The 456,955-nt window shown below is 65.8% G+C and carries 445 protein-coding genes, 6 tRNA genes, 4 pseudogenes and 4 riboswitches (2 of these 459 only partly in view); of the genes and pseudogenes, 187 read left to right on the top strand and 268 right to left on the bottom strand.

What is annotated here, in order from left to right:
* From OIE68_RS27845 to OIE68_RS27865, 5 genes are all read left to right on the top strand, one after another.
* Positions 1 to 457, top strand: partial view of a 1,4-dihydroxy-2-naphthoyl-CoA synthase gene (locus OIE68_RS27845; RefSeq protein ID WP_327094022.1) — the 3' portion only. 437 nt of this gene lie to the left of the window's left edge; only the last 457 of its 894 coding nucleotides appear in the window; its start codon lies off the left edge, out of view; the stop codon is at positions 455 to 457.
* Between the two features lies 1 nt (position 458).
* Positions 459 to 851, top strand: a complete 393-nt coding sequence (locus OIE68_RS27850) for a VOC family protein (RefSeq protein WP_327094023.1) — start codon at positions 459 to 461, stop codon at positions 849 to 851.
* Between the two features lie 357 nt (positions 852 to 1,208).
* The gene (gene menE, locus OIE68_RS27855) at positions 1,209 to 2,369 is read left to right on the top strand and encodes an o-succinylbenzoate--CoA ligase (RefSeq protein WP_327094024.1); all 1,161 of its coding nucleotides are present in this window, start codon (positions 1,209 to 1,211) and stop codon (positions 2,367 to 2,369) included.
* Between the two features lie 218 nt (positions 2,370 to 2,587).
* Positions 2,588 to 3,574 (top strand): ATP-binding cassette domain-containing protein, encoded by a 987-nt coding sequence (locus tag OIE68_RS27860; RefSeq protein WP_327094025.1) that lies wholly within the window; start codon positions 2,588 to 2,590, stop codon positions 3,572 to 3,574.
* Between the two features lie 5 nt (positions 3,575 to 3,579).
* Entirely contained in the window at positions 3,580 to 4,410 is an 831-nt protein-coding gene (locus tag OIE68_RS27865) for an ABC transporter permease (protein WP_419150809.1), read from the top strand.
* A 24-nt stretch (positions 4,411 to 4,434) separates the two neighbouring features.
* Here OIE68_RS27865 and OIE68_RS27870 read toward each other — a convergent pair whose 3' ends face one another.
* Positions 4,435 to 7,992 carry an AfsR/SARP family transcriptional regulator gene (locus tag OIE68_RS27870; protein ID WP_327094027.1) on the bottom strand — a complete coding sequence of 1,186 codons (3,558 nt, stop codon included), beginning with the start codon at positions 7,990 to 7,992 and terminating at the stop codon, positions 4,435 to 4,437.
* Positions 7,993 to 8,210: 218 nt separating this feature from the next.
* Here OIE68_RS27870 and OIE68_RS27875 point away from each other — a divergent pair, with 218 nt between their 5' ends.
* Both OIE68_RS27875 and OIE68_RS27880 read left to right on the top strand, forming a co-directional pair.
* The gene (locus tag OIE68_RS27875) at positions 8,211 to 8,687 is read left to right on the top strand and encodes an SRPBCC family protein (RefSeq protein ID WP_327094028.1); all 477 of its coding nucleotides are present in this window, start codon (positions 8,211 to 8,213) and stop codon (positions 8,685 to 8,687) included.
* A 45-nt stretch (positions 8,688 to 8,732) separates the two neighbouring features.
* Positions 8,733 to 9,605, top strand: coding sequence for a 1,4-dihydroxy-2-naphthoate polyprenyltransferase (locus tag OIE68_RS27880; protein ID WP_327094029.1), 873 nt, complete (start codon positions 8,733 to 8,735; stop codon positions 9,603 to 9,605).
* Between the two features lie 149 nt (positions 9,606 to 9,754).
* On the opposite strand, the gene OIE68_RS27885 is transcribed toward OIE68_RS27880, so the two are convergent.
* The 5 genes from OIE68_RS27885 to OIE68_RS27905 all read right to left on the bottom strand — a co-directional run bounded on the left by OIE68_RS27885 (position 9,755) and on the right by OIE68_RS27905 (position 12,554).
* The gene (locus tag OIE68_RS27885; protein WP_327094030.1) at positions 9,755 to 10,141 is read right to left on the bottom strand and encodes a phage holin family protein; all 387 of its coding nucleotides are present in this window, start codon (positions 10,139 to 10,141) and stop codon (positions 9,755 to 9,757) included.
* A gap of 77 nt (positions 10,142 to 10,218) precedes the next feature.
* Positions 10,219 to 10,797 (bottom strand): Clp protease N-terminal domain-containing protein, encoded by a 579-nt coding sequence (locus OIE68_RS27890; RefSeq protein WP_327094031.1) that lies wholly within the window; start codon positions 10,795 to 10,797, stop codon positions 10,219 to 10,221.
* Positions 10,797 to 11,018 (bottom strand): hypothetical protein, encoded by a 222-nt coding sequence (locus OIE68_RS27895; protein ID WP_040696163.1) that lies wholly within the window; start codon positions 11,016 to 11,018, stop codon positions 10,797 to 10,799. Before OIE68_RS27895 ends, OIE68_RS27890 begins: the two co-directional genes overlap by 1 nt.
* Positions 11,019 to 11,121: 103 nt before the next feature.
* Positions 11,122 to 12,207: a PLP-dependent cysteine synthase family protein gene (locus OIE68_RS27900; protein WP_327094032.1), complete on the bottom strand. Its 1,086-nt coding sequence runs from the start codon at positions 12,205 to 12,207 to the stop codon at positions 11,122 to 11,124.
* Complete coding sequence (locus OIE68_RS27905) at positions 12,204 to 12,554, bottom strand: DUF4229 domain-containing protein (protein WP_327094033.1); 351 nt, start codon at positions 12,552 to 12,554, stop codon at positions 12,204 to 12,206. The genes OIE68_RS27900 and OIE68_RS27905 overlap by 4 nt, the downstream gene beginning before the upstream one ends.
* A 254-nt stretch (positions 12,555 to 12,808) precedes the next feature.
* Here OIE68_RS27905 and OIE68_RS27910 point away from each other — a divergent pair, with 254 nt between their 5' ends.
* Both OIE68_RS27910 and OIE68_RS27915 read left to right on the top strand, forming a co-directional pair.
* Entirely contained in the window at positions 12,809 to 13,018 is a 210-nt protein-coding gene (locus OIE68_RS27910) for a BldC family transcriptional regulator (RefSeq protein WP_040696172.1), read from the top strand.
* 127 nt (positions 13,019 to 13,145) lie between these two features.
* On the top strand, positions 13,146 to 13,343 hold the full coding sequence (locus tag OIE68_RS27915; protein WP_327094034.1) for a hypothetical protein: 198 nt from the start codon (positions 13,146 to 13,148) through the stop codon (positions 13,341 to 13,343).
* Positions 13,344 to 13,838: 495 nt separating this feature from the next.
* On the opposite strand, the gene OIE68_RS27920 is transcribed toward OIE68_RS27915, so the two are convergent.
* Positions 13,839 to 14,459: a hypothetical protein gene (locus OIE68_RS27920; RefSeq protein WP_063045382.1), complete on the bottom strand. Its 621-nt coding sequence runs from the start codon at positions 14,457 to 14,459 to the stop codon at positions 13,839 to 13,841.
* A 292-nt stretch (positions 14,460 to 14,751) separates the two neighbouring features.
* On the opposite strand from OIE68_RS27920, the gene lppU reads away from it, so the two are divergent.
* Positions 14,752 to 15,417, top strand: coding sequence for an LppU family putative lipoprotein (lppU, locus tag OIE68_RS27925; RefSeq protein WP_327094035.1), 666 nt, complete (start codon positions 14,752 to 14,754; stop codon positions 15,415 to 15,417).
* A gap of 493 nt (positions 15,418 to 15,910) precedes the next feature.
* Here lppU and ccsB read toward each other — a convergent pair whose 3' ends face one another.
* The 7 genes from ccsB to hemL form a co-directional block, all read right to left on the bottom strand.
* Positions 15,911 to 16,879 carry a c-type cytochrome biogenesis protein CcsB gene (gene ccsB / locus OIE68_RS27930; protein ID WP_327094036.1) on the bottom strand — a complete coding sequence of 323 codons (969 nt, stop codon included), beginning with the start codon at positions 16,877 to 16,879 and terminating at the stop codon, positions 15,911 to 15,913.
* A 2-nt stretch (positions 16,880 to 16,881) separates the two neighbouring features.
* Positions 16,882 to 18,519: a cytochrome c biogenesis protein ResB gene (gene resB, locus OIE68_RS27935; protein WP_327094037.1), complete on the bottom strand. Its 1,638-nt coding sequence runs from the start codon at positions 18,517 to 18,519 to the stop codon at positions 16,882 to 16,884.
* On the bottom strand, positions 18,516 to 19,352 hold the full coding sequence (locus tag OIE68_RS27940; RefSeq protein ID WP_327094038.1) for a cytochrome c biogenesis CcdA family protein: 837 nt from the start codon (positions 19,350 to 19,352) through the stop codon (positions 18,516 to 18,518). The genes resB and OIE68_RS27940 overlap by 4 nt, the downstream gene beginning before the upstream one ends.
* Positions 19,352 to 19,561 (bottom strand): hypothetical protein, encoded by a 210-nt coding sequence (locus tag OIE68_RS27945; protein WP_327094039.1) that lies wholly within the window; start codon positions 19,559 to 19,561, stop codon positions 19,352 to 19,354. Before OIE68_RS27945 ends, OIE68_RS27940 begins: the two co-directional genes overlap by 1 nt.
* Before the next feature lie 72 nt (positions 19,562 to 19,633).
* Positions 19,634 to 20,257, bottom strand: coding sequence for a TlpA disulfide reductase family protein (locus OIE68_RS27950; protein ID WP_327094040.1), 624 nt, complete (start codon positions 20,255 to 20,257; stop codon positions 19,634 to 19,636).
* Complete coding sequence (locus tag OIE68_RS27955; protein ID WP_327094041.1) at positions 20,254 to 21,009, bottom strand: histidine phosphatase family protein; 756 nt, start codon at positions 21,007 to 21,009, stop codon at positions 20,254 to 20,256. The genes OIE68_RS27950 and OIE68_RS27955 overlap by 4 nt, the downstream gene beginning before the upstream one ends.
* A complete protein-coding gene (gene hemL, locus OIE68_RS27960; protein WP_327094042.1) occupies positions 21,006 to 22,343 on the bottom strand; it encodes a glutamate-1-semialdehyde 2,1-aminomutase in 1,338 nt (445 codons plus the stop codon). Before hemL ends, OIE68_RS27955 begins: the two co-directional genes overlap by 4 nt.
* Before the next feature lie 190 nt (positions 22,344 to 22,533).
* Between hemL and OIE68_RS27965 the strand changes: the two genes are divergently transcribed.
* Entirely contained in the window at positions 22,534 to 22,914 is a 381-nt protein-coding gene (locus tag OIE68_RS27965; RefSeq protein ID WP_327094043.1) for a hypothetical protein, read from the top strand.
* A 29-nt stretch (positions 22,915 to 22,943) separates the two neighbouring features.
* On the opposite strand, the gene OIE68_RS27970 is transcribed toward OIE68_RS27965, so the two are convergent.
* From OIE68_RS27970 to hemB, 5 genes are all read right to left on the bottom strand, one after another.
* Positions 22,944 to 23,189 carry a hypothetical protein gene (locus OIE68_RS27970; protein ID WP_327094044.1) on the bottom strand — a complete coding sequence of 82 codons (246 nt, stop codon included), beginning with the start codon at positions 23,187 to 23,189 and terminating at the stop codon, positions 22,944 to 22,946.
* A 346-nt stretch (positions 23,190 to 23,535) separates the two neighbouring features.
* Positions 23,536 to 23,802, bottom strand: coding sequence for a hypothetical protein (locus OIE68_RS27975; protein WP_327094045.1), 267 nt, complete (start codon positions 23,800 to 23,802; stop codon positions 23,536 to 23,538).
* Positions 23,799 to 24,335 (bottom strand): hypothetical protein, encoded by a 537-nt coding sequence (locus OIE68_RS27980; protein WP_327094046.1) that lies wholly within the window; start codon positions 24,333 to 24,335, stop codon positions 23,799 to 23,801. Before OIE68_RS27980 ends, OIE68_RS27975 begins: the two co-directional genes overlap by 4 nt.
* A gap of 365 nt (positions 24,336 to 24,700) precedes the next feature.
* Positions 24,701 to 25,687: a hypothetical protein gene (locus OIE68_RS27985; RefSeq protein WP_327094047.1), complete on the bottom strand. Its 987-nt coding sequence runs from the start codon at positions 25,685 to 25,687 to the stop codon at positions 24,701 to 24,703.
* On the bottom strand, positions 25,684 to 26,661 hold the full coding sequence (hemB, locus tag OIE68_RS27990; protein WP_327094048.1) for a porphobilinogen synthase: 978 nt from the start codon (positions 26,659 to 26,661) through the stop codon (positions 25,684 to 25,686). The genes OIE68_RS27985 and hemB overlap by 4 nt, the downstream gene beginning before the upstream one ends.
* Positions 26,662 to 27,006: 345 nt before the next feature.
* On the opposite strand from hemB, the gene OIE68_RS27995 reads away from it, so the two are divergent.
* Entirely contained in the window at positions 27,007 to 27,819 is an 813-nt protein-coding gene (locus OIE68_RS27995; RefSeq protein WP_327094049.1) for a tetratricopeptide repeat protein, read from the top strand.
* Between the two features lie 175 nt (positions 27,820 to 27,994).
* Positions 27,995 to 28,360 carry a hypothetical protein gene (locus OIE68_RS28000; RefSeq protein WP_327094050.1) on the top strand — a complete coding sequence of 122 codons (366 nt, stop codon included), beginning with the start codon at positions 27,995 to 27,997 and terminating at the stop codon, positions 28,358 to 28,360.
* A gap of 125 nt (positions 28,361 to 28,485) precedes the next feature.
* Here the strand turns inward: OIE68_RS28000 and OIE68_RS28005 are convergent, their stop codons facing one another.
* From OIE68_RS28005 to OIE68_RS28025, 5 genes are all read right to left on the bottom strand, one after another.
* Entirely contained in the window at positions 28,486 to 30,048 is a 1,563-nt protein-coding gene (locus OIE68_RS28005) for a uroporphyrinogen-III synthase (RefSeq protein WP_040696211.1), read from the bottom strand.
* Between the two features lie 73 nt (positions 30,049 to 30,121).
* Entirely contained in the window at positions 30,122 to 31,156 is a 1,035-nt protein-coding gene (gene hemC, locus OIE68_RS28010) for a hydroxymethylbilane synthase (protein ID WP_327094051.1), read from the bottom strand.
* Entirely contained in the window at positions 31,153 to 32,622 is a 1,470-nt protein-coding gene (locus OIE68_RS28015) for a glutamyl-tRNA reductase (protein WP_327094052.1), read from the bottom strand. The genes hemC and OIE68_RS28015 overlap by 4 nt, the downstream gene beginning before the upstream one ends.
* A gap of 73 nt (positions 32,623 to 32,695) precedes the next feature.
* Entirely contained in the window at positions 32,696 to 33,517 is an 822-nt protein-coding gene (locus tag OIE68_RS28020) for a redox-sensing transcriptional repressor Rex (RefSeq protein ID WP_327094053.1), read from the bottom strand.
* Positions 33,518 to 33,768: 251 nt separating this feature from the next.
* Complete coding sequence (locus tag OIE68_RS28025; RefSeq protein ID WP_040696217.1) at positions 33,769 to 34,029, bottom strand: glutaredoxin family protein; 261 nt, start codon at positions 34,027 to 34,029, stop codon at positions 33,769 to 33,771.
* A gap of 207 nt (positions 34,030 to 34,236) precedes the next feature.
* Between OIE68_RS28025 and OIE68_RS28030 the strand changes: the two genes are divergently transcribed.
* A complete protein-coding gene (locus tag OIE68_RS28030; protein ID WP_419150810.1) occupies positions 34,237 to 35,169 on the top strand; it encodes an HAD family hydrolase in 933 nt (310 codons plus the stop codon).
* Here the strand turns inward: OIE68_RS28030 and OIE68_RS28035 are convergent.
* The 9 genes from OIE68_RS28035 to OIE68_RS28075 all read right to left on the bottom strand — a co-directional run bounded on the left by OIE68_RS28035 (position 35,166) and on the right by OIE68_RS28075 (position 43,915).
* On the bottom strand, positions 35,166 to 36,197 hold the full coding sequence (locus tag OIE68_RS28035) for a lysophospholipid acyltransferase family protein (protein WP_327094054.1): 1,032 nt from the start codon (positions 36,195 to 36,197) through the stop codon (positions 35,166 to 35,168). The two genes, OIE68_RS28030 and OIE68_RS28035, sit on opposite strands and share 4 nt — an antisense overlap.
* On the bottom strand, positions 36,194 to 37,225 hold the full coding sequence (locus tag OIE68_RS28040) for an NAD-dependent epimerase/dehydratase family protein (protein ID WP_327101830.1): 1,032 nt from the start codon (positions 37,223 to 37,225) through the stop codon (positions 36,194 to 36,196). Before OIE68_RS28040 ends, OIE68_RS28035 begins: the two co-directional genes overlap by 4 nt.
* Positions 37,226 to 37,474: 249 nt before the next feature.
* Positions 37,475 to 37,576 carry a 30S ribosomal protein bS22 gene (locus OIE68_RS28045; RefSeq protein WP_003402602.1) on the bottom strand — a complete coding sequence of 34 codons (102 nt, stop codon included), beginning with the start codon at positions 37,574 to 37,576 and terminating at the stop codon, positions 37,475 to 37,477.
* 169 nt (positions 37,577 to 37,745) lie between these two features.
* Complete coding sequence (locus OIE68_RS47190) at positions 37,746 to 38,036, bottom strand: helix-turn-helix domain-containing protein (protein ID WP_419150568.1); 291 nt, start codon at positions 38,034 to 38,036, stop codon at positions 37,746 to 37,748.
* Positions 38,037 to 38,243: 207 nt separating this feature from the next.
* Positions 38,244 to 39,080: a pyrroline-5-carboxylate reductase gene (gene proC / locus OIE68_RS28055; protein WP_327094055.1), complete on the bottom strand. Its 837-nt coding sequence runs from the start codon at positions 39,078 to 39,080 to the stop codon at positions 38,244 to 38,246.
* 105 nt (positions 39,081 to 39,185) lie between these two features.
* Positions 39,186 to 40,070, bottom strand: coding sequence for a thioesterase family protein (locus OIE68_RS28060; RefSeq protein WP_327094056.1), 885 nt, complete (start codon positions 40,068 to 40,070; stop codon positions 39,186 to 39,188).
* A gap of 109 nt (positions 40,071 to 40,179) precedes the next feature.
* Positions 40,180 to 41,043: a sugar phosphate isomerase/epimerase gene (locus OIE68_RS28065; protein ID WP_327101831.1), complete on the bottom strand. Its 864-nt coding sequence runs from the start codon at positions 41,041 to 41,043 to the stop codon at positions 40,180 to 40,182.
* Positions 41,044 to 41,186: 143 nt separating this feature from the next.
* Positions 41,187 to 42,887: a hypothetical protein gene (locus tag OIE68_RS28070; protein ID WP_327094057.1), complete on the bottom strand. Its 1,701-nt coding sequence runs from the start codon at positions 42,885 to 42,887 to the stop codon at positions 41,187 to 41,189.
* Positions 42,884 to 43,915, bottom strand: a complete 1,032-nt coding sequence (locus OIE68_RS28075; protein ID WP_327094058.1) for a Ppx/GppA phosphatase family protein — start codon at positions 43,913 to 43,915, stop codon at positions 42,884 to 42,886. Before OIE68_RS28075 ends, OIE68_RS28070 begins: the two co-directional genes overlap by 4 nt.
* 163 nt (positions 43,916 to 44,078) lie before the next feature.
* On the opposite strand from OIE68_RS28075, the gene OIE68_RS28080 reads away from it, so the two are divergent.
* Together OIE68_RS28080 and OIE68_RS28085 are read left to right on the top strand one after the other, a co-directional pair.
* Positions 44,079 to 44,942, top strand: a complete 864-nt coding sequence (locus OIE68_RS28080; RefSeq protein WP_327094059.1) for a hypothetical protein — start codon at positions 44,079 to 44,081, stop codon at positions 44,940 to 44,942.
* Between the two features lie 69 nt (positions 44,943 to 45,011).
* The gene (locus OIE68_RS28085; protein ID WP_327094060.1) at positions 45,012 to 45,344 is read left to right on the top strand and encodes a hypothetical protein; all 333 of its coding nucleotides are present in this window, start codon (positions 45,012 to 45,014) and stop codon (positions 45,342 to 45,344) included.
* 189 nt (positions 45,345 to 45,533) lie between these two features.
* Here OIE68_RS28085 and OIE68_RS28090 read toward each other — a convergent pair whose 3' ends face one another.
* From OIE68_RS28090 to OIE68_RS28100, 3 genes are all read right to left on the bottom strand, one after another.
* Positions 45,534 to 46,223, bottom strand: coding sequence for a response regulator transcription factor (locus OIE68_RS28090; RefSeq protein ID WP_040696229.1), 690 nt, complete (start codon positions 46,221 to 46,223; stop codon positions 45,534 to 45,536).
* Positions 46,220 to 47,455 (bottom strand): sensor histidine kinase, encoded by a 1,236-nt coding sequence (locus OIE68_RS28095; RefSeq protein WP_327094061.1) that lies wholly within the window; start codon positions 47,453 to 47,455, stop codon positions 46,220 to 46,222. The genes OIE68_RS28090 and OIE68_RS28095 overlap by 4 nt, the downstream gene beginning before the upstream one ends.
* A 130-nt stretch (positions 47,456 to 47,585) precedes the next feature.
* Positions 47,586 to 47,969 (bottom strand): winged helix-turn-helix transcriptional regulator, encoded by a 384-nt coding sequence (locus tag OIE68_RS28100; protein ID WP_051182604.1) that lies wholly within the window; start codon positions 47,967 to 47,969, stop codon positions 47,586 to 47,588.
* A gap of 91 nt (positions 47,970 to 48,060) precedes the next feature.
* Between OIE68_RS28100 and OIE68_RS28105 the strand changes: the two genes are divergently transcribed.
* Complete coding sequence (locus OIE68_RS28105; RefSeq protein WP_327094062.1) at positions 48,061 to 48,726, top strand: NADPH-dependent F420 reductase; 666 nt, start codon at positions 48,061 to 48,063, stop codon at positions 48,724 to 48,726.
* A gap of 92 nt (positions 48,727 to 48,818) precedes the next feature.
* Here OIE68_RS28105 and OIE68_RS28110 read toward each other — a convergent pair whose 3' ends face one another.
* From OIE68_RS28110 to OIE68_RS28135, 6 genes are all read right to left on the bottom strand, one after another.
* Entirely contained in the window at positions 48,819 to 50,870 is a 2,052-nt protein-coding gene (locus tag OIE68_RS28110; RefSeq protein ID WP_327094063.1) for a CocE/NonD family hydrolase, read from the bottom strand.
* 317 nt (positions 50,871 to 51,187) lie between these two features.
* Positions 51,188 to 51,925, bottom strand: coding sequence for a phosphoglyceromutase (locus tag OIE68_RS28115; protein ID WP_327094064.1), 738 nt, complete (start codon positions 51,923 to 51,925; stop codon positions 51,188 to 51,190).
* A 177-nt stretch (positions 51,926 to 52,102) separates the two neighbouring features.
* A complete protein-coding gene (locus tag OIE68_RS28120) occupies positions 52,103 to 53,008 on the bottom strand; it encodes an ROK family protein (RefSeq protein WP_327094065.1) in 906 nt (301 codons plus the stop codon).
* A 244-nt stretch (positions 53,009 to 53,252) separates the two neighbouring features.
* Positions 53,253 to 53,756, bottom strand: a complete 504-nt coding sequence (locus tag OIE68_RS28125; protein ID WP_327094066.1) for a YbjN domain-containing protein — start codon at positions 53,754 to 53,756, stop codon at positions 53,253 to 53,255.
* The gene (mshA, locus tag OIE68_RS28130) at positions 53,753 to 55,189 is read right to left on the bottom strand and encodes a D-inositol-3-phosphate glycosyltransferase (protein WP_327094067.1); all 1,437 of its coding nucleotides are present in this window, start codon (positions 55,187 to 55,189) and stop codon (positions 53,753 to 53,755) included. Before mshA ends, OIE68_RS28125 begins: the two co-directional genes overlap by 4 nt.
* 175 nt (positions 55,190 to 55,364) lie before the next feature.
* Positions 55,365 to 56,186 carry an alpha/beta hydrolase gene (locus OIE68_RS28135; protein ID WP_327094068.1) on the bottom strand — a complete coding sequence of 274 codons (822 nt, stop codon included), beginning with the start codon at positions 56,184 to 56,186 and terminating at the stop codon, positions 55,365 to 55,367.
* A 203-nt stretch (positions 56,187 to 56,389) separates the two neighbouring features.
* Between OIE68_RS28135 and OIE68_RS28140 the strand changes: the two genes are divergently transcribed.
* Both OIE68_RS28140 and mscL read left to right on the top strand, forming a co-directional pair.
* Entirely contained in the window at positions 56,390 to 57,124 is a 735-nt protein-coding gene (locus OIE68_RS28140) for an SDR family NAD(P)-dependent oxidoreductase (protein ID WP_040696285.1), read from the top strand.
* 109 nt (positions 57,125 to 57,233) lie between these two features.
* Positions 57,234 to 57,680, top strand: coding sequence for a large conductance mechanosensitive channel protein MscL (gene mscL / locus OIE68_RS28145; RefSeq protein WP_327094069.1), 447 nt, complete (start codon positions 57,234 to 57,236; stop codon positions 57,678 to 57,680).
* 61 nt (positions 57,681 to 57,741) lie between these two features.
* Here the strand turns inward: mscL and OIE68_RS28150 are convergent, their stop codons facing one another.
* From OIE68_RS28150 to OIE68_RS28170, 5 genes are all read right to left on the bottom strand, one after another.
* Positions 57,742 to 60,210, bottom strand: a complete 2,469-nt coding sequence (locus tag OIE68_RS28150) for an excinuclease ABC subunit UvrA (RefSeq protein ID WP_327094070.1) — start codon at positions 60,208 to 60,210, stop codon at positions 57,742 to 57,744.
* A 186-nt stretch (positions 60,211 to 60,396) separates the two neighbouring features.
* The gene (locus OIE68_RS28155; RefSeq protein WP_327094071.1) at positions 60,397 to 60,807 is read right to left on the bottom strand and encodes a VOC family protein; all 411 of its coding nucleotides are present in this window, start codon (positions 60,805 to 60,807) and stop codon (positions 60,397 to 60,399) included.
* Positions 60,808 to 60,827: 20 nt separating this feature from the next.
* The gene (locus OIE68_RS28160) at positions 60,828 to 61,262 is read right to left on the bottom strand and encodes a helix-turn-helix transcriptional regulator (RefSeq protein ID WP_327094072.1); all 435 of its coding nucleotides are present in this window, start codon (positions 61,260 to 61,262) and stop codon (positions 60,828 to 60,830) included.
* 38 nt (positions 61,263 to 61,300) lie between these two features.
* Complete coding sequence (locus OIE68_RS28165; RefSeq protein WP_327094073.1) at positions 61,301 to 62,545, bottom strand: L,D-transpeptidase; 1,245 nt, start codon at positions 62,543 to 62,545, stop codon at positions 61,301 to 61,303.
* A gap of 68 nt (positions 62,546 to 62,613) precedes the next feature.
* The gene (locus tag OIE68_RS28170; RefSeq protein WP_327101832.1) at positions 62,614 to 63,705 is read right to left on the bottom strand and encodes a UDP-N-acetylmuramate dehydrogenase; all 1,092 of its coding nucleotides are present in this window, start codon (positions 63,703 to 63,705) and stop codon (positions 62,614 to 62,616) included.
* A gap of 40 nt (positions 63,706 to 63,745) precedes the next feature.
* On the opposite strand from OIE68_RS28170, the gene OIE68_RS28175 reads away from it, so the two are divergent.
* Complete coding sequence (locus OIE68_RS28175) at positions 63,746 to 64,231, top strand: DUF2505 domain-containing protein (protein WP_327094074.1); 486 nt, start codon at positions 63,746 to 63,748, stop codon at positions 64,229 to 64,231.
* 29 nt (positions 64,232 to 64,260) lie between these two features.
* On the opposite strand, the gene OIE68_RS28180 is transcribed toward OIE68_RS28175, so the two are convergent.
* On the bottom strand, positions 64,261 to 64,779 hold the full coding sequence (locus OIE68_RS28180) for a VanZ family protein (RefSeq protein WP_327094075.1): 519 nt from the start codon (positions 64,777 to 64,779) through the stop codon (positions 64,261 to 64,263).
* Between the two features lie 121 nt (positions 64,780 to 64,900).
* On the opposite strand from OIE68_RS28180, the gene OIE68_RS28185 reads away from it, so the two are divergent.
* Positions 64,901 to 65,422 carry a DUF2505 domain-containing protein gene (locus OIE68_RS28185; RefSeq protein ID WP_327094076.1) on the top strand — a complete coding sequence of 174 codons (522 nt, stop codon included), beginning with the start codon at positions 64,901 to 64,903 and terminating at the stop codon, positions 65,420 to 65,422.
* Entirely contained in the window at positions 65,392 to 66,195 is an 804-nt protein-coding gene (locus OIE68_RS28190) for a class I SAM-dependent methyltransferase (RefSeq protein ID WP_327094077.1), read from the top strand. The genes OIE68_RS28185 and OIE68_RS28190 overlap by 31 nt, the downstream gene beginning before the upstream one ends.
* Before the next feature lie 140 nt (positions 66,196 to 66,335).
* On the opposite strand, the gene OIE68_RS28195 is transcribed toward OIE68_RS28190, so the two are convergent.
* A complete protein-coding gene (locus OIE68_RS28195) occupies positions 66,336 to 67,817 on the bottom strand; it encodes a hypothetical protein (protein WP_327094078.1) in 1,482 nt (493 codons plus the stop codon).
* 94 nt (positions 67,818 to 67,911) lie between these two features.
* The gene (locus OIE68_RS28200) at positions 67,912 to 68,520 is read right to left on the bottom strand and encodes a hypothetical protein (RefSeq protein ID WP_327094079.1); all 609 of its coding nucleotides are present in this window, start codon (positions 68,518 to 68,520) and stop codon (positions 67,912 to 67,914) included.
* Positions 68,521 to 68,617: 97 nt separating this feature from the next.
* On the opposite strand from OIE68_RS28200, the gene OIE68_RS28205 reads away from it, so the two are divergent.
* On the top strand, positions 68,618 to 69,340 hold the full coding sequence (locus tag OIE68_RS28205; RefSeq protein WP_327094080.1) for a DUF2993 domain-containing protein: 723 nt from the start codon (positions 68,618 to 68,620) through the stop codon (positions 69,338 to 69,340).
* A 148-nt stretch (positions 69,341 to 69,488) separates the two neighbouring features.
* Here the strand turns inward: OIE68_RS28205 and deoC are convergent, their stop codons facing one another.
* Positions 69,489 to 70,115: a deoxyribose-phosphate aldolase gene (deoC, locus tag OIE68_RS28210; protein WP_327101833.1), complete on the bottom strand. Its 627-nt coding sequence runs from the start codon at positions 70,113 to 70,115 to the stop codon at positions 69,489 to 69,491.
* 206 nt (positions 70,116 to 70,321) lie between these two features.
* Between deoC and OIE68_RS28215 the strand changes: the two genes are divergently transcribed.
* Positions 70,322 to 70,882, top strand: coding sequence for an N-acetyltransferase (locus OIE68_RS28215; RefSeq protein ID WP_327094081.1), 561 nt, complete (start codon positions 70,322 to 70,324; stop codon positions 70,880 to 70,882).
* 145 nt (positions 70,883 to 71,027) lie between these two features.
* Here OIE68_RS28215 and OIE68_RS28220 read toward each other — a convergent pair whose 3' ends face one another.
* Positions 71,028 to 71,303, bottom strand: coding sequence for a hypothetical protein (locus OIE68_RS28220; protein WP_327094082.1), 276 nt, complete (start codon positions 71,301 to 71,303; stop codon positions 71,028 to 71,030).
* Between the two features lie 93 nt (positions 71,304 to 71,396).
* On the opposite strand from OIE68_RS28220, the gene purU reads away from it, so the two are divergent.
* Positions 71,397 to 72,287, top strand: a complete 891-nt coding sequence (gene purU / locus OIE68_RS28225; protein ID WP_327094083.1) for a formyltetrahydrofolate deformylase — start codon at positions 71,397 to 71,399, stop codon at positions 72,285 to 72,287.
* A 3-nt stretch (positions 72,288 to 72,290) separates the two neighbouring features.
* Here the strand turns inward: purU and OIE68_RS28230 are convergent, their stop codons facing one another.
* Complete coding sequence (locus OIE68_RS28230) at positions 72,291 to 73,325, bottom strand: alpha/beta hydrolase (RefSeq protein ID WP_327094084.1); 1,035 nt, start codon at positions 73,323 to 73,325, stop codon at positions 72,291 to 72,293.
* A gap of 377 nt (positions 73,326 to 73,702) precedes the next feature.
* Positions 73,703 to 74,983 carry a cytochrome P450 gene (locus tag OIE68_RS28235; protein WP_327094085.1) on the bottom strand — a complete coding sequence of 427 codons (1,281 nt, stop codon included), beginning with the start codon at positions 74,981 to 74,983 and terminating at the stop codon, positions 73,703 to 73,705.
* 105 nt (positions 74,984 to 75,088) lie between these two features.
* Here OIE68_RS28235 and OIE68_RS28240 point away from each other — a divergent pair, with 105 nt between their 5' ends.
* Entirely contained in the window at positions 75,089 to 76,705 is a 1,617-nt protein-coding gene (locus tag OIE68_RS28240) for a GMC oxidoreductase (protein WP_327094086.1), read from the top strand.
* A 3-nt stretch (positions 76,706 to 76,708) separates the two neighbouring features.
* Here the strand turns inward: OIE68_RS28240 and OIE68_RS28245 are convergent, their stop codons facing one another.
* From OIE68_RS28245 to OIE68_RS28260, 4 genes are all read right to left on the bottom strand, one after another.
* Positions 76,709 to 77,005, bottom strand: coding sequence for a DUF2516 family protein (locus OIE68_RS28245; RefSeq protein ID WP_040696344.1), 297 nt, complete (start codon positions 77,003 to 77,005; stop codon positions 76,709 to 76,711).
* Positions 77,006 to 77,077: 72 nt separating this feature from the next.
* Positions 77,078 to 77,725 (bottom strand): heparin-binding hemagglutinin, encoded by a 648-nt coding sequence (locus tag OIE68_RS28250; RefSeq protein WP_327094087.1) that lies wholly within the window; start codon positions 77,723 to 77,725, stop codon positions 77,078 to 77,080.
* The gene (locus OIE68_RS28255) at positions 77,722 to 78,222 is read right to left on the bottom strand and encodes a helix-turn-helix transcriptional regulator (RefSeq protein ID WP_327094088.1); all 501 of its coding nucleotides are present in this window, start codon (positions 78,220 to 78,222) and stop codon (positions 77,722 to 77,724) included. The genes OIE68_RS28250 and OIE68_RS28255 overlap by 4 nt, the downstream gene beginning before the upstream one ends.
* A 177-nt stretch (positions 78,223 to 78,399) precedes the next feature.
* Complete coding sequence (locus OIE68_RS28260; RefSeq protein ID WP_419150569.1) at positions 78,400 to 79,806, bottom strand: DUF445 domain-containing protein; 1,407 nt, start codon at positions 79,804 to 79,806, stop codon at positions 78,400 to 78,402.
* 234 nt (positions 79,807 to 80,040) lie between these two features.
* On the opposite strand from OIE68_RS28260, the gene OIE68_RS28265 reads away from it, so the two are divergent.
* From OIE68_RS28265 to OIE68_RS28310, 10 genes are all read left to right on the top strand, one after another.
* On the top strand, positions 80,041 to 80,721 hold the full coding sequence (locus OIE68_RS28265) for a TetR/AcrR family transcriptional regulator (RefSeq protein WP_327101834.1): 681 nt from the start codon (positions 80,041 to 80,043) through the stop codon (positions 80,719 to 80,721).
* A gap of 264 nt (positions 80,722 to 80,985) precedes the next feature.
* Positions 80,986 to 82,425, top strand: a complete 1,440-nt coding sequence (locus OIE68_RS28270; protein ID WP_327094090.1) for an AarF/ABC1/UbiB kinase family protein — start codon at positions 80,986 to 80,988, stop codon at positions 82,423 to 82,425.
* Between the two features lie 28 nt (positions 82,426 to 82,453).
* Positions 82,454 to 83,707, top strand: a complete 1,254-nt coding sequence (locus OIE68_RS28275; RefSeq protein ID WP_419150811.1) for a saccharopine dehydrogenase family protein — start codon at positions 82,454 to 82,456, stop codon at positions 83,705 to 83,707.
* Positions 83,708 to 83,965: 258 nt separating this feature from the next.
* Positions 83,966 to 84,598, top strand: a complete 633-nt coding sequence (locus OIE68_RS28280; protein WP_327094092.1) for a class I SAM-dependent methyltransferase — start codon at positions 83,966 to 83,968, stop codon at positions 84,596 to 84,598.
* A 134-nt stretch (positions 84,599 to 84,732) separates the two neighbouring features.
* The gene (locus tag OIE68_RS28285) at positions 84,733 to 85,152 is read left to right on the top strand and encodes a hypothetical protein (protein WP_327094093.1); all 420 of its coding nucleotides are present in this window, start codon (positions 84,733 to 84,735) and stop codon (positions 85,150 to 85,152) included.
* Between the two features lie 3 nt (positions 85,153 to 85,155).
* On the top strand, positions 85,156 to 85,821 hold the full coding sequence (locus tag OIE68_RS28290) for a hypothetical protein (RefSeq protein ID WP_327094094.1): 666 nt from the start codon (positions 85,156 to 85,158) through the stop codon (positions 85,819 to 85,821).
* Complete coding sequence (locus tag OIE68_RS28295; protein WP_327094095.1) at positions 85,818 to 86,513, top strand: ESX secretion-associated protein EspG; 696 nt, start codon at positions 85,818 to 85,820, stop codon at positions 86,511 to 86,513. The genes OIE68_RS28290 and OIE68_RS28295 overlap by 4 nt, the downstream gene beginning before the upstream one ends.
* A gap of 495 nt (positions 86,514 to 87,008) precedes the next feature.
* The gene (locus OIE68_RS28300; protein ID WP_327094096.1) at positions 87,009 to 87,854 is read left to right on the top strand and encodes a polyphosphate kinase 2 family protein; all 846 of its coding nucleotides are present in this window, start codon (positions 87,009 to 87,011) and stop codon (positions 87,852 to 87,854) included.
* 126 nt (positions 87,855 to 87,980) lie between these two features.
* Positions 87,981 to 88,754 carry a DsbA family protein gene (locus OIE68_RS28305; RefSeq protein ID WP_327094097.1) on the top strand — a complete coding sequence of 258 codons (774 nt, stop codon included), beginning with the start codon at positions 87,981 to 87,983 and terminating at the stop codon, positions 88,752 to 88,754.
* The gene (locus OIE68_RS28310) at positions 88,751 to 89,317 is read left to right on the top strand and encodes a vitamin K epoxide reductase family protein (protein ID WP_327094098.1); all 567 of its coding nucleotides are present in this window, start codon (positions 88,751 to 88,753) and stop codon (positions 89,315 to 89,317) included. The genes OIE68_RS28305 and OIE68_RS28310 overlap by 4 nt, the downstream gene beginning before the upstream one ends.
* Here OIE68_RS28310 and OIE68_RS28315 read toward each other — a convergent pair.
* Positions 89,314 to 90,435 (bottom strand): S1C family serine protease, encoded by a 1,122-nt coding sequence (locus OIE68_RS28315; RefSeq protein WP_327094099.1) that lies wholly within the window; start codon positions 90,433 to 90,435, stop codon positions 89,314 to 89,316. The two genes, OIE68_RS28310 and OIE68_RS28315, sit on opposite strands and share 4 nt — an antisense overlap.
* 186 nt (positions 90,436 to 90,621) lie before the next feature.
* Here OIE68_RS28315 and OIE68_RS28320 point away from each other — a divergent pair, with 186 nt between their 5' ends.
* A complete protein-coding gene (locus OIE68_RS28320) occupies positions 90,622 to 91,674 on the top strand; it encodes an NAD(P)-dependent alcohol dehydrogenase (protein ID WP_327094100.1) in 1,053 nt (350 codons plus the stop codon).
* A gap of 46 nt (positions 91,675 to 91,720) precedes the next feature.
* Positions 91,721 to 92,923 carry an AI-2E family transporter gene (locus OIE68_RS28325; RefSeq protein WP_327094101.1) on the top strand — a complete coding sequence of 401 codons (1,203 nt, stop codon included), beginning with the start codon at positions 91,721 to 91,723 and terminating at the stop codon, positions 92,921 to 92,923.
* Here the strand turns inward: OIE68_RS28325 and OIE68_RS28330 are convergent, their stop codons facing one another.
* A complete protein-coding gene (locus tag OIE68_RS28330) occupies positions 92,924 to 94,207 on the bottom strand; it encodes a phthiocerol/phthiodiolone dimycocerosyl transferase family protein (protein ID WP_327094102.1) in 1,284 nt (427 codons plus the stop codon).
* A gap of 124 nt (positions 94,208 to 94,331) precedes the next feature.
* Here OIE68_RS28330 and OIE68_RS28335 point away from each other — a divergent pair, with 124 nt between their 5' ends.
* Both OIE68_RS28335 and OIE68_RS28340 read left to right on the top strand, forming a co-directional pair.
* Positions 94,332 to 94,898 (top strand): TetR/AcrR family transcriptional regulator, encoded by a 567-nt coding sequence (locus tag OIE68_RS28335; RefSeq protein WP_327094103.1) that lies wholly within the window; start codon positions 94,332 to 94,334, stop codon positions 94,896 to 94,898.
* A gap of 162 nt (positions 94,899 to 95,060) precedes the next feature.
* Positions 95,061 to 95,792: a ZIP family metal transporter gene (locus OIE68_RS28340; protein ID WP_327094104.1), complete on the top strand. Its 732-nt coding sequence runs from the start codon at positions 95,061 to 95,063 to the stop codon at positions 95,790 to 95,792.
* 6 nt (positions 95,793 to 95,798) lie between these two features.
* Here OIE68_RS28340 and OIE68_RS28345 read toward each other — a convergent pair whose 3' ends face one another.
* From OIE68_RS28345 to aceA, 6 genes are all read right to left on the bottom strand, one after another.
* Entirely contained in the window at positions 95,799 to 96,686 is an 888-nt protein-coding gene (locus tag OIE68_RS28345) for an LLM class flavin-dependent oxidoreductase (RefSeq protein ID WP_327094105.1), read from the bottom strand.
* Positions 96,687 to 96,847: 161 nt separating this feature from the next.
* Positions 96,848 to 97,414: a TetR/AcrR family transcriptional regulator gene (locus OIE68_RS28350; RefSeq protein ID WP_327094106.1), complete on the bottom strand. Its 567-nt coding sequence runs from the start codon at positions 97,412 to 97,414 to the stop codon at positions 96,848 to 96,850.
* Positions 97,414 to 97,833: a VOC family protein gene (locus OIE68_RS28355; protein WP_327094107.1), complete on the bottom strand. Its 420-nt coding sequence runs from the start codon at positions 97,831 to 97,833 to the stop codon at positions 97,414 to 97,416. Before OIE68_RS28355 ends, OIE68_RS28350 begins: the two co-directional genes overlap by 1 nt.
* A gap of 108 nt (positions 97,834 to 97,941) precedes the next feature.
* Positions 97,942 to 100,248 (bottom strand): 5-methyltetrahydropteroyltriglutamate--homocysteine S-methyltransferase, encoded by a 2,307-nt coding sequence (metE, locus tag OIE68_RS28360; RefSeq protein ID WP_327094108.1) that lies wholly within the window; start codon positions 100,246 to 100,248, stop codon positions 97,942 to 97,944.
* A 283-nt stretch (positions 100,249 to 100,531) separates the two neighbouring features.
* Complete coding sequence (locus OIE68_RS28365) at positions 100,532 to 101,401, bottom strand: 3-hydroxybutyryl-CoA dehydrogenase (protein ID WP_327094109.1); 870 nt, start codon at positions 101,399 to 101,401, stop codon at positions 100,532 to 100,534.
* 371 nt (positions 101,402 to 101,772) lie between these two features.
* Positions 101,773 to 103,062 carry an isocitrate lyase gene (gene aceA, locus OIE68_RS28370; protein WP_327094110.1) on the bottom strand — a complete coding sequence of 430 codons (1,290 nt, stop codon included), beginning with the start codon at positions 103,060 to 103,062 and terminating at the stop codon, positions 101,773 to 101,775.
* A 431-nt stretch (positions 103,063 to 103,493) separates the two neighbouring features.
* Here aceA and OIE68_RS28375 point away from each other — a divergent pair, with 431 nt between their 5' ends.
* Positions 103,494 to 104,615 carry a lipase family protein gene (locus OIE68_RS28375; protein WP_327094111.1) on the top strand — a complete coding sequence of 374 codons (1,122 nt, stop codon included), beginning with the start codon at positions 103,494 to 103,496 and terminating at the stop codon, positions 104,613 to 104,615.
* 37 nt (positions 104,616 to 104,652) lie between these two features.
* Here the strand turns inward: OIE68_RS28375 and puuE are convergent, their stop codons facing one another.
* The 9 genes from puuE to uraD form a co-directional block, all read right to left on the bottom strand.
* Complete coding sequence (gene puuE / locus OIE68_RS28380) at positions 104,653 to 105,558, bottom strand: allantoinase PuuE (protein WP_327094112.1); 906 nt, start codon at positions 105,556 to 105,558, stop codon at positions 104,653 to 104,655.
* A gap of 5 nt (positions 105,559 to 105,563) precedes the next feature.
* On the bottom strand, positions 105,564 to 106,574 hold the full coding sequence (gene alc, locus OIE68_RS28385) for an allantoicase (RefSeq protein ID WP_327094113.1): 1,011 nt from the start codon (positions 106,572 to 106,574) through the stop codon (positions 105,564 to 105,566).
* A 20-nt stretch (positions 106,575 to 106,594) separates the two neighbouring features.
* Complete coding sequence (locus OIE68_RS28390) at positions 106,595 to 107,782, bottom strand: DUF6986 family protein (protein WP_327094114.1); 1,188 nt, start codon at positions 107,780 to 107,782, stop codon at positions 106,595 to 106,597.
* A 117-nt stretch (positions 107,783 to 107,899) separates the two neighbouring features.
* Positions 107,900 to 110,908 (bottom strand): molybdopterin cofactor-binding domain-containing protein, encoded by a 3,009-nt coding sequence (locus OIE68_RS28395; protein WP_327094115.1) that lies wholly within the window; start codon positions 110,906 to 110,908, stop codon positions 107,900 to 107,902.
* Complete coding sequence (locus OIE68_RS28400) at positions 110,905 to 111,762, bottom strand: FAD binding domain-containing protein (RefSeq protein WP_327094116.1); 858 nt, start codon at positions 111,760 to 111,762, stop codon at positions 110,905 to 110,907. Before OIE68_RS28400 ends, OIE68_RS28395 begins: the two co-directional genes overlap by 4 nt.
* A 515-nt stretch (positions 111,763 to 112,277) precedes the next feature.
* Entirely contained in the window at positions 112,278 to 113,639 is a 1,362-nt protein-coding gene (locus tag OIE68_RS28405; RefSeq protein WP_327094117.1) for an 8-oxoguanine deaminase, read from the bottom strand.
* 5 nt (positions 113,640 to 113,644) lie between these two features.
* The gene (pucL, locus tag OIE68_RS28410) at positions 113,645 to 114,550 is read right to left on the bottom strand and encodes a factor-independent urate hydroxylase (protein ID WP_327094118.1); all 906 of its coding nucleotides are present in this window, start codon (positions 114,548 to 114,550) and stop codon (positions 113,645 to 113,647) included.
* A 7-nt stretch (positions 114,551 to 114,557) separates the two neighbouring features.
* A complete protein-coding gene (uraH, locus tag OIE68_RS28415; RefSeq protein ID WP_327094119.1) occupies positions 114,558 to 114,875 on the bottom strand; it encodes a hydroxyisourate hydrolase in 318 nt (105 codons plus the stop codon).
* A gap of 76 nt (positions 114,876 to 114,951) precedes the next feature.
* A complete protein-coding gene (uraD, locus tag OIE68_RS28420) occupies positions 114,952 to 115,458 on the bottom strand; it encodes a 2-oxo-4-hydroxy-4-carboxy-5-ureidoimidazoline decarboxylase (RefSeq protein ID WP_327094120.1) in 507 nt (168 codons plus the stop codon).
* A 140-nt stretch (positions 115,459 to 115,598) separates the two neighbouring features.
* Between uraD and OIE68_RS28425 the strand changes: the two genes are divergently transcribed.
* Both OIE68_RS28425 and OIE68_RS28430 read left to right on the top strand, forming a co-directional pair.
* Complete coding sequence (locus tag OIE68_RS28425) at positions 115,599 to 116,186, top strand: nucleotidyltransferase family protein (protein ID WP_327094121.1); 588 nt, start codon at positions 115,599 to 115,601, stop codon at positions 116,184 to 116,186.
* Between the two features lie 14 nt (positions 116,187 to 116,200).
* Positions 116,201 to 117,238: an XdhC family protein gene (locus OIE68_RS28430; RefSeq protein WP_327094122.1), complete on the top strand. Its 1,038-nt coding sequence runs from the start codon at positions 116,201 to 116,203 to the stop codon at positions 117,236 to 117,238.
* 2 nt (positions 117,239 to 117,240) lie between these two features.
* On the opposite strand, the gene OIE68_RS28435 is transcribed toward OIE68_RS28430, so the two are convergent.
* The 4 genes from OIE68_RS28435 to OIE68_RS28450 form a co-directional block, all read right to left on the bottom strand.
* On the bottom strand, positions 117,241 to 118,332 hold the full coding sequence (locus OIE68_RS28435) for an ABC transporter substrate-binding protein (protein ID WP_040696421.1): 1,092 nt from the start codon (positions 118,330 to 118,332) through the stop codon (positions 117,241 to 117,243).
* 77 nt (positions 118,333 to 118,409) lie between these two features.
* The gene (locus OIE68_RS28440; protein WP_245672143.1) at positions 118,410 to 119,147 is read right to left on the bottom strand and encodes an ABC transporter permease; all 738 of its coding nucleotides are present in this window, start codon (positions 119,145 to 119,147) and stop codon (positions 118,410 to 118,412) included.
* Positions 119,148 to 119,379: 232 nt separating this feature from the next.
* A complete protein-coding gene (locus OIE68_RS28445) occupies positions 119,380 to 120,126 on the bottom strand; it encodes an ABC transporter permease (protein ID WP_327094123.1) in 747 nt (248 codons plus the stop codon).
* Between the two features lie 222 nt (positions 120,127 to 120,348).
* Positions 120,349 to 121,158: an ABC transporter ATP-binding protein gene (locus tag OIE68_RS28450; RefSeq protein WP_327094124.1), complete on the bottom strand. Its 810-nt coding sequence runs from the start codon at positions 121,156 to 121,158 to the stop codon at positions 120,349 to 120,351.
* A 221-nt stretch (positions 121,159 to 121,379) separates the two neighbouring features.
* Here OIE68_RS28450 and pnuC point away from each other — a divergent pair, with 221 nt between their 5' ends.
* The 4 genes from pnuC (at position 121,380) to OIE68_RS28470 (ending at position 124,878) form a co-directional block, all read left to right on the top strand.
* The gene (pnuC, locus tag OIE68_RS28455) at positions 121,380 to 122,066 is read left to right on the top strand and encodes a nicotinamide riboside transporter PnuC (RefSeq protein WP_327094125.1); all 687 of its coding nucleotides are present in this window, start codon (positions 121,380 to 121,382) and stop codon (positions 122,064 to 122,066) included.
* A gap of 73 nt (positions 122,067 to 122,139) precedes the next feature.
* On the top strand, positions 122,140 to 123,615 hold the full coding sequence (locus OIE68_RS28460) for a DHA2 family efflux MFS transporter permease subunit (RefSeq protein WP_327094126.1): 1,476 nt from the start codon (positions 122,140 to 122,142) through the stop codon (positions 123,613 to 123,615).
* Positions 123,612 to 124,616: a sigma-70 family RNA polymerase sigma factor gene (locus OIE68_RS28465; protein ID WP_327094127.1), complete on the top strand. Its 1,005-nt coding sequence runs from the start codon at positions 123,612 to 123,614 to the stop codon at positions 124,614 to 124,616. The genes OIE68_RS28460 and OIE68_RS28465 overlap by 4 nt, the downstream gene beginning before the upstream one ends.
* Before the next feature lie 73 nt (positions 124,617 to 124,689).
* Complete coding sequence (locus OIE68_RS28470) at positions 124,690 to 124,878, top strand: hypothetical protein (protein WP_327094128.1); 189 nt, start codon at positions 124,690 to 124,692, stop codon at positions 124,876 to 124,878.
* Here OIE68_RS28470 and OIE68_RS28475 read toward each other — a convergent pair.
* Both OIE68_RS28475 and OIE68_RS28480 read right to left on the bottom strand, forming a co-directional pair.
* Positions 124,875 to 125,666 (bottom strand): DeoR/GlpR family DNA-binding transcription regulator, encoded by a 792-nt coding sequence (locus tag OIE68_RS28475; RefSeq protein WP_327094129.1) that lies wholly within the window; start codon positions 125,664 to 125,666, stop codon positions 124,875 to 124,877. The two genes, OIE68_RS28470 and OIE68_RS28475, sit on opposite strands and share 4 nt — an antisense overlap.
* Positions 125,667 to 125,786: 120 nt before the next feature.
* Positions 125,787 to 126,353, bottom strand: a complete 567-nt coding sequence (locus tag OIE68_RS28480; RefSeq protein ID WP_327094130.1) for a helix-turn-helix domain-containing protein — start codon at positions 126,351 to 126,353, stop codon at positions 125,787 to 125,789.
* A gap of 96 nt (positions 126,354 to 126,449) precedes the next feature.
* Between OIE68_RS28480 and OIE68_RS28485 the strand changes: the two genes are divergently transcribed.
* Entirely contained in the window at positions 126,450 to 127,598 is a 1,149-nt protein-coding gene (locus OIE68_RS28485; RefSeq protein ID WP_327094131.1) for an FAD-dependent monooxygenase, read from the top strand.
* Between the two features lie 20 nt (positions 127,599 to 127,618).
* On the opposite strand, the gene OIE68_RS28490 is transcribed toward OIE68_RS28485, so the two are convergent.
* The 4 genes from OIE68_RS28490 to OIE68_RS28505 all read right to left on the bottom strand — a co-directional run bounded on the left by OIE68_RS28490 (position 127,619) and on the right by OIE68_RS28505 (position 131,702).
* Positions 127,619 to 128,272, bottom strand: coding sequence for a TetR/AcrR family transcriptional regulator (locus tag OIE68_RS28490; RefSeq protein ID WP_327094132.1), 654 nt, complete (start codon positions 128,270 to 128,272; stop codon positions 127,619 to 127,621).
* Positions 128,273 to 128,561: 289 nt separating this feature from the next.
* On the bottom strand, positions 128,562 to 129,467 hold the full coding sequence (locus OIE68_RS28495) for a carbohydrate ABC transporter permease (protein ID WP_327094133.1): 906 nt from the start codon (positions 129,465 to 129,467) through the stop codon (positions 128,562 to 128,564).
* On the bottom strand, positions 129,464 to 130,369 hold the full coding sequence (locus tag OIE68_RS28500; protein ID WP_327094134.1) for a sugar ABC transporter permease: 906 nt from the start codon (positions 130,367 to 130,369) through the stop codon (positions 129,464 to 129,466). The genes OIE68_RS28495 and OIE68_RS28500 overlap by 4 nt, the downstream gene beginning before the upstream one ends.
* 82 nt (positions 130,370 to 130,451) lie before the next feature.
* A complete protein-coding gene (locus tag OIE68_RS28505; RefSeq protein WP_327094135.1) occupies positions 130,452 to 131,702 on the bottom strand; it encodes an extracellular solute-binding protein in 1,251 nt (416 codons plus the stop codon).
* 158 nt (positions 131,703 to 131,860) lie between these two features.
* Between OIE68_RS28505 and OIE68_RS28510 the strand changes: the two genes are divergently transcribed.
* The 6 genes from OIE68_RS28510 to OIE68_RS28535 all read left to right on the top strand — a co-directional run bounded on the left by OIE68_RS28510 (position 131,861) and on the right by OIE68_RS28535 (position 138,440).
* Positions 131,861 to 132,775 (top strand): sugar isomerase, encoded by a 915-nt coding sequence (locus tag OIE68_RS28510; protein WP_327094136.1) that lies wholly within the window; start codon positions 131,861 to 131,863, stop codon positions 132,773 to 132,775.
* A gap of 30 nt (positions 132,776 to 132,805) precedes the next feature.
* On the top strand, positions 132,806 to 133,855 hold the full coding sequence (locus tag OIE68_RS28515; RefSeq protein WP_327094137.1) for an ROK family protein: 1,050 nt from the start codon (positions 132,806 to 132,808) through the stop codon (positions 133,853 to 133,855).
* A 121-nt stretch (positions 133,856 to 133,976) separates the two neighbouring features.
* Positions 133,977 to 135,125: an N-acetylglucosamine-6-phosphate deacetylase gene (locus OIE68_RS28520; protein WP_327094138.1), complete on the top strand. Its 1,149-nt coding sequence runs from the start codon at positions 133,977 to 133,979 to the stop codon at positions 135,123 to 135,125.
* Positions 135,122 to 136,072, top strand: coding sequence for a 1-phosphofructokinase family hexose kinase (locus OIE68_RS28525; RefSeq protein WP_327094139.1), 951 nt, complete (start codon positions 135,122 to 135,124; stop codon positions 136,070 to 136,072). Before OIE68_RS28520 ends, OIE68_RS28525 begins: the two co-directional genes overlap by 4 nt.
* A complete protein-coding gene (locus OIE68_RS28530) occupies positions 136,069 to 136,896 on the top strand; it encodes a class II fructose-bisphosphate aldolase (protein ID WP_327094140.1) in 828 nt (275 codons plus the stop codon). The genes OIE68_RS28525 and OIE68_RS28530 overlap by 4 nt, the downstream gene beginning before the upstream one ends.
* 128 nt (positions 136,897 to 137,024) lie before the next feature.
* A complete protein-coding gene (locus OIE68_RS28535; RefSeq protein ID WP_327094141.1) occupies positions 137,025 to 138,440 on the top strand; it encodes a glycosyltransferase 87 family protein in 1,416 nt (471 codons plus the stop codon).
* Positions 138,441 to 138,554: 114 nt separating this feature from the next.
* Here OIE68_RS28535 and OIE68_RS28540 read toward each other — a convergent pair whose 3' ends face one another.
* The 5 genes from OIE68_RS28540 to OIE68_RS28560 form a co-directional block, all read right to left on the bottom strand.
* Complete coding sequence (locus OIE68_RS28540; RefSeq protein ID WP_327094142.1) at positions 138,555 to 138,911, bottom strand: DUF3349 domain-containing protein; 357 nt, start codon at positions 138,909 to 138,911, stop codon at positions 138,555 to 138,557.
* Positions 138,912 to 138,923: 12 nt separating this feature from the next.
* Positions 138,924 to 139,205, bottom strand: a complete 282-nt coding sequence (locus OIE68_RS28545) for a hypothetical protein (protein WP_327094143.1) — start codon at positions 139,203 to 139,205, stop codon at positions 138,924 to 138,926.
* A gap of 11 nt (positions 139,206 to 139,216) precedes the next feature.
* Positions 139,217 to 140,470 (bottom strand): anion permease, encoded by a 1,254-nt coding sequence (locus OIE68_RS28550; protein ID WP_327094144.1) that lies wholly within the window; start codon positions 140,468 to 140,470, stop codon positions 139,217 to 139,219.
* Between the two features lie 90 nt (positions 140,471 to 140,560).
* The gene (locus tag OIE68_RS28555) at positions 140,561 to 141,847 is read right to left on the bottom strand and encodes a lipase family protein (RefSeq protein WP_327094145.1); all 1,287 of its coding nucleotides are present in this window, start codon (positions 141,845 to 141,847) and stop codon (positions 140,561 to 140,563) included.
* Positions 141,848 to 142,036: 189 nt separating this feature from the next.
* Complete coding sequence (locus tag OIE68_RS28560) at positions 142,037 to 143,548, bottom strand: ATP-dependent DNA ligase (protein ID WP_327094146.1); 1,512 nt, start codon at positions 143,546 to 143,548, stop codon at positions 142,037 to 142,039.
* 93 nt (positions 143,549 to 143,641) lie between these two features.
* Between OIE68_RS28560 and ramB the strand changes: the two genes are divergently transcribed.
* A complete protein-coding gene (ramB, locus tag OIE68_RS28565; protein WP_327094147.1) occupies positions 143,642 to 145,048 on the top strand; it encodes an acetate metabolism transcriptional regulator RamB in 1,407 nt (468 codons plus the stop codon).
* A gap of 151 nt (positions 145,049 to 145,199) precedes the next feature.
* On the opposite strand, the gene OIE68_RS28570 is transcribed toward ramB, so the two are convergent.
* Positions 145,200 to 146,432: an MFS transporter gene (locus OIE68_RS28570; protein ID WP_327094148.1), complete on the bottom strand. Its 1,233-nt coding sequence runs from the start codon at positions 146,430 to 146,432 to the stop codon at positions 145,200 to 145,202.
* Between the two features lie 75 nt (positions 146,433 to 146,507).
* Between OIE68_RS28570 and OIE68_RS28575 the strand changes: the two genes are divergently transcribed.
* Positions 146,508 to 147,356: a TetR/AcrR family transcriptional regulator gene (locus OIE68_RS28575; protein ID WP_327094149.1), complete on the top strand. Its 849-nt coding sequence runs from the start codon at positions 146,508 to 146,510 to the stop codon at positions 147,354 to 147,356.
* 134 nt (positions 147,357 to 147,490) lie between these two features.
* On the opposite strand, the gene OIE68_RS28580 is transcribed toward OIE68_RS28575, so the two are convergent.
* The 6 genes from OIE68_RS28580 to urtA form a co-directional block, all read right to left on the bottom strand.
* Entirely contained in the window at positions 147,491 to 148,195 is a 705-nt protein-coding gene (locus OIE68_RS28580) for a GntR family transcriptional regulator (RefSeq protein WP_327094150.1), read from the bottom strand.
* A 10-nt stretch (positions 148,196 to 148,205) separates the two neighbouring features.
* Complete coding sequence (gene urtE, locus OIE68_RS28585; protein WP_327094151.1) at positions 148,206 to 148,898, bottom strand: urea ABC transporter ATP-binding subunit UrtE; 693 nt, start codon at positions 148,896 to 148,898, stop codon at positions 148,206 to 148,208.
* Positions 148,891 to 149,733, bottom strand: a complete 843-nt coding sequence (gene urtD, locus OIE68_RS28590; protein ID WP_327094152.1) for an urea ABC transporter ATP-binding protein UrtD — start codon at positions 149,731 to 149,733, stop codon at positions 148,891 to 148,893. Before urtD ends, urtE begins: the two co-directional genes overlap by 8 nt.
* Positions 149,730 to 150,878 (bottom strand): urea ABC transporter permease subunit UrtC, encoded by a 1,149-nt coding sequence (urtC, locus tag OIE68_RS28595; RefSeq protein ID WP_327094153.1) that lies wholly within the window; start codon positions 150,876 to 150,878, stop codon positions 149,730 to 149,732. The genes urtD and urtC overlap by 4 nt, the downstream gene beginning before the upstream one ends.
* Positions 150,875 to 151,759 (bottom strand): urea ABC transporter permease subunit UrtB, encoded by an 885-nt coding sequence (gene urtB, locus OIE68_RS28600; RefSeq protein ID WP_327094154.1) that lies wholly within the window; start codon positions 151,757 to 151,759, stop codon positions 150,875 to 150,877. The genes urtC and urtB overlap by 4 nt, the downstream gene beginning before the upstream one ends.
* 68 nt (positions 151,760 to 151,827) lie before the next feature.
* The gene (urtA, locus tag OIE68_RS28605) at positions 151,828 to 153,108 is read right to left on the bottom strand and encodes an urea ABC transporter substrate-binding protein (RefSeq protein ID WP_327094155.1); all 1,281 of its coding nucleotides are present in this window, start codon (positions 153,106 to 153,108) and stop codon (positions 151,828 to 151,830) included.
* A 354-nt stretch (positions 153,109 to 153,462) separates the two neighbouring features.
* Between urtA and OIE68_RS28610 the strand changes: the two genes are divergently transcribed.
* A complete protein-coding gene (locus OIE68_RS28610; RefSeq protein WP_327094156.1) occupies positions 153,463 to 155,292 on the top strand; it encodes an acyl-CoA dehydrogenase in 1,830 nt (609 codons plus the stop codon).
* A gap of 1 nt (position 155,293) precedes the next feature.
* Here OIE68_RS28610 and OIE68_RS28615 read toward each other — a convergent pair whose 3' ends face one another.
* Positions 155,294 to 156,178 (bottom strand): nuclease-related domain-containing protein, encoded by an 885-nt coding sequence (locus OIE68_RS28615; protein WP_327094157.1) that lies wholly within the window; start codon positions 156,176 to 156,178, stop codon positions 155,294 to 155,296.
* 342 nt (positions 156,179 to 156,520) lie between these two features.
* Here OIE68_RS28615 and OIE68_RS28620 point away from each other — a divergent pair, with 342 nt between their 5' ends.
* Both OIE68_RS28620 and OIE68_RS28625 read left to right on the top strand, forming a co-directional pair.
* Positions 156,521 to 157,054 (top strand): carboxymuconolactone decarboxylase family protein, encoded by a 534-nt coding sequence (locus tag OIE68_RS28620; RefSeq protein ID WP_327101835.1) that lies wholly within the window; start codon positions 156,521 to 156,523, stop codon positions 157,052 to 157,054.
* Between the two features lie 275 nt (positions 157,055 to 157,329).
* Positions 157,330 to 157,461 (top strand): hypothetical protein, encoded by a 132-nt coding sequence (locus tag OIE68_RS28625; protein ID WP_327094158.1) that lies wholly within the window; start codon positions 157,330 to 157,332, stop codon positions 157,459 to 157,461.
* A gap of 10 nt (positions 157,462 to 157,471) precedes the next feature.
* On the opposite strand, the gene OIE68_RS28630 is transcribed toward OIE68_RS28625, so the two are convergent.
* Positions 157,472 to 158,239 carry a TetR/AcrR family transcriptional regulator gene (locus tag OIE68_RS28630; protein ID WP_327094159.1) on the bottom strand — a complete coding sequence of 256 codons (768 nt, stop codon included), beginning with the start codon at positions 158,237 to 158,239 and terminating at the stop codon, positions 157,472 to 157,474.
* A gap of 144 nt (positions 158,240 to 158,383) precedes the next feature.
* Between OIE68_RS28630 and OIE68_RS28635 the strand changes: the two genes are divergently transcribed.
* On the top strand, positions 158,384 to 158,761 hold the full coding sequence (locus OIE68_RS28635; protein WP_327094160.1) for a VOC family protein: 378 nt from the start codon (positions 158,384 to 158,386) through the stop codon (positions 158,759 to 158,761).
* 150 nt (positions 158,762 to 158,911) lie between these two features.
* Here the strand turns inward: OIE68_RS28635 and OIE68_RS28640 are convergent, their stop codons facing one another.
* The gene (locus OIE68_RS28640) at positions 158,912 to 159,763 is read right to left on the bottom strand and encodes an SDR family oxidoreductase (RefSeq protein ID WP_327094161.1); all 852 of its coding nucleotides are present in this window, start codon (positions 159,761 to 159,763) and stop codon (positions 158,912 to 158,914) included.
* Between the two features lie 100 nt (positions 159,764 to 159,863).
* On the opposite strand from OIE68_RS28640, the gene OIE68_RS28645 reads away from it, so the two are divergent.
* A complete protein-coding gene (locus tag OIE68_RS28645) occupies positions 159,864 to 160,262 on the top strand; it encodes a helix-turn-helix domain-containing protein (protein WP_327094162.1) in 399 nt (132 codons plus the stop codon).
* A 151-nt stretch (positions 160,263 to 160,413) separates the two neighbouring features.
* Positions 160,414 to 160,830 (top strand): PPOX class F420-dependent oxidoreductase, encoded by a 417-nt coding sequence (locus tag OIE68_RS28650; RefSeq protein ID WP_327094163.1) that lies wholly within the window; start codon positions 160,414 to 160,416, stop codon positions 160,828 to 160,830.
* Between the two features lie 6 nt (positions 160,831 to 160,836).
* On the opposite strand, the gene OIE68_RS28655 is transcribed toward OIE68_RS28650, so the two are convergent.
* The 3 genes from OIE68_RS28655 to OIE68_RS28665 all read right to left on the bottom strand — a co-directional run bounded on the left by OIE68_RS28655 (position 160,837) and on the right by OIE68_RS28665 (position 164,178).
* Positions 160,837 to 161,538, bottom strand: coding sequence for a polysaccharide deacetylase family protein (locus OIE68_RS28655; RefSeq protein WP_327094164.1), 702 nt, complete (start codon positions 161,536 to 161,538; stop codon positions 160,837 to 160,839).
* 69 nt (positions 161,539 to 161,607) lie between these two features.
* On the bottom strand, positions 161,608 to 163,008 hold the full coding sequence (lpdA, locus tag OIE68_RS28660; protein ID WP_327094165.1) for a dihydrolipoyl dehydrogenase: 1,401 nt from the start codon (positions 163,006 to 163,008) through the stop codon (positions 161,608 to 161,610).
* Positions 163,009 to 163,203: 195 nt separating this feature from the next.
* Entirely contained in the window at positions 163,204 to 164,178 is a 975-nt protein-coding gene (locus OIE68_RS28665; RefSeq protein ID WP_327094166.1) for a dipeptidase, read from the bottom strand.
* Between the two features lie 169 nt (positions 164,179 to 164,347).
* On the opposite strand from OIE68_RS28665, the gene OIE68_RS28670 reads away from it, so the two are divergent.
* The 3 genes from OIE68_RS28670 (at position 164,348) to OIE68_RS28680 (ending at position 168,039) form a co-directional block, all read left to right on the top strand.
* Entirely contained in the window at positions 164,348 to 166,399 is a 2,052-nt protein-coding gene (locus OIE68_RS28670) for a prolyl oligopeptidase family serine peptidase (protein ID WP_327094167.1), read from the top strand.
* 96 nt (positions 166,400 to 166,495) lie between these two features.
* Positions 166,496 to 167,398, top strand: coding sequence for an alpha/beta hydrolase (locus OIE68_RS28675; protein WP_327094168.1), 903 nt, complete (start codon positions 166,496 to 166,498; stop codon positions 167,396 to 167,398).
* Complete coding sequence (locus tag OIE68_RS28680) at positions 167,395 to 168,039, top strand: TetR/AcrR family transcriptional regulator C-terminal domain-containing protein (RefSeq protein ID WP_327094169.1); 645 nt, start codon at positions 167,395 to 167,397, stop codon at positions 168,037 to 168,039. The genes OIE68_RS28675 and OIE68_RS28680 overlap by 4 nt, the downstream gene beginning before the upstream one ends.
* Before the next feature lie 150 nt (positions 168,040 to 168,189).
* Here the strand turns inward: OIE68_RS28680 and OIE68_RS28685 are convergent, their stop codons facing one another.
* From OIE68_RS28685 to OIE68_RS28705, 5 genes and pseudogenes are all read right to left on the bottom strand, one after another.
* Positions 168,190 to 168,621, bottom strand: a complete 432-nt coding sequence (locus OIE68_RS28685) for a nitroreductase family deazaflavin-dependent oxidoreductase (protein ID WP_327094170.1) — start codon at positions 168,619 to 168,621, stop codon at positions 168,190 to 168,192.
* Between the two features lie 41 nt (positions 168,622 to 168,662).
* The gene (locus OIE68_RS28690) at positions 168,663 to 169,523 is read right to left on the bottom strand and encodes an alpha/beta fold hydrolase (protein ID WP_327094171.1); all 861 of its coding nucleotides are present in this window, start codon (positions 169,521 to 169,523) and stop codon (positions 168,663 to 168,665) included.
* A 30-nt stretch (positions 169,524 to 169,553) separates the two neighbouring features.
* Positions 169,554 to 170,186, bottom strand: coding sequence for a TetR/AcrR family transcriptional regulator (locus OIE68_RS28695; protein WP_327094172.1), 633 nt, complete (start codon positions 170,184 to 170,186; stop codon positions 169,554 to 169,556).
* A 227-nt stretch (positions 170,187 to 170,413) separates the two neighbouring features.
* Positions 170,414 to 171,207 (bottom strand): annotated as a pseudogene (locus OIE68_RS28700) (HAD-IIA family hydrolase).
* 58 nt (positions 171,208 to 171,265) lie between these two features.
* Positions 171,266 to 171,649, bottom strand: a complete 384-nt coding sequence (locus tag OIE68_RS28705; protein WP_327094173.1) for a DUF2867 domain-containing protein — start codon at positions 171,647 to 171,649, stop codon at positions 171,266 to 171,268.
* 60 nt (positions 171,650 to 171,709) lie between these two features.
* On the opposite strand from OIE68_RS28705, the gene OIE68_RS28710 reads away from it, so the two are divergent.
* Positions 171,710 to 172,291, top strand: a complete 582-nt coding sequence (locus OIE68_RS28710; RefSeq protein WP_327094174.1) for a TetR/AcrR family transcriptional regulator — start codon at positions 171,710 to 171,712, stop codon at positions 172,289 to 172,291.
* Between the two features lies 1 nt (position 172,292).
* Here the strand turns inward: OIE68_RS28710 and OIE68_RS28715 are convergent, their stop codons facing one another.
* Together OIE68_RS28715 and OIE68_RS28720 are read right to left on the bottom strand one after the other, a co-directional pair.
* A complete protein-coding gene (locus OIE68_RS28715) occupies positions 172,293 to 172,541 on the bottom strand; it encodes a hypothetical protein (RefSeq protein ID WP_327094175.1) in 249 nt (82 codons plus the stop codon).
* A 116-nt stretch (positions 172,542 to 172,657) separates the two neighbouring features.
* On the bottom strand, positions 172,658 to 172,978 hold the full coding sequence (locus OIE68_RS28720; protein WP_327094176.1) for a helix-turn-helix transcriptional regulator: 321 nt from the start codon (positions 172,976 to 172,978) through the stop codon (positions 172,658 to 172,660).
* A 46-nt stretch (positions 172,979 to 173,024) separates the two neighbouring features.
* Between OIE68_RS28720 and OIE68_RS28725 the strand changes: the two genes are divergently transcribed.
* On the top strand, positions 173,025 to 174,206 hold the full coding sequence (locus OIE68_RS28725; protein ID WP_327094177.1) for an MFS transporter: 1,182 nt from the start codon (positions 173,025 to 173,027) through the stop codon (positions 174,204 to 174,206).
* Positions 174,207 to 174,251: 45 nt separating this feature from the next.
* Here the strand turns inward: OIE68_RS28725 and OIE68_RS28730 are convergent, their stop codons facing one another.
* The gene (locus OIE68_RS28730) at positions 174,252 to 174,710 is read right to left on the bottom strand and encodes a MarR family winged helix-turn-helix transcriptional regulator (RefSeq protein WP_327094178.1); all 459 of its coding nucleotides are present in this window, start codon (positions 174,708 to 174,710) and stop codon (positions 174,252 to 174,254) included.
* Positions 174,711 to 174,833: 123 nt separating this feature from the next.
* Between OIE68_RS28730 and OIE68_RS28735 the strand changes: the two genes are divergently transcribed.
* Positions 174,834 to 175,823, top strand: coding sequence for a superoxide dismutase (locus OIE68_RS28735; RefSeq protein WP_327094179.1), 990 nt, complete (start codon positions 174,834 to 174,836; stop codon positions 175,821 to 175,823).
* Between the two features lie 218 nt (positions 175,824 to 176,041).
* Positions 176,042 to 177,097 carry a DUF6585 family protein gene (locus OIE68_RS28740; protein ID WP_327094180.1) on the top strand — a complete coding sequence of 352 codons (1,056 nt, stop codon included), beginning with the start codon at positions 176,042 to 176,044 and terminating at the stop codon, positions 177,095 to 177,097.
* A gap of 126 nt (positions 177,098 to 177,223) precedes the next feature.
* Here the strand turns inward: OIE68_RS28740 and groL are convergent, their stop codons facing one another.
* A complete protein-coding gene (gene groL, locus OIE68_RS28745) occupies positions 177,224 to 178,849 on the bottom strand; it encodes a chaperonin GroEL (protein WP_040696754.1) in 1,626 nt (541 codons plus the stop codon).
* Between the two features lie 224 nt (positions 178,850 to 179,073).
* Positions 179,074 to 179,373 (bottom strand): hypothetical protein, encoded by a 300-nt coding sequence (locus tag OIE68_RS28750; protein WP_327094181.1) that lies wholly within the window; start codon positions 179,371 to 179,373, stop codon positions 179,074 to 179,076.
* A 163-nt stretch (positions 179,374 to 179,536) separates the two neighbouring features.
* Between OIE68_RS28750 and OIE68_RS28755 the strand changes: the two genes are divergently transcribed.
* Both OIE68_RS28755 and OIE68_RS28760 read left to right on the top strand, forming a co-directional pair.
* A complete protein-coding gene (locus OIE68_RS28755) occupies positions 179,537 to 180,211 on the top strand; it encodes a suppressor of fused domain protein (RefSeq protein WP_327094182.1) in 675 nt (224 codons plus the stop codon).
* 44 nt (positions 180,212 to 180,255) lie between these two features.
* Positions 180,256 to 182,313 carry an NAD(+) synthase gene (locus OIE68_RS28760; protein ID WP_327094183.1) on the top strand — a complete coding sequence of 686 codons (2,058 nt, stop codon included), beginning with the start codon at positions 180,256 to 180,258 and terminating at the stop codon, positions 182,311 to 182,313.
* Positions 182,314 to 182,320: 7 nt separating this feature from the next.
* Here the strand turns inward: OIE68_RS28760 and OIE68_RS28765 are convergent, their stop codons facing one another.
* From OIE68_RS28765 to OIE68_RS28795, 7 genes are all read right to left on the bottom strand, one after another.
* The gene (locus tag OIE68_RS28765; protein WP_327094184.1) at positions 182,321 to 182,497 is read right to left on the bottom strand and encodes a hypothetical protein; all 177 of its coding nucleotides are present in this window, start codon (positions 182,495 to 182,497) and stop codon (positions 182,321 to 182,323) included.
* Positions 182,494 to 183,231, bottom strand: coding sequence for a Clp protease N-terminal domain-containing protein (locus OIE68_RS28770; RefSeq protein WP_327094185.1), 738 nt, complete (start codon positions 183,229 to 183,231; stop codon positions 182,494 to 182,496). Before OIE68_RS28770 ends, OIE68_RS28765 begins: the two co-directional genes overlap by 4 nt.
* Positions 183,232 to 183,284: 53 nt before the next feature.
* A complete protein-coding gene (locus tag OIE68_RS28775) occupies positions 183,285 to 184,379 on the bottom strand; it encodes an NAD(P)/FAD-dependent oxidoreductase (protein ID WP_327094186.1) in 1,095 nt (364 codons plus the stop codon).
* Between the two features lie 82 nt (positions 184,380 to 184,461).
* Positions 184,462 to 185,502: an RNA polymerase sigma-70 factor gene (locus tag OIE68_RS28780; protein WP_327094187.1), complete on the bottom strand. Its 1,041-nt coding sequence runs from the start codon at positions 185,500 to 185,502 to the stop codon at positions 184,462 to 184,464.
* Positions 185,503 to 185,565: 63 nt separating this feature from the next.
* Positions 185,566 to 186,465: a CDP-alcohol phosphatidyltransferase family protein gene (locus OIE68_RS28785; RefSeq protein ID WP_419150812.1), complete on the bottom strand. Its 900-nt coding sequence runs from the start codon at positions 186,463 to 186,465 to the stop codon at positions 185,566 to 185,568.
* Positions 186,465 to 187,187, bottom strand: coding sequence for a phosphatidylserine decarboxylase (locus OIE68_RS28790; RefSeq protein WP_327094189.1), 723 nt, complete (start codon positions 187,185 to 187,187; stop codon positions 186,465 to 186,467). Before OIE68_RS28790 ends, OIE68_RS28785 begins: the two co-directional genes overlap by 1 nt.
* A 102-nt stretch (positions 187,188 to 187,289) precedes the next feature.
* A complete protein-coding gene (locus OIE68_RS28795; protein WP_327094190.1) occupies positions 187,290 to 187,562 on the bottom strand; it encodes a GlsB/YeaQ/YmgE family stress response membrane protein in 273 nt (90 codons plus the stop codon).
* Between the two features lie 224 nt (positions 187,563 to 187,786).
* On the opposite strand from OIE68_RS28795, the gene OIE68_RS28800 reads away from it, so the two are divergent.
* Positions 187,787 to 188,815: a beta-ketoacyl-ACP synthase III gene (locus OIE68_RS28800; RefSeq protein ID WP_327094191.1), complete on the top strand. Its 1,029-nt coding sequence runs from the start codon at positions 187,787 to 187,789 to the stop codon at positions 188,813 to 188,815.
* A 5-nt stretch (positions 188,816 to 188,820) separates the two neighbouring features.
* On the opposite strand, the gene OIE68_RS28805 is transcribed toward OIE68_RS28800, so the two are convergent.
* Positions 188,821 to 189,276: an SRPBCC family protein gene (locus OIE68_RS28805; RefSeq protein ID WP_327094192.1), complete on the bottom strand. Its 456-nt coding sequence runs from the start codon at positions 189,274 to 189,276 to the stop codon at positions 188,821 to 188,823.
* Positions 189,277 to 189,517: 241 nt separating this feature from the next.
* Between OIE68_RS28805 and OIE68_RS28810 the strand changes: the two genes are divergently transcribed.
* From OIE68_RS28810 to OIE68_RS28830, 5 genes are all read left to right on the top strand, one after another.
* The gene (locus tag OIE68_RS28810) at positions 189,518 to 189,709 is read left to right on the top strand and encodes a hypothetical protein (protein WP_327094193.1); all 192 of its coding nucleotides are present in this window, start codon (positions 189,518 to 189,520) and stop codon (positions 189,707 to 189,709) included.
* Positions 189,710 to 189,730: 21 nt separating this feature from the next.
* On the top strand, positions 189,731 to 191,398 hold the full coding sequence (locus OIE68_RS28815) for an FAD-dependent oxidoreductase (protein WP_327094194.1): 1,668 nt from the start codon (positions 189,731 to 189,733) through the stop codon (positions 191,396 to 191,398).
* A 14-nt stretch (positions 191,399 to 191,412) separates the two neighbouring features.
* On the top strand, positions 191,413 to 192,915 hold the full coding sequence (locus tag OIE68_RS28820; protein ID WP_327094195.1) for an ATP-binding protein: 1,503 nt from the start codon (positions 191,413 to 191,415) through the stop codon (positions 192,913 to 192,915).
* The gene (locus OIE68_RS28825) at positions 192,915 to 193,268 is read left to right on the top strand and encodes a UBP-type zinc finger domain-containing protein (RefSeq protein ID WP_327094196.1); all 354 of its coding nucleotides are present in this window, start codon (positions 192,915 to 192,917) and stop codon (positions 193,266 to 193,268) included. The genes OIE68_RS28820 and OIE68_RS28825 overlap by 1 nt, the downstream gene beginning before the upstream one ends.
* A gap of 133 nt (positions 193,269 to 193,401) precedes the next feature.
* Positions 193,402 to 193,842, top strand: coding sequence for a hypothetical protein (locus OIE68_RS28830; protein WP_327094197.1), 441 nt, complete (start codon positions 193,402 to 193,404; stop codon positions 193,840 to 193,842).
* A 99-nt stretch (positions 193,843 to 193,941) separates the two neighbouring features.
* On the opposite strand, the gene OIE68_RS28835 is transcribed toward OIE68_RS28830, so the two are convergent.
* The gene (locus tag OIE68_RS28835) at positions 193,942 to 194,559 is read right to left on the bottom strand and encodes a hypothetical protein (protein WP_327094198.1); all 618 of its coding nucleotides are present in this window, start codon (positions 194,557 to 194,559) and stop codon (positions 193,942 to 193,944) included.
* 544 nt (positions 194,560 to 195,103) lie between these two features.
* Between OIE68_RS28835 and OIE68_RS28840 the strand changes: the two genes are divergently transcribed.
* The 8 genes from OIE68_RS28840 (at position 195,104) to mnhG (ending at position 204,904) form a co-directional block, all read left to right on the top strand.
* Entirely contained in the window at positions 195,104 to 197,362 is a 2,259-nt protein-coding gene (locus tag OIE68_RS28840) for an AAA family ATPase (RefSeq protein WP_327094199.1), read from the top strand.
* A 125-nt stretch (positions 197,363 to 197,487) separates the two neighbouring features.
* On the top strand, positions 197,488 to 198,792 hold the full coding sequence (locus OIE68_RS28845) for a hypothetical protein (protein ID WP_327094200.1): 1,305 nt from the start codon (positions 197,488 to 197,490) through the stop codon (positions 198,790 to 198,792).
* Between the two features lie 111 nt (positions 198,793 to 198,903).
* Positions 198,904 to 201,786, top strand: a complete 2,883-nt coding sequence (locus tag OIE68_RS28850; protein WP_327094201.1) for a Na+/H+ antiporter subunit A — start codon at positions 198,904 to 198,906, stop codon at positions 201,784 to 201,786.
* A complete protein-coding gene (locus OIE68_RS28855; protein ID WP_327094202.1) occupies positions 201,783 to 202,154 on the top strand; it encodes a Na(+)/H(+) antiporter subunit C in 372 nt (123 codons plus the stop codon). Before OIE68_RS28850 ends, OIE68_RS28855 begins: the two co-directional genes overlap by 4 nt.
* On the top strand, positions 202,151 to 203,755 hold the full coding sequence (locus tag OIE68_RS28860; RefSeq protein WP_327094203.1) for a Na+/H+ antiporter subunit D: 1,605 nt from the start codon (positions 202,151 to 202,153) through the stop codon (positions 203,753 to 203,755). Before OIE68_RS28855 ends, OIE68_RS28860 begins: the two co-directional genes overlap by 4 nt.
* Positions 203,752 to 204,318, top strand: coding sequence for a Na+/H+ antiporter subunit E (locus tag OIE68_RS28865; RefSeq protein WP_327094204.1), 567 nt, complete (start codon positions 203,752 to 203,754; stop codon positions 204,316 to 204,318). The genes OIE68_RS28860 and OIE68_RS28865 overlap by 4 nt, the downstream gene beginning before the upstream one ends.
* Complete coding sequence (locus OIE68_RS28870; protein WP_327094205.1) at positions 204,315 to 204,575, top strand: monovalent cation/H+ antiporter complex subunit F; 261 nt, start codon at positions 204,315 to 204,317, stop codon at positions 204,573 to 204,575. Before OIE68_RS28865 ends, OIE68_RS28870 begins: the two co-directional genes overlap by 4 nt.
* On the top strand, positions 204,572 to 204,904 hold the full coding sequence (gene mnhG / locus OIE68_RS28875) for a monovalent cation/H(+) antiporter subunit G (protein WP_327094206.1): 333 nt from the start codon (positions 204,572 to 204,574) through the stop codon (positions 204,902 to 204,904). Before OIE68_RS28870 ends, mnhG begins: the two co-directional genes overlap by 4 nt.
* A 46-nt stretch (positions 204,905 to 204,950) precedes the next feature.
* Here mnhG and OIE68_RS28880 read toward each other — a convergent pair whose 3' ends face one another.
* The 5 genes from OIE68_RS28880 to OIE68_RS28900 all read right to left on the bottom strand — a co-directional run bounded on the left by OIE68_RS28880 (position 204,951) and on the right by OIE68_RS28900 (position 209,419).
* Positions 204,951 to 206,243: a DUF5933 domain-containing protein gene (locus tag OIE68_RS28880; RefSeq protein WP_419150813.1), complete on the bottom strand. Its 1,293-nt coding sequence runs from the start codon at positions 206,241 to 206,243 to the stop codon at positions 204,951 to 204,953.
* 224 nt (positions 206,244 to 206,467) lie between these two features.
* The gene (locus OIE68_RS28885; protein WP_327094208.1) at positions 206,468 to 207,613 is read right to left on the bottom strand and encodes a glutamate--cysteine ligase; all 1,146 of its coding nucleotides are present in this window, start codon (positions 207,611 to 207,613) and stop codon (positions 206,468 to 206,470) included.
* A gap of 13 nt (positions 207,614 to 207,626) precedes the next feature.
* Positions 207,627 to 208,313, bottom strand: a complete 687-nt coding sequence (sodC, locus tag OIE68_RS28890; RefSeq protein WP_327094209.1) for a superoxide dismutase[Cu-Zn] — start codon at positions 208,311 to 208,313, stop codon at positions 207,627 to 207,629.
* Positions 208,314 to 208,443: 130 nt separating this feature from the next.
* On the bottom strand, positions 208,444 to 209,004 hold the full coding sequence (locus OIE68_RS28895; RefSeq protein WP_327094210.1) for a LytR C-terminal domain-containing protein: 561 nt from the start codon (positions 209,002 to 209,004) through the stop codon (positions 208,444 to 208,446).
* Positions 209,005 to 209,071: 67 nt separating this feature from the next.
* A complete protein-coding gene (locus OIE68_RS28900; RefSeq protein WP_040696639.1) occupies positions 209,072 to 209,419 on the bottom strand; it encodes a DUF3263 domain-containing protein in 348 nt (115 codons plus the stop codon).
* A gap of 186 nt (positions 209,420 to 209,605) precedes the next feature.
* Here OIE68_RS28900 and OIE68_RS28905 point away from each other — a divergent pair, with 186 nt between their 5' ends.
* The 3 genes from OIE68_RS28905 to OIE68_RS28915 are packed head-to-tail and all read left to right on the top strand — an operon-like array spanning position 209,606 to position 212,057.
* Entirely contained in the window at positions 209,606 to 210,196 is a 591-nt protein-coding gene (locus OIE68_RS28905; RefSeq protein ID WP_327094211.1) for a peptide deformylase, read from the top strand.
* The gene (locus OIE68_RS28910) at positions 210,189 to 211,187 is read left to right on the top strand and encodes a GNAT family N-acetyltransferase (protein ID WP_327094212.1); all 999 of its coding nucleotides are present in this window, start codon (positions 210,189 to 210,191) and stop codon (positions 211,185 to 211,187) included. The genes OIE68_RS28905 and OIE68_RS28910 overlap by 8 nt, the downstream gene beginning before the upstream one ends.
* Positions 211,188 to 211,241: 54 nt before the next feature.
* Entirely contained in the window at positions 211,242 to 212,057 is an 816-nt protein-coding gene (locus tag OIE68_RS28915) for an exodeoxyribonuclease III (protein ID WP_327094213.1), read from the top strand.
* 15 nt (positions 212,058 to 212,072) lie between these two features.
* Here the strand turns inward: OIE68_RS28915 and OIE68_RS28920 are convergent, their stop codons facing one another.
* The 3 genes from OIE68_RS28920 to OIE68_RS28930 all read right to left on the bottom strand — a co-directional run bounded on the left by OIE68_RS28920 (position 212,073) and on the right by OIE68_RS28930 (position 214,667).
* Positions 212,073 to 212,330: a Txe/YoeB family addiction module toxin gene (locus OIE68_RS28920; RefSeq protein ID WP_327094214.1), complete on the bottom strand. Its 258-nt coding sequence runs from the start codon at positions 212,328 to 212,330 to the stop codon at positions 212,073 to 212,075.
* The gene (locus OIE68_RS28925) at positions 212,327 to 212,599 is read right to left on the bottom strand and encodes a type II toxin-antitoxin system Phd/YefM family antitoxin (protein ID WP_327094215.1); all 273 of its coding nucleotides are present in this window, start codon (positions 212,597 to 212,599) and stop codon (positions 212,327 to 212,329) included. Before OIE68_RS28925 ends, OIE68_RS28920 begins: the two co-directional genes overlap by 4 nt.
* Positions 212,600 to 212,744: 145 nt before the next feature.
* Positions 212,745 to 214,667 (bottom strand): acyl-CoA dehydrogenase, encoded by a 1,923-nt coding sequence (locus OIE68_RS28930; protein WP_327094216.1) that lies wholly within the window; start codon positions 214,665 to 214,667, stop codon positions 212,745 to 212,747.
* 138 nt (positions 214,668 to 214,805) lie between these two features.
* On the opposite strand from OIE68_RS28930, the gene OIE68_RS28935 reads away from it, so the two are divergent.
* From OIE68_RS28935 to fahA, 3 genes are all read left to right on the top strand, one after another.
* The gene (locus OIE68_RS28935; protein ID WP_327094217.1) at positions 214,806 to 215,432 is read left to right on the top strand and encodes a TetR/AcrR family transcriptional regulator; all 627 of its coding nucleotides are present in this window, start codon (positions 214,806 to 214,808) and stop codon (positions 215,430 to 215,432) included.
* Between the two features lie 136 nt (positions 215,433 to 215,568).
* On the top strand, positions 215,569 to 216,825 hold the full coding sequence (locus OIE68_RS28940; protein WP_327094218.1) for a homogentisate 1,2-dioxygenase: 1,257 nt from the start codon (positions 215,569 to 215,571) through the stop codon (positions 216,823 to 216,825).
* Positions 216,822 to 217,997 carry a fumarylacetoacetase gene (fahA, locus tag OIE68_RS28945; protein ID WP_327094219.1) on the top strand — a complete coding sequence of 392 codons (1,176 nt, stop codon included), beginning with the start codon at positions 216,822 to 216,824 and terminating at the stop codon, positions 217,995 to 217,997. The genes OIE68_RS28940 and fahA overlap by 4 nt, the downstream gene beginning before the upstream one ends.
* Positions 217,998 to 218,001: 4 nt before the next feature.
* Here the strand turns inward: fahA and OIE68_RS28950 are convergent, their stop codons facing one another.
* Positions 218,002 to 218,688: a TetR/AcrR family transcriptional regulator gene (locus OIE68_RS28950; protein WP_327094220.1), complete on the bottom strand. Its 687-nt coding sequence runs from the start codon at positions 218,686 to 218,688 to the stop codon at positions 218,002 to 218,004.
* Between the two features lie 96 nt (positions 218,689 to 218,784).
* On the opposite strand from OIE68_RS28950, the gene OIE68_RS28955 reads away from it, so the two are divergent.
* Positions 218,785 to 220,176 carry a lipase family protein gene (locus OIE68_RS28955; protein ID WP_327094221.1) on the top strand — a complete coding sequence of 464 codons (1,392 nt, stop codon included), beginning with the start codon at positions 218,785 to 218,787 and terminating at the stop codon, positions 220,174 to 220,176.
* Positions 220,177 to 220,290: 114 nt separating this feature from the next.
* Here OIE68_RS28955 and thiC read toward each other — a convergent pair whose 3' ends face one another.
* Positions 220,291 to 221,916, bottom strand: coding sequence for a phosphomethylpyrimidine synthase ThiC (gene thiC, locus OIE68_RS28960; RefSeq protein ID WP_327094222.1), 1,626 nt, complete (start codon positions 221,914 to 221,916; stop codon positions 220,291 to 220,293).
* A riboswitch (TPP riboswitch) is annotated at positions 221,908 to 222,033 on the bottom strand. Its footprint overlaps the gene before it by 9 nt.
* 108 nt (positions 222,034 to 222,141) lie before the next feature.
* Here thiC and OIE68_RS28965 point away from each other — a divergent pair.
* Entirely contained in the window at positions 222,142 to 222,336 is a 195-nt protein-coding gene (locus OIE68_RS28965; protein ID WP_040696654.1) for a hypothetical protein, read from the top strand.
* Here OIE68_RS28965 and OIE68_RS28970 read toward each other — a convergent pair.
* Complete coding sequence (locus OIE68_RS28970; protein ID WP_327094223.1) at positions 222,329 to 222,811, bottom strand: VOC family protein; 483 nt, start codon at positions 222,809 to 222,811, stop codon at positions 222,329 to 222,331. The two genes, OIE68_RS28965 and OIE68_RS28970, sit on opposite strands and share 8 nt — an antisense overlap.
* Before the next feature lie 67 nt (positions 222,812 to 222,878).
* Positions 222,879 to 223,286 (bottom strand): hypothetical protein, encoded by a 408-nt coding sequence (locus OIE68_RS28975; protein WP_327094224.1) that lies wholly within the window; start codon positions 223,284 to 223,286, stop codon positions 222,879 to 222,881.
* A gap of 58 nt (positions 223,287 to 223,344) precedes the next feature.
* On the opposite strand from OIE68_RS28975, the gene OIE68_RS28980 reads away from it, so the two are divergent.
* A complete protein-coding gene (locus OIE68_RS28980) occupies positions 223,345 to 223,806 on the top strand; it encodes a MarR family winged helix-turn-helix transcriptional regulator (RefSeq protein WP_327094225.1) in 462 nt (153 codons plus the stop codon).
* 56 nt (positions 223,807 to 223,862) lie between these two features.
* On the opposite strand, the gene OIE68_RS28985 is transcribed toward OIE68_RS28980, so the two are convergent.
* Positions 223,863 to 225,338 carry an MDR family MFS transporter gene (locus OIE68_RS28985; protein ID WP_327094226.1) on the bottom strand — a complete coding sequence of 492 codons (1,476 nt, stop codon included), beginning with the start codon at positions 225,336 to 225,338 and terminating at the stop codon, positions 223,863 to 223,865.
* 126 nt (positions 225,339 to 225,464) lie between these two features.
* Between OIE68_RS28985 and OIE68_RS28990 the strand changes: the two genes are divergently transcribed.
* The gene (locus OIE68_RS28990; RefSeq protein ID WP_327094227.1) at positions 225,465 to 226,034 is read left to right on the top strand and encodes a TetR/AcrR family transcriptional regulator; all 570 of its coding nucleotides are present in this window, start codon (positions 225,465 to 225,467) and stop codon (positions 226,032 to 226,034) included.
* A 319-nt stretch (positions 226,035 to 226,353) separates the two neighbouring features.
* A complete protein-coding gene (locus OIE68_RS28995; protein WP_327094228.1) occupies positions 226,354 to 226,830 on the top strand; it encodes a DUF1772 domain-containing protein in 477 nt (158 codons plus the stop codon).
* A 182-nt stretch (positions 226,831 to 227,012) separates the two neighbouring features.
* Here the strand turns inward: OIE68_RS28995 and OIE68_RS29000 are convergent, their stop codons facing one another.
* A complete protein-coding gene (locus OIE68_RS29000) occupies positions 227,013 to 227,570 on the bottom strand; it encodes a TetR/AcrR family transcriptional regulator (protein ID WP_327094229.1) in 558 nt (185 codons plus the stop codon).
* A gap of 39 nt (positions 227,571 to 227,609) precedes the next feature.
* On the opposite strand from OIE68_RS29000, the gene OIE68_RS29005 reads away from it, so the two are divergent.
* From OIE68_RS29005 to OIE68_RS29020, 4 genes and pseudogenes are all read left to right on the top strand, one after another.
* Positions 227,610 to 228,854, top strand: coding sequence for a KasA/KasB family beta-ketoacyl-ACP synthase (locus OIE68_RS29005; RefSeq protein WP_327094230.1), 1,245 nt, complete (start codon positions 227,610 to 227,612; stop codon positions 228,852 to 228,854).
* Between the two features lie 81 nt (positions 228,855 to 228,935).
* Positions 228,936 to 229,727, top strand: a complete 792-nt coding sequence (locus OIE68_RS29010) for a thioesterase family protein (protein ID WP_327094231.1) — start codon at positions 228,936 to 228,938, stop codon at positions 229,725 to 229,727.
* A 148-nt stretch (positions 229,728 to 229,875) separates the two neighbouring features.
* Positions 229,876 to 231,402 carry a hypothetical protein gene (locus tag OIE68_RS29015; protein WP_327094232.1) on the top strand — a complete coding sequence of 509 codons (1,527 nt, stop codon included), beginning with the start codon at positions 229,876 to 229,878 and terminating at the stop codon, positions 231,400 to 231,402.
* Positions 231,402 to 232,754: pseudogene (locus OIE68_RS29020) on the top strand (Hsp70 family protein); the annotation flags it as partial. The gene OIE68_RS29015 and the pseudogene OIE68_RS29020, both read left to right, overlap by 1 nt.
* 404 nt (positions 232,755 to 233,158) lie before the next feature.
* On the opposite strand, the gene OIE68_RS29025 reads toward OIE68_RS29020, so the two are convergent.
* Positions 233,159 to 233,806 (bottom strand): TetR/AcrR family transcriptional regulator, encoded by a 648-nt coding sequence (locus OIE68_RS29025; RefSeq protein ID WP_327094233.1) that lies wholly within the window; start codon positions 233,804 to 233,806, stop codon positions 233,159 to 233,161.
* A gap of 85 nt (positions 233,807 to 233,891) precedes the next feature.
* Between OIE68_RS29025 and OIE68_RS29030 the strand changes: the two genes are divergently transcribed.
* The 3 genes from OIE68_RS29030 to OIE68_RS29040 all read left to right on the top strand — a co-directional run bounded on the left by OIE68_RS29030 (position 233,892) and on the right by OIE68_RS29040 (position 237,010).
* Positions 233,892 to 234,977, top strand: coding sequence for an epoxide hydrolase family protein (locus tag OIE68_RS29030; protein WP_327094234.1), 1,086 nt, complete (start codon positions 233,892 to 233,894; stop codon positions 234,975 to 234,977).
* A 31-nt stretch (positions 234,978 to 235,008) separates the two neighbouring features.
* Positions 235,009 to 236,145, top strand: coding sequence for an epoxide hydrolase family protein (locus tag OIE68_RS29035; protein ID WP_327094235.1), 1,137 nt, complete (start codon positions 235,009 to 235,011; stop codon positions 236,143 to 236,145).
* 241 nt (positions 236,146 to 236,386) lie between these two features.
* Positions 236,387 to 237,010 (top strand): SDR family oxidoreductase, encoded by a 624-nt coding sequence (locus OIE68_RS29040; protein WP_327094236.1) that lies wholly within the window; start codon positions 236,387 to 236,389, stop codon positions 237,008 to 237,010.
* 103 nt (positions 237,011 to 237,113) lie between these two features.
* Here OIE68_RS29040 and OIE68_RS29045 read toward each other — a convergent pair whose 3' ends face one another.
* The 5 genes and pseudogenes from OIE68_RS29045 to OIE68_RS29065 all read right to left on the bottom strand — a co-directional run.
* Positions 237,114 to 238,259, bottom strand: a complete 1,146-nt coding sequence (locus OIE68_RS29045) for a GTP-binding protein (RefSeq protein ID WP_327094237.1) — start codon at positions 238,257 to 238,259, stop codon at positions 237,114 to 237,116.
* A gap of 44 nt (positions 238,260 to 238,303) precedes the next feature.
* Entirely contained in the window at positions 238,304 to 239,116 is an 813-nt protein-coding gene (locus tag OIE68_RS29050; protein ID WP_327094238.1) for an ABC transporter ATP-binding protein, read from the bottom strand.
* Positions 239,100 to 240,146, bottom strand: coding sequence for an ABC transporter substrate-binding protein (locus OIE68_RS29055; RefSeq protein WP_327094239.1), 1,047 nt, complete (start codon positions 240,144 to 240,146; stop codon positions 239,100 to 239,102). The genes OIE68_RS29050 and OIE68_RS29055 overlap by 17 nt, the downstream gene beginning before the upstream one ends.
* Positions 240,143 to 240,967: an ABC transporter permease gene (locus OIE68_RS29060; RefSeq protein WP_419150570.1), complete on the bottom strand. Its 825-nt coding sequence runs from the start codon at positions 240,965 to 240,967 to the stop codon at positions 240,143 to 240,145. The genes OIE68_RS29055 and OIE68_RS29060 overlap by 4 nt, the downstream gene beginning before the upstream one ends.
* A pseudogene (locus OIE68_RS29065) lies at positions 240,967 to 241,101 on the bottom strand (alkanesulfonate monooxygenase); the annotation flags it as partial. The gene OIE68_RS29060 and the pseudogene OIE68_RS29065, both read right to left, overlap by 1 nt.
* 191 nt (positions 241,102 to 241,292) lie before the next feature.
* Between OIE68_RS29065 and thiD the strand changes: the two are divergent.
* The gene (gene thiD / locus OIE68_RS29070; protein ID WP_327094240.1) at positions 241,293 to 242,132 is read left to right on the top strand and encodes a bifunctional hydroxymethylpyrimidine kinase/phosphomethylpyrimidine kinase; all 840 of its coding nucleotides are present in this window, start codon (positions 241,293 to 241,295) and stop codon (positions 242,130 to 242,132) included.
* 176 nt (positions 242,133 to 242,308) lie between these two features.
* On the opposite strand, the gene OIE68_RS29075 is transcribed toward thiD, so the two are convergent.
* From OIE68_RS29075 to OIE68_RS29085, 3 genes are all read right to left on the bottom strand, one after another.
* Positions 242,309 to 243,031, bottom strand: coding sequence for a TetR/AcrR family transcriptional regulator (locus tag OIE68_RS29075; protein ID WP_327101837.1), 723 nt, complete (start codon positions 243,029 to 243,031; stop codon positions 242,309 to 242,311).
* Between the two features lie 67 nt (positions 243,032 to 243,098).
* The gene (locus OIE68_RS29080; protein WP_327094241.1) at positions 243,099 to 243,230 is read right to left on the bottom strand and encodes a hypothetical protein; all 132 of its coding nucleotides are present in this window, start codon (positions 243,228 to 243,230) and stop codon (positions 243,099 to 243,101) included.
* A 176-nt stretch (positions 243,231 to 243,406) separates the two neighbouring features.
* Entirely contained in the window at positions 243,407 to 243,784 is a 378-nt protein-coding gene (locus OIE68_RS29085; protein WP_327094242.1) for a helix-turn-helix domain-containing protein, read from the bottom strand.
* An 84-nt stretch (positions 243,785 to 243,868) separates the two neighbouring features.
* Between OIE68_RS29085 and OIE68_RS29090 the strand changes: the two genes are divergently transcribed.
* The 4 genes from OIE68_RS29090 to OIE68_RS29105 all read left to right on the top strand — a co-directional run bounded on the left by OIE68_RS29090 (position 243,869) and on the right by OIE68_RS29105 (position 248,442).
* Positions 243,869 to 244,318: a nuclear transport factor 2 family protein gene (locus OIE68_RS29090; RefSeq protein WP_327094243.1), complete on the top strand. Its 450-nt coding sequence runs from the start codon at positions 243,869 to 243,871 to the stop codon at positions 244,316 to 244,318.
* Between the two features lie 111 nt (positions 244,319 to 244,429).
* Positions 244,430 to 245,068: a class I SAM-dependent methyltransferase gene (locus tag OIE68_RS29095; RefSeq protein ID WP_327094244.1), complete on the top strand. Its 639-nt coding sequence runs from the start codon at positions 244,430 to 244,432 to the stop codon at positions 245,066 to 245,068.
* 69 nt (positions 245,069 to 245,137) lie between these two features.
* A complete protein-coding gene (locus tag OIE68_RS29100) occupies positions 245,138 to 246,394 on the top strand; it encodes a bifunctional glycosyltransferase family 2/GtrA family protein (protein WP_327094245.1) in 1,257 nt (418 codons plus the stop codon).
* A complete protein-coding gene (locus tag OIE68_RS29105; protein ID WP_327094246.1) occupies positions 246,391 to 248,442 on the top strand; it encodes an ArnT family glycosyltransferase in 2,052 nt (683 codons plus the stop codon). The genes OIE68_RS29100 and OIE68_RS29105 overlap by 4 nt, the downstream gene beginning before the upstream one ends.
* Before the next feature lie 120 nt (positions 248,443 to 248,562).
* On the opposite strand, the gene OIE68_RS29110 is transcribed toward OIE68_RS29105, so the two are convergent.
* On the bottom strand, positions 248,563 to 249,333 hold the full coding sequence (locus OIE68_RS29110; protein ID WP_327094247.1) for an SDR family oxidoreductase: 771 nt from the start codon (positions 249,331 to 249,333) through the stop codon (positions 248,563 to 248,565).
* Positions 249,334 to 249,550: 217 nt separating this feature from the next.
* Here OIE68_RS29110 and OIE68_RS29115 point away from each other — a divergent pair, with 217 nt between their 5' ends.
* Together OIE68_RS29115 and OIE68_RS29120 are read left to right on the top strand one after the other, a co-directional pair.
* Positions 249,551 to 249,940, top strand: coding sequence for a hypothetical protein (locus tag OIE68_RS29115; RefSeq protein WP_327094248.1), 390 nt, complete (start codon positions 249,551 to 249,553; stop codon positions 249,938 to 249,940).
* A 40-nt stretch (positions 249,941 to 249,980) separates the two neighbouring features.
* Entirely contained in the window at positions 249,981 to 251,015 is a 1,035-nt protein-coding gene (locus tag OIE68_RS29120; RefSeq protein ID WP_327094249.1) for a hypothetical protein, read from the top strand.
* Positions 251,016 to 251,087: 72 nt separating this feature from the next.
* Here OIE68_RS29120 and OIE68_RS29125 read toward each other — a convergent pair whose 3' ends face one another.
* From OIE68_RS29125 to OIE68_RS29155, 7 genes are all read right to left on the bottom strand, one after another.
* The gene (locus OIE68_RS29125) at positions 251,088 to 251,705 is read right to left on the bottom strand and encodes a TetR/AcrR family transcriptional regulator (protein WP_327094250.1); all 618 of its coding nucleotides are present in this window, start codon (positions 251,703 to 251,705) and stop codon (positions 251,088 to 251,090) included.
* 60 nt (positions 251,706 to 251,765) lie between these two features.
* On the bottom strand, positions 251,766 to 252,548 hold the full coding sequence (locus tag OIE68_RS29130; protein WP_327094251.1) for an enoyl-CoA hydratase family protein: 783 nt from the start codon (positions 252,546 to 252,548) through the stop codon (positions 251,766 to 251,768).
* Between the two features lie 68 nt (positions 252,549 to 252,616).
* Positions 252,617 to 253,777 carry an acyl-CoA dehydrogenase family protein gene (locus OIE68_RS29135; RefSeq protein ID WP_327094252.1) on the bottom strand — a complete coding sequence of 387 codons (1,161 nt, stop codon included), beginning with the start codon at positions 253,775 to 253,777 and terminating at the stop codon, positions 252,617 to 252,619.
* Positions 253,777 to 255,927, bottom strand: coding sequence for an acetyl/propionyl/methylcrotonyl-CoA carboxylase subunit alpha (locus OIE68_RS29140; protein ID WP_327094253.1), 2,151 nt, complete (start codon positions 255,925 to 255,927; stop codon positions 253,777 to 253,779). The genes OIE68_RS29135 and OIE68_RS29140 overlap by 1 nt, the downstream gene beginning before the upstream one ends.
* A gap of 8 nt (positions 255,928 to 255,935) precedes the next feature.
* Entirely contained in the window at positions 255,936 to 257,561 is a 1,626-nt protein-coding gene (locus OIE68_RS29145; RefSeq protein ID WP_327101838.1) for an acyl-CoA carboxylase subunit beta, read from the bottom strand.
* Between the two features lie 23 nt (positions 257,562 to 257,584).
* The gene (locus OIE68_RS29150) at positions 257,585 to 258,730 is read right to left on the bottom strand and encodes an acyl-CoA dehydrogenase family protein (protein ID WP_327094254.1); all 1,146 of its coding nucleotides are present in this window, start codon (positions 258,728 to 258,730) and stop codon (positions 257,585 to 257,587) included.
* Positions 258,727 to 260,439, bottom strand: a complete 1,713-nt coding sequence (locus tag OIE68_RS29155; protein WP_327094255.1) for an acyclic terpene utilization AtuA family protein — start codon at positions 260,437 to 260,439, stop codon at positions 258,727 to 258,729. Before OIE68_RS29155 ends, OIE68_RS29150 begins: the two co-directional genes overlap by 4 nt.
* A 157-nt stretch (positions 260,440 to 260,596) precedes the next feature.
* On the opposite strand from OIE68_RS29155, the gene OIE68_RS29160 reads away from it, so the two are divergent.
* Positions 260,597 to 260,740, top strand: coding sequence for a hypothetical protein (locus tag OIE68_RS29160; protein WP_327094256.1), 144 nt, complete (start codon positions 260,597 to 260,599; stop codon positions 260,738 to 260,740).
* A 432-nt stretch (positions 260,741 to 261,172) separates the two neighbouring features.
* Here OIE68_RS29160 and OIE68_RS29165 read toward each other — a convergent pair whose 3' ends face one another.
* The 6 genes from OIE68_RS29165 to thiO form a co-directional block, all read right to left on the bottom strand.
* Positions 261,173 to 262,096: an adenylate/guanylate cyclase domain-containing protein gene (locus tag OIE68_RS29165; protein WP_419150571.1), complete on the bottom strand. Its 924-nt coding sequence runs from the start codon at positions 262,094 to 262,096 to the stop codon at positions 261,173 to 261,175.
* Between the two features lie 369 nt (positions 262,097 to 262,465).
* Positions 262,466 to 263,224, bottom strand: a complete 759-nt coding sequence (locus OIE68_RS29170; RefSeq protein ID WP_327094257.1) for an ABC transporter permease — start codon at positions 263,222 to 263,224, stop codon at positions 262,466 to 262,468.
* Positions 263,224 to 264,240, bottom strand: coding sequence for an ABC transporter ATP-binding protein (locus OIE68_RS29175; protein WP_327094258.1), 1,017 nt, complete (start codon positions 264,238 to 264,240; stop codon positions 263,224 to 263,226). Before OIE68_RS29175 ends, OIE68_RS29170 begins: the two co-directional genes overlap by 1 nt.
* Before the next feature lie 122 nt (positions 264,241 to 264,362).
* Positions 264,363 to 265,136, bottom strand: coding sequence for a thiazole synthase (locus OIE68_RS29180; protein WP_419150572.1), 774 nt, complete (start codon positions 265,134 to 265,136; stop codon positions 264,363 to 264,365).
* Positions 265,129 to 265,341, bottom strand: coding sequence for a sulfur carrier protein ThiS (gene thiS, locus OIE68_RS29185; protein WP_062990150.1), 213 nt, complete (start codon positions 265,339 to 265,341; stop codon positions 265,129 to 265,131). Before thiS ends, OIE68_RS29180 begins: the two co-directional genes overlap by 8 nt.
* On the bottom strand, positions 265,338 to 266,435 hold the full coding sequence (gene thiO, locus OIE68_RS29190; RefSeq protein ID WP_327094259.1) for a glycine oxidase ThiO: 1,098 nt from the start codon (positions 266,433 to 266,435) through the stop codon (positions 265,338 to 265,340). Before thiO ends, thiS begins: the two co-directional genes overlap by 4 nt.
* A gap of 57 nt (positions 266,436 to 266,492) precedes the next feature.
* Between thiO and thiE the strand changes: the two genes are divergently transcribed.
* Positions 266,493 to 267,200: a thiamine phosphate synthase gene (thiE, locus tag OIE68_RS29195; RefSeq protein WP_327094260.1), complete on the top strand. Its 708-nt coding sequence runs from the start codon at positions 266,493 to 266,495 to the stop codon at positions 267,198 to 267,200.
* A 109-nt stretch (positions 267,201 to 267,309) separates the two neighbouring features.
* Here the strand turns inward: thiE and OIE68_RS29200 are convergent, their stop codons facing one another.
* On the bottom strand, positions 267,310 to 268,017 hold the full coding sequence (locus OIE68_RS29200; RefSeq protein ID WP_327094261.1) for an NUDIX hydrolase: 708 nt from the start codon (positions 268,015 to 268,017) through the stop codon (positions 267,310 to 267,312).
* A 114-nt stretch (positions 268,018 to 268,131) separates the two neighbouring features.
* On the opposite strand from OIE68_RS29200, the gene OIE68_RS29205 reads away from it, so the two are divergent.
* The 3 genes from OIE68_RS29205 to OIE68_RS29215 are packed head-to-tail and all read left to right on the top strand — an operon-like array spanning position 268,132 to position 273,034.
* Positions 268,132 to 269,514 (top strand): hypothetical protein, encoded by a 1,383-nt coding sequence (locus OIE68_RS29205; RefSeq protein ID WP_327094262.1) that lies wholly within the window; start codon positions 268,132 to 268,134, stop codon positions 269,512 to 269,514.
* A complete protein-coding gene (locus OIE68_RS29210; RefSeq protein ID WP_327094263.1) occupies positions 269,511 to 270,488 on the top strand; it encodes a glutamate ABC transporter substrate-binding protein in 978 nt (325 codons plus the stop codon). The genes OIE68_RS29205 and OIE68_RS29210 overlap by 4 nt, the downstream gene beginning before the upstream one ends.
* A 5-nt stretch (positions 270,489 to 270,493) precedes the next feature.
* On the top strand, positions 270,494 to 273,034 hold the full coding sequence (locus OIE68_RS29215) for a serine/threonine-protein kinase (RefSeq protein ID WP_327094264.1): 2,541 nt from the start codon (positions 270,494 to 270,496) through the stop codon (positions 273,032 to 273,034).
* A gap of 374 nt (positions 273,035 to 273,408) precedes the next feature.
* Here OIE68_RS29215 and OIE68_RS29220 read toward each other — a convergent pair whose 3' ends face one another.
* Entirely contained in the window at positions 273,409 to 274,644 is a 1,236-nt protein-coding gene (locus tag OIE68_RS29220) for an acetate kinase (protein ID WP_327101841.1), read from the bottom strand.
* 117 nt (positions 274,645 to 274,761) lie between these two features.
* Positions 274,762 to 276,834, bottom strand: coding sequence for a phosphate acetyltransferase (pta, locus tag OIE68_RS29225; RefSeq protein ID WP_327094265.1), 2,073 nt, complete (start codon positions 276,832 to 276,834; stop codon positions 274,762 to 274,764).
* A gap of 94 nt (positions 276,835 to 276,928) precedes the next feature.
* On the opposite strand from pta, the gene OIE68_RS29230 reads away from it, so the two are divergent.
* A complete protein-coding gene (locus tag OIE68_RS29230; RefSeq protein ID WP_327094266.1) occupies positions 276,929 to 277,432 on the top strand; it encodes a nitroreductase family deazaflavin-dependent oxidoreductase in 504 nt (167 codons plus the stop codon).
* Positions 277,433 to 277,636: 204 nt separating this feature from the next.
* On the opposite strand, the gene fgd is transcribed toward OIE68_RS29230, so the two are convergent.
* Complete coding sequence (gene fgd, locus OIE68_RS29235) at positions 277,637 to 278,647, bottom strand: glucose-6-phosphate dehydrogenase (coenzyme-F420) (protein ID WP_327101842.1); 1,011 nt, start codon at positions 278,645 to 278,647, stop codon at positions 277,637 to 277,639.
* Positions 278,648 to 279,040: 393 nt separating this feature from the next.
* Positions 279,041 to 279,258, bottom strand: a pseudogene (locus OIE68_RS29240) (1,4-alpha-glucan branching enzyme); the annotation flags it as partial.
* On the opposite strand from OIE68_RS29240, the gene OIE68_RS47195 reads away from it, so the two are divergent.
* Both OIE68_RS47195 and OIE68_RS29245 read left to right on the top strand, forming a co-directional pair.
* Positions 279,163 to 279,375, top strand: coding sequence for a hypothetical protein (locus OIE68_RS47195; RefSeq protein WP_419150573.1), 213 nt, complete (start codon positions 279,163 to 279,165; stop codon positions 279,373 to 279,375). The pseudogene OIE68_RS29240 and the gene OIE68_RS47195 overlap by 96 nt on opposite strands.
* 56 nt (positions 279,376 to 279,431) lie before the next feature.
* Entirely contained in the window at positions 279,432 to 280,187 is a 756-nt protein-coding gene (locus tag OIE68_RS29245; RefSeq protein WP_419150814.1) for an HAD-IIA family hydrolase, read from the top strand.
* A 137-nt stretch (positions 280,188 to 280,324) separates the two neighbouring features.
* Here OIE68_RS29245 and OIE68_RS29250 read toward each other — a convergent pair whose 3' ends face one another.
* From OIE68_RS29250 to OIE68_RS29265, 4 genes are all read right to left on the bottom strand, one after another.
* A complete protein-coding gene (locus tag OIE68_RS29250; RefSeq protein ID WP_327094268.1) occupies positions 280,325 to 280,777 on the bottom strand; it encodes a MarR family winged helix-turn-helix transcriptional regulator in 453 nt (150 codons plus the stop codon).
* 45 nt (positions 280,778 to 280,822) lie between these two features.
* A complete protein-coding gene (locus OIE68_RS29255; protein ID WP_327094269.1) occupies positions 280,823 to 281,464 on the bottom strand; it encodes a DJ-1/PfpI family protein in 642 nt (213 codons plus the stop codon).
* A gap of 40 nt (positions 281,465 to 281,504) precedes the next feature.
* Positions 281,505 to 281,951, bottom strand: a complete 447-nt coding sequence (locus OIE68_RS29260; protein WP_327094270.1) for an RpiB/LacA/LacB family sugar-phosphate isomerase — start codon at positions 281,949 to 281,951, stop codon at positions 281,505 to 281,507.
* 89 nt (positions 281,952 to 282,040) lie between these two features.
* Entirely contained in the window at positions 282,041 to 282,784 is a 744-nt protein-coding gene (locus OIE68_RS29265) for an SDR family NAD(P)-dependent oxidoreductase (RefSeq protein ID WP_327094271.1), read from the bottom strand.
* A 145-nt stretch (positions 282,785 to 282,929) separates the two neighbouring features.
* On the opposite strand from OIE68_RS29265, the gene OIE68_RS29270 reads away from it, so the two are divergent.
* Positions 282,930 to 283,412: a DUF456 domain-containing protein gene (locus tag OIE68_RS29270; RefSeq protein ID WP_327094272.1), complete on the top strand. Its 483-nt coding sequence runs from the start codon at positions 282,930 to 282,932 to the stop codon at positions 283,410 to 283,412.
* A gap of 67 nt (positions 283,413 to 283,479) precedes the next feature.
* Here OIE68_RS29270 and OIE68_RS29275 read toward each other — a convergent pair whose 3' ends face one another.
* Entirely contained in the window at positions 283,480 to 284,352 is an 873-nt protein-coding gene (locus OIE68_RS29275) for an amidohydrolase family protein (RefSeq protein ID WP_327094273.1), read from the bottom strand.
* 125 nt (positions 284,353 to 284,477) lie between these two features.
* A complete protein-coding gene (locus OIE68_RS29280) occupies positions 284,478 to 285,893 on the bottom strand; it encodes an FAD-dependent oxidoreductase (protein WP_327101843.1) in 1,416 nt (471 codons plus the stop codon).
* A gap of 354 nt (positions 285,894 to 286,247) precedes the next feature.
* Here OIE68_RS29280 and OIE68_RS29285 point away from each other — a divergent pair, with 354 nt between their 5' ends.
* The 3 genes from OIE68_RS29285 (at position 286,248) to OIE68_RS29295 (ending at position 288,527) form a co-directional block, all read left to right on the top strand.
* On the top strand, positions 286,248 to 286,703 hold the full coding sequence (locus OIE68_RS29285) for a hypothetical protein (protein WP_327094274.1): 456 nt from the start codon (positions 286,248 to 286,250) through the stop codon (positions 286,701 to 286,703).
* A gap of 65 nt (positions 286,704 to 286,768) precedes the next feature.
* Positions 286,769 to 286,885: riboswitch (SAM riboswitch) on the top strand.
* A 14-nt stretch (positions 286,886 to 286,899) separates the two neighbouring features.
* Positions 286,900 to 287,316, top strand: a complete 417-nt coding sequence (locus OIE68_RS29290; protein ID WP_040686280.1) for a rhodanese-like domain-containing protein — start codon at positions 286,900 to 286,902, stop codon at positions 287,314 to 287,316.
* On the top strand, positions 287,313 to 288,527 hold the full coding sequence (locus OIE68_RS29295; protein ID WP_327094275.1) for an O-succinylhomoserine sulfhydrylase: 1,215 nt from the start codon (positions 287,313 to 287,315) through the stop codon (positions 288,525 to 288,527). Before OIE68_RS29290 ends, OIE68_RS29295 begins: the two co-directional genes overlap by 4 nt.
* 48 nt (positions 288,528 to 288,575) lie before the next feature.
* Here the strand turns inward: OIE68_RS29295 and OIE68_RS29300 are convergent, their stop codons facing one another.
* The 3 genes from OIE68_RS29300 to OIE68_RS29310 all read right to left on the bottom strand — a co-directional run bounded on the left by OIE68_RS29300 (position 288,576) and on the right by OIE68_RS29310 (position 291,212).
* Positions 288,576 to 289,802 (bottom strand): cytochrome P450, encoded by a 1,227-nt coding sequence (locus OIE68_RS29300; protein WP_327094276.1) that lies wholly within the window; start codon positions 289,800 to 289,802, stop codon positions 288,576 to 288,578.
* 102 nt (positions 289,803 to 289,904) lie between these two features.
* Positions 289,905 to 290,105 (bottom strand): ferredoxin, encoded by a 201-nt coding sequence (locus tag OIE68_RS29305; RefSeq protein ID WP_327094277.1) that lies wholly within the window; start codon positions 290,103 to 290,105, stop codon positions 289,905 to 289,907.
* A gap of 462 nt (positions 290,106 to 290,567) precedes the next feature.
* Positions 290,568 to 291,212, bottom strand: a complete 645-nt coding sequence (locus tag OIE68_RS29310) for a hypothetical protein (RefSeq protein ID WP_327094278.1) — start codon at positions 291,210 to 291,212, stop codon at positions 290,568 to 290,570.
* Between the two features lie 317 nt (positions 291,213 to 291,529).
* On the opposite strand from OIE68_RS29310, the gene OIE68_RS29315 reads away from it, so the two are divergent.
* Complete coding sequence (locus tag OIE68_RS29315) at positions 291,530 to 294,766, top strand: BTAD domain-containing putative transcriptional regulator (RefSeq protein ID WP_327094279.1); 3,237 nt, start codon at positions 291,530 to 291,532, stop codon at positions 294,764 to 294,766.
* On the opposite strand, the gene OIE68_RS29320 is transcribed toward OIE68_RS29315, so the two are convergent.
* From OIE68_RS29320 to OIE68_RS29330, 3 genes are all read right to left on the bottom strand, one after another.
* On the bottom strand, positions 294,750 to 295,526 hold the full coding sequence (locus OIE68_RS29320) for an ABC transporter permease (RefSeq protein ID WP_327094280.1): 777 nt from the start codon (positions 295,524 to 295,526) through the stop codon (positions 294,750 to 294,752). The genes OIE68_RS29315 and OIE68_RS29320 overlap by 17 nt on opposite strands.
* On the bottom strand, positions 295,523 to 296,467 hold the full coding sequence (locus OIE68_RS29325) for an ATP-binding cassette domain-containing protein (protein WP_327094281.1): 945 nt from the start codon (positions 296,465 to 296,467) through the stop codon (positions 295,523 to 295,525). Before OIE68_RS29325 ends, OIE68_RS29320 begins: the two co-directional genes overlap by 4 nt.
* 111 nt (positions 296,468 to 296,578) lie before the next feature.
* Positions 296,579 to 297,175 carry a TetR/AcrR family transcriptional regulator gene (locus OIE68_RS29330; protein ID WP_327094282.1) on the bottom strand — a complete coding sequence of 199 codons (597 nt, stop codon included), beginning with the start codon at positions 297,173 to 297,175 and terminating at the stop codon, positions 296,579 to 296,581.
* 85 nt (positions 297,176 to 297,260) lie between these two features.
* On the opposite strand from OIE68_RS29330, the gene OIE68_RS29335 reads away from it, so the two are divergent.
* Both OIE68_RS29335 and OIE68_RS29340 read left to right on the top strand, forming a co-directional pair.
* Positions 297,261 to 297,575: a hypothetical protein gene (locus OIE68_RS29335; protein WP_327094283.1), complete on the top strand. Its 315-nt coding sequence runs from the start codon at positions 297,261 to 297,263 to the stop codon at positions 297,573 to 297,575.
* An 81-nt stretch (positions 297,576 to 297,656) separates the two neighbouring features.
* The gene (locus OIE68_RS29340; RefSeq protein WP_327094284.1) at positions 297,657 to 298,754 is read left to right on the top strand and encodes a CaiB/BaiF CoA-transferase family protein; all 1,098 of its coding nucleotides are present in this window, start codon (positions 297,657 to 297,659) and stop codon (positions 298,752 to 298,754) included.
* A gap of 7 nt (positions 298,755 to 298,761) precedes the next feature.
* Here the strand turns inward: OIE68_RS29340 and OIE68_RS29345 are convergent, their stop codons facing one another.
* Together OIE68_RS29345 and OIE68_RS29350 are read right to left on the bottom strand one after the other, a co-directional pair.
* On the bottom strand, positions 298,762 to 299,463 hold the full coding sequence (locus OIE68_RS29345; RefSeq protein WP_327094285.1) for a CoA pyrophosphatase: 702 nt from the start codon (positions 299,461 to 299,463) through the stop codon (positions 298,762 to 298,764).
* Between the two features lie 23 nt (positions 299,464 to 299,486).
* Positions 299,487 to 300,989, bottom strand: coding sequence for a PLP-dependent aminotransferase family protein (locus OIE68_RS29350; RefSeq protein WP_327094286.1), 1,503 nt, complete (start codon positions 300,987 to 300,989; stop codon positions 299,487 to 299,489).
* A 62-nt stretch (positions 300,990 to 301,051) separates the two neighbouring features.
* Here OIE68_RS29350 and OIE68_RS29355 point away from each other — a divergent pair, with 62 nt between their 5' ends.
* From OIE68_RS29355 to OIE68_RS29365, 3 genes are read left to right on the top strand one after another with little or no spacing between them, the layout of a single operon-like run.
* Entirely contained in the window at positions 301,052 to 301,366 is a 315-nt protein-coding gene (locus OIE68_RS29355) for a hypothetical protein (protein ID WP_327094287.1), read from the top strand.
* Between the two features lie 52 nt (positions 301,367 to 301,418).
* The gene (locus OIE68_RS29360; RefSeq protein ID WP_327094288.1) at positions 301,419 to 301,991 is read left to right on the top strand and encodes a methylated-DNA--[protein]-cysteine S-methyltransferase; all 573 of its coding nucleotides are present in this window, start codon (positions 301,419 to 301,421) and stop codon (positions 301,989 to 301,991) included.
* A gap of 37 nt (positions 301,992 to 302,028) precedes the next feature.
* Positions 302,029 to 302,439, top strand: a complete 411-nt coding sequence (locus tag OIE68_RS29365) for a cupin domain-containing protein (protein WP_327094289.1) — start codon at positions 302,029 to 302,031, stop codon at positions 302,437 to 302,439.
* Here OIE68_RS29365 and OIE68_RS29370 read toward each other — a convergent pair whose 3' ends face one another.
* The gene (locus tag OIE68_RS29370; RefSeq protein ID WP_327094290.1) at positions 302,440 to 302,769 is read right to left on the bottom strand and encodes a hypothetical protein; all 330 of its coding nucleotides are present in this window, start codon (positions 302,767 to 302,769) and stop codon (positions 302,440 to 302,442) included. It lies immediately after the preceding gene.
* A complete protein-coding gene (locus tag OIE68_RS29375) occupies positions 302,769 to 303,965 on the bottom strand; it encodes a Rieske 2Fe-2S domain-containing protein (protein WP_327094291.1) in 1,197 nt (398 codons plus the stop codon). Before OIE68_RS29375 ends, OIE68_RS29370 begins: the two co-directional genes overlap by 1 nt.
* A gap of 198 nt (positions 303,966 to 304,163) precedes the next feature.
* On the opposite strand from OIE68_RS29375, the gene hsaA reads away from it, so the two are divergent.
* From hsaA to hsaB, 4 genes are read left to right on the top strand one after another with little or no spacing between them, the layout of a single operon-like run.
* Positions 304,164 to 305,327 carry a 3-hydroxy-9,10-secoandrosta-1,3,5(10)-triene-9,17-dione monooxygenase oxygenase subunit gene (gene hsaA / locus OIE68_RS29380; protein WP_327094292.1) on the top strand — a complete coding sequence of 388 codons (1,164 nt, stop codon included), beginning with the start codon at positions 304,164 to 304,166 and terminating at the stop codon, positions 305,325 to 305,327.
* 2 nt (positions 305,328 to 305,329) lie between these two features.
* On the top strand, positions 305,330 to 306,208 hold the full coding sequence (hsaD, locus tag OIE68_RS29385) for a 4,5:9,10-diseco-3-hydroxy-5,9,17-trioxoandrosta-1(10),2-diene-4-oate hydrolase (RefSeq protein WP_327094293.1): 879 nt from the start codon (positions 305,330 to 305,332) through the stop codon (positions 306,206 to 306,208).
* A complete protein-coding gene (hsaC, locus tag OIE68_RS29390) occupies positions 306,208 to 307,113 on the top strand; it encodes an iron-dependent extradiol dioxygenase HsaC (protein WP_327094294.1) in 906 nt (301 codons plus the stop codon). Before hsaD ends, hsaC begins: the two co-directional genes overlap by 1 nt.
* Before the next feature lie 26 nt (positions 307,114 to 307,139).
* Positions 307,140 to 307,715, top strand: a complete 576-nt coding sequence (gene hsaB, locus OIE68_RS29395) for a 3-hydroxy-9,10-secoandrosta-1,3,5(10)-triene-9,17-dione monooxygenase reductase subunit (RefSeq protein WP_327094295.1) — start codon at positions 307,140 to 307,142, stop codon at positions 307,713 to 307,715.
* Positions 307,716 to 307,757: 42 nt separating this feature from the next.
* Here the strand turns inward: hsaB and OIE68_RS29400 are convergent, their stop codons facing one another.
* Positions 307,758 to 309,188 (bottom strand): MFS transporter, encoded by a 1,431-nt coding sequence (locus tag OIE68_RS29400; protein ID WP_327094296.1) that lies wholly within the window; start codon positions 309,186 to 309,188, stop codon positions 307,758 to 307,760.
* Between the two features lie 126 nt (positions 309,189 to 309,314).
* On the opposite strand from OIE68_RS29400, the gene OIE68_RS29405 reads away from it, so the two are divergent.
* Complete coding sequence (locus OIE68_RS29405; RefSeq protein WP_327094297.1) at positions 309,315 to 309,884, top strand: helix-turn-helix domain-containing protein; 570 nt, start codon at positions 309,315 to 309,317, stop codon at positions 309,882 to 309,884.
* 5 nt (positions 309,885 to 309,889) lie between these two features.
* Here OIE68_RS29405 and OIE68_RS29410 read toward each other — a convergent pair.
* From OIE68_RS29410 to OIE68_RS29480, 15 genes are all read right to left on the bottom strand, one after another.
* Positions 309,890 to 309,980 (bottom strand) — tRNA-OTHER (locus OIE68_RS29410).
* A gap of 24 nt (positions 309,981 to 310,004) precedes the next feature.
* A tRNA-Leu gene (locus OIE68_RS29415) sits at positions 310,005 to 310,078 on the bottom strand.
* Positions 310,079 to 310,172: 94 nt separating this feature from the next.
* A tRNA-Lys gene (locus OIE68_RS29420) sits at positions 310,173 to 310,245 on the bottom strand.
* Positions 310,246 to 310,249: 4 nt separating this feature from the next.
* Positions 310,250 to 310,322, bottom strand: a tRNA-Asp gene (locus tag OIE68_RS29425).
* Positions 310,323 to 310,327: 5 nt separating this feature from the next.
* Positions 310,328 to 310,400 (bottom strand) — tRNA-Ile (locus tag OIE68_RS29430).
* 1 nt (position 310,401) lies between these two features.
* Positions 310,402 to 310,477 (bottom strand) — tRNA-Glu (locus tag OIE68_RS29435).
* Positions 310,478 to 310,844: 367 nt separating this feature from the next.
* Complete coding sequence (locus OIE68_RS29440) at positions 310,845 to 311,576, bottom strand: hypothetical protein (protein WP_327094298.1); 732 nt, start codon at positions 311,574 to 311,576, stop codon at positions 310,845 to 310,847.
* A gap of 110 nt (positions 311,577 to 311,686) precedes the next feature.
* The gene (locus tag OIE68_RS29445; protein WP_327094299.1) at positions 311,687 to 313,408 is read right to left on the bottom strand and encodes an asparagine synthetase B family protein; all 1,722 of its coding nucleotides are present in this window, start codon (positions 313,406 to 313,408) and stop codon (positions 311,687 to 311,689) included.
* Positions 313,409 to 313,416: 8 nt separating this feature from the next.
* Positions 313,417 to 313,902 (bottom strand): hypothetical protein, encoded by a 486-nt coding sequence (locus OIE68_RS29450; protein ID WP_327094300.1) that lies wholly within the window; start codon positions 313,900 to 313,902, stop codon positions 313,417 to 313,419.
* 12 nt (positions 313,903 to 313,914) lie between these two features.
* Positions 313,915 to 314,898 (bottom strand): hypothetical protein, encoded by a 984-nt coding sequence (locus tag OIE68_RS29455; RefSeq protein ID WP_327094301.1) that lies wholly within the window; start codon positions 314,896 to 314,898, stop codon positions 313,915 to 313,917.
* The gene (locus OIE68_RS29460; protein ID WP_327094302.1) at positions 314,883 to 315,893 is read right to left on the bottom strand and encodes a hypothetical protein; all 1,011 of its coding nucleotides are present in this window, start codon (positions 315,891 to 315,893) and stop codon (positions 314,883 to 314,885) included. Before OIE68_RS29460 ends, OIE68_RS29455 begins: the two co-directional genes overlap by 16 nt.
* A gap of 244 nt (positions 315,894 to 316,137) precedes the next feature.
* The gene (gene dmpG, locus OIE68_RS29465) at positions 316,138 to 317,172 is read right to left on the bottom strand and encodes a 4-hydroxy-2-oxovalerate aldolase (protein WP_327094303.1); all 1,035 of its coding nucleotides are present in this window, start codon (positions 317,170 to 317,172) and stop codon (positions 316,138 to 316,140) included.
* Positions 317,173 to 317,184: 12 nt separating this feature from the next.
* Positions 317,185 to 318,099, bottom strand: coding sequence for an acetaldehyde dehydrogenase (acetylating) (locus OIE68_RS29470; protein ID WP_327094304.1), 915 nt, complete (start codon positions 318,097 to 318,099; stop codon positions 317,185 to 317,187).
* Between the two features lie 10 nt (positions 318,100 to 318,109).
* Positions 318,110 to 318,895 carry a 2-keto-4-pentenoate hydratase gene (locus OIE68_RS29475; protein ID WP_327094305.1) on the bottom strand — a complete coding sequence of 262 codons (786 nt, stop codon included), beginning with the start codon at positions 318,893 to 318,895 and terminating at the stop codon, positions 318,110 to 318,112.
* A gap of 1 nt (position 318,896) precedes the next feature.
* Positions 318,897 to 320,561: an FAD-binding protein gene (locus OIE68_RS29480; RefSeq protein ID WP_327094306.1), complete on the bottom strand. Its 1,665-nt coding sequence runs from the start codon at positions 320,559 to 320,561 to the stop codon at positions 318,897 to 318,899.
* Positions 320,562 to 320,750: 189 nt separating this feature from the next.
* Between OIE68_RS29480 and kstD the strand changes: the two genes are divergently transcribed.
* The 3 genes from kstD (at position 320,751) to OIE68_RS29495 (ending at position 323,855) form a co-directional block, all read left to right on the top strand.
* Entirely contained in the window at positions 320,751 to 322,460 is a 1,710-nt protein-coding gene (gene kstD / locus OIE68_RS29485; RefSeq protein WP_327094307.1) for a 3-oxosteroid 1-dehydrogenase, read from the top strand.
* Positions 322,461 to 322,627: 167 nt separating this feature from the next.
* Positions 322,628 to 323,488 (top strand): MaoC family dehydratase, encoded by an 861-nt coding sequence (locus OIE68_RS29490; RefSeq protein ID WP_327094308.1) that lies wholly within the window; start codon positions 322,628 to 322,630, stop codon positions 323,486 to 323,488.
* A gap of 28 nt (positions 323,489 to 323,516) precedes the next feature.
* Positions 323,517 to 323,855, top strand: coding sequence for a substrate-binding domain-containing protein (locus OIE68_RS29495; protein ID WP_327094309.1), 339 nt, complete (start codon positions 323,517 to 323,519; stop codon positions 323,853 to 323,855).
* Between the two features lie 27 nt (positions 323,856 to 323,882).
* Here OIE68_RS29495 and OIE68_RS29500 read toward each other — a convergent pair whose 3' ends face one another.
* The 6 genes from OIE68_RS29500 to zapE form a co-directional block, all read right to left on the bottom strand.
* Positions 323,883 to 324,338: a hypothetical protein gene (locus OIE68_RS29500; RefSeq protein WP_327094310.1), complete on the bottom strand. Its 456-nt coding sequence runs from the start codon at positions 324,336 to 324,338 to the stop codon at positions 323,883 to 323,885.
* The gene (locus tag OIE68_RS29505; protein WP_327101844.1) at positions 324,335 to 325,621 is read right to left on the bottom strand and encodes a DUF58 domain-containing protein; all 1,287 of its coding nucleotides are present in this window, start codon (positions 325,619 to 325,621) and stop codon (positions 324,335 to 324,337) included. Before OIE68_RS29505 ends, OIE68_RS29500 begins: the two co-directional genes overlap by 4 nt.
* A 112-nt stretch (positions 325,622 to 325,733) precedes the next feature.
* Positions 325,734 to 326,696 (bottom strand): MoxR family ATPase, encoded by a 963-nt coding sequence (locus OIE68_RS29510; protein ID WP_327094311.1) that lies wholly within the window; start codon positions 326,694 to 326,696, stop codon positions 325,734 to 325,736.
* A 198-nt stretch (positions 326,697 to 326,894) separates the two neighbouring features.
* Positions 326,895 to 327,389 (bottom strand): hypothetical protein, encoded by a 495-nt coding sequence (locus OIE68_RS29515; RefSeq protein ID WP_327094312.1) that lies wholly within the window; start codon positions 327,387 to 327,389, stop codon positions 326,895 to 326,897.
* Positions 327,386 to 328,333, bottom strand: a complete 948-nt coding sequence (locus OIE68_RS29520) for a DUF4129 domain-containing protein (RefSeq protein ID WP_327094313.1) — start codon at positions 328,331 to 328,333, stop codon at positions 327,386 to 327,388. The genes OIE68_RS29515 and OIE68_RS29520 overlap by 4 nt, the downstream gene beginning before the upstream one ends.
* A 138-nt stretch (positions 328,334 to 328,471) precedes the next feature.
* Positions 328,472 to 329,425, bottom strand: coding sequence for a cell division protein ZapE (zapE, locus tag OIE68_RS29525; protein ID WP_327094314.1), 954 nt, complete (start codon positions 329,423 to 329,425; stop codon positions 328,472 to 328,474).
* A 40-nt stretch (positions 329,426 to 329,465) separates the two neighbouring features.
* Here zapE and OIE68_RS29530 point away from each other — a divergent pair, with 40 nt between their 5' ends.
* On the top strand, positions 329,466 to 330,080 hold the full coding sequence (locus tag OIE68_RS29530; RefSeq protein ID WP_327094315.1) for a TetR/AcrR family transcriptional regulator: 615 nt from the start codon (positions 329,466 to 329,468) through the stop codon (positions 330,078 to 330,080).
* Here the strand turns inward: OIE68_RS29530 and OIE68_RS29535 are convergent.
* From OIE68_RS29535 to OIE68_RS29565, 7 genes are read right to left on the bottom strand one after another with little or no spacing between them, the layout of a single operon-like run.
* Positions 330,053 to 330,493: an NUDIX domain-containing protein gene (locus OIE68_RS29535; protein WP_327094316.1), complete on the bottom strand. Its 441-nt coding sequence runs from the start codon at positions 330,491 to 330,493 to the stop codon at positions 330,053 to 330,055. The two genes, OIE68_RS29530 and OIE68_RS29535, sit on opposite strands and share 28 nt — an antisense overlap.
* 45 nt (positions 330,494 to 330,538) lie before the next feature.
* Positions 330,539 to 331,726 (bottom strand): lipid-transfer protein, encoded by a 1,188-nt coding sequence (locus OIE68_RS29540; protein ID WP_327094317.1) that lies wholly within the window; start codon positions 331,724 to 331,726, stop codon positions 330,539 to 330,541.
* Positions 331,726 to 332,136 carry a MaoC family dehydratase gene (locus OIE68_RS29545; RefSeq protein ID WP_327094318.1) on the bottom strand — a complete coding sequence of 137 codons (411 nt, stop codon included), beginning with the start codon at positions 332,134 to 332,136 and terminating at the stop codon, positions 331,726 to 331,728. Before OIE68_RS29545 ends, OIE68_RS29540 begins: the two co-directional genes overlap by 1 nt.
* Complete coding sequence (locus tag OIE68_RS29550; protein ID WP_327101845.1) at positions 332,133 to 333,059, bottom strand: bifunctional MaoC family dehydratase N-terminal/OB-fold nucleic acid binding domain-containing protein; 927 nt, start codon at positions 333,057 to 333,059, stop codon at positions 332,133 to 332,135. Before OIE68_RS29550 ends, OIE68_RS29545 begins: the two co-directional genes overlap by 4 nt.
* 55 nt (positions 333,060 to 333,114) lie before the next feature.
* A complete protein-coding gene (locus OIE68_RS29555) occupies positions 333,115 to 334,275 on the bottom strand; it encodes an acyl-CoA dehydrogenase family protein (protein ID WP_327094319.1) in 1,161 nt (386 codons plus the stop codon).
* Positions 334,260 to 335,324, bottom strand: a complete 1,065-nt coding sequence (locus tag OIE68_RS29560) for an acyl-CoA dehydrogenase family protein (protein ID WP_327094320.1) — start codon at positions 335,322 to 335,324, stop codon at positions 334,260 to 334,262. Before OIE68_RS29560 ends, OIE68_RS29555 begins: the two co-directional genes overlap by 16 nt.
* Positions 335,325 to 335,349: 25 nt before the next feature.
* Positions 335,350 to 337,578 (bottom strand): acyl-CoA dehydrogenase, encoded by a 2,229-nt coding sequence (locus OIE68_RS29565; RefSeq protein ID WP_327094321.1) that lies wholly within the window; start codon positions 337,576 to 337,578, stop codon positions 335,350 to 335,352.
* A 120-nt stretch (positions 337,579 to 337,698) separates the two neighbouring features.
* On the opposite strand from OIE68_RS29565, the gene kstR reads away from it, so the two are divergent.
* The 5 genes from kstR to OIE68_RS29590 all read left to right on the top strand — a co-directional run bounded on the left by kstR (position 337,699) and on the right by OIE68_RS29590 (position 344,462).
* The gene (kstR, locus tag OIE68_RS29570) at positions 337,699 to 338,367 is read left to right on the top strand and encodes a cholesterol catabolism transcriptional regulator KstR (protein ID WP_327094322.1); all 669 of its coding nucleotides are present in this window, start codon (positions 337,699 to 337,701) and stop codon (positions 338,365 to 338,367) included.
* Positions 338,368 to 338,981: 614 nt separating this feature from the next.
* On the top strand, positions 338,982 to 341,552 hold the full coding sequence (gene otsB / locus OIE68_RS29575; RefSeq protein ID WP_327094323.1) for a trehalose-phosphatase: 2,571 nt from the start codon (positions 338,982 to 338,984) through the stop codon (positions 341,550 to 341,552).
* 191 nt (positions 341,553 to 341,743) lie between these two features.
* Positions 341,744 to 342,625 carry a metal ABC transporter solute-binding protein, Zn/Mn family gene (locus OIE68_RS29580; RefSeq protein ID WP_327094324.1) on the top strand — a complete coding sequence of 294 codons (882 nt, stop codon included), beginning with the start codon at positions 341,744 to 341,746 and terminating at the stop codon, positions 342,623 to 342,625.
* 62 nt (positions 342,626 to 342,687) lie between these two features.
* Positions 342,688 to 343,596, top strand: a complete 909-nt coding sequence (locus OIE68_RS29585; protein WP_419150815.1) for a metal ABC transporter ATP-binding protein — start codon at positions 342,688 to 342,690, stop codon at positions 343,594 to 343,596.
* A 29-nt stretch (positions 343,597 to 343,625) separates the two neighbouring features.
* On the top strand, positions 343,626 to 344,462 hold the full coding sequence (locus tag OIE68_RS29590; protein ID WP_419150816.1) for a metal ABC transporter permease: 837 nt from the start codon (positions 343,626 to 343,628) through the stop codon (positions 344,460 to 344,462).
* Positions 344,463 to 344,879: 417 nt separating this feature from the next.
* Here OIE68_RS29590 and OIE68_RS29595 read toward each other — a convergent pair whose 3' ends face one another.
* Positions 344,880 to 345,401, bottom strand: coding sequence for a hypothetical protein (locus OIE68_RS29595; protein ID WP_327094327.1), 522 nt, complete (start codon positions 345,399 to 345,401; stop codon positions 344,880 to 344,882).
* Between the two features lie 233 nt (positions 345,402 to 345,634).
* Here OIE68_RS29595 and OIE68_RS29600 point away from each other — a divergent pair, with 233 nt between their 5' ends.
* Together OIE68_RS29600 and OIE68_RS29605 are read left to right on the top strand one after the other, a co-directional pair.
* The gene (locus OIE68_RS29600; RefSeq protein WP_327094328.1) at positions 345,635 to 346,804 is read left to right on the top strand and encodes an acyl-CoA dehydrogenase family protein; all 1,170 of its coding nucleotides are present in this window, start codon (positions 345,635 to 345,637) and stop codon (positions 346,802 to 346,804) included.
* Between the two features lie 245 nt (positions 346,805 to 347,049).
* The gene (locus OIE68_RS29605) at positions 347,050 to 347,859 is read left to right on the top strand and encodes an enoyl-CoA hydratase/isomerase family protein (RefSeq protein WP_327094329.1); all 810 of its coding nucleotides are present in this window, start codon (positions 347,050 to 347,052) and stop codon (positions 347,857 to 347,859) included.
* Positions 347,860 to 347,868: 9 nt separating this feature from the next.
* Here OIE68_RS29605 and OIE68_RS29610 read toward each other — a convergent pair whose 3' ends face one another.
* The 6 genes from OIE68_RS29610 to carD form a co-directional block, all read right to left on the bottom strand.
* On the bottom strand, positions 347,869 to 348,147 hold the full coding sequence (locus OIE68_RS29610; protein WP_327094330.1) for a DUF4190 domain-containing protein: 279 nt from the start codon (positions 348,145 to 348,147) through the stop codon (positions 347,869 to 347,871).
* 147 nt (positions 348,148 to 348,294) lie between these two features.
* The gene (gene rlmB / locus OIE68_RS29615; RefSeq protein WP_327094331.1) at positions 348,295 to 349,272 is read right to left on the bottom strand and encodes a 23S rRNA (guanosine(2251)-2'-O)-methyltransferase RlmB; all 978 of its coding nucleotides are present in this window, start codon (positions 349,270 to 349,272) and stop codon (positions 348,295 to 348,297) included.
* Entirely contained in the window at positions 349,272 to 350,699 is a 1,428-nt protein-coding gene (gene cysS / locus OIE68_RS29620; RefSeq protein ID WP_327094332.1) for a cysteine--tRNA ligase, read from the bottom strand. Before cysS ends, rlmB begins: the two co-directional genes overlap by 1 nt.
* 64 nt (positions 350,700 to 350,763) lie before the next feature.
* Positions 350,764 to 351,231 carry a 2-C-methyl-D-erythritol 2,4-cyclodiphosphate synthase gene (gene ispF, locus OIE68_RS29625; RefSeq protein ID WP_040686208.1) on the bottom strand — a complete coding sequence of 156 codons (468 nt, stop codon included), beginning with the start codon at positions 351,229 to 351,231 and terminating at the stop codon, positions 350,764 to 350,766.
* 2 nt (positions 351,232 to 351,233) lie between these two features.
* Positions 351,234 to 351,938: a 2-C-methyl-D-erythritol 4-phosphate cytidylyltransferase gene (gene ispD / locus OIE68_RS29630; RefSeq protein WP_327094333.1), complete on the bottom strand. Its 705-nt coding sequence runs from the start codon at positions 351,936 to 351,938 to the stop codon at positions 351,234 to 351,236.
* A gap of 2 nt (positions 351,939 to 351,940) precedes the next feature.
* Positions 351,941 to 352,429, bottom strand: coding sequence for an RNA polymerase-binding transcription factor CarD (gene carD, locus OIE68_RS29635; RefSeq protein ID WP_040686206.1), 489 nt, complete (start codon positions 352,427 to 352,429; stop codon positions 351,941 to 351,943).
* Positions 352,430 to 353,274: 845 nt separating this feature from the next.
* Here carD and OIE68_RS29640 point away from each other — a divergent pair.
* The gene (locus OIE68_RS29640) at positions 353,275 to 354,003 is read left to right on the top strand and encodes a hypothetical protein (protein WP_327094334.1); all 729 of its coding nucleotides are present in this window, start codon (positions 353,275 to 353,277) and stop codon (positions 354,001 to 354,003) included.
* Between the two features lie 180 nt (positions 354,004 to 354,183).
* Positions 354,184 to 355,590 (top strand): DNA repair protein RadA, encoded by a 1,407-nt coding sequence (gene radA / locus OIE68_RS29645; protein WP_327094335.1) that lies wholly within the window; start codon positions 354,184 to 354,186, stop codon positions 355,588 to 355,590.
* Positions 355,591 to 355,699: 109 nt separating this feature from the next.
* Here radA and OIE68_RS29650 read toward each other — a convergent pair whose 3' ends face one another.
* Together OIE68_RS29650 and OIE68_RS29655 are read right to left on the bottom strand one after the other, a co-directional pair.
* On the bottom strand, positions 355,700 to 356,380 hold the full coding sequence (locus OIE68_RS29650; RefSeq protein ID WP_327094336.1) for a hypothetical protein: 681 nt from the start codon (positions 356,378 to 356,380) through the stop codon (positions 355,700 to 355,702).
* A 121-nt stretch (positions 356,381 to 356,501) separates the two neighbouring features.
* On the bottom strand, positions 356,502 to 357,125 hold the full coding sequence (locus tag OIE68_RS29655) for a carbonic anhydrase (protein WP_040686204.1): 624 nt from the start codon (positions 357,123 to 357,125) through the stop codon (positions 356,502 to 356,504).
* A 153-nt stretch (positions 357,126 to 357,278) separates the two neighbouring features.
* Here OIE68_RS29655 and OIE68_RS29660 point away from each other — a divergent pair, with 153 nt between their 5' ends.
* Positions 357,279 to 358,157: an A/G-specific adenine glycosylase gene (locus OIE68_RS29660; RefSeq protein ID WP_327101846.1), complete on the top strand. Its 879-nt coding sequence runs from the start codon at positions 357,279 to 357,281 to the stop codon at positions 358,155 to 358,157.
* A gap of 7 nt (positions 358,158 to 358,164) precedes the next feature.
* Here the strand turns inward: OIE68_RS29660 and OIE68_RS29665 are convergent, their stop codons facing one another.
* Positions 358,165 to 358,917: an alpha/beta hydrolase gene (locus OIE68_RS29665; RefSeq protein WP_327094337.1), complete on the bottom strand. Its 753-nt coding sequence runs from the start codon at positions 358,915 to 358,917 to the stop codon at positions 358,165 to 358,167.
* A 177-nt stretch (positions 358,918 to 359,094) separates the two neighbouring features.
* On the opposite strand from OIE68_RS29665, the gene mhuD reads away from it, so the two are divergent.
* The 4 genes from mhuD (at position 359,095) to OIE68_RS29685 (ending at position 361,147) form a co-directional block, all read left to right on the top strand.
* The gene (mhuD, locus tag OIE68_RS29670) at positions 359,095 to 359,409 is read left to right on the top strand and encodes a mycobilin-forming heme oxygenase MhuD (protein WP_040686177.1); all 315 of its coding nucleotides are present in this window, start codon (positions 359,095 to 359,097) and stop codon (positions 359,407 to 359,409) included.
* Between the two features lie 65 nt (positions 359,410 to 359,474).
* A riboswitch (cobalamin riboswitch) is annotated at positions 359,475 to 359,627 on the top strand.
* Between the two features lie 30 nt (positions 359,628 to 359,657).
* Positions 359,658 to 359,852 carry a CbtB domain-containing protein gene (locus OIE68_RS29675; protein WP_040686176.1) on the top strand — a complete coding sequence of 65 codons (195 nt, stop codon included), beginning with the start codon at positions 359,658 to 359,660 and terminating at the stop codon, positions 359,850 to 359,852.
* The gene (locus OIE68_RS29680) at positions 359,843 to 360,625 is read left to right on the top strand and encodes a CbtA family protein (RefSeq protein ID WP_327094338.1); all 783 of its coding nucleotides are present in this window, start codon (positions 359,843 to 359,845) and stop codon (positions 360,623 to 360,625) included. The genes OIE68_RS29675 and OIE68_RS29680 overlap by 10 nt, the downstream gene beginning before the upstream one ends.
* Positions 360,626 to 360,661: 36 nt before the next feature.
* Complete coding sequence (locus tag OIE68_RS29685) at positions 360,662 to 361,147, top strand: hypothetical protein (RefSeq protein ID WP_327094339.1); 486 nt, start codon at positions 360,662 to 360,664, stop codon at positions 361,145 to 361,147.
* Between the two features lie 56 nt (positions 361,148 to 361,203).
* Here the strand turns inward: OIE68_RS29685 and OIE68_RS29690 are convergent, their stop codons facing one another.
* Together OIE68_RS29690 and OIE68_RS29695 are read right to left on the bottom strand one after the other, a co-directional pair.
* Positions 361,204 to 361,896 (bottom strand): response regulator transcription factor, encoded by a 693-nt coding sequence (locus tag OIE68_RS29690; protein WP_327094340.1) that lies wholly within the window; start codon positions 361,894 to 361,896, stop codon positions 361,204 to 361,206.
* Complete coding sequence (locus OIE68_RS29695; RefSeq protein WP_327094341.1) at positions 361,893 to 363,197, bottom strand: sensor histidine kinase; 1,305 nt, start codon at positions 363,195 to 363,197, stop codon at positions 361,893 to 361,895. Before OIE68_RS29695 ends, OIE68_RS29690 begins: the two co-directional genes overlap by 4 nt.
* 282 nt (positions 363,198 to 363,479) lie before the next feature.
* On the opposite strand from OIE68_RS29695, the gene OIE68_RS29700 reads away from it, so the two are divergent.
* Both OIE68_RS29700 and OIE68_RS29705 read left to right on the top strand, forming a co-directional pair.
* On the top strand, positions 363,480 to 364,382 hold the full coding sequence (locus OIE68_RS29700) for an ABC transporter ATP-binding protein (RefSeq protein ID WP_327094342.1): 903 nt from the start codon (positions 363,480 to 363,482) through the stop codon (positions 364,380 to 364,382).
* Entirely contained in the window at positions 364,379 to 365,239 is an 861-nt protein-coding gene (locus OIE68_RS29705) for an ABC transporter permease (RefSeq protein ID WP_327094343.1), read from the top strand. Before OIE68_RS29700 ends, OIE68_RS29705 begins: the two co-directional genes overlap by 4 nt.
* 56 nt (positions 365,240 to 365,295) lie before the next feature.
* Here OIE68_RS29705 and OIE68_RS29710 read toward each other — a convergent pair whose 3' ends face one another.
* Positions 365,296 to 365,901 (bottom strand): helix-turn-helix domain-containing protein, encoded by a 606-nt coding sequence (locus OIE68_RS29710; protein ID WP_327094344.1) that lies wholly within the window; start codon positions 365,899 to 365,901, stop codon positions 365,296 to 365,298.
* A 102-nt stretch (positions 365,902 to 366,003) separates the two neighbouring features.
* On the opposite strand from OIE68_RS29710, the gene OIE68_RS29715 reads away from it, so the two are divergent.
* The 6 genes from OIE68_RS29715 (at position 366,004) to OIE68_RS29740 (ending at position 369,407) form a co-directional block, all read left to right on the top strand.
* A complete protein-coding gene (locus OIE68_RS29715) occupies positions 366,004 to 366,687 on the top strand; it encodes an FMN-dependent NADH-azoreductase (RefSeq protein WP_327094345.1) in 684 nt (227 codons plus the stop codon).
* Positions 366,687 to 367,007 (top strand): multidrug efflux SMR transporter, encoded by a 321-nt coding sequence (locus tag OIE68_RS29720; RefSeq protein ID WP_327094346.1) that lies wholly within the window; start codon positions 366,687 to 366,689, stop codon positions 367,005 to 367,007. The genes OIE68_RS29715 and OIE68_RS29720 overlap by 1 nt, the downstream gene beginning before the upstream one ends.
* Positions 367,008 to 367,033: 26 nt before the next feature.
* A complete protein-coding gene (locus tag OIE68_RS29725) occupies positions 367,034 to 367,486 on the top strand; it encodes an SRPBCC domain-containing protein (RefSeq protein WP_327094347.1) in 453 nt (150 codons plus the stop codon).
* Positions 367,487 to 367,598: 112 nt separating this feature from the next.
* Complete coding sequence (locus OIE68_RS29730; RefSeq protein ID WP_327094348.1) at positions 367,599 to 368,039, top strand: OsmC family peroxiredoxin; 441 nt, start codon at positions 367,599 to 367,601, stop codon at positions 368,037 to 368,039.
* A gap of 151 nt (positions 368,040 to 368,190) precedes the next feature.
* Positions 368,191 to 368,478, top strand: coding sequence for a hypothetical protein (locus OIE68_RS29735; RefSeq protein WP_327094349.1), 288 nt, complete (start codon positions 368,191 to 368,193; stop codon positions 368,476 to 368,478).
* Between the two features lie 122 nt (positions 368,479 to 368,600).
* The gene (locus tag OIE68_RS29740) at positions 368,601 to 369,407 is read left to right on the top strand and encodes an LLM class flavin-dependent oxidoreductase (RefSeq protein ID WP_327094350.1); all 807 of its coding nucleotides are present in this window, start codon (positions 368,601 to 368,603) and stop codon (positions 369,405 to 369,407) included.
* 243 nt (positions 369,408 to 369,650) lie between these two features.
* Here the strand turns inward: OIE68_RS29740 and OIE68_RS29745 are convergent, their stop codons facing one another.
* From OIE68_RS29745 to ftsH, 20 genes are all read right to left on the bottom strand, one after another.
* The gene (locus OIE68_RS29745; RefSeq protein ID WP_327094351.1) at positions 369,651 to 370,298 is read right to left on the bottom strand and encodes a vWA domain-containing protein; all 648 of its coding nucleotides are present in this window, start codon (positions 370,296 to 370,298) and stop codon (positions 369,651 to 369,653) included.
* A gap of 127 nt (positions 370,299 to 370,425) precedes the next feature.
* Positions 370,426 to 372,987, bottom strand: a complete 2,562-nt coding sequence (locus OIE68_RS29750; RefSeq protein ID WP_327094352.1) for an ATP-dependent Clp protease ATP-binding subunit — start codon at positions 372,985 to 372,987, stop codon at positions 370,426 to 370,428.
* Positions 372,988 to 373,235: 248 nt separating this feature from the next.
* Positions 373,236 to 374,174, bottom strand: a complete 939-nt coding sequence (locus OIE68_RS29755; protein ID WP_327094353.1) for an esterase/lipase family protein — start codon at positions 374,172 to 374,174, stop codon at positions 373,236 to 373,238.
* A gap of 695 nt (positions 374,175 to 374,869) precedes the next feature.
* Positions 374,870 to 375,538 carry a DUF1772 domain-containing protein gene (locus tag OIE68_RS29760; RefSeq protein ID WP_327094354.1) on the bottom strand — a complete coding sequence of 223 codons (669 nt, stop codon included), beginning with the start codon at positions 375,536 to 375,538 and terminating at the stop codon, positions 374,870 to 374,872.
* Between the two features lie 135 nt (positions 375,539 to 375,673).
* Entirely contained in the window at positions 375,674 to 376,234 is a 561-nt protein-coding gene (locus tag OIE68_RS29765; protein WP_327101847.1) for an FHA domain-containing protein, read from the bottom strand.
* 251 nt (positions 376,235 to 376,485) lie between these two features.
* Entirely contained in the window at positions 376,486 to 376,845 is a 360-nt protein-coding gene (locus OIE68_RS29770; protein ID WP_040686163.1) for a histone-like nucleoid-structuring protein Lsr2, read from the bottom strand.
* Positions 376,846 to 376,960: 115 nt separating this feature from the next.
* Positions 376,961 to 378,427 (bottom strand): lysine--tRNA ligase, encoded by a 1,467-nt coding sequence (gene lysS / locus OIE68_RS29775; protein ID WP_327101848.1) that lies wholly within the window; start codon positions 378,425 to 378,427, stop codon positions 376,961 to 376,963.
* A gap of 309 nt (positions 378,428 to 378,736) precedes the next feature.
* Positions 378,737 to 379,159: a rhodanese-like domain-containing protein gene (locus OIE68_RS29780; protein WP_327101849.1), complete on the bottom strand. Its 423-nt coding sequence runs from the start codon at positions 379,157 to 379,159 to the stop codon at positions 378,737 to 378,739.
* An 8-nt stretch (positions 379,160 to 379,167) separates the two neighbouring features.
* The gene (locus OIE68_RS29785; protein WP_327094355.1) at positions 379,168 to 379,800 is read right to left on the bottom strand and encodes a cysteine dioxygenase family protein; all 633 of its coding nucleotides are present in this window, start codon (positions 379,798 to 379,800) and stop codon (positions 379,168 to 379,170) included.
* Between the two features lie 180 nt (positions 379,801 to 379,980).
* Positions 379,981 to 380,775: a type III pantothenate kinase gene (locus OIE68_RS29790; protein WP_327094356.1), complete on the bottom strand. Its 795-nt coding sequence runs from the start codon at positions 380,773 to 380,775 to the stop codon at positions 379,981 to 379,983.
* The gene (panD, locus tag OIE68_RS29795; RefSeq protein ID WP_040686161.1) at positions 380,775 to 381,194 is read right to left on the bottom strand and encodes an aspartate 1-decarboxylase; all 420 of its coding nucleotides are present in this window, start codon (positions 381,192 to 381,194) and stop codon (positions 380,775 to 380,777) included. Before panD ends, OIE68_RS29790 begins: the two co-directional genes overlap by 1 nt.
* Positions 381,195 to 381,208: 14 nt before the next feature.
* The gene (gene panC / locus OIE68_RS29800) at positions 381,209 to 382,165 is read right to left on the bottom strand and encodes a pantoate--beta-alanine ligase (RefSeq protein WP_327094357.1); all 957 of its coding nucleotides are present in this window, start codon (positions 382,163 to 382,165) and stop codon (positions 381,209 to 381,211) included.
* Positions 382,162 to 383,106, bottom strand: coding sequence for a Rossmann-like and DUF2520 domain-containing protein (locus OIE68_RS29805; RefSeq protein WP_327094358.1), 945 nt, complete (start codon positions 383,104 to 383,106; stop codon positions 382,162 to 382,164). The genes panC and OIE68_RS29805 overlap by 4 nt, the downstream gene beginning before the upstream one ends.
* 861 nt (positions 383,107 to 383,967) lie before the next feature.
* Positions 383,968 to 385,017: a DUF6779 domain-containing protein gene (locus OIE68_RS29810; RefSeq protein ID WP_327094359.1), complete on the bottom strand. Its 1,050-nt coding sequence runs from the start codon at positions 385,015 to 385,017 to the stop codon at positions 383,968 to 383,970.
* A 70-nt stretch (positions 385,018 to 385,087) separates the two neighbouring features.
* On the bottom strand, positions 385,088 to 385,558 hold the full coding sequence (locus OIE68_RS29815; protein WP_327101850.1) for a DUF3180 domain-containing protein: 471 nt from the start codon (positions 385,556 to 385,558) through the stop codon (positions 385,088 to 385,090).
* Positions 385,559 to 385,563: 5 nt separating this feature from the next.
* Complete coding sequence (gene folK, locus OIE68_RS29820) at positions 385,564 to 386,097, bottom strand: 2-amino-4-hydroxy-6-hydroxymethyldihydropteridine diphosphokinase (protein ID WP_327094360.1); 534 nt, start codon at positions 386,095 to 386,097, stop codon at positions 385,564 to 385,566.
* A 150-nt stretch (positions 386,098 to 386,247) separates the two neighbouring features.
* Positions 386,248 to 386,682 (bottom strand): dihydroneopterin aldolase, encoded by a 435-nt coding sequence (folB, locus tag OIE68_RS29825; RefSeq protein WP_327101851.1) that lies wholly within the window; start codon positions 386,680 to 386,682, stop codon positions 386,248 to 386,250.
* 23 nt (positions 386,683 to 386,705) lie between these two features.
* On the bottom strand, positions 386,706 to 387,533 hold the full coding sequence (folP, locus tag OIE68_RS29830) for a dihydropteroate synthase (protein ID WP_327094361.1): 828 nt from the start codon (positions 387,531 to 387,533) through the stop codon (positions 386,706 to 386,708).
* Positions 387,534 to 387,613: 80 nt separating this feature from the next.
* Positions 387,614 to 388,204, bottom strand: coding sequence for a GTP cyclohydrolase I FolE (folE, locus tag OIE68_RS29835; protein WP_040686186.1), 591 nt, complete (start codon positions 388,202 to 388,204; stop codon positions 387,614 to 387,616).
* Positions 388,205 to 388,403: 199 nt separating this feature from the next.
* Positions 388,404 to 390,785, bottom strand: coding sequence for an ATP-dependent zinc metalloprotease FtsH (gene ftsH, locus OIE68_RS29840; RefSeq protein WP_327094362.1), 2,382 nt, complete (start codon positions 390,783 to 390,785; stop codon positions 388,404 to 388,406).
* Between the two features lie 279 nt (positions 390,786 to 391,064).
* Here ftsH and OIE68_RS29845 point away from each other — a divergent pair, with 279 nt between their 5' ends.
* The gene (locus OIE68_RS29845; RefSeq protein WP_327094363.1) at positions 391,065 to 392,012 is read left to right on the top strand and encodes a hypothetical protein; all 948 of its coding nucleotides are present in this window, start codon (positions 391,065 to 391,067) and stop codon (positions 392,010 to 392,012) included.
* On the opposite strand, the gene OIE68_RS29850 is transcribed toward OIE68_RS29845, so the two are convergent.
* On the bottom strand, positions 391,992 to 392,801 hold the full coding sequence (locus OIE68_RS29850; protein ID WP_327094364.1) for a DUF1266 domain-containing protein: 810 nt from the start codon (positions 392,799 to 392,801) through the stop codon (positions 391,992 to 391,994). The genes OIE68_RS29845 and OIE68_RS29850 overlap by 21 nt on opposite strands.
* A 133-nt stretch (positions 392,802 to 392,934) precedes the next feature.
* Between OIE68_RS29850 and OIE68_RS29855 the strand changes: the two genes are divergently transcribed.
* Positions 392,935 to 393,195, top strand: a complete 261-nt coding sequence (locus tag OIE68_RS29855) for a DUF2277 domain-containing protein (RefSeq protein ID WP_327094365.1) — start codon at positions 392,935 to 392,937, stop codon at positions 393,193 to 393,195.
* A gap of 11 nt (positions 393,196 to 393,206) precedes the next feature.
* On the opposite strand, the gene OIE68_RS29860 is transcribed toward OIE68_RS29855, so the two are convergent.
* On the bottom strand, positions 393,207 to 394,523 hold the full coding sequence (locus OIE68_RS29860) for a PucR family transcriptional regulator (protein WP_327094366.1): 1,317 nt from the start codon (positions 394,521 to 394,523) through the stop codon (positions 393,207 to 393,209).
* 159 nt (positions 394,524 to 394,682) lie between these two features.
* On the opposite strand from OIE68_RS29860, the gene OIE68_RS29865 reads away from it, so the two are divergent.
* The 3 genes from OIE68_RS29865 (at position 394,683) to OIE68_RS29875 (ending at position 398,555) form a co-directional block, all read left to right on the top strand.
* Complete coding sequence (locus tag OIE68_RS29865) at positions 394,683 to 396,290, top strand: aldehyde dehydrogenase family protein (RefSeq protein ID WP_327094367.1); 1,608 nt, start codon at positions 394,683 to 394,685, stop codon at positions 396,288 to 396,290.
* A gap of 65 nt (positions 396,291 to 396,355) precedes the next feature.
* A complete protein-coding gene (locus tag OIE68_RS29870) occupies positions 396,356 to 397,228 on the top strand; it encodes an SDR family oxidoreductase (RefSeq protein WP_327101852.1) in 873 nt (290 codons plus the stop codon).
* Between the two features lie 436 nt (positions 397,229 to 397,664).
* Complete coding sequence (locus tag OIE68_RS29875) at positions 397,665 to 398,555, top strand: LysR family transcriptional regulator (RefSeq protein ID WP_327094368.1); 891 nt, start codon at positions 397,665 to 397,667, stop codon at positions 398,553 to 398,555.
* Here OIE68_RS29875 and OIE68_RS29880 read toward each other — a convergent pair.
* Positions 398,534 to 399,922 (bottom strand): amidase, encoded by a 1,389-nt coding sequence (locus OIE68_RS29880; protein ID WP_327101853.1) that lies wholly within the window; start codon positions 399,920 to 399,922, stop codon positions 398,534 to 398,536. The genes OIE68_RS29875 and OIE68_RS29880 overlap by 22 nt on opposite strands.
* Before the next feature lie 423 nt (positions 399,923 to 400,345).
* On the opposite strand from OIE68_RS29880, the gene OIE68_RS29885 reads away from it, so the two are divergent.
* The 3 genes from OIE68_RS29885 to OIE68_RS29895 are packed head-to-tail and all read left to right on the top strand — an operon-like array spanning position 400,346 to position 405,860.
* On the top strand, positions 400,346 to 402,907 hold the full coding sequence (locus OIE68_RS29885) for a serine/threonine-protein kinase (RefSeq protein ID WP_327094369.1): 2,562 nt from the start codon (positions 400,346 to 400,348) through the stop codon (positions 402,905 to 402,907).
* Entirely contained in the window at positions 402,904 to 405,141 is a 2,238-nt protein-coding gene (locus OIE68_RS29890) for a serine/threonine-protein kinase (RefSeq protein ID WP_327094370.1), read from the top strand. Before OIE68_RS29885 ends, OIE68_RS29890 begins: the two co-directional genes overlap by 4 nt.
* Positions 405,138 to 405,860 carry a cyclase family protein gene (locus tag OIE68_RS29895; protein WP_327094371.1) on the top strand — a complete coding sequence of 241 codons (723 nt, stop codon included), beginning with the start codon at positions 405,138 to 405,140 and terminating at the stop codon, positions 405,858 to 405,860. Before OIE68_RS29890 ends, OIE68_RS29895 begins: the two co-directional genes overlap by 4 nt.
* A 70-nt stretch (positions 405,861 to 405,930) precedes the next feature.
* Here the strand turns inward: OIE68_RS29895 and hpt are convergent, their stop codons facing one another.
* From hpt to dacB, 4 genes are all read right to left on the bottom strand, one after another.
* Positions 405,931 to 406,488: a hypoxanthine phosphoribosyltransferase gene (gene hpt / locus OIE68_RS29900; protein ID WP_063042806.1), complete on the bottom strand. Its 558-nt coding sequence runs from the start codon at positions 406,486 to 406,488 to the stop codon at positions 405,931 to 405,933.
* Between the two features lie 126 nt (positions 406,489 to 406,614).
* Positions 406,615 to 407,634, bottom strand: coding sequence for a tRNA lysidine(34) synthetase TilS (tilS, locus tag OIE68_RS29905; RefSeq protein WP_419150574.1), 1,020 nt, complete (start codon positions 407,632 to 407,634; stop codon positions 406,615 to 406,617).
* A 133-nt stretch (positions 407,635 to 407,767) separates the two neighbouring features.
* Complete coding sequence (locus tag OIE68_RS29910; protein WP_327094372.1) at positions 407,768 to 408,883, bottom strand: zinc-dependent metalloprotease; 1,116 nt, start codon at positions 408,881 to 408,883, stop codon at positions 407,768 to 407,770.
* Positions 408,884 to 408,896: 13 nt separating this feature from the next.
* Positions 408,897 to 410,360, bottom strand: a complete 1,464-nt coding sequence (gene dacB / locus OIE68_RS29915) for a D-alanyl-D-alanine carboxypeptidase/D-alanyl-D-alanine-endopeptidase (RefSeq protein ID WP_327094373.1) — start codon at positions 410,358 to 410,360, stop codon at positions 408,897 to 408,899.
* A gap of 179 nt (positions 410,361 to 410,539) precedes the next feature.
* Here dacB and OIE68_RS29920 point away from each other — a divergent pair, with 179 nt between their 5' ends.
* A complete protein-coding gene (locus OIE68_RS29920; protein ID WP_327094374.1) occupies positions 410,540 to 411,031 on the top strand; it encodes an inorganic diphosphatase in 492 nt (163 codons plus the stop codon).
* 82 nt (positions 411,032 to 411,113) lie between these two features.
* Here the strand turns inward: OIE68_RS29920 and OIE68_RS29925 are convergent, their stop codons facing one another.
* The gene (locus OIE68_RS29925; protein WP_327094375.1) at positions 411,114 to 411,332 is read right to left on the bottom strand and encodes a hypothetical protein; all 219 of its coding nucleotides are present in this window, start codon (positions 411,330 to 411,332) and stop codon (positions 411,114 to 411,116) included.
* Between the two features lie 365 nt (positions 411,333 to 411,697).
* Here OIE68_RS29925 and OIE68_RS29930 point away from each other — a divergent pair, with 365 nt between their 5' ends.
* Positions 411,698 to 412,453: a maleylpyruvate isomerase family mycothiol-dependent enzyme gene (locus OIE68_RS29930; RefSeq protein ID WP_327094376.1), complete on the top strand. Its 756-nt coding sequence runs from the start codon at positions 411,698 to 411,700 to the stop codon at positions 412,451 to 412,453.
* Between the two features lie 78 nt (positions 412,454 to 412,531).
* On the opposite strand, the gene OIE68_RS29935 is transcribed toward OIE68_RS29930, so the two are convergent.
* Positions 412,532 to 412,999: a hypothetical protein gene (locus OIE68_RS29935; protein WP_327094377.1), complete on the bottom strand. Its 468-nt coding sequence runs from the start codon at positions 412,997 to 412,999 to the stop codon at positions 412,532 to 412,534.
* A 186-nt stretch (positions 413,000 to 413,185) separates the two neighbouring features.
* Here OIE68_RS29935 and OIE68_RS29940 point away from each other — a divergent pair, with 186 nt between their 5' ends.
* Positions 413,186 to 413,770, top strand: a complete 585-nt coding sequence (locus OIE68_RS29940; RefSeq protein WP_327094378.1) for a hypothetical protein — start codon at positions 413,186 to 413,188, stop codon at positions 413,768 to 413,770.
* Between the two features lie 112 nt (positions 413,771 to 413,882).
* Here OIE68_RS29940 and OIE68_RS29945 read toward each other — a convergent pair whose 3' ends face one another.
* Entirely contained in the window at positions 413,883 to 415,049 is a 1,167-nt protein-coding gene (locus tag OIE68_RS29945) for a lipase family protein (RefSeq protein ID WP_327094379.1), read from the bottom strand.
* A gap of 684 nt (positions 415,050 to 415,733) precedes the next feature.
* Between OIE68_RS29945 and OIE68_RS29950 the strand changes: the two genes are divergently transcribed.
* Entirely contained in the window at positions 415,734 to 417,188 is a 1,455-nt protein-coding gene (locus OIE68_RS29950; protein ID WP_327094380.1) for an alpha/beta fold hydrolase, read from the top strand.
* A gap of 211 nt (positions 417,189 to 417,399) precedes the next feature.
* On the opposite strand, the gene OIE68_RS29955 is transcribed toward OIE68_RS29950, so the two are convergent.
* The 3 genes from OIE68_RS29955 to OIE68_RS29965 all read right to left on the bottom strand — a co-directional run bounded on the left by OIE68_RS29955 (position 417,400) and on the right by OIE68_RS29965 (position 420,624).
* Positions 417,400 to 419,208 (bottom strand): MDR family MFS transporter, encoded by a 1,809-nt coding sequence (locus OIE68_RS29955; protein ID WP_327094381.1) that lies wholly within the window; start codon positions 419,206 to 419,208, stop codon positions 417,400 to 417,402.
* Entirely contained in the window at positions 419,205 to 419,711 is a 507-nt protein-coding gene (locus OIE68_RS29960) for a MarR family transcriptional regulator (RefSeq protein WP_327094382.1), read from the bottom strand. Before OIE68_RS29960 ends, OIE68_RS29955 begins: the two co-directional genes overlap by 4 nt.
* Before the next feature lie 91 nt (positions 419,712 to 419,802).
* Entirely contained in the window at positions 419,803 to 420,624 is an 822-nt protein-coding gene (locus OIE68_RS29965; protein ID WP_327094383.1) for a crotonase/enoyl-CoA hydratase family protein, read from the bottom strand.
* Between the two features lie 163 nt (positions 420,625 to 420,787).
* Here OIE68_RS29965 and OIE68_RS29970 point away from each other — a divergent pair, with 163 nt between their 5' ends.
* On the top strand, positions 420,788 to 421,261 hold the full coding sequence (locus OIE68_RS29970) for a YbaK/EbsC family protein (RefSeq protein ID WP_040686103.1): 474 nt from the start codon (positions 420,788 to 420,790) through the stop codon (positions 421,259 to 421,261).
* A 194-nt stretch (positions 421,262 to 421,455) separates the two neighbouring features.
* The gene (locus tag OIE68_RS29975; RefSeq protein ID WP_419150817.1) at positions 421,456 to 421,923 is read left to right on the top strand and encodes a flavin reductase family protein; all 468 of its coding nucleotides are present in this window, start codon (positions 421,456 to 421,458) and stop codon (positions 421,921 to 421,923) included.
* Positions 421,924 to 421,967: 44 nt separating this feature from the next.
* Here OIE68_RS29975 and OIE68_RS29980 read toward each other — a convergent pair whose 3' ends face one another.
* Positions 421,968 to 423,323, bottom strand: a complete 1,356-nt coding sequence (locus tag OIE68_RS29980) for an aminotransferase class V-fold PLP-dependent enzyme (RefSeq protein WP_327094385.1) — start codon at positions 423,321 to 423,323, stop codon at positions 421,968 to 421,970.
* A gap of 46 nt (positions 423,324 to 423,369) precedes the next feature.
* Positions 423,370 to 423,483: riboswitch (SAM riboswitch) on the bottom strand.
* 113 nt (positions 423,484 to 423,596) lie between these two features.
* Between OIE68_RS29980 and OIE68_RS29985 the strand changes: the two genes are divergently transcribed.
* Complete coding sequence (locus OIE68_RS29985) at positions 423,597 to 424,232, top strand: LysE family translocator (protein WP_040686137.1); 636 nt, start codon at positions 423,597 to 423,599, stop codon at positions 424,230 to 424,232.
* A gap of 184 nt (positions 424,233 to 424,416) precedes the next feature.
* Here OIE68_RS29985 and tnpB read toward each other — a convergent pair whose 3' ends face one another.
* On the bottom strand, positions 424,417 to 425,739 hold the full coding sequence (gene tnpB, locus OIE68_RS29990; RefSeq protein ID WP_327094386.1) for an IS607 family element RNA-guided endonuclease TnpB: 1,323 nt from the start codon (positions 425,737 to 425,739) through the stop codon (positions 424,417 to 424,419).
* Positions 425,736 to 426,149, bottom strand: coding sequence for a hypothetical protein (locus OIE68_RS47200; RefSeq protein WP_419150575.1), 414 nt, complete (start codon positions 426,147 to 426,149; stop codon positions 425,736 to 425,738). Before OIE68_RS47200 ends, tnpB begins: the two co-directional genes overlap by 4 nt.
* A 153-nt stretch (positions 426,150 to 426,302) precedes the next feature.
* On the opposite strand from OIE68_RS47200, the gene OIE68_RS30000 reads away from it, so the two are divergent.
* Together OIE68_RS30000 and OIE68_RS30005 are read left to right on the top strand one after the other, a co-directional pair.
* Positions 426,303 to 430,328: a Pls/PosA family non-ribosomal peptide synthetase gene (locus tag OIE68_RS30000; RefSeq protein WP_419150818.1), complete on the top strand. Its 4,026-nt coding sequence runs from the start codon at positions 426,303 to 426,305 to the stop codon at positions 430,326 to 430,328.
* Positions 430,328 to 431,683, top strand: a complete 1,356-nt coding sequence (locus tag OIE68_RS30005) for a M1 family metallopeptidase (RefSeq protein WP_327094388.1) — start codon at positions 430,328 to 430,330, stop codon at positions 431,681 to 431,683. The genes OIE68_RS30000 and OIE68_RS30005 overlap by 1 nt, the downstream gene beginning before the upstream one ends.
* A 7-nt stretch (positions 431,684 to 431,690) precedes the next feature.
* Here the strand turns inward: OIE68_RS30005 and OIE68_RS30010 are convergent, their stop codons facing one another.
* The 3 genes from OIE68_RS30010 to OIE68_RS30020 are packed head-to-tail and all read right to left on the bottom strand — an operon-like array spanning position 431,691 to position 432,694.
* On the bottom strand, positions 431,691 to 431,879 hold the full coding sequence (locus OIE68_RS30010; protein ID WP_327094389.1) for a hypothetical protein: 189 nt from the start codon (positions 431,877 to 431,879) through the stop codon (positions 431,691 to 431,693).
* A gap of 23 nt (positions 431,880 to 431,902) precedes the next feature.
* Positions 431,903 to 432,361 carry a DUF2752 domain-containing protein gene (locus tag OIE68_RS30015; protein WP_327101855.1) on the bottom strand — a complete coding sequence of 153 codons (459 nt, stop codon included), beginning with the start codon at positions 432,359 to 432,361 and terminating at the stop codon, positions 431,903 to 431,905.
* A gap of 57 nt (positions 432,362 to 432,418) precedes the next feature.
* The gene (locus OIE68_RS30020) at positions 432,419 to 432,694 is read right to left on the bottom strand and encodes a glyoxalase superfamily protein (protein WP_327094390.1); all 276 of its coding nucleotides are present in this window, start codon (positions 432,692 to 432,694) and stop codon (positions 432,419 to 432,421) included.
* 310 nt (positions 432,695 to 433,004) lie between these two features.
* On the opposite strand from OIE68_RS30020, the gene OIE68_RS30025 reads away from it, so the two are divergent.
* Both OIE68_RS30025 and trpS read left to right on the top strand, forming a co-directional pair.
* Positions 433,005 to 434,060, top strand: a complete 1,056-nt coding sequence (locus OIE68_RS30025; RefSeq protein ID WP_327094391.1) for an alpha/beta fold hydrolase — start codon at positions 433,005 to 433,007, stop codon at positions 434,058 to 434,060.
* 228 nt (positions 434,061 to 434,288) lie between these two features.
* Positions 434,289 to 435,329 (top strand): tryptophan--tRNA ligase, encoded by a 1,041-nt coding sequence (trpS, locus tag OIE68_RS30030; protein WP_327094392.1) that lies wholly within the window; start codon positions 434,289 to 434,291, stop codon positions 435,327 to 435,329.
* Here the strand turns inward: trpS and OIE68_RS30035 are convergent.
* Together OIE68_RS30035 and OIE68_RS30040 are read right to left on the bottom strand one after the other, a co-directional pair.
* Positions 435,319 to 436,137, bottom strand: coding sequence for an alpha/beta hydrolase (locus tag OIE68_RS30035; protein WP_327094393.1), 819 nt, complete (start codon positions 436,135 to 436,137; stop codon positions 435,319 to 435,321). The two genes, trpS and OIE68_RS30035, sit on opposite strands and share 11 nt — an antisense overlap.
* Before the next feature lie 5 nt (positions 436,138 to 436,142).
* On the bottom strand, positions 436,143 to 437,540 hold the full coding sequence (locus OIE68_RS30040; RefSeq protein WP_327094394.1) for an FAD-binding oxidoreductase: 1,398 nt from the start codon (positions 437,538 to 437,540) through the stop codon (positions 436,143 to 436,145).
* 321 nt (positions 437,541 to 437,861) lie between these two features.
* Here OIE68_RS30040 and OIE68_RS30045 point away from each other — a divergent pair, with 321 nt between their 5' ends.
* The 3 genes from OIE68_RS30045 to OIE68_RS30055 all read left to right on the top strand — a co-directional run bounded on the left by OIE68_RS30045 (position 437,862) and on the right by OIE68_RS30055 (position 441,546).
* On the top strand, positions 437,862 to 438,854 hold the full coding sequence (locus OIE68_RS30045) for an alpha/beta hydrolase family protein (protein WP_327101856.1): 993 nt from the start codon (positions 437,862 to 437,864) through the stop codon (positions 438,852 to 438,854).
* Positions 438,855 to 439,274: 420 nt separating this feature from the next.
* Positions 439,275 to 440,588 (top strand): S1 family peptidase, encoded by a 1,314-nt coding sequence (locus tag OIE68_RS30050; protein ID WP_327094395.1) that lies wholly within the window; start codon positions 439,275 to 439,277, stop codon positions 440,586 to 440,588.
* Positions 440,589 to 440,640: 52 nt separating this feature from the next.
* Positions 440,641 to 441,546 carry a transglycosylase SLT domain-containing protein gene (locus OIE68_RS30055; RefSeq protein ID WP_327094396.1) on the top strand — a complete coding sequence of 302 codons (906 nt, stop codon included), beginning with the start codon at positions 440,641 to 440,643 and terminating at the stop codon, positions 441,544 to 441,546.
* Between the two features lie 6 nt (positions 441,547 to 441,552).
* Here the strand turns inward: OIE68_RS30055 and OIE68_RS30060 are convergent, their stop codons facing one another.
* The 3 genes from OIE68_RS30060 to OIE68_RS30070 all read right to left on the bottom strand — a co-directional run bounded on the left by OIE68_RS30060 (position 441,553) and on the right by OIE68_RS30070 (position 444,225).
* The gene (locus tag OIE68_RS30060) at positions 441,553 to 442,851 is read right to left on the bottom strand and encodes a YhgE/Pip domain-containing protein (protein WP_327094397.1); all 1,299 of its coding nucleotides are present in this window, start codon (positions 442,849 to 442,851) and stop codon (positions 441,553 to 441,555) included.
* A gap of 64 nt (positions 442,852 to 442,915) precedes the next feature.
* Entirely contained in the window at positions 442,916 to 443,923 is a 1,008-nt protein-coding gene (locus OIE68_RS30065; RefSeq protein ID WP_327094398.1) for an alpha/beta hydrolase, read from the bottom strand.
* Positions 443,908 to 444,225, bottom strand: a complete 318-nt coding sequence (locus OIE68_RS30070; RefSeq protein ID WP_327094399.1) for a hypothetical protein — start codon at positions 444,223 to 444,225, stop codon at positions 443,908 to 443,910. Before OIE68_RS30070 ends, OIE68_RS30065 begins: the two co-directional genes overlap by 16 nt.
* A 280-nt stretch (positions 444,226 to 444,505) precedes the next feature.
* On the opposite strand from OIE68_RS30070, the gene OIE68_RS30075 reads away from it, so the two are divergent.
* The 4 genes from OIE68_RS30075 to OIE68_RS30090 all read left to right on the top strand — a co-directional run bounded on the left by OIE68_RS30075 (position 444,506) and on the right by OIE68_RS30090 (position 451,279).
* Positions 444,506 to 446,821: an ATP-binding protein gene (locus tag OIE68_RS30075; protein WP_327094400.1), complete on the top strand. Its 2,316-nt coding sequence runs from the start codon at positions 444,506 to 444,508 to the stop codon at positions 446,819 to 446,821.
* 192 nt (positions 446,822 to 447,013) lie between these two features.
* Positions 447,014 to 447,739: a Zn-ribbon domain-containing OB-fold protein gene (locus tag OIE68_RS30080; RefSeq protein WP_327101857.1), complete on the top strand. Its 726-nt coding sequence runs from the start codon at positions 447,014 to 447,016 to the stop codon at positions 447,737 to 447,739.
* 118 nt (positions 447,740 to 447,857) lie between these two features.
* The gene (locus OIE68_RS30085) at positions 447,858 to 450,284 is read left to right on the top strand and encodes a helix-turn-helix transcriptional regulator (protein WP_327094401.1); all 2,427 of its coding nucleotides are present in this window, start codon (positions 447,858 to 447,860) and stop codon (positions 450,282 to 450,284) included.
* A 512-nt stretch (positions 450,285 to 450,796) separates the two neighbouring features.
* Positions 450,797 to 451,279 carry an MspA family porin gene (locus OIE68_RS30090; protein WP_327094402.1) on the top strand — a complete coding sequence of 161 codons (483 nt, stop codon included), beginning with the start codon at positions 450,797 to 450,799 and terminating at the stop codon, positions 451,277 to 451,279.
* A gap of 502 nt (positions 451,280 to 451,781) precedes the next feature.
* On the opposite strand, the gene OIE68_RS30095 is transcribed toward OIE68_RS30090, so the two are convergent.
* Together OIE68_RS30095 and OIE68_RS30100 are read right to left on the bottom strand one after the other, a co-directional pair.
* Positions 451,782 to 453,617 carry an acyl-CoA dehydrogenase gene (locus OIE68_RS30095; protein WP_327094403.1) on the bottom strand — a complete coding sequence of 612 codons (1,836 nt, stop codon included), beginning with the start codon at positions 453,615 to 453,617 and terminating at the stop codon, positions 451,782 to 451,784.
* A gap of 206 nt (positions 453,618 to 453,823) precedes the next feature.
* Positions 453,824 to 455,047: a helix-turn-helix domain-containing protein gene (locus OIE68_RS30100; protein WP_327094404.1), complete on the bottom strand. Its 1,224-nt coding sequence runs from the start codon at positions 455,045 to 455,047 to the stop codon at positions 453,824 to 453,826.
* Positions 455,048 to 455,245: 198 nt separating this feature from the next.
* Between OIE68_RS30100 and OIE68_RS30105 the strand changes: the two genes are divergently transcribed.
* Both OIE68_RS30105 and OIE68_RS30110 read left to right on the top strand, forming a co-directional pair.
* Positions 455,246 to 456,304, top strand: a complete 1,059-nt coding sequence (locus tag OIE68_RS30105; protein ID WP_327094405.1) for a multicopper oxidase domain-containing protein — start codon at positions 455,246 to 455,248, stop codon at positions 456,302 to 456,304.
* A 6-nt stretch (positions 456,305 to 456,310) separates the two neighbouring features.
* Positions 456,311 to 456,955: the 5' portion of a ZIP family metal transporter gene (locus OIE68_RS30110; protein ID WP_327094406.1), read on the top strand. It continues 537 nt past the right edge of the window; only the first 645 of its 1,182 coding nucleotides appear in the window; it begins with the start codon at positions 456,311 to 456,313; its stop codon lies off the right edge, out of view.

A 456,955-nucleotide genomic window follows, 5' to 3' on the forward strand; every position in this document is an offset into this window, starting at 1 on the left:
CAGTCTGCACGTGGTCTGCGATCTGACCCTGGCCAGCCGCGAGCACGCCAGGTTCAAGCAGACCGACGCCGATGTCGGCAGCTTCGACGGCGGTTACGGCAGCGCCTATCTCGCGAAAATGGTCGGCCAGAAATTCGCGCGGGAAATCTTCTTCCTCGGCCGTCCCTACACCGCCGAGGAAATGCATCAGATGGGCGCGGTGAACAAGGTCGTCGATCACGCCGAACTGGAAAATGTCGCACTGGAGTGGACCGCCGATATCAACGGCAAATCCCCACAGGCCCAGCGCATGTTGAAGTACGCGTTCAATCTGCTCGACGACGGCCTGGTCGGTCAGCAGCTCTTCGCGGGCGAGGCCACCCGGATGGCGTATATGACCGATGAGGCGGTCGAGGGTCGCGACGCCTTCCTGGAAAAGCGCAAGCCGGACTGGACCCCCTACCCCTGGTACTTCTGACATGGACATCCTCAGCAGCCGGGTCATCCTGCGGCCCGCCGACTACCAGGCAACCCTCGCGTTCTACCGCGACGGACTCGGCTTGGCCATCGCGCGCGAGTATCCGGGCGGCACGGTTTTCTTCGCTGGACAGTCGCTGATCGAGGTGGCCGCACACGGCGGATCGGGCAAATCGACCATCTTCGAGGGCGCGCTCTGGCTGCAGGTTCGCGACATTTCGGACGCGGCGGCGGAGCTTGCGCTGAAGGGGATCCGCATCGAGCGCGAGCCGGTGCGCGAGCCGTGGGGACTGATCGAAATGTGGGTGCACGATCCGGACGGGGTTCCGATCGTCCTGGTCGAAGTTCCCGCCGAACATCCGATCCGACGGGATTCGCGCTGGTCACCGGACTGATCACGACGGCAGCGGCGGCACGGGTGGGTCGGCTCGAGTTGCCAATGCCGACCCCGGCGAGGACGATAACCCACACATGGCCGCCCGACCGCCGACGTCCGGGCGACCACCGCTGAGTACCGTCCTCCGAGTGAATCGCAGTCTCGATGTCCGGCGTACCCGACTTCTTCCCCCCTGACGCGGCCGAATCCCCAGCGCGCCGCTCCAGCAAACCGACCCCTGCCGCGCGCGGTCATGTTGACATGACACGATCAGACTCGTGAGGGAGCGCAGCGAGCGAACCATGAACACAGCGCGCCTGCGCACGACGGCGCCGAGCACCAGCGAGTTGCGGTCGCGCATGACGGGGGCGAAATCATGAGTCGCACCCTGCGGACGCTGCCGATGCCGACCGGATCCGGGCTCGACGATGTCATGCCGCATCTGCGAGAAGTGTTGGAGGGCAACGGCCCCGCGTGGTTGCCGATACCGACCAGCGACCGTCGGGAGGCCCGACGACTGAGCGATGCACTCTCGCCCGGCGAGCTGATCGATGACGAGGCGGCCTTGGTCGTGACCACCTCCGGCACCACCGGTGTGCCGAAGGGCGCCATGCTCAGCTCCGCGGCGCTGCGGGCCAGCGGGACTGCGACACACGATCGACTCGGTGGTCCAGGCACCTGGCTCCTGGCCCTGCCGACCCATCACATCGCGGGCATTCAGGTGTTGCTGCGCAGCATTCTGGCCGGTACCGAACCCAGCGTGCTCGACGTTTCCGGTGGCTTCCTACCCGAGGCGCTGGCCGGCGCGATTTCCGGTATGCGCGGTGAGCGCCGCTACACCGCGCTGGTGCCGACCCAGCTCATCAAGGCGCTGGAGGCGCCCACCGCCGCGGCAGCACTTGCCCAGTTGGATGGTGTGCTCGTCGGCGGGGCAGCCACTCCGGCGCCGGTCTACGAGCGCGCGAAAGCGGCCGGTATCAACGTCGTTCGCACCTATGGCATGAGCGAAACCTGCGGCGGCTGTGTGTACGACGGAGTTCCGCTCGACGGCACCGAGATTCGCATCGAGGACGGTCGCGTGCTGCTCGGCGGCGCGATGATCGCCGTCGGCTACCGCGGCCAGCCCGACCATCCTGCGTTCGCCGAACCCGGCTGGTTCCGTACCGAGGATGCGGGCACCTACGAGAACGGCGTGCTCAGGATCAGCGGACGGCTCGACGAGGCCATCATGACCGGCGGACTGCTCGTCATCCCGCAGGTCGTCGAGGCCGTGCTGACCACGCATCCCGGCATCAGCGAATGCGTCGTGCTCGGTCTGCCCGACGATCGGCTGGGCCAGCGGGTCGCGGTCGCGGTGGTCCCCGCCCCCGGCGCCACCCCGACCCTCGAGGAACTGCGCGATCACGTCGTGCGCGAACTCGATTCCATCGCCGCACCGCGCGAGCTGGCGATCCTCGACGAACTCCCGCTGCGCGGACCGGGCAAGCCGGACCGCGCCAAACTCCGCCAGCATCTCCTCGCGGAGTCGACGCACTGACACCGGGTCCGGCGGGCAGCACCGGCTGCTACCGACGATCGCCATCGATGACCAGGGCCGGGCACAGCTGATAGGCGCCGCAACAGTTGTCGTCGTCCGAGCGGCTCGCGTTGTGTCATTGATCTTGCTGCGGGCGCGCAGACGTGCAAGTGGGTGCAAGAGATCGGTGACACCGTCGTGCAAGGGCCGTGCAAGACGGCGACCGCACAGTCTTATGCATGACTTCTTTCGCACCCACTTCAGCGCTCGCCGTCGAGGCGGACGGCCTGGTCAAGGTGTTCGGGGAACAGCGCGCCGTCGACGGTGTGAGCCTGGCGGTTCCGCAGGGCTCGGTCTACGGCGTGCTCGGACCGAACGGCGCGGGCAAGACCACGACCATCCGCATGTTGGCCACCCTGTTGCGCCCGGACGGCGGCAGCGCCCGCATCTTCGGCCGTGACGTCGTCGCGGAACCGACAGCGGTCCGGTCCCTGGTCGGCGTCACCGGGCAGTACGCCTCGGTCGACGAGGACCTCACTGCCACCGAAAATCTGATCATTTTCTCCCGCCTGCTCGGCCTCAGCCGGATCGATGCCAGGCGCAAGTCGGTCGAACTGCTGGAGGAGTTCGACCTCACCGAAGCGGCGAACAAGCCGCTGAAGAACTTCTCCGGTGGTATGCGACGCCGTCTCGATCTGGCCGCCAGCCTGATCGCGACACCGCCGCTGCTGTTCCTGGACGAGCCGACGACCGGACTCGATCCGCGCACCCGCGCCCAGATGTGGGAGACCATCCGCCGTCTGGTCCGCGAGGGCGCGACGGTGCTGCTCACCACGCAGTACCTGGACGAGGCCGATCAGCTCGCGGACCGGATCGCCGTCATCGACCACGGCAAGGTGATCGCCGACGGCACCGCCGACGAACTCAAGGCCTCGGTCGGCGGCTCCTCACTGCATCTGACGCTGGTCGACCGGGCCCAGCTCGAGGAAGCCCGCCGGGTTGTCGGTGACTTCCTCGGCGTCGACGCCCAGATCACGCCGGAGGCCGGACGGCTCACCGCGCCGCTCGCGGATGCGGGCATGACCGCCGACCTGCTGATCCGCCTGCGCGAGTGGGAGATCGAGATCGACGAGATCACCGTCACCAAGCCCAGCCTCGACGAGGTCTTCCTCACCATCACCGGCCACCCGGCCGACGACAACGATTCGGAACGGAGCGCGGCATGACGACCATCACCGCCGAAAGCACCACCGCGCGGCATGCGGCAGCGACCTCGATTCCCGAGGTCAGCAATAAGATCAGCCTGCAACAGACCATGTCGACCTCGCTCACCATGGCCTATCGGGGCATCCTGAAAATCAAGCACAATCCCGAGCAACTGTTCGATGTGACGATTCAGCCGATCCTGTTCACCGCGCTGTTCGCCTACATCTTCGGCGGGGCGATCGGCGGGAGCGTTTCGAACTATCTGCCGGTCCTGATTCCCGGCATTCTGGTGCAGACCGTGATCCTGACCTCGGTCGTCACCGGCACCCAGTTGCGCGAGGATATGGACAAGGGCGTCTTCGACCGGTTCAAATCCCTGCCCATCGCCCGCATTTCGGTGCTGGCGGGTGCGTTGATCGCCGATATGGTGCGCTACGCGCTGGCGACGACGCTGACCATCGTGGTCGGCCTGGCCATCGGCTACCGGCCCGAGGGCGGTGTCGCCGGTGTCGTGGTGGCCGGTCTGGTCATCGTGGTCTGCTCGTTCGCGGTGAGCTGGATCTGGGCGCTGGTCGGTGTCACCGGTAAGAGTGCCGCAGGCGTGCAGGGCATTTCGATGATGGTGATGTTCCCGCTGACCTTCATGTCCGGCGCGTTCGCTCAGGTGAGCACCATGCCGGGCTGGATGCAGGGGCTCAATCACGTGAATCCCGTGTACTACATGGTGAATGCGGCCCGAGCGCTGATGAACGGCAATGTCTACGGCAGCGATCTGGCCTGTTCGCTGATCGGCTCGGTGATCGTGATCGCGATCTTCGCACCGCTGAGCATCAAGGCGTACATGCGCCGGGCGTGATGCCCGGAAGTCGCGGTGGGTGAGTCACCCACCGCGATTTTCGTTGTCGCACGACAGTTCCTGTAGGAGGTCGAGGATCCTGGCCGCCGCCTGCCGCCGACGCATGCCGGCGGCCCGGGTCAGTGCTTCGTCGAAGCGCCCGTCCCCCACCGTTGTTCGGTGCAGTGCCGCGTGATGTCGCAATTGGGCCGACGGATTGTCCTGTCGCGCCGTCACCTTGGTGGCCAGCGAAAGCAACTCCAAGCCGATCTTCGAATCGCGTCCGACCGCGAGATAAAATGTTCCGACCGCGTTGCCGACCGCGCCGATCTGTGGCAGGTCGTAGAACTGCCCGAGTCGGCCCGTCGCGAGGCGAATCAGCGTGCGCGCGATATCGTCGGCCTCCGCCGCCCGCCCGTGCAGCACGTATGCGTCCACGGCGCCGCTCGCGGTCATCAGGATGCCCGGGCCGGGCATCGGTTCGTCATCGGGCCAGCCGTACAGGTCCAGTGCCCGCCGATAATGGCGCAGCCCGGCGTCGGTATCGCCCTCGGCAAGTTCGAGTTCCGCCATTCCGATGACAACCGGCGCCAGGCGGTGGTTGCGTCGGATGTGCGGATCGTCGATCGCGGTACCGTGCGCCGGATCGCCATCTGCGGCGCCGAGCGCGAAGCCCAATTCCCGCCGCGCCTCGTCGAGCCGACCCGCGCCGATCAACGACACCGCGAGATAGCTGCGCATCTCCACGGCTTCCTCGTGTGCGCGCAACTCCCGCAACAGTTCCGCGGCCCGGCGGTAGTACACCACCGCATCGGCATAGTGTGCGGTCTGTCCGGCGAGCTGCCCGAGATGCTGGGTGACCATGGCCGTCCCCCAGACATCGCTTCCCTCGATCAGCTGCAGGGCGGCTTTCGCGTCCCGGGTGGAACCGTAGACATGGCCGGAGTTTTCCCGGACATTGGCGCGCATGAACACCGCCGCGGCGCGCACCAGGGGGTCCGGCGACCGGGCGCCGTCCGCGAACAGCCTCGGCGAATCCGAGCCCGAGATATCCCCGCAGGCCATGACGCCGAGAAAACGCGCTCCACTATTGAGATCGATTGCAGTGCTGAGCAATCGACGGATCCGTGCCCGCGTGGTCGCCACCTGACGCAGACCGCTGTTCAGGTACAACATGTGCATACCGATCTGCAGGTGCGCGAGCATCTGCAGATCCGCGACCGTACCGCGCACCGGACCGGGTTCGGGTGCCAGGGGGAGAATCCGGCGCGCCCAGCTGCTCAGCTCCATGTGCGCGCCGCGCATTACCCATAGCGTGCCGACGATCGGGAACACTCGGTACACCGTGCGGGCGTCCCTGCGCTCCAACGCATATCGCAGCACCGTGACAAGGTTGTCGAGCTCCGCACCGACCGAGAGCACCGTGGCCACCTGCTCGTCGGAGAGATAACGGTGCACCGTGGCGATCGAATAGTCACGGGCCCAGCGCGACATCCGATCCATCACCACCGGACGCTCGTCGACCGCACCCGAAATGCCTGCCGCAGCATCGGACCCGGTCAGTGCGAGCTGTTCCTCACCGAATTCGCGCACCGTTTCCAGCATTCGGTAGCGGGTTCCGATCAGGCCCTCGTCGTCGTCCAGGACTGTGAGCAGCGATTGGCTGACCAGTCCGTCCACGGCCGTGGTCACATCGTCTACATCCGGGCCACCCGCCACCACTTCGGCTGCATCGAGGGTGAATCCGGCCGGAAAGCGGCACAGCCTGCGCAAGGCGATCTGTTGCGGCGCTTCGAGCAGATTCCAGCTCCACGCGATGACGGCGTGCAAGGTGCGGTGCCGTTCCGGCGAGGAGCGATCTCCGCTGCGCAGCAAGGCGAATCGGTGTTCCAGGCGGGTCTCGATTTCCTCGACGCTCATGGTCCGCACGCGGGCGGCCGCGAGCTCGATGGCCAGCGGCAGGCCGTCCAGCGTGCCGCACAGCCGGGCCACCACTTCGGCATCCAGGCGCACGGTCGGCCGCACCGCACGCGCTCTGGCCATGAACAGGTCGGTGGCCGGTGATCCGGCCGCGTCGATTGCCAAGGGCGCCAGCGGATAGACCGTTTCCGCGGTGATCGCCAGTGGTGCTCGGCTTGTGGTAAGGACACTGAGCTGGTCGCAGCTGCCGACCAGATCGGCGACCACTTCGGCGACCGCGTCGATCAGATGCTCACAGTTGTCCAATATCAACAGCGTCGGACGGGCCGCGAGCGCATCTCGCAATCGCCGACCGGCATCGCTGTAGCCGGTGGAGCGCCGCCATGCCGTCTCCCGGACGATCTCGCCGAGGCCGAGGGTCGTGCTGATCGCGGCTTCGATATCGGCGCGTGGGTCGGCGTCGGCGGCCGTATCGGCCCGTACCGACGCCAGCTCCACCAGCACCACGGATTCGCTGCGCGCGACCCGAGCACCCAATTCGTTGGCCACCCTGGTCTTTCCGGTGCCGCCGGGGCCGAGGACGGTCGTCACCCGGGAGCGGTGCAGCAGTTGCTCGAGTGCGTCCAGATCGGCGGCACGTCCGAGCAGCGCATTGGGGGCCGCGCGCAGTCCGATCGCGGCGAGGGCACTCTGCGGTGCGGCAACGGCCGAATCGGAAACTCGTCCAATCGAATCCAGTGACACCGAGTCCCGGCCGGCGGAATACCGCGCGGCCGAATCACCTACCGCGACCGATACCGTCGGATCACCCGATGTGGCCGAATTCGTAGCGGGCGTCGGCTTCGGCACGGCCCCACCATGATCGGCCCGCGATGCGAATCCGGGCACCGGATCACCGCGCAGGATCGCGGTATTGAGTTCCACCAGCGCCGGGCCCGGATCCGCGCCGAGTTCTTCGACCAGCCGCCCGCGCATCGATGCGAAGACATCGAGGGCTTCGTTCGGCCGCCCGGCCGCGGCGAGCAGCCGCATCAAGGTGGCGTGCGCGGCCTCGTCGAGTGGCTTTGCGACCGCGGTGCGGCGGGTGATGGCCACCGCACCGTCGAGATCACCGGTGGCGACCCGGGCGGCGACCTCGATCGCCTCCAGTTCGGACCACCGGTGCGCGGCCGCTGTGCGCAGTTCGTCGGCGAGGTCGCCCGCAGGTAAGTCAGCACCGGGCTCGCCGCGCCAGAGCGATCTGGCCTGGGTCAGCACCTCGAGACATCCGGCGTGGTCACCGTCGGCTTGTTTGACGCGGGCCGCGTGCACCAAGTCGTCCACGAGGGTCAGATCGACCTGATCGGCGGTCAGCCTCAGGCGGTAGCCCGCCGGGCCGATCTCGAGGGCCGCATCCGGTAGCGCCGAGCGCAGCCGCGACACCTGGGTGTGCAGCGCGTTCATCGGCGCGCGCGGCGGCTGCTCACCCCACACCTCATCGATCAGCGCCTGGGCACTGCGGCTGCGGCCGGGACGCAGGGCCAGCGCGGCGAGCAGCAGTCGCGACCGTGCGCCGGGGAGCGCGGCGAGCGTGCCGTCTCGGCGTAGCGCGATTTCGCCCAGCAGGGCCACTACGACCGATTCGCCTGCGGGCGTCGTCAGGGTTTGACTTCGGCCGTTCGGGCCGCTCTGATCGGGAAACATTCCGTGGTTATCGTATGCGAGCCCCGGCGCGAGCGACGGGTCCGGAGGCGGTAGCGCAAGGGCAAGAACAGTCGGCCGCCAGGCCGTCCGTCGAGGGTGGCGGTGGGAGACGGGTGGGCCCATGAAGGGACCCGGGAGTGCCGAAATCGAATACTGTCTGCCAGGCTGACATGGTTTTTCGCCCCTGTTCGGACCGGTAAGGCGCTTACGCTGTGCGCATGGCTGAGTTCGAAATCGTTCGGCAGGCTGTGATCACGGCCGAGCCCGCGCGCATTCATGGGCTGATCGATAACTTCCACGAGTGGACCAAGTGGTCGCCGTGGGAGGACGTCGATCCGCAACTGCAGCGGAAGTACTCCGGGCCGGACGCTGGAGTCGGCGCCCAGTACGCCTGGGACGGCAACCGCAAGGCCGGTCGCGGCAGCATGGAGATCACCTCCAGTGACGACCGGGAAATAGGTATCCGGCTGGCCTTCGAGAAGCCGTTCAAGGCCACCAACGAGACGACCTTCGAGCTGAACCCGGTCTCGGCCCTCGAAGGAGGAGAACCCCGCACCGAGGTGGTCTGGCGGATGAGAGGCCAGCACAAGGGCCTGATGGGCGTGATCGGAAAGGTGTTCCCGATCGACAATATGATCGGCAAGGACTTCGAAAAGGGCCTCGACCGACTGAAGGCCGCCGCCGAAGCCAACTGAACCGCCCGAGCGGACCGAACCGCGGCCGCGCATTAGGCTGCGAACATGGCTACTGCAGCGCAATGGATCGAGGGCGCACGGCCCCGTACCCTGCCGAACGCGATCGCCCCTGTCCTCGCCGGAACCGGCGCCGCCGCCTCCATCGATGGCGCGGTGTGGTGGAAAGCGGTTCTCGCGCTGCTGGTTTCGCTGGCCCTGATCATCGGGGTGAATTACGCCAACGACTACTCCGACGGCATCCGCGGCACCGATGACGTGCGGGTCGGTCCACTGCGGCTGGTCGGGCAGAAGCTCGCCTCGCCGGCCGCTGTCAAGAATGCCGCGATCATCAGCCTGGCCATCGGCGCGGTCTTCGGGCTGGTGCTCGTCATCGCGACGGCGTGGTGGTTGCTGCTGGTCGGCCTGGCCTGCTTGGCCGGTGCCTGGTTCTACACCGGCGGCAGCAAGCCCTACGGCTACAGCGGGTTCGGTGAGCTGGCGGTCTTCGTCTTCTTCGGTCTGATCGGGGTACTCGGTACCGAATTCGTACAGGCCGAGCAGATCGAATGGGCGGGTCTGGTGCTGGCGATCGGGGTCGGGGCGTTCTCGAGCGCGGTGCTGGTGGCCAATAACCTGCGCGATATTCCGACCGATACCGAATCCGGGAAGGTCACGCTCGCGGTCAAACTCGGCGATCCGCGGACCCGGACGCTGCACCTGGCGCTGCTCGCGGTGCCGTTCATCGCGACGCTGCTGTTGGTCGTCCGCACGCCGTGGGCGCTGGTCGGGCTGGTCGCCGTGCCGTTGGCGGTGCGCGCCAACGCACCGGTGCGCTCCGGCAAGGGTGGGCTGGAATTGATTCCGGCGCTGCGCGATTCGGGGTTGGCGCTGTTGGCGTGGTCGGCGGTTACCGCGTTGGCGCTCGGCATCGCTGGTTAGGGACCGCGAAGCGCGGCATTCGGTTGTCGCCGGCGGATCCAAACGTGCACTTTCCGGCCGAATTCGGCAATTTCCGCCTCGTTCGCCCGAAGAATGCACGCTCAGACCCATTCCGCCTTCGAACGAGCCGTGAGCGCGCCACGAAGCTGCTAGTCGTCGCCGTCCGGAACCAGGATGCCGAGGATCCAGTTGACCACCGCGACAATGATGCCGCCCCACACAGCTGCCCAGAAGCCGTCGATACGCAGGCCGTAGTCGGTGGTCTCGGTGATCTTCGCGGTGAGCCACAACATCAGCGCGTTGATCACCAGAAGAAACAGGCCGAGGGTGACGATGACCAGCGGTAGCGATAGAAGTTTCACGATCGGCTTGACCAGGGCGTTCACCACGGTGAAGACCACGGCGACGGCCAGGATGACAATGACTTTTCCGCCATTGCCCTTGTCCTCGGGACTCCAAATCTCGATCTTGTCGACCCAGGCTGCCGCCAGCCAGATGGCAACGGCGTTGATGATCAAGCGAATCAGAAGCTGCATGGCTTGATGCTAGGCCCGACGGGCGGGAATGTGCTGCCACAAGACGTGAATCGGGCGGCGCGTACCTGCCCGACCCCTCACGCGGCACGGTCGAGCAGCGCGTGCACCTTCGGTCGGAGCGCATCGATCGCTTCCGAACCGCCGAGGATGCGGGTGGTGGTCGCATTGGGCGCGCGCAGAATGCCGAGCAGCAGATGCCCGGATTCGATGGACCTGTCCTTACGGGCCAGGGCTTCGCGAAGTCCCAACTCCAACACCTTCTTGGCATCTCTGGTGAACGGGATGTGACCCCAGTTCCGATCGCGGCCGCGGCCGAATCGGGACCGCTCCTCGGGCACGGCCCGTTCCAGCGCATCCTCGCCGAAGGTGGCCTCCAGGCTCTCGCGCACCGCATCCAGATCGATGCCGATCGAACGCAGCGCCTCGGCGTCCTCCGCGCCGAGCGGCTGGCCTTTGGCCTGCTGGCCCAGGGTTTTCAGGACCTCTCGGTGGGTGAGCCCCGCCTCCTCGAGCAGTGTCTTCAATTCCGGCTCGCCCTGTGCCAACAGACCGAGCAGGACATGCTCCACCTCGATCCTGGGTGCGCGCAGTTCCCGCGCGTCTTCCTGAGCGATGACGATCGCCGTCCGCGCCGACCTACTGAACCGTTCGAACATCAGCGGTTCCCGCCTCTCCGGTTGTATTTCTGGTGGACCGCCTGCTTGCTGACCTCGAGCGCCTCCGCGATCGCCTGCCAGGACCAGCCCTGTTCGCGGGCATTGGTCACCTGGATCGCCTCCAGCCGTTCGAGCAGCCGACGCAGTGCGAGCACCGCACGCAGCCCGACCTTGGGGTCCGGGCTGCCTGCGGCGGCCGCCAGTGTGGTTGCTTCAGTCATGTCGTCAATTTTGATTGACGAACTCCGGAGTTGTCAACGAAAATTGACGAGATTCGCCGCAAGAGAAACCCCGACGCTGCGGCCGGGTTTGCGATATCGCGTGCTAGCCGGACCAGATTCCGGTCGCGGCGAACTTCTCCAGGATCGCGGCGGGTTCGGTGAGATTCATGCCCTGCGCCTCGACCCATGAGTCATCGAAATACGTTCCGGCATAACGATCTCCGCCGTCACAGAGCAGCGTGACGACACTGCCCGCACGTCCGGTGAAGATCATTTCGGCAATGAGTGCGAACGCACCCCACAGATTGGTTCCGGTGGAACCGCCTACGCGGCGGCCGATTACCCGACTCGCGTGCCTGGCAGTGGCGATCGATGCGGCATCGGGCACCTCGATCATCCGATCCACCACCTGACCGATGAACGACGGCTCCACTCGCGGGCGGCCGATTCCCTCTATGCGCGAAGGCATTCCGGTCTGATATCCGGCGTCGGCGGTTTCGTAGCCGCCGTAGAACGCGGAGTTCTCCGGGTCGACCACGGCCAGTTTCGACGGGTATCGGTGATAGCGGATATAGCGACCGATAGTGGCACTGGTGCCGCCGGTACCCGCGCCGACCACGACCCAGTCCGGCACCGGATGCGCCTCCAATTCCATTTGCTGGAAGATGGATTCGGCGATGTTGTTATTGCCGCGCCAGTCGGTGGCACGCTCGGCATGGGTGAACTGATCCATGAAGTGGCCACCGCATTCGGCGGCCAGCCGCGCTGCCTCGGTGTACATCTCCGGTGGGCGCTGCACGAAATGGCAACGGCCGCCCTGAGCTTCGATCAACTCGATCTTCTGCGGCGAGGTGCTCGCCGGCATCACCGCGACGAAATCCAGGCCGAGCAATTTGGCGAAATACGCCTCGCTGACCGCGGTCGAACCGGACGACGCCTCGACCACCGTGGTGCCCTCGGTGACCCAGCCGTTGCAGATCGCGTACAGGAACAGCGACCGCGCCAGCCGGTGCTTGAGGCTGCCGGTGATGTGGGTCGACTCGTCCTTCAGGTACAGCTGGACATGCCAGGCGGCGGGCAGCGGGTACCGGATCAGATGCGTGTCGGCGCTGCGCTGGGTGTCGGCCTCGATGAGCCGCACGGCATTGTCGACCCAGGCGCGTGGCGTACTGCGATCGCAGTACTTCACGAGGCGGCACCGTTCGGGTCGTCGTCACCACGCAGCCGGGCACGCAGCTGCGCCTTGTCCTGGCGACGCTTCGCATCGACTACCGCGATGTCCTCGTTGACCCGAGCGCGCAATTTCTTGAACAGCGTCAGCGACAGCGGCATCGCGATGATCAACGCGAACAGCGCGGCGACCAACCACGGGACATCCACCGAGACGAGCCGGGCGACACCGATGATCGCAGCGGCGATGACGACGACCAGCGCCAGCCTGGCGAGCGTGTACAGCGCCAGATTGCGGGCCAGCCGCGCGCCGACGCCAGCGGTTTGCTGTGCGGGTTCACCCTTCGGTGGCGTTGCGTCACTCACGTCGTCCAGCCTATGCGAAGCTATGGCCCACCCTCGGCGATACCTCCGGTCGAGGTAAGCGGTGGCCTCGCCGGTGCCAGGCCAAGCGCAAGGAACCAGAGACGGACTGCGTCCGACTACGCCTGACCAGGGCTCGTATCCGTTTTGTCTATTACTTCCCCTTTACCAACTGTAGGTGGTTCGAGTACCTAGGGGTTGCAGTGCAACGATGGCGCCATCTGATGAGGGAACTGTCGAGAACGGAGAGGTTTGCTATGACTGCGATCACCGTCGGCGGCCAGGACACCCTGCTGACACCGGGCCAAGTCGCCGCCATGTTCCACGTCGATCCGAAGACCGTCACCCGTTGGGCCCACGCCGGGCGCCTGGGATCACTGCGGACGCCGGGCGGTCATCGCCGGTTCCGCGAATCCGAAGTACTTCAGCTGCTCCAGTCGCTCACCACCGAGGCAACCGCACGCTGATCATGGTCCGCGGGCCTGTAGCTGTGAGTTCGATCTTCCTGTCTAGGGGCCCGCACCCACCAATTTCGTGTCTGCGGTGTTCGAAGGCTACGCACGCGACTACCCTCGTTAGCAGGAGGTGAGCGACGTGACGTACCTGTTGGCACTCATCGCAGTTGTGGCAGTCGCGGTGTTGTGCTGGAAGGCGTTCGGCCCCGAGAAGACAGCCGGACCGCCCACGCGTTCGCCGCAGCGCAAGCGCATCGAGGGGCCGGACGACGACCCCGAATTCCTCTGGCGCATTTCGCGCCAGCATCGTGATGGTGACGGGTCTGCCGAGCGCTGATCGTTCGCTCCGGTCGCCAGGAGTTTCCGGGCCCGAAGCCCTCAGTCGCGCAACTGTATTGACCGCGCGGTAAGCCCGCATCAGAAGGTGCCGAAACCCGATTGCTACCTCTGACGCCTGGTCAACTTCTTCGCCTGGTACGAGGCCGAACGCGACACAATGCTTCGGAACTACCTGACGAAAGTGGCGATGATCGAGGGTCGCCACTCTCGTGGACCTAGACGTTCCGCGACCGCAATGACCGATGCATCGACCGCGCCGCGCGGGAAGTCGCCGTATCGGACGACCAGGTCAGCCAGCGCCGCGTAACAAGCCTCATGCTCACTGTCCGTGCTTATTGGCTGCTCCCAGCAACGGCCCAATGTCGCAAATGATCACTCACGACCACCGAGGTCGCGCCACAGCACTTCCTGGGATGTGGAAGCGAAGTCGGCCCCGGCCTCGACCGAAGGCCGCCGCCACGCTCCTCAGCGTGCCGTTCGGCCCGTCAAACGATCACGGCTCGCCGTTGATGACGGCCATGAGGGCGTCCATGAACGACTGCCCGCCCATGATGTAACCGCCGGCGATCGCGCCGATTACCGCGCCGATCGGGCCGGTGATGATGCTGAAGAAGAAGACGCCGACGATGGCGCCGATGATGAGGCCGAGGACGCCGCCGAGGACCACGCCGACGATGTTCTTGTTGATTTCGTCGGTCAGGCGGGCCATGGAATTGACCGGCTGCATCTCGCCGATGTTCTTGGCGCTCAATTTCGGCGTGAGAGCGAGGGTCCGGCCGTTATCGGAGATCGTCTGGTCGACCGCGACCTTCGTGCCGGAGAGCTCGTAGGTCAAGGGGACTTCCGTCACCACAGCGCCGGCATCGGACTTCAGCAAGACCTTGGTGCCGTTGTCGGCGAGTTCGAACTTCCCGCTGTCGACCTCGGTGGTGAGAACGCGATCCCGGTGCCCATCCGAGATTTCGGAAGCCACTGTGTGGTAACCGATTCCCTGCTCGACGCCGGAGGCCGACACCTCTTTGGCAACTTCCGCTGGCTTCGCATTCGCGGTTCCCGCCGCGATTCCCACTGCGGCGATGGACACGAGAGTGACGGCGAACGTGCCGAACTTCATCAAGGTTTCCTTCTGACAAGCGCCGGCCCCGGTAGCCGGTTGACGCGTCTAGCGCCACGTAGCTTGTTGCCCCGCACGGCATTTAGGAAACCCCTGACGGCCATCGTTATTCGATCGTTATTCCAGCATCCGACCCATGATCATTTCACACAAGTATCCTTTTTATCCTCGAAAATAGGTGACTCGACGCGCACACACCGGATGGTGTAGGCATGACGTGATCTCTCACCATTGCAATTTTCAACTTCGTATCTCGGCGCGCGAGTTCGAACAGCCCTGGAGGACTTCACAGGTGTCGCGTCAACGTGTCCGTGCGGGTCTCACCTTGACGGTCTTCATAGCTGTAACCGCGCTAGCCGCTGCCGTTGTGGCGGTGGCGGCGATGTCGCTGAGCAACGACAAGTCCACCACGAGCAGCCCATCGCCCGCGGCCCAAAACGACGCCGCGCTGACCACCTCGCCGGAGCCGTCGTTCCCCGAACTGCCACTGACCACCCCCGAGGCCCCACCGACCACCTCCGCCATCCGCAGCACCTTCGACAAGATCGCGGGCGGCCTGAAGGTCGAGGTCGGTGACTGCGTCGAAATCGGCGGCAGCGGCGACAATCCCACTCTCGGCAAGACCGCCTGCGGCGGCGCGACCTCCAACTACAAGATCATCGATAAGGCGCCCGAGAACGCCGCCTGCCCGATCGACGCCGACCGCGCCCTCAACGACACCCTGCACGGCGTCAACCGCGCCGCCCTCTGCCTGGACATCGACTGGGTAATCGGCGGCTGCATGGACCCGAACAAAGACAACCCCAAACGCCTCGACTGCAACACCAGGGGCGTCCCCAATGCCGTCCGGGTCATGGACGTCAAACAAAACACCACAAACGTGAACGTCTGCTCCTCGAGCGACCGCGGAATCGTCTACCAACAACGCCAATTCGTAGTCTGCGTCCACCGGTTGTAAGACCCCGCCCAATCGGCATCCATCGATAGAGGGTGGCGAGCGCATCGGCCAGGGATCGCGCCTCGACAATCCGTGTCGCCAGGGTCGCCCGACAGTCAACGCACGAACAGCACTGCCACCACAGGCATCTGGAGTCCGACGGCTCCCACCAGTAGGCCGAGCGGCAACATACCCGAGCCAAGTCACCTCTCCACCAATGACATTGCATCGTCGGTAGACCCCCGCGACATGCGGGGTCTGGAATTGTGCTGTGCCCTAACGTTGCTGGGATGGTGTGATTCGGTATTGCCGGTATGAGGATCACGGTACGTCTGCCCGCACTCGACGTGGCGCGGGTGGAGGCGGCGGTCGCGGAAGCGATGGCGTGACCTAGCCGCGGAGTGATACGACTACCTGGCAGCCCTGCCCGGCGACACGATGCTGGTCGAACTACGCTGCCACGTCTGACCACCATCACTACCCGCTGATCGACGATGCCAGCGGCGCGTCAGCTCTAGTTCAGGCCCGCGTACGAGTGCAGACCGCTGATCACGATGTTGATGATGAACAGGTTGAAGAGCATCGCGACGAAGCCCGCGATGTTGATGTAGGCGGCCTTGGTGTCGCGCCAACCCGATGTCGCGCGGGCGTGGAGGTACGCGGCGTACAGGACCCAGGCGATGAAGGAGCAAGTCTCCTTCGGGTCCCAGCCCCAGAACCGACCCCATGCGGCCTCGGCCCAGATGGCGCCGAGGATGACTCCGGCTCCGAAGAGCGGGAACCCGATGATCGTGGTCTTGTAAGCCAACCGGTCCAGGGTGCGGGCGTCGGGGAGGCGGCGGGCGATGGTGCCGAGGATGTTGTCGGATTCGGCGCCTTCGGGCTGGCGCAGACGGTAGAGGAACAGCAGGCTGGCTATGCCGGAGACCAAGAAGACACCGCTGCCGATGCTGACGATGGTGACGTGGATGGGCAGCCAGAACGACCTAAGTGCGGGCACAACGGGTGCCGCGTCGGCGTACAGCACGGTGCCGGCCAGGAACAGCAGGATCAAGATCGGGACGAGCAGGAAGACCCACATCGAGCGGTAGCGCTGTTCGCGCAGGAAAACCATGCCGACCACGGCGGCCGCGGCGGTCGCCATGGTGACGAATTCGTACATGTTGCCGAGCGGGAAGCGGTGGGTCGCGAAGCCGCGCAACACGATCGAGGTCACATGCAGGGCGATGGCGACGAACAGCACCGAGAACGCCATATTGCCTGCGCGTTCGGCGAACGGCTTGGCCTGCGGTGTCTCGACCCGACCGGGTCCGGTGGGACGATCGGAACCGCCGCCCGCGGTCACCAGTTCGCGCGCGACGACCTTCTGCGTCCGCGCCGCCGCGTACTGCATGATCAGCAGCACCAGCACCAGCGCGTACACGACGATCGCCGATTTGAAGGAGAGATCGCTGTACTGGGCGATGGTCTCGTCGATCGGCATGGTCACTCTCCCGTGGCGGATCGGTCATCGAGCAGGCGCTTGCGCAGGCGATCGAATTCGCCGCCCCAGCCCGCCTGATCGGTTCTGGCGAGCCCGCCCATCTCTACTACGGTGCGTCGTTTGTCAACGGTACCCGCTTCGTCATCGGCCGGGTACACGCGGATCCAGATGCGTCGCCGCTTCACCAGCAGCGACACCAGCAGCCCGGCCATCATGGCCAGCGCGCTCACCAGCACCCACTGCTGCGCCGGATCGTGGGATACCTGCAGATTCACGAATTCCTGCGCACCGTCGAAGCTGACCTTGGTGCCATTGGGCAGCGTCGCCGACTCGCCGGGACGCAGATTGACCCTGGCCTCCTTGGTCAGTCGCCCCTGCTTGACCTGTTCGGGATCCAGCGCGAACAGCGACTGCGGCTTACCGGTATCGAGACCGGTATCGCCGCGATAGATGTCCACCGCGACGGCCGGATCGTTCATGGTCGGGAACGAGGACGTCAGCAAGCTGCCGTGCAGTAGCGCGGTAGGCGCGAACAGACCCTCGATGGCGATCTGGTTCTTGCGGCGCTCTTCGTCGGTTGCGTACATGCCGCCGGGCGGATCGATCCGCAGCACACCGCTGGACAGGAAGGTCTGCGCATTGTCGGGCCGCCACTGGACGGTCTCGGTTCGGGTCTGGCCATTCGGGAAGGTCACCCTGAACGTGGGCGCGTAACCGTGGCCCTGCAGATACAACCGGTCCCCCGAGACGCGCAGCGGATGGTTCACCTGGATCTGCGCATCGCGCCAGGTATCGCTCTGCAGATCGTCGCCGGCCTGATATTCGATATCCGAGGTGAACATCTCGGCCTGACCGTTCTGCAGGTAATCGGCCTTGAAGTCCTTGACCCGCACGCACAATGGCGCCATACCGGTGCCGTCGTTGATATTGCCCGCCTTGAACGAGTCGAAGACGGCGGGCGAGGTAGTGCAGAAGCCGGGCCCGTTGTTCGCGATGACGATCACGCTGCCCTCGTAACCGAACAGCTTGCCGACCGCGATCGCGACGAGCAGCCCGACCAGGGCCAAGTGGAAAACGAGGTTGCCGAGTTCGCGGGTGTAACCCTTCTCCGCGGAGAGAGTGATCTCACCTTCACGAGTGCCGCCGCGCACCTCGGCCCGCCAGCCGCGCAACTCTTTTCGAACGTGCTCGAGTGCGGCGTCCGGGGTGCCATCGATCGTCTCGGAGTAATGGTGCGGCAGCCGCGACAGGTTGCGCGGCACCCGGACCGGCGGAGTGCGCAGCGCGCGATAATGGTCCAGGCAGCGCGGCAGAATGCAGCCGACGAGCGAAATGAACAGCAGCGCATAGATTGCCGTGAACCAGAAGCTGGAGAACACGTCGAACAGCTGGAACCGGTCCATCCACGGTCCGAGCGTCGGGCGGTCGGCGATGTACTGATCGACCTTGCCCTCGTTGAGGTTTCGCTGCGGCAGCAGTGCGCCCGGAATCGCGCCCAGAGCCAGCAGGAACAGCAATACCAGCGCGGTGCGCATGCTGGTGAGCCCACGCCAGGCATTGCGCACGAGCGCCCACGCGCGACCCGGTAGCGACTGGCGGGGCGGCGTCACCGGCGCCTCGGGTCTGTCGATCACGGTCATATCGGCAGCGTCACCTCGGAAACGAACCCGTCGCGCACCCAGGCGACGAACTGATCCCACGCCCCCGTGACCAGCGCGATCCCGACCGCGACGAGTAATATGCCCCCGATGATCTGAATGGTGCGCGAATTGCGCCGCAGCCAACCGACCCCGCGCAACGCACTCGCCGACCCGAAGGCCAGGATCACGAACGGCAGCCCGAGGCCGAGGCAATAGGCGACGATCAGCGCGACGCCGCGCACGGCCGTCGTGCCCTCGGTCCCGGCCGAAACCGCCATCACCCCGGACAGCGTCGGCCCGAGGCACGGCGTCCAACCGAGCGCGAAGACCGCGCCGAGCAGCGGAGCGCCCAGAACACTGGTGAGCCTGCGCGGCTCCATCCGCGTATCGCGCTGCAACGCGGGGACCAGGCCGATGAACACCAGACCCATCAGGATGGTGACCACACCGCCGACCCGTTGCAGCAGTTCACGATTCACGTTCAAGGTCTGGATGACGCCGAAAACCGTTGCGGTGGCGAGCACGAACACCACGGTGAAGCCCGCGACGAACAAACCGGCCGCACCGGCCACTCGGATCCGACCCGTCCGTGCCGCAGCCTGATCGACCGAAACCGCTGTGCCGCCAAGGCTTTTGGCCTGCATTGCGGTGGCGGGCGGCGCCTCGGCGCCGACCAGCCCGGCCAGATAGGACAGGTAACCCGGCACCAGCGGCACCACACACGGCGAGGCGAACGAGACCAGTCCGGCCAGTACGCATGCGCCGAGCGCCAATAACAGCGGCCCCGTCGCCGCCGTCTGCTGGAACGAATCACCTACTGCGGCAAGCACCATCAGTCGGTCTCCACCGGGGGTCGATCAGCACGCTCGGGCACCGGCGCCGATTCCGGGGCGAAGTCCATCATGGAATCGGCTGCGGCGCTGCGCGGTACGGCGGCAACGCCGACCCAGCGATCATCGACGGTCCAGACACCGCGAACGAGACGGGCGGCCTGCCGCGGGCGACAGGCACGCGGGCTACGAGTACGGCGATCGCGATTCACGATTGCACCTTTCCTACCGCTCGCTTTCGAGCGGGACGTTATTACGACATGGGCCGAACGGCTTGTGCGGGGTCACTGCGAACCTTCCGCGGCAATGCGTTCGACAACTGGTTGGAGGTCTTCCGCCAAGAGCGAGCGGAGGAAGACAGCGGCGACCCGATGTTGCCGATCCAGCACCAGCGTGGTGGGAATGACACTGGTCGGGAAGTTGCCGCCGAGCGCGAGCAGGGTGCGCATGGACGGGTCGTAGACGGACGGATAACCGACCTTGTTGTCGACGACGAAGTCCTGTGCCTTGTCCTGCTGGAAATCACGGACATTGATGCCGAGAAAGACGACGCCCCTGTCCTTGGTTGCCTCGTAGACCTTTTCGAGCGCGGGCGCCTCGGCACGGCACGGCCCGCACCACTGCCCCCACAGATTGAGCACGACCACCTTGTCCGGGAAGTCGGCGACCGAGGTGGTCTTGCCCGAGGTCATCAGATCCGGCCCGGCGAGCTTGCCGATGGTGCCACGCGCGGCGGGCGGATCGTAAAAAATATCGGTTTTGCCACCGGGCGAGACGAATTCGAACGTACCGCCGGAGGCCACCGCATCCTTCCCGGTCGAACAACCCGCGAGCGCGGCCACCAGAGCCACGCACGCGAGCAGGACCGGCGCGAAACGCCGGGCCGACGGCCGGGAAGAAGTTCTCATGCGCCGTGCACCGTGGGATCCGAACCGCCTGCGGGCTCGGAGTAGACGATGTCGACGAGGGTGTCGCCCTGGTAGACCAGCGAGGTCAGCGAGGCGAGCGAGCACTGCCGGTGCCGCGGATCGTGCCAGAGTCGCTGGCCCTGCAGGAACCGCCGCAGCGTCCAGACCGGCAGCTGATGCGAGACCAGCACCGCCTCGTGTCCGGCCGCCTCGACCCTGGCCTTATTGACCGCGGCCAGCATGCGGTGCGCGATCTGCAGATACGGCTCGCCCCAGGACGGGGTGAACGGATCGCGCAGCTTCCACCAGTGCCTCGGCTTACGCAGCGCACCGTCGCCGACCGAAACCCGCAGGCCCTCGAAGGTATTACCGGCCTCGATCAGGTTCTCGTCGGCGCGCACGAGCAGCCCGTGCTGACGCGCGATCGGCTCGGCGGTCTCCTGCGCACGCTGCAGCGGCGAGGCGATCACCACCGCGATGTCGTGGTCGGCCAGCGACCGCGCCACCGCACCGGCCTGCGACCGACCGGTCACAGACAGGCTGAACCCGGGCAGGCGACCGTAGAGAATGCCCTTCGGGTTGTGCACCTCGCCGTGCCGCAGCACGTGCACGATGGTCTCGGCGGTGTCGTCCTCGACGGCGTCGACCGGCGCAGCGGCATCGGACTCGTCGACGAGGGCGGCCGTTTCCGCGCTGTCGACAGGGGTATCTGGTAGTTCGCGCATTTCTGAATCTGGCTGGTCGGAACTCACGCGCGGGATCCTTCGGGGGTGGCGGCCGCGGCCGCATGTGCGGCGGCGGGCAGGGCGGCGGCGATACGGTCGAATGCGTCCTCGTCGAGCGCCGCGGAGACGAACCATGCTTCGAACGCGCTCGGCGGCGCGTACACACCGCCGTCGAGCAGCGCGTGGAAGAAAGCGGGAAAACGCCAGGTCTGGCTGGCTTTGGCGGCGGCGTAGTCGGTGACCGGACGGTCGGCGAAGAACACGCTCACCATATTGCCCGCGAACTGGACCTGATGCTCGACCCCCGCGGCCCCGAGTGCCTCGGTGAACAAGCCGCCCAGGCGCTCGGCATTGCGATCGAGTGCGGCGTACACCGCGTCGTCGGCCGCACGCAGCGAGGCGAGGCCGGCGGCGACGGCAACCGGGTTCCCGGACAGGGTGCCCGCCTGATACACCGGACCAAGCGGCGCAAGGTGATTCATGATCTCGGCGCGACCGCCGAACGCTGCGGCAGGCAGACCACCGCTCATCACCTTGCCGAAGGTGTAGAGGTCACCGGCGACACCGTCGCGGCCGAACCAACCAGACCGGCTCACCCGGAATCCGGTCATCACTTCGTCCATGATCAGCAGCGCGCCGTCGTCGGCGGTCAGCTTGCGCAGGCCCTCGTTGAAACCGGGCAGCGGCGCGACCGCACCCATATTGCCCGCGGCCGCCTCGGTGATCACACACGCGATTTCACCAGGATGCGCGGCGAAGGCGGCGGCAACGGCCTCGATGTCGTTGTACGGCAGCACGATGGTGTCGCCCGCCTGCGCGCCGGTGACACCGGGCGAGGTCGGCAGGCCGAGGGTCGCGACGCCGGATCCGGCGTCGGCAAGGAGGGCGTCCACATGGCCGTGGTAGCAACCCGAGAATTTGATGATCTTGGCGCGACCGGTGTAGCCACGGGCCAGCCGGACCGCGCTCATGGTGGCCTCGGTGCCGGAGTTGACCAGGCGGACCCGGTCCACCGGCGCCATCCGCTCGGCAATCAGCTCGGCGAGTTCGATCTCGCCTTCGGTCGGCGCGCCGAAGGACAGTCCGCCGACGGCCGCGCGCCGCACCGCCTCGACCACCTCGGGATGCGCGTGGCCGAGAATCATCGGACCCCACGAACACACCAGGTCGACATACTCGTTCCCGTCGACATCGATGAGCGTGTAGCCCTTGGCCGATGCGATGAATCGCGGTGTGCCGCCGACGGACTTGAAGGCCCGCACCGGCGAATTCACACCACCCGGAATCACCGAAGCGGCCCGGTCGAAGAGCTGAGCCGAGACCGGCACCGATGCCCTGGTCACGCGCGGAGAAGAACTCACGACGTCCAGTGTCTCAGCCCGATTGGAACGAGTCGACGACAGGGTGTAGTCGAGTGACGCAGACCGCAGGCGCCGCAGTCCCGCCGGCGCAACACGCCGATCATGGTTGCGGCCGATATCGGTCGCCGACCGATTACTGATGCGTAATCTCGGTGCGTCGTCGCACCATCTAGCCCATCGGGAGGGTCCAATGCGGTTTGCCGTCATCAGCGCCACGATCTTTGCCGCGCTCGCCGCCGCCGTCACCTTCGGCACCGGGACCGCAGCCGCCGCGGATCCGGTCAGTCAGCCTGACCGGGTCGGGCTGCATCTGGATCACGCGGAGACCGCGGCCCTAGGCGGCGGACCACTGCCCGCGTTGGTCACCATGGTGGTGCCGCTCAACCGGATCGGCGCCGGACTGAAGAGCGACACCGAGATCCACCGCGACGAGAACGGCGGAGTGCACGCCTCATTGCGCCAGGTCATCATGGAGGCGGCCAGTCATCCCGACGGCACCGTCACCGTGTACCTCAACGCGCCGGGCACGAGGGACGGCCGCACGCTGGACATTTACCAGAACTGGAACTAGGGCCACGGCAGCCACCGGAGTGGGTGAACTCAGGTGTACATGCACGGCACCGAGGCCGAGATGGTGTGCAGCTGGCACATGAAGTTGTTGTACACACCCGCCGAACCCGAATCGGGCACGAAGATCGGCGCGGGCTGGGCCACCTCGGTCTGAGTGTCGGTCTGGGCGGCGGGCTCCAGCAGCAGTCCCGGCGCGGCCCATGCGGGCGCCGCACCGATCGCGGCTGCCACAACGACCGCAGCGCACACTTTCCCGGCAAAACGAATCACAAGCATTTCTCCCAGTCGACACAATTCGGATCCCGGCCGAAAGCATAACGGCCACAACAGTATTCACTGAATGCCGACCGTTGCACCTCGCGGCGCGGCACTTGCACGCTAGTGCAGTCGCCGCCGATGCGCCAGGGCACGTCCCGGATCGCCGTTGCGCCCGAGGTGCGGTGCTACGAGGTTGCGCCCAAGCAGAACCCGACGAAACCGGTGGTCAGCAGACAGGCCAACGGGACCGGCAGCAGATTCAGCAGCGAGAACGATGGAATTATCGGCATCATGCCTACGATGCTCCCGCGCAATTCGCGACCCAACAGCCGAGGCGATGCCGATCGCCGGTGATTGCCCTCGTTCAGCGCGAGCGCGCGGCACGCACCGTGCGCGCGACGGCATCGATCGCGAGCACCCCGGCCGCCACGACCAGGAAAGCGGCGAGCACCAACCACGGAGCGCTGTAGCGGGTGGAATCGAAGCCGGGCACGTCGCCCGACGGCGCGAAGGCGGTGGTGATCAGCCCATTGCGCCAGCTCACCACCGCGAGGACCGCGCAGCCGAGCGCGAGTGTCAACTCGACCAATGCCGGAAGCATCCGGTCACCGAGCGCAATCAAGCGCGTCAACGATCCACTCCGTTCTCGCTGTCTTCGGTTTCCTCGGTCCGCGTCGGCAGGTCGGCATCGGTCCCACCGAGCGCTTCGGTGAGCGCGGCCCGCAGTCCGCGGTGATTCTTCGCCCACGCCTGCACCAATTCACCACCGACGAGCCGCAGCCCGATGCCCCTGCGCCGGCGTGGCAACCCGCTCAATTCGCCGAGCGAGCGCGCCGATTCCCAATCCTCATCATCCCAGGAGTCCTCGTCCCGCTCGGGCAGCACCGCAGCGATGACCGCCAGCGGCAGGGTCTCGGTGCCCTCGCGCAGCGTGTCGGGGGTCAGCTCGACGCTCACATGCCGCTGCCCCGCGATCACCTGCAGCACAACGAAACCCGCGATCAGCGCCGCACAGAAAATGAGGGCGAACCAGTGCACCTGATCAGCGGTCACCAATTCCAGAATCAGCACGATCAGACACAGCAACGGCCCGTAGGCCACCGAACGCCAGCGCGCGCCCGGTTCGGCGAACAGGATGGTCGCGCCATCCGCGGAATCCGTCACACCATGCTCCCGGCCGCTAGCGACTGCTTGCAGGTCGCTCGAAAGGGCCAGCCGAGCCCGGCGACGGGAATCGACATCCGGTCCCGGATCAGCCGACCGCGCCGGGCAGTATCAGCAGCGCGACGGTGACCAACGCGAACAGGATCAGCAGGCTCAGTACAAGCAGATCTCTTCGAATGCTCTGCGGCTGTTGGATCACCACTCGCATCGATGCCTCCGATCTCCCGGGGCCATCTGGTCGACGTACTTACAAAACGTAAGACAACGTGTAACAAATGACTTCCGGTTCCCATGTCCTCTGTGACAACCCTCACGATACATGCTGCCGATTTCTTGACAAACTCGCGGACGGCTCCAGCCTTCGTTCACCTGCGATTCATCTGGAAGTACCCGGTCGAGTCCGGACGGTGACTCAGATACACCGCACCCGCCGCCAGCACGCCCTGCACGATCGCCGCCGCACCGGCCACCAGCGAGGCCGCTCCGGTTACCGCTTCCAGCGCGAACAGTGTGCCGACCGCGACCAGCACCAACCAGACCCCCACAGCAGTCAAAAGCGTCCGCGCCCAAAGCTTTCCGCGCACGAGCTGATGCACGAACAGCAAGGCGAACGCCGCCAGCGCCAACCCGATCACCACAGCCACAACGAAGGCCAACGAGACCATCAGCTCCGCATCGGCCATCGTGAAATTCGGATCGCCGACGTGCACCTGGTCGAACATCTTCTGCGCGAAATCCTTGCGCTGCTGAAACGCCGCGACAACCGAGCCGATCATCTGCAGAATGCCGAATCCGATTACGCCCCACCACAATTGCCGCGCCGTGCGAAGATCCTCCGGCGGTTCGGGCCGCGGCCGCGGCACGACAACGGGCCCACGGGGGTACGGTCCTGGTGGATACATCCCGGGCGGATACGGCATCGGTGGATACGCCCCCGGCGGAATCGCGCCCTGCGGATACGGTCCGGGCGGAATCGGCCCGGGCGCATGCGCTGCCGCTGGACTCGGACCGTGCGAATGCACTTCTGCGGGACTCGAGCCGTGCGGATTCGACTCAGCGGTCCCGGGCGCCTCCGCCCCCTGTGACCAGGTCTCCGCCGACTCAGCCCCCTGCGGCCCAGGCGGATACGCCTCGGTTGGATGCACGTCCTCGGGCAGTGGCGCGGGATTCGGTCCCGGAGCATCCGCCCCCTGTGGATTCGACCCGAGCGACTCCGTCCCGTCCGACTCGCGATGCGCCGAATCCGAACCGCCCGGCTCGGAGGATGACTGCGGTGTCGCCGATTCCGACTCGAACGACTTCGGACTGCCGGACTCCGAACCCGGCGCCTCGGGTCTGGGCGGATTCGTCACGACAGCCAGTGCGCGGCCTCGGTCGCCCAATAGGTGAGCACCATATCCGCGCCGGCCCGGCGGATGCCGATGAGCGATTCCAGGATGGCGGCGCGGCGGTCGATCCAGCCGCGCTGGGCGGCCGCGGTGATCATCGCGTATTCGCCCGAGATCTGATACGCGGCCACCGGCACCGTCGATTGGTCGGCGACATCGCGCAGGATGTCCAGATACGACATCGCCGGCTTGACCATCACGATGTCCGCGCCCTCGGCCAGATCCAGTTGCAGTTCCCGGATCGCCTCGCGGCGGTTCGCCGGATCCTGCTGATAACTGCGCCGATCCCCTTCCAGCGAGGAGGCGACCGCCTCGCGGAACGGACCGTAGAACGCCGAGGCGTACTTCGCCGCGTAGGCGAGGATGCCGGTATCGGTGCGCCCGACCGCGTCCAGTCCGCGCCGGATCGCGCCGACCTGACCGTCCATCATGCCGCTGGTACCGAGCAGATCCGCACCGGCTTCGGCTTGCGCGAGCGCCATCTCCACGTAACGGTGCAGGGTGGCGTCGTTATCGACGGCGCCGTCCGCGGACAGTACGCCGCAGTGCCCGTGATCGGTGAATTCGTCAAGACAGGTATCGGCCATGACCACCGTCGAATCGCCGACCTCGTCGGCGAGCGCGCGCAGACCCCGGTTGAGAATGCCGTCGGGATCGCTGGCCTTGCTGCCGGTCGCATCCTTGTCCTCGGGCCGCGGCACACCGAAGAGCATGAGCCCGCCCACACCCGCGGTGACCGCCTCGACCGCCGCCTTGCGCAGCGAATCCATCGAATGCTGCAGCACGCCCGGCATCGAGCTGATCTCGCGCGGCTCGTCGAGTCCGTCGGCAACGAACATCGGCAGCACCAATTGCCGTGGCTCGAGAGTTGTTTCGGCCACGAGACGACGTAGTGCGGGGGTACGGCGCAACCGCCGCGGGCGGTCCAATCCGGTCATAACCGCACGATACGCCCGGCCAGAATGCGAGTCACAAGCGGCGGGTGCGCCAATGGATCAGCGGGCCGGGAATCCCGGCGGCATCTGCATCTATCCGCCGCCGACGGGCCGCCGCCGACCAATACCGTCGAACCTGCCATATATCCGAGGTCGTCACCGCACAGCGCAAGGATCGCGCGGGCCACACCACGTCATCCCGTTAAGGATGTCTCGAGGATTCGATAAGCCCGCTGCGCGACACTGCGGGCTCCCCGGCGGTCGCCGGGGATTTACCGGCGCTCGAGGAGTGCGGTGCGAGGGGCGGATGATGGTGGGGAGTGGCCGGTCTTGTTCCAGGAGTACGCGATGACCGAATTCTCGACGCCACCGCGGCGACGCACCGATTGGGAAGGTCTGCGGAGACTGGCGCGTGGCGGGGATCCGGGCGTGATCGTGCAGTTGGCGCAGCGGTTATCGGAGGCGGGGGAAACGACCGAGGCCGAGCAGTGGTTCCGCCGCGCCGCCGCCCGAGGCAGCGGACCGGCCATGGCAGGCCTCGGCGCATTGCTCGCGGCCGATGGTCGGATCTCGGATGCGATTCGATGGCTGGAGTTCGCGATCGCGGCCGGTTGCCCGGGGGCGGATCAGCAATTGGGCACGTTGTATCTGGAGCGCGGAAATCTCGACGCCGCCGAGTTGTGGTTCCTGCCCGCGGCCGAGGACGGGCTGCCGGAAGCGCTGTGCAATATGGGGGTAGTCGCGAGTCGTCGCGGTGTCGACAATGAGGCGCGGCATTGGTACGAGCGGGCGGTGCGCGCCGGAAGCCCAACGGCCATGCGCACTCTCGGCGTATATCTGGCGCGCGACGGCGAAATCGAAAGAGCGATCACGCTGCTGACCGACGCGGTCCGGCGCGGTCGCGACGACGCCATGGCCGTACTCGGCGCGATCTTCCTCGACCACGGCGATCGGGTCGAGGGCGAGCGGTGGTTGCGTCGCGGCGCTGATGCGGGAGATGCTGATTCGATGTTCCAGCTCGCGCGATTCCTGCGAGAGCAACCTGTGCAGACGGCGAGTCCCGCGGCAAAAGTCCAGGCGCACAAGGACGCCCGCTACTGGCTCGAGCGCGCCGCAATCCTGCGCCACCCCCAAGCGCTCGAACTCCTACACGGACTCTGAAACGCACACCCGCGAATAGATCATCCGCCCGGATACCCGGTCTCACGGCCGGGCACCCGTACCCAAGCCCTCGGTTCGAACTCGGGGTGCCCAGATCACCGCGCGGTTCGCCGCAGCGCACGAAAGCCCTTGTGAGCGGGCGTTTTTGTCGGTGGGCAGGAGTAAAATCGAAGGCGTGTTCGAGGGAATCGCTCCGGGTTCCCGATCGCGACGGGAGGACGCCACCGTGCCCAACACCGCACCGAAGTCGAAGGTTACCGCTAGCGATTGCTTGCAGGTCGCTCGAAACAACACAGTTCGGCCCTATGTGCCGCTGCAGAAGCGGCCGCTGCCCGCCGGGCGGCCGCGCAAGTGGTACATCTCGCACAATCGACGACTCAAGGCGATGCGCCTGACCATCGCCCTGCTGGACTCCGGGATCTATCTGCCGAGCCAGGCCAGCAACGAAAGGATCCGGCGCACAGCCGAACTCATCGATATCCGCCCGCCGTCCGACACCACCTGCCGTTTGGTGCGGACCCTGCTGCGCTACAGCCGCTGATCAACGGAGCTCGACGGTTGCGGCGGCTCCGGTTGCGCGGCGAGGGAGCCGCCGCTAGCGACTGCTTGCAGGTCGCACGAAACAGCCTGCACTCTCGCCGCCCAACCGGGTAGGCCAACGGATATCTAGCGGCTGCGGCGGCTCTTCTTGCGCGGCGGGGGCAGCAGGCCCTCGGCGCGCAGGCGGGCCGCATGCTCGGCCAGCGCCTCCACCAGCGGACCGACCTGGGCGACCTCCGGCTGCACATCCACGCGCAGACCGAATTCGATGGCCGTCTCGGCGGTCTTCGGGCCGATGCACGCAACGATGGTGCGCGCGTGCGGTTTACCCGCGATACCGACCAGATTGCGGACCGTGGAGGACGAGGTGAACAGCACCGCGTCGAAGCCGCCGGTCTTGATCATCTCGCGGGTCTCGGCCGGCGGCGGCGAGGCGCGCACCGTGCGGTAAGCGGTCACGTCATCGATTTCCCAGCCGCGGTCGCGCAGACCCTCGGCCAGGGTTTCGGTGGCAATGTCCGCGCGCGGCAACAGGACTCGATTCACCGGATCGAAAACGTCATCGTAGGGCGGGAAGTCGGCGAGCAGGCCCTCGGAGGACTGTTCACCACTCGGCACCAGCTCCGGGTTGATGCCGAACGAGCGCACCTTGTCCGCGGTCGCCTCGCCGACGCAGGCGATCTTCACACCGGAGAAGGCCCGCGCGTCCAAACCGAATTCGGCGAACTTCTCCCATACCGCGCGCACCGCATTGGTGGAGGTGAACACCACCCACTGGTAGCGGCCGTCGACCAGACCCTTGACCGCGCGCTCCATCTGCGCCGGACTGCGCGGCGGCTCGACCGCGATGGTCGGCACCTCCATCGGGATGGCGCCGTGGGTGACCAGTCGCTCGCTCATCTCGGCGGCCTGATCCTTGGTGCGCGGCACCAGCACGGTCCAGCCGTACAGCGCCCGCGACTCCCACCACGACATCTTCGACCGCTGCGCGACCACCTTGCCGATGGTCACCACCAGCGGACCCACCAATTCAGAGGCCGCACTGTTGAGCGTGGCCAGCGTGGCCTCGATAGTGCGCTGCTGGCGGGTCGTGCCGCGCACCGTCACCGCGACCGGGGTCTGCGGCGCCATACCGTGTTCGACCAGCGCACTCGCGGTTTCGGCCAGATGACCCGAGGTCGCCGACAACACCAGCGGGCCGGGTGCGGCGGCCAGTGCGGCCCAGTCGACCTCACCGCGCACATCGGCCTCGGTGTGCCCGGAGCCGAGCGCGATACCGGCGAAACTCGGCACCGCGGAACCATTGGGCAGCCCCGGCAACACCTCGAAGACCATATGCGAGCGCGTCACCGCATTGACCTCGGCGATCACCGAATCGGTCGTCAGCGGATCACCCGCGACCACCCGGACCACATCGTGGCCACCGCGGGCCTCGGCGATCAGCGTCTTGGCCACCTCGGCGGGGTCGCCGAGTGCGGGCCGCACGTCCACCGGGCGTTCACCGTCCTCGCCCGGCTCGACCGCGATACCGATCAGGGCGAGCACGCCCTTGTCGACATCGGGATCGGTGAATGCCAATGTCGCCCGGCCCAGCACCTCGCGCGCACGCACTGTCAGCAGTGCCGCGTCGCCGGGCCCCGACCCGACAAACAGGATCCGACCTGGATGCTTCTTGTGCGCTCGGCTCATGCCCGCACCTCGCTAGCGCTCGGCACGGGCATGCCCGAAGGCGCTGTGCTCTTGATTCGCTCGCTGCGCTCGCTCATTGGTTTTTCTCCATTGGGCTGGAATTGGAAAAGTCAGTGCGCGGGTTATCCGCTGCTTCCGGCGTGCTGAGCAACTCACGGGCGCCCAGATCGAGCAGTTCCCGGGCCAACTCGCGGCCGAGCTCCGCAGCGCGCTCCGGAGCGCCGACCACGGAGGCTCGCAATACATCGGAGCCGTCGACGGCCGCCGCGCAACCGCGCAGCGAGAGTTCGTCGACAATTCTGCCGTCATCGTCGAGCGATTCGACGACCTCGGCGATCGCGCCGATCGGCGCGGTGCAACCGGCCTCCAGTTCGGCCAGCAGCGACCGTTCGGCAATGACGGACGCGCGGGTCGCGGCGTCGTCGAGTTCGGTCAGCACCTTGATGAGTTCGCTGTCATCGCTGCGGCATTCGACCGCCAACGCACCCTGCGCGGGCGCGGGCAACATCTGCACCGGCTCCAGCGCCTCGGTGACCACGTCGAGCCGGCCGATTCTGGCCAGTCCGGCCCTGGCCACCACGACCGCGTCCAACTCCCCCTCGCTGACCTTGCGCAGCCGGGTATCGAGATTGCCACGTAGCGGCACGATGTCCAGACCGAGTCCGAGGGCACGCAATTGGGCGGCGCGGCGCGGCGCGGAGGTGCCGACCTTGGCACCGGTGGGAAGTTCACCGAGCACCAGACCATCGCGCGCCACCAGTGCGTCGCGCGGATCCTCGCGGGGCGGGATGGCGGCGATGGTGAAACGCGGATCCTGTGCGGTCGGCAGGTCTTTGTACGAATGCACCGCGATATCGATATTCCCGGAGGCCAGTTCGTCGCGCAGTGCCGAGGTGAAGACGCCGACACCGATCTGCTGCACCGGATCCGACGACAGATCGCCCGCGGTCTTGACGACCACCAGCTCCGCATCGTGTCCGGCCGCGATCAGGTTGTCGCGGATGGTGCCCGCCTGCGTGAGGGCGAGCAAACTGCCTCTGGTGCCGATCCGCCACGGCACGCGAATGCTGCCTGCGGTCACGTTTTCCTCTTCCTGCACAACTGTCATGCCGTCTGCCCCTGTTCTTCGCCGCGGTGTCCGGCGGTGAAGTCGTCGGCCAGCGCGATCTCGCTGCCGCCGACGATCGCTTCCTGGTCGAGGGAAACATCGCCGAGGAAGCGGATCGCCGTATGCTCGTCGCTGATCGAACTGAGCTCCATCGGAGCCGCAACCGCTTGCGCCGCACCGGGTTTGAGCTCGAACAGTTCTCGCAGCGCCTCGGCGTAGGTATCGCCGCCCGGGGTGGAGGCCAACTGTTTAACTCGCACCGTCGGCGCGTGGAGCAACTTGTCCACCACGCGACGCACGGTGCGCGCCACCTCGTCACGCTCCGGATCAGCCAGTCCGGGCAGCCGGGAATCCAGCCGCAGCAATTCGGCCTCGACCACCTCGGCCGCGCGCTGCCGCAACGCGGCAACGGTCGGGGTGACCTCCGCCATGCGCTGGCCCGCAAGGTATTTCGCGAGTTCGTCGGCGACGATCGAGCGAGCGGCGGCGGTATCGTCGGCGGCCGCACCGGCCGCCGGATCGCGCTGCAATGTCTCGATATCGATGACGGTGACACCGGGCAGTCCGGCTACGGCGTGTTCGACATCGCGCGGCAGACCGAGATCACAGAACACCAACGGGCGTTCCACCTGGCTTGCGCGCTCGCGTTCGGCGAGTGCGCGATGGGTATCGGCCAGCGTCACCACCGCGCCGACCGCGCCGGTACAGGTGATGACGACATCCGCGGCCGCCATCGCCTCGGTCAGGCGCGACAGTTCCATCGAATGAGCCTCGACACCGTGACTGCGCGCGGTCGCGGCGAGCCGCTTGGCCCGGGCCGACGTGCGATTCACCACGATGATGCGGCCGATGCCCGCCCGCGACAGATGCGCCACCGCGAGCCCGCCCATCGCCCCGGCTCCCAGCACGACGGCGGTCTGCCCTGCGAGCGGGCCGAGCACATGCTGCGCCCGATCCAGCGCCACCGAAACCACCGACGCACCGGCCCGGTCGATACCGGTCTCCGAATGCACCCGCTTGCCGACCCGCAGTGCGTGCTGCGCGAGTTCGTGCATGGTCCGCCCGACCGCCTGCTGGGCATCGGCGGAGGCATAGGCGCCACGGATCTGGCTGAGCACCTGCTGCTCGCCGATCACCATCGAATCCAGACCGCTGGCCACCGCGAACAGATGCTCGGCGGCGGCCTCGCTGTAGCGGACGTAGGCGTGTTTGGTCAGATCCGGCAGCGGCAGTCCGGAATGTTTGGTCAGCAGCTCGCCGACCTCGGCGAGGCCGCCGTGGAAGGCGTCCACCACGGCGTAGACCTCGACGCGGTTGCAGGTGGAGACGATCATCGCCTCGGACACATGGCTGGAGGCGAGCATTCGATCGATCAGTTTCGGCCGGTCCGCGTCGGTGATCGCGACCTTCTCCAGAATCGAGACGGGCGCGCTGCGATGCGAAATCCCGACCAAAAGAATGCTCATGACTCCGCCTCGCTGGCGCTCGGCTGCGTCATGCGCATTGCGCGCTGGCACATGATTCGTTCGCTGCGCTCACTCATGGTGTGACCACCGATCCCTTGCTGGATGGCTCCGTTGCCGAATGCGAGGACGTCGAATGCTTGAGCGCCGGATGTCCGGCAGCAGTGTGCGCGGGCGCGCGGTGGGCGATGCGGCCGGAAACGGCGTGCGCGACCTCGGGCAGCGGCGGCGCATTGCGTGCGGTCTCGAACGACAGCATCTGCAATTCGACCGCCAGATCGACCCGGCGCACCTCCACCGTCTCCGGTGCGGTCAGCTCACACGGAGCAAAGCTCAGAATCGACTGCAGTCCGGAGGCGACCAGCAGATCGCAGACATCCTGTGCCGCGTCGTCGGGCACGGTGATCACCGCGATGGTCGGCTTCAAGACGTCGATGGCCAGGGTCAGATCCGCGACATCGCGCACCACCAGGCCGGCGACCGACCGGCCGATCACCTCGGGATGGCTGTCGAACATGCCGACCACGCTGAAGCCGCGCCGCCGGAACCCGCCGTAGCCCACCAGGGCCCGGCCCAGATTTCCGGCGCCGACCAGTACCACCCGATGTCCCTGCGAGAGCCCGAGCACATCCTCGATCCTGGTGCGCAACTTGGCGACGTCATAGCCGACACCCCGAACACCGTTGGGGCCGAGGAAGGAAAGGTCCTTGCGCAACTTGGCCGAATTGACACCCGCCGCGACAGCCAGTTCCTCACTCGATACGATGGCAACACCGTCGTCGGCCAACATGGCCAGGACCCGGAGATAGGTGGCCAGCCGCGCCACGGTGGCTTGGGGGATGTCCTTCTGCAGAGCCCTGCCGGAGACGCCACTCGGCGCCTCATGCTGCTCTGTCACGTCGTCGGCTCCTCGTTCCGGCCTCCGGCGAGGTCCGGTTCGTCGTTCGACCTCGGGCCCGGGGCGGTCCGGTGCCATGGTCGAAGTATTCGGAATGCTGGGTTCATTACGCGGTGGATCCGCAGCCTCGGCGAGCGGGTCGCGTGCCACCACCGTAACCGCTTGTGCAGCCCTTCACAAAGTCGGTGAATTTGGCCTCATTTTCCGCCGCGACCAGCAGCGCGGCGGAATCAGGCCGGATCAGCAATCGCTCAGCGAGTCAAGTCGGCCCGCAACCGGGGCTCGTCGACATCGAAATAGCTGTGCTCACGGCCGTCCAAAAGCACGACGGGAAGCCGGTCGCCGTACTCCGCGCGCAGGCCAGGGTCGGTTCCGGCGGCTTCGTCGACGTCGACTGTCGACGGCTCGATATCGAAATCGGCGCAGATCGCCAGGAGTTGCTCGAACGCGGTGACGCAGAGCCCGCAGCCCGATCTCGTCAGCAGCGTCACCGAATGTGTGGGATTGGTCATGGCCGATATTAAATCCCCTCGCCACGCCCCGATCGGAGCGCGCGGTAGTGCCTTAACTGTCACCGCGGCCAGCTAGTGTGGTTGTGGTTCGCGCGACGGGCGGAGGTACTGGTGCCGGAACGATCGAAGGTGGCAAGGGCAGGTTTCATCGCGGGACGATTCGGTGAGTTTCCGGTGCGGTGGAATCAGGGTCGGCTCGGCCAGGGTCTGCAGGACCAGCTCGCGCGCATCTCTCGCAGCCCGTTCGGCCCGAGCGAGGAAGAGCTGCGGGCCAATCTGGCCGGTGAGGCCAGTGCCGAGGCGGCGCTGTCGCTGCACGATGCCGAACTCGCCGAAGCCGATATCGAGGCCATCGGGCCCGAAGTACCGCGGGACCTGACGGCGGCCGCATTCTTCGATGTCGACAACACCATGGTGCAGGGTGCGTCGATCGTGCATTTCGCCCGCGGCTTGGCCGCGCGCAAATACTTCAAGACCTCCGATCTGGTGGACGTCGCCTGGAAACAGGTGAAATTCCGGGTCACCGGTAAGGAGAACAGCACCGATATGGCCGCGGGCCGGGAGAAGGCGCTGGCATTCATCGCGGGTCGCCCGACCGCCGAACTGGCCGCCCTCGGCGAGGAGATCTACGACGAGATCATCGCCGACAAGATCTGGCCCGGCACAAGGGCTTTGGCGCAGATGCACCTCGACGCCGGACAGCAGGTGTGGCTGGTGACCGCGACGCCGGTCGAGCTGGCACAGGTGATCGCGAAGCGGCTCGGGCTCACCGGTGCGCTCGGCACGGTCGCCGAGAGCGTGGACGGAAAGTTCACCGGGCGATTGGTCGGCGACATCCTGCACGGGCTCGGCAAGGCGCATGCGGTGCGCACACTGGCGATCCGAGAAGGCTTGAACCTCAAGCGTTGTACGGCCTACTCCGACAGCCACAACGATGTGCCGATGCTGTCGCTGGTCGGCACCGCGGTGGCGATCAATCCGGATTCCGACCTACGCGAGGTGGCAAAGAATCGCGGCTGGGAGATCCGTGATTTCCGCACCGGACGCAAGGCAGCCAAGATCGGCGTGCCGACCGCGCTGGCACTCGGCGCCGCCGGTGGCGCGGTCGCCGCGGCGGTCACCCGGCGCCGCGAGCATTAGCCCGTGAACGGGTTGCGGCGCTTGGTGAGCAGTTTGTAGAGAGTCTGCTGAATGGTTTCGCGGACCTGGTCGGTGACCTCGAACATGGTCATCGGATCGTCCGCGTCCTCGGCCTCGTAGCCGGTGGTCGCGATGGGCTCGCCGAATTCGATGTACCACTTCGACGGCAGCGGCAGCGCACCGAGCGGACCCAGATGCGGGAACAGCGGTGTCACCGGGAAATACGGCACATTGAGCAGCCGGGCGAGCGGCTTGATATCGGCCAGCTTCGGATAGATCTCCTCCGAGCCGACGATCGAGCACGGAATGATCGGTGTGCCGGTGCGCACCGCCGCTGCGACGAATCCGCCGCGACCGAAGCGCTGCAGCTTGTAGCGGTCGGTGAACTGCTTACCGACGCCCTTGAAGCCCTCCGGGAACACGCCGGTCAATTCGCCTGCGCGCAAAAGCCTTTCGGCATCCGGATGGCAGGCCAGGGTGTGCCCGGCCTTGCGAGCGAGCACGCCGAGCACCGGCGTCTCGAAGAGGAGATCGGCGGCTAGCAGGCGCAGCGCGCGTTCCTTCGGATGCCGGTCGTGGATCGCCAGTTGCAGCATCAGCCCGTCGAGCGGGATGGTGCCCGCATGGTTGGCGACGATCAGCGCACCGCCGGCCTCCGGAACGTTCTCGATCCCGTTGACCTGCACACGAAACCAATAATCCGAGAGCGGGCGCAGCGCAGGAAGGATCAACGATTCCAGCAGATGCTCGTCGAAGCCGAATTCGTCGACCTGATAGTCACCGGTGACCCGACGGCGCAGGAAATCCGCGGTGGTGCGGATCTGCTTGCCGATGGCGCCGCGCAGCATGTCCGACACCGAATGCGGCGCCGGGGGTTCGGCGGCCGCGAGACGTTCGGTCAGCGACGTCACCACCTGGCTCGGCGCGACCTCGCCGGTCACCGGCTCCGGCCAGCGCCGCGGCGTGCTCCGCTGGCGCGTTTCGATATTCAGATCGTGGAGTTGGATGACTTTCGCTACGTCATTCATGTATGTGCTCCCGTATCGGCCCCGAGCAGGCCGAGCAGTTTATGTTCTGCGGCATCGATCCATGCTGGATCGATGACGGGCCGCGACGCTGCGCCCCCGATGAAGTCGTCGAATGCCTGCACCGTCGTCCAGCGCGGGACAAAACCGAGTTCGGCGCGCATACGGGTGGTGTCGAGACCACAGCCGAAGTGGAAGTAGTCGATCTGCTCACTGGTGAAGTCCCGCATGATCGGGCCCATGATCGCACGGCCCGCGGTACGGAAGACCAGCCATGGGATCGGCAGCTCGATCCGGCCCGCACGCCGGATCGCCTGCGATAACACCAGCGCGCCGTCGCCGGCGATGTTGTAGGTGCCACCGGGCGCCTGCCGTGCCGCGTGCGCCATCGCGGCGATGGCGTCCTCCTCGTGCAGCAACTGCAGTCTGGCATCCCGGCCGAGGACCGTCGGAGCTACCGGCGAACGCAGATACTGCACACCGCGCCGGGCCAATCGTGGGCCGACAATGGGCGCCAAACGCAAAATCGAAGCGGCTATATCGGGACGCCGCCGCGCGAGTCCGCGGACGAATCCTTCGATTTCGATCATGTCGCGGGCAAACCAACCACTCGGTGGGGTTCGCGCGCTCATTTCTTCAGTGAATTTCGCGGGATCCTTCGCGCTGCATCCGTAGACCGCGGAGGTCGAGCGCACCACCACGCGCCGCACCGAAGGCGATTTCTGACAGACCGCGAGCAGCTGCATGGCGCCGAGCACGTTGAGATCCTTCATCACCGCCCGGCCACCACCGGCCGGTGGATGCGTGAGCATCGCGGGGTGCACGACGGTGTCGACCTCATTGCCGCCGATCACCTTGCGAATCAAGGGATTTCGAATATCGGCGCGAACGAATTCGGCGCGGCCCATGCGTCGTTGCAGTTCACGACTCGGGGTCATGGTGTCGACGGCCAGGATGTGCTCGATGGTCTGATCCTGGGCCAAACGCGCGACCACGTTGCCGCCGAAGAATCGGCTGGCACCGGTCACCATCACCACCTTGGGTGTATGTCCATCCCGTATTTCAGAACCCACCGCACCGGATCCCAACTGTGACAGCCCCCCAATTCCATTTGCTGCGGTACCAGAGTAACCGGTCGACTCCGATACGCAGAGGGTATTAACCAGGATCTAACGATGACTTCAGTCACCCGATACATGGGCAACTTTCAAAATTCGCTGTTTCAAAAAGAAAAGCCCGCCACCAATCGGTGACGGGCCTCTCAGCTAACGCGCAGCAACTCACTTGCCGAGTTTGCGCCGCTGAACACGCGTGCGGCGAAGCAGCTTGCGGTGCTTCTTCTTCGACATGCGCTTGCGGCGCTTCTTGATCACAGAACCCATAGGGTTGTCCTCGCGTTCTCTCTACTCGGCGCGCACGCGAATCACGTACGCCTATTTCAGCGTCCGCGCCGCCAAGCTGGCACCGGACACCACAAAGCGGTGCCGCCGGCAGGCGCACACGAACCGAGGGTTCATCCTACCGGGACACCGTCAAGCTGATGAAACCGCCTCATCCAGCGTCGAAGTAGGACGTCTCCAAATAGTCGTGCACCGCCTTGGCATGCACCCGGAATGAGCGACCGACCCGTACGGCGGGCAACTCACCCGAGTGCACCAGCCGATAGACCGTCATCTTGGACACTCGCATGAGATTCGCAACCTCGGCGACGGTGAGGAACTGAGTACCTCCGCCGAGCACCGATTGCGTCGGAGTTCCCGAACCGCCTTGGGTCCGGGAATTAGCCCGGCCACCCGATGGTCCGGAACTTCCTGGCGACGTCCCTGAATTATTTGGAGACATCTTGTTAGACATCATCGCACCACTGACCTCCGGCACGTCCGCGCCGCCGGCTTCCCCACCGGCGGAACAGACACGCACGTGCTCCTTGAAGCTTAGCGGGACCAGTGGGATTACTGCGACGGGTGTGAGAAATCAGGTTTACACGCAGGGAACCGACCGGTCACCCCGTAGACGCGCGGTGTTTGATCAACGCCCGCCCGAGACGCCTCAGGAAGCGCTGCCGCCCGCACCGTCGTTGGCACCCTGTTCGGCGGATCGTTGCTTCGCCGCGTGCAATGCCTCTAGAAAGGCCGAACGCACCCCGCCACGCTCCAATTCACGCACCGCGGCGGCGGTCGTACCCGCCGGCGAGGTCACGGCGGCACGCAGCTCAGCAGCGGTCTGTCCGGAGCTCTCGAGCAGGGCGGCCGAGCCGAGCATGGTCTGCACCACGAGTTCAGTGGCGACGTCGCGGGTCAGGCCGAGCCCGACACCGGCATCGACCATGGCCTCGACCACCAGGAAGAAGTACGCGGGTCCGGAGCCCGAGACCGCGGTCACCGCATCCATCTGCGCCTCGGTCACGGTCGCCACCTTGCCGACCGCGGCGAGCAGCTCGGTCACCTGGGTCAGCTGTTCCGGCCGGGCATAGCGGCCCGGCGCGAGCACGCTCATGCCCTGGCCGACCAGCATCGGGGTATTCGGCATCACCCGCACCACCGGGAAACCGGCGGGCAGCTTGTTCTCCAGGCGCGCCGTCGGCACACCCGCCGCCAGCGACACCAGGATCTGATCCCGGTCGGCATCGAGTTCGGCCTTGCCGACCTGGGTCAGGACCGTATCCACATCACCCGGCTTGACCGCGATGACCAGGACATCCGCACCGACGATCGCGTCCGCGATCGAATCGGTGACCCGTACGCCGAAGCGGTCGCCGATGAGTTCGGCCCGATCAGCATGCGTCTCGACGACGACCAGATCCTTCGCCGCCCGTCCGGATTCGAGCAATCCGGCGATCAACGCCTCCCCGATGCGACCGCCACCGATCACCGCAACTCTCGTCATGGGCTCAAGGCTAGCCCGCCTCCCCGAGCCTTTTGCGGGCCGCAGGTGCCACGCACTTTGCATCGCGGGCCGGCGGTCGCGGAACTGAAGGAGGGGGAACCGGTCCTATCGCTGCTGCGGTACCAGGGCGAGCTGACGGCTCTGCGCGACGACCGCACCGGTGGAGTCGAGAATCAGCTGGTCCTCGTCGAACATGCGCTCGCCGATCTCGTGGCTGGTCGCGATGATCCGCAGCCAACCCGGGGCCGGACGGCGGCGCAGGTAGGTGGTCATCTGAACGGTCGGCGCCCAACCGGTCTGGCCGAGGTTCGCCGGGACCGGCGGGCTCATATCGGCGGACATGATCGCGAAGTACATGGCGATATCCGGATCCTGCTGGTCGCCCTCGAACGGGCGCATCCAAAGACGCAGGCGCGGTTCACCTTTCGCACCGTCGAGGAATCGGGCCCACTCGCGGTCGATGAACAGTTCGGCGCCGCGCGCCACATGGACGACCTTGCCCATCGACGAATCCCGGTAACCGACGGCGTCGGCAGGCGGTTCGATCGGCATTTCAGCATGCTGCTGCGTGTAGATCGGGTCGGCGTCATCGAGATGACCGAAGGTGAACGCGGTGCGCACCAGCGTGCGCCCGTTCTGGATCAGATTCACATCGACCAGGCAGATCTGGCGACCGACCTTGCGGATGTGCACCTCGTACTCGACCTCGCCCGGCTCCGGTGCACCGAGGAAATCGGAGCTCGCCGCGATGGGCGCCATGACCACCAGGGCCGGATCGGAGGCGCGCAGCCAGCGGGTGGCCGCGGCGGCGCTGGTCGCGACCATGGTGCCGCCGTGCACCTTCGGCCCGATAGTCCAGATTTTGTCGATGATGCCCAGGTAGCGGCCGGTATCCGGGTTGGCCGACAGCAGTTCGGTCAGTGTGCACACCCGGCTGAAGGGTGCGCCTGTCGTGATGGCCTGCTCGAGCTCGGCGGTCAGCTCCGGCATCGTCACTCCTGTCGTCGGTCGGCCGCGTCGGCGAGACGCGGCGTTCGTACAGCGTAGAACGAAGCGATTCGGGGTCGGAATTCCCCTCTGCTTGCAGATCGGTGCGGCGTCACACCTGGTTGGCGTGCGTCGGGGCCGGAGCGGGTGCGCTGAGGTGTGCTCTGGCGAAGTCCAGCGTGCGGTCGAGCATGCCCGTGCGGTCCTGGGCGGTGCGCGCGTTCTGGGTATTGATCTCGGCCACCGCGTGACCGGCGAAACCGGAGCGCAGCAGCGCCGCACACAGCTCGACACAGGGCTGGGTGCCCTCGCCGGGCACCAGATGCTCGTCATGCGCCGCACCGCGGCCGTCGGCGAGATGCAGGTGCGCAAGGCCGTGGCCCATCCGCGCGGCCAGGGCGAGCGGATCGGCACCGGCGGTCGCGGTATGGGAGAGATCCAGGGTGTAGTGCCGGAATCCGGTATCGGTCGGATCGTAGGACGGGCTGAAGGCGGTCACGCCGGGACCGGGTCCACCGCGGCGCTCCAGCCGCTTCACCGACCCGGATTTGCGGCCGAAGAGGGTGTCCGCGCGCATGGGGAACATATTCTCCACCGCGACGATGACGTGGCTGTGCTCCTCCAGCTCCGCCACCTGGTCGGCGAAGCCCTGCGCATATCTGCGCTGCCAGCGGAAAGGCGGATGCACCACCACGGTGCCCGCGCCGAGCGCCTCGGCCGTGCGCACACTGCGCTCGAGTTTGGCCACCGGATCCGAGCCCCACACCCGCTGCGAGATCAACAGGCACGGTGCGTGGATCGCCAGTACCGGCACACCGTATTTGCGGGAATAGCCCTGGACCGTGGCAATGCTCTGGCTGGCCGGCTCGGCCCAGACCATCAATTCGATGCCGTCGTAACCGATTTCGGCCGCGTATCGGAAGGCCGCCTCGGTGTTCTGCGGATAGACCGAGGCCGTCGAGAGACCGACGAGGATCTGCTGACCGCCGGATCCGCCGGCCGCTTCGACCGGCGAATAGGGTTCGGTACGCACGTCGGGATCGGGAGCGGGCCCCCTGGCCACGCTCGCCGTTCTGGTGTCGTCCGCCTGCCCGATGTTCCCCACAGCCTGCTCCCTGCTCAGTTCGTACTGAGTAGAAAGGCTAGCGGTCCCAGGGTGACAAAGATGCCGACGACGACGGCTATCACCGTGCTGAGGATGTCATCGGTGCGCCGCAGTATTCGCACCAGCGCCACCAGGCCCAGGATCACGATCATCGCCAGGCACAGCGCCACCCAGGGCAGCATTTCCCACATGCGCTCGAAGCCCTTGAAGAGCAACATTCCGGCGACTGCGGCGCCGGTGCTCTGACCGCCGAGAATCATCCACTGGCGGCGATTGGCGTCGTACTCCGACTTGCGTGCGACCCGCGAGCGCGCGCGTCTCGGGGACAGGCGGGAGGCGAACGAATGATCCGAATCGACATCGTCGCCGTCGAAATCGTCCTCGTCGTCGAGGACATCACCGGTCGGGAACGGTTCGTACACATCGGTCAGACCGTCGTACACCTCTGGCTCGGCGGGCTTCGATCGGCCACGTCGTCCACGCCCGTTGCGTTCGGCGGCGCGCCCGTTCGCCCGCTCGGCCTCGGCACGTTCGACTTCATCGCGCAGCAGGTCGCCCGCTACGGTCTGGCCGGAGACGAGCTGTTGATCCTGGCTCGCCAGAGACCATGCGGCGGTGGGGATGCTCTCGGACTCGGGCGCATCGTTCTTGGTCGGTACATGTCTTCGCACCGACCAGGCAGGCAGACCGCCGTCGACCGGACCTTCCCGCCGTGCGGATCTTCGCTGATCCGGCGGCTCGGGATGGGCGCCGCGCGCCCGACCGTCGGGCGGGGACATCGGCAGTGGCGCGGACTCCGGGGCGAAGCCATTGGTGGACGGCGACCATGCCGCGGTCGAGGGTGCGGCTTCGGCCTCAGCTGCCTCCGCCGCACGTCTCCGGGCGGCCCGGCCGCCCGATCTCGATCCGCTCGGCGGGCTTTCCGGCGGGGCACCGATGCCGCGGCCGAGATCGTGCAGCGGCTGTACGTCGGTGGTCTCTTCCTCCGGTTCGGCATGCCGATGTCGGCGGCCGGTGCGTCCGGAGCCGACCGCCGAAGCGCCATCGGCAAGCGGGTCCCGCGAATACGGATCAGGTGCCGGGGCGTACGGATCGGGCGCCGGGGCGTACGGATCAGGTGCCGGGGCGTAAAGGCCCGAGATCGGCGCAGACAGCGGATCCGCGGGTGCGGCATGCCGCGACGAATCCGCGCCCGGCATTTCCCGCCCTGGCATGACCCGGCTCGAATATCCCGGCGCGGGCAGCGGATCGGCGGGCGCCTCCGGAGCGGCGTAGGCCGAGAGCGGGTCGTATCGGGTGATCGGCCCCGACATCGGCGAGTAGTTGGGTAATTCGGGTGCGGCGTACGGTGCCGGATCCGGCGCCGCGTACGAAGTGGGTTCCGGCGCAGGCGTTTCGAAACTGGACCCCGCGTACCCGCCGGACTGGAAACCGGAAGGTTGGTAACCCGACGCGTCGTACCCGTTGGATTCGTATCCGTTGGATTCATACGACGGCGGTTCGTACGCCGGTTCGTCGTCCTCGGGTGCGGCGTGCGCGGAATGGCCACCGCCGCCGCCCACCGGAATGGCAGGCAGATCACCGGTCAGCTCAGCAACCGAGATGCCGCGACCACTGCGTCGCCGCCGCCCGCCGCCACCGGACGATGCCGCGCCCTGCTGGCCGTTGCGTGCCAGCAGCTCGGCAACCGATAGCTGCTTGGAATCCTCACTCATGACGACACCGTTTCGATTGGGCCCGATAGACCGCCGCCGGGCACCGGCTTACCGCTCGTTTCCGCGACGGAACCCGGCAATGCCGTAGCCCGCGGTCCGCCGTTCATATCGGTATCCAGTTTGCGCAAGATGAGCCCCTCGCGCAGTGCCCACGGACAAATCTCGAGGCTATCCAGCGATAGTGCCCGCATACTCGCCTCCGCGACCAGTGCGCCAGCCACCAATTGCTGTGACCGATCGGAACTTACGCCTTCCAATTCTGCACGGTCCGCCGCCGTCATTCTCGAGATGAACGCAATTAATTGGCGCAGACCTGAGCTGGTGAGTGTACGGCGCACCCGCAGCCCGGCCGAAGAGGGTGCCGCTCCGGTCAACCGGGCCAGCGACCGAAACGTCTTCGAGGTGCCGACCGCGAGATCCGGTTTCCCCACGTCCAGCAGCTGTTTCGCGGGTGCGACGAGTTCCGCGTCGAGCCAATCGCGCAGCACCGCGACGCGGCGTTTGCCCGGTGGATCCTCGCGCAGCCACTCTCTGGTCAACCGTCCGGCGCCGAGTTGCAGCGAGACCGCGAGATCGGGTTCCTCGTCGCCGCCGTTGGTCATTTCCAGTGAGCCGCCACCGATGTCGAGATTGAGGATCCGGCCCGCGCTCCAGCCGTACCAACGGCGCACGGCGAGGAAGGTCAGCCGGGCCTCGTCGACACCGGCGAGCACCTGCAGTTCGACGCCGGTTTCGGCGCGGACCCTGGCGAGTACCTCATCGGAATTCGCGGCCTCACGCAGCGCGGAGGTCGCGAACGGCATCAGCTCGACACAGCGGGAAGTCTCGGCGATGCTGGCGAATTCGGCGACCGTCGCGATCAGCCGTTCGGCCCCTTGGACGGTGATGCAGCCGTCGGCATCCATGTTCTCCGATAGCCGGAGAGTGGCCTTTGTCGAGCTCATCGGCATCGGGTGACCACCGCGATGGGCGTCCACCACAAGCAGGTGGACGGTATTGCTTCCGACATCGAGTACCCCAAGCCGCACATGAATACGGTACTGGGTGAACCGGCCCTTTAGCCCAGCCGACTGAACTGTTAGCGTCCTGAAGTGTGACGGTAGGCGCAGCAGTGAGTGAGCGCAGCGAGCGAACCAGCAAGCGCAGCGCGGCGCAGCGCGCGACGGAGCCGCGCGCCGGCGAGGTGGAGTCGTGAGCGGCTCCAAGAGGCCCCGACCAGCGGGGAAGATCGATCCGGCGCCGGAGGTCGATCTCGACTTTCCCCGTGAATGGATCGAGTTCGTGGATCCGGCAAACGACGAGCATGTGATCGTCGCGGATATGACCTGGCTGCTGTCGCGCTGGACGTGTGTCTTCGGAACTCCGGCCTGCCAGGGAATTCTGAGCGACCGCCCCGATGACGGCTGCTGCTCGCACGGTGCGTTCCTCTCCGACAAGGATGATCGCAAGCGTCTGACCAATGCTGTGAAAATGCTCACACCGAGCGACTGGCAGCTGATGGACGAGGCGACCGACGCCGAGGGCAAGATCACCAAGAAGGGCTATCTGGAGCTCGACGAGCTGGAGGACGAGCCCGCGCTGCGCACCCGTCGCTTCGACGGCGCCTGCATCTTCCTGAACCGCCCCGGGTTCGACGGCGGCGTCGGCTGCGCGCTGCACACCATGGCGCTGCGCAAGGGCATCGAGCCGCTCGAGGTGAAGCCAGATGTGTGCTGGCAGCTGCCGATCCGGCGCACCCAGGACTGGGTGGAGCGCCCAGACGGCGTGCAGATCCTGAAGACCACCATCACCGAATACGACCGTCGCGGCTGGGGTCCCGGCGGCGAGGACCTGGACTGGTACTGCTCCGGCTCCCCCGACGCCCATGTCGGCACCCGCCCGGTGTGGCAGTCCTACGGTCCTGAACTGAAGGAATTACTCGGCGCACCCGCCTACGAAGAGCTGGCCCGACACTGCAAGCGCCGCGAGGGGCTCGGCTTGATCGCGATCCATCCCGCGACCGTGCACGCCGACCGTATGAAATCCGACCAACCGATCGCCGACCAATCGGCGTGAGGTTTGCATAGCGGGTGATTCACCTGCTCGCCATGCGCGCTTTACTCAGATGCGGTTGGATGTGCGGTCATGTTGAAGAAAGCCCTGCCCCTGACCGCCATCGCGCTCGGCGCCACCGCCGCGCTGACCGGTGCCGCGCATGCCGAACCCAATGGTGACCCGGCCAAATACGCCGATTTCACCGCCGACTTCCTGCCCGCCAACACCCCTGAGGCGCTGAACGCCCAGGCGAATGGCAAGAACCTGATCATGAGCCCGTACGGCCTCAGCCGCACCATCGCCTGCCGCGGCACCAGCGCGGCGGATGTCTACGACTGCATGCAGGAAGACGATCTCGGCTGGATCACCCTGCACAAGCAGGACGTCCCCGGCATCGGCCCCACCTGGGTCTACCTGCCCTGATTCGGATACGCAGCAGCACCGAGGTTGTCGGGGCCTCGGTTGCTGCGAATCTTTGCCTACGTATCAACTGATTTCGCAAGCACATGGGTAACTCGTCGGATACGCCCAGAACCGGTGACCGACACGACCGCCGGTCCGCGACGCGAGTCTGGCGTCACCTACCGATCGGCAAAATATTCGGGGAGGCGGTCAAGCCTCGAGCTTGTAGCCGAGGCCGCGGACGGTGACGAGGTGCTCCGGCTTGGCCGGATCGCCCTCGATCTTCGAGCGCAACCGCTTGACGTGCACGTCGAGGGTCTTGGTGTCCCCGACGTAGTCGGCGCCCCAGACCCGGTCGATCAGCTGGCCGCGGGTCAGCACTCGCCCGGAATTGCGCAGCAGATATTCGAGCAGATCGAATTCCTTCAACGGCAGGGTGACCTGCCTGCCGTTGACGTGCACGGTGTGGCGGTCGACATCCATCCGGACCGGTCCGGCCTCGAGCACACCGCTCTCATTGCCGCCGTCCAGTTCATCGCCCGCGCCGCGGCGCAGCACGGCCCGGATGCGGGCGATCAGTTCGCGCGCCGAGTACGGCTTGGTGACGTAGTCGTCGGCGCCGAGCTCCAGGCCGACCACCTTATCGATCTCGCTGTCGCGCGCGGTGACCATGATCACCGGGACCCCGCTGCGGGTGCGCAGCTGTTTGCACACGTCGGTGCCGCTCATACCGGGCAGCATGAGGTCGAGCAGCACGATATCGGCGCCGGAGCGGTCGAATTCGGCGAGCGCGGACGGTCCGTCACCGACCACGGTGACCTCGAATCCCTCCTTGCGCAGCAGGAACGCGAGCGGATCGGCCAGCGACTCCTCATCTTCGACGATCAGAACACTCGTCATCTGCGTGCCTCCACACCATTCGGTCTGCCCGGCCCCGTGGGGCGCGGGTGTGTTTCTCTCATACTCACCGCGGAACCGTCGACCTCTTCTTCGCCGTCGGCTTCATGGTGGGCAGGTATTCGCAGGGTGAACGTCGATCCGGTGCCGAGCTTGCTCCACAGGGTGATTTCACCGTTGTGGTTGGCCGCCACGTGCTTGACGATAGCCAGGCCGAGCCCGGTGCCACCGGTGGCGCGCGAGCGTGCCTTATCGGATCGGAAGAATCGTTCGAAGACCCGCTCCTGGTCTTCCTTGGCGATACCGATGCCGCGATCGGTCACGGCCATCGCGACGTGATCGCCGCGCAGTGAGCGGCTCACCGAAACGTGGGAGCCCGCGAGTGAGTACGCGATGGCGTTCTCCACCAGGTTGGACAGTGCGGTGACGAGCAGGGTTTCGTCGCCGAGCACCTCGAGCCCGCTCGGGCGATCGGTGCTGACGGTGATGCCCGCGGCCTCGGCGGCGGTACGGGAGCGATCGACCGCCTGCGTGACCACGGAGTCGACGTCGACCACCTCGAGCTCGGGTAGCTTTTCCGCGCCCTGTAGTCGCGAGAGCGCGATCAACTCGGTCACCATCTTGCCGAGGCGCCGGGATTCACCGAGTACGCGCTGACCGAAGTGCCGGACCGCCTCGGGATCTTCGGCGGATTCCAGCATGGCCTCGGCCAGCAGGCTCATCGCGCCAACGGGAGTCTTGAGTTCGTGGCTGACATTGGCGACGAAGTCGCGGCGGGTGGCCTCCATGCGGGCCTGCTCGGAATCGTCGTCGGCGAACAGCACGGTGAAGCTGGTCTCTTCGCGCGACAACTGTCTGGCCACTCCGCGCACCGCGATCCGGCTGCGGCCGGGCATCGGGTTCTTCGCGGTGAGATCGAATTCGGTGGATTCGCCGGTGGCGAGCACCTTCTCCACCGCGGCCCAGGCGCGTTCGTCGAGCAGCCGGTTGCGGACCAGGCCTAGTTCCTCGGCGCGCGGATTGACCAGCACCACGTCGCGGTATTCGTCCACGACCGCGATTCCGCTCTCGGAGGCGAGCACGATCAGGTCGAGCACCTGAGACATGGTGAGACCGGAATCCGCCTGTCTGCGGGCGGCCTGCCTGGCGTTCATGAACGGGATCAGTAGCCCGCCGACTGCCAGGCCGACAACAGCCGCGAGGACTGCCAGCAGGACGGCCTGGGGAACACTCACACTTGAATCGTACGGTCGCCGACCGACAACCCAACTCGGGGTACGCGAAGTTTCGCGCAGGTCATGGGTACTTCCAGGCCCGTTAGCCGCTTGTTTACGCGTTGTTCGCGCGACAGCGTCCGGATCGCTTTCACTCCTCCGAATCCGACATTGCCGACCGCACCGAGTCGCCGTGGCGGTCGGCCCATTCGCCGAGGGCGTAGATCGGAATGAGCAGATCGCGTCCGGCTTCGGTCAGTTCGTATTCGACGCGGGGCGGGGCCTCGGCGTAGCGGTGGCGCTCGATGAGGGTCATGGTCTGCATGCGGCGCAGCGTCTGGGTGAGCATCTTCTGGCTGATGCCGCCGATGGCGGTGCGCAGGTCACCGGGGCGCATCGGGCCGTCGCGCAGCATGTAGACGATGACCGCGAGCCAACGGTTGCCGAACAGGTCGACGCCGAGGCGGGCCGGACAGTCGGCCTCGTAGTCGCCATAGGGCGCGAATTCCACGGGTTCGGCATGTTCGACCGTCATGACTCCAGCCTGCCATCGTTATTGCGCACCTTCGGGTGCCTATCGAAATCCCTAGCGTCGGTGCCGGATACACCCCTTACCAGGAGTTGATATGCGAATCGGAATCATCGGGGCCGGCGCGATGGCGAAGGCACTGGGCGTCGGCTGGGCCGCGGCCGGACACGAGGTCGTCATCGGCGCTCGGTCCCGTGCGGCCGCGGATGCGCTGGCAGCAACCATCGGGCACGGAGCGCGGGGCGGAAGTGTCGGCGCGGCTGCCGAATTCGGGGCGGTGGTGCTGTTGGCACTGCCGGTAAGTGCCCTTGACGAAGTATTGGGTGAAATCGGCGCAGAACTTGCCGGACGGACGGTGATCGACTGCACCAATGCGTTCCTCCCGGACGAGGCCGCGCCGCAAGGAGTTCCGGCTTTCGTACTGTCCGAGGACGCGGTCGCCGCTCGCATCGCGGCGACGGTTCCCGAGGCGAACGTGGTGAAGGCGTTCAACGTATGTGCCGCCGAGGTGTGGGAATCACCGGCCCGTGTCTTCGAGGACCGCAGGCTGGCGGTGCCGATCTGCGGTGACGATGCTTCGGCAGTGCAACAGGTCGCCACACTGGCGGAAGATATCGGGCTGCAACCGATTTCGGCGGGCGGACTGCATCAGGCCAAATATCTCGAGGCCACCTCGGTCTTCACCGTCGGCCTCTGGTTCGGCGGTGCGGATGCCCGCGCGATCTTCCCGCCGTTGGAGTCGGCATTCGCCGTGGCCGACTAGCGACCAGACCCGGTCCGAGCGTGCACCACCGCCCATACCCCGCGGATTCGAGCTTGAATGCGCGAGAAGTGCACGCTCGGGCCGGATACGGCTTACCAGCCCGGGTTACCCCGCACTGGAAGATTCACGAAACTCGGCCGATTCGGATCCAGTTGCACGTGTTGTGGTTTCAGACCCGTATCGATCAGCATCGGCAGTACCGGCAGGCCCTTGGGGAAGTTGCCCGCGAAGACATCCACGCGCAGGCGATGGCCCGGCTGTAGAATCGCCTCGGTGGCGGGCAGGGCGATATCGAGGGTCGTCTCATCCCCCGGCACGGTCGGCTGACGCAGGTCGAGCGAGGTGTAGGGCCGCGGATCGGTGTAATCGCCACTGACGGACCGGGTGCTGTTCGCCTCGTCGACCTGACGCAGCGACGCCATCAACTGGCCCGAGGAGAGCACGGTGGACTGGCCGTCCGGCGCGACATCGTTCACCGTGACCACCCAATAGCCGTCGGTCGCATCCTGAACGGTATTGAGGTGCGCGGCGATTCGGCCGGAGATGGTGGTCGGCTCGGCGACTGGGGCGCTGGTGAAGGTCAGTCCGTTGAGCTCGGCGATCCGGGAGTCCTTGGCGCAGCCATCGATGATCGAGAGGAAACCCGCACTACCCTGCGCTGCGTCGTTGGAGCACAGGGTAGTCAGGCCTGGCGCGACGGTGAGCCGCGCCGAGTCCGGGCTCGCGGCGGCGAGCAACGATCCGTCGTTCAGGCTGTTCGCGGTGCCACTTCGGTTGGCGGACAGGTACATCCGGCGATATTCGGCATCCTTGGTACCGGTCTGCGGATCGGCGAACGAGTCGGTGGTGATCCAGCCGCCGCCCTGCTGCCGCAAGGTGATCGGGCCGTACTGATCGATGCCGTTGTCGATTCCCTTGAGCCACTTGTCGAACCACGCGCGCTGCAGCACATCCAGGCGCGGCGGCAGGCCGGGCTTGCCGTATTCATTGCCCGAGTTGATGTGGTACGTATTGCCCATCAGCAGCTGTTTCTGGCCCGCGGGCAGCGGAATCTCGTTGTAGATCTTGGATTCCGAGTAGGTGAACAGATCGTGCCAGCCACCGGTGACGAAGGTGGGCACCTGGATCTTGCTCGGATCGCTGAGCCAGGCCGCGCGCGACGCCGACGAACCGGTCAGCAGTTCCCCGGCGCGCGGGTCCAGGTCCTCGATGCGGGTGGTGCTGTAGACATTGAGCAGCACGTCCATGAAGGTGAACGGATCCTTCGCACGATCCGCGAGCCACCTCATATCGAACTGTCCGTTGAGTATCGACGCGACATCCGGAACCAGCTTGAGGCCGTTGATTGCGGTCAGCCACAGCGGAATGAAGTTGAAGCCGAAGCCGCCGCCAGGTGCGAGCACATCATTGACCAGGTCACTGCCGGGCACTACCGGAAAGATCGCCTTCAGCGCGGGCGGATGCATCGCGGCGACCTGGATCTGGTTGATGCCCGAATAGGACAGGCCATTCATGCCGATGCGGCCGTCGGACCACGGCTGACGCGCGGTCCAGTCGATCACCTCGTAGGTGTCTTGCTGTTCGCGCTGGCGCAGCATGTCCCAGGTGCCCTGGGAGAAACCGGTGCCGCGCACGTCGACCACGACCTGGGTGTAGCCGCTCTTGATGAGCTGGCGGTCGACGGCGAAGTTGCGCAGTTCACCGCCGCCGAAGGATTTGGTCAGATCGGTGACGCCGGAGAGCGGAGTGCCGCTGAGGTCGGTCTGGCGAAACAGTTCGATCAGCGCATCGGACAGGCCCGGAATGGACATGGCGCTGTCGGCGATATTCGAGACCAGTTTGGTGTACGGCGTCAGGTTGACCACCGTGGGCGTCGGGGTGTCGATCGGGCGACCCACCGCATCCGCCGGACGGTACACATTGCCCTTGAGGACGGTGCCGTCGCTCATGGTGATCGGAACGTCCCACTGGATATTCACATTCGGGTACTGCTGGGGTCCGTCCTCTGTCGCGGCCCAGGCGGCACCGGCCGCGCCACCGTCGGGACCGGACGGCTCGGGCGCGGCGATCGCGCTCTGGGTGACGAATGGAATGAGCACCGCCGTGGCGACTGCCGCCACTGTGGCACGCAACATTGTCTGCATCAGGGGTGATCCGCCTCTCGGACTGGTCGAACGACCAGAGCTTACATACCGACGGGTAAGTTCGATCTTCGGGCTACTTAGATTGCGACTCGAATGCTGGTTCACATACAGCAATCAACACTGCATTACGCCTGGATAAAGCTTGAAAAACCCACGCCAACCTGCAGAATTCACACTAACCCAAGCGATTGCAGCTAACCGATCGCGACCCGCGCCCCAGTTCCATTTCCGATCGAGGCAAATGGCGTGTCACCGCCGAGAAACAGCAACGCGCCGCGACCGATACCGGTCGCGGCGCGTTGTATCGAGGTAGGTGCTTACTTGCCGCCCTGGCTGGCGACGGCCGCGGCACCCGCGGCGGCGGCCTCGGGGTCCAGGTATTCACGCGGACGGACCGGGCGCAAGTTCTCGTCCAGCTCGTACCGCAGCGGAATACCGGTGGGGATGTTCAGCCCGGCGATATCGTCATCGGAGATCCGGTCCAAGTGCTTGACCAATGCGCGCAGCGAATTGCCGTGTGCCGCAACGAGAACGGTCTTGCCCGAAAGCAGGTCCTCGGAGATGGTCGACTCCCAGTACGGGACCATCCGGTTCACCACGTCGAGCAGGCATTCGGTCTTCGGGACGTCGATGCCGCGGTAGCGCGGGTCGCTCTCCTGGCTGTATTCGTTCGACGGGTCGATCGGCGGCGGCGGAGTGTCGTAGCTGCGCCGCCACAGCATGAACTGGTCGTCGCCGTACTGGTCACGGACCTGAGCCTTGTTCTTGCCCTGCAGATCGCCGTAGTGGCGCTCGTTGAGACGCCAGTCGCGCACGACCGGGATCCAGTGCCGGTCAGCGGCGTCCAGCGCGATATTCGCGGTGCTGATCGCGCGCCGCAGCACAGAGGTGTAGACGATATCGGGCAGGATGCCGTGTTCGGCCAACAGTTCCCCGGCGCGCTTGCCCTCGGCGATGCCTTTATCGGTCAGGTGCACATCCACCCAGCCGGTGAAAAGGTTCATGGCATTCCATTCGCTCTCGCCGTGGCGCAGCAACACGAGGGTGTACGTCATGCAGGCCATTCTGGCATGCGCGGAAACAGCGCCCACACCCGTTCCCAGTCGTCGACCGGCCACTGCCGCCCCCGTTCGTGGCATCCGACACAGGCCGCGAAATAGTCGCGGTCCCCACTGCCGCAACTTCCATACGACGCGCGTCCACGGACTTCGCCCGTCTCAGTAGTCGCCCGATCAGGAGATGGCATCGGCCGTATCGTGGCCCGCGGCGAGCACGCCCGCGCCAACCAGGGTGGCGCCATTGGTGATTCGCGACGGCACCACCTGCAGCTCGCGCAGGAAGTCCAAACCCGTGTGCCGGGTCAGTGCCGCGCGCAGCGGTTCCCACAGCGGTTCACCCGATTGCGCGAAGCCGCCGCCGATCACCACCCGATCGATATCGAGCGTCGCGGCCGCGGAGGCGATGGCCGTGCCGAGTGCGGTCCCGGCCCGATGCAGCGCGGCGAGCGCGATCTCGTCACCGGTGTGCGCGGCCTTCGCCAGCCCGGCGCCGGTCTCGCCGCGCCAACCCTGTTCGCGTGCCCAGCGCACCGATGACATACCGCTCGCGATCGCCTCCACGCAGCCGACGCCGCCGCATTCACACGGGACATCCCAACCCGGCACCACGATGTGGCCGACGTGTCCGGCATTGCCGGTGCGCCCGAGCACCACCCGTCCGTCGGCGATGATGCCGCCGCCGATGCCCGAGGAGACCGTCATGGCCAGGCCGTTCGGAATGCCGCGCAGCGCGCCGGCGTGATGTTCCGCCAGCGCCAGGCAGGCCCCGTCGATGGCGAATCGCACTGCGGCGGCAGGGAACAGCCGCTGCACCTCGGCCACGATCGGAAAGCCCAGCTTCCATTCCGGAATGTTCAGCGGCCCGGTGACACCGGTTCGCACGTCGACCGGTCCGGCCGAACCGATCCCGATCGCCGAGACCGTCGCGTCACCGGCCACCTCCAGCAGCAGGTCGCGGCATGCCGACCACACCGATTCCCGGGGCACATCGACCCGCCGCACATCGCGCACCTTCCGCCCCCCGTAGACCACCCCCGCGGCGAATTTCGTCGCACCGATATCCAGAGCAAGAACCATCATCGCCGGGCAGCCTCCTGCTATCTCGCGGCCCACGCGCACGTTGCGCCACAGCGCGATTGTCGCCTATGCCGAGCGCATCGGCGCCGGATCCGACGGCGACGAACTCCTGCTCGGATCCGGACCGAGTCTGTCGGCCTCAGCTGCACTCCCTGACGCCTTGCTGTGCACCCGTTGTCGCAGGCCCCACCCGCTCTAGGAGGCGGGCCGGGTGTGCTTGTGCAGGCAAGGCCAACGTGGAACAGGCTCAGGGCTGGTCGACGGCCTCGACCAGATGCTCGAAGGCGCGCAGGTTCTGCAGGGATTCGCCGCGCGAGACACGCCACTTCCATTCCCGGCGAATGGATTCGGCGAAGCCGAGTTCCAGCAGGACATTGAAGTCGGCGTCGGCGGCCTCGAGGATCTGGCCGAAGATCCGGTCCAGTTCATCCGGGGTGACGGCGTGGGTGGCCATGCGGCCGACCAGGTAGATATCGCCGACGCGGTCCAGGGTGTAGGCCACACCGTAGAGGCGGCGGTTGCGACGCAGCAGGAATTTGTAGACGCCCTCGAAGTTCTCGTCGGGCTTGCGGCAGACGAACGATTCGATCCGCAGTCCGTGCTTGCCGACGGTGAGCATCACGGTGGTCTTGAGTTTGCGCTCACCGGGCAGGACGACGACAAACGTCTCCTGGCTGGGATGGGTGTACTCGATTTCGCGCTCGCGCAGCGTTTCGTCGATCAGCTGTGCGGTCGCGGCTGCCGTGCTCATCGGTGCGCTCCCGTCCGGCGGCGCCACAGCGCCCGCGATCTGGCCTGACTGCTCTCGCCGAGGAGAACAGCACTGCGTTCACCCGTGAGGCTAGTGCGTTCCTCCGGCAGCTCGGCCCGCGCGGCCTCGAAGACCTTGCGGCGGCCCGCACCGAGACCGGCGCGCACCGCACGGAAATCGGCCAGCGCCGCCGAATAACTGGCGAGCAGTCCGTCTGCGGTGTGCTCCCAGGAGAAATGCCCGGCGTGCTCGACCGCGTGCAGACCCATCCGACGTAGTCGCTCGCCGTCATCGAGCAGCTGGCCGAGGGCATCGGCCCAGTCCGGAGTCCGATGTCCGGGGACGAGCAGGCCGGTCTCACCGTGACGCACGGCGGTGCCGAGCCCGCCCACATCGGCCGCGAGCACCGGGGTGCCGCTGGCCTGCGCCTCGATGGCGACAAGACCGAAGGATTCGTTGTAGCTGGGCACCGCGACCAGGTCGGCGGCCCGATACACCTGGACCAGGCGATCCGGCGGCTGCGGCGGCAGGAAGGTGACATGCTCGGCGATGCCGAGCGCGGCGGCGAGTTCGATCAGTGAATCGGGGCGCTCCAGTCCGGTACCGGACGGTCCGCCGACGATGAGCACCCGCAGCTTGCGCGCCGGGTCACGGTGCAGCAGCTCGGCGGCCGCGCGGACCAGCACATCCGGGGCCTTGAGCGGCTGGATGCGGCCGATGAACGCGACGATCCGCTCGTCGGTGGCCAGACCCAATTCGGCTCGGGCCGCGGCCTTTTCACCGGGACAGTAGCGATTCAGATCCGCGCCGGGCGGCACCACATCGATGCGGTCGGGATCGGCGCCGTACAGCTCGATGAGCTGGCGCGCCTCCTCCGCGGTATTGGCGACCATGCGATCGGCCTCCGCGATCACCTGCTTCTCGCCGATCTCGCGGGTCGCGGGTTCGGGGCAGTCGCCCTCGGCCAGCGCCGCGTTCTTCACCGCCGCCAAGGTGTGCGCGGTGTGTACCAGCGGCACCCGCCAGCGGTCGCGCGCCAGCCAGCCGACCTGACCGGAGAGCCAGTAGTGCGAATGGACGAGGTCATAGTGTCCGGGCAGGTGTCTGGCCTCTTGGCGCAGCACCTCGGCCGTGAACGGGCACAGCTGGGTCGGCAGATCATGCTTGTCCAGCCCCTCGAACGGGCCCGCCACCACATTGCGCACCAGAACCCCCGGGGCCGCCTCCTGGACCGGCGGGACGTTCGAGGAGGTGGCCCGGGTGAAAATCTCGACCTCGGTGCCGCGTCGGGCCAGCTGAATGGCGGTTTGCAGGACATAGACGTTCATGCCGCCTGCATCGCCGGTACCCGGTTGAGCAAGTGGTGAGGTGTGCACCGATAACACGGCAATCCGATTCGGCCGTAGGTCCGGGCGTTGACTCACACCATCCATAGTGCACGTTGAGTTGCCCAACCCAGACGCCGTAACCGGGCCGAGTGACAGTCGTCACAGCAGTTTCGTGAGGGTTCTCACGCGCGATGCAAAAATCTGCCCGGCGCTGATCTTGTCACCGGGACACGACAAGTCTGCTCGAGCCGAGCGTGCGGCGCCAGCGAATTTCGGACGGCTAATTCAGACCGTCGATGAACGCGCTCACCTCGGCGACGAAACGGGTCCGATCCTCGATGAACAGCCCGTGCTGTGCGTCCTCCCAGAACGAGCCGCGGCCGTCGGGCACCGCGTCGAGAATGTAGCGACCGTTCTCGATCGGCACGACCGGATCCTTGGTTCCGTGCAGGACCAGCACCGGAATGTCCAGGGCACGTAGCGTTTCGGTGTTGTCGACGGTCCGGTAGAACAGCGCCTTACGCACCCGGGGCGGCGTACCGAGGCTCGCACCGAAGATGCGCTGGGCATCGACGCCCTTGTCCGGACCGGGTCCGGTATTGGCATTGCCGAAGGCACCGAACGCGCGTAACGCACGACCCGCACTCTCCTCGAAGACCCCGGGAATGGCCTCCTGCAAAGCCGAACCGGTCTCCGCACCGGGTGCGCGACCGATATTGGCCATCGAACCCGAGTAGACGACGCCCGCGACCGCGCCGGTGCCGTAGGCGGTCAGGTAGTCGCTGATCACGATGCCGCCGTAGGACCAGCCGAGCAGCACCGCATCGGATTGGATGCCTTCGGCGGCGAGCACCGCGGCGATATCGGCGGCCCAGTTCTTCGGATCGTCGTAGCCGGTCTCCGGGGCGCCGGAGTAGCCGTGGCCGCGCAGGTCGACGGCGAGCACCCGGAAGCGCTCGCCCAGCTCGTCCGCGGCCGCGCCCCAGCACTGCAGATTGGCCGACCAACCGTGCACCAGCACCAGCGGCCTGCCGTCGGCCGGGCCACTGACCCGGTAGACGATGCTCGTTCCGTCCGCACTGACCGTTTCCCGAATAGCCATGCACCGAGGCTAGGCTCCCCCGCCTCCCCGCGCCTTTTGCCGGTCGTAAGTGCCACTGACGCCCTGTCGCGGGCCGGCGGTTAGCGACTGGCCGACTTCTGGATGTACCCGGCGAGTTACCCATGTACTCACGAAATCAGGTCCTGCGTTGCATGCGGCAGCCGCGATCTTCGGCGATTACCCGGCATTTAGGATCGAAAGCTATGAGCATTCGCACTGCCGTCGTGACCGGAGCCAGCTCGGGAATCGGCGAAGCCACCGCCCGGGAACTCGCCAAGCAGGGCTACCACGTGGTCGTCGGTGCGCGCAGGCTCGATCGGTTGCGGCGCCTCGCCGACGAAATCGGCGGCACCGCACTCGAACTCGATGTGACCTCGGAAGATTCCGTACGCGCGTTCACCGATGCGATCGAGAACGCCGACGTGCTGGTCAACAATGCGGGCGGCGCGAAGGGGCTGACCCCGGTGGCCGAGGCGGATCTGGACGACTGGCGCTGGATGTGGGAAACCAATGTGCTCGGCACGCTGCGGGTGACCAAGGCGTTGCTGCCGAAGCTGATCGCCTCGGGCGACGGGCTCATCGTCACCATCACCTCGGTCGCCGCCTTCGAGGCCTACGACAACGGCTCCGGCTACACCTCGGCCAAGCACGCACAGGCCGTACTGCACCGCACATTGCGTGGCGAACTGCTCGGCCAGCCGGTGCGGCTCACCGAAATCGCGCCCGGCGCCGTGGAAACCGAGTTCTCGCTGGTGCGATTCGCCGGGGACGAGGAGCGTGCGGCCAAGGTGTACGAGGGCATTGACCCGCTGGTCGCGCAGGATATCGCGGAGATCATCGGGTTCGTGGCGTCGCGACCGTCACATGTGAATCTGGACCAGATCATCGTCAAGCCCCGCGACCAGGCCGGTCCGGGACGCTTCGCTCGCCGCGGCTGACCGAATCCACGACCGCCGGCCCGGATGTGAACTCGGGTGGCACCCGACGACCGGCAAAAGACGCGGGGCGGCGGACAAGCATTTAGACCAGATTGGAGTAGCTCGGCTCATGTTCAAAGGTTTCAAAGATTTCCTGATGCGCGGGAACGTTATCGATCTTGCGGTCGCGGTGGTCATGGGTACCGCGTTCACCGCGGTGGTGACGGCTGTGACAAAGGGAATCGTCAATCCGCTGCTCGCGGTATTGGGTAAGACCAATGAGCTGGGACTCGGCGTTCAGCTGGTCTCGGATAAGCCGGCCACCTTCATCGCGATCGGGCCGATCATCACCGCGCTCATCGACTTCGCGCTGGTCGCCGCGGTGCTGTACTTCGTGCTGATGGTGCCGATGAAGACGCTGAAGAACCGCTTCGGCACCGCCAAGGTGGCCGAGCCGTCCGAGATCGAATTGCTCATCGAGATTCGCGATCTGCTCGCCAAGCAGCAGAAGGATTCGGTCGTCGACACCGAATCGTTCGGTAAGGACGGTTCGCTCGTCAAGGAGAACGCGCGGTAATCGCCACGCGCCGAATATGTTTCGCCCCCGCGCGGTTCTCCCGAGCGGGGGCGATTTTCATTCAGGCGCCGACGTATGCCGCAAGGTGTTCGGCGGTGAGGGTGGCGCGCTCGGCGACCAGGTCGGCGGGCGTGCCCTCGAAGACGATCTTGCCGCCGTCGTGGCCCGCACCGGGACCGAGGTCGATGATCCAGTCGGCATGGGCCATTACCGCCTGGTGGTGCTCGATGACGATGACAGACTTACCCGAGTCGACCAGCCGGTCGAGCAGGCCGAGCAGCTGTTCGACATCGGCGAGATGCAGGCCCGTCGTCGGCTCGTCGAGGACGTATACGCCGCCCTTCTCGCCCATATGGGTGGCCAGCTTGAGCCGCTGCCGCTCGCCGCCGGACAGCGTGGTGAGCGGCTGCCCGAGGGTGAGGTAGCCGAGCCCGACATCGGCGAGCCGGTCCAGGATCTTCTCCGCGGCCGGTGTGCGCGCCGCGCCGTCGCTGAAGAACTCCTGCGCCTCGGTCACCGGCATCGCGAGCACCTCGCTGATATCGCGGCCGCCGAGGTGGTACTCGAGCACTGCGGCTTGGAACCGTTTGCCCTCGCACTCCTCACAGGTGGTGGCGACACCGGCCATGACCGCGAGGTCGGTGTAGATGACGCCCGCACCGTTGCAGTTGGGGCATGCGCCCTCGGAGTTGGCGCTGAAAAGCGCCGGCTTGACGCCGTTTTCCTTCGCGAATGCCTTGCGGATCGGGTCGAGCAGTCCGGTGTAGGTCGCCGGGTTGCTTCGTCGCGAACCGCGGATCGCGCCCTGATCGACCGACACCACGTCCGCGGAGCTTGCGGCGCGGCCGTCGAGCTGAGCTGCGCCTGCGGGGATCGAGCCGTGCACGAGCGAGCTCTTGCCCGAGCCCGCGACGCCGGTGATGACGGCGAGCACGCCGAGCGGAATGTCGACATCGACGTCCCGCAGGTTGTTAGTCGATGCACCGCGAATCTCCAACGCGCCGTTGGACTTTCGCACCGTCTTCTTCAGCGAGGCGCGGTCGTCGAAGTGACGGCCGGTTATTGTGCCGCTGCCGCGCAACCCATCGACGCTGCCCTCGAAGCAGACGGTGCCGCCACCCGTACCCGCGCCGGGACCCAGGTCGACGATGTGGTCGGCGATGACGATCGTCTCCGGCTTGTGCTCGACGACGAGCACCGTATTGCCCTTGTCCCGCAGCCGCAGCAGCAGTTCGTTCATCCGCTGGATGTCATGCGGGTGCAGCCCCGCGGTGGGCTCGTCGAATACATAGGTGACATCGGTGAGCGAGGAGCCGAGGTGGCGGATCATCTTGACGCGCTGCGCCTCACCACCCGACAGCGTGCCCGCGGGCCGTTCCAGCGACAGGTAGCCGAGTCCGATCTCCACGAACGAGTCGAGGGTGTGCCGCAGCGAGGTCAGCAGCGGCGCCACCGACGGTTCCTTCAGCCCGCTGACCCATTCGGCCAGATCGCTGATCTGCATGGCGCAGGCGTCGGCGATGCTGATGCCCTTGATCTTCGACGATCGCGCCAACTCGCTGAGCCGGGTGCCGTCGCATTCGGGGCAGATCTGGAAGGTAACCGCCCGCTCCACGAAGGTGCGGATATGCGGCTGCAGCGCGTCGACGTCCTTGGACAGCATCGACTTGCGGATCCTCGGGATCAGGCCCTCGTAGGTCAGGTTGATGCCATCGACCTTGATCTTGGTCGGCTCCTTGTAGAGCAGATCGTTGAGTTCGCGCTTGTTGAACTTCTTGATCGGCTTATCCGGATCGAAGAAGCCGCAGCCGGTGAAGATGCGGCCGAACCAGCCGTCCATGCTGTAGCCGGGGATGGTGAGCGCACCCTCGTTCAGCGACTTGGTGTCGTCGTACAACTGGGTCAGATCGATGTCGTTGACCGAACCCCGCCCCTCACAGCGCGGACACATGCCGCCGGTGATACTGAAGCTGCGGCGCTCCTTCACCGTCTTCCCGGCACGCTCTACCGCGACCGCACCCGCGCCGCTGATCGAGGCGACATTGAACGAGAACGCCTGCGGCGAGCCGATATGCGGCTTGCCGAGTCGGCTGAACAGGATGCGCAGCATGGCGCTGGCGTCGGTGGCGGTGCCGACCGTGGAGCGCGGGTCGGCGCCCATCCGCTGCTGGTCGACGATGATCGCGGTGGTCAGCCCGTCGAGCACATCGACCTCGGGCCGCGCCAGCGTGGGCATGAAGCCCTGCACGAAGGTGCTGTAGGTCTCGTTGATCAGCCGCTGGGACTCCGCGGCGATGGTGTCGAATACCAGCGAACTCTTGCCCGAGCCGGAAACACCGGTGAACACCGTCAATCGGCGCTTCGGGATTTCGATGCTGATGTCTTTGAGGTTGTTCACGCGCGCGCCGAGCACGCGGATCAGATCGTGGCTGTCGGCAGCGTGCGTTTGCGTGTCCGTCTTCTCGGCCACGCGCCCATCCGTCACCCGGCCACCACCTCTCACGGAATCGCTTCGCGATGCGGTGCTCATCTGGTCTCCATCTGGTTGCGCGGGCCGCATGCGCGGTCTCCGTCGGAGTCGACTAGCTCGATCTAATCAGCTTCGAGCAGTGCGTTTCGTATTTGTACGGCGGTGGTCGTGGCAATTGCTTGCCATTGGCTCGACGCCGGTGACCTGCGGTCGCCACCGGTGTCGAGCGCTGCGATTGCCCGAGGCTCAGCTCGATTGCTGGATACGGACCATGTTTCCGGCGGGATCGCGGAAGGCACAGTCGCGAACCCCGTATGGCTGATCGGTCGGCTCCTGGACGACCTCGGCATTGGTGGCCTGCACCTTCTCGAAGGTGGCGTCGACATCCTTGGTAGCCAGCAGGATGCTGGCGTAGGTGCCCTTGGCCATCATCTCGGCGATGGTGCGGCGCTCGTCGTCGGTGATGCCGGGGTCCGCGGCCGGCGGGTGCAGGACGATGGATGTGCCGGGCTGGTCGACCGGGCCGACGGTGAGCCAGCGCATCCCGTTGAATCCGACGTCTTTGCGCAGCTCGAAGCCGAGGGCGTCGCGATAGAAGGCCAAGGCGGCCTCCGGGTCGTCCTGTGGGAGGAAGCTCGCTTGAATGATGATGTCCATGGCATTCACGCTAGTTGCGCCTAGGTGACCGGCGCTTCTCGATTCCTGATCGGTCTTGTCACCCGTTTTACGACGAGCGTCGGCAGATCCACCGTGGCGTGCTCGGCCTGCTCCCGGTAGGTGCTGGGCGGTAGGCCGACCAGTTCGGTGAACCGAGTGCTGAAGGTGCCCAGCGACTGGCAGCCGACGGCGAAACAGACCTCGGTAACGCTGAGATCGCCGCGCCGCAACAGCGACATCGCGCGCTCGATGCGCCGCGTCATCAGGTAGGAGTACGGCGACTCGCCGTAGGCGAGCTTGAACTGGCGGCTCAAGTGACCGGCCGATATGTGCTCGTCGCGGGCCAGCCGCTCGACGTCGAGCGGCTGCGCGTACTCCCGGTCGATCCGGTCGCGGACACGACGCAGGCGAGCAAGCTCGCGCAGGTTGTCCTCCGTGGCTGGTCTGCTGGTCACGTGACCGATCGTCGCATGTCGCGCCGGGTTTGCCTAGCTCAGCGGCCGCCGGCGGGCAGCGGCGGCACCGGTGTCGCGGACACCGGATTCTTGGGCTCGCCCTGCAATGCCGACAGCCCGGTCCAGGTATTCCAGTCGATGGTCCAGTCGTAGAGATCGCCATCGGCGGCCGACAGCGCGATCGACGTGCCGGTCACCTCGACCGGATCGCCGTAGAGCGCGGTCGGGAAGTAGGCCTGCGCGTCACTCGGCGACAGGTTGATGCAGCCGTTGGTGACATTCGAAGAGCCCTGTGCCGAAAGGGATTCCGGATTGGCGTGGATGAATTCGCCATTGTTCGAGATACGTACGGCCCAGCGTTCGCGAACATTGGTGTAGAACGGCGGATTCGACATCATGAAGTCTTCGTACTTCTCGGTGACGACGTGCACACCGGAGCGGGTGACATTGCGCGCCTCATTGCCCTCGCCGTAGCTGACCGGGATATCGACGACGACCTGTCCGTCGCGCACGACCTGCATGCGATGGCTCGGTGCGTTGGCCTTGACGATCTGACTGCGGCCGATGCGGAAATCCGAAGTGAGATCGGAATATCCGTAGTTTCCGCCGCCGAGATCCAGGCCGTAGAGCTTGGCCGCGACGTGCACGGTGGTGCCGGGCGCCCAGTAGTCTTTCGGCCGCCAGTGCACGCGCGAGCCGCCGTTGTCGTCCGGGAGCCAGCCCCACGCGCCCTCGGTCGGCGGATTGGTGGTGATGGTGAGCGCCTTCTCCACCGCGGCCTTGTTCTGCACAGATCCCTTGAACTGCAAGATGATCGGGGCGGCGATGCCGACTTCCTGGTTATCGGCGATATTGAGCGTCGCGGGGAAGGTGTTCTTCGGTGCGATGGTGGTGAAGGTGCCGTCGATCGCGACCGGCTTGTGGTCGGGGCCGACCGCGGTGCCGGACCAGGTGTATTTGGCGTCGTAGCCGAGCGGTTCGGTGGTCTGGTAGCTGTGCTTGTCCGCGGCGAGTTGGCCGGCGACCTGCTTGCCGTTGACGTTGGTCAGCGCGATCTGATCGATAGTGCCGTCGGTGACGGTGACCGAGATCGGTGCGGTCGGATTGACGTTCTTGGCGTCGGCGCCCGGTGTCAGCGTGACCTTCGCAACGGGGGTGTTGTCTTTGGCGGAGTCGCTATTTCCGCCTTTGTCGGACGTGCATCCGGCCACCAGCGCGACTACCACGAGCAACACGGCGGAGACGGCGGCGGCCGGTCTGCGGATGACTGGACGATGGCTCACTTCATCGAATTTACGCGGCGAAAACCGCCCGATTGGGCTGCGAAGAGTGTGGTGTCCGTTTCACCCGTTTAAAGATCCACCCCAATGGGTACCGGCTCCGGTTCGAGCCGAATACCGAATCGCTCGGCGACACCATCGCGGACCGTGCGGGCCAGTGCGACCAGATCGGCGGCGGTCGCACTGCCACGGTTGGTCAAGGCCAGCGTATGTTTCGTGGACAGCCGGGCCGGGGCGTCGGGGCCCGGAAAACCCTTGGCGAAGCCCGCCCGCTCGATGAGCCAGCCCGCGGAGAATTTGACGCCGTCGGGGGCCGGATAAGTCGGGATCGTGACGTCGCCCACATGGGCGATAATCGCAGCCTTCACTGCCTCGACGCGGTGGTGCGGAACGACCGGATTGGTGAAGAACGAGCCCGCACTCCAGGTGTCGTTGTCGTCGGGGTCGAGCACCATGCCCTTGCCCGCTCGCAACTTCAGCACCGCCGCCCGGACCCGATCGGCGGGCCGGGAGTCACCGTTGCCCGCACCGAGTGCGTTCGCGAGTTCGCCGTAGCGCAGCGGTGCGCTCGCGCCGTCGGGATTGAGTGCGAAGTCCACCGCGAGCACCACGGCGGTATCGCGGTGCTTGAGTGCGCTGGTGCGGTAACCAAAGCCGAGTTCGGCCGGTTCGACCCAGCGGATCTCGCCGCTCGCGCGATCCAGCAGGCGCACCCGGCGCAGCAGGCTTTCGACCTCCACGCCGTACGCGCCGACGTTCTGTACCGGCGTCGCACCGGCCGATCCGGGAATGCCCGACAGACATTCCAGCCCGCCGAGACCGGCCTCGATCGTGGCCGCGACCACCGCGTCCCAGTTCGCACCTGCCTCGGCGACGACACCGTCCGCGCCGATCTCGACCGCCTCGTTGCGCACCAGGACCACGACACCGTCGAAGCCGTCGTCGCCGATCAGCAGGTTGGATCCGCCCGCGAGCAGCAATAGTGGAATGCCCGCGGTGTCCAGCGTCCGGACCGTCGCGACCAGCGCTTCGGTCGTCGCACATTCCACGACCGTGGCCGGACCGCCGACCCGCAATGTGGTCAGCTCGGCCAGCCGCACCGATTCGCGCAGCCGCGCACCGCTATCGACCAGCAGCTCGCGCAGCCGGTCCGCCGACACCACCCGTGAAGTTCGCACGCCCCAGACGGTAGCCTGTTCGACCATGGCTACACCCCTGGCGTACACGGCTCGCTACTCGTATCCGGTTGCCGCCGTATGCGCGGCCTTCGCCGATGAGCAGTACTGGAAGGACCGCATCGCCGAAGTGGGTGGCGATAATGCCCGGCTGGATTCGGTCAGCGTCAACGGCGACCAGGTCGAGGTCGAGATGGTGCAGGTCATCGCCGCTGAGCTGCTGCCCGCCGCGATCACCGCGGTGCGGCCCGGCGATCTGATCATCCCACGCACCGAGAGCTGGACCGGCGATTCGGCCACCTTCACCGCGCGGGTGGAGGGTGCGCCCGCCGAGGTCCACGGGACCATCGAGCTCACGGCCGACGGCTCCGGTTCGGTGGCTGAGACCAAGGGCACCATCGAGGTGAAGATTCCGCTCTTCGGCGGGAAGATCGAGGCGGCCATCGCGGAGCGGTTGACCGAACTGCTGGCGAACGAGGAAGAGTTCACGAACAACTGGCTCGCCCAGCACTGAGCTTGGTCGGCCGTCCCGCAGGGCAGTGATCACCCCAGGTGCGGGGTGGCGGGCGAGTTCGACGCCCACCAGCGATTCGACGCAAGTCCGGCGAGCACGGCTCCGATCGCGTTGACGAGGACATCGTCGACGGACGAGTGGCGGCCGATGCACAGCGCGAACTGCGACACCTCCACCACACTGGACAGCACCGCGCCGACCAGCAGCCGCCGCCACGGGTCTGCGAACCAGGCCCAACGCATCGGCAGCAGAAAGCCGAGTGCGGCGAATACCAACAGATTTCCGCCGAGCTGCTCGACGACGCGATCGTCGCGCATCTGATCGATCAGATCGCGCAGCGGCACCACATTCACCGAACGACCGGCGCCCACCGGGGTGAGGATCATCCACAACCACGGCGCGGTGCCGACCACAACGCCGACCTCGCACAGGGCATTGCGCCACGAACCCCGCCGCCGCGCCAGCCACCACGCGACGCAACCGGCGAGCGGAAGTGCCGCGATCGTCGCCGTGATCACCCCGCCCCACGCCTCCCACGTACTGTTCATACCGCGATTCTGTCCGGACGATGTGCGGATTCCGCGTGGCTTGGGTGTGGCGATTGTGGCAAATCCCCAGACCCACCGCCGAGCGATGCGGCGCCAATCGGTCCCGGTAACGTAACCCCTCATGGCCCGCAGACTGGACTATTCAGCCCGCTTCCCGCTGCATACCACCAAGGAGCTGTACGCGGCGCTGTCGACCCGGGGGTACTGGGACGACCGGTGCGCGGAGATGTCGAAAATATCGCCCGGCAATGAGGTCGTCGGCCTCGATGTCAGCGACTCCGGTGTCGATATCGTGCTCAACCACATCCTGCCGCGCGACATGCTGCCGGAGATCGCGCAGGCGGTCATGCGCAAGGACATGGTCATCACGCGCAAGGAGAGCTGGGGACCGTTCGACGAGAACGAGTCCGTCGGCAAGTTCTCCGCCTCGATTCCGGCCGGGCCGGGCAGCCTCGGCGGCACCATTCGCCTGTTCCCCACCGATACCGGCTGCACCATGCGGTTCTCCTCCGAGGCCAAGGTGTTCATCCCGATGGTCGGCCCGCGACTCGAACAGCTGATGCTGGTCAACCTGGTCGACCTGTTCCGCGCCGAGGCCGAACAGACCGTGAAGTGGCTGGAAGAGCAAAACCCGACCCGCTGAGACCGGTCGGCACCATCACCAGGGGCACCACCGGTGTCAACCGATTACGGCGTAGCGACCGCTGGCTGATCCACGACGAACTGGTCACCGGTCGACTGCGCGATGCCGCCGATCCACTGGTCGTCGACCTCGGCTATGGGGCGAGTCCGTGGACCACGCTGGAGTTGGCGGTCCGGCTGCGCACGGTCCGCGCGGATGTGCGGGTGGTCGGGCTGGAGATCGATCCGGAACGGGTGGTGCCCGGCCGCGACGGCGTCACCTTCGCCCGCGGCGGCTTCGAATTGGCCGGGCTGCGACCGGTACTGGTACGCGCGTTCAACGTGCTGCGCCAATATCCGGAAACGGCCGTTCCCGATGCGTGGACCACCATCCTGTCCGGGATGGACCCGGACGGTTTACTCGTCGACGGCACCTGCGATGAGCTGGGCAGACGCTGTGCCTGGGTGCTGCTGGATCGATCCGGACCGCTCTCACTCACCCTGGCCTGGGATCCCTTCACGGTCGAGCGACCGTCCGATATCGCCGAGCGCCTGCCGAAGGTGTTGATCCACCGCAACATTCCCGGCGAGCCGATCCACGCGCTTCTATCGGCCGCTGATCGCGCATGGGCCCGTGCCGCGCCGCTCGCCCCCTTCGGCCCCCGAGCGCGCTGGCGCGCCGCGGCAGAATACCTACGCCACGAGGGCTTCCTGGTGCGCACCTACCGCCGCCGCATGCGCGACTGCGTGCTGTCGGTCCCCTGGTCCGCCGTCGCGCCCAACCAAGCACACTGATCAAGATCAGGTGGAACTGATGGCGGGGACTTCTCGGGCCGATGCCGCCACAGATGCCACCTGATCTTGGTCGTGGCTGCCTTTCGGCTGGCGAGTCGCGCTATGGGGGGTGTTTCCGCCCGGGGTCATGTCGAGGGGTGCTAGGGGCGGCCGAGGATCGTGCGGAAGTAGCCGGCGAGGGCCGCGAGCGGGAGGATCGAGGTCGGCTCGAAGGGCTGGCGCCAGAGGCCGCCGTGGGCGGCGCCTGCTACGAATATGCGCTCGGGGGTGGTGTCGGCGGGTGTTTCGGGTGGGGCGAAGAGGTCGGCGACGAGCTTGGCTGCCAGGAGGGTTCGGGCGGTGTCGGGGTCGAAGACCTCTACGCCGAAGTGGTGGGCGCCGCGGTAGGAGGCGGCGAGAGAGCGTTGGGTGCGGAGGGATTTCGTCCTGGCGGGTGGTGCGACAGCGCAGGAGACCGTGCGGCCCGCGGTGTGCGCGAGGACGGTGCGCCAGCGCAGGAGGCGTTGGGCCAGTGCGTGATTCGGGCCTTGGGCTGGGAGCAGTGCATCGGCGACGCTCCAGGTCGCGCCGAGGTGGTCCGGATTCGTGGTCCGGTAGTTGGGCCGGTACAGGGCCGACGCGGTGAGCACGCGCAACACGCGCGGGCCGACACCGCGCTCGCGCAGGCGGGCGTGGGCGTCCGCGATGACGTCCTCGGGCACGGCATAGCAGTCGGTCGGCGAACCGAGGTATGCGATGGCCGCGTCATCGCGGTGCTCGAGCAGATCCTCGACGAGGACATCCAGCGCGGCGGCCAGCCGAACCCCTTGCGGTCCGGGAGCATTCGCGTACAGACCGAATACCGGGCGGGCGTCGTGGTCGAACTGCGCGCGAATCCAATGCACCAACGCCGGGAACTGCCTGGTGATATCCGCACCGGGTCCCGCCGTGACGGGATAACGCAGCCGTCCCGCTCCCACCTTCGCGATATTCGAAATCTCGCGCCACCGCTGCGGTCCGGGCAGGTCTATCGCGAGAACTTCAGCACCCCACTGCAATAGCGGCCGCAGCGGGCCGAGTTCGGCCGCCGCCCCGGTGACAATCACCCGGAAACCGGGCAACGACAACCATTCCGGATGATCGATCACCCGCTCCACCGCCGCCGCGAAGGCGGGCTCGATAATGCCGCGGCGACGCCAGTCGGTGAGCTGCTGCCCTAGCGCCTCCTCGGCCAATAGCGCTCCGCGGAACGGAATTTCGAGTCGGGGGGCGGGTTTCGCGGTCCCGTCGATCCGGCCGGTCTGTAGTCCGTCGGGTGTGGCGATCGCATCCACGTCGACGCTGTGCAGTGGCGCGATGGTGTGCCCGGTCACGAAACGCAGCAGCTGGCGTGCTGCCCGCAACCCGTCGGTCGCGATCCCCACCGACACCGCGGGTGAGCTCGCGGCCAGGGCGGTCAGGCCACGGAAGATGCCGCGGTAGTCACAGTGCCAGTCCCGGCAGGTTTCGACCTGTTGTGCGAGGTCGGCGTCATATCTGCGGACCGCGTCGGCGACCACGGCGGTGGCGAACATATCGCCGATGCGCTCGGGCGCTCCGGACGGAAAGACGAGATCCCAACTGCCCTGACCTACCGTCCCCATGGTCAGTCACCCTGCCATGATTGCGCGCCGGGCAAAACCGGAGATCGAATGAATTGATAGCCGAATCGGATCATTCGCGACTTCACCGCGCCGGTCACGCGGCGGTGAGGGCCCGGTGCACGCGAGCCGCCGCACGCGGGGGTAGTCGCACACTCGCGGAACGGATTTCATCGATACCGCAGCGATGGATGGCGACCGCGTCGCCGACCACCTCATCCAATGCGGATTGCCCGATAGCGGCCTCGGCCAGATCGAGCACCGTGCGCACGGGCGTGGTCACCAGAAATCCGCCCGCGGATTCGAGATCGGCCGGAATCACCGGGCGGCGCAGCACCACCAGTCGCGGGGTGACCGGCGGCCGTCCCGCACCGACCGACATATGCAGAAATCGCGGCCGTAGTCGACCGAGTCCGTGCAACTCCGCAGCACTCTGATGCGATACCGCGGCGGCCCCGTCGAACCAGGCCGCCCACATGGCGTATTCGTCGAGCGGGCCGGTGGGCCAATCGGCCAACCGCAATAGCCCGACCCCGGCCCGCGTCACCGAGCCGTCACCGAGACCGGCGCGAACGCGGGCCTCACATCCGGTACGCAGTACCTGCCTGGTAGTAAAGAAACCGGCATGGCGCCCGGCCAATCGCCGCAGCACACGCCACCCGTGCTCGGCGGACTCGAGTGCGCGGCCCGCCGCATCGCCAGCCATGTCGACCAGGCTACGCTCGAATTGTGTCGCATGTCACAATCGAACCCCTAACCGCGCCCTCAGAGCGAGCACAGAAACGTGGTGAAGAATCGAGCGCATGAGTACGAAGAGCCCATCCACCCTGACGGTCAAACGGCGCCCCTTGGTGATCGCGCTCGTCGTGGTCGCGATTCTGCTCGCTACCGTGCTGGTAGGCGGGGAGGCATACGCGCGGTACCAGGTATCACGGTGCATCAGCACACAATTCGAGAAGGATATGGGTTCGAAGATCGATGTGAGCTTCGGAGCCAAGCCCATGCTGATCACCTGGATCGACGGGAAGGTCGATCAGGTGAAGGTGAACAGCGACGATTCCAAGTTCGGTCCGGCCGTCGGCATGGTGGTGCACGCCAGGTTCAACAATGTCGAGGTCAGCAATAGCGGCAGCGGCGGCACCATCGGCAGCTCGTCGGCCGATGTCACCTGGGGCAACGACGGCATCCGGGAAACGCTCGGCGGCCTGGTCAGCGGCGTGTCGTCCTCCGCGTCGAGCGGGATGCTGACCCTGGATGTGCTCGGCGGGCTCGCGCAGTTGGAGGTGAAGCCGGAGATCAAGGACGGCACCGTGCAGGTCGAGACGAAGTCGGCGGCGCTGCTCGGGATGGGGATACCGACCGATCTGGTGGCGGGCATCGTCGAGGTGTTCACGCAGAGCCTGCAGAGCTACCCGCTCGGCATGAAGGCCACCGAGGTCAAGGTCACCGATAGCGGCGTCGCGGTGAAGCTGGCGGGTGGGCGGACCGAACTGCCCGCCGCGCAGGACAGCAACGTCAGCTGCTGATCCGGCTCTCAGGTCCGCGCCGTTGTGCCGGACCAGCGGGCTTTGGGGCGAAATGGCTATCCAGGTAGCCATTTCCATGGTCACGTTGTCGCAAGCACCCGAGGAATTCGCCCGCACGCTCGGCATACTTCCACGATCGGCCACGGGATCAGACGGGAAACCCCTCCAGCACCACACGGGATTTCGAGAGTCCGAGACGGGTCGCGCCCGCGGCGATCAGTTCGGCGGCGGCCTCGGAGGTGCGGATGCCGCCGCTGGCCTTCACACCGAGACGTCCGCCGACGGTCTCGGCCATGAGCTGGACCGCGTGCACGCTGGCACCACCGGACGGGTGAAATCCCGTGGAGGTCTTCACGAAATCGGCCCCGGCACGTTCGGCGGCGCGGCAGACCTCGACGATCGCGGCATCGGACAGCGCCGCCGATTCGATGATCACCTTGAGCACCGCGCGATCCCCTATTGCCTCGCGCACCGTCACGATGTCGGACAGCACCGCGCTGTAATCGCCTGCGCGCGCGGCTCCGACATCGATCACCATATCGACCTCGGCCGCGCCCTGTTCGACCGCGAGGCGCGCCTCGGCGCCCTTGACGAGCGAATGGTGCTTCCCGGAAGGGAATCCGGCGACCGTCGCGACCACCACGCCGGACGCTCGAATCGGCAACATAGACGGCGATACGCAGATCGCGTACACGCCGAGTTCGCGTGCCTCCGTGGCCAAAGCGTTCACCTCCGCGGCCGTCGCCTCCGGCGCCAGCAGCGTGTGATCGATCATGGCGGCCACTTCGGCCCTGGTCAGCGACGCGGAATTTGCCACAGGGTGAGAGTCTGGCATACCGGTGGCGAATTCCATTGCGTGCCTCCGGCACATCGCGCACACTCGATACTGTCGGTGGAGCTACGGACATCGCTTTGCGACTGCCCCCGGCCGACTGTTGCGCAGTTGCGGATGGCCCCATTCGTTCAGGAGGAGACGACACCGTGCTGATCCGTCGCGAACGCGCCGACGATGCCGCCGCGATCGCGGCCGTCCACCGCAGCGCCTTCGGACCGCAGTACGCGAATACCGATAACGACCGGAAGACGGCCGAACTCACCGACGACAGCGCCGCGGACCCACCCGAGGTCGACCTCGTCACCCGGCTGCGCAGCGACTCCGGCTGGATCCCCACCCTCTCTTTGGTCGCGGTCGAATACGACACCGTCATCGGCCACATCTGCCTCACTCGCGCGGGCGTCGGCCCGTTCCCGGTGCTCGCCCTCGGCCCGATCGGCGTCCTGGCCGAACATCAGGGCAATGGCGTCGGCGCGGCCATGATGCACGCCGCCCTCGGTGCCGCCGATGCCCTCGACGAACCCCTCATCGGCCTGGCCGGAAGCCTCGACTACTACCCCCAATTCGGCTTCACCCCCGCCGCCCGCCTCGGCATCACGCCGGATGAACCGGCCTGGGTTTCCCACTTCCAGGTGCGGGCATTGTCGGCGTACGACTCGCAGATCACCGGCGAATTCCGTTACGCGGAGCCGTTTTACGAGCTGTAGGTCAAGTCCCGGGGAATTCACGCAACAGACCTCACACTCAGCAGGTGGCGCTAGCGATACCACCAAAGCGGCGATTTCGAGATCACCATGTACTGGCGGCGGCAAACGTCGAGAGTGGTACTCCCGGAAAACATTCTCGGCGGGGTCAGGGGTGGTGGAGCATGTCGTAGACGTAGGAGCGTTCGTGTTTGCGGGCGACCCAGGCGCCTTCGGGCGGGAGCGGGCCTTGGCCTGGGTCGTCGAAGGGGCGGCTCAGGACTTCACCGGAATCGGTGCAGATCGACCAGCCGAAGTCCGGTAGGCGGCGGCACCAGAGGTCGTGATCGACTCGCTTGTAGGACGGGTAGCCGTAGGCCCAGCCGTCGCGCACGAATTCGTACGTCAGCCCATCGAGCTGTCGTACGAACTTCACGCGAGTCACATTTCCATTGTCGGCTTTCCCACAACATTCGCTCAACACCTGCCCCGGGCAGGGTGCCGCAGGTGCACATAGTCGACCTGGGAGGATGACCCCATGAGTTCCGCTCCACCCGTCCTGGACGACCGACGCTTCGTGCTCACCCTCGGGTGCCCGGACCGTCCCGGCATCATTGCCAGGATCACCTCCTTCATCGCCGAGTTCGGGGGGTCCATCGTGGAGGCGGGCTACCACTCCGACCCGGATATCGGCTGGTTCTTCACCCGTCAGGCGATCAAGGCGACGACTGTGCCGTTCGGCATCGCGGAACTGCGCGACCGGTTCGCCGGGGTCGCGGCCGACTTCGGGCCGGAGACCGAGTGGCAGCTGCTCGACTCCGGTGAGCGTCGCCGGGCCGTACTACTGGTCAGCAAGGACGGCCATTGCCTGCACGACCTGCTCGGCCGTGCCGCGAGCGGTGAACTGCCCGCGACCATCGAAGCGGTGATCGGCAATCATCCGGACCTCGCCGGGATGACCGAGGCGCACGGCGTGAAGTTCCACCATGTGCCATTCCCGAAGGATCCAGCCGAACGCGGCCCCGCCTTCGAGCAGGTGCGCGCCCTGGTGGATGCCCACGATCCCCACGCCGTCGTCCTGGCCCGCTTCATGCAGGTGCTCCCCGCCGAACTGTGCGAACACTGGGCAGGCAAGGCGATCAACATCCACCACAGCTTCCTGCCATCGTTCGTCGGCGCTCGCCCCTACCATCAGGCCTTCGCCCGCGGCGTCAAACTGATCGGCGCGACCTGCCACTACGTCACCGCCGAACTCGACGCGGGCCCGATCATCGAACAAGACGTCATCCGCATCGACCACGCCGACGAGGTCCGCGATATGGTCCGCCAAGGCCGCGACATCGAACGAGTGGTCCTGGCGCGGGGTCTGCGCTGGCATCTCGAGGGCCGAGTGCTGGTTCACGGCCGCCGCACCGTGGTCTTCTCCTGACCCCTACCCGGCTGCTCTGGCGGGCTGGCGCACCGAATCGAGGACAAGCTCCAGTTCTTCGTTGAACCGCTCGTACATCTCGGTGTTTCCCAGATGTCCCTGTGGGAGCACCTCGTATTTGACCAGACTGCCGGTCTCCCTGAGCATTTCGGCGATTCGCCGGGCATGCACCGGCGGCGTCATATCGTCGAACTCGCCGGCCAGGATTGTGGTGGGCACGACGAGGTTGCGGGCAGACTCGCCGAGGTCCAGTTCGGCGAGCAGGATTCCGAATTTCGCACGGACGCGGGCGGGGCAGGAGCGGACGACGGCGAGGCTGTAGTCGACCACGTCGCCGGTGGAGCGCAGGCTCATGATCTGTCGGGTGAAGGCCCACTTCACCGGGGCGATCGGTGGGAAGACGAGCGGGGAGCCGAGGCCTAGGCGGCCCATCTTGTGCGGCAGCCGAATTCGCCGGTTGAGCAATGGGAGTGGCGCATTGAAGAACGGCAGGACAGTCGTCTCGGCGATCAGGCGGCTCGGCGCGGTGTTGGTCAGCAGTACCGCGCATGCTTGCTTCGCGACTCGGTCCGGATAGCGGCCGGCCCAGGCCTGCAGCGTCATGCCGCCGAGACTGTGGCCGACCACAACCGCCCGCTCGCCCTGGCGCAGCGTGGCGTCGAGCACAGTGGCCAGATCGTCGGCGAGCAGATCGGTGGTCAGCTGGCTGGCGCCGAGTTCGCTCTCACCGTGACCACGCACGTCGTAGACGACTACGCGGTACCGATCGGCGAACTCGTTGATCTGCGCATTCCAGTACTCGATGGCGCAGGTCCAGCCGTGTACCAGCACGATCGTCTGCGCATCGGCCGGTCCGTAGACGTGTACGCGCAAGCGCGCACCATCACGGGCGATGACCGGAACGACCTCACAGGGCGCGGTCGGCGGATTCAGCACCTCGGTCGCATAGGTACGCGACCGCAGGTTGGCGCGGTGTGTGTGAAGCAACCCCCGGACCCGACCAGGGACGTCCACCAGTGCAGGCGACATTGCGCGCATCGGACACTCCTTTGTGTAACTCTCCGATACACTAATCGCAAACCGCCATGCTTGCTAGTGCAAGCACCTCAGAAGTTATCCGAACTTCTCCCCAGCCCCGTGTGTGACCGATCCCAAAGGAAGCTCGAACCAGCCAGTGGCTGGAGGGTCGAAATCAGCTGTCAACAGCACAAATCGCCACTGTGAACGCTGACAAACCGCCGCCGAATCGCATCTCCGGTTACCTACCGGATCACACCAAGTCGACCGAAAATCCAGCTCGGTCGCTTGGTCGAATCCGCGTCCACACGACAACAGGGTCTCGTCGATGGCAGCTAGCGCACGCAGACCGCCGCGCTCGATACACCACGCCTCCCCCAACCGCAGCCGTGACCGGCTCAGGCACGCAGCTTGACGGGCATGGAGCGGTAGGCGTGCAGATTGCGCAGGGGATGTGGGATCGGTGGACCGTCCAAGGACAGATCCGGGTACCGCTCGAACAGGGCTCGCAGCGCAATGGAGCCTTCCAATCGGGCCAGCGTGGCGCCCAGGCAGCCGTGCAACCCGCTGCCGAACGCGAGATGATCCGCCGCATTGACCCTGGTCACATCGAATCGTTCGGGATCAGGGAAGACGGCGGGATCGTAGTTGGCGCCCGCCAACGACAGCAGGACCAGGGAACCGGATTCGACGCGCTGATCGGCGATGTCGACCTCGCAGTTCGTGACTCGGCCCGTCATCCGCACCGGACCGTCGTAGCGCAAGACTTCCTCGACCGCACTTGGCCACAGCTCCGGCTGTGCCGCCAGCAGTTCCAGCTGGTCCGGATGGCTTGTGAGCAGGGCGATTCCATTGCCGAGCATATTCACCGTCGTCAAGAATCCAGCGTCCAGCAGAAGCGCCGCATTGGCCATCTGCTCGCGACGGGAGAGCTCGCCACCTGTCACCAGCATGCTGAGCACGTCGTCGGCCGGTTCGGCAGTGAGCCCGTCGAGGTGTTGGTCGAAGTACCGCTGAACCTCGGCCAGGTCTTCGATGGCGTGGCGGTAAGTGCTCCAGCTCAGGCCGCGTTCGAGCAGCGGCGCACCGGAATCTCCCCACTTCAGCAGGGTCGAATGCATGTGGGCGGGCAACCCGAGAATCTCGGCGATTATCGCGACCGGCAATTGTGCGGAAAAGTCGACGATCAGATCCGGGCGCGGCTTCGATTCCAGGCGTTCGAGCAGGTCATCGGTCACTTCGACAACCCGCTCACGCAGTTTGGCAATTGCCTTCGGGGTGAATGCCTGCCCGACCAGGCGTCGATACCGGGTGTGGTCCGGCGGATCGGTCACCAGCATCGAGGGCGGTTCCGCGAGGTTGGGTAGTCCGGGATCCGTTTTGGTCATCACCCAGCGGATCGGCTTCGGCAAGGCCGAATGGTTGGGCCTGACGACGCTGAAGCGGCGGTCTCGCAGGATGAGTCGGCACAGTTCGTAGTCCGCGGTCACGCGCAGCCCCGATACCTTGGGTATCCGGCCCCGCTGCCGGATCTCCTCGATGTACTGCGACGAGCCGAGCAATCGATCCGGACCGACCGCGATCTGCCCCAGGGGATCGCCCCGGCGCGCCGCCCACAGGAGGTAGAACCGTGGCAGGCCATGCATCATCAGCCACCGAATCCACACGCGTATCAACATGTCGTCACCTCCCACTCCACCTTTCCATATGATAGATAGCCGCTATGAGCGAAGCGTCGCTGTCGGCGCTGATGGAGCGACCTTCGAATCAGGTGAGAGGCAACCATGGACAGGCGCAGTTTCGTCAAGGGCGCTGGCCTGGCGACGATGCTGGGTTTTGCGAGTGGAAGCACGTTTGCGGCGTGGGCCGATGATTACAGCCCGAGCCCGAGATCACCGGTATACCGCACGCTGGTGCCGGAGATCTTCGCACCGCTGCCGGATCCGGCGGATCATATGCCCGCGATCGTCATCGGATCAGGGTTCGGGGCGGCGATCACCGCGCTGCGTCTGGCGCAGGCCGGGACCCAGGTCGCGGTGCTCGAGCGAGGGTCGCGCTGGCCGAACGATCCGTGGCGCAATATCTTCGCCAACGACACGATTCCGGATGGCCGCGGCTTCTGGCATCGCACGACCTTTACCGGCGCGAACAGGATCCCGGTGCAGATCGATCCGTTCGGCGGGGTCCTCGACGTTTCCAGTTACCCGGGCATAGACGTATGGCGCGGTGCGTGTGTGGGCGGTGGCTCGGTGGTGTTCACCGGGGTGATGATCGAGCCGGAGCAACGGTTCTTCGACCACGTGTTCCAGGGTGTGGTCGACTACCGCGAGATGCACGACATCTACTACCCCAGGGTCCGAAATACGTTGCGGCCGAGCCCGATACCGAACGATATCTACGACTCCTTCGCGTTCACCCACGCGCGCGGCTGGGACGAACGGTTCCGCGCGGCCGGCTATACACCGCAGCGCATCGACGGCAGTTGGAATTGGGACATCATCCGAGACGAGCTGACCGGACGATCGATGCCGTCGGCGACGGTCGGCTGTTCGAACCTCGGCAATTCCAACGGCGCGAAGTTCGATCTGAACCAGAACTACCTGCGTTATGCCGAGGACACCGGCTGCGCCCAGATCTATCCCGGCCATCGTGTGGACGCCATCGCCGAGGAGTCGGGGCGCTATAGCGTCGCCGTGACCAAACTCGCCCCTACCGGGGACGTGCTCCGCATCCGCACGCTGACCTGCGACAAGCTGTTCCTCGCCGCGGGCTCGGTCGGTACCTCCGAACTGCTGGTCCGCGCGCGGGCGACGGGCGCGCTGCAGAACCTGAACGAGCACATCGGCGAAGGCTGGGGTGGCAACGGCGATGTCGCATTGGCGCGGCCTGCCAGCTCGGTCGACATCGGCACGCAGGGCACGCCGTCCGCGACCCGGATTCTGGACGAGGCGGACACACCCGTGTCGCTGGAGAACTGGTTCGTCCCCGGCACCACGCCCTTCGACGTCGGCATTGTCGCGTCGTTGGGCATGGTCCTCGACGACACCCGCGGCCGATTCGGCTACAACCCGACCGACGGGAGCGTGGACCTGCAGTGGCCACCCGACGGCGCTGCCGGCTACCTAGCGCACGCGCGGGAAGTCAACAACAAGGCGACCTGCAACTGCCCGTCCAACGCCCAACCTGCCTTGGAGGCGGATGCCTCATTCACCTCACATCCGTTGGGTGGCGCAGTGATCGGACGCGCGACGGACCCCTACGGCCGGGTGCGTGGTTATCGAGGCCTGTACGTGATGGACGGGGCGGCTGTGCCCGGCAGCACCGGAACGGTGAACCCGTCGTTGACAATCAGTGCGTTGGCCGAACGCAATATCGAAGAGATCATTCGTTCCGGCGAGTAGGCACTACCAGCGCGGCCCGCGCTGAATCTCATCCACCTTCGGCCGCACATCGGCAAGGTACACGCCGGTCGCGATAATCGACACCAGCGCAAGCAGACTCGTGACGCTCAGTGAGAGCAACAGGAACAGCAGGGCCGCGCCGAGGATGGCGATCCAGATCGGTTTGGTCAGTTTGTCGACCGCGGTGAACGCGTCGGGGCGCTGGCGGATGGCGTGGATGAGCGCGAAAATCGTCGCGCCGAGCGCCAAGAGCCGCAGCCCGTACAAGATCCAGCTGGCCAATCCGTGCGCTGTGTCCACCAGCCCATCATAGAAGCAACGACCCCGCACACGTCGGTGTGCGGGGTCGTCAGCGTGGAGAAGGGAAGGGCGTCAGGCCTTCTTGGGGGCCGCCTTCTTGGCCGGAGCCTTCTTGGCGGCGGGTGCCTTCTTGGCCGGAGCCTTCTTCGGGGCGACGCTGTCGGCGGCGGGCTCGGTCTCGGTGGTCACCTCGATGACCTCGGCCTCGACGACCGGCTCGACCTCGGCCTCTTCTTCCTTGGCCGGGCGACCGATCAGCTCGTTGACCTTGGCGAGGGCATCCTCGGCGCGGCTGGCCGCATCCTTGTACAGCGTCTCGACGCGCTCGACCTGATCCTCGACCAGGTGGTTGGCGCGCAGCCGCTCGACGGTCTCCTCGCCGCGCACGGCCAGATCCGAGTACAGGTCGATGACCTGGGTGTAGTACTTCTCGGCGAGCGCCTTCAGCTCCTCCGGGGTGAACTTCTCGCGCAGCTCGGCGAGGTCCTCCGGCAGCTCCGAGGGCAGGCCGGACAGCCGCTCGCGCAGCGTCTCGAACTGGGCCCGGACATCGGCGGGCACGTTGGCGAAGCGCTCGCGGGCCTCTTCGACGCGGCCGCTGACGTCGGCGGTGGCGGCGCGCTCACGCACCTGGCTGACGGCGTCGACAACCGCGGCGTACACGGCATCACCGGCACCGACGGTCGCGAACAGTGGCTTGATGGTTACGTTTTCGGTCATTCTTCGTTCTCCTGGCGTGGCGGAGTTGGTGATGTGCTCGGAACGTCGCTGTCCCACTCGTCCCCCCCTGGTTCGCTTCCTCCGTTTTCCCGGCGAAACGATTCATAGATTTCCAGCAGCACCTGCTTCTGCCGTTCGCTGATCGACGTATCGGCAAGCAGGGCATCCCGGACCGGACTGTGCGGCCGCTGCTCGAGATAGCCAGCCCGTACGTACAACACCTCCGAAGAGACCCGCAGTGCCTTGGCGATCTGCGCGAGTACTTCGGCGGACGGATTACGCAATCCGCGCTCGATCTGGCTGAGATACGGATTGCTCACTCCCGCCAGGGTGGCGAGCTGACGCAACGAGACTTGCGCGGCTTCTCGCTGTGCCCTGATGAAACCTCCGATGTCATGTGCCGCGTTGGCCACACGCGCCGCCTTTTCGCCGACGCCGCTGGATCTCTCCTGCGAATCGTCGGTGTACTCGGCGGAACCTTCGGGCTGGTCTGCCATCACTCACCTTCTGGCGGTTGTACGTATCCAATTCTAAAGCAGGGTGCTAGCTATTGCAAGCACGTTGTAAGCACCCCTCCAGCAAACATTCAGCGCGCTCTGCCCAATTCGCGGCGTTCACGACCCTCCGTGGTTACGCAGGCTGCCGCCTCCAGGCCTGAGCTCACGCAGCGGCGGTCAGCCGCCGAACATCAACTGCGAAATCGTGTAGATCACCAGCCCTGCCAGCGATCCTACGACCGTGCCATTGATGCGAATGAATTGCAGATCACGCCCAACCTGCAATTCGATCTTCTTGCTAGCTTCCTCGGCATCCCACCTGGCAACCGTATCGGTGACCAGAGTGGTGATCTCCGCTGCATAGTTTTCCACCAGATACCGCGCACCGCGATCGATCCAATCGTCGACCTTGGCGCGCATCTCGGCATCATCGCGCAGCCGCTCCCCAAGCTGCTGCACATTCTCGGCGACCTTGCGCCGCAGCGTGGAGTTCGGATCGTCGGCCGATTCCAGGATCAGCCGCTTGGCCGCGCGCCAGGTCGCCTCGGCCATGCCGGTGATCTCCTCGCGACCCATGATCTGCGCCTTGATCCGCTCGGCCTTTTTGATCATGGCCTCGTCGTGCTGGAGGTCGTAGGCGAATTCCTCGAGGAACCGATTCGCCGCGAGTCGCACCTCGTGTTCCGGATTCGACCGCACCTTCCAGGTGAACTCGACGAGTTCCCGATAGATCCTTTCTGAAAGCAGAATGTTTACGAATTTCGGCGCCCATTGTGGAGCATCCCGTAAAACGATCCGGTCGATCGTTTCCTGCGAACCGAGCGCCCACTGGTGCGCACGCTCGGCAAGCATGTCGAGCAGCGGCAACTGCCGATTGTCGGCGAGCAGTTCGGCAAGCACCCGGCCGATCGGCGGACCCCACAGCGGTTCGGCGATCCGCTTGACGATGGTGTTGTCGATGACCTGCTCGACATCCTCGTCCCGCAGCACCCCGACCACCGCGCGCAGAATGGTCGAACTCTCCTGCGCCACCCGGCCCGCATGTCCGGGATCGGCCATCCAGCGCCCCACCCGCCAGGAGACCTGCGCCGAATTCACCTTCGCCGAGACCACATCCGGGGCAAGGAAATTCGATCCCACGAAGGCGCCGAGACTGGCGCCGAGCTGATCCTTCTTCTTCCTGATGATCGCGGTATGCGGGATCGGCAGGCCGAGCGGATGGCGGAACAGCGCGGTCACGGCGAACCAGTCGGCGAGTGCGCCGACCATGCCCGCCTCGGACGCGGCCCGCAGGTAGCCGACCCAATCACCGCTCACTCCGCGCGATTCCAGCCAGCGACAGAACAGATAGACCGCTGTCGCGAACGCCAACAACCCGGTGGCCAGGGCCTTCATCTTGAACAGATCGCGGCGCTTGCCCGCCTCGTCGACGAAGGCCGCGAAACTGGTCGGGGGTGCCGACGTGGGCGCATCCAGCACCGCTGTATTGGATCGGCGGCGTTCGCGGGGCCCTTGGTGGTTACGCTCCGCTTCCGCCTCCGGGCCCGTCGCTCGCGCCGCCGTGTTGCCGGGAGCTTTCTCCATGACACCCATTCTGCTGTGTGTTACCGACCGACCTCCGAGCCGATCGCAAGCGACACGCAACCGACGCCGAATGGCCCGATTATGTGCAACCTGTCGCAACCGACACCCAAACGCGCATGTGGGTCGTTGCCTGGACCTAAGCTGGTGGTCCACGGACCCACACAAACGAGGGAGCTCACGCTGTCCACCGAAGACCTTGTCGATGTCGGCGAGCTTGCCGAACGACCGGCAGCGGTGCGCACCGGCCGGACGGACGGCCGTAAGCGCCGATGGCGGCAGCACAAGATCGACCGCCGCGAAGAGCTGGTCGATGGCACCCTCGCGGCTATTCGCACGCGGGGCAGCAACGCGGGCATGGACGAGATCGCCGCGGAGATCGGCGTCTCCAAAACCGTGCTCTACCGTTACTTCTCGGATAAGAACGACCTGGTCCACGCGACCATGCAGCGGTTCATCGAGACCACCCTGATGCCGCGGGTGTACGAGGCGATCAGCCTCGACGCGGACGAGTACCACCTGGTGCGTTCGGCGCTGGCCGCCTACGTCGGCACAGTCGACGAGGACCCCGAGGTCTACCGGTTCATCATGGGCAACGGCTCGACCGATCAATCCTCGCTCGCCGAATTCGAGAAGCTTTTCGCCGACGTCGTCACCACGGTCATCATCGATCGCGGCGTCGAGCACGGCTTCGAGACCGAGGGCGCGCTGCTGTGGTCTTATGTGCTCGTCGGCGGCATCCAGTTGGCTACGCACTGGTGGACCACGGATAAGGCGATGTCGCGCGAGGAAGTCATCGACTACCTGACCATGATGGCCTGGAGCGCCATCGAGGGCATGGCGCGCGCGGGCGGCTCCCGGGCGATCTTCAACGCCCAGCCACACATCCTGCCGGACCCGCCGCAAGCCGGCGCCTGAGCGCTAGCTAGTGATCGCCGACTGATCAATCGCCCGACTTCGCGCGCTAACAGGCCGCTAGCTGGGGCGCTAGCTGAAATAGTGACGGCGGTCTCGACATTGCCGCGAGGTTGGCTACTCTGAAGCCGAGCGGTACGCGGGTGTCCCACGTCACCGCCCCGCGCTTTGCGCCCGATGGCGGTCTGCGCGGGTCGCTACGTGGTTACGCAAGCTACCGCCTGCGCGCCCGTCGCTCCGACCGCTGGCACCAATGGAGGTACCTCGATGGCGAAGCAAGTGCCGACTTCTCGGCTTGCTCGTGGCACCAAGCTGGGTGCGGTGGCAGCCGGTTCGGTAATTCGAACCCAGCGCACACGCCTATCCATGCGGGGCCGGTCGGCGGCCGTACGCGCCAAGATGGCCGAGGAGTCCATGATCCGCACCACCGAGCAGGTGGTCACGGTCCTCGGGACCATGAAGGGCGTGGCCATGAAGCTCGGCCAGATGATGTCGGTGCTCGATCTCGATCTGGTGCCGGAGAGCCATCGCGAACGCTTCCAGAAACGACTCGCCGTGCTGCGCAATGCCGCGCCGACAGTGTCGTTCGAGTCGATGCGGCAGGTGATCGAGGAGGACTTCGGACAGCCGCTGGACGCGGTATTCGACGAATTCCAGCCCGAGCCCATTGCCGCGGCCTCGATCGGGCAGGTCTATCTGGGGCGGCTGCACGACGGACGTCAGGTCGCGGTGAAGGTGCAGTACCCGGGCATCGACGCGGCGGTGCGCGCGGATCTCAAGAATCTGGCCATGTTCCGGCGCGTTCTGCAATCGGCGATGCCGTGGGTCACGCCCGCCGTACTCGACGAGCTGCGGCTGAATATGGAGAGCGAACTCGACTATCACGCCGAGGCCGACACCCAGCTCCAGATCGCCGAGCTCTACGCCGGACACCCGTTCATCATGGTGCCGCGTTCACTGCCCGAACTCAGTACGACGCGGGTGCTGGTCAGTGATTATGTGGCGGGCAAGGGATTCGAGGAGATCCGGCAGTTGCCCGCGGTCGAACGCAATCGGATCGGCGAGATCATCTATCGCTTCTATGTCGGTTCGCTGTTCAGCTTCAACGAATTCTGTGGCGACCCGCATCCGGGAAATGTGTTGCTGGCCAACGACGGTCGGGTCGGCTTCCTCGATTTCGGCCTGTTCAATCGGATGGATCCCGAACATGTGCGGTTCGAGACGATCTGTCTGCGCGCGGCGGCCGAGGATCGGGCCGAAGACCTGCGGCAGTTGATGATCGAGCGCGGCGTGCTCGACTCGCCCGACGAGATCGGCGCCGAGGAATGCCTGGAATACGTGCTCGCGGCCTCGGAATGGTGTCTGCTCGACGAGGAGTTGACCATTACCCCGGAACTGGCCAGCGGTGCGTTTCTGCTCGCGGTGGATCCGCGAGCCAGTGAATTCGCCGGGATGAAACAGCAGAATCTGCCGCCGGAGCACCTGTTCTCGCGGCGTGCCGACTTCCTCACCTTCGGCATGCTCGGTCAGCTCGAATGCACCGCGAACTGGCACAAGATTTCCCGCGAATGGCTCTACGACGAAGCGCCCGTCACCGATTTGGGTAAAGCGCATCGGGAGTGGTTGAGCGAGCGCAAACCGACGCCGACCAAGAAGCCGCGGGCGCGGGCGAAGAAGCGGACCACGCGCGGTTCCGGTACCAAGTAAATCCACCAGAGCAGCTATCGAACGGAAGATCATGACAGACAACCGAGAATTCGACCTAGTGCTGTTCGGCGCAACGGGTTTCGTCGGCAAGCTCACCGCGCAGTATCTGCTCGGCGCGGCGCCCGCCGAGGCGCGCATCGCACTGGCGGGACGCTCGCTCGACAAATTGACAACGGTTCGTGACGAACTCGGCCCCGCTGCCGCGAATTGGGGGCTGGTAGTTGCCGATTCGACCGACCAGACCGCACTCGACGCACTGGCCGCGCGGACCACTGTCGTGGTGACCACCGTCGGCCCGTACCTGCGCTACGGCATACCGCTGGTGGCCGCGTGCGCGAAGGCTGGTACCCACTACGCCGACCTCACCGGTGAGCCGCTGTTCATCCGGGACGCGATCGACCGGTACCACGAGCAAGCAGTGGAGACCGGCGCGAAGATCGTGAATTCCTGTGGCTACGACTCGATTCCGTCGGATCTGAGTGTGTACCAGCTGTACAAGCACACGGTCGCGGACAACACCGGCGAGCTCGAGGACACCACCCTGATCGCGTCGCTGAAGGGCGGGGTGAGCGGCGGCACCATCGACTCGGGCCGGGCCATGATGGAGGCCATCGCGGCCGATCCGGCCAAGGGTTCGGTGATGAGCCACCCGTATTCGCTCAGCCCGGACAAGTCGATGGAACCGAATGTCGGCCGTCAGACCGATCAGGCGCTGCAGCGGGCCAGCAGCATCGACCCAAGCCTGGACGGGTGGGTCGGCACCTTCGTCATGGCCGCGCACAACACCAAGATCGTGCGCCGCACCAATGGCCTGCTCGGTTGGGTCTACGGTAAGAACTTCCGCTACCGCGAGGTGATGAACGCGGGCAAGTCGGCCGCGGCGCCGCTGGTGGCCGCCGGTATGGCGGGCGGCATCGTGGCGACCATGGCCGCCGGTGCGGTGCTGTCGCGAGTCGCGGTGGGACGCAAGCTGCTCGACCGGATCGTGCCCAAGCCCGGCACCGGACCGAGCGAACAGGCGCGCACGAGTGGCTGGTTCACCATGAAGACCTACGCGCGCACCTCCTCGGGCGCGAAATACGTGGCGACCTTCTCCGGCGCCGGCGATCCCGGCTACCAGGCCACCGCCGTAATGCTCGGACAGGCCGGACTGTGCCTGGCATTCGACGGTACGAAGCAGCCCGAATTGGCCGGTATCCTCACCCCAGCGGCCGCGATGGGCGACGCGCTCACCGACCGCTTACGTGCCGCAGGCATGACCATCGAGGTCGAGCGCACGTAACTGCCTTCCGCGTCGCCCGACCAGCCGCCGCCTCACATACCTTCCGGGTACGTCGCAGACCGTCGGCAGATCTCGCACATCGACTCTCCGCGCGACACACCGCACCCGAACCGCGAAGTCATGCGAGAGCTCGGGATGCGGACACTGCGAGCGCCTGATTGGAACTCCCCAACGACGAGGAACACAAATGAGATCCGGACCAGTCGAGCGTCATAGACGGGTCACCGCACCGCCACCAGCCGACCTGAGGGCGGTGCGGTGAACCTCGCTCGACGCACCATGAACGCCCCCGCCCTCGCCGCGATCTACGAAAAGGCTTGGCGGCCCGCGCTGTTCTATCTGGCCAGCGGCCGCACCACAGCCGCAGACCGTCGCGACGCCGTCACCACCCTGCGTCTCGACGGGTCCAAGAAGGTGCTCGATATCGCTTGCGGCCCAGGCAACTTCACTCGCTATCTGAGCAATGCCCTCGACGGGGACGGCTTCGCCATCGGCCTGGACTACTCCGCACCGATGCTGGCCCGAGCCGTCACCGACAACGGGGGCCCGCGCGTCGGCTATCTCCGCGGCGACGCGCGCACCCTGCCCTTCGCCGACGGCACCTTCGACGCCGTCTGCTGCTTCGGGGCGCTCTACCTGATCCCCGACCCGATCGCGGCGACCCGCGAAATGATCCGCGTCCTCGCCCCCGGCGGCCGCATCGCCATCACCACCAGTTACCGCGGCGACAACCCGTTCGGCCGGGCGAGCCGTGTCGTCGGCGGCTGGAGCGGACTTCGTGTCTTCGACGACGAGACCTTCCCGAAGCTCTTCGCCGAAGCGGGCCTGATCGATATAGATCAACAGGTCCACCGCCTCCTGCAATACATCAGCGCCACCCGCCCGCTCTAGAGACCCCCGCTGTGGTGCGCCACATCACATGGGTGCGACGCCGAGGGACGAGCACAAGCGGGTTACACCGGTCGGTACCGAACGGTAAAGTGCCCGCAAGCGGTGGGTGGACCGAATGTGAGGGGGCGACCCAGATGGCGGTACCGGATACCGGTCAGCGGATGGCCAGACAGTTGTATGCCGCCGCCACCGGAACCAGCGGCGGGGCACCCTTCGAGTTGGCCGAGGATGTCGCCGAAAACCTCGCTGCCGCGTGCGACAAGCTCGTCGAGGATCTACAAAAGGCGACGGCCACCGGACATCTCGTCACGGAGGTATCCGGTTTTCCCGACCTGCCGACGGGCCACGGCCTGGCAAAAGGCTTCGGCGACAAGGGCACTCAATTCCTCGACACCGTCACCGCATTCCAGGAAACCGCCCTGCTGTACAAGGCCGCCTATCTGGCCGCGGGAAAGCGATTCGAGGATGCCGAGGCCGCGAACCGTGCGGCCATGCAACTGATCACCGATTACCTGGAGTCGCCGCGCGGCGAACAGTCCGACGGAAACCACTGACCCATGGCCGATTCCGTCACCAGGGCAGCCGCCGACGCCATCCGGGTCCAGCAGCGCGCCGTCGCCGCTTCCGCCGGATCAGCAAGCGGCGGAACCGATCCCCCGTACGCACCCGAGCGCGAACTATTCGGCGCCTATACGCACCAAGAGATCTGGGATCTGGTGCACGAGGTCATCGATCCCGCGGCTCTCGGCCGGGTCGCCGATGCCTGGCGCGCCAGTGCCACCGTGGTCGCCGAGGCATTCCAGGCCTTCTCCGATGCCACCAATCGCGAATTCGCGCACTGGTCGGGTCGTTCCGCCGATGCCGCGCTGCGCGCCACCCGCGAATTCGTCCGCACCGGTACCGAGGCGAATGATGTCTGCCGCGCGGTACAGCGCCTGATGGAGCTCAATTCCGATGCGGCACAGGCCATCCGAGCGGCGATTCCGCCGCCGCCGCAGTATCGTGCTCTGGAAGATCAGGCCGCCGAAGCGATCCACGGCGGACAACGCAGGATGGACCACGACATGGCCGCTGCTACGGCGCAGGCCGATGTCCAGGACACGATGACCTATGTCTACACCCCGATCATGCCCGCATCCGGCGACCATGTCCCCCGGTTCACCCCGCCGCCCGACGGCCCACAGATCGCGCGGCCGAATGCCGGCAGCGGGGGCGCACGGTGAAATGGGTATTCACCCCGGACGAATTCACGCATGTCTGGGAGAACGAAACGAGTCTGGACCGCCGCCCCTATCCGGTCAATCTGGCGCCCGCCGCCACGGTCCGCACCGAATCCGAATACGCCGCACTGCGACTACCCCAGCGCTTCGCCCGCCAGGCCGATGCCGATCTGGCCGCCGCACTCATGCTGTGCGCCCGCCCCGATGCCACCACCATCACCGTCTCCGGTGAGTCGGGGGCCAAGCGGATCCTTGTTTTCGCCGCGGTGGTGCACAACCACGCGGGCATTCTGACCGCCGATATCGACAAGGTGACCGTGCGCATGTGCCACGCCCGCAACCTCGGCAAACATCTGATCGAGATCATCGGATCGGCCGAGCCCGGCAAGCTGGCGCCCATGCGGGAGCCGCAGGACGCGGTCCTGAACGCCGACGAAGGCGACAGCGCGACCAACGGTCATCGCCGCGCCGCCCGGTTCCGTCAGACCCTGCGAAAACCGGTGGACGGTCGCGGCTTCATCACCGTGACCGTGGAACCGGAAAACCCGATGTCGCCGCCCACCAGGCACCGCAGCTGGCTCGATTTCACCGGTGACGGACGCTATCTGCTCACCACCTCGCACGAGCTGACCCTGACCCCGGTCACCGACGAGGATTTCGCCGACCAATTGCTCCGCCTAGCCCAGATCCGCTGACCCATCGCCGGGCAGTTGACAACCGCCACGTCGCAGCACCCCCGTGAGCACAACGGAGCGAGTCTTACGATCAACCCGTTCGCGGCCCGTCTCGCGTCCGAGTCGTCGAAGCGCATGCGCCGCACGCGTAGGGCTCGACCATCCGGCGCGTGTGCATTGGGTGCTGAACGACCTGCCATCAGTGACCCCGACGGAGCGAGTCTTACGAGCGACCCGTTCGCGACCCGTCTCGCGTCCGAGTCGTCGAAGCGCATGCGCCGCACGCGTAGGGCTCGACCATCCGGCGCGTGTGCATTGGGTGCTGAACGACCTGCCATCAGTGCCCCCAACGGAGCGAGTCTTACGAGCGACCCGTTCGCGGCCCGTCTCGCGTCCGAGCCGTCGAAGCGCATGCGACGAAGTCGCGAGTCTCGACGGCTCGGACGCGAGACACAGGGGGCCGTGAACACGCCGCGCCGAAGGCGCGGCAATCAGACAGAGCCATAAGATACATCGATGGCGAAGAAATGGTCTCTGCCGCCCATCGAGGCCTTGCGGGCCGATGGCTTGCGTATCGCTGATCTCGATGCCTCCGGTACGCCCGGATTCAAAGGTGGCAAGAAGCAGGCCCAGAAGCTGCTCACAGAACGTGCAGGCGTGCTCTCGGATCTGCAGGAGAAGCTCTACGCCAACGGCCGTTCCGGCGATACCCGCAGCGTGCTGCTGGTGCTGCAGGGGATGGATACCGCAGGCAAGGGCGGCATCGTCCGCCACGTCATCGGTTCGGTGGATCCGTCGGGCGTCGACCACGCCTCCTTCGGTGTTCCGACCGGGGAGGAGAAGAGCCACCACTACCTGTGGCGCATTCGCAAGGAACTGCCGCGCGCCGGCCAACTCGGCGTCTTCGACCGCTCGCACTACGAGGATGTGCTGGTCGTGCGGGTGCACAATCTGGTGCCGCCGGAGGTCTGGGAACCGCGCTACGACGAGATCAACGCCTTCGAGCGGGAACTGGTCGACCAGGGCACCACGCTGGTGAAAGTCGCCATGTTCGTCTCCCTCGACGTGCAGAAGGAGCGGCTGCGCGAACGGCTGGACCGACCGGATAAATACTGGAAGTTCAACCCCGCCGATATCGACGAACGCGGCTACTGGCCCGCCTATCAAGAGGCCTACCAGGTCATGCTGGACCGCACCTCGACCGACTACGCCCCATGGCATGTGCTCCCGGCCGACCACAAGTGGTTCGCCCGCCTCGCGGTCACCGAACTGCTGATCGACGCACTCGACGGGCTGAAACTCGACTGGCCACCGGCCTTATTCGATGTCGAGGAGCAACAGCGCCGCCTCACCGAAGCCTGACCAAGGTTCCTCTCAGGTTGACCACGGATGATGTGGCCGTGCCCGTCCACGCCCCGGGGGAGCTCCGGATCTACCATCGTGGCGGCAGGTAACCGGCAGGCAAGCGAAAGGCGTGGTGAACGCACGGTGAGCAATAAACCGGGTGGTAAAACGAATCCGCTCGCGGCGGCGGAGCGCGCCGACCGCAACCGCAAGATCCTCATCCAGGTGGGTGTCGCCGTCGTGCTGGTCGGGCTCATCGCAGCGATCGGCATCGGTATCGCGGTGAAGAACGCAAACAAGAACGATCTGGGCGCCACCCCGTCCATCGCCGCCACCGCGAGCCAACTGCCCAATGGCGCCACCGCGACCATCACCGATAACGGCGCGGTCCGCATCGGCAAGCCGGATGCGAAGGTGACCGTCCGCGTCGTCGCCGACCTGCAGTGCCCGGCCTGCAAGGGCTTCGAGGCCGCCAACGCCAAGGTCATCAAGGATGCCGTCGACAATGGCACGGCCATCGTCGAATACAACATCATCTCGTTCCTGGACAAGGCCTCCACCACGAAGTACTCCTCGCGCGCGGCCAATGCGGCGTATTGCGTCGCCGAGGCGGATCCGTCGAAGTACCTCGACTGGCTGACCACCATGTACACACAGCAGCCCGCTGAGGGCAGTGCGGGCCTGACCGATGACCAGCTGATCGATGTCGCGAAGGGCGCGGGCGTTCCGGATTCGGTCGGGCAGTGCATCAAGGACAACAGCTACAACAAATACATCGGGGCCAAGACCAAGGACGTGCTGAACAGCGGCATCCAGTCGACCCCGACGGTCTTCGTCAACGGTAAGCAGATCCAGTCCAGCCAGGAGCTGATGACCCCCGGCGGCCTCGCACCCGCGATCGCCGCCGGAGGCCAGTGAACAGCGCGACATCCAGGGCCGCCTGGGTGTTGCTGATCGGCGGGCTGGCCGGGTGGCTCGCCTCGGTCACGCTGACCATCGAGCGGTTCAAGCTGTTCACCGATCCGAACTACCGGCCCTCGTGCAGCATCAACCCGATCCTGTCCTGTGGCAGCGTGATGGCCACCGAACAGGCCGCCAAATTCGGATTTCCCAATCCGATCATCGGCATCGTCGGCTTCTCGGTGGTTGTCACCCTCGCGGTGCTCGCGGTCGCCAATGTGCGCTTTCCGCGCTGGATCTGGGGCGGACTGTGGGTGGGGACCGTGCTCGGCACGGTCTTCATCTGCTGGCTGATCTTCCAGAGCCTGTACCGGATCGGCGCGCTGTGCCCGTACTGCATGGTGGTGTGGGCGATCATCACGCCGCTGCTCGCGGTGGCCACCGAGCAGGTGTGGGGTGGTGCGCGCGGACCGATGCGGATCGTCGTCGAGTGGCGGTGGACGTTCGTCGCGGTGTTCTACGCCGTGGTGCTGCTGCTGATCTTCCTGAAGTTCCAGGATTACTGGCTGTCGCTGGTCTAGTTCGGTGTGCCCAGCGCGAGCACCACGGTGATCGTGCGCTGCACTCCGCCGATGCCGAGGACACCCAGCTGAACGATGTCATCCGGCTTGTGCACATTGATCGCGCCCCGCAGCGCCTTCGCGGTGGTGATGCCACGGCCGTCGATCGAGGTGATGACATCGCCATCGACGAGTCCGGCGGCGTAGGCCGGTAATCCGTACAGTGCGACATCGATCTTCGCCCCGCTCGGTTTCGCATCGGAGATCAGTACGCCGAGCGTCGCGGTCGGCCCGATGTGCACAGTTTCGGTGGGCGTGCCGGAACGGATCTGGCCCACGACCCGCATCGCGGTGTCGATCGGCACCGCATAGCCGTTCGGGGTGCGCCCGACCTCACGTGAGGTTTCGCCCGACGCGGCGGTGATCACGCCGACCACCGTGCCACCGGGATCGGCGAGCGCACCGCCGGACTGTCCCGCGGTGACCGGCGCCGCGATCTCCACCATCCCGGTCAGCGATTTGCGGGTCAGATCGGAGGCATTGAGCGCGACGATCGTGCTGTTCAGATCGGTGATATTGCCCGGGATCGAGGTCGGCGTGCCGCCCGCGCCACCCGCATTACCGATGGCGAGCACATCCTCGTGCACGCGCAGCTCGGCGGAGCGGCCGATGCGTGCGGTCGTCAGATCGGTGGCACCGGTGAGTTCCAGCAGCGCGATATCCGCACCGGCGTCGTAGCCGAGCACCGTCGCGTCGTAGACGGTGCCGTTGCCGACATCGGTGACCGACACGGTTTCGGCGCCCTTGACCACATGATGGCTGGTCAGCACCTGTCCATCGGCGGTCAGCACGATCCCGGATCCGGCCGCGCCGAGTCCGAACGGCCGCGCGGACGTGCTGATATTCACCAGTGCCGGTTCTACTGCCTGCGCGACCGCCACCGGATCCAGCGGCGGCAGCGGCTCGAGCAGGGCGGGCGGGGAGTTGTCCGCACCCGAGGGCGACGACCAGTCGGGCAGTTCACCGCGGAAACCGAAGAAGGCGGCCACGGCGAGCAGGACGGCCGCGAACAGCGCCAGCGCCCGCCCGCCACTGTCTACTCGCCGCCCCTCGGGCGGGCGGTGCCGCTCGTCGTCCATACCGCTCTCCCGCCGCCGGCTGGGCCCTTGACCAATTCCATTGTGGCCGGAGATCTTTATTCGGCGAAGCGTTTGGCAATCCTCCGCATGCGGCGGTAGGCATGTACGCATGAGCGAACGCAGTGAGCGAACCATGACGCAGCGCGCAACGCGCATGCCGAAGCCGAGCGCCAGCGAGGCGCAGGCATGAGCGTTGCTGCTGCGTATGCGATGTCCGCGCCCGATGGGCAATTCGAGAAACTCATGATCGAGCGGCGCGAGCTCGGACCGCGCGATGTGCTGATAGATGTCAAATACGCGGGTATCTGCCACTCCGATATCCACACCGCCCGCGACGAATGGGGCAGCGCCAAATACCCGTGCGTCCCCGGGCACGAGATCGCGGGCATTGTCGCCGCGGTCGGTCCGGAGGTGTCCAAGCATCAGGTCGGCGATCGGGTCGGCGTCGGCTGCATGGTCGATTCCTGCGGCGTCTGCGGTCCATGTCTGGCCAATGAGGAGCAGTACTGCGACAACGGCGCCACCATGACCTACAACACCCAGGTGGACTCCTCCATCCAGCCGGGTGGGTACACAATGGGCGGCTATTCGACCCAGGTCGTGGTGACCGAGAACTTCGTACTGTCGATTCCGGAGGGCATCGGACTCGATGTGGCGGCACCGCTGCTGTGCGCGGGCATCACGCTGTTCTCCCCGCTGCGGCACTGGAATGCGGGGCCGGGTAAGAAGGTCGCGATCATCGGCATGGGTGGACTCGGGCACGTCGGGGTGAAGATCGCCGCGGCGATGGGGGCCGATGTCACCGTGCTGAGCCATTCGCTCAGCAAGCAGGACGACGGCAAACGCTTCGGCGCGCACCACTACTACGCGACCGGCGATAAGCAAACCTTCCGCGAGCTGCGCAACCGCTTCGATCTGATCCTCAATACGGTCTCGGCCGATCTGCCGATCGACAGCTACCTGCGCCTGCTGAAGCTGGACGGCACCCTGGTGATCCTCGGCATACCCGAGAACCCGTTGAGCGTCAGATCTTTCATCCTCGCCGGATACCGGCGGGCGCTGGCCGGCTCGATGATCGGCGGTATCGCACAGACCCAGGAGATGCTGAACTTCTGCGCCCAACACGGAATCGGCGCGGAGATCGAGCTGATCTCGGCCGACGAGATCGATGGCGCCTACGACCGGGTCGTCGCGAGCGATGTGCGGTACCGGTTCGTGATCGACGCCGCAACGATCTAGTCCGTGTCGTTGCGCCGATTCGTCGCCGGTTCAGTAGCTTGGCGATGTGTCTGCGGATGAAGAGCAATCCCCACCCGCCGAAACGGCGGCGGTCACCGCCGATGTGACCGCGGGGCCGCCGCCGTGGCTGTTGCGGGCGTTCCTGCTCGCGGCGGCGACGGTGGCCGGGCTGGTATGCGGCTTCTGGATTCTGCAGAAACTGCAGGGTTTCATACTGGTGCTGCTGGTTTCGCTGTTCCTGGCCTTCGCCATCGAGCCGGCGGTGAATTGGCTTGCGGCGCGCGGTGTCCGGCGCGGACTGGCGACCGGGGTGGTGTTCGTAGTGTTGGCCGTCGGCACCGCCGCATTCGTGTGGACGCTCGGCGCGCTGCTGGTCGATCAGGTCACCACCCTGGTCAAGAACGCGCCCGAACATGCGGATCAGGCCGTCGACTGGGTGAATCGCACCTTCAAAGCCGATCTGTCCAGCAGCGATATCCAGAAGTACCTCGGCGACTGGAGTTCCACCATCGACGGCTATCTGGTCGGGTTGGCGGGCAATGCCTGGGGCGTCGGCACCGCCGCGATCGGTGCGATTTTCCAGGCACTCGGCGTGCTGTTGTTCACCTACTACTTCGCCGCCGACGGACCGCGCTTCCGCAATGCGGTCTGCTCGCTGCTGCCGCCACACCGCCAGCGACATGTATTGCGCGCCTGGGATATCGCCGTCGACAAGACCGGCGGCTATATCTATTCGCGCGGACTGCTCGCACTGTGCTCGACGATCGCGCACTATGTCGCACTGCGCATCCTCGATGTGCCGTCCGCATTCGCCCTCGCGCTGTGGGTCGGTGTTGTCTCGCAGTTCATTCCGACCGTCGGCACCTATCTCGCCGGTGCGCTGCCGGTGCTGGTCGCGCTGGTGCACGGACCGTCCACCGCGCTGTGGATTCTGGGCTTCATCGTGGTGTACCAGCAGTTCGAAAACTATGTCCTGCAACCGAGGATCACCGCGACCACGCTGGATATGCATCCGGCCGTGGCATTCGGCGCGGTCATAGCGGGTGCGGCGATACTCGGGCCGACCGGTGCGCTGCTGGCGATTCCGGTCACCGCGACGGTGCAGGCATTCGCGGGCGCCTACATCCGTCGCTATGAGGTCGAGGCGGACAGCAATACCGAAACGCCCGAGGGGCCGCCGAAGAAGCAACAAAAGTGGTTGCGCCAGTTGACCATTCGCCTCAGCGGCAGCGGTCGGCCACCGGAGTGATCATTCAATCCGCTGTAGTGCATCGATCAGCGCCAAGCTGACCTTGCCCATCTGGGCGCGGCTGTGCAGGACGGTGTCGTACTCGACCTGGATGGTCAGGCGTCCGCCGATGGTGAAGACGGTGAGCTTCGGCGGCATGCCGGGGCCCATGGCGTAGACGTCGTCGCGAATGTGACGGATACCGTTCGGGATCGAATGTGCTGGCAGGCGACCGATATTGGAGATAGCGACGGTCGGCGAGGCCGCGAAGATCGCGGCGGTCGCCTCGTCCTGGACGCGCTGCGAGGCGAGTAGAAATATGGGAGCTTGGCGCTGCTCCAGTGCGGCCGCCATGCCCGCGGCCACCTCGTATGCGACCTCGATCGGGCCCGCGTTCTCGGCGACGAGCGCGGGGGTGCCCGCGCCGGAAGCGCAATTCAGGATCGCGTGCGCGGGCAAGTTCAGCTCGGATCGCACATCCACCGCGTGGCCGCAAAACACCGGAAGCGTTCCCGTCGCGGGTTCGAGTTGGGAGCGGACTGCGACGAGTGCGGCGCCGGCGAGCAGGCTGTTGACCGAAAGCCCGCGCGCACGAGCGGCGTCGACCAGGTTCTGGGTTTCCTTGGTATCCAGTTCGATTCGCTGCACCGCGAACCGGCCGAGTGGATCGTCGCCGCTCCCGTCGATCGGTAGGGTGCGCGGAGCCGATTCCGGCCCTACCAGCGAGGCCACCGTCCGGATCTGGTCAAGCGACTCGGCGACCTCCACATCCGAGACCACCGCGGCGAGTTGGATATCGATGCCCTCGGGCAATTCCTGATCGAAATCCGACTGCGGCAGTGCGGTTCCCGTCGCACATGCGGTGTAGCGCTGCCACAGCTGCGCGAGCAGCGCGAAAGCCGATCTGCCATCGGCGATTCCGTGATGGATGACCAGGACGATTTGATCGCGGTCGCCGTCGCGGAGCAGATGGGCGCGGAACAGGCCGTCGCGCCAATCCCGTGGTCCGTTGACCAGATTCAGGTACTCGGCTTCACCGCCGTCGGTGATCTCGAGGTGGGGCCGGTAGGCGTCGTCCCGGCGCAGATACAGCGTGCCGTCGGCATCGGCCACCGGCTTGCTGCGCAGCAGTGGATGCTGGGCAGCGAGTTCGTCGAGCACCCGGCGCAGGATCTCGACATCCAGCAGTCCATGCACGGTGGAACCGATGAACAGCGGCATACCGCCGGTCGGCACGCTGCCGAGTCGGGTTTCGGAGCCGAAGAAGGTCAGCTCGAACGGAGAAATCGGTCGCTGTGCGGTCATTGGTCGTCTCGTACTTCCGTGTGGTGGAGCAGGTTACGCCCTCAACATACAGATGTTTCAAACGCTTGTCACAAACACTTGTTTGAAATACGTGTCACAAACAGATGTATGCCACGCTGATAGGGTGGGAACCCGAGAAGATCTGCTCGCCGCAGCCAAGCAGTGCCTGGCCGAACGCGGGTATGCGCGCACGACCGTGCGGGATATCGTGGCCGCCTCCGGCACGAATCTGGCCGCCATCAACTACCACTTCGGCACGCGCGACAAACTGCTCAACCAGGCGATGATGGAATCGAGCGCGGATGCGGTACAGCAGATCCTCGAATCACTGCCCGCGCACGATGCCGAGGATCCGGCCGCCCGCCTGCGCGATTTCCTGCACCAGTTGATCACCTCGTTCACCGAGAATCGCGCCCTCTGGTCGGCCAATGCCGAAAGCCTGACGCAGGCGCTGCACTCCCCCGAACTGCGCACCGAATTCGGCACCGCGCAGGCGCAGGCACGCGACGGACTATCCGACTTTTTCGGGCCTGGTGCGCAGGACCCGCGCATCGGCGCCATCCTGCAAACCATGATCGGCGGCCTGCTGATACAACACCTGGTCGACCCGGACCAGGCCCCCACCGCCACCGATATCACCGCGGGTCTGCGCACCCTCGCCACCCTGCTCCCAGCTGACGGCGGGACATAGCCGCCGCATCGTCGCCTAGGCGTGCTTCCGGGTGGTCCCGCTCCGGGCGCGCTCTGCGCGCCCGAATAGCGACCACCGCGTCGGGCCGACATCGCGAACACCCAGCGAACTGGCTGCGCGAATATCGCATCGCGCTGGCGGCGGGTGACAGATGCTGGACCGATGGCGATTCTGCTTGCGCTGGTATCGATGTGCTCGACGCTGGTCGGCGGGCTGGTGGCGGTGCGGATCGGCGACCGCAAACATCTGGTGCTGGGGCTGGCGGCGGGGGTCATGTTGGGTGTGGTGTTCTTCGACCTGCTGCCGGAGGCATTGGAGCAGTCGGGGGATATCGTGCTCGGTGTCCCGGCGGCGCTCGTCGCCACCGTGGGCGGCTTTGTCACCATCCACGTCATCGAGCGCGCGGTCGCCATCCATACCGGCCATGAAGGCGAATTCGGTTCGCACAAGCACGGTTTCGAATCCGTCGGGCTGGTCGCGGCGGCCGGGCTGATCTTCCACAGCACCCTCGACGGTCTCGGCATCGGATTGGGTTTCCAAGCTGGAGCCACCGTCGGCATCGCGGTCGCCATCGCCGTCATCTGTCACGACTTCGCCGACGGCTTCAACACTTTCACCATCACCAGGCTGTACGGCTCTGCCCACAGACGCGCATTGATCCTGCTCGCCCTGGACGCCATCGCCCCCGTCATCGGTGCGGTAATCGGCACCGTCATCCAGGTTCCGGCCGGGACCGTCGGCCTCTACCTCGGCTATTTCGCCGGATTCCTGCTCTACCTCGCCACCGCCGACATCCTCCCCGAGGCCCACGCCGAACACCCGTCTCGCCTGACCCTGGCCTGTACCGTCACCGGCGCGACGTTCATGCTCGTCGTGGCCGCGCTCAGCCACTGACCAGCGTTAGCCGAGTTGCGGCAGCACCTCTCGAGCCACCCAAGCCATGGCGTCCGCGAATGCGGGACCGGGTACCGGCAGCCAGATCGAGCAGGCCTGGAGTCCGGCCTCGTGCAGGACCCCGAGTTCATCGACAATGCTTGCGGCCGTTGGCTGCCCGCCACCGAGCAGCCGCCCCGGATCACGGCTGATGGCGGTGAATCCGGGTGGGACCACGAAGGCCACCGAGGTCAGTCGCAGCTGCCGCTCGATACCGGATGCTTCGGCGAGTTCGGTGAGACGTTTGCGGATTCGGTGCAGTTCGGCGGGATCGGCGACCGGACCGTGCCATGCGCTGCCGAAGCGCACGGCTCTGCGCAGTGCGGCATCGCTCTGCCCGCCGACCCACACCGGCGGTCCACCGACAGTGCGCGGCGCGATACCGATTCGCGGCTCGGACTCACCCCGCCACAACGATGTCAGTACTTCCAGATGCTCGCCCGTGCGCTTGCCGCGTTCCTCGAACGGAACCCCGACCGCATCGAATTCGGCACGGTCCCAGCCTGTTCCGATGCCGAGCGTGAATCGCCCACGGGACAGTCGGTCGAGTGTCGCGGTCTGATGGGCCAAGACGACCGGGTTGTACAGCGGCAGGATCAGCACGCTGGTCGCGATGCCGATGCGCGAGGTCGCACCCGCGATGGCCGACAGCATGATCAGCGGCTCATGTGTGACACCCAGGTCACCGGCGAGCACATGACTGCCGGCGACAATGTGGTCGAAGCCCAATTGCTCTGCGGTACGCGCGGTTTCGACGATATCGTCGAGTTCGCCGGCCTTCCCGGGCCATAACCCATGCGGTGCGATACCGAGCCGAAGGCTCTTGCTCTCACCGACTGTTTCTTCCAAAGGCATGGGCGTTGGCTCCCGATTCCGGTCCCGATAGAGGTGACGCCGGGCTCCCTGTCTATTCACCGCGCACCCGGTACACCCGGTGCCTGGTTGGTGGACGAGTTGCCCGGTCCATCAGATCAACATCGACAGTCGCCCCCCGATTCCGGCGGAGACTCGGCCGGTCAGCGAGCGATTGCGCGCAGCACAGCATCGACCGACTGGTCGGCGAGGGTTTCGGTCAGCGGCAGGTGGCCGAAGAGGGCGCGGTAGTAGATCGGGGCGGCGACCGTGTCGAGGACGAAATCGAGATCGATACCCGGATCGATCTCGCCTCGATGGATTGCCGACTCCAGGGCGATCGCGGTGGTTCGCCTGCGTGGTTCGAAGACCGTCGCCAGGAAATGCGCGCGTAGATCCGGGTCGTTGGCGAGATCCGCTACCAACGCGGGCAACACATGGCTCAGCGAGGTATCGCATAGTGCGGCAACGAGATTGCGCATCGCGATAGTTAGATCGGCACGCAGGTCACCGGTGTTCGGTGTTGGTTGCAAACCCAGCAGGTCGGCGACGACATCGACAACGAGGTGGCGTTTGGAGGGCCAGCGGCGGTAGATCGCCGGGCGGTGCAGACCGGCTCTGGCCGCCACCTGGCCGATGGACAGTTCGGCATAACCGTTCTCGTCCAACAGCTCTCGCGCTGCGGCGAGTACCGCGGTGTCGATGCGGTCGTCGCGCGTGCGTCCCGGCATCAGAACACCGGACGCGGCATCAGAACGACTCGCCAACCGTCCGGATCCGGAAAGGTCAAGCCGCCGTTGGCCGCCCAATACGGATTCTCGGCGGGCACCGGCTCCACCCCGAATTCACCGAGGCGCTGTGCGACGTCGTACATCTGGGTTTCGGTCGAGAAATAGAGCACCAGCAGGTTTTCCGCGCTCGGCGCATCGCCGGGACTTCCGTCCACGTGGGTGGTGAACTCCAGGTGATATCCGGTCCCGGGCAATCCGAGCATCACGCCGTCGTAGCCCGCGTGATTTTCGAATCGGTAGAGCTCGCGCAGTCCCAACCCCTCGACGTAGAACCGCACGACCTCTACCAACCGATCGGTGGGCCTGGCAATTCGAACCTGGACCACCGGCAACGACTCGGGCCATGTCTGCTCAGCCATATCTCAACGATACAGTACGTACTGTACCGATTTGATATGGCATCCATCACCCGAGCCGCAAAGACCGCCGCCACGTCCGAGACATGGCGGCGGCCTTCGTCTTCGGTATTACTCCGTCGGCGTTGCCCGCCGACGAACACGGCGCGCGGCCGCGACCATATTGCGCAGCGAGGGCTCCAGCTGCCAGTAGTGCCGGGTCTTGAGTCCGCCGTCCGGATTCGCCCACAGGCGTTCCGGACTAACGGCTTCGGCTGCGGCCGTGAGCAATTCGTCGAGCTCATCGATATCCGGGATCCGCGCCGAACGGCTCTCGTAGACACCGGGACCGACGCCGTGACTCAGGCCGTGACCCGATGCGAAGTCTTCCCTGAGCGCCTTCAACACCCATTCGATCGAGCGGGTCGCCACGATCGCGGTGACATCGGCATCGAGCTCCTCGATCGCGTCGACCACCTCTGTGCGACCGGAATAGCCGATATGCGTGTGGATCTGGGTCTCCGGCTTGACACCAGAGGTGGCCAGACGGAATGCCGCGACCGCCCACCGCAGATATTCGGCGCGCCCCTGCGGACGCATGGGTAGCAGCTCGCGAATGGCGGGCTCGTCGACCTGGATGATCGAGATCCCGGCCCGTTCCAGATCCACGACCTCATCGCGAATGGCCAGCGCGACCTGATCAGCGGTCTCGAACAGCGGCTGATCCTGCCGCACGAACGAACGCGCGATCATGGTGACCGGACCGGTGACCATGCCCTTGACCGGTTTATCGGTCAGCGACTGGGCATAGCTGATCCACTCGACCGACATCGGCGCGGGCCGTGAAACGTCACCATAGATGATCGGCGGTCGCACACAACGGGATCCGTACACCTGCACCCAGCCGAAGTGGGTGGTCGCGAAGCCGTCGAGCAGCTCGGCGAAGTACTGGATCATGTCGTTGCGCTCGTGCTCACCGTGCACGAGCACATCGAGGCCGATGTCCTCCTGCAGGCGGATCGTGGCCTCGATCTCGGCCTCGATCTTCTTGCGGTATTCGTCGTAGGACAGTTTGCCCTGGCCCAGGTCGTAGCGGGCCTGACGAATCTTGTTCGTCTGCGGGAAGGAACCGAGCGTGGTCGCGGGCACCGGCGGCAGATTCAGCTTGCGCTGCTGTGCTTCGCGGCGCACCTCGTACGGTTCGCGCGAGCGCATATCGGGCGTGATCGCGTAAACCCGTTGCCGCACCGCGTGTTTCTGCTTGAAGTGCACCTCGGTGGGCCGCTTGCGCCACTTGTCCGAGGGCCCCTCGGTAAGTGCCTTGGCGAGCGAAACCACCTCGCCCACCTTCTGCCTGGCGAAGGCTAGGCGGTCCGCGACATTGCCCTCGATATCGTATTCGGCGAGCACGTCATAGGGCACGTGCAGCAGCGTCGTGCCGGTGGACACCACGAGATCGGGGCACACCTTGGCCAGCTCGTTGAGGTATTCCAGTGTCACATAACGGTCCGCGCGCCAGACATTGACACCGCTGATCACGCCCGCGTACAAGCGCTTACGTCGAATGCCGGGAATCTCGGCGAGCTCTTCCGGCTGGATCCGATAACTGGCCAGATCCAGGCCGATGGCCTCGACATTGGTCTCGGCCAGAATGCGCAGCGCCTCACCGAAATCGCCGTACTGCCCGGTGACGAGCATGCGTGGCCGCAGCGCCGAGGTCGAAAGTCGTTGGTACGCACGCTCGAACGCGGCGAGTTCCGCAGGAGTGCGCTCGCTGGTGAAGCACGGCTCGTCCAACTGCACACAGGTGGACCCGCGCTTGGCGAGGATTTCGAACAGCTCCTCGTACACCGGAAGCAGCTTGTCCAACAGGCTGAGCGTGTCGAAACCGCCTGTCTCACCGGGGATATGGCCCGCCTTGGACAGCAACAGCAGCGACACCGGGCCGACGACCACCGGGCGCAGCTCGATATCACCGGCCTTGGCGCGATCCCATTCGTCGAGCAAAGCCTCTGGGTGCAGCGAGAATTCGGTGTTCTCGTCGAGTTCGGGCTGGCGGTAGTGGTAATTCGTACCGAAGAACCGCACCAGCTCCAGCGGCGGCAGATCCGGACGACCGCGCGCCATCAGGAAGTAGAAGTCCAGCGGATGCAGCTCGTCCTGGTACGGCTTGAATCGCGCGGGCACCGCACCGAACAGCAGCGCATTGTCGAGAATGTGGTCGTAGAAGGAGAAGGTGTTGCCCGGCACCTGGGTCAGACCGGTGGCGGCCAACCCGTTGTAATGCCGCTCCTGGATATCGCGCCCGACCGCGAGCAGTTCGTCGCGAGAAACCCCACCACGCCAATAGCCCTCGAGGGCCCGCTTGAGTTCCCGATGCGGCCCGATCCTCGGGTAGCCGAGAATGCTCGACCCGTAACCGTCCTGAACGTTGACCATGAGCGGGGCCACTCCCTTTCGATCACCTGCGCTGTGTTCATTTGCCGCGCCTGCGGCGCGGCGTGTTCGCGGCCCCTGGTGTCTCGCGTCCGAGCCGTCGAGACTCGCGACTTCGTCGCATGCGCTTCGACGACTCGGACGCGAGACGGGCCGCGAACGGGTCGCTCGTAAGACTCGCTCCGTGGTGCTCACGTGGGTGCCGAACGGTGGCAGGCGTCCACGACAGCACGTCTTGAACAGCCTATGCCGCTGACAGCATCGGCTCTGTCTGATTTGCGGCTTATCAGACCTTGTACTGGTAGAAGCCCGTGCCGGTCTTCTTGCCGAGCAGACCGGCCTCGACCATGCGCATCAGCAGCGGCGGCGCCGAATACAGCGGCTCCTTGAACTCCTGGTACATGGAGTCGGCGATGGACTTGACGGTGTCGAGGCCGACCAGGTCGGTGAGCGCCAGCGGACCCATCGGGTGGGCACAGCCGAGCACCATCGCCTTGTCGACGTCTTCCTTGGTGGCGAAGCCGGATTCGACCATCCGGATGGCCGAGAGCAGGTACGGCACCAGCAGCGCGTTCACCACGAAACCGGAGCGGTCGGCCGAGCGCACGACCTGCTTGCCGAGCACATCGCCGGCGAAACCCTCGGCCCGTGCGGATACCGCTTCACTGGTCTTCAGTGTGGTGACCAGCTCGACCAGCGGCAGCACCGGCACCGGGTTGAAGAAGTGCATGCCGACCACCCGCTCCGGGTTGGCGGTGGCGACAGCGATCTTCATGATCGGGATGGAGGAGGTGTTGGAGGCCAGCACGGCGTCCGGATCGGTGACCACCTTGTCGAGTTCGGAGAAGATGGCGGTCTTGACCTTCTCGTCCTCGAGCACCGCCTCGACCACCAGCTGGCGGTCGGCGAAATCGCCGAGGTCGGAGGTGAACCGCAGCCGCCATGCGGCCTGTTCGCGCTCGCGCTCGGTGATCTTGCCGCTGCTGACGCCGCGGTCGAGCGAGCGCAGGATGCGGGCGCGACCTGCCGCGGCTAGCTCCCGAGTCTGTTCGTAGACGAGCACGTCGATATGCGCCCGCGCACACACCTCCGCGATTCCTGCACCCATCTGTCCGGCACCGATGATGCCGACGCGCTGAATCTTCTCGCTGCTCACGTCCCGCTCCTGCTGTTTTTGTCTGGCTGTCGGGTGGCTGATGGCGAAGGACGCTCCGATAAGAGCCGACCTTCGATGGTCCAAGGTATAGGGATGCCCTCCCGGCTGGGGCTGTTCAGCCGGGAGGGCGGTACACCCCTACTGGAGTAGAGGATTAGCGGTATTCACGTCGGGAACCTCAATTCCCTGTGCAAACACGGTGTGGCGACGTCGAGGGCTTCCGTAACCCCGTACGGGGCGAGCCCGACGAGCCCGTTCGCGGCCGGCTCGCTTCCGAGTACTCGAAGCGCATGCGCCGAAGGCGCGAGTCTCGAGTGCTCGGAAGCGAGCCTTGGGGGCCGCGAACACGCGGCGCGGAGCGCCGCCATGTATCAGTGGAACTGGCCCTCTTCGGTGGAGCCCTTCAGGGCCGCCGTCGAGGTGTTCGGGTCCACGGTGGTGGCGATGGTGTCGAAGTAGCCGGCACCGACCTCACGCTGGTGCTTGATGGCGGTGAAGCCACGCTCGGCGGCGGCCTTGAACTCGCGCTCCTGCAGGTCGACGAAGGCGGTCATGCCCTCGCGGGCGTAGCCGTAGGCCAGGTCGAACATGCCGTAGTTGAGCGAGTGGAAGCCGGCCAGGGTGATGAACTGGAACTTGAAGCCCATCGCGCCGAGCTCACGCTGGAACTTCGCGATGGTCGCGTCGTCCAGGTGCGCCTTCCAGTTGAAGGACGGCGAGCAGTTGTAGGCCAGCAGCTGGTCCGGGAACTCGCCGCGGACGGCCTCGGCGAACTTGCGAGCGACCTCGAGGTCCGGCACACCGGTCTCCATCCAGATGAGGTCGGAGTAGGGGGCGTAGGCCTTGGCACGCGCGATGCAGGGCTCGATGCCGTTCTTCACACCGAAGAAGCCCTCGGCGGTGCGGGTGCCGTCCAGGAACTCACGGTCGCGCTCGTCCACGTCCGAGGTGATCAAGGTGGCGGCCTCGGCGTCGGTGCGGGCGATGATCACCGACGGAACGTCGGCGACGTCGGACGCGAGACGCGCGGAGGTCAGGGTGCGGATGTGCTGCTGGGTCGGGATCAGCACCTTGCCGCCCAGGTGGCCACACTTCTTCTCGGAGGCCAGCTGATCCTCCCAGTGCACACCGGCGGCACCGGCGGCGATCATGGCCTTCTGCAGTTCGTAGGCGTTCAGCGCGCCACCGAAACCGGCCTCGGCGTCGGCGACGATCGGGGCCAGCCAGTTCTTGACCGAGGTGTCACCCTCGACCTTGGCGATCTCGTCGGCACGGAGCAGCGCGTTGTTGATGCGGCGCACGACGGCCGGGACCGAGTTGGCCGGGTACAGCGACTGGTCGGGGTAGGTGTGGCCGGACAGGTTCGCGTCACCGGCGACCTGCCAACCCGACAGGTAGATGGCCTGCAGGCCGGCGCGGACCTGCTGGACCGCCATGTTGCCGGTCAGGGCACCGAGGGAGTTGATGTAGTCCTCGTTGTTGACGAGGTCCCAGAGGATCTTCGAGCCACGACGGGCGAGGGTGGCCTCTTCGACGACGGTGCCCTGCAGCTTCGACACCTGGTCGGCGGTGTAGTTGCGGGTGATGCTCTTCCAGCGCGGGTTGGTGTCCCAATCCTGCTGGATCTCCGCAGCGGTCTTCGGGGTGCCGACGTTCGACATCTCTGACTCCACTTCTTCGTTTCGGTGCCCCACGGTCGAGCATCGCTCGAACTGCTGTGGCGGCAATTTGCAGGCTTGCTAGGCCCATGGGGTGTACTTCCACACGATGGCACACCAGGAAATAGCCGTCTACCTGTTGCAAGTGTGAATCCGAGCTAGGTTTCGGCCGGTCTTTGCTAACTCTGCGAAATTTGCCTGCGAATTGCACGCGTGAAACCTACCCGCCGGTAGCGCTGACATGCGGTTTTAGCGTAACGCTCGTACTGTTTGCGATCGACCGACCGGCTGCCATCCGACGCGCCCGGCATTCCGGGTTGTGAGCACCTTCACAAGCGTCCGTGTGGCCTCCGCCACCTCGAAACGGACGCCGATGGTTCGATTGGCAGACGCGTCCATCGCGGACAGACGTTCCGCGTCCGAGAGGAGCCTTTATGCGGAAACTGTGCTTCGCCGCTGCCCTCGTTTGTGGTCTAGGCCTGCAACTGCCTGCGGCGAGCGCCGATCCGGGTGCGGTGGAATCCGTCGCGCCGCTGGCTGCGGTGGCAACGCCGCCCGGTTCGGTGAATTCCAGCCGCATCTTGTACGCGACGACCACCGCGAACGATGTGCCGACGGTGGCCGGCGCCGCGGTCTACTTTCCGCCGGGGGAACCACCCGCGGGTGGTTGGCCGGTAATCGCGTGGGCGCACGGCACGGTCGGACTCGGCGACGACTGCGCCTACAGCATCGCCGGGCCGAGCGCGGTCGAGCGGGACTGGGCGTATCTGGAGACGTGGCTACGGCAGGGCTATGCGATCGTCGCCGCGGATTACGCCGGACTCGGCACGCCGGGCGAACATCCCTATCTCAATGGCGTCGTGGTCGCGCACAACGTAGTCGATGCGGTGCGGGCCGCCACCAGGCAGTACTCGTCGCTGGCGAGGAAATGGGTGGTCGTCGGTCAGTCACAGGGTGCCGGTGCTGCCGTCTACACCGCGCGCTACGCCTCTGAATTCGGCGGACCCGAACTCGACTACCGCGGCGCGGTCGGCACCGGCATACCGGCGTATATCCAGGACATTCTGTTGCCGCTCGGTCCGCATGTGCCGCCGGTGAAATTGTCGCCGCACTCGTCGGCGTACGTGCTCTACATCCTCAACGGCCTGCGCACCACCCATCCGGCGCTGAATATCGATTCGTATCTGACCGAATCCGGCCGCGACTGGCTCACTCGAGCCCGCGAGGCCTGCATCACCCCGCTCAGCGATGCGCTCACGGCCGACGGTGTGGTGATCGGTGACCTGTTCTCCCGCCCGCTGCTCGAGATCCCGGACCTGCACGGGCTGCTGACCGGCTACCTCGGCCTGCCCGAGTCCGGTTACGACAGGCCGCTGTTCCTGGGGCAGGGATTGCGCGACACCGATGTGGTTACACCGGAGACGCTGCGGTACGCCGCGGTGCTCGAGGCGAATCGACAGCCGGTCACGCTGCATACGTATCTGGAGGATCACAGCGGGACCGTCAATGCGTCGCTGCCGGATTCGCTGCCGTTCGTGCGGAATCTGTTCGGCTGAACTTACCCACCCCGCCGGCTCCGCCGGCTGCCGTCCCCTAGGCGCCACCCGCCGGATGCACCCGACGCCAGTGCTCGGCGATATCGATGCGGCGCGCCACCCACACGTCGGCGTGCGACTGGACGTGGTCGAGGAAGCGTTCCAGCGCGACGAGGCGGGCCGGGCGGCCGACCAGACGGCAGTGCAGACCGATCGACAGCATCTTCGGACTGCCCTCCGCGCCTTCGCGATAGAGCACGTCGAAGGCGTCGCGGAGGTGGGCGAAGAATTGTTCGCCGGTGGGGAAACCCGCGGGTGAGGCGAAGCGCATGTCGTTGGTGTCGAGGGTGTACGGGACGACCAGATGGTTTCGGCCGTGCACGCTGACCCAGTACGGGAGATCATCGGCGTAGGAGTCGGAGTCGTAGACGAAACCGCCGTGTTCGACCACCAATTCCCTGGTGTGCGGGGAATCGCGGCCGGTGTACCAGCCGAGCGGGGCCGCGCCGGTGAGTTCGGTGAGGATGCGCACGGCCTCAGCCATATGTTCGCGCTCGATGTCGCGGTCGGTGAGCTGGTAGGACTGCCAGCGCAAGCCGTGGCTGGCGATTTCGTGGCCGAGTTCCCGAAATGCGGCCACCGCCTCCGGGTTTCGCTGCATGGCGCGGGCGACGGCGAAGATGGTCAATGGTAGGTCGCGGCGTTCGAAGGCACGCAGGACCCGCCACAATCCGGCGCGGGAGCCGTATTCGTAGAGCGATTCCATGCTCATGTGACGATTCGGAAAGGCTTGCGCGGGAGTCATTTCCGAGAGAAACGTCTCCGAATGCGGATCGCCGTCGAGCACATTGTGCTCCGCGCCCTCTTCGTAATTGAGGACGAACTGGACCGCGATCTTCGCGCCATCCGGCCACTGCGGATCCGGTGGCGTCGCACCGTAGCCGACGAAATCTCGTTCGCCCATGCCGCTCAGCCCCCGAGTTCGCCGTAGAGGCGCAGTCGCGCGAGTCCGCCGTCGGGGTAGATATCCAGGCGGACCTCCTCGACCGAGGCCGCCATCGGCGCGATCGCGAAGCGGTGCCTGGTATCTGGCAGCAGTTCGGTGCGCGGGAGCAATTCGAGTTCGGTGCCGTCGGTGGTGCGGCCGGTGAGCCGGGCCGAACCGGGGCTATTGCCGAGGAAGTACGACGTATCGATCTCGGCGAGGCGGATGAGGCCGGGGCCGGCCAGTCGGATGTGCACCCAGTCGTTGCTGTCGTCGCGGCGGCGGGCGGTTTCCCAGCCGTCGCCCATTTTTCGTGCCAGGCCGGGGTAGAGCAGCTGGTTCGGCGAACTGTAGAAGCGGTTGGAGCAGTCGAGGACCAGGGCGCCGTTTTCCAGTGCGGCCAGGTCCAGCGGGCCGAGACCGAGCAGCTCAGGGTCGGGCCTGCCCTCGCCGTGTACCCGCAGCCGGGCGACGCCGCCGTCCGGGTGCATGGTGAGTTTCACATGGGTCCAACGGTTTTCGTTCTCGATCGCGAACGGATTGCGGCTGTCGCCGGTTACCGGGGCGCGGTCGATCAGCGGCACCCAATCGTCGTGCTCGGCAATGGTTTCCGCGGGCGGATAGCCGTCGATCTCGAGTGCGGAAACCGACACCGCAGGCGGATAGTTACCCTTGAACCAGGCGGTATCCACCACGATGCCGTGGATCACGCCGGGCACGCCCAGGCGCACGATGGCCGAGTCGTCACCGGGGCGGCCGCGGTGCCTGCGGGTTTCCCAGCCGTCATAGATCTGGCCCTTGTGCCCGAAGGTCGACGGTCGGTATTCCGACGGACCGGGATTGATCAAATTCTCCTTCTCCGCGAAGAATTCGTCATTGGCCCAGATGACCGATCCACCGAGCTGTCGGACCGCCAGATCCGGCAGCAGTGTGAAGTCCACGGCGTCGCGCCCATCCGTCGCCCGACCATCATCACCGATGGCATCGCTACTCACAGCACCTCCTGCGTAATCGTTCACAGCGTCTCCTGCGGAATCGGCGCGCGCGCAACGAGCGCACGCAGCACCTCGGGAGTCAGTACCGGCGCGAGCGCACGCAGTTCATCGGCGGTGCGTGCGCCGCAGTTCACGCCGCGTAAGACGGTGGCCGCCAAGGCTTCCGCGGTGGCGGGCTCGTCCATGACGCCGCCGGAGCGCCGGTCGAGATAGGCGACCAGACGGGGTACCGCGACGTCGATGGCGCGACGGAAGAATTCGTAGGTGGCCAGCCAGCGGGTGATCAGGTGTCCCGGATGCATATCCCAGCCCTGGTAGTAACCGAGGCGCAGCGCCCGGCCGACGAGCCGATGATGGTTGCGCAGTGCGGATTCCGGATCGCGGTCCGGCACGATCTGAGTGGAGCCGTCACAGACCCACACCCCGGTTTGGGCAGCGGCCACCTGCATGACCGACTTCGCGTAGTCCGCAGCCGGATGGTCGAGCGCCTGATCAGGCGCGGCGATACCGCACGCGGCCGTGTAGTCATAGGTGCCGAAATGCAAAGCACTGCAACGACCTTCGGACACACTGAGCATTTTGGCGATCGGCGCGCTGCCGTCGGCGGCGATAATCGCCTGCGGGCTCTCGATCTGCAGTTCGAATCGCAGGGTGCCCGCAGCGAGTCCGGATCCGCGTTCGAGTCCGTCACACAGGGCGACCAACGCCGAAGCCTGTTCCGCCGCACGGATCTTCGGGACCGTGAAGACGAAACCCGGTGGCACACCGCCCGCGGCATCCAGGACCAGCTCGAGGGTGCGCAGAGCGCGATTGCGTTCGGTGCCCGCCAGACCCTTCATCCGGATGCCGAGGCTGGTCGGCCCACCGGGTTGCTTCGCCCACTCGGCGAGTGCCGCGCCCGCATCGGTGGCGGCCTCGTCCTCCTCGGCGTCGGCGCGGAAGCCGTAACCGTCTTCGAAGTCGATGCGCAGATCCTGGATCGGCCGCTGCGCGAGTTGGCTGCGCACGGTGGGCAGCGCGGCGGTGCGGTCGATTCCGGCGAGCAGGTCGTGGTGGCGATCGAGTAGCTCGATCGCCGTCGCACCCCATTCGGCGGGGGTCGCGGCAGTGGCCCGGTCGGCCGGGACGTAGGCAGTGTGGATCGGCTGGACCCGGCCGTCGGGGCCCGGGTACCGGGTCCGCAACTCGGCGTCGACCGTGTCGAGCATCGCGTTGATGCGAGCGCGGACATTCTCGGGTAGCTGAGTTCGATTTGCGCCGCTCCCGGGCCCTCCGTGGTTACGCACGCTGCCTCCTCCGGGCCTGACGCTCACGTCGCTGGGTGCTCACCCCTGGTCTCCTTCCTGAAGGGCGCGCCAGATCCGGTCCGCGGTCATCGGCAAACCGGTCTGTCGTACTCCGACAGCATCGCGGATGGCGTTCGCCAATGCAGGAGCGACCGGGTTGTACGGGGATTCGCTCATCGACTTGGCGCCGAGTGGGCCCAGGTCATCGGCGGTTTCGGCGAAGTAGACCTCGGTGTGCGGCAAATCGACGAACTGCGGGATGTGATAATGCCGCAGCGTCCGTGTGGTTACCTCGCCTTGCGCGGAGCGCATGTCCTCGTAGAGCGCGGTGCCGATGGCCTGCGCGGCGCCGCCGACCACCTGACCGCGGCACTGCACCGGGTTGAGCACCGTGCCCGCGTCGGCGGCCTGGACCGATTGCAGGATGCGCACCAACCCGGTGTCGGGCTGCACGGCGACCCGGAACGCCTGCACATTGAAGCTGACCGAGCGCGGGCTGCCCGCGTGTTCGCCGTGTCCGGACAACTCACCGTCGGCCAAGAGTTCAGTGGCGTCGATCAGCCGATCGCCGCAGCGGACGCCATCGGCCACCAGGACGCACTCCGCTTCGGCGCGACCGGTCAGCTTGGCGGCCCGGACCAGAATGTGCTCACGCAGTGCCACGGCCGCGGCGTAGGAGGCCTTGCCCGCGACGGTGATGCCAGTAGACCCGAAGGCGCCGGTGTCGTAGCCGACGACGTCGGTGTCCGATTGGCGGATCACTGTGCGGCGCACGTCGGTGTTCAGTGCCGTCGCCGCGAGTTGGGCGTGCACAGTTGTGGTGCCATTGCCGAATTCGACTGTGCCTACGCGGAGTTCGTAGCGGCCGTCGGGGAGCAGGGCGACGGTCGCCTCGGAGCGGTGGCCGCGCGGTGGGATGGTGGCAATCATGGCCAGTGCCATCCCGGTGCCCACCCGCCAGTCCGGGCCAGGGGCACAAATCCCGTTGCCGCGCAGTAAGGCTCGTTCGGCGAGATCGAGACATTGATCGAGGCCGTAGCTGCCGAAGTCCAGATCGCTGTCGCCCACTTCCGCGCCGACGAACGCGTCGCCGGGGACGATGACATTGCGGCGGCGGAATTCGAACGGGTCGATATCGAGTGCGCGCGCCAGTTCATCCATGGCCGACTCGACGCCGAAGATGATCTGTCCGAGACCGTAGCCGCGGAATGCGCCCGAGGGAACGTTGTTGGTGTAGACCGTCTTCGCCTCGACGCGCTTATTGGCGCACCGGTAGACCTCGATGGATTCGCCGACGCCGTGGAACAGCACGCCGGCACTGTGATTGCCATATGCCCCGGCATCGGCGAGCACGTCGATCGACAGTGCGGTCAGTAGGCCGTCGGCATTCGCGCCCGCGGTGATCGCGACCCGCATCGGATGACGGCAAGTGGCGCTGGTGAATTCGTCGGAGCGGGTGAATTCGTATTGTACGGGGCGGCCGGTACGCAGTACTGCCAGTGCTATCAGATCCTCGGCTAGCATTTCCTGTTTGGCGCCGAATCCGCCACCGACGCGCTTAGCGAATACGCGCACCCGGTCACGCGGTAGCCCGAATATCTGGCACAGTTCGTCGCGCACCAGGAAAGGGACCTGCGTGCTGCAGCGGACGACCAGTCTGCCGTTGGCGTCCAACCAGCCGATACCGCCGTGGGTTTCCAGGTGTACGTGCTGGGCCCGCGGCGAATTCCAGACACCACTGACCACCTGCGCCGCTGCGGCGAGACCCGACTCGACGTCACCGACTTCGCCGTTGATCTCGGCGATCAGATTGCGTTCCGTATCGGAGATTCGAGCCGAATCCGGTTTACCACCATGCAGTTTCGGCGCATCCGGCAGCAATGCTTCGGCCGGATGGAATACCGCTGGCAGGATTTCGTACTCGACCTGTATCACTCGGCAACCTGCACGAGCAATATCCAGGCTCTCCGCCACTACGGCGGCGACCCGTTGTCCGATAAATCGCACCGTGCGATCCAGCACGTAGGTGTCATCGGGATCGTCGACTCGAAGTTCATGGCGCGCGGTGGAGAAGGCGATATCTGGAGCGTCTGCGTAGGTGAGCACTGCATGCACGCCCGGCAGGTTTTCGGCGGCGGAGGTGTCGATGGATACGATTCGCGCGTGGGGGTGTGGGCTCGGCAGGACCGCGATATGCAGTGGGGCTGTGGGAGGTGCGTTCTCGTCCTCGGGGCTGACGTCGAAGGTGAAGGGCTCTGTGCCGGTGACAATTCGGGGTCCGGCAGGTGCGCCGACGCCGGTGCCCGCTCGTCCAGTGGCCTCGTCCGACGAGACATGCCGAGCATCGGAGTCGACCTGCGCCCCATCCCTACTGCTGGGGCTCGGACATGCGGTCGCGCCCGCACCACTCGCCGAGACGGCATCGGGATCCGACAGGGGAGCCGCGCTCGAGGCATCGGCGCTGATCTGTGGCCCATCTCCAATGCCAGGGATTCGGGCGCTCGCCGATTCAGACCCAGCAGTCGCACGTTCACTCGGGGCCAAAGCGGGGTTCAGGTGTGCGGTCGCCTCCGCACCACGCGCCGAGACGGTGTCCGGGTCCGAGGGGGAAGCCGCGCCCAGCGCATCGGCAATGGTGCGATATCCGGTGCAGCGGCAGAGGTTTCCCTTCATGAGCTCCGGCAATGCCTCGAGATCCGGGGTGTTCGGGCCGCCGCAGCCGAGGCCTGCGGCGGTAACCACCATGCCCGCGGTGCAGAAGCCGCATTGGAAGGCGGCCGAGTCCACGAAACGTTGCTGGACCGGATGCGGCTCTTCGGGGGTGCCGAGACCGGAGGCAGTAGTTATGGTGCGGTCGGCGGCACGGTAGGCGGGAATAATGCACGAGTGCACGGGGATTCCGTCGAGTTGCACGGTGCACGCACCGCAATCGCCCGCATCGCAGCCTTTCTTCACCGCGAAATGGCCGTGCTCACGCAATAATGTGCGCAGACACTGGCCGGGGCGCGGTTCGGCCTGCACCGACTGACCGTCGACCTCGAATCTCATTGCCCATCACCGACTTCGGTGCGTAGCTCGGCCGCGACCTCGCGAGCAAGCACACCGGCGACATGGCAACGCCAGTCCGTCGCTCCGTGCGGATCGTCGAACCAGAGCGTCGGGTCGATGGCGGCCATCGCACCCCGCACCTCGGCATCGCCGGGCACCCCATCGAAATCCAGCACAATCGGCCGGGTCGTCGCGGCGGATATGGTCAGCGCGCAGTGGCCGTCCACCTCGCGCCGACCCATCACCACCGCACCGGAGCGCCCGAGCGGAGCCAGCGCGATCTTCCGGAAGACAGTGCGCGCGCGCAGACTTCGAGTCGGAACGGTAATCGACCGCAACACCTCACCCGAGCCGAGCACATTATGTCCCGGCCCGAGTACGAACTCCCGCAACGGAATCCGCCGATCGGAACCATCCGGCGACCACACCAGCGCGACACCGTCCAACGCCACCAACGCCGCCAACACCGCCCCGGCGGGCAACGACAGGCACACATTCCCACCCACCGTCGCCGTCCGCCATATCTTGTGCGACGCCACCAACGCCCTACACGCCAGGGCGAACAACGCCGTCCCCGGCCACTCCGCCCGCAGCATCTCCACCCCCAACTCCCGCCCCACCCCAGCCCCCGCCAACTCCGCCAATGTGCAGGTAGCCGCGATCTCCAACCCCTCCCCCGTCACAGTCAACGCGGTCCACCCGAGCCCCGTGATATCGACCAGCCGCTCCAACTCCTCCTGCGGCTCCGAGAACAAGAACGTCCCCCCGGCGAGCACCGCACAACCCCCGCCCACAACAGCCAGGTCGGCCCGCCCCCGCGCCACAACCACATCCCGAATCGTGTCCAGATCCACGCCACACCTCGCTCCACTACCGCTGCCGCCACAGTAGAAGCCGCGGGTTGCCGCGATGTTGCGCGACACCCGCCCCAGGTTGCGCGGTCGTTACCCGCCGAATCGAGCACCCGCGCCCGCCGAAGCGCGTAGTCAGAGACATCTCTGTTCCAGTATCCAGCAATACCGTCTGATCAGGCCATTCGCCTTAACTGCGGCAACTCGCCGGACACGTTTGCCCCCGGAGACCAGTCAGGTCCGATCCGCACACGACGGACCGGGCCCGGCGATCGGGTTGCGCACCCGGATATAGCCATCGCGCGACTGGAACCGTCGCTGAAGCAAGGCGGTGCGGCGTCGGAGCGCAGAGTGGTATCCGCAGCCGGTATCCGTCCGATCATCTGGACGTCCGCAGCCTCGGAGACGGCTCGATCGGTCTGTCCAACTCTTGCGTTATCGCGACCGATGAACGCTCGATCCCCGCAGATGCCGCGGCCGCCGTCACCGAAGGGGAGACGGCGGCCGCGGACCGAGACTCAGCCCGCCTTCGCTACCAGCGCCGCCTGTGCCCGTGCGACCTCGCCGCCGACCTTCTCCTCGTCGACAGTGCGCACCTCGCCATCGCGAACGACCGTGCGCCCGTTGACGATCAACGCCGCCAGCGGCGGGGCCGAGCCGAGAATCAATGCGGTAACCGGGTCATCGATGCCCGCGTGTGCGGGCGTATCGAGCCGCCACAAAGCGAGATCGGCGAGTTTGCCCGGTTCGATCGACCCGATTTCGGCTTCCCGCCCCAGCACCCGTGCGCCGCCGATCGTGGCCAACTCCAAGGCTTTTCGAGTACTGATTGCGCGCGGCCCACCCTTGGCTCTTGCGTAGAGCAGAGCATTACGCGGCTCCTCGATCATCGAACTGGATTCATTGCTGGCGGCGCCGTCCACGCCGAGCCCCACCGGCACACCGGCGGAGACCAGATCGGCCGTGCGCGCCGTACCCGCCCCGATCCGAGCATTCGAAGTGGGGCAATGCGCCACTCCGGTACCGGTTTTCGCCATCGTGCCGATGGCAGCGTCGTCCAGATGGATGCCGTGCGCGTACCAGACATCCGAGCCGAGCCAGCCGAGCCGCTCCATGTACTGGGCGGGTGTACAGCCGAATTTGTCCGCACAGAAGTCCGCTTCATCGATCGTCTCCGCTAGATGGGTATGCAGGCGTACACCGAGATCGCGTGCCAGCACGGCGGATTCGCGCAGCAACTCGGTCGTCACCGAGAACGGCGAACATGGCGCGAGTGCGATCCGCAGCATCGAATCGAATGACGGATCATGCCAGCGTGCAACGGCATCCGCGCTCGCGGTGAGAATGGCATCCAGGGTCTCCACCACCTCGTCGGGCGGCAGCCCACCCGAACTCTGCCCGAGATCCATCGAGCCGCGCGTCGGATGGAATCGCAACCCCACCTCGGCGGCCGCGGCGATCTCCGCGCCGAGCAGGTCACCACCCGCGCGCGGGAATACGTAGTGATGGTCGGTGGACGTGGTGCAGCCGGTGCGGGCCAGCGCGGTGAGCGCGCCGGTCGCGGCGACGCGAACCGACTCTTCATCGATGCCCGCCCAGATCGGGTAGAGCGTGGTGAGCCATTCGAACAGCGTGTTATCCGCGGCCAGACCCCGGGTGACCCACTGGTAGAGATGGTGATGGGTGTTCACCAGTCCGGGCGTGAGCAGGCAGCCACGGCCATCGATGCGGTGCACATCCGCGCCGACATCGGGCGCATCGCCCGCACCGACCGCGGTGATCCGGTTGCCCTGCACCGTCACATACCCGCGACGGTATTCGGTGCCGTTCGGATCGACGGTCGCCACGGCGCACCCGTCGATGACCGTCGTTGTCGTCATGACGCCTACGGTAGCCATGCGGGCCCGGCTTCCGGGGCGTCTTCCCGCTGCACAGTGGCATGGATGAGTCCGTAGGGCCGGTCATCGGCGTGAAAGACCTCGCCGTGGTTCTCGATGCCGAATCGACCGAGGTCGAAGTCGAAATGATGCTTGTTCGGCGCGGCCAGTCGGATTTCGGCGAGCACCGGAAAGGCCTCGAGCGCGGCCTTGCCCATTTCGAAGAGCGTCTGCTGCATAGCCTTCGAATGCAGCGTCGCGAAGACCTCGACCATCCGCTGCCGGACGCCCGCGTACACCGCATCCCAGTCCACGCCGGTCGTGGCGGCGAAACGCCACTGCGCGACCAGGGAGGTCGCGAGCATCCGGTCGCGCGTCGGCGCGAGCACGGTGAAATCGTCGGTGAGGAAGTCGGCGAATTCCGAGCCGGTCGACTTGAGGATCACCAGATCCTTCACCCCTCCGATGACCCAGGCCTGCTGCCGGTCGCCCTTGCCCGACACCGTGACCGTCGCGGTCCGCACCTCGGAGCCTTGCCGCACCCAGGTGTGATCGTGCTCGCTGCCGTCGACGGTGACCCGCTGCCAGGCATACTCCTCGACCTCGATGCGCGCGCTGTCGACCGGCGCGATCTCGTCTACGAAATGCGCGGCGAGCGTGCACGCATAGTCTTCGATCGGTTGCAGCCCAGGCTTTTTCGCATAGGCGTAGGCGGTCTGCTTCTGGGTATCGGTGGGCAGCACCTTCGACTGGTCACCGGTGATATAGGCATCGGCGAAATCGCCACGCAGCACTGTGGATACGTTCACATCGCGGATTTCGTGACGCGGCTGGTCCCGATAGATCCGGACGATGCGGTTCTCCGCCTTTCCGTACCGGTTGTCGGACAGCACGATCGGCCCGGTCAGCTCCATGAATGGCTCAGCTCCCTCGGTAGGTGGAAAAGGCGAAGGGCGACAACAGCAATGGGACGTGATAATGCCGCTCCTCGATGACGACGAACGTGATGGCGACCTCCGGATAGAACGATTCGACCCTGCGCCCGGCGAAGTAAGGGCCGGTATCGAATACCAGCCGATATGTGCCGGGTGGCAATGCCACAGCGAGCGAGGCGATCCGGCCGTCGTCATCAGTGGTTCCGGAACCGAGCACCTCGGTGTCCCGATAGAGCACCACCTCGATTCCGGCCGCAGGCGCACCCGCGACGGCATCGAGCACATGTGTACCGATCGTGCTCATGACTGCGCCTCGCCGGCGCTCGGCTCCGTCATGGCCACGGAGGTGGCTGTGTTGAATGTTCGCTCGCTGCGCTCGCTCATTCGGCAGCACCGACCAACAGCCGCGCCAACCGAATCCGATTGATCTTCGCTAATTCCGTTCGCATAACCCGCCTTTCGGTCTCCGGATCATTTCCGAGCCGGGCGGTGAGCAATTCCAGCAGCTCGTCCCCGGACTTACCGGTCGCACACACCAGATAGATATGGCCGAACTTCTCCTCATAGGCCAGATTGCCCTCGACCAGCCCCGCCCGCACCGCATCCTCCGCCCCGGCCACGCCGGCCTGCTCGCGCGCCGATTCCGCGGTATCGGGCCGGGCGCCGATGCGCGGGTGTCCGTCGAGTGCGCGATCGATCTGCGCCTCGGACAATTCGGCCAGCACCGCATCGGCCGTATCGAATACGGCATCGATATGCGCGTACGGCCGCCCGGCGACCAGCGCACGAGCCCATTCCGGCGCAGAGCAACACACGAGCAAGGCCGCATTCGCCTCCGCTTCGGACAATGCGTTGAATTCCGCGAGGCCCAACCCGTCGGGTGTCATCGGACCAGCATCGAATACGACCGACCCGGCCGCCACTCGAACGAGATAGATCACCTCCGGCGTGTCGCCGGCATCCGACTGTCGACGTCAAAGCACTTTTCCGTAACCCATTGGCTACGCGGCCGGGCTACCGTCTTTTCATGGCTGCATCACCCGAACCGGTCTGCGCGGGCATCGTCTTGGCCGCCGGCGCCGGCACGCGCTACGGGATGCCCAAGGCATTGGCCGAGGGCGGCGCCTGGCTGCGGTCGGCGGTGGCGGCACTGCGCGACGGCGGCTGTGATCCGGTGATCGTGGTGCTCGGCGCGACCGGACCAGCGACGGACGCGGTCGACTTACCCGAGGGTGTCGATCATGTGTGGGCGGCGGACTGGGCGACCGGACTCGGGGCCTCGCTGCGGGCGGGTTTGCGAGCCGTCGCGCACACCCCCGCCGAGTACGTCGCGATCATGCTGGTGGATACCCCCGATGTCGGGGCCGATGTGGTCGGCCGGGTGGTCGCCGCGGCCTTCGCGGCACCCACCGGCCTGGCGAGGGCTGTGTTCCACACCACACCCGGGCATCCCGTTGTGATGTCCGACAAGCACTGGACCTCGGTGTATCAAGCAGCCGATAGAGATTCCGGCGGGCGCACCTATTTAGCCGGTAATAAGGATATGGTGTGCGTCACGTGCGACGATTTGGCGACAGGCGATGATCGTGACTTCCCGGCCACGCCGCACGCGTGAGCGGAGCTGAACAGATGCGGGACATCGTCGACGACCTATTGCGGGTGTGGCATTCGGGCCGGACAGGTGGACTGGCCACCGTCGTGCGAACTGTTGGTTCCGGACCGCTGCCGGTCGGCACATCGATCCTGGTAGATGCCAATGGCGCGGTATACGGTTCGCTTCTCGGCGGCAGCGTCGAGACGACTGTGATCGAGGCGGCCACCGATGCCGCGCGCAGCGGTCGACGCGGACTGCACCGCTTCGGCGTCCCGCCGGGCGAGCCCGGATTGGACTCCGGCGGCATGGTGGATGTTTTCGTCGAGCCGTTCTCGCGCCGGGATTTTCCGGAATTCCCGTCCATCGCCGCGGAAATCGCAGCGCACCGCAGGGTTACCCTCTTCACCGTGGTGTGGAATCCGGATCCGGATCTGATCGGACAACATCTGATCACCCCGCAGCGGCATGCGACGGAGCTGGTCGCGCTGCCCGAATCCGATGTATTCGTCGCCTCGTTCCCACCACCGCCGCGGCTGATCATCTTCGGCGCCAACGCCTTTGCCGCGGCACTGACCGTCCAAGCCAAACTGCTCGGCTACCGCGTCACGATCTGCGATTCCCGCGACACCTTCGCAACGCCCGACGCCTTCCCGGGCGCCGAGGTGGTCGTCGACTGGCCGCACCGGTACCTGAACACGCTCTCGGCGGCGGGCGAGATCGATAACAGCACGGCGATTGTCGTCCTCGGGCACGATCCGACGTTCGAAATCCCGCTGCTCACGGTGGCACTGCGACTACCCGAACTGGGATACCTCGCCGCAAACGGCTCCTGGTCCGCACACCTGAGACGCATCGAAGACCTGAGAGCCGGCGGCTTCGACGACGCGACGCTTGCCCGCCTACACTCCCCCGCCGGTCTCGATATCGGGGCACGCACCGCCGCCGAGGTCGCCGTTTCGATCGCCGCCGAACTGCTTGTCGCCCGGTCCGGAACCGAGCGGCGGATCACCGAAAACCGGGACGCCGAACCGCAATTCAGGGAATTTCCGGCCAACGCCCCGGTGGCACTCTAGCTCTACTTCAGGCCCGGATTCTCCGCGTACACCTCGCGCAGCACCGAGAGGTCGAACAGTTGGTCGGCCTTGATATCGATCTTGGCATTGCGCAGCGCGGCGATATTCTGTTCGATCAACTGATCGGTCATGGTCAGCAAACCATTGGCTGTCGAATCCGCGGAAACGACGAGGCCGTTCTGCGCGGTCGCCTCCTGGGTCTGTTCGTTCAGATCGAGTTTCTGATCCTTGCCGTATACCTCGACCGCGAGTCGCGCCGATTCGGCCGGATTCGCGACCGCATCCTTCCAGCCCTTGATCTCGGCGATCAGGAAGGCCTTCAGCTTGTCGCGTTCCTTATCGATGGTGGACTGCTTGACCGTCAGGGTCTCGGCCACCAGCGGCAGGTTGTAATCGGCGAACAGGAAGTTCGTATTCTGGAATCCCTTGGCGGTCAACGTGATCGGCTCATTGGTCACATAGCTGACCCAGCCGTCGACCTCGCCGTTGGCCAGCGGAGTCGGATCGTACTGCGCGGGCACGATGGTCACATCGCTCGGCTTCATGCCATTGGCGTTCAGCAGCGCGTTGAAGATCAGCTGATTGGTGTCCTGGACGCCGATCTTGCGGCCCTTCATATCCTGCGGGGTCTTGATGGGCTTGGCGGCGGAGCTGACGATGCAGAACGGGTTCTTCTGATAGGTGGTTGCGACGATCTTGGCGGGTAGGCCCTCCAGGATCGCGGGCGCGGTGGTCTGCGGGGCCGAGGTGCCGAGCCAGACCTTGCCGGTGTCCAAGCCCGCCTCGACCGAGGTGCTAGCCGCACCACCGGCGATCAGATTCACCGAACCGAATCCGGCCTCCTTGTAGTAGCCCTTGGAATCGGCGAAGTATTCGCCCGCGAATTCGATGTTCTTCAGCCAGGACAGCTGGATCGCGACGGAACCGTACTTGGATCCGTCCGCCACCGACCCGCCCGACGAGTCTTTCGAATCATCGCCACATGCGGCCAGCAGGCTCGCACCGCCCAATGCGGCGCCGGCCAGCGCGGAGTAACGAAGCAGGGATCGCCGGTTCAGGTTCGGCCCGAACGAAGAGCGTTGTACGGGGTTCATGGGCCGAATCTAAGGGGATTCCGTTTCGATTTCTTTACTTTGGCGTTCCGAGCATTGATTTACGAAAAACTGACCGGTCAGCGGCGACCCGCCTCGGGGCCGAAGCGGGCCAGCACCAGATTTTCGATGACGCCGACGATCGCGTACAGCAGCACCGAGACAATGGTCACGATCACGATCGAGGCCCACAGCTTGCTGTATTGGAAGGTCGGGATGGCGCGAATCAGACTGGCGCCCAGCCCCGTTCCGCTACCCAACCATTCACCGAGCAATGCGCCGATCAGCGCGCCGGGCACCGAAATTCGCGCGGCCGCGAAGACCGAGGGCAGGGCGGCGGGCACGGCGACCATGCGCAGTCCGGTCCAGCGGGAGCCGCCGTACGCGGCCACCAGATCCATCGCCTGCCGCGGTGCATTGCGCAATCCCGCCATGATCATCACGAGCGCCGGGAAGAACACCACGATCGCCGCGAGCACCGTCACACCGGCCAGTCCGCGCCCGAATACCAGCACGATGATCGGGGTCAGCGCCACCAGGGGCACCGACCGCAACAGCATTGCCACCGGCATGAACGTCTGCTCGACCACCGAGAACGAGACGAACAGCGCCGCGACGACGAGTGCGGCCAGCATGCCGACGCCGAAGCCGATCGCGGCGTCGCGCAGGGTGATCTGCAGGTCGTCGAAGATAGCCTGACGTGCGGTGTGTGCGCCGGAGGAGTTGAACAGGTACTTCCAGATATCGCTGGGTGTTTTGCCTACTCGGGGGCCGACTTGGGGGAAGGCCTTCAGGAAGACGTACCAGATCACCAGCATCAGCAGCAGCGCGGTGACCAGGGGGAACAGGAAGCGGCCGATGCGGGTGAGGACGGCGAGGGCGGCGGCGCTGCGCTGGGGCCGCGGGCTCGCCTCGACGGGTGGCGGCGCGGCGGCAGTCACGTTGTCCATCGGCACGAGTTCGTCGGTCATCGCACTCCTCCAAACGGGCCGCGCGCGGTCTTGCCCGACGCGCACTGCAAGCTATCTGGACGCGGCGCTAGTGCGCGGCTCATCTCGCCTCCTGTGCGGTCCACGGGGTGACCAATCGGGCGACCAGCGCGACAATCGCGTAGCCGAGCCCCGCGAGTGCGGCGGCAGCCAGTGCCATGCCCCAGGTGCGCGGCACGTTATAGGCGGATTGCGCGGCGGTCAGTGCGACACCGATGCCGCTGTCCACCCCGCCGAGGTACTCGCCGATGATCGCACCGAGCACGGCCGACGGGGCGGCAATCTTCAACGCCGCGAACATATTCGGCAGCGCCGCGATCGCCTGTACCCGATAGAGCTGCTGCCAGCGACCACCGCCGTAGGCGCGGATCAAGTCGAGGCTCGTGACATCGGCCGAGCGCAGTCCGGTGACCGTGCCGACCATGGTGGTGAAGAAGCAGTACATCGCCGCGAGGAATACCGTCGGGGTGCGCCCGCCGAAGACCACCAGGATGATCGGCCCGAGCGCGAGCAGCGGGATGCAGTAACTGAGGATGGCGAGCTGGGTGGCCAGCGGTTCGATCCACGGGATCAGCACGATCAGGAATGCCAGACCGATGGCCAACGCATTACCCCAGATGAACCCCTTCAGCGCGCCCAGCGCGGTGATCCGGAAGTTGGGGCCGTACAGATCCCAGCCATCGGTGTACATGTTGTGCAGAACGGTCCACGGGCTGGGGATGGTGCCGCCCGCGACCTCCAGCGCCGCCAGCAGCCACCAGATCGCGACCAATCCCAAGACGCCGATCAGTCCACCGATCCGTTTCATGCCGCACCCCCTCGGCGGCGTCGGCGGCACACCACCGGCTGCCGCGGCCGATCATGCCTGACCCGCTGCCAGCCCTGGCGTGCGTGGGCCAGGCATCTGGTCAGGTCATGCGACCGCGGCTCTCGAATGCCATTCATGCCCACACCTCACGAACCGTTCCGGTTGTGCACGACCGCACTACGATTCGCTCGGCTGTATTCAGTATTCGCTCGCTGCGCTCACTCATGCGACACCGCCCTTGCCGGACTTCCCGAACAACAGCTCGGAGAGGTAGTCGTGCAACTTGTGGAATTCCGGCGTGCGCATCATCTCGGGCGTGCGCGGGCGCGGCAGATCGATCTTCACCAGTTCCAGCACCCGGCCCGGCCGCGGACTCATCACCGCGACCACATCGGAGAGGAACACCGCCTCCGCGATGCCGTGCGTAACCATGAGGGTGGTCGCGGGCTTCTCGGTCCAGATCCGCAGCAGTTCCAGATTCAGCCGCTGCCTGGTCATATCGTCGAGAGCGCCGAACGGTTCGTCGAGCAGCAGCACGGTCGGCTTCACGACCAGTGCGCGCGCGATCGAAACACGTTGGCGCATGCCGCCGGACAGCTGCGCCGGTTTGGCCTTCTCGAAGCCCTCCAAGCCGACCAGCCGGACCAGATCCGCGATCAGTCCCGGATCCGGTGAGATGCCCGCGACCTGCAGGGGCAGTTTGATATTGGATTCCACCGAACGCCACGGCAGCAGCGCCGAATCCTGGAAAGCGATGCCGAGTTCGTGGCGGCTGCGCAGTTGGGCGGGGGTTTCACCGTCGATGAGCGTCTTGCCCGCGGTCGGTGTCTCCAGTCCGGCCAGGATGCGCAGCACCGTCGATTTGCCGCAGCCCGATGGGCCGAGCAGGGACAGGAACGCGCCCTGTTCGGTATGCAGCTCCACTTCGTCCAGCGCCTGCACCGTCTTCCGGCCGACCCGGAATGTCTTCGTCAAACCACTGATGTGGATGCCCGTCCCCCCGGTGGGCTCCTCGGTACCGCTCGCCATCATGACCAAAACACTAGGAGCAGGTCGTTGCACGGATATTGCGAATCGCCACCCCAGATTGCGCAATCGTTACGCGCACCGCTTCGCGGCCCGCCTCGCAGATCTTTCTCGGACCTCGCACACCGACTCGCCGCACGAAACGCCGTCGCCGGAATGCGAGGGTATGCGCGAAGCTCAGCGGTGGCTTTGGGATGAGAAGTTGAAGTGCTCGGGTTATAGCGGGGGTGAACCCTTTGGTTGCGCTGCTCGACGCCAAGCTGGATATCGGGGGCTCGGAGATCCTCTGGCGCGAGGTCATCGGCAATGGTTTCGGTCTGGCCTCCGCGGTCGGTGGTATGCGGCGACGGGTGTGGGCGTGGCCGATCGGGATCGCAGGCAATGCGCTGTTGTTCACCGTTTTCGTCGGCGGAATCTTCAACACGCCACAGCATTTGAATATGGCTGGACAGGCCGGTCGTCAGTTGATGTTCATCGCGGTCAGCGTGTACGGCTGGTGGAGTTGGTATCGGCATGCGCGCGCCGAAACCGGACTCGAACATCGCGGCGTCGTACCGCGCTGGGCCAGCGGGCGCGAACGGCTGGTGCTGGTGGCGGCGATGCTGGTCGGCACGGCGGCCTTCGCTCAACTATTCGCGTGGATCGGTTCCTACGGCCCGTGGGCCGAAGCATGGATCTTCACCGGATCGGTCCTGGCGACCTATGGGATGGCACGCGGGCTATCCGAATTCTGGCTGATCTGGATCGCCGTCGATCTCGTCGGCGTGCCATTGCTGGTGAAGGCGGGCTATTACCCGTCCGCGACGCTGTATCTGATCTATGCGGGCTTCGTCGCGTGGGGCTTCGTCGTCTGGGTGCGCACCCTGCGCGAATCGGCTCCTGTGGTCGCTGATCTCGCGCCTTCGCGTCCCTAGAAGTTTTTTCGCAACCTCCGATGAATCGGCGCGGCGGCGCCGGTATGTACCCGCAAACCCATCGGAGGAAGCAATGAAGATGACCACGGGACAGCGCTGGGTACTGGCGCTGACGTCACTCGCGGGTTTGATGATCGTGCTCGACGCACTGGTCGTCACGACCGCGATGCATGCGATCCAGCTCGATCTGCACGCATCGATCGGCGAGCTGGAATGGACTATCAACGCCTACAACCTGAGTTTCGCGGTGCTGTTGATGGCGGGCGCGGCGCTCGGTGACCGCTACGGTCGCAGGCGGGTGCTCGTCGGCGGGTTGACGTTGTTCAGCGCGGCGTCGGCCGGATGTGCGCTGGCACCGAATCTGGGTCTGTTGATCGCCGCAAGGACGGCGCAGGGCATCGGGGCCGCCGCCATCATGCCCGTGGCGGTGGCCTTGCTCTCGGCGGCGTTCCAGCCGGAGCAGCGGACCAAGGCGCTCGGATTATTCGCGGCGGCAACCGGATTGGCCACCCTCGGCGGACCGCTCGTCGGGGGTGCGGTGGTGCAGGGCTTGGCTTGGCAGTGGATCTTCTGGTTGAACCTGCCGATCGGGGCGGTGCTGATCCCGCTGGTGCGCACGCGGCTGGCAGAAAGTGTGGGGGCGCCACGCAGATTGGACTTTCTCGGGATCGCGTTGGTGAGCGTCGCCGCCTTCGGCATCGTCTGGGGTCTGATTCGAGGCAATGAATCCGGTTGGGCCAGCCCCGAAATCGTGCTCGCTTTCTTGGCAGGTGCGGTGGCACTGATCGGATTCGTACGCTGGGAGCTGCGCACCACCGCGCCGCTGATTCCCATGCGCTTCTTTGCCTCGCGCGCCTTCTCCGCGGGCAATGCGGTCGGATTCCTCCTGGCCGCCTCGATTTTCAGCGGTGCGTTCTTCTTCGCCCAGTTCCTGCAGATCGTGCAGCAGCAAGGCCCACTCGGTGCTGGGCTGCGCCTGGCGCCGTGGACGGTCACCCTGTTCCTGGTGGCGCCGATCGCGGGCAAGCAGGTCAACCGGTTCGGTGAACGTCCGCTGGTTGTCACCGGTTTGCTCATGCAGGCCGTCGGCTATGGGTGGATCGCCCTCACCACCGGACCGGACCTGCCGTACTCCGCGATGATCGCGCCCTTCGTCATCTCCGGCGTCGGTGTGTCGATGGCGATTCCCGCCGCGCAGAGCGCGGTACTGCGCGCGGTTCCGATGCCTGCTGTCGGCGCCGCGTCGGGCACCTACAACACCCTGCGCCAACTCGGTGGTTCCTTCGGAATAGCGGTTCCCGCAGCTGTTTTCGCGGCGGTGGGTGGCTTCACCAGCGCGCGGGCCTTCAGCGACGGTTTCGCGGCCGCCATCGGTACCGCTGCTTTGCTTGCCCTCCTCGGCGCCGCCATCGGCCTGCTTATCCCGGCCGGTGCGCCGGTCCCGCCAGCACCCGCTGAGCGGGTTTCGGCCGACCCCGCGGGGACACCGAGCGGCGGGGTTACCTCCGACTCGGCAGCTCGCGAGGACCGCACCGGGGTGAAAGCATGACCAGCGCCACAGATTCCTCGGTAGGTTGTGCACCCATGACGGTCAGTGCGGATTTCGCGGCGCGCACCGCGCCCCACCGGCCCGAACTGCTCGCGCACTGCTACCGGATGCTCGGGTCGATCCACGATGCCGAGGATCTGGTGCAGGAGACGATGCTGCGGGCCTGGCGCTCAGCCGACCGTTATGACGAGGATCGGGCATCGCTGCGCACCTGGCTGTATCGGATCGCCACCAATGCCTGCCTGACCGCGCTCGAACAGCGTGGCAGGCGAGCACTGCCCACCGGGCTTGTCGGGCCCAGCGATACCGCGGTCACCAAACCGCAGCGCCATCCCGAAATCCCTTGGCTGGAGCCGATTCCCGATGCCCTGCTCGGCACCTCGGCCGACGATCCGGCAACCGTGATCGCGGCCCGCAGCGGGATCCGACTCGCATTCATCGCCGCACTGCAATACCTCCCCGCCCGGCAACGCGCGGTATTGATCCTGCGCGACGTACTCGCCTGGTCCGCGGCCGAAGTCGCCGACCTGCTCGAAACCTCCACCGCCGCGGTCAATAGCGCACTGCAACGCGCCCACGCCCAATTGGAAAAAGAGGCCCCCATGCTCGACCGCATATCGGAATCGTTGAGCCCGGACGAGCGCGCGATGATCGATCGCTACGTAACCACCTTCGGCAATGCCGACATGGCCGAATTCGCCAAGCTCTTGCGCGACGATGTGGTCCTCGAAATGCCGCCCGCCCTGCTCTGGTTCGCCGGACGAGCGCATGTGGTCGAATTCTTCACCGACAAGTGCGGTTCCACACCCGACGAGTGGCGCGCAATCCCAACATCCGCCAACACCCAACCCGCCATCGCCTACTACCGATTGGACGAAAACAACACCTACCACGCTCATTCCATCCACCTGCTCACATTGCGCGATGCGGCTATCGACCGGATCACCGTCTTCCTCGATGCCTCCCTCTTCTCCGGCTTCGGCCTCCCGACCACCCTCTGAACAGTGGTTGGGGCACCGCATCAGGGTGGGCTGGATCGTCGAGCTTGTCCGCGGCGGATGGTAGGAACCCTGCGTGGACCTACAAACCGCCGCAGCAGCGCTCGCAGATGCGTCGCTACGAGATGAGGCGGTGGACGCGATGGTGGCCGCAGGTGACTATGTGATCGAGCCGCTACTCGACGAGTTGGTCGATCCGGATTCATGGCTCGACCACTCGGGCATTATCGCGGTGCTGCTGCGGTTCGGTAGCGAACCGCTCTAGACCACGTCGACCCGAACCCCAGCCGCCCGAATCGTCGCCACCGCAACCGGATCCGCGTCCGAATCCGTCACCAGGACATCAACCTGCTCGATCCCGCAAATCCGAGCCAACGCCGAGCGCTCCAACTTGTCCGCGGTGGCCACGACCATCACCTGACCGGATCGCCGCACCATCTCGGTGGTCACGCCCGCCTCGTCGATATGCCGACACTGCGCTCCGCCCTCGGCGGAGATCGCATTCACCCCGAGAATCAATGCGTCCAAACGCAATTCGGCCAACGCGCGCTCGGCCAACGGCCCGTGCAGCTCGTAGGACTCCCGGCGCGCCACCCCGCCCAGCACGATTGTGCGCATATGTGGGCGCAGTACCATTTCACCCGCGATATTGAGTGCGTTGGTGACGATGGTCAGCGGGTCACCGGCCGCATTGGCCAAATCGGTTCGTCCGGCCAATGCCCGCGCCACCGCGGTCGTCGTTGTCCCACCGTTCATTCCGACCACCGCACTCGGTTCGACAAGTCCCGCAGCGTGTTCGGCGATTCGCTGCTTCGGCTCGTCCGCAGCCTGCCGGTAGCGCGCAGGTAGGTCGTAGGCGACCGAAGTCGCGACGACACCGCCGTGTGTCCTGGTCGCCAACTGCTGTTCGGCGAGTGCGGTGAAGTCGCGGCGCACCGTCGCCGGGGAAACCCCGAGGCGTTCGGCGGCTTCTTCTACCGAGAGCCGCCCGGTCTCGGCGAGCAGTTCCAGCAGTCGGTTCCATCGCTGCGGCCGGTCCGTCGGTCCGGTCATCTCATGCCTTCCCGTCCACGCGGGCGACCTGCCGTTTTTCCACGTACGCAAACAATATGACCACAGGCACGTGCCGACCGTAGAGATTCGGCCGCCGTATTGCCAAGCCGGACACCCGCATCACCGCGCCCGCAGCCCGTCGAGCACGAGATCGACCACCCGACGGACCGCCTCCGGATACGACTCACCGGCCCGGGTATAGATCTGCAAGGTCATCAGCCCGGCCACCTCCCCGGGCTCGATATCGATGCGCATGGCACCGGCCGCCTGCGCCTCCCTGGTCATCCGCGAGACCAGCTCGACAATCCGCCCCCGCACCTCGTGCAACCGCGGATCGGCCTGAATCTCGGCATGCAGATTCGGCTCGATCGCCGATGCCAACGCACCGACCCGCCGCTGCGCACATTCGTGCAGAAACCGCGAAAGCGCAGGCCACGCGGCGTCCTCCTGCTCCAATGCGGTCGCCGCCAAGTGGGCCAGATCCGCGAGGTAGGACTGGGCGGTCTCCGCGATCAACGCATCCCGATCCGGGAAGTGCCGATACAGCGTGCCGACACCCACCCCCGCCCGGTCCGCGATCTCCTTCATCGGCACATCGACACCGCGCTCGCGGAAGGTCAGCAGGGTCGCGGCAATGATCTGATCCCGGTTATTCCTGGCATCCGCCCTCTTCAGACCGGTCGTCACCCCGCACCTCCAAGACCAAGTGGACGAAATCCTTCCACTTACTGTACCCTTTCGCTAACCGGACGAAATTCGTCCACTTAGCCGAAAGGTGTTGTCATGAACAAGACGGTTCTGATCTCGGGCGCGGGCGTCGGCGGCTCGACCCTCGCGTACTGGCTGGCCGAACGCGGCTTCCAGGTCACGGTGGTCGAGCGGACAACAGGGCAACGCTCCAGCGGAAACCCGGTCGACGTAAAAGGACCCGCAATCGACGTGGTCGAGCGCATGGGCATCATGCCGCGGCTGCGTGCCGCGAATTCCGCCGTGTCCCACATGAATTTCGTCAATGCGAGCGGCCGGCGCGTCGCCCGGGTCGACCTGAAGGCGTTCCAGGGATCGGCGGGCGAGCGCGAGGTCGAGGTCCCCCGCGCCGATCTCGCCGCGATCCTGCTCGACGCGAGCCGCGACAAGGCCGAATTCCTTTGGGGCGACACCATTACCGGCCTGACCCAGCACGCCGAGGGCGTCGACGTCACCTTCGAACACGCCCAACCCCGCCGCTTCGACTTCGTAATCGGCGCGGACGGCCTGCATTCGGTGGTGCGCCGTCTGACCTTCGGCGACGAATCCGAATTCGTCCGGCATATGGGCATCTACATCGCCACCATCCGGCTCGATGAACCATTCGGCAGCGACCGCGAAGTTCTCATCTACAACACACCGGGACGAGCACTGTCGGTGCACCCGACGAAGGGTCGCGCCCTCGCGGCATTCATGTTCCGGCACAAGGGCGTACCCGGTTTCGACCACCGCGACACCGAACTGCACAAGCGCCTGGTCATCGAGGCCTTCACCGATCAAGGCTGGCGGGTCCCCGAATTGCTGGACCGCGTCCGCGACACCGATGACCTGTTCTTCGACTCAGTCAGCAAGGGCGAGCTGCCGCGCTGGTCGGACGAACGCATCGCACTGCTCGGCGACGCCGCATCCTGCGTCTCACTGTTCGGCGACGGCTCCACCCTCGCGATCGCCGGTGCGTATACGTTGGCGGAGGAACTGGCAGCCACACCCGAGGACCACCAGGCCGCGTTCCAGCGCTACGAGACCCGGCACCGGGTACTGGTCGATCCCAAACTCAATGGGGTGGCCACCGCGGCGTCGATGCTCATTCCGGCGACGAAGGCCGGAATTGCACTGCGCAATACCGCAACTCGGGTCCTTCCGGCTGTCACGGCCATTCGCAACCGGGCCCGGCACGCCGCTTGAAGCTCAGGCCAATCCCACCGTCAATTCAACGCAAGCCCGGAATTCACGAAATACGCGATCTCCTCGCATATTTCATCCAGTGACACCTCGGTATCGGGATGGGTGGTCCGCACCAGCTCCTGGGCCAGCGAATTCACCGCACCGATCACCGCGAGCGCGAACAGATCGAACCGGCGCGCCTTGGTCTCGCCCCGCTCGACGGCCCGCTCCGCCTCGCTGATCAGTAGCGATGAGAGCAGGCGGCGCTGCTGCCTGCGCCAATCCTCCACGGCCGAACTGACGCCGACCACTTCGACGTAACACACCCGCGCGGACCGATGATCGGCGCAGGTCACCTCGAGGTAGGCCCGAAAACTGTCGACGACCCGCGTCGAAAGCGGTTGGCCCGCAGTCTTCGACATACTTTCCAGTGCTCGTTCGACCGCATGCGAGGTAATGCGATTGACCAGCGCGATCAACAATGCCTCGCGACTGCCCATATCCTCGTAGAAACTGCGCGTGGAAACATTCGCGACGGCGCACAGCCGTTCGATCGAGGTGGCCGCATAACCCTGGGTACCGAATAATTCCAACGCGGCATCGATGAGTCGCGCCTGCCGCTGGGCTACCCGCTGTTGCTTGGACAGCCCGCCGTAACTGCGGCCCTCCTTGGGTTCGTCATCCTGTCGTGCCACGGATTCGATGCTACCGGTCGGAAGCGCCTACCCCGGGCCACGGACATCCCAATGACCGCTACTACTGTGCGCCGACGACCTGCCCGAGTTCTCTGTATGCCCGCAGGTTGTGCACCGATAAACCGCTTGGCTCGCACGGCTTTCCGGGTCGACGCTGCGGCACACCGAACATGTTTTGAACTCTTCCACCCCAAATCGCGATCCAGAAGGCCATACCCCGCCCCAGACAGCTGTGCCCGAAAGCGAAAACGGCGGGTGACACATGGCCACCCGCCATCGCTGGCGGCGACTACTTGACGCTGCCCGCGGTAAGCCCCGCGACCAGGCGCTTCTCGATGAATGCGAACAAGATGACCACCGGAACGATGCCCACCGTGGAGATCGAGAAGACGTACTGCCACGCCGTGTCGTACTGCCCGACGAATTTGGTCAGCGCCACCGACAGCGGCTGGTTTTCCGGCGTGGTCAGCACCACCAGGCTCGCCGCGAATTCGTTCCAGCAGGCCACCACCACGAAAATCGTCGCGGTGACGATGCCCGGCCAGACCAGCGGCAGACTCACCCGGACCAGGATCTGCCAGCGACTCAGTCCATCGAGCTGCGCGGCCTCCTCGATCTCCACCGGAATGGCGGCGAAGAAGCTGTGCAGGATCCACACCGCGAACGACAGGTTGAACGCGGCGTTCACCAGGATCATGGCCAGCCAGGTGTCATTGATGCCGAGGGTGAAGAACTCTCGGATCAGGCCGGTCACCAATACCGTCGGCTGCAACATCTGGGTGACCAGCACCAGTGCGAGGAATACCGCGCGTCCCGGAAACTTGTGCCGCGCCGTGTAATACGCGGCCGGGATGGCCACCACGAGCACCAGCAAGGTGGCGCAGACCGAGATGATGATCGTGCTCACCAAGTTGTATGGCAGCGGCGTCTCCGGGGTGTCCCACATGGTGGAGTAGTTGTCCGGATGCCAGGTCTCGGGCAGATACGTCGGCGGGATGCGCAGGATTTCGGCGCGGCTCTTCAGCGAGCCGAGCACCATCACCACGAACGGGGTCAGGAAGATGACGGCAAGCACCACCCCGACCGCGGTGAGTTCCCACCGCCGCCGCCGAGATCGGCCGGTCGGGGCCTCGGCAACCGTTGCGTCCGGCGGGATTTCCACACCCGCGATGTGAATGTCGGCCTGTGTCGTCATGCGTCCACCTGCTGGGTCGGCTTGATGACCTTCACATAGATCGCGATGATGACCACGATCAGCGCGAAGTTGAGCACACTCATGGCGGCGGCGGTATCGAGCTGTTGGTTCTGACGAATCAGCTTGAACGTCAACGTCGTCGTCGTATCCGCACCGAAGCCCGCGATACTGCCGGTGATCACCTGCAGAATGGGCAGCGAGTTGAACACATTGATGATGTTGATGATCGTCGCCACCGCGATCGCCGGACGCAGTTGCGGCAGTGTGAGATACCGATAGCGCTGCCACGCACTGGCGCCGTCGACCCGGCCCGCCTCATCGATCTCGGCCGGAATCGATTGCAGCCCGGCCAGAATCGTGTAGGTGGTGAACGGGATCGAGACGAAGACCGCGACGCCGATCGCCACCAGGAAGGCGGGCGTCGGCTGTTTGGTGAAGCCGTAGCCCCGGTCCAGCAGCCCGATATCGACCAGGAACCGGTTGGCGATGCCGACATCGGGATCGAGCATGTAATAGAAGATGGTCGTCGTCATCACGACCGAGGCCGCCCACGGCACCAGGATCGCCATACGCACCGCGGTGCGTCCCGGGAAATCCTTGTTGAGGAACTGCGCCAGCCCCGCCGAGAGCACCAGGGTGATCAGCACGACGCTGACCACCCAGACCACGGTATGCGCCAATACCGATCCCAATTCGCTGATATCGAACAGGTTTCGGTAGTTGGCCAGTCCGGCGGGACCGCGATCCTGGCCGTAGGCGCTCAGGTCCCGGGTGCTGGTCCAGACCATATAGCCGACCGGGAACGCGACGATGGCCGCGATCAGCACCAGGGACGGCCCGATCCAGGGGGCGGCCCGGAGTGTCGAATTCTTCCCTGAAAGTACCCGGGTTCCTGTGTTCAATTTGCGGCCCTCCCGGGGCCCTGCGTGGTCACGCTGCGCTACCTCCTCCGGGCCCGTCGCTCGGGCCGCCGTGCGCCCCACGCTATTTCGCTGCTTCCTGAATCCGCTGCAGCACCTGAGCCGGGTCCGCCCCCTGCGCGATGGTGCCCATCTGCTGATGCATGGCGCCCTGCGCCGCAGCCCATTTCGGGTTATTGCTCGGGTAGAACTTGGCCACCGGCAGGGTCGACGCGAAGGCCTTGGTCACCGGGTCATCGGCGAGCACCGCGGTGGCGCTGGTCGTGATCGGGATGAAGTGCTCGTTCTTGACGAAGTTCGAGTACACATTCGCCGAGTAGAAGAAGTCGAGGAACTTCTTGATCGTCTCGGCCTTCTTGCCGTCCTTCTTGAATGCCATCAGGTGATCGGCTACGCCCAGCGTGACCGGCGCACCGTCCTTGGTCGGCGTGGGCGCGGTGGCGTACTTCAGACCCGGATTCTTATCGGCGATCTGGGCGATGGTGGGCGGCAGGCCCTCGATCATCCCGATCTTGCCCTGGATGAAGGAGTTGATGACGTCCTTGCGGTTGGTCGCACCCGGATTCGGCTGGGTGACACCGGCATCGAAGATCTCCCGCATGGCCTTGACCCCCTCCAGGTTCTGCGGGGTATCCACGGTGATCTTGTCGCCATCGGACCAGTTGCCGCCCGCGCCGAAGGTCCACAGCGACGTCTCGGCCTGCGATTCCTCACTGCCCAGCGGCAGACCGTAGCCGGAAACACCGCCGCCGAGCGCCTGGATCTTCTTGGCGGCATCGGTCAGCTCGGCCCAGGTCTTGGGCGGTGTGGTCACCCCGGCCTTCGCGAAGAGGTCGGTGTTGTAGAACAGGGTCCGCGTGGAGGCGAACAACGGCATCGCATACTGCGTGCCGTTCAGCGAGGCATTCTTGGCGAAGCCGGGCTGCACGTCCGACAGCACATTCGGGGAGACGACCTCGGATACCGGATAGAGCATGCCGTCACCGGCGAAGCTGGCATACGCGTCGATATTCAGCAGATCCGGGGTGGTGGACTTGGACTGCAACTTGGTCTTCACCACATCGTTGATCGACTCCCAGGACTCCATCTGCAGGTTGACCTTGTAGTCCGGGTTCTGCTTCTGGAAGTCGTCGATGATGCGGTCCCACAGCGCCTTGGTGCCATTGGCACCGTCGCTGTAGGTGGGAGCCAGGAAGTTGATCGTCTTATCGGAGTCGGCCGAATCCTTGGAGCCGAAACCACAGGATGAGACGGCGAGCGCGAGGCCGGTGACCAGCGCGATCCCCGCGAGGACGCCGTGGAGGGGTCTTTTCACGAGCAGAACCTTTCAAATTTTCGCTCCGGGCGCTACCGCACCGCCGATGATGGAGCGAACGAATCGACTGACGAACAATCTAGACCCAATAGTGATCATATGTGACTGATTCGCTCGTAAATTTGACATGAACGATCACATGGGTTGATTCTGTTGATGTGCCGATCTCCGCTCACCCCACCCCCGTGACTCATCTGGCCGCCGAAGTCGCCACCCAGCCGGACGACTGGGTTCGCGCCGAGACCACCGCCGCCGAATACCGCGCCGTACTGCCCCAACCAGGCGAGCGCGTCGCAGTCATCGGTTGCGGCACTTCCCTGTTCATGTCCCGTGCCATCGCATCACTGCGCGAGGGCTCGGGACAGGGCATTACCGACGCCTGGCCCGCCAGCGAGGTCCGCGCCGGTCGCGATTACGACCGCTACCTGGTCATCTGCCGCTCCGGCACAACCACCGAGGTGGTCGATGCCATGCGCGCGATTCCGACACATATTCCGCGGACCGTCATCTGCAGCAGTCCGGGCACCCCGGTGCTCGACCTCGGCGATCCGATCCTGATCGACGAGGTCGACGAGCAGTCGGTGGTGCAGACCCGTTTCGCCACCACCGCGCTGGCGATTCTGCGCTGGCATCTCGGCGAGGATCTGCGTCCGGCCATCGAGCAGGCCAGGGCCGTACTCGCCGAGGATCCGGCTGCGGCACTGGCCGACGTGCGTCGTGCCGAGCAGATCAGCTTCGTCGGGATGGGTTTCGCGGCCGCGATCGCCGAGGAGGCGGGGCTCAAGCTGCGCGAATCCTGCCAGTCCTGGACCGAGTCATATCTGCAGACCGAATACCGACACGGACCGATCAGCATCTCCACCCCCGGCCGCGCCGTCTGGGCCTTCGGACCTCTGGTCCCCAATTTCGCGGCCGATGTAGCCGTCACCGGGGCGCACTTCGAACATCGCGATATCGATCCGATGGCCGATCTGGTGCGGGTGCACCAGCTCTGTGTGCTGCGCGCCGCCGACCAAGGGCTCGACCCGGATCATCCGCGCAACCTCAACCGTTCCGTCGTTCTGGATCGGTGAGCGGTCGCTACCAGGAACTACTGTGCGGATATGGGAACGGAACAGCCCCCGACCACCGTGCACCGCCCGGATCTCTCGGACCGCACGGGCGTAGCGACCTCGGCGGTGCCGGACGCCGCGGCAGCGCCGGGGCCGGCTGCGGAACAGCACCCGGTCACGGCGTTGACCGATGATCTGCTGGTGCTCGGCCTCGATGTCGGCGGCACCACGATGAAGGGTGAGGTCACCGATGCCGCGGGCACGGTGCTCGCCTCGGGTGTGGTGGCCACACCGCAGGGCGAGGCCGCCTTCGAAACCATGGGGGCGCTCGGCGATCAGTTGCTGGCAGAGTTGACCGATGACCAGCGCGATCGCGTCGCGCGCGCGGCGGTACTGCTGCCGGGCATTGTCGATCCGGTCCGTTCGATCGCGGTATTCAGCAGCAATGTCGGTTGGCGCGATGTGCACATCGGCAATCGGTTCACCGATCGCTGGGGTATACCGGTGCTGATCGAGCACGATGTCGCGGTGGCGGGCTGGGCCGAATGGCGGTTCGGCGCCGGGCGCGGCCACGACGACGTGTGCGTGGTCATCCTGGGCACCGGCATCAGCGGCACCCTTTCCGTCGGTGGCCGTTTGATGCGCAGCGCGTACGGGCAGACCGGCGAATACGGACACATCCCGGTGCGGCACGCCGACGGATTGCGCTGTCCCTGCGGCAATATCGGCTGCGTGGAGACCGTGGCGTCGGGCGCGGCCATCGCCCGCGCGTACGCGAAGCGGACCGGTCACGCAACAGCAAGCGCGGCCGATGTTTTCGCGATACTGGACACCGACCCCGACGCCAAAGCCGTGATCGCCGAAGCGATCAGCGCGCTTGCCGACGGACTGCTCGGCCTCATCCATGCGGCCTGTCCCGAACTGATCATTCTCGGCGGCGGTCTGGCCGGGGCCGGACCCGCGCTGACCGAACCCCTGCACCACACCATTGCCGAACGCCTGCGCGTGGTGCCCGCGCCGCGGGTTGTACTCGGCGAGTTCGGTGCCCGCGCGGGGCTCATGGGTGCGGCACTGTTCGCCAGACAGGGAGCGCTCACGTGACTCGCGTCGAGACGAGTGCAGGTCCAGCGCGTCGGTTGCGGCGCATCCAACCGATGGGTTCGGTCGCACGCTACGAAACGCGGATCGGCGATATGGCGCGGGCCCATACAAGGTTGCCCGCATGAGTCTCGAGATTCGCGGACGGATCGTATCGGCGACATCCGAATTCGACGACGGCGTCGTGTCCATCCGCGCAGGCCGGATCGACAGGGTACGCACGCTCGCGGACTGGGTTGCCGCACATCCGGATTCGACCGTGCCCCCATTTTCCGGCACCGTACTGCCCGGCCTCGTCGATATTCACAACCACGGTGGCTTCGGCCATCGGTTCGACACCGTCGACGGTGCCGAGGCCCGGGCCGCCGCCGAGTTCCATCACACGCACGGCTCGACCACCGTGCTGGCCAGCGTTGTCACCGGCGCCGCGCCTGACATGATCGCGCAGGTCGCGACGCTGCGATCCTTGGCGGCGGACGGCACCATCGGCGGAATCCATGCCGAGGGACCGTTTCTGGCCGCCGCACGGTGTGGTGCGCAGGATCCCCGATATCTGCGCGATCCCGATCTGGAGCTGACCGAACGACTGCTCGCTGCCGCCGACGGATATCTGCGGGTCATGACGCTCGCCCCGGAGCTGCCGGGATTCGACAAGGTCGCCCGACGTCTGTCCGACAGCGATGTGGTGGTGTCGCTGGGCCACACCGATACCGATTTCCCCCGGTTTCGACAGACCCTGCGACCCAATGGATTCGGCAGTCTGGTCACGCACTTGGCTAATGGAATGCCGCCACTGCATCACCGAACGCCCGGTCCGGTGGCTGCCGCACTCGTCGCCGCGGCGCAGCGCCAGGTCGTCGTCGAGCTGATCGGCGACGGGGTACACGTCGACTCCGGTTTCGGCGCTTTGGTTTTCGCGACCGCGCCCGGCCAAATCGCGCTGATCACCGACGCGATGCAGGCCGCGGGCATGCCCGACGGCGAATATCAGCTCGGTCCGCAAGTCGTCCACGTCGCCGATGGCGTGGCACGGATAGCCAATGGATCCATCGCGGGCGGCACCGCTCACCTCCTGCACTGCCTCGCTTGGGCGGTCCGAGAATGCGGTGTGCCGTTGCGCGAGGCTGTGATTGCCGCCACTTCGGTACCGGCAGCGGCGGCTGGACTGGCCGATGTGGGCGACCTCAGAACCGACCATTTCGCCGACCTGCTGATAGTCGATGACAATCTGCAGTTGCGCCGGGTGCTCAGACGTGGACAGTTGTTGACGTGATCCTCACCGTGACAATGAATCCCGCCTACGACATGACCTACCGGGTAGAGCATTTCGAGCGCGGCCAGGCCCATCGGGTCCGTTCGGTCGAGCAGCGCATCGGCGGCAAGGGCATCAATGTGACGCGGGTGCTCAATCAGCTCGGAAAATATGCCAGGGCAACGGGATTCTCCGACCACGCCTTCGCGGCCGCCGCCGAGTTGGAGATGCCGGTCGACTTCGTGCACGCACTGCCCTGGGTCCGGCGCACGGTGGTGATCAGCGAATCGGGCGACGGCACCGCGACCGCACTGTGGGAGCCGGGTGCACGGGTGTCGAATCCACATGCCGCCGAACAGCTCTCGGTCCGCGTTTCGGGCATGCTGCCCGATATCAACGGCCTGGTCATCTCTGGATCACTGCCGGGCGGCATCGCCCACGGCCTGCCCGCCGAAATCGCGCGCACCGCCATCGCCGCCGGCATCCCGACCGTCTGCGATGTCGACGGCGAGTCATTGCGCCTGGCCGCGCAGGTCCCCGGCATCGTGCTGATGCCGAATACCGAAGAGCTGGAACGTCTCACCGGACGGGTCCCGGTGACCCCCGACGAAGTCGCCACGGCCGCACGGCCGCTCATCGAACGCGGGGTGCGCGCCGTCGTCGCGACCCGCGGCGCCGAGGGCATGGTCGTGGTCACCGCAGAGGGCGCGTGGTCGGCAATTCTTCCCGAACCACTCGCCGGAAACCCTACCGGCGCGGGCGATTCCGCGACGGCCGCGGTGATCGCGGCCCTATCGGATGCGAAAGACACCCCCGACTGGCCCGCCGTTCTGGTCGACGCCGTCGCCACCTCTGCCGCCGCGGTCGTCATCCCGGTCGCCGGTGAAATCGATCGCCGCCTGCGCACCCAGATCGCACCGACGGTGATCGTCGAACGACTAGCCACCCCGCAGGAGACCTCCCCATGACCTCGAGACCCGTCGCGGACCTGATCGCGGCCGCCCGTCCGGGCGGTCTCGGCGCCTTCAACGTGATCACCATCGAACACGCCGAGGCCATCGCCGCAGCGGCTGAGGCGTCGAAACTGCCGGTGCTGCTCCAACTTTCGGAGAATACCGTGCACTACCACGGCAGTCTTGCCCCGATCGCGCTGGCCTGCTCGAGCATTGCCGCCGACAGCAGCGCCGATATCGCCGTGCACCTGGACCATGCCACGTCGTTCGAACTCATTCGCACCGCGGTCGACCTCGGCATCCGCTCGGTCATGTACGACGGCTCCATCCTCGACTACGCCGAAAATGTCGCTGCCACCGCCGATATCGTCCGCTGGTGCCACGACCGCAATGTCTTCGTCGAGGCCGAACTCGGCGAGGTGGGCGGTAAGGACGGTGCGCACGCCCCCGGCGTCCGCACCGATCCGGACGGGGCCGTCGAATTCGTCGCGATAACCGGCGTGGACGCCCTCGCCGTGGCCGTCGGCTCCTCGCATGCCATGCAAACCCGCACAGCCGAACTCGATAACGACCTGATTGCTCGACTGGCCACGAAAGTTCCTGTCCCCCTTGTGCTGCATGGCTCCTCCGGCGTCCCCGACGCCGGTCTGCGGGCCGCCGTCGAGCACGGCATGACCAAAATCAATATCGCCACCCGGCTGAATGTCCTTGCCACCGAAGCGATCCGGGCCGCACTCGCGGACGACGTGACCATTGCCGATCCACGCAGGTACCTGAAGCCCGCTCGCGACGCGATCCAGGTCGAGGTCGAACATCTGCTGCGGGTGCTCGCCGGATAGGTCTCTCCAGCCGGGGGAAAGATGGGCAGCCATCGATGGGCAGCGATGATACGATGAATTACTATTAGTTTAGCTAAGGATTTGCTGTCCGCTCGAGCTGTATCACCTGATGAAGGAAAAACAACTCCATGGCTGTCATCCTGCAAACAGGAGAACAGCGCGCTGCCGGTGCGGGGACGCAGCCCAAGGTCTCGCACAAATCAACGCTCAGTGCCGCAATCGTATTCGCCTCTCTGTCCATCGGTGCCTGGCTGCTATTTCTGCGGCCCAACTGGCAGATGTACTGGCACCAAGTCGATCTCCAGGTCTACATGTGGGGTGGTACCGCCGCGGCGACCAATCCCGCACTGCTGTACGACGGCCGAGGACCACTCGGCCTGCCCTTCCTCTATCCGGTCTTCGCCGCCTGGATCTGTGCCGAACTGTCGAGATTCCCGATCAACTACATCGGGACCGGCGTCACGGTGCTCACCATGGTGTCGCTCTTCGTGAGCGTGTGGAGCGCGGGCAAACTCCAGCAACTGCGCCGCGGAAAGGGTTTGCTGGCATTGAGCATCGCCGTCACCGGCGCCGCGATCTGGTTGGAGCCCGTTCAGCAGACATTCCGGTTCGGACAGCTCAGCGCGATCCTCATGGCCTTGGTCCTCGCGGATCTCGCCCTGCCCGAGCAGAGCCGATATCGGGGCATCCTCATCGGCATCGCGACCGGACTGAAGCTGACCCCCGCGGTCTTCATCGTCTATCTGCTCATCACCCGCCAGTTCCGGGCCGCCGCGACGGCTGCCGCGACCTTCGGTGCCACGGTCGCGATCGGCTTCTGCTACCGACCGACCCAGGCGCTGCAGTTCTGGACAACGACCACGACCTCGCAGAACCGAATCGGCTTCGCCTATGTCCAGAATCAGTCGATCAACGGCATGTTCGGTCGCCTGGAATGGACGACCTGGAACGACACCACGTCCTCGTTCGTCTGCGCCGGACTGCTCGGGCTGGCCGGGATGGCGGCAGCCCGGATCGCCTACCTGCGCGGTGACGAATTGCTGGGCGCGCTGCTCGCGGCCACGGTAATGCTGCTGGTCTCGCCGATTTCCTGGACCCACTACTGGGTGTGGATCGCACCGGCGCTGCTGTGGCTGATCCACGTGCTGCGCCACCGTCAGCTCGCCGTCCGGATCGCCGTGCCCGCGCTCATCTATCTGTTCGTCTTCGCATGGCCACTGCGGGCCGACCGGTTCGGCGCTTGGGATCCCGACCTGCCACTGCTACCGCAGGGGCTGATCTGGCAGGTACCGCAGACCGGTGGCCGGGAATTCCGTTGGACGCTATGGCAATTCCTACTCGGCGATTCGTACACCCTGCTCGCCACCATCGCGCTGATCGCCGCGATCGTCTGGCTGATTCCGCTCCGGCCGAACGTCGTGCAGCTGCCGGACGCGGAAATCGCGGACCGGCGGCGCGAGCGAGGGGTGGGCGCCGCCGGTCAGCGGGAAGACGGTCCGAGCAGTGAACCGCCGGGGTCGAGCGAGTTGGAAGCCGTGGGGTAAGGCTCCTCTTTTACGAGGAGCCGCTTCGTTCGCCGACACTGATCATCCTGCTCCGATCACCTCGAGAATGCTGGCAATCCAGCTGTGAATCGTCTGGGAACCGATCAGCAGGCGCTAACAGGCTGTCGGATCAGAAGATTCGGTATCGGTCAGTGGCGTCGCCAGCGGCCAGCCGCCCGCCGCCAGATGTGAAGCGACCCTGGCGATATCGTGCGCGTCCGGGTGCTCCTTGGCCATCCGCGCGATCGCTCCTTCGATATCGGCGTGGCTGATCTCGCTGTCCGGATTGGAGTCCACCAATTCCTCGGCGATCACCACCACCTCGTAATCGGTCAGGTGGCGGTGCAGCACCGCGAACAGGGCGACGTAGTCCGACCGCGGAATCCCCTGTGGATAGCCGGCCCGCAGCCAGCCGATGACCCGGCCGAGCAGATTCGGCCGGACCTGAGCGGGTTTCGCTGGATCAGTCACGGGTCACCCTTCTCACGCTCCGAACAGATGGATACCGAATCTAGCGGCCAGGAATGCCTTAGCGGTGTAAAGAATTCCGGTAAGAATCGCGGCGATGATCAGCGCGAAGCAGGTGTAGGCACCGGCCAGTGCCGAGTACTTGCGTCGAGCGGCACCGCCTTCCGCAGGCACCGTGTCGGCGACCGACCAGAGCCGGACCCCGACGGCGAAGACGATCGGCAGCCCTGCGCCGAGCAGCAGACCCGCGACGGTCACCTTCCACAGCGCGTCCAGATTCGTGACGAGTGTGTGCACGATGCGCCTCCTCAGACCTGGGCCGAACGATTAGTGGTTTCCGGCGCGGGCGATCCGGCGGACACGTCACGTTCCCCATCCTCGACGACCGGCGTGGCGTCCTTCGCAACCTCGGTACCGGAGTCCGGCGTGTCGCCGGGCCACTCGTTGACATTGCTGGTGTCCACCGGATCCCGCCGCGACCGCAGGTACATCACCAACGACAGCGCGATCAGCAGTGCGAATACCACCAGCACACCGGGCAACCCGCCGATGACATGCGCGATGGCCCAGCAGATCGCACCGGCCACACCCGCGAGCGGCAGCGTCAACAACCAGGCGACCGTCATCCGGCCCATTACACCCCAGCGCACCTCCGCGCCCTTGCCGAGTCCGGTGCCGAGGATGGATCCAGTCGCGGTCTGCGTGGTCGAGAGCGGCAGCCCGAAATGGGCCGAGGTGAGGATTATCGCGGCGGAGGAGGATTCGGCGGCCAGCCCCTGCGGCGAGTCGATCTCGACCAGTCCCTTGCCCAGGGTGCGGATGATCCGCCAGCCGCCCAGGTAGGTGCCCGCCGCGATGGCGACGGCACAGGCCGCCATTACCCACAGCGGCATTTCGTCGTTCTTGGTCAACGTGCCGTGCGCGACCAGCGCCAGGAAGATCACGCCCATGGTCTTCTGCGCGTCATTGGTGCCGTGCGCCAGCGAGACCAGCGACGCCGAGCCGATCTGGCCCCAGCGGAAGCCCTCGTTCACCTTGTCGCGATCGGAATTCCCGGTAATCCGGTAGACACCCCAGGTGCCGATGGCGGAGACCAGTGCGGCCACGATCGGCGCGAGCAGGGCGGGCAGCACGATCTTGGTCAGCACGCCGTCCGCGCCGTGCGCCCAGATCACCCCACCCCAGCCGAGTGCGGCGATGGTGGCGCCGATCAGGCCGCCGAACAGTGCGTGTGAGGAACTCGACGGCAGGCCGAACAGCCAGGTCAGCAGATTCCAGAGAATGCCGCCGACCAGACCCGCGAAAACGATGATGAGCAGCGCCTCGCCCTGCACGGCGTCGAGCCGGACGATGCCCTTGGCCACCGTCGCGGCGACCGCGACCGACAGGAATGCGCCGAGCAGATTCAGGACCGCGGATACCGCGACCGCGACCCGTGGCCGCAGTGCACCGGTGGCGATCGAGGTCGCCATGGCATTGGCGGTGTCGTGGAAGCCGTTGGTGAAATCGAATGCGAGTGCCGTGACGATGACGATCAGAAGTACCAATAGGTCCGCGGTCACCCCTCCAGTGTGCGGCAATCACGATCGGGATTGCCATGCGGTTGCCGCTTGTCGGGACGCATTTTCGATCGGCTACCGTGAATCTTCGCTCTATCTGCTGACCTTCGAGCAGCCGACCGGTTCGGCCGCGCCGGCGAAGCGTTGATCGATCCAGGAATTGGCGGCCGAAACTCCGGTGTCGGCGACGATCAGATGCTCGCCGAGGTGGGCCTCGAAGCGCACCGGAACCCCCAACCGGCACCAGTCGTCGTAGAGGTGTTCGGCCCCGGCGAACGGAAGCCACACCTCGTTGATGCCGTGGTACAGGAAGACCGGCACCCGCGGCGCGGCGGTACCGAGACGGTTCTCGGCCAGGATCTCCCTGATCATCGGCAGCTTCGTCGGGTGGGCCATATCGGTGAGCGTCTCCGCGGGGATGGGTGCGAGCACGCCGAGCAGCGCCGCGTCCAGAAAACAGAGGTCCTTCGCGAATTGCGATAGCCGCCAACCGTTGTCATTGAACAGGCCCATGATCTCCGGGTACTCCCTGGCCAGACCGAGGGTTGCGGCCAGGAATACGCCTGAGGCGGCATTGGCTCCGTTCATCGTATTGATCAGCATGCCGAAGTCGGCGGGAACGCCACCGACCACAGCACCGACGAGGTTCACCTCCCCCGCGTATTCCGGTGCGAGTTGCGCCGCCCAGCCCGAGGCGATGGCGCCGCCGGAGTACCCGGAGACCACCGTGGGCGCATCGGGCGACAAACCCAACTCGGGCGTCTGCACGGCGGCGCGTATCGAGTCCAGTACCGCATGTCCGGCCATGCGACCGGCCGCGTACGCCTGTCGCGGACCCTGGTGATCGGCCACGATCACCGCATAGTTCTTCGAAAGCGGCAGCTGCACAGAGCGGAGACCGGCCGATAGACCCAGCTTGAGCTGCTGCGACGGCGCACAGTGGTTGCCGAGTGAATCGATCGGCACGTTGTCTGCGACGAGGGGGCGGGGCCCCGAACCCTGCCACGGCGCGATGGGCACGAGCAGCGTGGCGACCACCGGTACCGGACGGCCCTTGGCATCGGTCGATCGGATCAGTAGTTCGGTGGCAGTGACCGGCGTCGGCTTCAGCCCGAGATCGACGAGACGGGCCGCGACCACCGCGCCCGGACGCAGATTTTCGAAACCCCGCGGCGGTGTATAGAAGGGGTCGGCGAGCGGAGTCGGCATGACAGCGGCGGGATCACGCGCGGGGTGCAAGATACCGGCGACCGGATCCGGCTCCGCCGCAACCGTTCCCGGCACCGCGATACCGACCGCCGCCACCGCACCTACACAAATCACCGCACCGAGCACCGCCACCTTCCGCATCGGCCGACCGATGGCCGACCACGATCCCATCCATCGTTTTCGTGCCATACCTAGCAAGGCCGAGTCCCCGTTTCCGAGCGTGTATCGGACAAAATCCGAGCCAGTCTGGCCTACGACCAGTACAAATGCCGGGAACAGGACCGCTCGGTCCGCATAACGATTCGGACGCCGCTCCTCGCGCGGATCCCGATGCGGGGCGAAGCAGCACGGACCGCTCGATTACGGCAGCAGCGCGCGGACCGTTTCGATGGTGTCGGCATCGGCGGCGGACTTATCGGGTCGATACCGCACAACGCGGGCGAAGCGCAGGGCGACACCGCCCGGATAGCGCGAACTCACCTGAACGCCGTCGAGGGCGATCTCGACGACGAGTTCGGGCCAGAGGTAGACCGTGTATTCGTCGCGGGCGCGCTCATGCCGCGGGAATTCGGCGGTCTGCCACTGCAACAGCGCATCGGTGAGGCCCTTGAAGGTCTTGCCGACCATCACCGGATCACCGGTCTCCGGATCGCGCGCGCCGAGGTGCAGATTCGACAAATAGCCGGTGCGACGGCCGTAACCCCATTCCGCACCGAGCACAAGCAGGTCGAGGGTGTGCGTCGGCTTGATCTTCTGCCAGGACCGGCCGCGGCGGCCCGCGGCGTACGGCGCGAGCAACGATTTGACCATCACGCCTTCGTGGCCGGCAGCCAGCGCGCCGTCGAAATACTCCGCGGCCGCCTCGGCGTCGGGTCGGATCAGGGCCGGAATGCTGTGTGCGGCCGCGACCTCGGTCAGCGCCGTACGGCGCTCATGCAGCGGTGCGTCGAGCAGATCCGCACCGTTCAGATGCAAGCAGTCGAAGAAGTACGGGTGCAGCAGTAATTCCCTGGTCGTGCTGACCTCGGCGAAGCGGCTCATCGTCTCCTGGAACGGACGCGGCCGTCCGGAATCGGTGAGCGCCAACGTTTCTCCGTCCAGCACCACGCTCACGCAGTTGAGCTGGGCGACCAGATCGACCAGTTCCGGCACACCGGCGGTGATATCGCGCAGCGTCCTGGTGAATACCCAGACCCGCGAACCCTCCCGGTGCACCTGGATGCGCGCGCCGTCCAGTTTGTGTTCGACGCTCACCTCGTCGCCGAATTCGGCCATCGCCTCGTCCAGCGCGGCACCGGGCGAGGCGAGCATGGGTTGGATCGGGCGGCCGACCTCGAGCCGGAATTCGCCCAGCGCCTCGACCCCGCCGGTCAGCGCGGCGACGGCCGTGACCGGTAGCTGCCCGGACAGCATGTAGGCCCGTCGGACCAGTTCGATCGGCACTGCCGCCGCCACCGCGACCGCCTCGGCGACGATCGCGGTGAGCGCGCCCTGACGCAACTCCCCGCCGAGCAGACGCATCAGGAAGGCCTGCTGCTCGGCGGTCGCGGCTGTCCACAATCCGCGTAGCAATTCCTTGCGCCGGTTGGTCGAGCCGGGGCCGGAGGTGGTGGCCAATTCACTCAGCGTGCTGTCAACCGACGAAACCGTCAGCGTCGCAAGCTCACTCGGCTCGCATTCGAGTGCGGTCAGTGTGCGCCAGCCGGTGCCGATACGGCCCTGCCGTAGTTCACCGGAGACCCAGGCGACCACCGGCCCCAGCTCATCCGGGGCGGCCTCGGACAACAGCGCGGCCAAGGTTGCGATCTTCGTCTTCCGGGACCGGGTCGCACGGACGGTCTCCGAGGCCTGCACGACATCCGAGAACAGCATCACTCGACGGTAACCCGCCCCTGTGACATATCGCTCAGCTCTGCTGCTAATTACCCATTGGCAGGTTTGCGAATTCGCTCATAAACTGGACGCATGGCCAAGACTTACGTCGGGGCGCGGCTTCGTCAGCTGCGGACCGAACGAGGGTTGAGCCAGGTCTCACTCGCCCAGAAGCTGGAGATCTCGGCGAGTTACCTCAACCAGATCGAACACGATGTGCGCCCGCTCACCGTACCGGTACTGCTGCGCATCAGCGAAGTGTTCGGCGTCGATGCGACGTTTTTCTCCTCCCAGGACGACACCCGGCTCATCGCCGAGCTCCAAGAGGTCGTGATGGACCAGGAGCTCGGTATCGAGGCCGATACCCAGGAGATCGCGGATATGGTCTCCGCGCATCCGAGCATGGCGCGCGCACTGGTCAATATGCACAACCGGTACCGCAACACCTCCGCACAGCTGGCTGCCGCCACCGAGGACCGCTTCGCCGACGGCTCCGGCAGCGCGGCGATCAGCAAACCGCACGAGGAAGTGCGCGACTTCTTCTACCAGCGGCAGAACTACATCCACGAATTGGATACCGCCGCAGAGGAACTCACCGCCCGGATTCGCTTCCACGGCGGCGATGTGAACAGCGAGATCGCCCGCCTCCTGCGCGCACACGACGTGCGCATTGTCGAGCGCATCGATCTCGGCGAAGGCGTATTGCACCGCTACGATCCAGAGACTCAGCGGCTGGAGATCGCGCCGCATCTGTCCGGTGGCCAGCGCACCTTCAAACTCGCCGCCGAACTCGCCTACTTCGAATGTGGCGACCTGCTCGAAAAGCTGGTCGAGGAAGGCAATTTCGTCTCCGAGGACACACGCAAGCTGGCCATGCTCGGCCTGGCGAATTACTTTGCCGCCGCAACCGTCCTGCCCTACACGCACTTTCACGAGGTCGCCGAGGATTTCCGCTACGACATCGAGCGGCTCTCGGCCTTTTTCACCCAGAGTTACGAGACGATCTGCCATCGCCTATCCACTCTGCAGCGGCCCAAGCTGCGCGGCGTTCCGTTCTCCTTCGTGCGCGTGGACCGCGCGGGGAATATGTCGAAACGCCAGTCCGCCACCGGTTTCCACTTCTCCTCCAGCGGTGGTACCTGCCCGCTGTGGAATGTCTACGAAACCTTCGCCTATCCGGGCAAGATCATGACGCAGATCGCCCAGATGCCCGACGGTCGCAAATACCTGTGGGTCGCCCGCACCGTCGAACGCCGCGCGACCCGATACGGCCAGGCCAGCAAGACCTTTGCGATCGGTCTGGGTTGCGAGCTGCGGCACGCGGGTCGCGTCGTCTACGCCGACGGCATCGATCTCGACGTGGCGAAGGCCACACCGATCGGTGCGGGCTGCCGCGTCTGTGAACGCACCAATTGCCCACAGCGCGCGTTTCCGCCACTGGGCAAGGTGCTCGATATCAGCGAACATCGAAGCTCGGTATCGCCGTACGTCCTCAAGTGACGCGGCGCCGCACACGAACTCTCGCAGTCCGGCACACCAGGGCGGAGGAGCCGCGCGTCGTTCGCGGCGACGGAAACTCAGGTGCGTCGGCGCTGCCCGGAATACACCAGGCCGACATCGGCGATTTCCGATGTCGGCCCGGTGCATTCAGCTAAGCCGGTAACGCCGAACGCTGGATCCGCACCCCGAACAGGGTCAGGCCGAGCGCCGCGACCAGGAGGATGGCCAGGGTCCACGCCAGCACCGAAAAGCCGTGTGGCGCAGCGGCCGCGGCCACCAGCGGTCCGGCGGTGGCACCGACGTAGAAGCTGAACATCGCGACCGATGACGCGGCAGCGCGCGCCTCACCACCCAACTCCCCTGCGGTCTGCAGGACTGCGGGCGCGATGACGCCGAGCCCGCCGACCAGCACGGCGAGCAGGACAGTCAGCACCGCGAGGTGGGTGCCTTCGAAGGTGGCGATCACCATGGCGGTCGCGGCGACCAGCACGCCCAGCACCATCTGCCCCGGCTTGGTCAGGCGCGAGAGCGGGATGGCCAGCAACGGCAGTGCGAACATCACCGGCAGCGCGCCCGCACGCAGGGCGAGCAGTTCACCGGAACTCTTGACCAGACCGGTGATTTCGATGCCGGTGTACACCCCGACCATCACCGCCATGGCCAGCGCGCCCGCGGCCAGCATCGGCAGCAGCGCCTTGATCCGCAGCACCGCGGGAATCGCGGCGTAGCTGTGCACAAGTGGCTTGTCGCGACCGGTGGGTGCGTCATCGAGCATGACCGCACGCAAGACGAATGCGAGCGCCACGAAGACTACGGCCGAGCCGATGAACATGGTGCGCCACGGGAACGAGGCGACGACGGCCTGCGAGGCGATCTGCGCCAGCACGGTCGCGGCCAGGAAGGAGGTGGCGACCGACATGGTCACCACCGCCCGATGCGCCGGTGTGATGCGGGTGGCGATATAGGCCATGATCGCGGGCGGAATCGAACCGACGACAAGTCCCTGCGCGACGCGCAGGCCGACCGCGATCGGCGCACTGAACGACAGACCGGTCAATAGTGTGACCACCGCAGCGGCGATCATGCCGGTGACCAGTACCCGGCGGTGGCCGTAGCGATCCGAGAGCGGGCCGAACAGCACGAAGCCACCCGCATAGCCGAAGGCGAAGGCGCTGATGATCCAGGTCATGACGCCCGCGCCCACATTCCAGTCGGCCTTCATGGCCGTGAAAAGGGGAATCGGGATGTACATCTGGCCGGTGGCCAGCAGTGCGGACAGGACGAAAACAGGGAGGGTACGCCCGGTGTGCGCGCGTGGTGACGCGCTGCGAGTGCGTGCCCGAGCCGGGATACCGGTCGGAAGCTGAAGAGTCGGCGTTGCCATGTGGACGAAGTTAGGCCCATTGCCGAGCTGTTGTCAACCAAATAGTTGGTTTAATGGGATGGTAAAGTCGCGGTCATGACGGTCACGATGAAACGGAGCGACGCGACCAAGCAGGCCCTGCTGCGCGCTGCGCGCGACGAATTCGCCGAATACGGCCTGGCCGGCGCGCGGGTGGACCGGATCGCGGAGGCGGCCGGGGTGAACAAGGAGCGCATCTACGGCCTGTTCGGCAGCAAGGACAAGCTCTTCGACGTCATCCTGATCGACACCATGCGCGAATTCATGGATGTGGTCCAGCCCCTGGCCGAGACCGAACCCGGCGAGTACGTGGGCAAGCTGTTCGACTACCACCGCGAAAATCCGCAACTGCTACGGCTTTTGCTCTGGGAGGGCCTGCACCGCGGCACCGACGCGCACGATATCGATGGCTGGCGCGCCCAGCACTACCTGCGGAAATTCGACCGCGCCAAGGAGCAGTTCGATGTCGACGCCAGCCACGCGGGCCGACTGCTGCTCGCCCTGTGCGGCCTGTCCAACTGGAGCCTCGCCGTCCCGCAGACCACCCGCCTACTACTCGGCGCGGATGCCGAGAACCAGGGCGCGACCCGCGAATTCATGATGGAGTTCGCCAGGGCTGCGCTGCGAACGGATAAATCGATCCCGCACCGCGAGCCAGTCAATGAGTTGACCGCCGAATCGGCCAGCGGGGTTGACGGCACAGCCACGGCCGATGCGCCGACCGATCCCGTAGACCGCGCCGCGCAGCGTCTGCGCGAGGCCCAAGCCGCGGCCGACGCTGCCCGCGACGAACTCGCCGCCGCCCTGCGAGACGCGCACGCCGGCGGCACCAGCGCCAACCAACTCGCTCGCCAGGTGTCGGGCACCCTGTCGCGCCCCGTCGTCCTCAAGCTCCTCGCCGATTGAACGCTTCCGGTTCTGACACACGCAGTTCGCGGATTCGACACCACTCAGGGCTGACCACACAACGTCAGGTTTCATTTCGCACTTCTGCTACTCGATTCCGCTCGCCCTGATCGAGAAACGCTTTGGCCGAAGAGTCAATCCCGGACGGCGCGTGAGAGTTTCGTGAACTCGATCGCCTGCTGGGCACGCGCCAGTACATGCGTGCGCGAGCTACCGATGTGCGCGGTGAGCGTGCGCAGCGCGGCATCCGGATCACTGTCGAGCAGTTGTTCGGCGATAGCGATGTGCTCAGCGGTCATGGTGGCGATCCGCTCCGGCGTAGGCAAGTCCAGGGTTCGGACCGGCCGAACCCGGACGTATACCCCGGTGAGTGCATCCGCCAGCGCCGTATTGCCCGCCGCCGCGAGCAGCGTCGTGTGGAACTGCTCGTCCGCGGCGACCAGCGCGGGCCCCGGTTCGGGCGGATCGTCGCGAAATCCGCGCCAGGTATCGAGTTCCGCACGCACCAGCGACAAGTCGTGCGCCGGTGCGGGTTCCCCGACAATTCCGATGACGCGCTGAATTCCCCTGGTCTCCAACACAATCCGCAACTCGAACAGATTGTCCAGCTCCTCCAACCGCGGTCGATACGGATACAGCCCATCGGCGTGCCGCTCGACCAATCCGTCGGCCTGCAGCCGGGCGAGCGCTTCCCGCACGGGGGTGCGCGAAACCCCGTAGATCTCGGCCAGACGTTCCTCGCCGAGCCGTTCGGTGGGCACGATCGCCCCTGTGGCCAGGTCCCGCCGCAGCGATTCGTAAACCTGCTCGCTGAGCGGAACCCGCCCCCTGCGCGTCATGGCTGCCAGCTCAGATCGCCATCGCCGAGCGAACCGAGGTCTCCGCGCCCGCTCCGCCCTCGCCGGTGGATGTCACGCGTCCGGACTGCAGCACGTAATAGCGTTGCGCCGCTTGCAGTGCGAAGCCGATGTGCTGTTCCACCAGCAGCACGCTGAGTCCACCGCGACCGGTCAAATCGATAATCGTGCGCTCGATTTCGGCGACCACCGACGGCTGGATGCCTTCCGTCGGTTCATCGAGAATCAGCAGCCTCGGCTCGGTGATCAGCGCCCTGGCGATCGCCAATTGCTGGCGCTGGCCGCCGGACAGCAAGCCCGCCTTGCGATTCAACAGTTCGCGCAGTGCCGGAAACAGGTCGAGCGATTCGTCGATCAGGGCCTTACCGCGCTTGCGTCCGTCGGCGACGACCTGCAGATTCTCGGCGGTGCTCAGCTGCGGGAAACTCTGTTGCCCTTGCGGCACATACGCGATTCCACGTTTGACCCGACGCGACGGCGACATCTTGGTGATCGCCTCACCGTTGAAGTTGATCTGTCCGGATTTGGTGCCGATCAGACCGACTGCCGTGCGCAGTAGCGTGGTCTTGCCCGCGCCGTTGTGCCCCATGATCGCCACGACACTGTCGTCGGGAACGGTGATCGAGACGCCATGAATCACCTCGGTCCGGCCGTATCCGGAATGGATGTCGATGAGCTCAAGCATCGGCGGACTCCTTTGCGGTCAGCTCCTGCGCGGTCTGCGCGTCTTCGAGTTCGGTGCCGATGGCCGCGGCGGTGCCGAGGTAGACCTCCTGCACCTTCGGATCGGCCTGCACCTGTTCGACGGTGCCCTCGCTGAGCACCTTGCCTGCGGCCAGCACGGTCACCGAGGTCGCGAAGGACCGCATGAAATCCATATCGTGCTCGACCACCACGACAATGCGTTCACCGCCGATGCGCCGCAACAGATTACCGGTTTCCTCGCGCTCCTCGGCGCTCATACCCGCCACCGGTTCGTCGAGCAGCAGTACCGAGGCGTTCTGCACCAGCAGCATGCCGATCTCCAGCCACTGCTTCTGCCCGTGCGCCAGCACTCCGGCGGGCTTATCGCGCAATTCGCCGAGACCGGTGATCTCCAGTGCCTCTTCGACACTCGGCAAAACCGACTTGCGGCGGCGCAACAGTGTCAGCGCCGAACGCCCCGCACCCGCCGCGATATCGAGATTCTGCAGCACACTGAGTTGTTCGAAAACGCTTGCCGTCTGGAAGGTTCGGCCGATGCCGAGCCGAGCGATCTGGTGCACCTTCTTCCCGAGGAATTCGACACCGGACTTCTGCGCCGATCCGGTTGCGGGCACCAGACCGGTGATCGCATCGATGAGAGTGGTCTTCCCCGCCCCATTGGGCCCGATCAGGAACCGCAGATCACCCTGCAGCACAGTGAGGTCCACATCGGAGACGGCCTTGAATCCATCGAAACTCACCGAGAGTCCGCGAATTTCGAGGTATTCACTCGACATGCCCGCATTGCCGCCCAGCTTCGGGTCGTGCGCGTTCATCGGGATTCCACCTTCTCCTCGGTCACGACTTCGGGCAGCGGTTCATCGACCATTACCGGACTGTGCGCAGCGGGCTTCCGAAACTTACTGTCCAGCAACCCCTTCAACATCGGCCACACCCCGGCCAGGCCCGCCGGAATGAACCCGACGACCACAATGAACAGCACACCCTGCAGATAGGTCCAGCTGGACGGGAACTCCTCCGAGAGCGCCGTCTGTGCCCAGGCGACGCCGATCGCGCCGAGTACCGGGCCGAGCAGTGTGGTCCGTCCGCCGATCGCCACACCGATAATGAATGCGATGGACGGCACGACACCGATATCGGCGGGCGAGATGATGCCGACGATCGGGGTGAACAGCGCACCCGCGATGCCCGCGAAGAATGCCGCGACGACATAGGCCACGATCTTGATATTGGCCGGATCGTAACCGAGGAAGCGCACGCGTTCTTCCTGATCACGCACGGCGACAAGCAATTCGCCGTAGCGGCTGTGCATGAGCTGGCGCACCGCGGCGACCACCAGCAGCAGGGTGCCCGCGGCGATGAAGAACAGCATCTGCCGGTTCACTGGATCCGAGAGCTTGAAGCCGAAGAAGGCACGGAAGTCCGACAGTCCGGTGAATCCGCCGATCTTCTGCTGTCCGGTCAGCAGAATCGCGAGCGCCGCGGCCAAGGCCTGACTCAGGATCGCGAAATACGTCCCCTTGACCCGGCGCTTGAATACGCCGTAACCGAGTGCCGCCGCAATCAGCGCGGGCAGCACCAGAATGCCGATCAAGGCGACCGGAGCGGACGCGAAAGGTCGCCAGAACGACGGCAATTCGCGAATACCGGCAATTTCCATGAACTCCGGCACCTCATTGTGCAGCCGGGTCGCATCGGCCATCTGCAGGTGCATCGCCATGATGTAGGCGCCGATGCCGAAGAACACGCCCTGTCCGAGCGTGAGCATTCCGCCACGGCCCCAAGCCAATCCGATGCCCGCCGCCACAATCGCGAAGCACAGGAATTTGGCGAGCAGGTTGAGCCGGAAGTCGCTGAGCACGGCGGGCGCGACCGCGAACAGCAGGACCGCCGCGACGACGAAGCCGCCCCACGCGGTTATGGAAGGGTATGCGCGCCAACGTTGTCCGAGTGTGGTCATGCCAGGCTCCTCGTCCGAACGGTGAATAGCCCCTGCGGACGAACCTGCAGGAAAATGACGATGATGACGAAGACGATCACCTTCGCGATCGAGGCCGTCGTGGAGTACTCGATATACGAATTCAGCAGGCCCAGCGAGAAGGCCGCGATCACGGTGCCTTTGATCTGCCCGAGCCCGCCGATCACGACGACCAGGAAGGCGTCGATCAGATAGCTCTGCCCGATGGTCGGGCTGGTCGACCCGATCAGGGTCAATGCGACGCCCGCGACCCCGGCCAGGCCGGAACCGATGAAGAAGGTACTGATGTCGGTGACGCGGCTGGAGACGCCGCTGGTCTCGGCCAGACCCCGATTCTGCACGACCGCGCGAATGCGCCGACCGAGCGGGGTGGTCTTGAGTACAAGGGCCAGCACAGTCACCGCGACGACTGCGAGCACGAGAATAAAGATGCGGGTCTTCGGCACCACCGCACCGAGAATGGTGACACCGCCGCTGAGCCAATCGGGTGCGAGCACGTTCTTGGCGGGAGCGCCGAAGATGTCACGCGCGGCCTGTTGTAGCACTAGTCCGACGCCGAAGGTGACGAGCAGGGTATCCAGCGGCCGGTCGTACATCCACCGGATCAGACCCATTTCCAGGGCCGCGCCGAGCAGGCCGCCGACCAGGAAGCCGATGAGCAATGAAACGACCAGCGATATCCCGGCCGACGAGATGACCTTCTGCACAACATAAGTCGTGTAGCACCCGGCCATGATGAATTCGCCGTGCGCCATGTTGATCACGCCCATCTGACCGAAGGTCAGCGAAAGGCCCAGCGCCGCGAGCAGAAGAATGGATCCCAGACTCAGCCCGGTGAAGAGCTGGCCGATCAACACGTCCATGTTTGGTTCCTAACGGGTCGGCCGGATGCGGGCTCCCCCTCACAGAGCCCGCATCCGGCGCTTGTCGACTACTTGAGGCCCTTGGCCCACTCGTAGGACGTCAGGTACGGGTCCGGCGTCACGGGCTTGCCCGAGTCCCACACTGTGTAGATCAGTCCGTCCGGGCGGATTTCGCCGATGCGGGCGGTCTTGGTGATGTGGTGGTTCGAGCCGTCGATGGTGACCAGGCCCTCCGGGGCCTCGAAGGTCACACCGTCGGCCGCGGCCTGAATATCGGCCACCTTGAACGACTTCGCCTTTTCCACGGTGTTCTTCCAGAGGTAGACCGAGGCGTAGGCGGCCTCCATCGGGTCCGAAGTCGGCTTGTCGGCACCGAATGCGGCCTTGTAGTCCGCGACGAACTTCTTGTTCACAGGAGTGTCGACCGTCTGGTAGTAATTCCACGCGGTCAGTTGTCCGGCGATATTCTGCGCGCCGATACCGGCGACCTCTTCCTCGGCGATGGATACCGAAACCACCGGCATATCAGCGGCTTTCAGGCCCGCATTGGTGTACTCGCGGAAGAAGGCCACATTCGAGTCGCCATTGAGGGTGTTGAATACCGCGCCCGCCTTGGCATTTCGGACCTTGTTCACGATGGTGGAGAAGTCGGTGGAGCCGAGCGGGGTGTAGTCCTCACCCTTGATCTCGATGCCGTTCGCCGCCGCGTAGGCCTTGATTTCCCGATTGGCGGTCTGCGGGAAGACGTAGTCCGAACCGACCAGGTACAGGGACTTGATGCCCTTCTGCTTCAGATAATCCAGCGCGGGCAGGATCTGCTGATTGGTGGTCGCGCCGGTGTAGAAGATGTTCTTGCTGTCCTCCAGGCCTTCGTACTGGACCGGGTAGTAGAGCAGCGAGTTCAGGCTCTCGAACTTCGGCTTCATGGCCTTGCGGCTCGACGAGGTCCAGCCGCCGAATACCGCGGCGACACAGTCGGAGCTGATCAGCTTTTCGGCCTTCTCCGCGAAGGTCTTCGGATCCGATGCGCCGTCCTCCAGCACCAGGTCGAGCTTCTTGCCGAGTACGCCGCCCGCGGCATTGATCTGGTCGACGGCCAGCTTGGTCGAGTTGGCGACGGTGACCTCGGAGATCGCCATGGTGCCCGAAAGCGAGTGCAGTGAGCCGATCTTGATCGAGTCCTTCGAGGTATCGACGCAGGACGTGGCATTGGAGCCGCCGCTGGAGGCGTCATCCTTGGCGCCACAGCCGGTCAGCAACAGACCGGCGAGTGCGACGGCCGTCGGCACGACCAGCGCCTTGCTGACGCGGCGGGAACGCGATCGACGGATATCACGGGAATCTGGCATGGAGCGCCACCCTTCTCACTTCATCAGGTGTTCGGCGGCGCTACGTGCGCCGCGCCGAATAAGCCCGCCTTTGCCCCGGTCATCGCTGTAGACCGGGTTGTATACAGCGGCTGTATTCGTGGTGCGAACGTTAGACAGAAGTTGTTGCGCCGGAATATCTCTCGGTGACGAGTCCGTTTCGCACGTTTCCGCCGCGTGAACGTTTGCCGTAATCGCTCGGCAAACCGCTGTGAGGACCCCCGGCTGCCTACGGTTGCGTAGCAAGACAGCGGTACGGCACGCTCTTTTTGTACAACGTCAAAACGCCGATTCCGCGGCTGCCCGGTCGTGGAGGCGTGAGTCCGAGGAGGACCGGTGGGTCACTACAAGGCGAACGTTCGGGATATCGAGTTCAACCTGTTCGAGGTGTTGGAACTGGACAAACTCCTTGATACGGGTGCCTATGGCGATCTTGATTCGGAAACCGTGCGGGAGATCCTGGCCGAGGTGAAGCGGCTGGCCGAGGGGCCGGTGGCGGAATCCTTCGCTGCGGCCGACCGCGATCCGGTGGTCTACGATCCGGCCACCTTCTCGATTTCGGTGCCCGAACCACTACGCAAGACCGTCCAGGCCGTGAACGAGGCCGACTGGAGTCGGCTCGGCATGCCGGAGGGGATGGGCGGCACGCCCGCGCCCGCCGCGGTCATCTGGTCGATCAACGAGATGCTCACCTCCGCCAACCCGGCCGCAAGCTTCTTCAATATGGGCCCGGTGATGTCCTCGGTGCTGTTCAATGTCGGCACCGAAGAGCAGAAGCAGTGGGCCACAAAGGGTTACGACCGCGGCTGGGCGGGCACCATGGTGCTGACCGAGCCCGATGCCGGTTCCGATGTCGGTGCGGGACGCACCAAGGCCGTCGAACAGGAGGACGGCTCCTGGCATATCGAGGGCGTCAAGCGCTTCATCTCCGGCGGCGACGTCGGTGAGACCGCCGAGAACGTCTTCCACCTGGTGCTGGCTCGTCCGGAGGGTGCCGGTCCCGGCACCAAGGGCCTCTCGCTGTTCTACGTACCGAAATTCCTGTTCGATCACGAGACGCTGGAGCTGGGCGACCGCAATGGCGTCTACGTAACCGGTGTCGAGCACAAGATGGGCCTGAAGTCCTCGCCCACCTGTGAGCTGACCTTCGGCGCGACCGATGTGCCCGCCAAGGGCTGGCTGGTCGGCGAAGTGCACAACGGCATCGCGCAGATGTTCCAGGTAATCGAGAACGCCCGCATGGTGGTCGGCATCAAGTCCGCCGGCACGCTATCGACCGGTTACCTCAATGCGCTCGACTACGCCAAACAACGCGTGCAGGGTGCGGATCTGACGCAGATGGCCGATAAGGCCGCTCCGCGCGTCACCACTACCCACCATCCGGACGTGCGGCGTTCGCTGGCGATGCAGAAGGCCTATGCCGAAGGTCTGCGCGCGGTCTACCTTTACACCGCCGCCCATCAGAATGTCGATGTGGCGCAACTGGTTTCGGGCGCCGATGCCGAATTGGCGCACCGGGTCGACGATCTGCTGCTGCCGATCGTCAAAGGTGTCGGTTCCGAACGGGCCTACCAGTACCTGACCGAATCGCTGCAGACACTGGGCGGTTCGGGCTATCTGCAGGATTACCCGATCGAGCAGTACATCCGCGACGCGAAGATCGACTCGCTCTACGAGGGCACCACCGCCATCCAGGCGCAGGACTTCTTCTTCCGCAAGATCATCCGGGACAAAGGTGTGGCGCTCGCGCACGTAACCGGACAGATCGCCGCCTTCCTGGAGGCGAAGACAAGTCGCTTCGAAACCGAGCGGGCGCTGTTGGCCACCGCGGTCGCCGATGTGCAGGCGATGGCGGCCACGCTGACCGGCTATCTGATGGCATCCCCTCAGGATCCGAAGGAGTTGTACAAGGTCGGGCTCGGCTCGGTGCGCTTCCTGCTCGCGGTCGGCGATCTGCTCATCGCCTGGCGACTGCTGGTGCAGGCCGAGATCGCGGCCGCCGCACTGGCCGCCGAAGCACCGGAGAAGGATCGGGCGTTCTATTCCGGAAAGGTCGCTGTCGCAAGCTTCTTCGCGAAGAACGTACTGCCCGAGTTGACCGCGGTGAAGAACATTATCGCAGCGATCGATAACGACATCATGGAGCTGGACGAAGCCGCGTTCTGAGTCAGCAGTTGGTCTGGAGGGGCCAGCACTCGGTCGGACGGTACGGCGGCGGCGAGGGCGTCACGCTCGTCGTCGAGGTATCCGATTCGCGGGCCGGATCGGCCGAATCGTGCGCGAGTGAACTCGCGATCACGATGAGGAGCACCACCATGCCGGCCAGGGCGACAGCGAAGACCACCCACCCCGCTGCGGTCTGCCGCCTACTCGGCGGCAGCGGCGCGGGGATGACGTGCCGGCGCAGCTCACGCGCCGACGGCGACGGCGCTTTGGGCTGTACCTCGTCGAAGCCGTCGGCGAGTAACTCGGCGCGGGAGGGCTTTTCGATGAGGCCGAGCGCATCACAGGCGGCGAAGACCCGGTCCGCGGTCCAGCTGCGCGGTCCGGCGGAGAAACCCTCGAGATAGATACGGAGTTCGGTCGCGTCACGGGCATTCGAGACCACGATATCCATGCCGGGGCGCAGGTTTGTTCGAGCAGGCCGCACCGCGACCCCGCGGAACGGCACGAGCACGACGGCGCCGCAGATGTGGCCCGGATCGATCAGCGCCCGCTCCAGCCGGGTCTTCACCGCATGCATACTGTGTTCCAGCTGATCGACGGGATTGCCGGAGATCTCCTCGTCCAGATCGGCAGGCTCCGCGCTGATCGTCCACGGACCGTCGCCCGGAATGCTCAGAATCCCGCTCTGGCGGCGTCGGAAGCCCTTGATATCGGTCACGGTAATGCCACGCGGGGTCAGAATGATCGCATCGACCCGACGAGATCCGTGATCGCCGACCTCCAAGCCGACCAACGCGACACCGGTCGTCGGATACGACCGCAGGCATTCCACGAATTCCTGTTCGGCCCCGGAGAGATCCGCTCCGGTCTTGATCTTCACCAGCATCGCGTATTCCCTACCCTCATCCGGTTCGACCCGGCGTCCCACCATCCACCGCGCCGGTACTGATGATGACCCGCCGTCGCCGCGAAGACCACCGGAAAGCCAAGAAGACCAGCACAATTCAGCTATAGAAAACCGGTCAGTCGGATCTGTCCCGACTGGCCGATCCCCTAGCGGTACCCCTAGGGCTGCGCGGATAAGCCGAGGTCCCGGAACCGCGCACCGCACAATCGGCGGCGCCGACCCGCCGATCACGGACCTACCCGCTAGTACGCTCGGATTCGGTCCGGCAGGACGGATCCCGCCACCGGCGGCGGACAAGGAGGCATGAGCATGGTTTCGGCGTTGCAACCACGCATTTCACCCGGTCGGCTCCGGGAGCTGGGCCCGATCAATTGGGTTGTCTGGCAGATACTTTCACGCGCGGCAGGGACGGACGACGCACATCTGTTCAGCACACTCGGCCGCACCAAGGGACTGTTCCGCGGCTGGCTGCACTTCTCGGGGCGGCTGATGCCGGGCGGCCGACTGCCCCGGCACGAATCCGAGCTGGTCATCCTGCGCGTCGCACAACTGCGCGACTGCGCCTACGAAATGGACCATCACATTCGCCTCGGCAGGCGGGCGGGCGTCACGCCGCAGATCCTGGACCGGATTCGCACCGGCCCCGCTGCCGACGGGTGGTCGGATAAGCATCGCGCGCTACTCACCGCCGTCGACAAGTTGGTCGAAACCCGCGATATCGACGACGCCACCTGGTCCGCGCTGGCCGAGCACTACGACGAGCGCAGCCTGATCGAAATCGTGCTGCTCATCAATCAGTACGAGGGGCTGGCCGCGACCATCACCGCGCTGCGGATCCAGCGCGACGGCGTCTGACCGACCGCGGCGTTGGCGCACAGGGCGGCACCCCTCGCCAACGCCGCCCATTCTCGATTTAGCAATTCCATAGCGATCACCCTCGATAGCCCCTAAACTGAAACGCGACACGCACAGAATGACGACTTTCACCCCCGTCGTCATGCAGCACCATAGCTTTCGAGACATTAACCGACGTGTGTCGCACGCCATAGTGTGACAGCACCAGGATCGGAAACCCCTCCATCAAGCTAGCTGACAGGTAACTGTCGGCTCTAGAGGAGAAAGGGGCCGTCATGACTGTCAGCCTCGTGTTGATCGTGGCGGGATTCATTCTTCTGTCCATCGTGATCACCAGCTTCCTGCTTCCCAGCAGTGCGGACACCACGCGGCATCCGAAACCGCACAACGAGTCCGGCGATCAATAGGCCCTGCGGCTCAGCGGTTTTCGATGAGCTGGGCCAGACCGTCCAGGACTCGCACCAAACCGAATTCGTAGGCGTGGTCGGCGCTGTAGGCGGAGTCGTACGCCTGCCCCGCGACCGCGCCGACGCGGGCGGCCAGCGGGTAGCGCTCGGCATCGAAGAATTGAGCCAGTAGCGGGGCGGCGCGTTCCCACCATTGCCGGTCGGACATGGCGCTCTCGGTTGCGGCGCGTTCGGTGTCGATGGCGATGCGAGCCACCGAGGTGACGAAGCCGAGGACGTAGGTGACGGCGGCATCCAGCTCGAGGTCGTCGAGACCGAGGCCGTCGAAGGCGCGCAGTTCGTGTTCATATTTGGCGGCGACACCCGGGCCGAGCGGTGGCCGCGTGGTCGGCAGATAGGCGACCCACGGGTGGCGGACCAGCATGGCGCGATTCTCGGCGGCGACCGTCGTGACGCGATCACGCCAGGGCAGACCGGCCAGGTCGGCACGCGGCATCTCCCGATAGACCGCGTCGAGCATCAGGTCGACGAGTTCCGCCTTGCCCGGCACGTAGGTGTAGGTGGCCATGGGGGTCAAGCCCAGCTTGGTGGCGACCGCTCGCATGGTGAGCGCGCCGATCCCATCCGCATCCACGATTTCGATGGCCGCCGCGACCACCGCATCCACGCTGCTGCGCTGCTTCGGTCCGCGCACCGACGCGGCAGGCACGCGCCACAGCAGTTCCAAGGTGCGCACGGGATCGCCCGCGCTGCTGCGGTCCCGTGACTGCTCGGCCATGCCGCCTCCTCATGTTCGCGAGATCCCGCGCGAAAGCCGATCGTATCGGCGTGACCCGCATAACAGTGCGTCCACTCGGGAATTTATCTACAACGTACAGCGTACTTAGTATAGTATTTGAGTCCAGCTCCCGAGGAGGACCTTGTGAAAATCACCGCTTCCGCCATCTCGCTCAATGTCGCCGACCCGCAGGCCTCGGCAAAGTTCGCCATCGACCACCTCGGCTTCACAGAGCAGATGTCGGCCGACGGTTTCGTCTCGGTCGCCCGCCCCGATGCCGGTTTCACCGTGTGCTACCTGCGCACGGGTCTCGACAGCTTCAAGCCGAAAGACAAAGCGGGAAGTGCGGGCGAGGGGCTACTGGTCGCGTTCGTCGTGGACGATATCGATGCCGAGTACGAACGGCTCCGGGGCGAGGGCGTGCCGATCGTCACCGCGATCGAGACCGAGCCCTGGGGTGAGCGGTACTTCCAGACGGCCGATCCGAACGGCATCATCCTGCAATTGGTGCAGTGGGTCTGATGAGAGTCGCGGTTGCATGCCGTGCCGTAAGCAGGGCATGCAACCTCGGCGTCTTGGCCAACCAATTCCTTTGACGCACACCGGGTTTGCACGTTGTATCGCTATGTTGCGACGGCGGCGTGCAACCGGGTGAACTCACCCTCGAATACCTCAGGCGAGAGCGGCGCCGAAGACCTCGACGGCGGGGGTGGAGGGGCGGCCGAGCAGTTTCTGGAGGTCGCCGGAGTCCACATCGAGGATGCCGTCGCCGACTCCGGCGTCCGCATCCGCGAGCACCGCGGCGTAGTTGCCGGGCAGACCGGCCTGCTCGAGCGCCGCGCTGTAGTCCTCCTTGGACAGGTTCTCGTAGCGCACCGGCTTGCCTGAGACCTGCGAAATCACCTGGGCGAGTTCGGCATAGGTGAGGCGCTCATCGCCGCCGAGCTCGTAGATCCGGCCCGCGTGGCCATCGGTGGTCAGCACCTTGGCAGCCGCCTCGGCATAGTCGGCGCGCGCGGCACCGGCGACGCGACCCGCACCCGCGGCGCCGTGCAGCACGCCGGACTCGACCGTGTGCCCGAGCGCGCCGAAGTAGTTCTCCCAGTACCAGCCGTTGCGCAGGAGAGTGTGCGGGACAGTCGATTCCGCGAGCACCTCCTCGGTGCCCCGGTGCTCCTGGGCCAGAATGAGCGGGTTCTCGGTGGCGCGCGGAATGCTGGTGTAGGCGAGCAGTTTCACGCCCGCACGCTCGGCGGCCCGAATTACGTTGGTGTGCTGGGCGACTCGCGCACCGAATTCGTTTCCGGAGACCAACAGCACCCGATCGACACCGGCCAAGGCGCGGTCGAGGGCTTCGGCGTCGTCATAGGAGGCCTCTCGGACCTCGACGCCCCGCTCGGCCAGATCAGCGACCTTCTGCGGATCACGCACGATCGCGACCACCGGCGTGGACCCCTCGCGCAACAGCGCCTCGACAACGAGACGGCCCAACTGCCCACCGGCTCCGGTTACGGCGACGGTCATGATTTACCTCCATGGGTCTGTACGTTTCATCAAGTACTAACTAATAGTAAGCACTATGCATTCCGTAGACACTTTGGTCAAGTTGGGTACCATTGATTCCATGACCACTCAGCGCACGCCGTTGGTGGATACCGACGATCCGACGCTGGAAGCCGACGTATTCGCCCGGAACTGCACGTCACGACCGGTGCTCCAGAATGTGATCAGCCGCTGGGGCACCCTCGCCCTGGTCGCGCTGCGCGAGGGGCCGTACCGGTTCAGCGCCCTGCGCCGCCGCGTCGACGGCGTCAGCGAGCGCATGCTCTCGCAGACCCTGCAAGCCCTGGAGCGCGACGGCATGGTCCATCGCGAGGTGCAGGAAACCATCCCGCCGCGAGTCGAATACACCCTCACCGAGCTCGGCGCCCTAGTCGCCGACCGCCTCGAAGACCTCATCCAGGTCGTCGAAACCAACATGCCCCGAGTCCTCGAAGCCCAAGCCGCCTACCACCGCGACTAACCCGGATCGGTCGGCGGATGCGCGCCCATCGGCGAGCACCTCGTCCAGGGCCATGTACTAGTGGCGTTGGTCTCGGCCGGTGCCGCAACCATTACATGGTGATCAACTGACCAGCGGGAAGGTCGGGGGCTTGTGGTGGGTTGGTGTGGGTATGGAAATTTCCTCGGCTGTCGATTTCGCGCGGACCACAAAGCGGTCCGTGCTCACCACGATCCGGCGCAATGGTCGCCCACAGCTGTCCAATGTGCTGCATGTGGTGGGTGACGACGGGATCATCCGCATCTCCATCACCGCCGACCGGGCCAAGTACCACAATCTGGTGCGCGATCCGTGGGCCGCAATCCACGTCACCCGCGACGACTTCTTCGCCTACGCAGTCATCGAGGGCACCGTCGATCTCACACCCGTCGCCGCCGACCCCAACGACTCCAGTGTCGACGAACTGGTCGCCTACTACCGAGCGGGCTCAGGCGAGCACCCCGACTGGGACGAATACCGCAAGGCAATGGTCACCGACCGACGCGCCCTCGTTCGCCTGACGCCCACCCACGCCTACGGCATGCTCTGACGATTCTCAGTGCTTCAGAAGCTCCGACACCGTGACGAATTGGTAACCGGCGGAACGCAGTTCGCTGACTACGCGCGGAATGGCGGCAAGGGATTCATTCCACTGGCCCATGACGTGCATCAGGACGATGGAGCCGGGCCGCACCTTGGAGACGGTTTCGGCGACGATGGCATCGGTACTCGCTTGCTTGCCCGAGTCGGGTTCCACATCCCAGGTGATCGTCGTGCGGTCGTGGTCGGAGAGGTACTTCGGTAGCGCCCAGAGCTTCTTGCCGTAGGGCGGGCGGAAAGTGACCGGACCCTGGTAACCGGTTTTCGCGATTTCCGCGTCGGTTCGCTCGATCTCGTCGCGGACGGTATCGCCGGAGACGAGCACCATGCGGCGATGGTCGTAGGTGTGATTGCCGATTTCGTGACCGGCCTGCGCCATGGCCCTGCCGTATTCGGGATGCGCGGCCAGATCACGACCGATGAGATAGAAAGTAGCCGGAATCCCCGCTTCGGCAAGGACTTTCAACACTTCGGGCGCTTTGTCCGTCGGCCCGTCGTCCAGGGTCAATGCGACCACCTTGTCGGTGGTTTCGACTCGGTTCACGAGCCGCCCCGCCAGTTGGAAGGTGCGCGAGTTCATCAGGTAGTAGCCGCCGACCGTCAGCGCCAACACCACCACGAGCACCAGCGCACTACCGATCAACCATTTACGTCGCATCGTTCAGCTCCAATGAAAAACGGTGGCGCCCGGACCTTTCGACCCGAACACCACCGTCTTCGACAGGGATCAGAAGTTGATCATGTGGCCCGCGAGGCCGTGGAACGCTTCCTGCAGGGCTTCGCTCAACGTCGGGTGAGTGTGGACGTTGCGGGTCAGCTCATTGACGGTCAGGTCCCACTTCTGGGCCAGGGTCAGCTCCGGCAGCAGTTCGGAGACATCCGGACCGATGAGGTGGCCGCCGAGGAGTTCACCGTACTTGGCGTCGGCGACCAGCTTGACGAAGCCGGTCGGATCGCCGAGACCGTGCGCCTTGCCGTTGGCGGTGAACGGGAAGGTGGCGACCTTCACGTCGTAACCCTCGTCGCGGGCCTGCTGCTCGGTGAGGCCGAAGCTGGCGACCTGCGGCTGGCAGAAGGTGGCGCGCGGCATCATCCGGTAGTCACCGAGGGTGACCGTGGGCGCACCGGCGATGGTCTCCGCGGCGACGACGCCCTGGGCCTCCGCGACGTGGGCGAGCTGCAGCTTCCCGGTCACGTCACCGATGGCGTAGATGTGCGGCACGTTGGTGCGCATGTTGTCGTCGATGGCGATGGCGCCGCGCTCGAGCGCAATACCGGTGCTCTCCAGGCCGTAGCCCTCGACCCGGGGCGCGAAGCCGACGGCCTGCAGCACCTTGTCGACGGTGACCGTCTCCAAGTTGCCGGTCTTGTTGTCCTTGATCGACACGGTGACCTTGGAACCGTCGTCGTCGATCGACTGCACGGCCGCACCGGTGGTGATGGTGATGCCGAGCTTCTTGTACTGCTTGGTGATCTCCTTGGAGACGTCGGCGTCCTCGTTCGGCAGCGCACGGTCCAAGAACTCCACGATGCGCACGTCGACGCCGTAGTTCTTCAGGACGTAGCCGAACTCCATGCCGATCGCGCCGGCGCCGACGATCAGGATCGAGCCGGGCAGGTCGCGGGTGAGGATCTGCTCCTCGTAGGTCACCACATTCGCGCTGAGCGAGGTGCCCGGCAGCAGCTTGGTGACGGTGCCCGCGGCGATGATGACATTGCTGAAGGTGATCGTCTCGGTGCCGCCGCTGGACAGGGCGACCGAGAGGGTGTTCGCGTCGGTGAAGGTGCCCTTGCCGTCGAACTCGTCGATCTTGTTCTTCTTCATCAGGAAGTGGACGCCCTTGACCCGCCCGTCGGCGACCTTGCGGCTGCGGTCGAACGCGACGCCGAAGTCGAAGCTCACGTCGCCGGAGATGCCGAAGGTCTTGGCTTCCTTGGTGAAGATATGCGCGAGTTCCGCGTTGCGCAGCAGCGCCTTGGAAGGGATGCAGCCCACATTGAGGCAGACACCACCCCAATACTTCTGCTCGACGATCGCGGTACGGAGGCCAAGTTGTGCCGCACGGATGGCGGCGACATAACCGCCAGGACCGGCACCGAGAACGACAACGTCGTAATGGGAAGTCACGCCGTCGAGCCTAACTCTGTCGAGCAAACTTCACCCACCCGTCCCCCACCAAGGTTGGATGCGCCTGGTCAACGCCTCGGATGCCCGGGGCCTGGCGATTCCCGGCTCGGCCGCAGATCACTACGGCTCGCGACGCCCGGTTCACAGTGCCGATCGCGGTCGAGAACAAAATGAACGGATTGTGGGTGCCCCGGATCAGTCGCGCCAGACCTGCTGGGCGACCCGAGCGAAGTTGCCACCGAACACCGCCGCCCGGTCCCCGGCACTGAAACCACGACCGGCAAGCTCGGCATCCAGTCCGGGCAGCTCGTTCAGTCCGAGCAGATCTTCCGGCGGCACCCATTGCAGCGGCCCCCACTTGGTATACGCGTCGGAAAACGCCCCCGGATCCTGCGTGAGCATGTCATTGAAATCCTCGGCATCGAAGGAGTAGTCGGATCCGATGCCGATATGTTCGATCCCGACGAGCTCCGCACCGTATTCGATATGCGCGGCCATTGCCGCGACCCGCTCGGCCCGGCCATCGATCGCATTCTGACCAAGGAAGATTCCCACTCCATTGACACCTATAACCCCGCCGGTCCGGGCACAAGCCAGCGCCTGTTCATCGGTGATATTGCGCGGATGCGCCCACAGTGCGGCGAAATTGGAATGGCTGTAGATCATCGGAGCCCCGGTGCATTCGGCGAGGTCCAGTCCGGTGCGGCGGGAGCAGTGCGAACCGTCGACGAATATGCCGACCTCGTTCTGTTTGCGCACCAGATCTCGGCCGTAGGCGGTGAGTCCGGTGTCGTCGGGATCCAGACAGCCGCAACCGGCCGCATTGGCGTGGTTGTAGGTCGGCAGCATTGAGCGAACGCCCAGTTCGTAGAACATCTCGAGGTTATCCGGATCACCGCCCAGCGGCCCCGAATCCTCCAGGTCGAAAGCCAGCGAAATGGTATCGGCGGCACGGATATCGGCGAACCGCTCGACCAGCCGGAACCGACCGTCGCCCAGCGCGTCCCGGCGGAACTTGTGCAGCAGCGCGAGCGAATCCTCGGTCGACTGGCGCGAATACCCGACGTTCACCGATAAATACGACCCGAGCGGATAGCGCGCCAGATCGGCGATCCGAGCGGAATGCAGTAATGGCAGGCAGCAGTGCTGCTCCCAGAGAAACTGTGGCAAACCGGCCACCTTCCACCTCGGTTCGGTATCGGAGCAGCGATCCTACTGATCCGACCGGTACGTATGTCACTCCTTGAATCGATGTCGAGCAACCGGTAACAGGCCGCCCGAATTGCCCGATTCATCGAGTGATATCTCACCTTTAAAGCCTCTCGGCAACAATGTGGACATGACGGGCGTTGAGCAAACTGTGACCGATCCCTACCTGTGGCTCGAAGAAGTAACCGATGAGCGGGCCCTCGACTTCGCCCGCGCGCACAACGAGGTGGTTGTCGAGCGTTTCGCCAGCTCCGGTCGGTTCACCGAGCTCGAGCGCCGCATCCTGGACATGCTCGACACCGACACCAAGATCGCCTACCCAGGTCGGCGCGGCCGCTGGCTCTACAACTTCTGGCGCGATGCCGAACATCCGCGCGGGCTGTGGCGGCGCACCACCTTCGCCGAATACGCCAAGGAAGCGCCGGAGTGGGATGTGCTGATCGACCTGGACGCACTCGGCACCACCGAGGGCGAGAACTGGGTGTGGGGTGGCGCCGCGGTGCTGCGGCCGGAACAGTCGCGTGCGCTCATCAGCCTGTCCCGCGGCGGCGCGGATGCCAAGGTCGTGCGCGAATTCGATATCGAAACAAGGGAATTCATCGAGCCGACCGACGGCGGTTACTTCCTGCCCGAGGCGAAATCCGAGATCCGCTGGATTGATATCGACTCGGTCTATGCCGGCACCGATTTCGGGCCGGGTGCGCTCACCGATTCCGGCTATCCGCGAATCGCCAAGCGCTGGCGGCGCGGCACCCCCCTCACCGAGGCCGAAACGGTATTCGAGGGCGAGGCGGGCGATGTCGCGGTCTCGGCCGGGTACGACCGGACACCCGGCTATGAACGGCATTTCGTCGGTCGTGCCACCGACTTCTTCAACGAAGAGGTGTACCTGCTCGAAAGCGACGGCAGTCTGCGGCATCTCGATGTACCGACCGACGCCAGCGAGTCCTGGTACAAGGATTGGTTCCTGGTCCGACTGAAGTCGCCGTGGGAAATCGGTGACAAGACCTACCCGGCCGGCGCACTGCTGGCCATGGACTTCGAGAAATTCCTTTCCGGCGCACGGGAGTTCGAGGTGATCTTCACCCCGGACGAGCACACTTCATTGCACGGCTACGGCTGGACCGAGAACCATCTGCTGCTGATCACCCTCGAGGATGTGCAGACCAAGCTCTACGTCCTCACGCCGGGTCCGGACGGCTGGCACAGGGAGCCGCTCGCCGACACCCCGCCGATGGCGACCACCAGCGTGATGAATCTCGACCCGCTCGAGGGCGGCGACGAATTCATGCTGACCACAAGCGGATTCACCACTCCCGCCACCCTGCTCGCAAGTGCGGTCGGCGGCCGGTCCGAACAACTCAAACAGGAACCCGGCTTCTTCGACGCCGAGGGCATCGAGACCGAGCAGTTCTTCGCGCGCTCCGATGACGGAACCGTGGTGCCGTATTTCGTGATCCGCCACCGCGATCGCAAGGACACCCCCGGCCCGACGGTGATGTCCGGCTACGGTGGCTTCGAGGTATCACGCACCCCCGCCTACAGCGGCGCCTCCGGTATGGGCTGGCTGGAACGCGGCGGCACCTGGGTGATGACCAATATCCGCGGCGGCGGCGAATACGGCCCGCAGTGGCACACCTCGGTGCAGAAGGCCAACCGGCACAAGGTCTATGAGGACTTCTCCTCGATCGCCAAGGATCTGGTGGCCCGCGGCATCAGCACGCATGAACAACTGGGCGCGGTCGGCGGTAGCAACGGCGGCCTGCTCATGGGTGTCATGCTGACCCGCTATCCGGAACTGTTCGGCGCCATCGTCTGCCAGGTCCCGTTGCTCGATATGCAGCGGTATCACCTGCTGCTGGCCGGTGCGTCGTGGGTGGCCGAATACGGCGATCCGGACAAGCCCGAGGAGTGGGAGTACATCAGCAAGTACTCGCCCTACCAGAACGTCCGCGCCGACGCGTCCTACCCGCCGATCCTGCTGACCACCTCCACCCGCGACGACCGGGTCCACCCTGGCCATGCCCGCAAGATGGCTGCGCTGCTGGAGGAACAGGGCCACACGGTCTGGTACCACGAGAACATCGAGGGCGGCCACGGCGGTGCGGCCGACAACAAGCAGTCGGCATTCCAGGCCGGACTCATCTACGAGTTCTTCACCCAGATGTTGATGGAACGGTAATCACGTCCGACCAGCCCGGTGCATCCTGCACCGGGCCGACTTTTTGCGGTGTGTCTACGCTGTAGACTCGATCTACGTTGTAGACAAGGAGCTGTAGTGGCCGAAACCGTCGTACGCATCGTCGAAACCGCCGGCGCGCGATTGCATACCGAAGCGGCCGGAACCGGGCCGGACCTGGTCCTCATTTCCGGAGGCGGCGGTGATGCCGGAATGTACGAAGCTGTCGTGCCGCTGCTGGCCGACAGCTTCCGTGTGATCACCTTCGACCGGCGCGGCAATTCGCGCAGCCCGCTCACCGAGCCACGCGCCGCGATCGATGTCGCGACGCAGGCCGCGGATGTCATCGCGGTCCTCGACGCCTACGCGATCGAGCGCGCCCACATCTTCGGCAGCAGCGGTGCCGCAATCATCACGCTCGAACTGCTTGCCGCATCTGAAGATCGGCTCATCGATGCGATCGTGCACGAACCGCCGCTGGTCCAACTGCTGCCCGTCGAAAGCCCTGCGCGGCAGGAGATCGCCGACATAGGCGCACTCGCCGTTGCCAAGAGTCCGATGCGGGCGTTCGCGGCATTCGGTGTTCTGACCATGCCGAATGTGCCATGGATCCTCCGGTCGAGTCCGGGACAAACTCTGCTGGCCGGCGCAAGTCGCGTATCGCTCGCGATCGGAGCCGCACTCCGCCGGATCACCCGAACTCAGCCCTCGACCATGACCCGCCAACTGAACAATGCCGACCTGCTGCTGCGCCGCGAACTGCCCGCCTTCTGCTTCGACTACCACCCGGACCTGGCCGCCCTCCGGAAGGTCGAGGTGCCGTGGCGGCTCGCGACCGGACGCGAGAGCGTCGGCAAGCCGTACTACGTTGCCGCGCATGCGCTGGCCGACGAACTCGGCCGGGACTGTGTGGAATTCCCTGGCGGACATGTGCCCTACCAGTTGCAGCCGGAGCAGTTCGTCGCCCGACTGGTGGCGCTGTTCGACGAGATGAGCGCATGAACAAGCCGAAGCCGACCACCCGGATCGCATTGAATCGCGACTATATCGCCGCGACAGCGCTGACCGTCATCGATACGGCGGGGCTGGACGGCTTCACCATGCGGAAATTGGGTGCGGCACTCGGGGCGGACCCGATGGCGGCCTACCGGCACTTCACCGATCAGCAGGACCTGTTCGACGGCATCGCCGAGGTAATGTTCGACGAACTCGAAATGGAAACCCTTCCGTGGCAGGAAGATTGGCCGGGCTTGATGAGCGCCTACGCACATCGCTTACGTTCCACTCTGCGCCGACACCCGAATGCCGTGCCGATCTTCGCAACACGACCGGTCCGCAGCGGCGCGGCGATCGAAACCGGAAACTGGATGCTCGAACGTCTACAAGGCGTCGGCTTTACCGCCGCGGTAGCCCTGCAGTTCGCCCGATGCCTACGCGAATACGTAGTCGGACACATCCTCAGCCACACAGTCGCCGCCGTAGCAGCCCAGCGCAGCCGCAAGCCCACCCCGAACGCCCCCGACTACAACACCCTCGCCGCAGCTGCCGACGCCACCGCCGACACCGACCACTTCGATATCGGCCTCACGGCGATGCTCGACGGCTTCAGCAGGCACCTCGGCGAGATCGCCGACCACACTTAGCACCTCTCGACGGGGCCGCAGCCAATCCGCGCTTCGGCAGCAGGCTCTCGAACTTGCTGTCCACCGAGTGCAGGGTCTCCTGCTGCGGGCTGGTCACTGCTGACGTTGGTGGGTCCGAACGACAGGATTTGGTCGTTGTTCCAGCCGCGCCTAGGAATTGCCGTTGGTGGGAGCCAGGATGACCACCGGGATCTGCCAGGACACCTTGGCCTGGAAGTCGGCGAGGAATGGCGCATCCACCAGCTTGCGGTCCCAAAGTTGTTGCCGCTCGCCGCCTTCCGCGAAAGATGCGACTACCGGCCAGGACTCGGTGCCGACCTCGACGACAGCGTCGGGATGCGCCGCCAGATTGTGGTACCACCCCGGACGATTCGGCCGTCCGCCGTTTGCGGCGTAGACCACTACCCGGTCACCGTCGCGCTGATATGCCAGTGGCCAGGTTCGGGATTCGCCTGTGCGGGCGCCGGTGGTGGTCAGCAGTAGCAGCGGTATGTTCGCGAACTGCCCGCCGACCTTCCCCGCATTGGCGCGGAATTCCGCGATGACATCCAGATGTAGTTGCCGCCGTTGCTCATTCGACACGAGCACCAGCCTATGACGGCTTGCCGGAACATGTACGCCGATCAGCGGTCCCGCAGCCATTTCTCGATTTGATCGACCGTGCTGCCGTACCGACGGATCCAGCCGTTGTGCCCCAACGATTCCGGTTGTACCCAGGTGGTCACCTCGGCCTCGGGCATCTTGGCCAGCAGGTGTGCGGCTGAACTGCTCGGCGCGAGATCGTCGCCGGTCATGGTGATGGACAGCACCGGCAGCTTCAGTCTGGCGATCCGCTCTTCGTAGTCGATATCCGCATCGACCGGCACGAAGCGGCCGGAGCGGGCCAGCCGGGCCCAATCCGACATCAGCACTTTCGACTGACGTCCGAAGCCGCCGAGCGAGATCCGGTCGCCGGGCCAGAAGCCGGCCAGATTGGCCGTCAGCGACATGACTGCGGTGCCGGCCAGCATGCCAGGACCCGAAATACCCCGGAATCCACGGTGATACGGGGTGCCGGAGGCGATCAGGATCAGCCCACCCAGGCGGCCGCGGATCCGTGACGCGTACAGCACAGCGAGCTGGCCGCCCATGCTGTGGCCGAGCAGATACGGGGTGCTGTCCGGGAACCGGTCGCGCACCACCGAAAAGATCGCCGGGAAGTCGACCGATGCCAGTTCGTGGTAGCCGAAGGTGCTCGCGGCGCTCGGGCGCGGGCGACTGTCACCCGCGCCGCGCAGCTCACCGATCGCGGCATCGAAGCCGCGCGCGGCCAGCTCCTGGGCGAACAGTTCGTAGTACCCGGCCGGGACACCGAGGCCGGGCACCATCACCACAACCGGACGCGGCGCATCCGGGCGCACCGGATGCCGATGCGCACCGGTCGCCGGGAACAGCCGCACCGGCACGGTGGTGCCGTCCGGCATCTGGATCGGAACTGTCTCCATAGAGCGCACGCTAGCCGACGGCCGCCGGAACTACGCGCCGACCGCACCCATGATCACTCGGCTGAGCACCCGGATCACGTCGTCTAGTGGCGGGCGCGGGTCCGAACCGCTCCAGGAATCCACCACGTAGTTGACCGCGCCGATGATGGCCAGCACCCGCATCTCGTAGTCGCCCGTTGGGATTTCGCCGTGCAAGGCGGCATCCTCCGCGGCGCCGGCGAGTAGCGAACCCCAGACGCGACGAAGCTCCAGCCGGAACTTCTCCACCTTCGGCCCGGCGCCGACGACCTCTACCAGCGCCACCCGCGCCTTGCGCGGATCGGAGCCGATGGATTCGACGTAGGCGCGCACCGAGGCATCGATGATCTCCAGCGCGGTCGCGTCGGATTTCTTCTCGAGGGCGGCGGTTACCGCATCGCGCGATCCCCTATCGATCTGCTCGTAGAGCTCGAGTAGGAGGGATTCGCGGCCGGTGAACTCCTCGTAGAACTGCCTCGAGGAGAGTCCGGCGTCCTTACAGATAGCGCCGACCGAACTATTGGCGTAGCCATCGCGCGCAAAGACCGTCAGGCCCGATTCCAGAAAACGCGCACGCCGCTGACGTTGCCGGTCCTCTACGGGTTGCCCGGCATACATTCGTCCCGTATTCGCATCCTGTGACATTGGGGCAGACAATACCGAAGGGCCCGATCCCCTCGTCATGGATCGGGCCGTTCGTCTCAACCTTCGGCGGAACAGTTGTTAGCCGAAAGTTGGCCGCTCGGTTGCTATTGCGCTCAGCGGATGCTGCTCTCCGATCTAACTGCCACCACAGTGGTCGTCACTGATTGTTTGCCGCAACGGAGGATTCCGAGGGGTTCGGCACGCCGAAAGTGTTTTGCAGGACTTTTTTAGAATAATTCTTTCGACAGATCTTTCAACAACGCGGGCAGTTCCGCTACGGAATCGATGACGTGATCCGGTGCGGCCGAAGCCGCCGCCAGAACGGCGGGCCGGAATTTGCCGGTGCGCACCAGAACTCCGGTCATATCGACCTGTTGGGCGGCTAGCACATCGGAGTGCAGATCGTCACCGATCATCAGCACCTCGGCCGGGTCGAGGTCCATAAGGTCCGCGCAGGTCCGGAATCCGGCCGCCGCGGGCTTGCCGACCACGGCGATCTCGGCATTGCCTGCCGCCTCCAGACCCGGCAGGTACGCGCCCGCGTCGATGCGGAGCCCGGTATCGGTGGCCCAGCTCAGGCCGCTGTGCATCGCGACGACCGGAAGCCGTCCAGCATCAGCTCGGCCACCCGGCTCAGCGCGCCATGTGTGAATTCCACACCGGCGCCGCCGATTACGATGACATCCGGATGTTCGTCATCGAGAGTCAGTTCAGCGAGGTCGGCCGCGATATCGCCGTGATTGAGCACCCAGACTGCCGCATCCGGGTACCGGCGGCCCACATATTCGCCGGTGAGCCGGGCAGCGGTGACAATCTCCGCGGTATCGACATCGAACCCGGCGTCCCGCAGCCGCTCGGCGATCTCATCGCAGGTTCGGGAGGTGGTGTTGGTGAGAAACCTTCGGCGCAAACCACTTTCGTGCACGCGGCGCACGGCGTCGACCGCACCGTGGATCTCGCGCCAGGAGGTCACCAGCACGCCGTCGATGTCGTAGAGCACACCGCGTATGTCGCCGGACATGGGTTCAGCCTACGACCGCGGAACAGGGCGCGTCCCCGCATCCGTTCGACACGGCGCGTCAGCGGGCGAAACTGCGGGCGGCACGCGCAAGCATCCACGGCACGAGCCGACGATGAAATGGGCGCACGACGGCGAAATACCTTCGGCCCCAGTGATTTCGATACTTGACCAGCGAGGTGATGGTGACCGTGCCGTCGTCGACGAGAACCGAGACGACAAAGTCGAGGACCGCCATCACATCGGCGGTCACCTGCTCGCGCTCGTCGCATTCGCGATCAGGAAAAGGGTTGCCGAAGAATATCTTTCGGGTCCATTTCCGAGGGTCGGTTGGAGCGCCCGGCGGCAACGCTATTTCGTAGGAATCGATGTAATCCCAGTCGGTGCCCGACGAGCGCGCCAGGGCGGCTCGTTCGGGAATTTCGACTCGTCCATAAGTCGGCATCACATTCCTCCGATAACCCATACGGGGCCGTATGGAACGACCATACGGTAGCGTACGGGAATGGCACAAGGGGATGCGACCGCGAAGACACGGCTCAGCGCCGACGATTGGGCACAGGCCGCGCTGGACGCGCTGGCGGAGGGCGGTCTGGCGGCGGTCGCCGTCGAGCCCATCGCCAAGCGGCTCGGCACCACCAAGGGCAGCTTCTACTGGCATTTCAAGGACCGCGCGGCCCTCGTCGAGGCGGCACTGGCGCGCTGGGAGCAGCGCAGCACCGACGATGTGATCGCCGAGATCGCCATCGAGACCGACCCGGCCGAGCGGTTGCACCGACTCTTCGCCCAGGTCATCGATTACGCGGCCACCGGACGCATCGAATTGGCGCTATTGGCCTCGGCGGACCAGGAATCGGTCGCCGCGACACTGCGCCGAGTCGCGGACCGGCGCATCGAATACGTCACGGAATTGCTGCGCGAATTGGGGCTGACCGCCGGGCAGGCGCGGACCAGAGCGGTTGTCGCCGTGAGCATTTACCACGGCTTCAACCAACTGGCCCGCGTCTCCCCCGACACGCTCCCGAGTACCGATGCACAGCGAAGAATGTTGGTAGACAGCGCATTTCAGAGTCTGTTGCCGGACTGAATCAGCTGCCCCCGCCGCAACCACCACCACCGCCGCCGCAACCGCCCCCACCGCAGCCCGAACCGCCGCCGCAACTGGAGCCGCCGCCGCAACCGCCGCCGCCCTCGCCACCGCCGCCTGCGGCCCATCGACTCCGACTGCGGCGGTTGCGGCGCCCCCGACTGTCGCGGTGCGCGAGATTGATGATCACGAGCGCCCCGTACAGCAGCAGCACGACGCCGATCACGATCACGACCAAGAACCCGTCCATTGTCCCCCCTGAGTGACGTTCGAGGCTGGTCCCCACCCCAAGTGCACCTGCTACGGGATCGCCGGTAAAGCCAATACTTTTGGGGCGTTTGAACACCAGGCGGTCGAGTGCTCAGGTCAGAGTTGCGAACCGTTGATAACCGCATCGAGCAGGCCGGGGAAACGTTCCTCCAGATCGTCACGCCGCAGTTCGACGAGTCGATTGCGGCCGGAGACGTAGGTGGTCGTGACACCCGCATCGCGCAGCACCTTCCAGTGGTGCGACGCGGTGGCGGCGGTGATTTCGACATCGAACTTATCGATGGCGCAACTGAGCGGTTCGCGGACCCCGGCGAGCGAGCGGATCAGCTCCAGCCGGATCGGATCGGCGATGGCGCTGAGCACCCGGATCAGGTCCAGGTCGCCGGTGCTCGGCTGCGGTAGCTGGCGCATGTCCATCCTCCGATCGTTTGACAACCATCGAATTATATCTCAGCATCATAAGATGCTTCGACAACCATCGAACAATCTGTATCGATCCCTGATCCCACTCGCCGTCGGCACCTTCGTGCTGGGTACCGACGGTTTCGTCCTCAATGGCATGCTCCCGCTCATCGCCCGCGACCTGGACGTCTCGGTGGCCACCGCGGGCCAGCTCACCACCATGTTCGCCTGGACCTACGCCATCGCCTCGCCGATCATCGCGGCCGCGACCGGATCCTGGGACCGGCGCTGGGTATTGGGCGGCGGTGCGGCGCTTTTTGTCATCGGCATGATCGGACAGGCTGCGGCGCAAGACTTTTCGGTAATGGCCGGTGCACGCATCGTTGCCGCCATCGGCGCGGCGGCATTCCAGGCCAATGCCTTCGCCGTGGCCGGGGTGGTCGCCGACGACGCGCACCGCGGCCGGGCGCTATCGGTCGTCACCGCCGGAATTACGCTGTCCGCCGTCGCGGGCGTGCCGATCGGCATCTTCGTGGAGCGTTGGATCGGTTGGCGCGGGGTGCTCTGGGCGATTGTCGCGGGCGGGGCCATCGCGGCCGCGCTGGTGCTGCTGCTGCCGCGCGTCACCTTGCCGAGTACCGGATTGCGCGATCGCGTCGGCGTGCTCGCTCGGCCCGCCGTGCTGCGAGTTCTGCTGGTGACGACGTTGCAGATGACCGCGGGCTATACGACCATCGTCTACCTGCCGGTCGTCGTTGCCCCATCGGTGCCGCAGGGACAACTCGCGTGGCTGCTGCTGGTCATGGGCATCGGTCAGGTCATCGGCAACTCCCAGGCGGGCCGGGCGGTGGACCGCTTCGGCCCGGCCCGCACACTGGCCGTCGGACTCGTCGGCAGCCTCATCGGCCTGATGCTGCTCGGCCCGGCCACCCACGCCAACTGGGCGGTCTTCGCGGTACTCGGCCTGACCGGCCTCTTCGGATCCGCGATCCTGATCCCGCAGCAATTCCGGCTCTTCGCCATTGCCCATGACGCGCCGACCGTCGCGCTCGGCCTCAATGGCTCGGCCATCTACCTGGGCAGCGGCATCGGCTCACTGCTCGGCGGCACGGTGCTGGATTCGTCGGGCGCGAGCTGGCTCCCGTGGACCTCCGCCGCGGTCGGCTTCGGCGCCCTCGCGCTCGGCGTCGCAACCCTGCGCCGACCGGCGCGCGCCGAAGCGGCGGTAGTCGCTCGGGCGTGAAATCGCCCGTACCCCAATAGCTCCCGGGTCGATCCGATCCGGGAGCTATTTTTTCGGCGCGGATTCGGGACGGATGGAGTCGAGCAGGTCGGCGCAGCGGGTGAGCAGTTCGCGCAGCGCGGCATTTTCGGTCTCGGTGAATTCGTCGGCCAATGCGCGTTCCACGCGGACTGCATTCATGTCCGCCTCCTGCGCGAGCGCCGCCCCCGCTTCGGTGAGACGGGTCTCCAGGACGTTCTTGTGCCAGGCGTGCGGGGTGCGCTCGATGAGGCCGCGGTCCTGGAGATTGGTCAGAATCGTATTCATGGTCGGCGGGGTCACCCCGCACAGGCGGGCCAGCGCGGCGGCGTTGATGCCCGGATTTTCGATGAGGAACAGCAGGGCCCCGTACTGGGGAACGGTGAGGCCCGCCGGTTTGAGCGCCGCGCTCTTCGCCGAGTTGAGAGCCTGTTCGGCGCGCTTGAGATACGAGCCGAGGCGCTCAGAGGAGTGCATGGACGTCATATCCGCATGGTAACTGCCCGTCTACTGGTTAGACTCTTGACGTTGATTAGAGTTCTAATATACGTTCGTGCACATTCTAAGATGTGAATGCATCCGGATGTTCGACTATCAGGAGCCACGAGCATGTTCCGCACCATCTCGACCATCGCCACCGCCATTGCCTGCACCGCCGTCACGTCGTGCGGCACCGCGACGGAGGCCGCGAGCCAACCCGCGACCCGCATCAGCACCGCATACGAACTGCCCGGTGATCGCGTCTACCCGGAGGGCATCGCCGTCGACCCCCGCACCGGTGACACCTACGTCGGCTCATACGCCAACGGCGCCGTCTACCGCGCGACACCCGGCGCCACGCGAGCCGAAATCTTCCTGCCCGAAGGGACCGACGGCCGCAAAACCGCCAATGGCCTGAAAGTCGATGCGGCAGGGCGACTGTGGGTCATCGACTCGACCGCCGGAGTCGCGGTGTACGACACCGGCAGCCGGGCGCTGGTCGCCCGCTTCGATATCACCGGCACCGAACCGAGCCTGGTCAATGATCTGGCCATCACGCCGGACGGCAGCGCATATCTGACCGACAGCCTGCGACCGGTGGTCTACCGGGTCACCCCGGAGCAGGTCACTGCGGCGCACGGCGGAAAGGCGATTCTGACAACACAATTCGACCTGAGCACCATTACCAGCCCGCACGCGCCGGACGCATTTACCTTGAACGGCATCGTGTCCGACGATTCCGGTCGCTATCTGCTGATCGTCGATATGAATTCCGGTGAGCTGTATCGCGTTGCGACCGCGGCGAATTCGCCGGAGATTCGCAAGGTGACAATGCACGGCGCCGACCTGAAACACGGTGACGGACTGGAACTGCACGGCAGCACGCTGTGGGCGGCCCAGAATACCAGCAACACCATTACCCGCTGGCAGATCAGCGATGACGGCGGGTCCGTCGAGCTGGAACGCGCGGTCACCGATGACTCCCTGCGCATTCCCACCACATTGGTACGCAGCAATGGTCGAACGCTGGTCGTCTCTTCCCAATTCGATAAGGGCGGGCCGATGGGGCCTGGCACCCCGACCATGCCGTTCGCCGTCCTGACAATTGACGGAATCTGATCCCGCCGCGCGGCCGGTTCGTTCAGTGGACCGGCAATCGGCCTATTCGCGGTATGACAACTTGATCTAAATCACGCCGAAACGCCCGCACCCATCGCAGGTATGCCGCCGCGATGACGTAAGCTCGGCCGACTGACCGGGCACGCGGCTGGGGTGGCGACCTTCGGGCGAGTGTCATACGCTTCGCCGCGGAGGAAAACCGCCTCATGGAGGGACAATTGACCACTCCGAGCCATGGCGATGTCGGAACCGGCGGGCCACAAAAGGTTCCACTGTCGCAGCTGATCCACCTGATGGCCGAATATCAGAAGCTCGGCACGCACCGACAGACCTTTCTACCGGCGCCGGCGAGCGATACTTTCGTGCGTGGCTGCGGGATCGTCGCGGGCGGGTTCACGGCCGTGGGAGTTATCTGTGTGACGGTCGGTGCCTATCCCGGTGCGCTCGCGGTCGGTCTGCTCGCCCTGGTGCCCGCGTCGTTGGCATTCTTCCGCGGGCGGCGCAATCGTCGGCACCGCGCCGCACGGCTGGATCTGTTCGATGTCGGCATGACCGTGTACCGCTCCGGTGAGCAGGTGGCCGGGTTCCGCTGGGACAGCGCCGAAGTGCGCCAGCAGGTCATCCCCTTCCAGAATTCCGCCCACCCCGAGTACTCGCTGCGGATGTCGGGCCCCGACGGCGCCGAGGCCGCATTCGACGACACCCTGTTCGGCGACGCGCGCGACTGGGGCCGGGCCATCCAGTCGGCCGTCACCCTGGCCCAGCTCCCCCGCGCCGTGGCCGCAATCGATGACGGCGCGACCGTCCATTTCGGCGAAATCGCCCTCGACCTGGCCGCACTCTATTTCCACAGCCGGGCCTACACCTGGGAACAGATCCAATTGATCGACGCCCGAAGCGGTTTGGTCCGCATGAAGGTCGACGGCAACTGGGTCTCCCTCACCCCCGTCGGCCAGATCCCCAACTTCTACATCTTCAACGAACTCGCCGAACGCCTACGCCTGGCCGCCGCCGCAGAGTCCGCCGCCGAATCGGCCGCAACCGAACCCGCGGATCCCGAACTGCCGACCATCACACCGGCTGCCGAATCCGATCCGCCCACGCCGACGGTCGACTCCGATCCACTCACGCCGGTAGTCGCCTCCGATCCGACGGTCGAAAATGCTCCCGAGACAGCCGCCGATCAACAAATCGAACCCCCTACCTCAACGGCCAAAGGCACCGCCAAAACCCCCAACCGCCCCACCCAAGACCTGAGCGCCGCCTCGAATTAACCCCCGCCCCAACCCCTTCCACCGAACCATCAGCCTTCATCCGTTCGAGCCAACCAAAGGCCGAAGGCCGGGCCACCTGATGGTGGACCGGCCTTCGGGTCTAAAGGTGTTGCTGGGGAGCGGGACTCAGAAGTCCATGCCGCCCATGCCACCGGTCGGGTCGCCGGCGGGAGCGGCGGCCTTCTCCGGCTTGTCGGCGACGACGGCCTCGGTGGTAAGGAACAGGGCCGCGATGGAGGCCGCGTTCTGCAGGGCCGAACGGGTGACCTTGACCGGGTCGGCGACACCGGCGGCCAGGAGGTCCTGGTACTCGCCCGAGTCGGCGTTCAGGCCGTGGCCCGCCGGCAGGTTCGAGACCTTCTCGGCGACAACGCCGGGCTCGAGGCCCGCGTTGAAGGCGATCTGCTTCAGCGGAGCCGACAGCGCGACACGCACGATGTTCGCACCGGTCGCCTCGTCACCGGTCAGCTTCAGGTCGTCCAGCGCCGGAGCCGACTGCAGCAGGGCCACGCCACCACCGGCGACGATGCCCTCCTCGACGGCGGCCTTGGCGTTGCGCACGGCATCCTCGATGCGGTGCTTGCGCTCCTTGAGCTCGACCTCGGTCGCGGCGCCGGCCTTGATCACCGCAACACCGCCGGCCAGCTTGGCCAGACGCTCCTGCAGCTTCTCCCGGTCGTAGTCCGAGTCCGAGTTCTCGATCTCGGTGCGGATCTGCGCGACGCGGCCCTTGATGGCCTCCGCGTCACCCGCGCCCTCGACGATGGTGGTCTCGTCCTTGGTGATGACGACCTTGCGCGCCTGGCCGAGCAGCTCGATGCCCGCGGTCTCCAGGGAGAGGCCGACCTCTTCGCTGATGACCTCGCCACCGGTCAGGATGGCGATATCGGCGAGCTGCGCCTTGCGACGGTCACCGAAGCCCGGCGCCTTGACGGCAACGGACTTGAAGGTGCCGCGGATCTTGTTCACGACCAGGGTCGACAGGGCCTCGCCCTCGACGTCCTCGGCGATGATCAGCAGCGGCTTACCGGCCTGGATGACCTTCTCCAGCAGCGGCAGCAGGTCCTTGACGGTGGAAACCTTGGAACCGACGAGCAGGATGTACGGATCCTCGAGGACCGCTTCCTGACGCTCCGGGTCGGTCACGAAGTAACCCGAGATGTAGCCCTTGTCGAAGCGCATACCCTCGGTGAGCTCCAGCTGGAGCCCGAAGGTGTTGCTCTCCTCGACGGTGATGACGCCTTCTTTGCCGACCTTGTCCATGGCCTCGGCGATCAGCTCACCGATGGACGCGTCACCGGCCGAGATACCGGCGGTGGCGGCGATCTGCTCCTTGGTCTCGACCTCCTTGGCGGTCGCGAGGAGCTTGGTGGTGACGGCCTCGACGGCCTTCTCGATGCCGCGCTTCAGACCCAGCGGGTTGGCGCCGGCCGCAACGTTGCGCAGGCCCTCACGTACGAGCGCCTGGGCGAGCACGGTGGCGGTGGTGGTGCCGTCGCCCGCGACGTCGTCGGTCTTCTTGGCGACTTCCTTGACCAGCTCGGCGCCGATCTTCTCGTACGGGTCCTCCAGGTCGATCTCCTTGGCGATGGAAACACCATCGTTGGTGATCGTGGGGGCGCCCCACTTCTTCTCCAGGACAACGTTGCGACCCTTGGGGCCCAGCGTCACCTTAACCGCGTCGGCGAGGGCGTTCAGACCCCGCTCGAGGCCGCGACGGGCCTCTTCGTCGTACGCAATTGTCTTGGCCATTGCGTTGAGATCCTCCACATGTATATGGCTGACACACAGGACGACCGCAGGTTGGATCGCCCCATTTACGCTGGCCAGGTTCGGTGCCCGCGACGGACGACCGAGGGTGTCGATGGAACCCGGTCTCACCGTCCCGACCTGGCACTCACACGTCGAGAGTGCCAAGCCCTTTTTAGCACTCAGGGGTATCGAGTGCAAGGTCCGCCGCGCTGCTCAGCACCGGCTCAGGCCGAGCTGCGGTCGTCCACCCGGAGTATCAACGCGACGAAAGCATCGGCCCGGCGCTCCTCGGGCGTGCGTGGTTCACCCTCATCGACCGTTACGAGTTCCGCGTCGTTCAGCAGCAACTCCGCCTCCACCCGCATGATCGCCCGAATGAACGGTGGCGCGACATCGGGCGGCAGGTCGCCGTTGATGATGTAGCCGCCGTCGGGCTGCGGTTCGGTGGAGACATAGGTCAGCGCACGCTCGAGATCAGCGCGTCGTTCCCCCGCAACCAGGTCGGAGTCCGTGTCATCCGCCATTGCTATAGCTTACCGGTGCGTCGGAGCAGCCCTTTCCCGACAGGCCGACCAGTCCAGGATCCGCGGCACCGACCCAAGTCGCGCGACCAGCAAATCGCTGTCCGCCAATGGCTTACGACCGCGTGGCGCGGCGCAGGATCGGCGCCGACCTTATGGTGTCCAGGTGAGTGAAAGTCCCGGCTGGAACGCTATCGATGCCGCGTTGGAGCAGCTGTACCACGACACCGCACCCAGCCATTGGGGGACGGGGGTCCCCTGGTCGCTCGGCGGACCCGATCCGTTGGACGGCATCAGCGCCTATCCGCGCACCGAACCGGTCCCACACTGGCACTACATCAGCTACGGCATGACCGAGCTGTACGAGAAGGAATGGGATAGCCCGGACGAATCGGGTTGGGGATTCGAATTCACCTTCCGCCTGCTGCGCACACCGGCCGACGAGAAGCCGCCGGTCTGGCCGGCGAACTTCCTGCAGAATCTGGCCCGCTACGTGTTCCAATCCGGGAATTGGTTCGCACCGGGCCACACCATCAAGTCGAACGGCCCGATCGCCGCGGATCATCCGGATTCGGATATCCAAGCCGTCGCCTTCACCGTCGACCCGGAGCTCGGCGCCATCGACACACCGCACGGGCGGATGCAGTTCCTGCAGATCGTCGGCCTGACCATGCCGGAGTACCGGACCGCGCAGGGCGGGCACACGCTGGCGGTGCTCGACGAACTCGCACCGCGGCTGCCGCTGTTGGTCACCGATATCGAGCGCGGACCGCTCATGGAGGAACCGAAGACCAAGGCGAAATGGCCGCGCTGGGGCGGGGGCCTGCGCGGGCGAGCGTAGATTTCGCCATGGAGGAAGATCAACGATCCCGAAGGGGGACGCCCGTGCCCGCATTGCCGTTCGACTCGCTCTATCGGCACGGGTTCGCGCGGGTGGCGGTCGCGGTGCCGCGGATCCGGGTCGCCGATCCCGCGTTCAATGCCGAGCAGACGCTCGAGCTCGCTCGGCAAGCGGCCGCCGACAGCGTGGTGCTGACCGTCTTTCCCGAACTCGGACTCTCCAGCTACACCGCCGACGATCTTTTCCACCAGGATGCGCTCGACGATGCGGTGGGCGCGGCAATCGAGCAGGTGGTCGCGGCGAGCGTCGAGATCGATACGGTGCTGGTGGTCGGTGCGCCGGTACGGACGCAGGGGCGGCTGTTCAACTGCGGCATCGCGATATGCCGCGGCACGGTGCTCGGCGCCGCGCCGAAGAGCTATCTGCCCAACTATCGCGAGTTCTATGAGAAGCGCCAGTTCGCGGCGGCACGCGAAACGCTGGACGACCACATCACGATCGCGGGTCAGCGGGTGCCGTTCGGATCCGATCTGTTGTTCACCGCGACCAATCTCGACGACTTCGTATTCCACCTGGAGATCTGCGAAGACGGCTGGGTTCCGTTGCCGCCCAGTGGATATGCCGCGCTGGCCGGTGCGACGGTGCTGGTCAATCTGTCGGCGAGCAATATCGTCATCGGTAAGGCCGACTACCGGCGCGCGCTGTGCACCTCGCATTCCGCGCGCTATCTGGCCGCCTATCTGTATTCGGCTGCGGGACACGGTGAATCGACCACCGATATGGCCTGGGACGGACAGGCACTGGTATGCGAGAACGGCGACCTACTCGCCGAGGGTGAGCGGTTCTCCGACCATCCCCAGTTGATCACCGCAGATCTCGATCTGCAGCGGCTGGCCGCGGATCGCATCCGCACCACCAGTTTCGCCGACAATGTGCACGATCACCGCGACCGCCTGGTGCGGTTGCGGCGCATCGAGGTCGAGTTGCCGGTCCCGACGAGTGCCATCACCTTGGGGCGCGAAATACAGCGCTTCCCTTACGTTCCCAGCGATCCGGCCGCGCGCAACGAACGGTGCGCAGAGGTGCATCACATCCAGGTCGAGGGCCTGAGCACCCGGCTGCGTGCGACCGGCAGTCAGCGCGTGGTCATCGGCGTATCCGGTGGATTGGATTCCACCCAGGCGCTGATCGTCGCGGCCAAAACCATGGACCGGCTCGGACTGCCGCGCGCGAATGTGCTGGCCTACACCATGCCCGGCTTCGCGACCAGCACCCGAACGCGCACGGACGCGCACGCGCTGATGGACGCGCTCGGCGTGACCGCGCAGGAGATCGATATCCGTCCGTCCGCCACCCAGATGCTGCGCGACCTGAAACACCCTGCCGCCGACGGTATTCCGCAGTACGACGTCACCTACGAGAATGTGCAGGCCGGCGAGCGCACCTCGCATCTGTTCCGACTTGCCAACCAGCACCACGCACTCGTGGTCGGCACCGGCGATCTCAGTGAACTCGCCTTGGGCTGGTGCACTTTCGGCGTCGGCGACCATATGGCGCACTACAGCGTGAACGCCTCGGTCCCCAAAACTCTGGTCAAATATCTGATCGCCTGGGCGGTCGACACCGATCAGTTCGGCCCCGAGGCGGGCCGGGTGCTGTCATCGATCCTGCAGACCGAGATCTCACCGGAGTTGGTGCCCAGCCACGATTCCACCGCACCGAGCCAGAGCTCCGAGGCCACCGTCGGCCCCTATGAACTGCAGGACTTCCACCTCTACTACATGCTGCGCTTCGGTTATCGCCCGAGCCGGGTCGCCTACCTCGCCCGGCACGCCTGGTCCGAGCGCGACCGCGGCAGCTGGCCGGACCTCATTCCGGCCGACCAGCGCAACACCTACGACCTGCCGACCATCAAACACTGGCTCGCCGAATTCCTGCGCCGCTTCATCCAGTCCAGCCAGTTCAAACGCTCCACCCTGCCCAATGCCCCGAAAGTCGGTTCGGGCGGCTCACTTTCACCACGCGGCGACTGGCGAGCGCCGAGCGACGCCTCCGCCGCCGCCTGGTTGGACGAACTCGCCCGCAACGTGCCCGAGGACTGAGCCGCCGTCACGCCGCAAGGGGCTCACGGTATTCGAGCGAAGCCGTGAGGTTGTGCCGCACCGACATCCCACGGGACCGGATGGCCCGCCGCTGCCTTGCCCTGGCCGCGTGCGCGGATCGAATGCCGATGACCAGCCGGGCAATTCGACGTCGTCCGGCGCCGAACGCGGCCCGGGCGTTCATGACTTCTCGGCGGCGATCACCGACAGCAGTTCGGTCAGATCGGCTTCGGCCTTCGCCTTGTCGACGCCGAGATCGGACAGGATTCCGGAACCGTTCTCCTGTTCGAGCAGGGCGAGCAGGACATGTTCGGAGCCGATGTAGTTGTGTCCCAAGCGAAGTGCCTCACGGAAGGTCAGCTCGAGCGCCTTCTTGGCCTCGGGTCCGAATGGAATGAGCGCGCCCATATTCTCCGGATCGGCGGGCCGTTCGGCGATGGCCGCGGTCGCAGCATCCCGGACCGCGTCCAGTTGCACCCCCTGGGCGGTAATCGCCCGCGCGCCGAGGCTTTCCGGTTGGGACAGCAGAGCCAGCACCAGATGTCCGATCGCGATCTCCGTATGACCGGAGGTGCGAGTTGCCTCCTGGGAGGCCACCACCATCTTTCGTGCGCGCGGGGTGAACTTCGCGAAGCCCGCATTGGGATCCATGGCCGCGGCTTCCGCCGGATCACCCGGCCCCTTGGGCACAAACCGCTTCTGCGCGGCCTGTTTGGTGACGCCCATGCTGGCGCCGATATCGGTCCACGATGCGCCGGAGCGGCGGGCCTGATCCACGAAGTGGCCGATCAGATGATCGGCCACTTCGCCGAAGTGTCCGGCCGTGACCACCGCATCGGAGAGTTGGTCGAGCACATTGTCCGGACGTGCTTTTTTGATGCCATCGATCAGATCGTCGAGGCGTACATTGATTGCCATGCGTCAACCATAAGTTGACGATTCCGCTTCGTCAACCACTAGTTGACGATTTTTCAGGGACGTGCCGCCCCGGCCGCACCACGCACGATCTGCTCCTTGAACCAGGCAGCCGTCCGCCCGGTGAGCACGGTCCGTCCCGGGGAGTCGTCCGCGTGCAGAAACTGGATGACGCCATCGCGCCGACCGAGGCTGATGCACTGGAAGAAGTACCGGAACCGCAGCTCACGGGGTGCACGACCGGCCAGCCGTGCGACAACTGCGTCGGCCGCGTACTTGCCGGTGGGCAATGCCGTCGCACATGCCATCCGCAGTTCCCGACCACCCGGACCCGCGATCACGGCAGCGTCGCCCGCCACGTAGACATCCGGATGCGATACCGACCGCAACGTCTCGTCGGTCAGCACCCGACCATGCCCGTCCACCGCGAACCCGGCCCGCCGCGCCAGCTCCGGCACTCCGAAACCAGCGGTCCACACCGTCGCGGCGGCCTCGACCACGGACCCGTCGGCCAACCGAACGCCTTCCGGAGTCACCTCGATAACTTTTGCGTCCGAACGGATCTCGACCCCGAGCCGCTCCAGCGCCCGTCGCACATGATCGCGCGCCCGCGTCGACAGCCAGGAGGCAGGCTCATCCGAGCCGAGCAGCACCACCCGCAAGTCCGGTCGGGACTCGGCCAGTTCCGCGGCCAGCTCGATGCCGGTGGCACCGCCACCGACCACCACGATCCGCCCGATCGCAATGCCGTTCCGCAACCACTCCGAATCATCGGGTGTGGCAACCGAATACGCGTACTCCGCCACCCCTTGGACGCCCGCAGGATCGTTTGTACTGCCCAGCGCATAGATGAGCGCGTCGTATTCGAGATCCGGTGCGCCGTCGAGGATCACCTGCTTGTGCTCGGTATCGATCCCCTGCACCCAAGCACGTACGAAGTGAATTCGCTTGGATTCGAGCAACTCTCGCAGGTCCCGTGCCGGAATCGACTGCCCCGCACCGTATTGGTGCAACCGCACCCGTTCGACAAAGGTCGCGCGGGCGTCGACAACGGTGATGTGGGCGTCGCGGGCGGTGCGCGCCAACCTGCGGGCCGCCGCCAGCCCCGCGTATCCGGCGCCGAGGACGACGATTCGATGCTGTCCGGTCATGATGTGGCTCCCTTTCGATCGGCCGACACCCCTTAGACGGGACAGCCCTCCGATCCCTGACAGCCTCGGGAAATGACCCGCGTCACGCCCGCCCGATATAGGTCAGCTTCTCCGGATTGACGATCATGCGCAGCGCGGTCACCGAATCGTCGAGGGTGTCCACGCCGACGACCAATGCGGGCTCCCCCGCCAACCGCACGACGACCGCGAGCGCGCCGTTGATCTCCTCGAGCGCCATCACCATCCCCGGCACCTCCCACCGGAACAGTCCGGCCACATACCGCGCGACCGCGGGAGCCCCGACGATCGGGCGCCGAGCCGCGGTGACCTGACCGCCGCCGTCCGCGGTCGAGACGACATCGGCCGCGAGCATCCGCTCCAATGCCTCGATATCCCCGATGCGTGCCGCCTTCAGGAAGCGCTCGATCAGCTCACGGGCTTGATCGGCCGGAACATCGAAGCGCGGCCGCCCCTCGCGCACCCGGATACCGGCCCGGCGGAAGATCTGCTGCGAATTGGCCTCGGATACCGCGAGCATGTCCGCGATCTCCCGGTGTGCGTATCCGAATGCCTCGCGCAGCACGAAAACCGCACGCTCGATGGGGCTCAACCGCTCCAATGCCGTCAGCAGCGCCAGCGAAACCAACTCGCGCTCCTCCACCGTCTCCAACGGCCCGAGCTCACCGCGCGCGGTCGGTACCGGCTCGGGCAGCCACGGCCCGACGTAGGTCTCCCGACGGGCCCGCGCCGAAACCAGCCAGGTACGGCAGAGATTCACGACCGCGGTGGTCAGCCAGGCCTCGGCCGAGCGAATCGTGGTGCGGTCGGTGCCATCCCAGCGCAGGTAGGTCTCCTGTACCGCATCCTCGGCCTCGGTCGCGTAGCCGAGCATCCGATAGGCGAGCGCGAACAGGCGCGGGCGATGCGCCTGAAATTCGCGCAATCCATCCGGTTCCACCGCCACCTTCTTCCGTGCTCGGCCGCCGAAGATGACGGTACCGGTCGGGATCCACCCTGCCTTCGACAGTTCGGAGGCCGACCCGATGGTCCGGCCACCACCGAAAACCCGACCCAGATCGAATCCCCAGAACCCCAAACCACCAAGTGCCGCAACGCTGCTCATAGGCGCAGCATTCCCGCGCGACCTAGACGATTCCTTAAGGAATACCAGGCAAGCCGCAACAGCTCAGAGGTGCAGATCGTCCGCCCGACGCTCTTTACCCGGACTGCGCAGCCGCAGGCGGCTCGCCCCGCGAATCGCCGGACGCCGCAGCGCGGGCCGTCGCCGCTGCGCCCGCCGCTGGGCCCGGCGTTCGGATGGCTTGTGCTGCCAGGTTTCCGGACGCGCGGCCACCCAGCGCTGCGAATGCCAGGCGAACGGGATATGCCCGAGGTACAGCGCGACCAGCACCAGCAGCAGCACGATCGGATAGGTGACCAGCAGCGCCGCCGCGAGCGCAGTCAGCACCAGCAGCCCGGCAGCCGCCTGCGGCGCCACCGATACCGACTTCATGGCCAGCGTCGGAATCGTACTGACCGCCAACGCCGCCGCGAACAAGGTCCAGGCCGCGACCTCGTAGTAGCCGACCCACCAGCCGTCACCGAACTGCACGTACAGCCCGATCGGCACCAGCGCGATCAGCGCCGCCGCCGGTGCGGGGACGCCGACGAAATACTCGCGCGCCCACTGCGGTCGAGTGTCGTCGTCGAGCAGGGTGTTGAACCTGGCCAGGCGCAGCACAAGGCTCACCGCGAAAACCAGCGCGATGATCCAGCCCGCGCTGTTGCTGTCCAGCAGCGCGATGTAGATCACCAGACCGGGCGCGACTCCGAAGGAGATGGCGTCGGAGAGCGAATCGAGTTCCGCGCCCATCTTGGTGGTGGCGTCCAGCATCCGGGCGAGCCGACCGTCGAGGGTGTCCAGTACGGCCGCGGCGCCGACCATCGCCAAGGAGATGTCGAGCTTGTCGTCCAAGGCGAACTTCACCGCGGACAGTCCGGCACACAGCGCCATGATCGTCACGATGCTCGGCAACAGCCGGATGGTCCGGCGCCTTCGCTGCGGTGTGGGCAGGGCCTGCTCCATCATGAGTCCGTGGAAAGTACGGCCAGCACGGTCTCGCCCCCGATCGTGCGCTGTCCGGGTTCGACGAGTAATTCGGTACCCGCCGGGAAGTACGTGTCGACCCGGGACCCGAAACGGATCAGGCCGTAGGTATCGCCGATGGTCAGTTTGTCACCGACCTGCGCGTCGCAGACGATGCGCCGCGCCAGCAGACCCGCGATCTGCACGACCACGAGCTGCGCGCCACCGGCGGTGTCGATGACCATGCTGTTGCGCTCGTTCACCGCACTGGCCTCGGGCAGATCCGCCGAACGGAACTGACCGGACTGGTGCAGCACAGTGCGCACGGTGCCGGAGATAGGGGTGCGTTGCACATGGACGTCGAGCACCGAAAGGAAGATGCTCACGCGCGGCAGCGGCGCATCGCCGAGGCCCAGTTCGGCGGGCGGCGTCGCGGTGTCGACCAGAGCGATCTCGCCGTCGGCCGGGGCGACGACCACCCCCGCCCGGTTCGGCGGCACCCGGTTCGGATGCCGGAAGAAGGTCGCGCAGGCCGCGGCGGCCAGCAGGCCCGTGCGGCGCACCCACTTGCGCTTACCCCCGATGACCGCCACCGCGAGCGGCGCCGCGACGAAGGGCAGCCCGGCGGGATGCAGCGGGGGAATCGCGGCCCGGACCAGATCGACGACATGGCCGACTCCGGTCGTTTCGGGCGTGCCGGGCGGGGTGGGACGGCGTGCCACAGGCTCCTCTTTCGTGCTCGATGCAGACGGTTTGCGCCCCTCAACGATAGGTCCGGCGCAAGCGTTCACACCTTACGGGAACCGAGCCTGTGGCACCCGCTCTCAGTGCACGGCTTTACGGCCGGTGAACAGCCGCACCAGGAACAGCAAGATCACCGCGCCACCGAGGCAGGTGAAGAAGCTGAACCAGAGTCCGCCGCCCTCGACGTCGACGCCGAGCACCTTGAGCAGGAATCCGCCTAGTAGACCACCGACCACACCGACCACGATGTTGAGGAGGATGCCCTGTTGGGCATCCGTCTTCATGATCTTGCTGGCGATCCAGCCGGCAAGACCGCCGATGATGATCCACCCGATAATCCCGAGTCCGAGCATGGTGTCCTCGAATCACTAGTTGGGGCGACGCCACACCACAGGGCGTGCTTCGAGGGTATACCCGCCAAATGTGAGAATACGCACTCCCAACACACGCGACACGGGCTAATATGAGGGGGCCTCATGTCTACGGTGACGTAGGCGGCCGGCCGATGAGGGACTCATTTCGATGCTTTCGGGGTAACAACCCGGCGGCGCCGCCGCAGGTACATAGGAGACGCATTATGGCTGCTCAAATCACCCAGACCACAGGGGCTGAGCACACGGCGATCCTCGGGCTCGGCGTTTACCGCCCCGCTCGAATCGTCACCAACGACGAGGTCGCCGGGCCCATCGACTCGAGTGACGAGTGGATCCGCACCCGGTCCGGAATCAAAACGCGGCGTTTCGCCTCGAAGGAAGAGACGATTCACAGCATGAGCGTCGCGGCCTCCCGCGGCGCGCTCGAATCCGCGGGAGTCGAGGCCGATCAGATCGACTGCGTCATCGTCGCCACCTCCACCCACCTCTTGCTGACTCCGGCGGCCGCGCCGCAGATCGCGACCGAGCTGGGCATGAACGGCACGGCGGCGTTCGATATCTCGGCCGGATGCGCGGGCTTCTGTCACGCGCTCGCGCTGGCCTCGGATCTGGTGCGCGCCGGGACGGCCGTACATGTACTGGTGATCGGCGTGGAGAAACTGACCAACACCATCAATCCGAAGGACCGCGCGACCGCATTCCTGTTCGCCGACGGCGCGGGCGCGGTGGTGGTCGGTCCGTCGGAGGAGCAGGGCATCGGCCCGACGGTCTGGGGGTCGGACGGTACCCAGCACCACGCGATCCGGCAGGACAAGGACTGGATCGAATTCTTCGAGGAGATCGAGGAGAAGGGCCTGGACGCGGTACGGCCCTACCTCGCCATGGAGGGTACGGCGGTATTCCGCTGGGCCGCACATTCATTGGAGAAGGTCTGCCGCGACGCCATCGATCGCGCGGGCCTATCCACCGATGACCTGGACGCGATGATCCCGCACCAGGCCAACGGCCGGATCATCGAGATCATGGCCCGAGTGCTGAAGCTGCCCGAGCACTGCGCGCTGGCCAACGATATCGAGGAGACCGGAAATACCTCGGCCGCCTCGATTCCGCTGGCCATGGAGGCGCTGCTGCGCAAGGGTGAGTCGAAGCCGGGCGATACCGCGCTGCTGATCGCCTTCGGCGCCGGTCTCTCCTACGCCGCGCAAGTCGTGACGCTGCCCAACTGGCAGTAACTCAGCTACGCGGCGGCCTCCACCGCGGCCTTGATCTTGCCGAGCGTTTCGTTCATCCCGCGCTCGAGCAGTTCCTCGAACGGCGCCTCGCCGCCCATCGCGGCATCGATGGACTTGCGGGAGAACCAGCTGGTGCCGTTGGGCACATCACGGCGTTCGATCAGCCGCGTGCCGGTGGCGGTCGGCTCCAGCGTGTAGCTCCAGATGCTGCGGTTCTCGTTGATCCGAAATGCGAAGGCCTGATTGGGCTCATAACGCACGATGCGCGCGGTGGTCGGCCAGTACTTCTTGCCGTCGGTATTGAGGTTGATCGTCCAGGTGCCCGCTTTCGGCGTACCGAGCGCGCGCATCCGTACGCACTGCGGGCTGAACTCCGGCATCCGCTTGAGATCGGCGACGACGGCCCAGACCTGTTCCGGCGGTGCCGCGATCTCGATCGTGGCTTCGATATTTTTCGGCAACGCTGCCTCCGGAGGACTGTGCGACGGATGTGCTGGCCCTTTCGAGCGACCTGCAAGCAGTCGCTACGTGTAGCACGACTTGACGATTTGGCAACAGCCTAGTCGGCGACTCTTGGAAGACAAATGTGTCACTTTTTCGCGATTTGTTTACCCGGCCGTGTAATGGCGCGCGCACAATGGCGGATAGACGAAGCATCAGACACTGCCACAAGCTTTTCCGTCAAGCGTGAGGTGATCGGCCGTGAAACTGCGCTCGCTCTTACATCGTCGGCACGGGGGTCAGGTTCCGCTGCTTCCCGCCATCGCACCCGAGACACCCGCTACTCGAGACACCTTCACGCCGCGCATCGCACGCGCGATAGTTCCGGACGAACAACTGGAGCGCCTGCTCACGCCCACCGAACTCGACTTGGTGCGCGAGCATCGCGTTTGACGAGCGTTCCATACTCGATAGGTGACTGCACCCGCTGCTGCGAAGCCGGCCATCCTCAGCGTCGACGACGATCCGGGAGTTTCCCGCGCGGTCGTTCGCGACCTGCGCCGCCGTTATGGGGCCGAGTACCGGATTCTGCGCGCGGAGTCGGGCGCGGACGCACTCGACGCACTGCGTGAGATGAAACTGCGTGGCCAACCGGTCGCGGTCTTGATCGCCGATTATCGGATGCCGGGCATGGACGGCATCGAATTCCTGGAGCAGGCCATGGACCTGCACCCGTACGCGCGGCGTGTGCTGCTGACTGCCTACGCCGATACCAGCGCCGCGATCGACGCGATCAATGTCGTCGACCTCGACCACTATCTGCTCAAGCCGTGGGATCCGCCGGAGGAGAAGCTCTATCCGGTGCTGGACGGACTGCTCGAGGCCTGGCGCAGCAACGACCACAAACCCGTCACCGAGACCAAGGTGGTCGGCAACCGCTGGTCCCCGCGGTCGTCGGAGGTGCGCGAATTCCTGGCCCGTAATCAGCTGCCCTACCGCTGGTACCTGGCCGAGGAACCGGAAGGCGCACGGCTGCTGGAAGCGGCGGGTGCCGATCCCAATATCTGTCCGGTGGTGATCACCCCGGGTGGGCGGGCACTGGTGCAACCGAGCGACGGCGAGCTCGCCGAAAGTGTCGGGCTGAACACCAATCCGACCGGCGACTTCTACGATCTCATCGTGGTCGGCGGCGGACCCGCCGGACTCGGCGCGGCGGTGTACGGCGCCTCCGAGGGCCTGCGCACGGTGCTCGTCGAGCGCACCGCGACCGGCGGCCAGGCGGGCCAGAGTTCACGCATCGAGAACTATTTGGGCTTCCCGGACGGGCTGTCCGGCGCGCAGTTGGCCGATCGGGCACGGCGGCAGGCCGCGAAGTTCGGCGCCGAGGTGATCACCACGCGCGAGGTGGTCGGGCTCGAGGTGAACGGGTCCGCGCGCACCGTGCGGTTCGCCGACGGCGGGCGGCTGTGCGCGCACACGGTGATCATCGCGACCGGTGTGGACTACCGGCGTCATCCCGCACCGGGTGTGGACGATTTCACCGGGCGCGGTGTCTATTACGGCTCGGCCATGACCGAGGCCTCCGAATGCGCCGACCACGACGTCTACATCGTCGGCGGGGCGAATTCGGCAGGGCAGGCGGCGGTATTCCTGTCCCGCAACGCGCGCACGGTGCATCTGGTGGTCCGCGCGGATTCACTGGAGAAGTCCATGTCGCACTATCTGATCCAGCAGATCGCGCAGATACCGAATATCCGCGTGCACACCGATACCGAAGTGATCGGCGCCGACGGCGACGATCACCTGCAGCAGATCGTGGTGCGCAACAACCGGACCGGCGCGGAAGAAAAAGCCGAGGCCGAACGGTTGTTCCTATTCATCGGTGCCGCACCACAGACCGACTGGCTCGACGGCGTGGTCAAGCGGGACGAGGCGGGCTATGTGCTGGCCGGTCCCGATCTGCTCGTCGACGGAACCAGACCCGCGGGCTGGGAGCTACCCAGACCGCCGCATCACCTGGAGACCAGCGTCCCCGGCGTTTTCGTCGCGGGTGACGTGCACGCCGATTCGGCGAAGCGGGTCGCCTCGGCGGTCGGCGAGGGTGCGATGGCGGTCATGCTCGTGCATCGGTACCTGGCGTGATAGGAGGCTGGACCATGAATTCGAAGGAGACAGCGGATCGCAGCAGTCATCTGGTCTGCGATCCGGTGGAGCTGCGCAGCCTCTTTCTCTTCGAGAAGCTCACCGACGAACAGCTGAATCTGCTGTGTGCCGATGGCCGCATCGAGATCGTCGAACCGGGACTGGTGTTCCGCGAGGGCGATCCGGCCACCTGCTTCTACGTGATGATCGAGGGCGAGGTGCAGCTCACCAAGCTCTCCGGTGGTGCCGAGATCGAGACGACGCGCACCGACTACCGCGGCGCGTACGCGGGTGCGTGGACCGCCTACCTCGGCGACAAAGTGGACCAGACCTATAACGGCTCGATGTACGTGACTCGCAGGTCGCGGTTCTTCGTGCTCGACGCAGGCACCTTCGCGCGGATGATGCACGACTGGTTCCCGATGGCCGTACACCTGCTCGAGGGCGCGTTCTTCGGCAACCGCAAGAGCAACGAGCGGATCGCCGAGCGCGAACGCCTGCTGGCGCTCGGGTCGCTGTCGGCTGGTCTGACCCATGAGCTGAACAACCCGGCCGCCGCGGCGGTGCGCGCCACCTCCGGGCTGCGCGACCGGATCGCCGGTATGCGGCACAAGCTGGCGATGATGGCGCAGGGCAAGTTCGATACGGCGTCGCTGGAGGCGTTGGTGCGGCTGCAAGAGGAAGCGGCGGCCCAGGTCGCCAAAGCCCCTGAGCTCACCACGCTGGAGGCCTCCGAACGCGAGGATCTGCTCAGCGAATGGCTGGAGGGCCAGGGGATCGACGACGGCTGGAATCTGGCCCCGAATTTCGTGCAGGCCGGCTTCGATGTGGATTGGCTGGAACGGGTTTCGGCAACTCTCGATGGCTCTCCCGACCAGGTGTTCCAGGGCGCGATCCGCTGGCTGAACTACACCATCGAGACCGAACTGCTGATGAACGAGATCGCCGATTCGACCACGCGTATCTCGACCCTGATCGGCGCGGCCAAACAGTATTCGCAGATGGACCGGGCACCGTTCCAGGTGGTCGACATCCACGAACTGCTCGACAGCACGCTGGTGATGCTGAGTCGCAAGATCGGCGACGGCGTCGAGGTGGTCAAGGAATACGACCGGACACTGCCCGAAGTGCCCTGCTACGCGGCGGAATTGAATCAGGTGTGGACCAACCTGATCGATAACGCGGTATACGCGATGAACGGCGAGGGCACACTCACCATCCGCACCAGGCACGAAAACGACTGCGCCGTCATCGAGATCGGCGATACCGGCACCGGCGTACCGGCCGAGGTGCGCAGCCGCATCTTCGAACCGTTCTTCACCACCAAGCCGGTGGGCGAGGGAACCGGTCTCGGCCTGGACATTTCGTTCCGGATCGTGGTGAACAAGCACCACGGCGATATCCAGCTCGATTCCGAGCCGGGCAATACCCGATTCACGGTCTGGCTCCCGCTGCACCGTCCCGACGAAATGCCGGAGTCCGGCGACCGTTCCGAAGTCGATGCAGGAGGTCAGTGATGACGCAGGAGTTGGAGGGTATCGATCCCGTGGTCGCGCCCAGCGGTCCGGGCTGTATGGAATGTGAAGCGGCCCAGGGCTGGTGGGTGCACCTGCGGCGCTGCGCGCAGTGCGGCCATATCGGCTGCTGCGACACCTCGCCGGAGCAGCACGCCTCCAAACACGCCAAGGACACCGGACATCCGTTCATCCAGAGCTATGAGCCGGGCGAGGATTGGTTCTTCGACTTCCGCTCCGACGAGATGTACAGCGGCGGGCCGGAACTCGCACCGCCGAAACACCATCCGGTGGACCAGCCTGCGCCCGGACCGCGCGGCCGGGTGCCCGCCGATTGGCAGACTCGCATCCACTGACCATCAGGGATCGTTTGGAAAAACGTAAGAGCCGCACCGGGCTGTGGGCTCCATGACAACCGAACGAGCTCACCCGGTACCCTGCACCGGACGCGCCGGAGACTCCGGCGCCGCGAGTTACCGGGGAACGCACGTGATCAAGCGAGTTACCGCCATCGTCCTAGCCACCGGGGCGGTGGCCGTCGCGCTGGCCGGATGTGGCAGTTCGGACGATTCCAGCTCCGACGCGAACGGTCTGCGCAAGGGCGCCACGGGCGCCAGTACGTCCGCTGGCACCACGTCCGCGACCGGCGCAGCGCCGACGACGGCCGCCGCCGCACCGACCACCACCAAGACCACGGCGAGTTACCCCTCGCTCGGCCCCGCGTCGAGCACCACCTGCGGTGAATTCAAGAAGTTGGACAGCACCGAGGAGAAGGCGTTGATCGAGAAGGTGCTCGCGGAGAATCCGGGCAGCGAGTTCGAGGGCAGCCCGAACGTCGCCCTCGGCACCGCCAAACTCGTCTGCCTGGCCCCCAGTTACGCCGATACCCCGGTCGCGGTGGCCGTCGGGATCGTCGAAAAAGACAAGTAGGGCCGCGCTGCTCGGTCGCAGCACCGACGGCACATACACAGAACGCGCGTACACAGCGGGCAGGCGCTGTGTACGCGCGTTCTACTTATGGCGCGACGATCAGGGCTGACCGGTGGCGAACGCGATCACGGCGTCGAGGAACTCCTGGCCGCCCATGACGTATCCGCCGATCAGTGCACCAGCCGGGATGCTGATGATCCACAGGAAGGGGATAAAAGCCCCGATGACGGCACCGATGACGATGCCCGGCAGGTTCTTGTTGACCTGCTCCATGAGCCGGTCGTAGGAGCTGATGTCCTTCAGCCCCGCAATGTCCTTCAGCTTCGCGGTGTCCGCCGGGGTCATCGTCGAAGCCAGCGCGAGGGTGTGGCCGTCCGCGCTGATCTGCTGGCTCACCGCGATCGGCAGTCCCGCGACCTCGGAGTGCAGCGGCACCTGGTCCACCGTCGCGCCGTCGTCGGACTTCAGCAGCACTGCGGCACCGTCCGAGGCGAGCTCGAACCGGCCGCTGTCAACCGCCCAGGTGATGGTCTTATCAGTTGGGGAAACCGTTGTGTGGTAGTTGATTCCGTGTACAACACCAGAAGTCACGTCCCCCGGAGTCACTGCCGCCGGCTGGTCAGTCGCCACGGCGGGCTGCCCATTGGCGGTAGCTGCGGTAATCCCCACCGCGGTGACAGCCATGAAGACAGCAGTAGTGATCTTTCCGAACTTCATTTCTTGAATTCCCTCCACTTTGTTGTCCCGCCCGACAAGGGGCGGGATCAGAACGTTAGCGTGCGGAATTCGTTGTCGCACATTGGGGTTCGTCAGTCACGAAATCGTTGCCGAAGTTTAACTATCCACAATTCCGTGGATCAATTTGCGATGCAGTCGGGCCACATGAGGGATGCCCCGCATTTGCTCGAGCCGAGTTTCTAACTCCGCAACAGTCGCCCGTCATATCGCAAGTGAGCCGTAGGCCCAGGTCGATCCACGGTGGGGCGGCGTATTTGCCAAGGCTAGTGACGTCGACTCGGACAGGCGTACCAGTCTCCGGGGCGAAATTACTGGTCAGAGCGCACTGCCGCGATTGCACGTCCGATCGACGATATCGACGACGATCCGCGGCCGTTTTCGGTTCCGTGAGTACATTCACAATTTTCGGATGGCAGGGCGCAAATAGCGGATCGGGCACTCACCATCGACGATTTTCCGCATATCTCGGATCTTTCCGACGGACCGCCGACCAACCGGGGCCGGACGCGGGCAGAATGACACAGTGGCAGAACTTGCGCTCACCGCTCGACTGAATCCCTCCGCCGCAGATGCCAGGCGCGGGGTGGTCCGGTTGCATCCGGAGGCGCTGACCGCGCTCGGCCTGCGGGAATGGGACGGTATCGCGCTGATCGGGGCGCGGCGCACCGCCGCGGTCGTCGGGGTGGCTCCGGCGGGCACACCGGCCGGGGTCGCGCTGCTCGATGACGTCACATTGTCCAACGCGGGGCTGCGTGAGGACGCGAATGTGGTGGTCTCGCCCGCGACGGTATACGGGGCCAAGCAGATCTCGGTGAGCGGTTCGGTGCATGCCACCAGGACCATTCCGGCGGCGACGCTGCGGCAGGCGCTGCTGGGCAAGGTGGTCACGATCGGCGACGCGGTCTCGCTACTGCCCCGCGACCTGGGTCCGGATATCAGCTCCTCCGCTGCTACACAGGCACTTTCGCGCACCTTCGGCATCGCGTGGACCACCGAGTTGCTGACCGTCACCGCGACCGATCCCGGCCGCGCTCCGGTGAGCGTGCAGCCGAATACCGCGGTGGTCTGGGGCGCGAGCGCGGTGGCGGCCCGGGATTCCGCCGATCGGGCGGCGGCCGGGCTGCCGGTACCAGCAGGTGAGGCCGCGCGTGGGGCCACCGAGGCCGCGGCGCTGGCCGCGACCAATGGGGCGGGCGCGGGTTGGACCGCGACCGTCGGCGAGTCGACCATCCCGGTCGAGGACCTGGCTGGTGCGCATGGGCAGGCGGCGAAACTCCAGGAGTGGCTCAGCCTCGCGCTCGACGAACCGGAACTGCTGAAGGCCCTGGGCGCTACACCGCATCTCGGGGTCTTGATCACCGGCCCGGCCGGGGTCGGCAAGGCTACGCTGGCGCGTGCGGTGGCCGCGCCGCGGCGCATCGTCGAACTGGATGGTCCGACGGTCGGCGCGGCTGAAAGCGGTGCGCGGTTGCGCGAAGTCGCGGCCGCGGTGGCCGAAATCGGTAGCGGGCGAGGCGGAATCCTGCTCGTCACCGATATCGACGCACTGCTGCCCGCACCGGCCGAACCGGTCGCCACGCTGATCCTGGACCAGTTGCGCGCGGCGATCGCCGAGCCCTGCGTGACACTCCTGGCGACCACCGCGCATCCGGCCGGTATCGATCCGCGGCTGCGCGCACCCGATCTCTGCGATCGCGAACTCGCACTCGCGCTGCCGACCGCCGCCGTACGCAAGGCACTGCTCGAGCAGCTGTTGCGCAAGGTACCGACCAAGGATCTGAAACTCGACGAGATCGCCTCGCGCACACCCGGATTCGTAGTCTCAGACCTGGCCGCGCTGTGTCGGGAGGCGGCGCTGCGTGCGGCTTCGCGGGCCAGTAAACAACAGTCGGAACCGGAGCTGACCCAACCCGACCTGCTCGGCGCCACCGAGGTGATCCGGCCGCTATCGCGTTCCGGGACCGAGGAACTCGCGATCGGCAGCCTCAGCCTGGACGACGTCGGGGACATGGCCGAAACCAAAGAGGCGCTCACCGAAACCGTGCTCTGGCCGCTGCGCCACCCGGATTCGTTCGCCCGCCTCGGTATTCGTCCGCCGCGCGGCGTACTGCTCTACGGCCCGCCGGGCTGCGGTAAGACCTTCCTGATCCGCGCACTGGCCGGGACCGGTCAGCTCAGCGTGCATTCGGTCAAGGGCGCCGAGTTGATGGACAAATGGGTCGGCGCCTCCGAGCGTGCAGTGCGCGAATTGTTCCAGCGCGCACGCGATTCCGCGCCATCGCTGATCTTCCTGGACGAGGTGGACGCACTCGCGCCGCGCCGCGGTCAGAACAGCGACTCCGGCGTCGGTGACCGCGTGGTCGCGGCACTGCTCACCGAACTCGACGGCGTGGAACCGCTGCGCGATGTGGTGGTGCTCGGCGCGACGAACCGTCCGGAACTGATCGATCCCGCACTGCTTCGCCCCGGCCGATTGGAACGGCTGATCTTCGTGCCGCCGCCGGACGGCGACGCCCGACTGGAGATCCTGCGGGCCGCCGGGAAATCGGTGCCGCTGGCCGCCGATGTCGACCTGGCCGCGCTCGCCACCGATCTGGACGGCTATTCCGCGGCCGATTGCAGTGCGCTGCTGCGCGAAGCCGCATTTGCCGCGATGCGCCGCGATGTTGACGCCGCCGATGTCACCGCCGGGGATGTCGCGGCGGCCAGGGCGGCGGTGCGGCCGTCACTCGATGCCGAGCAGGTCGAGTCGCTGCGCCGGTACGCGGACAACCGCCGATAGCCGTTGCCGATCAGAGCAACCTTCCGGTAATTACTGTCTTCCTGCGTTTTCCGCAAATCCGACATATCCGGGCAATATGGGCGCAATCACATGCTCCCGCGTCGCGCGGGGGTAAGTTCGACGAGGTGCACAAGATCGGCAATGCGATCGACACGATCACGGCCTTCTTCGGGGCCGCGGTCGCGGGCGTCGCACTGTTCCTGCCGATCACCTTCAGTTGGAGCGCCGACAGCTCGCCGTATCGGTTGGCCAGCCTGAACAACAGCGTGCCGCGAAGTGCCGCGATCGGGGTGATCGTCGCGGTGGCCATCGCGGTGCTGGTGATCACCTTTCACAAGCCGCTGGTGGCATGGGCGGCGGCACTGTTCGGCGCGGTCGGCATCGACGTCAATCACTTTGCCGGACGCCATGTTTCCTCGACCGACCTGCTGACCACCCAGAACTATCTGGATTCGATCCTGGCCGGTGTGCTGCTCGGCGCCTTGGGCGCGGCAGTGCTGCGTCGACCGGGTCCGGCGGCCGGCTTCGTGATCGGCGCCGCCGGCTTCTTCGTCTACGGTGATCTCGCGGAACTGCTGGAGATCGCCGACGACGATCCGCACGCGGTGCTCGAGACACCGCCGCGCTGGCTCGTCAGCGTCGCGGTAGTACTGCTGATCGTCAGTGTGCTTCGCAATCGGTCCCAGCCCGAGGAATCGAAACCGCCGCGGATCGCCGTCGAACTTCCGGTCACGCCGATCCTGGCCTCGATGGTGCTGGCACTGGTGATCCTGGCCATTACCGAATGGCTGGCGCGGCAGTATCAACATGCGCCGAATGTCAGTCATGCGATCGAAATCGGGATGGCGGTCGCCGCGACGATCATCGCCGCCACCGCCGCGGCCATGCTGCTACCCGGACGCGACGGCACCGGGGTGTATCTGGCGGTGAGTCTGGTCGCCGCCACCGATGCGATCGGCGGGGATCCGCGGCCCGGGTGGAGCGTTGCCGCGCTGATCGCGGTCACCGCCGTCGGGCTGCTGATCGGGATTCGCCTGCCCTCGACATTCATCGCCATCCTGCTGATCACTGGACTCGCGGTATTCGCCCTGGTGAGATCCCCCGACCATCGCTATGCGACCGCGGCGGGCAGCGTGGCCCTGGCGCTCACGGCTGGTTACTGTTGCGGCACCGCGCGTCCCCGCTACGCACCGAGCGGAGTGCTCGCAATCTCGGCGCTGTACCTGCCGTCGATCATCACCGCATTGCCGCACGACACCGCCGAGTGGCCGCCGCACGGGGGCGCCGACCATCAAGCGCTGGTCGGCCGGACCGCGCTCGCGATAGTCTGCGGTTCGGCCCTCGGGCTGGTGGTGCTGCGCCGATTCCGGCCGCGCAGCCGACCCAAGCCGGGGCAATCCGTCGACGACGAAACGTTAGCGGACATATAGCCCACCAGCCCGGAGATGGCATACGCCATACTCGCTCGGCCGACGAAACCCCCAGGCTCCAAGTAGGATCATTCGGTATCACCCCGCCGCAACTACCCGACGGAGTGCAGTTTGCTCGGAATCCTGCTCGCGCTCGTGACAGCCGCACTTGCGGCACCGTTGTGCGTGCGGGCGTTGGGGCGCAACGGTTTCTACGTACTCGCGCTCGTCCCGTTCGGCTGTCTCGGCTGGGTGATCGCGAATTGGGGTAGAACACAGCGGGTTCGGGTCGGTTGGGCGCCGAGCATCGAAATGAATATCGAGCTGCGCTTCGATTCGCTGGCCGCCATCATGTCCGCGCTGGTGCTCGGCATCGGCGCGGTGATTCTCGCTTATTGCGCACGGTATTTCGAGGACGACGAACCGCGGTTGCCGGTGTTCGCGGCCCAGTTGGTCGCCTTCGCCGGGGCCATGTTCGGCCTGGTCACCAGCGATAATATGTTGCTGCTCTTCGTCTTCTGGGAAATGACGACGGTGTTGTCGTTCCTGTTGGTCGGCCACAATGCCGAACAGGCGGTGAGCAGGCGGGCCGCGATCCAGGCGCTCTTGGTGACCGGGGCGGGCGGGCTGGCGATGCTGGTCGGGATCATCATCCTCGGTCAGGTGAGCGGCAGTTATCTGCTGTCGGATCTGTTCGCCGGACCGCCTTCCGGCATCGCGGTAGATGTCGCGGTGGTGCTGCTGTTGGTCGGGGCATTGAGCAAATCGGCGATCGTGCCGCTGCACTTCTGGCTGCCGGGTGCGATGGCGGCGCCGACACCGGTGAGCGCGTACCTGCATGCGGCGGCCATGGTGAAGGCGGGTGTTTATCTGGTGGCGCGGTTGGCGCCGGTCTTCGCAGAAAGCCCGGCTTGGCATCCGCTGATCCTGACGCTCGGTGTGGCGTCGATGGTGCTCGCGGGATTGCGGTCGTTGCAGGTGACGGATCTGAAGCTGGTGCTCGCCTTCGGGACGGTGAGTCAGTTGGGGTTCCTGATCATGCTGGTCGGGCTGGGAACGCCGGATGCGGCACTGGCCGGGGCGACCTTGATCGTGGCGCATGCGCTGTTCAAGGCGTGTTTGTTCATGGTGGTCGGGATTATCGAGCACGGGGCCGGTACGCGGGATCTGCGGGAGTTGTCGGGGCTGGGGCGGCGTGCGCCGGTGCTGTGCGGGGTTGCGGTGCTGGCGGCGCTCAGTATGGCCGGGATTCCGCCGCTGGTGGGGTTCGTGGGCAAGGAAGGTGCGTTGGCCGCGGTGTTGGATGCCGATGTCCTCGGCGAACCGGCCAAGGCCGCGTTGGCCGTCGGTGTGGTGCTGGGATCCATGCTGACTGTTGGCTACAGCATTCGGTTCATTTGGGGAGCCTTTGCGGATAGGGAGGTGCTATCCCGTGGCGAGCCCGAGAGCGGAGATCTGCATGCTGACGGGGACCTGCACCTTGCGGAGCGCGGTTATGGTCACTGGCATGCGCCGGGAGCGCTGTTCACGGCTGCGCCCGGCTTGCTCGCGGTGGGGAGCCTGGTAGCCGGTCTCTGCGCACCATGGCTGGACGATCTATTGAATCCCTACGCGAAAACCCTTCCCGGCGTGCTCGATTCGCATCTCGTACTATGGCACGGCTTCAATGTTCCACTGGCACTGACGATCCTGATCACCTGCGCGGGCATCGTGGTTTTCCAGCTGCGCGGTCACATCGGCGAATCCGCGACCATGCTCGGCAATGCCGACCGCGCCTACGACGCCACCCTGCGGGCCATGGACCGGCTGTCACTGCGGATGACCGGTGCGGTGCAGCGCGGTTCGCTGCCGCTGAGTCAGGCGGCGATCCTGGTGACATTGATCCTGCTGCCGACGGTGCTGCTCGCGCTCGGCACGCACACCGGAGTTCGCCTGCGCCTGTGGGATTCGCCGTTCCAGGTCGCCATCGGCGCGATCATGGCCGTCATGGCGCTGGCCGCGACGGTGCTGCGCAACCGTTTGGCCGCCGTGCTCGTCGTCGGCGTCACCGGTTACGGCTGCGGTGTGATCTTCGCGCTGCACGGTGCGCCCGATCTGGCGCTGACCCAATTCCTGGTCGAGACACTGACTTTGGTGATCTTCGTACTGGTGCTGCGCGCCTTCCCGGCCGAAATCGACGAAAGCCGCACGGCCGCATTCAAAGTGCGTCGGGCGATCCTGTCGGCACTGGTCGGTGCGACGGTCGCGGTGCTGGCCGCCTTCGCCGTCGCGGCCCGCTCCACCGAACCCATCTGGCACCTGATCCCCGATGCCGCATACACATTCGGCGGCGGTAAAAATGCCGTCAATGTTCTGCTCGTCGATATCCGGGCCTGGGATACCCTCGGCGAGATCTCGGTGCTCGTCGTGGCCGCGACCGGTGTGGCATCGCTGGTATTCCGCAGCCGACGTTTCGGCAGCGCGCCGCGCGCGGCGGACTCCCCGGACTACGATCCGGACCTGATCAGCTGGTTGCCCGCGGGGCGGCTGGTGGGTCGGCGCGAACGATCGATGGTCCTGCAGGTCACCACCCGACTGGTCTTCCCGACCATCATGGTGCTGTCGGTGTACTTCTTCTTCTCCGGCCACAATGCGCCGGGCGGCGGTTTCGCGGGCGGACTGACCGCCGGACTAGCCCTGACGCTGCGCTATCTCGCGGGCGGCCGCTACGAACTCGGCGAGGCACTGCCCGTCGATGCGGGGCATTTGCTCGGCGGCGGGCTGGCGCTGGCCGCCGGAACCGCGAGCACCTCACTGCTGCTCGGCGCGCCGCCACTGTCGTCGGCGATCGTGGAAGTGACGCTGCCGGTGATCGGGCACGTCAAGGTGGTCACCGCATTGTTCTTCGATCTCGGCGTCTATCTCATCGTGGTCGGGCTGGTCCTGGACGTGCTGCGCAGCCTGGGCGCGCGCCTGGACAGCGAGCTGGCCACCGACGAGGACGAATCCACCTCGGCGCAAGGACGTTTCCAGTGAGTGCGAATCTGACCCTGCTGATCCTGATCGGGATTCTCGTCGCGTGCGGTGTCTATCTGATCCTCGAACGCGCGGTGTCGAAAATGCTGCTCGGCATGATCCTGTTCGGCAATGCGGTGAATCTGCTGATCCTGACCGTCGGCGGGCGGGACGGTCGGCCACCCATCCGTGGTGAGGGCAAAGAGGTGGCCGATCCGCTGGCCCAGGCGATGGTGCTCACCGCGATCGTGATCACCATGGGTCTCGCGGCCTTCGTGCTCGCCCTCGCCTATCGCTCCTACATCCTCACCACCACCGACACCGTGCAGAACGATCCGGAGGACGCCGAGGTCGCCGCCCGGCGCGAGGCAGAGGATCCGGCGCATTGAGTCTGCTGACCACGCTCGCGCCGCTACCGGTCCTGGTGCCCCTGCTCGGGGCGGCGGGCACGCTGGTGTTCGGGCGGCAGCCGCGCATCCAGCGCTCCGTCATGCTGTTCGTGCTGTCGGTCGTGGTGGCCATCTGCGGGATGCTGCTGTATCTGGTCGATCGCGACGGAACCACCGCGCTGCAGGTCGGCGGTTGGGGTACGCCGATCGGCATCACGCTGGTGGTCGATCGACTATCCGCGGCCATGCTGCTCGTCTCCGCGATCGTGCTGCTCGCGGTCTCGGTCTACGGTGCGGGCCAGAATATCCGTGACGGTGACGACCGCCAGCCGACCTCGATCTATCGACCGACCTATCTCGTACTCACCGCGGGTGTTTCGGCCGCATTCCTGGCCGGTGACCTGTTCAACCTGTTCGTCGGCTTCGAAATCCTGCTCGCCGCATCGTTCGTGCTGCTCACCGTCGGCGCGACCGCGGACCGGATCCGCGCCGGTATCGCGTATGTGATGGTCTCGATGGTGTCGTCGCTCATCTTCCTGACCGGCATCGCGCTGGCCTACGCGGCCACCGGAACACTGAATCTGGCCCAGTTGGCGGTGCGAATGGGCCAGGTGCCCAACGGTATTCGGATGGCCGTCTACGCGGTGCTGCTGGTCGCCTTCGGCATCAAGGCGGCGGTCTTCCCGCTCTCGAACTGGCTGCCCGACTCCTACCCCACCGCACCCGCACCGGTGACTGCGGTCTTCGCGGGCCTGCTGACGAAAGTCGGTGTGTACGCGATCATCCGGACGCATTCCCTGCTGTTCCCCGACGGCGGATTCGACGATGTGCTGCTGGTCTGTGGCCTGCTCACCATGTTGGTCGGGATCTTCGGTGCGATCGCCCAGAGCGATATCCGGCGCCTGCTGTCGTTCACCCTGGTGAGCCATATCGGCTACATGGTGTTCGGTATCGGACTCTCCACCGCCGCAGGCCTTTCCGGTGCGGTGTTCTACGTGGCGCACCACATTCTGGTGCAGACGGCGCTGTTCCTGGTGGTCGGACTGATCGAGCGGCAGGCAGGATCGGTATCACTGCGACGACTGGGTGGTTTGGCGGCGGCCAGTCCGCTGCTGGCGATCCTGTTCCTGGTGCCCGCCTTGAATCTCGGTGGTATACCGCCGTTCTCGGGATTCATCGGGAAGGTCGCGCTGCTGCAGGCGGGTGCGGCAGCTGGCAGCGTACTGGCGTGGGTGCTGGTAGCAGGATCGGTAGTGACCAGCCTGCTGACGCTGTATGCCGTGGCGCGGGTGTGGAGCAAGGCGTTCTGGCGGCCGCGCATCGAGGCGCCGGAGGGGCATCTCACCGCGGCGAAACCACCGACGCTGGTGGAGGATTCGACCGATATGCTCTACGACGAACGCACCGATCCGGGACGCATGCCGCTTTTGATGGTTGGGTCGACAGCGGCGCTCGTGATGGTCGGTCTGTGTCTGACCGTATTCGCCGGTCCGATTCTGCGCATCGCGGACCGCGCCGCCGACGACCTGAGCAATCCGGCGGTGTATGTCGGTGCGGTGCTCGGCAATTCGCATGCCGACGCGAAGGGGACGAACCGATGAGCACCGCACGTAGCCTTGTCCCGAATCGATCGACGGTCGTGCGCGTCGGTGTGCTGTTGTGGCTGACGGCCGTGTGGTTGACGCTCTGGGGCGATCTCAGCGTGGGCAATCTGCTGGCCGGTCTCGTGGTCGGTGCGTTGATCATGTTGACCCTGCCACTGCCGCGCGTCCCGGTATCCGGACGACTACATCCGCTGTCGCTGATCGAATTGATCATCGTCAGTTCGTATTACGCACTGGAATCCAGTCTGCAGGTCGCCTGGTTCGCGATCCGTCCGGCGCCGCCGCCGGTCTCCGGTGTGCTGCGGGTGAATCTGAGTGTGCGATCCGATCTGGTGCTGGTGTTGTGCGCCGATGTGCTCAATCTGATTCCGGGCACCATGGTGCTGGAGATCGACCGGCAGCGCTGCGTCTTCTATGTGCACGTCCTGGACGTGAGCAGTGAAAAGGCGGTCGACACGTTCTACCGGACCACCCGACGGCTGGAACGGCTGCTCATTTCGTCGTTCGAACGCCCCACCGAATGGCGTTCGGCCCGAACAACTCCGGAGGTGGAGTCGTGAACGTTGTCGCGATTGTGGCGGGCATCATGCTGATGGCCGCCGCGGTGATCGTCAGTTACCGCATCCTGGCCGGTCCGAGCACCCTGGACCGCGTTGTCGGCATCGATTCGCTGGTGGCCATTGCCGCCTCCGGCCTGGCGGTCTGGGCCGCCTACAGTGACGACACCACGGTCGTTCCCGCGATCGTCGCGCTGGCGCTGGTCGGCTTCCTCGGCTCCGCAGCGGTGTCCCGATTCCGCGTTCGGGATGACGTATGAATCTGTGGCACTTGGCCTCCGGCGTCCTCATCCTGAGCGGCGCGACACTCGCACTGACCGCGTCGATCGCAATCGTGCGCTTTCCGGACACCCTCTCGCGCATGCACGCCGCCACCAAACCCCAGGTCGTCGGCCTGATCCTGGTTCTGGAAGGTGTGGCGATCCAGTTGCGCGGGCACGGCAATATCTGGCTGCTGGTGCTGGTCGGGCTGTTCACGCTGCTCACCGCGCCGGTCATCGCGCATCTGATCGGGCGGACGGCCTATCGGGAGCAGCGCTACCGTGACGGGCTGTTGCGGTTGAACGAGTTGCGGGACGACACGTTGTAAGCCGGGCCTGTCCTGACCTGCGCTCGGCTATGACAGGAAGGGGCGCTCAGGACACCCGAGCAGCATCAACAGTAACCTCTTCCGTCTCGACCACCGGAGCCCCGGCAAACCATGTCGCATGAAATGCCGCGGCCATAGCGGCCAGCAGCGCAAGCACAACCGTCCCGGCGAGCACCGGATACTCGGCCATCGAAACCGCCAGATAGCGGAACGAGAGCAACAGCGCGCCGAGGATCACCACACCGAACAGCACCAGACGCACCCGGAACCAGCCCCAACCACGCTCAGGATCGCGCAGCGCGGATTCGACAGTCAGGCACAGCACCGCACCGGCGACCAGATCGACGCCGTAGTGGTAGCCGAAGCCCAGCGTCGCGGTCAGCGTGGCGGCCAACCAGAACGCACCGAGGCAGCGCAGCCACAGCGGAGCCTGCGAGCCGTCCGTGTCCCGGCGGGTGTGCAGGAAGACCGACAGCGCCCAAGCCGTGTGCATGGAGGGCACGCAGTTGCGTGGCGTGAAGGAGTCGAAGGACAGCGGCGTCGGATTGCGATCGATCGGCGGGACGAAATCGGGCCAGAAGTTGCCCACCTGCATGCCGTGGCCATCCGCACCGTAGCCGAACATCGGGCCGACCACCGGGAAGATCACGTAGATGACCGGACCGATCAGTCCGAGCACCAGGAAGGTTCGCACCAGATAGTGGGTCGGCCACACCCCACTCGATACCACCCGGCGCAGCTGCCACACCGCGACGACAATCGCCGCCACCGGCAGTTCGATATAGACCCAGTGCAGCACCGCATAGACCACCGGTCCGAGCGCATCCACCACGCGGCCCATCACCCAGGACGGATCGCCGAGCGCATGGTCGGCCAGCGCCACATAGACGTCATAGACCTGCGGCCGACTGACGACCGTAATGTGCAGCCACACATCACCGACCTTGGTGGCCAGCACCAGCAATGCGCCCAGCGCGGCGGCGTGCAGCGCATTGCGTCGCTCCACCCCGCTCCAGCGGAATCCGGCGACCAGCGCCAGACCGGTGAGCACGAGCGTCGGCCCATTGCCGATGGCGAACGACTCGCCGCTCAGCACCCGAATACTCGCCCACACCACGTCGATACCCGCCGCGATGCCGACCGCGATCATCCTGCGGCGCTTGGAGATTCCGACCAGCGCCAGGATGAGTCCGGCCCACGACACGGACATGGACTTAGGTGTGCCGACATAGTCGTGCCACAGACTGCCGAGCGGCCCCTCGAAATCGTGCCCGATCGAACCCACCTGTAGGGCGACGAGCAGCACCGGAACCGCCGCGATCGCGGCCGCCGTCCAGATCCGCGAACGCGGCACGCGCACCCGCTCAGTATTCGATTTGCGGCGCTCCCGGGTCCCTCCGTGGTTACGCTCCGCTACCGCCTCCGGGCCCGTCGCTCGCGCCGCGGAGACGCTGCCACCCTTTGGACTCGGATCTTCGACAAGCACGTCGACCATAGTAAACGGCGAATGAACGCCATCCCCCTGACCAGCTGAACGTCAGCCGACCTTTCGACCAGGCAGAACTACTGGTCCAACTCCTTGACCAGGGCATCGACCACCGCGACCAGATCACCCTGGGTGCTCGCGGCCACTTTGCGCTGCCGCTGATAGGACGCGCCGCGCTGTGGGATCTCCGCCACCAGTGCGAGTTCGTCCGCACAACCGAGCCGCTTGGCGGTCGGCTCCAACCGCTGCAGCAGATCCATCAGATCGTCGGTGACCAACCGCTCATTGCTGTCGTCGTCCACGACGATGATCGCGTCGAGCCCGTAGCGGGCCGCGCGCCACTTGTTCTCCTGAACATGCCACGGCGGGATGGTCGGCAGCGTCTCGCCGTTCTCGAGGCGCTGATCGAGATCGACGATCAGGCAGTGGATGAGCGCGGCCATGGCCGCCAGCTCCGCGCGGGTCGAGATCCCATCGCAGACCCGCACCTCGATGGTGCCCCATTTCGGCGCGGGCCGGATATCCCAGTGCATGCCGCCGAGCTGTTCGAAGACCCCGGTCTTCATCTGGTCGTGCACGAAATGCTCGAACTGGGACCAGTTTTCGAATTGGAACGGCAGACCGGCGGTGGGCAACTGCTGGAACATCAGCGTACGGTTGCTCGCATAGCCGGTATCCGAACCCGCCCACATCGGGGAGGACGCGGACAGCGACAGCAGATGCGGATACGACAACAGCAGCGAGTTCAGGATTGGAAAAACCTTCTCGCCGTGCGAAACTCCGACGTGCACGTGTACGCCCCAGATCATCATCTGGCGGCCCCACCACTGCGTGCGATCGATCAACTCGTCGTAATGCGGTGAGCGCGTCAGCTGTTGGGCCGACCACTGGGCGAACGGATGGGTACCGGCACAGAACAAGTCGACGCCGAGCGGATCGGCGGCACGGCGCACGATATCCATGGTGCCGCGCAGATCGTCGACCGCCTCGCCCACCGTGTTGTGCACACCGGTGACGAGCTCGACCGTATTGCGCAGTAGTTCCTTGGTGACCTGCGGGGTTCCATCGTAGGCGTGTAGGTCACCGAGCGAATCGAATACGGCCGCAGCGGTATTCGACAGATCGCGGGTCACCTTGTCGACGAGCGCGATCTCCCATTCGATACCGATGGTCGGCCGGGGCGACCCGGGGAAGGGAACCCGCGCGATTGCTGTCCCGGCCATATCGGTGACCTTGCTACTGGATTACACCGCAGGCGATGCGACCGCCAGCGTCGCCCGTCGCCAGTGTGGTGTCGTCCGGACCGGCAACGCCGTCGGCGCGGACATAACGGTTGGGGATATTGCCGAAGTTGTCGGCGTCGGCGTGGATCATCAGGGCCTTGCCCTTGAGGTCCTCGAGCGTCACCGCATCGGTGGTGGTGACCAGCTTGGCCGAACCGTCGGCACGGACCTCGAGCGAGGTCAGGTCGCCGCTGGCCGGATGGGCGTTGGCGCTGCCGACCTGCAGGTGGCCGCCGGCCGACAGGAAGTCACCCGCGGGTCCGCCGGTGGGCGCGACCGAGTTGGGCTCGCACTTGCCGACCTGGTGGACGTGCAGGCCGTGGAAGCCGGGACGCAGGCCGTGCGCCTCGATGCTGACCTGGAGGTGGTTGCCGTCCTTGGTGATGTTCGCGACGGCGACCGAGGAACCTGCGGCGTCCTTGAGGTCGACTTTCACCCCGGGGTTGGCATTCGGCGCACCCGTCTCGGTGCCGGATTCGCCGGCCGACGGGGCGGACGTACCGGTCCACACGGGCGGCGTAGTTCCCTGGACGTCGCTCGACTCCTGGCTGTTCGAGCAGGCGGCGAGCCCGAAGACCGCGACAGCGAGCACCGGGGTCACAGTCCGCCAGGACGGGCGACGAGTTGTGGACGGGGCCATCGGGGGAACTCCTTTACGAGTACCGAGTTTACGAGTAAAGCTGGGTGGACACGTTCGTTACCGGACAAGATGATGCCACGCCCGCCGTGTCGCACCCGTTACCGGGCCGTGTCGCGAGCCCCCGGACTGGTCAGTTGCCCGTGACAACTACCGTCACACCCGAACCCGACCCACCGGAGCGCAGCTCGGCGGTCGCGCCCAGTTCATCGGCTATGGCCAGTGCGGCTTCTTTCTCGCCGGGGTTATTGCCGTAGTACACAGTCGTATTCGTGAGATTGGGGCCGGGATAGTTGCCGACCTCGGCGACCGTCCAGCCGTTGGCGGTGAGCTCGCCCGCGGTGCGCGAGGCCAGTCCGACAATGTTGCTGTTGTTCAGAACATGTACCGGGACAGCGCGATTCGCCGTGGTAGTCGCGGGCGTCGTCGTGCTGGTCGACGGCTTCGTGGTGGCCGACGCCGAACTGGTCAGTGCCGCACTCGTGGTCTGCACCGGCGAGTTGGTCGTCGCGACCGCCGTGGTGGTGGCGGCCCGACTCGTTGTGCTCAAGGGATCACCCGCCCCCGAGGTATCGGAATCCGAACTCGATAACGACATCGCACCGAGCCCGGCGAAAACGATGGCCAGCGCGATCAACACCATCGCCAGCGCGCGCAACGGCGGCCCGCCGGAGGTGGGATTCGGGTTGCTCACGCTAATGACCCTATCCGCAAACCGGCCCCTGTGGTCTTTGCGCAGGGTCCGCTTTTACAGCGGCGCGTCATACCTGGAAGCCGAGCCTCCGAGCGGCTCGCGCCTTCTGCCTACTCGCCCGCAGCCGACGCAACCGCTTCACCAGCATGGGATCGGCCGCCAGCGCCTCCGGCCGATCCACCACCGCATTGAGTACCTGGTAGTACCTGGTCGGCGACATGCCGAACAGTTCACGAATGGCCTCTTCTTTAGCCCCGGCGTATTTCCACCATTGCCGTTCGAAGGCCAGGATGTCGTGTTCGCGACGGCTGAGACCGTCACCGTCACCATCGACCTGCTCGGCTGCCGTGACATCTTCGCTCGCAGAAGGGCCGTCCTGGATCGCGGACAGATTCCGAGCCGCTGCGCCGTCCATCTTGCTCCCTCGCCAAGTGACCACCAGACGAAAATGATGCTTGTACGTCGCGGATCATTCAACCACGGGCCGCGGGATTGCCCCAGTACTGCCGCGGCGTGTTCGCTACCCGCCGGTAGCGAGTCGCGACCACCCGCGATCGCGGCGGCTGCGACCCGCGCGAGCCCATCGGCAATAATTGCCCCCATGGCAATCCTCCCCATCGTGATCGTCGGTGACCCGGTTCTGCACAATCCGACCGAGCAGGTCACCCAGACGCCGGAGGAACTGGCCGAGCTGATCGCGGATATGTACGAGACGCTCGATGCCGCCAACGGCGTCGGACTGGCCGCGAACCAGGTCGGCGTGCCGCTGCGACTGTTTGTCTACGACTGCCCGGATGTCGGCGCCAACGGTTCGGCCGTGCGGCGCAAGGGCGCGGTGATCAATCCGGTGCTGGAGACCTCGGAGATTCCGGAGACCATGCCGGATCCCGATGACAATGACGAGGGCTGCCTGTCGGTGCCCGGTGAGCAGTTCCCCACCGGTCGCGCCGAATGGGCCCGCGTCACCGGAACCGACGAGCACGGGGAACCGGTCGAGATCGAGGGCAAGGGTTTCTTCGCCCGCATGCTGCAGCACGAGGTCGGACATCTCGACGGATTCCTCTATGTAGATGTGCTGGTCGGCCGCAATGCCCGCGCGGCCAAGAAGGCGATCAAGCGGAACGGTTGGGGCACACCGGGACTCAGCTGGATTCCGGGTACCGTGCCCGACCCGTTCGGACACGATGACTGATCCTGCGGCACAACCGGGTGATTCGATATTGCCCGATATCCAGCTAGGTCGTCGCGTGGTGCTGCGGTATCGGTTGCCTGCGGGTTATCCCCAGTCACTCACAGATGTGATCGGCGAACTGGTTTCGCTGGATCCGCCTACCGTGCGGGCCGCGAACGGGCAGGTCGTCGCGGTCGCGGTGGATCGGGTGGTCGCGATGAAAGCGTTGGGGCCGAGGCCGATTCGCACCAGGGAGATTCGGGCGCTGGAGGCCGCGGCGGCCTACGGCTGGCCCGGTATCGAACAGGGTTGGATCGACGGCTGGCTGCTGCGCGCCGGAAACGGCTACACCAACCGCGCCAATTCCGCTGTGCCGCTTGGCAGCTCGGACGGTCCGGCGGCGCTGGGCGCGGATACGCTGCAGCGGATCGGCGAGTGGTATACCGCGCACGGGCTGCCGGTGCAGATCGCGCTGCCGGATCGTCTCGCGTCGCTGCCGCCGGGCTGGCGGAGTTGGCGGGAAACCCAGCTGCTGGCGATCGATATCGAGAATTTCGTACTGCCGCAGGGGCCACGAATGGTGCGCATCGTGCCCGCACCCGATTACGCCTGGCTGTCGATGCACCGATACAGCGGCGAAGATCCTGCGACACAGCCTGTTTCGACGCCGCCGGTGGTGCAGGTGCTGACGGCCGTGCACGACGGCGAAGTGGGTTTCGCCTCGCTCGGATTGCCGCAGCCCATCGCGATCGGCCGCGGCGCATTCACCACCGCACCGGACGGCCGCCGCTGGATCGGCCTGACCTGCGTCGCGGTGGCGGCCGAGCACCGCAGGCACGGACTGGGTTCGCTGATCTGCGCGGAGCTGATCCGTTGGGGCGCCGACCGCGGCGCCACCCACGCCTACCTCCAGGTCGAGGCCGAAAATACCGGGGCCATAGCGATGTATCACGAGTTGGGCTTCCTCGACCACCACACCTACCGCTATGCCGCGCCGGACGGCTCTCGCTGAACCTACGGTCCTGCGGTACAACAGATCTATAGCCCATTGCGAAGGAAGGCATCCGTGCGTCTCGCGACCTGGAACGTCAATTCGATCCGCTCCCGCCTCGACCGGGTCGCGGACTTCCTCGACCGCCAGGACATCGATGTGCTCGCGATGCAGGAGACCAAATGCCGCGACGACCAGTTCCCGTTCGAGCGCTTCGACGAGCTCGGCTATGAAGTCGCCCACATCGGGCTGAACCAGTGGAACGGCGTCGCCATCGCCTCTCGCATCGGCCTCGACGATGTGGAAGCCGCGTTCCCGGACCAGCCCGGCTTCGACAAGGATGCGGCCGAATCGCTGATCAGCACCCCGATCGTGGAATCGCGCGCACTCGGTGCGACCTGCGGCGGCGTCCGGGTGTGGAGCCTCTACGTCCCCAACGGCCGCACCCTGCACGACCCGCACTACACCTACAAACTGGAATGGCTTGCCGCCTTGCGCGCCAACGGCGCCCAGTGGCTCGCCGCGCATCCGGAGGCGCAGATCGCCCTGGTCGGCGACTGGAATATCGCCCCGACCGACGACGATGTCTGGTCCGTCGAATTCTTCGCCGACAAAACCCACACCTCCCAACCCGAACGCGACGCCTTCAACGCCATCGTCGAAACCGGCTTCGCCGACGTCATGCGCCCCTACGCCCCCGGCCCCGGCGTCTACACCTACTGGGACTACACCCAACTGCGCTTCCCCCGAAAAGAAGGCATGCGCATCGATTTCATCCTCGCCTCCCCCGCACTCGCCGCCCGCACCAAAGACGCGATGGTCGATCGTGAGGAACGAAAAGGCAAGAGCCCGAGCGACCACGCCCCCGTAATCGCCGAATTCACCGACTGATCGCTGACGCCGATCTCATTCGTAGTGGAAGCGGCAGGCGACAATCTTGGCCGTATCATCTTCGATCACATACACAATGCGATGCTCGGTTGTGATGCGACGTGACCAGAACCCAGCGAGGTTCTGCCGCAATGGTTCCGGCTTACCTATGCCGTCGTAGCCGTTGCGGGTAATGTCCTCGATCAGTCTGTTGATTCGCCTCAGCGTTGCCTTGTCGTTGGCCTGCCACCAGAGGTAGTCGGCCCAGGCATCAGGCGTGAACAAGATCTTCACTCCGCGCCCTCGTCGTCGGTTTCGACGAGTTCATGGTGTTCGGTTTCGCCAGCCCGTAACTGCTCGATGGATCGCTCCAGATGACGCGCGTTGGCCGGTGATCCAAGCAGGTATGCGGTTTCCTTCAGCGACTGGTACTCACGCAGCGAAATCACGACTGCAGACTCGCGTCCCGCACGGGTGATGACGACCTCTTCCAGGTCTTCGGTAGCCGAATCCAGGACAGAAGCCAGATTGGCGCGAGCCTCGGTGATGGAGATAGGTCGCATAACGGTCCTCTCGAACGTCGTAGTTCCAATGTACTGCATCATGTACATAAAGGCTCGAGCTGCGCCCCTTACGCACGATCGACTGGTGGATGCCGCGGCGCCAGGGGCGGTGTTGCCGTCACGGGACGGATCCCGAGGGGGCAAGCTAGGGGTTCATCTCGTAGCTGCCAGCGTGGGCTCGGGCTTGGGCGAGTACCTGATCGAAACGGGAGCGCGAAAAAATCGGGCGGCGGACGAGGTCTAGCGCGCGGGTCTGCTGGGCTTTGGTCGCGGCGGGCTTGGTGTGCAGAGTCAGTGCGTTCTTGGAGAATTCGCGGACGAAGACGTCGAAGATCTGGTCGAGCACATCCGTTGTGGTGCCCTCGATTTCGGCCTGCTCCAGGATCAGCTGGGCATAGGGCACCGCAGTGAACAGTTCGCCCAAGGCGAAGAGGAAATCGACGTCGCGCTGTTGTGCCGCGGTCGGCGAGGCGGCGGCCAGCAGTGTCTGGAAGGCGAGGGCCTGCTCGAGGAAGAGCGCGACATTCGGCACGTGCGCGAACTTTTCGAAGACCGGTCGCCAGTCACGGAAGCGGATTCGGCCGAGACCGCTGCTCGGGCCCTGCCGGAACAGGAATTCGTCATCGGCGGCGTCGCGGCGCGTCGGCACGGGATCGTAACTGGCACCGGCCAATTCGGCGCGCAGTTTGGGTACCGCCGCACCCGCGCGCGGGGTGAGCTTTCGGCTCGACCAGCTCAGCGCACCGGAAACCGCCCGAACCGTCCCCTTCGGCGCGACACCCGCGCCGGGCAGGTAACGCAGCGCGGCCAATCCGGCATCGGCGGGATGGAACATGTAGTTGGCCATGAATTTCAGCGACAGCGCCATATTCACGTGCACCGTGCCTTCGAGCCGCGGCAGTCCGAAGAGCCCGAGCATCGCCATCGGGAAGTACATGTCGTTTTCGAAACCGCGGGCCGCGATCACATCCGCGAGATCCTCGGTGATCCGCTGCCCCTGCCGGGTCACGGTCATTTTCTCGATCGCATTGAACAGCAGGTAGCGGCGGTCGTTCGGGGATGCGGAACGCATGTAGTCGATGGCGCGCTCGCTGTAGAGCTTCATGCCGAGCAGCCGCGCGTAGGAATCGGTCAGCAGCGATTGCACCTGAGGGAACTCGGTTACCCGGTGCCCGAACAGGATTCGGTTCTCGGCGTGGGTAATCGCCTCATAGAAGGCGTGTTCACAGGCGCCGACCGCACCGAATCCGAGATTGAACTTGCCGACATTGACCGTATTCATCGCGGCGTGGAAAGCATCCTCGCCGCGATGCAGGATGTCCTCTTCTGCAACCGGATACTTCTCCAGATCGAAGGCCGCCACATACATTTGGCTGTCGACGACATTGCGGCGCAACTTATAGTTCTTGTGTTTGCTGTCCGCGACGAAGAACAGATAGCCCTCGTAATCCTCCTGCGTCGGCTTGCTTTCCAGCGCCTTCGCGCTGTCGATGATGGGTTTGTCGGCCCGGCGACCGAATACCGACACCATCCCCGCCAGATTTCCGTTGCCGATGTAATGCTTACTACCGGAAGCGGTGTAGCCGCCGCCACGCTTGGGCGTGAGCACCATATCGGTGGAGTAGACGTCCGCGCCGTGCTCCTTCTCGGAGAGTCCGAAGGCGAAGATCTCACCGGAATCCAGCAGCGCGGCGGCCTTCTGCTTGGCGGCCTTGTTCTCGCTCTGCCAGATCGGGCCGAGCCCCAGAATGGTGACCTGCCAGACGTACCAGTAGGACATGCCATAGAAGCCGAGGATCTTGCTCATCATCGCGATCCGGCCGGTATCCCAGCGCTTGTTCGGATCGCCATTGGCCTCGGCCGCCGGGGTGAGAAAGGTGGCGAAGACCCGCTCCCGCTTCACGAAATCGAGGAAGTCGGCGTACCAGATCCGCTCCCGATCGTCGTGCTTCAGCGCCGCCTTACCCCTGGCCTCGAACCACTCCACGGTGGCGCGCAGGAGCCTGCGGGTCTCCGCATCGAACTCGGCGAATTCGCAGGTCTTCGGGTTGAACAGGGTTTCGGTCATCGATGACTCCTCATTGATCCGGACATGCACCGGCCACTTCATTCGCGACTGTAGCATTATTGTTCGTCGATGTAGGAATTCGATCTTCAGCCCCGGTACCAGGGCGAATCCGGTGAGTAACGCTGATACCTTGGTGCCATGGGTAGCGAGACGGCGGTGCAGACACGGCAGCGGGCACAGCATTTGGGCCCGGAGCGTCGCCGCCCCCAAGTGCTCGATACCGCGCTGGCGATTGCGGTCGAGCACGGCGTCGCGGCGGTAACCATGGCCGCGATCGCCGAGCGGATGAATGTGACCCGGCCCGTGGTGTACGCCTGCTTCCCGGATCGCGTCGAGCTGATCGAGGCGCTCATCCAGCGCGAGGAGAGCTTCCTGGTCGGCGGAGTGCTCGAGGTGCTGCCGCCCCGCGATGTCGACGCGGGCGAGACCGTATTCGTCGACGGCTTCCGCGCCCTGCTGGAGAAGGCGGCCGAGCGACCGGATGCGTGGCGGCTGCTGCACGGCAATCCCGATCCGGCCGTTGCGGATTCGTTCGGGCGCGGTCGCCGGCTCGCCATCGAGCGCTGCACCACGTTGCTGCGACCGACGCTGCGCGCATGGGGTACCGAGGACGCCGAGCGCAAGTTGCCGGCGCTGATCGAGCTGTGGGTATCCGCGGGTGAGGGCGCGGTGCGCACGCTGCTGGCGGGCGAGGGCGATTGGGATCCGCAGAGCCTCGGGGCCTTTGTCGGGGCGGCGGTGTACCGCGCATTGCGTCACGCCTGACAATTGTTCAGCACTTCAACCCATCGCTAGGCGAAATGCCGCAGAAGACGGCAGCGGACCGACAAAATGTCCACCGTACCGGCACCTGCGGCACTACGATGGAAGCAAATCCAGCGGTCCAGCCGGAGGTGCGGTCATGGCGTTCTATCGGCAGATGGGAGCGGTGCCGCCCAAGCGGCACACCCAGCATCGTGACGACCAGGGACGGCTCTTTTACGAAGAGTTGATGGGTGAGGAGGGCTTCTCCGGCGATTCGTCGCTGCTGTACCACCGGGGCCTGCCGCCCGCCATTGTCGATTCGACGGTATGGGAGCTGCCGGACCAGACCCTCACTCCGAATCATCCACTGCGCCATCGACATCTGCGCCTACACAGTCTCTTCCCCGGCGATACCCCGGCCGGAACCGATCCGGTTACCGGCCGTCGACTGCTGCTCGGCAATGCGGATGTGCGGATCTCGTATGTGGTGGCCAAGGGTGCGTCACCGCTGTACCGCAATGCGATCGGCGACGAGTTGGTGTACGTGGAATCCGGTGCGGCCGTTGTCGAAACGGTCTTCGGCACGATCACCGCCCGGCAGGGCGACCAGGTGCTGATTCCACGCGCGACCACGCACCGCTGGCTACCGAGCGGCCCGGAACCGCTGCGCGCGTATGTGATCGAAGCATCCAGCCACATCACTCCGCCGAAGCGCTATCTCTCGAAATTCGGTCAGCTGCTGGAACATTCGCCGTACTGCGAGCGGGATCTGCACGGGCCAGGGGAACCGCTGGTCGCCACCGGAACCGATATCGAGGTGCTGGTGAAGCATCGTCCCGGCGGTCAGGTGGTCGGCACGCGCATGATCTATGCGACCCATCCGTTCGATGTGGTCGGCTGGGACGGCTGCCTGTATCCACTCACCTTCAATATCGCCGATTTCGAACCGCTCACCGGCCGGGTGCACCAGCCGCCGCCCGCCCATCAGGCATTCGAGGGAATCAATTTCGTGGTGTGCAATTTCGTACCACGCAAGGTCGACTACCACCCGCTATCGATTCCGGTGCCGTACTACCACTCCAATGTCGACAGCGACGAGATCATGTTCTACTGCGGCGGAAACTACGAGGCGCGCAGGGGTTCCGGCATCGGGCAGGGTTCGGTATCGGTACATCCCGGCGGTTATGCGCACGGTCCGCAGCCGGGCGCGTACGAGCGCAGTATCGGCATCGATTTCTTCGATGAACTCGCGGTCATGGTTGATACCTTCCGACCGCTCGAACTCGGCGAAGGCGCGCTGGCCTGCGAGGATCCCGGATATGCGTGGACCTGGTCCGGTCGCGGACCGCAATCCGACGGACACCGGCAACCGAATCAGCGCCCGCACGCGAATCAGCGCCGTGGGCCCGCATGAAGACCCGCATCGAGGTTCCCTACAACACCCTCTTCGGTCCGGACAATCTTCCCTATGGCGTCTTCGCGGCGGAGGGCCAGAACTTCCGGGTCGGTGTGAGACTCGGCGAGCAAGTCATCGATCTGGCTGCGGCACTGGAGGATCCGGTATTTGCCGAGCCGAGCCTCAATGCCTTCATGGCGGCGGGGCCACGTCGGTGGCAGGACGTGCGCAACCGGATCCGCGAGCTGATCGATGGCGAAATCCCCGGGGAGGCAGTGCATCTACTGCACGATGTGCGCACCAAACTGCCAGTAGAGATCGGTGACTATGTCGATTTCTACGCCAGCATCGACCATGCAACGAACCTCGGCAGGCTGTTTCGCCCCGATGCCGAACCGCTGCTGCCCAATTGGCGGCATCTGCCGGTCGGATATCACGGGCGTGCGGGCACCGTCGTCGTCTCGGGTACCGATATCGTTCGGCCGCACGGGCAACACCGAACATCCTCTGACACAACGGTTTTCGGTCCGTCACAGCGTCTCGATATAGAAGCCGAGCTCGGATTCGTGGTCGGGATCGGTTCCGAACTCGGCACACCCATCGATATCGACCAGTTCGCCGAGCACGTCTTCGGCGTCGCACTGGTGAACGATTGGTCCGCGCGCGATATCCAGGCCTGGGAGTACCAGCCGCTCGGACCGTTCCTCGGCAAGTCCTTCGCGACATCGCTCTCGGCCTGGATAACACCGCTGGCCGCCTTGGAGACCGCCCGCATTCGGCTGCCGAAGCAAGAACTCGAGCCACTGCCCTATCTGCGGGGCAGCCAGCAGTGGGGACTCGATATCGACCTGGCCGTGCACTGGAACGGCCAAACCGTCTCGCATCCACCGTATTCCCGGATGTACTGGTCACCGGCGCAGATGCTGGCGCATCTCACCGCGAACGGGGCCGCCACGCGCACCGGCGACCTCTACGCGTCCGGTACCGTCTCCGGATCGGAACCGGACCAGCGCGGATCGTTCATCGAATTGTCCTGGGGCGGAGCCGAACCCGTCACGGTGAACGGTCTGCACCGGACCTTCCTCGAGGACGGCGACGAGGTAGTCATCACGGCATCAGCCCGGGGTTCGAATGCGCGACGCATCGGTCTCGGTGAGGTCCGCGGGCGCATCTGGCATGCGCGAAACTGAGCGTTCAACGCGCGGCAGTTCGAACACCCGCATCGACAACGGCGATGAATCGCTGCAGATCCTCGATCAGCGTATCGACCATATCGGGCGCGCCACCGTCGTCATGATGGTGCAGCCAGTCCGCGACGAGTTCGAACATGCCGCCAATAGTCGCCAGCGCCAAGGCGATTCGCCTGCGCTGCTCCTCCGGATCCGATGCCGCCGCACCTGACCACTGCTGATCGATAAAGGCCGCCGACCAGCGCCGATTACTGCGCCGTTGCTTCTCCACCGCGGGTGATATGCCGCCCGCCTCGCCGAATGTCACCTTGGCCAGCCGCGGATCATCGGCAATGGCATGCACGAAGGCCGCGATAATGGCCTGCGCGCGCTCCGGCCAGGACAGTTCGGCGGATGCGGTGGCCGCCTCGATGGCCCGCTGCTGAATCTGCTCGGTGATGTGCGTGAGCAGCGCGACGTAGCACGCTTCCTTGCTGTCGAAATGATCGTAGAAACCCTTGGTCCCGACGAACGCGCGCTGACAGATCTGTTCGATCGACGTACCCGAAAAGCTTTGCTCGGCAAATAGTTCGGTGGCCGCGTCGAGCAGTTGATTGCGCCGTTGTGCGCTGCGCTGCTCGGCATCGAGACCACGGATGCGGCGCCGCGCCGGAGTCGGATCGGGCCGCGCGGCGGATTTGCTGCGGGTCATACCTCGACCATAGCCGGAGCAGTTTCAGAAAGACTTCTTGTTGGTAACAGGAACTCGTGTTGTAATCACTGTCACGTCGATGAGGAAGGGACAGACGTGTCAGTGATCAATGAGGATCCGACCCGCATGCGTCGGCGCGGATTGCGCGCGGCGGCCGCGCTGGTATCGATGGCGATGGCATTGACGGTCGGGGGTGTCACGGCCACGCCCGTCGCCGCAGTGCCGGTGCCGCAACAGGATTCGTTCTATCAACCGCCGGAGGGCTTCGAGACGCAGGAAGTCGGCACAATTCTGCGCTCGCGTGAGGTGCATCTGGCGGTGCTGACCGTACTGCCGCTGAGCGTGCGCTCGTGGCAGCTGCTCTACCGCAGCACCGATCTGTTCGGACAGCCGACGGCCGCCGTCAGCACCGTGATCCTGCCCGCCGGCGCGGATCCGAACCGGTCGCGTCCGCTGGTCTCGCTGCAGTTCTACTACGACAGCGCCAGCATCGCCTGCTCGCCGTCGTTCGTATTGCAGCAGGGCGCCGGGCTGCCGGGTGTCGAAGGCATCCACTCACAGAGCGAGCTGATCGCGATCGCCGCGCTGATCAGCCAGGGCTGGGCCATTTCGGTGCCGGATTACGAGGGCCTCGACGGACACCTCGCGGTGGCCGAGGAGCCGGGATATATGACCCTCGACGGCATTCGGGCCGCCGAGCGATTCGAACCGCTGGGCCTGGACGGCGCGAATACCCCGGTGGCGCTGTGGGGTTATTCCGGCGGCGGCATGGGCAGTGGATGGGCCGCCGAGATGCAGCCGAGCTATGCGCCGGAGCTGAACGTGAAAGGTGCCGCGCTCGGTGCGCCGGTTTCGGATGTCGAATCCCTGCTGCATGTCAACGGATCCATGTTTTCCAGCCTCATCGGCATCGGCGTTTCCTCGCTCTACAACGCCTACCCGAAGTTCCGCGAGGCGACCGATCAGTACCTGACGCCCGAGGGCAAGGCGCTGATGAACCGGACCAACTCGCAGTGCCTGCCACGCAATGCACTGACCCAGATGTTCACCGATTACCAACGGATTCTGACGATTCCGATCGCGCAGTACCTCGCGCTACCGGAGATCCGCGAGGTCTTCGACGCGACCGTCCTCGGCAAACACACCCCGACCGCGCCGCTGTTCATCTATCAGGGCGTCCTGGACGAGGCTGTCCCGATCTGGACCACCGATCGCCTGAGTCGGCAGTGGTGCGCGGACGGTGCGTCGATCGTCTACAAACGCGACCACCTCAGCGAACACCTGACCCTTCCGTCGCTCGGCATGGCCGACACCTTCAACTGGTTGAAGTCCCGCCTGGCTACCGATGCGCCGGATCAGGTCGGCTGTCGCACCGAGAACGTGGTTTCCATGCTCGCCGATTTCAATGCCCTGCTCACCCAGATCGAGATCAATCTGAACGCCACCTTCGGCGCCCTCGGTTTCCCGATCGGCCCGCGCGAACGCTGAGCACGCAACCGCTCGGCGTCAATTCGTGCGAATCCACTCCTGAGCGGCGGATTCTTCGTGTACCTTCCAGGTAGAAGCCCCGGACCACCCGTTGGTCCGGGGCTATCGCCATTTTTACGACACGACCGGCAAATACACCTGTGCGCCGTGGTCAGCGAATTCGGCGGACTTCTCCGCCATCCCGGCTTCGATCGCCTCGGTATCCGAAAGCCCCTGGCGCGCGGCGTATTCCCGCACGTCGGCGGAGATGCGCATGGAGCAGAACTTCGGTCCGCACATGGAGCAGAAGTGGGCGGTCTTGGCGGGTTCGGCGGGAAGGGTTTCGTCGTGGTACTCGCGGGCGGTATCCGGATCGAGGGAGAGGGCGAACTGGTCCCGCCAGCGGAATTCGAACCGCGCCTTGGACAGCTCGTTATCGCGGTCCTGGGCGTGTGGATGACCTTTGGCGAGGTCGGCGGCGTGCGCGGCGATCTTGTAGGTGATCACGCCGACCTTGACGTCGTCGCGGTTGGGCAGGCCCAGGTGCTCTTTGGGAGTGACGTAGCACAGCATCGCGGTGCCCGCCTGGGCGATGATCGCCGCGCCGATGGCCGAGGTGATGTGGTCATAGGCGGGTGCGATATCGGTGGCGAGCGGGCCGAGGGTGTAGAACGGCGCCTCCTCGCACAGCTCCTCTTCCAGCCGCACGTTCTCCACGATCTTGTGCATCGGCACATGCCCCGGACCCTCGATCATGACCTGCACGCCATGCGATTTGGCGATCTTGGTCAGCTCACCGAGGGTGCGCAGCTCGGCGAACTGGGCCTCGTCGTTGGCATCGGCAATGGAGCCGGGGCGCAGGCCGTCACCGAGGGAGAAGGTCACGTCGTACTTCGCCAGGATCTCGCAGAGTTCGGCGAAGTTGGTGTACAGGAACGACTCCTGATGATGCGCCAGACACCATGCGGCCATGATGGATCCGCCGCGCGAGACGATGCCGGTGACGCGCTTGGCGGTCAGCGGCACGTAGCGCAGCAGCACACCGGCGTGCACGGTCATATAGTCGACGCCCTGCTCGCACTGCTCGATTACAGTGTCGCGGTAGATCTCCCAGGTGAGCGCGGTCGGATCGCCGTTCACCTTCTCCAGTGCCTGATAGATCGGCACGGTACCGACCGGGACGGGCGAGTTGCGCAGGATCCATTCGCGCGTCTCGTGAATGTTCTTGCCGGTGGACAGATCCATGATGGTGTCCGCGCCCCAGCGGGTCGCCCACACCATCTTCTCCACCTCCTCCGCGATCGAGGAGGACACGGCCGAATTGCCGATATTGGCATTGATCTTCACCAGGAACTTCTTGCCGATAATGGTCGGCTCCAGCTCCGGATGCTTGTGGTTGGCCGGGATGACCGCGCGACCGGCGGCGACCTCGTTGCGCACCAGCTCCGGCGTGACGCCCTCGCGCGCGGCGATGAAGCGCATCTCGGCGGTGATAATGCCCTGACGCGCCCAGGCCAGCTGGGTCGGCGGACCGTCCACCTCGGGCTTGGTCCAGCCGTCGCGCAGCTTCGGTAGACCGGCCTCCAGATCGATGGACGCCGTGTCGTCGGTGTACGGGCCCGAGGTGTCGTAGACATCGAAGTGCTCGCCATTGGTCAGATTGATCCGACGCACCGGAACGCGCAGGTCATCGACCTCTTGGTAATGCTTGACGCTGCCTTCGATCGGACCGGTGGTCACGGAATCGACAGGTGTGGCCATGAATATCCTCCCTACGCCGGCATTACCCGGTCAGGTTCATACGGTCGACGGCCCTGAACGCCCGAATGGGCTAGCCGTCCTCTCAGCCCGCTGGTGCGAGCCCCCGTTGGTGTGTGAAATTTTCCCGCCCGACGATACCTTTCCACGTCCGCGCTCCGCCGGGCGATCGGAGGAACATACAGCGAAGCGCCCGAGGCCCGACCGGGCGCCGGTAGATTCCTCAGGGTGAAATTCACCCTGGAGGTAGATCTGGATGTCCTGCCCGACGGCGTGGCCGCGCCGGCCGATCTCGCCGATGAGCTCGGCCGGATCCTGCGCTATTGGGGCGGAAATATGAAGCACTACCAGATCACCGAGGGTGACAGCTCTGCGATCTACAACTCCGGATACCGCGAGGTCGGCTCCTGGCAGATCAGCTGATCTTGCCCTCGTAGGCGTCCCGCATGCCTTGCAGGTCGATCTTCTGCATACCGAGCATCGCCTGCATGGCGCGGTTCGCGGCCTCGCGGTTGGTACTCGTCAACAGGGTGTCGGCTTCGACGGGCCAGATCTGCCAGGGAATACCGTATTTATCGTTGAGCCAACCACATTCGATCGGCTGGCCGCCGTCGGCGAGCAGTGCCGTCCAGAGCCGGTCGACCTCGTCCTGGCTGTCGCAATTCACCAGCAGCGACATGGCATGGGTGTAGTGGTAATCGCCGCCGCCGTTGATGGCGGTGAACTTCTGTCCGTTGAGTTCGAAATCGACGAGCATCGTCAGTCCGGCTTCGCGCGGCCCCACCTCGGAGTAGGGCACGACATTGGTGATCTTCGAATCCTCGAACAGCGAACAGTAGAACTCGGCGGCTTCCTCGGCCTGAGTGTCGTACCAGAGGTTCGTAACGATTTTCTGCATGGTGGTCCTCCCGATCGGTGTGCCTGTATTAGTGCCGACGGTGCTGGCGGACGGAATTCATCGCCCGTCAGTAGGACTGGAGCTCGATCAGGGTACCCGCTGGGTCGCGCAGGTGAGCTGTGCGCAGGTTCGGACCCCAGTTCGGTCGATCGGTCGCGGCGGCGGCCAGGGTCGCGCCGTTGCGCAGGCAGAGGTCGAGGCCCGTGTCGACGTCGGGTACTCGGCAGACGAACATCACGGCATCTTGCGCGGGTGCGGCGGTGACGGGCAGGTCGGTGGTGCCGACGACTTCGGCCATCGCGCTGCGGTCGAAGAGCACGAGCACTGCTTGGTCGTCGACATCCCAGTTCGCGTAGGGGCCCGCCGCGGTGCCCTTGATCAACTTCGCGCCGATTAGCTCCGGGAGGACGGCGTTGTAGAAGTCGAAGCATTCGCCGAAACGGGTGACGAGCAGTCTCGAGTACAGGGCGTCCACGCTGTCTCCTTATTAGTAGGCGCGAACCTATCGTAGGTTCCGCCCTATAATTTGTCGCATGGATTCCGCGCATGCACTTCCGCCGAGCCTGCTCGGGCTCGAGACCTACCTGCTGTCGCGGGTGGGCAAGGTCGCCCGGGGGCGGTTCGCCGATCGGCTTGCGGCGCGCGGGCTTCGGCTGTGGCATATGGCCGTACTCGCCGCGCTCGCCGATTTCGGGCCGCATGCGCAGCGCGATCTGAGCATTCGGCTCGATATCCATCCGAGCGATGTGGCGAAGATCGTCGACGAATTGGCAAGTGCCGGTCAGGTCGAACGCACTCGCGATCCCGCCGATCGTCGTCGAATGTCGGTGCGGATCACCAGGACCGGCCGGGCCTTGCTGCGGACCCTCGAGAAGGAGGCCGGACAAGTGCGCGACGAGATCCTGGCTCCGCTACGTCAGGATGAGCGAATTGTGCTGGCGGACATGATGCTTCGACTGTTCGAGCACACTCATTCGGACGCCGTGACGGATTGATCGTCGCCATCGTGCCTGCCCGATCCCAGCGTGATCGGGCAGGCACGATGGCAACCTCAGGCAGCAGCCTTACTTTCGCGCTTGTCGATGGCAACCGGCTCGGGAGCCTTGCCGCGCAACGGAACTTCTTCGATGAACCAGGCGATCAGGAAGCCGAGTGCGCAGATGGCGGCGGCGGCCAGGAAGACGTGTCCGGTGCCGGTGGCGAAGGCTTCGAGGTAGCCGTGCCCCTCGGTGGGTACATGGCCCTGTAGTGCCCTGGTGAACAGGGATCCGAAAGCCGCGACACCGATTGATCCACCCAGAGTGCGGAACAGCGTGACCGCACCGGATGCCGCGCCGATATTCGCCATTTCCACGCTGTTCTGCGCGACGGCGGTGGACAGCTGCATCGAGAAGCCGAGTCCGGTGCCCATCAGCGCCATGGCTAAACCCGTTGTCAGCCAGCCGGTTTCGGCGTCGATGGTCGCCAGCAGTACCGCGCCCGCGGTGAGGAACAGCCCGCCGAGGATGAAGAAGATCTTGTACTTGCCGGTCGCGGTCATCCGCTTCCCGACGATCTGGGAGACCACCAGCAGCGGCAGCATCATCGGCAGCAGGAGCAGTCCGGAGTTCGCGGCCGAGGCGCCCTGCACCGTCTGCTGGAACAGCGGCAGATACAGCACCGATCCGAACATGACCACGCCGCCCACGAGGGCGGTCAGTGCGGCCAGGGTGAGATTGCGGGTGCGGAAGATCCCCAGCGGTATCACCGGGTCGACGGCCCGGCGTTCGATCACAAGGAATGCGGCCAGGGCGGCCACCGCGAGCACGGCCGGCCCGATGATCTGCGCCGAGAGCCACTCGTAGTCGACACCGCCCCACGTCGCGATCAGCACCAGGGCGGCGATCGCGGTCGTCAGCGCGAGAATGCCCGCGTAGTCGATGGTCACCTTCCTGCGCGCGACGGGCAGTTCGAGCCGCCACCACGACCAGGCGAAGGCCACCAGCCCCAGCGGAATATTGATGTAGAAGGCCCAGCGCCAGTCGAGTCCGTCGGTGATCACACCGCCGAGTAGCGGTCCGCCGATGGTGCCGACAGCCATCGTGGTGGCGGTCATGCCCTGATACTTTCCGCGTTCACGCGGCGGGACCAGCGCACCGATGACGGCGAATGCGGTTACCGCGATACCACCCGCGCCGAGGCCCTGCAGTGCGCGGAATCCGATCAGCGCGGGCATCGACCAGGACGCGCCCGCCAGCACCGAGCCGATCAGGAACACGCCGATAGCACTGAGGAATACGGTCTTTCGGCTGTAAAGATCGCCGAGTTTCGCCCATACCGGCGTCGAGATCGCCGACAGCAGGGTGTAGGCGGTCACCACCCAGGCGACGTGGGACAGTCCGCCCAATTCGCGCACGATCGTCGGCATCGCGGTGCCGACGATCGCGTTGTCCAACATTGCCAGCAGCATCGCCAGCAGCACCCCGGCCAGTACCAATCGGATCTGCCGCGTGGGCGCGGTCTCCGTCTCGGTCATTTCTGCGGACATGGCCGCTCACCTCCTTCGAGTCTCGACAGCTCGAGAGCTGCCGACGGCTCCAGAAAATCACAGTCGCTACAAAAGTACAACTGCTCCGACTTTGGTGCCGATAGCCTAATCGGGTAAGGTTGCGGCATGACCGCGACGACCGGGCGCAGAGAGCGCAAGAAGGCGCAGACGCGGCAGGCCTTGGCCGATGCCGCGACAAGGCTGTTCACCGAACGCGGCTACGACAATGTCGGCGTTCGAGAGGTCGCCGAGGCGGCCGATGTATCACTGAGCACGCTGTTCAAGCATTTCCCCAATAAGGAATCACTGGTCTTCGACCTCGACGCGGATATCGAGGCCGACCTGGTCGCGGCCGTCCGTGACCGGCCCGCCGGGCAATCGGTCATCCACGCACTGCGCGACTATCTGATGCGCACCCGCACCGCACGCAACGACGATCCCGGAGTCGTCGCCTTCCATCACCTCGTCGACTCGACGCCCGCGCTGCGCGAGTACGCACACCGGATGCTGCTACGGCACGAATCCGCATTGGCGACCGCGATCGCCGAGGCAACCGACGCACCGCAGGGTGATCTCGCGGCCGCGGGACTCGCCCACTTCGCACTGGAAGCCGCCAAAGTCGCCGGTACCAGGGAAGATCCGGTGAGCGCGTTCCGCGAGTTGTTCAACCTGCTCGAAAACGGCTGGGGCCGCTGACTTCCGGCGACCCGAAATCCCTTGGGCGCCAACCACACCGCCAGTACCGCAACCGTCGCGACGATGCCCGCCGAGATGTGCCAGGTGGTCTTCAGGGCCACATCGAAGGCGTTGCGCGCAATGCCGAGGACTCGACCGCGCGTCGAATCTCCATCCAGGCCCGTAGCGATTTCCACCGCACCGCCTACCGAGCCCTCAGCGCAAGCCCCAGAAAGCCAAGGGCGAGTGCGCCGAGTGCGGAATCCCGATATCGCTTGACCAATAGTTCTAGCGTTGCTAGATTCTCTATCAACGCTACAAGAACAGAATGGAACAGCTCATGATCACCACACTCATCCAGGTCGTCGCCATCGTCTCGGTCCTCGCGAACGCCGTCGTCTACGGCACCGATGCCTGCTTCGCACTGATCACGCGGTCGGTGTACGACAAGCTGGACGACCAGGCCGTGACCATCTCGGCGGGCTGGGGTCACTACTACGGCGACCGCCGGATGCCGATCGTCGGCATCAGCGGTGTGGTAACCGCCGTTGCGGCAACGGCTCTCGCGGCGATCGGCGGCCACGCGGCAGCGGCGATCGCGGCGGGTATCGCCGTCGTGGCGCTGGTGACCTGGCTCGGCATCTACGTTCGGGTGGCGAAGCCGGTGAACACCCAGCAGACCGCCGCGGCACACTCCGGCGTCATTCCGCCGAATGCCCGTGCGCTGCAGGACAAGTGGAACAGCGTGATCAACGGCCGGGTGGCCCTGCAGTTCATCGCCGTCGCCGCACTCTGCGCCGCGATCGCCCTCGCCTGACGCACCGCACCGCACCGCACCGCACCGCACCGCACCGCACCGCACCGCACCGCACCGAGAACCCTGCGTCGGCCGCACCTTGCATGCGCAGCCGACGCAGGGTTTTTCTATGCCCGAGGGGTCGTTGGACCAGGGGTTCATCAGCACCTCTACCAACAACCCGCTGCACCGAAACACGGTGTCTAGCGGATATTTTGGTCGATCAACCTGCGCGCCGCTCGGTCGGTGCGCTCCACATCACCGGTTATCAACCGATCCTGAATGATGCCGCGCAGCCCCGAAACCAACAGCGTGGCAATGGCTTCCGGATCATCGATGGATTCGATTCGACGCAGCGCATCCGCGAGCGTCCCGATGAAAGTCGCGATCGCGGCATTCGCGTATTCGCCATAGGGACTACCCGGCACACACGCCGCCCCCAGCACCTGCAGCAGCACCCGCACACTCGTCGTGGCCTCCCCCGCGATATTCACCGCACAGAATTCGCCGAGCCGCTCGCGCAGCGAAGCCGCATCGGAGACCCCCGCGAAGACCACGGCTATATCCGGGCGCTGCGTCGTCAGCGCCTGCACCAGCAGTTCTTCCTTGGTATTGAAGTAGTGGATCAGCATGCGCGAGCTGGTGCCGAGTTCGGCGGCGAGCGGGCGCAGCGACAGGTCACCGAGGCCGTGGACGGCGATGTATTCGACGACGCCGGCCAGCAGGTCGGCGCGTTTCGCGTGGTCGAGTGGACGGGCCATGAGTTGACTGTAGCGATTGGTACAGGTATTCATGACATCGTGACTGTAACAATCGCTTCAGAAACTCGCCCGGCCGTCGTGGTCACCGCGGTCGCCGCGACCACATCGATCGCCGATGACATCGATGCGACCTGGTCCGGGCTGCTCGCCGGGCGCAGCGGTATCGGCATGCTCGCCGACGATTTCGTGGCCGAATACGATCTGCCGGTCCGCATCGGCGGCAAGTTGAAGTCACGGCCGGGCGATCAGCTCACCCGCGTCGAACAGCGCCGCCACTCCTATGTCGAGCAGATGGCCCTGGTGCTAGGCCGCAAGGTCTGGCGCAATGCGGGCGCACCCGAGGTCGAGGGTGAGCGGCTCGCGGTCGTCATCGGCACCGGGCTCGGCGGCGGCGATGCGCTGATCAATGCCGTCGATTCGATGCGCGACGGCGGCTACCGGAAGGTGTCGCCGATGTCGGTGCCGATGGTCATGCCGAATGGTCCGGCCGCGACGGTCGGGCTCGAAATCGGCGCCAAGGCAGGGGTTTTCGCACCCGTATCGGCCTGTTCCTCCGGTTCGGAGGCGATCGCGCATGCCTGGCGGCTGATCACCACCGGCGAGGCGGATGTCGTGGTGGCCGGTGGCGTCGAGGGGCATATCGATGCGGTGCCGATCGCGAGTTTCGCCATGATGCGGGCGATGAGTACGCGTAATGACGAGCCGGAGCGGGCATCGCGGCCATTCGACCGGGATCGCGACGGATTCGTCTTCGGCGAGGCGGGGGCACTGGTGGTGCTGGAGTCCGAGCGGCATGCGCGGGCGCGCGGGGCGCAAATTCACGGCCGGGTGCTGGGCGCGGGGATCACCTCGGACGCCTATCACATCGTCGCATCGGAGCCGGAGGGCATCGGTGCCGCGCGCGCAATGCGCAAGGCGATATGCACTGCCGGACTACAGGTTTCGGATATTCAGCACGTCAATGCGCACGCCACCTCGACATCGATCGGCGATGCGTCGGAAGCCAATGCCATCACCGCGGTGACGCCGGAGGCATCGGTCTACGCGCCCAAATCCGCACTCGGCCATTCGATCGGCGCGGTCGGTGCACTCGAATCCATCCTCACCATGCTGACACTGCGCGACCAAATCGTCCCGCCCACATTGAATCTCGACAATCGGGACCTGGAGATCGACCTCGATATCGTGGCGGGCGCGCCCCGCGAGCAGCGCATCGACTTCGCACTCAACAACTCCTTCGGCTTCGGCGGCCACAATGTCGCCCTGGCCTTCGGCCGAGCGTAGCGATAGCGGCTCGTTGCCGCGGAGTAGCGTCGTAGCAGAATCGTTAACCGTACGAACAACCCAGCGGAACGGGACAACGACGTGGCCGACGCCTTCTACACCCCAGATCCGGCGAACCCGAATCGGTTCGTCTCGACCGAACTGACCCGCGGTCCGTGGTCACCCGACGCCCAGCACGCCGGACCACCATCCGCGCTGCTCGGGCACACGATCGAGCGCTGTGAGCCACGGACCGGATTCCAGGTCGGGCGGGTCGCGGTGGAAATACTCGGCCCGGTTCCCCTGGAGCCGCTGACGGCGGCGGCGCGGGTGGCCCGCCCCGGACGCAGTGTGGAGCTGATCGAAGCGACCCTGTCCACCGATCGCGGACCGGTCATGCGGGCGAATGCCTGGCGATTCAAACTCGCCGAGCCGGAGCTCGAACTGCCCGAACAGTTCCTGCCGACCGGCGCCCGCCCCGGACCGGATCAGGCAGTGCCGTCCCACTTTCCGTCGACCCAGCCCGTCGGTTTTCACACCGGCATCGACTACCGCTTCGTGTCCGGGTCTTTCGCCGATCCCGGCCCGGCGATCTGCTGGATCCGGCTCAAATATCCGATCGTCGCCGGTACCACGCCGAGTCCGCTGGAACGCACACTCGCCGCGGCGGATTCGGGCAATGGTGTCAGCCGGGTGCTGGATTGGAACCGATACCTGTTCATCAATACCGATCTCACGGTCACCCTGCACCGACAGCCGGTCGGCGAATGGGTCTGCCTGGACGCCGCCACCTATCCGCAACCGCACGGCATCGGCCTGGCCGAGTCGGCGCTCTTCGACGAGAAGGGTCCGCTCGGCCGCAGCACCCAGACCCTGTTCCTCGGCCCGCGCTAGCACGCCCCCTTGACCTGCGGGTATCACCGGTCGGGTGGTTGCTGAAGAATCGCCGCGTATGAAACCATAAACGTGATTCGGTCGAGTCCGGCGACCACAGCTACCGAGCGCTTTCGCGCGGTGGCTGTGATGCGGGAAGGAGTCGACGGTGTTGAATCCGATGCGTTTCCGACTGACCCCGGACCAACTTGCCGCAGCCTTGTCCATTGCTGGACTGAAACCGGGTTCACGGTCCACGCTGCCGCTGAAAACCCCGCCGCACGACCCGGCGGCGGCGCTGCGGGACACCGAGCTACTCGAAGAGGACGGTCGGCTCACCGAAGCGTCGACGGGAGCATTGCGAATCGCCGCCGATCCCGTCCACACCGTCGCCATCACCACCAATCGCGCCGGGCAGAACAACTGGACAGCGGCGCTGCTGCTGCGCCGGGACGAAGACGACACCTTCGTCATGCAGACCGGAACCGGCGATAGCGGCTTCGACTTCGCCATCGTGCCCGATCTCACCCAGGCCACCGTGCTGGTGGACGAACTGCTCGATCTCACCTCCTACGGCCCCGGTTCCTCATCGCCCCCCATCGACCTCGATCTCATCGCGTTCGCCACCCTGCTCGCCGCCGCCGATGCGACGCAGGAAGCCCGCCTGGCCGGGGGACCGGGTCGAGACATCGCGCCCGAACCGCCCGACCTGAGGGCGCTCGAGTTGGAGGAGCAACTCGCCGAGGGGCTTGCCAGCGGCGACACCCGATGGGCCTTGCCCGCCGCCCAGGGCGCCGCACCGGTGTCGCTCACGGCGGCAGCCGGCCGGATGTCGGCGGGATTGGCCAGACTGGCGTTGCTGGGCCTGGTCCGACTGGAAGGGCTCGGTACCTATCGATTCACCGATGCCGGGACCGCGGTGGCGCGGTCGTTCGGTCAGCTATTGACGACCGGGAGCATCGCCGTGTTCACCGGTGCGGCAACCGAACGGGCCGCTCTCACCCATTTCACGGTTTTCCGCTCGTCGTTCACGACCAGGTTCGCATTCTGGCGCGGGCTGGCGACGCGCAACCCGCATGTGGAATTGTTCGAAACCACAGCGGAAGTCGCGCTCCGTCTAGTGGGTCAGATACTGGATCCCGCCGTGGTCACGCCGTTCGCCGGTGACATACCGGCGGTCGACGCAGCCTCCGTACCCGAGGAGGTCGTACCGGAGGTTGCCGAGCGCGGCGGCGAACCGGCGTGGCATCCGACCCACCAGGTGCCCGACAACGGCATGCCCGCCTGGGCCACACCCGACCCGACCCGGCCACCGGTAGCCCGAATCGACCCGCGCGTCGAACTCCAGATCCTCGACCGCACCGGCGAATGGGCACATATCGCCTGCAACAACGGCTGGACCGCCTGGGTCGACGGCCGCGCCATCGAACCCCTCGCGGCTACCGCCACAGCATCCTGGCACCCCACCCACCGCGTACCCGACGGCGGATTGGACGCATGGCCTTCGCCCGATCCGGGACTCGGCCCCATCACCAGCATCGATCCCGGCGTCGAACTCCAGATCCTCGACCGCGCCGGGGACTGGGCACATATCGCCTGCAACAACGGCTGGACCGCCTGGGTCGACGGCCGCGCGATCCAACCCCTGACATTGCCCGGCGCACCCTCGACATCCACCGAAGACGGGTGCGACTGATGTCTCGGTCACGAGCGGTCGGTATCGATCTCGGGACAACCAAGTCCGTTATCGCGGTACTGAATGCCGGTGTGCCCGAAGTGATCGCCAACGCGGAGGGTGCGCGCCGCACACCGCCGGTTGTGGCCTTCGCGGGCAATGGGGACGTTCTCGACCAAGGGCATACCGCTCCGGAGATCATCGCGCAGGTGCTGCGGAAGCTCGAACGCGACGCCGCGGCATATCTGGGCGAAGACCGCACCGACCTTCTTATCGGAATCGCTGTCTCCGCAGGCCCGGAGCAGTACCGGCAGCGTCAGGCGATCGAGGCGGCATGCCGGATTGCCGATCTCCGGGCATTCAGGATGATCGCCGGTCCTACCGCAGCGGGGGTGGCGTACGCGCACTTCCACGGCGACAAGGAGCAGACGATCCTGGTATTCGACCTCGGTGGCGGCACATTCGATGTGTCGTTGCTGGAGATCGGCGACGACATCGTGGAAGTGCGTGCCAGCGGTGGCGCCAACCTCGGCAGCGTGGATTGGGACCAGCGCATCGTCGAATGGCTCGTCGGAAAGTTCAAGTCCGCCAACGGGATTGATCCGACCGACGACAAGGTGGCGATGCAACGCCTGCGCGCGGCCGCGGAGCATGCCAAGATCGACCTGTCCAGCGCGCACAGCACCTCGATCGCCGTGCCCCACATCTGCGTCGACGCCGACGGAAACCAACTGTCCCTGGACGAACAGCTCACCCGGGCCGAGTTCGAGCAGATGACCGCCGACCTGCTGGACCGCACCCGGGCGCCACTCCAGGAAGTTCTCGAGGATGCCGACATCTCGATCGACGACATGGACCACGTGCTGCTCGTCGGCGGATCCACCCGCATGCCCGCGGTCATCGAGCTGGTACGTGAACTCACCGGCGGCAAGGAGCCGAACCGGGGCGTCCACCCCGAAGAGGCAGCTGCGCTTGGGGCGGCGCTGCGCGCAGGTGTTGGCACCGGTGAAGTCACCGACATCCTGCTGCTCGACGTCACCCCGGTGTCGTTCGGCATCGAGACCGAGGGCTGCGTTATGACGCGGATGATCGAACGCAACGCCACCATTCCGACCCGGCAGTCGCGGACCTACACCACCGCCGTGGACAACCAACTGTCGATGCAGATCAGGGTGTTGCTGGGCGAGCAGACGGTCGCGGCTGACAACACGCGGATCGCCGACTTCGAATTGGCCGGGATACTGCCTGCGCCGCACGGCGTCCCGCGGATCGAGGTCACCCTCGATGTCAACTCCAACGGGATAGTGCAGGTAACCGCGAAGGACAAAGGCGGCAGCGAGAAGACAGTCAGGGTCGGTGGTGACGCCCTTTCCGACCACATCGCCTCCGGAGCAGCCGACTCGAGTCGCCTGCCGGTGTGCCTTCGGCGCGAGCCGCCGCAGGATAAGAGTTCCGAACCCGGCGCACGATCCGCCCGGCCGGAACACCCCGCCGCACCCGCGGCGGGACCACCGCCTGGACCGCCTCGCGTAACCACGCCAGCGCAACCACCGCCCGCACCGGCTCGGCCGGCCACCCCAGCGGGACCGCCACCTGGACCGCCCCGCGCGACCACCCCGGCAGGACCACCACCCGGACCACCCCGAGCAACGGCTCCAACAGGGCTGCCACCCGGACCACCACAACCCCCCGGCGGCGGGTGACGCGGATCGAAGGGAGGTGCCGCAAACGAAAGGCTAAGGGCGGGTGGAGATCTGCTGAACCGCCCACATCGGTGCTATTTGTTCGGTCCCCACCGCCACGCGAATTCACCCGCCTCCGGCGGCGGACCCGGCAGTTCACCCGTTCCGGAAAGCCCCGCGATCAGCATGGCGAGTACCCGCCTGCGCAGCTCCACGGTTCGGGCCTGGTCCGGCATGGCGACGGCCGCGCATGCTTCCAGGACGAGACCGAGGTCGTTGGCATTGGCATCCGCGCGCAGCCGACCGGAGACATGGGCCCGCCGCACCAGTTCCTCGGTGACCTCACCCGAATGTGTGACATCCGGAAGAATCGACTCGTCCGGGGTGAAAGTGCCCGCCAGGTGCACGGCCAACGAATGCACATCCGCGTCGACCACGCGTTCCAGGAATCCCACCAGACCACGCCAGCCGTCCGAATCCTCCAGTGCGGCATCGGCTTCGGCGTTGTAGCGGCGTAGACCCTCGTGGCAGAGGGTGCGCAGCAGCAGCTCCTTGCTCGGATAGCGCCGGTAGAGGGCGCTGATGCCCACACCCGCACGCTCGGCGACAGCGGCGATGGGGGCGTTGGCGTCGGCGAGGAAGACCGCGCGGGCCGCCTCGAGGATGAGCCCGTCGTTGCGGGCGGCCTGCGCCTTGCGGCCGGGCAGCCCCTTCTGAGCTGGGGCATCGGATGTCTTCGGCATGAGTTCAGACTAGCACTTGAAACGGAATGATCTGTTCTGATACTGTTAAAACAGAACGAAGCATTCCGTTTCACAAGGAGTAGAGATGGCCGCCATCACCCCCTTCACCATCCACATCGACCAGGCCGAGCTGGACGACCTGCAGAACCGGCTGGCCCGCACCCGTTGGGCGGATCAGATTCCGGGTTCGGATGACACCTACGGGGTGAGCGTCGATCGAGTGCGGCATCTGGTGAACTACTGGCGCGACGGGTTCGACTGGCGCAAGGTCGAGGCGAAGCTGAACGCCTACCCGCAGTTCACCACCGAGATCGATGGGCAGAACATCCACTTCCTGCACGTGAAGTCGCAGCAGGACAACGCTTTTCCGCTGATCCTGACGCATGGGTGGCCGGGTACGTTCGTCGAATTCCTCGGTGTCATCGAGCCGTTGACGGCCGCCGGATTCGATCTGGTCATCCCGTCGGTACCGGGTTACGGATTCTCAGGTCCCACAACGGAATCCGGCTGGAACGATCAGCGCATCGCCGAGGCCTGGGCCGAGCTGATGCGGCGGCTTGGATACGGCAAGTACGGCGCCGTCGGCAATGACGGTGGTGCGCAGATCTCGCCGGAACTCGGTCGGGTCGCGCCGGAAAACGTCGTCGGCATCCAGATTTCGCAGGTGTACTCGTTCCCGTCGGGCGATCCGACGGAACTGGCCGACCTCACCGAGGACGAGCAGCAGTCTCTGGCGACGCTGGATTGGTTCGTCAAGAACAAGATGGGCTTCAATATCCTGCAATCGCAGCAGCCACAGACGCTGGCGCACGCGCTGATGGATTCGCCGACCGGTCTGGTCGGCTGGAACAGCCAGCTGCTCGGGCCGGATCTGGACGACGAATTCGTGCTCACGAATATCGCGATCCATTGGCTCACCGGCACCGCGGGTTCCGCGATCCGGCACTACTTCGAGAAGGCCAAGGCGCAGCAGCCGACCGAACCGACCACGGTGCCGCTGGCACTGTCCGGATCGAAGGGTGATTTCCACGGGATCCGCCGGTTCGCCGACCGCGATCACGCCAACATCGTCTCGTGGCGGACCCACGACGTGTACACCCACTACCTGCACCACGTCGCCCCCGCGCTGATGGCCGGCGAGATCACCGAATTCTTCGCGCAGTACCGCTGAACCGCCGAGCGAACACGACCAGGAGATTGCCATGACTGCCATCCACCCCTTCAGCATCGACATCGCGCAGGACAAGCTCGACGATCTGGCCGATCGGCTGCGCCGGACGCTGTGGCCGAACGAGCTGCTGGGAGTCGGTGATTCGTACGGCGTGCCCGGCGATCGGGTCCGCGCACTCGCCGAATACTGGCTCGACAGCTTCGATTGGCGGGCACTCGAGGCGAAGTTGAACAGCTACCCGCAGTTCACCACCGAAATCGACGGGGAGAACATCTATTTCCTGCACATCCGGTCCGCGCGCGCCGATGCGCTGCCGGTGCTCCTGACGCACGGCTGGCCGGGGTCGGTGCTCGAATACCTCGACGTCATCGAGCTGCTGACCGCACCGGAATCAGCCGATGACCCGGCCTTCCACGTGGTGATTCCGGCATTGCCCGGCATCGGTTTCTCGGGCCCGACCCGCAGCACCGGCTGGACCATGCGGCGGGTCGCACAAGCGTGGGTCGAGCTGATGGATCGACTCGGCTACGACCGCTTCGGCGCTATCGGGAACGACGGCGGCTCGATGGTTTCACCGGAGATCGGCCGCCTCGTGCCCGATCGGGTAGTGGGTGTGCATGTGACACAGCTGTTTTCGTTCCCGTCGGGCGATCCGGCCGAGTTCGAGAACCTCTCCCCTACGGACCTCGCGGCGTTGGAGCACCTGAAGTGGTTCCAGGACAACAAGATGGCCTTCAATATCTTGTGCAGCCAGCAGCCGCAGACCCTTGCGTATGCGATCTCGGATTCGCCGGTGGGGCTCTTGGGCTGGAACGCACAGCTTTTCGGCGAGAGTCTGGACGCCGAATTCGTGGTCGGCAATGTGGCGCTCTACTGGTTGACCGGCACGGCGGGATCGTCGGTCCGGTTCTACTACGAAGAGGCGCACAGCGCCGACCGGCCGACCCGTCCGACCACGGCGCCGACCGCGCTGGCAATGTTCAACGGCGATTTCCAGTCGATGCGGCGCTTCGCGGAGCGTGATCACCGCAATATCGTCAGTTGGAACTCCTACGATTCGGGGTCGGTGGTCGGCGGTCCGAACGATGCCGCGGGACATTTCGCCGCCCATGAGGCGCCCGAGTTGCTGGTCGGCGATATCCGACAGTTCTTCGCAAAGCTCAGCTAATAGAAAACCGCTGGTCAACGGCCCGCGCTCCAGTCATGGGAGCGCGGGCCGGTGCGCGTAGACACCCTCTTATGTCCGCGAGACGCACGACCATGGTTCGGCTCCTTCTCCGCTGTTGTACTGGATTCACCAGCAGTTCAACAGCTTTCGATACCCGCGGTGCGAGCGTCAGGCCCGGAGGCGGCAGCCTGCGTAACCACGTAGGGCCCGGGAGCACCGCAAGTTCAACAAGGAGAAAACAATGCGAATCGCAGTCTTCGGAGCCACCAGCACCGTCGGTCGTCTGGTCGTCGAGCAGGCGCTCGCGCAGGGACACGAGGTCACCGCCTTCACACGCAGCGCGGCCGGTATCGAGCAGCGGCACGAGCGGCTGCACATCGTGGAAGGCAATGTGCTGGACACGAATTCGGTCGAACAGGCCGTCGCTGGTCAGGATGCGGTGCTGATCTCGCTCGGCGCGGGCCGCAAGGGCGTCATCCGGGCCGCGGGTACTCGCGCGGTAATCGAGGCGATGAACCGTACCGGCGTGAAGCGCCTGATCTGCCAGACCACCCTCGGCGTCGGCGACAGCGCGGGCAACCTCAACTTCCTCTGGAAGTACGTGATGTTCGGGATGCTGCTGCGCCAGGCCTTCGCCGACCACGTCCAGCAGGAAGAATACGTCCACGCCAGCAACCTCGACTGGACCATCGTCCGCCCGAGCGCTTTCACCGACGGCCCCCGCACCGACGCCTACCGCCGCGGCTTCGGTGCCGACGAAAAGGGCCTCTCCCTGAAGATCGCCCGCGCCGATATCGCAGCGTTCATGCTCGAGCAACTCACCGACGCCGCCTACACCCGCCAGGCCCCGGGCATCTCCAACTGAGCCGACAATGCCGCCCGAACTCGGCTGCGTCCGCGCGACCGGCCCACCCGGTTCGAAACCCACGCCCCGATCCGGTGCGTGGGTTTCGGCCGTCGACGGGCGCTCAGTGCTGGTGTAGATCGCCCCAGGTGGGGAAGGGGTCGGGGTAGGTGGACCATGTTGTGGGGCCGGTGGCGAATTCTGCATCGGTCAGGAGCGCGGCATCGAGGAGTCCGCGGATATGGTCGCGGTCGAGTTTGACGCCGATGAAGACGATTTCTTGGCCGGCTGGGACTTCGAGCGAGGTCCACCAGGCGGCGGGTTCGAAGGTCAGGTTGGGGCCTGCCTGGGACCAGACGGCGGCCAGAGCGGGCCGGGTGGCGAGCCAGCAGAAGCCCTTGCTGCGGAGCATGCCGCGCAGTTGGGCGAGGGCTTCGGCCAGGCGTTCGGGGTGGAAGGGGCGATCGGCGGTGTAGGTGAGGCTGCGGATGCCGTATTCCTCGGTTTCGGGGGTGTGGCCGCCCGCGAGTTCCTCGGCCCAGCCGTCGGATTCGGCAGCGATGACCGGGTTGTAGCGGCCGGTGGCGAGGACTTCCGCGAGATCTACCGCGCCCTTTTCAGTCCGCAGGATCTTGGCGCGTGGATTGAGGCGGCGCACCGTGGCCTCCACCGTTCCGGCCGCGTTGGCGCTGACCAGATCGGTCTTGTTGACGAGCAGGACGTCGGCGAATTCCACCTGGTCTACGAGCAAGTCGGCGATGGTGCGCGTATCTCCCTCGCCCGCTTGCAGATTCCGCTGCGCCAGCGCCTCACCACGAGCGACCTCGGCGAGGAAGGTGGAGGCGTCCACGACCGTGACCATGGTGTCCAGGCGGGCTATATCGCCGAGTTTGAAGCCGTCCTCGAATTCCCAATCGAAGGTGGCGGCGACCGGCATCGGCTCGGAGATGCCGGTGGATTCGATGACCAGCTGATCGAAGCGGCCTTCGCGAGCGAGCCTGCCGACGGCTTCGATCAGGTCCTCGCGCAGGGTGCAGCAGATGCAGCCATTGGTCAGTTCGACCAGCTTCTCCTCGGTGCGATCCAGATGTGCCTGTCCGGCGACGAGCGCGGCATCGATATTGACCTCGCTCATGTCGTTGACGATGACCGCGACGCGGCGGCCGTCCCGGTTCGCCAAGATGTGGTTGAGCAGGGTCGTCTTACCCGCGCCGAGGAAGCCGGACAGCACGGTGACGGGCAGCAGGTCAGGGGTCGATGAAGTGGTCACGCATTAATGATAATGGTTTTCATTTAGATGTGGCTCGGTGGGCGTCAGGCGGCTGCGGATTTCACCGCCGAACCGATCTCACGCCGCAGTGCGGCGAACTCCGGGGAGGTGCGCAGTTCGTCGGCGTCGACATCGGTACGCGGCAGGCCAACCGGGAGATCGAGGGCAATCCGACCGGGGCGTTTGGTCAGCACCACGACCCGTGAACCGAGGAAGGCCGCCTCGTCGGCGCTATGGGTGACGAACACCGCGGTGCGGCCGGATTCCTGGCCGACGCGGCGCAGGTCGTCTTGCAGTCGCTCCCTGGTCAGGGCGTCCAGGGCGGCGAAGGGTTCGTCGAGTAGCAACAGCGAGTTCTCCGCCGCGAGCGCCCGGGCAATGGCGACGCGCTGCTGCTGTCCGCCGGAGATTTCCCAGATCCGGCGGCCATCCGTGCCGTCGAGGCCGACCCGGCGCAGCAGTTCTGCCCTGCGCTCCGCGCGCTGACCTCGTTGCACGCCCGCGTATTTCAGCGCTAGATCGACATTGCCGCCGACAGTCTTCCACGGGAACAGCCGTGGCTGCTGGAAGACCATACCGCCGGACCGACCGGGCACCGGCTGCGCACCGGAGACCTCGATGCTGCCCTCGGTGGCCGTCTCGAAACCCGCGATCAGCCGCAGCAGCGTGCTCTTGCCGCAGCCGGAAGCACCGACCAGGACCAGGAATTCACCAGGCGGCACCTCGAGATCCACCGGGCCGACCGCGGTGACCGCATCCCCGCCACGGCCATAGCGGTGGGAGACCTGGCGAATTCGAATGCCGCCCTTGCCGACTGGAGCCGCAACCGAGAGTGCATCGTCAACTACCGAGGACACCGGGCAACCCCTTGACGTAGATCCCGTCGCGAATGGCCGCCAATGTGGGCGCGGCCGGAATCTGCTTCTGCGCCACCAGGAATTCGGCCGCACTCTGCAAGCTCACCGAAATATCACCGACCGCGCCCTCGGTGCCGAGCCACTCCTTCGAGGTGAGCTGTTCCTTGGTGAGGAATACACCCTGGCGCAACTGCTGCGCCGCATCCGCTGTGCCGATACCGATTTCGGCCGAGACCGCCTTCGCCGCCTCTTCGGGCCGGTTCTTTATGGTGTCCAACGCCCGCGCCTGCACCTTGCGCCAGATATCGACCACATCGGGATGCGCCTGCGCGAACTCCTTGGACACCACCCCGAGATCGAGCGTCGGCTTACCGGCCGTCGCGAGTTCGCGACTGGTGATCAGCGTCTTACCGCTTTTGCGCAGTTGGTCCAGCGTCGGCAGCCAGGTGTACACCGCGTCGATATCGCCGCGCTCCCAGGCCGCCAGCGACGCTTGCGGCTGCAGGTCGACCAGCTTGACATCATTGGCGCTCAATCCATTTCGATCCAGCGCGGCGAGCAGGCTGTAGTGCGCGGTCGAGGCGAAGGCGGTGCCGATGCGCTTACCCTTCAGATCGGCGATCGATTCGATGCCGGTGCCGTTGCGCGCCACCAGCGCTTCGTTATCGCCGGCCACATCGAGCACGAACGCGACCTGATACGGAATGTTCAGCGGCGCGGACAAACCACGGGCGACCGGGCTGGAACCGATCGCGCCGAAGTCGACCTGTTTTGCGATGAAGGCAGTGTTGATGTCGGCGCCGGAGTCGAATTTGGTCCACTTGATGTTGTATCCGGGCAGTTCGGTCTCGAGCCACCGATTGTTCTTCACGACCAGGTCGCCGCTCGGAAACGCCTGGTACGCAAGGCGAATGGTCGGCTTGCCGCTATCGGTGCCGGAGTGGTCGATGGCACAGCCGGCGACGGCGATGGCCACCGCACCGGCGACCGCCGCCGCGACCGCACGGAAGAACCGGGCTCGGTAACTCATATCTTTCCTCTCCACGGCACAGCGCGCCGCTCGACCGCACGCAGCAGGCCGTCGATAACCAATCCGGAGATGCCGATCGCGGCGATACCGACCAGCACAACCGGGGTGTTGTTGTAATTGCTCGCGTCCTTCACCACGCCACCGATGCCGGGGAGGCCGTTGAACAGCTCCGCGGCGACGACCGACGAGTACGCCATGCCGACGGCGAGCCGCACACCGGTGAAGGTTTCGGGCAGTGCGGCCGGAAAGACCACATCCCGGATCACCTGTGTCCGAGTGGCTCCCAGCGCTCGCGCGGCCTCGACCAACCCGATGGGCGCGGCCGCCACCGCCGTCGTGGTGGCGATCGCCGCCGCGGGCAGTGCGGCCAGGGCCAGCAGAGTCACCTTCGGCGCCTCATCGATGCCGAGCCAGATCACCAGCAGGAAGAAGTACGCGAGCGGCGGCAAGGTTCGCAGGAACGTCAGCCACGGCTCGAGGATGCTGCGCAGCCAGCCGACGGTGCCCATGGCGACACCGAGCGCGACACCGAGAACGACACCGACCACCACACCCGCGAGCACCCGGCGCAACGTCATGTAGAGGTGCTCCCAGAGCAGATAGCCCTGGTAACCCCGCACGCCGTCGTGTGTCGTGGACAAATCGACGGCCGCGCGCCACACCGTAATCGGCGGCGGCACAAAGGTTTCGTTCCAGATTCCAGCCGCCGCGACGAGCTGCCAGACACCGACGAAAACCGCCACCGACAACAGCGGCAATAGCATCCGGATGCGGACCGGCGAATCACCCTCGGCCACAGCCGGTTCGGCGGAGACCACCATCAGGACGCCGCGACTTCGAGACCACGATGCGCCATGACCGGCGCATCCGGATGACGCCACAGCCCGCCCGCCGCCAGCCGCGGCAGCACGCGCTCACCGAACCAGTAGGCCTCCTCCAGATGCGGATATCCGGAATTCGTGGCGTTCGCACTGTGACCACCGCCGACGACATTGCGGCTGTCGCCATTGGTTGGCAGAAACCAGTGGAAGGTGAGGGACATTCGACCGATCCAACCGAAGTGGATGCGCCCCGACCAGGGATGCGCTCGGTCAGATCCGAATCCATCCGCGCGCACCGTCTGGGCGAGTCGTTAGGGTCTGGGGTGTGAAACTGCTGCCGCTGGTGCCCGACGGGCAGACCCCGGTTCGTGTCCTTACTATCGCCGGGACCGACTCCGGCGGCGGCGCGGGCATTCAGGCCGATTCGCGGACCATGGCGATGTGCGGGGTGCACGCGTGTGTCGCGGTGGCCGCGGTGACGGTGCAGAACTCGGTCGGGGTGAGCGGGTTCCATGAGATTCCGCCGGGGATCGTGGCCGATCAGGTGCGGTCGGTGGTCGGGGATATCGGGGTCGGGGCGGCCAAGACCGGGATGTTGGCCTCGACCGCGATCATCGAGTCGGTCGCGGCGGTCTGCGAAGAGGTGGGGATCGGACAGGGCCGCACACCGCTGGTGGTCGATCCGGTGGCGGCGTCCATGCACGGCGATCCGCTGCTGCACGAGGAAGCACTGGACGCGGTGCGGCACACGCTGATCCCGCTGGCCACAGTGGTGACGCCGAACCTCGACGAGGTGCGCCTGATCACCGGCATCGAGGTCACCGATGATGGCTCCGCGCGCCGGGCGGCCGAGGCGCTGCACAAACTCGGGACGCAGTGGGCGATCGTCAAGGGCGGACATCTGCGGTCCTCCGAGGTCAGCACCGATCTGCTCTTCGATGGCGACCAGTTCCTGGAGTTCACCGCACCGCGGATCAGCACGGGCAACGACCACGGTGGCGGCGATACGCTGGCCGCGGCCATCGCATGCGCTCTCGCCAACGGTTACTCGGTGCCCGATGCCGTCGCGTTCGCCAAGGACTGGACCTACCGCTGCCTCGCCGCGTCCTACGACCTCGGCGCAGGCCACGGCCCCGTCTCCCCGTTCTGGCGCCTGTCCTCATAGATACCGGTTCGGCGCCGAAACTTGTCGGTGGGTGGGTTCATACTGAGGGCATCGCAGCCACCGTTGGCCTCGACGATGCGGTCAACAAGAACACTGGCGTTCGAGGTGGATGCGGTAGCCGACCGCCACTGGCGCGCCCGCGGTCGGCACCACCGGTGGGTTCGATCGAATAATGTCTATTCGCTGGAAAAAGCCAGGTGCAGTGGCAGATCCGCGTCCATACTGATGCCGTTCAACCGTGCGTTGGCCTCGGCCAGCGCGGAGATGATCTCGGCCAGGTAGGCGACGAACTGCTCGATCGGCATCGTATGCGCCTGCAGGCGGTTCGCGCCCAGCCACCAGTCGGTGGCCGAAGCCACCGCGCCGAAGACGGAATAGTTGACGAGTTCGACGCTGGACACTTGCACGGACTTGTCCGCGAGCAGTCCGGTGAACAGATCGGCGGCCCGCTTGGCCGACCGGCGCGCGGACTGCAGCGCACGCTCGGATTCGTCCGCCCGCCGCGTGAAGTGGCTGTGCAGCATGAACCGGAAGACATTGGGATGCTCGGTCACCACGAGCACATATTCGGCCGCACCGCGCCGAATCAACTCGCGCGCTGAATCATTGGTCAGATCGGCACTCGCGACGATCCGTTCCCACAGCATGTCGCGAACCCGGTCGACGATGGCGTTGTAGAGATCGGTCTTATCCTCGAAATGCCGGTACAGCTTGGGTTTCGCGGCACCGGCCTCTTTGGCGATATCGCCCATACTGACCTCGGGCCCGAACTTGTCGAGCGCGCGGAAGGCCGCGTCGACAAAATCCGCGCGTACGTTGCGCCGATGCTCACGCCACCGCTCGGTCCGCGCATCGACCCGTTTGGGCGGCACTTCATCTACATCCCGCCCGCTGCGCATCACGAATCCGACGGTACCAACAGCTCACTCGACCTCGGTCGGCTCGGTCAGCGGCGCCCCGCCGGCGTCAGCGCTTCTTGGGAACGATCGTCTCCCCGCTGGCATCTCCACCCGACTTCGCCTTCTTCTCCGCTCGCTTCTCCTTGATGGACTTCCCGGATTTCTTCGACATTGCGCTGCGCGGAGATTTGTCGGACATGCACAGTCCTTCGATTGGAGACCTGAGCGGTCCCGATCCCAAGACCGTACGCTACGCCGAGCCGCCCGGAACCCGATCGATCTCCCACGCCGCCGCAAGCTTGTTGCGTTGCTGTACCTGCACGGGTTGTCCACCACTGATTTCGGGGTCTGCATTGGACAGGGTACGAATCGGTGCTAACCCGGCCGACGGTCGTACTCGGCTCGCGCGGCGGCAATGGCGCTGCGGTGCCGGGTCGCCCACCCGGTAAGCGTCAACAGAGACTCGTACAGTTCCCGGGCCATGTCGGTGAGGGTGTACTCGACTGTCGGCGGCACCGTTGGGTATACGGTGCGCGTGAGCAAGCCATCGCGCTCCAATCTGCGCAGGTTCAGCGTGAGCATGCGCCGACTGATCCCCCGCATCGATCGCTCGAGTTCCGTGAAACGGACCGGCCCCTGCGCGGCCGCGACCAAGATGCCGATGCTCCACTTCCCGGAGACGTGATCAAGGACCTCCGAGACCGGGCAAGCCTCACTGGCCAGGACTGACACATCGATGTGACTGTGGGACATAAAAGTGCCTTCTTCCGTGCCTGTTCATGGTGGCTGATCATGTACCCGGCGACAAAACATGCACCTATAGAAGAGGCGGATCATATGTCCCCAATTTCCCCGCAGATCCAGGAGATCATCGACCGTGCCGCCATCCTGGACACGGTTGTGGCATACGCGAGGGCTCTGGACACCAAGGACTGGGAAACGCTGGCCGCGTTATTCACCGATGACGCACGCTGGGAGTACACCGCAACAGGCGACAAACTCGACGGCCCGACCGCAATTGTGGCCCGGATCAGGCCAAGCCTCGAACGACTCGACACCACCCAGCACTTCAACAGCAACCATGTCATCACAGTGCACGAGGATGCGGCGGAGCACACCTGCTACTACCACGCTCAGCACATACGCCGGGGGCTGCCCGACGGTGAGTTCTTCGTCGCCGGCGGGAGCTACCACGACCGGTTGCGACGCACTACGAATGGCTGGCGATTCGTCTCGCGCAGGCTGAGCAGTAGTTGGAGCGACGGCAACCCCGACGTCCTCGCGTGAACTGACTGTTGCTGAAACGGCAAAGAATCTGGCGCCGCTTCGGGCTCCGCGGAGATCATGCGATCAGGGCGGATATCCCACCGCCCGGTAACTCGGATGGGAGATCGTCGGATGACCGACAGCACCGCAGCACAGCCCGCTCAGGAGTTTTGGGAAGAGTTCTATCGAGATCGGGATCAGATTTGGACCGGGAATCCCAATCCGTTGTTGGTGCGGGAGGCCGTGGAGCTCGAGCCGGGGACCGCGTTGGACCTCGGATGTGGTGAGGGTGCGGACGCTGTATGGCTCGCGGGGCGTGGGTGGCGCGTTACCGCGGTCGATGTGTCCCCGACAGCGCTGCGGCGTGCCGCCGTGCATGCCGACGAGGCGGGCGTCGGGGAGCGCATCACGTTCGCGGAACATGATCTGGCGCAATCGTTTCCGGACGGAGAGTTCGATTTGGTTTCGGCGCAGTTCTTTCATTCGCCGGTGGCGCAGGAGCAGGAGCGGACCAAGGTTTTGCGGCGGGCCGCGGAGGCGGTGGCGGTCGGCGGGGTTTTGTTGATTGCGGGGCATGCGGGGTGGCCGTCGTTTGTCGAGGATCGGCATGACGTGCACTTTCCGACGATGGATGACGTGCTCGACGGGCTGGCTCTCGGGCCGGATTGGAACGTGGAGACCAAGGATGCGGTCGAGCGGGAAGTCACGTGGCCGGAGGGGAAGGTGGGGCTGCGTACCGACACCGTGTTGCGGATTCGGCGGGCGCGGTAGGCACGGTCCCCAGGAACCTCACAGGTAGGGCCCAGCCAGGGTCCAGCGCGGTTCGCGAGGGTGGTCACCATGACCGAATCGACGACCGCCGCGCACCGGGCGGAAATGACCGAAACGGTGATCACGCCCGTGCTGGACGTCGTGATCCCCGTCTACAACGAAGAGGCCGACCTGGGTGTCTGCGTGCGGCGGCTGCACGCCTACTTGCGCGACGGGTTCCCGTTCCCGGCGCGGATAACCGTAGCCGACAATGCGAGCACCGACGACACCATGCAGGTCGCGCAGCTGCTCGCCGATGAACTCGATGACGTGCGGGTTGTGCACCTCGACGCCAAGGGCCGCGGCCGCGCACTGCGCGCGGTGTGGGAGCACTCCGACGCCCAGGTCGTCGCCTACATGGACGTGGATCTGTCCACCGACCTCAATGCGCTGCTGCCCCTGGTCGCTCCGCTGATCTCGGGCCACTCCGATCTGGCCATCGGCACCCGGCTCGACGCGGCGTCGCGTGTGGTGCGCGGACCCAAGCGCGAAATCATCTCGCGCTGCTACAACCTGATCCTGAAAGCCTCACTGCAGGCCCGCTTTTCGGATGCGCAGTGCGGTTTCAAGGCGATGCGCACCGATGTGGCGCGGCGGCTGCTGCCGCTGGTGGAGGACGGTGAATGGTTCTTCGACACCGAGCTTTTGGTGCTCGCCGAGCGGGCCGGGCTGCGCATCCACGAGGTGCCGGTCGACTGGATCGACGATCCGGACAGCCGGGTCGACATCATCGACACCGCGCGCAAGGATCTCCTCGGCGTGTGGCGACTGCTGCGCGGACTGACGACCGGTGCGCTGCCGTTGGACGAGCTTCGCCGCTCGGTCGGCCGTGAACCACTGGTTCCCGGTGTGCCGTTGGGGATGGTCGGGCAGGTGGTGCGGTTCGCGATAGTCGGCGTCATCTCCACGCTCGCGTATATGCTGCTGTACCTGGTGTTGCAGCCCATGACCGGCGCGCAGGTCGCGAACTTCGTCGCGCTGCTGATCACCGCGGTCGGCAATACCGCCGCCAACCGCGCCTTCACCTTCGGGGTCCGCGGATCGAATGGCGTTGTGTCACACCAATTCCAAGGTCTGCTGATATTCGGTTTCGGCCTATTGGTCACCAGCGGATCGTTGTTCGCCTTGCACCGTTGGGCACCCGACGCCGCTGTTCATCTGGAATTGTTTGTACTCGTGGTTGCCAATCTCATTGCCACGCTGATCCGATTCGTCGGCCTGCGCTGGGTCTTCCGTAACCCGACGGCCACCCGCACGGCGCTGGTCACCGAGGGCGGACAGCAGTGACGTCTACGCTCACGCCACCGTCGACCGCGGTACCGCCGCAATCGCGCCCCAAGCGCGAGACCGGCTGGGAATACCCGGCATTGGCGGTACTGCTGCTCGGCACCGGAATCGCCTACCTGTGCAACCTCAGCGCCAGCGGGTGGGCGAATTCCTTCTATTCCGCCGCGGTACAGGCGGGTTCGGAGTCCTGGAAGGCCTTCTTCTTCGGCTCCTCGGATGCGGCGAACTCGATCACCGTCGACAAACCACCGGCCTCGCTGTGGTTGATGGAACTGTCGGTGCGAGCATTCGGGCTGAATTCCTGGAGCATCCTGGTTCCGGAGGTGCTGCTCGGTGTCGCCTCGGTGGCACTGGTGTGGGCGACGGTGCGCAGGCCCTTCGGCCCGGCGGCCGGACTCATCGCCGGACTGGCGCTCGCGGTAACGCCCGTCGCCGCACTGATGTTCCGGTTCAACAACCCGGATGCGCTGCTGGTATTCCTGATGATCGCGGCGGCCTGGGCGTTGACCAGGGCGGTCGAGGACGGACGCACCCGCTGGCTGGTACTCACCGGTGTCTTCATCGGATTCGGATTCCTCACCAAGCAATTGCAGGTGCTGCTGGTAGTGCCGACACTGGCGCTGGCCTATCTGTTCGCCGGACCGCCCAAACTCGGCAAGCGGATCCTGCAGCTGCTCGCGGCGGGTTTGTCGATGATCGTCGCGGCCGGCTGGTGGCTGCTCGCGGTCGAACTGTGGCCGGCATCCTCGCGACCGTGGATCGGTGGGTCGCAACACAATTCGATCGTCGAACTCACCCTCGGCTACAACGGTCTCGGCCGATTGAACGGCAACGAGCGCGGCAGCGTCTTCCCCGGTGGTGGTGGCGATATGCCGCGCGGTGGCGGTGGCCGCAGCATGTGGGGCAACACCGGGATCACCCGGATGTTCGAACCGGCGCAGGGCGGTCAGATCGCCTGGCTCATCCCCGCCGCATTGGTTGCACTTGTTGCGGGAATTCTTTTGCGAGGCAAGGCTTCTCGCACCGATGGACGGCGCGCGGCACTGATCCTGTGGGGCGGCTGGCTGCTGGTGACCGGGCTGACCTTCAGCTTCATGGCGGGCATCTTCCATCAGTACTACACGGTGGCGCTGGCTCCGGCGGTCGCCGCATTGGTCGGTATCGGCGCGGTGCAGCTGTGGCGGGATCGGCATCGACTGTGGGTCCGGTTGTTCGCGGGGCTTGCGGTCGGCCTGACCACCGCGACGTCGTGGATGTTGTTGTCGCGCAGCTCGAGCTTTGTGCCGTGGTTGCGCTGGGCGGTGCTGGTGGTGGGTGTGCTCGCGACCATTACGATGCTGCTGCCCGCACCGCGGAAGGTGGCGCTGGTCGCGGCATTGGCCGCCACATTCGCCGGATTGGCCGGGCCCGTCGCGTATTCCGCCCAGACCATTTCGACCGGACACGAGGGCGGGATCCCGTCGGCGGGACCGAATGTCGGGGGGTTCGGACCTCCGCCCTGGGCCGAAAGCAACGGTGGTCCCGGGGGCGAAGGCGGCTTCGGCGGCGGCATGCCCGGTGGGCGAAATGCTGACGGCCGCAATACGAATGGCGCTGGCCGCAATGGCGCTCAGGGGAGAGAACAAGGCGTAAACGAAGCGGGCAATCCGATGATGGGTGGCCCCGCCGGTGGTCTGCTCGGCGCTAGCAGGCCGAGTGAGAAGGTCATCGCACTGCTGGAAAATAATGGCTCCGACTACACCTGGGTAGCCGCCGCCATCGGCGCGAACAGCGCAGCCGGGTTCCAGCTGGCCACCGAACTGCCGGTCATGCCGCTCGGCGGCTTCAACGGCAGCGATCCGTCGCCGACGCTGGATCAGTTCAAGCAGTACGTCGCCGATGGAAAAATCCACTACTTCATCGGCAGTGGCAATCGTGCCGGTGAGGACGGCGGTTCCGGATTCGGCCGCTCCGGCACCAGCAGCGAGGTCAGCAAGTGGGTGGAAGAGAAGTTCTCCGCGACCGAAGTCGACGGCATCACGCTCTACGATCTGACCGCCGCCCACTGATCGGCACTCTTCTGCCGGGATCCGCACCGAGCACGCACAACGGGTGCGGATCCTGACAACCAGCCCTGGTCTGGCACAGCGATTCGCCCGGTGCACGCACCGGGCGAATTGCTTTGTGTATCAGGCGTAAGTAGCTTCGACCCACTCGGCGAACGTCGGACCCGCCAACTTCGCGTGCGCACCCGGCAACAGCCCACCGTTCTCGAACTGCGCACGATCCGGGTTCGCCGGATCACTCGACTCGATCACCTGGGCAGGCGCACCGAGCTTTGCCACGAGCAGACCTGCCGCACCCGCCATGGTCTCCGGCTGCGGACCAGCGATCTCGGGGAACGGCCCGTCGAGCGACTCCGGCGCCGGATGCACCGCCAATTCCACCAGCGCCTCGGCCACCGCACGCGCGGCGACCAACTGGGTGCGCATCTTCGGCAGGTAGGCGACCTCGCCCTGGGTCCCCCACTGCACCATCACCTCGACCAACTCATGGAACTGCGCGGCCCGCAGAATCTGCACCGGCAGCGGCCCTTCCAGCAGCGCGGCCTCATGTGCCAGCTTCGCGGCGTTGTATCCGGCGAGCGAGCCATCGATGCCGATGATGGACACCACGACCAGCCGCTCGACACCGGCCTTCTGCCCCGCCTCGTGCAGGTTGCGCGCCGCGGCCCGGAAGAATTCGGTCGCGATGGTCTGGTCCGCGGACGGCGTGCTCGACGCGTCGATGACGACATCCACCCCGTCGAGCGCTTCCACGAGCCCGACGCTGGTCTCGATATCCACACCTTTGGCCCGGGAGAATGCGACGACCTCGTGCCCCTGCTCGTTCAGCACATCCACGACGTGGCGGCCCAGCCGTCCGGTCGCTCCGGCCACCGCGATCTTGATGTTCGACATGATTTCCGCTCCTGTTTTTCGCTGCGCTGTTCCGCTTTCACAGTGAGGACGACGCAGGGCGCACGAGTGTGACATGCCGTTTCGGACCGTTCCTCGAGATCCCTTGACCTGATTCCTCGAAATCCTCTTAATGCGGCATTCATTCGAAACCCTTTCGCACGCCGCGAACTCCGGGAATGATGATCCAGTTGCGCCAACTCCGACCATCAGGAAAAACGTGAGAAGCATTTCGAGATTCGTCCTAACCGTCATCGGCGCACTCGTCGCCATCGCGCTCACGGTCGGCTTCGCCTCGACCGCATCGGCCGCACCGGGCGAAGCGCCGGAGCCGACCGCACCGGTCGCGACCGCGCCGATCGCCGCGGCAGCCGAACCGACCCCGCAGGCCGACCTCATCGGGCAGTGCCTGGCGCCCGGCGACACCATCGAGGTCAGGACGCTGGTCGGCGGTCTGCTCGGCGCCACCATCGGCGGCATCGCAGGCCTGCCCCTTTTCTTCGTCGGCGCTATTCCGGGACTGATCATCGGTGGACTCCTCGGCGTCCTCATCGGTTCCACCTCCTACGCGGTCGACGAGGGCCACATGCAGCAGGCAGGGCTCTGCTGACAGCGAATTCCCTTTAGTGGCAAGCTGTTAGCGTGCGGGTATGAGTTCGACCACCGATCGATTCATCGACGCCGTATTCGATTTCGAGAGCGCAGTGCACGCGCAGGACCCGCAGGCTCAGCAACAAGCTCATTCGGAACTGCATCGCCACTACCAATCGGCGACTCCGGAAGAGCTTGCGCAGGGCGGGAAGCGGCTCGCGGAGTTGCTGCCCGATGTGCCGACGGGACCGCGAGCGAATATCGCGGTCCTCATCGGCGCGTGCGTCGAGGGTGGTGCGGATCCGGCGGCTTGCGCACCCGGCGTGCTGGCAAATCTCGCGATAACACTCGACGGCGCAAAGGAATTCGCCGAGAAGTGGACGGCGGCGGCCGATGGCGTCGACGTACCCGACCCCGAACAGTTCGAGCTGGACCCGGACCTGTTCGAAATCTTCGGATTCGACCAGACGCTGGCGTGGTGGACACTGGACCTCTGGAGCCGTGCCGGTCTGGCCATGTTGCAGCACAAGGCGGTTCGACAGAAGTTCGGACAATCGGGTCGCGAGATCATCCGGGAGCGGCACGACGCACTCGGCGAAGTCTCCGACCGGTGGGACAAATGCCTCGGCTACGCGCTGATCGTGCTGGACGACGAGCCGGTCATCGTGCTGCACCGCGAGACCGGCACCGGCTATGCCGTGCGCATGACCGGCATCGGCGACAATTTCCAATTGCACACCCTGCTCGCCGACGCTCTCATCGGCGGCGGACATATTCCGGGTGAGGCACCGGCGGCGGAGGCGGTCGCCATGTGCCGCGATATGCCCGGCATGGTGCACACCACCGGATCGTTCAATCTGGTCGCGCCGGACGGCAGCTGGATCTGGAACGAGGGCACGCCATCTGATATTCCGGTCGTCGACGGCACCCGCCTGCTGGTGCTGGATCCGCCTCCGTACCAACGCACTTGGCCAGCCGGACGCTTCTTTCCACATATGGTCGGCGATCTGACGCTGGACCGGGTGCTCACCGCGGACGAGACGGCCGCCTGGTTCCAGCATGTGTCACCGGCGAAGGATTCGAACGAGGACTAGCGGCGCACGCCCTGGTCCGCCCGGCGACCCGGCAATCCAGCCCGGCCCGGCGCCTGAGCAGAGCGCCGGGCGTCAGGGCGGTGGGGCGTGCAGTGCGGCGTGCAGCGTGGCCGCCCATTGCGAGACGATCTGTTTGCGGCGCGCCGAGTCGTCGGTCAGGACATCGGCCAGACCGAGCCCACGCGCCATATCGAGCGTGGCCTGAACGAGGTGATGGGCGACCGGATCACCGTCGTCCACACCCAGCGCCGCCACGGCCCGGCGATGCGATATACGCCCGAATTTGGCCTCCAGCGGCACAATTCGCTCCCGCAGCGCCGGATCGGCCGCCGCATGCGTCCACACCTGCAGCGCCGCTTTGAATAGCGGGCTGGTGTAGGAGTCGACCAGACCGGCGACCACTGCCTCGGTGCGCTCGACCCCACCGGCCAGCGCGGCCATCGCCAGCGCCTCGTCCTTGGACTGCTGGGTGCGGGTGTCGAACATGTACTCGAGCGCGGCGGTGATCAAGTCTTCCCTGGTCGGGAAGTGATGCTGGGCAGCGCCCCTCGACACCCCGGCCCGTTCCGCGACGACCGAGACTGTGGCCGCCGCCCAGCCCATTTCGGCCAGGCAGTCGATGGTCGCCTCGAGCAGGCGCTGCCGGGTGGCCCGGCTGCGGTCCTGCTTGGGTTCGTGGGGAGTCACCATCGGCTCACTCCGAACAGGCTGGCGGCCGTGGCGGCATTGGTCGTCGGCGATGTCACGGCGCTATTCTGCCCAGGTCGGTGGACGGCGCTGCAAGAAGGCCATCATGCCCTCCTGTACCTCTGGCGTGCCGAAGAAGCTCGCGGAACGTTTCGCCAGCTCCTCGGCGGAGCTGTCGAACTCGGCCAGGATGCCCGCGTTGACCAGTCGCTTGGCCTCGGCGAGACCCTGTGGGGAGCCCTTGCGCAGCTCCGCGCACAGCCGGGCCACCTCGGCCGCCGGATCGTCGGCGGTGATCGTGACCAGACCGATCTGCTCGGCGATATCCGCGCCGAACTTCTCGCCGGTGAGGTAGTAGCGACTGGCCGCGCGCGGGCTGAGCCGCGGCAGCAGGGTCAGCGAAATCATGAACGGCGCCAACCCGATTCGCACCTCGGTGAGTGCGAAGCTGCTGCCGGGACCGGCCACCACGACGTCACACGCCGCGACGATGCCCATGCCGCCCGCGCGCACATTGCCGTCGATCTGCGCAATGATCGGCTTCGGTGTTTCGACGAGTCGGCGCAGTACGCCGATCATCACGCGGGTGCGCTCGTCGGCGGCAACGGCCGGATCGGCATTGCTGGCTTCACTCAAGTCGGCCCCCGCGCAGAAGGTATTGCCGGTGTGCGCGAGCACGATGCCGCGCACGGCGGGGTCGGCTGCGGCATCGTCGAGGCCCTGCAGCAGCTCGGCGACCAGCCGCGAGGACAGCGCATTGCGGTTGTGCGGCGAGTCGAACGTCAGCATCGCGAATCCATTGCCGACCTCGTAACGCACGTATGGCGCGGTGGATGTCTCGGTCATCGAGCCTCCTGTCGTGGCATCCGGTCCCGCCCTCGTCGCCCCGGCATCGGAACGACGAGGGCTGGATATCAGTAGGACTTCGGCAGGCCCAGCGAGTACTGGGCGACGAAATTCAGCACCATCTCGCGGCTGACCGGGGCGATGCGACCGATGCGGGCGGCCGCGAGCATCGCGGCGAGTCCGTACTCCTTGGTGAGGCCCGCGCCACCGTGGGTCTGGATGGCTTGATCGAGCGCCTTGATACTGGCCTCGGCCGCAGCGTATTTCGCCATATTCGCGGCCTCGGCCGCACCCATCTCGTCACCCGCGTCGTAGAGTGTCGCGGCCTTCTGCATCATCAGCCTGGCCAACTCCACCTCGACCTTCACCGCGGCGAGTGGATGCGAAATGCCTTGGTGCGCACCGATCGGCGTCTTCCACACCGTGCGTTCCTTGGCGTATTCGACGGCACGATCGATGGCGTAGCGCCCCATGCCGACTGCCATGGCGGCGCCCATGATGCGCTCCGGGTTGAGGCCCGCGAACAGCTGCATGAGTGCGGCATCTTCCTTGCCCACCAAGGCATCCGACGGCAGGCGCACGTCATCGAGGAACAGCGTGAACTGGTGGTCCGGCTCGATGATGTCCATTTCCTGCGGCGTCTTGACGAAGCCCGGGGCATCGGTGGGCACGATGAACAGCGCCGGCTTGAGCTTACCGGTCTTGTGGTCCTCGGTGCGCGACACGATGAGCACTGCCTCGGCCTGGTCCACGCCGGAAATAAAGATCTTGCGGCCGTTGAGGATCCAGTCGTCACCGTCGCGACGCGCGGTGGTGGTGATCTGGTGCGAGTTCGAACCGGCGTCGGGTTCGGTAATGCCGAAGACCATCTTGGCGGTTCCGTCGGCGAGTTCGGGCAGCCACTGCTGCTTCTGCTCGTCGGTGCCGTATTTGGTGATGATGGTGCCGCAGATGGCCGGTGAGACCACCATCAGCAGCAGGCCCGCGCCCTGCGCGGACAACTCCTCCATGACCAGCGCGAGCTCGTACATGCCCGCACCACCACCGCCGTACTCCTCCGGCAGATTCACACCGAGGAAGCCGAGTTTGCCTGCCTCATCCCACAATTCGGTGAGCGGCTCGTTCTTGCGCGCCTTCGGCAGCACGTAGTCACGGAAGTTGTACTTCGCAGCAAGCGCGGCGACCGCGGCCCGTAGCGCCTTCTGCTCGTCGGTTTCGATAAAACTCATCAGTTCTCCTGGGATTCGGTGGGATCGACGACGGCGAGCACGGCGCCGACATCGACCTGCTGGCCGACGGTGACATTGAGGGCGCTGAGCACGCCGGCGGCGGGCGCGGAGATGGTGTGCTCCATCTTCATGGCCTCCAGCCACAGAATCGGCTGGCCCTGTTCGACGGCGCTGCCGACCTCGGCGCCGATGCGAATCACGCTGCCCGGCATGGGCGCGAGCAGTGAACCGTGCGCGACCTGATCGGCCGGATCGCTGAAGCGCGGCAGTCTGCGCACCGATACCGGCCCGAGTGGGGAATCCACGCAGACCAGATCGCCGTAGCGGGCGATATCGAATTGCCTACGCACCAGCCCGCGTTCGCCCGGAACCGCGAGGACCACGCGCTCGGGCCCCGCCTGCACCAATTCGAGTCCGTCGTGACCGTCCACCGCGACGCCGGTTCGGGTGAAGCGGTAACCGATGTCATGTGTTCCGCTGGTGCGGCTTTCGTACGATTTGTGCTGCGACTGCGACGGCAGATTTCGCCAGCCCGCGGGCAGCCCGCCGCCGACCCTGGCCGCCTGCCGGTTCGCCGCGGCATCCGCGAGTGCGGCGGCGACGATGGACAGTGCCTCATCGGTCTCGGTCGCCAAAGGTGCAGAGAGCGAATCCAATCCGTGCGTTTCGAAAAATGCGGTATCGGTGTCTCCGGCCAGGAACGCCGGATGCCGCAGCACCCGTACAAGCAGATCGCGGTTGGTCACCAAACCGTGAATCTTGGCTCGCTGCAACGCCGTTGCCAACAACCGTGCCGCTTCGTCACGAGTGTCGGCGTAGGAGATGACCTTCGCGAGCATCGGGTCGTAGTGCACACCGACATCCGAACCATCCACCACACCGGTATCCAGACGCACGCCCGGCCGATCGAGAACATCGAATTCGGTTACTACCGAAGGGATATCGAGCCGGTGCACCGTCCCGCTCTGCGGCTGCCACTCGTTCGCGGGATCCTCGGCATACAACCGAACCTCGATCGAGTGCCCATGCAGTGGTGGCGGCACGGCAGCCAACTCGCCACCGGCCGCGACCTCCAACTGGGACCGCACCAGGTCCAGTCCGGTGGTGCACTCGGTGACCGGATGTTCCACCTGCAGCCGGGTATTCATCTCCAGGAAGAAGAAGTCACCCGCCTCGTCGGCGAGAAATTCCACGGTCCCGGCACCGGTGTACCCGATCGCACCGGCCGCCAGCCGGGCCGCCTCGAACAGCCGCTCGCGCATGCTCTGTCCATCGGCCGTGCGCGCTGGCCCTGCGTGCGCGCGTACACCTTGCGATGTACCGCTTTGTCGGCCCCCACCGCGTGCCTCCGGGCCTGACGCGCGCATGGCGTCGATCCGCTCGACCAGCGGGGACGGCGCCTCCTCGACCACCTTCTGATGGCGGCGCTGAATGGAGCATTCCCGCTCGCCGACGGCCCAGATGGTGCCGTAGGTATCGGCCATGACCTGGACCTCGATATGTCTGCCGGTCTCCAGGTACCGCTCGCAGAACACCGTCGGATCGCCGAATGCCGATTCGGCTTCCCGGCGCGCGGCGGCGATCTGCGGTTCCAGATCGGCGAGTTCGCGCACCACACGCATGCCGCGCCCGCCACCACCTGCGGAGGCCTTGATCAGCACCGGCAGCTGCGCCGCGGTGACCTCGTCGGGATCGAGTTCGGCGAGTACCGGCACTCCGGCCGCGTCCATCATCTTCTTGGAAGCGACTTTCGAACCCATCTGCTCGATGGCCTCGACCGGCGGCCCGATCCACACCAGCCCGGCCGCCAGCACAGCCCGTGCGAATTCCGCATTCTCGGAAAGAAATCCGTAGCCGGGATGGATGGCGTCAGCACCGGTGGCCAAGGCCGCCTCGATGATCAGTTCGCCGCGCAGGTAGGTCTCGGCCGGTGTGTTGCCCGGAAGACGCACCGCCGCATCGGCTTCGGTGACATGTGGTGCCGCGGCATCCGCATCGGAGTAGACCGCGACCGTGCCGATCCCCATACGACGACAGGTCGCGAAAACCCGGCGGGCGATCTCACCACGGTTGGCTACCAAAACATTGGTGATGCGCCCACCCATCACCCGACCGCCACCCCTCATCGAATCGCTGTGCGATGCTGTCATTTCGGCCCTCACATCCGGAAGACGCCGAAGCCATCGGCGCCCTTGACTGGGGCACTGTGAATGGCCGACAACGCCATTCCCAATACCGTGCGGGTATCACGGGGGTCGATCACACCGTCGTCGTACAGCCGCCCCGACATGAACATCGGCAGTGATTCGGCCTCGATCTGCGCCTCCACCATCGCGCGCATCCCGGCATCGGCCTCCTCGTCGAACGGTATGCCCTTGGACTCGGCGGCCGCGCGGCCCACGATCGAGATCACACCGGCCAGCTGTGCGCCGCCCATGACCGCGGATTTCGCACTGGGCCAAGCGAAAACGAACCGCGGATCGTAGGCGCGACCGCACATGCCGTAATGGCCCGCACCATAGGACGCGCCCATCAGCAGCGAAATATGCGGCACCTTCGAATTCGAGACCGCGTTGATCATCATCGCGCCGTGTTTGATGATGCCCTTCTGTTCGAACTCCTTGCCGACCATGTAGCCGGTGGTGTTGTGCAGGAACAGCAGTGGCGTATTCGACTGGTTGGCCAGCTGGATGAACTGGGTCGCCTTCTGTGACTCCTCCGAGAACAGCACGCCGCGCGCATTGGCGAGAATGCCGACCGGATAGCCGTGCAGTTCCGCCCATCCGGTGACCAGGCTGCTGCCGTAGAGGGGTTTGAATTCGTCGAAATCGGAGCCGTCGACGACGCGGGCGATCACCTCGCGCGGATCGAACGGAATCTTCAGATCGGACGGGACGATACCGAGCAGATCCTCCTGGTCGTACCGCGGCTCGATCACCTCGGCGCGCGGTGACGGGCCCTGCTTCTTCCAGTTCAGGCGCTTGATAATGGAGCGGCCGATGCGGATCGCGTCCTGCTCGTCGACCGCCAGATAATCCGCCAGACCCGAGACGCGCGCGTGCATATCCGCGCCGCCGAGCGATTCGTCATCGGATTCCTCGCCGGTGGCCATCTTGACCAGCGGTGGTCCGCCGAGGAATACCTTGGAGCGCTCCTTGATCATCACCGTGTAGTCGGACATGCCCGGGATGTAGGCACCGCCTGCGGTGGAATTACCGAAAACCAAAGCGATGGTGGGGATTCCGGCCGCCGATGCCCTGGTGAGATCACGGAACATCCGCCCGCCGGGTACGAAGACTTCCTTCTGCGTCGGCAGATCCGCGCCGCCGGATTCGACGAGTCCGATCACCGGTAGTCGGTTCTGCATGACGATGTCGTTCATGCGCAGGTTCTTGCGCAACGTCCACGGATTCGAGGTGCCGCCGCGTACCGTGGGATCCGGCGCGACGATCATGCATTCCACACCCTCGACAATGCCGATACCGCACACCACGCTCGCCCCGACGTGGAAGTCGCTGCCCCACGCGGCAAGTGGGCACAGTTCGAGGAATGGCGAATCCTCGTCGATGAGCAGTTCGATGCGCTCGCGCGCGGTCAACTTGCCGCGCTTGCGATGCCGGGCCAGCTTATCCGGGCCACCGCCCGCGATGGCCTTGGCGAATTCGGCCTCCACCTCGGCGAGTTTGCTGGTCATGGCCTCGGCCGCGGCCGTGTACTCCGGCGATGCGGTATCGAGTGTGGTGCGTAGTGTCGGCCCACCCGTCGCCCGACCGCCACCCCTCATCGAATCGCTGCGCGATGCTGTCATCACTGGTACCCCAATCGTTTCGCCGCCAGTCCGGTCAGGATTTCCGTGGTGCCACCGCCGATGCCGAGAATGCGGATATCGCGGTACTGCCGCTCGACCTCGGATTCGCGCATATAGCCGAGGCCGCCGAACAGTTGCACGGCCTGATTGGCCACCCATTCGCCCGCCTCCACAGCGGTGTTCTTCGCGAAGCAGACCTCGGCGATCAAATCGGTTTCGCCATCGGCGCTGCGCTGCACCACATCTCGGGTATAGACGCGGGCCACGTCGATGCGGCGCGCCATTTCGGTCACCGTGTTCTGCACGGCCTGCCTGCTGATCAGCGGGCGACCGAAGGTCTCTCGGTTGCGCACCCAGTCCAAGGTCAGGTCGAGGCAACGCTGGGCCTGTGAATATGCCTGCACCGCGAGCCCGACCCGCTCGCTGACGAATGCACCGGCGATCTGATAGAAGCCGGAATTCTCCGGTCCGACCAGATTCTCCACCGGCACCCGAACATCCACATAGGACAGTTCGGCGGTATCGGAGGCCAGCCATCCCATCTTGTCGAGCTTGCGGCTGACCGTGAAGCCCGGAGTGCCCTTCTCCACCACCAGCAGCGAAATACCGCCGGAGCCGGGGCCGCCCGTGCGCACGGCGGTCACCACGAAATCGGCGCGCACACCCGAGGTGATATAGGTCTTCGCGCCATTGACGATGTAATGGTCGCCGTCGCGGCGCGCGGTGGTGGTGAGGTGGCCGACATCGGAGCCGCCACCAGGTTCGGTGATGGCGAGCGAGCCGATCTTCTCCCCGGCCAGTGTCGGCCGTGCGAAGCGCTCGATCAGATCTTCGTTGCCCGAGGCGATAATGTGCGGCACCGCGATACCGCAGGTGAACAGCGAGGCGAACAGGCCACCCGAGCAACCGGCCTGATGCATTTCCTCGCAGACGATCATGGCGTCGATACCGTCACCACCGGAACCGCCTGCGAATTCCGGGAATTGGATGCCGAGCAGTCCGAGCGCTCCGGCCTTCTTGTGCAGTTCGCGCGGGATCTCGCCGTCGCGCTCCCAGGCGTCCAGGTACGGAAGAACCTCACGCTCGGCGAAACCCCTTACGGTGGCGCGCAATTCGCGCCGTTCCGGCGTATTCCACGGACTCATAGCAACTCCAATGGGATATCAACATGACGCGAGCGCAGCCATTCGCCGAGCCCCTTGGCCTGCGGATCGAAGCGGGCCTGGTAGGCCACACCCTGTCCGAGCAGACCCTCGATAATGAAGTTCACGGCACGCAGATTCGGCAGCACGTGCCGGGTGACGGTCAGCGGCGCGGCTTCGGGCAACAGTTCCTTGATCCGCTCCACCGTCAGCGTATGCGCAAGCCACCGCCACTGCTCATCGGTGCGCACCCACACGCCGATATTGGCATTGCCGCCCTTATCGCCGCTGCGGGCCAGCGCGATCGCGCCCAGTGGTGCCCGGCGAGTTCCGCTGGCGGGCAATGGCTCCGGCAGTTCCGGCTCGGCCACGTCCGCCAATTCCAGCGTGTCCGATGCGGGTGCGATATCGACGCGAGTGCCCTGCGGGAGCACGGCCGCGTGCGGCACCTCGGCGGCATCGACGAATCCCGGTGTGTACACGCCGTACGGCGAACCATTGCCGGGCAGGCTGGTGAAGTTGGTACCCGGATAACTGGCCAATGCCAGCTCGACCGCGACATTGGAGAAGGAGCGGCCGACCTTGTTCGGATCCGGATCACGAACCACGCAGCGCAGCAAAGCGCTTGCCTGCTCCTCGGTTTCGGCGTCCGGCCGGTCGAGACGCGCCAAGGTCCAGGTCAACTCGGCGGGCCGCACGGGCAGCCAGGACTCCAGCTGTCGTTGCGCCAGTCCGGCTTTCGCCTCGATATCGAGTCCGGTGAGCACGAACTCCATCTCGTTGCGGAAACCGCCGAGAGTATTGAGCGAAACCTTGAGCTGCGGCGGCGGCGCTTCGCCGGTCACCCCGCTGATCAGTACCCGATCCGGACCTTCTTGATTCAGCTCGATCGTGTCCAGCCGCGTGGTGACATCCGGCCCCGCATAACGCGCACCCTGGATCTCGTACATCAGCTGTGCCGCAACAGTATCCACCGTAACCGCACCACCCGTGCCCTGATGCTTCGTGATGACGCTGCTGCCATCCCTGCGCACTTCGGCGATCGGGAAACCGGGCCGTCCGAGATCGGCCAACTCGGTGAAGAATGCGAAGTTACCGCCGGTGGCCTGCGTACTGCACTCGATGACATGTCCGGCCACCACCGCACCGGCAAGCTGGTCGTAATCGGTTCGCCCCCAACCGAAATGAGCGGCGGCCGGGCCGACGATCACGGAGGCGTCGGTGACCCGACCGGTAACCACGATATCGGCGCCCGCATTCAAACATTCGACGATGCCCCAGGCACCGAGATAGGCATTCGCGGTCAGCGGTGACCCGAGGCCGAGTTCGCCCGCACGACTGAGCAGGTCGTCACCCTCGACGTGCGCGACCTTGGCATCGAGTCCGAGATCCGCCGCAACCTTGCGCAGCTTCTGCGCCAACCCGGCCGGGTTGAGTCCGCCAGCATTGGTGACGATCTGAACATTGCGTTCCAGTGCCAGCCCGAGGCAGTCCTCGATCTGCCGGACGAAGGTCTTGGCATAGCCGAGACTGGGATCCTTCATCCGGTCGCGGCCGAGGATCAGCATGGTCAACTCGGCGAGATAGTCCCCGGTGAGCACATCGAGCTGCCCGCCCTCGAGCATCTCCCGCATGGCGCTGAGCCGATCACCGTAGAACCCGGAACAGTTGCCGATTCGGATCAGCTCCGGATCGGCGGCCAGCATACTCATCAGCTGGAAGGCCCTCCTGTGCGGCGAACCGTCCCGGCGCGCCGCGTTGCGCCGCCGGTGGAGTCCGCGTTCCGGAGTCCAGCATCACACCCGGTCCAGAAAAAAGCAAGCATGCGTGCTTGTTAATCGAGCAGGGCACGCGAGGCAGAATGACCAGATGTCGTCCGTCATCCTGTTCGCGCTGGCCGGATTCCTGCTGGGCGGGGCCTACTCCACCTGGAAGACCGCCCGCCCACTCGCCATCGCCCTCATGGTGCTCGCCGCCTTAGCGGCTGCAGGCGCGGTCGCCTGGTTGATGTAGGCACTCACAGCCCCACTCGACCACCACGGAGCGAGTCTTACGCGGCCCGTCTCGCGTCCGAGCCGTCGAAGCGCATGCGCCGCACGCGTCGTAGGACTCGGCCATCCGGCGCATGTGCATCGGTGGCCGAACGATCCACCATCAGTGACCCCAACGGAGCGAGTCTTACGAGCGACCGTTCGCGGCCCGTCTCGCGTCCCAGTCGTCGAAGCGCATCCGCTGCACGCGCGGGACTCCACCGCCCGGCATGAGGGCATCAGGTGCTGAACGATCCGCCGTCAGTGACCCCAACGGAGCGAGTCTTACGAGCGACCGTTCGCGGCCCGTCTCGCGTCCGAGTCGTCGAAGCGCATGCGACGAAGTCGCGAGTCTCGACGGCTCGGACGCGAGACACAGGGGGCCGCGAACACGCCGCGCCGAAGGCGCGGCAAATTAGACAGAGCTCAGGCGGAAGATCCGCAGATCCTCCGGCACGCCACTCAGTGGTGCGGCGAAGAAACTGCGCTTATACGGCTTGACCGAGAACCCGAGTTCCTCGAGCGTCTCCGGCGCGACGGACTGCAATGTCGCGTGCGAAAGCATGGTGTTGCCGTTGCCGCCGGCCTCCATCACGCGAGCGGCAATCGTCACATCCACGCCGAGCCAGTCGCCGCCGATCTCGCGCGGCGAGCCGGTGTGCAGACCGATCCGCATCTGCGGGCGATAACCGCGCACGCTGACGTCGGCCAGATTCCGTTTTGCCTGCACAGCGGCACGCACGGCACGATCAGCCGAGGTGAACACAGCCATCACGCCGTCACCCATGCGCTTGACCACCTGGCCGCCGCGATCGGCGATCGGCGGCTCGATGGCCTTGGCTACCCCGCGCAACAATTCGAGGGTCGCCTCATCGCCTGCAGAGAGCGACCAACTGGAGAACGCCACCAGATCGGTGAACATCACAGTTATTTCTTCGCTACCTCGACCGCGGCCGACATGCTCCAGCATGGCCTGCCAGACCTGCAGTGCGCCGAACCCGATTTCCCGGGCCGCGCTCGGCGTATCGCCGACCAACTTATCTGCCGCGCGCGCCACCGCGCGGGCGCCACCTGGACCCGAAACCGATAGCGGGTCACCGAAAGACGGGTCACCCGGCAGCTGTTCACGCGCCTTGCGCAGCACACCGATGATGTCCGGCCGCTGGTTCGCAGCGTTCATCAAGGCGGAGAACTGCCCGCGTCGCATTCCCGAGCCGGGACGACGAGCAGATCGGTCCTCATCGGCGGGCACCAACGGTATGGTCACCTCGGACGGAACGCCCCCGTTGTCTTCCGGTTCCGGCCCCGGCTCAGCACCGCCGGAAGGTGTTTCGGTCACGCCCCGAGCGTATCTCAGCCGACCAACCGTCGGCGGGTTACTTATTGTCGCCACCTGTGCCCCCTCGATCAGACTGAGCGGGCACTACGCCGGGTCCGCCAATGGGTAACTCACTGGTTGCCGACTCCGAGAGTAGCCAGCATCGATTCTGGATGGAAGCGATGCCCGGCTTAGTTTCCGGGAAGTTCACATACTGCCTGGATTGCCCGAATACATACACCGGCCCGGTGTGGAAGGGGATTCGCACACCGGGCCGATGTTCGCATCGTCCGCCGGGCAGTGGCGGACAGTGCGCGGGGTGCTCGGACCTCCCGACAAGGTCGGCACCCGTCACCCGAGCGGCGAGGGAGGGCAACTCGGGTAGTTCAATCATGCATCGCGTTGGTTGACCATAACCAGTGCGCCGCCGAAGACAATTGCGACGAAAGCCGCGAAGTAGAGCAGGCCGCCCCACGGTCCCCAGTGCCAGTTCGCCGTCGATTCCGAGGCGCTGTAGAAGTGGCTCGCATTCGCGAAGGGCAGGAACGGCTGCACATTGCGCCCGAAGCTGCCGAACGCGCCGAGCAGCGGCTCGATCAGCAGTGGCCAGAGCACGATCAGCGAAATCGCCGCGGCCGACTGCCGGACCAGCACACCGATACCGACCGCGAGAATGACGCTGAGCAGGGCATAGACCGGAATGCCGTAGATCTCGCGCCAGGCATCGCCACCGGAGAGCTTCAGGTTGTTGCTCGCATCGCCGCCGATCGCCTTGGCGATCGCGAAGGCGGCGAAGGCCAGCACGATGGTGAGTACCGCCCCGTACACGCCGACCAGACCCGCCTTGGTGGCGATCACCTTGGCGCGATGCGGTGTCGCCTGGTAGGTGGTCCGGATGATGCCGAAGCGGTATTCGCTGGTCACGGTCAAGGTGGCCATGATCATCAGGACCATCACGCCGAATCCGCTGATCCCGCCGACCGCGGTGGCGACGGTCAGGTCGAGCGCATTCTCCTTGCCCGACGACGAGCGGGCCACCGCCGCGAACAGCGCGGCCAGGCCGAGGGCGAGCACCACCACGATCGCCGAGCACCACCACGGCGACCTGGTCGAGGTGAGCTTGATACGTTCCGCTGCCAGCACGCCCATCAGAGCGCACCTCCCATCGCTGTGTAGGACCCGGCGTCCGCGGGGCCCTGCGTGGTTACGCGAGCTGCCGCCTCCGGGCCTGACGCTCCCGCCGGGTCGAAGCCTTCGCCGTGGTACTGCACCGCGCCGCCGGTCATCCGCATGAATGCCTCCTCCAGCGAGGCCCGCTGCGGCGCCAATTCGTACAGGGTGATGTCGTTCGAACCGGCCAGCTTGCCGACCGCGTCGCTGGTCACCCCGGCCACGACCAATGCGGCGCCGTCCTGGCCCGTGCCGTCCTCGCGGACGGTCATGCCATTGGAGGTGAGCAGGCTGCGCAACTGCTCCAGCTGCGGACTGCGCACGCGCACCGACTGTTCCGAGGCGCGCTCGATGAATTCCTTGGTGGTCGAATCGGAAATCAGCTGACCGCGTCCGATCACGACCAAATGCTCTGCGGTCTGGGCCATTTCGGAGAGCAGATGGCTGGAGACCAGCACGGTCCGCCCCTCGGCCGCGAGCCGCTGCATGAACCGGCGGATCCAGAGGATGCCCTCGGGGTCCAGGCCGTTCACGGGCTCGTCGAACAGCAGTACCGGCGGATCGCCGAGCAGCGCCCCGGCCAGGCCGAGCCGCTGCGACATGCCGAGGGAGAAGCCACCGGCATTCTTACTCGCCACCTCGGACAGGCCGACCAGCCGCAGCACCTCGTCCACGCGGGACATGGCGATTTCGTTGGATGCGGCCATCCACTGCAGATGCGCGCGGGCCGAACGGTTCGGATGCACCCACTTGGCATCCAGCAGCGCACCGACGGCGCGCAGCGGATGGTCCAGTTCGTGGTACGGCTTGCCCTGGATCAATGCGGTGCCCGCGGTGGGCTTGTCCAGGCCGAGGATCATCCGCATGGTGGTGGATTTACCGGCGCCGTTCGGCCCAAGAAAGCCCGTCACCTGTCCGGGTCGAACGGTGAAGGAGAGATCTTGAACCGCGACAGTCTGCCCGTAATGCTTGGTCAGGCCCCTCAGCTCGATCATGGTGACCAGCTTTCCTCATCGCGCGGCCACACGCGTCATTAAATGGTGCCGAGTTCAATCATCCTCGAGGATGACGAAGGCCCCCGGGCCGCATCAGGGAATCACCCTGAACGCTTTCTCCGTTAACGGCCCGGTGAGGAGGCCTGCGCCCAGAAGCGTTTGGGAATGCGGCCCGCGCGACGGGCCAGGTGACCGGCGTTGACCGCATCCCGCATGGCCGCCGCCATGAGGGCGGGGTGCTGGGCGCGGGTGACGGCGGTGGCGAGCAGCACGGCCGAGCAGCCGAGTTCCATGGCCAGCGCGGCATCGCTCGCGGTGCCGATGCCCGCGTCGAGGATGACCGGGACGCCCGCGCCGGCCACGATCATCTCGATATTGTGCGGATTGCCGATGCCGAGTCCGGTGCCGATCGGGGCGCCGAGCGGCATGACGGCGGCACAGCCCGCGTCCTCCAGTCGGCGGGCCAGGATCGGGTCGTCGGTGGTGTACGGCAGCACGACGAATCCCGCGTCGACCAATTGCTCTGCGGCGGTGAGTAATTCGATCGGGTCCGGGAGCAGGGTGCGCTCGTCGGCGATCACCTCCAGTTTGACCCAGTTGGTGTCGAGCGCCTCGGCGGCCAGTTGCGCGGTGAGCACCGCCTCCGCGGCCGTCCGACAGCCCGCGGTATTGGGCAGCGGCATGATCTCGAGGCGTTTGAGCAGGTCCAGGACGCCGGTGCCGCCGACTGCGTCGACCCGGCGCATGGCGACCGTGGTGAGCTCGGTACCCGAGGCGACCAGCGCCTCCTCCAGCACGGCGAGATTCTCGGCGCCGCCGGTGCCCATGATGAGGCGGGAGCCGAACCGCTTGCCCGCAATCTCCAGCGTGTCAGGGGTTTCCAGTGCGTCAGCCACCCTGAACCGCCGTCAGCACTTCGATCTCCCAGCCGCGGCCGACCGGCTCGTCCCAGCGGGACTTCGGGAAAACCGCACCGTCCACCGCGAGCGCGACGCCCTGGGACGGCAGCCCGAGACGATCGAGCAGTTCCCGCACCGTGAGGGATCGGTCGAATTCGTGGTCCTGCCCGTTCACGGTGACACCGATGGGGACCGAGGTCATCGAACTCCTCCTGCAGATGTAGCGAGTGACGACGGGTGCGCCGTCGAAAAACGTTGGGGGTCAGCGGCTTTCGCGTCATCGAGCGGCGCGCCGTCGAGCAGGCTCAGCACCGCGTCCACGGTGAGCGGCACCGCGAGCATGCCGTTGCGGCCGTGGCCGGTGGCCGCCACGATCCGGTCGGTGAGCCGTCCGATCAGGGGCAGGTTGTCGGGGGTGCCCGGCCTGGATCCGGCACTGGCCTCGGCCAATTCGTATTCGCCGATACCGGGCAGCACCGCCTCGGCGTCGGCGATCAGATCGCGGACACCGGCGACGGTCACCGTCGTGTCGTAGCCCGCCTCGTATTGTGTTGCGCCGACGACGATTCCGTCCACGCGCGGCACCAAGTAGACCTGCCTGCCGTGCACTCGCGCGCGAATCACGCGCTGTGGCGGTGGTGTCGCGCCCGGACGATGGCGCAGCCGCAGTATCTCGCCCTTCACCGGGCGGACCGGGAGACCGGGCCACAGCAGTGCCGATGCCGCGCCCGCGGCGAGCACGATTTGGTCGTGCGGCAGTGCGTTCACCGCGTCGACCGTTTCGGCACGTAGCTCGACTCCGGCTGTGCCACAAGCCTTTTGGAGTGCATCCAGCAGTCGCCGGTTGTCGACGGCGGGTTCGGCGGCGGCTCGCAGACCGGCGCGCACGGTGCGTGCCAGCTCGGGTTCCAGCGCACGCACACCGGCTCGGTCGAGCACCTCGAGTTCATGGCCTCGAGCACCGACCCATTCGGCCACCGTGCGGAGGTCGGCGGCGTCCGCGCCATCCAGCGCGACGGTCAGGGTTTCATCGGCGACGAATACCGAGACACCGGTCGTCGATTCGAGTCGCGCGGCGAATTCGGGCCAGCGGGCCAGTGAGGCGGCGCCGAATTCCAGGACCAGATCCTCCCCCGGCCAGCCCTCGGACAGTGGTGCGAGCATCCCCCCGGCAACCCACGAGGCACCGGAGCCGATGGCGGGATCGAATACGGTGACCGACCACCCCGCCTCGGCCGCGCGCCAGGCGGCGGCGAGTCCGATGGCGCCGCCACCGACGACGGCCAGAGTCCGCATTTGATCCACCTGCCTCACTATTCGCATCCCCACGGTAGCGCGACTACGGTCGAGCACGTGCAACCCTCCCACCAGTTCCGGTCCCTACCGCCCAGGGAGCGTTTGGCTACCGCCCGGCTGTATCTCTGCACGGACGCACGCAGGGAGAAGGGCGATCTGGCCAGGTTCGCCGAGGCCGCGTTCGCGGGCGGTGTCGACATCATTCAGCTCAGGGATAAGGGTTCGCCGGGTGAGGCGAAGTTCGGCCCGCTCGAGGCCAAGGCCGAGATCGGCGCACTCGCCGAATTGAAGGCCGCGGCCCGCAGGCACGGCGCACTGGTCGGGGTAAACGACCGTGCCGATATCGCGCTCGCCGCCGTGGCCGATGTGTTGCACCTCGGACAGAACGATCTGCCGCCGTGGTACGCGCGACGCATTCTCGGACCCGATGTGGTGATCGGGCGCTCCACCAACAACCGCGCGCAGGCCGGGCTCGCGGCGATCGACGAGAACGTCGACTATTTCTGCACCGGACCGGTATGGGCCACGCCGACGAAGCCGGGACGTCAGGCGGCGGGCCTGGACCTGGTGCGTTCCACCGCCGACGCCCACCCGACCCGACCGTGGTTCGCGATCGGCGGCATCGATGCCGAGCGACTTCCCGAGGTGCTGGCGGCGGGAGCCGAGCGCGTCGTCGTGGTGCGTGCGATTACCGAAGCGCGTGATCCAGAGGCGGCAGCCCGGCATCTGAAAACAGCGCTGCTGCACAACGCACAGCTCCGCTGACACTCGCAGCGCGGCTAAGGCTCATCGAGCGCAGTCGAATGGCGGCCCAGAACCTCGCCGCCAACCACCATGTGAGTACCTCGACAAAGCCCACACGGACCCCACAGCTTCAAGACAGCACCTGAACCCGGGTGAGCGACAAGACCGAATCGGGCGGGGCGAGCTCCGAATTCGCGGCTGTCTGCACGGCATCCGTCGCATCAATATCCGGGTCGACGATGCGGGCGTAGGCACCTGGACCTTCGGGCTCGGCGTGCAACCAGACGAAGCCCTGATCGGCGAGGTCGACGGTGCGAGGCAGCGCGGCCGCGACCGTATCGGCGTCGTCCACGTCGATGTCGTCGAGGCAGACGCGCGCCGGAGCCGCCCGCAACGCAGGCCAGGAGGCAGCGAAGCCGGGGTGCAGCGGGTGGCTGTCGACCTCGTCCTCGGGGACCCAGGCCAACGCACTGCTCTCCCGGTTGCGACTGGTAGGCAGAGTCATCACGGCATCGGCCACCACGGTGGTGTACGTCCAGCCGCTCAATGCCGTCGCGGTGATTCGCTCGCCGCGCACCCGAACATCGGCGGGATCGATACCCGCCTCCTCCCATGCCTCGCGGACCGCCGCATGCACCGGGGTCTCGTGGCTGTCGCGGGCGCCGCCGGGCAGCGCCCAGGTGCCGCCCTGATGACTCCACGGCGCGCGGTGCTGCAACAACACCGCGGAAACGCCGCCCGCGAGCGGGGCGCGCAGCAGAAGTCCGGCGGCGCCGAAGCGGCCCCAATGCCGCAATCCGTCCGAGCCGCGTGACCAACCGTCACCGTCACCACGCATCTGGTTACCATCCTCATCTAGCCGTTGCGCGGTTGTTTCACACGCCACGGCGCCGGTAAGACCACAATAAGCTCCCAGCAGGAGCACATGTGCGCACCAACCGGGGAGGTGGAGATGGCAGCGCTCGATTCGACGACGGCCCCGCGGCCGCCGTCGGTCATGACGGCCGATGTCGGGCCCGAGCGGCTGGACGTGCCGCGCGAGGCTGGGCTACGCGCCCATCTGGACCCGGCCAACCTACGATCCTTCGCGCTATCGACACCGGGCCGGCTCATCGCCATCGGTCTGCTGCTCGTCGGCCTGTGCCTGGCCGCGGGCATGATGACCGCCGCGACGGTGAGCGACCGCCAGCAGGCACTGGACATCCTGCTCGACGACACCGAGCCGGACGCGAACTCCTCCCATCACCTCTACACCTCGCTGTCCATCGCGGACGCCGCGGCGAGTACCGCGTTCATCGCGGGCGGCCTGGAACCGGAGACCGTGCGCGACCGCTACAGCCAGGCGCTCGGCGAGGCCTCCGCGGAATTGGTGACGCAATCGGGTCATGCGGCCGGCGAGGCGACCGCTGACGATCCGGACACCCGGCTGCGCACGGGCATCGCCACCGGCCTTCCGGTCTACTCTGGTCTTGTCGAAACCGCCCGTGCGAACAACCGCAACGGGTACCCGGTCGGCGCCGCGTATTTGAGCGAGGCATCGAATCAGATGCAGACCGTCCTGCTGCCGATGGCCGCACAGCTGCAGAGCCATCGCTCCGATGCTGTCAGCGCGGCCCAGCGGCATCATGTGCAGCCGCCGTGGTCCGCGATCGGTGTGCTGATTCTGGCGTTGGGCGCACTGGTCTGGTCGCAGTTCGATCTGTCGAAGCGCTGGCACCGCGTGCTCAATCCGGGACTGCTGCTCGCCTCGGCCGCGATACTGATCCTGTTGGCGTGGACGCTGATCGCCGGATCCGTCTCCGCGGCGGAAATGATCGGTGGCCGTGACCACGGCGCGGTGCCGAGCTCCCGTTTGACCGAGAGCCGCATTCTGACCCAGCAGGCCCGTTCGGCGGAGACGCTGAAGCTGGTGCGTCGCGACGCGACCGGCGACTACGACCGGACCTACGAGTCGAGTGTCACCCGACTCGACGAACTACTCAGCGGCTATCCCTCCGATGCGCCCGCCGCCGATGAGATCGAGCAGGCCCGTGCGGCACTTATCCGTTGGCGAGCGGCCCATCAGCGCATGAACGACAGCCTCGCGCACGGCGACTTCGTCGGGGCGGCAACGGTGGCGACCGGGCCTGGTACGGCGGATGCCGAAGCACAGGTGGAATCGCTGGACCGCGCACTGGGACTGGGTTTGGACGCAACGCGCGATACGTTGCGCGACAACATCTCCGGCGCGGCCCGATCACTCGACTTCCTGGCACCGGGCGCGATGGTGCTGGGGATACTCGCCGCGGCCTATGTCGGCCTCGGTATCTGGCCGCGACTTCGGGAGTACCGATGAACCGCGCGCGCGGGCTGCTCGCCGCGCTCGCCGCAAGCGCCCTGGTCGCCGGGTGCGCGGCGGGCTCGGACGCGATCGATAACAAGACCACCGTGTACACCGAACCACCGCTGCCCGCCAAAGCGGTTTCGATACCGACGGACTCACCGATTCCAGCGGAACGCGACGAGCAATGCGGCGATCCGACCGCGAGTCTGCGGCCCACCGGGGCGGGTGCGGCCGCCCGTGGACCGACCATCGATGCGATTCGTGCCCGCGGTCGGCTGGTGGTCGGATTGGATACCGGCAGTAACCTTTTCAGCTTCCGGGATCCAGTGAGTGGCACGATCGTCGGGTTCGATGCCGATATCGCCAGGGAGGTCGCGCGCGATCTGTTCGGTAGTCCGGAGCAGATCGAGTACCGCAGTCTCGGGTCCGCGGAGCGCGAGTCCGCGCTGCAGAATCACCTCGTCGATATCGTCGCCAAGACGATGACGATCAATTGTGAACGGCGGCAGAAGGTCGCCTTCTCCACCGTCTATCTCCACGCGAATCAGCGCGTGCTCGCGGTGAAGAACTCCGGCATCCGAAGTCTGGCCGATTTGGCGGGTAAGCGAGTGTGCATCGTTTCCGGCACCACCTCGCTGGATCACATGCGCCGCGAACAGCCCGCAGCGACCATCCTCACCGTGCCCACCTGGGCCGACTGTTTGGTAGTACTGCAGCAGCGCCAAGTCGACGCGATCAGCACCGACGACGCCGTCCTCGCGGGTCTGGCCACGCAGGACTCGTCGTACACCGAGTTGGTCGGCCCCAGCATCAGCGTCGAGCCCTACGGCATCGGAATCCCCAAGGGCAACGACGATCTCGTCCGCTTCGTCAACGGCAGCCTGGAGCGCATCCGCAATGACGGCACATGGGTCCGGCTGTACCAGCAATACCTCATCGCTCTAGGGCCGGTACCAGCCCCGCCCGTCCCGACCTATCAGGACTGACGGCGATGACATCACCGCACGATGCCACCGATTCGACCAAGGGCGAGCCGAAGGAACCCGCCGAGGAATCCGGAGAGACCACCAGGGCAACCGCGTTCTTCGAACCAGATATGGCCGAACCAGGCTCCGCGGCCATCGAAACGATCAGGTGGTCACCGGGTACCGGCCCCGAGGCCGAAAACCTGCGTCCCGAGGCCACTTCCGGCACCGGGGAGACCGCCGACAAATCCGTCCGTCACCACCCCGCCTCCGCCGAAACGACCCGTGACCACCCCGCCTCCGCGGAAACCATCCGCCACCAACCCGCCTCCGGCGAAACCGTTCGGCGGAACAATATGGCCGCTGAATTCACCGTCGGCGCATGGAATGCCCCGGAGCCGACCTCCGCCGCGACCATGCGCACCTCCGGCCGCAGCGTCCGCACCGCGCGCTCGCGACCGACGACGCGCAAACTCGGCGCCGGACTGGTCACGATTCCGAATATCCCGCCCGCCGATCCACGCACCGCGGTGCTCGCCGATGCCGTCGTCTCCGAGGGCAGGCGCTTCTGTTGGCGTTGCGGCAACCCGGTCGGGCGCGCCACCGCGACCCGCCCCGCGACAACCGCTGGCACCTGCGAAACCTGCGGTGCGCCATACGATTTCCGCCCGTCACTGCACGAGGGCGATATGGTGTCGAGCCAGTACGAGATCCAGGGCTGTATCGCGCACGGCGGACTCGGCTGGATCTACCTCGCGATCGACCGCAATGTCAGCGACCGCTGGGTCGTCCTGAAGGGTTTGCTGCACGCGGGCGATACCGAGGCGCAGGCGGTGGCCGTCGCCGAACGCCAATTCCTCGCCGAGGTGGCACATCCCAGCATCGTCAAGATCCACAACTTCGTCGAGCACACCGGCGACGACGGCGAGTCCATCGGCTACATCGTCATGGAGTACGTCGGCGGCCGCTCGCTGCGCGATATTCTCGACACCTATCCGCGGCCGGAGCGGATGCCGGTCCCCGAGGCGATCGCATATCTGCTCGAGATCCTGCCCGCGCTGGAGTATCTGCACTCGATCGGGTTGACCTACAACGACCTCAAACCCGATAACATCATGGTCACCGAGGATCAGGTCAAACTCATCGACCTCGGCGCCGTCGCCACCATCGATGCCTACGGAAACCTGTATGGCACCAGGGGTTTTCAGGCACCCGAGATCGCCAGGACCGGTCCGACGGTGGCCTCGGACATCTACACGGTCGGGCGGACGCTGGCCGTGCTGACTTTGAGCATGCCGATGGAACAGGGACGCTATCTCGACGGCATTCCCGATCTCGCCGACCATCCGGTGCTCGAACGCTACGAGTTCTTTCATCGCTTGCTGCTGTGCGCGACCGATCCCGATCCCGAGCGCCGCTTTCCCTCCGCGCGCGTCATGTCGGCCCAGTTGGCCGGTGTACTGCGCGAGATCCTGTCCATGGAGACCGGCGCCGACCATCCACAGCTGTCCACAGTTTTCAGTCCACAGCGCGGCAGCTTCGGCACCGAGGAGTTGATCAGCCAGACCGACGCCTATGCCGACGGCATTGCCAGAAGCAATCTGCTGCGCGCCGACGAAGTGGCTGCGGCACTTCCGGTTCCGCTCATCGATCCGACGGACGCATCGGTGCCCGTGCTCGCGGCCGTGGCACATCCGGAACCGAACGATGCGCTTGCGGCGCTGCAGGAAGCGCATGAGCGCGCAGTGGCCGATCCCGAAAAGACACAGGAGACATGGGATCTGGAACTGACGCTGGCCGAGGCCAAGCTCCGGCTCGAACTCGGCGAATCGGCGGCGGTGCTGCAGATGCTGTCACGACTGCCCGGCGATCACGATTGGCGCATCGACTGGTATCTGGGCCAGGCCCAACTGCTCGAGTTGGACTACCAGCAGGCCTATGACAGCTTCGATGCGGTGCTGCGGGTGCTACCCGGCGAGATCGCGCCCAAGCTCGCACTCGCGGCAACTGCGGAACTCGTACTGCAACACTGGGATTCGGACGACCACGAACAATGGCGGGCCTGTGCGGAGAAGTTCTACGCCACTGTCTGGCGCACCGATCGAGCCGTGGTGAGTGCCGCGTTCGGCCTGGCCAGGCAGTCGGCCGAGGCGGGTCAGGTCGACGAGGCGGTGCGCGCGCTCGACGAAGTGCCCGCCGCCTCCCGGCACTACACAACGGCTCGGATGACCGCGGTGTGGCTATTGCTCACCGCGGCCCCGATCGCCGAACTCCCCGAATCCACCCTGCACCTTTCGGCCTCGCGCGTTGTCGGTCTGCCCAGTGGGGAGAGCCGCGCGACCCAGATGCGCGTGCTCGTCCACGGTGCTGCGCTGGCCTGGCTGCAATCGGGCAATACACCGAGGAGCGACGGGACGACTCTCTTCGGCGCGCCGTTCACCGAGCGCGAGCTGCGCGCGGGCACCGAGGCCGGGCTGCGCGCCCTGGCCCGCAGCGCCCCCGGCCGCAATCACCGCTATGCCTTGGTCGACCTGGCGAACTCGATCCGCGCCAAGACCTGGATCTAGATTCGAAGCTGGACGACTGATCTCGTACGAACATGGGTAACTCATCGGGTACCCCCAAAACCGAGCCACCCTCGCAACCGCCGGCCCGCGACGACCGGCCCCCCACCTCCCAACGACCGGCAAAAGGCCCGGGGAGGCGGGGGAGCCTCGGATCTCGATTCGCGGAGCAGTCGGCACACCGATGATCCCCCGGGATTCCGCGCTTCCGGCCCGCCCCGGGGGCAGCCGGAGCGGGCACATCGGGAGTGGCGAGGGCATCGCGGTCCCGATAGCGGCGGAGGTCCGGCCCCGGTTTCGGCGTCCGGCGCGAACCTGATCCGATACCAATACTGCCGCGGCGAGTGTGAGGATTCCGTGAGGTTTTCTAGAGTCGCTCAATCAGCGCGCTGAGCTGCGACAACGCGGAGCGCGGCCTGCGCTATCGCCAATTCCTCATTGGTCGGCACGACCAGCACGGCAACCTCTGCGCCCGGTGCGGAGATATGCCGGGCCGCGCGGTCCGCAGCGGTGTTGCGGGCCGGGTCGACTGCGATGCCGAAGCGGGACAGCCCGGCGAGTGCGTCGGCGCGGACCTGCGGGCTGTTCTCGCCGACGCCCGCGGTGAAGGTGATGGCATCGACGCCACCGAGCTCGATCAGATACGCGCCGAGGTAGCGGCGCAGGCGGTGGATGTACACGTCGTAGGCCAGGCGCGCCGCGGCGTCGCCCCCGTCGATGAGCCGCTGCAACTCACGGAAGTCGTTGACGCCGGATAGGCCCTTGAGTCCGGCGTTGCGGTTCAGCATTTCGTCGATCTGGTCGACATCCATGTGGGCCGCGCGGACCAGATGCGCGAAGATCCCGGGATCGAGATCGCCGCCCCTGGTCCCCATCACCAAGCCTTCCAGCGGGGTGAGGCCCATGGTGGTGTCGATCGGGTGTCCGCCGCGTATGGCCGATGCCGACGCGCCGTTGCCGAGGTGGAAGATAATCTGATTCAGGTCTGCGGGATCGCGATCGAGCAGCGCGGCGACCCGGCCGGAGACGTACTCGTGCGACGTGCCGTGGAAGCCGTACTTCCGGATGCCATGCGCGGCAGCGAGTTTCGCATCGATGGCGTAGGTCTTGGCGGCATCGGGGAGGCCGTGGAAGAACGCGGTGTCGAAGACCGCCACCTGCGGTACGCCGGGCAGCAGTTCGCGCGCGCTCTCGATGCCCGCGACATTCGCCGGATTGTGCAGCGGCGCAAGCGAAGACAGGTCGGATATGGCCGCGACCACGTCGTCATCGATGAGCGTCGGCCGGTAGAACACTTCGCCGCCGTGCACCACGCGGTGCCCGACCGCGCGCACCCCGGCGGTGGCCAGATCGTGGCCGGATTCGGCGAACACATCGAAAACCAGCCGCAGCCCCGCCGTGTGATCGGCGATCGGCTGTCGATGCTGGATGGTTCGGCCATCGACCTGATGCTCGATCCCGGCCTGCTCCTCGCCGATCCGATCGACCATGCCGGACGCGGCGACCACACCCGACTCCGGGTCCAGCAGCTGGTATTTGATCGACGACGAGCCGGAATTGATCACCAGCACGAGGTCATTGCGCCCACCGGTCGCCCGACCACCGCTCCGCATCGAATCGCTGCGCGATGCCGCGTTCATATCTGCACCTCCTGCATCACGCGCGTGCCCCGCACTCGGTCAGCAACCGCGAACCCGGTCGCATTGTTCCGCTGTGTGCCACACCGCACATCAGCTCTCCTCTGCCTGGATCGCGGTGATGGCAACCGTATTGACGATATCGGCGACGAGCGCACCGCGGGACAGGTCGTTGACCGGTTTGCGCAGCCCCTGCAGCACCGGGCCGATCGCGATCGCACCGGCGCTGCGCTGGACCGCCTTGTAGGTGTTGTTACCGGTGTTGAGGTCGGGAAACACGAAGACCGTTGCGCGCCCCGCCACTTCGGAATCCGGGAGTTTGGTGGTGGCCACCGTGGGTTCGATCGCGGCGTCGTACTGGATCGGGCCCTCCACCAGCAGTTCCGGCTCGCGCTCGCGAACCAGTTTGGTGGCCACGCGCACCTTGTCCACATCGGCGCCGCTGCCGGATTCACCGGTCGAGTAGGACAGCATCGCGACGCGCGGGTCGATGCCGAAGCGAGCCGCGGTGCGCGCGGAGGAGATCGCGATATCGGCCAGCTGCTCCGAGGTCGGATCGGGCACAACGGCACAGTCGCCGTAGGCGAGCACCCGATCGGCCAGGCACATGAGGAACACACTGGAGACCGTGGACACCCCCGGGACGGTCTTGATGATCTCGAAGGACGGCCGGATGGTGTGCGCCGTGGTGTGGGCCGCACCGGAGACCATGCCGTCCGCAATGCCTTTGTGCACCATCATGGTGCCGAAATACGAGATATCGGCCATGGTTTCGCGGGCGCGCTCGAGTGTCATGCCCTTGTGCTTGCGCAGTTCGGTGTATTCCGCGGCGAATTCGTCGAGGTAACCGGAGGTGCGCGGGTCGAGTACCCGTGCTGCCGAGATATCGACGCCGAGTTCGGCGGCACGGGCACGCACCGCCGCCTCGTCGCCGAGAATGACCAGATCCGCGATCTTGCGCTGCAGCACCCGCCCCGCCGCACGCAGGATGCGGTCGTCGTCGCCCTCGGGCAGCACAATGGTCTTGCGGTTCGCCCTGGCGCGTTCGATCAGCTGGTATTCGAACATTTGCGGCGTCACCACCGAGGTATCCGGGATTTCGATGCGCTGCAACAACTCCGACGCGTCGACATGCTGTTCCATCAGGGCCAGCGCGGTGTCGACCTTGCGCGGGCTGCCCGCCGACATGCGGCCGCGGGTGCGGTAGGCGGCGCTCGCGGCGTCGTAGGTGCCCAGTTCCGTGGTGAGGATGGGCAGTTTGGGTTTGAGGCCGTTCATCAGCCTGGCTATGGCCGGATGCGGCAGCATGCCACCGTTCATGATGATGCCCGACAGCGACGGAAAGCCTTCCGCCTCATGCGCATTCACGACACTGAGCAGCACGTCTGAACGATCGCCCGGCGCGATGACCACGACACCGTCGACCAACCGCTCGAGAATATGTTCGGCCGTCATGCCGCCGACCATGACCTTCAATGCCTCACGCTGCAGCAATTCCACATCACCGCTGTACATTTCGCCGCCGATCGCGGTGCACAGCTCGGCTACTGTCGGCGAAATCAGCAGCGGCACTTCGGGTAACGTCCAGGACGGCACATCGAAGCCCTCGAGAGCAACACCGACTTCATCCAATTGCTCTGGGGCGCAACGGTTGGCGATGATGGCCACCAAGTGCGCGTGTTCGAGGGAAAGCTCGTGTGCACACAGCTCGGCCAGCTGCTCGACCTCGTCGGGAGTGCGGCCAGAACCACGCACGACCAGCAGTACGGGCGCGCCGAGGTTCACTGCGATGCGGGCATTGAAGCGCAGTTCGCTCGGGCTGGCCACATCGGTGTAGTCGCTGCCGACGATCACTACCGCGTCACACAGCTTCGCGACCTCGTGGAAGCGCATGACGATCTCGCTGATCGCGGCATCCGGATCCGCGTGTACCTGCTCGTAGGTGACGCCGATGGCCTGCGCGTAATCGATATCGGCGGTGCTGTGCTCGAGCAGCAGTTCCAGGACGTAATCCGGCTCGGTGGTCGAGCGGGTGATCGGCCGGAATACGCCGACCCGGGCGGTGGTCGCGCACAGCATCTGGAGCATGCCGAGGGCCACCGTCGATTTTCCGGTGTCACCCTCCGGAGATGCGATGTACACAGCGGATGGAGCGGAATCGGCCATGCCCCAGAGCTTAGTAAAGCCGCGGCTACCTCGACCGTTCGGCGAGACGGCGATCACGAACTCCTATTCGCACCGGTCCGGATATAGTCCGGGCATGGCTGAGCAATTCCCGAAGCGGCAGTGGGGTTCGAACACCAATTTTCTTGCCCGGCTAGCGACCAAGCTCGCTTCCACCAAACCCGGGTCGTGGCTGATTCGGAAGGTTACCCCGCTGGATCGGGCCATCCTCGAGCGCACGAATGCCAAGTACACGCTCCTCGGTCCGATCGGTGCCCCGGTCATGCTGCTGACCACCACCGGCCGCAAATCCGGTGAGCCGCGCACCCAACCGCTGCTCTGCCTGCACGACGGTGCCACCATCTACGTGATCGGCAGCAACTTCGGCCAGCAGCAGCATCCGGCCTGGACCACCAACCTCCTGGCGAACCCGAATGCCACCGTCGCCATCGCAGGTCAACGCATCCCCGTGCGCGCCACCCTGGTCGAGTCCGACAAGGACGCCCTGTTCGCCCGCTTCGTCGAGATCACCAGCGCCTACGGCATCTACCGCACCCGCACCACCCGAGACCTGCGCATCTTCGCCCTCACCCGCGCCTGACCAATCGCGGGAACCGGACCCACACACCGAGTGCATGCCCCGGCTTACCAGCGCGCCGAAGCCAGTCGAATGGTCGCTGCGGAACCAATCGCGGCCAGACTCACCTCAATTGGCCATTTCGCCTGAGCCGGCCGAGCATCGCGGATCCGGCCGAACATGGGCAGGCAAGCCCGTCGATGCTCGGCCGGTGCGACCAGTTGCGGCTCAGCCCAAGGCGCGGAGGCGGGGAGCCAGGTCGCGCTGGAAGAGGTCGAGGAAGCGGGACTGGTCGTGGCCGGGGGCGTGGAAGACCAGGTGGTTGAGGCCGGCGTCGAGGTACGGCTTGATTTGTTCGACGGCCTGGTCCGGATCATTGGCGACGATCCAGCGCTTGGCGATCTGCTCGATCGGGAGGGCGTCGGCGGCGGCCTCCATTTCGATCGGATCGGTAATGGAATGCTTCTGCTCGGCGGTCAGCGAGAGCGGGGCCCAGAAGCGCGTATTCTCCAGTGCCAGTTCGGGATCGGTGTCGTAGGAGATCTTGATCTCGATCATCCGGTCGATCTGCTCGACGGCGCGTCCGGCCTTGGCGGCGCCCTCCGCGACGGCGGGCATCAACTTCTCGGTGTACAGGTCCATACCCTTGCCGGAGGTACAGATGAAACCGTCACCGGCGCGGCCCGCGTAGCGCGCGACCAGCGGTCCGCCCGCGGCGATATAGATCGGGATGCCGCCCTTGGGCACGTCGTAGATCGAGGCGCCGACGGTCTTGTAGTACTCGCCGTCGAAGTCGGTGCGTTCACCGGTCCACAGCGCGCGCATGAGGTCGACCGATTCGCGCAGCCGAGCGAAACGCTCCTTGAATTCGGGCCATTCGCCGGTGTAGCCGGTGGCGATCTCATTGAGCGCCTCACCGCTGCCGACACCGAGCATGACACGATCGGGGTAAAGACAACCCATGGTCGCGAAGGCCTGCGCGATCACGGCGGGGTTGTAGCGAAAGGTCGGGGTGAGCACCGAGGTGCCGAGTTGGATGCGCTTGGTGCGCTCACCGACCGCGGCCATCCAGGCCAGCGAGAACGGCGCATGCCCGCCCTTGTGCCGCCACGGCTGGAAATGGTCGCTCACCGTCGCGCTGTCGAGGCCGTGGTCCTCGGCCGCCACCGCGATTTCCACCAATTCCCGCGGTCCGAACTGTTCCGCCGACGCCTTGTATCCGAGCTTGAGATCACCCATATGCGCCACTCCTGTCGCTTCGCTCAACGGTCCGTGCGGGAGGTTCCGCACACCGTCGGCCGCCTGAATCCCGCGACCGCATCCCGGTACAACCGCAAGGGCGACACCGGAGTTCCCGAGCCGCGATCGGCCTACCTGAGCGCTGCGCGATCGGTTCTCACACGGCCTCCCCTCGACCATAGTCAGCGCGTCCTGGGAAGGTGCGCAGGGCCGCACCCCGTGATCGCAATAACCAGTCGGCATCACGCTCCGGGGACTGGATCTGCGTCGGCAGAAGAACCGGACATTCGAGGTGCTGCGTATCGCTGAGGTGCGACTCCCGGCGGGTTGCAGCCTGCGGCGCAGCAAGTCGCTGACGGCTCTCGGGGGAAGTCGGTATCGGCTCACGATGCGGCCGCAAGCCGGGGACGGCTCACGGCGAGGCAGCCAGTCGAAATCCCCGATCACGGTGACACCCCGGGCATTCGGCAGACCGCGAACGAGGTGCCATCCACCTCGCCGTCGAGGGTGGTGTAGTGACGCGGGTGCGCGCCGAGCACATCCCACAGGTGTTCGTGGCGCCCCTCGCCGATGAGGTGCAGGTCCAGCTCGCCGACGATGGGCAGGAAGCGCTAGCCGTCTGCGCTGATCTGCGACGACTCAGAGCGACGCGGCAAGTGGGTGGCTCTCAGGGCGGTGTGGGGATGGTCGCATCGGGTCCGGTATTCACACGCTGGGTGGGCGGATAGCCGACAATTGACTCGTGAGCACACCAGATGAACCGATCCTGTCCTACCTGACCGATATGGATGGGGTGCTGGTGCACGAAGACCATCTGGTGCCCGGTGCCGACAAGTTCCTAGCCGAGCTGCGCGGCAATGAGATCCCGTTCCTGGTGCTCACCAATAACTCGATCCGCACGCCGCGCGATCTGCAGGCCCGCCTGCGCCACACCGGACTCGATATTCCGGAGGAGGCGATCTGGACCTCGGCGCTGGCCACCGCGACCTTCCTCAACGACCAGCGTCCCAACGGAACCGCCTACGTGGTCGGCGAATCCGGACTTACCACCGCACTGCACGAAATCGGCTATGTGCTGACCGATAGCGATCCGGACTACGTGGTGCTCGGCGAAACCCGCACCTACTCCTTCGAGGCGATCACCACCGCGATCCGCCTGGTCGATCGCGGTGCGCGCTTCATCGCCACCAACCCGGACGCGACCGGACCGTCCCGCGAGGGCCTGCTCCCCGCGACCGGCTCGGTCGCCGCGCTGATCACCCGCGCGACCGGCAAGGAGCCGTACTACGTAGGCAAGCCGAACCCGCTGATGATGCGCTCGGCACTGCGCCGGATCGGCGCACATTCGCAGTCGACCGTAATGATCGGCGACCGCATGGACACCGATATCGTCTCGGGCCTGGAGGCGGGCATGCGCACCGTCCTGGTCACCACCGGCATCTCCACCCGCGAATCCGTCGAGCAATTCCCCTACCGCCCCACCCTGGTCGCCGACTCAGTAGCCGACCTAGTCGGCCGAACCCACAACCCCTTCCCCTGACCCCCGCCCCCGCGGGCGATCAAGATCAGGTGGAACTGGTGGCGTAGCCTTCTCGCGGTTTGCCGCGATGGTTTCCACCTGATCATTTGTCCATTCGGGCGCTGGGATTAGCGACAGTGCCGAACAGCAGCTGGGGATCAGGTTTCGTCGGTGATGGTGGCTAGGGCGGTGGAGAGTTGGGTCATGAGGTGGGCGGTGAGGGCGAGTTGGTCGGGGCCGAGTTTGGCGGCGAGCCGTTTCGCCATGACTGCGTGCTGCGGGTTTATGCGTTTGATTGCCTCGCGGCCTGTGTCGGTGACCGCTACGAGTTTGGCGCGGCGGTGCGCCGGATTGGGTTGGAATTCGGCAAGTCCCTTGTCCACCAATAGGTCCGCGATGCGCTGCACGCTCTGCCTGGTGATCCCCATGGCTCGGGCGATTCCGGCCACCGGCAGCGGTTCGCGCAGCACCGCGCCGAGCACCTGCCACCAGGCCGCCGTAATTCCGGCGGGAGCGGCCAATTCCTCTGCGATGGTGAGGAATTGACCGTTCAGCTGGAATGACGTGATAGCGGCCGTTGCGAAGAGATCCTGCTCGGGCGTGTCACTCATATCGGAAACTCCTATCCGGGTCCGCGACTCACCGCGGATTCTTCCTCACGCGGAAGCGACGACCCGCTGCGCCTCGTACTCGGAAAGCGCGGCGAATCCCGCCGGATCGCTCTTGCCGAACAAGCGGTACCACGCGTCCAGCACGTAGGGCTCGTAGACGTCGAGCCTGCGAAGCACCTCGCGAGCGAATTCGAAAGGCGCGGTCGGACCCGCGGTGATGAGATCGCCATCCAGTACCGCCGCCTGGTCCAGATAGCGATCACCACCCGAATATCCGCTGTAGGCAAGGTATTCCGCAGCCGCGCCGGTATGGGCGTGGTTATCGAGTAGACCCTCCTTCGCCAATCCGAAGGTGGCACCGCAGATCGCCGCGACCGGAACCCCCGCGTCCAGGAACTCCCGCGCCTTGTGCGCGAAGGGCACTAGTTCGCCCGTCTCCCAGGTGTCGGCGCCGGGCAGGATCAACATCGCGCTCGCGGCGGGCGTGAGATCGGCGAGCAGCACATCCGGCACGATGCGCATTCCACCCGTCGTGATGATCGGATCGGCGGTGAGCCCAACGGTTCGCACCCGGAAGGTTCCCGGCGCTTTCTGCCAGCTGGGCCGATTGATATGCGCGGTCGCCGCACCGACCTCCCAATCGGCGAGCGTGTCGTAAACGGCCATGTGAACTGTCTTCGTAGCCATGACAGTATGCTGTCATATTTGACAGCATACTGTCAATGCCTCAGCGTCCGCGTTCGATCTTCGCCAAATGCGCGATATTGGCGCGATCCTGCGCATCAGCACTCGGTTCACCGCCGAACCACGCGTCCAGAATCTCCGTCAGTTCCGCCCGGGATGTCGAACGCAGGCTCAGCGCAAGCACATTCGCGTCATTCCACTTCCGCGCACCAGCCGCCGTCGCCGCATCACCACACAGCGCTGCCCGGATCCCCGCCACCTTGTTGGCGGCAATAGAAGCCCCGGTCCCCGTCCAACAGCACACCACCCCCTGCTCCGCCCGCCCCTCGGCCACATCGCGCGCTGCCGCCGCACTGGCCCAAGCCCAGTCATCCCGCTCACTATCCGACAACGCCCCATGCACCAACGTCTCGAACCCCCGCCGCCCGAGCTCCACCACCAGCTCCTCGGCCACCCCCACCCGCTCATCCGCCGCAACCGAAATTCGCATACCCCAAGCGTAATAACGTCCCCACTGCACAGCACCGAAAACCGCGAGCGGGCCCGTCCTCGGTGCCGAGGACGGGCCCACCGCACCGGTCACCAGGCAACGGGGCCGAGGCGATCGATGAAGATCCCGCTCGGCCCGTCGGCGTCGATCGTGGCGAGTTCGAGGATCGAGTCGGTGCCCTCGGTGACCGTCAGTTGGCCGGTGTGATGGTTCATATCGGTCGCCGCGAATTTACGATTCGCGACCTCACCAGGAGTCGCGACGTTGAACTTGATCTTCGGCAGCGCCTGGGCGTACCGCAGGGTGATCATGTTCAGCGCCGCTTTCGACGAGCTGTAGGCGAGCTCGTGCATCTTCGAGACGGGCTGCTCCGGATCGGTCACGACCGCGAAGGAACCGCCACCACTGGACACCATCACCACCCGCGGATTGTCCGCCGCCTGCAGCAAGGGCAGGAACGCGTGCGTGACCCTGATCGGTCCGTACACGTTGGTGTCGTAGACGGAATGGATTTCGTCCGCGGTCGCGTCCGCGGGCGCAACAATATTCCCCGGTGCACCGGCGTTGTTGATCAACACATCCAGCCGGTCGGTGTGCCCGCTAACGAGCCGTACCGCATCCGACACCGACTCCTCCGAGGTCACATCCAGCGGCACCATCACGACGTTCACCCCCTCAGCGGCGAGTTTGTCCGCGGCGGCCTGTCCTCGAGCCGCGTCGCGCGAGCCGAGGAAAACCGTCCACCCCTGCGCCCCGAGCCGCCGCGCCGCTTCGAGACCGAGTCCCTTATTGGCTCCGGTGATCAACACTGTGGTTTGTTCCGTGTTCGTCATGCCCACTAAGACGCACCAGCCCGCTCGCGCTGTGACAACCTGTGAGCGGCCTCACAAACACCGGGAATCGACACTGTGCACCGACCCGGCGAATAGGCCAGAATCCTGGCAGCGTGACAAGACGCGGAAAGCGGAGGGACCGGCAGTGTCAGCTTGGGGTGAGGTCGTTGTCGGCCTGGTAATTCTGGTCGGTCTGGTCGGGATCATCGTCCCGATTCTGCCGGGGGCCATTTTGATCTTCGGGGCCATTGCCGTGTGGGCGTTCATGACCGGGGGCGCGACGGCGTGGATCGTACTCGCCATCAGCACAGCATTTTTGGTGCTGTCCGGCATCGTCAAATACACCTGGCCGGGCCGGAAGATGAAGGATGCGGGCGTATCCAATCGCGCGCTGTTCATCGGCGCGATCTTCGGCATTGTCGGCTTCTTCATCATCCCGGTGGTCGGGTTGTTCGTGGGATTCGTTCTGGGTGTGTATCTTTCGGAGCTGCACCGACTCCGCGACAACCAACCTGCTTGGCAGGCAACGGTTCACGCCCTCAAGGGTGTGGGCCTGTCGATGCTGATCGAGCTCTTCGGTGCGCTGTTGGCCACGGGCGTCTGGGGCGTCGGCGCGATTATCGCCTGATCGTCAGCGTTTACCTGCCCGCCGTCGCTGCACCTGTGGATCGCGCATGCCCACTGCCAGGTCGCGCTCACTCGATGATCGGGAACGGAATCGTATCCGCCGGTTCGAGTTTCGGTAGCTCATCGCGCCGCAGCGGCAGGGTCGGCTGCTCGGTGCGGTGGATCGGCAGGGTCGGCGTCGGATCGGCCTGGATCACTCGTTCGCGGGCGGGCAGTCGATAGAACGCCCGCGCATTGTCTTCCAGCACCTTGAACATATCGGTGCCCACCACATCGCAGATCAGATCGACATCGGAATCCTGGAACGGTCGCCCCGCGCGGGTGCCGGGCAGATCGGTGCCGAACATCAGCGCTTCGGGATTGACCGCGTGGATCCGGCGCAGCGTATCGGCCACTTTCATATGCACCCGCCCGAAACCGGTCGCTTTCACCCGCGCCCCGCGATCCACCAGATCCAGCAGATAGGGCAGACCCTCCTCGGACATGCCGAGATGGTCGATGGAGAACACCGGCAGCTTCGAGATCACCGGCTGCATCGAGGTGAGCATGTTGCCGTCGATATACACCTCGACGTGCCAGCCGACGAGGTCGTGCGCACGCAATGCCTGCAGTGTCAGCGCGGTGATATCCGCGGCTGCGCGCTTGACGTTGAACCGCAGCGCGCGCACACCGATCCGGTCGAGTTCGATGATCTCTTCGTCGGTGGCGTCGGGGTCCAGCGCGGTGACGCCGACCCACCCCGCGCCGAGCTCCGCCAGCGCCGCTTTCAGGTACGTCTGATCGCTGCCTTGGAAGGATCCGCTGACCACGGCGCCGCCGCCGACATCGAAGCGCGACATACGCTTTCGATAATCGGCGATGGTGAACGGGTCGGGCAGGTAGCCCTGGTTCTCGGCCAGCGGGAACCGCGGGTCGAAGATGTGGAGATGGGCATCGAACACTTGTACAGAATGCCTCAGTCACGGAATTTCCGCTGCCGCGGACCCGACAGATTTCGCGCTGCCGCAGCCGTGTCGGATTGTCGAGAACCACAGGAGGTGACGGTCACCCCCTGTGGGCATTCGCGCTAGACCTTGTGCGGCTCGCTGGCGCGCAGCATGTCCTCGCGCTCGACGACCTTGACGCGCTCGCGGCCCTCCGGCTCGCCGAGGGCGCGCTCGTGCGCGTCCAGGCGGTACCAGCCCTGCCAGGTGGTGAACGGGATGCCCTTGCTCTCGAGGAATTCGGTGACTGCCTGTAGCTCCGGATGCTTAGCCGGTGCGAAGTTCACGCTGTCGTCGAGCAGGCAAGCAACGGTCTCGTTGGCGTCGCCCTTGGTGTGACCGATGAGGCCGACCGGACCGCGCTTGATCCAGCCGGTGACGTAGGTGGCGGGCAGATAGCGATCCGGACCGTCGGCGTCTTCGTCGGCGAGGACGCGTCCGGCCTCGTTCGGAACGACACCGGCCTGATCGTCGAACGGCAGGTTGGTGAGGTTCTGCGACAGGTAGCCGACGGCGCGGTAGACGGCCTGGACGTCCCAGTCCCTGAACACGCCGGTGCCCTTGACATTGCCGGTGCCGTCGAGCTGGGTGCGCTCGGTGCGCAGGCCGGCGACCTTGCCGTCCTCGCCGAGGATCTCGGCCGGGGACTCGAAGAAGTGCAGGAAAAGCTTGTGCGGGCGGTTGCCGACGTCGCGGATGGCCCACTGCTCCAGGGTGTTGGAGATCATGTCGACCTGCTTGGAGTGCCGGCGCGCGGCCTCGGAACCCTCGTCGTAGTCGATGTCCTCGGGATCGACGATGACCTCGATGGTCGGCGAATGGTCGAGTTCGCGCAGCTCGAGCGGGGTGAACTTGGCCTGCGCCGGGCCGCGACGGCCGAAGACGTGCACCTCGATCGCCTTATTGGCCTTCAGGCCGTTGTAGACGTTCGGCGGGATCTCGGTCGGCAGCAGTTCGTCGCCGGTCTTGGCCAGCACGCGCGCCACGTCGAGTGCGACATTGCCGACACCGAGGACCGCGACCTTCTCCGCCTCCAGCGGCCAGGTGCGCGGCACGTCCGGATGACCGTCGTACCAGGAGACGAAGTCCGCGGCGCCGTAGCTGCCGTCCAGGTCGATGCCGGGGATCGGCAGCGCGCGGTCGGCGTTGGCGCCGGTGGAGAAGATCACCGCGTCATAGAACGTGCGCAGATCGTCGAGGGTGATGTCGGTGCCGTAGTCGATATTGCCGAGCAGGCGGACCTGCGGCTTGTCCAGCACCTTGTGCAGAGCGGTGATGATGCCCTTGATGCGCGGATGATCCGGCGCGACGCCGTAGCGGATCAACCCGAACGGCGCGGGCATGCGCTCGTACAGGTCGATGCTCACCTCGGCATCGGACTTCATCAACGCGTCGGCGGCGTAGATACCGGCCGGTCCTGCGCCCACGATCGCGATGCGAAGCGGGCGAGGCCCCGCGGTGTGCGCGTCAGGCCCGGAGGAGGCAGCTTGCGTGACCACGGAGGGCCCGTGCACACCGCTAGTCGACTCTGCACTGTGTTCGGTCATCTTTTACGCGCACCCTTATGGTCGAAACAATTAACGGCGTCAGTCTTAGCTTAGGCTAACTTGACGCACCCTCTCGGTCGCATCTGCCGATGCGGACAGGCGGCCATCTCGGCTATGACAGCAGGCCGCAGTCTCGCGATTCTATCGGTGGCACAGCGCGCACCCTGCGGCGGTGCGTACACCGGGTGTTTGCTGCCCCGGCCCACCTACCGTGACTACCCGCTCTGCGCACATCTATCAAATCCTCGTGACGCAGGTCTCGGGGCCGAATGCCGGATACCGCCGTCCACCAGGGATGATCGACCCATGACAGAGCAGCAGGGCACCGATGAAGAACCCGTAATCGAGGTCGATCAGACCGATCGTCGCTCCATCGCGCCGTTCATCGCGGCGGCCGTCTTCGCCGCTGTCGTGCTGGTCGCGATCGTGCTCGGTGCGGTGCTTTCGCCCGCTGAGAAAAATGTCACAGAATCGGACAAGATCGCGGCCGCGGTGCAGCGCTACGCGGAGGCCCGCGCCACCACCGACAGCACGCCGCCGCCGGGCGTGGCCTGTCTGGGCTTCGACGAGAGCAAGACACCGCTCGCCGGTCAGTTCGGTGGGGCCGCGGCCGGAAAGTCGATCAAGGTCACCAAGATTGAGAATGCGATGGTCGACGGCGATCGGGCCAAGGCGACGGTGACCATCGCGGTCGACGGCCGGGAGACCCCGGCTACCTGGAATCTGACCCGCTCCCAAGACCGATGGATCGTCTGCGGTTGATTCCTTATGCGCGGCGCGAACTGGGGTTTGACATGGCGGCCCCTGCCCAGGCAATCTCATTTTCGGGTCATGAGTACCAGCGCCAAGCCCCGGCTGGCTGGTCGGCAACCCTCCTCCGCGGTGGGGTGCTCCGGGTGACGACCTGGCCGCGCACCGAAACCCAGGTGCGGCAAGCGTGGATTCACAGGAGGATCGCATGACATATGCCGGTGACATCACCCCACAGCAGGCGTGGGAGTTGTTGCAAGACAATCCCGAAGCCGTCTTGGTAGACGTGCGCACCGAGGCCGAATGGCGTTTCGTCGGTGTGCCGGATACGACTTCGATCGAACGGCCGACGGTGCTGATCGAATGGGTCGACAGCAACGGCGCCCGCAACGGTGAGTTCGTCGAGCAGTTGACCAAGGCGCTGGAGGGTCGCGATCCGGCGGCGCCCGTCGTCTTCCTCTGTCGCTCCGGACAGCGTTCCATCGGTGCGGCGGTCGCCGCGACCGGGGCAGGCATCGCCCCGTCGTTCAATGTGCTGGAGGGCTTCGAAGGCCCGATCGATGAGCTCGGACATCGCGGCGGCTCCGGCTGGCGCGCCATCGGCCTGCCCTGGCGGCAGTCATGATCACCGGTGGTGCGTTCGACAAGCCGCTGCCCGAAGGTGTCGGTCCCGCGACGCTCGGCGTGCGAGGTGGCCTGCGCCGCTCGGGATTCGAGGAGACCGCCGAGGCGCTGTATCTGTCCTCCGGTTTCGTCTATGAGAGCGCCGAGGCGGCCGAGGCCGCGTTCACCGGCGATATCGAGCATTTCGTCTACTCCCGCTACGGCAACCCGACAGTCGCCATGTTCGAGGAGCGGCTGCGTCTGATCGACGGCGCCGAAGCATGTTTCGCGACCGCGAGCGGCATGTCCGCCGTATTCACCGCGCTCGGTGCGCTTTTGGGCGCGGGCGATCGACTTGTGGCCGCGCGCAGCCTATTCGGCTCGTGCTTCGTGGTGTGCAACGAGATTCTGCCGCGCTGGGGTGTGGAGACGGTCTTCGTCGACGGCGATGATCTGGATCAGTGGGAGCAGGCGCTTTCGGTGCCGACCCAGGCCGTGTTCTTCGAGACACCGGCCAATCCGATGCAGACGCTGGTCGATGTGCGCCGGGTGACCGAACTCGCGCATGCCGCGGGTGCGAAAGTGGTGCTGGACAACGTCTTCGCCACGCCGCTGCTGCAGCGCGGTTTCGAACTCGGTGCGGATGTACTGGTGTATTCGGGCACCAAACACATCGATGGTCAGGGCCGGGTGCTCGGCGGTGCGATCCTCGGCGCCCAGGACTACATCGACGGTCCGGTGAAAACCCTTATGCGCCATACCGGTCCGGCGCTGAGCCCGTTCAACGCATGGACCCTGCTCAAGGGTTTGGAGACCATGCCACTGCGCGTGCGTCACTCGACCGAATCCGCACTGCGCATCGCCCGCTTCCTCGAGGGCAACAAAGCCGTCTCGTGGGTGCGCTACCCGTACGTGGAGTCGCATCCGCAGTACGAACTGGCGACCAGCCAGATGAGCGGCGGCGGCACCGTGGTCACCTTCGAACTGAACGCGCCGGAGGCTGAGGCCAAGAAGCGCGCCTTCGAGGTCCTCAACCGCCTGCGCATCATCGATATCTCCAACAACCTCGGCGATTCCAAAACCCTCATCACCCACCCCGCCACCACAACCCACCGCGCCATGGGCCCCGAAGGCCGCGCCACCATCGGCCTGTCCGACGGTGTGGTCCGCATCTCGGTGGGACTCGAGGATGTCGAGGATCTGCTGGGGGATCTGGATTACGCCCTGAGCTAGCCCGCACGCCATCGGCGTCGCCGCGTTCAGTTCAGCGCGGCGGCGCCTTTACCGGGCCGTTTCCGTCCAGGTGACCGGCAGTTCGTGGACGCCGTAGATGTTCATGTCGGTCCTGAGTTTCACCTCGTCGGCGGGGATGGCGAGTTCGAGGGTCGGGAAGCGACGCAGCAGTCCGTCGAAACCGGCGCGCATTTCGATGCGGGCCAGCTGCTGGCCGAGGCATTGGTGGATGCCGTGGCCGAAGGCCACCAGACCGCGGGCCCTGCGGTGGATGTCCAGGGTGTCGGAGTTGTGGAAGCGCCGAGGGTCGCGGTTGGCGGCCAGCAGCGAGATAACGACGGTCGATCCCTTGCCGATCGTTTCGCCGCCGAGTTCGATGTCCTCCGTGGCGTAGCGATAGAAGATATCGGCAACCGACAGGTAGCGCATGAGCTCCTCGACGGCATCGGGAACCAACTCCGGGTCGGCGCACAGTTCGGCCAGCTGCACGGGGTGCTCCAAGAGCGCGAAGGTGCCGAGTCCCAGCATGTTGGCGGTGGTTTCGTGGCCAGCGAGCAGCAGCAGGAAGGCGATGCCGGTCAGTTCCTCGATGGTGAGGTCGTCATCGCGGGCCAGGTCGGACAGGATGTCCTCGCCGGGTTCGGCGCGTTTGCGCGTGACAAGTCCGGCCAGGTACATGGTCATTGCGCCGTACGCGGCCATCTTCTCCTCGAGCGCCTGGTCCTTGACCAGGAACTTGGCGGAGTTGACCTGGAAGGTGTCCCGGTCCTCGTAGGGGACACCGAGCAATTCGCAGATCACCAGCGAGGGCACCGGCAGCGCGAACGCTTTGACCAGGTCGACCGGCGGGGTCAGGCGCGCCATCTCGTCCAGTTGCCGCTCGACGAGGTCGATGATGTGCTCTTCGAGCTGCTTCATGCGCTTGACGGTGAAGGCGCCGGTGAGCTTGCGCCGCAACCGGGTGTGGTCCGGCGGGTCCATGGCGACGAACAAGCCCGGAATCTGCGGGGAGGGTTCGGTAGCGACCGGCATGCCGGGAGTCTCGTACGGCACGTGGACAATGCCGATGTCCTGGCGGGAGCTGAACCGGGTGTCGGCCATGAGCTGGCGGACCTCCTCGTAGCCGGTGACCAACCAGCCCTCGTGACCGTCGGGGAAGACGAGAGGACTGACCGGGCGAGCCTCGCGCAGCCGGCTGATTTCGCGAGGCGGGTCGAAGGGGCCCGCATTGCGGTCCATGGGGAGGCCGTGGGGGACGGGAACTGTTTCACTCATCAGGTTTTCCTAATCAGCTAGTAGCGATAAGTTGACCGGCCGACAGGCCGTAGAACCACGCAGCGTCTCCGTTGCGGGCGGTGGTGGGGAAGCCGGTTGGCGCTAATCGCCGGAGACGATGGTGATCGCGCCGGACGGGCACACTTCGGCGGCCTCGCGGACGGCCGGCTCCCGCTCGGGCGCGGGTGTGCGGTCCAGCGGCACCACCCGGCCGTCCGCGATGTCCTGGTCGAACACTCCGGGGGCGGTCAGGACGCACATGCCGGCGCCGATGCAGCGCTCCCGGTCCACTCTGAGTTCCATCGGTTATCCCTTGTTCCAAGTGACCGGGAAGGAGCGCACGCCGTCGCTGAGCGCGTCGGTGCCATCGGGGAACGCCTTGTCCCCGTATGCCTTCCGCAGTCCAGAAGCTGAAATTGCTGAACTATTCACATGAACACTGTCGCCAGCCCGGCTGATATCGACCTGACACCGACCTGACACGGTGTTCGACCTGGTCACACGGCCGCCGCCGCGCCCAGCGAATTACCGGCCAGCACAACGTCGTCCATCTCCGTTACGGTCGGAACCCCGTGCTGGCGTTGATCGTCGTAGTGGCGAGCGCAAAGTCGCGTGAGCCCCCACCGAAGCCCCGCCCATAGAACACGCCTTCCTTTTGCGACCCTCGCGGTTAGAAGCGGCCACCCCGGTGCACGACGCCGATGTGGCGTCGTGCAGCCGGTAGCGGTTTGCGGAAGCAGGCCCGGGGTGCCGGAGCCGGGTGCACTAGGCGGCGATGGCGTGCCGAATGATGATGTTGCCGTATGAGTTTCGCGCATACACCTGCACGGTGTCCGCATTGCGTTCCGCGCGGTCGACCGGTTGCATCTGGTTCTGCACGGTGCCGTACTGGGCGTTGGTTTCCAGCCGGGCCGCGCTGCCCGGATGGATGCCCACCTCCAGCTCGCCCATGGAGGTTTCCAGCCGGAGCACGCCGCGCGATGCTTCGCCGATGCGGATATTGCCCTTGGCGGTTTTCGCGGTCACCGAACCGCGCGGGCGCTCGACGATGATGTCTCCGGCAGCGATCTCCAGGTCGCACTGGCCGAGTTCGCCGGCGCCGAGCAATCGGCCCACACCGGCGGTGCCATCGAGCCGGGAGCCGGTGGGCACCTCGATGGTCACCTCGATCGACGGGTTGCCGCCGAACGGTGTGTAGGTCCGCCAGTCTTTCGGCGTTTTCACGGTCAGGGTGCCCGCGACGAAATCGACCTCGGTCTGCTCGGCGGCGCGCACGTCACCCTTCTTGGACGCATCGGCCGGCCGGACCTCGACGATGGTGTCGATGCGGTCGGAGGCGATGACCGTGACGTTGCCGGAGAGCACCTCGACGGTGACGGCGATCGGTTCCGGGGTCTGGAACGTAGTCATGGCTGTAACTCCTTCAGCGTGGTGTGTTAATTGGGAGGCCGGGTCAGCGGACCCAGCCGGTGGTTGCCGTGTTGATGACATGAACACTGTCGCGAGCCCGGCTGATATCGACCTGACACCGATCTGACACGCGCACTGACATGGCGTTCGGCCTGGTCACAGCCGACAAAGGAGTGCCGAACAGGGACCGAGCCACGCGCGACAATGCCGCATATCGCGCGGTCGGCGGCATCGAATGGACCGCCCGGCAACATGTTCCGCCATCGGAGCGTGGTCATCCGAGGGGCGGGCCGCGCTGATCTCTCGTTCACGGCAGAATGGTCCGGGTGCAGATCGGGATGCTTGGACCGCTCGAAATCCGACTAGATGACGGCGGATTGATCGAGGTACCGGGCACCCGGTTACGGGCGCTGTTGATCGCCCTTGCGCTCGAACCCGGCCGCGCGGTCCCGAAAGCGACGCTGGTCGACTGGATTTGGGGTGAACAGCCGCCCTCCGATGCGGCGAACGCCCTGCAGGCACTGGTCTCCCGGCTGCGGAGGGTGCTGCCGGACGGGTCGCTGGACGTGCAGGCGGGCGGATACCGGCTCACGGTGGAATCCGACGCTGTCGACGCCGTGCGGTTCGAACAGCTTCTCGACCAGGCCCGCGGCGGTGACCACGTACAACAGGCCGAACTGCTGCGCGAGGCCCTCGGCCTGTGGCGCGGTGCGCTGATGCAGGACATCGGTGTGCAGGACAGTGCGGCCCTCGACGTGGTGATCACCCGCCTCGAGGGGCTGCGCCTGACCGCCATGGAGGATCTGTACGAAGCGGAGATCCGCCTCGGCCGGGGTGCGGAGCTGGTCGCCGAGCTGACCGAGCTGGTGGCCCGGCATCCGGTGCGGGAACGGCTCGTCGCCGCGCTGATGCGGGCATTGGTCGCCGCGGGTCGTGGCGCCGAAGCACTGGTCGTGTACCAACGTGCCAGGGAAGCACTCGCCGACACGCTGGGCGTGGATCCCGCACCGGAACTCTCCGCACTGCACGTTGCGCTGCTGCGCGGCGAAATCGGAGCGCAGGACAACGACCGCAAGACGAACCTGCGGGCCGAGTTGACCAGCTTCGTCGGCAAGAACGGGGACATTGCCGCGGTGCGCGAACTCATTGCGGCACACCGGCTCACCACGGTGACCGGGCCCGGTGGCTCAGGGAAAACCAGGCTGGCCCTGGAAACCGCACGGACCCTGCTCGACGACCTACCGGACGGGGCCTGGCTGGTCGAACTGGCGTCCGTCGGCGCAAGTGGTGACGTGGCACAATCTGCGCTCGCCGCACTCGGGCTCCGGGATGCGCTGCTCGGCGCCGCACCGAATGCGGAACCGATGGACCGGCTCATCGCGGCGCTCCGCGAGCGCGAGACGTTGTTGATCCTGGACAACTGTGAACACGTGATCGACGCCGCGGCGGCATTCGCCCACCGGCTGCTCGGGGAATGCCGGCGGCTGCGGATCCTTGCGACGAGCAGGGAATCGCTCGGCATCACGGGCGAGGCGTTATGGCAGGTCGTGCCGCTGGCGTTGCCCGCGGAGGACGCAGACCCCGGCGAGATCGAGTCCTCCCCGGCCGTTCGGCTGCTGCGGGACCGGGCCGGTGCGGTGCACAAGGATCTCGCGGCCGATGCCCGCACACTGTCGACCATGGCGCGCGTCTGCCGGGCGCTCGACGGGATACCGCTGGCGATCGAACTGGCCGCGGCCAGACTGCGCACCATGTCCCTCGATCAGCTCGCCAACCGCCTCGACGATCGGTTCCGCCTGCTGACCGGCGGCAGCCGTACCGCGATTCCACAGCACCGGACGTTGCGAGCGGTGGTCGACTGGAGCTGGGAGCTGCTCACCGACGCCGAACGGATGGTGCTGCGCAGGCTCGCGGTGTTCTCCGGCGGCGCGAGTTTGGAGGCGGCCGAGCAGGTCTGCGCGGATACGGGGGGCGGACCGGAAGGGCAGGGGACGGGGGGCGGGCCCGAAGGGCAGGGGGGTGGGAAGAACACAGCGGTCGAGCGGTGGGAGGTGCTGGAGCTGCTGACCGCGCTGACCGAGAAATCGCTGCTGCTCACCGTGGAGGACAGTGCTCCTCCCACCGGCTCGCCCGGTGGGCCGCGCTATCGGATGCTCGACACGATCAAGCAGTACGCCCGGGACCGGCTCGTGGAGTCGGGGGAATCGGAGCTTGTACGCCGAGAGCATCTTTCGTACGTCACCGAACTCACCGCGACCGCGGAGCCGCACCTGCGCCGCACCGACCAGCTGGTGTGGCTCGCCACGCTCGAGGCCGAGCACGACAACATCGCCGTCGCGATGCGTGGCGCGCTCGCGGCCGGGGACGCGGTCGGAGCGATGCGGCTCGCGGCGGCAGCGGGCTGGTACTGGTGGCTCAGCGGGCACAAGGCCGAGGGCATGGAGCTGATCACCGCGGCCGCCGACCTGCCCGGCGAGGTGGACGATGAGACCCTGGCCATCGTGTACGGGCTGATCGTGCACTTCATGTCCTCCGGACCGAGTGACGAGCGCCAGATGGACGAATGGATCCACAAGGCATACCGGTTCAGCCGGCGAAGTCGCTCCCGCTACCCGCTGCTGGCGTTCACCGCCGCGCTGGAACATATGTTGCAGGGGCCGGACCAGTATCTGTCCGCGTTCGAACCGCTGCTCACCGACGAAGACCCCTGGGTGCGTGCACTGGCCCGGCTGCTCCTGGGCAGGATGCGGATCGTGCTCGGCCAGGACGGGCGGGAGGCGGACGAGTATCTCGAGACTGCGCTCGCCGAGTTCCGGGCCATCGGCGAGCGCTGGGGGATTTCGTTCGCGCTCACCGAGCTGGCGGATCGAATCGCGGTGCGCGGCGAATTCGCCACTGCCTGCGCGTATTTCGATCAGGCGATCGCGGTGGTCACCGAGGTGGGCACGATCGACGATGTCGTCCGGATGCGCTCGCGGCAGGCGCAGCTGTACTGGCTACTGGGTGATGCGGAGGCGAGCGTGGCGGCCATGGGCGAGGCGCAACGGTGCGCGGATCAGTCCGCCTGGCCGAACACACTGGCCGTTTTGGCCCTGGAGAAGGCGGAGCTGGCCCGTTGGAACGGCGACACCGAGCAGACATACCGGCAGATCGGCGTCGCGACAACCGCGCTGGGCAGCGATGCGGAGCAGGCGCAGATCAGGGCGGTGACACACAACCTGCTGGGCTACCTCGCAGACGGTCTCGACGAAGCCCGCGAGGAATACACAGCGGCCTTCCGGGCGGCGTCCGAGGCCGGATACGCGCCCCTGCTCGCCCAGGTACTCGTCGGGATCGCGGACCTGGCGCTGCGTGCCGACCAAATCGAGCAGGCCGTGCGCCTGCTCGCGGCGAGTGCCGGAGTACGCGGACTGCCCGATCGTTCCCAACCGGATGTGGCTCGCATCGAGCAGACAGCGCGACATCGCCTCGGTGAAGCGCGCTTCACCGAGGCGATGAGGGAGGGTGCGGAGGCGGACTGGCGTGAACTGGTCGCGACTACGCTCGCTTGTTGAACGTGGCACGTGACCACAGGTATCCGACGATGGCGAACCCGGCACACCAGGCGAGCGCCGCGGCCGTGTAGCCGCCTGACGGGTGACCGTTGAGAAATCCACGCAACGCTTCGATGATCGGCGTGAAGGGCTGATACTGCGCGAACTGCCGGACGCCCTGTCCCATCTTGTCGGCCGGCACGACCGCGCTGCTGACAAAGGGCAGCATGATCAGCGGCACCACGCCCATGCCCGCGGATTCCGGAGTTTTCGCGGCCATACCCAACGCGACCGTGAGCCAGGAGGCCGCGAAAGACGTCGCCGCCATGATGCCGATCGCGCCGAGCCAGTCGAATGCGGTCGCGGCCGGCCGGAACCCCAGCGCGAAGGCCACACCGATAACGGCCGCGATGGCTACCGCATTGGTCAGTATGGTGGCCACGACGTGACCGGTCAGTACGGCGCTACGGGAGACATCCATAACCTTGAACCGGTTGATGATGCCCTTCGCCATGTCGGAGCTCACCGATACCGCGGTGCCCGACAACCCGTAGCTGATGGCCAGCAGAATCATGCCCGGTGTCGCGTAATCGATGTAGTGTTCGCCGACATCGAAGGCGCTGCCGAACACGTACACGAAGATCAACATCATCACGACCGGCATCAGAGCCGCGTTGAATACCGTGACCGGCGTCCGGGCGATGTGTTTGAAGTTGCGCCGCAGCATGATCGTCGAATCGGCCAGCGGTGCGAATGTGTTTACCGAAGAAATGGTGCTCATTGTGCGTTGGCCTCCGTGGTCGCGTGACCGGTCAGGGAAAGGAAAACATCATCGAGGTCGGGGGTGTGGACGGAGACCTCCGCGGCCTCGATCGCGATTTCGGCGAGCCGATCCAGCAGGTGGCGCAATGATTTCGTGCCGCCGTCGCCCGGCACCCGCAAGGTCAGAGCCTCGTCGTCCCGGGTAGAGCCGGGCAGGATCCGCGCCGCCGCATCCAGTTCCACGACCGTGGTGAACCGGAGCCGGATGTGGCTGCCCGGTACCCGGCGCTTGAGATCGTCGGGAGTGCCCTCGGCGACTATCCGGCCCTGGTCGAGCACCGCGATCCGGTCGGCCAACTGATCGGCTTCCTCGAGATACTGGGTGGTGAGGAAGATCGTCACACCATCGGCCGTCAAATCCCGCACGATTTCCCACATCGTGCGGCGGCTACGCGGATCCAGCCCCGTTGTCGGCTCGTCCAGGAAGACGATGTCCGGCCTGGTGACCAGCGTCATCGCCAGGTCCAGCTTCCGGCGCATACCGCCGGAATAGGTCGCCGCCCGCTTTCGCGCCGACTCCACCAGATCGAACCGTTCCAGCAGTTCGGTGATCACCCGCTTGCTCTCGCCGCCCCGCAGACGGTGCAGATCCGCCATCAACTGCAGGTTCTCTTCCCCCGTCAGCAGATCATCCACCGCCGCGAACTGACCGGTGACCCCGATCGCCGCGCGCACCGCCTTGGTCTCGGACGCGATATCGTGCCCGGCGACATGCGCCGTGCCGCCATCGGCCTTCAACAGCGTGGTCAGCACGTTCACTGTCGTCGTCTTACCCGCCCCATTCGGACCGAGCAGCGAAAAAATCGTGCCGGCACCGATATTCAAATCAATGCCATCGAGGACGACCTTGTCCCCGTAGGCCTTCCGCAGCCCGGAAGCCGCAATTGCTGAAGTTGTCATGCGACGACTGTCAACGGTCGGCCTGATACTGACCTGACACCGACCTGACACGTCCACTGACGCGGTGTTCGACCTGGTCACCTCGGACAAGCCGACATCGATCCGCGGCCACTACTTACGACCAGTCGAGCCATCCGAGGGTTCGGCCGTTGGGCCGCAGGCGATGTCGAGGAAGGCTTCGCGGAGCAGGGCGGTGATTCGCTCGGGCGGGGCGTCGCGCAGTCCGTCGAGCTGGAGCAAGTGCCGACCGATGACGGTGCCGATGGTGATCGCGCCGATGAGCCCGGCGCGCAGGTCCGCATCGTCGTCGGCCAGATGCTGTGCGGCCTGCCGCTGCCGGGACACCATGGCGAGTTGCACTTCGGCGGCGGCGTCGGGATGGGTGAACATGGACCGGATCGCGGCGAGCGCGTCGGTGGGCTGCTGGGCGAGCTTGGTTTCGAGGGCCGCGAGCAGTTGGCCGGCCGCCTCTTCGGGCGTACCGGTCACGAGGTCTTCCTGTTCGAAACCGGAAGCCTGGGCGAAGAGGTTGTCTTTCGACCCGAAATAGCGCATCACCAGTCCGGGATCGGTCTGCGCCTCGGCGGCGATCGCGCGAATGGTGGCCCGGTCGTAGCCGACCTCCGCGAACAACCGCTGGGCCGCGTCCAGGATCCGGGATTGTGTGCTCTGCCGTTGCTCGGCGCGGCTGAGAGGGCCAGAATTCATGAGCTCAGTCTACGAGCGTTGACCGACGCTGGGCGCCATGCTAGTTTTCGGTCTACAACCGTTGACTGAAAGAAGGTGGCTCATCATGTGGCACACGATTCTGTTATCCGCGCTGGCCGGACTGTTCGGCGTGAATGCGGTACCGCATTTCGTCAAAGGCATGGTCGGCGAACAGTTTCCGAATGTGTGGGGTAACGATCCGCTGCGCAATGCGGTGGCAGGCACATGCGGACTCGCACTCGCGGTCGTCATCGGATACTGGGCCGACCTGCCGTCGCATGTCTACGCGGGAATCGGCGCCGCCCTGGTGGGCGCGCTGCTGATGGCGGTATTCCACGGCCGTGGCGGGGCTTATCGACTCAACTCCACCCTAGGGCTCGCGAACCCATCTCGCAGATAGCTTCGGCGTTATTGTCATACTGTCAATACAGCCTCGGGTCGCCCCGGGGAGCGCTGGATCAACGACGAACCGAGGTAGGGCGTGAGCACACCATCCACCGCCAAGCAGGGCCCGCTCGCGGGCATCAAGGTCATCGAGCTGGCCGGTATCGGCCCCGGTCCGCATGCGGCGCTGCTGCTGGCCGACCTCGGCGCCGATGTGGTGCGGGTACAGCGGCCCAATATGCTGCCCGGCTTCATGGAGCGGCCGCAGTGGCGCGGGCGCACTATCGTCGAGGCGAACCTGAAGGATCCGGCGGATATCGAGAAGGTGCTCACGCTCGCCGAGAAGGCCGATGTGCTGATCGAGGGCTTCCGGCCCGGCGTCACCGAGCGCATGGGCCTCGGCCCGGATGCCGTGCTCGCGCGCAACCCGAAGCTGGTCTACGGCCGGATGACCGGTTGGGGCCAGGACGGCCCGCTGGCCGAACGCGCCGGACACGACATCAACTACATCTCGCTGACCGGCGTGCTGCATGCCATCGGCCGCAAGGGCGAGCGGCCGGTGCCGCCGCTGAATATGGTCGGCGACTTCGGTGGCGGCTCGATGTTCCTGGTATTCGGCATTCTCGCGGCGCTGGTGGAGCGGCAGAGTTCGGGCAAGGGTCAGGTCATCGACTCGGCGATGATCGATGGGGCGCTTGCCCTTTCGCACATGATCTGGGGTATGCGCGGTATGGGCCTGTGGTCGGATGAGCGCGGCACCAACCTGCTCGATACCGGCATGTCGTTCTACGACACCTACGAAACCTCCGACGGCAAGTACATGGCGGTCGGCGCCATCGAACCGCAGTTCTACGCGGAACTGCTGCAGAGCTTGGAGATCGACCCCGAAGGTCTGCCTGCACAGCTCGATCCGAATGGTCAGGATCAGCTGAAGAAGCTGTTCGCGGAGAAGTTCAAGACCAAGACGCGGGACGAGTGGGCCGCGATCTTCGATGGCACCGATGCGTGCACCACACCGGTGCTGACTTTCACTGAGGCAGAACAGAATCCGCACATCGTCGCCCGCACCGGATTGATCGAGATCGACGGTGTCGTCCAGCACGCGCCGGCCCCGCGCTTCTCGCGCACCCCTGCCGGTACGCCCACCCCGCCGCCCAGCGAGGCGACGCCGTTCGAATCCGTCTGGGCGGATTGATAATTCGCTAGTGGCGCGTCCAGTCCGGCTGGGCGAAGTGTGCGATTCGTGCGGCGGCCGGGTCGCGGCCCAGCAGCACAACTTCGCGGAACTGCCAGAGCATGGCACCGGTCGGTGCATGGATGGTCATGTTCTCGGCGAGGCGCATCTGCAGTAGACCGGGGCCTTCGTAGGGCACAGAAGGCGTATCGGACCGCAGATCCTGTTGCCGCACTGCCTCGTTCGGATGCACCCAATGCGGGACATCGTCGGCGGCCAGCCGGGCGAGATCCACTTGATGGACCGAGTGGACCTCGTCCGGACTTGGCCGCAACTCGGACACATCGGCGAGAGCCGCCACGATCGGGGTGATGACGAAACCCGATGCGGCGGGAAAGTCGTCGAGCCTGCCGAGCAGATCGGCCGGGCTCGCGGTCAGTCCGAGTTCCTCGTGCAATTCGCGTATCGCCGCCTGCTCAACGGTTTCCCCGTCGTCGACCCGCCCACCCGGCAGCGCCCATTGCCCGGCATTCCGCCCGCGATACGCGCGTCTGATGACCATCAGCGACGGCGGACCGTCTACTGCCACCACGCACAGCAACACCGCCGCCCGACGAAGACCTGGCGCGTCGGCAACCTCCGTATGCGGAAATCCGCCCAACCGCGCGCCCGCCAATTCACGGAAGCCGTCAACACTATCGGGGACACGCGGTCCCGAAATGAGATCCATACCCTCGATATTGCACTACCCCGTCAGTAACAGGTGAGCGGTTGGAGGGGGTCGGCGGCGCGGGGGGTGAGGGCTTCATAGGCGGTGGCGATGGACTTCACCGCCAAACGGAGTTCGGGTTCGGGGTGGGTGAAGGGCAGGCGGATGAAGCGTTCGAAGGCACCTTGGACACCGAATCTCGGTCCGGCGGCGAGCAATACACCGTGGTTGGGGGCGGTGGCGGCCAGTGCCGTCGAGACCGGAGCCGGTAGCTGCGCCCAGACGGACATGCCGCCGTCGCCGACGATCGTGCGCCAGTCCGGGAGCTCTTCGCCGAGCGTGGCGAGCAGGGCCGCACGCTGGGCGCGGAGTTGGTCACGACGGCGGGTGAGGATGGTGCCGGCATTCTCCAGCAGGTGGATGGTGGCCAACTGATCCATGACGGGCGTGCCGAGGTCGACGGTGGAGCGGATGCCGAGCAGTTTGGTGATCAGCGACTGGTTGGTGCGGATCCAGCCGACGCGCAGACCACCCCAGAAGGATTTCGAGGCCGAGCCGATGGTGATGATCTCGCTGCCCTTGGCAAAGGCCGCGACCGGCGGGGGCGCGGTCCGGTCGGTCAGACTCAGGTCCACCATCGACTCGTCGATCACCACGGTCATCCGGGTCTCGCGGGCGATGGCGGTCAGTTCGGCGCGGCCGTCGGCGTCGAGCAGCAGGCCGGTCGGGTTGTTGAAATCCGGCACCAGGTAGGCCAGGGTGGCCGCGGTTTGCCTTGCGGCACTGCGGATTCCGTCGAGATCCCAGCCGGATTCCGGGGTTTCGGGGCGCAGCGGCACCGGCACCGGGCGGGCACCGACATCGCGGATCGCCTCGATGGCATTCGGATACGTCGGGTGGTCGATGAGCACCCGGGCCGCGGGCGCGGTGAGCACATTGAGCAGCAGGCGCAGGCCGTGCTGGGCACCCAGGGTGACCAGGATCTGGTCCGGCTCGGTGGGCAGGCCGCGTTCGGTATAGCGGCGGGCCAGTGCCTCGCGCAGCGCGAGCACACCGACCGGATCCATACCATGCGTGCCGAGATAGGCCGGAAGGCCTTGCAGCGCAACGGAGTACGCCTCCTGCATCTCCAGGGGCGCGGCCATGGCGGCGTAGGTCATATCGATGGTCGGCAGTTCTGGTTGGGCCATCATCGCCAGGATGCTGCGGGCCGGTTTGGTGCCGTCGTGCTGCACGTCGCGCGGGAGGGCGACGGTACTGCGCGAACCTTGACGGCTGATCAGATAGCCGTGTTCGCGCAGCAGGCTGTAGGTGGAGGTGATGGTCGTGCGACTGACGCCGAGAGTGGTGGCGAGGTCGCGTTCACTGGGCAGTGCGACGCCGAGCGGCGCGCGACCATCATGGATGAGCAGGCGGATGCCTTCGGCGAGAGCCAGATAGGCCGGACGCGTCGACCGGCGCTCCCCCGGTTCGCCGTTCTCGTCCGCACTGCGCCAACTCCCCAGATCGCGGGCAAGGCTGGCGGCACCGATAACTCTCGTCGACATAAAGTCCAGTATTAGCCAAGTGGATATTTAATGGCAAGGCCAGTGCGCGCACGCTGACTTCTATGACCGCCCTCGCCACTCTGCTCGTCATCGCCGCCTTCGCCTATCTCGTCCACCGGTTCGCACCGCGGCGCCCGAGCGAGGTTTTCCGCCTCGAACGGTTCCACGCGCCGGGACCGCTGACCGACTGGTCGCCGTCCTACTACGAAAACCAGCGCCAATACGCGGATCTCGCCGCGATCTACGGCCGCAATGATGTTCCGGATCCGGATGCGTCGGCCCTCGCGCATCCCGAGCGAGCCGTGCAGCACCGGATCTCGAACCCGAGTTGCGGAGCAGTGAAGCCGACCATCGTTGGCATCCAGGCCAGTTTCTGAGAACTGGACTGGTCTGCTCGAAGATGTCGGACCCGGCGTGCACACTGACCGTATGAGTGCTTCCGCTCGCCCGGTCACCGGGTCGGCGCTGTTCGAGACCGCGATCGGCACCTGCGCGATCGCCTGGACCGACGACTTCGTATTCCGATTCGGACTGCCCGAGGCGAGCTCTGCCGCGACGCGGACCCGGATCATGCGTCGCAGCAGCCGAATTCCGGACTCCGAGGAAATTTCGGAGGCGAAACCCACCGGCCCGATCGCCGATGCCGTCGCCCGCATCCAGGCCCACCTCGCCGGGGAACTCGACGATCTGCGCTGGGTTCCCGTGACCACCAATGGAATTCCGGAATTCCACCGCGCCGTCTACGAAGTGACCCGTGCGATCGATCCCGGCCACACCCTCAGCTACGGCCAGGTCGCCGACCGTATCGGCGCGCCCGGCGCGGCCCAAGCCGTCGGACAGGCCCTCGGCCGCAACCCGATCCCCCTGATCATCCCCTGCCATCGAGTCCTGGCCGCCGACCACGCCCTCACCGGCTTCTCCGCCCCCGGCGGCATCACCACCAAACAACGCCTTCTGGAAATCGAACGCACACCCGGCTTCGGCGAACCCACCCTCTTCTAACCAGCCCGAGAGACCATCGATCGGGCATAGTCGGGGCATGAGTGATGACCGACCGGCGCTGGCTGTTGCACTGGATTTGGAGCCGCATCCGGAGGGCGGGTGGTATCGGCAAACCTGGCGTAGTGCGGCGGAATTCAGGCCGGAGGGCTACCCCGGGCCGCGAGCCAGTGGGACCGCGATCTATTTCCTGTTGATGCCTGGTGAGCGGTCAGCGCCGCATACGGTGCGGTCGGATGAGGTGTGGTTGTGGCATCGGGGTGGGGCGCTGGCGCTCGACATCGGGGGCGAGGAGATTATCCTCGGGCCCGATGTCGAGCACGGGCAGGTATTGCAGGCGGTGGTGCCCGGCGGGGTCAGTCAGGCCGCGCGGCCAGTCGGCGCTGAATATGTGCTGGTGAGCTGCATCGTTGCACCGGGATTCGACTTCGCCGACTTCACTCTCGACTGATCAGTCGATTTCCAGCACACCCTCGTCGACGGCCCATTTGATCGTCTTCTCCAGTTGCGCACAGGTTTCCGGACGCCCCGGTCCGTAGCCCTCCGCGCTGAGCCTGGCGAAAACCGGGCAGCGCGCGGCCGGATTCTCGGTCCACTGCACCGAGGTCTGGTGCGACGAACTCTTGCGCACCAGCACCTCGGTCTGGCATGACTGACACCGCAGCGGCGTCAGCCCCTCCTCCAGATAGCGCTGCTTGTCGACCACGGTCTGGGCCTGCACCGCGGCCCGCCGCGCCGGTTGGTCGGCGAAGTCGGGCGCTTTCGCCCAGGTTCCCGCCATCAGACGCCTGCTTCCGCTTCCGTTTCCCGCTTGCGTCGCAGGTTCTCGGCGACCTCGGCCTCCCATGCCTCATTCGCCTTGGTGGTATCCACCTCGAATTCGAAGCGCTGGGTCATCTTGTCGGTCACGTCGGCCAGATCCACATAGAACTGGTCGTACCACCGACGCAGCTGGTAGACGGGGCCGTCCTCCTCGCAGAGCAGCGGATTCTCGACCTTGGACTTGTGCTTCCAGATCTCGACATCCTGCAGGAACCCGACGCTGATGCCTTCGGTCATCTTCGCGGCCAACTTATCGGCCATCTCACCGTCGACGCCCTTCGGCTTCTCCAGCGAGACGCCCCACTGCAGCACGAACGAATCCTGTGTCACCGGGTAGTGGCAGTTGATCAGGACGCTCTTGACCTCGTATCCGCTGTAAATATTGACCAGCGGATTGATCATGTAAGAGGGCCCGAAGTACGACGCCTCGGACTTCAGCAGGGTATCGCCGCCGTACTTGGAGGCCATGCCGATATCGGGACGACCCTTGGTCTCCAGGAACTGGGTGGCGATATGCCCCTCGAAGACGTTCTTGAAGTACGTCGGGAAGGCGAAGTGGATATAGAAGAAGTGGGCCATATCCACCACGTTGTCGATGATCTCGCGGCAGTTCGCGCCTTCGATCAGCAGCGAGTTCCACGTCCATTCGGTCCACCCGCTGTCGAGCTCTTCACTCGGGTTGCCATCCGCGTCGGTGTAGGGCCCGACGATGTGCGGAATGGTGACCTCCGGCGGCGGCTGGCTCCCCTCGTGGTCATGCCAGACGAACAGCTGTCCATTGCGCTCGAGCGTGGTCCACTTGCGGGTCCGCGCCAGCGGCGGCACGCGCCGCGCATAGGGAATCGCGGTGCATTTGCCACTGGTGCCGGACCAGCGCCAGTCGTGGAACGGGCAGGCGATATCGCCGTCCTTGACCTCGCCCATGGTCAGGTCGCCACCCATATGCCTGCAGTAGGCGTCCAGCACCCGGAGTTCGTCATTGCTGTCGACCCAGACGACGAGCTTGGTTCCGAACACCTCGACCGCGTGCGGCTTGCCGTCGCGGAACGTTTTCGCCAAACCGAGGCAATGCCATCCCCGCGCATATCGGGTGGGTGCGGAGCCCACATCGAGCTCGCGGACCTTCGCACCGCTCCCCAGTGGGGTAACTGCCATCGCGATTCCTCCTCCTTCTGTACTAGAACACGTTACAAAAATGTCGCGTTCCACGCCAGCGATTCCGGCGACCACCTGCGAATCGGTGACGAATGCCCCTTATGGTCACCCGTTCTCGACAGAAATAAGAACCTGTTCTAGTCTCAGAGGCAAATGAGTACCGGTTACCAATCCGACCAGGCAGGAGCAGGTCCCGCGATGACGCAAGAAGTGACCGAACGGGTCGAAGCACTGTTGCCGACGCTGCGCGAGCGCGCACAGGAAGCCGAGGACCTGCGGCGCATCCCCGACGAATCGATGAAGGCACTGCAGGAGACCGGCTTCTTCCGCCTGCTGCAGCCCAAGCAGTGGGGTGGCCATGCGGCCGATCCGGTCGTGTTCTACGACACAGTTCGCAAGCTCGCCAGCGCATGCGGCTCCACCGGCTGGGTCGCGGGCATCGTCGGCGTGCACAACTGGCACCTCGCGCTGTTCGCACAGCAGGCGCAGGAGGACGTGTGGGGCGAGGACAACGAGGTCCGGATCTCGTCGTCGTATGCCCCGATGGGCGCGGGCACGGTCGTCGACGGCGGCTATATCGTCAAAGGTGCGTGGGCCTGGTCCTCGGGCTCGGATCACGCCACCTGGGCGGTGCTCGGCGGTCCGGTGATCAAGGACGGCAAGCCGGTCGACTTCGGCAGCTTCCTGATCCCGCGCTCCGACTACCGCATCGATGACGTGTGGAATGTGGTCGGCCTGCGCGGCACCGGCTCCAATACGGTTGTGGTGGAAGACGTTTTCGTGCCGTCGCACCGGTTCCTGAGCTTCCGCGCGATGAGCGAGCTGAATTCCCCCGGCCTGGCGCAGAACACCGATCCGGTGTACAAGATGCCTTGGGGCACAATCCATCCCACTACCATCTCCACGCCGATCGTCGGTATGGCCTATGGCGCGTACGCCGCCCATGTCGAGCATCAGGGCAAGCGGGTGCGGGCGGCCTACGCCGGTGAGAAGGCCAAGGACGATCCGTTCACCAAGGTGCGGGTCGCCGAGGCCTCCAGCGATATCGATGCGGCCTGGCGTCAGCTTTCGGGCAATGTCGCCGACGAATACGCACTGCTGGTGGCGGGCAAGGAGATTCCGTTCGACCTGCGGGTGCGAGCACGCCGCGACCAGGTGCGCGCCACCGGCCGGGCGATTGCCTCGATCGATAAGCTCTTCGAAGCCTCCGGCGCCACCGCACTCGCGAACGGCACTCCGCTGCAACGCTTCTGGCGCGACGCGCACGCTGGTCGGGTGCACGCCGCCAATGATCCCGAGCGCGCCTATGTCATGTACGGCACGCACGAATTCGGGCTTCCGGTTACCGACGGCATGGTCTAGCCGTGACGGCGACAACCGAACTCACCTTCGAATCGACCTCGCGATATGCGCAGGCGCGGCCCGATCTGCGCCTGCACTATCACGAGGCGGGAGTCGGCAACGGCCCGACGATCGTGCTGCTGCACGGCGGCGGGCCCGGCGCCTCATCGTGGTCGAACTTCGCCCGCAATATCCCGGTGCTGGCACGCGAGTTCCACGTGCTCGCCGTGGATCAGCCGGGATTCGGGCTCTCGGACAAGCCGACCGAGCATCCGCAGTACTTCGCGCACAGCGCCTCGGCGCTGAAGGATCTGCTCGATGCGCTGGAGATCAGCGGACGCGTACACCTGCTGGGCAATTCGCTCGGCGGTGGTACCGCGGTGCGCTTCGCGCTGGACTATCCGGATCGGGCGGGCAAGCTGGTGCTGATGGGTCCGGGCGGGTTGAGCGTCAACCTGTTCGCACCCGATCCGACCGAGGGTGTCAAGAACCTCGCGAAGTTCAATTACGAGCCGACCAGGGAAAACCTGGAGGCATTCTTGCGGATCATGGTCTTCGATCAGTCGCTGATCACCGACGAGCTGATCGATGAGCGCTTCGCCTCGGCGAGCACGCCCGAGGCGCTGGCCGCGACCAGGGCGATGGGAAAGTCCTTCGCCGGAGCGGATTTCGAGCAGGGCATGATCTGGCGGGACGCCTATAAGCTGCGCCAGCCGGTGCTGCTCATCTGGGGCCGGGAAGATCGGGTGAATCCACTCGACGGAGCGCTGGTCGCGACGAAGATGATTCCACGGGTGCAGCTGCACGTCTTCGGTGGTTGCGGGCACTGGGCCCAGCTGGAGAAGTTCGACGAATTCAACCGGCTGGCAACGGATTTCCTTGCCGGTATGAAGGAGAAGTGATGGGCATTCGATCACTGGCGTATCTGCGCATCGAGGCCACCGATATGGCGGCCTGGCGCGAATACGGGCTCAAGGTGCTCGGCATGGTCGAGGGCAAGGGCAGCAATCCCGAGGCGCTGTATCTGCGCATGGATGATTTCCCGGCTCGGCTCGTCATCTCGCCGGGCGAGAAGGATCAGCTGCAGGTCTCCGGCTGGGAGACCGCCAATGCCGCCGAGCTACAGGATATTCGGGACCGGCTGGATGCGGCCGGGGTGCCGTTCAAGGAGGGCACCGCACAGGAGAAGGCCGATCGCCGGGTCTACGAGCTGATCTCGTTCGAGGATCCCTCGGGCAATACCCTCGAGGCGTTTCACGGTGCGGCACTGGAACATCGGCGCGTGGTCAGCCCCTACGGACACCGATTCGTCACGGGCGAGCAGGGACTCGGCCATGTGGTGCTCAGCACCAAGGACGATGCGGCGGCGCTGACCTTCTACCGCGATGTGCTCGGCTTCCGGCTGCGCGATTCGATGCGGCTGCCACCGCAGATGGTCGGGCGGCCCGCCGACGGTGAACCGGCCTGGTTGCGCTTCTTCGGCTGCAACCCGCGCCACCACTCGCTGGCCTTCCTGCCCATGCCGACCCCGAGCGGCATCGTGCACCTGATGCTCGAGGTGGAGGGCTCCGACGACGTCGGGCTCTGCCTGGATCGCGCACTGCGCAAGAAGGTGAAGATGTCGGCGACGCTGGGCCGACACGTCAACGACAAGATGCTGTCGTTCTATATGAAGACACCGGGCGGCTTCGACGTCGAATTCGGTTGTGAAGGTTTGGAAGTCGACGACGCCGACTGGATCGCACGGGAATCCACCGCGGTCAGCCTGTGGGGTCACGACTTCACGGTCGGCCAGCGGCAGCAGTAATGTTCGACAGGGCGAGCGGGGAGACGATGACGACCGACGAATATCCGGCGATCGACGGGCGACAGTTCCGAAATGTCCTTGGACAGTTCTGCACCGGCATTACGGTGATCACCACCTTCGATGCCGACGGGGCCCCGATCGGGTTCGCCTGCCAATCCTTCGCCGCCCTGTCCCTGGACCCGCCCCTGGTGCTGTTCTGCCCGACCAAGACCTCCCGGTCCTGGGCGGCCATCGAACAGGCCGGAGGCTTCTGCGTGAATGTCCTTGCCGAGGAGCAGCAGCAACTGTGTGCCCGCTTCGGTTCCCGCGAACCCGATAAGTTCGCCGAAACCAATTGGCACACCTCGGAACTGGAGCTTCCGCTCCTGGACGACGCCTTGGCCACCATCCAGTGCAAGGTGGACAGCGTCGTCGACGGCGGCGATCACTACATCGTGATCGGCCGAGTACTGGCCCTGTCGGAGTCGACCAGCTCCGGCAGGCCGCTGTTGTTCTACCGCGGCCAGTACACCGCCATCGAACCGGATAAGACCGTCCCGGCTCCCTGGCGGCACGACCTGGAGCATTTCCTCACAACGACAACGCTGGACACCTGGCTGTAGAAAATGTGGCCCCGCCCGGAATCACCTGGGCAGGGCCATATTTCACTCCGCAGGACGCGTGCTGCGGAAGGTGAGAGCGACGACGAAGGTCAGCGCGGCGATAACCACGGCACCGGCGAAGGCGGTGGTGATGCCGCTGACCAGGGCGTGGTGTGCCGAACCTCCGGCATCGCGGGCGGCGGTGCCGAAGATGGTGACCAGAATAGCGAGGCCGAGGGAGGCACCGGTCTGCTGCAGGGTCTGCAGTGCGCCGCCCGCGGCACCGGCTTCGGTCGGCGCAACGCTCGACATGATGATCACATTGAGCGGCGAAAAGGCGAGGCCGATACCGCTTCCCATCAGGATCATGGCGATGAACAGCATAGGGAAGTAGGCGGTGTCGACGGTCAGTCGGGTCAGCAGCACCAAACCGGCCGCCATCAGCAGCGTGCCGATTACCGTCACCGGTTTCGGACCGAAGCGCGGCAGCAGCCGCGGAATCAGCCGGATCATGGTGAACATCATCAGCGCGGTCGGCATGAAGGCGAAACCTGTTGCCAGCGCGCTCAATCCGCGCACTTCCTGCAGGTACTGGGTGAGGAAGAAGAACATCGACATACCGGCCATCGGGCCGAGGAACATATTGGCGTAGGCCGCGGCGCGATTGCGATCGGCGAACAGCCGCAGCGGCAGCAGAGGCTGGGCCGTGCGCGCCTCGATGGCCAGGAAGGCGATGACCAGTGCCACGCCGACAGCCAGCCAGATATCGGTTCCCGCATCGCTCCAGCCATGTGATGCGGCGCTGATGAAGCCGTAGACCAGGGCGGCGACGCCCCCCGTCGCGGTTACTGCACCGGGCAGGTCGAGGCGGGCGGGCTGACGTTCGGCAACCGGCAGATAGCGCAGCGCGAGCACGACGACGGCCAGGCCGAAGGGCACATTGATGAACAGCGCCGAGCGCCAACTCAGCCATTCGGTCAGCAGGCCGCCGATGATCAGACCGATCGCAAAACCCGCACTGGACATGCCGGAGAACAGCGCGAGCACCCGCATCCGGGCCTTGGGTTCACTGAATGTGGTGGTCAGCAGCGCGAGGGTGCTGGGACCGGCCATGGCCCCGCCGATGCCCTGCACAACACGGGCGATGAGGAGCCAGGTGGCCGACGGCGCCAGCCCGCCAGCCAGCGAGGCCAGCGTGAACAGTGCCGTACCGGCGATGAACAGGTTGCGACGGCCGAACAGATCACCGGCACGGCCGCCGAGCAGCAGTAGACCGCCGAAGACCAGGGTGTAGGCGTTCATCACCCAGGACAGATTGGTCGCGCTGAAGTGCAGGTCGGTGCGGATGCGCGGCAGCGCCACATTCATCACGGTGATGTCGAGGATGATCATCAATTGGCAGGTCAGCAGCGTGACCAGCACAATGCCGGATCGGAGCCGACCGGCGCTGGAGGTTACGGGCACACGGGTGTCCGCGGACATGGTTGTGGACAAAGAATGCTCCATCGAATGGGACTCAAACGGAGGGAGCCTCCGCTTCCGATAGAGCTATCATATGGAGGGTTCCTCCAGTTACGCAAGCCTATCTGGAGGGTCCTTCCGTTTTCCAGTGGAGGGAATATGGCAGCACCGTCGACGGGACGGCCGATGCGCGCGGACGCCCGGCGCAACTACGAGCGGATCGTGACATCCGCTCAGGAGGCATTCGCCGAACAGGGACCAGACGCCCCACTGGAAGAGATCGCCCGCCGCGCCGGAGTCGGCATCGGCACGCTCTACCGGCACTTTCCGAGCCGCGAGGTGCTGATCGAAGCCGTATACCGTTCCAGCATCGAACAATTGAGCGCCCGCGCTCACGAGTTGCTCGAAACCCATTCGGCCGCTGTGGCTTTCGAGACGTGGCTGCGCGAACAGGTGCAGTGGGTGATGGACAATCGCAGCCTCGCGACCACCATGAAGGCCGGTATGGACAAGGGCTCACCGACCTTCACCCTGTGTCGAACGATGATCACCGATGCGGCGGCCGCGCTACTGAACGCGGCACAGGATTCCGGCGATATCCGTCGCGATATCGAGCCGCGCGACCTGCTCAGGTTCGGTCACGGGATCGGGGTCGCCTGCGAAACGGTCCCCGAGGCCGCCGGTCGCATGCTCGATGTGACGCTGGACGGTATGCGCGCGCCGAACTGAGCAGGTGGTGGAAAGCCGAGGTGTCGATCCCCATCCCATTCGCATGGGACCAGCCGTTTTCAAGACGGTGACGGACGCCGGTCCGCATGACTTTCCAGGGTGAGCACCGGGTGCTCGATGTGCGCGTAGCAGGATTCGAACCTGCACTGACCAACTTTTGAAAATGGTGCCTCTGCCGCTTGGGCTATACGCGCGGCACGGAAAGACGAGGGCACGATCCCCAAGGTTTAGGCCTCGATTCGCTTAGCAAGCGATCCCAGACACCCGTCTGGTTGACTTTCCCGATAGTGCGCCCGGTAGGGATCGAACCCACGACTTCCGACTTAAAAGGGCGGAGCTCTACCAACTGAGCTACAGGCGCATCGCGACCCCGACTGGAATCGAACCCGCGTCGCTCTGATCGACAATCAGAGTGCTCAACCAACAGAGCACGAGGCCATGGATACCCGTTGAGAGAATCGAACTCCCATCTCCTCCGTATCAGAGAGGCGCTCTTTACCGTTGAGCTAAACGGGTGTGACGCAGATCGGAATCGAACCGACGTGGTCCCTGAATGAAAGTCAGGTTGCCCATACCAACAGAGCAACTGCGCCGGAAATGAAGAAGGGCCGCTCCCCGGCATTTGCCTGGTGCGACCCTGTGACACAAGAGATCTATGTCATGGACCGCAGCCAGTATCGGCCGAAATACTCTGGGGCAGAGCACTTTCCAAGGCAGCATCGAACAAGCGCGCACGCCCCTCGGATTTCGCCTTGATGGTCATTGCCGGGCCCTTCCTTTGAACTTCGGTGTATCCAAGGTAAGCACGCCCCCGCACGATCGCAACCGAATTAAATCGGCAACTTACGCCCAAATCGGCTGTCGCACACTGCATAGTCACCTCGCATAGGTTGCACCATTTGCGAGCCGACCACTGGATTTGCGAGCGCTACTCAGGTCTCCGACAGCGCACACGGTGAGCTACCCGAGCGATGTACAGGTGGCGGAATCCGGCAATTCCTCTGCGAGGAAGACGGTTTGGGCCATCATTTTGAAGCCGGACATCTGTTCGCGGAAGACCTCGATGGACTCCTCCGGATGGACCGAGTCGATGACGGCGTGGGGGCCGATGGCATTGAACTGATGGCTCACGCCGCGGGGGATCTGCATATCGACGAAGGAGCAGGGCGGGACGATCAGGTTGTACCTGGTGCGATGCAGGCCAGGTGGGGTGTCGGGTAGGTCGTCCTCGAATTGGTTGGGTGCGAAGGGCGTAACGCCTTCGACGTCGGTTACGCGGAACGGCGAGAGGCTGCTCACCCGGATGTGCGTGTCCGGACCGGTCATCATGCGGACGAAGCGCAGGCCGGTGTGCAGATGCATGCGCGAGCAGATGCCGCGTTCCTCGGCATTGTAGAAATCCATGATGTAGCGGTCGGCGAAGAAGCCGTCGAAGGGCGACTCGATCATGTAGACGTCGCCCTCTTCGAAGGTCTGTGAGCGGATGATGCCATCCGCGTCGGGGACGGTCGCGGCACGACTTGCCTTCGCATTCCGGACTATCTGAGCGAACGCCTGGACGACCACCGCGGCGACCTCGGGCGGGAATTGTGCTACGGGCGTAACGACATTGCGTCCAGCGTCGACGAATTCGGCCAGGTTGTGGATCTCGTTCTCATCGTCCGCGTGGTGCTTTATTCGGGGATCGGACATTCGGCTCCTACTTCAACATACGAATGCGACTCACGGCTGCGCCTCCTGACGCTCGCCTCCGCCGTGCGCCGCGGTCGCGCTGTGTCCTTGGTTCACTCGCTGACGCTCGCTCACGGCCCGACTTCGAAGGACCGCAACCACAGCTCCAACGACAGCACCAGCCACAACTTGCCGCCCTGCCGCGGCAGCAGCGCACCGTCGCCGCGCAGCCACGAGCGGATGGTGTCCGCACGGAACAGGCCGCGCGCCCGGGCGGACGAACCGAGCAGCAGGTCGTGTCCGAGTTCGCGCAGCGGCCCGGAGAGCCACTGCTGCACCGGAACTCGCATACCGCTCTTCGGGCGGTCCACGATGGTCGCCGGAAGTAGGTCGCGCACGGCCTGTTTGAGAATCCACTTTTCGCTGGTACCGGCCAGTTTGAACCGGCCTGGGACGCGGAAGGCGTGGTCGATGACGGCGCGGTCGAACAACGGCGCTCGGCCCTCCAAACCGCTTGCGGCGGTGAGTCGTTCGACCTTGGTGAGAATGTGATGTGCGCCTTTGGTGCGCAGGTTGGTGTGCAGCAGTTGGTTCAGCAGGCTGGTCATCCGGCCTTGGCTCAGGTAGGGCGAGAGCAGATCGGTGAGTGGCGGTGCGTCTGCCAATGCGGTCAGGACGTCGGGGCTGAGCAACACCGGCAGGTCGCTGTAGCACTTGCGGTAGCTGTCCAGATAGGCCAGCGCCCTGGCGTCCGGAGACGGGTCGTCGCGAGATAATTCGAAGATCAGCATCGGCAGATTCTTGGGGCCGCCGAAGACCGGATCGCCGCCCTCACCGTTGAGCACAACCCGAATACCTTCTGCGGCAACAGCTTCCGCGAGCAGCAGGTTGGGTACGGTGAGTGGGTCGCCGACCGGGCAGTCGAGTAGCGACACAGTCTCCGCCAATCGCGATGCGACCGTTTCACCTGGCACGGTGAGCACTCGATGGTCGGTATTGCAATGTGTGGCAACGAGTCCGGAGTACGCGAGTTCGTTCGGCGTGGTCCCGCCGAAACTGATGGAATACGAGCGCACACGCTGATCGTGCAGCTTGGCGGCGAGGGCGGTGACCAGACTGCTGTCGATGCCGCCGGAGAGCAGGACACCGACCGGCTCGCCCGCGGGCAGTCGTCGAGCGACCGCGTCCTGGAGCAGTTCGCGGAGTTCGAGTGCGTGCTCGGCGGCTGTTCGGTTGTCCTCGACTTCGATCGGCTCCCAGTAGGTTTCCTCGGTCATCGTGCCGTCGCCCTGCAGGCGTACGCAGCGTCCAGGCAGGACCTCATGGATGCCGCGCAACAGGGTTTCGGTTCCCGGCAGGTAGGCGAAGGTGAGGAAGGAACGCACCGCGGGCAGATGCAGACCGGTCCGCAGGGTGGGGCATCGGCGCAATGCGCGTAGCGATGTGGATGCGGCCCAGCCTTTGCCTGCGCGTGCGTGGAATAACGTGCGGGTGCCGACGTGATCGCGGATCAGTACCAGATCGCCGCGGTCGACGATGGCGAGTGCGAACATGCCGTCGGCGGCGGCGATTCCGTCGAGCCCGAAACGGGCGTAGCAGTGCAACAGCAGTTCACCGTCAGGGCAGTCCGGCGGTGCGTCCGTGCCGAGTCGGGCGCGCAGCTGTGCCGCATTGAACAGCGTGACCTCACCTATGGCAGTCAGCTCACCAACAGTGAAAGGACCTTCCGCAATGCCCGGACCATCGAGTAACCCCAGCGCATAACGGCCGGTCACCGACACCGGATGGCCGCCGACCGCCCGCACCTGCCCGGCCGGATCGTCCGGCGTCGAGAATGCACACCAACGAGACATCTTTTCCCTCAGCCGAAATCGCCGCCGTCGTCCCCGCCGTCATCGTCCCAACCGCCATAATCGCCGCCCCGGTCGCTGGAACGGGACGACTGCGCGGCCGCCTGGCGGCGCAACTCCTCCTCTTCCGCGGCACTCAGCGCACTCGGCGGCATGACCAGCGCGCCGAGCAGCGCACCGCCCGCCACCGCAGCCAGAATGCCGCCGAGCCGGCCACTGAACGAGGACCGATTGACGGTCAACGCTCCGTCACCCCAGAGCGTCCGCCCGAACCCCGCTTCCCTGCCGTAAACCACGGATCCGTTGTGGTACATGCGCTTCACGATCTTCGGCCCGAGCCCCTCATCGGTCCCCGAGTTACCCCGATCATCGCGCCAGGAGACCACCCCCTGTGCCCCACGCGTCCGCCACTCCTGACGCCCATCGGCATACCGCCGATGCACAGACCCGTCAGCAAGCAACTCATCGGTATACGTAATCTGCCGATGCTCCGGCACAGCAATTCCCTTTCATGCGGCGGGCCAAGTCATGAAGCCCGTCGTTCGGGCGCGGCGCAGTTCGGGCAGGCCGGTGCGGGGTGGGCGAACCTCGCGGACGAGGCGGTGCACGGTGCGCAGTAGCGATGCCGGGCGCACCGCTTCGATTTCGACGAACCTGCCACGCCGTAGCCATGCGCGCTCCCATGAGTCCAACTGTGCTGCCTCAGCGCGCGGCACGTCGCGCGCACGCGAATCCACGTGCGTCGCCCGAGCACTCGAGGCCGAGTCGGGGCGCAGAACTTGGCGCTCGCTCGATTGGACCTGCGCCGTTTCAGCACTCGACGCTGAGCGGTGAGACGCTTCGCGCTCCCGCGGATCAACCTGCGCGGCAACGGCACTCAGCATCGGGCTGCGGAGGTGGGTAAGGTGCAGGGTGCCAGCTTGACGGGGGCGCAGGCCCAAAGGGAGTACTCGTACGCCCTCCGGAATCTCGGTCAGGTCTGCCAGCCGGGCTGGGAAGGTGAGGCCGTGGGGGCTTGCGTCGTGCAGGAGGTAGATGGTGCCGTCGACTCGGGCGAGCATTTCGGCGATGCCGGGGTCGAGCGGGAGTTCGGATGCGCTGAGGATCGGGCAGGCGGATTCCATGGGTAATCCGTTGGCGCGCAGCATTTGTGCGATTGAGTCGGACTCGCAGACGAGTAGGCGGGGTAGGCCGTAGTCGAAGAGGTCGGGTTCGGGGGTGTGGAGTCCGGCGCGGGTGGTTCGGGGTGAGGTGGGGGTCAGTAGGCCCGGAAACTCTTGGCGGTCGAGAGCGGTGCGGAATGTGGCGTAGCTCAGTGGCGCGGGGACCGTGAGGGCGAACCGGCGCGGCGCTCGATGCGTTGGTGTGAGTACGCGGCAGACCTCGTAATAGAGCTGACGCTCGGTGAATCGGATTCCGATCGGGGCGGCGGCGCGGTCGGCCGCGATGCGGAGCAGCCGATCGAGCATGTGCTGCTTCACCCGGTCGGCCACGTGAGGAAACCTACCTCGCGGGCGCGGCGGCGATCCGGATCGGCCGCATCCTCGATCCGCCCGACCGCTCGTTCGAGCACCATGAGCAGCTTCGCGGGTGGAATCGCGGCGATCGGGGACCACCAACCCGCGGCGAGCCATTCGATCTCCGCCGCCGATAACGGTTCACCATGCAGAAATGCGGTGTCCTGCGGCTTTGGCTCCTGCAACCGCAGCGCCGACGTATTGGCCAGTACCGTACGCGGGGACAGGCCGACCACCACGGCCCGGTTCCCGAGTGCGACGCGAGCCTTCCCAGCCAGCGCAATGCCGGGCAGGCTGGCATCGTGCAGCACGATCACCGGCACATCCAGCGGCAGTTGATCGATGCGGTCGGCCAGCGCCATGGCCCAGGTCTGCGACACATTGTTGGCCGCAAGGCAGGCGAGCACGCTGCGATCCGGGCACAACACCGCGAATCGAGGCCGGTCCACGGCCGGTGGCCGCACCAGCCCCTCGTCGACCGAGCCGGGCGGCGGGCCACCGTAAATCGGCGTCCACCGACCGACCACATCCCGGCGGAAGATGTCGTACGACACCGGCATTCGCACTGTGGCCCGGCTCAGGAACCACGGCCGCGCCGCGCCGATTCCGACGATGGCCAGCGCCAAAACCAGCGCGCCGAGCGGGAACACCACACCCGGCGGCGCCGCGCCGCTCACCATCAGGAAAAAGGCGACCACCACGATGGCCACCCCGAGTCCGATACGCACCCGCTTGAATACGCGCGCCGCATCCGGAACCTTCTTGCGTCCGGCCGCATACCAGAGCTGCACCAGCGTGTACCGCAGTCCGCGCCCGTCACCGAGCCGCTCGGCGAGCTTGCGGATCCGGATATCGTGCAGCCCGAGCGGACTTTCCTTCGGTTCGAGCGCGAATTCCCGCTTGCACGTCGAACAGCGCCGACCGCCGCGCTTCTTGCGCAGCAGGTTGGCATTGCAATGCGGACAGATCACGGTTCATGATCGCTGATTCCCCCACCCGTCCGCGACCCCCGAATTCGAATGTTCACCTGCCGCATATCCAGTGGTACCTCGCACAAGCCTGCGTGGGGCACGCACCGGATTTGCGACATCGCGCTCGCCGCCATACTGAACATTTGGTGACGATGTTCACTGTCGACGGCGCTGAACCCGTCGAGCGGCCCCATAACCGCGAAAGGGCCGCGACCAAACCGGTCGCGGCCGTTTCGCAGAGGTATCAGACAGAGACAGAAGCCTCACGCTGAAGTTCGAGCGCGATATCGATCAGCTGGTCTTCCTGCCCACCGACCAACTTGCGCTTACCCGCCCGAACCAGCATTTCGGCCGCCGAAACCCCATAGCGCTCGGCCTGACGCTCGGCATGCTTCAGGAAGCTGGAGTACACACCCGCATAGCCCATCATCAGCGACTGGCGGTCCAGCAGACATTCCTGCGGCATGACAGGCCGCACCACATCCTCGGCAGCGTCGGCGATAGCGAAGAAATCGATACCCGTCTTGATACCGAGCTTGTCGCAGACACCGACGAACGCCTCCACGGGTGTATTACCCGCACCAGCGCCGAATCGCCTTGCGCTGCCGTCGATTTGCTTCGCACCGGCACGAACCGCATAGATCGAGTTGGCAACCGCCAGATCCAGGTTCTCGTGGCCGTGGAAGCCGACCTGAGCGTCATCACCGAGTTCGGCAACCAGCGCCGCCACCCGGTCCGAAACCTGTTCGAGCACAAGCGCACCCGCGGAGTCCACCACGTAGACACACTGGCACCCGGCATCGGCCATGATGCGCGCCTGCTTGGCCAGCGCCTCCGGCGGCTGGGTGTGCGACATCATCAGGAAGCCGACGGTTTCCAGCCCCAACTCCCGCGCGAGACCGAAGTGCTGGATCGATACGTCCGCCTCGGTGCAGTGCGTGGCGATGCGGCAGATCGACGCACCGTTGTCCTGGGAAATCTTGATGTCCTCTTTGACGCCCACGCCGGGCAGCATGAGCACCGCGATCTTGGCCTGCTTCGCCGTCTCCGCGGCAATCTTGACCAGCTCCTGCTCGGGAGTGTGCGAGAAGCCGTAGTTGAACGACGAGCCGCCGAGGCCGTCGCCGTGCGTCACCTCGATGACCGGCACACCGGCGCCGTCCAGCGCGGTCACGATGTTGCGCACATCGTCGGCGGTGAACTGGTGACGCTTGTGGTGCGAACCGTCACGCAGCGACGTGTCGGTGACGCGGATGTCGAGTTCTGCGGAATATGCCATGGTTGAGCTCCTTTACACCCGGGCCGACAGAATCTGGGATGCCATGACCTCGCCGACCTGGGTGGCGGCCGCGGTCATGATGTCGAGGTTGCCCGCGTAGGGCGGCAGGAAATCGCCCGCACCCTCGACCTCCACGAAGACCGAAACCTTCGCCATCCCACCGGAAACCACCGACGGCGGGTCGAATTGCGGCTCGTTCAGCAGCCGGTAACCGGGCACGTACTTCTGGATATCGGCGACCATCCGATGGACGGAATCCGCGATCGCATCGGTATCGGCATCCTCGGGAATCGCGCAGAAGATGGTGTCGCGCATGATCATCGGCGGTTCGGCCGGGTTCAGAATGATGATGGCCTTGCCGCGCTGCGCACCGCCGATGGTCTCCACACCACGCGAGGTGGTCTTGGTGAACTCATCGATATTGGCGCGGGTGCCCGGTCCGGCGGACACCGACGACACCGAGGCGACGATTTCGGCGTAGACCACCGGCACCACGCGCGATACCGCCGCGACGATCGGAATGGTGGCCTGACCACCGCAGGTGATCATATTGACGTTCGGCGCATCGAGATTCGCGCCGACCAGATTCACCGGCGGCACCACGGCGGGCCCGACCGCGGCGGGCGTGAGATCGACCGCGCGAATTCCGGCCTCGGCGTATTTCGGAGCGGCCGCCCGATGCACATATGCGGAGGTCGCCTCGAATACCAGATCCGGCAGTTCCGACTGCGCGAGCAACCAGTCCACGCCCTCGTGCGAGGTTTCCAGCCCGAGCCCGCGGGCGCGCTTCAAACCCTCGCTCTCCGGGTCGATTCCGATCATCCACTTCGGTTCCACCGTGGTGGAGCGCAGCAGTTTGTACAGCAGATCGGTGCTGATATTGCCGGATCCGACGATCGCGGCGGTGACGGTCCCCGTTTCGGACACGGCAAGCCTCCTATTTGAATTGCAAACGGACAGAACCGAGTCCGGCGAACTCGGCGTGGAACGAATCGCCCGCGCGGGCATCGATGGCACGGGTGCAGGAACCGGGCAGCACAATGTCGCCCGCCTTCAACCGCACCCCGAAACTGGCGACCTTGCGCGCCAACCAGGCCACCGCGATCACCGGATCGCCGAGCACCGCATCGCTGCGACCCTCCGCGACCACCTCACCATTTCGGGTTAGCACGGCGTCAATGGCCTTGATATCCAGTTCTTTCGGCGCAACCCGCGGCGCACCCAGCACGAAACCGGCCGAGGACGCGTTATCGGAAATGGTGTCGGCCAGTCCGATCTTCCAGTCCTTGATCCGCGAATCGATCAGCTCGATAGACGGCGCGTAGGCGACCGTCGCGGCGAGCACATCGGCCTCGGTGCATTCTTCGCCGGGCAGATCCGCGCCGAGCACGAATCCGACCTCGACCTCGACTCGCGGAATCAGATAGCGCGAGGTCTCGACGGGAACGTCCTCGAAGACCTCCATATCCGCGAGCAGATGACCGTAATCGGGTTCGTCCACACCCATCATCTGCTGCATGGCCAGCGACGAAAGTCCGACCTTGTGCCCGACCACCTTCGCGCCGTTGTCGAGTTTGCGCCGGATATTGATCAGCTGGATCTCGTAGGCGTCGACGACATCGATATCGGGATGCCTGGCGATGAGCGGGTCGATGCCGACCCGATCGCGTTCGGCGGCCTCGAGCTCATCGGCCAATTCGATTCGTACCGCGTCGGACAGCACGCTAGTTTCCTTCCACTGTTGTCGCTTCGGGCACCGCTGCCCGCGAAAGCACTTCGGCGCCTGCCGCGAATCTGCCCGCACGCCGACCGGAGAAAATGCAGTCGGCCAGGGACAATCCACTGACATAGGAGTCCGAGCAGATACCGACCGCCGTCCGGCCGGCCGCGTACAGGCCGGGAATATCGGTTCCTGCAGCGGATTTCACCGCCCCGGTGCCCTCATCGACGACGACTCCGCCGAGGGTGAGCATCGGGCACGGATTGACGACGCTCGGTTTGATACCCACATCCAGCAACCAGAACGGCCCGGCCCCCACAGTTTTGGTGAATTCGGCGGGCTTGCCGACCGGATCGGGCGCACCGTTCGCGATCGCGGCATTGTGCTCGGCGACGGTGGCGCGCAACCCGTCGGCATTGATACCGGCCTTCGCCGCAACGGCATCCAGAGTTTCGCCACGCACGGCATTGCGCCGCATCGCCTCGAACTGTCCGCGCTGGAACCAGGCCGACTGCGTCCGAATCTGTGAGATCGCGGTGCGCATGAGTCCGTCGTCGGCGAGCAGCCAACCCTTGCCGCCGTGTTCGGTGATCAGTGCGTGGCCGACCGCGGCACCGTAGCGGGTCTCATCGATGACCCGACGACCCTCCGCATCGACCAGGACCGAACCGGTAAAGGCACTGGGCGGCAAGATGAATCGCCACGCCGAGATATTGCCCATCCGATCCGTCGCCGCACCGACCCGCTCGGCCATCCGGATGCCGCTGCCGTCATCACCGGTGGTCCCGAGCGCGAGTCCGCTGCGGTATTGCGGCCCGTACTCCCGCAGCATCTCCCGATTCGCGATGAATCCGCCCGCGCTGAGCACCACACCGCGACGGGCCTGAATCCGAATTCTCGTGCGGTACCGGCGATCGAGCTTCGCGAGCTGACGCTCCATCGCCTTGCGCAGCGGCGGATAGTAAATGCCCGGCTTGGCAGCGATTTTCGCCATGCGGGCGTAGCGATCCCGGACCCGCCCGGGGGCGTCGCGCAGTGACTCACATTCGACGCCGATCACGGTGCCGTTGTCATCGGTGATCAATCGCGTTGCCTGCGTGAGGGTTTCCACCCGAATCCCGCGTCGCGACGCCGAGGCGGCGAGCGGACCGGTGAGCTTCTTGCCCGACGTGCCCTTGCCCTTGACCCGGTGTCCGCGCTGCGCTGGCGTCGCGACCTCGCGGCCGTAACCGGAGACCTCACTACCGGAGTAGTAGAGGTAGTAGCTGTCGTTCGGATACGACGTCTTGTACGGACACAGCGACGCCTCGAACGGCACACCGTGCCCCTTCAGCCACTCGATCAGCGCCGGACTCTCGTCCACAAACCGCCGCAGCGTCTCGGGCGTGACCGCCGTGCCGACCTCACGCTCGAGATATGCCAGCATCTGCTCCGGCGTATCGCGCACCCCGGCCTCGTGCTGCACCGAGGTGCCGCCGCCCGCGTAGATGATGCCGCCGGACAACGCCGACGCCCCGCCACCGGCGAAACGCTCCAGCACCAGCACCTGCGCACCCGCCTCGGTCGCTTCCAGCGCGGCCGCGGCCCCCGCTGCGCCGTAGCCGACGACGACTACGTCGGCGGTCAGGTCCCATTCGCCGCCGGCGATTGCTTGCAGGTCGCTCGACACAACGCCGCTAGCGACTGCTTGCAGGTCGCTCGACACAACGCCGCTAGCGACTGCTTGCAGGTCGCTCGACACAACACTGCCCATGTACACCACTCCGGTCAGAAACTGAAACAAGTTTTCTCGACGAATGGAACGTCGAGCGCGTCTTCTGCCACTCAACATAGACCAAATGCGGTCCCATTCTATAACGTGTTCTACATGACTGATCGGGAATACGATGTGGTGGTGGTCGGCAGCGGTGCCGCCGGGATGACCGCCGCCCTCGCCGCTGCCCACCACGGGCTGAGCGCGGTGATCATTGAGAAAGCCGCGCACTACGGCGGGTCGACCGCACGCTCCGGGGGTGGCGTGTGGATCCCTGGCAACAAAGCGCTCAAAGCCTCCGGCCGTCCCGATGACCGAGAGGACGCCCGCACCTACCTGCACAGCATCGTCGGCGATGTGGTGCCGAAGGACCGGATCGACACGTACATCGACCGTGGTGCGGAGGCCTTCGACTTCGTCCTCGACCACACCCCACTGAAGATGAAGTGGGTGCCCGGCTACTCCGACTACTACCCGGAGGCCCCCGGCGGCCTGGGCCAGGGCCGCTCGTGCGAGCCCGCGCCGTTCAATGCCAAGACCCTCGGCGAAGAGCGGTTCAACCTGGAGCCGCCGTATGCCAAGGCCCCGCTCAATGTCGTCGTCATGCAGGCCGACTTCGTCCGGCTCAACCTGATCCGTCGCCACCCGAAGGGCATCATGCGGGCCATGCGAGTCGGCGCGCGCACCTACTTCGCCAAGTGGACCGGTAAGCACATTCTCGGCATGGGGCAGGCGATTATCGCTGCCATGCGCAAGGGGCTCATCGACGCGAATGTGCCGCTGCTGCTGAACACTCCGCTGACCGAACTCATTGTGGAGAACGGCGTGGTCACCGGCGTCGAGGCCGAGCACAACGGCGAGACCGTGCGGTTCACCGCCAAATACGGTGTGGTGCTCGGCAGCGGTGGTTTCGAGCACAACGCCGAAATGCGCACCAAATACCAGCGCCAGCCCATCACCACCGAGTGGACCACGGGTGCGGCCGCCAATACCGGCGACGGCATCAATGCGGGGATGGAAGTCGGCGGCGCGGTCGACTTCATGGAGGATTCCTGGTGGGGGCCGACCATCTTCAAGGGCGGAAGGCCGTGGTTCGCGCTGGCCGAGCGGAATCTGCCCGGCACCATCATGGTCAACGCCGACGGTAAGCGATTCGGAAATGAGTCCGCTCCTTACGTCGAGGCTGTGCACACCATGTACGGCGGCGAATACGGGCAGGGTGAGGGTCCGGGCGAGAACATCCCCGCATGGTTGGTGTTCGACCAGCGCTACCGGAACCGCTACATCTTCGCCGGACTGCAGCCTGGTCAGCGGTTTCCGTCCCGCTGGATGGAAAACGACCTGATTGTCAAGGCCGACAGCCTCGCGGAGTTGGCTACCAAGATCGGCGTGCCCGCCGAGAATCTGACGTCGACCGTCGAGCGGTTCAACAAGTTCGCCGAGACCGGCAAGGATGAGGATTTCGGCCGCGGCAACAGCCACTACGACCGGTACTACGGCGATCCGACCGTGAAGCCGAACCCGTGCCTTGCCGGGCTCGTGCAGGGTCCGTTCTACGCGGCCAAGATCGTGCCGGGCGACCTCGGCACCAAGGGCGGCCTGGTCGCCGACACCGCCGGGCGGGTCCTGCGCGAGGACGGCACCGTGATCGAGGGTCTGTACGCCTCCGGCAATAGCGCGACCCCCGTGATGGGTCATACGTACGCGGGCCCCGGCGCAACCATCGGCCCCGCGATCACTTTCGGCTACCTGGCGGTGCTGGATATCGCCGAGCGCAAGAAGCAGCAGTCGGCCAAGGCCACCGCCGAGGCGTAGGCGTGGCGTCTCACGCAGCGGACGCCACCTTGCCAGCCGCGGCGCGGCCGCCGCACGATCGATCCGAAGCAGTTGCCACCGCGGCCTCGGATCGCTGGGATACGCCCACGACAGGTCGCCCGCATGCCTCGGGCGATCTGTCCACAAGCATTCACAAGGAGAACTCGATGCCCATCGACCCGAATATCGCGCTCGGCGCGGAGCTTCCAAGTGGGGAGTTCGCCTGGACACCGTCCGAAGTGCAGCTGTACCACCTGGGTCTCGGGGCGGGCGGACGCTGGACGGATCCGGCCGAACTACGCTACGTCGACGACCGCGCCCCGCAGGTGCTGCCGACCTTCGCGACCGTGGCACCCACCTTCCACGACACCGAGCCGCCGAAGGTGCAGTTCCCCGGCATCGATATCGATCTGGCCAAGGTCGTGCACGGCCACCAGGAGATCGAAGTGCACCGCCCGATTCCGGCCGCGGGCAAGGCCACCATCACCAGGCGCATCACCGAACTCTGGGATAAAGGCTCCGCCGCCGTCGTGGTGCAGGAGCATACGATCACCGGCTCCGACGGCGAACCGCTCTGGACCGCACGCTCATCCATTTTCGCCAAGGGTGAGGGCGGCTTCGGCGGCGAACGCGGCCCGAGCACCAAGGCCGAACTCCCCGACCGCGCCCCGGATTTCGACGTCACCACACCCACCCTCCCGCAGCAGGCCCTGCTGTACCGCATGTGCGGCGACCGCAACCCGTTGCACTCGGATCCCGAATTCGCCCGCGCCGCAGGCTTCCCCAACCCGATCCTGCACGGCCTGTGCACCTACGGCATCGTCTGCAAAACCGCCACCGACACCGTGCTCGATTCGGACGCGAGCCGCGTCACCGGCTTCCGCGCCCGCTTCGCCGGTGTCCTCTACCCGGGCGAAACCATCCGCACCCGAATCTGGCGCACCGATGGCGAGCTCATCATCAGCGCCACCGTCGCCGACCGCGCCGACGCCCCCGTCCTCGCCGACGTCAGCCTGCGCTTCACCTGAGCACCCGACGTCTGATCACCATGCGTTGGTGGAAGCAAAGGCGGGGCTCAGCCGAGGGCATCGGCGCATCGGCTACGCGATGCCGGCACATCCCGGGTTTCGACAGATGGCCGAAGGACGCCTGCGCAGCGTCACCGACGCCTGCGCGGCGGCCGGCCTCGACGCCCCCGACAACCTCGCGGTGATCGGAGCCGATGACATCCCCACCGCGCGGCTGTCGACGCCACCGCTCACCACGGTCCACTTCGACCTGCATCAAGTCGGCAAGCAACACGCCCAGGCAGTCGTCGCCGGCTTGTCCGGCGACGACTCCCAGCCGACCTTCGTGCCGATCATCCCGCGGCTCGTTCAGCGTGCATCCACATGAGAGTGGACCGGGATTGCGACCATGGCTTCAACTGGGCGCGGTCGCGGTCTCGTTGCTGCGTGCCCGTTTGATTGCGACGCCCTGGATTACCAGGGCGTACAGCAGGATCACCAGGATCGGGGCGGCGATCGGGACCCATGCCAAGCGCAATGGAAGCAGCGCCGCGCCCACAGCCACCGCAGAAAATGCCACCGCACCGGTGACGGAAGGCACCGTGGTCGGTACAACACCAACCGGCGCGGACACGGTCGCGGTATTCAGCAGATAAGCCGTAGCCACCAAACCTGCTGCGGCAGCGGCCAGTACGCCCGTGTCCGCTACGGCAAGCACTCCGATCGCGAGGAGCACCGCGCCGACCGCGGGCAGCCGGAACCACCAGCCCGCTACCACCAGCGCCACCGCCGGAATCCCGGCCCATGGCGTCATCAGCGTCACCGAGGTCACCAGTAGGACCCCGGACAGAATGGCGAGGAATCGAATCATCGGCGCACCCTTACGGTTCGGCGATGGTCGGGGATCAATCGCATGACCTGATCCAGTCGGGCGTCTTCGGTCCAGGCCACGATATCGACGCCGACGGTTCCCATATCCCGATACATCGAGGCGCGCTCCAGATTCCACATCCGCGCCAGGGTCGGATCGAGATGTTCGTGGAAGGGGGTGCCGCGCAAGACATCCACGACCACCACTACGTGTCCGCGCTTGCGCAGATCGATCAGCGCGAGCGCGAACTGGGTGTCCAGCAGTGTGGAGAAGGCGACGATGATCGCACCGAGTGGCACGGCCGCATGCGGCGCCAAGGTGCCGGTGGTCGGAATGTGCTCATCGCCGACGTCCAGCACGGTATCCACGATCCGATAGAACTGCCGCCGCCCGATATCGGGGCGCAGCCAGCGCGGTGACTGGCCGAGGCAGACCACCGCGGTGCGGTCACCGGCCTGCAGCGTCGACTGCACCACCTGTGCCGCACCGCGCACCGACAGCTCGAGCGAATCGGTGGCCGGACCCGGCGCCTGCTGCGAAGTATCCACCAGCACAACCACATCCGCGGATCGGTTCGTCAGCCGCTCGGTGACATATAGTCGCCCGCGCCGCGCACTCACCGGCCAGTTCACGATGCGAAGCTGATCACCGGGCGCGTAGGCGCGGATATCGGCGTACTCCACTCCGGGACCGTGCTTGCGGGTGAGGTGGGTGCCGAGCCGTTCGGGAAGTTCGGTGCGCGGCAACTTCATTCGCTGAGGGTCGGTGATCGGGTAGACGAACAGTTGCCCCGCGGGCAGCACCGCGGAGGCCACGGACAGTCCCGCCGGGCTCTGCGCGGTGACCCGCACCGACAGCGGATAGCGACCCCAGCGGTCCGCCGTCAGAGCCAGCCGCAGCCCGGCGGGCGCCGTCCCGGAATCGCTCGCCTCCTCGATGTCGATCCCGAGTCCCGCGAACTTCTCCGGTTTCAACCGAAGCAACGCGTGACCCGATTCTACGAAGGCACCGATCGTCATCACGACCTCCTCCGTCTCGAAACACCGCAGCGTGCCGCCACCGTCCACCTGGATCCGGGTCTTCGACTGCTGCCACGGCGCGGTGGCGAGCACACCGAGCAGCGGAGCCGCGAATACGACCAACTGCCAGCGGCCGAGCACCACCGCGAGTAGCAGCGCCACGGCCGCGGCCACCGCCAGCATGAACACCAAGGGCGCTGGACGCCAGCGCAATTCGGCCTCGACGGCGGCGCTCATATCCCGATGCCGCGCCCCACCCGCCATCGGCTCGTCCCGGGTCGGTGGTCGCGCCGCTGCGGCATTGGCCGCCGCGATCCCCTGGATGACGGGTGCGGCGGCGGTGGTATCCGGCTGGGTCATGCCCTTTCCCACCGGGTCATGTCACCGACGCGCGCGGAACCGGCAGACGGCGCAGCAATTCGGTGATCACGTCCTCGCCGCGGATCCGGCGCACCCACATCTCGGGCCGCAAGGTGATCCGGTGCGCCATGGCCGGAACGGCGAGCGCCTTGACGTCTTCCGGAATCACATAGTCGCGCCCGAGCAGCAGCGCACGGGCCCGCGACATCTGCACCAGATCCAGTTCGGCGCGTGGACTCGCACCCACCTCGACCTGCGCATGCGCACGCGTCGCACCCGCCAGCGCGACCACATAGCTGACCACATCCGGATGCACCGTGACGAATTCGACGGACTGCCGCATCTCCAACAGGCCGTTCGCATCCACCACCTGAACCACCTGTGGTGTCGCCGAACCGCGCTCCAAGCGGCGGCGGATCATCTGGCGTTCGTCGTTCTCGGACAGATAGCCCAGCCGCAGTTGCATGGCGAACCGGTCCAGCTGCGCCTCCGGCAGCGGATAGGTGCCCTCGTATTCGATCGGGTTATCGGTGGCGAGCACGACGAAAGGCTGGGGCAGTTGGAAGGTTTCGCCGTCGATGCTGACCTGGCCCTCGGCCATCGCCTCCAGCAGCGCGGCCTGGGTCTTCGGTGGGGTGCGGTTGATCTCGTCGGCCAGCAGCACATTGGTGAAGACCGGTCCGCGCCGGAAATTGAACCGGCCCGTGGACATGTCGTAGATGGTGGAGCCGAGCAGGTCGGCGGGGAGCAGGTCGGGCGTGAATTGCACGCGGGTGAAGTCCAGGCCGAGCGCGGCGGCGAAGGACCTGGCGATGAGCGTCTTGCCGAGGCCGGGCAGATCCTCGATCAGGATGTGACCGCCGGCAAGTACGGCGATCATGATCAGCTGCAACTCATCCCGCTTGCCGACGATCACCCGGGACAGTTCCCGGAGCACCGCCTCGCTGCGCTGGATGGTCGTGTCCATCGGCATCGTCATATGTCTACTCGCACTTGCCTCAAACCCATTCTCCTAAGGCCGTATTCAATTTGGCATGATCGGGGCCCTACATGGTTACGCAAGCTGCCTCCTCCGGGCCTGACCGCTCATGCCTGCGCCTCGCTGGCGCTCGGCTCCGGCATGCGCGTTGCGCGCTGTGTCATGATTCGCTCACTGCGTTCGCTCATGCCGGGTCAGTTACATCTTCTGCAAGCAGCGCAGGATTTCGTCCAGCGCCGCCCGCCCCGGTGCGGGAGTCGTCTGATCCCGCAGTGCCGAGTTGGCCGGATCGACCCAGCGCCACAGCTCCGGGCCGAACTGCAAAATTCCGGCGGCCTCGGTCGCCTTGCGGTTCTTCGCGACCCGCAGGCCGGTGGACAACTCGAACTCCTTGGCCAGCAGCGGACGCAGATGCCGATCCCAGTCGGCCCTGGTGCCGTCCGCGCGATCGGCGAGCATCTCCGCTCTGGCATGCCAGTGCCGCAGCATCTCGGCGGGACCGTTGTCGATATCGTCGGATCCGGCATCGGTTTTGATGGCCGAACGGCCGGTCAACGACCAGATGAGCTGAATCATGGCCAGCGCCACCGGAACTCCGGCGGCGATGAGCAATGCGCCGCGGGCCTTGCCGAGGGTGATGAGCTCGATCAGCACGATGAGGATCAGCGCACCGATCACGATCGCGCGGTTCATACCATCTCCCCTTGCAGATCGGCCAGCACGATACGCAGTAGTTGTTCGGCCCGCATGCGCTGCCACGCCAGCATCGAATGCGGACTGAACCTGGCCTCCTCGAAGAGCGCGACCAATTCCCTGGCCGACGCGTCGTGCAGTGCGCCGCGCTCGAAGGCGCGGGCCAGCACCTCCATAGGGGTATCCGAAGCAAGTGGGGCGGCGGCGCGATCGAAGGACAGCCCGTGTTCCATCGCGACGTAACAGGCGATGATGGCCTCGCGCGGATCCTGACCGGGCACATTCATGGCGGCCAGACCCATCTCGGCCGCCCTGGCCAGCGAACCCGCGACCGTCGGCGCAGCCGGCGGCGCCGGGACCGGCACCACACGCGGCTTGCGCTGCCCCGCCACCGCGACCACGATCAGCCCGATCAATGCCCCGCCGACCAGCACGGAGGCGGCGACAATGGCCACCAGTAGCGCTGTCCCGGTGAGGTGCTGCGTAGGCGCGCTGTCGGGTGTCGCGGGGGCGGTGACCGCCTCCTGCGGGGTGCGGCTGGTGGTACCGCGCGGCCCCGATGACGGCGCCGGCTCACCCTCGCGACCGAATCCGACGAAGAAGACTGCCGACGCCGCCGCGACGATCAAGGAAACGACCGCCAGCGCGGCCAGCACCAGTAGGCCGGTACGGCCGAGCAGTCCATGTCTGCGCTCGGAATCACGATCCACCTCCGGCATGGCCAGCGGCAGTCGATGCTGGCTGGCTATCACCCCGGCGATCAGGATCACCACCGATACCGTGAGCAGTACCGGCATCAGTACCACCGAAATAGCAGATGGCACCGCGCGGTGATCGCCGGAATCATGGGCCCCGGGAATGTGGCCGCGCAGCGCGATCGCGGCACACGCCAGTAGCGTGATCAGCACGATCACGCGCCATATCGGCGCTCCCGCCCTGGCCACTTGCTACCACCACATCTGAGTACAGCTCTGAACAGGCACATAGTTACATGCCGAGTGGTCCGCTCGGGAGTGAATCGAATACTTAGGATCGCCTCCTTTTTATCCGTAACCGGCCGTACATTTTTGCGGGTAGCGCAGCTAGCGGAGCACGGCGGATTCGGGCTGACGGAGTTCACTCAGGCGGCTTGCGGTCCGTGCCAGGTCGGGGACGGCGGGGACGTCGGCCACCAGGTCAGCGAGTGCGGTGCGAGCCTCGAGCGTGAGTTCGAGATCCGCGTCGTAGAGCACGTCGACCAGATTGACGAAGCGCATGGCCCAGTCGGGCGGGACCTCGCGCAGAGGTGGGACGTCGCGCAAGGTCCATCGGCGAAAGCGGTGTGCGAGTTCGACGTAGTCCGAGGCGGCGGTGGCGGTGCCGCACAGGGCGGCGAAGTCGAAAGTGATGGCGGAGCCGTCGACAGCGCTGGCATGGATCTCTCGGGCACCCGAGACAACAATTTCCGAGGTGTCGACGTCTCTCGCGTCGTCGATGCGGTAACAGCCGGAGGCGAAGCCCGTGCCGCTGTGTGCGGCGCGGGTGCGGTAGTCGAGTGGACCGTCGACCGAGACGATATCCAGATGCGCCAGGATGCGCGCGATGGTCGGTAGGAAGCGGTCGTGGAACAGCGGGTTGGGCAGCAGCTGCTCCGGCGGGTAATTCGAGGTCACCACCAGGACGATGCGGCGGGCGAACAGGGCGTCGAGCATGCGGGCGATCAGCATGGCATCGCCGATATCGTGCACGTGGAATTCGTCGAAGCAGACCAGTTCGGCATGGCCGAGCAAGTTGTCGATGGCCTTGTCGATGGAGCCCGATTCGTGTGCCGCGGTGTGCAATCGGGCGAAGAAATTGTGGAAGTGGAAGCGGCGCTTGCGGTGAGACGCTATGCCTGCGAAGAAGTCGTCCATCAGCATGGTTTTGCCGCGACCGGGTCTGCCGTGCAGGTAGATGCCACGATGCCGCTTCATCGGCCTGCCGTGCCGGTCGAGCAGTTCGAGCAGGCGCGCGCGAGCCCGGAGCTGGTCGGCATCCAGCGTGACGTTGTCTTCCATGACACCCTCCTGATCCTCTACAGTTGTAGAGGATCAGGAGATGCGGCCGCCAGAGAAGGTGATGATGTCCACAACCGACCGACGCGCGGCACTCGTCGACGCCGCCATCGATGTGATTGCCACCCAGGGCATTCGAGCGCTCACCCACCGCGCCCTCGATACCGCCCTCGAGCTGCCCGGCGGGTCGGCCTCCTATTACTTCCGCACCAAACGCGCGCTCATCGAGGCGATCGCGGACCGGATCACCACCCGCTCCCGCGACGACTTCGCCGCCGCAGAACTCGCCTCGTCGCCATCCCTCGACCCCGATGACATCGCGAAGGCCATAGCCAGTTGGCTCGACCGCCTACTCGTCGATCGTCGCCATCACCTGATCGTCCGGCATGCGCTGATCATCGATCTGCTCGGCGATCCGGAACTGCACCGACGGCTCACGCACAGCCTGTTCTCGACCGAGCGAGCGCGAGAACTATTCCACGCCTTGGATTTTCTCGATCCCGATGCGGCCGCCGCCGACTTCATCGCGGTGGTCGAAGGTGCGGTCTTCGATAGATTCGCGGGCGCGCGGGCGCACATTCCGGCAGGTACCCGGGGCAGCACCGACCAACTCGCGGCCGTGCTGTCCCGCTATCTCACCCAGCCCCACTCGCTATAAGGCGTGCCGGTCGTGAACCCACGGATTCCGGCAGCGGAATAGCGGATCAGCGACTCTTCCGGCAGCGTGTCGAGCGAAAACCATTGCAGCCCATAGCTTTTATCCGGCTCCCGATTCATCGGCTCACCCGCCCAGCGCAGTGCATGGAAGAACAGCCCGAGCCGGGCTTCCCGCCCGGAGCCGATCACGTGCGCGGTATGAATCAGCCGCAGATCCGCCGGGTCGATGACAACCCCGATCTCCTCCCCCGCCTCACGCGCGGCAGCAGCGGTCGCGGACTCGCCGGACTCCAGCTTTCCCGCAGGCAGATGCCACAGCCCATCGAACTCGTCCGCACTGCGCCGCTTGCTGAGCAACAGCTCACCGTCGCGCACGAGCAAGATGTGCACGTCGACAAGATGTCGCTCGGCCATCGGACTCCTCCCACTCCTGCGCCGCTCCAACCTACGCCGAAGTCGTCAGTTCGCGCTGAGCACCAGCCCCGAGGTCGGGACTCCCGTGCCCGCGGTAACCAGGATGTTCTCGAGGTTCGCCACCGGGTTTACGGAGGTGCCGCGGATCTGCCGGACCGCCTCGGCAATCCCGTTCATGCCGTGGATATAGGCCTCGCCCAGCTGTCCGCCGTGGGTATTGAGCGGCAGGCGGCCACCGACTTCGATCGCGCCGTCGGCAATGAAATCCTTTGCCTCGCCGCGTCCGCAGAAACCGAGTTCCTCCAATTGCATGAGGACGAACGGAGTGAAGTGGTCGTAGAGGATGGCGGCCTGCATATCCTCCGGACGCAGACCACTCTGCTCCCAGAGCTGATCACCGACCAGACCCATCTCCGGCAGACCGGTGAGGGCATCGCGGTAGTAGCTCGTCATTACATATTGGTCCGCACCGGAACCCTGTGCGGCAGCGGCGATTACGGCCGAACGCTGCGGCAGATCCCGGGCCCGCTCGGCGCTGGTGACCACGATCGCGACACCGCCGTCGGACTCCTGGCAGCAGTCGAGCAGATGCAGCGGTTCGGCGATCCAGCGCGAATTCTGGTGATCTTCCAGGGTGATCGGCTTGCCGTAGAAGAAGGCGGCCGGATTCACCGCGGCATGTTTGCGGTCGGCGACGGCGACGCGGCCGAAGTCCGCGCTCGTCGCGCCGTAGACGTGCATATACCTGCGGGCGACCATGGCCACCTGCGCGGCCGGTGTCCCCAACCCCTGTGGATAGGACCAGCCCGCATCGATGCCCGAGGAGGTCGGCGCGGTGGCCAGCGCGGTGGAGAACTGGCCGAAGCGCGATACCGAACGCTCGTTGAAGGCGCGATAGGCGACAACCACATCGGCGACGCCGGTGGCGACCGCCATGGCGGCCTGTTGAATGGTGGCGCAGGCCGCACCGCCGCCATATCCGATGTGGCTGAAGAACTTCAGCTGCGAGATACCGACAGCGCGTGCCACGGCCGCCTGGGTATTGGTATCCATGGTGAAGGTGGTCAGGCCGTCCACATCGGCGGGTGTGAGGCCCGCGTCGGCGAGCGCTGCGGTGACCGCCTCGGCGGCCAAGCGCAATTCGCTGCGGCCGGAGTCCTTGGAGAAGTCGGTGGCGCCGATGCCGACAATGGCGGCGCGGCCGGAAATCCCGGTGGTGCTGTCAGCGGTCATCATGGCCTCCGCAGTGCGATAACGGCTTTCGCCGTGATGTGGTCACCGAGGCTGTCGCGGCCGACGACATCGATATGGATGTCGTCGCCGTGGATCGCGGAGACGGTGCCGGAAAGTGTCAGGGTGTCACCGGCATACAGCGGTACGCCCAGGCGCAGCGCGACCGATTTGACGATAGCGCGTGGTCCGGCCCAGTCGGTGACGTAGCGCTGCACCAGCCCGGTATCGGTGAGGATATTTACGAAGATGTCCTTGGAACCGCGGGCGACCGCCTTGTCCCTGTCGTGGTGCACATCCTGAAAGTCCCTGGTGGCCAAGGCCGTACTGATCACGAAGGTCGGATCGGCGGTAATGACCAACTCGGGCAGCGCGGTGCCGACCTCGATCGTGGCCGGTTCGACGTAGGTCATGCGATCACCCGCCAAACCGGCAGCACGGCTTCGTCGTCGAGCTTCTCGAACTCGACCTGCACCGGCAGGCCGATCTTCACCTCGGCCGGATCGACGCCGCGCAATTCACCGAGCATGCGCACACCCTCTTCCAATTCGACCAGCGCTACCACGAAAGGCAGTTGCCGCCCAGGCACTTTCGGCGCGTGATGTACGACGTAACTGAACACTTCACCGCGCCCGGAGGCGACGACATAGTCGGTCTGCTCCGACTTGTCCTGCCACAGTGCCGGAATCGGCGGATGCCGCAGTGTGCCGTCCGGCAGCCGCTGGATCCGCAGCTCCCCGACCTTGGTGCCCTCCCAGAAGAATTCGGTATCCCAGGAAACCAGCGGTTTGACCCGGTCGCCCGTGGGCGCTTTCGGGGCGGTGCCGGTACCGGGCGCGAATTTCAGCATCCGCCAGAGCATTTCGGCGACCACCTCGTCGCCCACCTGCCAACTGATCTGGAAGGTGATGAACCACCCTTCACCGAGCGCGGTCCGCTTCGGGCCGCGGATATCGCACAGCCTGCTGGTCACCGCCACTTGCTCACCGACATTCAGGTATCGGTGGTAGGTCTGCTGACAGTCGGTCGCGACCACCGAGGTGAAGCCCGCGCTGTCCAACAGCTCGATGACCTGGTTCGTAGGATCGTCCGCCGCGCGGGAACCATTGAGCCCGAGCATGGTCCAGACCTGGATCATGGCGGGCGGCGCCACGGTGCCGGGATGTCCGGCGGCACGCGCGGCATCCTCGTCGACGTAGATCGGATTCCGATCCCCGAGCGCCTCCACCCAGTTGTTGATCATCGGCTGGTTCACCGGGTCACGCCCGAGGCGTGGCGCGCAATCACCCGCCGCGATGATCTTCTCGGCGGCTTCGGTAATCGCTTCCGGAGTCATGGTTTCCGGCACGCGCGGCTCCTTGTTGTCGTCCGTACCGCGCATCGGCGCGGATTCATCGAGGTACCCGAGGCAGTTTCAGCCCGGAGGAGGCGACCAGTTCGCGCATCACCTCATTGACGCCGCCGCCGAAGGTCACCACCAGATTCTGTTTGGTTCTGCGGTCCAGCCAGGTCAGCAGTTCGGCGGTGTCCGGATCGGCCGGATCGCCGTAATGCCCGACGGTCTCCTCGGCCAACCGACCCGCCTCCTGCAGCGATTCGGTGGAATACACCTTGGTTGCCGAGGCATCGGCGATGACGGTGGCCTGGTCACCGTCGACGGTCGCCGCGACCTGCCAGTTCAACAGTTCGTTGAGCCGAGCGATGGCGTGGATGCGACCGAGCGAGCGGCGCACATCGGCCTCGGCGAGCACACCCCGCGACTGGGCCCATTCGTGCACCCGGTCGTAGAGCTGTTCGATCTTGCCGGACGGGCCGAGGCTCACCCGCTCGTGATTGAGCTGGGTGGTGATCAGTCGCCATCCCTTGTTCTCCTCGCCCACCAGCATGTTGGCGGGCACCCGGACATTGTCGAAATACGTGGCGTTGGTGTGGTGCGCACCATCGCAGGTGATGATCGGCGTCCAGGAATAGCCGGGATCCTTGGTATCCACGATCAGGATCGTGATGCCCCGGTGCCGTGACTCGACCGAGCCGGTGCGGCAGGCCAGCCAGACATAGTCGGCCTCATGCGCACCGGTGGTGAAGATCTTCTGCCCGTTGATGATCCAATCGCCGGATTCGTCGCGCACGGCACTCGTGCGCAGCGAGGCGAGGTCGGTGCCCGCCTCCGGTTCGGAGTAGCCGATTGCGAAATGAACATCGCCGGAAAGGATTCCGGGCAGGAACTTCGCCTTCTGCTCGTCGGTGCCGAAGCTCTGCAGCGTCGGCCCGACCGTCAACAAGGTGACCAGCGGCAGCGGAACATCCGCGCGCACCGCCTCATTGAAGAAGATCTGCTGTTCCATCGGCCCGAAACCCTGGCCGCCGAACTCCTTCGGCCAACCGACCCCGAGCCAACCGTCCGCACCCATCCGGCGCACCACCGCACGGTAGGCGTCACCGTGGCGGTTGATCGCCATCTCGGCCTCCTCCTCGGGAGTCACGAGATCGGCGAAGTACGCGCGCAATTCATCGCGCAGCTTGCGTTGCTCCGCGGTCAGGTCGATGAACATCTGGCCCCCAATCGATCGAGTCGGAACGATTCGCCGCCGAGCCAGCGGGCGATGTCCTTGGCCTGCGAGTAGTAGCGGTGCATCGGATGGGTCACATCGACCCCGAGGCCACCGTGCAAGTGATGGCATTTCTGCATGGCGGCGGGCAGTTCCGACGCCACGGTGTAGGCGAGCACATCGAGGTCGTCATCGATGCGCTCTTGATGCGGCGGCGTCGAATCGGACTGTGCCAGTGCCCAGCTCGCCGAAACCGCGGCGGCGTGCAGGGTCCGCGAGACGACGTACACATCGGCGATCTGCTGTGCGACGGCTTGGAATTCGGCGAGCGGCCGATTGAACTGCCGTCGGGTCCGCAAATGCTCGGCGGTGAGCACGAGCGCACCTTTGAGCAGTCCGTCCGCGGTCGCGCCGATCGATGCGATGGCCAACCGGTGCAGTTCACCGATGCCGCCGGGCAGCAATTGCTCGGCCGGAATCTCGACCTGGTCCAGGCGCACCGAACATTCCGGAATCCCGCCGGAAACCGGTGACGGCGTCAGGGTGAGCCCCATCGAATCCGAATCAACCAGTGCGATACCGGAATTCGTCGGAACCAAGAGCCAACGCGCCTGCTCCGCATACGGCACCGCCACCTTGCGACCGGTGATTCGCACCGTGTCACCATCGGAAACCGCGGTGGTCTCCGGCTTGACCACGAACGGATTCGCGCGCTCGCTGAGCGCGGCGGTGAGCACCGCGCCCTTGGCGACCTCCGGATAGACCCGCTCGGCGACGCTGGCCGGCAATCCGGACAGCAGCGGCAGCAGGCCGAAGCCGAGGGTCGGCAAGGCGGGCACCGCCACCGCATCGGCGGCCAGTTCGGTCAACAGGACCGAGACCTCCGGCAAGCCCATACCGTCACCGCCGAACCGCTCCGGCAGCGCGAGCGAGAGCAGTCCGGTCTCGATCAGACTCGGCCACAGCTCGATATCGCGTGCGGGTTCACGCTCCAGCAAACTCACGACGACCTCGGCCACGGCGTCCTGGCCCTCGTCCCGGGTGAAGTCCACGCTTTACTCCCAGTTGGTTGGTCGACTAGCTGTCTGCATCGCGAGGTAGTCCGAGGATTCGCTCACCGGCCACGGTCAACAGAATCTGCTCGGTTCCACCAGCAATCGACAAACAGCGCGTGAGCAGGAACTCTTTTACCACCTCTGAGTCCTGCGCACCGGTTGGACCTGCCGTTTCCACCGCGAATTCGGCAACCGCCTGGCGGTGCCGGACACCGACGAGCTTGCGCACGCTACTCTGTGCTCCCGGATCACCGCCCGCCAGCATCCGAACCGCGGCACGCTGTTCCAGCAACAGTCCAGCGATCGCATCGGCGACGAAGCCGCCGAGCCGATCGTTCAATAGCTCCGCCCCCGGCCCGGTGGCGGGCAGTTTGGCGATGAGCTCCTCCAGCACCGGCCCGATCCCGTTGCCGCCCATGGCGACTCGTTCGGTCGACAGGGTCGAGCGGGCGATCTTCCAGCCGTTGTTCAGCGCGCCGACCAGACCGTCGTCAGGCACGAACACATCGTCGAGGAAGACCTCGCTGAAGCGCGCCTCCCCGGTGATCTGCACCAGCGGCCGCACCTCGAGTCCGGCGCTGCGCATATCGACGAGGAAGTAGCTGATACCACGGTGCTTCGGTGCGTCCGGATCGGTGCGGGCCAGGCAGATCGCCCAATTCGCGCGATCACCCAGCGACGTCCACACCTTCTGTCCGCGCAGCAGCCAACCGCCGTCGACCTTCTTGGCGGTGGTGCGCAGCGCGGCCAGATCCGAACCGGCCTCCGGCTCACTGAACAGCTGGCACCAGACCACCTCGCCGCGCAGCGTCGGCCATGCGAACCGGTCGATCTGCTCCTGGGTGCCGTGCTGCAGCAAGGTCGGGATGGCCCAGCCGCCGATCGTCAGATCCGGCGACTCCAGGCCCGCGCGCCGCAGTTCCTCCGAAATCACCAGGCCCGTCATGGGATTCGCGCCACGCCCGTACGGTGCGGGCCAATGCGGCATGGCGAGCCCGGCGTCGACCAGCGCATCGCGCCGCTGATCGACCGGCAGCGCGGCGATCGCGGCCACCTCGGCGGCCAGCTCGTTCGCATTGCTGTCGTCGACCTCGACACCAGCTGTGTTCGATTCGCGGCGCTCCCGGGCCCCTCCGTGGTTACGCTCCGCTGCCTCCTCCGGGCTCGTCGCTCGCGCCGCAGAGGCGAACACCCGGTCCGCACCGGTGGTCCGGCGATCGCCGGCCCGGGTCAGCTCGGTGACCCTGGCCCGCCAGCGCGCCGATCCACCGAGCAGCTGCCGCAGTGCGGTGGCCCGACGCAGGTAGAAGTGCGCGTCGTGCTCCCAGGTGAAACCGATGCCACCGAGCACCTGAATGCAGTCCTTGGCGGTCTCGACCGCGGCGTCCAGCGATATCGCGGCGGCGATGGCGGCCGCGATGGGCAGTTCCGCACCGCCCTCGTCGACCGCGGCCGCGGCATCGGCCGCGACGGAACGGATCAGCTCGGCCCGGCAGAGCATCCACGCGCAAATGTGTTTGAGCGCTTGGAAAGAGCCGATCTTGCGCCCGAATTGCTCACGCACCTTGGCGTATTCGACGGCGGTCTCCAAGCACCAGCCCGCCACACCGGCGAGTTCGGCCGAAACCAATACCGCTAGTAGATCTTCCACCGCATGCGGGGACTCGAACACCCGGTCCGCAGGCACTCGTACCTCGGCGCAGTGCACACGCGCCAGTGGCGTACTCAGGTCAGCAGGTGCCAGCGCCTCGATGCGCAGACCCTCGGCTTCGGGTCCGATCACGCACCAGCGCAACCCATCCGGCGTCCGCACCGGCAACAGCACCGAGGTGCCCGGCGCGGCGCCGAGTACCGATTCCCAGACACCCGTGAGCAACAACTCCTCGGATGCGGCCGGTATGTTCTCCACGTCCCCGACAACGAAGTCGAGTGCGACTCCGCACGGCATATCCTCGGCGAGCGCGCCCGCGGTGACCAGGTTCGCCAATGCGGTGGACAGCACCGGCCCACCGACCAGATCGTGTGCCGCCTGCTCGACCAATACCGCGAGGTCGGCGACCGATCCACCGTGGCCACCGGCCGCTTCGGCAATGGCGACCCGGAAAATTCCGAAGTCCGCCAACCCCGGCCAATAAGCGCGCCAGAAGTCCGTCGGCTCGTCCCGCATTGTTGCAATAGGACGTACCGATCCGGCCCATCCGCGCATCGACTCCTGAACGGCTTTATGCTCGTCAGTGGTGGCGATGGTCACAGTCCGTACCGCCTTTCCGGCGTGACTCCCACACCTAGAACATGTTCTAATATCCTAGCTGGGCGGAAGTCAAGAGACGACCGATGCCCGTTGCCGGAATGCAGGAAAGGACTCTCATCAATGGCCAGTCCCTCCCGATCGCAGCCAGCCGATTCGAATGCGGCCGGGCAAGCATCGGCCACCGCGACGGTCACGACGCTGAGCGAGGACGAGCTCAGCTCGGCCGCGCAGCGGGAACGGCGTAAGCGAATTCTGGATGCGACGCTCGCACTGGCCTCCAAGGGTGGTTACGACGCGGTGCAGATGCGCGCGGTGGCCGAACGCGCCGATGTCGCGGTCGGCACGCTGTACCGGTATTTCCCGTCCAAGGTGCATCTGCTCGTTTCCGCGCTCTCACGGGAATTCGAGCAGATCGAGGGCAAACGCAAACCGCTCGCCGGCCAGACGCCGAACGAGCGCATGCATCTGCTGCTGACCCAGATCACCCGAATGATGCAGCGCGACCCCTTGCTCACCGAGGCGATGACGCGCGCGTTCATGTTCGCCGACGCCTCGGCCGCCGCGGAGGTCGACCGGGTCGGCAAGGTGATGGACCGAGTATTCGCCAGGGCCATGAACGACGGCGAGCCCACCGAACGCCAGTTGGCGATCGCGCGGGTGATAAGCGATGTCTGGCTGTCGAATCTGGTCGCCTGGCTGACCAGACGCGCCTCGGCCACCGATGTGACCGAGCGACTGGAACTCACCGTGGATCTACTGCTCGGCGATAATGGCGCCGGTAGCCGCTAGCAACCGAGCAGTTGAACAATCGACACATGCGCCCATACGGCCCAGCGGCCAGCCGTAATTTCAGTCACATCCACCGCTGACGCAACCCCGACGGAGCGAGTCTTACGAGCGACCGTTCGCGGCCCGTCTCGCGTCCGAGCCGTCGAAGCGCATGCGCCGCACGTGTAGGACTCGACCATCCGGCGCGTGCGCATCGGCGGCCGAACGATCCGCCGTCGGTGCCCCCAACGGAGTGAGTCGTACGAGCGACCCGTCCGCGGCCCGTCTCGTGTCGGAGTCGTCGAAGTGCCTGCGCTGCACGTGTAGGACTCGACCATCCGGCGCGTGCGCATCGGCGGCCGAACGATCCACCACATCAACGACCCCAACGGAGCGAGTCTTACGAGCGACCCGTTCGCGGCCCGTCTCGCGTCCGAGTCGTCGAAGCGCATGCGACGCAGGCGCGAGTCTCGACGACTCGGACGCGAGACAGAAGGGGCCGCGAACACGCAGCGCCGCAGGCGCTGCAAATCCAACACTGCGCACGCCACGCGGCGCGCTTCGGTGCGGCAAATTCAACAAAGTATTGTCACGCGTGCCCCGGAAAAAACTCCTCCGATCACTAGGTTGGATGCGTGAGCGCACAGGATCTGCCACTGGAACTTCGCCGTGCACTGTCGACGGTCGCGCGCGTGCCACGGCTTTTGGTCGCATCGGACTACGACGGGACGATCGCACCCATCGTGTCCGACCCGGCAAAAGCTTTTCCGCATCGGGAATCGGTAAGCGCGCTACGAGCGCTTGCCGGTCTCACCGGAACGACCGCCGCCGTGATCTCCGGCCGTGCCCTGCGAGATCTCGCGGCATTGTCGCGACTTCCGGTCGAGGTGCAACTTATCGGTAGTCATGGTTCGGAATTCGATGTGGGTTTCGTGCACGCCATCGACAATGACGCCAAACAACTGCTGGTCGAGGTCCAGACCAGCCTGACGCAGATCGCTTCGGAGAATCCCGGCGCCAGCGTCGAGATCAAACCGGCCAGCGTCGCGCTGCATGTGCGCAATGCGAGTCCGGAAATCGGGCTGCGCGCACTCAAGGCGGTGCGCCAGGGTGCGGCCTGCTGGGTCGGCGTGCAGGTGACCGAGGGTAAATCGGTTATCGAGCTCGCGGTGATCCAGACAGATAAGGGCGTCGCGCTCGATACCGTCCGGCATCAGGAGGGCGCTTCGGCCGCGGTGTTCTTCGGCGACGATGTCACCGATGAGAAGGCCTTCCGGATGCTCTCGGGCCCCGACGTCGGCATCAAGGTCGGCGACGGCGAGAGCCTGGCCAAATACCGGGTGGACACCACCGAGGCGGTGTCCTGGGCGCTGGCCTACCTGCTCGAGGAACGGCGCACCTGGTTGGCGGGCGCGAGCGCGCCGCGCATCGAGCGGCTGAGCATGCTGGCCAGTCCGCGCTCGGTGGCGCTGCTCACACCCGACGCGACTGTCACCTGGTTCTGCCACCCCGAACCCGATTCGGCCGCGGTCTTCGCCCATCTGCTCGGCGGACCGCAGGCCGGACACTTCACCATCGAACCGGAACGTCCCGGGCTGCCGCTGTCGCAGCGCTACGTCGACGGCACGATGACCGTCGAAACCCGCTGGGCCAAACTGCAAGTGGTGGACTACCTGCCGCACGATGTGGCGCCCACCCGCACCGACCTGACCCGAGTGATCACCGGCGATGCCAAGGCGGTCGTAACCTTCGCGCCCCGACCGGAATTCGGTCAGGTACCGGTCAGCATCGAAATCGAATCGAACGGACTGCGCGTGGTCGGCACCAATGACCCGATGGTGCTGCGCTCGCCCGGTGTGCACTGGCAGATCCACTCCGACGGTATGCACAGCTCCGCGCGCGCCGTCGTCGATCCGTCCCGTGGCCCGATCGTGCTGGAAATGCGCTGCGGCACCCAGGATCTCGCGCCCGCCATGGTCAGCGAACCGGAGCGGCGCAGGGATGCCGAGGACTACTGGTCCAAGTGGGCGGCCAAATTGCAACTGCCGCCGCTGAAGCCGGATCTGATGAAGCGTTCGGCACTCACGCTGCGCGGGCTGGTGCACGCGCCGTCGGGTTCCATCCTGGCAGCCGCCACCACCTCGCTGCCGGAAGATATTGGTGGCGTACGCAACTGGGACTACCGCTACTGCTGGCTGCGTGATGCCTCGCTCACCGCACAGGCACTGGTGTCACTCGGGTCGCTGACCGAGGCCGAGGAATTCCTCGGCTGGGTGCATGGGGTCCTGGAGACGCTGCCCGGGCCGGAGCGCCTGCACCCGCTGTACACGCTCTACGGCGAAACCCTGCCGCCCGAAGCATCGATCGATCAGCTGCCCGGCTATGCGGGTTCGCGTCCGGTCCGCGTCGGCAATGCCGCGAATATGCAAGTGCAGCTCGATGTTTTCGGTCCGATCGTCGATCTCATCGCATCACTGGCGCACGGCCGCGAGGCGAAGGGGCTGACCGATCCGGCCAAGGCACTGCCCGACGCCGACTGGGAACTGGTGCACGCCATGGTCTCCGCGGTGCAGCGGCGCTGGCAGGAACCCGACCACGGCATCTGGGAGATCCGCGGCAACCCGCGCCACCACGTGTACTCGAAGGTGATGGGCTGGCTGACCGTGGACCGGGCGATCACACTCGCGCAGCGGTTCCAGCGTCAGATCGATCCGCTCTGGATCACGTTGCGCGACACCATCGCCGACGAGGTGAAGTCCAAGGGCTGGAACGACGACGTCCAGTCCTACACCGCCGCCTACGACGGCACCGATCTGGACGCGGCCACCCTGCACATCGGCCTCAGCGGACTGATCGACCCGTCGGATCCACGCTTCGCGGCGACGGTCGTCGCCACCGAGGCGGAGCTGCGCAGCGGCTCGACGGTGTACCGGTACCACCACGACGACGGACTGCCCGGCGGCGAGGGCGGCTTCCACCTGTGCGCGGCCTGGTTGGTCGAGGCGTATCTGCTGATCGGTAAGCGCTCGGATGCCGAGGCGCTGTTCGCGCAGCTGGTCGATGTCGCCGGACCGACTGGTCTGCTCAGCGAGGAGTACGACCCGGTCGCCGAGCGCTCACTCGGCAACCATCCACAGGCATACAGCCATCTCGGCCTGCTGCGCTGTGCACAGCTGTTGGGTAAGCCGGTGGAAGCGTTCGTCTGAGCCGACCGCCATACAGTTCCGGGCCCGCGAACCGATCGGTTCGCGGGCCCGGCCCGTATCCACCCACGAAGTGATGCGGCAAACATCGACTCGTGCTGAACAGGGCCTCCTGCTACAGTTCAATTGGTAACGATTTCCATTATGATCTAGAGCACGCTCAGATCTGCCGTACTGCCAGGAGTACCCCGCGCGTGAGCACACGGATTGCCATCAAATTCGCCGGTATCGCCGTGGGGGTGGCCACCGCACTGGCCCTCACCGCATGCGGTAGTTCGAAGGATTCGGATAAGCCGAACGTCGTCGCATCCACCAATGTCTGGGGCAATATCGCGGCAACCATCGCGGGCCCGGATGCCTCCGTGACCGCGCTGATCACCGATCCCGCCGCCGATCCGCATTCGCACGAGACCTCGGCCGTGGAATCGGCCAAGATCAGCGATGCCGATCTGGTCGTCTTCAATGGCGGCGGCTATGACGAGTTCATCGAGAAGGCGATCCAGGGCAAGGACAAGCGCACCGTCGACGCATTCGAATCCCGCGCCGACAAGAGCGACGAGAACGAGCACGTCTTCTACGACATCGGCACGGTGAGCACGGTCGCCGACCGGATCGCGAGCACCCTCGGCGAAATCGACTCAGCCCATGCCGCCGCCTACACCGACCGCGCCGCCGCGTTCAAGAGCCAGTTGACCGCGATCACCGCCATCGCCACCAAGATCGCGGGCGAGCACCCCAAGACCCCGGTGCTGCAGACCGAACCGCTGGCACACTACCTGCTGGTCGCCGCCGGAACCCAGGATCTGACCCCGCACGAATTCCAGGAGGCGATCGAGCAGGAGACCGATCCGGCTCCCGCGGCCGTCGCCGCCACGCAGGATCTGCTGACCGGTAAGAAGGTTCGCGCGCTGATCTACAACATCCAGACCGAGGACAAGATCACCAAGGATTTGCGGGCGCTCGCGCAGTCGAATGGCCTACCCATTGTCGAAGTTACCGAAACGCTGCCTGACGGCGTGGATTACATTCAGTGGCAGACCAAGAACGCCCAGGCCTTGGCCGCGGCGCTGGCCTGATCTTTATGACAGCATCGCATAGCGATTCCGTGAGGGGTGGTGGCCAGGTGACGGGTGGGCCAATGGGAGCCGCGCTGACCACCGAAGATATCGACAAGGTGGAGCGGCGGTCCGATACCCGCTCAGCCGCCGTAAAACTCGATTCCGCCAGCTTGTCATTCGGCGAACGTGCGCTCTGGCAAGGGCTGGACCTGGAGATCGCGCCCGGTGAATTCGTCGCGGTTCTCGGGCCGAACGGATCCGGTAAAACCTCGCTGCTGAAGGTGCTGCTCGGGCAGCTCGCACTCAGCTCCGGCACGGCCGATATCGCGGGTGGGCTCGCACGGGCCGGCAATCCCGATATCGGCTATGTGCCGCAGCAGAAGACGATCGATGCCGGTGTGCAGCTGCGCGGGGTCGATCTGGTCGGACTCGGCGTCGACGGGCACCGCTGGGGCCTCGGACTGCGGCGTCGCGCCGAGCGCAAGCGCAAGGTCCGCGCGGCCATCGCCGATGTCGGCGCGGAGAAATTCGCTTATGCGCCACTGGAATCCATGTCCGGCGGCGAACAGCAGCGGCTGCGGGTCGCACAGGCGTTGGTCGGCGATCCCAAGGTGCTGCTCTGCGATGAACCGCTGCTGAGCCTCGATCTGGCCAATCAGCGGTTGGTTTCGGAACTGATCGATCGACGCAGGCGAACCCATGACACCGCAGTGCTTTTCGTGACGCACGAGATCAATCCCATTCTGCCGCTGGTGGATCGGGTGCTGTATCTGGTCGACGGGAAGTTCCGGATCGGCACGCCGGACGAGGTGATGACCTCGGCAGTGCTCTCGGAGCTGTACCAGACCGAGGTCGATGTGCTGCGGGTGCGCGGGCGGCTGGTCGTCGTCGGCACCGGCGACACCATGGACGCGCTCGGTGCGGCCGGTGCCCAACACTGCGCAACGCTTTCCGACGAGCTGCCCGAATCGGCTGGGGTTCGTTCGTGAACGACAAGCTGTCCGATGTCGTCTCGAAGATGTTCGACTTCACCACCACCGCGGACCTGCTCTCGTATTCCTTCGTCCAGCAGGCGGTATTCGCGGCCGCGCTGCTCGGACTGCTGGCCGGTGTGATCGGGCCACTGATCATCAGCAGGCAGATGTCGTTCGCGGTACACGGCACCAGCGAACTCTCGTTGACCGGCGCGGCCGCCGCGCTGCTCGCCGGAATCGGAGTCGGGCTGGGCGCGATCGTCGGCTCGGTGGTGGCGGCGGTGCTGTTCGGTCTGCTCGGAACCAAAGCCAGGGAACGCGATTCGGTGATCGCGGTGGTGCTGTCGTTCGGACTCGGACTCTCGGTGCTCTTCCTGTGGCTCGGTCCCGAACGCGCCGGATCGAAATTCTCGCTGCTGACGGGTCAGGTGGTCAGCGTCGGCTACAACGGGTTGACACTGCTGCTGACCTGCACCGTTTTGGTACTCGCCGTACTTGCGGTGGTGTACCGGCCGCTACTTTTCGCGAGTTCGGATCCCGAAGTCGCACTCGCACGCGGGGTTCCGGTGCGGACACTTTCGGTGGTGTTCGCGGTCATGCTCGGTATTACCGCGGCCTTCGGTGTGCAGATCGTCGGCGCGCTGCTGGTGCTCGCGCTGCTCATCACGCCCGCGGCCGCCGCGGCGCAGCTGACCGCGAATCCGGTGCGCGCCACGGTATTGGCGGTGGTGTTCGCGGAAACGGCGGCGGTGGGCGGCATCCTGTTGTCGCTCGCGCCGGGCGTCCCGGTCTCCACCTTTGTCACCACCATCTCCTTCCTGATCTACCTGGTCTGCCGAGTCATCGGTCCCCGACGCCGTCAGGCCGCCCGTGCCCGCTGACAAACCGCGTGGATGCCGCGTACCTGTTTGCCCACAAGGCACGAAATAGCCGGCAACCCCATGTGTGAAGCGCAAATATTTGCGCGGCGCTCCCAGATAGGCCCAGTACGCATCCGGACTACGGGGCACAGCGCGCCCTGGGCGGGACCATGGTGGGCCGTGCGGATGACAGCGCGCGCCCGCCGATTGCCGCGCGGGCATTTGCCCGCCCCGCACGAAATAGTCGGTAATCCATGCGTGGCGCGCCAACATATGCGTAGCACCGCTCCCCGATCGGTCCCAGCGCGTACCGGTTGCCGGGCGCACCCCGTGCGGGACCATGGCGCACCCCGTGCGGGACCATGGCGCACCCCGTGCGGGACCATGGCGCACAGGCCAGGTGCTCGCGCTGGGCGAGCACCTGGCCTGTGCGGTGGATCAGGCCGTGAACAGGGCGATCAGGACCACGATCGAACCACCGAAGACGATGACGTGGCGCAGGTTCTGGAGATACGGGGTCACCCAGCGGGGGAAGGCGGCTCCGGCCACGTCGAGGAGGTTCCGGACGTCGATGCGGGCCAGTTCCGGGTCGCCCTTGCGGGCGAAGGCGGCCTGGACGCTCTTGGCGGCCGTCAGGTTGCTGTACAGGATCGCGACATTGCCGAGCAGAACCAGCACCTGGAAGACCAACGACAGCGTCCGGCCCCAGTCGTTGCCCGCCAGATTCAGCACGGCCATCGCGGTCATCACCAGCGCGATCCCGACCGGGGCCCAAGTCTCATGGCCACCGGCGTCGAACCGCATACCGTTCTCCGCGAGGACCCCGGGGCGCACATCCTGACGGGCCAATTCGGCATCGGCGGCGGTCTGGGCGGCGGCCCCGTAGCGGTGGCGTACCAGCGGGATGCTGACGAAGGCGAGAGCGATCAGCAGCTGGGCGACGGCGGCGACGGTCATCATGGCGATTTCTCCTCATCGAGTTGTTCGTCGAGTGGGCTCCTCGAATGACCGAACGATCTCCCGCCGCGCTGACAGCGCGCTGACACCTGGTCGGCCCGCGCTGACATCAGGAATCAGCGCAGGTAAACAGGGACATAGCGGCCGATTACCTTGTTTGATGGCAGTCGCCTTCAGTCGCACTGCCTCGGTTTCGTATGCTCGACCCACGCGCCCCATCGAACGAATGGTGACCAATGATCGACTTCACGATTCCCGCCGAACTCGCCGCCGAACGCGACCGGGTCCGACAGTTCGTCATCGACAAGATCGTCCCCTTCGAGCGCGATCCGCGACTCACCTCGCACGGCCCCACCGACGAACTGCGCCAGGAACTCGTCGAGCTGGCCCGCGCGGAGAAACTGCTGACCGTGCAGGCCCCCGAGGCCCTCGGCGGGCGCGGCCTCACCCATATCGAGCAGGCCGTGATCTACGAGGCGGCGGGCTGGTCCACCCTCGGCCCGGTCGCCATGAACTGCGCCGCGCCCGACGAGGGCAATATGTTCCTGCTCTCCAAGATCGCCAACCCGGAACAGGTCGAGCGCCACCTCGCACCCGCCGTCGCCGGACACCGGCGCACCGTCTTCGCCATGACCGAACCGGACGGCGCGGGTTCGGATCCGAATCAGCTGGCCACCGAGGCCGTCTTCGACGGCGAGAACTTCACCATCAACGGCCGCAAATGGCTCATCACCGGCGCGGACGGCGCGAAGACCTGGATCATCATGGCACGGGTCGCACCGAACCCCCATGTGCCCGACGGCCCGACGCTGTTCCTGACCGAGGGCGACCAGCCCGGCATCGTCATCGAACGCACCATGAACACCATGGACCGCAATTACGTCGGCGGTCACGGCGTGGTGCGCTTCGAAAATCTGGTGCTGCCCAAGGACGCGCTGCTCGGCGAGACCGGTAAGGCGCTGCGCTACGCCCAGCTGCGACTGGCCCCGGCCCGGCTCACCCACTGCATGCGCTGGCTCGGTGCGGCCGAACGCGCACAGTCCATCGCCGTCGAATACGCCAGGACCCGCACCGCCTTCGGCAAACCGATCGGCGACCACGAAGGCGTGTCGTTCATGCTGGCCGATAACGAGATCGCACTGCATCAGTGCCGCCTCACCATCTGGCACGCCTGCTGGCTGATGGACCAGGGCGAGAAGGCCAGGCACGAGAGCTCGATCGCGAAGGCATACGTCTCCGAGGAGCTGTTCAAGGTCGCCGACCGCTGCGTCCAGGTGCTCGGTGGCATCGGCATCAGCGATGAGACGGTCGTCGAAATGATCTTTCGCGACATGCGCGCCTTCCGTCTTTACGACGGCCCCACCGAGGTACACAAATACGCCATCGGCCGCCATGTGCTGGGTTGAATGGCAGCGCCTTCGGCGCTGCGTGTTCGCGGCCCCTGGTGTCTCGCGTCCGAGCCGTCGAGACTCGCGACTTCGTCGCATGCGCTTCGACGACTCGGCTGTGTTCGATGGCCGCGCCTTCGGCGCGGACGCGAGACGGGCCGCGAACGTCGCTCGTAAGACTCGCTCCGTGGGGGTGATCAGTGCTTGAACGGCCTTCGTCGGGACGGGCACGCAGCCGCGCGGGTCGACTACCATCCAGTGACATGAGTTCGGAACTGCTCGTCGATGTCTCCGCGGGCATCGCCGTCCTCACGCTCAATAGACCCGCACAGCAGAATGCCGTCACGCCGGCCATGGCCGCCGAATTGAGTGCGGCACTACAGCGATGCGATGTCGAGGATGCAATTCGCGCGGTCATCATTACCGGCACGGCGCCCGCGTTCTGCGCGGGCGCGGATCTGTCCAACCGGGTCGGCGAGGTCAGCGCGACCATCGAACCGGCGCCGTGGCGGGTGCGCAAACCGGTGATCGCGGCGGTGAACGGGCATGCGGTCGGTATCGGACTCGCGCTGGCCCTGCAATGCGATCTGCGGTACATGGCACAGGACGCCGTCTACGGACTCAATCAGGTGCGTCGCGGGGTACTCGCCGACGGCTACGCGCACTGGACGCTGCCGCGGCTGGTCGGCATGGCCAATGCCGCCGACATCATGCTGACCGGTCGCACCTTCGATGGCGACGAGGCCAAGGCCATGGGCCTGGCCAATGGCTGCCTGCCCGCGGGCGAGGTGCTGCCGACGGCACTCGCCATCGCCCACGACATCGCGAATGGGGCGGCGCCGCTGCCGGTGGCACTGTCGAAGCGGCTGCTATGGGAGAGCCTCGGCATGAGCCCGGCCATGGTCGGTCAACTGGAGACCGATCTGAACGAGCACGTCGGCAAGAGCATCGACGGTGGTGAGGCGATGGCGGCCTTCCGGGATCGCCGTCAGCCCAATTGGACCGGCAGAATCAGCGAGGAATGGCCGGCCTGGGACAGCAAGGGCGAAAACCAACGGCCCAGCCTGGATTGACTCGCTTGCTTACGCGCGGCCGCCGATCAGGATGAGCAGAAAAACGATCGCCATGCAGACCATGAGGATCGTGCCGACAACGCCGAGGACGTAGCCGACCAGCACCTGGGCGCGGCCGCCGTAACCGCCGTGGGATTCCTCGATCTGGTCGAGCGCGCGTCTGCCGAGCGCCCACGCCACCGGTCCCAGCACACCGCAGCAGAACACACTCGCCGCACCGAGCGCCAGCACGGCCGTCGCATGCGGATGCTCGATCGTCTCCTTGGGAGCCTGGTTCGGGATGACCACGAGTCGAATTCTACGGGGCCGGAGTCGATTTGCGGTTCAACCCCGGCAGCCGATTCGTCCGATCGACCGCGATCGCTGACTTGCGGTCCGCCCGTTGCGGTTCGAACCCGTCGCCGATTCGCCGGCGAGCCAGCCGGCTTCCGGGGCTCAGGCCCGGCGCTGACGCGCGATCTCGGAGAGTACGACGCCGGCCGCCACGGAAGCGTTCAACGATTCCACCGGACCCGCCATCGGGATGCCGAGGATCGAATCACAGGTCTCGCGAACCAGCCGGGACAGGCCCTTGCCCTCCGAACCGACCACGATCACGGTGGGAATGCTGCCGTCGAAATCATCGAGAATGGTGTCACCGCCCGCGTCCATACCGACGATCTGGAACCCCCGCGAAGCCCAATCCTTCAGTGTGCGAGTGAGATTTGTCGCGCGAGCGACCGGAAGCCGGGCGGCGGCACCGGCACTGGTCCGCCAGGCCACCGCGGTCACGCTCGCGCTGCGCCGCTGCGGAATCAACACACCCTGGCCACCGAAGGCGGCCACCGAACGGATCACCGCGCCGAGATTGCGCGGATCGGAAATATTGTCCAGCGCCACCAGCAGCGCGGGTTCGGCCGAATCCTGGACCCGCGCAACCAGATCATCCGGATGGGCGTACCGATAGGGCGGCACCTGCAGCGCAACACCCTGATGCAGTCCGTTGGCGCTCAGCCGATCCAGGTCGGTGCGCGGCACCTCGAGGATCGAAATTCCCGCATCTGCGGCAATCTTCACACTTTCGGTGAGCCGGTCGTCGTTCTCGGTGCCAACCGCGACGTACAGCGCGGTCGCGGGCACACCCGCACGCAGACATTCGACGACCGGATTGCGGCCGAGCACCATCTCCGGACCGTCGTCGCTCTTGCGTCCGGCCGGGCGCGTGCCACCGCGCGGCCCCGGCCTGCCTTGCGCGGCGGCCTTCGCCTTTGCCGCCGCACGCTTGGCGGCGGGATGTTTGGTGCGCGCCTCGGCGGGCGGGGTCGCACCGCGCGGTTCCAGACCGCGCCGACGCTGTCCACCCGAGCCGACGACCGCGCCCTTCTTGCTGCTGCCCTTACGAATCGCGCCTCGACGCTGCGAATTACCTGCCATCAGTTCGCCTTTCCACGCTGTACCGCGCCCGGCGAATGCTGTGCCGCGCCCAGCGACCATTCCGGACCCTGTGCGGTATCTGTCACTTCGATTCCGGCGGCCTGCAACCGGTCCCGCGCCGCATCGGCGCTGGCCCAGTCCTTCGCGGCGCGCGCCTGCTGGCGGCGGTCGAGTTCGGCACGCACCAGGACGTCCAGGGCATCCAGCGCCACGGAATTGTCCTGTGGGGTGTACCACTGAGGGTCGAACGGGCAGACGCCGAGGATATTGAGCATGGCCCGGACCTGCCCGGCCAATTCGACCGCCTCATCGATCGCGCCCGACTCCAGCGCCTTATTGCCCTCGTGCACAACACGGTGCACCTCGGCCAGGGCCCGCGGAATCGCAAGATCGTCGTCGAGCGCCTCGGCGAACGCATCGGTCCACTTGCCGACCGCGATCTCACCGGCCCGCTCGGCCACCCGATGTACGAACGCCTCGATGCGCTGATACGAGGCCGCGGCATCGGAGAGCGCCTTATCCGAGTACTCCAGCATCGAGCGGTAGTGCGCGCTGCCCAGGTAGAACCGAAGTTCAACGGCCCGAACCTTTTTCAGCACATTAGGCACCGAGAGCACATTGCCGAGCGATTTGGACATCTTCTCGCCGCCCATGGTCACCCAGCCGTTGTGCAGCCAGTACTGCGCGAAACCGGCACCGGCCGCCTTGGACTGGGCGATCTCGTTCTCGTGGTGCGGGAAGACCAGATCCATTCCGCCGCAATGGATATCGAATTCGGAGCCGAGGTAGAACTCGGCCATCGCGGAGCATTCCAGATGCCAGCCGGGCCGACCGGGACCCCACGGCGACGGCCAGGTCGGCTCGCCGGGTTTGGCGGCCTTCCACAGCGTGAAGTCGCGCGGATCGCGCTTGCCCGCACCGGCGCTCTCACCCTGGTGCACGTCATCGAGTTTGTGCCCGGAGAGGCTGCCGTATTCCGGATAGCTGACCACGTCGAAGTAGACGTTGCCCTCCGAGGCATAGGCGTGCCCGCGTTCGATCAGCCGCTGCATCAGATCGATCATCTGGGTGATATGGCCGGTCGCGCGTGGCTCTACCGAAGGCGGCAGTACGCCGAGGGTTTGGTAGGCGTTGTCGAAGGCGCGCTCGTAGGTGGAGGCCCATTCCCACCAGGGCCGACCCGCTTCGGCGGCCTTGGTCAGGATCTTGTCCTCGATATCGGTGACATTGCGGATGAACCACACGTCGTAATCGTGTGCGAGTAGCCAGCGCCGTAGTACGTCGAATGCGACTCCGCTGCGCACATGGCCGATATGTGGTTCCCCCTGCACGGTGGCGCCACAGAGGTACACCGAGGCACGGCCGGGGACCAGTGGCGCGAAATCGCGCATGGTCCGCGTGTCGGTGTCAAAAAGGCGCAGAGTCACGGAAGTCGATCCTAGCTGGTAGATAAGGCCGTTCACGGAGCGGCTCAGGTCGGCGGGAGCTGGATCAGCGACACTCTTGTAGCAGGGCGGTAGCCACTGCCGCAATGCCCTCGCCGCGACCGGTCAGCCCGAGGCCGTCGGTTGTGGTGCCCGACACCGAGATCGGGGCGCCGAGCAGCTCGCCGAGCACCTCTTGGGCCTCGGCACGACGCGGTCCGATCTTCGGCCGATTGCCGATCACCTGGACCGCCGCGTTGACTATTTCGAAGTCCGCCTCGTCAAGGAGCCTTCGCACTTCTTTGAGCATGGCCGCGCCGGAAACGCCTGCCCATTCCGGCCGTCCGGTGCCGAAAACCGCGCCGACATCGCCGAGTCCGGCCGCGGAAAGCAGCGCATCGCACAGTGCGTGCGCGGCGACATCGCCGTCGGAATGTCCGGCGCAGCCGTCGTCGCCGTCGAAGAGGAGACCCGCCATCCAGCACGGCCTGCCCGCTTCGATGGGATGGACATCGCTGCCGATGCCGACGCGCATACTCATGACCGGCCCGCCATCCGCGCACCGTCCAGCACGGCATTTGCCAGCAGCAGATCGAGCCGGGTGGTGATCTTGAAAGCCATGGGGTCGCCCGGAATGGTGCGGACCCGGGTGCCGAGCAGTTCGACCAGCCCGGCGTCATCGGTGGCCTGCAGGCGCTCATCGGCATAGGCCGCGCGCAGCAAGTCGGCGGCGAAACCCTGCGGAGTCTGAATGGCGCGCAGACCGGCGCGGTCGGGCGTACCGGTGACCTCACCGCGCGCGTCGACGGATTTGATGGTGTCGACCACCGGCAATGCGGGCACCACGGCTTCGGCACCGGCGCGCAGTTCCGCGACGACCCGGGCGATCAGCTCGGGCGGGGTCAATGCGCGGGCGGCGTCGTGCACGAGGAAGTGGGCGGCATGGGGGGCGGCGGCGATACCGCAGCGCACCGAATCGGTGCGCTCGGCGCCGCCGATGACCACGCGCACCGACTCCGAGGGCGGCAGCAGGGCAACGGCGCTCTCGACGAGTTCGGTGGGGACCATCACGATGATCCGGTCGACCGCCCCGGAGGCGATCAGGCCGTCGACGGCCAGCCGGACCATAGGTGTGCCGCCGACCGTGACGAACGCCTTGGGTGTCGATTCACCCAGACGAACGCCACGGCCGGCGGCAGGCACCAACGCAACGACGGATCCGTCGTTGTTAGAAACGTTCACGGTCAGGAAGCCGCGGCGAGAACCTCATCGAGGAGCGTCTCGGCCTTGCCGTCATCGGTCCCCTCGGCGAGCGCGAGCTCACCGACGAGGATCTGACGGGCCTTGGCCAACATCCGCTTCTCACCCGCAGACAGACCGCGGTCCTGCTCCCGACGCCACAGGTCGCGAACGACCTCGGCCACCTTGTTCACATCGCCGGAGGCGAGCTTCTCCAGGTTGGCCTTGTAGCGGCGAGACCAGTTAGTCGGTTCTTCGGTGTGCGGCGCACGCAGCACCTGGAAGACTCGGTCGAGACCCTCCTGGCCGACGACGTCGCGCACGCCGACATATTCGGCGTTCTCTGCGGGAACGCGAACAGTCAGGTCACCTTGGGCGACCTTCAGGACCAGATACTCTTTCTGCACACCCTTGATGGTGCGAGTCTCGATTGCTTCGATCAGCGCCGCTCCGTGGTGGGGGTAAACGACGGTGTCTCCGACCTTAAAAATCATGTGTCCCGTGCCCCTTTCGATGTTCACAGTTTAACATGCGACTCGGTAACGGCGCGATCAACTGTGCAGGTCAGGGCCACAACGAGCCAACCGCGGGGGTTGACAGAACCGGCGCGGTGTGCATTACGTTGTGCCAGAACAGGTTATCGACCGGCGCGGATAGCACACCGGACGGTCCGCGAACCCAGCAGCGTGTCCGCAACTGCGCCGCGTTCTCGGAAAACCGTTACCTAACGGATGCCAACCGCCAGGGTGTCCAACCCATCCAGCCCTGGGAACCACGAGCCGACAAAGTGTCCGCGAACACGCCCCGAACCCGGCCACCACGGAGCGAGTCTTACGAGCGACCCGTTCGCGACCCGTCTCGCGTCCGAGCCGTCGAAGCGCGTGCGCCGCACGTGTAGGACTCGACCATCGGGCGCGTGCGCATCGGTGGCCGAACGATCCACCATCAGTGACTCCAACGGAGCGAGTCTTACGAGCGACCCGTTCGCGACCCGTCTCGCGTCCGAGTCGCTGAAGTGCCTGCGCTGCACGTGTAGGACTCGACCATCCGGCCCGTGCGCATCGGCGGCCGAACGATCCACCATCAACGACCCCAACGGAGCGAGTCTTACGAGCGACCCGTTCGCGGCCCGTCTCGCGTCCGAGCCGTCGAAGCGCATGCGCCGCAGGCGCAAGTCTCGACGGCTCGGACGCGAGACACCAGGGGCCGCGAACACGCAGCGCCGCAGGCGCTGCAATTAGACAGAGCCCGCGCGCCCGCGCTGCGGAGGCTACTACTACGCTGCCTAGTTACTACTCTCCCTAGCGGAGTGAGCCCGGTCGACATGGAGGGACAACCCGTGACTGCCCTGAAAGCTGTGACCGCCTCGACAGGGGCGCGTCGTCGCATGGTTTCGGTTGCCGTGCTCGCCGCCGGAGCGGCGCTCGTGCTGTCCGGCTGTAGTGCAGGCCAGATCTCGCAGACCGCGACCCAGGTCGCCGCGGTCAACGGCAATCACGCCGACATCGACCGGATCTCGCTGCGCAATGTGCACATCGTCTTCCCGGCCACGGGCACCGACTACACCAACGACAAGGGCGGCAAGGCGATCGTCGCGCTGTCGGTTGTCAACAACGGCGAGACCGTCACCGACGAGCTGACCAGCATCACCACCGACCTGGGCACCGTGAAGATCACCCCGCCCGCAGGCGCCTCGGCCTTCCGGATCGCCCCGCAGCAGACCATCGTCGCGGCGACCTCCCCCACCACCGCGACCGCCGCCAAGTCCGATGAGCACGGTGCGACGCCGAGCAGCTCCGCCGCGCCGACCACCAGCGCCGCGCCCGGCTCGCACGGCGCCGGCCCGGCCGACGACAAGACCGCCGTCGATCCGGAGAAGAAGCCGGGTCTGATCGAGATCACCGGTCTGACCAAGGACATCATCCCCGGCCTCACCTACCCGGTGACGTTCAACTTCAAGCAGAACGGCACCGTGACCGTGCAGGTCCCGGTCGACGCCGGTGCGGTCACCGAACGGCATGAGGGCCAGACCGCCGCGACCGAGGGCGAGCACAAGGGCGGCCACTGATCAGATCTCCTGAGGGAGACTGCGCAGTAGGATTGCCGACGCAACAACTGATCTCGTAAAGACATGGGTAACTCGTCGGGCACACCCAGCACTGTTCGAATGCCCGACCGCCGGTCCGGGTCATGACTTTCGAGGCACTCACGACCGGCAAAAGATTCGGAGAGGCGGGGGAGCGCGCCTGTGGCCAAGACCAAGTCGATCTTCCGATGCTCCGAATGCCGGTACGAGGTCGCCAAGTGGGTGGGCAAATGCCCGGATTGCGGCGCATGGGGCACCGTCGACGAGGTAGCTGGATCGGCGGCGACCGCGGCATCACTGGTCGGGCGCAAGGCCATGCTGCCGAGCACCGCCGCCGCGCCCATCTCGCATATCGATTCGAACATCACCAAGGCCAGGCCGACCGGGGTCGAGGAACTCGACCGGGTGCTCGGCGGGGGCATCGTGCCCGGATCGGTCGTACTGCTCTCCGGTGAGCCCGGTGTCGGCAAGTCGACGCTGCTGTTGGAGGTCGCTCATCGTTGGGCCGCTCAGCGCGATGAGAAGTCGCTGTATGTCACCGCGGAGGAATCGGCCGGACAGGTTCGGCTGCGCGCCGACCGGACCAATGCTGTGCACGAAAGGGTCTATCTCGCAGCGGAATCGGATCTGTCGATCGTGCTCGGCCATGTCGAACAGGTGCGCCCGACGCTGCTGGTGGTCGACTCGGTGCAGACCATGCTCGTACCGGAGGTGGACGGCACCATCGGCGGCGTCACCCAGGTGCGCGCGGTGGCGGCGGCGCTCACGTCACTGGCCAAGGCAAGCGGCATTGCGGTGCTGTTGGTCGGACATGTCACAAAGGACGGCAATGTCGCGGGCCCGCGCACGCTCGAACATCTGGTGGATGTGGTGCTGCAGTTCGAGGGCGACAAGAACTCCACACTGCGTATGGTGCGCGGCATCAAGAACCGCTTCGGCAGCTCCGACGAGGTCGGCTGTTTCGAATTGCACGATGACGGAATCTCCTGCGTCACCGATCCGTCCGGGCTGTTTCTGCACCACCGCACCGATTCGGTATCGGGTACGGCGGTCACGGTCGCGATGGACGGTAAGCGGCCGCTGGTCGCCGAGGTACAGGGCCTGACCGTGCACACCGAGATCCCGAATCCGCGGCGGGCGGTGAGCGGGCTGGACTACAACCGGGTCGCGATGGTGCTCGCCGTACTGCAGAGCCGCGGGCGGGTGTTCCTCGGCAAACACGATGTGTACGCCGCGACCGTCGGCGGTATGCGCCTGCTGGAACCCGCGGCGGATCTCGCTGTGGCACTTGCCATTGCGAGTGCCGAGCGCGATCAGGCGCTGCCGGTCGGCTGGGTCATCCTCGGTGAGGTCGGGCTGGCGGGCGAGGTGCGCCGGGTCACCGGCCTGGAGCGCAGACTCGTCGAGGCCGAACGCCTCGGCTTCACCACCGCGCTGGTCCCTCCCGGTTTGGCACGCACCAAGAGCGGCATGAAGATCCACGAGGTGACCGACGTCAAGACGGCCATCCGCCTCGCGGGCCTGCGCAAACAGCGCGCAGCAACCACCGAAACCGCCCCAGACTTCTGAGCCGGCAATAGCTGTCAGACAACCTGAGTGATCACGCACAGCCAGTGGTTATCACGCACAAGCCAGAGCCTATGCGCGATGACCACTGGATATGCGACAGCGCTCGAGGTCAGGCGATATTGAAGGGTTCGGCGGCACTGCGGAGTGAGCCCAGTTGGGCGACAACGGCGTATGCGCCTGGCGGGACCTGGACGCGGTCGCCCGCACAATTGGGTTGAGAGGTCGAGCCGGACCAGGTGACCATGAAGGCCGCCTGTTCGCCGCGGTTCAGGGTGCGGATGTCGGGGGCGCCGTCCGGGTAGCAGTCGGTGCTCGACCAGAGGCGGCGCTGGCCGTCGAGGCTGGTCACCGAGACCTGCTGCAGTCCGGAGCCGACATCGCGCGAACAGGCCGTGGACGAGATATTGGTGATCACGATGCCGAATACCGGATTCTCACCGGCCTTGTAGGTCGGCTGCTCGACGGTCACCTTCACCGCCAGCGACTGATCCGGGCAGATACCCGCGGCGACCTGGCTGCCGCTCGCAGCCGCGGCGGTAGTGCCGGAGGGCTTCGCGCTGGATTCGCCGGTGGTCGGCGGCGGCGTCGAGGAGGATGCGCCCGCGGGCTTATTCGTCGCCGCCGCGGAACTGGTCGCGGCCGCCTTTGTCGTACCGGGCGAATCGCCGCCGCGCGTAACCGTCAATACCAACCAGATCACCAGTGCGAGCGCCACGACCAGAACACCTACGGCGAGCGCGCGGCGTCGCCAATAGATCTCCGGAGGCAGCGGTCCATTCGGTTCCAGCACGGAGTCAACGGTAAGGGCACGATCCGGTGCAGCGACTCAGGACCCCGGCGTGTCGGATCGGAAAACCCGCGCGCGGCAGGTAAATTCCGCTCCCACCGTTGGATGTCTCGGATCGGCCGTATCAGACCAGCTCACCGATATTGCCGACGACCCGCTGCAACTTGACTTCGCCCTCGGCCAGTTTGTATGTGACGCAGGCGATCGCGCATTCACCCGTCGCGACGCGCTGCGAAATGATCATCGAGCGCTGCATGAGCAGTCGGCTGGTCTCCACCACATGCCTGGCCTCCATCTCGTCGACGGTGGACAGCCCCTCCCGGCGCCCGATCAGAATCGACGGCGTGACTCGCTCGACGACACTGCGGATGAATCCGCCGGGCACCTCGCCGCCGTCCAGCGCGTCGATGGTGGCTTTCACCGCGCCGCAGCTGTCGTGGCCCAGCACCACGATCAGCGGCACGTTCAACACCTGCACCCCGTACTCGATCGAGCCGAGCACCGAACTGTCCACCACATGGCCCGCGGTGCGCACGACGAACATATCGCCGAGGCCCTGGTCGAAAATCAGCTCGGCGGCAACGCGGGAGTCACCGCAGCCGAAGAGGATCGCGTGTGGGTGCTGGCCGCTGACGAGCTTGGCCCGGTCGGCCGCTCCCTGACTAGGATGCAGCAGGTTGCCGTTCACGAAGCGTGCATTGCCCTCGCGAAGGGATTTCCAGGCACTGATCGGGTTGGAATCCGGCATACCGACCATTGTGCACATCGCAGTGGTTACCAGCGAGTCCGTTTCGTTACGGCTCGGCAAATATCGACCAGCCGCAGGACAATAGGAACGGTGAGGGCAGTGTCGGAGGGCGGCGCAGCGCAACAGCGTGCAGGCGGAAAACCCAAGATCACGATGGGTACCAACCGGGTGGATGCCGAATCGTTGCTGGACTGGTACCGGGAGACCGCGCGGGATCTGCCGTGGCGACGCAAGGACGTCACCGCCTGGCAGATCCTGATGAGCGAAATCATGCTCCAGCAGACGCCGGTGGTGCGGGTCGAGCCGATCTGGCGGGAGTGGGTCGCGCGCTGGCCGGTCCCGTCGGCCATGGCGGCCTCGTCGCAGGCCGAGGTGCTGCGCGCCTGGGGCAAGCTCGGATATCCGCGGCGGGCGCTGCGACTGCACGAATGCGCGAAGGTGCTCGCCGAGGAACACGGTGACGAGGTGCCGACCGATGTCGATGTGCTACTCGGTCTGCCGGGTATCGGCGCGTATACCGCACGGGCGGTGGCCTGTTTCGCCTACGGGCAGCGAGTTCCGGTGGTGGACACCAATGTTCGTCGGGTGGTGGCGCGTGCCGTGCACGGGCGCGCGGAGGCCGGTAATCCGTCGTCGCGTGATCTGCCCGAGACCGAAGCGCTGCTGCCGCGCCGAATCGACCATGCCGCAATGTTTTCCGCCGCGCTGATGGAACTCGGCGCGACGGTGTGCACGGCACGCACGCCCGACTGCTCGCGTTGCCCGCTGCCGCAATGCGCGTGGGTTTCGGCGGGCAGGCCGGTCTCCGATGTGGTGCGCAAGACGCAGAAGTACGAGGGCACCGATCGCCAGGCGCGCGGTCGGCTGCTCGACGTGTTGCGCGACGCGACCGGTCCGGTCGAGCGAATCCGGTTGGATCTGGCCTGGACTCGCGATCCCGGCCAGCGCGACCGAGCTCTGGACTCCCTGCTCGTCGACGGCCTCATCGAACAAACCCCTGACGGGTTGTTCGCGCTCGCCGGTGAGGGCTAGCACAACCTCATGCGGGAAGGTTCAGGACTTTCCGGAGGAATGCTTCGACCTCGGTGCGGTAGCGCTCCGGTTGGTCGTCGTGCACCAGGTGGCCCGCGTTCGGGATGCGGACGTAGGCGGCGTCCGGGTGGACGTCGGCCATCTGCCGCATCTGGCCCTCGGGGGTGATGGTGAATTCGCCTTCGAGCAAGAGCACGGGCGCTTCGACCGCGCGCCATTGCGCCCAGAAGTCGCGGGTGCCCCACTCCTCGGAGATATCGCGGAAGGTGGCGACCGAACCGTGCAGGCGGTAGCCGTCGGGGCCGTGCTCGAAGGAGTCGAGAAAGTAGCGACCGGCGACCGGGCCGAAGAAATCCAGCACCGCGTCCGCATCCGGAAACGGCTGCGGCCACGCCTCGATCATGGCCGCCCAGTTCGCGGCGGTGCGGCCGCGGAAGTCGGGGGCGATATCCTCGACCACCAGCGCGCGCACCCGCTCCGGATACCGCGCCGCGAAAACCCAGCCGTGCAGCCCGCCCATCGAATGTCCGATGACCACCATGGGTTCGGAAATTTCGGCGGTGGCCGCGGCGAGGTCGTCGATGAAGGCCTCGGTGGTCAGTTCCACGGGCGCGGGACGACCGTGACCGGCGGCGTCGAAGGTGTAGACGTGGCCGAACTCCCGCAGCCAGGACAGGTGATCGCGCCAAGTGCGGGCACTGCCCATCAGTCCGTGCAGCAGCAGGATCGGCACCCCCGCGCCGCCTTCGTCATACAACACTGTGCCATTTTGCAGTATTTTTGGCCGCGGCTCCGCCGCGGCGTGTTCGCGGCCCCCTTCTGTCTCGCTCGTAAGACTCGCTCCGAAGTTGGAGAGTCTCGCAGTCAACTCGACTCCGATGGACTACGTCGCATGCGCTGCGGGGTGTCCGGTTGGCGCGGACGTATCGTCGGAGCCATGGCTGTTGTGAAGATCAATGCGATCGAGGTTCCGGAGGGCGCGGGCCCCGAGTTGGAGAAGCGATTCGCCCATCGCGCGCACGCGGTCGAGGGCTCGCCGGGCTTCCTCGGCTTCCAGTTGCTGCGGCCGGTGGCCGGGGAGAACCGGTACTTCGTTGTCACCCAGTGGGATTCGGAGGAATCGTTCGCGGCGTGGCGGGACGGACCCGCACGCGAGGCGCACGCAGGCGAGCGGCAGAAGCCGGTTTCGACGGGTGCCTCACTGCTGGAATTCGAGGTCGTACTGGACGTTGCGGCCAAGTCCGCTTCCTGAAATCGCTGGACAGACGCGGCGCGCGACTCGCCCATCCCGGCCTGGGCAAGTCGCGGGCTGTGTTGACGCCGAGTACGACCGGATGTCACAGTTCGAAGGACAAACGCGAGGGTGACGCGGTAATTCGGTGAAATTTCGAAGCGGTCGCGCCACTGTGTTCTTGCACCGAGTCCTCGGTGCCGGAAAGCCAGACACCGGCACCTTCGCACCGAACAACTCACGGGACGCGCATCCCTAGGAGGACTCGAATGGCTATCGCGCATTCACCGAGTCGGGCAACTGATTCACTCGGCACACTGCTCATCGCAGTGGGCGTCGTTCTTCTCGCATTGCTCACGCTGTACCTGGTCGGCTTCGACCAGGGCGTCATCTCGCGCAGCGGGATGTACCTGCATGAGCTCATGCACGACGGACGTCACCTGCTCGGTGTGCCGTGCCATTGATCGGATCGCTAAAGACCCTGCTGCTCCGTGGCCTGCTGGCCGGCCTCATCGCCGGTCTGCTGGCCGCGACAGTGGGCTATTTCGTCGGCGAACCCAAGATCGACGCCGCCATCTCCATCGAAGAGGCCGATACCGCAAAGTCCGCCGAGCACGCCCAGGAACCAGCTGGGCATACGCACGGTGACGAGGAAGAACCGCTGGTCAGTCGGTCCGGGCAGAAGTTCGGGCAGTTCCTTGCGCTCGGACTCGCCGGGCTCGCGCTCGGGGCGATCTTCGCTTCGATCGCGCATTTCGCACGCCGGTACACCGCCTTGTCGGGGCCGAAGCTCGCGCTCGGATTGGCATTGGCCGGTTGGACCGCGATCGTGGCGGTGCCGTTCTTCAAGTACCCGGCCAATCCGCCCGCCGTGGGTGAACCGGACACCATCAACCAGCGCACGCTGCTGTGGTTGGCGGCGGTGCTACTCGGACTGGCTGCCGTCGGTGTCGGGCTGTACGTCTACAAACTGCTTGCCGCGCAACTCGATACGGTCCGGCTGATCGCCGGGGTCGCGGCATTCGTGCTCATCGTCGTACTCGGGTACATCCTGTTGCCCGGTGTGAACGAGGTGAAGGACGACTTCCCGGCCGTACTGCTGTGGCAGTTCCGTGCGACATCGCTCGGCGAGACGGCCACCCTGTGGGCCTGCCTCGGCCTCGGTTTCGCGGCGCTCACCGAATTCGCCACGCGCGATAGCACTCCGGTACGAGAAACAGCCGCTACCCCAGGCTGATCCGGAGTTCGGACCGCGAAGGGCAGTGTCGGTTGTATGACCGGCACTGCCTTTTCCGTACGGCCACGAACCGACCCGCCACGCTCGGTTTCCGTAGCATTCACCGCGCTCGTCATCGCGCTGCTTTGCGGTGTCGGCGAGGCCATCACCTACACCGCCGTCCAATTGGACCGCCCGAATGCCGATATCGGCTCGCTCGCAACAGGTCTGGCTATTCGCGGCGGCATCTACCTGGTGGTTCTCGGCGTTGCGGTCCAGATGGCGCGCGGTGCCCGCTGGGCCAGGATGGTGCTCACCGTCGGCATCGGCGTAGTCGGCCTGGCCTCGCTGATCATCGAACCACTGGCAGCCACGTTGTCCGCCAAGCAAATCGGCGACCTGTTCGACAACCTCACCGCATCCGCAGTGATCACCGGAACCTTCCGCACCGGGCACATCCTGGCCGTCTTGGTTGCCATCCCCGCCATGTACCATCCGACCGCCCGCCGCTACTTCGCGAGGGAATCGGCGGCGCGAAGGTAGCGGCTACTCGCACAGGCTATTTGATATGCGCGGTAGTCACCTGTTGTGCGACAGCGTTATTGCCAGCCGGGGCGGACCAGGCCGGATTCGTAGGCCATGACCACGAGTTGGGTGCGGTCTCGGGCGTCCAGTTTCATGAGGATGCGGCTGACATGGGTGCGGGCGGTGGCGGGGCTCATGAAGAGCCGTTCGCCGATTTCGGCATTGGTGAGGCCCTCGGCCACCAGGGTCATGACCTCACGCTCGCGGTCGGTGAGTTCGGTGAAGGCGGCGGGCGGGGGTTGTTTGGCGTGGGCGGAGAATTCGGCGATGAGGCGGCGGGTGACACCGGGTGAGAGCAGGGCGTCACCCGCGGCGACGACTCGGATCGCGCGGACGAGGTCGGCGGGTTCGGTGTGTTTGACCAGGAACCCCGTCGCGCCCGCGCGCATTGCTTCGAAGACGTATTCGTCGAGTTCGAAGGTGGTAAGCACGACCACCTTCACGTCGGCGAGTTTCGGATCTTCGGCGATCATTCTGGTGGCGGCAAGGCCGTCCAGGACCGGCATTCTGATATCCATCAGGACCACGTCGGGGGTCAGGCTGCGGGTCATGCGGACGGCCTGTTCGCCATTATCGGCCTCGCCCACCACCTCGATGCCGTCCTGCGCGTCGAGCAGCGCGACGAAACCGCCGCGCACCAGGGCTTGATCGTCGGCAACCAATACCCGGACGGGCCCGCCCGCGTCCCTCGAATTGCCGCCATTCATCGCGCCTCCTCCTGAGCCCCTACCTCGGACGGTAGCCGGGCCACCACGCGGAATCCGCCACTGGGCCGCGGACCCGCGATGAGCTGACCGCCGAGGGCGTGTGCGCGCTCGCGCATGCCGAGAATGCCGTTGCCGCCGCTCGGTCCGGACTTCGATTGTGTGCCGGTGGCGCGAGCGTTGTCGATGGTGATCTCGACCGAATCGGCGGCATAGCGGATGGTCACCGCGGCCGGTGCGCCGGGCGCGTGGCGGACCACATTGGTCAGCGATTCCTGGATGATGCGGGCCGCCGCCACATCGACGACGCTGGGCAGTTTGTGTGCAGTGCCGATTATGCGGGTGTCGACCGTGAGGCCGGCGGCGCGGGTGCGCTGCAGCAATGCGTCCAGGTCCTCGATGCTCGGGGCCGGGCTCCGCGGGGCGGGCGGCCGGGCCTCGACGCTGTGGGCAACCGAATTATCTTGGGCCCGTTCGGATTCGCGGCGCGCGAGTGCCGATTCCGGCTCGACATCCGATTCATCCACTTCGGCCGCGCCGGGTGTCGGGCTGCCGCTGCGGATCGCGTGCAGCAACGTATGCACCTCGGCCAACGCATCCTTACTCGCCGTTTTGATCGCCGCGAGAGCCGATTCGGCCTGTTCCGGCTTCTTGTCGAAGAGCTCCAGCGCCACCGAGGACTGGACATTGATCAGCGAAAGGCTATGTGCCAGCACATCGTGCAGCTCGCGGGCAATGGCGAGCCGTTCCTCGCTGGCCCGTCGCTCACGCTGCGCCTCCTCATCGCGGCGCGCCGCCTCGGCCCGCTGCCTGCGCGCCACCAGCACCGCCTGGCGCTGACGGATCCCCTCCGCGATCGCGACCAGCACACCCAGCCAGGCGATCATGCCGAATGCCAACCACGGGTCGGCCGGATGTCCGACCAGCGCGGGCAGCGGCCAGAGCAGCGCGAGATAGCCGATCGGCGCGAGCGGATATGTCCACCAGCGCGATCCGACGATCGCGGCGCTGATGAATGCGATCACGAGCGAGACGAAGATCGGGCCGTAGCCGTAGCCGCGCAGCAGGTACACCGCGCAGGACGCGATCGTCACGAGCAGCGCGGGCAGCGGGTAGGAACGGCGTAGCAATAACGCCACCGGTCCGATGAGCAACAACACATAGCCGAATGCGTCGAGCGAGTGCACTCCGGTCTGGCGCAGGTTGGCATTGCGTCCCCCGACGACCTGGATCGCCGCGACGACGAGCGCGAGCACCCAGTCCTGCACGACCGGGCCACGTTTCGATTCCCCTGGCGCTGTCACACTTGCAGCCTATTAGCCCGGACGCGCCACGACGTCCGCCGCGCTACGTATGCTCCCCCGCCTCCCCGAATATTTTGCCGGCCGCTGGTGTCCCAACGGTCACGTCGCGGGCCATCGGTCGAGGTGACAGCCAGGTTTTGGGCGTTCCCGACGGGTTACCCGTGTGCCTGCGAAATCGGTCGTCGTGTCCGCTGTCACCGTGCTTCGTAGGCCGCCGTACGTACGTCGAGCATCGCCGCGCGACGGATGTGTCACCCCTGGTCGGGGGCGGATTCTCGGTGCATGACAGATTCCGTCGTGGTCACCGCAGGGCTGACCAAACGCTACGGCCCCCACGCCGCCGTCGACCGCGTGCATATGAATGTCGCGCCCGGTGAGATCTACGGCTTCCTCGGTCCGAACGGCGCGGGCAAGACGACCACGCTGCGAATGCTGGTCGGATTGATCCGTCCCACCGACGGCACCGCCACCGTGCTCGGACATACCCCCGGCGATCCTGCCGTGGTCCGCCGCATCGGCGTCCTCATCGAGGGCCCCGGCTTCTACCCCTACCTAACCGGCCGCGACAACCTGCGGGTACTCGCGAAATACCGCGGCCTCGAGCGTGCCGATGTGGAGGACGCACTCGACCGCGTCGGCCTCGTCAATCGCGCCGACGATAAATTCCGCACCTACTCCCTCGGCATGAAGCAGCGCCTCGGCGTCGGCGCGGCTCTGCTCGACCGCCCCGATCTGCTGATCCTGGACGAGCCGACCAATGGCCTCGACCCCCAGGGCATGGCCGAAATGCGGGAGCTCATCACGACTCTCGCCGGTGACGGTCATACCGTGCTGCTGTCCAGCCACATGCTCAGCGAGGTCCAGGAGATCTGCGATCGCGTCGGTGTGATCTCCGGCGGGCAACTGCTCACCGAATCCACGGTCGCCGAATTGCGCGGCGCCTCTTCGCTTTTGCTACGTGCCGAACCGTTGGAGGTGGCATTTCCCGCAGTGCGCCGGGTGGTCGGCGAACGCTCGGCCATGTTGACCGCGGGCGGTATTCGAATCGAGGCCGGTGCGGACAGCGCGCCGGTGGTCGCGCGTGCGGTCGTCGAATCCGGCGCGGATCTGCTGGAACTGCGGTCCGATGAAAAGTCCCTGGAAGAAGTGTTCTTCGAAATGACCCAATTGGAGCCGGCGAAATGAACGGGACAATGAAAGACCTGATGGCGAGTACGAAAGCGGAAATGCTGCGACTGCGTAAGTGGCCCGCATTCTGGATTATTCTCGGCACCTGGATTCTGCTGAATCTCACCTTCTCCTACCTCTTCAACTACCTCGCCTACTCCTCCGGCGATATGAAGACGATGTCGAACGGCGTGCCCAAAGACGTACTGCTGCATCAGATGCTGCCCGCCGCGGTGCCGGAGGTTTTCACCCAGGGCATGGCGATGTTCGGTGGCGCGCTGATGCTCATCCTCGGCGCATTGACCATCGGTAGCGGATACGGCTGGGGCACTTGGAAAACCGTGCTGACCCAAGGTCCGTCGCGGACCAATGCCATCGGCGGAGCGCTGATCAGCCTGGCGATCACGGTTATCGGGCTGGTGTGCGTCGCATTCGTGGCGGATATCGGGGTCGCCTCGATTATCGCGACGACCCGATCACAGTCGCTCGCACTGCCCGGCCTGGGTCAGGCGGTTAACGGAATCATCACCGGCACAGCGATTCTCGGCATGTGGACGCTGGCGGGCGCACTGATCGGGGCGATCGCGCGCGGTCCCGCATTGGCCGTCGGACTCGGGCTGGTATGGGTGCTGGTTGTGGAGAATCTGCTGCGCGGTGTCGCAGCGATCTTCAGCCCGATCAAGGTGCTCACCGATCATCTGCCCGGTACGGCAGCGGGTTCGATGGCCGGTGCGATGCGGACCGTCGAGGGACCGTCGACGCCGGGTGTGCTCGACATCCTGTCGCGGACTCAGTCGCTCATCGCGCTGGTGGTGTACGTGGCGCTCTTCGCGGTGGGCACGATGTGGCTGGTGCAGCGGCGCGATATGGCCTGATTCCTGAGGCACCGAAAACCGTTGGCGGACAACAGTTCGTCAGCGGTTCGGTGCATTCAGGGCTCGGACAGCACGGAATGGGCCAGTTCGGCCAGCGCCGCCGCGATCTGCGCGGAAGTGAGACCCCGTGCCCGCTGATGCCGGTAGACCTCGGCGGCCAACGGCGCGAGCAGCGAATCGGCCATGGCGTCCGGTTCCGCGGCGCCGTCGGCCACCAACAGCGACCGGACGTGCAGGAACCAGAAGCCGTACGCACCAGTGGCGAACCGCGCGCCGCCGGTTTCCGCGCCGAGCACCAAATCCGCGTGCCCGTCCAATAATTCGACCATGGCGGCGTAGAAGGCGGCGAGCCGTTCGGCGGGTGGTGCGCCGGGACCGAGCGGTGGTTCACCGCGCAACAGCTGCTCCTGCAGTGCGCGTTCATGTTCGTCGAGCAGTGCGACGGCGATCGAATTCTTATCCGGATAGCGGCGATACAGCGTGCCACGACCGACCCCCGCCGCCTTGGCGATGTCATCCATCGTGACAGTGCGCGGATCCCGCGTTGCGAACAGTTCGGCGGCCGCGGCGAGCACTTTGGCTCGGTTGCGGGCCGCGTCCGCGCGCTCGGTCGGTACTGCGGGCTCCGGATGCCCGCTGAGCAGATCCATATCACTGTTCATCGCCCCGACTGTACTCGACTTTCCGGTCAACTGGACACACTGTCCGGTTATCGGTATCGTACCAAACGGACATAGTGTCCAGTTATATTCGCGGGAGAGATCATGAGCACGTTGTTGCACCTCGATGCCAGCGCCCGGCGTCGCTCCATCAGCCGGGAACTGAGCGCGGCATTCGCCGAGGCGTGGCGCGCCGAGAATCCGGAGAGCGGCTACATCTATCGCGACCTGGCGGCCGAGCCAGTGCCCTTCATCGACGAGGCATGGACCGAACTATGCGATGCCGTCCTCGCCCAACCCGGCACCGATCTGAACCGCCTCGCCGAACTGGTCCGCACACCGGAACAGGCCGCCGCCTGGGCGATAGTGCAGCCGCTGCTGACCGAGGTGCTGGCCGCCGATGTGATTCTGATCGGCACCCCGATGTACAACTACTCGATCCCGGCAGCACTCAAGGCCTGGCTCGATCAGGTGACCTTTCCGCGAATGTCATTGGGCGACAGGCGATTCGTCGTCGTTTCCGCACGCGGCGGATCGTACGCACCCGGCGCCCCCAAGGCCGCCTTCGACTATCAGGAGCGCTACCTTCGCGATTTCTTCGCGGGCCATTTCGCCGTCACCGACACGGTTTTCGTCAATGCGGAACTCGCCAACTCGAGGCAGGACCCGGCACTCGCACATCTGCGCGGCAAGCATGACGAATCCTATTCGGCTGCAATGGAATACGCGCGCGATCTGGCCGGCCGCCAGCGACTGCTCGCAGGTCGCTCGAAAGGATCGGAGGACTGATGAACTGGATCATTCTCGGCATCGCCGGACTGGTGGAGATCATCTGGTCGCAGAGCATCAAGCCGACCGAGAACTTCACGCGCCTCGTCCCGACCGTCATCTGCTTCGTACTCGGCGCGGTCGCGGTGTACCTGCTGTCGCGGGCCATGCAGACGCTGCCGGTCGGCACGGCCTATGCGGTCTTCACCGGAATCGGCGCGATCGGCGCGATCAGCCTCGGCGTCGTGATCAACAAGGATCCGATGAGCGCCGGACGGCTGCTGGCACTGTCGCTGATTCTCGGGGGCATCGTGCTGGCGCGCGTCACCAATCCGGAGTGACCAGGTCCGGCGGTACAGTCCGAAGCATGATCGAACCAGTGCGGGTACCCGATCTGTCGTCGCGACCCTATGGGCTCGAAGTCGAGCGCACGATGACGGCGCCGCCACCGGCGCTGTACCGAGCCTGGACCGAGCGGTTCGACCACTGGTTCGCGACCCCTGGCTCGGTCCTCATGCGACCGGCCGTGAACGAGCCGTTCTTCTTCGAGACCGAATATCAGGGCATGCGCAGCCCGCACCACGGACGCTTCCTCCGCCTGGTTCCGGATCAGATCGTCGAGCTGACCTGGGTGACCGGGGCGGGCGGCACCGATGGCGCGGAAACCGTTGTGACGGTCGAGCTTGTACCGACCGACACCGGCACCCGACTTCGCTTGGCGCACGCGGGATTTGCCGATGAAGCTGCCCGCGACCGGCATTCGCAGGCCTGGCCGATGGTGCTCGAACAGCTCGATCGGCGCACGGCCGAGCCCGCCTGACCGTCACCCACTGCGGCACTCGATTCCGGCTGCCGCCTTCGCACGCGTCGCCGGGGCGGCGGGGGTAGGTTCGACTGCGAATTGTGATTCACACATCTTCGAAAGGATCGTGATGCCCACACGTACCGCGCGCACCGCTTGGACCGGTGGCCTCCAGGACGGCTCCGGCCAAGTCGAGCTGGCCAGTTCCGGTGTCGGCAAGTACGACGTCTCCTTCCCCAAGCGTGCCGCCGACGACGCCGACGGCACCACCAGCCCCGAGGAACTGATCGCCGCGGCGCACTCCTCCTGCTTCGCCATGGCCCTCTCGGCCCAGATCGGCAATGCCGGCGGCACGCCTGAGAGCCTGGACGTCACCGCCGATGTGACCCTCGGCCCGGATCCGGACGGCGGCTTCCGCATCAACGCCATCAAACTCACCGTCCGCGGCCGGGTCTCCGGCCTGGACGCCGACGGCTTCGCCGCCGCGGCGGCCGCCGCCAAGGCGGGCTGCCCGGTCAGCAAGGCCCTCGCCGGGGTGGACAACATCACCCTCGACGCCGCCCTCGCCTGACTTCCCGGCTCCTCGCACCCCGTGTGCGAGGAGCCCAGTGGTTATGCGAGGCCGGCCGCCCGCCGACCGAACCGTATACGCGCACAGGCGTAGGGCGACTATCGCTGACAGGCCGATGTCAGGGTGGGGGCCTCGGGCGCAGGGTTGGGGCATGAACATTTTCAACCAACCCGAGGCCATGACCTTTTTGGCCGATCACTATGACGGCGGGTGGCATCCCTGGCCGTTCTTCTGGATCTTTCCGCTGCTGTTCTGGGTCACCTTCATTGTCATCGTCGTCTTTGCGCGGCGGCGGTTCTGGGGACACCAGAGTGGAATCGGCGCGCTGCGTACCGCATTCGCGCGCGGCGAGATCACCGAGGACCAATATCGGAGTCGGCTGGCGGTGCTGCGCGAACGTGGCGGCAAACCGCGCGGTGGCGAAACTCCCACCACTTGAGCCATTCGGCAAAGACTGTGCCCGCCGCACCGGCCCCATGAGCGGCGGGCACCGCAACGAATATCGCCGGCACACGGCCGCACACCGACCCAATCATCATCCGCATCACGGGAGACCACACCATGAGCATGACTTTCGGCATCGTCATCACACCGCGTTCCGGCGCCGAATGGGCCCGCGCGGCACAGAGTGCCGAGCAGCAGGGCTACCGGACGATCCTGCTTCCGGACACACTGAACACCCCTTCACCCTTCCCGACGCTCGCGGCCGCCGCGGCGGTGACCACCACGGTCCGGCTGCGCCCGAACGTATTGGCCGCTCCCTTGCGCAACCCCGCCACCACGGTGCGGGAAACCGCCGCACTGCAACTGCTTTCGGACGGACGATTCGAACTCGGTATCGGGTCGGGGCGTCCCGATGCGAGCGCGGAGGCCGAGCGACTCGGAATGCCGTGGGGTTCGGCGGCCCAGCGTCGCGAGCAACTCATCGCCACCGTGCATGCCGTTCGCGAACAGGTCGATCCGGCGCCGCCGATCGTCGTCGCCGCAAATGGACCTCGAATGCTCACTGTCGCAGCAGGTTTCGCCGATCGGGTACTACTGGCCGCCGGGCCGGACGCGACCGAGGCCGATCTCGCCGAGATGGTCCGAATCGTGCGCGACAATACCGATCGCGATGTGCGCTTCACCCATCAACTGGTCGGCATCGGCGACGAACTGCCGTTCTGGTTGAGCAAGCGGCTCGGACTCACCGCGGACGGACTGCGCGCGGCCGGATCGGCGGGTGTGCTCGACGGCGATCCGGCCACCGTCACCGAGGTGCTCGAATACCGCAGGGAGAAGTACGGCATCGATGAACTGATCGTCCCCGGCGAGCTGGCCCAAGCCTTCGTCCCAGCCCTCGCCCGGTTCACGAACCCCACTGCCTAACCACCCCTCGGCGCGGAATGCCCACATGAACCCGCCCCGCCACAACGCCGCGGTCGCAATCCTCGCGACCGCGGCGTTGCGCTGATCAGCCCCGGAACTCTCGGCCCGTCGGTGCGCACCTCGACAATCAGCGTGCGCGGCCGCTCGTAATCGGAACGGCAGCGAGTTCGGTGTAGCCCGTCCCTAGAGCGCGGTACCGCCGCACGACTCAGCGGCGGCACGCACCACCACCGGCCTGCGAAACTACTGCCCGTCCGGATTCGCCGCCCGCCGTTCGGCATCGGTGAAACCATCCACAGCCTGGCCGGGCGCGGCCATACTGCGCCGCGCCGAATACGCCGCCGCCGAGGCGAATACTCCGGCCGCACCCGCCGGTGTCGCGCCGTAGGTGAGCGAGCGACGGGGATCGAAGCCCAGCTCGGAGCCGACCGCCACCGCATCCATATTCGCGCCGAGGAATACGAAGTCCCAGGAGTACACCTCCTGCTGCTGGGTGATCAACGCCCGCACCGCGGCATGCGTCCACTCCCGACTGGAATTCTCGTGCCCGTCGGTCAGCACCACGACGATCACCGTGCCCGGCCGCTCGTGCTCGGGACGGGCCGCGAGTTCGGTGCCGACATCGCTGACCAGCCGCCCTAACGCGTCGTACAGCGCGGTACCACCGCGCGGCTGCAAGCTCAGCGGCGGCACCTCGGCGATCGGCCGATTCGCATAGACCAGTTCGTATTCGGTATCGAACTGAGCCAGCGTCACCAGCGTCGTCTTCGGCACCTTCCGCTGTTCTTCGATGTAGGCATCGAAGCCGCCCTCGGTATCGGTTTTGATCGCCTGCATGGAACCCGACCGATCCAGCAGAACCGCGATCAATGTCAGATCTGAATTTGTCACCTAGCACCCCCGTGATAGTTGTCCTAATGACCGCTCCCCACGGTACGCCGCTGCTCGAGCGTGCGAATTCCAGAAAAAAATGCCGCCCACCGGAAATCCGGTGGGCGGCATCTCCAGCCGTTGCGACTTACTCGCCGGCGGCCTCGGCCGTGGTAGTGCCTTCGCCCGCACCCGTGAGCACGACCTCCGGCTTCTCCTCGGTCGCCGCTGCCTTGGTCAGCTTCGCCTTGCCGACGAAGGTGAACTTGGCGTTCTCGCCGGAGCCCTCTCCGTCCCAGCCCTCGACATCGACCACGATGGTCTGTCCCGGACCGATCTCGCCGAAGAGGATCTTCTCCGACAGCTGGTCCTCGATCTCGCGCTGGATGGTCCGGCGCAGCGGCCGAGCGCCGAGCACCGGATCGAATCCGCGCTTGGCAAGCAGTGCCTTGCCCTGCGGGGACAGCTCGATCTCCATGTCCTTGTTCTTCAGCTGCTTGGCGACGCGACCGATCATCAGGTCCACCATCATCACGATCTGGTCGGTCGTGAGCTGGTGGAAGACGATCACGTCGTCGATGCGGTTGAGGAACTCGGGCCGGAAGTGCTTCTTCAGCTCGTCGTTGACCTTGAGCTTCATCCGCTCGTAGTTCGAACCCTCGGCGTTGGACTGGGTGAAGCCCAGGCCGACCGCCTTGGAGATGTCCGAGGTACCCAGGTTCGAGGTGAAGATCAGCACGGTGTTCTTGAAGTCGACCGTACGACCCTGGCCGTCGGTGAGACGACCGTCCTCGAGGACCTGCAACAGGGTGTTGTAGATCTCCTGATGTGCCTTTTCGATCTCGTCGAACAAAACGACCGAGAACGGCTTGCGGCGCACCTTTTCGGTGAGCTGGCCGCCCTCTTCGTAGCCCACGTACCCGGGCGGGGCACCGAAGAGCCGCGATGCGGTGAAGCGGTCGTGGAACTCGCCCATATCGATCTGGATGAGCGCATCGTCGTCGCCGAACAGGAAGTTCGCCAGCGCCTTGGACAGCTCGGTCTTACCGACACCGGACGGACCGGCGAAGATGAACGAGCCCGAGGGACGCTTCGGATCCTTCAGACCGGCGCGGGTACGCCGGATCGCCTTCGACACGGCCTTGACCGCGTCCTCCTGGCCGATGATCCGCTTGTGCAGCTCGTCCTCCATGCGGAGCAGACGGGTGGTCTCCTCCTCGGTGAGCTTGAACACCGGGATACCGGTCCAGTTGGCCAGCACCTCTGCGATCTGCTCGTCGTCGACCTCGGCCACGACATCCAGATCACCGGAGCGCCACTGCTTTTCGCGCTCGGCGCGCTTGGCGACCAGCTGCTTTTCCTTATCGCGCAGTCGCGCCGCCTTCTCGAAGTCCTGCGCGTCGATCGCGCTTTCCTTCTCCCGGCGCGCATCGGCGATCTTGTCGTCGAATTCGCGCAGGTCCGGCGGGGCAGTCATGCGACGGATGCGCATGCGCGCACCGGCCTCGTCGATCAGGTCGATCGCCTTGTCCGGCAGGAACCGGTCGTTGATGTAGCGGTCGGCCAGGGTGGCCGCGGCCACCAGCGCGCCGTCGGTGATGGACACCCGGTGGTGCGCCTCGTAGCGGTCGCGCAGACCCTTGAGGATATTGATCGTGTGCTCGACCGTCGGCTCGCCGACCTGCACCGGCTGGAACCGGCGCTCGAGTGCGGCGTCCTTCTCGATGTACTTGCGGTACTCGTCGAGGGTGGTCGCACCGATGGTCTGCAGCTCACCGCGGGCCAGCTTCGGCTTCAGGATCGAAGCGGCGTCGATCGCGCCCTCGGCGGCACCCGCGCCGACGAGCGTGTGCAGCTCGTCGATGAACAGGATGATGTCGCCGCGGGTATTGATCTCCTTGAGCACCTTCTTCAGGCGCTCTTCGAAGTCACCGCGGTAGCGGCTGCCCGCGACCAGGGAACCCAGGTCGAGGGTGTAGAGCTGCTTGTCCTTCAGCGTCTCCGGCACCTCACCGTTGACGATGGCCTGCGCAAGGCCCTCGACTACGGCGGTCTTACCGACACCGGGCTCGCCGATCAGAACCGGGTTGTTCTTGGTGCGGCGGCTCAGCACCTGCATGACACGCTCGATTTCCTTCGAGCGGCCGATGACCGGGTCGAGCTTGCCTTCGAGGGCGGCCTGGGTCAGGTTGCGGCCGAACTGGTCGAGCACCAGCGAGGTGGACGGGGTCCCGGCCTCACCGCGCGAACCGGATTCGACCGGTTCCTTGCCCTGGTATCCGGACAGCAGCTGGATGACTTGCTGGCGCACCCGGTTGAGATCGGCACCCAGCTTCACCAGCACCTGCGCCGCGACTCCCTCACCTTCACGGATCAGGCCGAGCAGAATGTGCTCGGTGCCGATGTAGTTGTGGCCGAGCTGCAGCGCCTCGCGCAGGCTCAGTTCCAGCACCTTCTTGGCACGCGGGGTGAACGGGATGTGACCGGACGGGGCCTGCTGGCCCTGGCCGATGATCTCCTCCACCTGGCTGCGCACACCCTCCAGCGAAATTCCAAGGGATTCCAGCGACTTCGCCGCTACGCCCTCGCCCTCGTGGATCAACCCAAGCAGGATGTGCTCGGTGCCGATGTAGTTGTGGTTGAGCATCCGGGCCTCTTCTTGGGCCAGGACAACGACGCGCCTCGCGCGGTCGGTGAACCTCTCGAACATCGCTCCCTCACTCTCCTGCTCCGACATTCTGGCGTCCGACGCTTCTGTGGCGTCAGCCTGCCATGAAGCCCGGGGGTTGCGGCCCCGGCCTCCACTCTAGTTGGCAGGGGATTACGCCGCCTCCAGTCCACCCTATTGGGGACCGGCGACAGCACGGTCATTCACTCATAACGTGCTAGTTGCGGGATACGTTTCCGCTCAGGTTTTGCCCTCAGCGAAATCGCCGGTCACCGTTCCCAGGCGTGGTGTTAGCCAGTGAACGGTGGGACGAACTCGCACGGCACCTCGCGCGCATGCGCCGGATCGAGGGCGTTGAGCACGAAGCGGGCGGTGCGGGGACTGCCCGCGATTGCCAGATGTTCGGAGAAGTCGGTCGCGCAGCCGTCCTGGACGACGATACTCGTCGCGTTCGGCCCGGGCACGAATCCCGAGTCGTAGGGGACGACGATCTCGTCGAGGCCGGCCATGATGTTGGTGTAGGTGATGCTGGGAACGTAGACGCCGTCGCTGTTGAGATCCCGCAGGAACACCGAATCGCGCAACAGCTGGGTGCAGGCCTGGCACAGCGAACCCGCCGCCGCCTGGAAGTAGGGCCCGGCGCCGAGCCGCTCGGCGAATGCGGCCACATCCGCCCCGCCGCCCGCATTGGTACCGCGCCAGGCCGGTGCGATCGATACATATTTATCGATCTTGTCCGCACCGCCGAGCCGCTTGGCGTAGTAGTTCGGCATCACCGTGCCCTGCGAATGCCCGACCACATCCACCCTGCTCGCCCCGGTCGCCGCGAGCACCCGATCCACGAACGCACCGAACTGCACCGCACTCTGCTCGATCGGCAGCATCCCGCCCACCGCGGAGATCGGCCACGGCAGATCGTAGGCGCCGTAGGTCAACGAGAAGACGCAGTAACCTTCGTTCGCGAGCAGCGGCGCGTACAACCCCCAATTCGTCTGCGCCCCACCACCCGTACCGTGCGCGAGCACCACCGGATTCGGATGCGCCGCACTGGGTCGACACCCCCAATCATTCGAACCCGGCAGCGAGCCACCATGATTCACCAGCTCATTCGGAATTCCGGCAAAGAAGTTGTAGTCCACCGGATATTCGGCCTGCGCACTACCACCCGCACCAACCCACAGCACGGCCAGCACGGAAACAACGAGCGCGGACCCGGAAACACGCCGCATGGAGACCTCCACAATCTGAAACGTGTTCCAGAACGTAGCGCAACTTATAACCGCCATGGAGCAGTTCAGCGAAGTCTCCGCACGAATCATCGCGGCCCTCAGCCGAGGCGGCCGCCCATTACTCGAGGCGCATAAGTCCCCGTTTCGACGGTGTTCAGATGGCATGAGCTACCGACTTCGATTCGGGGGCTGCTCCTCCTGTCTCGATTTCGGAACGCGCGGCCATAGAAGCTCGACCGGCCGTGGTTCGGGACTATCGTGAGCCGCCGGCGACGCTCCGACCGGATCTCGATGCGCGCGTGCGGCTTCCACAGCGGGTGGGTGCCCACCAGTTCCATTCGCTCATCATTCGCACGGCCGCGGGCATCTGTATCGCGCGGATCAAGGCGACGACCGATAGCACCGCCGGTGCGAGGTCGAGGCCGATCAGTTCGGTCGAACAACGGCGGCACCGTTTTCGGCCCGCAGATCGGCCGTCAGACGGTTTCCAGCGGTTGCGGCGGATCCCTTGCCCACCCCGCGCACAGCAGTCACCAGGATGACGAAATTCGGCGTACTTATCCACGAGAACGGCCGCTGCCCTATTGAATTCGGAGTTCGTATACCAAAACCGCCGTCGGCGGATCGATCACTGATCGACCCGCCGACGGCGGCAGAGAAAGCTAGCGGTATTGCGGTCGGGGCGCCGGCCGACTCTAGGCCAGGGAATGCGCACCCGTCGACTGCGGACCAGACTGTCCGAATCCGTACTGCTGAGCCATGATCGGCGCACGGAACGGCTGACCGGCGGATTGCGGACCGACACTCGACATCGGCCGGGACTGCGAAACCTGCTGTGTGCCAACCGCACCCGCGGCCTGCGTGCGGCCGTGCTGGATGCCCGCCACGAACAGTGCCCCGGTCAGCACCAGGAAGGCCAGTGTGTGCAGGATTGCGCGGAGGATATTCCAACGGACCCAAGCGGATTCGAAATCGGCGCGCACCTTTGCCAGGTCACCGATCTGGGCTGGGTCGCCTGCCGCCGCGAGTTGGTCGTTGAGTGGAACATTCAACCCGGAGGTGACCGCGAAGGCGATCACATTGAGTGCCAAGGCCACACCGAGCCAGATCAAGGTGGTGCGGTGTTCCTTGCCCAGGTGCAGTGCCGCTGCGAGGAGGGTGAAGCCGACGGTGCCGAGGAATCCGAGCATGAACCACGGGTTGATGATGACCACATTGATCTTCTGCATCGCATCGATCATCGCGCGATCGTCGGTGCGGTTCAGCGCGGGCATCACCGATGTCGCATAAGCGTAGAAAACGCCCGCGATCAAGCCGGTTGCGAGGGTGGCCGCCACCAGCGCGGCGAGTCGTAGCGCGAACATAAATTTCTCCTACCTAGAACCCGGACCTGGCCCGATTTACTCGGTCCGGCGATGTTTCAAGTACACCGGTAACCGTCGCGACCATCCATGGTTCAAGCGCTCGGTCACCTAAGCGAGGGTCCACGCCCGCTCGCGTCACAAGTCTCGGTCGGAGATCAACCCACTTTGCATGGCCAAACCGGCCAGTCGGACTCTTTTCTGATTCTGCGGCAGATTTTCCACACCGAACTTGGCGAACAGTGCCCGCAGATGTGTCTTGATCGCATCGACGCTGAGGAACAATTCCTCGGCGATCTGTTGATTCGAAGCCGGAGACGCGAAACCCGCACCGTTCTTATATGGACGGCACAGTGCGACCAGCACCGAGCGCTGGGTATCGGTCAGTGAACGTAGCGTGGGAATAGCGCCGGTCGAGGTCCGCGTCGCATCATCGACAACGCCACCGAAATCATGGAACGAGACCAGCGAGGTACCGACCCGGATCCGATCGCCCGCCATCAGCCGCCGCCGCCCGACGAGTCGCTCCCCGTTGACGAAGGTGCCGTTGCGGGACAGGCCGTCATCGACGATCGTCCAGTGCGCGCCGAGATATTCGACCGCCGCATGCAGCCGCGAGACCTCCGCGTCCCAGCGCAGCGCCAGATCGGCCTGCGGGGAACGCCCGATGGTAACGCGCTGCTGGTCCGGGGTGAGCATGAACTCCTGCTGCCGACCCGAGTCATCAGTGAATCGCAATAGCGATCCGACGAAACCAGTCACTGCGCCGATACCTCATCTCTCCATACCGCCAGTGACGCTCTTCGCACAGTTCCATGGTGCCGCGTCCTGGTACCGCGAGCAAGATCGAGTCGACTCCGAACCTTCCTCATATCGAAGGCCTATCACAAACGAGCCGCCGCCCGGGCGTCGCACGATTCGCCCGGGCGGCAGCCCAATTAAATAAGAACTCAGCCCTTCGCGGCCTTGTTGTACGCATCGGTGATGTCGGCCGAGATACGACCCCGCGCGGACACCTTGTGTCCATTCCGGCGCGCCCACTCGCGAATTGCAGCGCTTTGTTCACGATCGATCGAGACCCGGCTCTTTGCAGCTCCGGGAGCAGCGACCGCAGCCTTGACCCGCCGCCGACCACTCACCCGCCGAGCACTCGAAACCCACTCTTCCAAGCCGTCGCGCAGCTTCGCCGCATTTGCCGACGACAGGTCGATCTCGTACGACACACCGTCGATCGCGAACTCAATGGTCTCGTCCGCGATGGACTCACCATCGACATCGTCGATCAGGCTAACGGTGACCTTCTTTGCCATGAGATGAACGTCCTCTCGAAATCGTGCGACCCGCATACTAGGCCGATTACCCGAGGCAAGAATACCCCGAATTCGAAAAATTCCAAGACGAGGGCCGAACTATGCAATCCGATCGTCAGCGAGTGACTGGACGCACAATTGGGAACAGTATCGTTTCCCGGATTCCCAATCCCGTGAGTGCCATCAACAAGCGATCGATTCCCATACCCGTACCCGTTGTCGGAGGCATGCCGTGCTCCATCGCCGCGAGGAAGTCCTCGTCGAGTGCCATCGCCTCGTCATCACCTTGCGCGGCAAGCCGCGCTTGATCCACGAACCGGTCGCGCTGGATCACCGGATCGACCAACTCCGAATAGCCAGTTGCCAACTCGAAGCCGCGCACATAGAGGTCCCACTTCTCGGTAACTCCGGGCTTGCTGCGATGCTGTCTGGTCAGCGGTGATGTCTCGACGGGGAAGTCACGCACGAAAGTCGGGGCGTAGAGCTTGTCACCGTACTGGTGCTCCCACAGTTCTTCGACAAGTTTGCCGTGGCCATAGCCCTTGTCCTCGGGAATTTCGAGTCCGACCCGATCAGCGAGCGCAAATAATTCCTCGATCGAAGTTTCCGGAGTCACCGATACACCCAGTGCGTCCGACAGCGAGGGGTACATCTCGACCGTCGCCCACTCGCCGCGGAGATCGTATTCGGTGCCATCTGCAAGGGTTACCACCTGCGTGCCGAAGACCTCCTCGGCAACTTCCTGCACCAATTCCCGAATCATCCGTGCGGAGTCGTCGTAGGTGCCGTATGCCTCATAGGTTTCCAACATTGCGAACTCCGGGGAATGCGTGGAGTCCGACCCCTCGTTCCGGAAGTTCCTGTTGATCTCGAAGACCTGTTCCAGGCCGCCCACCACACAGCGCTTGAGGAACAGTTCGGGCGCAATTCGCAGGTAGAGATCGATATCGAGGGCGTTGGAATGGGTGACGAACGGTCGCGCCGCCGCACCGCCGTGCAGCGTCTGCAGCATCGGCGTCTCCACCTCGAGGAAGTCGCGGCGCTCGAGCGCATTGCGCAGCGCGCGCACCACCGCAACCCTGGTCCTGGCCATTTCCCTGGCCTCGGGGCGCACGATCAGATCGACATAGCGCTGCCGAACCCGCGACTCCTCGTTCATCTCCTTGTGCGCCACCGGCAGCGGCCGCAGGGCCTTGGCCGACATGGCCCAGGAATCGGCCATGACGCTCAATTCGCCGGTTCGTGAGGAGATCACCTCACCGTGCACGAATACGAAGTCTCCGAGGTCTACATCGGCCTTCCAGGCCGCCAGTGCGTCGGCTCCGACACCGTTGAGGCTGATCATCGCCTGCAGTTTGGTGCCGTCGCCCTCCTGCAGCGTGGCGAAACACAGCTTGCCGGTATTACGCAGGAAAATGACGCGCCCGACGACACCGACCTGCAGACCGGTCTGGGTGTCCGGCTCGAGCTCCGGATAGGCGGCCCGAATTTCGCCGAGAGTATGTGTGCGCGGCACCACCACCGGATAGGCATCACCGCCATCGGCGATCAACCGCTCGCGCTTCTCGCGCCGAATCCGCATCTGCTCCGGAACATCGTCCGCGGCGGGCGCGGGACGGTTGGCTTGCCCCGCAGGAACCGAACCCGCGGAGCGACCGGATGAAGGCGTGTTCGGGTTGCTCACGTTCAACAACACTAGCGGGCACCGGAAATCGATTTGCGGGCCGCCCGGGCACGACCGACTGCTAACGAATCAGCCGTGCCCGGAACGGTCCGTCATGTCCTGTTTCGCGACCTTCCCCGGCACGCCGAAAAGCGGGCGCGCTCCGGCAATCATGCGAAAGCCGGTGCGCGCCCGTATGTTTCGAGATGGAAGTGGTTCGGCCCGAATTTACAGTGTTGCCAGCGCCTCGACCTCACGCGCGAAGTGCGGCGCCCGGACCCCGACACTGAGCAAACCGGCCGCCTTCAATGCCTGATAGCCACCGATCACATCGGTGGCCCGATGCAGACCGAGTTCCTGCAGCGCGGCCGCGGCGAGACTGGAGGTAAAGCCCTCCGAGCAGACGACGATCCATTCCACATCGTGATCGGTGGCCAGTGCCAGCCGGGCCGAACTCGACGGATCCAAACGCCATTCCAGGACATTCCGTTCGATCACCAGCGCGCCCGGCAGTGCGCCCTCACGTGCGCGCTGCGCCTGCGGCCGGATATCGACCAGAATCGCGCCCCGATCCAGCGCCTGCGGCGTTTCGAAGGCATAGACCCGATTCAGGCGGGCCCGCGCGTTCTCGAGCATCTGATCGATGGACAAACGGGTCATCACATATCACCTTCGGGCTGGTCGGTGAGGACGGTTCGGGAGCGCCGCAGGGTGCCGTGGCCAGTCACCTCGTAATAGGACATGGCGGTGAGCGGAGGTGAATAAGCGTGCACGCTGAGCGTCGGATCGAGCGGCCCGGCGGATTCGACGGCAGTATCGTTTCGAGCGACCTGCAAGCAGTCGCCGACGGCCGGCGCGCGCATCACATCGTGCACCCAGCCGATCGGGAACGAGGCTTGATCACCCGCGGTCAGGGTGCGTCGGCGCAGTTCGGTTCCGTTCCAGCGGAATTCCGAGAGCGCGCCGCTGAGCACGGTCAATGCGCCGAGCGAACCGGCGTGGTCGTGCAATTCGGTGGATTTGCCGGGCGTCCAGCTGATCAGCCAGACATCGACCTCGTCATCGGAAAGCAGCCGGGTGGCCCAGCGCTCATCGGTCGGCCAAATTCCATTGGCGGGCAACAGATGGTCGTAGCGTCCAGCGAGTACGTCTTCGGCGCCCTCATCGGTCAGCCGGAGCAGATCGGCGGGACGCAGGCGCGTGGGTAATGCGGAGGAGACGGCACGATCCAGCGGCGGGGTAGCCGACAGGGCATTACGTGCGGAATTGAGGGAAAGAACAGAAGAACGCATCAGCGAATCTCCAGGAGTTATGTCAACGGTCGAGGGACTTGGTCAGCCTCGAACGGTCGAGGCAGGTCAGCCTCGACAACACTCCTGGGTGCTCACGCGGGAATACACGGATGCGAGTGTAGCAGCGCGAAAACCGGTGGCAAAGCGCCTGGTCATGCGTGAGCACCCCGGGTGGGCATATCAAACACCCTTGCGGCGCTGATTGCGCTCGTAGACCAGGCGCAATCCGGTCAATGTGAGATGCGGCTCGTGGTGGTCGATGGTCTCCGATTCGGGCACGATCAACGGTGCGGTGGCGCCGGTCGCGACCACCGAGACATCGTCACCGGCGAATGCGTCGAATTCATCGCGAATCCGATCGATCAGACCGTCCACCAAACCGGCGAAGCCGAATATCGCGCCGGATTGGATGGCCTCGACGGTGTTCTTGCCGACCACCGAACGCGGCCGCGCCAACTCCACCCGGCGCAATGCGGCACGCTCGATGAGCGCCTCACTGGAGATCTCCACACCCGGTGCGAGCACACCGCCGAGAAACTCGCCCTTGGCCGATACCAGATCAACGGTGGTGGCGGTGCCGAAATCCACGACAATCGCGGCCGTGCCGAAACGATGATGTGCGGCAAGGGTGTTCACGATGCGGTCCGCGCCGATTTCCTTGGGATTGTCGACGAGCAGCGGAATACCGGTTCGCACACCGGGTTCCACCACCACATACGGCACATGATCCCAATAGCGAGTGAGCATCGATCTGATCTCGCGCAGTACCGGCGGCACAGTGGACAGCGCCGAAACTCCGACGATCTCCTCGACCTGATCACCGACCAATCCGCGCACCTGCATGGCGAATTCGTCCGCGGTCAGCAGCGGATTGGTATGCATCCGCCAGTGCCGCACCAACTTCGCGTGACTACCACTGCCCGAGAACAATCCGAGCTCGATGCTCGTATTTCGGACATCGATGGTCAGCAGCATCAGACGGTGGTCAGTGAGCGCGGGGTGACCAGACCGGAACCCGCCGGAGCGTGCGCCGGATCGGAACCGAGATCGGTCGCACGATTGTGCTCGTCGACGAAGACGACCTTCGGGGCATATTCCTTCAGCTCCGCCTCGTCCATCATGCCGTAGGCGATCAGGATGACCAGATCACCGGGATGCACAAGATGGGCGGCGGCACCATTGATCCCGATAACACCCGAACCGCGCTCACCGGCGATCACATAGGTCTCCAGGCGGGCGCCGTTATCGATATCGACAATGCAGACCTGCTCACCCTCGAGCAGATCGGCGGCGTCGAGCAGATCCTGGTCGACGGTCACCGAGCCGACATAGTGCAGATCGGCATGGGTCACCGTGGCACGGTGGATCTTCGACTTCATCATGGTGCGCAACATCGCTGTCGCCCTTCCTAAAAATTGGCCTGGGCAGGCTGGGAATCGGTCGCGGCGGTGCGCGAATCGGGAAGTGTGGGGTGGCCGCCGTCCACGGGGGCGCCGAGCGCGACGGCGGTATTGTCGATCAGGCGGGTCGGGCCGACCCTGGCGGCGATGAGCAGCCGCGCATTGCCGTTGGCGGGGGCGGGGGCGAGCGTGGACGACCGCAATTCGAGATAGTCGACATCGACACCGGGGGTCGCGTCGAGCACCGCGCGGGCAGCCGCCAGCACGGCATCGGCGCCGAGCGCACCCGCATGCCGACCCGCGGCCAGCGCCGCCGACAGGGCCAGCGCCGATTCGCGCTGTGCCGCATCGAGATACCGATTGCGGGAGGACAGTGCGAGGCCGTCGGGTTCGCGAACCGTCGGCAGCGGCACGATCTTGACGTCCATATTCAGATCGCGCACCATCTGCCGGATCAGTGTGAGCTGCTGATAGTCCTTCTCGCCGAAGAACGCCTCGGTCGGGCGCGCGATATTCAGCAGCTTCGCGACCACGGTCAGCATGCCCGCGAAATGCGTCGGGCGGCTGGCGCCTTCGAGCTCGGCGCCGATCGGGCCCGGATGCACGGTGGAGCGCGGCCCGTCCGGATACATATCCGACGCACTCGGCGCGAATACCAGCTCCACACCCTCGGTGCGCAGCAACTCGACGTCGGCGTCGAGGGTCCGCGGGTATTTATCCAGATCCTCGTTCGCACCGAACTGCAGCGGATTCACGAAAATCGAGACGATGACCACCTGATTGGTCCGCTTGGCCCGGCGCACGATCTCGAGATGCCCCTCGTGCAGTGCGCCCATGGTCGGCACCAGGCCGACGGTACGTCCGACACTGCGCAGGGCCTTGGAGACCGCGGCGATCACCTCGGGATCGTGGTGCACGGTCAGCTCGCCGCGCCGGTATGCGCCACGCAATTTCGGATCCATCATCGGCCTCCCTCCAGCAGCTCGATCAGAGCCGGATTGGTCTTGGCGCGTTCGGCCGTGCGCAGCGACATTGCGCGATAGCCCGCGGCCAGACGGGTATCGACCGCTTCCAGGGCGGTCAGATGGGCGGCAACGGCATCCGCGTCGCCGCGCGCCACCGGGCCGGTCAGCGCCGACTGACCGCGGCGCAGGGCATTGTCGAGCGCGGCGGAGGCCAAGGGGGCGAGCAGGCGTTCGGCCAGACCATTGGGTTGATCGTCGACGATCTGCTGGCCGAGCAGGCCGGGGCCCGCCAGTGCGGCGCGCAGTCCGTCGACCGCGTCCAGGATGACCGTGACCAGGTGATTACTGCCGTGTGCGAGCGCCGCGTGATAAAGCTGGCGATTTTCTTCCTGCACCCGAACCGGCTCACCACCCATTTCGATCACCAGCGATTGCGCGATGGCGAAGCCGATTTCGTCGGCGGCGGTAATGCCGAAGCAGGCATTGCCGAGACGAGCGACATCCTCATCGTGTCCGGTGAAGGTCATCGCCGGATGGATGGCCAGCGGCAATACGCCACGCTCGGCCAGCGGAGCAAGCACGCCGACGCCATTCGCGCCGGAGGTGTGCGCAACGATGCTGCCTGCCCGGACCACACCCGCGGATGCGAGCCCACGCACCAGCCCGGCTAGTTCGGCATCGGGTACGGCCAGCAGCAGCAGCTCGCTGCGTGCGGCCACCTCCTCGACCGGCAGGATCTCGGACTCGGGCAGTCGAGTGCGGGCCCGATGCACCGACGCATCGGAAATGGCGGCCACACCGAACACCACATGCCCGGCGCGCTCGAGCGCCGCGCCGAGTGCGGAGCCGACGCGGCCCGCCGAGACGATTCCCACCGTCAAGCGTGCAGGCGCGGGGTCACCCGAAGCAGCGTTGTCAGGGTTGACGCTTCTCGAGGTCAACGTTGTCCTCTCGATGTCGTTCCAGTCCCGGACAACCGGGTACCAGACGTTCCGCACCGAGAATATCGGCCCATGGCTCGCCGATGCCACGGGGCACCCGCGTGATTTACACCGCAGTGCTGTGTTTGATTTGCCGCGCCTGCGGCGCGGCGTGTTCGCGGCCCCCTGTGTCTCGCGTCCGAGCCGTCGAGACTCGCGACTTCGTCGCATGCGCTTCGACGACTCGGACGCGAGACGGGCCGCGAACGGGTCGCTCGTAAGACTCGCTCCGTTGGGGTCGTTGATGGTGGATCGTTCGGCCACCGATGCACACACGCCCGATGGCCGAGCCCTACACGTGCAGCGCGCACGCTTCGACGGCTCGGACGCGAGACGGGCCGCGAACGGGTCGCTCGTAAGACTCGCTCCGTTGGGGTCGTTGATGGTGGATCGTTCAGCCACCGATGCACACACGCCCGATGGCCGAGCCCTACACGTGCAGCGCGCACGCTTCGACGACTCGCACGCGAGACGAGCCAGAACCGGCCGCTCGTAAAGACTCACTCCGTTGGGGTCGTTGATGGTGGATCGTTCAGCCACCGATGCACACACGCCCGATGGCCGAGCCCTACACGTGCAGCGCACACGCTTCGACGACCCGGACGCGAGACGGGCCGCGAACAGGTCGCTCGTAAGACTCGCTCCGTTGGGGTCGTTGATGGTGGATCGTTCGGCCACCGATGCACACGCGCCCGATGGCCGAGCCCTACACGTGCAGCGCACACGCTTCAACAACTCCGACACGAGACAGGCCACGAACCCGCCGCTCGTAAAACTCGCTCCGTGGTGGTCGCTGGCAGAGCCGTCACCGCTCGGCGCTGATCAGCGCCCCGTACGGCCCTTCTCTTCGGACTGCAGGTTGGCCATGATCTCGGCGACCGAAAGTCGGCGTGAGGAGTTGCCGGAGTCAGCATCCGGATCTACTCGGCGACGGCGGCGGGAGCTGGCGCCGAGGGGCGGGACCGCGGTCGTCGGATGCGGGGTGGGCTCCGGGTGTGGCGTCGGGGTGGACGGCTCCGGTGTCGAGAGGTCATGCGACTCGGGTTCGGACGGCTCCGGCGACGACGGGCGCGGCGGCACGGTGTACTCCAACGGCTGCAGCCGCGGCGGGACACCGGTCTTTTCCGGGTCCTCGGTGAACGCGTCGGCCCAGCCGCCGGTGGTGGTGAGCGGGTCGTTGTCGATCTCGGCGTCGGCGATATCCGCAGCATCGAGATCGTCGACCGAGACGATCGCGGTCTCCGCGGTCACCGGATCGTCGAACGGGCTGGCGAACCGCGGAGGCTCCGGATGATCCGATTCGAAGACCGGGGTCAAGGTGCTGGGAGATTGCTGGAATGCCATGTCCAGCCAGGTGTCGGCATTCGCCGAGCTATTGTTGGCCGAATTTCCGAATGCACTCGGCAACTCGTGAATCCGGGTCGCATCGGCGCGCAATGCGGGTCGATCCATCGGCAGATCACCGTCGAAGAGCCGCTGCAGACTCTCGCGCAGCACGGTTAGTTCGGCGCGCAGCGCGGCCATTTCGGCCGCATCGGCACCCACTTCCGCGCGCACCCGCGCCTCGACGCCGAGCTCGTATTCGCGCCGGGCGGTCACCTCACGTTCCAACTGGAGCTCGTACACCGTCTGCAGGTCACGAACCTTGGCCTTATCGATCGTGGCTTCCTTGCGGTACCGCGTCGCGGCCAAAGCGCCGATGACGGCCGCCCACAGCGCCGCCACCAAGCCGATCCGAACAAACTGCAGACGGTCACTGAAAACCAGGAAAACGCTGGCAACCAGACCGAGCAGAATCAATACGCCGATGAACAATTTTCCCGCGTCGTCCCGCCGTCGACGAGAGGTGCTGCTACGGGAGGGTGAAACCATGCACGCCAGGGTAGCTTGATCAGCCAGCCGCGCCCAGATTCCCGTGCGGTGATTCCGACGGGATTACTTGCTATGTAGTTGCTGGATCATCCGAAGGGTCCTCGGGAGCCCGACAGCAATACTCCAGCCACAGTGCCGCAGCTACCAAAGCCACCCCCGCCAGCATCCCGACAATGGCGCCGGGACTATCCGCACCCGCCGCATTCAAGGTGCCGCGCTGCGGAAAGACCCAGAAAAGGAAACCCAGCCAGACACCGGCGGCAAGCGAGCCGACCTGCGCGGACGCCTTCGCCAACGCGACCGCGCGGGCCGCGGTGATCGGATGCAACTGATGGCTGCCGTCGCCGATCTGATGTTCATTGACCCGTCCGCGAATTACGAAGCCGAGCGCAACTTCGATCGCGGCGACCGGATAAAGAGATGCGCCCGCATAAATCGAGATCGGCGGAAAACTGCCATAGGCCATTCGCGTGAGCACCCAGGCGATGAGCGCCGCGATAACGACATTGGCGATGAGATCGAGGATCCGGGTCGGCTTCAGTTTCACTACGCCGATCCCTCCGCGGCAGCCGACAGCACGAATTCGGTCGGCCGGACGCCGGCGCGCTCGGCCGCGTCGAGTTCGGTGAGCCAGTCGCGCACCGGCCGGGCGGTTCCATCGACATCGAGTTCCGCGTCCGGCTGCACATCCAGCCACGGGATGAGCACAAAGGCCCGGTTGTGTGCCTGCGGATGCGGCAAGGTCAATTCCGGATCGTCGCTGCGGCAGACCACGCCGCCATCGGCACACCACACCACATCGACATCGAGAGTGCGCGCACCCCAACGCACCTCGCGCACCCGCCCGGCGGCCTGCTCCAACTGTTGCCCGAAGCGCAGCCAATCGTGCGCGCCGAACTCCGGATCATCAGCCAGCACAACGGCATTGAAATAGTCGTCCTGTTCGACCCCGCCCCATGGCGCAGTCGAGTACACCGACGAAACCGCGACCACGCGATCCCCCAACCCCTCGACAACACTGCGCAGATGTGCGAGCCGATCGCCCAGATTGGAGCCGATCGACAAGACGGCGCGACTCATGGCTCCACCTCGCTGGCGCTCGGTTCCGCCATCGTCGGGGACGCTGTGTTATTGATTCCCTCGCTGCGCTCGCTCATGGCTCCACCTCGCCGGCGCTCGGTTCCGCCATCGTCGGGGACGCTGTGTTATTGATTCCCTCGCTGCGCTCGCTCATGGCTCCACCTCGCCGGCGCTCGGTTCCACCACGACTCCCCGCTGCCGCGAGGTGACCACGCGGACATCGGCGAAGGTGTGCGGAATCGGCGCGGACGGTTTGTGCACGACCACCTCGACCGACTGGATGCGGGGATCGGTCATCACATCGTCGGCGATCTCGGCGACCACCTTTTCGATGAGATTGCGCGGCGGGCCCTGGATGATCTGCACGGCGCGCTCGGCGAGGGCGCCGTAGTCGATGGTGTTCGCGAGGTCGTCGGTGGCCGCGGCGGCGGCGAAATCGGTCCATACCGTCAGATCGACCAGGAACTCCTGGCCGTCGCGGCGTTCGTAGTCGAAGCAGCCGTGATAGCCGTATGCGCGCAGGCCGCGCAGCTCGATCCGGTCCAACTGCTCGGTCCCACCCGTCTCCCGGCCACCACCCCTCATCGAATCGCTGCGTGACGCTGCGGTCATTTCGCGGCTCCTCGGGTGCTGGTTCGGGCGGCGCGCAGCCAGGCGTCGGTCACTGCAATAGCATCCAGCGAGGCGCGCACATCGTGGACGCGGACACCCCAGGCCCCGTGGAGGGCGGCCAGCGCCGACACCGTCGCGGTGGCGGTCTCCCGGCCGTCGGGTGGGCGCGGGCCCGCGGCATCGGCGAGCAGGGCGCCGAGGAATCGTTTACGGGAGGCGCCGATGAGAATCGGCAGCCCGTGGCCGACCAATTCGGGCAGTGCGCCGAGTAGCGCCCAATTGTGTTCGGCATTCTTGGCGAAACCGAGGCCGGGATCGAGTACCAGCCGGGACCGATCCACACCGGCCGCTACGGCCAGGTCCACCTGTGCGGTCAATTCGGCGAGCACCTCGGCTACCACATCGTCGTAGTGGTCGGCCGGACCGGTGTGCCGATAGTCCGCGCCCGCCCGCCAATGCATGAGGATCCACGGAACCTCTGCTGCTGCAACGACTTTCACCATATCCGGATCGGCGCGGCCACCGGAGACATCGTTGACGACCGATACTCCGGCCGCGATCGCCGCCTCGGCGACACCGGCCCGCATAGTGTCCACACTGGTCGGCACACCGGCAGCTACCAAGCCGCGAATGACCGGAACCACCCGCGCGGCCTCGGTTTCCGGGTCGATCCGCACCGCACCGGGCCGGGTCGACTCGCCGCCGATATCGATGATGTCGGCGCCCGCCTCGTACAGCTCGATGCCGTGCGCGATGGCCAGGCTCGGATCGAGATAGCGGCCGCCGTCGGAAAACGAATCGCTGGTGACGTTCACGACACCCATCACCACACAGGAGCGACTATCACGCGGCGCGACACTGCTCCGGAGGGGATCGGGGGCATGAGTCGACACCGCGCGGTGCCTCACTTCCGCAGGATCAGATCGAGGGCCTCGGCCCGCGAGGCGGCGTTGGACTGCAGCAGACCGCGCACGGCGGAGGTGGTGGTGCTGGCACCGGGCTTGCGGATACCGCGCATGGCCATGCACAGGTGCTCGGCCTCGATCACGACGATGGCGCCGCGCGGATCCAGCTTGCGCATGACGGCATCGGCGATCTGGCTGGTCAGCCGCTCCTGCACCTGCGGACGCTTGGCGTACAGATCGACCAGTCTGGCCAGTTTGGACAGTCCGGTTACCCGGCCGTGCGGGCCCGGAATGTAGCCGACGTGCGCGACGCCATGGAAGGACACCAAATGGTGCTCACAGGTCGAGTACAGCGGGATATCGCGAACCAGCACCAGTTCCTGGTGCCCCTCGTCGAAGGTGGTGTTCAGCACCGCATCCGGCTCGGTGAAGAGCCCGGCGAACATCTCCCGATAGGCACGGGCAACTCGCGCGGGCGTATCGATCAGGCCGGGCCGGTCCGGATTCTCACCGACCGCGATCAGCAATTCTCGGATCGCGGCCTCGGCTCGGGGCTGATCGAATGGGCTGCCGGTCTCCAGTGCGATCAGGTCGGGCCCGGCCGGGCCCGCACCGTTGTACTTGACCGGTTCGTCGAATTCGTCGAAAGCGCTGGCATTCGCAACGGCACCGCCGTTCACATGCCCCGGCCCACCGACGTGATTGTTGGCCGACAATCGAGGACACCTCCAAAATCTCAGGCGCGAGCAATCTCCCCGCACCCAGATGGTCGAGCCTAATCGGCACGTGTCAGTGCCGACCGTTCGGTCCATCCCAATCGTGGTTCTCGCCCTCGTTATTCCCGGCGCCGTTGGCGGGCTCGTCATAGCCGTCGTTGCCGCGGCCCGGCTGACCCCATGGCTGCTGCGGCTGCGGGTAGCCGTGGCGCGGCTGCGGCTCCCCCTGCCAGCCGCCGTAGCCGGGCTGACCCGACTGCTGCTGCGGCTCGTCGCGCGGCGGCCAGCCCGGTGCCGACCAACCGGCCGGAGCACCGTAATCCGGCCGCGAGCCGTGCGTCGCGCCCTGTCGCGGATAGGCGGGGGCTGGTGCCTGCGGCAGCGGGTGACCGGTCGCGGGCGGCTGGGGGTGACCGGCGCCGTAGCGCGGGTCCTGATAACCGCCGTCCGGATAGCCGTTGGCCGCGGCGGGTTCACGCTGCGGCAGCTTCGGCAGCGCCGGCGCCTGCGGGGGCCAGGGCTCGCCGCGTTCGGCGGCCAGTTCACCCGGGGTCTTCACCGGCGGCTTATCCGACGGCACGCGATCGCCGAAATCGTTGAATGCGGTGATGCGCGGACGCTTCTCCACCGCGGCGAGGATCTCCTCGAGATCCTTGCGGTGCAAGGTCTCCCGCTCCAGCAGCGCCGTGGCGAGCACATCGAGCACATCGCGGTACTCGTTGAGGATGGCCCACGCCTCGGTGTGCGCGGCCTCGATGAGGTTGCGCACCTCCTCGTCGATGGCGCCCGCGACCTCGTGCGAGTAGTCCGAACCCATGCCCATCGAGCGACCGAGGAACGGGTCGCCCTGCTCCTGGCCGTAGCGCACCGCGCCCAGCCGAGCGCTCATGCCGTATTCGGTAACCATGGCGCGCGCGATCTTGGTGGCCTGGTCGATATCCGAGGACGCGCCGGTGGTCGGCTCGTGGAACACCAGTTCCTCGGCCGCGCGGCCGCCCATCGCCATGACCAGGCGGGCGATCATCTCCGAGCGGGTCATCAGGCCCTTGTCGTCCTCGGGCACCGTCATGGCGTGGCCGCCGGTGCGGCCGCGGGCCAGGATGGTGACCTTGTAGACCGGCTCGATATCCGGCATCGCCCAGGCGGCCAGGGTGTGGCCGCCCTCGTGGTAGGCGGTGATCTTCTTCTCGTGCTCGCTGATGATGCGGCTCTTACGGCGCGGACCACCGACGACGCGGTCCACCGACTCCTCGAGTTGCTCGCCGGTGATCACCGCACCGTTCTCGCGGGCGGTGAGCAGTGCGGCCTCGTTGACGACATTGGCCAGATCCGCGCCGGACATGCCGACGGTGCGCTTGGCCAGACCGTCGAGATCTGCCTCCGGCGAGATCGGCTTGCCCTGCGAATGCACCCGCAGGATGGCGCGACGCCCGGCCAGGTCCGGATTGCTGACCGGGATCTGCCGGTCGAACCGGCCCGGACGCAGCAAGGCCGGATCGAGGATGTCGGGGCGATTGGTCGCGGCGATCAGGATGACGCCGGTGCGATCGCCGAAGCCGTCCATCTCGACGAGCAACTGGTTCAGCGTCTGCTCACGCTCGTCGTGACCGCCGCCGAGGCCGGCGCCGCGCTGGCGGCCGACCGCGTCGATCTCGTCGACGAAGATGATGCATGGGCTGTTCTGCTTGGCCTGCTCGAACAGGTCGCGCACGCGGGAGGCGCCGACACCGACGAACATCTCGACGAAGTCCGAGCCGGAGATGGTGAAGAACGGCACCCCGGCCTCACCCGCGACGGCGCGCGCCAGCAGGGTCTTACCGGTTCCGGGCGGGCCGTAGAGCAGCACGCCCTTCGGGATCTTCGCGCCCAGCGCCTGGTAGCGGACCGGGTTCTGCAGGAAGTCCTTGATTTCGTAGAGCTCTTCGACGGCCTCGTCGGCGCCGGCCACATCCGCGAAGGTGGTCTTGGGCATGTCCTTGGACAGCTGTTTGGCCTTGGACTTACCGAAGCCCATCATGCCGCCGCGACCACCGCCCTGCATGCGCGACATCACAAAGATGAACAGGCCCAACAAGATCACCATCGGCAGCACGAACAGCAGGATCTGGGTGAACCAGCTGTCCTGTTTGACCACGGTGTTGAAGGGTGCGCCGGACTTCTGCACGGTGTCGAAGACCTGGTTGGAGGTCTCACTGCCGCCCGGATACTTGGCGATGATCTTCTTCGAGCCGGAAGTGGCGTCGTTCCCATTGTTCAGCTCGATACGAACCTGCTGCTCGCGGTCGTCGATCTGGACGTTCTTGACGTTGCTCTTGTCGTTCAGCTGACTCAACGCCACCGAGGTATCGACGCTCTTCCAGCCGCGCGTGTCATTGCCGAAATAGCTGAACGCATAAATCACGAGCAAGATGCCCGAGACTATGGCCAGGGTGCGAAACACAGTCTTGCGGTTCATAGAGCTTAGGCCGGGCGGCCAGTCCTTTCCGGGTGTCTCCGGTGCATGCCTAGCGTGGCGTCGGGCGCGTCCCGTCCGGTAGTTCGGATGCGGACATGCCACGTTACCGCGTACGGTCTAGTCGATACATCGCGCAGTTCGGCAGCTGGTGTAGTTCGACAGGTAAACGGTCGGGGAACGTCCGTGGTTCCCGAAGTCTCCGGTCGGGTTACGCCAAGTGGTCACAATCATGTCATGTTCGGCCTATCGTGAGCGACGACACATAAGAGCGCAGGGGGTATGGACATAGTTGAGCTACGGACACCCACAGCGATACTGCGGCACGGCCGTGGACGACTGATCGTTCTACGCCCGGGCAGCGAGGGCGAGCGCGTCCTCGATGTGCCGGTCACCGATCTACTCAAGGTTCGGCTGAACCGCCGCGCCGACGATGCCGTCGTCATCGAGATCTATCTGCGTTATCCCACGCCCGTGCTCACCGGTGTGCCCGCCGACCGCACCCCGCTACCGGTATTGATAGCCGAACACGATTTCCCCGCGGCCGCCGAGATCGTCGAGCGCATCAACGGTCAGATCCTGGCCGGCCAGCGCATCGATGTGGCCGCACCCGATCTACAGCCGCCCGCCCCGCAGTGGGGTAAGAGCGGGCCGACCAGAGCCGATGTCGATCGAGCCGTGCGGCGGATGACCCCCAAGCGCGAAGCCAAGGCGGCGATAGCCGCTCTGCATCGCTATGTCACCGTCGACGAATATGTGCTGGAGACCGCCATTGTGGTGGCGCATCCGCCCGCGGGCACCGGCCCCGGCCTGCTGGCCGCGACCACCGGACGGCTGCTCTTCATCTCCATCGGCCCCGGCGACAGGTACGCCCACGAGCTACCCATCCCGGTCGTCATGTGGGCGCGCACCACCGACGGCGCCGTGACGGCGCCCGGTGAGATCGGCTCGGTGCGTGGCGAGACCGGCATCGATGTGCACGACGGAAACGTCACGTTGCATTTCACCGGCACCGATCGGGCCGATACCGAACGCGTCACCTGCGCGGTGAATTTCGCCGTCCGGCGCGATTCGGCCGACAGCGCGGCCGGTCCAGCCGATCCAGGCGTCGCCCAGCTTTATTCCGAATGGGAATTGCTGGTGGAGCGGCATTCCCTCGGCATGGTCGATGACGGACAGTTCCAGCGCTACGGCCGCGGGATTCTGCGCTCACTCCCCGACGGGCACTGATTGCAGCGTGATCCGCCGCCACGGGCTGGTCGGACGCAACCACAGGCGCAGCAGTTCCATGCGCCGATCCACGCCGCCGTTCTTGAGTTCGGCCAGATCCTCACAGGCCTGCCAGTAGGTCCAGCCGGTCAGGTAGGCATCGCCGAATTGGCGCCAATTCCGGTATTTGCGCTGCGCCAGCGGCAGTGCCCGCATCAGATATCCCCAGGCCACCTCGGCGTCGAGATAACCCGCGGTAAAGGCCATTCGGGCCACCGCGACCACCCGGGCCAGATCCCAGGCATGGATATCGCTCGGCAGCGGACGGGCCAGATGATCGGTGAAACCGATTTTGATCGCCTGCGACCAGATGTCGTAATCGCGGACCAGCGCCTCCGGATTGTCCATCCCCCGGAACGAGCCCACCTGCCGCAGGAAGGCGCGGTGCCGATCGGCCCGCTCACCGAACCGATCGCGTTCACTGGCATTGATCGATGCCATCACCAATGGATGCACCATCGCGTACAGCGGCGCGTGCATCCCTTCGAGCAGTTGCTCCATGGAGGCCTGCGCCTCGGTGCCGTCGGTGATGCCCCAGGCGCCGGTGAGCGTATCTATGGCGAGTTCGCGCCGGTCACCGAGCGGATGGTCGCGCTCGGGACCGAGCAGCAGCGCGTCGTGGAAGGCGTCCCAGCGCGCCGAATAGAAGCCGCCGAGTGCGAGCGCACGCAGTTCGTCATCCGATACCGCCGCGCCGGACCAGTGGTCCTCTTCCCGCTTGTCGAGCTCGTCGTAGGGGAATGTTGTCAAGGTCGGTACACCGCGGGCAGGCATACTCCCGATTGTTCACCATCGATCTTGGATGGACCTGTGTAATCGCTTGGCTTTGTCGGATATGTTTCTTGGCCTGCCTTACCCCGACAATGGGCAGTAGTGTGCTCCCATGAGTAGCAACATCACCCTCCTTCGTGGCCTGGATCCTGCGCCTACCGAGCAGGAAATCTATGCTGCCGCACTGCAGTATGTGCGTACGGTCGGTGGCGTGTCCGGCCTGAGCACCACAACCAAGGCAGCCGTCGACAAGGCGGTGAACGCCATCGCGGCAGCGACCACGCAATTGCTCGCGGATTTACCGGATGCGCGGGTCGCACCGGTCACCGAACCGCCGCTACGCCACGACCGCGAGGTCGCGGAGGCGGAGTAGTTCGTAGCGTTTCAAGGTAGGGCGTCTGCGCCGTAGGTGGCGACGCAGGCCAGTGCGATCTCCAGCGGCAGGCTGCGCGCTTCGATCGGATGGCCGAGCAGTTCCTCGATCCGCTGGATCCGATAGCGGACCGTGTTCTTGTGCACACCGAGTAATTTCGCCGTGGCCTCCGGGCTGCGATGGCTTTTCAGATATGCGTGCAGTGTTTCGCGCAGTCGTGTGGCATTGACATCACGGCCCGCCAGCGCGCGTAATTCGCGCCCGATCAGACCGCGCATGGCCGCGGCGTCGGCGCCCGCCAGATAGGCGATCTCCACCTCGCGATATGCGGTGACCCGCGCTCGATCCGCCGGACCGTGCTCGGCGACGTGCCTGGCCGCGACGGCCTCGTGATGGCTCTGCCGGAACCCGGCGGCCTGCGGCGCGGGCACCCCGAACGCGACCCGCACCGGCGCATCGACCTGACCGGCCACCAATTCGGCCAGTCGAGCGGGCTCGGCCAGTTCCGCCGCATGCGCCTCGTCGTCCAGCCCCACCCAGGCCCACATGCCGCTCGCCCCGGATGGGACGGTCAGCACCCGATTGCTGCCGAGCGCACCCGCGAGCCGGGCCGCGACCCGATCCAGCTGCCCGCTCATCTCGGCATCACCCGACGTTTCGTCGGCCCAGCACACGAATGCCAAATGTTTTTGCGCCAGGCGGTATCCGAGCCGAATCGAGGCCTGGTCGAGGTCCAATTCGTCGTCGGCGAGCAGCGCGCGGACGGTCTCGGTGCGGCGATTGAGATCGGCACGCAGGATCCGCTCGCGTTCTTCCATGTAGGTGTCGGTCAGCGCCTCCACCGAATTGCCGACCCACCTGGTCGATCGCTCGAACAGCCGCAACATGACCGCGCGCTCGATTTCCTGCGGCGGACGCCGCTCATCGATGGCGTCGCTCATGTAGTCGAGGACGGCCTCTTGCCCGACGTGATAGGTCCGCAGCAGTAGGCGCAGGTGGAAACCGCGCCGGGCGATCGTGCGCGCGAAGGCGTGTACCTCGTCCGGCAGCGTGAAATCGAAGGTGTCACTGGTGAGCCCGCTCAGCATGACCCTGGCGTGTGCCCGTGTACTGGCCGCGAGATCGCGGCGGATATCGCGGTCGGCCAGTTCTGGAATGCGGGCGATGATCGCGTTGTCGAGGCGGTCGACGATCTGCTCCAACGTCTGGGTCCGCATCGTCTCGTAGACGTATTCGGCCAGCCAGTCGCGCACGATCTCGACGTTCGGATCGGAATCGGTCCGCAACGGGTCCGCGGCGGCGAACCGACCTGCCGAGGCAGCGGCCATAATTCCTCCGAATTGTTCTCTGAGTACAAATATGGCCGAGTTCATTGACAAATCGACCCAAGAAAGTCGTGCGATCTTGTGTCACGATCATAGGTCAGTGAGCTGATTCACACCGATCAGCACCAGCGGTTCAGCACAACGTCATTGGGGAGAACAGCAGTGACCAACACCGAATCGGTGCCCGGCGCCGCCAAGAAGACAACGGCACGAAAGACAGCGCCACAAAAGAGCGATCCTGCCGTCATCGAGGTGCGCAATCCGGGCACCGGCGCGGTGGTCGGCACGGTGCCGAACGAGAGCGCCGAAGCGGTCGCGGCCAAGATCCGCGAATTGCGCCTGTACCAGCCGGAATGGGAGGCCATCGGCCCCGACGGGCGCAAGGAATGGCTGCTGAAGCTACAGGACTGGATCATCGACAACACCGAGCATCTGGCCGATGTGCTGCAGGCCGAGGCGGGCAAACCCCGCGTGGACGCACTGATCGACCCGGCCTTCTCCACCGATCTCATCGGCTACTACGCGCGCCGGGCCGGGAAATTCCTCGCCGACGACCATCCCTCGCCGCACAGCCCGCTGGCCCGGGTCAAGAAGCTGACCACGGTGTACAAGCCGTATCCGGTGGTCGGCGTGATCACGCCGTGGAACTTCCCGCTGGCCATGCCGGTCATCGATGTGATCCCGGCGCTGGCGGCCGGCGCCGCGGTGATCCTCAAACCGTCGGAGGTGACTCCGCTTTCGGCGATCGAATTGGCAAGGGGCTGGGCCGAAATCGGTGCGCCGCCGGTCTTCGCCGTGGTCACCGGTGCGGGTGCGACCGGTGCCGCGGTGGTCGAGAATGCCGACTACATCCAGTTCACCGGTTCGACCGCGACCGGGCGCAAGATCGCCGCCGCCTGTGTCGAGCGGTTGATTCCCTACAGCCTGGAATTGGGCGGTAAGGATCCGGCCATTGTGCTGGCCGACGCGGATCTGGATCGGGCCGCGCACGGCATCGCCTTCGGCGGCATGTTCAACTCGGGCCAGGTCTGCATTTCGGTGGAGCGGGTGTATGTCGAGGCTCCGGTTTACGACGAATTCGTCGCCAAGCTCACCGATGCGGTGAAGAATCTGCGCCAGGGTCTCGACGGTCGCGAGTCCAAATACGACGTGGGCGCGCTGGCCAATGAGAATCAGGTCCAGATCGTGCAGCGGCATGTCGACGAGGCCGTCGCGGCGGGCGCCAAGGTGACCACCGGCGGCAAACGCACCGGTGTCGGCACCCTGTTCGAACCGACGGTGCTCGTCGATGTCGACCACACCATGTCGTGCATTACCGAGGAGACCTTCGGCCCGACTCTGCCGGTGATCAAGGTCGCCGACGAGGCGGAAGCCGTTCGGCTGGCCAATGATTCGATCTATGGTCTGTCGGCCTCGGTGTGGACCGGCGATAAGGAGCGCGGCGAGCGTGTGGCGCGTGCCCTCGAAGTCGGCGCGGTGAATATCAACGATGTCTTCGTCAACCTGTTCAGCTTCGCGCTGCCGATGGGCGGTTGGGGACAGTCCGGTGTCGGCGCACGCTGGGGCGGCCCGAACGGAGTTCGCAAGTACTGCAGGCAGAAGGCGATCACCACGCCGATCCTGCCGACCCAGCAGAAGGAACTGCTCTGGTTCCCGTACCAGATGCCGAAGGTGCTGTTCGGGCTCGGCGCTATGCGTGCCGCGGGGGCGCGCGGACTGCGGCGCATCGACATTGCGGCAATTCTGAAACTCAAGGGAGACAACAAGTGACCGCGGAGCGCGCGACGGGCCCGGAGGCAGCTGGTAAGGGCCATCAGAGCGGCACACCGCAAGGCATACGCGCCCACGGAGGGCACGGGGAGCTCCGCAAATCCAACACCGCCGCGGCGAAGATTCGCGGCAAGGTCGTCGTCATCACCGGTGGCGCACGTGGCATCGGACTGGCGACGGCGACCGCACTGCAGGCGCTCGGCGCCAAGATCGCGATCGGCGATATCGACGAGACCACGGTCAAGGAGTCCGGCGCGGCCCGCGATTTCGAGCTGTACGGCCGGCTCGATGTCACCGATCCCAACTCGTTCGAGAGCTTCCTCGACGAAGTCGAGCGCACCATCGGCCCGATCGACGTGCTGATCAACAATGCGGGCATCATGCCGACCGGCAGATTCGCCGATGAGCCGGATCAGATCACGCGCCGCATTCTGGATATCAATGTCTACGGCGTGATCCTCGGCTCCAAGCTGGGCCTGGCCCGCATGCTGGCGCGCAAGCGCGGACACATCATCAATATCGCCTCGCTCGCCGGCGAGACGCATATCCCCGGCCTGGCGACCTACAACGCCAGCAAGCATGCGGTGCTCGGCTTCACCGACACCCTGCGTGAGGAGTACCGGGGTTCGGGTGTCGCATTCTCCTCGGTGCTGCCGACACTGACGAATACCGAACTCGGCTCCGGCGTGAGCGGCCCGAAGCTACTGCGCCCGGCCGAGCCGGAGGAGATCGCCGATGCGATCGTCGCGCTGATCGCCGAGCCGAAGTCCAAGGTCCGGGTCACCGCGGTGGCCGGATTCCTGTCGCAGCTGGTGAATCTGCTGCCTGAGCCGGTGGCCGATGGACTGGCCAGGGCGCTGGGTTCGAGCAATGCCTTCCTCGACGATGTGGACGTGGCCGAGCGCAAGGCCTATGAGGACCGGGCACGCAGCCTCTGAGCGGTCCACGAAGGCGCCGTGGTCGAGTCATCGACCACGGCGCCTTCGCGCGTCCGAACACCGTTGCGGCGGCCTCCCCCGGACCTTCGAACGAGACGGCAAACAAAATTGTGACTAACATCACTCCACCCACCCGCAACGGCACCACCCTCGTTGCGGACCGATTTCTCGACAGTGACCGGCCACACTTCAGCACCTCCCCGGCGCGACGCGTAAGCCCACCCGACGCCGGATCATTGCTGGTCATACGCCCAATTAACTTGTGCGCGGCAGCACGGGGCGCGAGTGCTGGAGATTCGCGGAGTCGATGATGCAAATGACCATGACAAGCCATATGCTGTGTCTAACAAACCTGCCGACTGTTTCGGCTGCCATATCCAGACTTCCCGGCCTCAATAGGCTGGAAATTCAGGACCGATTCTGATAGCAAGGGGCTATGGACCCGCATTTGCGCGACCTGCGGTATTTCGTCGCCGTCGCTGAGGAACTGCACTTCACCAACGCCGCCCAGCGGCTGCACATCGCTCAACCCACCCTGTCGCGTCAGATTCGTCAGCTGGAACGCCAGCTCGACGTGGTCCTGTTCGACCGCAACCAGCGCAGCGTCGCGCTGACCGTCGCGGGTAAGGAGCTGCTCGAAGGCGCCCGCAAGATCCTGGAGCTGTGGGAGATCACCAACGTCTCCCTGCAGGAGGCGGGTGAGGTGCTGCGCGTCGGCATCCAATCCGCGCTCGGCCGCGGGCTGCTCAACGATCTGGAGAGCGCGAGCGGGCACCGCCTGGCACTGCACGCCGCCTCCTGGACCGACCCGTCCAGTGGTCTGGCCGGTCGACAGGCCGACCTCGCCCTGGTCTGGCTCCCACTACCCGATCCGAACCGGTACCGCTGGCAGGTGCTGCGCACCGAGCCGCGCTGGGTGCTGCTGCCGGAGAACCATCCGCTGGCCGAGAACGAGACCATCGACTTCGCCGACCTGCTGGACGAACCGTTCATCGCACTGCCCACCGAGGCCGGTGCGGTGCGCGACTTCTGGCTCGGCAACGATGCCCGCAACGGCCGTCAGCCCAAGATCGGCGCCGAGGCGGCGACCCCCGAGGACAAGCTGGAGGCCGTGAGCCTCGGCCTCGGCGTCTGCCTGCTGGCCGAGAACAATGTGCCGATGTACCGCTGGCCGGGTCTGACCGCTCGCCCGCTCGCCGGACTCCCCCCGTGCGAACTGGCGGTCGCCTGGCGCGCCGACGACAACCGACCCACCATCCTCGAATTCGCCGCACGCGCGGTCGACGGTGGTTTCGCAGTGCAGCATCAGCCCGCAATCGCGGGCTGATCGTTCACCCCTTCGTTCACCGTTCGCTTCCAGGGGTGGATCGACTCGAGTTGAGCCGCGAGGCGCAGCAGGATCGATTCACTGCCGGGCGGTGCCGTGAGTTGGGCGGCGACCGGCGTTTTGGATCTCGGGTGCATTCCCATCGGGATCGACGCGGCGGGCCAGCCGACCAGATTCCACAGCGGTGTGAACGGTGAATACCGAGCGCTGATAACGACATTCGCGAGCCACCCCAGGGTGTGCCAAGCCCTGGCCCGCGGTGGCGGCGCGGCGAGCGTCGGGGTGATCACCACGTGGTAGCGCTCGAAGAAGTCCAGGAGTTGCGCCTCGACCCGGTCCACCTGGGCCGGGCGCACCAGCCGCAGCCGCTGGACGAGCCGACCGAGTGCGATGTGGCGGCGGGTGCGCCGCTGCAGACGTTCGGGGCGGATTAGATTCGCGGCCTCACGCGCGGCGCATGCCAACCAGCGCAGGCCGACCGAAACGAGCGATTCGCCGTAGGGCAGTGTCACCGATTCCACCAGGTGCCCGGCCGCAGCTGCGGCCGAAGCAGCGGTGCGGGCCGCCGCGGTCCAGTGCCGATCGACCCGGAACATCCGGGACGGTGGCGCCACGGCCAGCCCGATGCGTAGTCGGCCCGGCGGCTCCAACTCGGCTAGGTCCGGGCGCGCGGCCAGCACGGACAGCATGAGCGCGGCATCGCCGACTGTCGTCGCGAGCACACCGTTTTCGACCATTCCGGACCAGGAATCGACGCCTACCTCGGCGGGTACGGTATGCCGCCCCGGCTTGATCCCGAATACCCCGCAGCAGGCCGCGGGAATGCGCACCGAACCGAGCCCGTCGTTGCCGTGCGCCACCGGCACCAACCCGGCCGCCACGGCCGCGGCCGAACCGCCGGACGAGCCACCGGAGCTGCGGGCGGAATTCCACGGGTTCCGACCGATGCGGCCCTCGCTCTCGGTCGTGCCCCACAGGCCCAGTTCGGGGACCGCGGTCAGCCCGACCACTACCGCGCCCGCGTCCCGCAGCCTGCGCACCACCGGATGGTCGGCGGTAGCCGGGCGGGTATCGGTCGCGGTGGAACCGGCGAGGATCGATTCACCCTCGACCGCGATGTTGTGTTTTATCGCGATGGGCACACCCGCCAGCGGCAGCAGATCCAGATCGGAACGCTGTTCCAGCGCGAGTGCCTCGGCCCGTGCCTTAGCGTAGCGAACGACCGTGAACGCATTCGTCTTTCGGTTCTCGGCGGCGATCAGATCCAGGGCGGTATCGACGGTTTCGGTCGGCGTCAGCGAGCCGTCACGCACACTCGCCGCGATTGCCGCCGCCGGACCTCGTGACAGGCCGGATTCGCGTGGCATGCTGGAGTCCATCGAAGCATGTACGGCGTCGGTCCCGCCCACCGCGACCCCACGGGCGGCCTGCACCTCCGGGGCTTCAGCAGCCTCCGGAGCGGTCGAATCCGTCGCTGTCGGGTCCGCCGCCGCGATGCCACCCGCCGCGGCCGTCACAGTATTCGATGTACAGCGCTGCTCCCGGGTTGTTCCGTGGTCACGCTCCGCTACCGCCTCCGCGCCCGTCGCTCGCGCCGCAGTGTTGTTCATGTGCTGGTTCTTCCCCGTCGCATGGTTGTCGAAATCGGGTGATCCACTGTTGTGGCGCAAGTTATCATTTCGATTACTGCTCGGGGGACGATGTCGTCGGGTGTGGCGGAAATTCAGCGGCACATCCACCGAACGGCCACTGCGGATACTCGACATCCGCTCAGCAGGTAGGTCCGAAAAATGAGTGCTGATCCCGAAAATACGCACCGAACCGATCTCGGCACCGAGCCGACCAGAGACTGGGGCGAGCCGCCGTCGCAAACCGAGAACGACGTGGTCGAGGCCTTCTCGACCGCATGGGAATCGGCGCGTCGGCCACCGGAGATCGCCGACTTTCTTCCCGATGCCGAATCCCTGCGCCGGGCCGCCTTGATCGAATTGATCCGCGTCGACCTGCGACATCGCTGGATCCGGCTCCCCGAGACGCCGACGCCGCGCAAACGGCTTTTCGACTACTGCGCCGAGTTTCCGGAACTCGAACCGGGCGGCATTCCGGCCGGTTTGGTGTACGAAGAGTTCGTCATCCGCAGACACAGCGGTGAACGTGTCGATCCGAAGGATTATCTGCGGGAATATCCGGAACAAGCGGCGGAATTGCGCGCTCTGCTCAATGCCGACGATATCGACCAGAGCACCCGCCGGGCCGCGCTCGAGGATTCGGTGCTGACCGAGTTCGCCAATACCCGCGCGGCGGCCGAACTGAGCCGGACCGTCCAAGCCGATCAAACTGTGGGGCTGAACCAAACCCAGGAGTCCGTTCGTAATACTGATGTGACTCGCGCCACCGCCGATCCGACCGAGACGGCGACCGTCACTCCGACCACGATCGGAACCGGTCCGGGGAAATTCGACGCCCTCGACCGGATCGAAGTCGGCCAGTCCATCGACGACTTCGACCTGCTCACCGGACTCGGCAGCGGCGCCTTCGCCCGGGTATTCCTGGCCAGGCAGCGATCAATGCAGCGCTTGGTCGCGGTGAAAATCTCCGCCGACCACGGCACCGAACCGCAGACCCTGGCCCAGCTCGACCACGACTACATCGTGCGCGTCTTCGATCAGCGGCTACTCGGCTCCGATGACGCCCGCGATCCGGCCATGCGCCGACTCCGGCTGCTGTACATGCAGTTCCTGCCCGGCGGCACACTGCTCGGGGTACTGCGCTGGGTGCGCGCGACCCCACCCGCCGAACGCAGCGGACAACTCCTGCTCGACGCGGTCGACGCGGCCATGGAGGAGAAGGGCGAAATTCGCCCGACCGATTCCAGCGTGCGCGCCGAGATCGCCGGACTCAGCTGGCCGGAAACCGTGGCCTGGCTGGGCCGCAGAGTGGCCGAGGCGCTGGAATACGCCTCCGCGCACGGCGTGCTGCACCGCGACGTGAAACCGGCCAATATCCTGCTCACCGCCGAGGCGGTACCGAAACTGGCCGATTTCAATATCAGCTTCAGCCGCAATGTGGCCGGCACCAGTCCGGTGGCCTATTTCGGCGGCTCACTGGCGTATATGTCGCCCGAACAGTTGGAGGCCTGCCATCCCGGCCGCGAGCGCACGGCCGAGGATCTGGATACCCGTTCCGATATCTACGCCCTCGGCGTAGTGCTGTGGGAATTGCTCACCGGCGCGAAGCCGTTCGACGATTCCACCGCGACCGACCATGGCGACGATACGGCGCTGGAGGGCATGCTGGAACGCCGCACCTCCGGGGTGGATGACGCTGCGCAGCGACGAGTTCCGGCGAACTGTCCGGCGGCTTTGCGGCGGGTGCTACTGACCTGTCTGGAATCGGATCGGACACTGCGCTGGGCCAATGGCGGGGTGCTGGCCAAGCAGTTCGACCTGTGCATGGACCCGAGGGCCAGGGATCTGGTCGACCCGCCGCCCGGCAGTTGGCGGCTGAAGTTGCGGTCGTGGCGGCTGGTGATCGTGTCGCTGGCCATCGGCATCCCGAATATCCTCGCCTCGGCATACAACATCCAGCACAACCAGCATCTGATCGTGGACCGGCTCCCCGAGGACGCCGGACGCACCTTCATGATCATCACCACCGTGGTGAACGGAATCTTCTTCCCGCTCGGGGCGACGCTGATCCTCTATCTGTCCCGAAGAATGCTCACGGTGCCGCACGGGCTGCGCCGCCACCGCCGCTACGATGCCGAGACGCTGCGGCTGGCCAGGGCGGATTCCCTGCTGTTCGGCGACCGAGCGGTGTGGGTGGTCTTCTCGCTGTGGGTGATCGCCGGATTCACCTTCCCGATCGCGCTGCAATTGGCGGCCGGAGACGTGCCCGCCCGCGCGGTGGTGCACTTCCTCACCTCGATCGTGGTGTGCGGCGCGATCGCGATGGCGTACCCGTTCTTCCTGGTGTGCTTCTTCATGGTCCGCTGCATCTATCCGATCTTCCTGCGGCACGGGGAGATCAGCACCGAGGACGCGGTGTGGCTGCGCGGCCTGGATCGCCGCGCCAACGGATATCTGGCGGTCGCGGCCTCGGTGCCGCTGCTCGCGGTGGCGGGTGTGACCTTCCTGCCGCCCGGCGATATTCCGATGGTGATCGACGCAGTGCGCGTGCTCTGTGTGGGTGGCATCATCGCGTTCATCGGTTCCTACCTGCTCTTCCGGGCGCTGGAGGCCGATCTGCGTGCGCTGGAGCGGGTCGTCGCGCCAGTGGATTCCCTGGACCGCGAACATCTTTCGGCGGACCGGGAGCGCGGCAGGCCGACCGTGCCGGAGCCGCGATCGTGACAGCTGCCGATTTCGCGGACCGAGGCGAGACCGACCCCATAACCAGATTTACCGAAGATTGGCAGCACTGCCTGCGAGGCGAGCGGACCGACCCACCTCCGATCGCTGAGTACATCCCTGACGGCACCCAGGTGCGGCTGGCGGTACTCACCGATCTGGTCCGCATCGATCTGCGCCACCGCTGGGATCGGGAGGGACTCGGCAAACGCATCGCCGAGTACCGCAAGGAATTTCCCGAGGTCGAGCACAGTGCGGAATTGGTCGATCTGCTCTGCGAGGAGTTCCTGGCCCGGCGCAGGTACGGCTCGCTGGAACTGGCAGATTTCCTCGCCGAATATCCGGAGCTGGCGCAGGATGTGCGCGCGCGGCTGGCCGTTTACGCCGACGACGATTCCGCGGCAGATACCGAACGCGGCGTCGCGCTGGTCGCGGGTCTGGCGCCGGGTCACCGGATCGATGACTTCGATCTGCTCACCGATCTGGGTGCCGGCACCACCGGCCGGGTCTTCCTCGCCAGGCAGCGTTCCATGCAACGCCTTGTCGCCGTGCGGCTTTCGGCGGGCCGTGCGGCCGGCGGGCACAGCATGGCGCAACTGGATCATCCGCATCTGGTGCGCGTTTTCGATCAGCGCCTGGTCACTGCCGCACCGTCCGCGGCACCGGAGGCCCCCGCATCGACCCGGCTGGTCTACATGCAGTACCTGCCCGGCGGTACGGCGGCCGGAGTGCTCGCCGAGCGGCGGCGCGGCCCGGAATCCGAAGGCGGCGCCCTGCTGCTGCGCGCCATCGATGCCGCCATGGAGGCCAGGGGCGAGATCCGGCCGTCGGATTCGAGTGTGCGCGCCGAAATCGCCACACTCAGCTGGCCGGATACGGTGGCCTGGATCGGCAGACGACTGGCCGACGCGCTCAATTACGCCGAGCAGCAGGGCGTACTGCATCGCGATATCAAACCGGCGAATGTGCTGTTCACCGCGGAGGGTATTCCCAAGTTCGCCGATTTCGCCGCGCGCACGGCGGCACCTCGCACGGCGACGAACCCACTGGCCGCCGAACCGGATTCGCTGCCGTACCGCTCCCCCGAACAACTCGCCGAACTCCTCGATCCGGCCGCACCGCCGCCCGGCCCGAGCAGCGATATCTACTCCCTCGGCGCGCTGCTGTGGGAAATGCTCACCGGCGCGATGCCGTTCGACGATCCGCCGATGCCCGCCGATCCGGACGCCCGCGCCGAAACCATCGCGACCATGGTCGCCCTGCGCGAGCGCGGCGTCACCGCGGATACGCTGCCCGCGGACACCCCGAGCGCGCTGCGGCGGGTGCTGCTGGAATGTCTGCGGGCCGATCCGAAGCGCCGCTGGCGCAATGGCGCCGAGCTCGCCGCGCAACTGGATCTGTGCCTCGACGAGCGCGCCAGGGAATTGGTCGATCCGGCACCGACCAGCCTGGCGTACCGGTCGCGCGGCTGGCTCATACCGATCCTCACGCTGTGCGTCGGCGTGCCGAATATCCTCGCCAGCGTCTACAACATCAACCTGAACAACTCACTGATCATCGATCGGATGACGGCGACCGACCAGGAACGGTTCGCCGCGGGCGGCCTGATCACAAATCTCATCGCCTTTCCGATGGCCGGATTGCTGCTGCTTTTCCTCACCCGACGCCCGCTGACCATCGGATTCCGCCTGGCCCGCGGCCGCGAATACTCCCCGCGCACCCTGGCCGCCGCCCGGCGCGACACCCTGCAGATGGGTGACTGGGCGGTCTGGGTACCGTTCGCGTTCTGGCTGCTCGCCGGGCTGGTGTGGCCTTTGGCACCGGTCTTCTTCGGGGTCGAGCTACCGCGCGCGACCTTTCTGCATTTCTTCGCCGCCCAGGTGGTGTGCGCCGCGATCGCGCTGGCGTATCCGTTCTTCCCGATCATGGTTTACGCGGTGCGTTCGATTTATCCACAGCTGCTTGTGCGCGGTGGTATCGGCGCCGAGGACGAGAAGCAACTGCGCAAACTCGCCAAGCGCGGAAACTTCTATCTGGGCGTCGCCGCATCGGTGCCGCTGCTCGGCGTGGCCAGCGCGACCTTCGTCGAGGCCGCCGATCTGGATTTGGTGATCGTTTCGGTGCGGGTGCTAAGCGTGGGTGGCATCCTGGCATTCGTGCTCACGTATCGGTTGTTCCGGATGCTCGAGGCGGATCTGTTGGCCTTGGCACGTGCGATTCCGCAGCGGAAGCGATGACCGGCTCGCAGCCGTTCGGACGGCTGGTCAGCCTTTCCCATGTCCACGATCCGGCGACAGCGCCGCTGTTTCCCGGCGATCCCGAATTCCGGACCGATATTGTCGCGACGGTCGCGAACGACGGTTATTACCTGCGCTATATCCAGCAGGGCGAGCACACCGGAACCCATTGGGGCGCACCGATCCACTTCCATGCCGACGGACTGGCCGCCGACGAATTGGATCTCGACGATCTCTTGTTGCCCGCGGTGAAGATCGACGTGCGGGACCAATGTGCGAACGATCGGGATTACGCGATCGATATCGCTGATCTGCGGGAGTGGGAGGGTCGACACGGGCGGATACCCGACGGGTCGGCGGTGGTGGCCTGGACCGGGTGGGACGAGAAATGGGGGACGCCGGAATTCATCGGAACCGGCGAAAGCGCCGATCATCAACCGGGATTCGCGGTCGAGACGGTCAAATGGCTATTGCGGACCGGGCGGCTGGGGCGGCGTGGCGCGCTCGGCATCGATACGTTCGGACCCGATCTGGGAACCGACGACACCTATGAGGTGTCGAAGCTGCTGTATCGCGAACATCGGATCAGCTTGGAATGTCTGGCGAATCTCGCCGAACTACCCGTCACCGGTGCTTGGGTATTGGTCGGCGGTGCGCTGTACAGCGGTGGGTCCGGTTCGCCCGCAACGATATTCGCGGTTACGCCTGCGCCTCGCTAGCGCTCGGCTCCGGCATAACCGCTGGGCGGCTGTGTTTTCTGTTCACTCACTGCGTTCGCTCATGCGCTGATTACGCGCCGCCGTAGACCTTCGGGTCGAGGGTGCCGATATACGGCAGGTCGCGGTAGCGCTCGGCATAGTCGAGGCCGTAGCCGACGACGAATTCGTTCGGAATATCGAAGCCGACGTGCGCGACTTCCACGTGGGTGCGTAGCGCGTCCGGCTTGCGTAGCAGGGTGACGACCTCGAGCGAGGCCGGATTGCGGGTGGACAGATTGCGCTTGAGCCACGACAGCGTGAGACCGGAGTCGATGATGTCCTCGACGATCAGCACATTGCGGCCCGCGATGTCCTTGTCCAGGTCCTTCATGATGCGCACGACACCGGAGGACGAGGTGGACGAGCCGTAGGAGGAGACGGCCATGAATTCCATCTGGGTGGGAATCGGCAGCGCCTTGGCGAGATCGGTCATGAAGAAGATGGCGCCCTTGAGCACGCCGACCAGCAACAGATCCCCCTCGGGAGCGTCGGCCGGATAACGCTTGGCAATCAGCTCGGCCAACTCCTGGGTCTTGGCCGCGATCTGTTCCTCGGTGATCAGCACCGACGCGATATCGCCCTCGTACACGTCAGTTGGTTTCCCTTCCGGTGTTGTATCTGCGACGCTCCCGGGGCCCTTCGTGGTCACGCTTCGCTACCGCCTTCGGGCCCGTCGCTCGCGCCGCGGGTGCCTCCCCGGCCGATCCATTATGTGTCATCGGCTCCCTTGCAGACGCAAAGTCAGCCTGCCATGTTCGCGCGCCGCGACCAACCTGCGTCCCGGCTGCCCGCCGCCCACCGCGACACCGCCCTGCCCGCGCCATGCGGTAATCAATTCGTCAACCGCCTGTAAATGCTTGTTGGTCAGGGCTTTAGCGCCACCGGCCAGCAACCACGCACGGATTGCGCGCCGCCGCAAGGCCGCGGGGGCAGTGGCGAGGGTCTCGATCGAGAGGGTCGGGCCATTACTCGCCGGACCGGCACTCGCGGCCCGCAACAACTCATCGGCCAGCGCATCCAATACCGCACCGTCATCGCGCAACTGCTCGGCCGTCCGCGCCAACGCCCCCGCGACCCCGCCCCCGAGCACCTCCTCCAGCAGCGGCAGAACCTCATTCCGCAACCGCACCCTGGTGAACTCCGCCGCCGAATTATGCGGGTCCTCGAACGGCGTCAACCCGATATCGACACACAACTGCCTGGTCACCGCCCGCCGCACTCCCAATAACGGCCGCCCCCACGGATCAACGAACGCCGCCATCCCCTGAATCGACCGCCCACCCGATCCCCGCCCCAACCCCAGCAACACGGTCTCGGCCTGATCATCGAGCGTGTGCCCGAGCAACACCGGCAACCCAGCCCGCGCCCCGTCGAGCGCCGCATACCGAGCCGCCCGCGCCGCCGCCTCCATCCCCCCGTCCGCACCGACCTCGACCGCCAGCACATGTGCCGACCGACACCCCAGCGCCAACGCCGCGGCCGCCGCCGCAGCCGCCACCTTGTCCGATCCCGCCTGCAACTGATGATCCACAACCAGCGCGTCGACCTGCCCCGCCTCCACCACCGCAGCCGCCGTCAACGCCAGCGAATCCGCACCACCGGACAACGCGACCGCCACATCACCCGTCGCATAATCGGCCAGCCACCCCCGCACCGCCCGCCGCACCTCGAGCACCGCCTCGGTCTCGGGCAGCCGCCGCGCATTCCCGGGCATCGCTCCCGCCGTACGGCTCATATCCGGAGACTACCGATGATCAGTGCCCTCGATTCGCTCGGCAAGCGCCACGATGAAGCCTTCGCCGCCGATCATGAGACGCCTACGGTCTGCCGCTCGGGTTCGATGACCGCGACTACGCGCTCGTCGCGAACTACCCGAGGACGCGCGCGATCCAGCGCTCAGGGGCCTCGATTTCCGTTGCGAGCGGGAGGGTTTCGGGGTTGGTCCAGACGGTGTTGAACTGGGCCATGCCGACTTGGGCCACCACCGCGTCTACGAATTTCTTGCCGCGAACGTATTGAGCGACCTTGGCGTCCACACCGAGGAGGGCGCGCAGAAGGCGTTGGAGCGGGTTGGTGGGGCGTTTGCGCCGCTTGTCGAAAGCGGCGCGGATTTGTTCGACAGTGGGGATGACGGCGGGCCCGACCGCATCCATGACGTGGTCGGCGTGGCCTTCCAGGAGGGTGCCGAGCATCAGCAGGCGGTCCAGGGCTTCGCGCTGCGGTGGGGCCTGGGTCGCGCGGAGTAGGCCGACGACACCGCGGGAATTCGGGTCTTCGGGGCCGGTGCCGCGGCGGCGGTCGCGCACCTCTTCGACAAGGCGACCGAGCATATCGGCGAGCGGTTCGTCGCCGACTTCGCCGAGAATGTCGACATTGGTGCGCATGTAATCGGCCAGCCACGGCGCGGAGGAGAACTGCACCCGGTGGGTCACCTCGTGCAGGCAGACCCAGAAGCGGAAGTCGGTCGGCGAGACGCCGAGTGCGCGCTCGACGGCCACGATGTTCGGCGCGACGAGCAGCAGCGTCCCATCGGGTCCGGTGAAGGGGTCGTACTGGCCGAGGATCGCGGTGGACAGGAAGGCCAGCATCGCGCCCGCTTGCACACCCGCGGGTTTGCCGGCGAGCAGGCCCTTGTCCGATGCCTGCCCGGTGCCGGTCAACTGGGCCATGGAATCCGCGGCCGCATTGATCCAGCCGGGCCGGTCGACGATCAGGGCCGAGGGCACCGGCTGGTCGTCGAGCAGACCGCTCACTTCGCGAACCGGTCCCTCCGCCCGCACCGATGCCTCGGCCAGCTCGCTCACTACCTGTTCGGCCGAGTATCGCGAGGTCCGCGGGCCGGACGGCACCAGCGCGGCGCCAGTGCGCGCGGCAAGGCGCCAATCGACGGCACCGGAAAATCCGGAGCGTCTGCGCTCGGCCGGAGCATCCGCACCCGAATTCACGGCGGGCACGGCGCCCGATTCATCAGTGCCTTCGAACATACTCAACCACCCGTCACGAGCATCCACAGTTACGCAGCGTGCCGGCGATGGCGTCCAATGCGGGCCGGCTCAGCTCCGGTGGCCGATCGTTCGACATCAATGCGAAGGTCAATACCCGCCCGTCGCTGTCCAGCACATACCCGACCAACGTGCTCGCCACCGAGAGAGTTCCGGTCTTGGCCCGCACCCATCCCGCACCGCCCCGGTTCTGCGCGACATAACGGCTGCTCAGCGACCCCGTCGCACCCGCGATAGGCAGATCGTCGAGCAGCGGCGCCAGGGTGGTCGCGATCCGATCGGTTTCCGGCCTGGCCTTGGTATTGCTCGGCTGCACGGCATTGGCGCCACTCGACTTCGCCGCGGTCGAGATGATCTTGTCGAGCAGCCGGGCGGGCACCCGGTCCTCGGTCGACAGGCCGCTGTTATCGCGCATCGAAAGTCCGTTGAGATCGAATCCGCCCTTGCCGAGCGCGGTTTCGAGGGCGGCGACGGCGCCGGTGAACGATGCCTCGTTACCGGAAGCGACCGCGATCTCGCGGCCGATGGCCTCGGCGAGCACATTGTCGGAATAGACCATGGTGTCGCGCAGCCGGTCCCGCAGCGGCGCAGATTGCACGCTCGCCACCTCGGTCGCACCGGCGGCGGCATTGCCGATCCGCACCTTGGCGGGATCGAGTCCGAGTTCGGTGGCCAGACGCTGTCCGGCGGCCAAGGCAGGAGTAGGGGTACGCGGCGAGTACTCCACCAGCGGGTCGAGGCGGCCGCCGTCGAGCATTACCGGATCCATCGGTGCGATCGAACCCTCGCCGATATCGACCGGATCCCAGCCGGGCGCCATGGGCGGGCCGGAATACGCGGAGGTGTCGACCACGATGGTGTCGACGGCATGGCCGGATTCCTTGATCTGCGACACCAGGTCCGACAGCCGCGGCCCGTTCGGGTAATAGCCCCTGCCGTCGGGCTGCGCGGTCAGCGTCGGATCGCCACCACCGACGAGCACAAGTTCATTCGGCGCGAATCCGGCGACGACACGGGTGGTCACCCGATGATCCGCGGGCAGGGTGAGCAGGGCGGCCGCGGTGGTGAGGATCTTGGCGGTGGACGACGGAATCATCGGCTTATCGGATTCGGCGCTCCACAGCACGGTCGCGGAGTCCGCGTCGGTAACCTCACCGGCGAACGCACCGAGGTCGGGATTGGCGACCACCGGCGCGAGCGCGGCGCCGACACCGGACGGAGTCGGCGCGGGCGCATTCGAGGGCGCGGGCGCGACCTGCGGAACCGGTTTGACCGGCGCGGGCGGTGCGGCAATGATGAGCCCGCCGTGCCGGAATTCCTCGGTCCACGGCTTGACCGCGATCACTACGCCCGCCACGGCACCGAGCAGCAGGGCCAGCACGAACGCGACGCCGATCCAGAGTTTGCGGCGTCGCTTGGTGCCCGAGCCACCGATATTCCCGTTGCTGCCACCCACCACGTACCCGCCGTCTCTCCGTCTCGTTTCGCCCAGTCGCCGAGGCCACCCACCTACCGCACCCAAGTGCCCGCGGACCACACTATCCTCGTTCCGGCACCGTTCCCCCCGAACACCTGTCGAGTCGGCGTTCCGACGACCGCAACGCGACAGTCCCTCAGAAGCATCAGTAAGGAGATGGCGTGGAGTTCGACGTCACCATCGAGATCCCCAAGGGTTCTCGGAACAAGTACGAGGTCGATCACAAGACCGGTCGGGTCCGGCTCGACCGCTTCCTCTACACGTCGATGGTCTACCCGGCGGACTACGGCTACATCGAGAACACCCTCGGCGAGGACGGCGACCCGCTGGACGCGTTGGTCCTGCTGCCGGAGTCGGTGTTTCCGGGCTGCCTGATCGAGGTGCGTCCGGTCGCGATGTACAAGATGGTCGATGAGGCGGGCGGCGACGACAAGGTGCTGTGCGTGCCCGCGGGCGATAAGCGCTGGGACCACATCCAGGATCTGGCCGATGTGCCGGAGTTCGAACTGGCCGCGATCAAGCACTTCTTCGAGCGCTACAAGGATCTGGAGCCCGGCAAGTACGTCAAGGGCTCGGAATGGGTCGGACGCGCCGAGGCCGAGGCCGAGGTGGAAGCCTCGCTCAAGCGGCTGCAGGAAAACGGCGGCCACTGAGTCTCGTTGGGGCGGTGGATGATTCGCTCCCAAACGAAAGCGGGAAGTCCGAATGCTCGGACTTCCCGCTTTTCTTTGTGGATCAGTGGTAGAGGTAGAGATCCCAGCCGCTGTAGGTTTGGACGCACTGCCAGTAGTTCCCGCCCGTCTTGGGCGACGCGCCGTCGGCGGCACACGCGGCTTTGGTCGCGTAGGTGCCGTAGAAGTAGCCCGGGGCGGCCGACGCGGTTGCTGACGCCGACACCCCGGCGACGACAGCGGTAGTGAGAAGACCGGCCGCGATGAGAGATTTGGTTCGCATTTCACTGCTCCTGAAGTGAGGGTTGATTGATTACCCCACTAACGGTAGAAACAGCAAACGTCCAGCACAGGCAACCCTAGGGCTCGAGCAACCGCCACCTGGGGCAATTCCACCTTCTCCACCTCATGAACCTGCATTCATAGCGTTTTTACATATCAATTGTCGCCAACGCACACCCTTTTGCAGGGGTGCACGACGGTAACCATAGGTGTGCGGACGGCTTCGAGAAGCGGGCTGCCGATTCGTTGCCGCTGCCAGCTGTGCTCCATCCCCGGCGACTGTTCGAGGGAATTTCGGGAGGCAGCCCATCATGGTTGACCTGAATCGCGATGCCCATCGAATCAAGTTGGGTTAGCGTCGAATTCGTGATATCTCTCGGCAAATCGGCTCTGCGCAAAGCATTGCTGGGTGAGACGGATTTGCTCGCCGACCTGTATCTGTCCGCCGACCCGAAGACACCGATACCGACTTGCCCGGACTGGACCCTGGCGAACCTGATCGCGCACGTCGGCGGTGGAAACCGTTGGGCCGCGGCGATGATCGCCGACCGGGCCACCGAATTCCTCGAATTCCAGCAGGTTCCCGATGTCCGTCGGCCACGTGACCACGACGAGGCCGATCGGTGGCTGCGGGCCGGCGCCCGAGCGGTGATCGACAACATCGACACGGTGGGTTCCGACGTCCCGGTCTGGACGCCGTTCGGCTCCGCGCGCTCGGCCGAGTGGTGGGTGCGCCGACGCCTGCACGAGGCGACCGTGCACCGCGCCGATGCCCTGCTCGCCCTCGACCACGAGGTGAACATCGCCCCCGAGCTCGGCGCCGACGGGCTGTCGGAGTTTCTCGAAATCGTCGAGAAGGGGCCGCGCTTCGAGACACCGCTCGATGAAGGCACCAGCCTGCGACTGCGCGCCATCGACACCGATGACACCTGGACCATTCTCCGATCCGGGGACACGATCACCTGGAGTGACAGTCAGGCACCGGCATCGTCGACGGTTCAGGGCACCGCAGTAGATCTGTTCCTCCTGCTGCTGCGCCGAATCCCCGCCGACAGCCCACGCCTGGAGACCTCCGGAGACCTCCCCGTTCTCACGACCTGGCTGGAGCGCATCAAATTCTGACCGTACCGACGACCGCCCAGCCCATACGCGCAAGGAAACGCCCAGGTGTTGTTGTGCGACAAGCGAAGCCAGCGTTGGTCAGTCCCGGGGAAAGAGGTGGTCGTAGCCGACGGCGAAGGTGCTGTCGGCCGGGTCGACCATCACCGTGAACCGCTCACCGGGCTGCTGCGGTGGATTTCGCGCCCCGACTTCACATTCCGCCTCGAAGGTTTCGAAACCCGACCCGGTGATACGCACCGTGAGTTCGGCGATGCTGTCGTCCTCTCCGTCGACCCGGATACCATTCACGGCCACGATCTCGGCCATCCCCGGAAGCCCGGCGGCAGCGAACCGTCGAGCCGTCGCCCGCCACTCGTAGGTTGCGAAGGCCAAGCCAATTCCAATGGGGAACGTGAAGATACCGGTACAAAGCCCATCGACCCACGAATCGCCGAACAGCCCGGACAACGGGCCGGCGAGAATGAGCGCTGCCGCAATAAAGTATGTGAACGGCCCGGCGACCGGACCGATGAGTTCGACCTGCCTCGGACCGGTACCGCTGGACATCTCCGCACCATAGACGCCTCCCGACCGGTACCACCGTTCGAGCTACCCGACGCTATGTCTGCACAATTTGTCAACGGCCGCTTGGGATCTGTGTCGGTTGTCGAAATGGCCCGAGTGGGGCGACCTTCGAGCTAGCCTTGCTGCGGAGGCTTGGTTTCAAGGTTGTGAGATCAGGAGGGGTTGACGATGTCGGCGAAAGGTTCTGTGGCGAACTGGCCGAAGCGCGGTGTCGTCATCGCGGCGGTCGGTCTCGTCGTCGCGGTAGTCGGTGCCGTGATCGCGGCGGTCGGTCTCACCAGGCACTGGACGGATGGCGACGCATCCTCGCCGATCGATTCTTCGGTGGCGGCTTCCGTCGAATCCTCAGTGCGACCGACGATTTCGGCACAACCGGTCGTCTTGGCGCAAGGACACCGGAAGATCGCCAACGTCGACGGGCTCGACCTGGACAACGGGCAGGTTCAGGAGCAGGACCTGCCCGGTGTCGACCTGAGTCCGTCCAAGGCCGCCGACAGCATCTACGCGATGACCCACGGCACACCGCGTTTCGCTCTCCTGCAGAGCGACGGGCCTACCGAGCACGACCGCTGTGCCGCACTACCGGTCGACGCTTGGACCAAAACCGTCGCCAACGTCTATGCCCTGCGCCTGGCCAGTCAGATCTGCGTGCAAACAGACCAAGGCAATATGGCGGCCCTGACTCTCACACACATTCCATCGGCCGCCGAGCAGTATCTCGAATTCGATTTCATCACCTGGCGCGACCGCTGAGAGCGGTTCAGACCGGCACAACGGCTTCATTGCTTGACGTCTCATCACGCGCTTCATTTCCTCGGCTCTGCGATTGATGGTCGCTGAGGATTTCGTGATGAGATGCCAAGCTTCACTGCACCACACACCCCGGGGCCTGTGGGGTGCCGGCGAAACGGTCGGCCAGGAAGTTCATGCCGCCCAAGGCTTCGCCCGCGGCGGCTCCGATGTGCGTCGGGAACAGCGAGTGGATCGCGGTGAGGGTGGCGCCCTGAGCGCAGTAGGTATCGACGAGGGCGGTGTAGCCGGCGACGGGGATCTTCTCGTCGGCCATGCTGTGGTACAGGTACAGCGGGGTGTCGGGGGCGCTACGGCCGAGTTCATTGGGCATGGCGGCGTTGCGGAAAGCGGGCTGCGCCAGCAGGTTCGGGACCGCGGCCAAGTCGTCGACGTGGATGTCGGAGTATTCCTGAGCCAGATCCGCACCGCAGCCGGAGGTGTCCGCGGTGAGCAGCGCCCGGCGGCCCCTGTCGTTCAGCAAGTCGGCCAACCGGGAGTCGGGCTCATTGCGGGCCAGCCCGAGCAGGATCAGTATCGCCCCTGCGGCGCTGTCGGCACGTTGTGCCACAGCCGGGATATCGGTGGGGATTCCGCCGGCGCTGGTGCCGACGAATCGCACGTCTGGTGCATATTCCTGACGCAACTGTGTGGCCCACAGGGTGGCGAAGGCTCCACTCGAGTATCCCCAGGCGCCGATCGGGCTCGCGGCATCGATGCCGGCCGGTAAGAAGGACCGGGCGGCCCGGATTCCGTCCAGGACTCCACGCCCGGATGTCACGCCGTCGAAGAGCCGGGACTGCGGCCCTTCGTAATCGCTGACCACGACGGCCCATCCCCGCCGCAGTGCGTCCGCGATGAACGGCGCATCCTGCATGGCGCTCGCCATGTCGCTGTCGCTTCCGCCGCGCAGCGTGGACGACGGTGCACAGCGGGTGTCGAGACTGTTCTCGGGTACCTGGTACGACAACACCGGCCGCGGCCCGTTCCAGGGCACCGGAGGCACCAGCACCGTGGTGACGTCCAGTTGTGGATGCTCTTCGGAATCGGTTGTGCGATACCGTAATTGCCACGCCGCGACCGGTATCGGCAGACCGAGTAGTGGGATAGTCCGCGCTCCGAGCACCGCGCCGTTGGGATGTGACGCGAGATCGGTGGGTGCGGCATAGAAGGGGTCGTCACCGGGGGACAGCACTGCGGCTCGCGCGACCGGCATCGACAATGCTGCCGCCAGCATGATCATGGCGAGAGTGAGGGGCGCAAGCCATTGTCGGCCGATCCGCCACCGCATCACTGGTTGCCGGGGCGAGCCGTCGTCCGGCGGACCAGGCACATCTGTAGCCGAACACGCTGTGCGGCAAGCATTTTTCCGATATGTAGACAACATATGCCGGGATTCCATCACGCCTCCCGCGTCCAACTATCCGACGCGCAGGCACTCTGGGCCCGCACCAAACCGGTCACACCACTCGGGGTTGAGGTCACGATAACATAACGATTTAACATTCACATCTGGGAAGTTTCCAACAACTGCCGAGACCGCCCAGTAGGTCGCAGAGGGCTCGCCGGACCGAGCGGATCCGGCACAAGCGCTTGGCCTCGAGATGACGGGCTATTGCTTGGCATACGCGTGCTGTCACGCCAGCCTGTGATCCGTGCACGTCGGTGCGCCCAACAAAACCGGATGTCGGAGGCGTAACCCGAATCTGACCGGGGCAAGCATCGGTGACGCTCCTGGAAATCTCTGCTTCGCCGAGCCGGTTTCAGCAAACGGCAGTAGGGTGCTGGTCCGAGACCCTGGAAAGGCTGTGCGACGGAATCAGGGATGCGTACGCGGAGGTCTCGGGCAGGAGATGCGATGCCGATAACTTGGGTTCGATGGCTCGTACTGGGGGTCATATCGGCAGCTGCATTCGCCACATTGCCCGTGGGACCGGCAAGCGCCGATCCGGTCGATGACATCCCGGGTGGGCTGGAGCCGTTCTATCACCAGAAGCTGGACTGGAAGCCGTGTAACGACGCGGTGCTCGACGGTGCCGGGGCTCAGTGCGCGGGCGTTGTCGTGCCGCTCGACTACAACCGACCAGACTCGCGCACGCTGACAGTAGCGATCTCGCGTATCCCGGCCACCGACCCGGACCGCAGACGCGGGATCATGCTGTCCAACCCCGGTGGTCCCGGCGGTCCGGGCCTGAGCATGATTGCCGACCTCCGGGATCGGCTCACACCGGATGTCCGTGCCCAGTACGACCTGATCGGCATGGACCCGCGTGGTATCGGCCGATCGGACCGAATGAGTTGTGCGCTGCCGCTGCCCACCATGTTGTTCTCGGCTGGCTTCGACGCCTTCGGCTACGCGCGCGACGCCACCCTGGCCGCCGCGTTCGCGGCTTCCTGCGTAGCACCCGATCCCGAGAAGGCCCGATCCATCACCACCCGCAATACCGCCCGAGACATGGATGTCATCCGCAGCGCATTCGGTGAACGCGAGCTCAACTATTACGGCGACTCGTACGGCACTTACCTGGGCGCGGTGTACACGCAGATGTTCCCTCAGCACAGTGACCGGATCGTGCTGGACAGCGCCATCGACCCGGACCGCTACTGGATCGGCACTTACCAGGACATGGGTGCCGTCAACGAGGCCGGGCTCGACGACTGGGCGATCTGGGCGGCCCGCCAGGACGCCGACTACCACTTCGGTAGCAGCGCACCGCAAGTCCGAGCCTTTGTCGAGGACATGATCCGACGTGCCGCTACGCATCCGGTCATCGGCAACGGCTATCTCATCGACGAACACACCGTCCCGATGATGCTGCTGTCGCTGTTGTCGAATCCGAAGAAGAACACCGACCTCGCCGAGGTCGTGCGGGTGGTAGCCGACGCAGTGTCCGGGCTGCCCGTCGACATGGAGCAGCTGAAAGCGAAGATCAGCGGTCCCGTTGCGTTGGATGCCTCGGGCATGGCCGCAGTCCTGTGTGGCGACAAGGCTGCACCCCGAGATCTGGCTTGGTATCGCCGCAACATCGAAAGCGTCCGGGCGACCCAACCGGTGTTCGGCGCGTTCGCCAACAACGTCACCGCCTGCGCGTTTTGGCCGGAGCCGATCGAGCCACCCACCGCCGTGCACAACCCGACACCAGCCCTGATCCTGCAGGCAACTCGCGACACCCGCACCGCCTACCAGCAAGGCCTTGCACTGCACCAGGACCTGACAGCGTCACGAATGGTCACACTGGCAGACACCCGCGTGCACGGCGTCCTCGGCTCCGACCTGAGCCACTGCGTGAACGAGCTCGTCAACACCTACTTCCGTGACGGCACCCTCCCCGATGCTGACCTCACCTGCCAACGCGACCCCAACTATCCCCCCGACTACTAACCTGCGGTGACCGGCACGATCCACTCGACGGCCACCTGGATGCAGAACCGAGTGCCTCTCCGACGGTCATCCCGTTCGCCACCGAGCTTCGCACCACGTGGAGGACAACGGGATCGAACAACCAGCTGCGCCGGTAGCCCGCGAGAAATCGAACGCCCGATACAGCGCGGGCCGCCGCTGCCCGGCACCGAGCAGCGGCGCTCGAACCGGGTCAGGCCGACCCAGTCACCTTCGGTCCGACACCGTTCGTCGAACTGCCGGCACCATTCGTGGAAATCGCCACGGCGTCCTCGGACGGGCTCAGCGCCTCGCCGCCCGCGGTCAGCAAGCCCACGCGCTCAACGACATCCGGCCCGGCACCATTGGCCGCCTCACCCTTGGCCGCCTCGATTCCGCCGACGGTCCGCAGCGGCACTTCCTTCCAGAACAGCACCAGGATCAGCCCGAGCAGGGCCATACCGGTCACCGACAGGAATACCGTCGACATCGATTCCGCGAAACCGACCTTGAACGGCCGCGCCAGCTCGGGGCTGAGCTGCTGCACGATCGAACTGTCCTTCAGCACTCCGGCAGCTGCCGAAGTATCCTGCGCGAGTAGACCTTTCGCGAGTGCGGCATCAGCGGGATTGCTGCTCTGCGCGGCCTCGACCACGGCGTGCTGGAAGGCCGGATCGGTGGCCGCGGACTTCATCTCGGTGGAGATGTTCGGTGTCAGCTGCGCAAAGAGAATCGAGAGGAATACCGCGACGCCCATCGTGCCGCCGATCTGCCGGAAGAAGGTGGCCGCGGCGGTGGAGACGCCCATATCCTTGGGCGGCAACGCATTCTGCACAGCGATGGTGAGCGGCTGCATGAGATTGCCGAGTCCGAATCCGGTGCAGGCCATGAAGATCATCGCGACCCACAATGGGGTATCGGCAGTCACGAAGTGCAACAGGAACAAGCCGAGCGTCAGCATGGTCGCACCGATGAGCGGAAAGGCACGGTAGCGCCCGGTACGCGAAATGAGCTGGCCGGAAATGATCGACCCGGACATCATGCCGAGCACCATCGGCAGCATCTGCAGGCCCGCCATTGTCGGGCTGGCCCCGCGCACCACCTGCAGGTACTGCGGCAGCAGGGAAATACCGCCGAACATCGCTGAGCCCACCACGACCGAGATCACTACACCGAGCGCGAAGGTCTTATTGGCGAACATCCGCAGCGGGATCAACGCCTTATCCTTCATTACCTTCTCGACCAGCACGAACCCGATCACGCCGAGCACGCCGATGACGTAACAGAGGATGGATCGTCCACTGCTCCAGCCCCATTCGCGCCCTTGCTCGGCGACGATGAGCAGCGGCACCAGGCCGATCGCGAGCACCAGCACACCCCACCAGTCGACCCGGTCGGTGGAGTGCGGCCGCTTCGGCAGCTTGAGCACCCTGGAGACCACCGCGAGCGCGATCAGGCCGATCGGGACGTTGACCAGGAAGACCCAGCGCCAGCCGCTGACACCGAGGATGGTGTCCTGCCCGGCGAACACGCCGCCGAGCACCGGGCCGATCACGCTGGAGGTGCCGAATACCGCGAGGAAGTAGCCCTGGTACTTGGCGCGTTCGCGCGGGCTGACGATATCGCCGAGGATGGTCAGCGCCAGCGACATCAGGCCGCCCGCACCGAGTCCCTGGAATGCGCGGAATGCCGCGAGCTCGTACATCGACTGCGCCATCGTGCACAGCAGCGAACCGACCACGAAGATCGAGATCGCCGCCATGAAGAAGGGCTTGCGGCCGAACATATCGGACAACTTGCCGTACAGCGGCGTCGCGAGCGTCGCGGTGATCAGGTAGGCGGTGGTCGCCCAGGCCTGCATCGAATAGCCGTCGAGATCGTCGGCGATGGTGCGGATCGCGGTGGAGACGATCGTCTGGTCCAGCGCCGCGAGCAGCATGCCGAGCAGCAGACCACTCATGATGGTCAGGATCTGTCTATGGGTGAAGCCCGTGGGCTCCGCCACGGTGGCCGGTGCGGTCACGAATCGTTCTCCGTCTCGAGGTCGTACAGGTTCTGGTCTTGGCGGATGGCCGCGATCATGGCGGGCTTGGCCTGCTCGTAGTCGTCGACGAACTTCCGCAGCAGCCCGGCGAAGGCGGCCCGGTCCTGCGGCGTCCATGCCGCCATCACCCGGGTCAGGTTTTCGTGCCTACGCCTGCGGATCCGCTCGGCGACTTCCCGACCGCGCTCGGTGACGACCAGCACAGTGGCGCGGCCGTCGTTGCGATCGGCCTGCCGCTCGACCAGCTGCCGCTCGACCAAGTGGGCGACGTGCCGACTGATCGTCGACGCATCCGAATGCACCGCGTCGGCGAGTGCGCCCGAGCGCATCGGTCCGTCACAGAGCAGCCGGAACAGGACCGCGAAGGCCGCTGGATCCACGCCGTCCTTGCTCCGCATTTGCGCCGCGGTCCGCTCCCGGATCCGTTGCAGCCGGGTGAGCTGCATCGCGATCGCGTCGACCGACAGCTCGTCCTCATCCACTCGACTCTCACCTTTACTTGCGTCAATCAATTAGTTGCGTGATACAAGTATGTGCGCGAGCCAACGGCTAGGGCAAGTGAATAACCGGCCTTTACCGGCCCTTGAACTCCGGAGCTCGCTTCTCGAACACCGACTGGATGGCCTCGGTCAGATCCTCGGACGGCAGGAATGCGGAGTTCCACGCGGAGACATAGCGCAACCCGGCGGCCACCTGATCCTTGGTGCGCTGCTCGAGCACATCCTTCGCACCCTGCACCACCAGCGGCGGATTCGCGGCGATCTCGCGCGCGATGGCGTGCGCCGCGTCCAGTACCGCCTGCTGGTCGGCGAATACATCGTTGACCAGGCCGATCTTCTCGGCACGCGCCGCGTCGATGTCCTTACCGGTGTAGGCGAGTTCGCGCAGATGACCCTCGCCGATGATGCCGGGCAGCCGGTGCAGCGACCCGATATCGGCGACGATCGCGACCTTCGCCTCGCGCAGGCTGAACTTCGCGTCCGCGCTCGCATAGCGGATATCGGCGGCGGCGATCAGATCCAGCCCGCCGCCGATGCACCAGCCGGAAACCGCCGCGATAACCGGCTTGCGGCAATCGGCGACCGCGGTCACGGAGGCCTGCATACGGCGCACCTCGTAGAGGAAGTCGGTACGCGGCGCGGCCAGCGCCTTATCCGCCATCAGCGGACCGAACGTGCCTGCCATAGCAGGCAGGTCGAGTCCGTAGGAGAAATGCTTTCCGGAACCGGTGAGCACAATGGCGCGAACCTCGGGATCGGCGTCCAACCCGCGGAAAATCTCCGGCAGTTCTCGCCAGAAATCCGGACCCATGGCATTGCCCTTGCCGGGGCCGGTCAGCGTGACCTGCGCGACGTGGTCCTTGGTTTCGACGGTGAAAGCCTGCCAATCAGTCATTCGTCCAGCGTAAAGCAGGTGCGAGCAAGCCAGCCGACCAGTCCGTTCCGTGTGCAAATGCTGTGCAAAGTCGGTGCGCCGCACTGGTTCTCCCGTCGGACATCTCGACCACTGACCGGAAACTCGACCGGCACACTGCCCGCAATCGCTCTACTCTGGTTCCATGCGCAGGTCGCTTCCACCAGTCGCATGCCGGGTCGCAGATACCCTGATCGCGCGCGGCCACCACGGTGTCATCGTCACTCAGCCCGCTCCCACGCCCACCGCCGCCGATGCCGCACGGGCACTCGGCGTCGATGTGGGCGCCATCACGAAATCACTGGTGTTCCTCCTGGATGACGATCCGGTGCTGCTGCTGGTTTCCGGCGCACACCAGGTCGATCTCGGGCGCACCGGCGAACGGCTGGAAGGCAAGCTCACCCGCGCCCCCGCCGCGATGGTGCAGGAGGTGACCGGTCAGCCCATCGGCGGCATCGCCCCGGTCGGCCATCCCACCAACCTGCCGACCTGGGTGGATAACGTCCTGTCCACGCACCGGGAGGTCTGGGCCGCGGGCGGCCATCCGAATACCGTGTTCCGCACCTCGTTTCGCGAACTGGTGCGCATCACCGCCGGGCTTCCGATCGACGTGGACTGAGCGCCACACAAGCGCGCGGCGTAGTTTCGTCATGTGAGCGAACGGAGCGAGAGAACCAACAACACAGCACCAACGGTCGCAGCGGAGCCGAGCGCTAGCGAGGCGCAGCTGTGACTGATGCTCAACCCCCCGCCACGGACATCCAGATTCCCGATGATCTGAGCGGTATCACCGCCGAGCTGTACCGCGCCTCCATGCGGCACTATCCGGCGGGCGTCACCGTCGTCACCCTGGGTTCCGCGAACGGCCCGGTCGGCTTCACCGCGACATCCTTCGCATCGCTGTCCCTGGAGCCCCCGCTGGTCTCGTTCAATATCGCCCACTCCTCGTCGAGCCTGACGGCATTGCAGGCGGCCGACTCGGTGGTGGTCCATTTCCTCGGCGAACACCAGCACGATCTGGCCAAGCGTTTCGCCCGCACCGCCGATCAACGCTTCAGTGACCGCTCCCTGTGGACCACCCTGGACACCGGCGAGCCCGTGCTGCACGGCACGCCCATCTGGATCCGCGCCACCATCCAGCAGTTGATTCCCCTCGGCGACCACACCCTCGTCGTCGGCCTGGTCACCCGGGTCCACGACAACACCGACGAACAGCCCAGCGCCGCTCCGCTGCTCTACTACCGCGGCCGCTACTACCGCCCGACCTCGCTCGAAGACTGAACGCGGCCGGGCGGATTCACCTGCTCGACGTCGTGCGGCGACAATCAGCCGATCGAGCAGGGCGCGGCGCCGTCGTTGGAGTCGGGACGGGCGAAGGGACGGGTCTCGGGCGTCGGATTCCAAAGTCCGTCGGTGCTGGCGTAATTCCACGACGCACCCTTGTCTACGAGGGTGGCGATGGCCTCGACCAGCCGATCCACATCGTCGGAGCTGGTGCCGAGGCCGATGCTGGCACGCAGCGCACCGTCCAGGCCGAGCCGCTCGAGCAGCGGGTGGGCACAGAAGCGGCCGTCGCGAATGCCGATGCCGTGTTCGGCGGAGAGGTAGGCCGCGACGTGTCCCGGGATGAATCCGTCCAGCGTGAAGGCGACGATGCCGACGGTGTCGGGGCTGTCGTCCCAGATGCGCAGCAGGTTGACGCCCGGAATCGCGGACAGCCTGGTGCGCAGGCGATCGGCGAGCCGTCGCTCATGCGCGGCAAGGGTTTTCGGATCGATCGCGCACAGCGCGTCACATGCGGCGGCGAGTGCAGCCGCACCCAGGACATTCGGAGAACCGGCCTCGTGACGCTGCGGCGCCGATGCCCATTCCGCGCTGGTAGTGGTGACCTCGCGGACCGCCCCGCCGCCCGCCAGATACGGTTCGGCGGCATCGAGCCAATCCCGGCGTCCGACAAGCACTCCCGCGCCGAACGGTGCGTAGAGCTTGTGGCCGGAAAAGGCGAGGTAGTCGATTCCGGTGCCGCGCAGGCTGATTCGACGATGCGGCGCCAGTTGCGCGGCATCGACCAGGATGCGCGCACCGCACTGGTGCGCGATAGTGGCCAGGCGCTCGAGTGGCAGCACCTCCCCCGTCACATTCGACGCGCCGGTGACCGCGAGCAATGCCGCTGGCTTACTGCATAATTCGGCGATCAGCTGGCGGATCGTCTCCTCGACGGTCGCCGCGGCCTTGACGACGCGGCGACCGTGCCGGGTCCAGGGCAGGAAGTTCGCATGATGTTCGATATCCAGCACCACGGTGTCGCCGGGGACACATGCGGCGAGCAGATTCAGCGAATCGGTGGTGTTGCGGGTGAACACCGCGACCTGGTCGTCGGCGGCGTCGAGGAAGCGGGTGACCGAACCGCGCGCGGCCTCGTAGCACTCGGTGGAGATCCGCGAGGCGTAACCGGCACCGCGGTGCACGCTCGCGTAGAACGGCAGCAGCTGCTGCACGCGGTCGGTGACCTGCGCCAATGCCGGTGCGCTAGCGGCGTAGTCGAAGTTCGCGTAGGTGGTCGTTCCGCCCTGTACGAGCGGCACCTGGAGGTCGTCGCCGGAGACCCGGGCGAGGGCGGCACAGGGGGACGGCAGTCGGCGGGGTGGGTAAACACAGCTCTGCTCAACTACAGCGGTCATCACAAAATCCCATCGGCTGTGGGACCCGAAATCAGGTGATCATCCGAGTCCGCGCTTGCCGCACCCGGTCGGGCTGCGGCCCGGTCGTCACCCGGAGCACCCCACCGCGGAGGAGGGTTGCCGACCAGCTAGCCGGGGCTTGACGCTGGTACTCATGACCTGAACCGAGATTGGCAGATGCCGCACCGCTCTGTCAACCGACCACTTGCTGCATACACATGCAGTCGAATAAATAACCTTGCAATGCGGAGCGATGTGCGGTCTGATCGAGAGGTGACGCTTTCCCTGTTGCTCAGCTTTATCGGCCTGTGCATTCTGCTGTCGATCACGCCCGGCCCGGATTCATTCCTGGTGCTGCGATTCTCGATCGTGGACGCGCGACCCGGCATTGCCGCGGCGATCGGCTCGGCACTGGGCGGGATCGTGTGGGCAGTGGTGGTCGCGGCGGGCGTCGCCGCCCTGCTGGAACAGTCCGCGACGGCCTACCGGACACTAAAGGTCATCGGCGGAATCTACTTGGTGTACTTGGGAATTCGGGCGCTGATCGATCACCGTAAGCAGCGCAGGGCGGGCACCGCCGCGGCGTCCGGACAGTCGGCCGCGGAGGCTCCCGCATCGATCCGCTCGGCATTCGCCGCAGGCCTGGTGTCGTGCATGTTCAACCCGAAGGTCGGGCTGTTCTACCTGGCGGTACTGCCGCAATTCCTTACCGATGTCACCTTTCTGAACACCCTCGCCCTCGGCGCCATCGAATGCTCCATCGCCGCCGTCGAGATGATCCTGCTCGCCATGCTGGCGTCACGAGCGGTTGCGATGTTGCGCCGCCCACAGGTTCGCGATCGGCTAGAACAGATCAGCGCGGCCATCCTCGCCGCGCTCGGCATCGGCACGGCCGCTTCTGCCGCGTGATCGGACTAACCGGTAAGCACCGGCCAGGCGCACAAACGTCACGACTTCGGCGTAATGTCCTTGCGCCACAGTAATAGTGACGCGACCAACGAGCGAGCCCGCTGACCACATTCACCGTTGCGAGCGGGTGGGCGATAGCACGCCCACGCTCACAGCCGACCGTTGCCAGTCGGCAGTCCCCGCCTTATGCACTGGCGCGCTGCGGGGTTGACGCTTCGCAGCCACCTGCCACCACGGGGGTGGTCTTCCGGTCGGCTCCACGTCCGTTTACCGTCTCCCGGCCACTCCGGGCGACGTACTGTTCCAGATTGAGCGCGGCGTTGAGGTCCCGATCCAGGCTCAGACCACACACGTCGCAGGTGAATGTTCGCTCGGCCAACGACAGTTTGGGTTTCACCGTCTGACAAGACGAGCAGGTCTTGCTGCTGGGATACCAGCGATCCGCGATGAGGAGATGGCCACCGTTCCAGCGGGTCTTGTAGTCGAGTAGACGGCGGATCGTCGCGAAACCGGCGTCACTGATGAACCGCGCCAACCGGCGGTTGCCCACCATCCCGGTGACATTCAGATCCTCCACCACCACGGTGCCGTATTCGGCGGCGAGGCGGGTGGTGAGTTTGTGCAGACCGTCGCGGCGCAGGTGCGTCACCCGATGGTGGAGCCAGTTGCGCATCGCGTTGGCGCGTTCCCACCTCTTGCTGGGGCGCTGTCCTGCGCGCCGGTCAGGCCCACGACGGCGAGCCACTCGCCGCGACAGTCGGGCCAGTTGCCGCCGCGCACGTTCGAGATGGCGTGGGTTGGCGATGATCTCGCCGGTGGACAGCACAGCCAGGTGGGTGATGCCGACATCCACCCCGATCACCGCGTCCGGGCGGGCGGGTCGGCTGACGCTGCGGGTGACTTCTACAGTGAACGCCACGTGCCAGCGCCCGGCCTCATGGCGGACGGTGGCGGACAGTATCCGCGCGGTCCCGTTCGCGAGGCGACGTTCGAGTCTGCGGGTGTTCTCGTGGGTTTTGATGGTGCCCACTCTGGGCAGGGTGACGTGGTGGCGGTCGGGTTCGACGCGGATGGCACCGGTGGTGAACCGGGTCGAGGGCGGGGTACAGCGGCGCGATCTGAAGCGAGGGAACCCGACGGGTTTGCCTTTGCGCTTGCCGCGTTTGGAATCGGCGAAGTTGCGCAACGCGCGCGCCACTCCGTCGAGACCGGTGTTGTAAGCCTCCTTCGAGCATTCCGACCACCACGGAGCGACGTCGTCTTTGGCCTGGTTCCACGCACGACGCAGCGCGGGCAGATTCCAGCCCAGCGGTGGAGTGAGATCGGAATCGGCGATACCGTAGGAGCGTTCAGCATCGCGTTGGGCGAGGTTCGCGCGCACCGCTGCAAGCGCCCAATTGAATGCGAACCGCGACGCCCCCGCATGGCGGTGCAGATCGCGGACCTGCGCGGGCGTCGGGTCGAGCGCAAAACGGTAAGCCTGCGTCACACTCGTCACGGCACTCACACCGTCACCTCGACAGCGAATAGCGGCGCGCAAAGCGAGCTGCGTCTGGTCCCTTCTTGCACCAGGTCGTCGATGGTCTCGGACCCGTCGAGCACTGCGACCTGCCGATCCGAGGCAGCCGACGTCGCAGTCAGGTGCTCAATCCCGAAGCGGGTCAGCCGGTCCCGGTGCTCCACGACGATCACTGTAGCCTCAGGGTCCGACATTGACCCCGTGATGTCCGGCTGATCGATGGCCTGGAGGAGGCCGGTTTCGTCATCCGCACCCGCGATTCGACGGACCGGCGCAAATACCGGCTTTCCATCACCCAGTCCGGACGCGCCGAGCGCCGCAAGACCGATCAACTCATCGAAGAGGCCGCCGAGCGGGTGCTGCACCGCCTCGACGAGGACGAGCGGCAGACCCTGCACCGCCTTGCGCTGAAGGCACTGGGCGAAGAATTCTGACCGATACCGCAGGTACCGTAGACAGTTGGTCACCGTGGCGTTTGCCCACTGGTAACCCTGCTGTGAAACAACAACGAGGAAGCGCTAGGCAGGTCTATGAGAGGTGGGCAGGACGTGATGCTGCGGCCGCAGCTCGACACCACGGCGGGCACAGACCCGACCGACGGGCTCCGCACGCCGGAACCCTTGCTACGCGCCGCACTCGCGCCGCAGGCCAGGACCCTTGTCGACATCCTGAACAGCACCGCCGAAGCCCACCCGGAGGCGCCCGCGATCGATGACGGTCGCGTGGTGCTCAGCTACACCGAATTGCTGGCCGAAATCGACGCCGGAGTCGTGCGCTTGGCCGCGGCGGGTGTACGTCCCGGCGACCGCGTCGGCGTGCGCATGCCGTCCGGCACACATGAGCTTTACGTCACTATTCTGGCCATTCTTTATGCCGGTGCGGCCTACGTTCCGGTGGACGCCGACGATCCGGACGAGCGCGCCCAGCTCGTCTTCTGCGAGGCCCGCGTCACCGCGATCGTGACCGCGGCAGGCGTCGAGCCGTCGGCCGTCGAACGGCCCGAGTCCGTCGGCGCCTCGACCGTTCGCCCTACGCCCAGCGACGACGCGTGGATCATCTTCACCTCCGGATCCACCGGAACCCCGAAGGGCGTCGCGGTCACCCACCGCAATGCCGCCGCCTTCGTCGACGCGGAAGCGCGCCTGTTCCTGCCGGATGCCCCGATCGGTCCGGACGACCGGGTGCTCGCCGGACTCTCGGTCGCCTTCGACGCCTCCTGTGAGGAAATGTGGCTCGCCTGGCGCAACGGCGCCTGCCTGGTGCCCGCGCCGCGTGCCCTGGTCCGCACCGGCGCGGATCTCGGTCCCTGGCTGGTCCGCCGCGAAATCAGCATCGTCTCAACGGTTCCCACACTCGCCGCGACCTGGCCCGTCGAGGCGCTCGACCCGGTCCGGCTACTGATCTTCGGCGGTGAAGCGGTGCCGCCCGAGCTGGCCGAACGTCTCGCCGGAAAATCCGCGACGCGAGCGAAGGGCCGCGAAGAGGTCGCCGACCACGCAGCGCCCGGCGAAAGCCCCGAGTCAGATGCCGATTCCGAGCGCGAGGTCTGGAATACCTACGGCCCCACCGAAACAACGGTGGTCGCGTGTGCGGCACTGCTGGACGGCGGCTTCCCGGTCCGCATCGGACTTCCGCTGGACGGCTGGGATCTTGCGGTCGTCGATGCCGCCGGAAATCCGGTGGACGAGGGCGAATCCGGTGAACTCGTGATCGGCGGTGTCGGCCTGGCCCGCTACCTCGACCCGGCCAAGGACGCCGAAAAGTACGCTCCGCTACCATCACTCGGCTGGGACCGTGCCTACCGCAGCGGCGATCTGGTCCGCAAGGACAGCGCGGGGCTGGTATTCCTCGGCCGCGCCGACGATCAGATCAAACTCGGCGGCCGCCGCATCGAACTCGGTGAACTCGACAACGCCCTACAGCACCTACCCGGCGTCACCGGTGCCGTGGCCGCGATCCGAACCACCAAGGCGGGCAATAAGATCCTGGTCGGCTACCTGACCGGCACCGCACCCGATTTCGACCTCAAGGCCGCCAGAGCCCAACTCGCCGAACAACTTCCGGCCCCGCTGGTCCCCCGGCTCGCCATCGTCCCCGAATTGCACACCCGTACCTCGGGCAAGGTCGATCGCGACGCCCTGCCGTGGCCGCTGCCGAACACCGCCGAACCCGACACCGCGACCGGTGATCTCACCGAAACCGAGCAATGGATTGCCGGACTGTGGGATTCGATTCTCGGCGCCGAGGTCATCGGCGCGGACACCGACTTCTTCGATCTCGGTGGCGGCTCGCTATCGGCGGCGCAACTGGTCACCGCACTGCGCGAACGTCATCCGCGCATCACCGTCGCCGATCTCTACGACCATCCGCGCCTCGGCGCACTGGCCGAACTGCTCGACGAGACCGCGCCGAGCGCCGCCGTCGAGGAACGCATCGTGCGCCCGACGCCACTGCGCGCCCAGTGGACCCAGGTGCTGGCCACCATCCCGCTGACAACCCTCACCGGACTGCAGTGGCTCACCTGGCTGGCCATTGTCGGCAATATCGCGGGCTGGTCCGGCTCGTTGCCCTGGCTGCCGCATCTGTCCTGGTGGTGGACGCTGGCCGCATTTCTGCTGTTCATATCACCGCCCGGTCGCATGATGATATGCGCGACCGGCGCTCGGATTCTGCTGCGCGGCGTGCGGCCCGGCAGTTATGCGCGCGGCGGATCGGAGCACCTGCGACTATGGGCGGCAGTGCGGCTCTCGGAGGCCAGCGGCGCCGAGAGTCTCTCCGGCGCACCGTGGATGGTGCCGTTCGCACGGGCACTCGGCGCGAAGATCGGCACGGGTATCGATCTGCACACCTTGCCGCCGGTCACCGGCATGCTCGAACTCGGCGACGGGTGCAGTGTGGAACCCGAGGTCGACCTGTCCGGTTATTGGATCGATGGCGATGTGGTGCATATCGGCCCGATCACCATCGGTGCGGGCGCGGTGGTCGGCGCGCGCTCGATCCTGTTGCCCGGCAGCAAAATCGGCAAGAATGCCGAGATCGCCCCCGGATCTTCGGTATCGGGCAAGGTGAAGGCCGAACAGGAGTGGGCGGGCTCGCCCGCCGCGAAAGTCGGTAAGGCCCAGCATCGTTGGCCAGCTCACACTCCGGCGCGGGCCGCACATTGGGTCGCGATTTTCGGGGTGACCTCGATGGCATTGGCGGCCATGCCCATTCTCGGTCTGGCCGCGGGCGGCGCATTCATCGCCTGGTTCATCCGCGACGCCCGCACACTCGCGGGTGCGCTCGGCAAGGGCTTCGCCATCCTCCCGGTCGCGACGCTGCTCAGCCTCGCCGTATACGCGGTGGCAACGGTCATCGCGGTCCGGCTGCTCAGCATCGGACTGACCGAGGGCCATCATCCCGTCCGCAGCCGGGTCGGCTGGCAGGCATGGGCCACCGAGCGCCTACTGGATTCTGCGCGGACATTCTTGTTCCCGCTCTACGCAAGCCTGCTGACCCCGCTGTGGCTGCGCCTGCTCGGCGCGAAGATCGGTAAGAGCGTCGAGGCGTCCACGGTGCTGCTGCTGCCGAAATTCACCACTGTCGCCGACGGCGCGTTCCTCGCCGACGACACCATGATCGCCAGCTACGAACTCGGCGGCGGCTGGCTGCACATCGGCGAGGCGAAGGTCGGCAAGCGCGCCTTCCTCGGCAATTCCGGTATGACCGCACCCGGTCGACGGGTGCCGAAAAACGGCCTGGTCGCCGTGCTGTCGGCCGCACCGTCCAAGGCCAAGGCGGGTTCGTCCTGGCTCGGCAGCCCACCTGTGCGTCTGCGGCGCGCCTCCGAAAGCGGTGATACCGAACGCACCTTCGATCCACCGCTGCGGCTGAAGGTGTTCCGCGGCATCGTGGAAACCTGCCGGCTCCTCCCGGTGCTCGTGACCTTCGCCATCGGCCTCGGTGTGCTGTTCACACTGGCCTGGATCGCTGAATCCGCCGGATACCTGGTCGCCGGACTGCTCTGCGGTTTTGTCCTGATGGCCGCCGGTGCGATCGCGGGGGCCAGTGCGGTCACCGCGAAGTGGTTGCTGGTCGGGCGAATTCGCGCCGAGGAGCATCCGCTGTGGAGTTCGTTCGTGTGGCGCAACGAGGTTTCCGACACCTTCGTCGAAACCGTCGCCGCGCCGTGGTTCGCGCGCGCCGCGACCGGCACCCCCGTACTGAATCTGTGGCTTCGTGGACTCGGCGCGAAGATCGGACGCGGGGTATGGTGCGAGTCCTATTGGCTACCGGAGGCGGACCTGGTGACACTCGGTGACGGCGCGACCGTGGAACGCGGCTCTGTAGTGCAGACCCATCTCTTCCACGATCGAATCATGGCCATGGACACCGTGACCCTCGGCGCGGGCGCGACCCTCGGGCCGCACTGCGTCGCCCTGCCCGCCGCCGGCATCGGCGCGGGCGCGACCATCGGCCCCGCCTCGCTGGTCATGCGCGGTGACACCGTGCCGCCGTCGACCCGCTGGTGGGGCAATCCGATCGCGCCGTGGTCGAGTGCGGTTCCGAGCCTTAGCGAGGCCGGAGCAACCTCCTGATGGCGGGTAAGTACTACGAAGAGCCCGTCGACGAATACCTACCGCAGAACGGAAATTGGGGCTACCGGGTATCGCGGTACGAGCTCGAGATCACCTATAAGGTCGCCAGTAATCGCATGGCAGGCCGAGCTCAGATCGTCGCGGTGACCGAAGCAGTCCGTGACCGTTTCGCACTCGACCTGTCCCAGTCGCTCACCGTGTCCAAGGTGCTCGTCAACGGCACCAAGGCCGCGAAATACTCCCATCAGCACGGCAAGCTCGTCATCACGCCGCAGCACCGTATCCCGGCGGGTGGGGTGCTCGAGCTGGTCATCCAATACGCCGGGCTGCCGAAGCCGGTGCGCGGGCCGTGGGGCGAGGTGGGCTGGGAGGAACTGACCGAGGGCGCGCTGGTGGCCAGCCAGCCCAACGGCGCCGCGTCCTGGTTCCCCTGCGACGACCACCCGAGTTCCAAAGCCAGCTACCGGATTTCGATCACCACCGACACCCCGTACTACGCGCTCGCCAACGGCACCTTGGTGCGCAAGCAGACCAAGGCCAGTCAGACCACCTGGGTCTACGAACAGTCCGAACCGATGTCGAGCTATCTGGCCACCATCCAGATCGGGCAATACCGCAAACACCGCATCGACAGCCCGCGCGGTTCGGTGCCGATGCAGGCCGTGGTCCCGCCGCGACTGCGCGCCAGTTTCGAACACGACTTCGAGCGCCAGCCGCAGATGATGGAGCTGTTCGTCGAGAAATTCGGTCCGTATCCGTTCGAGGGGTACACCGTCGTGATCACCGATGACGACCTCGAGATCCCGATCGAGGCCCAGGGCATCTCCATCTTCGGCGCCAACCACTGCGACGGCCGCCGCGGCGCGGAACGCCTTGTCGCACACGAACTCGCGCACCAGTGGTTCGGCAACAGCCTCACCATCTGGCAGTGGCGTGACATCTGGCTACACGAAGGCTTCGCCTGTTATGCCGAATGGATCTGGTCCGAAGCCGCGGGCGGGCCCACCGCGGACCAATTGGCCCGTGCCGCCAGGCACAACCTGTCCCGTGAACCGCAGGACATCATCATCGGCGACCCCGGCCCGCGACGTATGTTCGACGACCGCGTGTACAAACGCGGCGCGCTCACTCTGCATACGCTGCGCCTGGAACTCGGCGAACTCGCCTTCTGGGATCTGCTGCGCGAGTGGACGATCCGCTATCGGTACGGCTCGGTCACCACGGAGGAATTCACCGATCTGGCGGGCCACTACAGTCTGGTGCCGCTGCGGCCGCTCTGGGATGCGTGGCTGCTCAGTGAGCCGCTGCCGCAACTGCCACCCTCCGGCGGGCAGGCCGACACGAAATCGCGCTGAGGCGCCGTCAGAAAACCAAGTAGCGCGTGGCCAGTTCTTCGACCAGCGGATGGTCGTCGGCGACGCTGTTCAGCGCATCGAGATCGGACTCGACCGAGATCAGGCGCGGATCATCCTGTTCCGAGTCGGGCGTGCCGTCTTCGGCGAGCTGGCGCAATAGTTTCGCCCGCACGCGTTCCTTCAGCGAATCACTCATATACGAAGCCTGCCTGAAAACCGCTAGACCGGCGCGAGCCAGGTCCCCCACGGCGTATTTCGCAACACCGTATAGCCGATGAGCAGCGCGAAGAACACCCACATCGTGGTGCGGCCGATCCGAGGTAGTCGCATCCGCTCACCGCGCCAGGCACGGATCGACCAGTCACCGATCCACAGCACGAAAGCCAGCACCAGCGGCAGCACGAGCAGGTTGCTGTGTATCGCATCGAGAATTCGGCCGTCGGTCAGATTGTGCATGCCCCGCATGCCTCCGCAGCCGGGGCAGTAGAGCCCCGTCAGCGCGTAGACCGGGCAGATTCCATAGGAGCCTTCGCCGTGCGGATCCCGGAAATGCAACAGGACCGCGGCTCCGACCCCGACGCCCGCCGCCACCAACGGCCACCCCATAGCGCGCAGGCCGGTGCGCCTCGGCTGTTCCGCTACCGCTTCTCGGTGTGCGACCGGTAGCGCATGACTCATCTCCACAAGCACCAACGGTAGCCGCGGCCGCCCCGCACCCGCCACAGCTCGTGCCCGCTATTCGGGTTGGGCGAACCGCAACGTATTGCCGAACGGATCGGCCAATTCGAACCCCAGCCCGCCCGGTCCATCCTCCGGGCACCCAGGCTTCGCATACCGATAGTCCTTGCCCGCCAGCTCGGCATGCAGCGCCTTGATGTCGCCCACCGCGATCCACACCACCGACCCGGGAGTGCCGTCACCGTGGTGCTCACTCAAATGCACACTCGCCGACGACCGCGACACCTGCGCATACAACGGAAAGTTCGCACCGAACCGGTGTTCCCAGTCCACCTCCAACCGCACCCTTTATCGGGATCCGCCCCCAGAACCGGGCTGATCTCGAGAACGGGTGCGGGATTGTGCGGTGAGACAGGGAGATCGGGGCAACACAGGGTGGGCGGCGGGGGTAACGGTCGGCTCGGGCACGGGCGATATCCAGGAAGAAGAGCTCGTGCTCGATGTTTCTTCCGGTAGGACTATTTGGCCGACCTACTTTCGGGTATCCATCCGATAGAGCCAGGATTCCGCCACTGGTAGCGCTAGCAGTAGCAAGCACTCAGCTTGCACTGTACTGTGGCGGCAGACACAAAGGAGTGCTCGAATGCTGGTCAAGTCGATGAGGACGCTGGCGGAAGTGCGCGGAGACGAACCGTTGACCGCCGCCTACCGTGCTGGACTACGGTCGCGGACATACCGGACCGCGTCGCTCAACAAGCCCGCCGCCACACCCGAGATCATCCCGGTCACCACCGGGGACGGGGCCAAGCTCAGGGTCCATGCCTACGGTCCCGCCGATGGCGATGTCATCGTCTTGATCCACGGCTGGAGCTGCTGCATCGAGTACTGGAATCCGCAGATCAATGCCTTCGCCGACCGCTACCGTGTGCTCGCCTACGATCAGCGCGGACACGGCGAGAGCACCCTCGGCAGCACCGGCCCGGGCGCGGAGACACTGGCCGACGACCTCCAAGCGGTGCTCGAGGCCGCACTCCCGCTCGGCAAGCGCGCCGTCCTCGTCGGCCACAGCATGGGTGGAATCACCCTGCAGGCGTGGGCATCTCGCTATCCGGATCAGGTCACTCGGCGCGCCGCCGCGGTCGTCATGGCCAATACCGCGGCCAGCGATATCCGATACGAAACCGATCTGCTGCCGCTGTTCAACAAGCCGCTCATGGTGGCCAAGCGTCCGGTGACCATACTCGGCGCCAGCGTCCGCGTCCCGCTCGCCATCGCGGAAACCGCACTCGCCGCGCCGATTCCGCTGCCGGGCGGCTGGCCGGTCAGCGCGGTCTTCAAGGCCCGGGTGATGTCCAAGCCCGCCACCCGTGACGAGGTGGACTTCGCACTCGGCATCGTCCGCTCGTGTCGCCCGCTCACCCGCGGCCTGCACGCCGCCGCTCTCGCCGATCTGGACCTGGGTGATGCCGCGAAGCACCTGACGGTGCCGACCACGGTCATCGCGGGCGCCGAAGACCACCTGCTGCCCGAGCGCATGTCCCGCGCGATCGTCGAGGCCCTGTCAAAGGCGGGTCACCTCGCCGACTACCAGGTCTGGCCCACCGGCCACCTCGGCAATATCGAGGCCGCGGACCGCTTCAACACCCTGCTCGCGGACGTGGTCCAGCGCGCCGACCCACGCACGGTCGCCGCGGGCTGACCCGAACCTCTGCTGGGGCTGGTCAACGACGCCCGGCCCCAGCAGAAAATTCCTGGAATACCGCTCGTCACCGTTGTTATCGTGGACCGGTGATCACCATTCGACGGACATGGCGTCGGCTGCCTCATCAGCCCTGATCATCCATGTCCACGGGCTGTACGCAGCCCCGTGAATGTTCCTGCGCGGAACGAGGTTTCGTACGGTCCTCGATCGTCCAGGAGCCCCTCGTTGAATTCCTACGCCGCCACCCGCGACCGCAGTGACGCACTCGCCGCCGCCGTCGCCGCGCATCCGAGCCGGTACCGGGTCCTCACCGGCGAACGGCCGACCGGCCCACTGCATCTCGGCCACTACTTCGGGACGATCTCCGAACGAGTCCGGCTGCACAACCTCGGCGTCGATACCTTCGTCATCCTCGCCGACTACCAGGTCATCACCGACCGCGACGGCATCGGCCCCGTCCGTGACAACGTCTACAACGCCGTACTCGACTATCTCGCCGCAGGCATCGACCCGGACCGGGCGACGATCTTCACCCATTCAGCCGTTCCGGCGCTCAACCAGCTCATGCTGCCGTTCCTGAGCCTGGTCACCGAGGCCGAACTACACCGCAACCCGACGGTCAAGGCCGAACACGCCGCAGCCGGGCGCGCATTGAGCGGCCTAATGCTGACCTACCCGGTCCATCAGGCCGCGGACATCCTGTTCTGCAAGGGAAATCTGGTCCCGGTCGGGAAGGACAACCTGCCGCACATCGAATTGACCAGGGTGATCGCCCGCCGCTTCAACGAACGCTATGGCCACACTTTCCCGGAACCACGACCCTTGCTGACCGCAACCCCCGAAATTCCCGGCCTCGACGGCCGAAAGATGTCGAAAAGCTACGGCAATGCGATCGCCCTCTCGAGTACCGCCGACCAAACCGCCGCCCTCATCCGCCGCACCCGAACCGACGCCCACCGCACCATCACCTTCGACCCCGAACACCGCCCCGGCATCTCCGCCCTCTTGACCACCGCCGCCCTCTGCACCGGCATCGACGAGCAAACCCTCGCCACCGATATCGGCAGTGCCGGAGCCGGAGCCCTCAAAAAGTTCACCGCCGACGCGGTCAACGACTACTTCGCCGCCCACCGCCGACGACGCGCAGACCTCGCCCGCGACCCGGAATTCGTGTGCACGGTCCTCCGCGCCGGAAACGAAAGCGCCAACGAAATCGCGAACCGCACCCTCGACGAGGTGCGGGCCGCGATGGGAACTACGTACTGATCGGATGTTGTCGCAGGAAATAGCGGACCACCGCGTCGAACGCCTTCGGCGCTTCGAGGTTGCAGCAGTGGCCGACACCGGGAATCACGACCAACTGCGAGCCGGGGATATTCGCGTGCAATCCCTCGGCGATGCGCAGCGGCGCTCGCTCGTCGAGCTCGCCGTTGAGGATCAGCGTGGGGACGGCGATGGTGGGTAGCACGTTGCGCAGGTCGGCCTCCGCAAATGCCGAAAGTATCGCGATCATGCCGCTCGGTCGCGAATCGGACATGATCGCCAGCATCTCGTCGATCCACTCCCGGGGGATCGGCGTGGCGAAAAATGTCGGTAGGTAGGACTCGGCCCACTCGGCCGGTGGCCGCTGGGTCTCCTCCCGTATCCGCCGCACCCGCTCGTCCACCACATCCGCCGGCAGCGATCCCGCCCATCCGGCGTATGCGCCGACCAGGATCAACGAGCGCGGCACATCGGGGTGGCGGTGATACAACTCGATGGCCAGGCCGCCACCGAACGACAGCCCGAGCACATGTGGATGTTCGATACCGAGTCCCCGAATCAAACCCGCCAGGGTGTCGGCGTAGTAACCGAGACGCACACCTTCCGGCGGATCGTCGGACCTGCCGCACCCAGGTGCGTCCCAGGCAATGACCGTGTACTCATCGGCGAGCGACTCCAGCTGCAGCCGCCACGATCGGCTGTCCTCCCATCCGCCATGGAGCAGCACCAGCGGTGGACCGGCACCCACCATCCGGTAGGCGATCGACCACCCATCGACCTCGATCCGAGCTGAATCGTCCGCAACCTTCATCGGGATCAGCCCGGCTTGATATTGGCGTTGCGGTGGAAAACATTCTCGGGGTCGTACTCGGTCTTGATATCGGCCAGCTTCGCGTATTTGGCGGGTCCATAGGATGCGCGGACCCGGTCCTCGCCCGCCTCCGCCATGAAGTTGACGTACCCACCCTGGTTGGAGGCGAAGGGGCACAGCGCTTCCCAGGTCGAGCGCACCCACGCCCTGTCAACGGCCAATATCTCGGCGTCGGGGGCGGCGGCTTCTATATTGCATACGTAGTGTGCCGAGCGCGCGCCGCCGAATGCGGTGTCGTCCTCCCCGATAGCCGTGAAGGCGCCATCGAGTGTGAAGATCGGCATGAACGAGAGCGGCGATGTCTTCTTCCCGGCCTGCTCGGTCAGAATCGCGATCACGTCGTCGGAGAAATCGTCGAGATCGAGCGCCTTCTCATATCCGTGAATGCCCCACGGCGCCGCCACATCGAGCATCGACTGCAATCCGGTAAAGGGTATCGGGGCAATGAATTCGAAGAGCGGGGTGAGCGCATCACGGATCGGGGCCAGCATCTGGGCATGCTCCTCGGCGGTACCGTAACCGGCGACGATAAGGGCGTGGCCCGGAACGAAGTGGTACTGCTCCGGTACGAAAGGCTCCGGCGGCGCGGATAATGCGACGCAGACCAGTACTCCCGACCTGGGCGGCATCGTTGGGATGAACTCCCGAATCAGATGTAGCGCGGCATCGCCATCCGTCAGTGGCCAGAAGAAGATCCCGACGTGCACTTCGGGCCCGATCTGATGGGTGCGATATTCGAATTCGGTGACGATTCCGAAGTTTCCGCCACCACCACGCAACGCCCAGAACAGGTCCGGATGCTCGCTGTCGGACGCCCGCACGATCCGGCTATCGGCAAGGACGACCTGCGCCGAGACGAGATTGTCGATCGACAGTCCGGCTACGCGGGTCAGCCAACCCATGCCACCCCCCAGGGTGAGGCCACCCACGCCGGTATCGCTGATCACACCGCCGGGCACGGCCAGTCCGTACGCCTGGGTCGCGGCGTCCATATCCGCCATCGTCGCGCCGCCGCCGACCCGGGCTGTCCCGTCCGCCGGGTCCACGACCACGCGATTCATCACGCCGAGATTGATCATCAGGCCGCCGTCGCAGACCGCCGTGCCGCTATAAGCGTGGGCACCGCCGCGCACCGCTACCTCGAGGTCGTTTTCCCTGGCGAAAGCCAAGGCCGCGGCCACATCCTCGGCGGACAGGCACTGAGCGATCACCGCGGGCCGCCGATCGATGGCCCCGTTCCAGATGGAGCGGGCATGGTCATAACCCGCGTCGTCAGGAGCGAATACCGGCCCGCCGATAGCGGATCGCAATGCTCTGAAGTCGAAACTCATTGTTTGGGTCATGGCATTTCTCCAGCCACCGGGTCCCCGACCACTCGTGGAAGAGCGGGTCACGCTGTCCGCGTCGCCGACTCTTGCTGCGGCACCGACACGTAGGTGGTGCTATCCGAATGCCGCGCACACAACCAGCCATCCGGGTGATGTGGCGCGCTTGACATATTAACGCCGGTGCACCGCAGCCGTACCTGGTTTCGATCCGGTGCCGACCTACCGGCGACGTGTCGGTGCGGCACCGGCCGGAATCTTGGTGCTAAAAGCTTGGGTATGGACAGGGGTGTAATCGAAGGAGTACATAGATCGGTAGTCGGCATCGCGTTGGTGGGGATGCTCGTCGCGACGACGCTCGGTGCGCCGTCGGCGTTTGCCGAGGTCACCACATCCGCGCAGATTTCTACGGATACGGCGTCGGACGACGGCTCGCACATAACCGACGTCGAGTACATCGACGATCGATATATCCGACTTCAGGTCTATTCCGCGGCGATGGACGCTGAATTTCCGGTAGAGATCCAGCGGGCCGCGGATGGCTCGGTTCCTCGGCCGACGCTATATCTATTGAACGGTGCGGGCGGCGGTGAGGACGACGCATCATGGCAGGCACAGAGCGACGCGCGGCAGTTCATGTCGGATAAAAATGTCAACCTGGTCCAGCCGATCGGCGGTAGGTTCAGTTACTACACCGACTGGCTCGAGGACGATCCGGTACTGGGTCGCAATAAATGGAAGACCTACCTGACCGATGAATTGCCACCGCTGATCAATGCCGCCATCGGCACCGACGGAGTCAACGCGATCGCGGGAATTTCCGCTTCCACCGCCACGGTGTTGGCATTGCCCATTGCCAGACCCGACCTCTACCGGGCGGCTGCCGCATATAGCGGCTGCGCGCAGACAAGCGATCCGATCGGTTCCAGGTTCCTGAAGCTCGTGATCGCCTGGGGTGGCGGAAACGCCGATAACATGTGGGGACCGGTCGGCTCGCCGGAATGGATGGAAAACGATCCATACCTGCACGCCGATAAATTGCGCGGCATCGATCTCTATCTTTCGTCAGGCAATGGCCTGCCCGGAAAATATGACACGCTGGACGGGGCGCATGCCGAACCCGGACTAGACGGACTGACGAATCAAGTTCTACTCGGTGGCGCGATCGAGGCAGCAGCCAATTACTGCATGAAGAATCTGCAGGCGAAGCTGATATCGCTCGGCATTCCGGCGACGTACAACTTCGACGAGGGCACGCACTCGTGGGGTTATTGGGAAGATGAGTTGAAGCGGTCGTGGCCGATCCTTGCGCACGGACTCGGCTTGACATAGTGCAGCATTGCAACCGAACGCGGGGCGGAGCCCTTCGGCGTCCGGCCCGCGTTCGGTTGCAATGGCTAGAGGATAGAGAAAATTATACCGAGCAGTGCGCCAATAGCCGGTCCGAGAATGCTTCCAAGACCCAGCAGCACGAGTGTCCTCCTATTTTCGGCGGTGTGGCGATGGACCGGTGCGATCATCCCAAGCGGCGCATAGTCGACAGTTCAACGGTCTCGGCGTGTCGGCAAGTTGTCCGGCATAGGCATCGGGCGTTGACCGGCGCGGACACCGACACGCTATGGAACCAAATAGTCCGTTTTGTGACGCATGTGACATAGCGTCATCGAATACTTCGGCGCTTGGTCAGGAGGCGGCTCGATGAGGTCGGGTATTCGTACGCGACGGGCAGCGGTCGGCTGTGCTGCATTGGCAATGGCAGGTTCGATCGCGCATCCAGCGGCGGCCGTACCACAGCCCGATACCACCCCGCTGCCGCCCGGACTGATCGCGGCCGTCGCGAGTGACCTCGGAATGGATGCGCACGAATATCTCGTACGCACCGAAACCGCCCGGCGGCTGGCCGAATTCGCACAGCAGGCCCGCGCCGCATTCCCAGCCGTATTCGCCGGGATCCGGATGAACGACGACCGCCCGATCGTCTCCCTCGCCGAAGGTGAGCGCGCCGCGGACGCCAAATCCATCGCCGCAAAGGCCGGATTCAGCGTGGAAACCGTTGCCGACAGTGAGCGCACCCTCGATGCCCGCCGCGTCGCCTTCGAACGTTGGTTATCCGGTCAGCCGAGCACCGTCGTCGACTCGATTGTCGCCTACGGCATCGACGTGGTGACCAACAGTTTCGCCGTTCGCCTGGCGAACGACGTGCAGTTGCCGACCGATATCGGGCCGATCCAGTCGGTGACGGCCGTACTGCCGGAAGCCCGACCCGACGACTCCACCGTCGGCATCCAGGCGATCGCGGGAATCGAAGCCGAAGGCGACATCATCGGTGGCCAGCCGTTCGGCATCAAGGTCGACGGAAAAGCGCACCGGTGCTCGTTCGGCTTCAATGCCACCGACGCCGGCGGCAATACCGTGAATATCACCGCCGGGCACTGCGACCCGAACAACGTTGTCGAGCCATCCGCGAAAACCACTGAGCCCCAACGCGTCTACGAATTCAAAGATGGGCAGCTCGGCAAGGAGATCGGTGACTTCGCGGTCTCCCAGTTCGCACCCAAGGACTACGCGATCGTGCGGATCAACGAGACATTCGCGCCGCGCTTCCGGAACAACCTGGTGTCCACCCAGAAAATGGATTCACCGGCGCAGGCGCCCGACGTGAATGTGAACAGCAGCAATGCGAGACAGTCGCGAGCTGCCGGTTCGGATGTTCTGCGCATCGACGGAACCACCGAACCGGTGGTCGGAGCGGCCGTCTGCAAAACCGGCTTCACATCCGGATATTCGTGCGGGACAGTGCTGGCGGCCGGGCAAAAGGGCCTGTTACGCGGCCACGGCGACCAACCGATCGAGATCGAGAATATGTTCTATGCCGCCCTCTGCGGCCAGCGCGGCGACAGCGGCGGACCGATCTTCGCAGGCACCAAGGCACTCGGCCTCAGCAGCGCCATCGTCACGGCGAGCTCCCCCTTCGACCTCGGCTGCGGCCACGTCCCACTGCTGCTCGGCCAGCCGATCAGCAGTGTGCTGCAAGACAATCCGGGTTTGACCATTCGGACGAACTGATGCTCATGAAACCCATCGATATGGAAGGCAAATACATCTAAGGAGCGAATCGATGCTGCGCGTTGTCGCGGCCGCCATTGCGGTCAGTGCACTCATGGTTTGTGCCGGTCCAGCCGTTGCCGAGGGGTTGGGCGACAGCGTTGTCACGTTCGCCAATGCCCCGAACGACGACGCCGCAACGTCCGCTGACAGTCCGGCCGATAGTGGCCCCACATCTACTGACGGACTGAATGACAGCGCCACCAAGTCCGCCAATTCCCCCAACAGTGCCGCCGCGTCTACAGACAGCCTGGGCGAGAGCGTCAGCACTTCCGCCGAGAGGTTGGGCGACAGCCTCGCCCCGTCCGCCAACGACTTGGATGGCAGCCTTGCCACGCCGACAGACAGCCTGGGCGAGAGCGTCAACACGCCCGCCGATGCCCTGAGCAGCGGTGTCGCCACGTCTGCGGACGGTCTGGGCGAAAGAGTCAGCACTTCTGCCGACAGTCTGAACGACAGCGTCACCCCATCCGCCAACGGCCTGGACGACAGCCTCGCCGCCTACGCCGAAGACAGCGACAACAACACCGCTACGCCGGCCGACGAGACCGACGACGATATCGCCGTCACGCCCGCCGCCAGCCCGCCCGACAGTGGAACAACTCCTGCCGGACTCACGCTCTCACTGGTCCGCTTGGGCACCAGAGCCCTCGCCTTGACAGTGGTACCACTCCACCAGTTCCCAGCCTTCGACGCCGTCATCACCCACGAGAGCGGTTGGGACTTCTTCGCCATCAACCCGAAAAGCGGCGCGTACGGCCTCGGCCAAGCACTGCCCGCCGAAAAAATGCAAACCCACGGCGCCGACTGGCGCTTCAACCCACTGACCCAAATCCGCTGGACCTACGACTACATGAACGAGCGCTACGGCGGCCCCGACGGTGCTTGGGCATTCTGGCAGGTACACCACTGGTACTGACCGACATCAGCTCTTTGCCGGGGCGCGGTGCAGTTCCTTCCGGTCGTAGTAGCGAGTGACGCCGCCGCCCACGACCAGTCCGATGACCAACCCCAGCAGCGTCATCCAGATCGCGCGGCTCAGCCCGGCGGAGCCATCGGCGTTGAAATACAGGATCGCCCTGATGCCGAGGTAAACCTGGTGCATAGGTTCGAAATCGGCAAGCCAGGCAACGGATTTCGGGATTGCCTCGATCGGAATGGTGCCGCCGGAGGACGGCAGGCCGAGCACGATGAACAGGATGAGGTTGACCAGCAGACCGGCAGTGCCGAGCGCTGACACGATCGACAGCGCGGTGACGCCGACCGCGATGATCGCGAAGGTGCTGTAGAGGAACAGCAGCAGCGGCCGCTCGATCGGCATGCCCAGCCAATGCCCGACCGCCATGAATATCCCGGCCACAACCGGCGCGGTGCCGGTGATCACGCCCCACTTCAGCAGCAGCGTCCGCAGCCGGGAAATCGGCGTCGGCGGATAGTGCACGTACCAGGGACCGAATTCGGTCGGTGCGAAACCGAGCGACGAATCGACCATCCCGTTGATCACCATGGCGCCGGTGAATCCGGCCAGCAGCACCATCATCGTGTAAAAGAAGGCCGTCAGACCGCCGCCCGTACCCGACGGCAGGGGATGGAACGGGGTGATGACCACATCGATCGGCTGGGCCAGCATCAGCCGACTCAGGCCGGCCAGTTCCGGGGCTGATCCAGACGATTGCAGCTGGGTCTGCACGGTCTCGGTGAGCTGCTTGCCGACCGTCTGATTCGCTTGCGCGAGTGCGCTTCCGGCCACCGTCTGCACAACCTGCGATGAGAACGCCCCGGACCGCGGATTGGTGTACACCGTGATGATCGGCCGGCTGACATCGCCGGGCACCACGCTGGCGGTGGCGAAAATTCCGAGCCGCTTGGTGAAGTCGCTCGGAATGACGATCGCCCCGTACACATTGCCCGAGTTCAACTCTTGCTGCGCTTCGTTGATGCCGAGCACCCGCAGATCGATTTTGTCGCTCGGAATCTGCTGCACCAGCGCATCACTGATCTGCTTGCCGACATTGGTGGGCTTCCCGCCGATCAGATCCCCACTGTCCTGATCGACCAGCGCGATCGGAAAGCCGTGCAGATGCTTCGACGGATCGACCACATATGCGAGATACATCGTGGCCAGGAGGGCCATGAGCAGCGACACCACAACCGCAGGCGCCAGCCGGACACGCACGGGCGATCGACGAGGACTCGTCTGCTCGACCTCTTCCGGGTTCGTCATGACAGCACCGTAATTGCTGGATCGAGACGAATGGGGTGATTGCCGGACTGTGTCTCAGCGGGGGTCAAGCCACAATCTGGCGGTGGAACCGGCCCAGGTCGTCGATCGCGGCTCGAGCGTCGGAAAGGAAATCCGAGGCGACGTGGTGGACGTGCGGCGCGCGGTCCCAGACCTGCAGCTGTACCGGGACGTCCGCTTCGAGGCAGCGGCGGGCCAGCATTTCCGCGTCGGGCAGCAGGCATTCGGTGGAGCCGACCTGGATCAGGACCGGAGGTAGACCGGTGAAGTCGTGGTTGACCGGCGACCATGTCGGATCGAGTTCGCCATCGAGGGCGACGCCGCGCCGCGCGATCGTTTCCAGGATCCGAGTGGGTATATAGGAATCGAGGTACCGGTTGGGGTGGGCGTTTCGGGTCGTCGAATCGAAGTCGGCCCACGGTGCGATCGCGGAGATGCCGCCGGGCATCGGCAAGCCGCGTTCCCGGATTGCCAGCACCAGCCGGAAGGCGAGCCCGCCGCCTGCCGAGTCGCCGGAGACGATGATGCGCTCGGGTTGGAAGCCGTGCTCGAGCAGGTATTCATAGGACTCGACGGCGTCGTCGAGAGTCTCGGTGAAATGCGCACCGGGCAAGTGCCGGTAGTCGACATTGAATGCGGGCATCCGGCTGGCGCGTCCGATTTTGGCGACGAGGCGCCGATGGGTATTCAAGCCGCCGCTGATATACCCACCGCCGTGGAAGTACAGCAGCGCCGAATCTTGTCGCTGCCACGGGGCGGGCAGATCGTCGTTCCACAACCATTCGGCGCGGAAGTTGCCCAACTGAACGGTCCACCGTTTGGTGCCTTTGGGAGGCAAGAGTGCGGCAGCCGGTAGATCGATGAGTCGGCTGAGCCAGAGCGCATGCTCGAACCGGCTGTTGCCACCTAGCAGCGCCAGGGTTGCCAACCCGAACCCGACTGTGCCGCGCAGCAGCGGATGGGCGATTCGAGTTCCGATACTGGCCTGGTTGGCTGGTTCGACAATCGGTGACGATGCTTCGGGCCGCGCAACGGCCGTCAGGTCCATTGCCATTGGCTGCCCTTATTCCGACGTGGCGGAATAAGGGTGGTCCAGAAGTCGCGGCGCACCGCGTCCCACACCTTCGTCAGACCCGGATGGAGTTCTCGTGCTCGCGCGAGATCCGGATAAGCGGCGGGGCCGAACGAGAGCACCGGCGAAGCATCGGATGCGTCGTGCACGGCGACGATCGAGATCAGCTGATTCTGGATCAATCGCCACGTCACGCGCAGTCCGTCGAATTCGGTTCGACATACGTCATCCATCGTCGACCCCCGGTTGTCGTGGATGTAGCTCGCGCCTTTGTCGATCCTCATCGATCGGGCACGCTCGGTGAGATGTCAAGGTCGACCTCCTGCTCACAATTGATCGACCGAGCCTCACAGATCCGGCACGCACAGACATGGGTAGAAACACCCACTTCTCCACCCATATCCGCAGCTCGCGCATGTTCAGACCGCATTCGCACACACCGATGGGTAGCGCTCGGGGCACAAACCGCATCCCGCCCCCGGGCGATCAGGTAGCAATCGCTTCGGGAACGACCTTCGCAAACCGGGCCCTCACAGAGCCCCTGGCACGGTTAGATTAGGTCTCATGGGGCGAAGTAAGCCCACTCGTGTGGTCGGTAACCTGCCATTCGCGGTGACAAGTTTCGTCGGACGGCAACGGGAGATCCGCGAGGTCCGAGAGCTGCTCGCGACGGCTCGGTTGGTCACGCTCACCGGTGTGGGCGGTGTCGGAAAGACTCGGCTCGCCAGCGAGGTAGCGGCCGCTTCCGGCCGGTCGTTCCCGGACGGGGTGTGGCTGGTCGACCTGTCCGCCGTCGGCGATCCCGATCTGGTGGCGCAAACGGTGCTGACCAGCCTGGCGATTGTGGACGTATCGAACAGGACCATCGAGGAAAAGCTCGTCGAGCACCTGGCCGATCTGCAGGCGTTGATAGTGCTGGACAACTGCGAACACCTGGTCGACGCGTGCAGCGCGCTCTGCAATCTGCTGCTGCGATCCTGTGCCGGATTGCGGATTCTGACCACTAGTCGCGAGTTGCTCGGCGTCGGGGGCGAGCATGTGTACACGGTTCCGACGCTGTCGATGCCGAGCCCGTACGATCCGGTGACGCTCGGCGCGCTTGCCGCCTACGACGCGCCGACGATGCTGGTAGAGCGCGCTCGGGCAGTGCGCCCCGACCTGAGCCTGACCGAACGCGATGCGGATGTGCTGGTGCGGGTATGCGAGCGTCTGGACGGGATTCCGCTCGCCATCGAACTCGCCGCGTCACGGCTGCGGTCGCTGTCGCTGTCAGCGGTCCTGGAACGGCTCGAGGACCGGTTCATGCTGTTGGCTGGTTCCATCCGAGCAGCTGTGCCGCGGCAGCGAACGCTGCGAGCCCTGATCGACTGGAGCTATGAGCTGTGCCCGCCGACCGAACAGCTGCTGTGGGAGCGGCTGTCGGTGTTCGCCGGCGGATTCACCCTCACCGCTGCCGAGAGCGTGTGCGCTGGTCCCGACCTGCCGCGTGAACGCATTCTGGACCTGGTCGACCATCTGGTCGCGCAGTCGATTCTGGCGCCCGTACCGACCGACGGCCCGCCGCGGTATCGGATGCTGGAAACGATCCGTGAATACGGCTGGCAACGGCTGACCGAGCGCGACGAGACCGGCGCACTGTGCAAGCGGCATTGCGACCACTACCTCGCACTCGTCGAGCAGATCGCCGGAGCCTGGAACGGCCCGGGCCAAGCCGCCGGTCTGGCCGAGCTGCGTGCCGAACGCGACAATCTGCAAACCGCGCTGGACTGGGCGACGAGTACGCCGACTGCCTGCCACGAAGCGCTGGCACTTGTCACCGCCCTGCGCTATCACTGGACCGCCGACGGATTTCTCGGTGGGGGACGGCGGTGGATTGATAAGGCACTGCGCGTCACGGACGACACCTGTCCGGGTCGGATCTCTGCGCTGTGGGTCGCGGGGTGGGTACGATTTCTACAGGGCGATTTCGAGGCGGCCAACCAGGCACTCGACGAATGCACGGCGGGCGCGGCGGCAGTGGGTGACCGCCACGCACTGGCCTGGGTGAGCTGCCTGCGCGGCACAGCGGAATTGTTCCGCGGACATCTCGCACCGGCCATCGCCGCCTTCGAGCAGACCCTCGATGACTACGCCGACGATGACGAAGCGGTCCGTATGACCCTGTTCCAGCTCGCCAGTGCCCAAGCGCACGCCGGTGACCGCAGCGCGGGCGCGACGGCCCGTCAGGGCATCGAGCTGTCCGACCAGCGGGGCGAGCGGTATACCAAATCGCTTGCACTCTGGGCCCTCGGCTACCACCAGTACGTCTGTGGTGAATACGACAGCGCGACCGAATCGGCGCGCGCCGCACTCGAGATCCAGCGCGAATTCAATGACCATGTGGGCGCGCCGCTGATCATGGAGGTGCTGGCCTGGATCGCCGCCGCCCGCGGCGAATACCGGCATGCGGCGCGACTGATGGGTGCGATCGAATCGGTGTGGCGGCGGATCGGCGGATCGCTCGCGGCGTTCGGACCGCACTTTGGTGCACAGCACTCGGCCTGCGAGCGCACCCTCGCCCAATCGCTGCGGCCGACGGACCAGCGCGCGGAAAGAGCGCGCGGTGCGGCGCTGGACCTCGCGCAGGCGATCAACTACGCACTCGACCCGAGCCAGACCGTCCAGGAGCCGGACGAGCAGGAGGACACCATGCTCACCGCCCGCGAGCGGCAGGTGGCCGAGCTCGTCACGCAGGGTCTGAGCAACCGGCAGATCGCCGAACGGCTGGTGCTGTCAACGCGCACCGTCGACCGGCACCTGGAAAACATCCTCTGCAAACTCGGCTACTCGTCTCGGGCACAGATAGCCGCTTGGACCGCGCGCACGCACCGCCTGCACTAGCCCCTCGACCGGGTCGCGATACGGACCGGTCGGCAGAAATGGGTATACCCCTGGTAGTTCTACCGTCGTGTTCGGGCGCCGAGAAGGCGACGCTCAGTGGGGACAGCATCCATGGCTATCACACCGAGGTTTCCCATGTCCGAGCAAACATACGAGTCCGGTGGCAGATCCACAGGGACCGATACCGCAATGATGATCCGGCGCTGTGGACGCTGTGACAAATTGTTCGCGCCGCTGACCGCCGAATGTTCGTCGTGTCGGTCCTGGGATCTCGAGTGGTCGCCATCGTCGGGTCTCGGTTCGATTGTGTCGTCGCGGCTCGTACACCGAAGTGTGAGCCGTCCGCACGCCCAGGTGGTGCCGTTGACCATCGCCATTGTGGAACTCGACGAGGGGCCGTGGGTGTATGCGACGATCGAAGGTGACGTCGCGCCGTCCGCGGATCTGCCGATCCGGGTGCGATTCGAGCCGCGTCCTCGGATCGATCGATTCCCGGTGTTCACCATCTGCCGAGCGGCACCCGATACGGATGACAGCGTTCGTCCCGCATCACAGCGTATGTGTGCTTCGAACGATATGCGCCCGACGCTTCGTCCCCCTGTCGAACATCGCTACGACGCGTGGTGGGTGAGGACCTCGCTGCGCGAGTGTGAGCTCATGGAGGGCGCGAAGGCTCTCGACGCGGCGGCAAAAGCCCTGATCAGCTTTGCGATTCGATGGGCGCCGTTCGGCGGCGCCTCGGCCGGCGAACTGCTGGTGACCTTTGGCGTGACCCGTCGGCGGTTCCTGCACATGGTGGAGGAGGCACTGGATCCACGACGGACCGATAGCGCCAAGGTGCGCGGGTTGAAGCGCCATTTGCGGGACGCCTTGGCACAGGCGTGGCAGATGAGTCCCACCGCGCTCCCGACCGCCTGATGTAGACACGCACGACTCGCGATCCGTTCACCTTCGTTGGCGATACGCTGACATTGTCGAAAGGTGAGCGCATGGCGCCCGGTGCTCGCGCACATGCCGAGTGGATTGCCCGCCGCTGATGACAACGGATGATCCACTCCGGACCCGCCGCGACGCGATCGCACCCGTCACGGCCGATTCGAGCGCGTCCGGGTTCGAGGACTCGTCGCCGATCCGGGTATGGGCCCCGCCGCCACCGCTGCCGGGCGGCCGCACCGGCGAGCTGCCGCTGGAGCTGACCAGTTTCGTCGACCGCCGCGCCGAGACGGCCGAGGTGAAAAATCTGCTGTCCACCTGCCGACTCGTGACGCTGGCCGGGATCGGTGGTGTCGGCAAAACCCGGCTGGCGCTGCGAGCGGCGGCGAACGCTCGACGCGATTTCGCCGATGGGGTCTGGGTTGTCGAACTGGCCGACGTGCACGACCCGTCGATGCTGGTCGAAATCGTGGCGGCCACCCTTGGCCTGCTCGACCAGTCCGACCAGCCGTTGCTCGACATGCTGGTCCAGTTCCTGAACTCGCGGGAAATGCTGCTGGTTCTCGACAACTGCGAACAAGTGGTGGCGGCCTCGGCGGAGTTGGTCGAGAAGCTGTTGCTGGCCTGTCCGAATCTGCGGATTCTCGTCACCAGCCGCGAGCCGCTGGATATCGCCGGGGAAGCGACCGTGCGGGTCTTGCCGCTGACGGTCCCGGATCCCGACCACGAGCCCGCATTTCGGGGACTGCCCAAATACGACGCTGTGACATTGTTCGCCGACCGCGCCGCAGCAGTGGTGCCGGGCTTCGAACTCTCCGAGGACAACAAGACCACCGTGGCTCGGATCTGTTCCCGGCTGGACGGATTGCCGCTGGCAATCGAACTCGCGGCGGCTCGGATGCGCGCCATGTCGCCCGAACAGATCCTGCAGCGGCTCACCGACCGGTACGCGCTGCTCACCCGCGGTAGCCGCACCGCGCCGCCGAGACAGCAGACGCTGCGGTGGTGCATCGACTGGAGCTACCAGCTGTGCACACCGGTCGAGCAGCGGATATGGGCCCGGTTATCGGTATTCGCCAGCGGCTTCGAACTCGATGCCGTCGAGCAGGTGTGCGGTGCCGACCTGGCGCCGGAGAGTCTGCTCGATGCGCTGTCCTCCCTGGTGGACAAGTCGATCGTGATCCGGGAGGAATCCGATGGCGTCGTGCGCTTCCGGATGTTCGAGACCATGCGCGACTACGGTCGGGAGAAGCTGCAGGAGAGCGGCGAGTACCGGGATCTGCGTCGACGCCACCGCGACTGGTTCGAGCGATTGGCTCTGGATTCGGAGGCGGGGTGGATCGGCGACCGGCAGCTGGGCTGGCTCGCGCGGCTCGACCGTGAACAACCGAATTTCCGGGAAATGCTCGAGTTCTGCCTTGCCGAAGACAGTGCGGAGGCCGCCGAAGCCGGGCTGCGCACCGCCGCCGCCCTATACCTGTTCTGGAGCTTCCGGGGCCAGTACGGCGAAGGCCGACGCTGGCTCGACCGCATCCTGTCCCACCCCGCCGCGCATTCGATACCCGATCGCGTCAAAGCACTACATGTGAGCGCGATCATGGCGGCGGTACAGGGAAACCTGGAGCGCGCGGCCGCCTTCGTGGAGCAGGCGCGCACGCTCGCCGAACAGGACCCCGCTCCCACCACCAAGGCGCTGGCCGCGTCTGCCGAGGGAGCCCTGGCACTGTATCGAGGTGAGCCCAATCGGACGATATCCGTGGTCGAGCCCGCTCTCACGGTATTCGAATCGAATACCCGAGGACATCTGTATATCTCCGTATTGGCCATGCTCGGTTGGGCACACGCACTCCGGGGAGATACAAAGCGATCGATCGAATATCGCGAGCAGATACTTTCCATCACCGAAGCGTGCGGCGAATCGCTGTTTCGGTCGACCACGCTGTGGGGGATCGGCATTGCCGCATGGCAGCAGGGCGAGCGTTCGCACGCACAAGAAGTGTTGCTGGAATCGCTGCGAGTCAGCCGCCACATATCCAGCCCACTCGTCGCGGCGCCCGATATCGAGGCACTGGCCTGGACCGCTGACAATGGTGAACGCGCGGCCATTCTGATGGGTGCCGCGGAAGCCCTGTTGCGCTCCGCCACAGGTGTCACGACTTTCTTCAACGTGCTATACCGCTATCACGACGAATGCGAGCGCAAGGTGCGCCGCACGCTCGGTGACCGAGGATTCGATGCCGCCTTCCGGCGCGGCCAGGCCATGGGGATGAGCGCCGCGGTGTCCTACGCCCTGGGGGAACCGCCGACCACCGCACCACACGATTCCGCAACGAGATTGACCAGACGTGAACTCGAGGTCGCGCACCTTGTCGCCCAAGGACTCACCAACAAACAGATCGCCGCAAAACTGGTGCTCTCCCAACGCACCGCACAGCACCACGTCGAACACATCCTGAGCAAACTCGGATTCACCTCCCGCACCCAGATCGCCGCCTGGATCGTGGACGAGGCCCAGCACGGGAGTTCTTGACCGTTGAGCGGAGCCGCCCGGAGTAATCGAAACCCCTTGCGGCCTAGCACAACTAGCGAGTGCCGCGACAATATCGTCGGGCCCCGAGATCGGGACGCTCAGTCGCGAGTCGCGACCCGTAAACGTCCGGCTCGTCGACAGGCCGGATGAGTAACAGGGCTCATGAGATCAGTTGTCCCGTAGATGCGGTAGGGTCTGCCCGAAGGTTCGAGTGCTGGTCCCGTATCGAACCTCCTGCGCGGGTAGACACTTCGAGTCCCGGTGTCGTGAGCGATCTATTTCTACGGAACAGTCTGTGTCGGTAATTATTCGACTGGAGTGGTATGACCAGGAAATACCTCAGGATTATTGCATCGCTCACGGCGATAGCCGGTGCAGCGACTTGCATTGCGAACGCACCCGCCGAGGCGGCACCTGGCGAAGCCGGTGCCGGTGGCATGCACCTCGTCGCGGCAGTGGATGTGAGCAATGTCGTCCCGGCCGGCGGCGATGTAGCACAAGGAATCCCGTTCGTGCACGCAGTCAAAGTGTCCGGGGATTACTCGGTGTCTGTCGACGGCGGTCCATCCGTTCGCGACGGGGAAATTGCGATCGGATACTTGATCGGTTGCGCCGTGGATATCGCCGACGGCATCTCCATCGGGATTGCGCCGAGCATCGGCGTCAGCGCGGGTATCGCACCCTCGCTCGCGTTGACCCTCGGCGACTCGACCAGCGTCACCGTCGCGATTCAACCGAATGTCGGCGTCAATGCCGGTCTCGCCGGAGCGATCTCGGTAAACCTCGCACCGGGGACCGTCACAGCAGTGGTTATCGGTGCAGCCAGCCTGGATGAGGACGCAGAGTACCCCTACATATTCAGTCACACCAACACGCCACTGAACATCAGCGGATGCCTGTCGCCCGCATCAGCCATGCCGTTCGTCACCGCGCGCGTCGACGGTACCAACGGAACCGCCCAAACAACCGGCTACGGAACACAATTCACGTTCTAGGGAACACCGCCGCAAACACCGACCCCCCGCTTCCCAGATGTGGCGACCGCTCGGAACGGATCCTGGGCCTGGCGCCGCCGTCGGGCGCGCCCTGACACCTGCGACCACCAGCGGTACCTACAGATCCGCAACGCCCTACCTTTATGCACCGCAATACCGCGTCACGACCGCCAGGTCAGAGCTAGTCGGACGCGGTCACGAACACCACTTGCTGGCCCGCGATGGTCCTGAACTCATTGTCATCGCACACGACGGTCAGCCGTTGCTGAACCTCGACCGCTCGCCGAGGCCGCCTTCGAGTCATCGCGGTAACGACCTGTCAACCGGCGTTGCGCAGAGCGGCGAGTTCAGCGCGCGAGCGGATGCCGAGTTTGGCGTTTCGCCCAGCCGCTGCAGTCCGTCCCGCAGCGCGGCGTCGCTGCGGGACCGGGGGATCAACCATGTGTTCGGGTACGGGACCTCATTACGGGACTGCAGGCGGTCCTCACGGTGTTCCTTCGTGTCAGAATGCTGCTTCGTCGAGTTCCATGATGCTGTTGTCGATGTCGGAGATCATCGACCATTCGGCGCTCAGGTGCGGCAGCACGGTCTTGGCGAAGAACGACGCCACGGCGATCTTGCCGCTGTAGAAGGCCCGGTCCTGCTCGCCGAGATCGGAATCCAGGGCGGTGAGAGCGATTTCGGCCGCCACGATGAGCCGCCAACCGACGAGCAGATCACCGACAGCGAGCAGCAGCGGCACCGCGACCAAGCCGATCTTGTACAGCTCCGTGGGCTGCTCACGGGCGGCGATCAGGTGCTGGGTCAGTTTGCCCACCATGTCCTGCACATCTTCCAAGGCGGTGGCGAGCTGGATCTTCTCGGCTTTGAGCCGGCCGCCGTCGCTGGTGGATTCGGTGGTCTCGCGTACCTTGCCGGCCACGTGCGCGAGTGCGACACCGTGGTCGCGGGCGATCTTGCGGAAGAAGAAGTCCTGGGCCTGGATTGCAGTCGTGCCCTCGTAGAGCGAGTCGATCTTCGAGTCGCGGATGTACTGCTCGATCGGGTAGTCCTGCAGGAAACCCGAGCCCCCGAAGCACTGCAGGGATTCGGTCAGATACTGATAACCCCGCTCTGATCCGACGCCCTTGACGATCGGCAGCAGCAAATCGTTCACCCGCGCGGCCAGTTCGGCGTCGGCACCTGAAACTTGCTGGGCGGCAACAGCATCCTGGTGGGCGGCGGTGTAGAGGTAGATCGCGCGTAGGCCCTCGGCGTAGGCCTTCTGCATCATCAGCGAGCGGCGTACGTCGGGGTGGTGGGTGATGGTGACCTTGGGCGCGTTCTTGTCGGACATCTCGGCGAGATCGCCGCCCTGTACGCGGGTCTTGGCGTAGTCGAGGGCGTTGAGGTAGCCGCTGGAGAGAGTGGCGATGGCCTTGGTGCCCACCATCATCCGAGCTTCCTCGATGACCTTGAACATCTGCGCGATACCGTCGTGGACCTCGCCGACGAGATACCCAATGGCTGGTGTGCCATGACCGCCGAAGGTCAGCTCGCAGGTCGCGGACGCCTTCAAACCCATCTTGTGCTCGAGGTTGGTCACGAAAACACCGTTGCGGTCACCGATCTCACCGGTCTGCGCGTCGAACAGGTACTTCGGCACCAAAAACAGGCTCAGCCCCTTGGTGCCCGGTCCGGCGCCCTCGGGGCGAGCGAGCACCTGGTGGACGATGTTCTCGAACAGGTCGCCGGAGTCGGCGGAGGTGATGAACCGCTTGACGCCCTCTAGATGCCAGGTGCCGTCGGGCAGCTGGATCGCCTTGGTGCGCCCGGCACCGACATCAGAGCCGGCGTCGGGCTCGGTGAGGACCATGGTGGCTCCCCAATTACGTTGTACCGCAAGCTTTGCCCAGTGACGCTGGTCCTCGGTGCCGAGGCTGTGCACGATATCGGCCATGACGGGACCGCTGAGATACATATAAGCCGCGGGCTGGGCGCCGAGGAGGAATTCGTTGATCGCCCACGCCAGCATTCGCGGGGCGGGCACCCCACCGATCGCCTCGGCCTTGCCGACCCGCCACCAGTCGCCGTCGTACCAGGCGCGCACGGATCGCTGAAGCGAGTCGGGCAGCCGCACCGAATGAGTGGCCGGGTCGAACACCGGCGGGTTGCGGTCGGCGTCGGCATAGGACTCCGCCACCGGTCCTTCGGCCAGGCGCGCTGCCTCGACCAGCATCGACCGCACGGTTTCGCCATCGAGGTCACCGAACTGCCCCGACTGCAGGACCGCCTCCAGGCCGAGCACCTCGAACAGATTGAACTCGAGATCACGCACGTTGCTCTTGTAATGCCCCACCAGCACTCGCCTTCGCACAGGCCCGGCCTGCAGCCGGGCGAGATGATACGCGCGCCCGCCGACCGCCCGGACATCTCAGGCAGCTCGCGAGCACCGCTAAGTTACTCGACGCTAAGCTACAGTCTGATGACGTCGCCCAGCAATAGCAGAAACAAGGTCAGTAAGTTAATGGTCGATAAATTTCCTGGAACAGCGCTTGCCCTGGATCAGGAGCGGGTGGCGCCAGAGAACGCGATCGCGTCGCCCACAGCCACGAGAGCCTCGACGATGTCACCTCGGCGGCTCAGCCGCGGATTGCGTGCCGCGTCGATGACAACGGTGGTAACCGCCTGGATGGACACTCGCGCCGTCGGCAACGACAGCTCGGGACGCACAGTCTGCAGCATGCGCGCCCAGCGGATGACGCCGTCACGGTGCGCTTGCCGGTAGCGTTCGGCCAGGTCCCGCGGCAGATGCGCGACCTCGCTGACCGTCGTCCCCATCAGATCGGGCTGCTCGACAGCGAAGCGCGCGAAATAGGACAGCAGCAGCAACAGCGACTGGCGTGGATCGTCCCCCTCGGTCAACGCCCGCGACATGTAGAGGCGAATCCATTGATCGTTGCGATCAATAATCTGGTTGAGCAGCTCCGCCTTACCGGCGAAATGGTGGTACAAAGCAGGCCCACTCACCCCCACTGCCGCGCCGATGTCTTCGATGCTCACCGCGGCGTACCCGCGCGTATTGAACAACCGTGCGGCAGCGACGATCAACCGTTCCGGTCGCACGCCGCGATCGAATTCGATGTCACCGGTCACCCATGCTGCCCGCACTGCCCGCCTCTCCGAGGCCACGCCGGTCGGTAGCCGGACGTCGATCGTTGCGGCCACAGCCTTGTCGAGTACCTCGGCGAACAGCGGTCCCGGCAGCTCGACCCGGTGGTAGGACGGACTGACCGCGACCGACAGCACACACCAGCTCAGCAATTCCACATCGGCCGGGGTGAGGTCGGGGCGGCGCGCGCGGATCGCGGTGCGGAGATAACAAGTCAAACGCACCGCACGCGCGAGCACCCCCATGCGATCCGTCGGTCGCAAGTTGCGGAACTCGAGTTGCCACAATCGCGGCAGACCGCGCAATTCCAGCGCGACCCGCACCAACTCGGTCAGCACCGATCCCCCAGAAGGGTCGGCGCGGTGGGCATTGTCGAGCCGCGCCACGGTGACGTCCAGACCATCGAGCAAACAGTGTCCGAGCAGTTGTTGCTTGCTGCGGAAATGTCGATACAGCGCGGTGGAGGTGATTCCGACCGCCGCAGCGATGTCGGACATCGAGGTGCCGTGATAGCCGTGCCGGGCGAAGGCCTCGCTGGCCGCGCGCACGATCGTAGCGCGACGATCGCGCGGTCGGCGGCGGACAGATGATCGCACGGGCTGGCTGGTGTCCATCATCGACCAGTCTCCCAGTCGAGATCGAACACCATCGCCACCGCGGGCCGATTCCTTCCCACGACGCAGGTCCAGACCTGCCACATGATCGCGCCACCGTGGCCGCCGACCGCCCGACCAGTCGTTTTCAGGGCTATTGAAAGATTATTTTCGGCCTGCCAAACTATGGCGATAGTTCGCTCTAAGTTTTGACAGGCTGGGATGACATCTTCGATACCGCGCCGGTTCATGCTCGGCAGTGCCGTAGCTGCTTCGACGGGCCTCGCGCTCGGGACCATGCCGCTGCGCGACTCCGGACCGGCCAAAGCAGAGGGCCCGTCCGGCCCGCATACCGGACACCAGCCGAATACCGGTGGTCACGGCGGCGGGATCAGTGGGCCAACCTTCCGCAAGGGCGCGGTGGTCGATCACGTGGCAAACGGTTTCAATCCGACCGCCGTGCTACGTGATTTCGACTACGGGAAGACCTCGACGCGACCGGACGGGCGGACCTTGCGCGAATGGGATGTCTTCGCCAGCGACGAGGACATCGAGATCGCACCGGGCTTGAAATTCCCCGCGTGGACATTGAATTCGCGTATCCCTGGCCCGACCTTGCGATGCCGCGAGGGGGATCTGTTGCGGGTCAATTTCACCAATGGCTCGGCGCATCCGCACACGCTGCACTTCCATGGCATCCATCCGGCCGAAATGGACGGTATTCCGGGGATCGGGCGCGGTGTCATCCAGCCGGGTGAGAGCTTCACCTACGAGTTCGACGCGACACCGTTCGGGCTGCACCTGTTCCACTGCCATGTCGGCCCGCTCGCCGAGCACATCGCCCGCGGCATGTACGGGACCTTCATCGTCGATCCGCCGCAGCCGCGACCGCAAGCCGACGAGATGGTGATGGTGATGCACGGCTACAACACCACTTTCGACGGCGAGGGCAACCAGCTCTACGCGGTCAACGGGATCCCTTTCCACTACATGCACGAACCGATCAAGGTGAAGCGCAACGAACTGGTGCGCATCTACCTGGTCAACGTGCTGGAGTACGACCCGATCAACAGCTTCCATATCCACGGGAACTTCTTCGACTACTTCCCCACCGGAACCCGCCTGCAGCCAACGGAATACACCGACACCATCGTGCAGGGCCAAGGCCAACGCGGCATCTGCGAGCTCCGCTTCCCGTATCCGGGGCAGTACATGTTCCACGCCCACAAAACCGAGTTCGCCGAACTCGGTTGGATGGGCATGTTCGAGGTGACGGAGTAACCGCGCATGACCGACACCGCACAAACCCGCCGCCCATGGCTCCTCGGGCTCGCCTCGGCCGCCCTACTCATCGTCGCGCTGGCCGGGCTGGCCCTGCTCGGCGGACGCAGCCTGCCCGAACGCACCGGCCCGCCGGTCGAGGAGATCGCGGTCGAGCACACCGTGCTCGAATCCGGCTCGATCGAACTGACCCTGCGCAACACCGGGCCCGACCCGGTCTCGATCGCGCAGATTTTCGTCAACGACGCCTACGTCGATTTCACCGGCCCCACCGAGCCGATCGGCCGTCTCGCATCGACCGAACTCCGGCTGGACTATCCCTGGCAGGAGGGCCAGCCCTACAAGGTCTCGATGCTGACCTCGACCGGTCTTGTGATCGAGCACGACATCCCCGTCGCCGTTACGACGCCACGACCGAACGCCTCGTTCTTCGGCCTGATGGCCCTGCTCGGAACCTACGTCGGCATCGTTCCGGTCGTGCTCGGCATGCTGTTTCTGCCGGTGCTGCGCGCCGCCGGGAGTCGCGTCGTGCGGGTGCTGCTCGCGGTCACCGTCGGACTGCTGGCGTTTCTGGCATGGGAGGGCACGAGCGAAGGATTCGAACTTGCAGGCGGATCCGGTGGCGCGTTCGGCGGAACCGCGCTGGTCGTA

It is taken from the genome of Nocardia vinacea (assembly GCF_035920345.1).
Taxonomy (GTDB): Bacteria; Actinomycetota; Actinomycetes; order Mycobacteriales; family Mycobacteriaceae; genus Nocardia; species Nocardia vinacea_A.

Coding starts and splice junctions, on each gene's coding strand:
- OIE68_RS27850 (WP_327094023.1), top strand. CDS start 459: ATGGACATCCTCAGCAGCCGGGTCATCCTGCGGCCCGCCGACTACCAG.
- menE (WP_327094024.1), top strand. CDS start 1,209: ATGAGTCGCACCCTGCGGACGCTGCCGATGCCGACCGGATCCGGGCTC.
- OIE68_RS27860 (WP_327094025.1), top strand. CDS start 2,588: ATGACTTCTTTCGCACCCACTTCAGCGCTCGCCGTCGAGGCGGACGGC.
- OIE68_RS27870 (WP_327094027.1), bottom strand. CDS start 7,992: ATGTTTCCCGATCAGAGCGGCCCGAACGGCCGAAGTCAAACCCTGACG.
- OIE68_RS27875 (WP_327094028.1), top strand. CDS start 8,211: ATGGCTGAGTTCGAAATCGTTCGGCAGGCTGTGATCACGGCCGAGCCC.
- OIE68_RS27880 (WP_327094029.1), top strand. CDS start 8,733: ATGGCTACTGCAGCGCAATGGATCGAGGGCGCACGGCCCCGTACCCTG.
- OIE68_RS27885 (WP_327094030.1), bottom strand. CDS start 10,141: ATGCAGCTTCTGATTCGCTTGATCATCAACGCCGTTGCCATCTGGCTG.
- OIE68_RS27890 (WP_327094031.1), bottom strand. CDS start 10,797: ATGTTCGAACGGTTCAGTAGGTCGGCGCGGACGGCGATCGTCATCGCT.
- OIE68_RS27895 (WP_040696163.1), bottom strand. CDS start 11,018: ATGACTGAAGCAACCACACTGGCGGCCGCCGCAGGCAGCCCGGACCCC.
- OIE68_RS27910 (WP_040696172.1), top strand. CDS start 12,809: ATGACTGCGATCACCGTCGGCGGCCAGGACACCCTGCTGACACCGGGC.
- OIE68_RS27920 (WP_063045382.1), bottom strand. CDS start 14,459: ATGAAGTTCGGCACGTTCGCCGTCACTCTCGTGTCCATCGCCGCAGTG.
- ccsB (WP_327094036.1), bottom strand. CDS start 16,879: ATGCCGATCGACGAGACCATCGCCCAGTACAGCGATCTCTCCTTCAAA.
- resB (WP_327094037.1), bottom strand. CDS start 18,519: ATGACCGTGATCGACAGACCCGAGGCGCCGGTGACGCCGCCCCGCCAG.
- OIE68_RS27940 (WP_327094038.1), bottom strand. CDS start 19,352: ATGGTGCTTGCCGCAGTAGGTGATTCGTTCCAGCAGACGGCGGCGACG.
- OIE68_RS27950 (WP_327094040.1), bottom strand. CDS start 20,257: ATGAGAACTTCTTCCCGGCCGTCGGCCCGGCGTTTCGCGCCGGTCCTG.
- OIE68_RS27965 (WP_327094043.1), top strand. CDS start 22,534: ATGCGGTTTGCCGTCATCAGCGCCACGATCTTTGCCGCGCTCGCCGCC.
- OIE68_RS27970 (WP_327094044.1), bottom strand. CDS start 23,189: ATGCTTGTGATTCGTTTTGCCGGGAAAGTGTGCGCTGCGGTCGTTGTG.
- hemB (WP_327094048.1), bottom strand. CDS start 26,661: ATGACCGGATTGGACCGCCCGCGGCGGTTGCGCCGTACCCCCGCACTA.
- OIE68_RS27995 (WP_327094049.1), top strand. CDS start 27,007: ATGACCGAATTCTCGACGCCACCGCGGCGACGCACCGATTGGGAAGGT.
- OIE68_RS28005 (WP_040696211.1), bottom strand. CDS start 30,048: ATGAGCCGAGCGCACAAGAAGCATCCAGGTCGGATCCTGTTTGTCGGG.
- hemC (WP_327094051.1), bottom strand. CDS start 31,156: ATGACAGTTGTGCAGGAAGAGGAAAACGTGACCGCAGGCAGCATTCGC.
- OIE68_RS28015 (WP_327094052.1), bottom strand. CDS start 32,622: ATGAGCATTCTTTTGGTCGGGATTTCGCATCGCAGCGCGCCCGTCTCG.
- OIE68_RS28025 (WP_040696217.1), bottom strand. CDS start 34,029: ATGACCAATCCCACACATTCGGTGACGCTGCTGACGAGATCGGGCTGC.
- OIE68_RS28035 (WP_327094054.1), bottom strand. CDS start 36,197: ATGAATGACGTAGCGAAAGTCATCCAACTCCACGATCTGAATATCGAA.
- OIE68_RS28040 (WP_327101830.1), bottom strand. CDS start 37,225: ATGGTGACCGGTGCCAGCCGATTCTTCGGCGGCAACGTGGTCGCGCGT.
- OIE68_RS28045 (WP_003402602.1), bottom strand. CDS start 37,576: ATGGGTTCTGTGATCAAGAAGCGCCGCAAGCGCATGTCGAAGAAGAAG.
- OIE68_RS47190 (WP_419150568.1), bottom strand. CDS start 38,036: ATGTCTCCAAATAATTCAGGGACGTCGCCAGGAAGTTCCGGACCATCG.
- proC (WP_327094055.1), bottom strand. CDS start 39,080: ATGACGAGAGTTGCGGTGATCGGTGGCGGTCGCATCGGGGAGGCGTTG.
- OIE68_RS28060 (WP_327094056.1), bottom strand. CDS start 40,070: ATGCCGGAGCTGACCGCCGAGCTCGAGCAGGCCATCACGACAGGCGCA.
- OIE68_RS28070 (WP_327094057.1), bottom strand. CDS start 42,887: ATGAGTGAGGATTCCAAGCAGCTATCGGTTGCCGAGCTGCTGGCACGC.
- OIE68_RS28085 (WP_327094060.1), top strand. CDS start 45,012: ATGTTGAAGAAAGCCCTGCCCCTGACCGCCATCGCGCTCGGCGCCACC.
- OIE68_RS28090 (WP_040696229.1), bottom strand. CDS start 46,223: ATGACGAGTGTTCTGATCGTCGAAGATGAGGAGTCGCTGGCCGATCCG.
- OIE68_RS28100 (WP_051182604.1), bottom strand. CDS start 47,969: ATGACGGTCGAACATGCCGAACCCGTGGAATTCGCGCCCTATGGCGAC.
- OIE68_RS28105 (WP_327094062.1), top strand. CDS start 48,061: ATGCGAATCGGAATCATCGGGGCCGGCGCGATGGCGAAGGCACTGGGC.
- OIE68_RS28110 (WP_327094063.1), bottom strand. CDS start 50,870: ATGCAGACAATGTTGCGTGCCACAGTGGCGGCAGTCGCCACGGCGGTG.
- OIE68_RS28115 (WP_327094064.1), bottom strand. CDS start 51,925: ATGACGTACACCCTCGTGTTGCTGCGCCACGGCGAGAGCGAATGGAAT.
- OIE68_RS28120 (WP_327094065.1), bottom strand. CDS start 53,008: ATGATGGTTCTTGCTCTGGATATCGGTGCGACGAAATTCGCCGCGGGG.
- OIE68_RS28125 (WP_327094066.1), bottom strand. CDS start 53,756: ATGAGCACGGCAGCCGCGACCGCACAGCTGATCGACGAAACGCTGCGC.
- mshA (WP_327094067.1), bottom strand. CDS start 55,189: ATGGATGGTGTGAGTCAACGCCCGGACCTACGGCCGAATCGGATTGCC.
- OIE68_RS28135 (WP_327094068.1), bottom strand. CDS start 56,186: ATGGCTATTCGGGAAACGGTCAGTGCGGACGGAACGAGCATCGTCTAC.
- OIE68_RS28140 (WP_040696285.1), top strand. CDS start 56,390: ATGAGCATTCGCACTGCCGTCGTGACCGGAGCCAGCTCGGGAATCGGC.
- mscL (WP_327094069.1), top strand. CDS start 57,234: ATGTTCAAAGGTTTCAAAGATTTCCTGATGCGCGGGAACGTTATCGAT.
- OIE68_RS28150 (WP_327094070.1), bottom strand. CDS start 60,210: ATGAGCACCGCATCGCGAAGCGATTCCGTGAGAGGTGGTGGCCGGGTG.
- OIE68_RS28155 (WP_327094071.1), bottom strand. CDS start 60,807: ATGGACATCATCATTCAAGCGAGCTTCCTCCCACAGGACGACCCGGAG.
- OIE68_RS28175 (WP_327094074.1), top strand. CDS start 63,746: ATGGCTACACCCCTGGCGTACACGGCTCGCTACTCGTATCCGGTTGCC.
- OIE68_RS28180 (WP_327094075.1), bottom strand. CDS start 64,779: ATGAACAGTACGTGGGAGGCGTGGGGCGGGGTGATCACGGCGACGATC.
- OIE68_RS28185 (WP_327094076.1), top strand. CDS start 64,901: ATGGCCCGCAGACTGGACTATTCAGCCCGCTTCCCGCTGCATACCACC.
- OIE68_RS28195 (WP_327094078.1), bottom strand. CDS start 67,817: ATGGGGACGGTAGGTCAGGGCAGTTGGGATCTCGTCTTTCCGTCCGGA.
- OIE68_RS28200 (WP_327094079.1), bottom strand. CDS start 68,520: ATGGCTGGCGATGCGGCGGGCCGCGCACTCGAGTCCGCCGAGCACGGG.
- OIE68_RS28205 (WP_327094080.1), top strand. CDS start 68,618: ATGAGTACGAAGAGCCCATCCACCCTGACGGTCAAACGGCGCCCCTTG.
- deoC (WP_327101833.1), bottom strand. CDS start 70,115: ATGATCGATCACACGCTGCTGGCGCCGGAGGCGACGGCCGCGGAGGTG.
- purU (WP_327094083.1), top strand. CDS start 71,397: ATGAGTTCCGCTCCACCCGTCCTGGACGACCGACGCTTCGTGCTCACC.
- OIE68_RS28230 (WP_327094084.1), bottom strand. CDS start 73,325: ATGCGCGCAATGTCGCCTGCACTGGTGGACGTCCCTGGTCGGGTCCGG.
- OIE68_RS28235 (WP_327094085.1), bottom strand. CDS start 74,983: ATGTTGATACGCGTGTGGATTCGGTGGCTGATGATGCATGGCCTGCCA.
- OIE68_RS28240 (WP_327094086.1), top strand. CDS start 75,089: ATGGACAGGCGCAGTTTCGTCAAGGGCGCTGGCCTGGCGACGATGCTG.
- OIE68_RS28250 (WP_327094087.1), bottom strand. CDS start 77,725: ATGACCGAAAACGTAACCATCAAGCCACTGTTCGCGACCGTCGGTGCC.
- OIE68_RS28255 (WP_327094088.1), bottom strand. CDS start 78,222: ATGGCAGACCAGCCCGAAGGTTCCGCCGAGTACACCGACGATTCGCAG.
- OIE68_RS28260 (WP_419150569.1), bottom strand. CDS start 79,806: ATGGAGAAAGCTCCCGGCAACACGGCGGCGCGAGCGACGGGCCCGGAG.
- OIE68_RS28270 (WP_327094090.1), top strand. CDS start 80,986: ATGGCGAAGCAAGTGCCGACTTCTCGGCTTGCTCGTGGCACCAAGCTG.
- OIE68_RS28285 (WP_327094093.1), top strand. CDS start 84,733: ATGGCGGTACCGGATACCGGTCAGCGGATGGCCAGACAGTTGTATGCC.
- OIE68_RS28290 (WP_327094094.1), top strand. CDS start 85,156: ATGGCCGATTCCGTCACCAGGGCAGCCGCCGACGCCATCCGGGTCCAG.
- OIE68_RS28300 (WP_327094096.1), top strand. CDS start 87,009: ATGGCGAAGAAATGGTCTCTGCCGCCCATCGAGGCCTTGCGGGCCGAT.
- OIE68_RS28315 (WP_327094099.1), bottom strand. CDS start 90,435: ATGGACGACGAGCGGCACCGCCCGCCCGAGGGGCGGCGAGTAGACAGT.
- OIE68_RS28320 (WP_327094100.1), top strand. CDS start 90,622: ATGAGCGTTGCTGCTGCGTATGCGATGTCCGCGCCCGATGGGCAATTC.
- OIE68_RS28330 (WP_327094102.1), bottom strand. CDS start 94,207: ATGACCGCACAGCGACCGATTTCTCCGTTCGAGCTGACCTTCTTCGGC.
- OIE68_RS28340 (WP_327094104.1), top strand. CDS start 95,061: ATGGCGATTCTGCTTGCGCTGGTATCGATGTGCTCGACGCTGGTCGGC.
- OIE68_RS28345 (WP_327094105.1), bottom strand. CDS start 96,686: ATGCCTTTGGAAGAAACAGTCGGTGAGAGCAAGAGCCTTCGGCTCGGT.
- OIE68_RS28350 (WP_327094106.1), bottom strand. CDS start 97,414: ATGCCGGGACGCACGCGCGACGACCGCATCGACACCGCGGTACTCGCC.
- OIE68_RS28355 (WP_327094107.1), bottom strand. CDS start 97,833: ATGGCTGAGCAGACATGGCCCGAGTCGTTGCCGGTGGTCCAGGTTCGA.
- metE (WP_327094108.1), bottom strand. CDS start 100,248: ATGGTCAACGTTCAGGACGGTTACGGGTCGAGCATTCTCGGCTACCCG.
- aceA (WP_327094110.1), bottom strand. CDS start 103,062: ATGTCGAACGTCGGCACCCCGAAGACCGCTGCGGAGATCCAGCAGGAT.
- OIE68_RS28375 (WP_327094111.1), top strand. CDS start 103,494: ATGCGGAAACTGTGCTTCGCCGCTGCCCTCGTTTGTGGTCTAGGCCTG.
- puuE (WP_327094112.1), bottom strand. CDS start 105,558: ATGGGCGAACGAGATTTCGTCGGCTACGGTGCGACGCCACCGGATCCG.
- OIE68_RS28390 (WP_327094114.1), bottom strand. CDS start 107,782: ATGCTCGACACGGTCGACGCCGAGTTGCGGACCCGGTACCCGGGCCCC.
- OIE68_RS28395 (WP_327094115.1), bottom strand. CDS start 110,908: ATGAGATTCGAGGTCGACGGTCAGTCGGTGCAGGCCGAACCGCGCCCC.
- OIE68_RS28405 (WP_327094117.1), bottom strand. CDS start 113,639: ATGACGACAACGACGGTCATCGACGGGTGCGCCGTGGCGACCGTCGAT.
- pucL (WP_327094118.1), bottom strand. CDS start 114,550: ATGGAGCTGACCGGGCCGATCGTGCTGTCCGACAACCGGTACGGAAAG.
- uraH (WP_327094119.1), bottom strand. CDS start 114,875: ATGAGCACGATCGGTACACATGTGCTCGATGCCGTCGCGGGTGCGCCT.
- uraD (WP_327094120.1), bottom strand. CDS start 115,458: ATGACACCCGACGGGTTGGGCCTCGCGGAATTCAACGCATTGTCCGAA.
- OIE68_RS28425 (WP_327094121.1), top strand. CDS start 115,599: ATGGCTGCATCACCCGAACCGGTCTGCGCGGGCATCGTCTTGGCCGCC.
- OIE68_RS28430 (WP_327094122.1), top strand. CDS start 116,201: ATGCGGGACATCGTCGACGACCTATTGCGGGTGTGGCATTCGGGCCGG.
- OIE68_RS28435 (WP_040696421.1), bottom strand. CDS start 118,332: ATGAACCCCGTACAACGCTCTTCGTTCGGGCCGAACCTGAACCGGCGA.
- OIE68_RS28440 (WP_245672143.1), bottom strand. CDS start 119,147: ATGCTGGTGATCTGGTACGTCTTCCTGAAGGCCTTCCCCCAAGTCGGC.
- OIE68_RS28445 (WP_327094123.1), bottom strand. CDS start 120,126: ATGAAACGGATCGGTGGACTGATCGGCGTCTTGGGATTGGTCGCGATC.
- OIE68_RS28450 (WP_327094124.1), bottom strand. CDS start 121,158: ATGATGGCGAGCGGTACCGAGGAGCCCACCGGGGGGACGGGCATCCAC.
- OIE68_RS28460 (WP_327094126.1), top strand. CDS start 122,140: ATGAAGATGACCACGGGACAGCGCTGGGTACTGGCGCTGACGTCACTC.
- OIE68_RS28465 (WP_327094127.1), top strand. CDS start 123,612: ATGACCAGCGCCACAGATTCCTCGGTAGGTTGTGCACCCATGACGGTC.
- OIE68_RS28475 (WP_327094129.1), bottom strand. CDS start 125,666: ATGACCGGACCGACGGACCGGCCGCAGCGATGGAACCGACTGCTGGAA.
- OIE68_RS28485 (WP_327094131.1), top strand. CDS start 126,450: ATGAACAAGACGGTTCTGATCTCGGGCGCGGGCGTCGGCGGCTCGACC.
- OIE68_RS28495 (WP_327094133.1), bottom strand. CDS start 129,467: ATGACGACACAGGCCGACATTCACATCGCGGGTGTGGAAATCCCGCCG.
- OIE68_RS28515 (WP_327094137.1), top strand. CDS start 132,806: ATGGGAACGGAACAGCCCCCGACCACCGTGCACCGCCCGGATCTCTCG.
- OIE68_RS28520 (WP_327094138.1), top strand. CDS start 133,977: ATGAGTCTCGAGATTCGCGGACGGATCGTATCGGCGACATCCGAATTC.
- OIE68_RS28530 (WP_327094140.1), top strand. CDS start 136,069: ATGACCTCGAGACCCGTCGCGGACCTGATCGCGGCCGCCCGTCCGGGC.
- OIE68_RS28535 (WP_327094141.1), top strand. CDS start 137,025: ATGGCTGTCATCCTGCAAACAGGAGAACAGCGCGCTGCCGGTGCGGGG.
- OIE68_RS28555 (WP_327094145.1), bottom strand. CDS start 141,847: ATGGGATCGTGGTCGGCCATCGGTCGGCCGATGCGGAAGGTGGCGGTG.
- OIE68_RS28560 (WP_327094146.1), bottom strand. CDS start 143,548: ATGCTGTTCTCGGATGTCGTGCAGGCCTCGGAGACCGTCCGTGCGACC.
- ramB (WP_327094147.1), top strand. CDS start 143,642: ATGGCCAAGACTTACGTCGGGGCGCGGCTTCGTCAGCTGCGGACCGAA.
- OIE68_RS28570 (WP_327094148.1), bottom strand. CDS start 146,432: ATGGCAACGCCGACTCTTCAGCTTCCGACCGGTATCCCGGCTCGGGCA.
- OIE68_RS28575 (WP_327094149.1), top strand. CDS start 146,508: ATGACGGTCACGATGAAACGGAGCGACGCGACCAAGCAGGCCCTGCTG.
- OIE68_RS28580 (WP_327094150.1), bottom strand. CDS start 148,195: ATGACGCGCAGGGGGCGGGTTCCGCTCAGCGAGCAGGTTTACGAATCG.
- urtE (WP_327094151.1), bottom strand. CDS start 148,898: ATGCTTGAGCTCATCGACATCCATTCCGGATACGGCCGGACCGAGGTG.
- urtD (WP_327094152.1), bottom strand. CDS start 149,733: ATGAACGCGCACGACCCGAAGCTGGGCGGCAATGCGGGCATGTCGAGT.
- urtC (WP_327094153.1), bottom strand. CDS start 150,878: ATGACCACACTCGGACAACGTTGGCGCGCATACCCTTCCATAACCGCG.
- urtB (WP_327094154.1), bottom strand. CDS start 151,759: ATGGACGTGTTGATCGGCCAGCTCTTCACCGGGCTGAGTCTGGGATCC.
- urtA (WP_327094155.1), bottom strand. CDS start 153,108: ATGCCAGATTCCCGTGATATCCGTCGATCGCGTTCCCGCCGCGTCAGC.
- OIE68_RS28615 (WP_327094157.1), bottom strand. CDS start 156,178: ATGCTGGTGAAGATCAAGACCGGAGCGGATCTCTCCGGGGCCGAACAG.
- OIE68_RS28625 (WP_327094158.1), top strand. CDS start 157,330: ATGACTGTCAGCCTCGTGTTGATCGTGGCGGGATTCATTCTTCTGTCC.
- OIE68_RS28630 (WP_327094159.1), bottom strand. CDS start 158,239: ATGGCCGAGCAGTCACGGGACCGCAGCAGCGCGGGCGATCCCGTGCGC.
- OIE68_RS28640 (WP_327094161.1), bottom strand. CDS start 159,763: ATGACCGTCGCCGTAACCGGAGCCGGTGGGCAGTTGGGCCGTCTCGTT.
- OIE68_RS28645 (WP_327094162.1), top strand. CDS start 159,864: ATGACCACTCAGCGCACGCCGTTGGTGGATACCGACGATCCGACGCTG.
- OIE68_RS28650 (WP_327094163.1), top strand. CDS start 160,414: ATGGAAATTTCCTCGGCTGTCGATTTCGCGCGGACCACAAAGCGGTCC.
- OIE68_RS28655 (WP_327094164.1), bottom strand. CDS start 161,538: ATGCGACGTAAATGGTTGATCGGTAGTGCGCTGGTGCTCGTGGTGGTG.
- OIE68_RS28670 (WP_327094167.1), top strand. CDS start 164,348: ATGACGGGCGTTGAGCAAACTGTGACCGATCCCTACCTGTGGCTCGAA.
- OIE68_RS28680 (WP_327094169.1), top strand. CDS start 167,395: ATGAACAAGCCGAAGCCGACCACCCGGATCGCATTGAATCGCGACTAT.
- OIE68_RS28690 (WP_327094171.1), bottom strand. CDS start 169,523: ATGGAGACAGTTCCGATCCAGATGCCGGACGGCACCACCGTGCCGGTG.
- OIE68_RS28695 (WP_327094172.1), bottom strand. CDS start 170,186: ATGTCACAGGATGCGAATACGGGACGAATGTATGCCGGGCAACCCGTA.
- OIE68_RS28705 (WP_327094173.1), bottom strand. CDS start 171,649: ATGCCGACTTATGGACGAGTCGAAATTCCCGAACGAGCCGCCCTGGCG.
- OIE68_RS28710 (WP_327094174.1), top strand. CDS start 171,710: ATGGCACAAGGGGATGCGACCGCGAAGACACGGCTCAGCGCCGACGAT.
- OIE68_RS28715 (WP_327094175.1), bottom strand. CDS start 172,541: ATGGACGGGTTCTTGGTCGTGATCGTGATCGGCGTCGTGCTGCTGCTG.
- OIE68_RS28720 (WP_327094176.1), bottom strand. CDS start 172,978: ATGGACATGCGCCAGCTACCGCAGCCGAGCACCGGCGACCTGGACCTG.
- OIE68_RS28725 (WP_327094177.1), top strand. CDS start 173,025: ATGCTTCGACAACCATCGAACAATCTGTATCGATCCCTGATCCCACTC.
- OIE68_RS28730 (WP_327094178.1), bottom strand. CDS start 174,710: ATGACGTCCATGCACTCCTCTGAGCGCCTCGGCTCGTATCTCAAGCGC.
- OIE68_RS28735 (WP_327094179.1), top strand. CDS start 174,834: ATGTTCCGCACCATCTCGACCATCGCCACCGCCATTGCCTGCACCGCC.
- groL (WP_040696754.1), bottom strand. CDS start 178,849: ATGGCCAAGACAATTGCGTACGACGAAGAGGCCCGTCGCGGCCTCGAG.
- OIE68_RS28750 (WP_327094181.1), bottom strand. CDS start 179,373: ATGGCGGATGACACGGACTCCGACCTGGTTGCGGGGGAACGACGCGCT.
- OIE68_RS28765 (WP_327094184.1), bottom strand. CDS start 182,497: ATGAACGCCCGGGCCGCGTTCGGCGCCGGACGACGTCGAATTGCCCGG.
- OIE68_RS28770 (WP_327094185.1), bottom strand. CDS start 183,231: ATGGCAATCAATGTACGCCTCGACGATCTGATCGATGGCATCAAAAAA.
- OIE68_RS28775 (WP_327094186.1), bottom strand. CDS start 184,379: ATGACCGGACAGCATCGAATCGTCGTCCTCGGCGCCGGATACGCGGGG.
- OIE68_RS28780 (WP_327094187.1), bottom strand. CDS start 185,502: ATGAGCAGCGTTGCGGCACTTGGTGGTTTGGGGTTCTGGGGATTCGAT.
- OIE68_RS28785 (WP_419150812.1), bottom strand. CDS start 186,465: ATGGAGCAGGCCCTGCCCACACCGCAGCGAAGGCGCCGGACCATCCGG.
- OIE68_RS28795 (WP_327094190.1), bottom strand. CDS start 187,562: ATGCTCGGACTCGGGATTATCGGGTGGATCATCATCGGCGGTCTTGCC.
- OIE68_RS28800 (WP_327094191.1), top strand. CDS start 187,787: ATGGCTGCTCAAATCACCCAGACCACAGGGGCTGAGCACACGGCGATC.
- OIE68_RS28820 (WP_327094195.1), top strand. CDS start 191,413: ATGAATTCGAAGGAGACAGCGGATCGCAGCAGTCATCTGGTCTGCGAT.
- OIE68_RS28825 (WP_327094196.1), top strand. CDS start 192,915: ATGACGCAGGAGTTGGAGGGTATCGATCCCGTGGTCGCGCCCAGCGGT.
- OIE68_RS28835 (WP_327094198.1), bottom strand. CDS start 194,559: ATGAAGTTCGGAAAGATCACTACTGCTGTCTTCATGGCTGTCACCGCG.
- OIE68_RS28865 (WP_327094204.1), top strand. CDS start 203,752: ATGAGCACCGCACGTAGCCTTGTCCCGAATCGATCGACGGTCGTGCGC.
- mnhG (WP_327094206.1), top strand. CDS start 204,572: ATGAATCTGTGGCACTTGGCCTCCGGCGTCCTCATCCTGAGCGGCGCG.
- OIE68_RS28885 (WP_327094208.1), bottom strand. CDS start 207,613: ATGGCCGGGACAGCAATCGCGCGGGTTCCCTTCCCCGGGTCGCCCCGG.
- sodC (WP_327094209.1), bottom strand. CDS start 208,313: ATGGCCCCGTCCACAACTCGTCGCCCGTCCTGGCGGACTGTGACCCCG.
- OIE68_RS28900 (WP_040696639.1), bottom strand. CDS start 209,419: ATGGACGGCGCAGCGGCTCGGAATCTGTCCGCGATCCAGGACGGCCCT.
- OIE68_RS28905 (WP_327094211.1), top strand. CDS start 209,606: ATGGCAATCCTCCCCATCGTGATCGTCGGTGACCCGGTTCTGCACAAT.
- OIE68_RS28910 (WP_327094212.1), top strand. CDS start 210,189: ATGACTGATCCTGCGGCACAACCGGGTGATTCGATATTGCCCGATATC.
- OIE68_RS28925 (WP_327094215.1), bottom strand. CDS start 212,599: ATGCGACCTATCTCCATCACCGAGGCTCGCGCCAATCTGGCTTCTGTC.
- OIE68_RS28930 (WP_327094216.1), bottom strand. CDS start 214,667: ATGACCGAAACCCTGTTCAACCCGAAGACCTGCGAATTCGCCGAGTTC.
- OIE68_RS28935 (WP_327094217.1), top strand. CDS start 214,806: ATGGGTAGCGAGACGGCGGTGCAGACACGGCAGCGGGCACAGCATTTG.
- OIE68_RS28940 (WP_327094218.1), top strand. CDS start 215,569: ATGGCGTTCTATCGGCAGATGGGAGCGGTGCCGCCCAAGCGGCACACC.
- fahA (WP_327094219.1), top strand. CDS start 216,822: ATGAAGACCCGCATCGAGGTTCCCTACAACACCCTCTTCGGTCCGGAC.
- OIE68_RS28950 (WP_327094220.1), bottom strand. CDS start 218,688: ATGACCCGCAGCAAATCCGCCGCGCGGCCCGATCCGACTCCGGCGCGG.
- thiC (WP_327094222.1), bottom strand. CDS start 221,916: ATGGCCACACCTGTCGATTCCGTGACCACCGGTCCGATCGAAGGCAGC.
- OIE68_RS28970 (WP_327094223.1), bottom strand. CDS start 222,811: ATGCAGAAAATCGTTACGAACCTCTGGTACGACACTCAGGCCGAGGAA.
- OIE68_RS28980 (WP_327094225.1), top strand. CDS start 223,345: ATGGATTCCGCGCATGCACTTCCGCCGAGCCTGCTCGGGCTCGAGACC.
- OIE68_RS28985 (WP_327094226.1), bottom strand. CDS start 225,338: ATGTCCGCAGAAATGACCGAGACGGAGACCGCGCCCACGCGGCAGATC.
- OIE68_RS28990 (WP_327094227.1), top strand. CDS start 225,465: ATGACCGCGACGACCGGGCGCAGAGAGCGCAAGAAGGCGCAGACGCGG.
- OIE68_RS28995 (WP_327094228.1), top strand. CDS start 226,354: ATGATCACCACACTCATCCAGGTCGTCGCCATCGTCTCGGTCCTCGCG.
- OIE68_RS29000 (WP_327094229.1), bottom strand. CDS start 227,570: ATGGCCCGTCCACTCGACCACGCGAAACGCGCCGACCTGCTGGCCGGC.
- OIE68_RS29025 (WP_327094233.1), bottom strand. CDS start 233,806: ATGCCGAAGACATCCGATGCCCCAGCTCAGAAGGGGCTGCCCGGCCGC.
- OIE68_RS29030 (WP_327094234.1), top strand. CDS start 233,892: ATGGCCGCCATCACCCCCTTCACCATCCACATCGACCAGGCCGAGCTG.
- OIE68_RS29035 (WP_327094235.1), top strand. CDS start 235,009: ATGACTGCCATCCACCCCTTCAGCATCGACATCGCGCAGGACAAGCTC.
- OIE68_RS29040 (WP_327094236.1), top strand. CDS start 236,387: ATGCGAATCGCAGTCTTCGGAGCCACCAGCACCGTCGGTCGTCTGGTC.
- OIE68_RS29055 (WP_327094239.1), bottom strand. CDS start 240,146: ATGAGTTACCGAGCCCGGTTCTTCCGTGCGGTCGCGGCGGCGGTCGCC.
- OIE68_RS29060 (WP_419150570.1), bottom strand. CDS start 240,967: ATGGTGGTCTCCGCCGAACCGGCTGTGGCCGAGGGTGATTCGCCGGTC.
- OIE68_RS29075 (WP_327101837.1), bottom strand. CDS start 243,031: ATGCGCAGCGGGCGGGATGTAGATGAAGTGCCGCCCAAACGGGTCGAT.
- OIE68_RS29080 (WP_327094241.1), bottom strand. CDS start 243,230: ATGTCCGACAAATCTCCGCGCAGCGCAATGTCGAAGAAATCCGGGAAG.
- OIE68_RS29085 (WP_327094242.1), bottom strand. CDS start 243,784: ATGTCCCACAGTCACATCGATGTGTCAGTCCTGGCCAGTGAGGCTTGC.
- OIE68_RS29090 (WP_327094243.1), top strand. CDS start 243,869: ATGTCCCCAATTTCCCCGCAGATCCAGGAGATCATCGACCGTGCCGCC.
- OIE68_RS29095 (WP_327094244.1), top strand. CDS start 244,430: ATGACCGACAGCACCGCAGCACAGCCCGCTCAGGAGTTTTGGGAAGAG.
- OIE68_RS29100 (WP_327094245.1), top strand. CDS start 245,138: ATGACCGAATCGACGACCGCCGCGCACCGGGCGGAAATGACCGAAACG.
- OIE68_RS29110 (WP_327094247.1), bottom strand. CDS start 249,333: ATGTCGAACATCAAGATCGCGGTGGCCGGAGCGACCGGACGGCTGGGC.
- OIE68_RS29120 (WP_327094249.1), top strand. CDS start 249,981: ATGAGTTCGACCACCGATCGATTCATCGACGCCGTATTCGATTTCGAG.
- OIE68_RS29125 (WP_327094250.1), bottom strand. CDS start 251,705: ATGGTGACTCCCCACGAACCCAAGCAGGACCGCAGCCGGGCCACCCGG.
- OIE68_RS29130 (WP_327094251.1), bottom strand. CDS start 252,548: ATGACCGAGACATCCACCGCGCCATACGTGCGTTACGAGGTCGGCAAT.
- OIE68_RS29135 (WP_327094252.1), bottom strand. CDS start 253,777: ATGAGTTTTATCGAAACCGACGAGCAGAAGGCGCTACGGGCCGCGGTC.
- OIE68_RS29140 (WP_327094253.1), bottom strand. CDS start 255,927: ATGACAGCATCGCACAGCGATTCGATGAGGGGTGGCGGTCGGGTGATG.
- OIE68_RS29145 (WP_327101838.1), bottom strand. CDS start 257,561: ATGAGGGGTGGCGGTCGGGCGACGGGTGGGCCGACACTACGCACCACA.
- OIE68_RS29150 (WP_327094254.1), bottom strand. CDS start 258,730: ATGAGTCCGTGGAATACGCCGGAACGGCGCGAATTGCGCGCCACCGTA.
- OIE68_RS29155 (WP_327094255.1), bottom strand. CDS start 260,439: ATGAGTATGCTGGCCGCCGATCCGGAGCTGATCCGAATCGGCAACTGT.
- OIE68_RS29160 (WP_327094256.1), top strand. CDS start 260,597: ATGTCGTCCGTCATCCTGTTCGCGCTGGCCGGATTCCTGCTGGGCGGG.
- OIE68_RS29170 (WP_327094257.1), bottom strand. CDS start 263,224: ATGGGCGTGCTGGCAGCGGAACGTATCAAGCTCACCTCGACCAGGTCG.
- OIE68_RS29175 (WP_327094258.1), bottom strand. CDS start 264,240: ATGATCGAGCTGAGGGGCCTGACCAAGCATTACGGGCAGACTGTCGCG.
- thiS (WP_062990150.1), bottom strand. CDS start 265,341: ATGACCTCGGTCCCCATCGGTGTCACCGTGAACGGGCAGGACCACGAA.
- thiO (WP_327094259.1), bottom strand. CDS start 266,435: ATGCGGACTCTGGCCGTCGTCGGTGGCGGCGCCATCGGACTCGCCGCC.
- OIE68_RS29200 (WP_327094261.1), bottom strand. CDS start 268,017: ATGCGTGGTGACGGTGACGGTTGGTCACGCGGCTCGGACGGATTGCGG.
- OIE68_RS29205 (WP_327094262.1), top strand. CDS start 268,132: ATGGCAGCGCTCGATTCGACGACGGCCCCGCGGCCGCCGTCGGTCATG.
- OIE68_RS29210 (WP_327094263.1), top strand. CDS start 269,511: ATGAACCGCGCGCGCGGGCTGCTCGCCGCGCTCGCCGCAAGCGCCCTG.
- OIE68_RS29215 (WP_327094264.1), top strand. CDS start 270,494: ATGACATCACCGCACGATGCCACCGATTCGACCAAGGGCGAGCCGAAG.
- OIE68_RS29220 (WP_327101841.1), bottom strand. CDS start 274,644: ATGCGGAGCGGTGGTCGGGCGACCGGTGGGCGCAATGACCTCGTGCTG.
- pta (WP_327094265.1), bottom strand. CDS start 276,834: ATGGCCGATTCCGCTCCATCCGCTGTGTACATCGCATCTCCGGAGGGT.
- OIE68_RS29230 (WP_327094266.1), top strand. CDS start 276,929: ATGGCTGAGCAATTCCCGAAGCGGCAGTGGGGTTCGAACACCAATTTT.
- fgd (WP_327101842.1), bottom strand. CDS start 278,647: ATGGGTGATCTCAAGCTCGGATACAAGGCGTCGGCGGAACAGTTCGGA.
- OIE68_RS29245 (WP_419150814.1), top strand. CDS start 279,432: ATGGATGGGGTGCTGGTGCACGAAGACCATCTGGTGCCCGGTGCCGAC.
- OIE68_RS29250 (WP_327094268.1), bottom strand. CDS start 280,777: ATGAGTGACACGCCCGAGCAGGATCTCTTCGCAACGGCCGCTATCACG.
- OIE68_RS29255 (WP_327094269.1), bottom strand. CDS start 281,464: ATGGCTACGAAGACAGTTCACATGGCCGTTTACGACACGCTCGCCGAT.
- OIE68_RS29260 (WP_327094270.1), bottom strand. CDS start 281,951: ATGCGAATTTCGGTTGCGGCGGATGAGCGGGTGGGGGTGGCCGAGGAG.
- OIE68_RS29265 (WP_327094271.1), bottom strand. CDS start 282,784: ATGACGAACACGGAACAAACCACAGTGTTGATCACCGGAGCCAATAAG.
- OIE68_RS29285 (WP_327094274.1), top strand. CDS start 286,248: ATGACAGAGCAGCAGGGCACCGATGAAGAACCCGTAATCGAGGTCGAT.
- OIE68_RS29290 (WP_040686280.1), top strand. CDS start 286,900: ATGACATATGCCGGTGACATCACCCCACAGCAGGCGTGGGAGTTGTTG.
- OIE68_RS29295 (WP_327094275.1), top strand. CDS start 287,313: ATGATCACCGGTGGTGCGTTCGACAAGCCGCTGCCCGAAGGTGTCGGT.
- OIE68_RS29300 (WP_327094276.1), bottom strand. CDS start 289,802: ATGAGTGAAACAGTTCCCGTCCCCCACGGCCTCCCCATGGACCGCAAT.
- OIE68_RS29305 (WP_327094277.1), bottom strand. CDS start 290,105: ATGGAACTCAGAGTGGACCGGGAGCGCTGCATCGGCGCCGGCATGTGC.
- OIE68_RS29310 (WP_327094278.1), bottom strand. CDS start 291,212: ATGACTACGTTCCAGACCCCGGAACCGATCGCCGTCACCGTCGAGGTG.
- OIE68_RS29315 (WP_327094279.1), top strand. CDS start 291,530: ATGGTCCGGGTGCAGATCGGGATGCTTGGACCGCTCGAAATCCGACTA.
- OIE68_RS29320 (WP_327094280.1), bottom strand. CDS start 295,526: ATGAGCACCATTTCTTCGGTAAACACATTCGCACCGCTGGCCGATTCG.
- OIE68_RS29325 (WP_327094281.1), bottom strand. CDS start 296,467: ATGACAACTTCAGCAATTGCGGCTTCCGGGCTGCGGAAGGCCTACGGG.
- OIE68_RS29330 (WP_327094282.1), bottom strand. CDS start 297,175: ATGAATTCTGGCCCTCTCAGCCGCGCCGAGCAACGGCAGAGCACACAA.
- OIE68_RS29335 (WP_327094283.1), top strand. CDS start 297,261: ATGTGGCACACGATTCTGTTATCCGCGCTGGCCGGACTGTTCGGCGTG.
- OIE68_RS29345 (WP_327094285.1), bottom strand. CDS start 299,463: ATGGATCTCATTTCGGGACCGCGTGTCCCCGATAGTGTTGACGGCTTC.
- OIE68_RS29350 (WP_327094286.1), bottom strand. CDS start 300,989: ATGTCGACGAGAGTTATCGGTGCCGCCAGCCTTGCCCGCGATCTGGGG.
- OIE68_RS29355 (WP_327094287.1), top strand. CDS start 301,052: ATGACCGCCCTCGCCACTCTGCTCGTCATCGCCGCCTTCGCCTATCTC.
- OIE68_RS29360 (WP_327094288.1), top strand. CDS start 301,419: ATGAGTGCTTCCGCTCGCCCGGTCACCGGGTCGGCGCTGTTCGAGACC.
- OIE68_RS29365 (WP_327094289.1), top strand. CDS start 302,029: ATGAGTGATGACCGACCGGCGCTGGCTGTTGCACTGGATTTGGAGCCG.
- OIE68_RS29370 (WP_327094290.1), bottom strand. CDS start 302,769: ATGGCGGGAACCTGGGCGAAAGCGCCCGACTTCGCCGACCAACCGGCG.
- OIE68_RS29375 (WP_327094291.1), bottom strand. CDS start 303,965: ATGGCAGTTACCCCACTGGGGAGCGGTGCGAAGGTCCGCGAGCTCGAT.
- hsaA (WP_327094292.1), top strand. CDS start 304,164: ATGACGCAAGAAGTGACCGAACGGGTCGAAGCACTGTTGCCGACGCTG.
- hsaC (WP_327094294.1), top strand. CDS start 306,208: ATGGGCATTCGATCACTGGCGTATCTGCGCATCGAGGCCACCGATATG.
- hsaB (WP_327094295.1), top strand. CDS start 307,140: ATGACGACCGACGAATATCCGGCGATCGACGGGCGACAGTTCCGAAAT.
- OIE68_RS29405 (WP_327094297.1), top strand. CDS start 309,315: ATGGCAGCACCGTCGACGGGACGGCCGATGCGCGCGGACGCCCGGCGC.
- OIE68_RS29440 (WP_327094298.1), bottom strand. CDS start 311,576: ATGTCCGATCCCCGAATAAAGCACCACGCGGACGATGAGAACGAGATC.
- OIE68_RS29445 (WP_327094299.1), bottom strand. CDS start 313,408: ATGTCTCGTTGGTGTGCATTCTCGACGCCGGACGATCCGGCCGGGCAG.
- dmpG (WP_327094303.1), bottom strand. CDS start 317,172: ATGGCATATTCCGCAGAACTCGACATCCGCGTCACCGACACGTCGCTG.
- OIE68_RS29490 (WP_327094308.1), top strand. CDS start 322,628: ATGCCCATCGACCCGAATATCGCGCTCGGCGCGGAGCTTCCAAGTGGG.
- OIE68_RS29500 (WP_327094310.1), bottom strand. CDS start 324,338: ATGATTCGATTCCTCGCCATTCTGTCCGGGGTCCTACTGGTGACCTCG.
- OIE68_RS29505 (WP_327101844.1), bottom strand. CDS start 325,621: ATGGCGGGTGGGGCGCGGCATCGGGATATGAGCGCCGCCGTCGAGGCC.
- OIE68_RS29510 (WP_327094311.1), bottom strand. CDS start 326,696: ATGACGATGCCGATGGACACGACCATCCAGCGCAGCGAGGCGGTGCTC.
- OIE68_RS29515 (WP_327094312.1), bottom strand. CDS start 327,389: ATGAACCGCGCGATCGTGATCGGTGCGCTGATCCTCATCGTGCTGATC.
- zapE (WP_327094314.1), bottom strand. CDS start 329,425: ATGGAAGACAACGTCACGCTGGATGCCGACCAGCTCCGGGCTCGCGCG.
- OIE68_RS29530 (WP_327094315.1), top strand. CDS start 329,466: ATGCGGCCGCCAGAGAAGGTGATGATGTCCACAACCGACCGACGCGCG.
- OIE68_RS29535 (WP_327094316.1), bottom strand. CDS start 330,493: ATGGCCGAGCGACATCTTGTCGACGTGCACATCTTGCTCGTGCGCGAC.
- OIE68_RS29540 (WP_327094317.1), bottom strand. CDS start 331,726: ATGACCGCTGACAGCACCACCGGGATTTCCGGCCGCGCCGCCATTGTC.
- OIE68_RS29545 (WP_327094318.1), bottom strand. CDS start 332,136: ATGACCTACGTCGAACCGGCCACGATCGAGGTCGGCACCGCGCTGCCC.
- OIE68_RS29550 (WP_327101845.1), bottom strand. CDS start 333,059: ATGACTCCGGAAGCGATTACCGAAGCCGCCGAGAAGATCATCGCGGCG.
- OIE68_RS29555 (WP_327094319.1), bottom strand. CDS start 334,275: ATGTTCATCGACCTGACCGCGGAGCAACGCAAGCTGCGCGATGAATTG.
- kstR (WP_327094322.1), top strand. CDS start 337,699: ATGGCCAGTCCCTCCCGATCGCAGCCAGCCGATTCGAATGCGGCCGGG.
- OIE68_RS29585 (WP_419150815.1), top strand. CDS start 342,688: ATGGGAGCCGCGCTGACCACCGAAGATATCGACAAGGTGGAGCGGCGG.
- OIE68_RS29590 (WP_419150816.1), top strand. CDS start 343,626: ATGTTCGACTTCACCACCACCGCGGACCTGCTCTCGTATTCCTTCGTC.
- OIE68_RS29595 (WP_327094327.1), bottom strand. CDS start 345,401: ATGATGACCGTCGCCGCCGTCGCCCAGCTGCTGATCGCTCTCGCCTTC.
- OIE68_RS29600 (WP_327094328.1), top strand. CDS start 345,635: ATGATCGACTTCACGATTCCCGCCGAACTCGCCGCCGAACGCGACCGG.
- OIE68_RS29605 (WP_327094329.1), top strand. CDS start 347,050: ATGAGTTCGGAACTGCTCGTCGATGTCTCCGCGGGCATCGCCGTCCTC.
- rlmB (WP_327094331.1), bottom strand. CDS start 349,272: ATGGCAGGTAATTCGCAGCGTCGAGGCGCGATTCGTAAGGGCAGCAGC.
- ispF (WP_040686208.1), bottom strand. CDS start 351,231: ATGCGCGTCGGCATCGGCAGCGATGTCCATCCCATCGAAGCGGGCAGG.
- carD (WP_040686206.1), bottom strand. CDS start 352,429: ATGATTTTTAAGGTCGGAGACACCGTCGTTTACCCCCACCACGGAGCG.
- OIE68_RS29655 (WP_040686204.1), bottom strand. CDS start 357,125: ATGCCGGATTCCAACCCGATCAGTGCCTGGAAATCCCTTCGCGAGGGC.
- OIE68_RS29660 (WP_327101846.1), top strand. CDS start 357,279: ATGGGTACCAACCGGGTGGATGCCGAATCGTTGCTGGACTGGTACCGG.
- mhuD (WP_040686177.1), top strand. CDS start 359,095: ATGGCTGTTGTGAAGATCAATGCGATCGAGGTTCCGGAGGGCGCGGGC.
- OIE68_RS29675 (WP_040686176.1), top strand. CDS start 359,658: ATGGCTATCGCGCATTCACCGAGTCGGGCAACTGATTCACTCGGCACA.
- OIE68_RS29685 (WP_327094339.1), top strand. CDS start 360,662: ATGACCGGCACTGCCTTTTCCGTACGGCCACGAACCGACCCGCCACGC.
- OIE68_RS29690 (WP_327094340.1), bottom strand. CDS start 361,896: ATGAATGGCGGCAATTCGAGGGACGCGGGCGGGCCCGTCCGGGTATTG.
- OIE68_RS29700 (WP_327094342.1), top strand. CDS start 363,480: ATGACAGATTCCGTCGTGGTCACCGCAGGGCTGACCAAACGCTACGGC.
- OIE68_RS29705 (WP_327094343.1), top strand. CDS start 364,379: ATGAACGGGACAATGAAAGACCTGATGGCGAGTACGAAAGCGGAAATG.
- OIE68_RS29710 (WP_327094344.1), bottom strand. CDS start 365,901: ATGAACAGTGATATGGATCTGCTCAGCGGGCATCCGGAGCCCGCAGTA.
- OIE68_RS29715 (WP_327094345.1), top strand. CDS start 366,004: ATGAGCACGTTGTTGCACCTCGATGCCAGCGCCCGGCGTCGCTCCATC.
- OIE68_RS29720 (WP_327094346.1), top strand. CDS start 366,687: ATGAACTGGATCATTCTCGGCATCGCCGGACTGGTGGAGATCATCTGG.
- OIE68_RS29725 (WP_327094347.1), top strand. CDS start 367,034: ATGATCGAACCAGTGCGGGTACCCGATCTGTCGTCGCGACCCTATGGG.
- OIE68_RS29730 (WP_327094348.1), top strand. CDS start 367,599: ATGCCCACACGTACCGCGCGCACCGCTTGGACCGGTGGCCTCCAGGAC.
- OIE68_RS29735 (WP_327094349.1), top strand. CDS start 368,191: ATGAACATTTTCAACCAACCCGAGGCCATGACCTTTTTGGCCGATCAC.
- OIE68_RS29740 (WP_327094350.1), top strand. CDS start 368,601: ATGAGCATGACTTTCGGCATCGTCATCACACCGCGTTCCGGCGCCGAA.
- OIE68_RS29750 (WP_327094352.1), bottom strand. CDS start 372,987: ATGTTCGAGAGGTTCACCGACCGCGCGAGGCGCGTCGTTGTCCTGGCC.
- OIE68_RS29755 (WP_327094353.1), bottom strand. CDS start 374,174: ATGCGGCGTGTTTCCGGGTCCGCGCTCGTTGTTTCCGTGCTGGCCGTG.
- OIE68_RS29760 (WP_327094354.1), bottom strand. CDS start 375,538: ATGTTCGCGCTACGACTCGCCGCGCTGGTGGCGGCCACCCTCGCAACC.
- OIE68_RS29765 (WP_327101847.1), bottom strand. CDS start 376,234: ATGCTCACCCCGGACCAGCAGCGCGTTACCATCGGGCGTTCCCCGCAG.
- OIE68_RS29770 (WP_040686163.1), bottom strand. CDS start 376,845: ATGGCAAAGAAGGTCACCGTTAGCCTGATCGACGATGTCGATGGTGAG.
- lysS (WP_327101848.1), bottom strand. CDS start 378,427: ATGCGGATTCGGCGCGAGAAGCGCGAGCGGTTGATCGCCGATGGCGGT.
- OIE68_RS29785 (WP_327094355.1), bottom strand. CDS start 379,800: ATGCGTTCTTCTGTTCTTTCCCTCAATTCCGCACGTAATGCCCTGTCG.
- OIE68_RS29790 (WP_327094356.1), bottom strand. CDS start 380,775: ATGCTGCTGACCATCGATGTCCGAAATACGAGCATCGAGCTCGGATTG.
- panD (WP_040686161.1), bottom strand. CDS start 381,194: ATGTTGCGCACCATGATGAAGTCGAAGATCCACCGTGCCACGGTGACC.
- panC (WP_327094357.1), bottom strand. CDS start 382,165: ATGATGGATCCGAAATTGCGTGGCGCATACCGGCGCGGCGAGCTGACC.
- OIE68_RS29810 (WP_327094359.1), bottom strand. CDS start 385,017: ATGGTTTCACCCTCCCGTAGCAGCACCTCTCGTCGACGGCGGGACGAC.
- folK (WP_327094360.1), bottom strand. CDS start 386,097: ATGAGTCGCGCCGTCTTGTCGATCGGCTCCAATCTGGGCGATCGGCTC.
- folB (WP_327101851.1), bottom strand. CDS start 386,682: ATGAGGGGTGGTGGCCGGGAGACGGGTGGGACCGAGCAGTTGGACCGG.
- folP (WP_327094361.1), bottom strand. CDS start 387,533: ATGGGTGTCGTGAACGTCACCAGCGATTCGTTTTCCGACGGCGGCCGC.
- ftsH (WP_327094362.1), bottom strand. CDS start 390,785: ATGAACCGCAAGACTGTGTTTCGCACCCTGGCCATAGTCTCGGGCATC.
- OIE68_RS29845 (WP_327094363.1), top strand. CDS start 391,065: ATGGACATAGTTGAGCTACGGACACCCACAGCGATACTGCGGCACGGC.
- OIE68_RS29855 (WP_327094365.1), top strand. CDS start 392,935: ATGAGTAGCAACATCACCCTCCTTCGTGGCCTGGATCCTGCGCCTACC.
- OIE68_RS29860 (WP_327094366.1), bottom strand. CDS start 394,523: ATGGCCGCTGCCTCGGCAGGTCGGTTCGCCGCCGCGGACCCGTTGCGG.
- OIE68_RS29875 (WP_327094368.1), top strand. CDS start 397,665: ATGGACCCGCATTTGCGCGACCTGCGGTATTTCGTCGCCGTCGCTGAG.
- OIE68_RS29880 (WP_327101853.1), bottom strand. CDS start 399,922: ATGCCACGCGAATCCGGCCTGTCACGAGGTCCGGCGGCGGCAATCGCG.
- OIE68_RS29885 (WP_327094369.1), top strand. CDS start 400,346: ATGAGTGCTGATCCCGAAAATACGCACCGAACCGATCTCGGCACCGAG.
- OIE68_RS29895 (WP_327094371.1), top strand. CDS start 405,138: ATGACCGGCTCGCAGCCGTTCGGACGGCTGGTCAGCCTTTCCCATGTC.
- tilS (WP_419150574.1), bottom strand. CDS start 407,634: ATGAGCCGTACGGCGGGAGCGATGCCCGGGAATGCGCGGCGGCTGCCC.
- OIE68_RS29910 (WP_327094372.1), bottom strand. CDS start 408,883: ATGTTCGAAGGCACTGATGAATCGGGCGCCGTGCCCGCCGTGAATTCG.
- OIE68_RS29925 (WP_327094375.1), bottom strand. CDS start 411,332: ATGCGAACCAAATCTCTCATCGCGGCCGGTCTTCTCACTACCGCTGTC.
- OIE68_RS29935 (WP_327094377.1), bottom strand. CDS start 412,999: ATGTCCAGCGGTACCGGTCCGAGGCAGGTCGAACTCATCGGTCCGGTC.
- OIE68_RS29940 (WP_327094378.1), top strand. CDS start 413,186: ATGTCGGCGAAAGGTTCTGTGGCGAACTGGCCGAAGCGCGGTGTCGTC.
- OIE68_RS29945 (WP_327094379.1), bottom strand. CDS start 415,049: ATGATCATGCTGGCGGCAGCATTGTCGATGCCGGTCGCGCGAGCCGCA.
- OIE68_RS29965 (WP_327094383.1), bottom strand. CDS start 420,624: ATGACTGATTGGCAGGCTTTCACCGTCGAAACCAAGGACCACGTCGCG.
- OIE68_RS29970 (WP_040686103.1), top strand. CDS start 420,788: ATGCGCAGGTCGCTTCCACCAGTCGCATGCCGGGTCGCAGATACCCTG.
- OIE68_RS29975 (WP_419150817.1), top strand. CDS start 421,456: ATGCGGCACTATCCGGCGGGCGTCACCGTCGTCACCCTGGGTTCCGCG.
- OIE68_RS29980 (WP_327094385.1), bottom strand. CDS start 423,323: ATGACCGCTGTAGTTGAGCAGAGCTGTGTTTACCCACCCCGCCGACTG.
- OIE68_RS30000 (WP_419150818.1), top strand. CDS start 426,303: ATGCTGCGGCCGCAGCTCGACACCACGGCGGGCACAGACCCGACCGAC.
- OIE68_RS30005 (WP_327094388.1), top strand. CDS start 430,328: ATGGCGGGTAAGTACTACGAAGAGCCCGTCGACGAATACCTACCGCAG.
- OIE68_RS30010 (WP_327094389.1), bottom strand. CDS start 431,879: ATGAGTGATTCGCTGAAGGAACGCGTGCGGGCGAAACTATTGCGCCAG.
- OIE68_RS30015 (WP_327101855.1), bottom strand. CDS start 432,361: ATGAGTCATGCGCTACCGGTCGCACACCGAGAAGCGGTAGCGGAACAG.
- OIE68_RS30025 (WP_327094391.1), top strand. CDS start 433,005: ATGCTGGTCAAGTCGATGAGGACGCTGGCGGAAGTGCGCGGAGACGAA.
- OIE68_RS30035 (WP_327094393.1), bottom strand. CDS start 436,137: ATGAAGGTTGCGGACGATTCAGCTCGGATCGAGGTCGATGGGTGGTCG.
- OIE68_RS30040 (WP_327094394.1), bottom strand. CDS start 437,540: ATGACCCAAACAATGAGTTTCGACTTCAGAGCATTGCGATCCGCTATC.
- OIE68_RS30045 (WP_327101856.1), top strand. CDS start 437,862: ATGCTCGTCGCGACGACGCTCGGTGCGCCGTCGGCGTTTGCCGAGGTC.
- OIE68_RS30050 (WP_327094395.1), top strand. CDS start 439,275: ATGGCAGGTTCGATCGCGCATCCAGCGGCGGCCGTACCACAGCCCGAT.
- OIE68_RS30055 (WP_327094396.1), top strand. CDS start 440,641: ATGCTGCGCGTTGTCGCGGCCGCCATTGCGGTCAGTGCACTCATGGTT.
- OIE68_RS30060 (WP_327094397.1), bottom strand. CDS start 442,851: ATGACGAACCCGGAAGAGGTCGAGCAGACGAGTCCTCGTCGATCGCCC.
- OIE68_RS30065 (WP_327094398.1), bottom strand. CDS start 443,923: ATGGCAATGGACCTGACGGCCGTTGCGCGGCCCGAAGCATCGTCACCG.
- OIE68_RS30070 (WP_327094399.1), bottom strand. CDS start 444,225: ATGAGGATCGACAAAGGCGCGAGCTACATCCACGACAACCGGGGGTCG.
- OIE68_RS30075 (WP_327094400.1), top strand. CDS start 444,506: ATGGGGCGAAGTAAGCCCACTCGTGTGGTCGGTAACCTGCCATTCGCG.
- OIE68_RS30080 (WP_327101857.1), top strand. CDS start 447,014: ATGATCCGGCGCTGTGGACGCTGTGACAAATTGTTCGCGCCGCTGACC.
- OIE68_RS30085 (WP_327094401.1), top strand. CDS start 447,858: ATGACAACGGATGATCCACTCCGGACCCGCCGCGACGCGATCGCACCC.
- OIE68_RS30100 (WP_327094404.1), bottom strand. CDS start 455,047: ATGATGGACACCAGCCAGCCCGTGCGATCATCTGTCCGCCGCCGACCG.
- OIE68_RS30105 (WP_327094405.1), top strand. CDS start 455,246: ATGACATCTTCGATACCGCGCCGGTTCATGCTCGGCAGTGCCGTAGCT.